Below are 446615 nucleotides of genomic sequence, written 5' to 3' on the forward strand. Positions count from 1 at the left end.
CGAGCCGGCGGCAGGCAGCCCCTGCCCGCGCCAGGCCCACAGCCAGCCGGCCGCAGCCAGCAGACCGGCGGCGATGAGCTGCAATGTGGCGTGTCGGTTCCTCGGCATCCTTCTTCCAGGCGGGAGGCAGGGCACACCCTGCCGGGGGCTGGTTCTTCGTCGTTTTCGCCCGTTTCCGGCCGAACTTGAGCGTCCGCCTGGCGCACGCGCGTGCGGTCGTCCTCGGGCCGGGCCGGCGGCAGGGGCCGACCGCCCGAGGAACCCGGTCGGGAAACTTAAAATGCCCCGATGCCTCGCGCCCCCGCCCCAGCCGACGCCGTTCGCGGCAAGCCCGCCCGCTTCGTCGCGGGCGTCGGGGCCACCGTCGCGATCGCCTGGTTCTGCGTCAGCCTGGCCGGTGCCGCCTGGCTGGACGCCGGCTCCCCTGCCGCCTTCCGCGCCGGCTGGCTGCTGCTCGCGCTGGCCTCGGGCCTGCTGCTGATGCTCGGCATGGCCTGGTGGTTCGCCGGCCGGCTGCAGGCACTGGAGACCCAGCGCCGGCAGGCGCTGGCCCGCGAGCACGGCCTGCAGCAGCTGCTGTCGGACTGGTACTGGGAAACGGACGAACGCCACCGCCTGACCCTGCTGCTGCCGCCGCGCGGCGCCCCTGCGGCCGACTGGCAGGTCGGCGATCGCCTGGGCCGCGCGCTGTGGGAGGTGTACGACAGCGACCCGCAGCTGTGGCATGGCCACCGCCAGGCGCTGGATGCACTACGCGGCTTCGAGGCGCTGCCGGCGTGGCGCGGCGAGGCGGACGGGCGCACCACGCTGTGGCTGCTGCACGGCGTGCCGCGTTTCGATGCCGAGGGCCGCTTCGCGGGCTACCAGGGCACGGCACGCGACGTGACCGACGACGGCGAGCTGCGCTTTTCCCGCCGGATCGGGCAGCAGCTGCTCGATGCGCTGCCCAGCGCCGTGATCGTGGCGGAATCCCCCGCCGCCGCACCGGGGCGCTGCGTGATCCGGCACTGCAACGAGACCGCGGCGCGCCGCCTGGGCGAGCCGGCGGCAAAGCTCGTCGGGCGCGAGCTGACGGGCGAGCTGGCGCGCGTGGCCGAGTGGCCGCTGGCCGCGGTGTGCGAAGCGCTGGGCGCCCCCGTGCCGCCGCGCGACGCACCTCCCGCCGGGACGCGGCCCTGGCAGGCCCGGGTCGACCGCTTCACGTTCGAGCACGGCGGCCTGCAACGCCACACGGTGCTGGTGCTGCTGACACCGCCGGTGACGCCGACCGACGAAGCGGTGCAGCTGGAGCGCCAGGCCGCCGCGCGCGAGCTGGAGTCGTTCAGCTACACCGTCTCGCACGACCTGCGCGCGCCGATCCGGGTGGTCGAGGGCTTCACGAAGATCCTCAAGGAAGACTACGGCCGCGTGCTGGACCGCATCGGCAACGACCACCTAGACCGGGTGCTCGGCGCCACCGCGCGCATGAACCGCATGATCGACGCGCTGCTCGCGCTGTCGCAGCTGTCGGCCAAGCCGGTGCAGCAGCAGCCGGTCAACCTGACGCAGCTGGCCACCTACATCGTCGACGACCTGCGCCGGCAGTCGCCCGAACGCCAGGCGGACATCCACATCCAGGACGGCATGACCACGGAGGGCGACCCGACGCTGCTGCGCATCGCGCTGGAGAACCTGCTCGGCAACGCCTGGAAGTACAGCAGCAAGCGCGAGCGCACGCAGATCGAGTTCGCCTGCGAAGCGCAGGGCGGACGGCTGGTCTACCGGGTGCGCGACAACGGCGCGGGCTTCGACATGCGCTTTGCCGACCGGCTGTTCGGCGTGTTCCAGCGCCTGCACAGTGCCAACGACTTCCAGGGCACCGGCATCGGGCTGGCCACCGTGCAGCGCATCGTGCGCCGCCATGGCGGCCAGATCTGGGCCGAATCGGAAGTCGACCAGGGCGCGACGTTCTACTTCACGCTGGGCGACGGCAGTCGCGCGGCGTGAACTGCATCACGCCTTTCGCTGGCCCGGTGCGCTGAGCGTCTCGAGCGCGGCGACGAAGCGCCAGCTCTGCTCCTCCAGCGTGAGCTGCTCCTGCTCGGCCTGGCGCTTCAGGCGCTCGAGCGCCTGCGCGCGGTTGAGCGAGAAGCGGTGCATCGCGATGCCCACCGCGATGGCCGTGACCTGCTCCAGCACCTGGGCATGCTCGGCCGCGGCCGGGCGCGGCGCGGCAGCCGCCGGCGCGCGGGCGCTGCTGGCGAAGGCCGCCTCGACAGCCGGCACGATCTGGCGGATGTCCAGGGGCTTGACGAGGTATGCCACCGCGCCCAGCTGCTTGACCTGCTCCAGCGTCTCGCTGTCGGAGAAGGCCGACAGGAACATGAACGGGATCTGCAGGTAGTCGCGCAGGTAGGCCGCGACGTCGAAGCCGCTCTTGCCTTCCATGCGGATGTCCAGCAGCGCCAGGGCGGGCCGGTGCTCGCGTGCAAGCAGGATCGCATCGTCGCCATTGTCGGCGTCGATGACCTCGTAGCCTGCCTGTGACAGGCCATGCGTCAGGGTGGCGAGGACCAGCCGGTCGTCGTCCACCACCAGGATCTTGCCTTTGCCGGACACGTTCTCGATTTCTGGCTATGCGCGGGTACAAGCGCCGATGAGCGATTGTGGCGCAAAACCCCGCCCGCAGGGCGCGACGCCGCACCGGCGGTCAGGCGTGGGGCAGGCGCGTCACGCCGGGCGGGGTCAGGCGCACCACCGCAAGCACCCGGTCGCCATCGTTCTCCAGCGTCAGGCGCGCGCTGCGGCGCGGCAGCAGTGCGCGGATCAGCCCGAGCCCCGAGACGCCGCCCGGGATCTGGGCCAGCGTGAAGCCCGCCGGCAGCCGGCCGGGGTTGGACACCTCGATCTGCACCGCATCGGGCTCGCATGCCAGCCGGCAGCCCACCTCGCCGGAGGCGCTGTGCTTGATCGCGTTGGTCAGCAGCTCGTTGAGGGTCAGCGCGATCGGGATCGATTCGGCCTCGGGCAGCACCCAGGCCTGGGCGTCCTCGCCTTCGATGCGCAGTGCGATCGGCCGGTCGAAGGTCTTCTGCACCGAGCCGGTGATCGCCTCGACCACGCGGGTCAGGCGCAGCGGCCCGACCGAGCCCACCTGCAGGCCGTAGACATGCGCGATGGCCTGCACCTGGCCGGCCACCTCGCTGATCGGCCCGGCCATCTCGGGCTTGCGCATCGCGATCTGCTGCAGCAGGCCGGCCACGCCCTGCAGGTTGTTCTTGATGCGGTGGTGCACCTCCTTGACCAGCAGCTCGCGCTGGGCGATGGCCGCTTCCAGCCGGGCCTCCTGCGCGGCGCGCTGCTCGGTGACGTTGGTGGCCACCAGCAGCAGCTGGTCGGGCGGCTGGCCCGGGCGCGCCAGGGGCAGGTAGCGCGCGTCCCACACCGTGGTGCTGCCGTCGCCGGCATCGAAGCGGTACTCGCGCTGCGTCACGCCGTCGCTGGCCAGCGCCGCGGCCATGTCGGCGCGCATCAGCGCGGCCTCGCGCGGCGGGTAGCTGTCTTCCAGCGTGCGGCCGACCAAGGCGCCGACCTCGCGGCGCGCCAGCTCGGCGGCCACCGGGTTGACCTGCAGGATGCGCAGCGTGCGGGCGTCGAACAGCGTGATCGCCATCGGCGCCAGGTCGATCAGGCGCTGCAGCGAGGCCTGCGCCTCGGCGATGCGCTGCTCGGCCTGGCGGCGGCTGTCGATGTCCAGCAGCGCGTACGTGATCTCGCGGCCGTGCGGGCCGCTGCCGGTGACCACCGCGTTGCCGACCACCCAGAAGTTGCGCCCGTCGCGCGCGCGCAGCTCGCACTCGAAGTTCTGCGTCTGGCCCAGTTCGAGGTGCGCCACCGCGGCCTGCTGCAGCGGATGGTCCGGGTCGTCGGTGGCGACCACGCTGATCGGCTGCCCGGAAAAGTCGGCCAGGTCGCCGCCGAACATGCGGCGCGCCGAGCGGTTCATCCACTCGATGCCCTGCGGCCCGACGGTGACGATGCCCACCAGCACCGAATCGAGGATGGCGCGCGTGCGTTCGGCCTGGATCGCCAGCGCCTGCTCGGCCAGCCGGCGCGCGTCGACATTGACGTAGGAGGCGATCATCCCGCCGTCCGGGTCGCCTTCGTGCACCAGGCGCTTGTGCACCTGGACCCAGCACAGCACGCCGTCCTTGCGACGCAGCAGCCGCTCGCCGGTCCAGCGCCCGGTGCGCAGCAGCGCCTCGCTCTGCTCGGCGTACAGCCGCGCGTGGTCGTCCGGGTCGGCGAACAGGGCGCGCTGCTCCAGCTGTTCCAGCTCCCAGGGAGCGTAGCCGCTGAGCAGGCTGAAGCCTTCGTTGGCGCGCTGGATGCGGCCGTGGCGCAGGAACACGATGCCGACGTCGGACAGGCTGAACATCAGCTCGCGGTCGCGCGCCACCGCCTCCAGCTCGGCCTGCTGCAGCTTCAGGCGCGTGACGTCGGACAGCACGACGATGGATTCGATCTCGGGGCCGCTCGCGTCCATGCGCCGCATCGACAGCGCGCACCAGCGCGTCGGCTGGCCGGGCCGCGCGATCTCGATCTCGGTCTCGTACAGCAGCGTCTGCGACAGCACGTGCATCGCTTCGCCGATCAGGCGCGCCGCATCGACGCTGGAGGGCAGCAGGTCGGCGAAGCGCTGCTCGCGCGCCGCGTCCGGGGCCAGCCCGAGCAGCCGCTCGAACTGGCGGTTGTAGCGCAGCAGGGTCTGGCCGCGCAGGTAGGCAATGCCGGCGGTGACGCTGTCGAGGATGGAGGTCAGCTCGCGCAGCAGCCGCTCGCTGCGCTGCTGCATCAGGTGCTGCTCGGTGACGTCGAGCGTGACCACCGCCATGCTGCGCTTGCCCGAGCGCAGCAGGCGCGGCTCGACCCGGGTGTGCAGCCAGCGGGTGCCGAGCTCGGGGTGCTGGATCGCATAGCGCGCCTCGGCGCGGCCGCCCTCGCGCAGCGCCTGCTGCACGCGGTCGAATTCGGGCAGGGTGTCCGGGCGCACGCGCTCGCGCTGGATGGCCCGGAACTCGTTGTCCATCACCCCGCCGCCCTCGCCGGCCACCGCGCGGCCCAGCTGCAGCACGCCGGTGTCCTCGTCGAAGGTGGCCAGCTCGGCCTGCGCGGTCTCGGCCAGCGCGCCGAGCTGCGATTCGGCCATGTCGAGCCGCTCCTCGGCGGTGCGGTCCTCGATCACCACCATGTAGCGCCGCTGGCCGTTGCGCACCTCCAGGCAGCGCACCACGGCGTGCAGCACGCGCTCGTCGCCCAGGTGGTCGACCAGGGCATCGCGGTGCAGCGGCTCGCTGCCCGGGTACAGCGAGGCCAGCGGCCCGCCCACGTACCAGCCGAGCAGGTCCTGCAGGCGCGGATGGGCCTGCGACAGCGACAGCGGCACCTCGCCGATCAGCTGGTGCAGCGCGCGGTTGGAGCGCACGATCAGGCCGTCCTCGTCAAACAGCATCATGCCCACCGGCGACAGGTCGAACCACTGGTCCAGCTCGTGCACCGAGCGCTCGGCGCGTTCGCGCGCCTGGTGTTCGGCGGTGCAGTCGTACAGCACCGACAGCAGCAGCACCCGGCCGCGCGCATCGCGCACCTGGCGGTGGGCGGCGCGGTACCAGCGGGTGCGGCCGCTGGCGTCGATGAAGCGCTGCTCACCCATCACCGACGTGCCGGCGCGCTCCAGCTCCTGGTCGAGCCGGTGCCGCAGTGCCTCGCGCTGTTCACGGTCCTCGGGATGGAACAGCACCGCCGGGTCCAGCCCGAGCAGGTCCTCGCGGGCATAGCCGCTGTAGTCGAGCAGGGCCTGGTTGACGTCGACGATGCGGTGCTCCGCGTCCTGCAGCACCACCGGAAACGGCGAATGCCAGAACATGCAACGCAGCTCGCGCAGGGCGGTGCCGTCGTCGGGTTCCGCCGCGGGGCCGGGCTCCGGGTCCTCCGGCAGCACCGGCACGACCGGCTCGAAGCGCAGCAGCCAGCCCTCGCGTGCATCGCCGACCAGGCGCAGCCGCGCGGGCAGGCCGCCCGGCAGGGTCACCTCCGGCCCGACCAGCGACACCGGCGCGAACCCCGATTCGCGCGCGGCCTGGCGCAGCTGGTGGATCACCCACTGCACCGCCGGCAGCCCGAGCGGCGAGACCAGCGACGACAGCATCGCGTTGGCCGGCAGCTTGAGGCGGGCATGCAGCGCGGCGTTGGCGCCGGCGATCGCGCCGGTGGGCGTCAGCCGCAGCGCCGGCACGTCGGAGCGCTCGAACGCCCCGGCGCGGCGCTCGCCCGGACGACCGGCCTCGGGCTGCGCGCTCATGGCCTCCCCCGCGTGTCGACGCACCGCCGCGGCGCGACCACGCGCCGGCCGCGACGGGGCGGGCGCGGGATCCCGGATGCAAGGCCGAGGGAAAGACTGCTCATCGGGCCACCATGGTCTGACTGGCCCCAAGTGTAGAGGCAGCCGCGACCCGGCAACCGGCCGTGCCGCGACCGCGGCCGGATCACTCCAGCTGCGCGGCCATCGTCAGGGTGCCCAGCACCGCACGGTTGACTTCCAGCAGGCTCATCAGCAGGCCTTCGGCCAGCTCGTTGATGACCGGAGCGGTTTCGGTCTCGACCGCCTTGGTCAGCTCCAGGTACGGGTGGTACGGCCCGGTGCCTTCGACCAGGGCCTGGTACACCCGCTCGGGCACGGGGATGGTCTGCAGCAGCTCGTGGAACGGCTTGTTGAACAGCCGGTCCAGCAGCGAGAACACGCCGCAGATGAACACCTCGCCGCGGATCTCCTCGTCGCCGGTGTTGGCGATCAGCTGCTCCATCAGCAGGCCGCGGCGCACCGAGGCGTACATCACCGGACGCATGTTGACGTCCTTGCTCGCGGTGGCCAGCAGCAGCGCCAGCCAGCGCTTGAGCCGTTTGTAGCCGAGCAGCATGATGGCATGGCGGAACGAGCTGATCTCGACCGACAGGCCGAAGGCCGGCGAGTTGATGTAGCGCATCAGCTGGAAAGCCAGCGCCGGGTCGCGCTTGAGCACGGCGTCGAGCTTGTCGACGTCGTCGCCGTCGTCGACGCGGCGGATCAGCTCCACCAGCACCGCGAGGTCAGGCTGGCCGGCGCGGCTGCCCGACTGGGTGACCACGTCCTCGATCGGCCAGCCCAGGATGGCGACCGCCCCGCGCGCGAAGCTCGCCTCCATCTCGCTGACGGTGCGCACCCCGCTCTGGATGAAGCCCACCGAACGCGCCGGGCGCGTGGCGGCCTGGCCTGGCACCTCGTTGCGGCGCCGGTCGTCGGCCAGGTCGATGATCGAGTACTTGAAGCAGGGCAGCAGCTCGCGCGGCAGCGTGGACGTCGGCCGGCCGTGCAGCAGCAGCGTGGTGCCGCGCAGCGACAGCAGGGCCTGGGTGTTGGCCGGGTCGCAGGCGATGAACGAGGGAATCTCGATCATCACGTTGGACAGCGGCGTGGCCCGCAGCAGGTCGTTGAGCAGCGTCTCGCTCATGATGTTGAGCGACACCCGCGCCCCGCCCTCGGGCCACACCTCGGCGATCGCCGCGAGCAGCTGGTCGGCCTGCATCGGCACGCCGGTGCGCAGCGCGGACACGGTCAAGCGGGTGGCCACCACCGAACGCTGGCGATCGATCATCGGCGAGTAGCTCAACGCAATGTTGCGAAGAACGTTGTTGTCCATGCGGCTTTCTTCTCTTCTTGTGCAGGCCTGACGGGACCCTGTCCGTCAAATCAACCGAGATACTGGAACAGCGACAGGCGCTGCACCTGGGCGTAGGTTTTCAGGGCCGCATCGTAGCCGGTTTGCCTGGTCTGGAAGTCGCTGATGCCCTCGACAAGGTCCAAATCTTCCGCATTCGAGCGCTCGGTCTTGGCCTGCAGCTCGGTTTCACCCAGGCGGTCGGACACCGCGTCGGCCCGGTTCAGGGTGTCGCCGACCGCACTGCGCACCGACTGCATGCGCACCAGCAGCGAGTCGACGTCGCGCAGCCCGTCGTTGACCGTCTGCGTCACCTGGCCGCTGCCCGCGCCGGGCTGCTTCAGGCCGGCAATCACCCGGTCGAGCACGTCGAAGACCGACAGCGACCCGGTGCTGGGCTCGATGCTGAACCGGTCGCCGTCGGCCGGCGCCCCGCTGATCGTGAACGACATGCCGTCGATCTCGATGGCCTTGCCGCTTTCGTAGGTGCCGGTCACCGGCGCCCCGTCGGGCGTGCCGTCGGGGTTGCGGCGCTGGATCGACCAGGTGGTGGTCCCGCCGGTGACGCTGAAGTCGATGTCGTAGCCGCGGTCCAGGATCGCGGCCGGGTCGGTGACGCGGCCGGCGTCGATCCACGCCGAGCCCAGGGAGGTGACGGCGCGCGTCTCGAACACGCCGTTGCCGCTCGGCGCGGTCATCCAGGCGTAGTGGCCGTCCACCGTCATCGGCAGGGCCTCGTCGGAGGCCACCGAGGCTGCGCCGCCGACGCCGCGGTACTGCACGCCGCCGGGCGCATCGACGAAGGGCTGGCCCAGCGTGCCCTGCCCCGAGAACAGGTAGGTGCCGGCGCCGTCGCTGCGGTTGGCGATCGACAGCAGCTGGTCGCGGTACTGCTGCAGCTGCTCGGCGATGCTCTTGCGCTCGGCGTCGGTGTAGGTCGCGTTGCCGGCGGCCACGAGGCTGTCGCGCACCGCCTGCAGCATGTCCACCGCGTCGCCGAGCGCGCTTTCGGCCAGCGTCATCGCGTTGCGGCTGGCATCCACCGCGCGCTGCGAGACCTGCGCGCGCTGCGCCGCGGCCAGCGCCCGCTCGGCGCGTGCGGCAGCCGTCGGGTCGTCGCTGGCGCGCAGCACGCGCTTGTTGCTGGTGAGGCGTACCTGCGACTCGGCCAGCTCCTGCTGGCGCTTCTGCAGGTGGGCGATGGTGTTGTCGTAGGCGTTGGCGGTGGCGATACGCATGGTTCAGGTCCTTGTGCTTCAACGTCCGACGGTCTGCAGCAGGCTGTCGAACACCGTCTGCGCGATCTGCAGCACCTTGGCGGCGGCCTGGTAGCTTTGCTGGAACTGGATCAGGCGCGCGGCTTCCTCGTCCAGGTTGACGCCGGCGACGCTGGTGCGCGCCTGCTCGGCCTCGCGGGCGATGGCGTCGGACATCTCGGCCGACGCCTTGGCGCCCTGCACGCGCACGCCCACGGCCGCCATCACGCTGGCATAGGCGTCGGTGATGGTCTCGCCGCCGGTGGCCACGCCGCCCACCAGCTGCTGGCCGACCAGCGGGGCATCGCGCAGGGCCAGCAGGCCCAGCGCGTTGCCGTTGTTGGAGGGCGTCACCGTGGCCGGCTGCACCAGGATGCGGTCGCCCGGCTGCGGCGTGCCGGTGAGGGTCAGCTCCCAGCCGTTGATGCGGATCGGCTCGCCCGGCACCAGCGAAGTCGGCACGGTCCCGCTGACCGTGCCGTTGACGGTGAACGTGGTGGGCGAGGTGAACGTGATCTCGATCGGCTCGGCCAGGTTGGGGTCGACCTGCGCCGGGATCAGGCCGGACACCGCGACCGTGCCGGTGTTGCCCGGCGGCAGCGTCGCGATCACCGGCGAGGCGGCCGCGATGCCGCGCGGGTCGCCGAGCAGGCTGCGCATGTCGCCGGCGGCCTGGCGCAGCGGCTGCAGCAGGAAGCGGTCGCCCTCGGCCGGCGTGCCGGCAGGCACCGTGATCGTCAGCCCGTCGAACTCGGTGCCCGGCGTGTACGGCACGCTGGTGCCGTCGCTCAGGCGCGTGAGCTGCCAGGCCCCGCCCTCGTAGCGCAGTTCGTAGTCGCTCGCGGCCAGCAGGTGGGCGGAACTGACCGCCACCTCGGGCAGCGCCGAGCCGGTGTTGCGGCTGCTGGGCAGCACCCGGGGCGCGGCGGTGGACAGCAGTGCGGTGCCCGGCTGGCCGGCCTGGTCCAGCCCGAGCGCATGCTGCGCGTTGAGCGCACTCGAGAATGCCAAGGCCAGGCGGCCCAGCTGGTTCTGCGCATCGGCCAGGTCGGTGCGCTGGAAGCGCAGCAGGCCGGCCAGCGAACCGCCCGAGAGCGTGTTCTCCGGCAGCAGGCGGTCGACGTTGCCCTCGTGCACCGCCAGCCGCATCACCGAGGCGTCGTACTCGTCCGGCACGGCGCGCAGCTCCAGCGCGTGGTTGCCCAGCACCAGGCGCTGGCCGCCGCCGATGAACAGCCCCACCGTGCCGTCGTCGGCCGGGATCTGCGTGACCTGCACGTACTTGTTGATCTCGCGGATCAGCTGGTCGCGCTGGTCGAGCAGGTCGTTGGGCTCGTGGTCCAGGCCCTGCACGCGGGCGATCTGCTGGTTCAGGTCCGCGACGCGGCGCGCCAGCTCGTTGACGGTGGCGATGCCGGTCTTGAGCTCCTGCGTCACGCCGGACTGCAGCGTGGCCAGTTCCTGCGCCGCGGAGCGGAAGCGCGAGGCCAGTTCCTCCAGCCGCGACAGCACCACCTGGCGCGCCGACGAGTCGGTCGGCCGGCTGGCCACGTCGACGAAGGCATTGAGCACCTGGCTGGCCGCATGGCCCAGGCCGGCCTCGCCCATGTCGAACACCTGCTCGAGGCGCTGCAGCTGGGTCAGCCGCGTGCTGTCCATCGAGGCGATCGACAGCGTCGCGGCGGCCTCGCGGGTCAGGAAGGCGTCGTGCGCGCGGCTGACGGTGGTGATCGCCACCCCGTAGCCGAAGAAGCCGCGTCCGGTGTACTGGCCGCCGGCGGTCTCGAGCTGGACCGACTGGCGCGAGTACCCCGGCGTGTTCGCGTTCGAGATGTTGCCGGCGGCGGTGTCGATCTGGGCCTGTGCGGCGAACATCGCCCGCGTGCCGATACTCAGTATCCCTGCCATGGAGCCCTCACATCAGCGCACGCTGCAGCCGCAGCGTGGTGTTGATGACCTTCTCCAGCTTGTCCGCGTACGCCGGGTCGGTCGCATAGCCGGCCTTCTGCAGTCCCTGCGCGAAGCCCTCGGCCGTCTGCCCACGGCGCATCACCTCGGCGTAGCGGTCGTTGTGCTTCAGCAGACGCGCGTAATCGCGGAACGCGTCCTCGTAGGAGTCGTAGGCACGGAAGCGCGCCGTCACCTTGCGCGGCTGGCCGTTGACGTATTCGGTGGTGGTGATCTCGGCGACCTTGCCGGTCCAGCCGGCACCGGCCTTGATGCCGAACAGGTTGTGCGAGGGCGAGCCGTCGGGCATGCGGATCTCGCGCCGGCCCCAGGCGGATTCGTGCGCGGCCTGCGCGAGGATGAACTGCGCCGGGATGCCGGTCTCGCGCGTGGCGACCTGCACCGCATCCCAATGCTGGCGCAGGAAGTCGCCCTGGGCACCGGGCGCGCGCGGCGCCGCGATGTCCTGCGGCAGCTTCGCAAAGCGCGCCGGCAGCGTGCGGGTCAGCGTGGCGCTGGTGGCCGCCTCGGGGCCGCCGACCTGGCGCGACAGCTGCTGCGCGATGAGGTCGGCCAGCCCGCCCGGGCGGCCGCTGAGCTGCGAGGCGTACTGCACGTCCAGCATGTCGGTGGCGAGGTCGGAGCCCTCGTTGTCGAACATGCCGGACTTCATCGTCGCCTCGCGCATGCTCTTCAGCAGCTCCTGCATGAACACGGCCTCGAACTGCCGCGCGGCCTCCTTGAGCGCCGCCTTCGGGTCCTTGGCCGCGGCACCGCGCAGGGCGTCGAGCGACTTCACGTCGCTCGTCAGGCCCTGGGGGGGAAGGCTGACCGCCATCAGATCACCTCCAGCTCGGCCTGCAGGGCCCCGGCGGCCTTCATGGCCTGCAGGATGGCCAGCAGGTCCTGCGGCGTGGCGCCCAGCGCGTTGAGCGCCTTGACCACCTCGCTCAGCTGGGTGCCGGCGGGCATCTGCACCAGGGTGCCGGCCTGCTGCGAGATCTGGATGTCGGCGCGCTCGGCGACCACGGTCTGGCCGGCCGACAGCGGTCCCGGCTGGCTGATGACCGGCGTGGAGCTGATGCTCACCGACAGGTTGCCGTGCGCCACCGCGCAGGCGCCCAGCGTCACCGACTGGTTCATCACGATGGAGCCGGTGCGCGCGTTGAGCACCACCTTGGCCGCCGGCGCGGCGCGGTCGATCGGCAGGTTCTCGATGTCGGCGAGGAAGGCCACGCGCTCGGTCAGTCCCGCGGGCATGCGCACGCGCACCGCGCGGCCGTTGAGCGCCTCGGCCACGCCCTCGCCCTTGGCACGGTTGATGGCCAGCACCACCTGGTGCGCGGTGCTGAAGTCGTCGGCCATCAGGTCGAGCTGGATGTGGTCGCCGTGCTGCAGCGGCGTGGGCACGCTGCGTTCGACGGTCGCACCGGCAGGGATGCGCCCGGCGCTGAGGTGGTTGATCTGCACCTTGCTGCCGCCCTGCGCCGCGCCGGCGCCGCCGACCACGACGTTGCCCTGGGCGAGCGCGTAGATCTGCCCGTCGGCACCCTTCAGCGGCGTGGCGATCAGCGTGCCGCCGCGCAGCGACTTGGCGTTGCCCATCGACGAGACGTTGACGTCGATGGTCTGCCCGGGCTGCGCGAACGGCGGCAGCTGCGCGGTGACCATCACCGCCGCGACGTTGCGCAGCTGCATGTTGGTGCCAGGCGGGATGGTCACGCCCATCTGCTGCAGCATCGCGGCGATGCTCTGGGTGGTGAACGGGGTCTGGGTGGTCTGGTCGCCGGTGCCGTCCAGGCCCACGACCAGGCCGTAGCCGACCAGCTGGTTGCTGCGCACGCCCTGGACGGAGGCGACCTCCTTGATGCGCAGCGCCTGGGCGGAGGCAGGCCACCACAGGGCGATGCCGGCGACCACCGTCGCGACGACGATGGCCTGGCGCAGGAGCTTGTCGAGGGTGTTCTTCATCGGCGGACTTTCCTCAGGCTTGAGGAAAGTGTCGCCCCGATCACATCGGCAGAACGCTCAAAAAGAACCGGGCGAGCCAGCCTATTCCCTGCGCTTCGGCCTGCTGGCCCTGGCCCTTGTACTGGATGCGCGCATCCGCGATCTGCGAGGAGGCGACCACGTTGCCGGGCTGGATCGCGCGCGGGTCGACGCGTCCGGAGAAGCGCATGATCTCGACGTTCTTGTTCAGCCCGATCTGCTTCTCGCCGGCGATCACCAGGTGCCCGTTGGGCAGCACCTCGATGACCGTGGCGGTGATCGTGCCGGTGAAGTTGTTCGAGGCCTCGGTGCCGCCCTTGCCGGAGAAGGTGTTGGACGACGAGCCGGAGGCGCTGGCACGGCCGAACGAGTTGGGATTGACGAACGGCAGCGCGGTGATGCCTGCCTGCACGCTGCCGGACTTGTCCACCGTGGTGGACGACTTCTGGCTGGCCTGCACGCGCTCGACGATGTTGACCGTCAGCGTGTCGCCGGGCAGGCGGGCGCGGTGGTCCTCGAACAGCGGCCGGTAGTTGACCGCCTGGAAGATCGCGCCGTTGGTCGACTGCACGTCGGGCACCGGCTGCGGGCGCATCGTGCGCTGCTCGGCGACCTCGACCTGCGGGTCCAGCGTCGCGCAGCCGGCAGCCAGCAGCACGGCCGGCAGCAGGACCAGGGTGGACAGCTTGTGCATCGTGCGCATGAGGGGCTCCCGCATCACAGCTGCGTCAGGCGCTGCAGCATCTGGTCGGAGGTCTGGATCGCCTTGGAGTTGAGCTCGTAGGCGCGCTGGGTCTGGATCATCGTGACGAGCTCCTCGACCACGTTGACGTTGGAGGTCTCGAGCATGCCCTGCTCGATCAGCCCCAGCCCCTCGGTGCCCGGCACGCCGGCCATCGGCACGCCCGAGGCGGCGGTCTCGACGAACAGGTTCTGCCCGCGCGGCTCCAGGCCGCCCGGGTTGACGAAGCTGACCAGCTGCAGGTTGCCCAGCACCACCGGCTGGGCCGAGCCGCTGACGACCGCGCTGACCGTGCCGTCCGGCGCGATGGTCAGGCTCTGCGTGTTGGGCGGCACCGTGATGCCCGGGGCCAGCAGGTAGCCGTTGTTGGTGACGATCTGGCCGTCGGCGTTGGTCTTGAACGAGCCGTCGCGGGTGTAGGCCGAGGTGCCGTCGGGCATCTGGATCTCGAAGAATCCGTTGCCGTTGATCGCCACGTCCAGCGTGTTGCCGGTCTGCTGCAGGTTGCCCTGCGAGAAGCTGCGCGCGGTGGCCACGGCGCGCGTGCCCAGGCCGACCTGCAGTCCGGTCGGCAGGCTGGTCTGCTCGCTGGAGTTGGCCCCGCTCTGGCGCAGGTTCTGGTACATCAGGTCCTCGAACTGGGCGCTGGCACGCTTGTAGCCGGTGGTGGCGGCGTTGGCCAGGTTGTTCGAGACATGGTCCAGCTGCACCTGCTGGGCTTCCATGCCGGTCTTGGAGATCCAAAGCGATCGCATCATGGCGTCGGCTCCTTAGCTTGCACTGTTGGACAGCAGCCGGCCGGCCGTCTGCTCGTTGCGTTCGGCGGTCTGCAGCATCTTCATCTGGGCCTCGAACTGCCGCGCCGCGGCGATCATCGAAACCATCGTCTCCACCGCGCTGACGTTGGAGCCCTCCAGGGCCCCGTCGACCACGCGCGCGTTCGGGTCGGCGGGCAGCTCCTCGCCCTGCGCGGTGCGGAACAGCCCGTCGGTGCCGCGCTGCAGCGGCTGCTCGGGCGTGACCAGCTTGAGGCGGCCGAGCGGCACGATCTGGCCGTCCTGGCCGCGCGCGCTCACGGTGCCGTCCGGTGCGATCGAGACGCCGGCGTTCTCGGGCACCTGGATCGGGCCACCGTCGCCCAGCACCAGCAGGCCGCCGTGCGTCATCAGCATGCCGTCGGGGCCGACCGTCATCGCGCCGTTGCGCGTGTAGGCCTCGGTACCGTCCAGCGCCTGCACCGCGAGCCAGGCGTTGCCCTGCATTGCCACGTCGAGCGGGCGACCGGTCTGGGTGATCACGCCGGGCGCGTCGCTGTGGCCGATGGTGGTCTCGAGCGCATAGACCCGCGTGCTCGCGCCGTCGCCGCGCACCGGCACGGCGCGGAACGCCTGCAGCTCGGCGCGGAACCCGGTGGTCGAGACGTTGGCCAGGTTGTTCGCCAGCGACTCCTGCCGCTGCATCATCGCCTTGGCCCCCGACATCGTCAGGTAGATCATGCGGTCCATGGACGCCCTCCCGGCTCAGTGCCTCATCAGCGCAGGTTGACCAGCGTCTGCAGCACCTGGTCCTGCGTGCGGATGGTCTGCGCGTTGGCCTGGTAGTTGCGCTGCGCGGTGATCATGTTCACCAGCTCGGCGGTGAGGTCGACGTTCGAGTCCTCCAGCGCCCCGGACTGCAGCAGGCCCATGTTGCCCGAGCCCGGCACGCTGCGCGCCGGGTCGCCCGAGGCATGGGTGGCGATCCAGGCGTTGCCGCCCGCCGGCTGCAGGCCCTGCGGGTTGCGGAAGGTGGCCAGCTCGACCTGGCCGGTCGCGCGCGACTGGCCGTTGGAGAAGCGCGCCACGATCACGCCCTTGTCGTCGATGGTGACGCCCACCAGCTGCCCGGCGGTGTAGCCGTTCTGCGACAGGCTGGTCACGCCGAACGCCGTGCCGTACTGGGTCGCGCCGCCCAGGTTCATCTCGATGCCGGTGATCGGCTGCGTGGTGCTGCCGTCGGGCCGGGTGGTGGCCGGGATGTCCAGCGGGATCCGGCCGTTGGTCGAGGTGCCACCGCCGCCCATGTAGTACTGGATCGTGCCGCCGCCCGCGCCGGTCGGGTTGCCCCCGGTGGCCGGGAAGTTGATCGTCGCCACCGGCTGGGGATCGCCCGCGCCGTTGACGTTCAGCGGCGTGCCGTTCGCGGTGGCGTAGACGTTCCAGGTGTTGTCGGCGGTCTTCTGGAAGTAGTAGGTGACCGCGACGTCCTGGCCCAGCGCGTCGTACATCGTCACCGAGGTGGCGTTGTTGTAGGTGGTCGGGTCGTTGAAGTCGATGTTGTTCGCCGTCGGGCCGGTGATGCCGGCGCGCGAGTCGACGTTGAACTCCAGCTCGACGCGCGAGGTCGCCTGCGGGTTGATGCCGGCCGTGGGCAGCCGGATCGGCTGGGCCTGCTGCGGCGAGATCACGCCGTTGGCGTCGGCCACGTAGCCGAGCAGCGCCTGGCCCTGGTTGTTGACGACGTAGCCTTCGCGGTTGACCTTGAACTGGCCGTTGCGGGTGTACATCACCGCCCCGTCGATCTGCGGCGTGGCGCCGGTGCCGCTGCGGATGCCCGCGACCTGGAAGAAGCCTTCGCCGTTGATCGCGATGTCCAGCGGGTTTTCGGTCGGCGTGATGTTGCCCTGCGTGAACTGCTGCGCCACCGTGGCCAGCTTCACGCCGATGCCGATGTTGCTGGCGCCGGTGCCGTTCATCGCCGCGGCGTAGATGTCGGCGAACTCGGCCCGCGCCGCCTTGGCCCCGTAGGTGCTGGCGTTGGCGACGTTGTTGCCGATGACGTCCAGGTTCTTGCTGGAGGCGTTCAGTCCGGAGAGGCCTTGTTGGAAACCCATGGTGCGAGTCCTTTCAGGTGGGACATGCGGTCAGACGACCGCCTTGACCTGGTCGTAGGAGACGGTGCTGCCGCCATACAGGTCGAGTTCGAGCTTGCTGCCGTTGGCGCTGACCGCGCCCACGGTGTCGCGCGTGTAGGTGCTGACCGGGACGCCGTTGCCGCCCGAGGTCGCGGTGATGCGGTAGCTCACCACGGCGGGGACCTGGTCGACGTCCTCGGCCTGCCACTGGAAGTGGTGGCGCCCGCCCTCCAGCGCGCCCAGCTCGACGGTGTCGAGCACCTTGCCGCTGGCATCGAGCACCTCGACGGTGACCTTGTCGGCCTTGCCCGACAGCTCGAAGGCGCCGTTGCCCCGGCCTTCGATCATGTAGATGGAGTTGCCCGGCACCAGCACGTCGCGCCCGACCAGCGCCGCCCCCTGCATGGTCTGTGCCTGCAGCAGCTGCGTGATCATCGTGGAGATGCCGGCGTTGAGCTTCTCGATGCCGGTCACCGTGTTGATCTGCGCCATCTGGCTGGTGACCTCGGCGTTGTCCATCGGGTTGAGCGGATCCTGGTTCTGCATCTGCGCGACCAGCATCTTCAGGAAGCGGTCCTGCGCGGATTCGTCGGTCTTCGCCGCGGCGGTGCCGCCGGTGTACTCGGGGCCCAGGCCGGAGGTGGTGGTGCTGGCAGTGCCGGTGACGCTCATGGTGGTTCCTCGGTCGATCACTGGCCCATCTGCAGCGTCTTGAGCAGCAGCGACTTGGCCGTGTTCATCACTTCGATGTTGTTCTGGTACGAACGCGAGGCCGAGATCATGTTGACCATCTCCTCGACCGCGTTGACGTTGCTGTAGGTGACGTAGCCCTCGGCGTCGGCCTGCGGGTGCTGCGGATCGTGCACGCGGCGCCCCGGGGTGTCGTCCTCGACGATCTGGTTGACCTTGACGCCGGCGGCGCCCTGCTCGCCCATCAGCACGGTCTGGAACACCACCTGGCGCGCCTTGTAGGCCTGCCCGTCCGGGCCGGCCACGGTGTCGGCGTTGGCCAGGTTGCTCGCGACCACGTTGAGCCGCTGCGACTGCGCGCTGACGGCGCTGCCGGAGATGTTGAAGATCTTGAACATCGACATGGCGGACTCCCGGATCAGGCGGACTGCCCGGTGATGGCGGACAGCATGGTCTTGACGCTGCCGTTGATGAAGCGCAGCGTCGCCTCGTAGCGCACCGTGTTGTCGACGAAGTTGGCGCGTTCGCGGTCCATGTCGACCGAGTTGCCGTCCAGGTTCGTCTGCGCGGGCAGCGCGTAGTTCAGCGTCGCGGTCGCGCGCGCGTCGGCCGGATTCGGCGCGATGTGGCCGGGCGCGGTGGTCGCGAGCGTGGTGCCGGCGGCCGCCTGGCCCGCCCCGGTGGCCTGGCGCAGCGCGGCGGCGAAGTCCATGTCGCGCGCGACGTAGCCGGGCGTGTCGGCGTTGGCGATGTTGCTGGCGAGCAGGCGTTGCCGCTCGGCGCGCAGCACGAGCGCTTCCGACTGGAAGTTCAACGTACTGGTGAGGCGGTCGAGCATGGTGGGCTTTCCGGTGTCTGACACTGCGGGACACGACGCCCGGCATCGCGAGGACGCGCTGGCTCGTGCCGATGTCAGCCATTGTCTGGATCGGCCCGGAAAACATGAGCCCGAATAGCGGGCCAAAACGCGCCCAATTCGGCGCCTGGGACCGACGCCACCGGCCTTAAAGTGCACGGCATCCCATTGGTGGACCGTGCCATGTCCGAGCTTGTGCGCACCCTGAAGAAGGCCGTGACGCTGCGCCGCCTCGCCGGCGTCGCGGCGGGGCTGTGCGTGCTCGCTGCGGCACCGGCGCGGGGCCAGGACGTGGCGGTCCTCGAATCCAGGCTGCACGAACTGGCGCTCGCGCACGCCGGCAGCAGCGGCGCGGCCTCCGGCGCCCACGGCACACCGGTGATCACCCGCGTCGAGGTGCGCATCGGCGAGCTGGACCGGCGCGTGCGCCTGTCGCCGTGCGCGCGCATCGAGCCCTACCTGCCGCCCGGCCTCAAGCCCTGGGGGCGCACCCGCATCGGCGTGCGCTGCAAGGACGGCGAGCGGCGCTGGAACGTGTTCCTGCCCGCCACCGTGAGCGTCTACGCCCAGGCCTGGGTGGCGCGCACCGCCCTGTCCGCCGGCGAGGTGCTGACCGCCGAGATGGTGCAGCCCGCCGAGGTGGACCTGGCCGCCGCCCCTTCGCCGGCGGTGCTGGACCTGTCGCAGGCCATCGGCCGCCGCATCGCCGCCCCCCTGGCTGCGGGGGAAGCCCTCAGGTCCAGCCATTTGCGGCCGAAACAATGGTTTGCCGCCGGAGAAACCGTCAAGGTGGTCGCGCGCGGGCGCGGTTTTGCGATCAGCAGCGAAGGCCGTGCCCTCGTGGCAGGCCTGGAGGGACAGCCCGTGAAAGTGCGCACCCACAACGGCCGCGTGCTGACGGGCATCGCCCTGGACCAGCACACCGTCGAGGTGCGGTTGTGAGACGGAACTCAAGAAAATTTGCAGGTTGACCCTAAAGTCCGGCGCACAGGTGACGAAATACCGTTCATGGCGGACGGCCACCCGGCTGCCCAGCGCTGCTCAAGGAGAAACACATGAAGATCGGCAATCCCATCGAGACCCCCGTTGTCGGTGGCACCGGTGCGGCCACGCCGCGCCCGGGGGTCGGTGAATCCAGCGGCTCGGCCAAGCCGGCGGCTGCGGCCGAGCCGGGCAACGAAAGCGCCACGGTGAAGCTGTCGAGCACGGCCACCAGCCTCCTGGCCGCCACCCCCGAATTCGACGCCGAGAAGGTCGCCGCCATCCGCCAGGCGATTGCCGACGGCACCTACCGGATCGACCCGGAAGCGATCGCCGACAAGCTGATCGCCAACGCGCGCGAGCTGCTGAACCGCCCCGGTCCGGTCTGACCCGCGCTGCCGGCCTTAATCCGTTCCCCCCGAGACTTTTCGAACCTCCTGACCGCCCTGCCATGCACGCCCTGAACGCCCCCGCCTCCCGCGACGACAACCTGCTCGAACCGGTCGTGCTGGCGGTGGAGGCGCGCCTGCAGGCGCTGGGCCAGGCGCTGCAGCAGCGCGACAGCGCGGCCGTCGAGCAGTGCGCCTCGGACCTGCACCGTGCGCTGACCGAGGCGGTGGAAACCTTCCGTCACGCCGCCCGCTCCGGCGGCATCACGCCCGCCCTGCGCCAGCGCCTGGTGCGCGCCACTGGCCAGGTGGCCGCCCAGCGCGAAAGCCTGGCGCGCGCCACCGCCGCGCTGGACCGCGCGATGGACGTGCTGCTGCCGCGCACGCCCGACGTGGTCTACAGCCCGGGCCTGGCGGCCTACGGCAGCGGCGCTCGCAGCCAGCACAGCGCCAGCGCCTGAGGCACCTTCCTTCCACCGGCCCCGGCCGGTGTCACCCTCCTCGGCACGGCGATTGCTCGTTGCTGCGGCACGGCCGCTGCGCCGCCGTATGCCCGAGGACCGCATGACCCCTTCTCCGTCCAACGCCGACGGCTGGTTGACCCGTTCGCGCGTGCAGGTGATCGCCCTGGCGGCGCTGACGGCCGTCGTGCTGTACCTGTGCTACCTGATCGCCCTGCCCTTCCTGCCGGCGCTGACCTGGGCGCTGGTGCTGGCGGTGATCGCCAACCCGCTGCACGAACGCATCCGCGAGAAGGTGCACGGCAAGTCCGTCGTCGCGGCGCTGGCCGTGCTGGCCGTGACGGTGGTGCTGGCCGTGCCGACCGTGTTCGTCGCGCACGAGGTGGCCCAGCAGGCGAGCGAGCGGGTGGCCAAGCTGCGCGGCGACCCCGCGGAGAAGCTCTGGCAGCAGACCAAGGAACGCTACCCGCGGGTGGCGCCATTGATGCGCTGGGCCGAGCGCGAGGCCAACGTGCGCGAGCAGATGAGCCGCTTCTCCGAGTTCGTGCTCGAGAGCGCACGCCGCTTCGTCTCGAGCTCGGTGTACGCGGTCGTGGGCGGGCTGATCACGCTGTACCTGCTGTTCTATTTCTTCCGCGACAAGGAGAAGACGCTCGGCGCACTGCGGCGCCTGGTGCCGTTGTCGGCCCCGGAGAGCGAGCTGGTGTTCCGCCGCGTGCACGACACGATCCACGCGATCGTCTACGGCACGCTGGTGGTCGCGCTGGTGCAGGGCACGCTCGGCGGCCTGATGTTCTGGTGGCTGGGCCTGCCCGCACCGTTGATGTGGGGCGCGGTGATGGCCTTCCTGGCCATCCTGCCGATGCTGGGGGCGGCCATCGTGTGGATGCCCGCCGCGCTGATGCTGGCCTTCGACGGACAGTGGGACAAGGCCCTGCTGCTCGTGATCTGGGGCAGCGTGGTGGTCGGCCTGGTCGACAACCTGCTCTACCCGCTGCTGGTGAAGAACCGGCTGCGCCTGCACACGGTGCCGGTGTTCATGTCGGTGGTCGGCGGCCTGCTCGTGTTCGGTGCTGCCGGCGTGGTGCTGGGGCCGGTGGTGCTGGCGGTCGCGCTCGGGCTGCTGGAGGTGTGGCGCCAGCGGCTGGCGCGCACCGAGCTGCCCGCAGCGCTCCAGGCATCGCCCGCGGCGCCGCCCCAGCCCACCGCCGCCGCGACGCCGTCGCCCGAGCGCGTCGACGCCTGAGCCCGCGGCGGCGGCCTGCGGGTCAGAACGCGTAGGCGAAGCGCAACCCGCCCCAATGCCGGCCCTGCACGACGATGGGCGCGGCCACCTCCTTCATCAGCACGAACTGGCCACCGCCCATGTCGCGGCGATAGGTCTGCAGCAGGAAGGGCTTGCGGTTGCGTGCCGAGGCCAGCGCGGTGCGGTCGTTGAAGATGCGCCGGTTGCGGCTGTTGACCGTGTTCCAGGCCGTGTCGCCACGCCGCTGCGGGTGGCTGTACTTGCGGTTGTGCGTGGGCAGGTAGCCGTTGCGGTCCACCGCGGCGCAGAACACCACGCGCTCGGACAGGCCCAGCAGCCGCTCCTGCACCGGCGGGAACAGGCGGTCGGTCAGCTCGACGAAGCGGGTCAGGTGCTGCTGCGGGTCGGTGCCCTCGACCGGCACGTAACGTTCGTCGAACAGGTCCTCCAGCGCGATCGTGCCGTCGCGCACCGCCTCCTCGAGCAGGCGGCTCAGCTGCGCGGCGCCCTCCTGGGCCGCGCGGATGAAGGGCGTGTCCTCGGTCTCGATGCCGCAGGCGGCGATCACTTCCATCAGGTGCTCGCTGACCTTCAGGAAGGCCTCGCTGCGCCCCATCGCGGCGTGCAGCGCCTCGGTGGCCTGGCGCACCTCGCGGTCGATCACGTCCATCTGCGCACCCATGGTGTCGGTCACCGCGCGGCTTTCGCAGGCGGCATCGCTGATGCGGTGCACGTCGGCCTCCACCGCCGCGACCGCGCGGTGGAACGCGCCCTGCTGCCTGCCGCTGGCGTCGTGGCTGATCTCGCGCGACAACGCGGCGATGCGCGTGTCCAGCGCGCCCACCGTGCTCATGATGTCCTTGGAGGAGCCCTCGACCTTGGCGGCCAGGTCCTTCACGGCATCGGCGACCACGCCGAAGCCCCGGCCGGCCTCGCCGGCGCGCTTGGCCTCGACCGAGGCGTTGAACGCCACCAGGCGGGTCTGCATCGCGATCTGGGTGATCTGCTGGGCGGCGCCGGCCACCTCGCGCAGGGTGTCGACGATGGCGGCCACTTCCTTGCTGACGGCCTCGACCACGCTGCGCGCCTGGCCCACCGACTGCAGGCTCTGCGCCGTGAAGTTGCCGATCGCGGCCTGCGACTGCTGGATCCCCTGCAGCTGCTGCGCCAGCGAGGCGATCGCCTCGGTCTGGCGCGAGGAGAAGCGGATCGTGTCGTCGAGCACGCCGCGCACCTCGGCAGCCTCGCGGCCGAGCCGGGCAGCCTCCTTCTGCAGCGACTGCACCAGGCTGCGCACGTCGATGTCCCTGGTTCCGCCCGCTTCCTGAGTCGCGGGAGCAGGAACAGGGGCCTCGGCCTTTCTCCTCAGTACTGACAACATCTCTGCCTCCTGGCATCCGACACGGCTCTGGCGTCCGCTGGCTTCCACCCCCTTGGTGAAACTTCGGTCACCACTCGCGCAGCTTGACCCTCAGGCGCGCGATCGACTGGCTGTGCAGCTGGCAGACCCGGGATTCCGTCACGCCCAGCACCGCGGCGATCTCCTTGAGGTTCATGTCGCGCTCGTAGTACATGCTCATCACGAACTGCTCGCGTTCGGGCAGCGTCTTGATCGCCTCGACCAGCGCCTGGCGCAGGCGGTAGTCGTTGAGCTGGTGCAGCGGGTCGGCGTCGTTGTCGGCCACGTGGCGGTCGAGGTAATCGTCCTCGCCGTTGTCGCCGTTCATGTCCTCCAGGTAGACCAGCTGCGTGCCGCGCACCTTGTTCAGCAGGTCCTGGTACTCGGCCAGGCTGATGCCCATCTCCTTGGCGATCTCGCTTTCGTGCGGCGCGCGGCCGAGCCGCTGCTCGAGGCGGTGCACGGCCGCCTCGATCTCGCGCTGCTGCTTGCGCGTGCCACGGCTCATCCAGTCGGCGCCACGCAGTTCGTCGAGCATCGCGCCGCGGATGCGCTGGGTCGCGAAGGTCTCGAACTGCACGCCCTGGGTCGCGTCGTAGCGGCTGAGCGCGTCGTTCAGGCCGATCATGCCCACCTGGATCAGGTCATCGATCTCGACGTTGGCCGGCAGCTTCGCGATCATCTGATGCGCCAGGCGCCGCACCAGCGGGCTGTACTGCTGCAGCATCGAGTTGATGTCGAGGCGGCCTTTGGCGGTGTACATGTCGTTGGCACTCCGATGGATCAGTTGAACGCCTGGTGGGCAGCGACGTGGGCGGCCTGGAACGTGGCCAGGCCGTCCCACGCGCAGCCTTCGCCGTCCTGCATCGAGAACGGCAGCGCGCAATGCAGCAGGTTGTTCGACAGCTCGCGCAGCGTGCGCTCCAGCGCCGCTTCGTCGTCGCGGGCCGTGCAGGTGACGGCCTCGATCCGGGCCTCGCCGTCGAGGAAGTCGCGCACGCAGCGCACGAGGCTGGTCGCGGCCGGGCAGGTCCCGGACACCGGGGCGCCCGTGTCGAGCACGACCGCATGGCGGCGCAGCCCGGCCGACAGCGCGAGGATCTTGATCGACGCATAGGCGTGCGTCAGCGCCTGCGGGTCGTCTCCGGCCAGCACCAGCGGACGCACGCGACGCGCGCGGAACAGGCCGGCGAGCGTGTTCGCGTCGGCATGGAACATCACGACGTCGGCCGAGGGCACGGCCTCGCGCAGCGATTCGAACAGCAGCGAAGGCGCGCCTTCGACCTGGCCGAACGAGGCCAGCGTCGGGCCGACCGCGAGCACCGAGGTCAGCGCGTCGGCATCGACGATCCACTGCCCCAGGTCGAGGTCGCGCGTCAGCGCATCGGCGATGTCCAGCCCGCCGCCGGGCACGGCGTCGACCACCAGGGTGTGCAGCCCCTGGGCGGCCAGGCCCTGGCACAGCCCCTCGAGCAGCGCCGGGCTGCCGGGCAGGCAGGGGTTGGCGACCACCGGCAGCAGGTGCACCGCGTGGTACGAGAACAGCCGCCGCAGCCCGTGCGCCTGGTCGAAGCCCCGCTCAAGCATGCAGGCCCCCCGCGATCAGGCTGGCGCGCGCCGGCGGCGCGGTGAACACCAGGTTGACGTCGTCGCTGGCCAGGCGGTAGGCCGCGCTGCCGCCGCCGCGCAGCGCACGGTGCACCAGCGCGTGCGCCGACATGCGGTGCCAGTCCTCCGGCACGCGCTGGCCGTTGGCCACGCCGACGACCTTGAGTTTGTGGCGGATCATCGCGTCCAGCGCCGGGCCCAGCTTGACGGCCTCGTCCAGCTTGGACAGCACCACGCCCTTGCACTGGGCGGCGCGGTAGGACACGAGCACGTCCTCGATGGTCTCGCCCTGCGAGGCGGCGTTGACGACCAGCAGGCGCTGGATGCTGCGGTGGCCGACCATCTCGAGCAGTTCCTGGGTGCGGCTGTCGCGCTGGCCGATGCCGGCGGTGTCGATCAGCACCATCTTCTTGCCCGACAGCAGGTCCAGCAGGTCTTCCAGCGCGGTGCGGTCGTGCGCGGTATGCACCGCCACGCCGATGATGCGGCCGTAGGCGCGCAGCTGTTCGTGGGCGCCGACGCGGTAGGCATCCAGCGTGATCAGCCCCAGGTTGGACGGGCCGTACTTGGCCGCGAACGCGGCGGCGAGCTTGGCCGTCGTGGTGGTCTTGCCCACGCCGGTGGAGCCAACCAGCGCATAGACGCCGCCCTGGTCCTCCAGCGCCGGCTCGGCCTCGCCGGTCAGCAGGTTGCGCTCCAGCACGCCGGCGACCCAGGCCTCCAGGTCGGCCACGTCGGCCGGCGTGTTGGCCGCGAGCTTGCGGATCAGCGCCGGCGAGAACCCGCAGTCGAGCAGCTTCTGCGTCAGCTTGGCCTGGTGCGGGTTGCGCTGCATCTTCTCCATGAAGGCCAGCGCGCCGAAGCGTTCCTCGATCAGGCCCTTCATCTCGCGCAGCTCCTGCAGCATCGCGCGCTGCTCGGCATCGGCGGCCTGCGCCAGCGACGGCGTCGCGGACCAGGCCGGGGCATCATGCAGCGGCGGCACCGGCGCGGCCGGGGCACGCGGCAGTTCGGGCGCGGCCGGCACGGCCACCGGCTCGGGCTGGCGCCACGCGGGCTGCTGCGGCGCGGCCGCCGGCGCAGGCGCGGGGGCCGGGGCGTTCGCCGCGGCAGCGGCCTGCAGGGCGGCCTGGCGGCGCTTGAGCATGCGCTCGCGCACGTAGTCCTGGAACGACAGCGTGCTCATCGCCAGGCGCTCGACGTCCTGCTCCACCGGGCTGGCCTTCGGCGCCGGCTTGGCGGGACGCGCCGGCGCGGGGGCCGGGGCGCTGGCGAACTTCTCGATCGCCGCGACGCTTTCGGGCTCCATCGCCAGCACCTCGACGCCTTCCTTGCAGGGCCGGGTGGAGAGGATCACGGCATCCTCGCCGAAGGCCTGGCGCACCTGCACCAGGGCCTCGCGCGAGGTGCGGGCGACGAAACGCTTCACGTTCATGCTGTTCCTCCGATGATCGAGCCGATCCGGATGGTGTGGGTGTCAGGGATCTCGCTGTGGCCCAGCACCGCCAGGCGCGGGGCGGCGCGGCGCAACAGGCGCGCGATCGGCGCGCGGATCACGTCGGGCACCAGCAGGCAGGCAGGCACGCCCACGTCCTCCTGCTTCTTCGACGCGTCGGCGACCTGCCGGGTCAACGTCTCGGCGACGCCGGGGTCCAGCGCCGCGCCGTGCGGCGAGGTCAGCGCCTGGGTCACGAGGCGTTCCAGCTCCGGCTCGATCGCGATGACGTTGAGTTCCTTCACCGGACCGTAGATCTGCTGCACGATGGCCGGCGCCAGGGCGACGCGCACGCGGCGCGCCAGCTCGGCCGGGTCGGTGACGTTGCCGTGCTCGGCCAGGCATTCGACGATGGTTCGCATGTCGCGGATGTGGACCGACTCTTCCAGCAGCAGCTGCAGCACCTTCTGGAGCGTGGCGACGCTCACCATCTTGGGCACCACGTCTTCCATCAGTTTCGGCGCGAGCTTCGTCACGTGTTCCACCAGTTGCTGCGTCTCGGCACGCCCCAGCAGGCGGGCGGCGTGCACCTGCATCAAGTGTGAAAGATGGGTCGCCACCACGGTCGAGGAATCAACGACCGTAAATCCGGCCATTTGGGCGCTTTCCTTCTGGCGCTCCTCGATCCACACCGCAGGCAGCCCGAAGGCCGGGTCGGTGGTCTGCGTGCCGATCAGCGGCGTGCTCACGTGGCCGGGGTTGATGGCGAGGTACATGCCCGGGAAGCACTCGCCTTCGCCGATCACCGCGCCGCGCAGCGTGATGCGGTAGACGCTGGGCTTGAGCTCGAGGTTGTCGCGGATGTGCACCGCCGGCGGCAGGAAGCCGACCTCCTGCGCGAACTTGCGCCGCACGCCCTTGATGCGCGCGAGCAGATCGCCCTTGCGCTCCTTGTCGACCAGCTGGATCAGGCGGTAGCCGACCTCCAGGCCCAGGATGTCCACCGGCTGCAGGTCGTCCCAGGTGGCTTCCGCGTCCGGGTTCGGCTGCGCCGGCGCGGCGGGCACCTCGGTCTGGCGCCTGGCCTGCTCCTGGCGTTGGCGCATCCACCAGGCCGCGTAGCCCAGGCCGCCGGCGATCGCGATGAACGTGATGTGCGGCATGCCCGGGATCACGCCCATGAAGCCGATCACCGCGCCGGTCAGCGCCAGCGAGCGCGGCGAGCTGAACACCTGCTTGAGGATCTGGCTGCCGACGTCGTGCTCCTTGCCGACGCGCGAGACCACCATCGCCGCGGCGATCGAGATCAGCAGCGCCGGGATCTGTGCGACCAGCGCATCGCCGACGGCCAGCAGGATGTAGCTGTTGGCCGCCTGCCCGAGCGACAGCCCGTGCTGCGCGACGCCGACGATCAGGCCGCCGACGATGTTGATGACCAGGATCAGGATGCCGGCGACCGCGTCGCCGCGCACGAATTTCGAGGCGCCGTCCATGGAGCCGAAGAACTCGGCCTCGTCGCCCACTTCGGCACGGCGGCGCTTGGCTTCCTTCTCGTCGATCAGGCCGGCGTTGAGGTCGGCGTCGATCGCCATCTGCTTGCCGGGCATCGCGTCCAGCGTGAAGCGCGCGCTCACCTCGGCGATGCGTTCGGCACCCTTGGTGACGACGATGAAGTTGATCACCACCAGGATCGCGAACACGATCAGGCCGACGGCGAAGTTGCCGCCGATCAGGAAGTGGCCGAACGACTCGATCACCTGTCCGGCCGCGCCGGTGCCGGTGTGGCCGTGCAGCAGCACCACGCGCGTGGAGGCCACGTTCAGCGACAGGCGCAGCATGGTGGTCAGCAGCAGCACCGCCGGGAAGGCCGCGAAGTCCAGCGGCCGCACCATGTAGGCCGAGACCATCATCACCATCAGCGCCAGCGCGATGTTGAAGGTGAACAGCAGGTCCAGCGCGAACGGCGGCAGCGGCAGCACCATCATCGTGAGGATCATCACGACGACCAGCGGCGCGGCCAGCGCCTTCAGCGGCAGGCCGCCGAGCATGGGCTGCATGCGTTGCAGGACGGCATTCATCGGGACAGCCTCCCCGGCGCCGTGCACGCCGCGGAAGCCGGCGCGGACGGCGGCTCGGACGGACGGACGGCAAAGATGCGGAGCTTGGACATGGCGCGTTCAGTTACACGCCATTGTCTGGGTCCGCCTCGCGGGCTTGAGGCCGAAAAAAAGGGGTTCGGGCGTCCTATTCCGGCGATGGCGCAGCAGCGTCCACCCTCGTGGCGCCGGCGGCCTCAGGCCGGCTCGGCGGCCTTGCCGTGATGGGGATCCAGCTCGGCCGGCACGTCCAGCGGCGGCAGCTCGCCCGGCATCGGGGCCTGCCCAATCATGGCCGCGCGCAGCTGGTAGACGTAGGCCAGCACCTGCGCGACCGCGCCGTACAGCGGCAACGGGATCTCGCGGTCGAGCTCGGCGTGCGCGTACAGCGCACGCGCCAGCACCGGCGCCTGCAGCACCGGCACCTCGTGCTCGCGCGCGATGTCGCGGATCTGCAGCGCCAGCAGGTCGGCGCCCTTGGCGACCACGCGCGGTGCCGCCATGGTCGCCTCGTCGTACTTCAGCGCCACCGCGTAGTGGGTCGGGTTCATCACGACCAGGTCGGCGCGCGGCACCGCAGCCATCATGCGGCGCTTGACCATCTCGCGCATGCGCGCCTTCATCTTGACCTTGACTTCCTGGTTGCCCTCGAGCTCCTTGTGCTCCTGCTTGGCCTCCTGGTGCGACATCTTCAGCCGCTTGGCGAGCAGGTGCCGTTGCAGCGGCACGTCCACGGTCGCCGAGACCGCCAGCACCAGCAGCATCAGCGCCAGGCCGTTGAGCAGGGTCTGGCCGACCTGGCCGATCCCCGCAGGCAAGGCCATGCCCAGGGCAGCGACGAAGGCATCGAGCTGGGCATACAGGTAGACCCCGCCGACGGTGCCGATGACCAGCGCGAAGCCGCTCGCCTTGGCCGCCTCCAGCAGCTGCTCCTTGGAGACCAGCCGCCCGAGTCCGGTGACCGGGTTGAGCTTGGAGAACTTGGGCTGCAGCGGCTTGAGGGTCCAGTTCCAGCCGCCCGAGGCGATGTTGGACACCACCACGCCGGTGCCGATCACCGCACCGAGCGGCACCGTCACGAGCAGGAACTTGAGCACCAGCGCGGCCAGCCGCTCGGTCATCTGCTGGGGCGAGCGCAGGTCGGCAGCGCGGAACGTCAGCTCGTGGGCAAGCAGGTCCTGCAGCCAGGCGGCCAGCCACGGGGAGCCGACCGCCAGGGCGGCGACGCCGGCGCCGACGATGATGAAGTGCCCGAGGTGCCGCGAACGCGCGACCTGACCTTCCTCCCGCGCCTTCTTGATCTTGCGCGGGGAAGCAGGCAGGTTGCGGTCCTGCTGGTCTTGTTCGGCCATGGCGGTGCGTGGGGGATTGCACCGCCATTGTGGAAAGTTCCCCGCCGCCCGTCAGGGGGAATAACGGGGCAGGAACGGCGCTATTGCCGCCACCTGCGGCGGCCGGCCGGCTCAGAAGCCGAGGCTGGCAAGCAGGTCGTCGACCTGCTCCTGGCTGGTCACGACGTCGGTGCGGCCCTCGGGGTTGACCACCGGGCCGTTCAGGAAGGTCTGCTCGACCTTGTGCGCCTGGCCGGGGGGGGCGGCCTTGAGCAGCAGCGCGACCAGCTGGTCCTCGATGTCGGTGGCCAGCTTGACGACCTTGGCCACCACCTGGCCGGTCAGGTCGTGGAAGTCCTGCGCGAGCATGATGTCGGTCAGGTACTGGTCGATGCGCGCGGTGGCGGCATCGACGTCGCCGACGAAGTTCATCACGTCGCCGCTGGCCACCGCCTTGACCGGGTCGGCCACGATGGCCTGGGCGATGTGCCGCGTGCGCGTGGCGATCTGCCCCTGCTCGGCCTTGGCCTGGTCGACCAGGTTCAGCACCTTCTCGGCCGCCTCGGCGGTCTTGTTCGCGATGTAGTTCAGGCGGCTGCGCGCATCGGGCAGGCTGTCGGTGATTTCGCCCAGCCGCGGCATGAAGCCCAGCTGGGTCAGCGTGTCGTGCAGCTGGCGCGTCATCTCGCCCAGCTGCTGGAAGACTTCCGGCGAGGTGACACCGCCGGCAGTGCCGTCCGGCATGGAATCGTCGCGCTTCATCTCATGCCACCTTTCTCACTTGCCCTGCTTCTGGAGGATCTTCAGGACCTTCTCCTCCAGCGTGGCCTTCGTGAACGGCTTCACGATGTAGCCGGCCGCCCCGCCCTGCGCCGCGCGCACGATGTCTTCCTTGCGCGCCTCGGCCGTGACCATCAGCACCGGCAGGTGCTTGAGCGACTCGTCCTGCTTGATCTGCTCGAGCAGCTCGAAGCCGTTCATGTTGGGCATGTTGATGTCGCTGACGACGAAGTCGAAGTTGCCGTTGCGCAGCATCTGCAGCGCCGCCACGCCGTCCTCGGCTTCTTCCGCGTTGTTGTAGCCGATTTCCTTCAGCAGGCCGCGCAGGATGCGACGCATGGTCGAGAAGTCGTCGACGATGAGGAACTTGGTGTCGGCGGCAGTGCTCATGGACGGTTTCCTGGATGAAATGGCGAATTGCCGGGGTTATCGGCCGACCGGCGCGGGACTTGAGGGACGGATGTCGGGAATGCCGGGCAGCGGATAGGCGGGCAGGTCCTCGGGGCTGACGTCGCCGCCCTGCGCGTGGCGCTCCTCGGCCTCCTGGTTCATCACGATGATGCTGATGCGCCGGTTGGCCGGATTCATCGGGTCGTCCTTGTCCAGCAGCGCGCTCGAGGCCAGGCCCAGCACGCGCACCACCTGGTCCTCGCGCAGCCCGCCGGCGATCAGTTCGCGGCGCGAGGCGTTGGCGCGGTCGGCCGACAGCTCCCAGTTGCTGTAGCCGCGCTCGCCGCTGCTGTACGGCGCCGCGTCGGTGTGGCCGGCCAGCGTGACCTTGTTCTCGACCTCCCCGAGCGACTTGCCGACCTCGCGCAGGATCGCGCGCATGTAGTCCTTCACCAGCGCGCTGCCGGTGTCGAACATGGGCCGGTTCTGGGCATCGAAGATCAGGATGCGCAGGCCGTCGGTCGTGACGTCCAGGCGGATCTGCGACAGGTACGGTCCCAGTTGCGGGTTGCTGCGCAGCGCCTGCTCGATGCGCAGCTTGAGCTGCTCCATGCGCTGGGCTTCCAGGCGCCGCTGGTGCTCCTTGAGCGCCTGCAGGTTGACCGTCTTGCGACGCGCGTCGATGTCGCCCATCTTGACCTGGCCGGTGGTGCGCGACAGGTCGGTGCCGCCGCCCTTGATCACGTGCGACGAGTCGCCCGAGCCGCTGCCGCCTCCGAGCAGCGACACCTTGAGCGGCGAGTTGAAGTAGTCGGCGATGCCCTTGCGGTCGCCCTCGGTGGTGGAGCCGAGCAGCCACATCAGCAGGAAGAACGCCATCATCGCCGTCACGAAGTCGGCGTAGGCGATCTTCCAGGCCCCCACGTGGTGGGCCGGGGCTGCCTTGCGCACGCGCTTGACGATGATCGGCTGGAGCTTCTTCGAGTCGGCGGCCATGGTCGTTGCCTTCGGCTCAGCGGCGCGCCTCGGCGCGGCGGCCCTTCACGTGGCCCTCCAGCTCGGCAAAGCTGGGCCTTTCGGTGGAGTACAGCACCTTGCGCCCGAACTCCACGGCCACCTGCGGCGCGTAGCCCTGCATGCTCGCCAGCAGCGTGGTCTTGATGCACTGCAGTTCCTTGCTGCTTTCGTCGATCTTCTGCTCCAGCAGCCCGGCGATCGGCTCGACCACCGCATAGGCCAGCAGGATGCCGAGGAAGGTCCCGACCAGCGCCGAGCCGATCATCGCCCCCAGCACCGCCGGCGGCTGGCCGACCGAGCCCATGGTGTTGACCACGCCCAGCACCGCGGCGACGATGCCGAACGCCGGCAGGCCGCCGGCCACGCGCATCAGCGCCGCGGCCGGGGCATGCGCTTCCTGGTGGTGCGTCTCGATCTCGCTGTCCATCAGCGACTCGATCTCGTGGGCATTGAGGTTGCCCGAGACCATCATGCGCAGGTAGTCGGTGACGAACTCGACCACCTTGGGGTCGCGTCCCACCGTCGGGTACTTCTGGAACAGCGGCGACTCGTGCGGCGCATCGACGTCCTTCTCGATCGCCATCAGCCCTTCCTTGCGCGCCTTCTGCAGGATCTCGTACAGCAGCGCCATCAGCTCCATGTAGCGGGCCTTGGTGTACTTGGAGCCCTTCAGCAGCTTGGGCAGGGCGGCAAAGGTCGCCTTGATGACCTTGGGCTGGTTGCTGACGATGAACGCCCCGAAGGCACCGCCGCCGATGACCAGGATCTCGGTGGGCAGGGCGGCCAGCACCACCGCCATGTTGCCGCCGTGGATGATGAACCCGCCGAAGATGCAGCCGAGCGCCACGATGTAGCCGAGGATCACTAACATGATCGTTGTTCTTTCCGAGGTGCTTCGTCCCGAACCGGGAGGTGGCCGGTGGCCCCTTGTTGCTTCACATATTCCTTATCGGCGTCCCGGCAGGCATCTTGAGCAAGCGGCCCGCCGCGCTCAGGCGCCGTCGGCCGACATCATCCGGCGTCGCTTCTGCGTCTGGTCGATGTAGCGCTGCAGGGTGCGCAGCGACTCACCGTCCATGTTCTCGATCTCGCAGCCCACGCGTACGCCGGCGGCCTGGCCGTTCATCGACGTGACGTGCACGACGCGCAGCATCGCCTTGAGCTGCGTCTGCGCGTCCAGGCCGATGACCACGCCGTCGATCTGCAACCCCGGCTCCAGCGCCGGCTGGCCGGCCGGCTGGAACAGCGCGATGCCGGTGATGCTGACGTCGATCACGCGCAGGGTCAGCTCGCCGTCGGCTGCGGCCGGATGGCGCAGCCGCACGTGCGGCGTGGCATTGCGCAGCGGCTGCACGCGGTAGGCGTGGCGCCGCTGGAAGCGGTACAGCTCGTGGGGATAGCGGCAGTTCAGGGCGCTCGCGCCGTCGCTCGCATGCACGTGCACCAGGCCGGCGACGTCGAACTGGATCTTGACGTCGTCCAGGTAGCTCACCGCGACCGCGTCCTCCGCGTCCAGCAGCCGGTCGATCTGCGGATCGCGGCTGTCGGCGCCGAAGCGCACGACGCCCTGGGCCTTGTCGACCTCCCACAGCGTCGTGGTGTAGCTGATGCCGTCGGCGGTGGCGATCGTCACGAGCACGCGCTGCTCGGCCATCTGCCTCAGCAGGGCATGCACCTCGTAAGGGTCGAAGACCCGGAAGTCGTCGAGGCCTTCCGGGTCCGGGAACAGCGTGCTCATGTCGCGTGGGGGCGGCGCGCGCCCGGATCAGTGGATGGACTTGGGCGTGCCGGCGAGCAGCCGGTCGAGGTCCTCGAGCCACGGCTCGGCCAGGTAGCGGATCTGCGCGTCGTTGTGCAGGATGCGGCGCATGATGCGGCCCTTGACCTTGGCCTCCTCGGGCGCCAGCTCGCGCTGCGACGCGGCATGCTTGAGCTGGGAGATCAGCACGGCACAGGCGCCCTCGAGCTTGACGACGCGGTCCCAGTCGCCGTTGCGCGCGGCCTGCAGCATGTCTTCGCTCGCCTGCTCCAGAGCTTCGTAGAAGCCCAGCAGCGCCTTCTCTTCCATCGTCATCTCCAGGTGGGGCGCGGGCGCCACGGTCGTCACTCGTTGCATGGGGGAATCGTCTTTCACGCGGCGTGGGGGTGCGGCAGTTTCATGTGGGACCAGGCATCGAGCAGGCCGGCCAGCAGGTCCTGGCACTCCTTCATCGCCGCCTCGTCGTTGCGCAGGTTGGCGTGGGTCAGCCGCCCGGTGACGTAGACGTAGAGGCTGTCGAGGTTGCGCGCCAGCTCGCCGCCGTCCTTGTGGTTCAGCGCGGCGCGCAGGCCTTCCTCGACGATGCGCACGGCGCGCCCGATCGCGCGGCCCTTGGCTTCCACGTCACCACGCTGCAGCGCACCACGGGCCTCGGTGATGGCCGAGACGGCTCCTTCGAACAGCATCGCCACCAGCTTGTGCGGATCGGCGGTGGTGACGCCGGTTTCCACCTGGATGCGGCCGTATGCAGTCGCCTGGCTTCTGAAGGGTGCGTACATGGTCATTGCTCTCGCGGTTGATCCTCACAGATGTGATATCGGTCCGCGCCTGCCCGACTTGAACGAAATCTTTCGCTGCCCTCCATGCCTTCCCCGCAGGGCCCGAAAAAGCGAACAGGGCGGAGTTCCGCCCTGTCTGCCCGATGCCGCAGGCCGCTCACTTCGAGTTCGTCTTCGACCAGGCCGTCACCTGCTGCGAGACGTAGTTCGCCAGGCTGTTGAGGCTGCTCAGGCTTGCGTCCAGGGCCGTGTACTGGCGCAACAGGCGCTGCTGCACCAGCGCCACGCGGTCTTCCAGCCGGTTCTGCTGGTCCTCGTTGCGCTTGATGCTTTCCTTGAGTCCTTCCGTGCGGGTGCTGATCAGGCCCTCGCTGCTCGTCAGCGCCGCGGCGAGCGAACGGAAACGCTGCGCGAAGCCGTTGTTCTCCGGGGCCTGTTCGTCCAGGTTGGCGAAGGCCCGGGCCAGCTCGTCGATGTTCTCCAGCGCCTTGGACAGCTTGCTGCTGTTGACGCTGAGCGAGCCGTCGCGCTGCACCTCCAGCCCCAGGCTGGACAGGTTCGGGAACATCGCCGACGCACCGCTGTCCTGGCGCAGCAGCGTGCGCAGCTGGTTCTGCAGCGTCAGCGTGGCACGGTCCCCCTGCAGGGTCCCCGCCGTCTTGGAACCTTCGTCATACTTGGTCTGGGCCGCGATGTAGCTGTTGATGTCGTTGTAGGCTCTGACGAAGCCGTCGATCGCCTTGCGGATCGATTCGGTATCCAGCGCCACCTTCACCTGCACCGGGCTGCTGGTGACCTGGGTCAGCGTCAGGGTCAGGCCCTCGACCACGTTGCTCAGCTGGTTCGAAGCCGACTCGATGGCCAGCCCGTTGATGGTGGCCAGGGCGTTCAGCGGCGCCTGGGTCTGCGTCATGCCGCCCGGCACCTGCGGATCGTAGGCCAGCGCCTGCAGGCCGGGGTCGCCCGTGGCCTCGATGGTCACGGCATTGGCGACGCCGGTCTCGGTCGCGGTGAACACCAGGCGGGCGCCGGCCGCGTCCCGCACGATGGACGCGCTGACACCGGCATGGGCCGCGTTGACCTTGTCGCGGATGTCGGCCAGCGTCCCGGCGCCGTCGATCTGCACCTCGATGAACGAGCCGTCGCCCTTGGTGAACCTGAGCGTGCCGGTGCCGATCACCGACGAGGTGTCGGCATAGGCCTGGGAGGCCAGCGACTGCGCCTGCGCGAGCTGCTGGACCTGGATGCTATAGGAGCCGGCAGTCGCCGAGGTGGACGAGGTCACGCCCACCGCGGCATCGCTGCTGGTCGTGGTCGTGCCGCGCCACAGGCTGAGGTTGGTCAGCTGCGCGGCCGCGTCCCTGAGGTTGGAGGTGTAGCTCTGCAGCAGCCCGAACGACGACAGCTGGGTCGACAGCTTGGACGCCTGCGACTTCAGCTGCACGATGGGCTGCCGCTCGAGCGCCACCAGCTGCTCGACGATGCTGGTGACGTCCAGTCCGCTGCCGAGACCGGGAGAAGAGATTGCCATGCGCGCTCCTGGGCAGGTCTTGCTGTGAAGCCTTCCGGGGCCTTATCGGCCGCCTGCCGGAAAAACTTGAGGCGGGACGGCCCCGACGACCGGCGCGCGCGCGCCGACGAGCCTCCCGCCTGTGGAGAATCAGCGCTGCAGCAGCGCCAGCACCTGCTGCGGCAGCTGGTTGGCCTGGGCGACCATCGCGTTGCCGGCCTGCTGCAGGATCTGGGCACGCGACAGCGCCGCGGTCTCGGCCGCGAAGTCGGCGTCCATGATGCGGCTGCGCGCGGCCGACTGGTTCTCCGCCGCCACCTGCAGGTTGGCGATCACGTTCTCGAAGCGGTTCTGGATCGCACCGTACTTGGCGCGCTGGTCGTTGACCACGTCCAGCGCCTTGTCGATCACCTTGATGGCGTTGTCGATTTCTTCACCCACCACCGCGCCGGAAACCGCGGCCGTGTCCGTCCAGCCGCCGATGGCGATGCCGGAGGAGGCGCCGTCCAGGTCGGCGGTGAAGGCGGTGGCCAGGATCGTGGCCGGGTCGGTGGCGGCGAAGGCACCGGTACCGGTGACCGTGGTAGCGATGCCGTTCAGGTTCTGGCCGGTCAGCACGATGTGGTCGGACGCATCGGTGTTGGCGCCCACCTGGTAGACCATCGTCGCCTCGAAGGAGTCCCCGTTCTCGTCGAACAGGCTCTTGCCGTTGAACTTGGACGACTCGATGGTGCGCTTGATCTCGTCCTGCAGCTCCCGGAACTCCTTCTGGAGGTTGGCGCGGTCGCCATCGCTGTTGGTCGCGTTGCGCGACTGCACGGCCAGCTCGCGCATGCGCTGCAGCATGTCGCCGATCTTGCCCAGCGCGCCTTCGGCGGTCTGGGCCAGCGAGATGCCGTCGTTCGCATTGCGAATGGCCACGTTCATGCCGCGGATCTGCGCGTTCATGCGCTCGGCGATGGCCAGGCCCGCCGCATCGTCCTTGGCGCTGTTGACGCGCAGGCCCGACGACAGCCGCTGCATCGCCGTGCTCAGTGCGGTTTGCGACGAGTTCAGGTTGCGCTGGGCGTTCAGCGAAACGATGTTGGTGTTGATGATCTGAGGCATGGTGGCTCTCCTACACGAATCAAATGCTTGACTCCGGCCTGAGAGCCGGCTCTACCTTCACGGTGGACTCATTGTGGAAGTCTTTCCGTGAGCGATAGGCCTCGATAAGCGATCCAAACACCCCCCAATTCCACGCAAAAAAGCCCGGCCAGGGGCCGGGCCAGGGGGTTGCCTCCGGCGGGGACGGAGGCACCTGCCGTTGCGATCAGCGCAGCAGCGCCAGCACCTGCTGAGGCAGCTGGTTGGCCTGCGAGACCATCGCCGTGCCGGCCTGCTGCAGGATCTGGGCTCGCGAGAGGTTGGCCGTCTCGGCGGCGAAGTCCGCGTCCATGATCCGGCTCTTCGAGGCCGCAGCGTTCTCCACGCTCACCTGCAGCGTCGCGATCACCGCGTCGAAGCGGTTCTGCACGGCACCGTACTTGGCACGCTGTTCGTTGACCACGTCCAGCGCCTTGTCGATCACGTCGATCGCGTTGTCGATCTCGTCGCCGGCCGTCGTGGCAGTGTTGCTCCAGCCACCGATCGCGATGCCGGTCGCGCCCGTGCCGGTCGCGTTGGTCGTGAAGGCGGTCGCCAGGATCTCGGCCGCGTCGGTGCTGGCGGCCGCGGCGCTCGCGGTGGTGGCCGTGCCCTTCAGGTTCTGCGCCGTCACCTCGATCTTGTCGTAGTCGTTGGTGTTCGCACCGACCTGGAAGGCCATGGTTGCCTCGAACGTCGAATCGCTCGAGTCGAACAGGCTCTTGCCGTTGAACTTGGACGACTCGATGGTCCGCTGGATTTCAGCTTGAAGTTCTCCAAACTCCTTCTGGAGGTTGGCACGGTCATCGTCGCTGTTGGTGGCGTTGCGCGACTGCACCGCGAGCTCGCGCATGCGCTGCAGCATGTCGCCGATCTTGCCCAGCGCGCCTTCGGCGGTCTGGGCCAGCGAGATGCCGTCGTTGGCGTTGCGGATCGCGACGTTCATGCCGCGCACCTGGGCGTTCATGCGCTCGGCGATCGCGAGACCGGCGGCATCGTCCTTGGCACTGTTGACGCGCAGGCCCGAAGACAGCCGTTGCATGGCGGTGGCCAGCGAGTTCTGGGTCCCCGACAAGCTCCGCTGCGAGTTCATCGAGATGATGTTGGTATTGACAGACAAAGCCATGTTCTAGCTCCTAAAACGTGTATGAACAGCGGCGTTGACCGCCGAATGTTCCTCTGCGAAGCTGTCCTTCAGGAACGTTCCCTCGGACCGATCTCCTGCCCGGGCCTTCCGGCTCCGGCAGCTTCCGGGTCGCAAGCGGCCCGTTGCACTGCATTTCGGCCGGCTGCCGGGGAACTTTAGGGACATCGCGACGTTTTTCGATCGATCGACCCGTTGACAGGCCGGCGGCAACGTCGCGAGCCCTTCGGGCCGTTGCACCCAACTGGCCGGATTCAGGCGCTTTATCGGCCGTTTGGCGGCGCGACTTTTGCCTACAGTGCCCTGCATTGCAGCCATTCCACCCGGAACCTCACCGACATGCGCAATACCGCACACCTGCCTTCGTCGGCCCCCCGCAAGGGCCTCGCCCCGTACCAGCACCGCGGACACGAGTTCCTGCGGCAGAAGCAGTGGAGCCAGGCCGAACGGGAACTGGCGAACGCGGTCCGCTACGGCAGCCGGGAAGCGCTCGACTGGATCGGCCTGTCGATCGCACGCTGGAAGCTCGACGACCTGGACGGCAGCGTGGCTGCCGGTCGCAAGGCGCTGGAGCTGCAGCCGGGCAACACGACCGCCTGCATGGTGCTGACCCAGGCGCTGATCGCCCAGCAGCGCTTCGCCGAGGCCGCACAAGTGTTCGAGGCCCTGCCCGCCGGGGCACCCCGTGACCACGACTTCCACCTCAACTACGGCATCTGCCTGCTACGCACGCAGCGCCCGCAGGAAGCCATCGGCGAGTTCCTGCAGGCGCTGCAGTACCGCATGGACGCCGCGCCCACCCACACCCAGCTCGGCCTGGCGTTCCGTGAACTCAAGCTGTATGAAGAAGCGGTGGAATGCTTCCGCACCGCCGCCGCCCTCGATCCCCACCACGTGGCCGCACGCGCCTTCGTCGCGCACCTGGACCAGTTCGCCTGCCGCTGGACCAGCTTCACGGCCAACCGGGAGGAATACCTGCGCGCGCTGCACGAAGCCGCCCGTCGCTGCACCGGCCAAGGCGCGGAGAGCACCCCGTTCGCGCTGGTGGCGATGCCCCACACCCGCGAGGACTTCCTGGTGGCGGCTCGCCTCGAGTCCCGCCGCCTGGCACGGGGCGTCAAGCCGCTGCCCGCGCGTCCCCTCACCGCGGCGGATGCGCGCCGGCGGCTGCGTATCGGCTACCTGTCATGCGACTTCCACCAGCACGCGACCGCGCTGCTGATCACCGAGATGTTCGAACGCCACGACCGCGATCGCTTCGAGGTGTTCCTCTACTCCCACGGCGTCGACGATGGCTCTCCCGTGCGCGAGCGGCTGCGCCGCGCGGCCGAACACTTCGTCGACGTGGCCCCACTGTCACCGGCGGCGATTGCACGACGCGTCCACGACGACGGCATCGACATCCTCGTCGACCTCAAGGGCCACACCACCGACAACCGCTTCACGACGCTGGCCTACCGGCCCACGCCGGTGCAGGCCTCGTTCCTCGGTTTCCCCGGCACGACGGGTGCCGATTATGTCGACTACTTCATCGGCGACCGCCACGTCACGCCGCTGGCGCATGCGGACGGCTACAGCGAGAAGATCGCGCAGATGCCGCACTGCTACCAGCCGAACGACCGCCAGCGCCCCAAGCCGGTGCCGAGCACGCGCGCCCAGTGGGGCCTGCCGGAACAGGCGTTCCTGTTTGCCTGCTTCAACCAATCGTACAAGATCATCCCCGAGACCTTCGAGGCCTGGATGGACATCCTGCGCGACGTGCCCGGCAGCTGCCTGTGGCTGCTCGATGGCGGCCCGCAGGCCTGTACCAACCTGCGGGCGCAGGCCGAAGCGCGCGGCGTCGATCCGCAAAGGCTGATCTTCGGGGCGCCGGTGACTCCGGCACACCACCTGTCGCGCCTGGTGCATGCCGACCTGATGCTGGACACCTGGCCCTGCAATGCCCACACCACGGCCAGCGACGCGGTGTGGGCCGGCCTGCCGATCGTCACGCTGCCGGGCGAGACCTTCGCCTCGCGCGTGGCCGCAAGCCTGCTCTACACGCTGGACCTGCCCGAGCTGGTCTGCGCCGATGTCGAGGCCTACAAGCGGACCGCCGTGGCGCTGGCGCGCGACCCCGCCCGGCTGGCGCAGCTGCGCAGCCGCCTGGCGCACGGGCGTGACCACGGCCCGCTGTTCGACAGCACGCGCTTTGCCCGCGACATCGAGGCGCTTTACGCGCGGATGTGGGAACGCAGGCTCGCGGGCCTGTCCCCGGACCACCTGCCGGCCGCATGAAGCCGCGGCAAGCCGTGCGACACAGCTTGCCGGAGTTTTCCCTACATGGCCCGGGCAAGAGAGGGACACACGGCACCGAAGCCGTCCGATACCGCCGGGGCGCTGCGCCGCCCAGAATGGGACACAGCAGTCATGACACGGCCGGACCACGCCCCAGGCTCAGGCGTACCGTTCCGGCCGGATGACGGACATCAAAGGGACGTTGTTGGGAAGCAAGGCAGTCTCCTCCTGAGGTGGCACGGTTCCCGTGCCGTTGGCGGGTCGCCCGTGTCCGGGCGGCCCGTTTTTCTTTGCCAGGAGGAAACGATGCGTGGCCCCGGTGCCGGCCGCGCCGCAGGCCTCAGACCTGCATGTTCATGATGTCGGAGTATGCCTGCACCAGGCGGTTGCGCACGTGCAGCGTGGCCTGGAAGCCGATCTGCGCCTTCTGCATCGCGATCATCGTCTCTTCCAGCGAGACGCTGGGGTTGTCCAGCTGCACCTCGCGCTGCAGCTCCGTGGCCTTGTGCTGCGCCTGGCTCACCGACTTGAGCGCCTGGGTCAGCGCCTGCGAGAACCCGACCTGGGTGCCGGACGTCTCGACCCGAGCCGCCGGGCGCTGCTGCGCCGGCAGCACCACGCCGCTGCGGGCGAGCGCCTGCTCGAAGTTGAACGGTTTCAGCCTCACATCCATGACACATCCTCCGGCAGGACACACCTCCCCATGAGGTGAGCGGATCTTAGGGCCGGACCGGACCCGGCAATGCATCGAACTGGGACCGGTTTGCCGCCCTCTTCCAGCCATCTGCGGCGCGCCCGATCCGAATAATCGATCCCAGAAGAAGGACCGCTGGGACTCCCGATGGACAACGCCGTTGCCTTGCAACCCCAACACCTGCCCGCTGCATCGGACGGCCCCGATGCCGTGCAGCCGGGCCTGCTCGGCCGCCTGAACGCGCTGCCCGCCTCGCGCAAGCTTTCGCTCGGCGCCGGCCTGGCCGCGCTGCTGGCCATCGTCGTCGCGATGCTGCTGTGGTCCGCGCGCCCTGAATACAAGGTCCTGTACGCCAACCTGTCGGACAAGGACGGCGGCGCGATCATCGCGCAGCTGTCGCAGATGAACGTGCCGTACCGCCATGCCGACGGCGGCTCGGCCATCCTGGTGCCGGCCGACAAGGTGCACGACGTGCGCCTGAAGCTGGCCTCGGCCGGCCTGCCCAAGGGCTCGACCGTCGGCTTCGAGCTGATGGACAACGCCCGCTTCGGGATCACCCAGTTCCAGGAGCGGCTGACCTTCCAGCGCGGCCTGGAAGGCGAGCTGACGCGCTCGATCAGCGCGCTGTCGGCGGTGCAGAGCGCCCGCGTGCACCTGGCGCTGCCGAACCAGAACGGCTTCTTCCGCGAGCAGCAGAAACCCTCCGCCTCGGTGCTGGTCACCCTCTACCCGGGGCGCACGCTCGACCGCGCGCAGATCGCCGGCATCGTGCACCTGGTTTCTTCCAGCGTGCCGGACCTCTCGCCCAAGGCCGTCAGCATCGTCGACCAGACCGGCGCGCTGCTGACCGAGAACCCCGAGGCCCGCCACGGCCTGGGCCTGGATGCGCAGCAGCTGCAGTACGTCGCGCAGATCGAGGCGTCCTACACCCGGCGCATCATCGACCTGCTCGAGCCGGTGCTCGGCCGCGACAACCTGCGCGCGCAGGTCACCGCCGAGGTGGACTTCTCGCAGAGCGAATCGACCTCCGAGCAGTTCCGCCCCAACCAGGGCGGCGAGCCGGCCGCGGTGCGCAGCCAGCAGACCCTGGAATCGACCCAGCCCAACGGCACCACCGCCACCGGCATCCCGGGTGCGGTGAGCAACCAGCCGCCGGTGCCCGCCTCCGCCCCGATCAACGGCCCGGCGCAGGCCCTGCAGCCGGCCGGGGGCAGCGCGGCCGCCACGGTCAACGTGCGCCGCGAGGCGGTCACCAACTACGAGGTCGACAAGACGGTGCGCGTGACGCGCAACGCCAGCGGCACGATCAAGCGCGTCAACGCGGCCGTGGTCGTCAACCACCGCACCACCACCGGCCCGAACGGCAAGACCGTCACCGCCCCGCCGTCGCAGGAGGAACTGGACAAGCTCACCGCGCTGGTGCAGGAGACCATCGGCTACAACCCGGAGCGCGGCGACTCGGTCAAGGTGATCGCCGCCCCGTTCCACCCCGAGCGCAACGACGAGCCGAGCGACCTGCCGCTGTGGCAGCAGCCCCAGGCGCTGGACCTGCTGCGCGTGGCGGCCATGCCGGCGGCACTGGCCCTGCTGGCGCTGCTGATCATCTTCGGCGTCGTGCGCCCGGCCCTGAAGGCCGCCGCGCCGCAGCCCGAGCCCGTGCCCGCGCTGGACGCCAAGGTCGACGACCCCGAGGTGCTGCCGCCGCTGCCCGACCAGGCCGGCGGCACCAGCAGCGTGCCGATGCTGGCCGCCCCGGTGGCCAGCGACAAGCTGGAAGCCGCGCGCATGCTCGCGCGCGAGAACCCAGGCGCGGTCGCGAACATCGTGCGCACCTGGGTCAACAAGGACGCCGCGGCCTGAGAACCCCAGATGAATCCTTCCCGGACCCGCCATGGATGAACAAGGACTGCAGGACTCGGCCATCTTGCTGATGTCGCTCGGCGAAGAGGACGCGGCCGAGGTGTTCAAGCACCTCTCGCCCAAGGAGGTGCAGCGCCTGGGCGAGACGATGGCCAGGATGAAGGTCATCCCGCGCGACCGCGTCGAGGCCGTGCTGGAGCGCTTCGCCGCCGACGCGTCCGAGCAGAGCATGCTGGTCAACGACAGCGACGAATACGTCAAGACCGTGCTGCGCCGCGCGCTCGGCGAGGACAAGGCCAACCTGCTGATCGACCGCATCCTGCAGGGCAGCGACGTCACCGGCATCGAGAGCCTGAAGTGGATGGACCCGACCTCGGTGGCCGAGCTGCTGCGCAACGAGCACCCGCAGATCGTCGCCGCCATCCTGGTGCACCTGGACTTCGAGCAGAGCTCGCAGGTGCTCAAGTGCTTCACCGAGCGCCAGCGCAACGAGGTGATGATCCGCATCGCCACGCTGGACGGCATCCAGCCGGCCGCCCTCAAGGACCTCAACGAGGTGCTGTCGAAGGTGCTGGCCGGTGGCGACCGGCTGCGCAAGGCCTCGCTGGGCGGCGCCAAGACCGCCGCCGAGATCATCAACATGATGGGGTCCTCGGTCGAGAGCTCGGTGCTGGACTACATCCGCCAGAGCGACCCGGAGCTGGCGCAGAAGATCATGGACAACATGTTCACCTTCGACGACCTGTTGAAGATGGACGACCGCGGCTTCCAGCTGCTGCTGCGGGAAGTGCAGACCGAATCGCTGGTCATCGCGCTCAAGGGCGCCAGCCCCGAGCTGCGCGAGCGCGTGTTCGGCAACATGTCCACGCGTGCCGCCGAGGCGCTGCGCGAGGACCTGGAATCGCGCGGCCCGGTGCGCCTGTCCGAGGTGGAAGCCGAGCAGAAGGAACTGCTGAAGATCGTCCGCCGCCTGGCGGAAGAAGGCCAGATCGTCCTGGGCATGGGTGGCGATGACAGCTTCGTCTAACAAGCCGGGCCAGCGCCCGCTCTACAGCCGCTTCATCCCGCGCGAGGAGCTGCACTCGTTTTCGGCCTGGAGCCTGGGTTCGCTGGCCGAAGGCGAAGGCGGCCCGGTGCCGCCCGAGCCGCCCGCCGCACCGGCCGCGGCGCCCGCGCCGGAACCCGAGCCTGAACCGGCCCTCAGCGAGGCCCACCAGGCCGCGCTGCACGAGGCCCGCCAGGCCGGCTACAAGGACGGCTACCGCGACGGCCTGGTCGCGCTGGAGAACTTCAAGCAAAGCTACGCGGCGCAGATCACCGCGCAGGTGGGCCAGATCGCGCAGGCCTTCCAGGCCCAGCTCGAGCTGCTGGAACAGCAGCTGGCCGGCGCGCTGGCCGCGGTGGCCTGCGACATCGCCCGCCAGGTGGTGCGCACCGAGCTGCAGACCCGCCCGGCACTGGTCGAGGCGGTGGCGCAGGAAGCCCTGTCCACGCTGCTGCACTCGGCGCGCCACGTGCAGGTGCGCGTGCACCCCGAGGACCATGCGCTGCTCGTCGAGCGCGGGCAGCTGGACCTCGAATCGCGCAACGCCCGGCTGGTCGCGGATGCGTCCGTCACGCGCGGCGGCTGCATCGTCGAGTCCGACATCGGCACGGTCGACGCCGCGATCGAGACCCGCTGGCGCCAGGCCCTGGCCGCGCTCGGCCAGTCCGGGGACTGGAGCGACGCCGCGCCCGACGCGGGAGACCCGGCATGAACGGCCAGCTGCGCTCGCCCGCCGACAAGCTGCGCGACTGGCAGCAGTACATGCGCGACCTGCGCGCCTTCGCCTCGGCACCGATGCCGCTGGAAATGCAGGGCACGCTGGTCAAGGTGGCCGGCCTGGTGCTCGAGGCCGCCGGCATCCGCGTGCCGGTCGGCTCGGTCTGCGAGGTGCGCATGGACGGTCAGCCCCCGGTGCAGGCCGAGGTGGTCGGCTTCGCCGGCGACCGCGCCTACCTGATGCCCACCGGCGAGGTGCACGGCCTGGCCAGCGGGGCCCGCGTGGTGCCGCTGGCCAGCCCGATCACCCCGCCGCGGCTCGGCCAGCCCGCCCATCCCTGGCGGCGCAGCGAGGACCGCAGCCTGCACCTGCCGATGGGCGACGGGCTGCTCGGCCGCGTGGTCGACTCGCACGGCCGCCCGATGGACCGCAAGGGCCCGCTGGAGAACGTGCGCAACGAGCCGCTGGTGCGCCGCCCGATCAACGCGATGGACCGCGACCCGGTGCGCGTGCCGCTGGACACCGGCGTGCGCGCGATCAATGCGATGCTCACCGTCGGCCGGGGCCAGCGCATCGGCCTGTTCGCCGGCTCCGGCGTCGGCAAGTCGGTGCTGCTGGGCATGATGGCGCGCTACACCGCCGCCGACGTGATCGTGGTCGGCCTGATCGGCGAGCGCGGCCGCGAGGTCAAGGAGTTCATCGAGGACATCCTCGGCGAGGAGGGCCTGGCGCGCTCGGTGGTGATCGCCGCCCCGGCGGACGCCCCGCCGCTGACGCGCATGCAGGGCGCGAGCTACGCCACTGCCGTGGCCGAGCATTTCCGCGACCGCGGCGCGCACGTGCTGCTGCTGATGGATTCGCTGACCCGCTACGCGATGGCGCAGCGCGAGATCGCGCTGGCCATCGGCGAGCCACCGGCCACCAAGGGCTACCCGCCCTCGTGCTTCGCCAAGCTGCCGCAGCTGGTCGAGCGCAGCGGCAACGGCCTCAACGGCGTGGGCTCGATCACCGCGTTCTACACCGTGCTGTCCGAAGGCGACGACCAGCAGGACCCGATCGCCGACGCCGCGCGGGCCATCCTGGACGGCCACATCGTGCTGACCCGCGAGCTGGCCGAGTCCGGCCACTACCCCGCGATCGACGTCGAGAAGTCCGCCTCGCGCGTGATGCACAACGTCGCCTCGCCGCAGCACCTCGAGGCCGCGCGGCGCTTCCGCCAGATGTACGCCCGCTACAACCGCAGCCGCGACCTGCTGCAGATCGGCGCCTACGCGCCCGGGCAGGACCCGGAGCTGGACGCCGCGGTGCGCGCCTTTCCCGCCATGCGTGCCCTGCTGCAGCAGGACATGCACGAACGCGCCACGCTGGAAGACAGCGTCGCGCAGATGCAGGCCACGGTCTTCGCCACCCACGGCGACCCGGCCGCGGCCGCCCGTTGACCCCCGACCGAGAACCGCCCATGAGTCGCCTGCATGCCCTGAAGGTTGCCCTCGAACACGCCGAGCAGGAACGCGACGCGGCCCTGCGCGCGATGCAGCGTGCCGCCGCCCAGCTGGAAGCCGCCGAACGGCAGGCCGCGCAGCTCGAGGACTACCGCACCGACTACCAGAAGCGCTGGAGCCAGCAGTTCCAGCGCGAAGGCACGGTCGACATCCTGCAGTGCTACCAGAACTTCATGTCGCGCCTGAACGCCGCGATCGAGCAGCAGCAGCGGGTCGTCGCGCAGGCGCGCGCCGGCCGGCAACGCTGCCAGGCCGTGCTGGTCGAGCGCGAGACGCGCGCCGCCTCCATCCGCAAGCTGATCGAGCGCCGCGAGGCCGAGGAAGCGCTGGCGCAACGGCGCCGCGAGCAGAAGGCCACCGACGAGCAGGCCTCGCGCCTGGCATGGGCCGCGCGCGTCCATGTGCTGACCGCCTGAACGGGACGCCATGAGTGCCATCACCTCGCTGTTGCTGTCCGCCCCGGTCGCGCCGGTCCCACCGCCCGCCCCGGTGACGCCGACCGCGGCATCGCGCGGCTTCTCGCAGCTGCTGCGCCAGGCGCAGCAGCCACCCGCCCCCGAAGCGCAGCCGCCGCGCGCCGAGGAAGCGCCCGGGCGCGGCGAGGCGCAGCAGCGTCCCGCCGAGGCCGAACCGGCGCGCGAGTCCGCCGACGCCGACGAAGCGGACGCCACGCTCCACCCGGACGCTGCCGCGCTGATGGTGGCGCTCGAGGCGGCGCCGCCTCCTCGCGAGGAGGCGGCCGTGGCAGCCGCTGCGACCGCCGCCGCCGACGACGTCACGGACGAGGCCGCGGCCGCCACGCCGGGTGCACGCGCCGCCCGGCCAGGGCAAGACGCGGGCACCCCGGACCTCGCGGCCACGCAGGCCGGGCACGCCCCGGTGGAAGAGGCCGAGGCCGGGGCGGCGGACACGGAGGCAGCTTTCGAGACGCTGATGGCCGCCACGGCCGAGGCCACGCAGAGGGCCTCCGGCGCACCCGCAAGGACGGCCGAGCCCCCGCCCGCGCTGGCCGCGGTGCCGGGCACCGCACCGGTCGGCGCCACCTCGGCCACCGGCGCCGCCCAGGCCCTCGCCAGCCGGCATGTCGACACCCCGGCCGATGCACCGGAGTTCCCGCAGGCCCTGGCCTCGCAGGTGAGCTACCTGGTGCGCGACGGCGTGCAGCAGGCACGCCTGACGCTGAACCCGGCCGAGATGGGCCCGATCAGCGTGCAGATCGCGGTGCAGGGCCAGCAGGCGCAGGTCGACTTCGCCGCTGCGTCGGCGGCCACGCGCGCGGCGATCGAGCAGAGCCTGTCGCACCTGGCGGCCGCGCTGCACGAAGCCGGGCTGACCCTGAGCGGCGGCGGCGTGTCGCAGCAGCACCAGCCGGCACGGCAGGCCGGGCCGGCCTCGACCCCGGGAGGCCGCAGCGGCCGCGGCGACGTGCCGGACGCCGAGCCCGTCGCGCCCGTGACGGCCCCGGCGCGCCGCATCGACGGCCGGCTGGACCTGTATGCCTGAGCCTGGCGTCGAAAACGACCGATTTCCCTGCCTTTTCCCCGCTTCTGAAGCGCCCCGGATTCGAATAATCGGAACATCGCGGTGAAAGCGGCCCACGCGCTGCGCCACCGCCTCGAAGCACCGAAGGAAACCAAGAACATGCCCGCTGCCATGGCCCCAGCCGCCGCAGATGCCGCGCATCCGAACGGCGGCAAGAAGAAGCTGCTGCTGATCGTCCTTGCGGTCCTCGCCCTGCTGGTCGCCGCCGCCGTGGCCGGCCTGCTGCTGCTCAAGCAGCGCCAGGCCAGCGCGTACTACGACGACGAGATCGACGAGGTGCCGGTCCAGGAAGTGGCGCGGCCGCGCACGGTGCCGGGCCAGCCGCCGGTGTTCCTGCCGCTGGAGCCCTTCACCTTCAACCTGTCGGACAAGAACGTCGAGCGCTATGCCCAGATCGGCATCACGTTCGAGATGACCTCGCCCGAAGCCGCCGAGCGGCTGAAGGCCTACCTGCCGGCGGTGCGCAGCAACATCCTGATGCTGCTGATGCACAAGACCGCCGACGAGCTGCTGGATCGCGCCGGCAAGGAACGCCTGGCCGCCGAGATCCTGCGCGAGGCCGTGCGTCCCCTGGGCATGCGCATGCCGCCCGTGGACGCCGAGTTCGCCGACGACGACGGCTCGGGCCGCCGGCGTGCGCCGCGCGGCAACGCCGTCATCAAGGCCGTGCACTTCTCCAACTTCATCATCCAGTGAAGCAGTCGACGGGCACCGGCGCGGGAACCGCAACATGAACCAGCAGATCCTCTCCCAGGACGAAGTCGATGCCCTGCTGCAGGGCATCACCGGCGAGAGCCAGAAGCTCGAGCAGACCGAGGAGCCGGTCGGCGGCATCCGCGAGTACGACATCGCCAGCCAGGAGCGCATCGTCCGCGGGCGCATGCCCACGATGGAGATCATCAACGAGCGCTTCGCCCGCAACGTCCGCATCGGCCTGTTCAACCTGATCCGCAAGAGCCCCGAGATCTCCGTCGGACCGATCAAGGTGCAGAAGTACAGCGCCTTCCTGCGCGAGATCGTGGTGCCCACGAACTTCAACATCGTCTCGGTCAAGCCGCTGCGCGGCTCGGGCCTGATCGTCTGCGACCCGACGCTGGTGTTCGCGGTGATCGATTCGCTGTTCGGCGGCTCCGGCAAGTTCCACACCCGCATCGAAGGCCGCGACTTCTCGCCGACCGAGCAGCGCATCATCGCCCGCCTGGTCGACGTGATCCGCGAGGAGTACAAGAAGGCTTGGCAGGGCATCTACCCGCTGGAGCTGGAATACCAGCGCTCGGAGATGCAGCCGCAGTTCGCCAACATCGCCACGCCCAGCGAGATCGTCGTCGCGACCTCGTTCACCCTGGAGATCGGCGACACCTCCGGCACCATCCACCTGTGCATCCCGTACGCGACGCTGGAGCCGATCCGCGACGTGCTCTATTCCACCGTGCAGGGCGACTCGATCGGCACCGACCGCCGCTGGGTCAAGCTGCTGACCCACCAGATCCAGGCGGCCGAGGTCGAGCTGTGCGTGGAGCTGGGCCACGCGCCGGCCACCGTCGAGCAGCTGCTCGCGCTCAAGCCCGGCGACTTCATCGAGCTGGACCTGTCGCCGCTGGTGCAGGCCAAGGTCGACGGCGTGCCGGTGTTCGAATGCCACTACGGGACTTCCAACGGGAAGTATGCCATCAAGATCGAGCAAGTGTTGACCGGCCGCGACTTCGGCTGGTTGGGAGAACCCCATGTCTCATGATGCCTCCAAGCCCCTCGACCCGCAGGAAGCGATGGCTGCCGAGTGGGAAGCCGCGCTGGCCCAGCAGCAACAGGCCGGCGCCAGCACCTCGTCCATCAACGAGGTGGTGAGCGGCCCGGCCGAACAGGTGTCGACCCCGTCGTTCACCAACTTCTCGTCGACCGGCCCGACCACGGCCGGCAACGACATCAACATGATCCTCGACATCCCGGTGCAGCTCACCGTGGAGCTCGGGCGCACGCGCATCCCGATCAAGCACATCCTGCAGCTGGCACAGGGCTCGGTGATCGAGCTGGACGCGCTGGCCGGCGAACCGATGGACGTGCTGGTCAACGGCTACCTGATCGCACAGGGCGAGGTCGTCGTGGTCAACGACAAGTTCGGCATCCGCCTGACCGACATCGTCACGCCGTCCGAGCGCATGCGCCGCCTCAGCCGCGGATCGTGATCCGCGTCACGGCGCCGGTACGCACAACAAGGGGGCCTTTGGCCCCCTTGTTTCTTGCATTGCGCGCGGCGCGCTTGCCGAGAATGGACACATGCCACGCCCGCGTGGCGCCACGCGCACCGACACCTGTTGCCGCCCATGCCGTCCTCCGGAACGTTCGCCCTCTGGTTCCTGTTCATCCTCGCGCTGATCCCGCTGGTGCTGTGGCTGCTCAAGCGCTCGCCGGTGCTCGGCCTCGGCACCGCCGGCGCGCTGCAGGTCACCCGCATCGTCTCGACCACCGCGCTCGGCCCCGGCCAGCGGCTGGTCACGGTCGAGGTCGGCGAAGGCGAGGCACGCCAGTGGCTGGTGCTGGGCGTGACCGCCCAGAGCATCACCACCGTGCACACCCTGCCCGCCGGCGCGCTGCCGCCGGACGGCCACACCGTCGGCCGCGGCGCCTCGTTCCCGTCGCTGCTGGCCCGCGCGAGGAAGGAGCGCTGAACATGCGCGCCCTGGAGTTCCCGTCGCTGCGCGGCGCCGCCCGGGCCGGTGCGGGCACCGCCCTCGCGCTGCTTGCCGCCCTGCCGGACACCGCCGCCGCCCAGGCCGCCGCGGGCGGCTCGCTGCCACTGGTCGTCGGCCAGGGTGCCGGCGGCACCACCTACTCGGTGCCGATCCAGACCCTGCTGTTCTTCACGGCGCTCAGCTTCATCCCGGCCGTGGTGCTGCTGATGACCGGCTTCACGCGCATCGTGATCGTGCTGTCGCTGGTGCGCCAGGCGCTGGGTACCCAGGCCGCGCCGCCCAACCAGGTGATCATCGGCCTGGCGCTGTTCCTGACCTTCTTCGTGATGAGCCCGACCATCGACCGGATCTACAGCGAGGCCTACCAGCCCTACGCCGCGCAGCAGATCCCGTTCGAGCAGGCGCTCGAGCGCGCCGAGGTGCCGATGCGCGAGTTCATGCTCAAGCAGACCCGCGAATCCGACTTCTCGCTGTTCGCCAAGCTGGCCAAGCTCGATCCCTCGGTCACCGCCGAGAACGCGCCGTTCCGGGTGCTGGTGCCGGCCTTCGTGACCAGCGAGCTCAAGAGCGCGTTCCAGATCGGCTTCATGATCTTCATCCCGTTCCTGATCATCGACATGATCGTCGCGAGCGTCCTGATGAGCCTCGGGATGATGATGCTGTCGCCGGTGCTGGTCTCGCTGCCGTTCAAGCTGATGCTGTTCGTGCTGGCCGACGGCTGGAACCTGCTGCTCGGCTCGCTCGCCGCCAGCTTCGCCACCTGAGGTCGGGAAAGAGGAATCCCATGGACGCCCAACAGGTCTTCACGTTCGGGCAGCAGGGCCTGCACCTGCTGCTGGTCGTCGCCTCGCCGATCCTGGTGGCGGTGCTGGTCGTCGGCGTGCTGGTCAGCGTGATCCAGGCCGCCACGCAGATCCACGAGGCGACGCTGTCCTTCGTGCCCAAGATGCTCGCCGCCGTCGCGGTGCTGGCGATCGCCGGGCCCTGGATGCTGACCATGCTGGTCGAATACATCCAGCGCACCCTGCTGGCCATCCCCTCGGTCGTGAGCTGAGGCGCCACTGCGCGCCGGAGATCCGCCCGTGCTGACCTTCACCGAGCAGCAGCTGATGGCCTGGATCACGCCGGTCCTGTGGCCCTTCCTGCGCACGCTGGCGCTGTTCAGCAGCGCGCCCGTGCTGTCGGTGCGTTCGATCCCGGTGCGCGCGAAGATCGGGCTGGCCTTCTTCGTCGCGCTGGCCGCACAGGTGTCGATGCCCGCGCCGCCGGCGATCGGCTTCGAGTCGGCCGGGTTCCTCGCGGCCGTCGTGCAGCAGCTGGTCGTCGGCCTGGCGATCGGCTTCGCGGTGCGACTGGTGTTCGCCGCGATCGAATACGCGGGCGAACTGATCGGCCTGCAGATGGGCCTGGGCTTTGCCGCCTTCTTCGACCCGGGCTCGGGCGGGCAGACGAACGCGGTCAGCCGCCTGTTCGGCACCACGGTGTCGCTGCTGTTCGTCGTCATCAACGGCCACCTGGTGCTGATCGCCGCGGTGATCGAGAGCTTCCACGCCTTCCCGGTCTCGGCCGAGCCGATGGCCTTCCTGCACGCGGTGCAGCTGCACACGCTGGGTGCCGAGGTGTTCAGGATCGGCGTGTGGATCGCGCTGCCGATCATGGCGATGCTGCTGTTCATCAACCTGATCCTGGGCGTCATCACCCGGGTGGCACAGCAGATGAACATCTTCGCGATCGGCTTCCCGATCACGCTGTCGGTGGGGCTGGTGGGCGTGCTGGCGATCCTGCCCCTGCTGGAGCAGCCGTTCACGGTGGCGCTGGAGCAGATGCTCTCGCGCTTCCAGTGAGCGCAGCCGGCCTCAGACCAGGCCGTTGCGGATCGCGTAGACGGTGAGTTCCGAGTTGTTCGACAGCCCGAGCTTCTCCAGCACGCGGGCGCGGTAGACGCTGACGGTCTTGGGGCTCAGGGTGAGCTCCTCGGCGATGTCTGACAGGCGCTTGCCCGAGGCGATCATCACCAGGGTCTGCAGCTCGCGGTCGGACAGGCGCTCGTGCGCGGCCTCGGTGGCCGGCGCGGTCAGGCTCTCGACCAGCATCTGCGCCATCTCGGGCGTGACGTACTTGCGGCCCTGGGCCACCATGCGCACCGCCGCGACCAGCTGCGCCGGGTCGCCCCCCTTGTTGACGTAGCCGTAGGCGCCGGCCTTGAGTGCGCGGATCGCGTACTGGTCCTCGGGGTACATCGAGACCACCAGCACCTTGACCGGCGAGCCTTCGTCCTTGAGCACGTGCAGCACGTCCAGGCCGCTGCGTCCGGGCAGGTTGATGTCCAGCACCAGCACGTCGCACGGCGTGGTGCGCAGCAGGCTGCGCAGCTCGCCATAGTCGCCGGCCTCGCCCACCACCTCGATGTCGTCCACGTCCGCCAGGGTGTCGCGGATGCCCCGGCGGATCAGCGCGTGGTCATCGCACAGGATCACCTTGATCATAGTTCTCCCCAGAACGTCGGGTCGTGTTGTCCCGAGCGCACGTCCTCGTGCGGCGCATCATCGCTTGGCGGCCCTTCCCCGGTCAACGGCACCAGCAGGATCAGCGTGGTGCCATGGGGGCCGCTGGTCAGGTCCACCCAGCCGCCCACGGTGCCGGCGCGCTCGTGCAGCCCGCGGATGCCGAACGAGCGGGCCTTGGACAGGTCCGCCGGGCTCAGGCCCCGGCCGTTGTCGCTGACCTCCAGCGACAGCACCCCGCCGGCCAACGTCAGGTCGACCTTCACCCGGCTCGCCTGGGCATGCTTGGTGATGTTGGTCAGCGCCTCCTGGGCGGTGCGGTAGGCCACCAGCGGCACGCCGGCCGGCAATTGCATCTGTTCGTGACTGGAGTGAAAGGTGGTGGCAATGCCCGTGCGCTTCTCGAACCGGGCGGTCATCCATTGCAGCGCCGCGACCAGGCCCTGCTCCAGGATGGCCGGGCGCAGGTTGTGCATGATGCGCTTGCTGGCCTCCAGCGCGTGGTTGACGGTCTCCAGCGCCGACTGCGCGCGCTGCCGCACCGCCTCGTCCTGCGCGTGCCGCGCGATCCAGGCGATGTCGAACTTGAGCGCGGTCAACGAGCCGCCCACGTCGTCGTGGACCTCGCGCGCGATGGCCGCACGCTCGGCCTCGACGCTGGTCTGCAGGTGCTGGGCCAGCTCGCGCAGCCGCTCCTTGGATTGCGCCAGCGCGGCGTCGGCCACCTGCTTCGCGCGCATGGCCTGCTGGGCATCGATGGCATGCAAGGTCGCAGGCACGAGGCGTGCCAGGTTGTTCTTGAGCAGGTAGTCGCTCGCCCCGTTGCGCATCGCCTCGACCGCCACGTCCTCGCCGATCTCGCCCGAGACGATGATGAACGGCACCAGGCGCTGGCTGGCGCGCAGCATGTCCAGTGCCATCAGCCCGGAGAACCCTGGCAGGTTGTAGTCGGACAGGATGACGTCCCAGTCCTCGCCGCCGCAGCCGTCGCGCAGCGCGGCCTCGAACTCGGCGGCGGTCTCCACCCGCATCGAGGTCACGTCCAGCCCGGCGCGCCGCATCTGGGTCACCACCAGCTGGTGGTCCAGGTCCGAGTCCTCGATGTGCAGCACGCGCAGGAGGCGGCGGGGCGGGGTGGCGCTCATGGGTTGCAGCATCGCATGCCGGCCCCGAAACGAGAAAAAAGTCCTACAGGATCAGGGCCGCCATGCCGAATAGCCATCAGATTCCTTGCCTTGTCGGTCCTTCGACCCCGGCAAGCCGTGACAAAAATTCTACTGGGACGCCTGCAGCCTCAGCCCCCGACGTGGAGACCCCCGGTGACGAATGACACATCCTTGCCCGGCACGACCAGCGCCATCCCCTTGCTGATGGCAGCCGAACTGCAGGACCACCTGATGACCGCCAGCCACGACCTGGAGCGTCTCGACACCCTGCTCGCCGATGCCAGCGACAGCCTGCTGCAGCGCTTCTCCGCAGCCGTGGCGCAGATGCAGTCGCTGTCGGCCGCTGCCGCCGAGCGCCGCATCGGCACCGACGAGCTGACGGCGGTGATGCAGCACCTGGGCGCGGCGGTGGTCGCGCTGCAGTTCCAGGACATGGCCTCGCAGCTGATCGCCCACACGCACCGGCGCCTGCGCAGCTGCGCGGACCAGCTGGCGCGCGAGGCGATGGGCGACGAGGACGAGGACGGCGAGGCCGTCGTCGAGGTCGCGCCGCTGCGCCCCAACCCGGTCACCCAGGCCGAGATGGATGCCGGCTCGATCGAGCTGTTCTAAAGATCCCCGGGCAACTTCCGATATAGGCGAAAACGGAGAGCGCTATGCATTCAATCCTTGCCGTGGATGATTCGGCATCGATGCGCCAGATGGTCTCGTTCACCCTGAAAAGCGCGGGCTATCACGTCGTCGAGGCCGTGGATGGTCAGGACGCCTACGAGAAGGCCGGCACGCAGAACTTCGACCTGGTGCTGACCGACCAGAACATGCCCCGCATGGACGGCATCAGCCTCACCCGCAAGCTGCGCGAGACCCCCCAGTTCAAGACCACGCCCATCCTGATCCTGACCACCGAGTCGAGCGAGCAGATGAAGCAGGCCGGCCGCGCCGCGGGCGCCACCGGCTGGCTGGTCAAGCCCTTCGATCCCGCCCGGCTGATCGAAGTGATCCGCAAGGTCATCCGTTGACCGCCGGGGACGCTGCGCCAACACGACGACAAGACCAGGAGTACCCGATGGGCGAGATCACGTCCTCCGCTTCCCAGAGCAATGCAGGCATCGACCTGAGCCAGTTCTACCAGGTCTTCTTCGAGGAAGCGGCCGAGAACCTCGACCGCATGGAGCAGGAACTGCTCGAGCTGGACATCGAGGCCCCGGACGACGAGGAACTGAACGCCATCTTCCGCTGCGCCCACTCGATCAAGGGCGGCGCCGCCACGTTCGGCTTTGCCGACGTGGCCGAACTGACGCACCAGATGGAGACGCTGCTGGACAAGCTGCGCCGCCACGAACTGCAGCCCACCGCCGAGATGGTCGACGTGCTGCTGGCCTCGGGCGATGCGCTGCGCGCCCAGCTCAAGCGCCACCAGACCGGCGTGGGCGAGGAGATCGACACGTCCGAGCTGCTGTTCAACATCCGCGCGATGGTGGCCGGCGAGGCCCCGGCGCCTGCGGTGGCGGCCCCGGCACCGGCCCCCGCCCCCGTGGCGGCGCCGGCACCTGCCCCTGCCGCAGCCCCGGCCGCAGCGGGGGGCGTGCGCACGCTCGAGCTGACCGTCGGCCCGCTGCCCGACCCCTCGCAGGCCGACAACCTGCAGGAACTGTTCCGCGAGATCACCGACCTCGGCACGATCGAGCCCCTGGACGACGGCCAGGCCGTCGACGGCACGCGCCGCTTCAAGGTGGTCACGAGCAGCAGCGAAAGCGAGCTGCTCGACCTGTTCACCTTCCACGTCTCGCGCGAGCAGGTGCGCTTTGCGCCGATGGAAGCCGCCCCGGCTGCGGCGCCTGAAACCCAGGGAGCCGCGCCGGCGGCCAGCGCCGACCCGGGCTACGGCTTCTTCGACGATGCCCCCGGCGCACCGGCCGCCGCCCCGGCAGCGCCGGTGGCCGCGCCGGCCCCGGCAGCCGCTGCCCCGAAGCCTGCCGCAGCCCCCAAGGCGGCTGCCAAGGCCGAAGGCCGCAGCGCCGCCTCGCTGGATGCCGCGACGATCCGCGTCTCGATCGAGAAGGTCGACCAGCTGATCAACCTGGTCGGTGAACTGGTCATCACCCAGGCCATGCTGGCGCAGAACAGCCGCACGCTGGACCCGGTGGTGCACCAGCAGCTGCTGGCCGGCCTGACGGACCTGGACCGCAACACGCGCGACCTGCAGGAAGCCGTGATGTCGATCCGCATGATCCCCATGTCCACGGTGTTCAGCCGCTTCCCGCGCATGCTGCGCGACCTGGCGCACAAGCTCGGCAAGAAGGTCGAGCTGGTCACGCACGGCGAGGCCACCGAGCTGGACAAGGGCCTGGTCGAGAAGATCACCGACCCGCTCACCCACCTGGTGCGCAACTCCTGCGACCACGGCATCGAGCTGCCCGAGGAGCGCCTGGCCAGGGGCAAGCCCGAAACCGGCACGATCACGCTGTCGGCCTCCCACCAGGGGGGCTCCATCGTGATCGAGGTCGCCGACGACGGCCGCGGGCTGAACCGCGAGAAGCTGCTGAAGAAGGCACGCGAACGCGGCCTGCACGCACCGGACACGCTGTCCGACCAGGAGGTCTGGAACCTGATCTTCGAACCCGGCTTCTCGACCGCCGAGCAGGTCACCGACGTGTCCGGCCGCGGCGTCGGCATGGACGTGGTGAAGAAGAACATCGCCGCGCTCAACGGCACCGTCGAGATCCAGTCGGTCGAGGGCCAGGGCATGCGCGTCGCGGTGCGCCTGCCGCTGACGCTGGCCATCATGGACGGCATGAGCGTGGGTGTCGGCGAGGAGGTCTACATCCTGCCGCTGTCCTCGGTGGTGGAAAGCTTCCAGGTCGAGCCGGGCATGGTGCGGACCATCGGCAACCACGGCCGGGTGGTCGAGGTGCGCCAGGAGTACATGCCCGTGATCGAGCTCGAGCAGGTGTTCAACGTGCCGCGCTTCGACTTCGAACGCCCCGGCTCGATCATGGTGGTCGTCGAGGCCGAAGGGGGCCGCGTCGCGCTGCTGGTGGACGAGCTGCTCGGCCAGCAGCAGGTGGTGGTCAAGAACCTCGAGGCCAACTACCGCAAGGTGCCCGACGTCTCGGGCGCCACCATCATGGGCGACGGCCGCGTCGCGCTGATCCTGGACGTCGGCAGCCTGGTGCGCCGCTCGCGCCACTGAGCCTTCCCGCAGGCCGGGCCGCCCCGTGCGGTCCGGCCGTGAAACAGTTCCTCAAGTCTTCGTGCGGCCCGGCCGACAACCCTGGAGAGTAGAGGAACCGCACATGGCAACGATGCAACCCCCGGTGCAGGAAAGCACCCCCGTCCTGCCGCAGGCCACCGCGCTGCCCTCCCGGGAGTACCTGACCTTCCGCCTGGGCCGCGAGGAATACGGCATCGACATCCTGCGCGTGCAGGAGATCCGCGGCTACGAAGATCCGACCCGCATCGCCAATGCCCCGGCCTTCATCAAGGGCGTGGTCAACCTGCGCGGCGTGATCGTGCCCGTCGTCGACCTGCGCATGCGCTTCGGCTGCGAGCAGGTCGAATACAACGACTTCACCGTCGTCATCGTCCTCAACGTCCGCGGCCGGGTGGTCGGCGCCGTGGTCGATGCGGTGAGCGACGTGCTGGAACTGCCCGCCGAGGCGGTCCGGCCGGCTCCCGAGCTCAGCGCCGCGATCGACGCGACGTTCATCACCGGACTCGGCCAGGTCGGCGAACGCATGCTGATCCTGCTGGACATCGAACGCCTGATGCTCTCGCCGAGCCTCGGGCTGGTCACTGCCGACGGGTCGGCCTGACGCTGGCCCACCCACCCCGCCACACCGGGACGGGCCGGCGGCCACAAGCCGCCCCAACCCGCCTCCCGATCGCAACACCGCTTGTCACAGAAGGGCTGCTCATGACCTCGACAACTTCCGCGCACGCCTTGCAGGGTGCCCATCACCCCCGAACCGGAACCCAGCGCTCGCTGGCCACCATCATGGCCTTGGTGGCCAGCGGCGCCCTGCTGCTCGGCACGCTGCTGCTGACGGTGGCCTTCTACCTGTCGGCCTCCATGCAGCACCGCGACAACACCTACGCCTACGCGCACGCCAAGGCCGACGCGCTGGCCGGAGCGCTGGACGCCTTCCACCAGAGCATGCGCGTCACGGCCGAGAACGCCTTCGCCTCGTTCCGCCGCCACTTCGCCTCCACCTTCACGCTGGAGGACCCCATCCAGGGCATCCTGACCAGCCGCGGCGAGGCGATCAACGACAACACCGTCGCCGTCGACGACTTCGCGCTGGACTACCCCGGCGGCAACGCCACCGTCTTCGTGGTGCAGGGCGAGGACTTCCGCCGCATCACCACCTCGGTGAAGAAGGAGGACGGCACGCGCGCGGTGGGCACCCTGCTCGACCGGAGCAGCCCCGCCTATGCCGAGCTGCGTGCCGGCCGCCGCTACGTGGGCACGACCACGCTGTTCGGCCGCCCCTTCATGACGGTCTACGACCCGGTCAAGGACGGCAGCGGCCGCATCGTGGGCGTGCTCTACATCGGCGTCGACATCTCGATGCAGCAGGCCGCGCTGATGAAGACGGTGCAGGAAGCCCAGGTCTACGAGCACGGCGGGCTGTACGTGCTGGCCCCGCACGAGGACGTCGAACAGTGGCGCCTGGTGCTGCACCCGCAGCACAGCGGCAAGCCGCTCAAGGCCGTGCTGGGCGAGGGCACGGCCGGCTGGGTGCGGCGCCTGGTCGCCGAGGACAACGGCTGGGTGACCGGCATGGCCGCACTGCTCCATCCGGAGGTGGCCGGCGAACGCTGGGCCGCCGGCGTACGCAGCGCCAGCACCGGCTGGTACGTGATCGCCGAAGCGCCGAAGTCCGAGGTGCTGGCCGCGCTGCACCGCCAAGTGCTGGTGCTGGGCCTGGCGATCACGGTCACCGGCCTGGCCGTTGCCGGCCTGCTGTGGTGGTTCATGCGGCACATGCTGCGTCCGCTCGCGCCGCTGGCCGCACGCGTGCAGGCCATCGGGGCCGGTGACCTGTCGGTCCCGCTTGCCTCGGACCGCCGCGACGAGATCGGCGCCATCACGCGCGCCGTCGAGGAGATGCGCCGTGCGCTGCACGACAGCCTGCGCACCGTGCAGCTGGCCACCGAGAGCATCACCACCGCCAGCGGCGAGATCGCCGCGGGCAGCCAGGACCTGTCGGCACGCACCGAGCAGACCGCCTCCAGCCTGCAGCAGACCGCCGCCTCCATGGAGCAGCTCACCAGCACCGTCAAGCAGTCCGCCGACGCCGCGCGCCAGGCCAACCAGCTGGCCGTCTCCGCCAGCGAGGTCGCCGCCAAGGGCGGTGCGGTCGCCGCCGAGGTGGTCACCACCATGGACGAGATCAACGCCGCCTCCAGGAAGATCGCCGACATCATCGGCGTCATCGACGGCATCGCCTTCCAGACCAACATCCTCGCCCTCAACGCCGCGGTCGAAGCCGCCCGCGCCGGCGAGCAGGGCCGTGGCTTCGCGGTCGTCGCCGGCGAGGTGCGCAACCTCGCCCAGCGCTCCGCGCAGGCGGCCAAGGAGATCAAGACCCTCATCGGCGCCTCGGTCGAGAAGGTCGAATCCGGCTCCAAGCTGGTGCAGTCGGCCGGCCAGACCATGAACGAGATCGTCGCCTCGGTGCAGCGCGTCACCGACATCATCGGCGAGATCAGCGCGGCGGCTGCCGAGCAGAACCAGGGCATCGGCCAGATCAACGCGGCCGTCAGCGAGCTGGACCAGATGACCCAGCAGAACGCCGCGCTGGTCGAGGAGTCGACCGCCGCCGCCGAGAGCCTGCGCCAGCAGGCCCAGAAGCTCGCCGAGCTGGTCAGCACCTTCAGGCTGCAGCAGGCCGACGCGCTGGCTGCCCGGGCCATCTCGCGCGCGCGCACCGCGTCCGGCACACCGGCCAGGCCGGCCGCGCAGGTGACCCCCAAGCGCAGCGAGGCCGCAGCCCCTGCCGCACCGACCGCCCAGCCTGCGGCCACGGCAGCCGGCGACGACGACTGGACCACGTTCTGACCTCGCGCTGACCTGCCTTGCGCGACGCCCGGCCCCGGCCGGGCGTCGTCGTTTCCGGGCCATCCATGAAGAAGTTCTCATGCCGACCCGGCCGGCCGTCGGCCCGGGATTCAAGTCCTGAGGCGACCTGCCGATACCGTGATCTGGAGTGTCCAACCCCTCAGACCCGCACCGCCCGCGCGGTGCAGACCATACCCATCGTTCCCCTGCATTGCCTGACATCCGCCCCGCATCGCAGGGGACGCCCCGCTCTTGAGACTCACATGAAACTGGCCGACCTGAAACTTGGAGTGCGCCTCGGCGCTGGCTTCTCGATCGTCCTTGCGTTGACGCTCGCAGTCGCCGCGCTGGGCATGAGCCAACTGCAACGCATCCGCACGCTCGAGCAGGATTCCGATGCCCGAGAACAGCTGAACACCCTCGCCGTCCAGTGGCGCAACGAAACCGGGATCAACCTGGCGCGCACGCACGCGATCGCCAAGTCCGCAGGCGCTCGGACCCTGTGGGACGACCTGCGCACCCCGATGGAAGAATCCAGCGCCCGCATCAACGGGCTGCTGAAGGAACTGCAGGAACGCACCCGCACCACCGAGGGCAAGCAGCTGCTCGCCCAGGCCGAACAGGCACGCAAGGAGTACGTCTCGGTGCGCGACAAGGTCTTCAAGGCGCTGGAACTGGCCCAATACGACGAGGCCGACGAACTCCTCGCGGGCGAGCTGGCACCGCGCTCGCAGACCTACCTCGGCGCGATCGACGCCTACGTGCAGCGCCAGAACCAGCGTCTCGCGGAGACCCGCGCGCTGGTCGCGGACAGCGTCTCCTCGGCCCTCGTCTGGCTGACGGTGCTGACCGTCGGCGCGCTGCTGGCCGGCATCCTGCTGGCCTGGCTGATCACCCGCTCGGTCACCCGTCCGCTGCAGCAGGCCATCGGCGCGGCCGACCTGATCGCCAACGGTGACCTGTCCAAGGACGTGCTGGTCGACCGCAAGGACGAGCTGGGCCTGCTGCTGTCGGCGCTCGGCCGCATGCAGGACCAGCTGCGCACCGTCGTCGGTCGCATCCGCCAGTCCACCGACAGCATCACCACCGCCAGCGGCGAGATCGCCGCGGGCAGCCAGGACCTGTCGGCACGCACCGAGCAGACCGCCTCCAACCTGCAGCAGACCGCCGCCTCCATGGAGCAGATCACCGGCACCGTCAAGCAGTCCGCCGACGCCGCGCGCCAGGCCAACCAGCTGGCCGCCTCCGCCAGCGAGGTCGCCGCCAAGGGCGGTGCGGTCGCCGCCGAGGTGGTCACCACCATGGACGAGATCAACGCCGCTTCCAGGAAGATCGCCGACATCATCGGCGTCATCGACGGCATCGCCTTCCAGACCAACATCCTCGCCCTCAACGCCGCGGTCGAAGCCGCCCGCGCCGGCGAGCAGGGCCGTGGCTTCGCGGTCGTCGCCGGCGAAGTGCGCAACCTGGCACAACGCTCGGCCCAGGCCGCACGCGAGATCAAGAGCCTGATCGGCGCCTCGGTCGAGAAGGTCGAATCCGGCTCCAAGCTGGTGCAGTCGGCCGGCCAGACCATGAACGAGATCGTCGCCTCGGTGCAGCGCGTCACCGACATCATCGGCGAGATCAGCGCGGCAGCTGCCGAGCAGAACCAGGGCATCGGCCAGATCAACGCGGCCGTCAGCGAGCTGGACCAGATGACGCAGCAGAACGCCGCGCTGGTCGAGGAGTCGACCGCCGCCGCCGAGAGCCTGCGCCAGCAGGCCCAGAAGCTCGCCGAGCTGGTCAGCACCTTCAAGCTGCGCCAGGCCGACGCCCTCGCGGCGCAGACCATCTCGCGCGCCCGCGCCACGGCGGCCACGCCCCGACCGGCCACGCCGCCTGCCGCACCCAAGCGCAGCGAAGCGGCGGCGCCCGCGGCACAACCGGCCGCACGCCCGGCGCCCGCGCCCGTCCCCGCCGAGACGACCGGCGACGACGACTGGACCACGTTCTGATCCGCGACCGCAGCCGGCGATCCGCCCGCCGCCGGGTCACCGGCTCAAGTTCGGCCGGTCGCGGCCGAAACACCGTTGAATACCACCTCTAGCAGGAGACGACATGGGCGCCATGGACCCCATCCAGCACATCCAGCCTGCCACCAGCGCGCGCGGCGCGTCGGCACAGGCTGCCGCCAGCAAACCCAAGGAGTACCTCACCTTCCGCCTCGGCAACGAGGAGTACGGCATCGACATCCTCAAGGTGCAGGAAATCCGGGGCTACGAGGAACCCACGCACATCGCCAACGCCCCCGCCTTCATCAAGGGCGTGGTCAACCTGCGCGGCGTGATCGTGCCCATCGTCGACCTGCGCATGCGCTTCGGCTGCGAGCGGGTCGAGTACAACGGCTTCACCGTCACCATCATCCTGTGCGTGCAGGACCGCACCGTCGGCGCGGTGGTCGACGCGGTCAGCGACGTGATGGAGCTGCCGGCCGAGGCGATCAAGGCTGCGCCCGAGCTGAGCTCCGCAGTGGATGCCCGATTCATCACGGGCCTGGGCCAGGTCGGCGAACGCATGCTGATCCTGCTCGACATCGAGCGCCTGATCCTCTCGCCCAGCCTCGGCCTGGCGAGCGCCGAAGTCGCGCTCGCCTGACGGCACGGCCCCTTGCCCATGGCACGCGGCATCGCACCGGCGCAGCGCTGCCGGCCCTGCCTGCCGCGCATCCCTGGGCGGGGATCGCTTCCTTCCCCCGACGGCCGCCGCACGGGCGGCCGTGGCGCGATGCGGGTGCCCTGAACCCTACAGTCCCGCCCCCGACGCGCCGATAACCGGTCACAGAGACACCGAACACGGACAACACCATGGGTGCCAACGACCAGTTCACGACGACCGCCTCCCGGCCCAAGGAATACCTGACCTTCCGCCTCGGCACAGAAGAGTACGGCATCGACATCCTCAAGGTGCAGGAGATCCGCTCGTACGAGCCGCCCACGCGCATCGCCAACGCGCCTGCGCACGTCAAGGGTGTCGTCAACCTGCGCGGCGTGATCGTGCCCATCGTGGACCTGCGCGTGCGGCTCAACACCGACACCTGCGAATACAACGCCTTCACCGTCGTCATCGTGCTGCATGTCGGCGGTCGGGTGGTCGGCGTGGTCGTCGACGGCGTCAGCGACGTCCTCGAGATCCCCGCCGAAAGCGTGCGCCCCGCACCGGAGATCAGCTCCGCCGTGGATGCCAGCTGCATCCTGGGGCTGGGCGAGGTCGGCGACCGCATGCTCATCCTGCTCGACATCGAGCGCCTGATGTGCGACCCCTCGATGGGTCTGGTCGACTAGAACGACGACAAGGAGACGACAATGGCCTTCCTGTTCCAGCTCATGCGCAGCTTCACGATCCGCACCCGGATGATCGGGGCGATCGTGGTGGTCCTTTTCCTGTTGAGCCTGGTCGGCGGTGCCGGCCTGTTCGGGCTGTTCCGCCTGCAGGCGCTGGGCAGCGAGTACATCGCCCAGACCGCGGCGACCACCGGCGCGCTGTCGTCGTTGCGCGACGGCATGGGGATGATGCGCCGGTACGAGAAGGACATGATCATCCACTACGAGACGCCGGAGAAGGTCACGCAGATCCGCCAGCTCTGGCAGCAGACCTTCACGTCCGTGCGGCAGCAGCTCAACGCCATCCTCGCGTCCGACTCGAGCGACGTCGCGATCGTGCAGGAACTGTCCAGGCACCTGGACGACTACGCCCGCTCGTTCGAGCCCACTGCCAACCAGCTGGTCAACGGCGGCTACGACAGCGCCACGGTCGCCCAGCGCGTGATGGGCAAGGCGATCGCTGCCTACGACGCGGCCGAAAAGCAGCTCGCCGCCCTCGAGCAGGCGCAGGCCGAGCGCAACCGCAGTGCCGAAGCGGCCAACCAGGACGCGATGCAGCTGACCATCGCGCTGTTCGGCGTGGCGGTCGCCTGCGCGGTCGTCGTGGTGGTGCCGCTGACGCTGATGAACATGCACAGCATCTGCAAGCCCATCGCCAGTGCCCAGGCCCTGGCGCGCTCGATCGCCGACGGTGACCTCACGCACCACGTCGAGGTCAGCGGCAAGGACGAAGCCGCCGACCTGCTGCGCGCCCTCAAGGAGATGCAGGACTCGCTGCGCGCCATCGTCACCCGCGTGCAGTCGTCGACCGAAAGCATCACGACCGCGTCCGCCGAGATCGCCACCGGCAACCAGGACCTGTCCTCGCGCACCGAACAGGCCGCCTCCAGCCTGCAGCAGACCGCCGCCTCCATGGAGCAGCTCACCAGCACCGTCAAGCAGTCCGCCGACGCCGCGCGCCAGGCCAACCAGCTCGCGGTCTCGGCCAGCGAGGTGGCGGCCAAGGGCGGCGAGGTGGTCTCGCAGGTCGTCTCGACCATGGACGAGATCAACACCGCCTCCAAGAAGATCGCCGACATCATCGGCGTGATCGACGGCATCGCCTTCCAGACCAACATCCTCGCCCTCAACGCCGCGGTCGAAGCCGCCCGCGCCGGCGAGCAGGGCCGTGGCTTCGCGGTCGTCGCCGGCGAGGTGCGCAACCTCGCCCAGCGCTCCGCGCAGGCAGCCAAGGAGATCAAGTCGCTGATCAGCGCCTCGGTCGACAAGGTCGAGTCCGGCGCCCGCCTGGTGCAGACCGCCGGCACGACGATGCAGGAGATCGTCGGCTCGGTGCAGCGCGTCACCGACATCATCGGCGAGATCACCGCGGCCACCGCCGAGCAGCGCGACGGCATCGGCCAGATCAACCAGGCCGTCACGCACCTGGACCAGATGACGCAGCAGAACGCCGCGCTGGTGGAACAGTCCACCGCGGCCGCCGAAAGCCTCAAGGAGCAGGCCTTCAAGCTGGCCGACGTGGTGCGCGCGTTCCGCCTGGACCTGCGCCAGGACACCGGGGCCTTGCTGGCGCACTGATTGCTAGCGTCCCGCTTCGTTGCACCATCAGGAATCGCGCATGAAGCTGTCCGCCCATCTTTCGATCAGAGCCCGCCTCTACTTCAGCACCGCCTTCGCGCTGGTGCTCCTGACCCTGATCGGGTTGATGGGCTCGATGTCGCTCGGCAGCACCCGCGAGACGCTGGACGACCTGCTCGGCCACAAGGTCGGCGCGATGGTCGAGGCCGACGGGGTGCGCTCGCTGATGTCCGAGGTCCGGCGCCTCGAGAAGGACATCATCATCGACCACAACAACGCGGCCAAGGTCGCGGACCTGAAGGACCAGTGGCAGCAGGCGTCGGCGCAGGCCCATGCCCGCCTCGAGAAGCTGCTCGGCCAGCTGGCCAACCCGCGCGACCTCGAGCTGGCACGGCAGGCGCAGGTCGCCCTGAAGGAATATGAGCAGGGCATCGCGCCGATCATCGAGCAGATCGAGCGCGCCCAGCTGGACGGCGCCGCCGCCGGTGCCTACGCCGACCGCCTGAAGGAGCATGTCGAGGCGGCCGACCGCGACATGAGCGCGCTGGTGGCCGCGCTGCGCCAGGAGATGGAAGCCTCGAAGGCGGAACTCGAGGCCAGCACCGGGCGGCTGTCGCAGCTGCTGGTCGGCGCGGTCGTCGTCGCGCTGCTCGTGATGGTGCCGCTGACCGTCTTCACGGTGCGCAGCATCGCCGGCTCGGTGCTGCGCGCCCGCGACCTCGCCGCGCGCATCGCCCAGGGCGACCTGTCGCAGGACATCGTCGCGGCCCAGCGCGACGAGATCGGGCAGCTGGTCGCCTCGATGGCGGCCATGCAGCAGTCGCTGCGCACGCTGGTCGGCCAGGTGCGCGACGCCACCGGCAACATCACCAGCGCCTCGACCGAGATCGCCACCGGCAACCAGGACCTGTCCTCGCGCACCGAGCAGACCGCCTCCAGCCTGCAGCAGACCGCCGCCTCCATGGAGCAGCTCACCAGCGCCGTCAAGCAGTCCGCCGACGCCGCGCGCCAGGCCAACCAGCTGGCCGCCTCCGCCAGCGAGGTCGCCGCCAAGGGCGGTGCGGTCGCCGCCGAGGTGGTCACCACCATGGACGAGATCAACGCCGCCTCCAGGAAGATCGCCGACATCATCGGCGTCATCGACGGCATCGCCTTCCAGACCAACATCCTCGCCCTCAACGCCGCGGTCGAAGCCGCCCGCGCCGGCGAGCAGGGCCGTGGCTTCGCGGTCGTCGCCGGCGAAGTGCGCAACCTCGCCCAGCGCTCCGCGCAGGCGGCCAAGGAGATCAAGACCCTCATCGGCGCCTCGGTCGAGAAGGTCGAATCCGGCTCCAAGCTGGTGCAGTCGGCCGGCCAGACCATGAACGAGATCGTCGCCTCGGTGCAGCGCGTCACCGACATCATCGGCGAGATCAGCGCGGCAGCTGCCGAGCAGAGCGCCGGCATCGGCCAGGTCAACGTCGCGGTCACGCAGCTCGACGAGATGACGCAGCAGAACGCCGCGCTGGTCGAGGAGTCGGCCGCCGCCGCCGAGAGCCTCAAGCAGCAGGCGCAGCGCCTGGCGGAACTGGTGGGCACCTTCCGGCTGGACCAGCACGATGCCGGGCGCCTGGCGCAGCAGGCCATCGAACGCGCCCGCACGCAAGCCGCCCCGGCGCCCGTGCCTCAAGCCGCCGCGCCCGCGGCTGCACCGGCCGCCCCGGCAGCGGCCAAGCCGGAGCCAGGGCGCGCCGCAGCCCCCGCCGCCGCCTCCACCGCGGACGACGACTGGACGACCTTCTGAGGCCCGCGGCCAACCCCCTGGTGGTTTCCCGGCCTTCCCCGGTTCCGGGGTTGGGCCTCGCGCGGTTCGCGACCTACGCTAGGTCGTGCACCCTGAACGTGGCGTATGCCGCAACGAGGCCCGCTGTTACCGGGCCGGTGGTTCACAGCGGCAGGCCGCGTACGGTGTAATGCGCCGACCGGACCGCTGCCATGTCACACGCCCGCCCGTCTCCGTCGCCCCGCTCGCTGCCGCTCGTGGCGCTCGGGGTGGCGCTGTGCGGCACGCCGGGATTCGCTACCGCGCAGGCCGGCCTGCCGCCGGACGACGTGCAGCAGATCGCCCCCGGCGGCTGCCAGATCGACAGCTGGTATGCCCACGCCAGCGGGGCCCACGCGTGGATGTCGTTGCCCGCGTGCAGCAAGGCCCAGCCGGTGCGCCTGGGCGCGTTCCTGCAGCCGCTGACCCAGGTCCGCGAAGGCAACTGGGGCCTGGGGGCCGCGGCCCGCTTCACCGACGGCGACTGGCGGCTCGGCCCGGCCCGCTGGGGCCTCAAGGTCGCCGCGTTCACCCAGCGCCTGGCCGACCTCGGCCGCATGCAGATGGAGCATGCGACGCTCACCGCGCTCAGCTCGCTGGGCCTGCCCGCGGGCATGTCGCTGCGGCTGAACCTGGGCCCGCGCCACCATGTCGAGACGCGCGAGACCACCACCCTGCTGGACGCGGCGCTGGCCTGGTCGCCGCACAACCGGTTCTCCTTCTCGGGCGAACTGCACGCCACCGACCGCACGCCGACGGTGCAGTCACTGGGCACCCGGCTCTGGCTGATCCCCGGCCGGCTGGGGCTGCAGCTCAACGCCGGCCGCACGCTCGGCAGCGAGGCCTCCGAGGTGTATTCGCTGCAACTGCACTGGCATTTCCTCGAGCGCAAGCCCGCGCACTGAACGTGCCATCTGGTACCGGCGCTCAAGAACTTCCCGGCCCGGCCGATATCCCGGAGTGACGACGCTCGCCGTTGAGCGCCGCAACACTGCCCAGAGTTCCGACCGTCATGAGCGCCGTGCTCCCCTCCGCCGCGGCGGCCTCGCCCGCCGTGGCCGACCCCGTGATCCAGGAGTTCGCCTTCGACAAGGCGGACTTCGAACGCGTGCGGCAACTGATCCACCAGCGCGCCGGCATCAGCCTGCACGCCGGCAAGCAGGCCATGGTCTACAGCCGCCTGTCGCGCCGGCTGCGCGAGACCGGACACCGCAGCTTTGCCGACTACCTGCACTGGCTGGAAAAGGGTGCGGGCGCGCAGGCCGAGGCGGAATGGCAGGAGTTCGTCAACTGCCTGACCACCAACCTGACCGCCTTCTTCCGCGAGGAGCACCATTTCCGCCTGCTGGCCGAGGAGCTGCGCCGGCGCGGCCCGCACCACCCGATCCACATCTGGTGCAACGCGGCCTCCACCGGCGAGGAGCCGTACTCGATCGCGATGACCGTGGTCGACACGCTGGGACACGACGCGCCGGTGCGCATCCTGGCCAGCGACATCGACACCCGGGTGCTGGCCACCGCCAGCCGCGGCATCTACGAGGCAGAATCTCGCGGCCTGACGCCGGAGCTGCTCAAGCGCCACTTCCTGCGCGGCACCGGCCGCAACACCGGGCGCATCCGCGTCAAGCCGGAGCTGGCGCGGCTGGTCGAGTTCCGCACCTTCAACCTGACCTCGCCGGTCTGGTCGCTCGGCTCGCGCTTCGACTTCGTGTTCTGCCGCAACGTGATGATCTACTTCGACGCGCCGACGCAGCGGCGCGTGCTCGAGCGCATCCATGCCGTGATGGAGCCACAGGGGCTGCTGTTCGTCGGCCACTCCGAGAACTTCACCGATGCGCGCCAGCTGTTCCGCCTGCGCGGCAAGACGGTCTACCAGCGGCTGTGAGGCCCGTCGCTCAAGTGCAGCCGCCTACCGGACGATAAGACCCTCATGCTCGACACCGCACGCCCCCGCAGCAGCAGCCTCCAGGGCCCCGGGGGGGCGACCTCCACCGAGCGCCTGGAACGCCTCAAGGCCCGCCCGCGCAAGCCGGGCGAGGCCTCGTTCTTCTTCTACGACACGCATTTCCGCTGCGAGGCCGTCAAGGTGCTGCCGGGCGAGTACTTCGTGCACGACGAGGACATCGTCATCCTGACCACGCTCGGTTCCTGCATTGCCGCCTGCCTGTGGGACCGCAACCTGCGCGTCGGCGGCATGAACCACTTCATGCTGCCCGACGGCATCGGCGCGCAGGACTCGGGCCGCTACGGCTCCTACGCGATGGAACTGCTGATCAACGAGCTGATGAAGCTCGGCGCCACGCGCAGCTCGCTGGAGGCCAAGGTGTTCGGCGGCGGCCAGGTCATCAGCGGCATGAACAGCCTCAACGTCGGCCAGCGCAACACGGACTTCGTGATCGACTACCTGAAGACCGAGCGCATCCCCATCGTGTCCAAGGACGTGCTCGACATCTACCCCCGCAAGGTCTGCTTCTTCCCGGCCAGTGGCAAGGCCATGGTCAAGCGCCTGAGCACCAGCAACCCCGAAGCGCTGCTCGCCCAGGACCGGGCCGCCGGCCAGCGCATCATCCCGCCCGCCAGCGGCGCCGGCACGGTGGACCTGTTCTGAACCGGAATCCGAGGAGGACCTTCGCCCATGTCCAAGATCCGCGTCGTGGTCGTCGATGATTCGGCCCTGGTGCGCAGCCTGCTCACCGAGATCATCAACCGCCAGCCCGACATGGAATGCATCGGTGCGGCCAGCGACCCTTACGTCGCGCGCGAGATGATCCGCAACCTCAACCCCGACGTCATCACGCTGGACGTGGAAATGCCGCGCATGGACGGCATCGACTTCCTGTCCAAGCTGATGCGCCTGCGCCCGATGCCGGTGGTGATGGTCTCGACCCTGACCGAGCAGGGCGCCGACGTCACGCTGCGCGCGCTGGAGCTCGGCGCGGTGGACTTCGTCGCCAAGCCCAAGATCGGCATCGCCAACGGCCTGCAGCTGCTCGCGCAGGAGATCACCGAGAAGATCCGCATCGCCGCCAAGGCGCGCATCAGCAAGCCGGCCCAGCCCGTCGCCGCGGTCACCGGCAACACCCCTGTGGCCGTGCCGGCCAGCATCGGGCGGCTGTCGACCGAGAAGATCATCTTCATCGGCGCGTCCACCGGCGGCACCGAAGCCACCCGCGAGGTGCTGACCGCGCTGCCGGCCGACGCCCCCGCGGTGTGCATCACGCAGCACATGCCGCCCGGGTTCACGCGCAGCTACGCCGCACGCCTGGACGGGCTGTGCCGCATCGCGGTCAAGGAAGCCGAGGACGGCGAACGCATCCTGCCCGGCCACGCCTACATCGCGCCGGGCGGCCGCCACTTCTGCGTCGAGCGCAGCGGCGCCAACTACATCGCCCGCGTGTACGACGGCGAGCCGGTCAACCGGCACCGCCCCTCGGTCGAAGTGCTGTTCCTGTCGGCCGCGCGGGTCGTGGGCCCCAACGCGATCGGCATCATGCTGACCGGCATGGGCGCCGACGGCGCGAAGGCGATGAAGGCGATGCGCGATGCCGGCGCCTACAACTACGCGCAGGACGAGGCCACCTCGGTGGTGTTCGGCATGCCGCGCGAGGCCATCCAGGCGGGCGCCGCGCACGAGGTGCTGCCACTCAAGCAGATCGCGCCGCACCTGATCGAGCGGCTGCGCAGCACCGCCGGCCCCAGCCTGAACCGGGTGTAGGGCCTCAGCCCCGCCGCACCGCCTCGCACAGCGCGGCCAGCTCCCCCGGCGAGACGGGTTTCTGCAGCAGGCGCTCCATCCCCGCGGCCAGCGCCAGCGGCGCATCGTCGGTGTCGGCGCTGGTGCCCACCAGCCGCACCGCCGTCCCGCCCGGCTCGGCCCGCAGCGCGCGGGCGAACGCGTAGCCGTCCATGCGCGGCATGCGGCAGTCCGTGATCACCAGCCGGTGGCGGTGTTCGCGCCATGCCTGCAGCGCCTCCTCGCCGTCCTCGGCGATGTCGACCAGGCAGCCGCAGGCTTCCAGGTGCGCGCTGAGCAGCACCTGCTGCACGCGGTCGTCCTCGGCCACCAGCACGCGCAAGGGTTGCAGCCCGCCTGCCGCGGCCGTGTCCGGGTTCAGGGGGGCACGGACGACACCGGAAGGCACGGCAGGACGCTCCTGATCGGGGTGGCTGGAAGATGAAGATGCCGCCATGCTGCCATGGGCAGCCGGCGCTGGAAACCCCGGCCTTCCCGGCCGCTTCAGTCGGCCTCCGGTAGGAACAGCGCCTGCAAGTCGCTGAGGAAGTCGAAGCCGCGCGCGGTGGGCCAGACGCGCTGCCAGTCCCGCTCGATGAAGCCCAGTCGCTCGGCCTCGTCCAGCGCCGCGGCGATCGCCGACAGCGGCAGCCCGGTGCGCTCGGTGAAGCGCGCCAGCTCGAAGCCTTCCTTCAGGCGCAGCGCGTTGAGCATGAACTCGAACGGCAGGTCCGCGCGCGCCACCTCGTGCTCCTGCGCCACCGCGTCGCCGGCCAGCGCGGCTTCCATGTAGCGCGCCGGCTCGCGGAAGCGCACCTGGCGCAGCACCCGGTGCGGGAAGCTCAGCTTGCCGTGCGCGCCGGCGCCGATGCCGAGGTAGTCGCCGAAGCGCCAGTAGTTGAGGTTGTGCGCGCAGGCATGCCCCGGCCGCGCGTAAGCCGAGACCTCGTAGCGCTGCAGGCCGGCCGCCGCGGTCAGCCCGGTGATGCGGTCGAGCATCTCGAAGGCCGTGTCGTCGTCCGGCACCGCGGGCGGGTACTTGGCGAAGTAGGTGTTCGGCTCCAGCGTCAGGTGGTAGACCGACAGGTGCGGCGGCGCGAAGGCCAGCGCCTGGCGCAGGTCGGCCTCGCACTGCGCCACGCTCTGCCCCGGCAGCGCGTACATCAGGTCCAGGTTGTAGGTCTCGAAGCAGGCGCGCGCCTCCTCGACGGCCGCGATCGCCTGGGCCCGGTCGTGCACCCGGCCGAGCGCGCGCAGCTTCTCGTCGTCGAAGCTCTGTACCCCGATCGACAGGCGCGTCACCCCCGCCTCACGGTAGCCGCGGAAGCGGTCGCGCTCGAAGGTGCCCGGGTTGGCCTCCAGCGTGATCTCGCAGCCCGGCTCCAGCGGCAGGCGGGCGCGGATGTCGGCCAGCAACCGGTCGATCGCCTCGGGCGAGAACAGGCTGGGCGTGCCGCCACCGATGAACACCGTCTGGATGCGCCGCCCCCACACCAGCGGCAGCGCAGCCTCCAGGTCGGCGCGCAACGCGTCCAGGTAGCGGGCCTCGGGCAGCCCGTCCCGGGCCGGCGCCGCCCCCTCGGCGACCACCGGCGGCAGGCCGCCGGCCGGGCGCGGGCCGCGCAGCTCGTGCGAGTTGAAGTCGCAGTACGGGCACTTCTTCAGGCACCATGGCACGTGCACGTAGAGCGACAGCGGCGGCAGCGCGCCCAGCTGCAGCGTGCCGGGCCGGAGATGGGTCTCGGGGGCGGAAGCCATCGCGGGTCAGCCCAGGCGCCAGACCTCGCGCATCAGCTGCAGCATCTGGCGTGCGGCCTGGGCGCGGTGGCTGAGCCGGTTCTTCTCCTGCGCGTCGAGCTCGGCCACGGTGCGGCCCAGTTCCGGGATGTACATCAGCGGGTCGTAGCCGAAGCCGCCCTCGCCGCGCAGCCCGGCCAGCACCTCGCCGTGCCAGCGGCCCATCGCGACGAGCGGCTCGGGGTCGTCGGCCGCGCGCAGCGCGACGAGGACGCTGACGAAGCGCGCGCGGCGGTCGCTGCGGCCTTCGAGCTGCTTCAGCAGCACGCTGTTGTTCTCGGCGTCGTCCTTCGCGCCGCCGAACAGCGTCGCGTAGCGCGCCGACAGCACCCCGGGCGCGCCGCCCAGGGCGTCGACGCACAGGCCGGAATCGTCGGCGATCGCCGGCCCGCCGCAGGCCGCGGCCGCGTGGCGCGCCTTGGCCAGCGCGTTCTCCACGAAGGTGCCGTGCGGCTCCTCGGCCTCGCCGATGCCCAGCGCCCCCTGCGCGACCAGCTCGACGCCCAGCGGCGCGAACAGCGCCTGCATCTCCGCCAGCTTCTTGGCGTTGTTGGAGGCCAGCACCAGGCGCACGCTCAGCCCTCCAGCGCCGCCTTCTGCGCGGCGATCAGTTCGCGGATGCCCTTCTCGCCCAACGCGAGCAGCGCGTCCATCTCGGCGCGCGAGAACGGCACGCCCTCGGCCGTGCCCTGGATCTCGACGAAGCCGCCGGAGCCGGTCATCACCAGGTTCATGTCGGTGTCGCAGGACGAGTCCTCGACATACTCCAGGTCCAGCAGCGGCACGCCCTGCACGATGCCGACGGACACCGCGGCCACCGCGTCGCGGATCGGCGACTCGTCGATCAGCCCCAGGTCGAGCAGCTTGGTCACGGCGTCGTGTGCCGCGACCCAGGCGCCGGTGATCGCCGCGGTGCGCGTGCCGCCGTCGGCCTGGATCACGTCGCAGTCGAGCTGGATGGTGCGCTCGCCCAGCTTGGCCAGGTCGAACACCGCGCGCAGCGAGCGCCCAATCAGGCGCTGGATCTCCTGCGTGCGGCCGCTCTGCTTGCCCTTGGCGGCCTCGCGGTCGGTGCGGGTGTGGGTCGAGCGCGGCAGCATGCCGTACTCGGCCGTCACCCAGCCCTCGCCGCTGCCGCGCTTGTGCGGCGGCACGCGCTCCTCGACCGAGGCCGTGCACAGCACGCGGGTGTCGCCGAACTCGATCAGCACCGACCCTTCGGCGTGGCGCGTGTAGTTGCGGGTGATGCGCACGGGGCGCAAGGCATCGGGCGCGCGGCCCTGGCTGCGGAGGTAGGTGGTCATCTGGGAAATCTGCAAGGAAACGGAACGCGGGGCGCCTGCATGCGCCCCGCCACGGCCGTACATGCTACGGCTTCTTCTGTTGCGAGGAGCGCTTGATGGCCTCGTTGATCTCGCGGATCGAGCGCTCGATCTCGGCCTCGTCGAGGTCGTCCGGCTCCTGGCCAAGCACGCTGGCCTGGATCGTCGAGGCGAACACCTCCTCGCCGAGCGTCTGGGTCGAGATGGCCTTGGTGGAATCGTAGTCCTCCGACGATTCCCACTCCACCGCCAGCACGGTCACGTTGTCGCTCTTGCTGCCCGCGCGGCGCAGCGCCTGCTCGACCAGTTCGGGCACGGCGTCCGAGATCGGGCGGGTGGCCATCTGCTCGGTGATGACCTGGTCCGGCACCGAGCTCCACAGGCCGTCCGAGCACAGCATGATGCGGTCGCCCGACTGCAGCAGCATCGGCCCGACCGCGTCGACCACCGGCTTGCCCGGGCTGCCCAGGCAGGTGAACAGCACGTTGCGGTTGAACTTCTCGCCCAGCGGCACGACCCCGTTCAGCGTCTCCTGCAGCTCGGAATAGGAATGGTCGCGGGTGCGCGCGATCAGCTTGTCGCCGCGCACGAGGTACAGCCGCGAATCGCCGCAGTGCGCCCAGTAGGCGGCGCCGTTCTGCAGCACGCAGGCGACCACGGTGGTGCGCGGGGTGTCGATCAGCGCCTTCTCCGTGGCGTAGCGCAGCAGCTGGTGGTGGCCCGCGATGATCGCGTCGTGCAGGAAGCGCACCGGATCCTTGAGCGCCGGCCGGGCGTCGCGCTGGAACAACGCTGCCATGGTCTGCAGCGCGATCTGGGACGCCACCTCGCCTTCCGGGTGTCCGCCCATGCCGTCGGCCAGCGCGAACAGGCCGGCGTCGCGCGTGTAGCAATAGCCCATGCGGTCTTCGTTCTTCTCGCGACCGCCCTTGCGGCTGACCTGGTAAACCGAGAACCTCATCGTGCGTCTCCTGGCGCCTCGGTCAGCAGGATACATGCCACGCCCGTTCCCGGCATCCCCTCGCGTCATCCCGGGCTGCCGGCACGCAAGGCAGGAGCGCGAAGGCGTGGAAGGCAGGCATCGGAACTCCGTCGCTCGGGGGGGGGATCAGGCCTGCTTGCCGCCCTTGAGGTTCTCCAGCTGCAGTTTCAGGCGCTCGCTGAAGCTGAGCTTGGTGTAGCGGCGCTCGGTCTCGCGCGCCAGCTCCTTCTGCAGCGCGAACACGCTCTGCGGGCGCGACAGCGGATCGAGCGCCATGCACCACTCGGTCACCTCGATCAGGTTGTCCGAGTAGATGTTGCGCAGGCGGGACAGCGACAGCGTCAGGCGGTCCTTCTCGAGCCGCTGCGGTGCGTCGTTGGGCGGGTAGCCCTGCATGCAGGCGTAGATGCAGGCACCGATCGCGTAGATGTCGGTCCAGGGGCCGAGCGTGCCGTCGCGGCGGTACATCTCCGGCGCGGCGAAGCCCGGGGTGTACATCGGGCGGATGAAGTTGCCCTCCTTGCTCAGCACCTCGCGCGCCGCGCCGAAGTCCAGCAGCACCGCCTTGTTGTCGTTGGTGATGAAGATGTTGGCCGGCTTGATGTCCAGGTGCAGCATCTTGTGCTGGTGGACGATGCGCAGGCCGCGCAGGATCTCGTCGAACAGCGAGCGGATGGTCGACTCGCGGAACACCTTGTCGCGCTTGAGTTCGCGCGCGGTGACGATGAAGTCCTGCAGGGTGTCGCCCTGCAGGTAGTTCATCACCATGTAGACGGTCTCGTTCTCGCGGAAGAAGTTCAGCACCGAGACCACGCTGGGGTGCGAGATCTGCGCGAGCGACCGGCCTTCCTCGAAGAAGCTCTTCAGGCCCAGGCGGTACAGCGGTTGCTTTTCGGGCTTGACACGCGGCGTCAGTTCGCCGGGGGCGCGTTCGGCGAGCGAAGACGGCAGGTATTCCTTCAGCGCCACCAGGCGCTTGTCCTGGTCTTCGGCCAGATACACGACGCCAAAGCCACCGGCTGCCAGCTTCTTGATGATCTGATAACCGCCTACCACGGTGCCGGGAGGCAACGGGGAAGGTTTGGGCTTTGACATAATCGGATTTTGCAATGCGATAAGTGTCATGGCAGTTTACAGCATGACCGGGTACGCGAGCGCCGCCTCGCCTGCCCTGGTTTCCCCCAAAGACGAGGCCACGACCACCGCGCACGGCACCCCGCCCAAGGCCGGCGTGACCGTCGAGCTGCGCTCGGTCAACAGCCGCTTCCTGGACCTGACCTTCCGCATGCCGGACGAGCTGCGCGCGGTCGAGCCGGCCCTGCGCGAGCTGCTGACCGCCGCCTTCCGCCGCGGCAAGATCGAGCTGCGCCTGAACGCCCAGCGCGACGCCGACACCGCCCTGCCAGCCCCTCAGCCCGAGCAGCTGGGCCGGCTGGCCGGCGTGCAGGACACCGTGCGCGCCTGGCTGCCCCAGGCCCAGCTGCTGTCGGTCCACGAGGTGCTGCAGTGGTGCCGCGGCAGCGCCACCGGCGAGAAGCTCGACGAAGCCGCGATCGCCGCCACCCGCCGGTGCATCGCCGGCCTGGTCGAGGCCCGCGCCCGCGAGGGCGAGCGGCTGGTGGGCATCCTGATGGAGCGCATCGTCAAGCTGCGCGAGCTGGCGCAGCAGGCCCAGCCGCTGGTGCCGCAGGTGGTCGAGCGCCAGCAGCAGCGCTTCCTGGAACGCTGGCAGGCCGCGCTGGACACCGCCGGTGCGGGCCAGAGCCTCAGCGCCGAGGCGCTGCGTGAGCGCGCACTCAGCGAGGCGGCTGCCTACGCGCTGCGCATCGACGTCGCCGAGGAGCTGTCCCGCCTGGGGGCCCACCTGGACGAGATCGAGCGCCTGCTCAAGGTCGGCGGCGAGATCGGCAAGCGGCTCGACTTCCTGATCCAGGAGCTGCACCGCGAGGCCAACACGCTGGGCTCCAAGTCCGCGGCGCTCGAGCTGACGCAGATCTCGGTCGAAATGAAGGTCCTGATCGAGCAGATGCGCGAACAGGTCCAGAACATCGAATAAGCTCGCGAGATGGAATACCCCGGCAATCTCTTCGTGGTGGCCGCCCCGAGCGGCGCCGGCAAGTCCAGCCTCGTGAAGGCCCTGCTGGAGCTGGATTCCCGCCTGATGGTGTCGATCTCGCACACCACCCGCTCCCCGCGCGGGCAGGAGCAGAACGGCCGCGAATACTGGTTCGTCAGCGAGGAGGAATTCCGCGCGATGATCGACCGCGGCGACTTCTTCGAATGGGCCGAGGTGCACGGCAACCTGTACGGCACCTCCCGGGCCGGGATCGAGTCGCGCATGGCCGCCGGCGAGGACGTGATCCTGGAAATCGACTGGCAGGGCGCGCTGCAGATCAAGCGGCTGTTCCCGCACGCGGTGCTGATCTTCATCCTGCCGCCCAGCTACGACGAGCTGCTGCAGCGCCTGCAGCGCCGCGGCGAGGACGACCCGGAGGTGATCCAGACCCGCATGGCCAACGCCCGGATGGAAGTGGCCCAGGCCCGGCATTTCGACTTCGTTATAATCAATGCCTTGTTCGAGACGGCGCTTTTTGACCTGAAAGCGATCGTCCACGCACAGCGGCTCAAGTACGCCGCCCAGCGTCGAAGCAGGAAAGCCGTCTTCGACGCCCTCAACCTCAGTTGATTTCGCAAGGGCTGCCGCAAGGCGGCCCGGGGAGTGTTTTCCATGGCTCGCATCACGGTCGAAGACTGTCTGCAGAAGATCCCGAACCGGTTCCAGCTGGTGCTTGCCGCCACTTACCGCGCCCGCATGCTCAGCCAGGGCCACGCTCCGAAGATCGAGTCGAAGAACAAGCCGGCGGTGACGGCCCTGCGCGAAGTCGCCGCGGGCGAAGTCGGCCTGGAGATGCTGCGCAAGGTCCCGACCTGAGCCACAGGCGGTCCACCCCTGTTCCCGCCGGCCGGCCACGGCCGGCGCCGAGGCGCCCGAACCGTGGTTTCGGGCGTTTCAGCTTGTGGACTTGCATTCCGCGATAAAGTGGCGTCATGGTCGCCCAAGCTGCACCGAAAGCCGGTCCCCAGACGCCTGTCCCCGCCGAGGCTGACGGGCAAGTTCCCCGCATGGATGCGGCGGCGGCCTCCTTTGCCGCCCTGACCCACAAGCTCGACTACCTGGACCCGGCCGACATCAAGCGGGTCCGGGAAGCCTACAAGTTCGCCGACGAGGCCCACCTGGGCCAGTTCCGCGCCAGCGGCGAGCCCTACATCACCCACCCGATCGCGGTGGCCGGCCTGTGCGCCGACTGGAAGCTCGACGCCCAGGCCATCATGGCCGCGCTGATGCACGATGTGATGGAGGACACCGGCGCCACCAAGGTCGAGCTGATCGAGAAATTCGGCGCCCCGACCGCCGAGCTGGTCGACGGGCTGACCAAGCTGGACAAGCTGCAGTTCTCCACCCGCGAGGAATCGCAGGCCGAGTCCTTCCGCAAGATGCTGCTGGCGATGGCGCGTGACGTGCGCGTCGTGCTGATCAAGCTGGCCGACCGGCTGCACAACATGCGCACGATGGACGCGATGCCGCCGGCCAAGCGCTCGCGCATCGCCCGCGAGACGCTGGACATCTACGCGCCGATCGCCCACCGGCTGGGCCTGAACCAGGTCTACCGGGAGCTGCAGGAGCTGTGTTTCCAGTACCAGCTGCCGTGGCGCTTCGCGGCCCTGTCCAAGGCGGTCCAGAAGGCGCGCGGGCACCGCCGCGACATCGTCGATCGCATCCAGCAGGACGTCGAGCGCGCGTTCCGGGAGGCCAACCTCCAGGTGCAGATCCACGGGCGCGAGAAGACGCTCTACTCGATCTACACCAAGATGCGCGAGAAGCACCTGAGCTTCGCCCAGGTGAACGACATCTTCGGCTTCCGCATCGTCGTCTCGACGCTGCAGGAGTGCTACCTGGCGCTGGGCGTGCTGCACCAGCTGTACAAGCCCATGCCGGGGCGCTTCAAGGACTACATCGCCATCCCCAAGGCCAACGGCTACCAGTCGCTGCACACCACGCTGGTCAGCCCGCTGGGCACCGCGGTGGAGTTCCAGATCCGCACCGACGCGATGCACCTGGTCGCCGAGAAGGGCATCGCGGCGCACTGGCTCTACAAGGCCGCCGGCAGCGGCAACGTCACCGAGGCCCAGCGTGCCGGCGCCGTGTCGCTGCAGTCGCTGCTCGACATCCAGGACGAGACCCGCGACGCGGCCGAGTTCCTCGAGCACGTCAAGGTCGACCTGTTCCCGGACGCGGTGTACGTCTTCACGCCCAAGTCCAAGATCCTCGCGCTGCCGCGCGGCGCCACCCCGGTGGACTTCGCCTACGCGATCCACTCGGACATCGGCGACCACACCGTGGCGGCCAAGGTCAACGGCGAGCAGGTGGCGCTGCGCACCGAGCTGCGCAGCGGTGACGTGGTCGAGATCATTACCGCGCCGGTGTCGCGCCCCAACCCGGCCTGGCTGAATTTCGTGCGCACCGGCCGGGCGCGCTCCAAGATCCGCCACTACCTGAAGAACATGAAGCAGGAGGAATCGCTCGAGCTGGGCGAGAAGCTCCTGCACCAGGCCATGCGCGCCGAGGGCCTGCACCTGCCCGGCGGCGACGAGGCCAGCGGCGACCCGCACGACGTCTCGCTGTGGCAGAACCTGATCCGCTGGAGCGGCAACCGCACCCGGCGCGAGCTGCTGATCGACATCGGCATGGGCAAGAAAATCGCGACCATCGTCGCGAAGCGCCTGGCCAAGCTGATGGCCGAAGCCGGCGCCAAGCCCGACGCGCTGACGCTGTCCATGAACCGCTACCTGAGCGACGACAGCACCCCGTCGCAGGCCATGGTGACGATCGACGGCAGCGAGGGCGCCACCGTGCAGATGGCCACCTGCTGCCGCCCGATCCCGGGCGACGGCATCGTGGGCTACCTGGGCCGCGGCGAGGGCCTGGTGGTGCACACCGGCGAATGCCAGGTCGGCAAGCGCCTGTTCCAGCGCGACAGCGAACGCTGGATCGCGGTGGAATGGGCCGAGGAACTGCAGCGCCCGTTCGAGACCGCGGTCTCGGTGCTGGTGCAGAACGGCAAGGGTGTGCTGGCCAAGGTGGCCCAGGCGGTCAGCGAGGCCGAAGCCGACATCACCCACATCGACATGGGCCACGACCCCGGCCACGCCACGATGGAGCTCAAGCTCCTGTTGTCGGTGCACGACCGGGTGCACCTGGCCGACGTGCTGCGCACCCTCAAGCGCGCGCCGCTGGTGCTGCGCGCCCAGCGCATCAAGCCGCAGTGAGGCGAAGCCGCGCCACCCTGGCGGCGGCCTCTCAGGCCTGCGGCGGCGGGTAGCGCACCTCCAGCACCTCGAGCTTCTCCAGCCCGCCCGGCGTCATCAGCTGCACCTCGTCGCCCTCGCGCGCCTTGAGCAGCGCCCGCGCGATCGGCGAGATCCAGCTCACCTCCCCTTTCAGCGCGTCAGCCTCGTCGATGCCCTTGATCGTGATGGTGCGCTCCTCGCCGCGCGAGTTGGCATAGGTCACCGTGGCGCCGAAGAACACCTGGTCGTTGCCGTAGTGCACCGAGGGGTCGGCCACCTCGGCGATGTCCAGCCGCTTGGTCAGGAAGCGGATGCGCCGGTCGATCTCGCGCAGGCGCTTCTTGCCGTAGAGGTAGTCGCCGTTTTCCGAACGGTCGCCGTTGGACGCGGCCCAGGACACCACCTCGACCACCTTCGGGCGCTCCACGTCGATCAGGTGCATCAGCTCCTCGCGCAGGCGCCGGTAGCCCTCCGGCGTGATGTAGTTCTTCGTGCCGGCCGGCATCGCCGGCAGCGCCAGGTCGTCATCGTCGTCTTGGTCGGTTTCCTTCGTGAAAGCCTTGCTCATGGTCTTCCTCGGGGGCCCGCTCAGGCGCGGGACATCTGCATAGCATAGGCCCTGGCCTCGGCGACGATCCACTCGCGCAGCCGGGTCACCAGCGGGTCGCCGGCCTTGCGCTCGGGCGTCACCAGGTAGTAGGCCCGCTCGCCGCGCAGCGGCGCGTCGCAGGCGACGACCAGCTCGCCGCGCGCGAGTTCCGCCTCGATCAGCAGCGTGGGCATCAGCGCCAGCCCCATGCCGTGCGCGGCGGCCATCGCCAGCATCGAGAACAGCTCGTAGCGCGGCCCGGCGCTGTCGCGCGGGTGCTCGACGCCCTGCGCGGCGAACCAGTCGCGCCAGGCGCGCGGGCGGGTGCTCTGCTGCAGCAGCGGGAACGCCGTCAGCGCCTGCGGCGGCAGCGGCCCGCGGCCTCCGAGCAGCGCCGGGCTGCACACCGGCACCAGGTCCTCGCGCAGCAGCTCGGTCGCCTCGGTGCCCGGCCAGCTGGCCACCTGCTCGACGGTGCCGGCGTACAGCGCGGCGTCGAACTCGCCGTCGGAAAACAGGAACGGGCGCGTGCGCGTCTCCAGGTTCAGCACCAGGTCCGGGCAGGCCTGCGCCAGCCGCGGCAGGCGCGGGATCAGCCAGCGCGTCGCGAAGGTCGGCACCACGGCCACGTCCAGCGAGCCGCCGCCCGGATGCGCCATCAGCGCCTGCGTGTCGCGCTCGACCGCATCCAGCCGCTGGCCGATGCGCCGGCCGTAGGCAGCCCCGGCCTCGGTCAGCAGCACGCCGCGGCGCGTGCGCCGGAACAGCGGCACGCCCAGGTAGCGCTCCAGCGCCGCGATCTGCCGGCACACCGCGCTCTGGGTCAGCGCCAGCTCCTGCGCGGCCTTGGTGAAGCTCTCATGGCGCGCCGCGGCCTCGAAGCACACCAGCGCCTGGGTGCTGGGAATCCTGCGTCTCATTGTGCGCAACCTGCATCTCGAAGAACCGGTATCTTAAGCGTCGAGAGGTGTCGGCCCGTCGACGGAGTTCCATTCACGCACAACTTATTGACCAATTCTCGTTTGCCCCGGCGGCACGGCGCGCCTACCATCGGCGCATTGCCTGCCTGGAGAACGTCATGGCCCAACCCGCCTTCCACTGGGACGACCCCCTGCTGCTGGAACAACAGCTCACCGAGGACGAACGCATGGTGCGCGACGCCGCGCGCGCCTACTGCCAGGACAAGCTGATGCCGCGCGTGCAGGAAGCATTCCGCCACGAGAAGACCGACCCGGCGATCTTCCGCGAGATGGGCGAGCTGGGCCTGCTGGGCCCGACCATCCCCGCCGAGTACGGCGGCGCCGGCCTCAACTACGTCAGCTACGGGCTGATCGCCCGCGAGGTCGAGCGGGTGGACTCCGGCTACCGCTCGATGATGAGCGTGCAGTCCTCGCTGGTGATGGTGCCGATCCACGAATTTGGCTCGGAGGACCAGAAGCGCAAGTACCTGCCCAAGCTGGCGCGCGGCGAATGGATCGGCTGCTTCGGCCTGACCGAGCCCAACCACGGCTCCGACCCCGGCAGCATGGAGACCCGCGCACGCCGCGTGGACGGCGGCTACCGGCTCTCGGGCAGCAAGATGTGGATCACCAACAGCCCGATCGCCGACGTGTTCGTGGTCTGGGCCAAGAACGACGAGGGCCGCATCCGCGGCTTCATCCTCGAGAAGGGCATGCCGGGGCTGTCGGCGCCGGCGATCCACGGCAAGGTAGGCCTGCGCACCTCGATCACCGGCGAGATCGTGATGGACGACGTGTTCGTGCCGGCCGAGCAGGAGCTGCCGCATGCCGAGGGCCTCAAGGGCCCGTTCACCTGCCTCAACAGCGCCCGCTACGGCATCGCCTGGGGCGCGCTGGGCGCGGCCGAGTTCTGCTGGCACGCCGCGCGCCAGTACACGCTGGACCGCAAGCAGTTCGGCCGGCCGCTGGCAGCCAACCAGCTGATCCAGAAGAAGCTGGCCGACATGCAGACCGAGATCGCCCTGGGCCTGCAGGGCTGCCTGCGGCTGGGCCGCATGAAGGACGAGGGCACGGCCGCGCCCGAGATCACCTCGATGATGAAGCGCAATTCCTGCGGCAAGGCGCTGGACATCGCCCGCATGGCGCGCGACATGCACGGCGGCAACGGCATCAGCGACGAGTACGGCGTGATCCGCCATGTCGTGAACCTGGAGGTGGTCAACACCTACGAAGGCACGCACGACATCCACGCACTGATCCTCGGCCGCGCGCAGACCGGCATCCAGGCCTTCAGCGCATGAGCGCCGACCCCGCACCCACCGCGCTGGGCCACCTGCGCGTGCTGGACCTCTCCCGCGTGCTGGCCGGCCCCTGGTGCGGACAGATCCTCGCGGACCTGGGCGCGCAGGTCATCAAGGTCGAGCGCCCCGACGAAGGCGACGACACGCGCCACTGGGGCCCGCCCTTCCTGAAGGACGCCGACGGGCGCGACACCGACGCCGCCACCTACTACACCTGCGCCAACCGCAACAAGCAGTCGGTCACGGTGGACCTCACCCGCCCGGAAGGCCAGGCCATCGTGCGCGAGCTGGCGTGCCGGAGCGACGTGCTGATCGAGAACTTCAGGGCCGGCGGGCTGGCGCGCTACGGGCTGGACTACGCGACGCTCAAGGAGCTCAACCCCCGCCTGATCTACTGCTCGATCACCGGGTTCGGCCAGGACGGCCCCTACGCGGGCCGCGCCGGCTACGACCTGCTGGTGCAGGCAGCCAGCGGCCTGATGAGCATCACCGGCCGCCCGGACGGGGAGCCCGGCGGCGGGCCGATGCGCGTCGGCGTGGCGGTGATCGACCTGTTCACCGGCGTCTATGCCGCCACCGCGATCCTCGCCGCGGTCGAGGCGCGCCACCGCACCGGGCGCGGCCAGTACATCGACATGGCACTGCTGGACGTCGGCATGGCGATGCTCGCCAACCAGGCGGCCGGCTACCTGCACACCGGTCGCGTGCCGCAGCGCCAGGGCAACACGCACCCGAGCATCGTGCCCTACCAGGACTTCCCGACCGCCGACGGCGCGATGCTGCTCGCGGTGGGCAACGACGGGCAGTTCGCGCGCTTCTGCGAGGCCGCCGGCGTGCCCGGGTGGAGCCGCGACCCGCGCTTTGCGACCAACGCCGAACGCGTGCGCCACCGCGCGGTGCTGGTGCCGATGATCGAGTCGATCACCCGCCAGCGCACCACGCGCGAGTGGGTCGAGCTGCTGGAGGACCGTGCCGTGCCTTGCGGCCCGATCAACGACATCGGCCAGGCCTTCGCCGACCCGCAGGTCCGCGCGCGCGGCCTGCGCGTCGAGCTGCCGCATCCCCGCTTCGGCCAGGTCGCCGGGGTCGCCAGCCCGCTGCGGCTGTCGGAAACGCCGCCCGTGGTACGCCACGCGCCGCCCGACCTGGGGCAGCACACCGAACAGGTGCTGTCGGAGGTATTGGGCTATGACGCCGCGCGCATCGCGGCGCTGAAGGCGCAAGGCATCGTGTGAGGGGTGCGCGGCGCAACGCCGCGCCGGCGGCTAGCCCGCGCGCACCAGCGCCGCCGTCGCGCGGCGCACGACGGGCAGCACCAGCAGCAGCACCGGGAACGCCACCACCCAGGACAGGCCCCAGGCCGTCATCCACTGCGAGACGAACTGCGGCGACAGCCCCACGCCCTTGAGCGTGCTGATGAACGAGACGATGCAGGTCATCAGCACCGAGAGCAGGAAGGCCGTCACCAGCGGCGCAAAGCGCGCCGGGAACTTGGGGATGCCGAAGGCGATGGTCGTGGTGCCATCCGGGTGGTTCATGGGAAGTCCTTGATCGATCCAGCAGCGACGGCGCGACGCCGGGCGCCGTCACGGGCACGGTGCGTCGCGGCGCGAACGAGCACGGATTTTCGGGGAAGCGGCCCTGCCCCGGTCGCGCCGCGGGATAGCCCCGGCCGTGCGCGCGCCTATCCCCACCGTCCGCGCAGGCGCGCGGCCAGGCCGACCGTCGCGCCGGACGGCGCGACCGCCTCCGGGGCCGCGGCCGCCGCCGGCTGGCGCCGCTCGAACAGCGGCTGCACCTGCGGCGGGATGAAGCGGGACAGCGACCCGTACACGTGCCGGTCCCCCTTGCCCTGACCGTGCACGTAGAAGCGCTGCGGCACGATCAGCTGCAGGTGCTGGCGGGCCCGCGTCATCGCCACGTACAGCAGGCGCCGCTCCTCCTCGACCAGCTCGGCCGAGCCGGTGGCCAGGTCCGACGGGATGCAGCCGTCGACCGCGTTGAGCAGGTAGACGGCCTGCCATTCCTGCCCCTTGGCCGAGTGGATGGTCGACAGGATCAGGTAGTCCTCGTCGAGCAGCGGCGGCCCGGCCTCGGCGCTGGTGGCCTCGGGCGGGTCCAGCGCCAGCTCGGCCAGGAACTGCTCGCGCGAGCGGTAGCCCTCGGCGATGCGCGCCAGCTGGGCCAGGTCGGCCGCGCGCACCGGCGCATCGTCGTGCAGCCGCTCCAGGTGCGGCTGGTACCACTGCTGCACGCGGCGCAGGTCGTCGGGCCAGCCGGCCTCGCCCTGCCGCAGTGCGGCATAGAGCGTGCGCAACGCCTGCCAGTCGTCGCGCGCCGCGGCCGGCACCTCGAAGGCGAGCAGGGCCGCGGCCGGGTCGGCGGCCTGCTCCAGCGCGTCGAGCAGGCGCCGCGCCGTCGCCGGGCCGATGCCGGGGACCAGCTGCGCGACGCGGAAGCCGGCCAGGCGGTTGCGCGGGTTCTCGACCCAGCGCAGCACCGCGAGCACGTCCTTGATGTGCGAGGCCTCCAGGAACTTCAGCCCGCCGAACTTGACGAACGGGATGTTGCGCCGCGCCAGCTCCAGCTCGAGCGCCGCGCTGTGGTGCGCCGCGCGGAACAGCACCGCCTGCGACCGCAGCCTGAGCCCCTGCTCGCGCAGGCGCAGTACCTCGTCGGCCACCCAGCGCGCCTGCGCGGCGTCGTCCAGCACCGTGACCAGCGCCGGGCGCTCGGACGAGGTGCGGTCGGTCCACAGCTGCTTGGCGTGGCGCTCGGCCGCCAGCGCGATCACCGCGTTGGACGCATCGAGGATGGGCTGCGTGGAGCGGTAGTTGCGCTCCAGCGTGACGACCCGCACCTCGCGTCCGAACTGGCGCGGGAAGTCCAGGATGTTGCGCACCTCGGCAGCGCGGAACGAGTAGATCGACTGCGCATCGTCGCCCACCACGGTGAGCCCCTGCCCGTCGGGCTTCATCGCCTGCAGGATGGCCGCCTGCAGGCGGTTGGTGTCCTGGTACTCGTCCACCAGCACGTGGTCGAAGCGCGCGCCCAGCTCGCGCGCCAGCTCGGGCACGGACACCATCTCGGCCCAGTACAGCAGCAGGTCGTCGTAGTCGAGCACGTGCTGCTGCTGCTTGGCGCGCACGTAGGCGCCGAACAGCCGCACCAGCTCGTCCTCCCAGGCCTGGCACCACGGGTAGTGCCACTGCAGCACCTCGGCCAGCGGCGCCTGGCTGTTGACCACGCGCGAGTAGATCGACAGGCACGTGCCCTTGAGCGGGAAACGGTGCTTCGTGCGCGCCAGCCCGAGCTCCTCGCGCACCCAGCCCATCAGGTCCTCGGCATCGGCCCGGTCGTGGATCGTGAAGTCCTCGGGCAGGCCGATGCGCGGCGCATAGGCGCGCAGCAGCCGCGCGCCCACGCTGTGGAAGGTGCCCGACCACGGCAGCGCGGGCGGCCGCGCCTCGCCCGCCAGCCCCAGCGCCTGCTGCAGCACGCGGCCGACGCGGCGCTCCATCTCCTGCGCCGCACGGCGCGAGAAGGTCAGCAGCAGCAGGCGCTGCGGATCGGCGCCGGCCAGCACCAGCCGCGCCACGCGCGCGGCCAGCGTCATCGTCTTGCCAGACCCGGCCCCGGCGATCACCAGCAGCGGCGCGCAGCCCGGCCCGTCGGCGATGCCGTGCTCGACGGCATCGCGCTGCTGCGCGTTCAGCGCCGCAAAGGGGTCCGGGGCCTGAAGGGGAGGAACTTCGAGGAGGGTCGTGGTCATGCGATCGGCAACCGCCTGCCGCAACGGTGGACGGGCAAGCGCACCCTGGACTGTATATCCATCCAGGCGGCCGCGCAGCCCGGCGGAGCGGCCACGCGCGAACGCATCACTCGTGGCCGAGGGCGACCCGGTGGCCGTGCGCCTGCTGCTGCAGCACGGGGCCGCGACACCCGCCGCATCGATGCCGAAGGCCGCACGCCGCTGGACCGGGCACGCCGGCGCCATGCAGCCCGGCCGCTGCCTCACCGGCAGGACATGGTCCGGCTGCTGCAAGCGCTGACAGCGCCGACGGGAAACGGCAACCGCCCGGGCGACGGGAAAAGAAAAAGGGCCACGCGTTGCGTGGCCCTTTCGTGTTTGGCGCGGCTGGCAGGATTCGAACCCACGACCCCTTGGTTCGTAGCCAAGTACTCTATCCAACTGAGCTACAGCCGCGAAGAACGAAAGTATAGCACGACAATTTTTTCGTTGTCTACTACTCGATGCGTGCCGCGTGTCGATAGCACGCCTGGGCGCGATCGAGGTCGCCGTCGCGCTCGGCCAGTTCGGCCAGTTGCCGCCAGGCGGCGCGGCGCGACGCGGGGGCCAGCTGTTCGTGGCCGGCGCAGCGTTCGAGCAGCTGGCGAGCCTTGCCCCACAGCTGCAGTTCCGCAAGCGCGCTGCCCAGCGCATGGGCCAGCGCCGGGTCGCCCGGGTCGGCCGCGACGGCCGCTTCCAGGCGCGGCAGCCAGTCGGCGCCGACGCCGCTGACGCTGGCGACGAACGCGCGGCTCAGTTCGGCGCGCTCGTCGGCGCCGAAGGTGGCGATCTGCTCCCAGTAGGGGCGCAACCAGGCGCGCGCCTCCTCGAAGCCGCCCATGCGCGCCATCAGCGTGGCCGCGCGCGCAACGACGTATACGTCGCGCCGGTCGGTGGCATCGAGCTGCTGCCAGACACGGCGCAGCTGGTCGGCATCGCGTGCGGTCTCGAGCGCGTCGATCGCCAGCGAGCGCAGCAGACCGGTGGCGGCCGAGGGCGAGAAGCCCTGGTGCTTGGCCAGCAGCCGCGCGGTGCGCAGCGCCTCGAGCGGCCGCTGGGCATAGCGGGCGGCCTGCAGCTTGAGCCGCAGCGCCTGGGTGCGGCGCGCGACGCCGGGCGAGAGCCCGGCGATCAGCTCCAGCGCACGGTCGGCATCGCGGTCGTCCAGTGCCCATTCGGCGGCCATCAGGCGCGCGCCCTCCTCGGCGGCCCGGGTGCTGCCGCCCGGGCGCACCGCTGCTAGCGCCCGGGACAGGTGCTCCTCGCGGCGCGCGCGATCCTGCAGGCGGTGCATGCTGCCCGCGGCCAGCAGGTGCGCCAGCATCGTGAATTCGGCGTCCTCGCGCAGCTCGGGCGTGTCCTGCTGGATCGTCAGCGCGCGTTCGGCCGCCTTGTGCGCGCGGGTGTAGCGCGCGCCGAAGAACAACGCCAGCGACTCACGCAGCGCCTGCTGGGCCGAGCGCTCGCGCTTGGCAAGGCGCCATTCGCGCGCGCGGCGCGGCAGCCCGATCAGCGCGTTGATGCCGCGCACCGCGACATACGCGACCGCGATGGTGAGCACCAGCGCCAGCACGAAGAAGTTGAGCGAGACATCGACCCGCCACGGGGCCCAGAAGACGGTGACCAGCCCGTCGTTCGCCCCGAGCACGGCCGCGGCCACGACGGCCGCGACGAACAACAGGATCAGCCAGACGATCGCGCGCATCGCTTGCGGCTCCTCAACGCGCGGCGGACACGGCCGCCAGCGCCGCGAAGGTGTCGTCCGGCCGCGGCACCGCCGTCTGGCGCGCCTGCGCGGCCACCTGGCCCAGCAGCTCGCGCACCGTGCCGACGCGGCGCGACTGTCCGTCGAAGTAGCGCTCGAGCGTCTGGCCCGCGGCGTCCAGGTCGGCCTGCACGGTGTCGAACTGGCGGCCCAGCAGCGCCAGCCGCGCGTTCAGCAGCCGCAGCTTGAGGTTCTCGCGCAGGAAGAAGGCCTGCTCGGGCGCGACCAGCATCGCCTCGGGCCGGTCCACGCGCGTGACGCGGATCAGCGAGCGCACCTCGGCCCAGGCGCGCTGGCCGGCCTGGCGCCACCAGTCGGCGCTCGACGCCGGCGCCGGCGCGGCCGGCTGCGCCTCGGCGGCACCCGCCTGCGGAACGGCCTCGGCCGGGTTGGACAGCAACGGCAGCTCGTCGATCAGGCGCACCGCCTCGTCGATCCGGATCACCAGCCCGGACACGTCCACCAGGCCGGCCGCGCTGACGCGCTCCAGGTCGCGGGCGATCGCGCGGCGCACGCCTTCCAGGCGCGGCTGGTTGGCGCGCTGCAGGCGTTCGTCGGCCGAGCGCAACGCAGCCACCAGCGGCTCGGCGCTGCCGGTGATCGTGACCTGCTGCAACGCCACGCGCAGGCTGGCCTCGACGTCGCCCAGCAGGTTCTCCTCGCGCGAGCGCGACAGCGACTGCATCAGCTCTTCCAGCTGCGTGCGCTGCACGGCCACCTCCGACAACCGGGCCTCGAGCAGCGCGACCTTGGCGCTCGCGTCGCGCGAGACGTCCTGCGCCTCGCGCGCCAGCGTACGGGCCTCGGTGGCCTGCTCGTGGCTGTCCTGCTGGCGGCGCACCAGGTCCTGCTCCAGCACCTGCAGGTGCTGGCGGGTCTGATAGGCCAGCACCAGGCTGCCGGCGGCCAGCGCGAGCAGCACGATCATCGCCACCCACACCGGGCCGCGCGCCGGTGGCGAGGCGGGCCGCGGGGGCTCCGCGGGCGGCACGGGGCTGGCGGGCGGAGGCGCTTCGTTCGTGTTGGTGGTTGTGGTGGTATCGCTCACGGTGCGGACGATTGTATAGAGCGCCTGATGGTGGCCTGGACCGCGGCCAGCGCCGGCCGGCATTCGAGCGGCGCGACGATGCCGAGCGCGCGCGCGCGCTGCGCGATGCGCGGGTGCGTGGCCAGCGCCAGCATGGCGCCCCAGGGCGGCTGCAGGCCGCGTTCGGCGCAGCAGCGTTCGAGGTGGTCGATCACCTCGGAGCTGCTGAAGAACCAGAGATGCCCGCGCGGCTGCGCCAGCGCCTGCGCGAGCAGCGCCTCGGCGCGCGCGTCCAGCTCGGGCGGCTGGCGGCGGTAGGCGCTGACGAAGTCCACGCGCGCGCCGGCCTCGCGCCAGCGTTCGGCCAGCCAGTTGCGCCCGCCCTCGCCGCGCACCACCAGCACCGCGGCGCCCTGCCAGTCCTCGTGGCACAGGCGTTGTGCCCACAGCGTCTCGGAATCGAACTGCGCGGCATCGTCGGACGGCTGGACCAGCCGCTGCGGCGGCACGCCTGCGGCAAGCAGCGCCCGGGCGGTGCCGGGGCCTGGCGAGGCCGCCTGCACGGTGTCGGGCCAGGCGACGCCCTCGGGCCGCAGCGCGAAGAACTGCTCGACCGCGTTCGGGCTGACGAACATCACCATGCGGTAGTCGCGCAGCTGCCGCCAGGCCCGGTGCACGGCCGCCACATCGGCCGGCGCGCCGATGCCGATGAGCGGCAGCGCCTCGGCCTCGATGCCGCCGCGGCGCAGCCCTTCGACCCATTCGCCGGCCTGGGCGGCCGGCCGCGTCACGAGCACCTTCATCGCACCAGCGTCAGCCGTGTTGCAGGTAGCCGTCGGCCCCCTGCTCGCGCAGCTGCTGTGCCGCGGCCACGCCCAGCGCCTCGGCCTGCGCGGTGTCGGCCACCGGGCCGCTCACGGCGGCCTTCAGCAGCGGCGCATCGGCGCGCTCGGGATGGCCGATCGCGGTGCTCAGGCGCAGCTGCCCGTCCTGCCACACCGCGTGGGCCGCCAGCGGCACGCTGCAGCTGCCGCCCAGCGCGCGCGAGACCGCGCGCTCGGCGTGCACCGCCAGCCAGGTCGGCCGGTCGACCAGCCCGGCCAGGCGCTCGCGCAGCTCGGCCTGGTCGGCGCGGATCTCGATGCCCAGCGCCCCCTGCCCGGCGGCCGGGATCATGCGGTCCGGCTCGAAGCGGGTGCGGATGCGCTCGGCCAGGCCCAGGCGCATCAGGCCGGCCGCGGCCAGCACGATGGCGTCGTACCGGCCTTCGTCGAGCTTGCGCAGGCGCGTGTCGAGGTTGCCGCGCAGCGGCTCGATGCGCAGGTCCGGGCGCAAGGCGCGCAGCTGCACCATGCGGCGCAGGCTGGAGGTGCCCACCACCGCCTGCGGCGGCAGTTCCTCCAGCGAGGCGTAGCGCGGCGAGACGAAGGCGTCGCGCGGGTCCTCGCGCTCCAGCACCGCCGCGAGCAGGAACCCGGCCGGCAGGTCCATCGGTACGTCCTTGAGCGAGTGCACCGCCAGGTGCGCGCGCCCTTCCTCGAGCGCGACCTCCAGCTCCTTCACGAACAGACCCTTGCCGCCCACCTTGGACAGCGTGCGGTCGAGGATCTGGTCGCCGCGCGTGGTCATGCCCAGCAGCTCGACCGTGCGGCCGAAGCGCTGCTGCAGCAGCGCCTGCACGTGCCGCGCCTGCCACAGGGCCAGCCGGCTTTCTCGGGTGGCGATCACCCAGGGGGAAGTTGTCGTCGTCATGATGCCGGGATGCTACCCGAGCCCCGCAACGCGCGCGGTGATCGCCCTGCAGGGTGCTACCATCCTGGGCTCGCATGTAATTTTGTTACCACCCCTGCTTCCGCCGAGGTAACCGATGCCACGCGCCGCCGTCCGCTCCACGACGACCCCCGCCCGCCGTCGCCAGCCCGCTGCCGCGACGCGCAAACGCGACGACGCCGCCGAAAAGAACCGGCCGCTGATGGAGGACATCCGGCTGCTCGGGCGCATCCTCGGCGACGTGATCCGCGAGCAGGAGGGCCAGGAGGCGTTCGACCTGATCGAGCGCATCCGCAAGCTGTCGGTGGCCTATCGCCTCAAGCGCGACGCCGATGCCGGCAAGACGCTGGCGCGCCTGCTGAAGAACCTCAGTACCGACCAGGCCGTCTCGGTGATCCGCGCCTTCAGCTACTTCTCGCACCTGGCCAACATCGCCGAGGACCGCCACCACGTGCGCCGGCGCGAGCACCACGAGCGCCAGGGCCACCTGCAGGAAGGGTCGCTCGCGATGTCGCTGGAGCGGCTGGCCGAGAAGAACGTGCGCGCCGAGGAGATCGCCCGCATGCTCGAGCGCGCGTACATCTCGCCGGTGCTCACCGCGCACCCGACCGAGGTGCAGCGCAAGTCCATCCTCGACGCCGAACGCGCCATCGCAGAGCTGATCCATGCGCGCGACGAGCTGCACACGCAGCGCGAGCTGGAGGACAACGAGGCGATGCTGCGCGCGCGCGTGACGCAGCTGTGGCAGACCCGCATGCTGCGCTACACCAAGCTGACGGTGGCCAACGAGATCGAGAACGCGCTCAGCTACTACCACGCCACCTTCCTGCGCCAGATCCCGCGCCTGTACCGCGAGCTGGAGCGCGCGCTGCCGGGCTACGACATCGCGCCGTTCTTCCGCATGGGCAACTGGATCGGCGGCGACCGCGACGGCAACCCCAACGTCACCGCCGACACGCTGGAGCTGGCGCTGCGCGCGCAGTGCGAGACCGCGCTGCGCCACTACCTGACCGAGGTGCACGAACTGGGTGCCGAGCTGTCGATCTCGGCGCTGCTGGTGCAGGTGACACCCGAGATGCAGGCGCTGGCCGAGCGCTCGCCCGACCGCAGCGACCACCGCAAGGACGAGCCCTACCGCCGCGCGCTGGTCGGCATCTATGCGCGGCTGGCCGCGACGCTGCAGCGGCTGACCGGCACCGAGGCGCTGCGCCATGCGGTCGCCCCGTCCGAGCCCTACGCGTCGGCCGACGAGCTGCTGCAGGACCTGTGCACCATCGAGGCCTCGCTGCTGTCGCACCACGGCCGCGCGCTGGCCAGCACGCGGCTGCATTCGCTGATCCGCGCGGTGCAGGTGTTCGGCTTCCACCTCGCCACGGTGGACCTGCGCCAGAGTTCGGACAAGCACGAGGCGGTGGTGGCCGAGCTGCTCGCCACCGCGCGCATCGAGCCGCGCTACGCGCAGCTGCCCGAAGCAGACAAGATCGCGCTGCTGCTGCGCCTGCTCAACGACGCACGCGGCCTGCAGGTGCGCGGCGCGCAGTACTCCGAGCTCACCGTCGGCGAGCTGGCGATCTTCGAGACCGCGCGCCGCATGCGCTCGCTGTACGGCGCGGCCTCGATCAAGCACTACATCATCAGCCACACCGAGACGGTCAGCGACCTGCTCGAGGTGCTGCTGCTGCAGAAGGAAACCGGACTGATGCACGGCACGCTGGACGACGACGGCCACGCCGACCTGATCGTCGTGCCGCTGTTCGAGACCATCGGTGACCTGCGCAACGCCGCGCCCATCATGCGCGAGTTCTACGCACTGCCCGGCGTGCTGGAGCTGGTCAAGCGCTCGGGCGCCGAGCAGGACATCATGCTCGGCTACAGCGACAGCAACAAGGACGGTGGCTACTTCACCAGCAACTGGGAGCTCTACCGCGCCGAGATCGCGCTGGTGGAGTTGTTCAGCGGGCTGCGCAACGAGCACGGCCTCACGCTGCGCCTGTTCCACGGCCGCGGCGGCTCGGTCGGCCGCGGCGGCGGCCCGAGCTACCAGGCCATCCTCGCGCAGCCGCCCGGCACCGTGAACGGCCAGATCCGCCTGACCGAGCAGGGCGAGGTGATCGCCTCCAAGTACGCCAACCCCGAGATCGGCCTGCGCAACCTGGAGACGCTGGTGGCAGCGACGCTGGAAGCCACCCTGCTGCATCCGACCAAGCCTGCACCGAGGTCCTTCCTCGAAGCCGCGCAGGAGCTGTCCAACGCCAGCATGGCGGCCTACCGCAAGCTGGTCTACGAGACGCCCGGCTTCACCGACTACTTCTTCGCCGCCACGCCGATCCGCGAGATCGCCGAGCTGAACATCGGCTCGCGCCCGGCCTCGCGCAAGGCCACGCGCGCGATCGAGGACCTGCGCGCGATCCCGTGGAGCTTCTCCTGGGGCCAGTGCCGCGTCGCGCTGCCGGGCTGGTACGGTTTCGGCTCGGCGGTCGAGGCCTTCCTCGGCACGGGCCGCACGCAGCGCAAGGAGCGCCTCGCGCTGCTGCAGCGCATGCACCGGCAGTGGCCGTTCTTCCGCACGCTGCTGTCCAACATGGACATGGTGCTGGCCAAGAGCGACCTGGCGGTGGCGGCACGCTACGTCGAGCTGGTCGAGGACAGGCGCCTGGGCCGCAGGATCTTCGCGGCCATCCAGGCCGAATGGCAGCGCACGCACGACGCGCTGGCGCTGATCACCGGCGAGAAGCAGCGCCTGGCCTCGAACCCGGCGCTGGCGCGCTCGATCGAGCACCGCTTCCCGTACCTGGACCCGCTCAACCACCTGCAGGTCGAGCTGATGCGCCGCTACCGGCAGCTCAGCGCCGCCGGCCAGACCAACGAGCGCGTGCAGCGCGGCCTGCACATCTCGATCAACGGCGTGGCCGCCGGCCTGCGCAACACCGGCTGAGCCGGCTCACTCGAGCAGGTCGAAGCCCTGGGTCTCGACCTCGATGAACTTCTGCGTGAACCCGGCCACCGCCCGGTACAGCCGGGCGCTCGGGTGCGCGGCCAGCGTCTCGCAGAAGCTGCCGAGCCAGGTCTGCACGTGCTGGCGGAAGAAGCGGCGCTGCTGTTCCAGGTTGCAGACCTCCACGTCGTCGCCGGCGATCAGGTAACGCATCACCTCGAACACGTAGGCGACATGGTCCTCGGTCTCGCCGCTGGCCTCGTCGCGCCCCAGCCCCAGGCGGGCCAGGTCGGCGCGCAGCGCCGCCAGCGGCTTCTCGTTCAGGAAGCCGGCCAGGTAGTACGAGCCGTACAGGAACACCTCGGGCTTGCCGACGCCCTGGAACAGCGCGTCGTACTCGTCGGCCGCGGCCTGCGCGTCGGTGGCGCGCATCGCGGCCACCAGCTCCTGCCACGGTTCCTCGAGGAAGGCGCCTTCCTGCGGCGCCTGCGTCACCGCGACGCGGAACTGCGCCAGCAGCGCCTCGTCCGGCGGCGCCAGGTACAGGCGCGCCAGCAGGCCGTACAGCTCGGCCCGTGCCAGCTCCTCGTCGGGACCGGCAGGGGAAAACGACAGGGGTTGGACGGCGCCGGCGCTCATAGGTCGGTGATCCTGACTTCGTTCGGGTTGCTGAAGATGTCCACGACGCGGCAGTCGCCGCACATCTTGAGGCGCTCGAGCGCGGCGCCCTGGAACGCGGCATGGCCGGCCAGCTTGCCGATCATCACCTCGATCGCCTTGAGCGTGCCGAAGGGCTTGCCGCAGCGGATGCAGCGGTAGGGCTCGACCTCGTGCAGCACGCGCGCCTGCTTGCGCGCCTTGCCGCCGTCGGCCAGCCACAGGCGCGGCTGCAGCGTGATCGCATCCTCGGGGCAGGTGGTCTCGCACAGGCCGCACTGCACGCAGTTCTTCTCGACGAAGCGCAGCTGCGGGCGGTCGGGGTTGTCGGCCAGCGCGGCCTCCGGGCAGGCGCCGACGCAGCTCAGGCACAGCGTGCACTTGTCGGTGTCGACCTGCACGGCGCCGAACGGGCTGCCGGCGGCCGGCAGCGCGATCTCGTCGACCGGCCGCGGCGCCTGCGCCAGCAGGTGGTCCAGCGCCAGTTCCAGCGTCGCGCGCTTGTCGGCCTGGGTCGCGAAGGCCGCCGGCTGCGCCACCGGCTGCGACGGCGCGGCGCGCAGCGCGGCATCGAGCGCGGCGAGGTCGCGCGCGTCGCGCGCCTGCAGCAGCCGCACGTGCTCGCCGCGGTAGCCCAGGCCCTGCAGGATCGCGTTCGCGACCGCGGCCTGCGCGGCCAGCGCCTCGCGGTACTCGGGCGCCTCTTCGTCGGTCAGCAGCACCCACACGTCGGCCGCGCCGTAGGCGATGGCCGACAGCCACAGGTCCAGGCCGATGCTCGCGGTGTGCCATACCGCCACCGGCAGCACGCGCGCCGGCACGCCGTGCACGCTGCGGTCGGTGCGGGCGGCGCGGCCCAGGTCCTCGAGGATCCGGGCCCCGGCCCCCTCGCTGTGCACCAGCAGGGCGGCGTCGCGGCCGCCCGCGCGGCGGTAGGTCTGCAGCATCGTGCGCAGGCGCCTGCCCTGGTCCACCGTGCCCGGGTAGGCATAGGCCAGCGCGCCGCTCGGGCACACGGTCGTGCAGGCGCCGCAGCCCACGCACAGGTGCGGCTCGACGAAGATGCCGCCGCCGGCCTGCGCCTCGCTGCGGATCGCGCGCGCGGAGCACACCTCGATGCAGGCGTCGCAGCCGACGCGCTCGTTGCGGCTGTGGGCGCACAGCTTCTGCTTGTACTGGAAGAACTTGGGCTTCTCGAACTCGCCGCTCATCTCGCGCAGCTTGAGCACCGCGTCCATCAGGCGGCGCTCGTCGCTGCCGGCGTGGAAGTAGCCCTGCGGCGGCTGGTGCATCGTGAACAGCGGCTGCTCGCCCAGGTCCAGCACCAGGTCGAAGCGCTCGCCGCTTTCCTGCACGCTGCGCTCGAAGTCGATCGCGCCGGCCGCCTCGCAGACGCGCACGCAGTCGCGGTGCGCGCGGCACGCCTCGAGGTCGACCTGGTAGTCGAAGCCGATCGCGCCCTCGGGGCAGGCGTCGATGCAGGCATTGCAGCGCGTGCACAGCTCCAGGTCGATCGGGTTGCCGTGGCGCCAGGTGAGCTCGAAGGCACCCAGCCAGCCGCGCAGCTGCACCACCTCGCCGGCGAACACCGCGCGCTCGCGCCGCTGCGGCAGCGCCCCGCCGGTGCGGGTGACCAGCAGCGTGACGTCGAGCCGGTCCTCCAGCAGGGTGGCGGCGCGCTCGGCCGCCTCGGCCGGGCCGATCACCACGCAGCGTCCGCCGCTGCGGTAGCCGACCGTGGGCACCGGCTCCGGTTCCGGCAGCTGGGCCGCGGCGATCAGCGCCGCCAGCTTGGGCGTGGCCTTGGCGGCGTCCTTCGACCAGCCGCCGGTCTCGCGGATGTTGACGAAGCGGATCGGCCGCTCGGTGACCGGCGGCGCGCCTTCCGTTTCCTGGTTCAGCTCGAGGAACAGCCGGCGTTCCTGGGTGCAGGCCACCAGCAGGTCGTCGCCGGACTTGGCCGCGCGCTGGAACGCGCCGGCTTCGCGGCGGCACAGCGTCGTGTGGATCGGCAGGGCTGCGGCGGTGCCGTCAGCGCTCAGGGCCCGGCTCAGCGCCTGGCCGTCCAGCGGCATCGTCCGGTTGCAATTGCACAGCAGGGTTTTCATCGTGGGCAGGCGGGGCGTCGGCGGCATCGGCCGTACCCCTGTCTTCGGTGATCTTGGAGCGGTCGTCCGCCGGCAGCGCGGGCGCGGTGGCGGCTGCGTCGTTGGCCGCCTCGGCGGGCTGGCGTTGTCGTTCTTCCTCGTCGCGGAACAGCCCGAGCATCGCGGATTGGGCCATCTTCCGCAGCACCGTGGCCGGGATCGGGTCGGGCCGGGTGTAGTCGTCGATGTAGACGTCCAGCCCGTCCATCTGGTTGAAGTGCGGGTCGCTGAACAGCTTCTTCAGCGCCGCCCGCTTGACGTCCTCGTCGACGCCACGCGAGACGAAGCGGGAGAAGTCCGACTCCGGCGTCAGGCGCGCGACGTCTTCCCAGGTCGGCGGCGGCTCCTGGCGTTCGGGGGCCGGCGGTTGCACCGCCGGTGCCGGGGTTCGTGCCTCGGCTTCGGCCGGCACGGCGGCAGCCGCGGCGTCGGCCCCTTGCTGCTGCGGCGGCGCGGGCGCTGCGACGGGCGGCTCGGCCGCCTCCCGCGCTTCGGCCTTGCGTCGCGACCAACGGGAGAAGAAGCTTTCAGCCGCCATCGCTCACTCCGGAGCCTTGTCGCCCTTCAGCCCGGCGTGCGCGATGCGTGCATCGGGCGACACGAAGGACGCCGGGCGTTGCCGCTTCTTCGGTTCGGGCTTGTAGTGCTCGGCGGTATAGGCCTGCAGCCAGGCCACCAGCGGCGGCTGCAGCGGCACGTTGTCGACCCGCTCCTGCGCGTCCAGCCAGCGGCCTGCCTCGTTGTACGACAGGCTGACCTGCTCGACGGTGGCGCGCGACGGGTCCTCGTCATCGATGCGCCACATCACGAACCACACCGGCTGGCCGGAGCTGAGGTTCAGGTAGTAGCCCTCGGCCTCGTCACGGAACAGCTCCAGCCGGAAGGCCGGGAACATCCAGCGCGCGATGCGGCCGTCGTCGTGCAGCAGACGCGGCTCGCGGCCGAAAGCCTCCTGCTGCTCGACGACCTCGACGATGCGGAAACGCCAGTCTTCCCAGACGTTCGGACTGGCCTCGCGCTCCAGCACGACGGCAACTTCGACGCAGGGACGCGGCATGACGGTCAGCCTCTCAGGTGCCCTTGGAGATGGTGATGGTCGGGAACCTGGACGAATAGTCCTTGGCGCGCTGCGCCACCTTCACCGCCACCTTGCGGGCGACTTCCTTGTAGATCTTCGCGATCTCGCCGTCCGGGTCGCTGACCACGGTGGGGCGGCCGGAGTCGGCCTGCTCGCGGATCGACAGGTTCAGCGGCAGCGCACCCAGGTAGTCCACGCCGTACTCGGCAGCCATCCGCTTGCCGCCCTCGGCGCCGAAGATGTGTTCGGCATGGCCGCAGTTCGGGCACACGTGCACCGCCATGTTCTCGACCACGCCGAGGATGGGCACGCCCACCTTCTCGAACATCTTCAGGCCCTTGCGGGCATCCAGCAGCGCGATGTCCTGCGGCGTGGTGACGATCACCGCACCGGTCAGCGGCACGCGCTGGCTGAGCGTCAGCTGGATGTCGCCGGTGCCCGGCGGCATGTCGACGATCAGGTAGTCCAGGTCGCGCCAGTTGGTCTGGCGCAGCAGCTGGTCCAGCGCCTGCGTGGCCATCGGGCCGCGCCAGATCATCGGGTTGTCCGGCTCGATCAGGAAGCCGATCGACATGACCTGCACGCCGTAGTTCTCCAGCGGCTCCATGGTCTTGCCGTCCAGGCTTTCCGGGCGGGCGTCGATGCCCAGCATCATCGGCTGGCTGGGGCCATAGATGTCAGCGTCCAGCATGCCGACCGTGGCACCTTCGGCGGCCAGCGCCAGCGCCAGGTTGGCCGCGGTGGTGCTCTTGCCGACGCCGCCCTTGCCGGAGGCAACGGCGATCACGTTCTTCACGTTGGGCAGCAGCTGCACGCCGCGCTGCACGGCGTGGGCGATCACCTTGGTCGCGATCTGGACGCTGACGTTGCCCACGCCCGGCACGCTGCGGGCCGCGGCGATCAGCGCCTTGCGCAGGTCGGCGAGCTGGCTTTTCGCCGGATAGCCGAGCTCGACGTCGAAAGACACGTCGCTGCCGTCGATGCGCAGGTTCCTCACCGACTTCGTCGACACGAAATCCTTGCCGGTGTTGGGGTCGATGACGGTCTTGAGCGCGTCAAGCAGTGCGGTTTCGGTCAGGGTCATGGAAAGAAGCGGACGACAAAGGGCGAAGGGATCGGCCAACGGGCAGTCTATCGCAGCCGACGCGAACCTGTGGCGAGCCGCCTAGAATCCTGGATTTCCCTGTCCGATGCGCCCGCCGGGCGCCAGCCACCCGAGGCCACGATGACCCGCAAGCTCTTCGTCACGACCGCCCTGCCCTACGCCAACGGCAACTTCCACATCGGCCACATCATGGAGTACATCCAGGCCGACATCTGGGTGCGGTTCCAGCGGATGCAGGGCCACCAGGTGCACTTCGTCGGCGCGGACGACGCCCACGGCGCGCCGATCATGATCGCCGCCGAGAAGGCCGGCAAGACGCCGCAGGAATTCGTCGCGGCGATCGCCGCCGGCCGCAAGCAGTACCTGGACGGCTTCCACATCAGCTTCGACAACTGGCATTCGACCGACAGCCCCGAGAACACCCAGCTGGCGCAGGACATCTACCGCGCGCTGCGCAGGAACGGGCTGATCTACTCGCGCCACATCGAGCAGTTCTTCGACCCGGTCAAGGAGATGTTCCTGCCGGACCGCTACATCAAGGGCGAGTGCCCCCGCTGCGGCGCCAAGGACCAGTACGGCGACTCCTGCGAGGTGTGCGGCGCGGTCTACGCCCCGACCGAGCTGAAGAACCCGTACTCGACGCTGACCGGCGCGACGCCGGTGATGAAGTCCAGCGAGCACTACTTCTTCCAGCTGTCCTCGCCGCGCTGCATCGAGTTCCTGCAGCAGTGGACGCAGGACGGCAAGCTGCAGCCCGAGGTGGCCAACAAGGTCAAGGAGTGGTTCGCCACCGACGACAGCGGCGCTGGCGGCCTGTCCGACTGGGACATCTCGCGCGATGCCCCCTACTTCGGCATCGAGATCCCTGACGCGCCGGGCAAGTACTTCTACGTCTGGCTGGACGCGCCGGTGGGCTACCTCGCCTCGCTGAAGAACTACTTCGACAAGGGCGGCCCGAAGGCGAAGTACGGCGAGGTGCGCTCGTTCGAGGACTTCATCGCCGACCCCGAGGTGGAGCAGTACCACTTCATCGGCAAGGACATCACCTACTTCCACACGCTGTTCTGGCCGGCAATGCTGCACTTCAGCGGCCGCAAGACGCCGAACAACGTGTTCGTGCACGGCTTCATCACGGTCAGCGGCGAGAAGATGAGCAAGAGCCGCGGCACCGGCATCGACCCGCTGAAGTACCTGTCGCTCGGCATGAACGCCGAGTGGCTGCGCTACTACATCGCCGCCAAGCTCAACGCCCGCGTCGAGGACGTCGACTTCAACCCGGACGACTTCGTCGCGCGCGTCAACAGCGACCTGGTCGGCAAGTACGTCAACATCGCCAGCCGCGCGGCCGGCTTCATCGCCAAGCGCTTCGGCGGCCGGCTCACCGCCGCGATCTCGGCCGACGGCGAGCAGCTGCTCGCCACGCTGCGCGCCGGCGCCGCCGAGGTGGGGCGCCTCTACGAGGAGCGCGAGTACGGCAAGGCGGTGCGCGAGATCATGCTGCTGGCCGACCGCGTCAACGAATACGTCGACCAGAACAAGCCCTGGGAGCTGGCCAAGCAGGAAGGGCAGGACGCGCGCCTGCACGAGGTCTGCTCGGTCTGCATCGAGGCGTTCCGCCTGCTGACCATCTACCTCAAGCCGGTGCTGCCGGCGCTGGCCGCCAACGTCGAGGCCTTCCTGAAGGTCGAGCCACTGAGCTTCGCCGACGCGCAACGCCGGCTCGGCGAGCACGTGATCGGCACCTACCAGCACCTGATGCAGCGCGTCGACCCCAAGCTGCTCGACGCCCTGTTCGAGCCGCCCGCGCCGGCCGCCCCGGCGCTGCCCGGCGGCGAGGCGATCGCGCCGACCATCGGCATCGAGGACTTCGCCAAGGTCGACCTGCGCATCGCGAAGATCGTCAACTGCGAGCATGTCGAAGGCTCGGACAAGCTGCTGCGCCTGACGCTGGACGTCGGCGAGGGCCGGACGCGCAACGTCTTCAGCGGCATCAAGTCCGCCTACAAGCCCGAGGACCTGATCGGCAAGCTGACCGTGATGGTGGCCAACCTGGCGCCGCGCAAGATGAAGTTCGGCGTCAGCGAGGGCATGGTGCTGGCGGCCTCGCACGCCGACGAGAAGGCGCATCCCGGCGTCTTCGTGCTGGAGCCCTGGCCCGGTGCCGAGCCCGGCATGCGGGTGCGCTGACACGGGAAGGCGCCGTCGCGGACGCGGTGCCCTGGCGTCCGCTGCGGCAAGGTGGGGTCGAGCCCCCGCGGTGCTGCCGTGTCGCCACGACAGCCACCCCATGCGACGAGTGTTCCGCAGGGGCCGTCTCCCGCCGACAGCCTAGCCGGGATTGGCGGCGGCGTGGTTACAAAGCGATTGCCGCGTTACCTCACTGTTCGAGCACGTCCGCGCCCGCCGGCGGCGTGAAGCGGAAGCGCTCGGCCGGCACCGCCACGTTGGACTGCACCTGGCTGAACTGCAGCACCGACTTCTGCCCGAAGTTGTCGAGGATCTCGAGCGCGGCCAGCGCCTGGTCGCGGAAGCCGACGCGCACCGTGCGGAACTGGCTGTCCTTGTCGCGCGGCACCGCCTCGACCCATTGCAGGCCGTCGCTCGCCTCGGCCGGCGCGAGGCGGAAATCCTTCTCCAGCGACCCGCCGGCCAGCAGCGCCGCCGGCGTGGCGCCCAGCGCCTGGTCCATCGCGCGCACGGTGACCTGGTGCAGGTCCGGGTCGTAGAGCCAGACCTTCTGCCCGTCGGCGACGATCAGCTGCTCGAAGGGCTTGTCGTACTCGAAGCGGAAACGCCCCGGACGGGCGAACTCGAAGCGCCCCTGCGTGACGCGCTTCTTCGCCCCGTCGGGCGAGGTGACGGTCTGGGTGAAGGCGGCCTGGCCGCTCCTGACCTCCTGCACGAAGCGCTTGAGCGTGTCGACCGCATCGGCCCAGGCCGGCATCGCGACGGCCAGCAGGGCCGTCAGGAACAGGTGTTTCATTCTTCGCGTGCCGGGACGAGGATCTCCCGGTTTCCGTTGGTGGCCATGCTGGATACGAGGCCGGCTTTTTCCATTTGTTCCAGCAGGCGCGCGGCGCGGTTGTAACCGATGCGCAGGTGGCGCTGCACCAGCGAGATCGAGGCGCGCCGGTGCTGCAGGACGACCTGCACCGCCTGGTCGTACATCGGGTCGGCCTCGCCGTCCGCACCACCGCCCAGGCCCTCGCCGGCCGGTCCGCCCTCGCCGTCCAGCGTGCCGCCTTCCAGGATGCCCTCGATGTAGTTGGGCTCGCCCTGGGTCTTGAGGTATTCGACCACGCGGTGCACCTCCTCGTCGCTGACGAAGGCGCCGTGCACCCGCACCGGCAGGCCGGTGCCGGGCGCCAGGTACAGCATGTCGCCCTGGCCGAGCAGGGTCTCCGCGCCCATCTGGTCGAGGATGGTGCGGCTGTCGATCTTGCTCGAGACCTGGAACGCGATGCGCGTCGGGATGTTGGCCTTGATCAGGCCCGTGATCACGTCCACCGAGGGGCGCTGCGTGGCCAGGATCAGGTGGATGCCCGCCGCGCGCGCCTTCTGCGCCAGGCGCGCGATCAGCTCCTCGATCTTCTTGCCCACCACCATCATCAGGTCGGCCAGCTCGTCGATCACCACGACGATGTAGGGCAGCCGGTCGAGCGGCTCGGGCTCCTCGGGCGTCAGGCTGAACGGGTTGGGGATCTTCTCGCCGCGCTCGGCGGCCTCGGCGATCTTCTTGTTGTAGCCGGCCAGGTTGCGCACGCCCAGCTTGCTCATCAGCTTGTAGCGGCGCTCCATCTCGCCGACGCACCAGTTGAGCGCGTTGCCGGCCTGCTTCATGTCGGTCACCACCGGCGCCAGCAGGTGCGGGATGCCCTCGTACATGGCCATCTCCAGCATCTTGGGGTCGATGAGGATCAGGCGCACGTCGCGCGCCTCGGCCTTGTACAGCAGCGACAGGATCATCGCGTTGATCCCGACCGACTTGCCCGAGCCGGTGGTGCCCGCCACCAGCAGGTGGGGCATCTTGGCCAAGTCCGCCACCACCGGGTGGCCGACGATGTCCTTGCCCAGCCCCAGCGTCAGCATTGACTGGGCGTCGTTGTAGGCCTGCGAGCCCAGGATCTCGGCCAGCCGGATGGTCTGGCGCTTGGCGTTGGGCAGCTCCAGCGCCATCAGGTTCTTGCCCGGGATGGTCTCGACCACCCGGATGCTGACCAGGCTCAGCGAGCGCGCCAGGTCCTTGGCCAGGTTGACGATCTGGGCGCCCTTCACGCCGGTGGCCGGCTCGATCTCGTAGCGGGTGATCACCGGCCCCGGGGCGGCCGCGACCACGCGCACCTCGACGCCGAAGTCCTTGAGCTTCTTCTCGATCAGCCGCGAGGTCATCTCCAGCGTCTCGGGCGTCACGGTCTCGACCTTGGACGGCACCGCATCGAGCAGGTCCACCTGCGGCAGCCTGGTGTCCGCCAGCTCGGTGAACAGCGGCTTCTGGCGCTCCTTGACCACGCGCTCGGACTTGGGCACCTCGATCACCGGCGGCTCGATCACGATCGGCGCATGGTCGACGATCACCTGGCGCTCGACCTCGACCACCTGCTCGCGTTCCTTCATGGCCTTCTCGCCCAGGCGGCGGTCCTCGCGGATCTCGCGGCGGGTCTCGCGCCAGACGCGCCAGCCGTCGATCCAGGCGCCCAGCCGCTCGGCCGTGCGCACCCAGGAGAAGCGCAGCGCCATCGAGACGCCGGCCACCAGCAGCGCGATCCACCACACGCCCGAGCCGGCAAAGCCCAGCAGCCGCATGCTGGCCGGGCCGAGCGTGTGGCCCAGCACGCCGCCGGCCGGGCCGGGCAGGTGGGCCTCGAGGTGGTACAGGCGGGTCCATTCCAGGCTGCTGCTCGCGCACAGCAGCGCCACCACGCCGGCCCACAGCAGCCACTTGGGCGGGGCCTCCGGCGCCTCGACCGCAGGCACCCGGTCACCACGCAGCAGGCGCGCCAGCGCCGACAGCCAGCTGCGCACCGCGATCAGCACGATCCACCAGGCCGAGAAGCCGAACAGGAACAGCAGCAGGTCCGACACCCAGGCGCCCAGCACGCCCGCCGCGTTGCGGGTCGGCGCGCCGTCGCCGGTGGTCGACCAGGCGGCATCCGACGGCGAGTGGGTCGCCATCGCGAGCAGCAGCAGGATCAGCCCCAGCGCGCCGAGGAAGACGTTGAGCTGCAGGCGCCAGCGTGGCGGCGCCGGCGGCGGCGGGGGGGCCTTGGGCTTGCGGGTGTAGGTCCCGGACGCGCCGCGTCCGGACGGAGCAGGGGCGGGCGCAGCCGCGTCGGCGTCCTGCGCACCGAGGGATCCGAGTGGAAATGCCATGCGCGGATTGTGAATCAAGCGCGCATCCTGCCACCGCAAGGCGCGCACATCCACCCCTGCGGGGGGCACGCGGCCCCCGCCGGACCGGCGTTCGCGCCGGGCCCGTTCAGTTGACCTGCAGGCGTTCCTTGATGATCACCGAGCCGTCCGGCTGGGTCTCGACGTAGTGGCGTTCTTCCAGGTCCTTCATGACCCGGCTGACCATCTCGCGCGAGGCGCCGACGATCTTGGCCAGGTCCTGGCGCGAGACCTTGTTGCGGATCAGCAGCGTGCCGTTGTTGTCCTCGGCCATGTCCAGCAGCGTGCGGGCGACCCGGCCGTAGACGTCCAGCAGCGCCAGCGACTCGATCTGCCGGTCGGCCGCGCGCAACCGGGACACCAGGCCCCGCATGATCGCGTACGACAGGCTGGAGTTCTCCGGCAGGCAGCGGGCGAATTCGGTGCGGCCCAGCACCAGCACGTCGGTCTGCACCTCGGCGCGCACCGTGGCCGAGTGCGGTTCGTTGTCGATCAGGCTCATCTCGCCGACATAGTCGCCCGGATGCAACATCGCCAGGATGACCTCGCGCCCGCGGGCATCGGCCGTCAGCACCCGGGCCCGGCCGGTCAGCAGGATGAACAGCGCATTGGACTTGCGCCCTTGCTCCACGATGATCTCGCCACGGCGGTAACGCCGCTTCACCACGCCCTCGGCAACGGCCTCGGCCTGGCTGTTGGTGAGCATCGAAAACAAGGGGACCCGTCGAATCAGGTCCAGGTTGGACAGCATCGCCATCAGAGATCACCTTTTGCGTTGTTTGGCCCTTGATCGCGTGCAAAGCCCGCGTCGCCCGTCCGGCTGCCAGCCTTTCCTACAATGCAGCCTGGCGATGGCGCCGGAAAGCTCCATCCGTCGGCTGGAAAGTACCCTTCCCGCTGGCTCGTGAGATATCTCACAAGCGGCACTCTACCGTAAGCCCCGCATTTGCTGGAAGGTGTGCGACCCGAGTCTGCCCTCACTTTGCATCGAAGCGCCCCTCCATGAGCACCACACCGAAGCACGCCCAGGTCCTGATCCTCGGTTCCGGTCCTGCCGGCTACACCGCCGCCGTCTACGCCGCGCGCGCCAACCTGAAGCCGGTGCTGATCACCGGCCTGGCCCAGGGCGGGCAGCTGATGACCACCACCGAGGTCGACAACTGGCCCGCCGACGTCAACGGCGTGATGGGCCCGGACCTGATGCAGCGCTTCCAGCAGCACGCCGAGCGCTTCAACACCGAGATCGTGTTCGACCACATCAACGAGGTCGACCTGTCGAAGCGCCCGTTCTGGCTCAAGGGCGACGCCGGCGAGTACACCTGCGACGCGCTGATCATCGCCACCGGCGCCTCGGCCAAGTACCTGGGCCTGCCTTCGGAGCAGGCCTTCATGGGCCGCGGCGTCAGCGGCTGCGCCACCTGTGACGGCTTCTTCTACCGTGGCGAGGACGTCTGCGTCGTCGGCGGCGGCAACACCGCCGTCGAGGAGGCGCTGTACCTGTCCAACATCGCCCGCAAGGTGACCGTGATCCACCGCCGCGACAAGTTCCGCGCCGAGCCGATCCTGGTCGACAAGCTGATGGACAAGGTGCGCGACGGCAAGGTCGAGCTGAAGCTGTTCTCGGTGCTGGACGAGGTGCTGGGCGACGACTCGGGCGTCACGGGCGTGCGCATCCGCAACGTGAACGACGGCAGCACCGAGGAGATCGCGCTCAAGGGCTGCTTCATCGCGATCGGCCACCAGCCCAACACCGACATCTTCAAGGGCCAGCTGGAGATGAAGGACGGCTACATCCTGACCCGCTCCGGCCTGAACGGCTTTGCCACGATGACCAGCGTGCCGGGCGTGTTCGCCGCCGGCGACGTGCAGGACCACGTCTACCGCCAGGCGATCACCAGCGCCGGCACCGGCTGCATGGCCGCGCTGGACGCCCAGCGCTACCTGGAGCAAGGCGGCGCGGCCTGACGGCAAGGCCGGCCGAAACCCCTGGGACGCCGGCCGGATTGGCCGGCGTTCGCTTTATGGCTATAATCGCATTCTTTGCCGATGGTGACTGCGCCATCCAACTGTTGCGACCCGCGAGGGTCGGGAGCCGTCGGAACAGCGCCAGTCCTCGAAGGGCGCTCATCAGGCGGGCAGGCCCGGCCGGCGACGGCCGCAGTGACCCAGGCCGCCTGCTCTAGGCGTCACATCTGAACCGAGATTGAAACGGAGAAGCGTCATGGCACGCGTCTGTCAAGTTACGGGCAAGCGCCCGATGGTGGGCAACAATGTGTCCCACGCGAACAACAAAACGAAGCGCCGCTTCCTGCCCAACCTGCAGTACCGTCGCTTCTGGCTCGAGTCCGAAAACCGCTGGGTGCGCCTGCGCGTGAGCAACGCCGCGCTGCGCCTGATCGACAAGGTCGGCATCGACCAGGTCGTGGCCGACCTGCGCGCCAAAGGCGAACTCTGATCGCCCCCTGAAGGAAACGCACCATGGCCAAGACCGCTCGCGAAAAGATCAAGCTGGAGTCGACCGCTGGTACCGGTCACTTCTACACGACCACCAAGAACAAGAAGACGACGCCCGAGAAGCTCGAGATCATGAAGTTCGATCCGAAGGTTCGCAAGCACGTCATCTACAAGGAAGTGAAGCTGAAGTAATTCGGCCGCGCTTCTCCGCAGGAAACCCGCCCGGCGCACGCCCGGCGGGTTTTTTGTTGCCCGACGCCCGCCGGTCCGCTGCGGCACCCGCCGCCCGCCTGGCAGCCCCGTGCAGGGCCTTGGCCTGCCCGCGCACTGCCCCCCCAGGCCCCTGCCGGCCACGCCCGCGGGGGCCGCGCGGCGCACCTCCTGCACGACGGCGGTCCAGGGCCCGCCCGGGAGCAACGACGGCACGGCGCCGCAGGGCCCGGCCCCACCGGCTGCGCGCCGTGGGCGCAAGACCGCCTCGAAGCCTGGGCGCGCCCCAAAACAAAAGCGCCTCCCGATGGAGGCGCTTGTTGCAGGAACGGAACGGGGGGCTGCTCAGACCGTCGCGGCGCGCAGCTTGAGCGCGAAGTCCTGGAGCGCAGCCACGCCGCTTTCCTCGGCCTTCTTGCACCAGGCCTGCAGGTCGGCGACCAGCTGTTCGGCCGAGACGTTGGTGCGGGTCCAGATCTGGCGCAGCTCCTCGCGCATCGCGACCAGCTTGGACAGCACCGGCGAGCTCTCGCAGGCATGGGCCAGCTGCGGCTTGATGCTGGGAGGAATGACGTTCTCGTCACGGTGCAGCCAGCGCTTGGCCAGCAGCAGCTCCTTCCAGCGCGCCGAGTTCTTGGCGCCGGCTTCCTTGAGCTGCACCAGTTCGGCCTTCACGGCGCGGCGCAGTTCGCGGCCGTACTTGGCCATCACCTCGTAGCGGTTGGCAATCACGGCCTGCAGGGTGGAGGCATCGGCCACCGGCTTGACCGGGCCGAGCTTGAGCATCGGCGGGGTCTTGCGCACCTTGGCCAGGCCCATCAGCTCCAGCGAGCGGATGTACAGCCAGCCGATGTCGAACTCGTACTTGCGGACCGACAGCTTGGCCGAGGTCGGGTAGGTGTGGTGGTTGTTGTGCAGCTCCTCGCCGCCGATGATGATGCCCCACGGCGAGATGTTGGTGGACGCATCGGGCGCCTCGAAGTTGCGGTAACCCCAGTAGTGGCCCAGGCCGTTGATGATGCCGGCCGCGGTGATCGGGATCCACAGCATCTGCACGGCCCACACGGCGACGCCGGCGGCACCGAACAGCAGCAGGTCGAGGATCAGCGTCAGGCCCACGCCCTGCCACGTGTAGCGGCTGTACAGGTTGCGCTCGATCCAGTCGTCCGGCGTGTTGTGGCCGTACTTGGTGAGGGTTTCCTGGTTCTTGGCCTCGGCGCGATAGAGCTCGGCGCCTTCGAGCAGCACCTTGCGGATGCCGCGCGTCTGCGGGCTGTGCGGATCGTCTTCGGTCTCGCACTTGGCGTGGTGCTTGCGGTGGATGGCGACCCATTCCTTGGTCACCATGCCGGTGGTGAGCCACAGCCACAGGCGGAAGAAATGGGCCACCGCCGGGTGCAGCTCGAGGGCGCGGTGGGCTTGCGATCGGTGCAGGAAGATGGTGACCGACGCGATCGTGATGTGGGTGGTGACTAGCGTGTACAGCACGATCTGCCACCAGGTGGCATTGGTCACGCCGTTGGCGAGCCAATCGATCAAACTTTCCCACACGATCAGGAATTCAGACATTGAGAACAGCCTTTCAGAAGCTGGCTGGATTGTAGGTGAGGCCCCCCGGGATGGGCCGCCAAAATACACCGGTTTCCCGGTGACATCCACTGTATCCGACCACAAGAGGGCAAATTTCAGGCCCACCGGGGCCTTGCGATCGGGCTTGGTGACTCAGACCGCGAAACCTCACCTGCGTTCCCAGACGGCGGCAAAAAATCCGTCCGTGGCGTGGCGGTGCGGCCACAGGCGCAGGTAAGGGCCCGTCACGAGCTGCTGCGCGTCGGCCACCTTGGCCTGTTCGAGCACCGCAGCGGCCGGCAGCGGTGCGAAGTCGCGATGCGACTCGGCGAAGGCCTCGGCGATGCGCTCGTTCTCGTCCTCCAGCAGGCTGCACGTGGCATAGATCAAGCGGCCGCCCGGCTTGACCAGGCGGGCAGCGCTGGCAAGGATTGCCTGCTGCTTGTCGCGCAGTTCCGCCACCGCCTGCGGCGACTGGCGCCACTTGAGGTCCGGATTGCGCCTCAGCGTGCCCAGGCCCGAGCACGGCGCGTCCACCAGCACGCGGTCGATCTTGCCGGCCAGGCGCTTGATGCGCTCGTCGCGCTCGTGCGCGATCTGCACCGGGTAGACGTTGGACAGGCCGCTGCGCGCCAGGCGCGGCTTGAGCTTGTCCAGGCGATGACCGGAGACGTCGAAGGCATACAGCCGGCCGGTGTTGCGCATCGCCGCGCCCAGCGCCAGGGTCTTGCCGCCGGCGCCGGCGCAGAAGTCCGCCACCATCTCGCCGCGCTTGACGCCCATCAAGAGCGCCAGCAGCTGGCTGCCTTCGTCCTGCACCTCGATGTCGCCGCGCGTGAAGATGTCCAGCTTGTTCAGCGCTGGCTTGCCGTCGACGCGCAGGCCCCAGGGCGAGTACGGCGTCGGCTGCGCGGCGATGCCCGCGCGGGCCAGCTCCTCGACCGCCGCCTCGCGCTTGAGGCGCAGCAGGTTGACGCGCAGGTCCAGCGGCGCGGGCCGGGCCAGGCTGTCGACCAGCGGCCAGAACTCGGCCTCGGGCAGGAACTGCTTCAGCGGCGCGACCAGCCAGTCCGGCAGGTTGTGGCGCAGCTTCTCGGGCAACGTCGCGACGTCGACCAGGCGCACCTGGGCCAGCCACTGCTGTTCCTTGGGGCCGAGCGCGCCCTGCAGGAAGCGCTCGTCGCCCTGCCATCCAAGGATGGCCAGGCGTCGCTCCAGCGCGCCGGCGCCCGATTGCGCGAAGTGCTGCAGCAGCAGCCGCTGGCGCAGCACGTGGTAGGCGGTCTCGGCCAGCGTGTGGCGCTCGCGCGGCCCGAGCTGGCGGTGTTGGAGGAAGAAGCCGGACACGACGGTGTCGGCCGGCGCGTCGAACTTCAGGACCTGGCGCAGCAGTTCGGTGGCCAGGTCCAGGAGGGCATTAGGATGCATGACGCGAATTATCCCGTGCGACAGAGATCCGATGCCCGCCAACGACCTGCCCCCGCTGCCTCCCACCCCGCCCGGCCGCTACCGCCACTACAAGGGCCGCGAGTACGAAGTGCTCGGCTGCGCCCGCCACAGCGAGACGCTGGAGCCGCTGGTGGTGTACCGGCCGCTGTACGGCGAAGGCGCGCTGTGGGTGCGCCCGCATGCGATGTTCTTCGAAACCGTGGTCGTCGAGGGACGCGCGCAGCCGCGCTTCGCCCGCATCGAGCCGCGGCCCTGAGCGGCATGCAAGGCGCGTGGCTCAGAACAGCAGCTGCGGCTCGCCTTCGCGGTGCGTGACGATGCCGTTGCGCACCTCCAGCTCGTCGCGCACGATCCAGCGCACCGCGCGCGGGTAGATCACGTGCTCCTTGGCCAGGATGCGCTGCGACAGCGTGTCCTCGGTGTCGGTGGGATGCACCGGCTCGACGGCCTGGATGATGATCGGGCCGTGGTCCAGCTCGGCAGTGACGAAGTGCACGGTGGCGCCCGCCAGCTTGCAGCCCGCCTCGATCGCGCGGCGGTGCGTGTGCAGCCCGGGGAAGGCCGGCAGCAGCGACGGATGGATGTTGATCAGGCGACCGGCGTAGTGCTCGACGAAACGCGCGGTCAGGATGCGCATGAAGCCGGCCAGCACCACCAGGTCGGGGGCGTGGCGGTCGATCACGCGGGCCAGTTCGGCGTCGAAGGCTTCGCGGGTGTCGTACTTGCGATGGTCGACCGTGTCGGTCGGGATGCCGCGGCTGGCGGCGTACTGCAGTCCCCGGGCGTCGGGGCGGTTGCTGATGACCGCCGCCACCTCGGCCGGCCAGCGCTCGGCGGCGCAGGCCTCCACGATGGCTTCCATGTTGGAGCCACGGCCGGAGATCAGGATCACGATGCGTTTCATGGGGCGCGAGTGTAGCCTTCGGCCGAACCGGTTCCCGGACGGCCTCCTACAATCTCCCTCTTTCCGGGCGCCGCGCGCCCGCATCCTTTGCCCTGCGATTCTCCCACCATGACCGAACGCGTCCTCACCGGGATCACCACCACCGGGACCCCCCACCTGGGCAACTACGTCGGCGCCATCCGCCCCTCCGTCGAGGCCAGCCGCGCGCCCGACGTCGAAAGCTTCTTCTTCCTGGCCGACTACCACGCGCTGATCAAGTGCGACGACCCGGCGCGCGTCGAGCGCTCGCGGCTGGAGATCGCCGCCACCTGGCTGGCCGCCGGGCTGGATCCGCAGCGGGTGTACTTCTTCCGCCAGAGCGACCTGCCCGAGACGCCGGAGCTGACCTGGCTGCTGACCTGCGTCACCGCCAAGGGCCTGATGAACCGCGCCCATGCCTACAAGGCGGCCACCGACGTGAACCTTGCCGCCGGCAAGGATGTCGACGCGGACGTCACGATGGGCCTGTACTGCTACCCGATCCTGATGGCCGCGGACATCCTGCTGTTCAACGCGCACCGCGTGCCGGTGGGCCGCGACCAGGTGCAACACATCGAGATGGCGCGCGACATCGCGCAGCGCTTCAACCACCTCTACGGCCGCGGGCGCGACCTGTTCGTGCTGCCGCAGGCGCAGATCGACGAGGAGCTGGCCACGCTGCCCGGCCTGGACGGGCGCAAGATGTCCAAGAGCTACGACAACACCATCCCGCTGTTCGAGGGCGGCCCCAAGGCGCTGAAGGAAGCGGTGGCGCGCATCGTCACCGACTCGCGCCTGCCCGGCGAGCCCAAGGACCCGGACGGCACGCCGCTGGTGACGATCTACGATGCCTTCGCCACGCCCGAGCAGCGTGCCGAGTTCCGCGCCGACCTGCGCGCCGGCCTGGGCTGGGGCGATGCCAAGCAGCGCCTGGTGGACCTCATCGAGTCGCACATCGGCCCGATGCGCGACCGCTACGCGGAGCTGATGGCCCATCCGGAGCGCATCGAGGAGATCCTGCAGGACGGCGCGCGCCGCGCCCGGCGCATTGCCACGCCATTCCTCGCCGAGCTGCGCGAAGCGGTCGGCCTGCGTCCGATGAAGGCCCTGCCGGTGACCGCGCAGCCCCGGCGCAGCGAGGCGGCCAAGCCCCAGCTGCCGGTGTTCAAGCAGTACCGCGAGGCCGACGGCCAGTTCTACTTCAAGCTGACGGCGGCCAACGGCACGGTGCTGCTGCAAAGCCGCGGCTTTGCCGAAGGCCGCGAGGCCGGCGGCTGGGTCAAGCGCCTGAAGACCGAAGGCGCCGCGGCGCTGGCCGAGGCGCCGGTGGAGATCCCGGCCGGCGTCGCGCGCGAGGACGTGGAAGCGGCGCTGGGCGCACTGGTGGCGGCCAGCGAGGAGTGAGCGCGCAGACGGCCATGGCCGGCATCCACATCACCGACATCGAGGCTGCCATCAACTGGTGGCGCGAACGCCATCCCTCGCCCGACGGCATCACCGCCTGCGCCGAGGTGCGCGCGCTGGCCGAGGTGTATGCGCTGATGGTGTACTACCGCGAGTCCGAGTGCGACGAGCACACGATGCCGCGGCGCGCCAAGGAGGCGTGGCTCCGGTGGTACGCCAGCACGCCCGACACGCCGTGCATCGCGATCTGCTCGACCAGCCAGGGCGACGACGTCTGCAAGGGCTGCGGGCGCACCTTCGACGAGGTGCAGTTCTGGCCCGAGATGACCCCGGCCGAGAAGCGCGCCACCTGGCGCCGCGTGATCCAGGAGGGCACGGCGTGGCGCTTCAACCGCTACGCCGAGCGGGCGCTCGATGCGCCCGCTGCGGCGCAGGCCGGCGCCGACGCGGCTACGCCGCAGCCAGCGGCAGGCGCAGGCTGAAGCAGCTGCCGCCCCCTTCGCGCCGCTCGCAGCGCGCCTGGCCGCGATGGCGCTCGGCGATCTGCCGCACCAGGCTCAGGCCCAGCCCGACGCCGCCGGCATGCTCGGCGTGGCCGGGCATGCGGTAGAAGGGTTCGAAGATGCGCTCGCGCTGGTCCTCGGGCACGCCCGGGCCACGGTCGCACACGCGCACCACCGCGTCCTGGCCTTCGACCGTCACGCTGACCTCGATCGGCTCGCTGCCGCCGTAGCGGCGCGCGTTCTCGAGCAGGTTGCGCAGCGCGCGGCGCAGCAGGCGCTCGTCGCCGCGCACCATCGCGTCGGTGCCCTCGACCCGCGCGTCGACGTAGGCGCCCTCCTCGGCCGCCAGCGCCAGCAGGTGCACCGGGTCGTGCCGGTCGAGGCGCGGCGCTGCATCGAGCCGGCTGGCCAGCAGCACTTCTTCGACCAGCGCGTCGAGTTCGCGGATGTTGTTGCCGATCTCCTGCATCAACGAGGCACGCGACTCGGGCGAGGCGGTCTCCAGCAGCGACAGCGCCATCTTCAGGCGTGCCAGCGGCGAGCGCAGCTCGTGCGAGGCGTTGGCCAGCAGGGACTGGTGCGAGCGCACCAGCGCCTCGATGCGGTCGGCGGCCTGGTTGAAGCTCGCCGCCACCGCGGCCACCTCGTCGCGCCCGCTGACGCTGACGCGGTGGTGCAGCTGGCCGGCACCGAAGGTCTCGACGCCGCGCTTGAGCGCCTCCAGCTGGCGGGTCAGGCGGCGCACCACGGGGTAGGCCCCGGCCGACACCGCGATGAACAGCACCAGCAGCGCGACCACCAGCCCGCCGCCGCTCAGGAAGGGTGGCGGAGGCGGCGGCAGGTCGCGGCGTGCGGCCTGCCCCTCGCGCTCGGGCGCGCCGTCGCGCCACGCCTGGTCCGGCCGCTGTTCCCCGCCTTCGCGTTGCGGCACGGCGGTGCGCTGCGGGCGCAGCACCACGATGGCACGCCCGTCGTTGAGCGGGATGCGCCAGCGGCGGCGCGGCCCCTCGCGCTCGATGCGCTCGTAGCTGTCCGAGGCGGCGATGCGCCGCCCCTGCGCGTCCTCGAGCGCCAGCGGCAGGCGCAGCCGCTCGGACCATTCCAGCAGGACCGCGCGCTGCTCCGCGCGCGGCGCGTCGGCCGGCGGCAGGTTGTTCTGCGCCAGGTCGCCCCAGGCGGCCAGGCGCTCCGACCAGGCGGCCTGGTCGAGCTGGCGTTCCTCCTCGATGTTGCGCTTGAACAGCCAGCCGGCGGCCAGCGCGAACAGCAGCAGCACCGCCACGACGGTGAGGTAGATGCGCAGGTAGAGGCTTTTCACGCTTCGTCGCTGTCCTGCTTCTTGGCAAACACGTAGCCGGCGCCGCGCACGGTCAGGATGCGGCGCGGGTTCTTCGGGTCGTCCTCGATCGCCGCGCGGATGCGCGAGATGTGCACGTCGATCGAGCGGTCGAACGCTTCCAGCGCATGGCCCTTGAGCGCATCCATGATCTGGTCGCGCGACAGCACGCGGCCCGGGTGCTCGGCCAGCACGGCGAGCATCTGGAACTGGTAGCTGGTGAGGTCGCACTCGCGGCCGTCCAGCCGGGCGACGCGGGCGCCCAAGTCGATCTCCAGCCGGCCGAAGCGCTTGACGTCGGGGTCGTCGGCCGGCGGCTGCCCGTTCGCGACGCTGCGCCGCAGGATGGCGCGCAACCGCGCCAGCAGCTCGCGCGGCTCGAAGGGCTTGGGCAGGTAGTCGTCGGCGCCCAGCTCGAGCCCGACCACGCGGTCCATCGGCTCGCCGCGCGCGGTCAGCATCAGGATGGGCAGCTGGCGCGTGTGCGCCAGCCCGCGCAGCTCGCGGCACAGGTCCAGCCCGTCGCCGTCGGGCAGCATCAGGTCGAGGATCACGCCGTCGAAGCCGTGGTCGCGGCGCTCCAGGCGCTCGCGGCCGGCCTTCAGCGACGCCACCGCGTCGATCAGGTAGCCGGCCTGGCGCAGGTAATCGCCCACCATGCCGGTCAGGCGGGTGTCGTCATCGATCAGCAGGATGCGGGCAGACATGGGCAGCAAGGTCGATGCAAGGGAAGAAGCGCCGAGCATAACGGCAAGCGCCGCCGGGATGCGGCGGCGCCTGCGGGGTCAGGCCATCACTGGCGCGGCTGCTCGCCGCGCGGGCCGTGGTGGCGCTCATGGCGCGCCTTGCGCTCCTTGAAGCGCTCGGCCCGCTGCTTCATGCGCTCGGCCAGCTGGGTGCGCTGCTCGGGCGTCAGCACCTGGCTGATCTCGACCAGGGCCTGGCTGATGCGCTTGGAGCGCTGCTCGGCCTGGGCCATGCGCTGCTGGCGCAGCGCCTCGACGGCGTTGGCGTCCACGGTCGGCTGGGTGAACAGCTCCAGCGCCTTCTGGTGCAGGCCGCGGCTGGCCTCGCGCTGCGCCTTCAGGTCGGCGGCAGCGGCCCGGGCGATCTGCTTGATCTGGGTGCGCTGGTCCTCGCTGGCGTTCAGGTCGCGCAGCATGCGGTCGACCATGCGGTCCACGCGCTCGGGGTTGCCGATGAAGCCGCCGGGGCCGCCCATCAGGCCCATCGGCGCGCCGTGGCGCGGCCCGTGGGCGAACGACGGAACGGCCATGGCGGCGGCCACGCCGAGGACGAGGCCGGCGATCAGGGTCTTCGAGGGACGACGCAGACGTTGGGTGGTAGCGGTCACGATGTACTCCTTCCTTGAGAGTGGGTCAGGGCACAGCGCCCATGGAAGGCATCATCGGAACCGGGCGTTAAGCGGGGATGGACCGAGGGTAAAGTTGTGTGAAGGGGTCGCGCCGCCTCAGGCGGCCGAGGCTTCCGGCTCGGCAGGAGACGGCGGCACGCCGAGCAGGCGTTCCATCGCCTCGACCTCGTAGGCGCGCTCGACGGGCACGAAGAAGAAGTTGTTGACGTAGCCGGCCGCCGGAGGCTCCCGCCCGGGCAGCGGCCGCGCCTGCACCGGCTGCAGCTCGGCCATCGAGCCGGGCCGGTAGGTCTCGATGCGCCGGCCCCGCAGGTAGCAGCACATGTAGCCGCGCGTCTGCAGCGCCTCGATCACCGGCTCGGAGCCGCCGGGATGGTGGCGTTCCTCGATCTCGACGATCAGCGTGGGGCGCTCGCGCTGCAGCGTCTGGCGCGCCCCGGCCAGCACCGCCGCCTCGTGGCCTTCGACGTCGATCTTGATCACGTCGACGTCGCGCAGCTGGAGCTGGTCCAGCGGCGCCACCCGCACGTGCACCACGGTTTCATCGTCGAAGCCGCTGTTGGCATCGCGCTCCAGCGAGGCGCGGGTCATCCACGGCCGGCCGCGGTAGATCGGCACGGCAAAGCGCCCCACGCCCTCGCGGTCCGACAGCGCGAGCTCGTGGACCGTCACATGCGGCGGCGCAGCCCGACGCAGCGCGATCGCCAGCGCGGGCAGCGGCTCGAAGGCATGCACCTGCGCGAACATGCGCGCCGCCCAGCCGCTCCAGTGTCCGAGGTTGGCGCCCACGTCGACGAAGGTCCCGGCGCGGCACAGCGCCGGCAGCAGCCGCATCTCCGCCTCGGGCGAGCGGCGCAGGGTCCGCCGGACCTGCCACTGCGTCAGCCACGGGGCCGGCACCAGGGCCTTGGCCCACTCCTTGAACGCTTGCTTCATGCTCTTCTCCCTGGCCGCTCCCGGTGCGCGTGCCCGGCCACGACGTGACGACACCGGGCCCACCCTAGCGCGCCCCGCGGGCCGACGTTGAAGCAAAGTGTTGCTGCCGGTGCCACCGCGCAAGGCGCGACCCTGAAACGAAAGACCGGCGTCCGGAAGGACCGCGCCGGCACACAGGGAACGGCGGTTGCCTGCCTTGGGGTTTCCGGTCCTCGCGCAGCCTGGGCCCAGCGTGCGATGATCGACCCCGATCCGATCCCTGCAGAAAGGACGCGGCATGACACCACCTCGCGCGGCCGGAGACTCCGGTCGGCTCCCGGCGACCGCGTCGCGGCGCACGCCGCCGGCCGTCACGCTGGACAGCGTCGTGCGCACCTACGGCCGCTATGCGCCGTGGTACGACTGGATCTTCGGCGCGGTGCTCGAGCCCGGGCGCCGCCACCTGGCGCGCACGGTGCAGCAGCTGGCGCCCGGCACGTTGCTCGAGGTCGGGGTCGGCACGGGACTGACGCTGGCGCGCTACCCGGCAGCCACCCACGTCACCGGCATTGACATCTCCGAGGACATGCTCGTGCGCGCCCGGCAACGCGCCGCGCGCCTGCCGCAGCGCCGCATCGAGCTGCACGCGATGGACGCCGAGCGCATGGCCTTCGCCGACGCCAGCTTCGACTGCGTGGTGCTGCCCTACGTGCTGTCAGTGACGCCCGATCCGGCGCGGCTGGTCGCGGAGCTGCGCCGCGTCTGCCGCCCGGGTGGCCACATCGTCATCCTCAACCACTTCAGCGGCAGCCGCTTGTGGTGGTGGCTGGAACGCTGCGTCACGACGCTGGCCGATCGCATCGGCTTCCGCTCCGACTTCAGCTACGAGGCGCACGTGCTCGCCCACGACTGGGAGGTCGTCTCGGTGCGGCCGGTCAACCTGTTCGGGTTGTCGAGGCTGGTGGTGGTGCGCAACTGAGCGCCCACGCCGGGGTGCTCACGCGTCCGGGATCCCGGGGTTCACCAGCCGCGCCAGCTGCTCGAGCGACTCCTGCCAGCCGAGGTAGCACATCTCGACCGGGATGACCTCCGGGATCCCCTCCTGCACGATCCGCAGCTCGGTGCCGCAGGCCACCGGGCGCAGCGTGACGGTCACGGTGATCTCGCCCGGCAGGCCGGGATCGTCGAAGCGGTCGGTGTAGCGGATCCGTTCGTGCGGCACCAGCTCCAGGTATTCGCCGCCGAAGTGGTCGACATGGCCGGTGCCGAAGTTGCGGAACGACATGCGATGCGTACCCCCGACGCGGGGCTCCAGGTGATGCACCTGGCAGGTGTAGCCGTGCGGCGGCAGCCACCTGGCCACCGCATCGGGCTCGAGGAAGGCGCGATAGACCCGCTCGGGCGGGGCAGTCAGCACGCGGTGCAGCTGGACGGTTCCGGTCGGCATGGCAGGGTCCTTTCATCGGAGAACGTTGCACACGCCTGCACGACGATCCGGCGCGGCGGAAATCGACCTCCGCCGCACGCACGCCCCGGGGAACACGCGACGGGCAAGAAAAAAGGTAATTCCTAACCTTTCCGGACCAGAATTGGACGTAGTTCCTGGATGGAGATCTGCTTGAGAAGCTTGTACAGCAAGGGTTGCAGGTTCTCGTGCCGGTGATTGAACCGGTAGCAAACTTCGGCCAGGTACAGGTGGAAGTATTGCCGGGGCACGCCACGATACATGTAGAGCCAGTTCTTGGCGTAGCTCCAGAAGCCCTCGATGCCGTTGATGTGATCTCGCCCGGCAGGCCGACCCTTCTCCTTGCGGATCATCACGTGTTCGCCGCGCAGCTTCAGCGTGGCATAGGCCTGCCACTCGTCGGTGTAGTAGAGCGCGCCTTCTCGGGTGTGCGCCTCGATCTCGCGCATGATCGATGCCCGGTCATGGGCCGGGATCGGCATCGCCTTGACGCAGCCGTTGCGCTTGACGAGCCCGAACACGATCACCTTGCCCGCAGCGCCCCAGCCCCGCTTGCCCTTGCGGGCGCCACCGAAGGTGGTCTCGTCGCACTCGATGGCGCCTTCGAACGGCTCGCGCAGTTGCTCCACCAGCGCACAGCAGCCACGCACCAGTCGGTAGAACCGCTCCCGCGAGACCGCGCTGGTATCGGACAGGAACCGCTGCCGGTACGACGGCACGCCCAGCACGAACAACTCCAGCAGGCGTGCCTTCGTCGCTGTGGGCAGTCGTACCGAGTCCCACACCGACGTCCACGTGAAACGCAGCCCGCAAGCGCGGCACTTCAGACGTCCGTCCCCCAGGCGATAGTGCCGACAACCTGCACATCCGGGACATCGCTTCATGACCAAATCCTCTCAGATTTGGTCCGGTTTGCTTAGGAATTACCGAACTCGAAAGCGCCGCCCGGACCGCGATCATGGCCGGGGACCTCGTGCTGGGCGCTGCTATCGCTACGGTGATCGACCGCCGCCCGAAGGATCGCCGCCCCTTCGCTGTGCAGGCCTTCGCGGAGCGCCTGTTGGGCGAAGTCTGGAAGCGGATTCACACCAAGCTCGAAGGGGTCCAGCTCGCCTACAAGACTGCCGTTGCGACTGACCGTGAGTTCGTTCGCGGTAAGGCAGACGGGATTACCAACCTGTCGCTGGCGCTATCCCGTCAGGCGATTGAGGAGGCCGCTGGCGATGAGGGCGACGAAGCCTGAGAACACCCCGCCTCTCCCGCGGGAGTGGGGCGGCCATGTCCCGCGGTGGCTCCGGCCTGACGATCCCCGGGTGAAGGTCCGCGCCTGCATTCGTTGTCGCACGGACTTCTGGAGCGCCCACGCTGGGCATAGGTTCTGCCCAAAGTGCGCCGAGGAAGTCAGCAACATCTACTGAGGAGGCCGTGCGTCAAGCGCGGCCTCAACAACCCTTCAAGGCCTGTCGTCGGAGGCTTCCGGGAAGCGTATCACCTCGCCCCTCGACCTGGAGGAAGATGACGGCGGGCCTTGCCTACTCTCCGAACCGGAACTTGCTGGCCTCAAGGTATTCCTCGACCAGGTCCGCGGCTATCCAGCGCCGCCCGAGACGTTCAGCGACCGCCCCCGTGGTGTTCGAGCCCGCGAACGGATCGACAACCAAATCCCCTTCATCCGTCAGCAGCTTGATGAAAAACTCAGGCAGCACCGCAGGAAAACGCGCGGGGTGAATCTTGATGCCCGTTTCCTTGCATCGTTTCGTGTAGGGATCGTTGGCCGCATTGTTGCCCGCGATCAGCATTTCATTGGCAATCTGATCTTCGAGCACGTTGGAAGGTATCGACCCGCCCGACTCAATCTTGTCAAACGACGAGTTGATGTTGTGACCGGAGGGTCGCACCGTTGTCTTCACGCCCTTTTTCGCCAGCCGGAGCATGTCCGCGCTGTATGGGCGAAGTACGTTGCGGTTGTTCGCCTTCGGGTGAGGTGTCTTGGACAGCCACCAGACGTGCTCAACTGAATCCTTGATCCGAACCCTGCGCACCGTCACCCACTCCGCGGGCACGGGCATCTTTGCCGGGTTGTACCAGTAGCATTCTTGGGCGAGGTGAAAGCCCAGCTCCTCTACAAGCGCGATCATCAGCTTGTAGTGGTACAGCGACCGCGTGGGCGACCCCGGATTCCAGCTCCCCCCGATATTCAAGACGAAGCTGCCGTCATCGGTCAGCACGCGTTGAATCTCGCGTGCGAACGGCAGGAACCAGTCCACGTAGTCCGCCTTGCTGACGTTTCCGTACTCCTTCTTGAAGTGGAGCGCATAGGGTGGCGACGTGAATGCCAGATTGACACAGCCGTCCGGCATCGCCCTCAAGGTATCAAGCGAATCGCCCAAATAGGCCGCCCCCGCTGCGGTGCGGTAGAACGGCTTGAGCTTCCGAACCAGCTTGGCGGGGTGTTCCTGCGGCTTGGTGAACAGCTCGGGTTGTGGGGTTTCAATCTTCATTCTTGTCTTGGGCACCGGGGCAACCGTTGGTAACATGCATCTCTGTGAGGGTAAGTATAGCAAGAAATCCATTGACAAAGTCAACCAATAAATCCGTTTCATTCGACCCTTCGGACTGGATCACTCAGGCCGAAGCCGCACGCCTACGCCGCGTCACGAGACAGGCTATCGCCCGGCTGGTCCAGAACGGTCGCCTGCGCACGCTGGAAATAGGCGGGCGATCATTCGTCAATCGTTCGGATGTGCTGGCGTTTGAGCCCAGTCCCCCGGGAAGGCCGAGGACCTCGAATCATGAGTAACGGGCCCCTTGTCACGATCCGTGAGCTATTAGCACAGTGTTCCCCGGAAGAACAGGAAACGCTGTTCAGGGAACTTCGCGAGCGCCACATCATCCACGAGTTCGAGCGGATCATTGGCGCCCCGGCAGAAATGATCCTTGAGGCAGTCCATCGCGCACCCGAACTCACCCGCCGTATGCTTCGGGGTGTGATCGCTGATGCCGCTTTCCGTACCTTCGTGGTCCCTGCTGTCGCACCGCAAGGCTGGCGGGATGTGACGCCAGCGGGGAACTTCGCCTACGACTACATGATGGAGGATGATCTGGGCCGGGTGTCTGTCCAGGTGAAGCTCCAGCGTAGCGAACGCGGCGCACCCGTTGTGAAAGATGGTGCACGCTTCGGCTTTCCTGGTGAAGTATTCATGACAGAGACGCAAAAGACCCGCACTGGCAACGATGGTGACGGGGAGAAAACTCGCCCCTACCGCTATGGCGAGTTTGACGTGCTGGCTGTGTCGATGCAGCCTTCTACCGGGCAATGGGATCGGTACATGTACACCCTTGGGCGCTGGCTCTTGCCCGGGAAGGGTGAGAATGAAATAGCGACCCTACAGCCGGTGGCCAGGACTCCCAATGAGTTCTGGACAGATGACTTTGCGACGGTCGCCACGTGGTTCCGGGCAGAGGACGGCGGCAAGCGTATGGCGCTGGCTGCTGCCGTGAAACGCCCCCGCCGGAAGAAGGGTGCAGGCGGCGAAGCGCCAGAGCTGTTCTGAAATAAAGAAGCCGCCCGAGGGCGGCTTTTTTCATCGTCTCACAGGGCCTTACCCCATCGCATCCCATCACCTCGAGGAAGGCGGGTTTTTAGGCGGGTTTAGCGCCAATGCCCTGCGGTAAAGCCAGTGAAACTGGCAAATATGGCGGAAAGGGAGGGATTCGAACCCTCGTCACGGGAAAACCCGTGAACCGGATTTCGAGTCCGGCGCATTCGACCACTCTGCCACCTTTCCTTGTGTTCTCGTGGTCGCTACAAGAGCGAAGCTCGCCATTGTAGCAGGTTATGGGCGCAGTTCGGTAAGGCCGCCCATGTAGGGGCGCAGCACCTCCGGCACGGTGACGCTGCCGTCGGCGTTCTGGTAGTTCTCCAGCACCGCCACCAGCGCACGGCCGACGGCCAGGCCCGAGCCGTTGAGGGTGTGCACCAGCTCGGGCTTGCCCTTCTCGTTCTTGAAGCGGGCCTGCATGCGGCGCGCCTGGAAGGCCTCGCAGTTGGAGCAGGAGCTGATCTCGCGGTAGGTACCCTGCGCCGGGATCCAGACCTCCAGGTCGTAGGTCTTGGCCGCGCCGAAGCCCATGTCGCCGGTGCACAGCGTCACGACGCGGTACGGCAGGCCGAGTTTCTGCAGGATGGCCTCGGCGTGGCCGACCATCTCTTCCAGCGCCTCGTAGCTCTTCTGCGGGTGCACGATCTGCACCATCTCGACCTTGTCGAACTGGTGCTGGCGGATCATGCCGCGCGTGTCCTTGCCGTAGCTGCCGGCCTCGGAGCGGAAGCAGGGGCTGTGCGCGGTCAGCTTGATCGGCAGCTGCTCGGCGGCGAGGATCTGCTCGCGCACCGAGTTGGTCAGCGAGATCTCCGAGGTGGAGATCAGGTACTGCACCAACCCGCTGTCGTCGCCCCCGCGCGTGACCCAGAACATGTCCTCCTTGAACTTGGGCAGCTGGCCGGTGCCGACCAGCACGTCGGCGTTGACGATGTAGGGCGTGTAGCACTCGGTGTAGCCGTGCTCGCCGGTCTGCACGTCGAGCATGAACTGCGCGAGCGCGCGGTGCAGGCGCGCCACCGGGCCGCGCAGGAAGGCGAAGCGCGCGCCCGAGAGCCTGGCGCCGGTGTCGAAGTCCAGCCCCAGCGGCGCGCCCAGGTCGACGTGGTCCTTGACCGGGAAGTCGAACTGGCGCGGCGTGCCCCAGCGGCGCACTTCCACGTTGCCGGTCTCGTCGGCGCCGACCGGCACGCTCTCGTGCGGCAGGTTGGGCACCTGCAGCAGCATCTCGTTCAGCTCGGACTGGATCGCCTCGAGCCGCTCGGCGGAGGCCTTCAGCTCGTCGCCGATGCCGCCGACCTCGGCCATCACGGCGGAGGTGTCCTCGCCCTTGGCCTTGAGCTGGCCGATCTGCTTCGAGAGGCTGTTGCGCTTGGCCTGCAGTTCCTCGGTGCGGATCTGGATGGTCTTGCGTTCGGACTCCAGCGCCTTGAACCGCTCCACGTCGAGGAAGGGCTGGGGCGACTTGCGCCGCGACAGACGCTCGATCACGGCATCCAGGTCCTTGCGCAGCAGGGTGATGTCTAGCATGGTGGGTGTCCCGAAAGTGTGGACGGATTGTAGGGAGCCGCCGGCCGGCAGCGCGCCGGCCGGACCGTGGACGGAAGACGCGCCTTACGCGGAGGACGGCGAGGTGCCCAGGGCCTTGTCGCCCAGGCCCTTGGGCAGCGGGAAGCGCACCGTCTCCTGCACGCCTTCCATGCGGCGCACCGAGACGGCCCCCAGCTCCTTGAGGCGGGCGATGACCTGCTGCACCAGGATGTCCGGGGCCGAGGCGCCGGCGGTCAGGCCCACGCGCGCCTTGCCCTCGAACCATGCGGGCTGCAGGTCGTCCGGCCCGTCGACCAGGTACGCGGGCGTGCCCAGGCGCTGCGCCAGCTCACGCAGGCGGTTGCTGTTGGAGCTGGTCCTGCTGCCGACGACGATCACCACGTCCACCTGCGGCGCAAGCACCTTGACCGCGTCCTGGCGGTTCTGCGTGGCGTAGCAGATGTCCTGCTGCTTGGGCTGGCGCACGTTCGGGAAGCGCCGCTTCACGGCGGCGAGGATCTCGGCGGCGTCGTCCACGCTCAGCGTGGTCTGCGTGACCACCGCGACGCGCTCGGGGTCGCGCACCGGCACGCGCTCGACGTCGTCCACGTCCTCGACGAGGTAGATGCCGTCGTGGAGCTGGCCCATCGTGCCCTCGACCTCGGGGTGCCCCTTGTGGCCGATCATGATGAACTCGTAGCCCTCGCGGGCCAGCTTGGCGACCTCGACGTGCACCTTGGTCACCAGCGGGCAGGTGGCGTCGAAGATGCTGAAGCCGCGCCGCGCGGCCTCCTCGCGCACCGCCTTGCTGACGCCGTGCGCGCTGAACACCAGCGTGGCGCCGGGCGGCACCTCGGACAGGTCCTCGATGAAGATCGCGCCCTTGGCCCGCAGGTCGTTGACGACGTAGGTGTTGTGCACGATCTCGTGGCGCACGTAGATCGGCGCGCCGAACTTCTGCAGCGCGCGCTCGACGATCTCGATCGCGCGGTCGACGCCGGCGCAGAAACCGCGCGGCTCGGCTAGCAGGACTTCGCGTTGCATGGTCAAGGCTGGCTCCCGGCGGCGTGCGTCACAGCACCCCGATCACTTCGACCTCGAACACCACCGGCTGGCCGGCCAGCGGGTGGTTGAAGTCGAACAGCACCCAGTCCTCGCCGACCTCGCGCACGACACCGGCGTAGCTGCCCTCGCCGTCGGGCGTCGGGAACTGCACGACGTCGCCGACATGGTAGACCTCGTCCGGGTCGCCCAGTTCGTCCAGCAGCTTGCGCTTGACGCGCTGCACCATGTCCGGGTTGCGTTCGCCGAAGGCCTCGCCGGCGGGGATCTCGAAGCGGGCGCGCGCGCCCTCTTCCAGCCCGATCAGGCGCTGCTCCATGGCGGGCGCGAGCTCGCCCGTGCCCAGCGGCAACGTGGCGGGGGTCCCCCCGAAGGTGTTGATGATGTCGGCCCCGTCGGGGCCGGCCAGGCGGTAATGCAGGGTCAGGTACGACCCCGGTTGTACGACGGCCACAGGCGCAGATCCTGGTTTTGTAGACTTCCCGCCATTGTAAAAGTCGGGCGCAAGCCCCTTCCCGCCGCGTTTTCGCAGTCCTGGCGGCCTGTCTTTTGCACCACCCCGACCGATGCTCCTCAAGGATCTGCCCCAGGACGCGCGTCCGCGCGAGAAGCTCCTGAGCCTGGGCCCCGGCGCCCTGGCCGATGCCGAACTGCTGGCCCTGCTGCTGCGCACCGGCGTGCGCGGCATGTCGGTGCTGCAGCTGGCCGAGCACCTGCTCGAACGCTTCGGCGGCATCGCCGGGCTGCTGCATGCCGAGGCCGGAGCGCTGGACGGCGTCAAGGGCCTGGGACCGGCCAAGCGCGCCGAGCTGGTGGCGGTGCTGGAGCTGGCCCGCCGGGCGCTGGCGCAGGAGCTGAAGGCGCGCCCCGCCTTCGCCTCGCCGGACCAGGTCAAGGACTACCTGCGGCTGCAGCTCGGCGCGCGCGACCACGAGGTGTTCGCGGTGCTTTTCCTCGATGCGCAGAACCGCCTGCTGGCGCTGGAGGAACTGTTCCGCGGCACGCTCACCCAAACCAGTGTCTACCCGCGCGAGGTGGTCAAGCGTGCGCTGGCGCACAACGCCGCCGCGGTCATCCTGGCGCACAACCACCCGTCGGGCGTGGCCGAGCCGTCCCGGGCCGACGAATACCTGACGCGCACGCTCAAGCAGGCGCTGGGACTGGTGGACGTGCAGGTGCTGGACCACATCGTGGTCGGCCGCGACCAGGCGGTGTCGTTCGCCGAGCGGGGCTTGTTGTGAGCAGGATGGATGCGATGAAGGCCCGGAGCTTCGCCGACCTGGGCGAACTGAAGAAGGCGCTCCAGCGCCAGGCCGAGGAAGCCGCGCGGCAGGAAGCGCAGCGCCGGGCCGCCGAGGAACGCGAACGCCGCGAGCGCGAGCTGTTCGCGCGCACCGTGGGGCCGGTCACCGCGCTGAAGGACACCGGCCGCGCCGAGATCGCCCGCCCCCGCCCGGTGCCGGCACCGCTGCAGCGGCGGCTGGACGAGGAAGCGGTGCTGCGCGAGGCGATCTCCGACGAGTTCGACGTCGAGTCGCTGCTCGAGACCGACGAGGCGCTGTCCTACCGGCGGCCGGGCATCGGCCCGGACGTGGTCAAGCGCCTGCGGCGCGGCGACTGGGTGATCCAGCGCCAGGTCGACCTGCACGGCCTGCGCCGCGACGAGGCGCGCGAGCGGCTGGCCGAATTCCTGCGCGAGGCCGTCAAGCAGGGCCTGCGCTGCGTGCGCGTGATCCACGGCAAGGGCAACGGCTCGCCCGGGCGCGAGCCGGTGCTCAAGGGCAAGGTGCGCAGCTGGCTGGTGCAGAAGGACGAGGTGATCGCCTTCACCCAGGCGCGCGCGGCCGACGGCGGCCAGGGCGCGCTGGTGGTGCTGCTGCTGCAGCCGTCGCGGCCCGGCGCCCGCCGCTGAACGCCACCGGGTCAGCCGCCGCGGTTGCGCATCCAGTCGGCGGTGTTGAAGAATGCCTCGCGCAGCCGGGTCACGAGCGCGGGGTCGAGCTGCAGTTCCTCCATCGCCTGGTCCATGCAGGCGAGCCACTGGTCGCGCTCCCTGATGCCGATCGGGAACGGCAGGTGGCGCGCGCGCAGGCGCGGGTGGCCGAAGCGCTCGACGTAGTGCTGCGGCCCGCCCAGCCAGCCGCACAGGAACCAGTACAGCTTGTCGCGCGAGCCGTCGAGGTGCGTCGGGTGCAGCGCGCGCAGCTCGCGGTAGGCGGGCTCCAGGTCCATCAGGTCGTAGAAGCGGTCGACCAGCTCGCGGACCCGGGCCTCGCCGCCGATCCATTCGAACGCGGAGGCCGGCTGCTGCGTGGTGGTGTGGTCTTCGGTCATTTCAGGTAGCCCCAGGCCTTGAGCCGGGAAGCGGAATACTGGGCCGCCTCGCCGCTGCGCGTGGCCCTGAGGTAGGCGTTGTAGTGCTGGGCGGCGCGCAGGCGGTCGCCCATGCCCTCGGCCGAGATGCCCTTGAGGAAGGTCACCCCCGGGTCGCCGGGCAGCATGCGGTCGAAGGCATCGAGCTCCGCGTAGGCGCGCGCCGGGTCCTTGGCCGACAGCGCCAGCACGCCCGAGAGCTTGCGGGCCTGCGCCTCCTGCGGGTAGATGGTCTTGGCCGTCTCGACGTAGCGCTGGGCTTCCTTGGTGTGGCCCTGCGCCTGCAGGCACTGCGCCATGCGCAGGTTGGCCGCGTAGTCCTGCGGCGTGCGCTTGATGGCCGTGGCGAACTGGTTCTGCGCCTCCTGGTAGGCCTTGCGGGCCATCGCGGTCTCGCCGTTCTTGCAGGCGTCGATGGTCGGCTTGATGCGGCGCAGGCCGGCGGTGTGGTCCATGTAGCGCTCGCGCTGCGCCGGGGCCTTGAGGCTGGTGGCGTAGCGGGTCTCTGCCAAGCGCTTCGCGGTGTCGCGCCGCTCGGTGCTCATCGGGTGCGACGAGAACATCGTCGCCAGCAGGCTGGGCTGTTCCTTCTCCTGCTCCACCAGCATCTGGTGCAGCGCGGTCATGCCGCTGGCCGGATAGCCGCAGCGCACCATGTACTCCTGCCCCAGCGCATCGGCCTCGCGTTCGTTGTCGCGCGAGTAGCTGGCCAGCAGCGCGCTGGCGCCGATCTGGCTGCCCAGCCCGGCCAGCGCACCCCACTGCGAGTTGGATGCCGCCACGCCGATGCCGGCCACGACCGCCTGCGCGACCATCGCCTGGCCCTGGCGCTGCGCGCTGTGGCGGGCGTTGACGTGGCCCAGCTCGTGGCCGAGCAGCGCGGCCAGCTGCGCCTCGTCGTCCAGTTCGGTCATGATGCCGCGCGTCACGCCCACCGCGCCGGCAGGGAAGGTGTAGGCATTGACGTAGTTGGCGTTGAGCACGCGGTACGAATACGGCATCTGCGGCCGGTGCGAGTTCTGGTGCAGCTGGCGGCCCACGTCGGCGACGTACTCGTTCAGGCCCGCGTCCTGCACCGGCCCCAGGTCGGCAGAGAACTGGTGCGGGGCCTGCTGCGCGTCGATGGCGCGCTCCTGCTCCTCGCTCAGGCCCACCAGGATGCTCTTGCCCGTCACGGGCGAGGTGGCGCAACCCTGCAGCCCGGCGACCGCGGCGGTGCTGGCGCCGAACAGCCACAGGGCATCGCGCCGGCTCAGGCGGTTGCTGCGCAGCCGCGCGGCGAAGGCGTCGGCGTGATGGTTCATGGACGACCTCCCATCGATGGACAGGAGGCATTGTAGGAAGGGGCCGCTCAGGCCGCCCGCGCCGGCACCTTTTCCAGGCGGCCGGCCACGGCCTTGACCGCATGCGCGGCGGCGCAGCCGGGGAAGGTCTCCAGCAGCAGCTGGCGCTTCTGTACCGCTTGGCGCACCGACGGGTCGCTCGGGATGTCGCCGAGGTGGGCCAGCTTCACCGGATCGCCCGCCGGCGTCGAGACGAAGCGGGCCAGCACCTGCTGCAGCTGCTGCGCGATGGCCTTGCCGTCGCCTGGCCGCGCGACCTGGTTGAGCACCAGGTTCAGCTCGCGGCGGCGCTGCTGGGTGGCCAGCACCTTGATGGTCGCGTAGGCGTCGGTCAGCGAGGTGGGCTCGGGGGTGGCGACCACCAGCACCTGGTCGGCCAGCGAGATCGCGTAGAGCACGACGTCGGAGATGCCCGCGCCGGTGTCCAGCAGCACGTAGTCGTAGCGCGGCAGCAGGCTGGCGACCACGGCCTGCAGCCGCTCGCGCACCTCGGGCGTCAGGCGCGAGTACTCCACGAGGCCCGAGCCGGCCAGCACCACCGAGAAGCCGCCCGGCGCGACGTGGATCGCGTCTTCGAGCGCGCAGTGCCCGAGGAACACGTCGTGCAGCGTGCGGCGGGACTGCAGGTTGAGCACCACGTCGAGGTTGGCAAGGCCCAGGTCGGCGTCGAGCACCAGGACCCGGTGGCCCAGGCGGGCCAGCGCGGCGGCGACGTTGGCCGACACGAAGGTCTTGCCGACGCCGCCCTTGCCGCTGGTCACGGCCAGCACGCAGGCCTGCTTGTCGCGCGAGGTTTCAGGCATGGACGGAAGTCGGTTGGTCGGTTCACTCATCGCCCGGCACCTCCAGGTCGCTGAACAGGCTCACGCCGAACAGCATGCTTTTCTCCTCGGTGGTCACGCTGCTGGCCGGCGTCTCCTCGAGACAGACGCGGTTGCGGCCTTCGGTCTTGGCACAGTAGAGCTGCAGGTCGGCGCGCTCCATCCACAACGACACCGACGAGCGCACCCATTGCGGCGCGAAGGCGCCGCCCAGGCTGACCGTCACGTGCGCCTGGTGGCCCGAGCGCAGCAGGATCGGGTGCTCCTGCACCGCCTGGCGCATGCGCTCGGCCACCGCCAGGCCGAATGCCGGCTGGCAGTTGGGCAGCACGATGGCGAACTCCTCGCCGCCGTAGCGGGCCACGGTGTCCATCGGGCGCACGCATTCGGCCAGGCGCCGGCCCACGGCCTGGATCACCTGGTCGCCGGCCTCGTGGCCGTAGGTGTCGTTGATGTGCTTGAAATGGTCGATGTCCAGGATCAGCAGCAGCGCCGCCTCGCCGGTGCGCGCGACGCGGTCGATCTCGCGCTCCAGCACCGCGCGGAAGTGGCGCCGGTTGGCCAGCCCCGTGAGCGCGTCGCGCAGCGACAGATCGCACAGGCCGTCGATCACGGCCTGCAGCAGCACGCGGGGGTCGGCGTCGGCCTGCGGCGGCAACGGATGGCCGGCCTGCTCCAGCAACGACAGCGCCTGCTCCAGGTCGAGGTCGCGCAGGTTCAGCAGCGAAAGTTCGGATGGGCGGTCCACGAGGCGGCAGTGCGTTGGGCGAACCCGGCCCCGCGGGACCAGGCACGGACGAGGGCCGCGGCACGGGCCGCCACCCCCAGTCCCTGCCTTATCGGCAGCTGGGCGGGGTTCTGTAGGGTGCGAGCCCCAAGGATTTCACACCGCTGCCTTGCGCAGCGTCTCGACCACCGGGCGGCGCAGCACCTCGCGCAGCCCCCACCAGCCCGCCGCCAGTGCGAGCACCGCCCCGGCGGCAGCGCCGGCCAGCGGCACCCAGGGCGAGGCGTTCCAGCTGAACTCGAAGGCAAAGCGCGCCAGCCCCCAGCCCACCGCCACCGCGGCGAGCGATGCCAGCAGCCCGGCCAGCGCGCCCACGCCCAGCAGCTCGGCGCGCTGCACCTGCGCCAGCAGGCGCCCGCCCGCCCCCATCGCGCGCATGATCGCGAACTCGCGCGAGCGCTGCTCGCGCGTGGCGACCACCGCGGCAAACAGTACCACCAGGCCGGCGGCCAGCGTGAAGCCGAACAGGAACTCGACCGCGCGGATCACCTGGTCCAGCACACGCTGCACCTGGCCGATCGAGGCCGAGACGTCGACATTGGTGACGTTCGGGAAGGCGCGGCTGAGCGCATTGTCGAAGCCGGGCGTCTCCGGCGCCCGGAACGCGGCGATGTAGGTGCCGGGCACCTCGGGCATCTCCGCCAGCGGGAACATCACGAAGAAGTTGACCCGCATCGAGGCCCAGTCGACCTTGCGCAGGCTGGTGATGCGCGCCTCGGTCTCCAGGCCCGCGATGTCGAAGCGCAGCGTGTCGCCGAGCCTGAGGCCCAGCGTGCGCGCCAGTCCCTCCTCGACGCTGACCGCCCCGGGCTCGTCGGGCACCCAGCGTCCGGCCGCCAGCTCGTTGTGCGGGGGCATCTGCGCGTCGTGGCTGAGGTTGAACTCGCGGTCGACCAGGCGCCGCGCGCGGTCCTCGGCGTAGTCGTCCACGCTGACCGCTCGGCCGTTGATGGCCACCAGCCGGCCGCGGATCATCGGGTACCAGTCCAGCTTCTGCACCCCGGCCTGGCGCAGGTGCTGCCGGAACGGCTCGCCCTGCTCGGGCTGGATGTTGATCACGAAGCGGTTGGGCGCATCGGGCGGCGTGGCGGCGCGCCAGCTGGCGATCAGGTCGGTGCGCAGCAGCACCAGCAGCACCAGGGCCAGCAGCCCGACCGCCAGCGCCGAGACCTGCAGCACCGCAAAGCCCGGCCGCGCGCCGACCTGGCGCGTTGCCAGCACCAGCCAGCGCGGCGCGCCGGCCTCGGGCACGGCGCGGCGCAGCAGCAGCACCGCCAGCCACCCGAGCAGCGCGAACAGCGCCACCGCTGCGGCGAACCCGCCCACCGCGATCGCGCCCAGCTTCAGGTCCGCCGAGACGGCCAGCAGCAGGGCCGCAAAGCCGAGCGTGCCGGCGCCGAGCACCGCCAGCGAGGCGGGCTTGAGCTCGCCGACGTCGCGCCGGATCACGCGCAGCGGCGGCACGCGCGCCAGCTGCAGCACCGGCGGCAGGCCGAAGCCGAACAGCAGCGTCATCCCCACCCCCAGGCCCAGCAGCGCGGGCCAGGCCCCGGCCGGCGGCAGCGTCGCCTCGAGCAGCTGCGCCAGCATCGCGACGAACACATGGTGCACGCCGTAGCCCACGGCCACGCCGAGCGCGCTGGCGAGCAGGCCCACCGCGGCGAACTCGAGTGCATAGCTGGTGGCGATGGTGCGCTGCGACTGGCCCAGCACGCGCAGCATCGCGCAGTCGTCCAGGTGGCGGTTGGCGAAGTCGCGCGCCGCGATGCCCACCGCGACCGCGGCCAGCAGGGCCGCCAGCAGGGCGACCAGGTTGAGGAACTTTTCGGCGCGGTCCAGCGTCTGGCGCATCTCGGGCCGGCCGGATGCCAGCGACTCGACGCGGATGCCGCGCAGGCCCTGCGCCTTGATCTGCGCCTCGGCCCAGGCCACGTAGTCGGCCGCCGCGCGGGGGCGCACGTCGGGCGCGGCGACCGCGAGCCGGTAGGTCACGCGGCTGGCCGGCTGGATCAGCCCGGTGGCCGGCAGGTCGGCCATGTTCACGATGACGCGCGGCGAGAAGGCCAGGAAGCCCGCCCCGCGGTCGGATTCGAAGGTGATGACCTGCGCGATGCGCAGCGTCGCGTCGCCCAGCAGCAGCGGATCGCCCACGGCCAGCCCCAGCGCGTCCAGGATCGAGGCCTCGACCCAGACCGTGCCGCGCTGCGGCGGGGCACCGGCCAGCCGCTCGGCCCCGCCGGGCGCATCGGCCAGCCGCACCTGGCTGTGCAGGGGGTAGCCCTCGCCGGCGGCCTTGATCGTCACCAGGCGCGTCGCGCCACCTTGCTCGTCGGCGGCGCGGGCCATGCTCGGGAACGAGGCGCTCAGCGCGGTGGACAGCCCCAGGGCGCGGGCGCGTTCGACGAACTCCGGCGGGGTCGGGTGGTCGGTCGCGACCAGCGCATCGCCGCCCAGCAGCTGCCGCGCGTCGCGCGCCAGCCCGCCCTTGAGGCGGTCGGCAAAGAAGCCGACCGCGGTCAGCGCCGCGACCGCCAGCATCACCGCGACGACCAGCAGGCGCAGCTCGCCGCTGCGGAAATCGCGCACCGTCTGGCGCCAGGCCAGTGCAAGGATCTGATTCGGCATGGATGGAAAGCTCTCCCTGTCCGGCACGGTAGCGCATGCCGCGCCCGGCCACAAACCGAGGGCATTGTGCAGCCGCGGCCACCGCCCGGGTTGAATGCTGCGTTCAAGTGCGCTCAACCCCGGCGGGGCACTTCGGTGCTCCAATGGCAGGCATGGACACCCGCACCCTGCCCCCGCTGTTCGTCTCGCACGGCTCGCCGATGATCGCGCTCGAGCCGGGCGCCACCGGTGCCTTCTTCGGCCGGCTGGGCCGCACGATCGATCGCGAGTTCGGCCGTCCGCGCGCCATCGTCGCGGTCTCGGCGCACACCGCGACCCGCCAGCCGGTGCTGCTGGGTGCGAAGCGGCACGAGACGGTGCACGACTTCTACGGCTTCCCCCCGGCGCTGTACGAGCTGCGCTACGACGCGCCGGGCGACCCGGCGCTGGCGCAGGACGCCGCGCACCTGCTGGAGGCGGCCGGGGTGCCCGCGCAGGCGGTCGACGCCGGCGGGCTGGACCACGGCATCTGGACCGTGCTGATCCACATGTGGCCCGAGGCGGACATCCCGGTGGTGCCGCTGTCGCTGGTGCCGTTCGCGCCGCCGTCCGCGCAGTTCGCGGTCGGCGAGGCGTTGCAGCCGCTGGCCGACCAGGGCGTGCTGGTGCTCGGCACCGGCAGCATCACGCACAACCTGCGCCTGCTGTCGCTGCGCGGCCGGGTCGAGGGCGTGCCGGAAGCGCCGGAGTCGGCCGCGTTCCGCGAGTGGGTGCACGCCAGGGCCACCGCACGCGACTGGGACGCGCTGTTCGACTACCGCGCGCAGGCCCCGCATGCGGCGCTGATGCACCCGACCGACGAGCACTGGCTGCCGTTCTACGCCCCGGCCGGTGCCGGCGGGCGCGAGCACGTGCCGGTGCGGCTGCACGGTCACGTGACCTTCGGGGTGCTGGGCATGGACGCCTACGCGTTCGGCCCGCAGGCCGCGCGGCTGGCCGGGGCACTGCAGGCCGCGCCGGTTCAGGCCTGAAGCAGCCGCTCGACGAACAGCACGCCGAAGAACACCAGGCCGGCGATGACCGTCCACTTGACGATCGCCGCGCCGATGCGGAAGTAGCGCCGTTCGCGCGTGACGAGGTAGGCCGCGAAGCAGCCGATCGCGCCCAGCAGCAACAGGAAGATCAGCAACCGCACGACGGCGAACATCGTGCGGATCCCTTACCAGGCAGGCGCCAGTTGCGCGAAGCCGGCCGGCGCTTCGCGTTCATCCTCGAAGGTGACGATCTCGTAGGCTGAGGCATCGGCCAGCAGCGCGCGCAGCAGCTTGTTGTTGAGCGCGTGGCCCGACTTGTACGCGCTGTAGGCCGCCAGCAGCGGCTTGCCCACGATGTACAGGTCGCCGATCGCATCCAGGATCTTGTGCTTGACGAACTCGTCGTCGTAGCGCAGCCCTTCGGCATTGAGCACGCGGTAGTCGTCGACGACGATCGCGTTGTCCATGCTGCCGCCCATCGCCAGCCCGCGCGCGCGCATCACCTCCAGGTCCTTGGTGAACCCGAAGGTGCGCGCCCGCGCGATGTCGCGGGTGTAGCGGCCGGACGCGAAATCGAACACCACCTGCTGGCCGGTCTGGTCCACCGCCGGGTGGTCGAAGTCGATCTCGAAGGAAAGCTTGTAGCCGTGGTAGGGCTCGAGGCGGGCCCACTTGAGGGTGCGGCCCTCCCCTTCGCGCACTTCCACGGGCTTCTTGACGCGCAGGAACCGCTTCGGGGCACCCTGGAGCTCGATCCCGGCGCTCTGCAGGAGGTAGACGAAGGAGGCTGCAGAGCCGTCCAGGATCGGGACTTCCTCGGCCGTGATGTCGACATACAGGTTGTCGAGCCCCAGGCCTGCGCAGGCGGACATCAGGTGCTCCACCGTGTGCACCTTGGGCGCGCCCGGGTCGCCGCCGGCCGACAGCGTCGAGGCCAGGCGCGTGTCCGAGACCGCCATCGCCGACACCGGAATCTCGACCGGCACGGGCAGGTCGACCCGGCGGAACACGATGCCGGTGTCGGGCGCGGCCGGCCGCAGCGTGAGTTCCACGCGCTGCCCGCTGTGCAGCCCGACGCCGACGGCGCGCGTCAGCGACTTGAGGGTGCGTTGTTGAAGCATGTCCGCATTCTATGAGGCAGGGTTATCCCCTGCGCACGGATGGCGCAACCGGCCCATTGGGGCCGGACGACGAGCGTCGCGAGCGGGCGGAGGTGCCGCCGTACCCCCGTACGGCGAGACCGCCGGTGGCAGATCCGCCCGCGCCGCCGCTCGGCGCCGGCTCAGTCGGCTTGCTTGCGCAGGAACGCCGGGATCTCGATCTCGTCCATCCCGTTGCTCGCGAGCGCGTCGACCTTGGCCGCCGCCTGGGTGCGGCCCGAACGCCACACGCTGGGGGTGTTCAGGCTGCTGTAGTCGTGGGTGGCCGGGCCATGGCCCACGCCACCGACGGTCGCGTTCAGCACCGGGATGTTGTCGGTGCCGGTGCGCAGCGCCGGCTGCGAGTGCACCACGCTGATCGGGGCCTGCTGGCGACGCGCCTGGGCCGACAGGCCGGTGGCGATCACCGTCACGCGCAGCTGGTCGCCCAGGCTGTCGTCGTAGGCCGTGCCGTAGATCACGTGCGCGTCCTCGGCGGCGTAGCGGCGGATGGTGTTCATCGCGTTGCGGCTTTCGGCCAGCTTGAAGGTGCTGCGCGCCGCGGCGATCAGCACCAGCACGCCACGCGCGCCCGACAGGTCGATGCCTTCCAGCAGCGGGCAGGCGACGGCAGCCTCGGCGGCCTTGAGCGCGCGGTCCGGACCGGAGGCGGTCGCGGTGCCCATCATGGCCTTGCCCGGCTCGCTCATCACGGTCTTGACGTCCTCGAAGTCGACGTTGACCAGGCCAGGGATGTGGATGATGTCGCTGATGCCGCCCACCGCGTTGCGCAGCACGTCGTTGGCCTGCGCGAAGGCCTCGTCCTGGGTGACGTCGTCGCCCAGCACCTCCAGCAGCTTCTCGTTGAGCACCACGATCAGCGAGTCGACATTGGCCTCCAGCTCGGCCAGGCCGGTGTCGGCCTGCTTCATGCGGCGCGGGCCCTCGAACTCGAACGGCTTGGTGACCACGCCCACGGTCAGGATGCCCATGTCCTTGGCCACGCGGGCGATCACCGGGGCGGCGCCGGTGCCGGTGCCGCCCCCCATGCCGGCGGTGATGAACAGCATGTGCGCGCCTTCGATCGCTTCACGGATGCGATCCACCGCCTCTTCCGCCGCGGCCTTGCCGGCTTCCGGCTTGGCGCCGGCGCCCAGGCCCGTGGTGCCCAGCTGGATCAGCTTGTGCGCCGACGAGCTGTTGAGCGCCTGGGCGTCGGTGTTGGCACAGATGAACTCCACGCCCTGCACGCCCTTGGCGATCATGTGCTCGACGGCGTTGCCACCGCCGCCTCCCACCCCGATCACCTTGATCTGGGTGCCCATGTTGAATTCCTCAATCATCTCGATAGGCATGGTGGACCTCCTTCGTCAGCAGTTGCCTTGCAGAAAAAAACCAAACACACAAAAACCAGAAAACAAACCCAGCCTGAGGGAAGCGGTTCCCGACGGCATCAGAAATTCCCGATCAACCAGTCCTTGATACGGCCAAAGAGCGTCGTCACCGAGCCGGCCTGCTGGGCCGCCCGATGCCCGCGTACGCGCGCCAGGCGCGCCTCCTCCAGCAGTCCCATCACGGTGGCCGAACGCGGGTTGGCCACCATGTCGTACAGGGCCCCCGAGTAGGTCGGGATGCCCTTGCGTACGGGTTTCAGAAAGATGTCTTCGCCCAGCTCGACCATGCCGGGCATCACCGCGGAGCCGCCGGCCAGCACGATGCCGGAGGACAGCAGCTCCTCGTAGCCGCTCTCGCGGATGACCTGGTGCACCAGCGAGAAGATCTCCTCGACACGCGGCTCGATCACGCCGGCCAGCGCCTGGCGGCTGAGCATGCGCGGCGCACGGTCGCCCAGGCCCGGCACCTCGACCTGCTCGCCGGGGTCGGCCAGCAACTGCTTGGCCACGCCGTAGTCGACCTTGATCTCCTCGGCGTCCTTGGTCGGCGTGCGCAGCGCCATCGCGATGTCGCTGGTGATCAGGTCGCCGGCGATCGGGATCACCGCGGTGTGGCGGATCGCCCCGTCGGTGAAGATCGACACGTCGGTGGTGCCGGCGCCGATGTCGACCAGCGCCACGCCCAGGTCCTTCTCGTCCTCGGTCAGCACCGCGGCGGCCGAGGCGCTCGGGTTGAGCACCAGCTGCTCGACCTCCAGCCCGCAGCGGCGCACGCACTTGACGATGTTCTCGGCCGCGCTCTGCGCGCCGGTGACGATGTGCACCTTGACCTCCAGGCGCCCGCCGCTCATGCCGATCGGCTCCTTGACCTCGTGGCCGTCGATCACGAATTCCTGCGGCTCGACCAGCAGCAGCTTCTGGTCGTTGGGGATGTTGATCGCCTTGGCGGTCTCGACGACGCGCGAGACGTCGATCGGCGTGACCTCCTTGTCGCGCACGATCACCATGCCGGTGGAGTTCTGCCCGCGGATGTGGCTGCCGGTGATGCCGGTGTAGACGCGCGTGATCTTGCAGTCGGCCATCATCTCGGCCTCCTTCAGCGCCTGCTGGATCGACTGCACGGTGGCATCGATGTTGACCACGACGCCGCGCTTGAGGCCGTGCGACGGCGCAACGCCGAGCCCGGCCACGCGCAGCTCGCCCGTGGGCAGCACCTCGGCCACCACCGCCATCACCTTGGCAGTGCCGATGTCGAGGCCGACGACGAGATCCTTGTATTCCTTGGCCATGTTGCTCTCAGTTGATTCTTCGTGACTCCGGAACGGTGGTCGTGACGCCCTTGATGCGCACGGCGTAGCCGTTGTGGTGCCGCAGGTCGGCGTACTGCAGCGGGCCCGGGTAGCGGGCCGAGACCTGGTACCAGGTCGCGACGAAGCGCTCCACCCGGGCCAGCACCTCGTCGGGCTCGCCGCGCCCGATCTCGATCCGTCCCCCGTCGTCCAGCTCGGCGCGCCACGAGCCACGCGCCGACAGCACGAGGGTGTCGATGCGCGTGTCCAGCCGCGCGATCACCGGCGTCAGGCGCCGGTACAGCGCCAGCACCTGCGCCGCCGAGCCCTCCGGGCCGCGCAGCGTGGGCAGGTCCTCGTCCTCGACGTCGCCCAGGTTGGCGTCGAACACTTCGCCGAACGTGTTGACCAGCCGGTCTTCGCCCCAGTAGGCCGCAGGACGGTGCTCCTCGAGGTGCACCGCCAGCCGGTCCGGCCAGACGCGCTGCACCCGTGCGCGCCGCACCCACGGCACCGACTCGAAGGCACGCTGCGCGCGCTCCAGGTCGATCGTGAAGAAGTTGCCTGCCAGCTTGGGCACCGCGTTGGCGCGGATGGTGCTGGCACTGTTGCGCGTCACGTCGCCCTCGATGCGCACGGCGCGGATCGCGAACACCGGCCAGCGCGTCACCCAGGTCACCGCCATCCAGACGAACGCCAGCACCGCGGCCGCGCTCAGCACGGCGGCGGTGGCGTTCATCAGCCGGATGTCCAGCGGGGTGGCGGTGGCCTGCATGATCGGGGTCGTCCTCCTGCGCGCTTCAGAGCTTCAGCGAGGCCTGGGCCACCAGCCACAGGCACAGCTGTTCGTAGCTGATCCCCGCCGCGCGCGCCGACATCGGCACCAGCGAATGGCCGGTCATGCCCGGCGAGGTGTTCATCTCGAGCAGGAAGGGCTTGCGGTCCTTCTTGCGGATCATCACGTCGGCACGTCCCCAGCCGCTGCAGCCGAGCGTGCGGTAGGCCTGCACGACGATGCGCTGGATCTCTCGCTCCTCGGCTTCGGGCAGGCCGCTCGGGCAGTGGTACTGCGTGACGTCGGTGAAGTACTTGTTCTGGTAGTCGTAGTTGCCTTCCGGCGCGACGATGCGGATCAGCGGCAGCGCCTCGGCCGCCGCCCCCTCGCCCAGCACCGGGCAGGTGGTCTCGTCGCCCTCGATGAACTCCTCGCACAGCACCAGCGGGTCGCAGCGCGCGGCCAGCTCGAAGGCCGCGTCGCACTGCTCGACGCTGGTGACCTTGGTCAGCCCGATGGTCGAGCCTTCTCGCGAGGGCTTGACGATCATCGGCGCGCCGAGCGCGGCCAGCGCCGCGCGCGTCTCGTCGGCGCTGGACACCAGCCGCCAGTCGGGCGTGGGCAGGCCCTCGAAGCGCCAGATGCGCTTGGTCATGATCTTGTCCATCGCGATGGCCGAGGCCATCACGCCCGAGCCGGTGTACGGCACGTGCAGCAGCTCGAGGGCGCCCTGCACCGTGCCGTCCTCGCCGAAACGGCCGTGCAGCGCGATGAAGCAGCGGTCGAAGCCGTCGCGGCGCAGCTCGTCCAGGCTGCGCTCGGCCGGGTCGAAGGCATGTGCGTCCACGCCCTGCGAGGTCAGCGCGTCCAGCACGCCCTGGCCGGACATCAGCGACACCTCGCGCTCGGCCGAATGCCCGCCCATCAGCACGGCCACCTTGCCGAGCGCCTTCGGGTCGATGGAGGCGAGATCCAGTTTCATGCGCGTCCTTTCAGCAGGTCCACCACCTGGGCCGGCACGCCGCCGATGGAGCCCGCACCCATCGTGACCACCACGTCGCCGCTGCGTGCGTGGTCGACGATGGCGCGCGGCATCGCGGCGATGTCGTCGACGAACACCGGATCGACCTTGCCGGCCACGCGCAGCGCACGCGCCAGCGACCGGGCGTCGGCGGCGACGATGGGCTGCTCGCCGGCGGCATACACCTCGGCCAGCAGCACCGCGTCGGCGGTGCCGATCACCTTGACGAAATCCTCGAAGCAGTCACGCGTGCGCGTGTAGCGGTGCGGCTGGAACGCCAGCACCAGGCGGCGGTCCGGGAAGGCGCCACGCACCGCGGCCAGCGTCGCGGCCATCTCCACCGGATGGTGGCCGTAGTCGTCGATCAGCGTGAAGTGGCCGCCGTCGGCGGACGGCAGGTCGCCGTAGCGCTGGAAGCGCCGCCCCACGCCCTTGAACTCGGCCAGCGCCTTGAGCACCGGTGCATCGGGCAGCTCCAGCTCGGCCGCCACCGCGATCACCGCCAGCGCGTTGAGCACGTTGTGCGCGCCCGGCAGGTTCAGCGTGACCTGCAGGTCCGGCAGGTGCACGCCGTTGCGGCGCTGGCAGGTGAAGTGCATGCGGCCCTCGCGCGCCACCAAGTCCACCGCGCGCACCTGCACGTCCTCGCCGAAGCCGTAGGTGACCACGGGACGCGAGACCATCGGGATGATCGAGCGCACGCCCGCGTCCTCGGCGCACAGGATGGCCGCGCCATAGAACGGCATGCGGTGCAGGAACTCGACGAACGCGCCCTTGAGCCGCGCGAAGTCGTGCCCGTAGGTCTCCATGTGGTCGGCATCGATGTTGGTGACGACCGACAGGATGGGCATCAGGTTGAGGAAGGACGCATCGGACTCGTCCGCCTCGACGACGATGTACTGGCCGGTGCCCAGGCGCGAGTTCGCGCCGGCGCTGTTCAGGCGCCCGCCGATCACGAAGGTCGGGTCCAGGCCCGCCTCGGCCAGCGCGCTGGCGACCAGGCTGGTGGTGGTGGTCTTGCCGTGCGTGCCGGCGATCGCGATGCCCTGGCGCAGGCGCATCAGCTCGGCCAGCATCACTGCGCGCGGCACCACCGGCACGCGCTTCGCACGCGCGGCGATCACCTCGGGGTTGTCGCCACGCACCGCGGTGGACGTGACGATCACGTCAGCGCCCTCGATGTGCGCCGCGTCGTGGCCCACCGTCACCTTGATGCCCAGCGACGCGAGGCGGCGCAGCGTCGCGCTGTCGTTCTGGTCGGAGCCGGAGACGGTGTAGCCCAGGTTGAACAGCACTTCGGCGATGCCGCTCATGCCGGCGCCACCGATGCCGACGAAGTGGATGTGCTTGACGGCATGCTTCACGGCGTGCCTCCCTTCTTGTTCACCAGCTTCTCGATCTCGTCGGCCACCCGGGCGGCGGCACGCGGACGAGCCAGCGTGCGGGCCTTCTCGGCCATCGCCAGCAGCGCGGCACGGTCGTGGCCCTGCAGGACCTCGGCCAGCTTCTCGGGCGTCAGTTCGGTCTGCGGCAGGTGCACCGCGGCGCCGTGCTGGGCCATGTACAGCGCGTTGTCGCGCTGGTGCGAGGTGGTGCTGACGATCAGCGGCACCAGCACGCTGGCGACCCCGGCCGCGCACAGCTCGCTGACCGTCACCGCGCCGGCGCGGCAGACCACCAGGTCGGCCTCGGCCAGGCGGCGCGCCATGTCGTCGATGAACGGCAGCACCTCGACCTCGCCGGCTTCGGGGTCGATGCCTTCGGCCACGTACAGTGCCTTGACCGCGTCGCGGTTGAGCTGCCCGGTCTGGTGCGTGACCTGCGGGCGGGCGTCCCTCGGGATCCGCGCCAGCGCCTTGGGCAGGGTCTCGTTGAGCACCTTCGCGCCCAGGCTGCCGCCCACCACCAGCACCTTGAGCGGGCCGTTGCGTCCGGCATAGCGTTCGGCCGGCGGAGGCAGCGCCTCGATCTCCTCGCGCACCGGATTGCCGGTCACCACCGCCCGCTTGTGCACGGTCGCCGCCGCCCCGTCGAAGCCGAACGCGACCACGTCGGCCACCGGCAGCAGCGCGCGGTTGCTCATCAGCAGCGCCGCATCGGCATTGACCAGCACCAGCGGCTTGCCGCGCGCGGCGGCCATCACGCCGCCCGGGAAGCAGACGTAGCCGCCCATGCCGAGCACCGCGTCGGCCTTGCGCCGGCCCAGGATGCGCCAGCAGGCGGCGAACGCGCCCAGCAGGCGGAACCCGCCGGTCAGCGTGTGCATCAGGCCCTTGCCGCGCAGCCCGGTGAAGCCGATGGTGTCCAGCGGCACGCCGGCCGCGGGCACCAGGCGGTTTTCCATGCCCTGCGTGGTGCCCAGCCAGCTCACCGTCCAGCCGCGGCGCTGCATCTCGTGCGCGACCGCCAGGCCCGGGATGATGTGGCCGCCGGTGCCGGCCGCCATGACGACGAGATGGCGGCTCATGCACGACCTCCGCGCATGAGTTGACGGTTTTCGATGTCGACCCGCAGCACCACCGCCAGCGCGATGCAGTTGAGCAGGACGGCCGAGCCGCCGTAGCTCATCAGCGGCAGCGTCAGCCCCTTGGTCGGCAGCACGCCGAGGTTCACGCCCATGTTGATCAGGGCCTGGCCACCGATCCAGATGCCGATGCCCTGCGCGACCAGGCCCGAGAACACGCGGTCCAGCGCGATCGCCTGGCGGCCGATGTGGAACACGCGCCGCGCCAGCCAGAAGAAGGCGAAGATCACCGCGGCCACGCCGACGAAGCCCAGCTCCTCGCCGATCACCGCGAGCAGGAAGTCGGTGTGCGCCTCGGGCAGGTAGTGCAGCTTCTCGACGCTGGAGCCCAGGCCCTGGCCGAAGAACTCGCCACGGCCGAAGGCGATCAGCGAGTGCGACAGCTGGTAGGCCTTGCCCAGCGTGTACTTCTCGTCCCAGGGGTTGAGGTAAGCGAAGATGCGCTCGCGCCGCCAGTCGCTGAACGCGATCATGGTCACGAAGGCACCCACCAGCACCGCGGTGATCAGGAAGAACATGCGGCCGTTGACGCCGCCGAGGAACAGGATGCCCATCGCGATCATCGCGATCACGATGAAGGCGCCCATGTCGGGTTCGGCCAGCAGCAGCACGCCGACCAGGCCGACCGCCACCGCCATCGGCAGCACGGCGCGGAAGAAGTGCTCCTTGACCTCCATCTTGCGCACCATGTAGTTGGCCGCGTACAGCGCGATGGCGAGCTTGGCCAGCTCGGACGGCTGGAAGTTCAGCACCCCGAGCGGGATCCAGCGCCGCGCGCCGTTGATCGGCTTGCTGACGAAGGGCAGCAGCACCACGACGAGCAGCAGCAGCGAGGCGACGAAAAGCCAGGGCGCGTACTTCTCCCACACCCGCATCGGCACCTGCACCGCGATCAGCGCGGCAACGAAGCCCATCGCGATCGACAACGCGTGGCGCACCAGGAAGTAGTTCTGCGAGTAGCGGGCAAAGCGCGGGTTGTCCGGCAGCGCGATCGAGGCCGAGTACACCATCACCAGGCCCAGGGCCAGCAGCGCCACCACGACCCACGTCAGCGGCTGGTCGAAGCCCTGCACGCGCGCGGGCTGCCCGGTCGAGACCCAGTCGCGCACCGGCACGTCCTTGCGCGCGCGGCCGAAGCGCCCCCCCTTGAACGCGGCCAGGCGCTCACGCAGGGCAACCCGGGCGGACAGGCGGGCGGTGCGGGCTTCGCTCACGACGCGATCTCCCCTTGTTCGGCGGCCATCGCCTGCACTTCGGCGACGAACACCTCGCCCCGGTGGCCGTAGTTGCGGAACATGTCCAGGCTCGCGCAGGCCGGGCTCATCAGCACCGCGTCCCCGGCATGGGCGCGCGCGGCACAGGCGCGCACCGCGGCCTGCAGGGTCTCGAAGCGTTCCATCGGCACGCCGGTGGACGCCAGCGCCTGCTCGATCAGGCCGGCGTCGCGGCCGATCAGCGCGACATAGCGCGCATGGCGAGACACCGGCTCGACCAGCGGCGAGAAGTCCTGCCCCTTGCCGTCGCCGCCCAGGATCACCGCGATGCGCGCCGGCGCGCGGTCCAGCGCCAGGCCGTTGAGCGCGGCCACGGTGGCGCCCACGTTGGTGCCCTTGCTGTCGTCGAAGTAGTCGACGCCGGCCACGGTGTGCACGTACTCGACGCGGTGCCGCTCGCCGGTGTACTCGCGCAGGCCGTGCAGCATGGGCGCCAGCGGGCAGCCGACCGAGGTGGCCAGCGCCAGCGCCGCCAGTGCGTTGGCCGCGTTGTGGCGGCCGCGCACGCGCAGCGCGTCGGCCGGCATCAGGCGCTGGATGTGCAGCTCCTCTTCCTCGTCGTCGCGGCGGCGCGTGCGACCGAGCTTCAGCGTCTCGTCGGCCTCCATCGCGCGCACCAGCCAGGCCATGCCGTTCTCGACCACCAGGCCGTAGTCGCCGGGACGGCGCGGCGCGTCCAGCCCGAAGCGCACCACGCGGCGCTCGACCAGGCGCGCAGGACGGCCACGGCCGCCCTTGACCACCTGCGGCGCGGGCACCATGGCCTCCACCAGCGGGTCGTCGCGGTTGATGACCAGCACGGTGTCCGGCCCGAACACGCGCGCCTTGTCGGCGGCATAGGCCTGCATCGAGCCGTGCCAGTCGAGGTGGTCCTGCGTGACGTTGAGCACCGTCGCCGCGCTCGGGTTGAAGCCCTGCACGCCGTGCAGCTGGAAGCTCGACAACTCGAGCACCCAGACCTGCGGCAGGTGCTCGAACACCGGCTCGGGCGGAGGCGGCGGCGCGAGCCTGAGCGCGGCGCTGTCGTCATCCAGCAGCAGGGCCGCCGCACGGGCGGCCTCTCCCGGCACGGCCCCGTCCGCCGCGGTCGCGTCGCTTGCGGATTCATCCTGTCCGGCAGCCCCCTCGCCCGCGGCATCGTCGGCAACCGCGGGGCCCTCCGTGTCCCCTTCCGGTGCCAACGCCTCCACGGCAGGCGCTTCGCCGGCCGGAAGCCCGGCAGCAGCGTGTTCCGTCGCCGCCAGGTCGTCGTCGCCCACCGCGGCGGTCGCGTCGACGGCCGCGACCGGCCCTTGGCCTGCTTCCGGCGCCGCCCCGGGCACGGCCGCATCAGGCGCTGCGGCGCCGGCCGCAGCCGGCGCCGCGGGCGGCGGCTCCAGGTCCAGCGCGTCGGACAGCGTCTGCAGCATGGTCGGGCCGACGTTGCCGGCCATCGCGACCCGCTTGCCGGTGCGCTCGATCAGCAGCGCCGCCATCGAGGTGGTGGTGGTCTTGCCGTTGGTGCCGGTGATCGCGATCACCTTGGGCGCGTAGCCGCGCTCGGCCTTCAGGTCCGCGAGCGCCTGCGCGAACAGGTCCAGCTCGCCCTGCACCGGCACGCCCAGCTCGGCCGCGCGCGCGAACAGCGCCGCCAGGCGCTCGTCGTGAGGTGCCAGCCCCGGGCTCTTGAGCACGCGCTGCACGCCGTCCAGCGAGTCGGGGCCGAGCGGCCCGCTGAACAGCCGCGCCTGCGGCACGTGCTGCCGCAACGCCTCGGCCTGCGGCGGCTGCTCGCGGGAATCCCACACGCGCACCTCGGCGCCGCAACGCGCGCACCAGCGCGCCATCGCGAGGCCGGAGTCGCCCAGCCCGAGCACGAGGACGGTGATGCCTTGCAAGTCCTTCATCCGTTCCTTACCGCAGCTTCAACGATGCGAGGCCCACCAGGCACAGCAGCATCGTGATGATCCAGAAGCGCACCACGACCTGCGTTTCCTTCCACCCCGACTTCTCGAAGTGGTGGTGCAGCGGGGCCATCTTCAGAATGCGCCGGCCTTCGCCGTAGCGCTTCTTCGTGTACTTGAAATACGTCACCTGCAGCATCACCGACAGCGCCTCGACGACGAAGATGCCGCCCATGACCGCCAGCAGGATCTCCTGGCGCACGATCACCGCGATCGTGCCGAGCGCACCGCCCAGCGCCAGCGCGCCGACGTCGCCCATGAACACCTGGGCCGGGTGGGTGTTGAACCACAGGAAGGCCAGCCCCGCGCCGGCCATCGCGGCGCAGAAGATCAGCAGCTCGCCCACGCCCGGGATGTACGGGAAGATCAGGTAGCGCGAATAGACGGCGTTGCCGACCACGTAGGCAAACACGCCCAGCGCCGAGCCCACCATCACCACCGGCATGATCGCCAGGCCGTCCAGCCCGTCGGTGAGGTTCACCGCGTTGCTTGCGCCGACGATGACGAAGTAGGTCAGGATGATGAAGCCGTAGACGCCCAGCGGATAACTGATGCTCTTGAAGAACGGCACGAACAGGTCCGCGTTGGGCGGCAGCGGCGCCGAGAAGCCCGACTGCACCCAGCGCACGAACAGCTCCCACACGCGCAGGTTGGACGACTCGGACACCGCGAACGCGAGGTAGAACGCCGCCACCAGGCCGATCACGGTCTGCCAGAAGTACTTCTCGCGCGAGCGCATGCCCTCGGGGTTCTTGTGCACGACCTTGCGCCAGTCGTCGACCCAGCCGATCGCGCCCATGCCGAGCGTGACCAGCAGCACGATCCAGACGAAGCGGTTGGTCCAGTCGAACCACAGCAGCGTGGAGATCGTGATCGACAGCAGGATCAGCACGCCGCCCATGGTCGGCGTGCCGCTCTTGACCAGGTGGGTCTGCACGCCGTACTCGCGCACCGGCTGGCCGATCTTCAGCTCGGTCAGGCGCCGGATCACCCACGGGCCCAGCACCAGGCCGATCACCAGCGCGGTCATCGCCGCCATGATCGCGCGAAAGGTCAGGTACTGGAACACACGCAGGAAGCCGAACTGCTCCGGCGACAGGCTCTGCAACCACTGGGCGAGGCCGATCAACATCTCATGCTCCCGCGCCGGTGGCACCCGGCGCGTCCTTCTTCTCATCGGCAGCCGCGGCCAGCAGGGCCTCGACCACCCGTTCCATCTTCATGAAGCGCGACCCCTTGACGAGCACGCAGGCCGCCTCGGGCCGCGCATCCAGCGCGGCGACCAGCGCCTCCACCTGCCCGAAGTGGCGCGCAGCGCCAAAGGCCTGGGCAGCGTGCCGCGTGGCCTGGCCCGCGGTCCACAGCGCGTCGATGCCGCGCTCGCGCGCGTAGGCGCCGACCTCGGCATGGAACTCGGGGCCGCGGTCGCCGACCTCGCCCATGTCGCCCAGCACCAGCCAGCGCGGTCCCGGCATCGCGGCCAGCACGTCGATCGCGGCGCGCACCGAATCGGGGTTGGCGTTGTAGGTGTCGTCCACCAGCGTGACCGCCCGCCCGTCCTGCACGTAGCGCCGGAGCTGCGAGCGGCCCTTGACCGGCTCGAAGTCCGCCAGGCCGCGCGCGACCGCTTCCAGCGGTGCCCCCGCGGCCAGCGCGCAGGCGGTGGCCGCCAGCGCGTTGCGGATGTTGTGCGCACCGGCGATGCGCAGCTGCGTGGTCGCCTCGCCCGCAGGCGTGTGCAGGGCCAGCGCCCAGCGGCCGTCGGTCCAGGTCGCCGTGCCGCGCACGTCGGCCTCGCCTTCGGGCGCGAAGGTCAGCACGCGCCGCGTGCCGGCCAGCCCGCGCCACAGCCCGGTGTAGGCATCGTCGGCCGGGAACACCGCGACGCCGTCCGCGCCGAGCGACGCGATCACCGCGCCGTTCTCGCGCGCGACCGCCTCGACCGACTGCATGAACTCCTGGTGCTCGCGCTGCGCGTTGTTGACCAGCGCCACGGTCGGCGCGACCAGGCGCGCGAGGTAGGCGATCTCGCCGGGGTGGTTCATGCCCAGCTCGACCACGCCGGCACGGTGCCACAGGCGCTCGTCCTGGCGCAGCCGCAGCAGCGTCAGCGGCACGCCGATGTCGTTGTTGAGGTTACCCTGCGTCGAGAACGCGGCCTCGCCCACCCAGGCGCGCAGGATGGACGCGATCATCTGCGTGACCGTGGTCTTGCCGTTGCTGCCGGTCACCGCGACCAGCGGCAGCTGCATGCGCCGGCGCCAGCCGGCCGCCAGCTCGCCCAGCGCCAGCCGGGTGTCGTCGACCCGCAGCCCGGGCAGGCCCGCCTCGGCGAGGCCATGCTGCGCGATGGCGGCCACCGCGCCGGCCGCGCGGGCCTGCGCCAGGAAGTCGTGCGCGTCGAAGCGCTCGCCCTTGAGCGCGACGAACAGGTCGCCAGGCTGCAGCGTGCGGGTGTCGCTGTGCACGCGCAGGATCTGCACGCCGCCGTCGCCGACCAGCGTCGAGCCGGGCAGCAGCGCGTGGGCCTGGGCCAGGGTCATCATGCGGTGGCCCTCCTCTGCAAGGCGGCTTCGGCCTCGGCCACGTCGGAGAACGGGTGGCGGACGCCGGCGATCTCCTGGTAGTCCTCGTGGCCCTTGCCGGCGATGAGCACCACGTCTCGTGCGTCGGCCTGCGCCAGTGCGGTGGCGATCGCCTCGCGGCGGTCGGCGATGACCGAGACGTGCTCGTTGCGTTCCAGCCCGGCGACGACCTGCCCGATGATCGCCTCGGGCGGCTCGTGGCGCGGGTTGTCGCTGGTGACGACCACGCGGTCGGCGCCGCGCTGCGCGATGCCGCCCATCAGCGGGCGCTTGCCTGCGTCGCGGTTGCCGCCGCAGCCGAACACGCACCACAGCCTTCCGCCGCGCTCGCGCACCAGCGGGCGCAGCGCCGCCAGCGCCTTGTCCAGCGCGTCGGGCGTATGGGCATAGTCGACCACCGCGAGCGGCCCGCCGTCGGCGCCGACGCGCTGCATGCGCCCGGGCACCGGGGTCAGCGCCCGGCACGCCGCCACGGCTTCGGCCAGCGGCACGCCCAGCGCGCACAGGCCGCCGATCACGGCGAGCAGGTTCGAGACGTTGTAGTCGCCGATCAGGCCGGTGCGCACCGCCAGCCGCTGCGCGCCGGCGTGCAGCGTGAACGCGAGGCCGCCGTCGACGTAGCGCACCTCGTGCGCAGCCAGCGCGGCATCGTGCCCGACCGCATAGCCGGTGACCTGCACCCCGCCGCCAGCCCGCAGCCGTGCGGCGAGCTGTGCGCCCTTCGGATCGTCGAGGTTGAGCACCGCGTGGCGCAGGCCCGGCCAGGCGAACAGCCGCGCCTTGGCCTCCCAGTAGGCGTCCATGTCGCCGTGGTAGTCGAGGTGGTCCTGCGTGAAGTTGGTGAACAGCGCCACCGCGATGCGCAGGCCGGCGAGCCGGTGCTCGACCACGCCGATCGACGAGGCCTCGATCGCACAGGCGGCAAGGCCCTGCTGCACGAAGTCGCGCAGCGTCGCGTGCAGCGTCACCGGGTCGGGGGTGGTGAGGCCGGTGGACAGGACCTGCCCCGGCGCGCCGGCCACGGGCGGCTGCCCGACGCCCAGCGTGCCGATCACGCCGCAGCGCCGCCCCAGCGCGCCGAGCGCCTGCGCGGTCCACCACGCGGTGGAGGTCTTGCCGTTGGTGCCGGTCGTCGCGACCACCTGCAGCGCCTGCGAGGGCTCGCCGTACCAGCCGTCGGCGATCGTCCCGGTGGCAGGCTTCAGCCCGGCCAGCGCGGCGATCCGGTCGCCGGGCAGCGCCTCCAGCGCGAACGCCCCGGCGCCCTCGGCCTCGACCAGGCAGGCGGCCGCACCCGCGTCCAGCGCCTGGGCGACGAAGCGGCGCCCGTCGGTGGCATGGCCAGGCCAGGCGATGAAGGCGTCACCCGGCCGCACCTTGCGGCTGTCGGTGCGCAGCTCGCCGGTGACGCGCGCACGCAGCCAGGCCAGGGCGTCGGCGGGGGTGTGGAGGCGATGCAAGGCCATCAGAAGCTCTCCTCCACGGCCTCGGCCTGGCGCGCGACAATTTGCGGCTGCACGTCCATGTCGGGCGGCACGCCCATCATGCGCAGCGTCTGCTGCACCACCTCGCTGAACACCGGCGCGGCCACGTCGCCCCCGTAGAACTTGCCGTTGCTCGGCTCGTCGACCATCACGGCGACGACGATGCGCGGCTGCTCGATCGGCGCGATGCCGACGAACCAGGAGCGGTACTTGCGGTCCGCATAGCCCTTGCCTTCCTGCTTGCGCGCCGTGCCGGTCTTGCCGCCGACCGAATAGCCGAGGGTCTGGGCCTTGGGCGCGGTGCCGCCGGGGCCGGCGGCCATCTGCAGCATCTTGCGCACCGCGCGGGCGGTCTGGGGAGAAAAAACGCGAATGCCGCTGACCGGCTCCGGGTTTTTCACCAGCGACGCGGGGATCAGTTCGCCGTCGCGCGCGAACACGGTGTAGGCCTGGGCCAGCTGGAACAGCGAGGCCGACAGGCCGTAGCCGTAGCTCATCGTCGCCTGCTCGATCGGGCGCCACGTCTTGTACGGGCGCAGCCGGCCGGTGACCACGCCGGGGAAGCGCAGCTGCGGGCGCTGGCCGATGCCGATCTCGGTGAACATCTCCCACATCTCGCGTGCGGGCATCTGCATGGCCATCTTGACCACGCCGATGTTGCTGGACTTCTGGATGACCTGCTCCACGGTCAGCGCGTCGTAGCGGTGCGAGTCGCGGATGGTCGCGCCGGTCACCACCATCCAGCCGGGCGAGGTGTCGATCACGGTGTGCGGGCGCACCCGGCCGGTCTCCAGCGCGAGCGCGGCGATGAAGGGCTTCATCGTCGAGCCGGGCTCGAAGGTGTCGGTCAGCGCGCGGTTGCGCAGCTGCGCGCCGGTCAGGTTGCGCCGGTCGCCCGGGGTGTAGCTCGGGTAGTTGGCCAGCGCCAGCACCTCGCCGGTCTGCACGTCCAGCACCACCACCGAGCCGGCCTTGGCCTTGTGCTCGGCGACCGCGTCGCGGATGCGCTGGTAGGCGAAGAACTGCACCTTGGAGTCGATCGACAGCTCGATGTCCTGCCCGTCGACCGGGCTCACGCTCTCGCCGATGTCCTCGACGATGCGGCCCAGCCGGTCCTTGATGACGCGGCGCGTGCCGTTGCGACCGGCCAGTTCTTCCTGGAAGGCCAGCTCGATGCCTTCCTGGCCACGGTCCTCGACGTTGGTGAAGCCCACCACGTGCGCGACCGCCTCGCCCTCGGGGTACTTGCGCTTGTATTCCTTGACCTGGTGCACGCCCTTGAGGCCCAGTGCCTTGACCTTCTCGCCGACCTCCTCGTCGACCTGGCGCTTGAGCCAGACGAAGTTCGGGTTGTCCTTCAGGCGCTTGTCCAGGTCGGCCACGCTCATGCCCAGCAGCTTCGCGAGCTGGCGCCGCTGCGCGGGCGTGGCCTCCAGGTCCTTGGGGATGGCCCAGATCGACGGCGCCGGCACGCTGGAGGCAAGGATCAGCCCGTTGCGGTCGATGATGCGGCCGCGGTTGGCGGGCAGCTCCAGCGTGCGCGCGTAGCGGCTCTCGCCCTGGCGCTGGTAGAAGTCGGTGCCGATGACCTGGATGTACAGCGCGCGCCCGACCATCACGCAGAAGCCCAGGCCGATGCAGGCGACCAGGAACTTCGAGCGCCACGGCGGCGTCTTCGACGCCAGCAGCGGGCTGCTCGCGTACATGACGGTGCGCACCGCGTGCGCCTGGCGCGCGCGGTCGCCGCGACTGCTCCTGCGTGCCGGCCAGAACTTCATGGCTGGCCTCCCGGGGCAGCCGCGCTGGCCGCCTGCGGCGCGTCGGTGGCGCCCGCGTGCGTCACGTAGTGGGTCACCGCCGGCGTGGCGGTGCGCATCTGCAGCTTCTCGCGCGCCACCTTCTCGACGCGCAGCGGCGTGGCCTGGGCGCGCTTTTCCAGCTGCAGCTGCTCGAACTCGGTCTCCAGCGCGCGTTCCTCGGACTGCGCCCGCTCGACCTCGACGAACAGGCGCCGCGCCTCGTAGGAGACGCGCACGAGGTACAGGCCGCTGAACACCAGCGCGACGAACAGCACGACGTTGAGCCGGGTCATGCACGCCTCCGGTCGTTCCACGCGGTGCGTTCGGCCACGCGCAGCACGGCCGAGCGTGCACGCGGGTTGGCCGCGACCTCCGCCTCGCCCGGCTTGATGCGGGCCACCGCCTTGAGCAGCGGCTCGGGCACCGGGGCGAACGGCGCGCGGCGGTCCACCTGGTGGCGGCTGTGGCGCACGATGAAGGTCTTGACGATGCGGTCCTCCAGCGAGTGGAAGCTGATCACCACCAGCCGGCCGCCGGGGGCAAGCAGCTCCAGCGTCTGGTTCAGGGCCTGTTGGAGCTCCTCAAGCTCGGCGTTGACGAAAATCCGAAGAGCCTGAAATGTGCGCGTTGCAGGGTCCTGGCCCGGCTCGCGGGTTTTGACCGCACGAGCCACGACTTCGGAAAGCTCGCCTGTGGTTCGAACAGGACGCCCGCTTTCCCGGCGAGCCACAATCGCCTTTGCAATCGATACAGCAAACCGTTCTTCGCCATAGCTGCGTATCACCTCCGCCAACTGCTTTTCATCGGCACGCGCGAGAAAGTCCGCGGCGCTCTCGCCGCGCGTGGGGTCCATGCGCATGTCCAGCGGGCCGTCGAAACGGAAGCTGAACCCGCGCGCCGGGTTGTCGATCTGCGGCGAGGAGACGCCCAGGTCCAGCAACACGCCCTGGACCTGCGCGATGCCGCGCTGCCGGCACACCTCGCCCATCTCGGCGAAGCTGGCGTGCTGGATTGAAAAACGCGGGTCCTGGACCCGCGTGCTCTCTGCGACGGCTTCGGGATCCTTGTCGAACGCCAGCACGCGCCCCCGCCCGGAGAGCCGCGACAGCAACAGCCGCGTGTGACCGCCGCGCCCGAAGGTGCCGTCGATGTAGACACCGTCCGGGTCGGTCACGAGGGCATCGACGGCCTCGTGCAGCAAGACCGTCCGGTGCTGCCATGTGTCATGCTCCCCTTGCATGGCGCGCGTCAGAAGGTGAAGTCCTTGAGTACGTCGGGCATGCCTTGTTGCATGACCTCGGCCTCGTGCGCGGCATAGCGCGCCGCATCCCACAGCTCGAAGTGGCTGCCCATGCCGAGCAGCATCACGTCCTTGGTCAGTCCGGCCGCCGCGCGCAGTTCAGGGGAGATCAGCACGCGCGAGGAGCCGTCCATCTCGACGTCCTGGGCGTTGCCGAGAAAGATGCGCTTCCAGCCGGAAGCCGACATCGGCAGCGCCGCGATCTTGTCGCGGAAGCTTTCCCACGCCGGGCGGGGAAAGACCATCAGGCAGCCTTCGGGATGCTTGGTGATCGTGAGCTGGCCTTGCGCCGTGGCCATCAGCACGTCGCGATGCCGCGCCGGGACGGAGAGCCGCCCCTTCGCGTCCAGCGCGAGCGCCGAAGCGCCTTGGAACACAAAATTCGCCACAATCACCCACTAAAGTGCACTTTCTCCCACTTTAGCGCGCGCCTTGTGGCCGGTCAAGGCAAAGCGTGAAAAATCTCCAATGAAATCAAGTACTTACAAAAGATTTCGCAGAGATTGGGAAGCAAAAAACGTTGCAAAAATAAGGACTTGCAAGGCGGTGTGAAAGTGTTGGTCGAGGTGTGCGACCACTCCGCCGCGAGGACGCAGGCGCGTCTGTAACGCCCCCGCAGGCACAGCCCGGCCGGCATGGCCGGCGCCGCCTGCGCTACCCGACCACCTGTTCCAGGAAGGCCGCCAGCGCCTGCCCCGGGTCGCCCGCATCGACCGACAGCATCTCGATGCCCCACTGCCCGAGCACGGCCTGCTGCACCGGGTTGGGTTCGGGCGTGAAGATGTACGAGCGCGGCTGCGGCGTGCCCGGCATGGCCTGCTTCCACAGGCAGGCGAGGCGGAAGAACAGGTAGCGCAGGTTGACGTCGCTGAGGCTGTAGCCGATGAACAGCACCGAGCGCCCCAGCACGTCGGCACGCAGCTTGATGTCCAGCGGCGACTCGAACTCCAGCCGCCGGAAGTAGCTGGTCTCGTCGAGCACGATGGAGTCCTCGCGCTCGAAGTCGCCGTGGAACTTGACGATCTGGGTCGCGTCGGGGCGGATGTGCGCGAGGTCGCCCACGTCGACGATCTTCACGTAGGGTCGCCCGTGGTGCTCGAAGGCACGCTCCAGCCAGCGGTCGTAGTTGGTCGTGTAGATCAGGCGGAAGCCACCGCGCACGATCAGCTCGTGCACGCGCGAGTCCTGCACGCGGATGCCGGCGTCGTGCCAGCGCCGGTCCATCCAGCGATGCAGCTGCGCGACGTCGCCGTGATGCAGGCGGAAGTACTCGGCCAGCGCGAGGTAGCTGCCGTAGCCACGGAACTCGTCCGGCTCGAAGCCCAGTTCCTGCGCCATGTGGTCGATCAGCTCGCTCCAGTCGGGCAGGCCGAGCGACAGCGACACACCGGCGCCGACGAACAGCAGCACCTTGCCGCGCCGGCAGTCCGCCCTCAGGTCGTCGAGCGAGGCGGCCGGTGCGGTGGGAGGGCGTTGCCGCGTGCGCACGCCGGCTTCCGGCAAGCCCCGTGCCGGCGATCGACCCACCAGCCGCCCAGCACGATGCCGACGGCGAACGCGGCATAGACCGCCACCAGGCTGTGCGTCGACAGGCGGTGCTCGAAGCCGGGCGTCAGGCGCGGCGGCGCAAGGCGCAGGTCCACCGCCGCCGCGACCGAGGCCACCGCGGCGGCATGGCCGCACAGGCGCCGCACCGCGCGCGGGCGTGGCGCCGGGCAGGCCCGCTCGTACAGCAGCCCCCAGAACAGCGACGCGAGGTGGTGCACTGCGAGCCCGGTGCCGGTGTGGCGCAGGCTCGGGCCGTCCTCGCGCAGGGCGGCGTCGCCCCACACCCAGTGGCCCGGCGCGTTGAGCGCGCCCCAGATGCGGCCGTTGTCGGCCCGGCCGCGCCAGGCGAGCACGCAGGTCGAGGCCAGGCTCGCCCAGCCGCCGGTGGTCCACGCTGCGCGCAGTGCCTCGCTCCAGGTCCGCATGCCGGCTGCCTCCTCGTCCAACGCGACGGAACATCGCTTGCTGAGTGATGGCAAAGGCCGTTCCGGCAGTACGACCGTCACCAAGGGAGGCAACACGTGATCGTTCTGTTGACCGGCGCCAACGGCTTCCTGGGCCGGCGCCTCGTCACCGCGCTGCTGGCTGCGGGCCACCATGTCATCTGCGCGATGCGCCATCCGCCGGCCACGCCGGCCTACGGGCAACCGCTGCGCTACTTCGCCGCCGACTTCACGCGCGACCTCGAGGTCGGGGACTGGCTGCCGCGGCTGGCCGGGGTCGATGCGGTGATCAACGCGGCGGGCATCCTGCGCGAGCACGGCACGCAGCGCTTCGACACCATCCATGTGCGCGGCCCCTGCGCGCTGTTCGCCGCGTGCGCGGCGGCCAGCGTCGCGCGCGTGGTGCAGGTCTCGGCGCTGGGCGCGGACGAGGCGGCCACCTCCGCCTACCACCGCAGCAAGAAGGCCGCCGACGACTACCTGCTCGGCCTGCCGCTCGCCTCGGCGGCGGTCGTGCAGCCGTCGCTGATCTACGGCCCGGGCGGTACCAGCGCGCGCCTGTTCACCCGCCTGGCCAGCCTGCCGCTGATCCCGCTGCCGGGCGACGGCCGGCAGCTCGTGCAGCCGCTGCATGTCGACGACGCGGTGCAGGCCATCGTCGCGCTGCTGGACGACGATGCCCCGGGCGGCCGCGTCCCGCTGGTCGGGCCCGAGGCCGTCACGCTGCGCGACTGGCTGGCCCGGCTGCGCACGGCGATGGGACTCGGCCCGGCGCGCTTCGTCTCCGTCCCGGCCCCGCTGGTCGCGCTCGGCGCGCGCGCAGCGGGCGCCCTGCCGGGCAGCCTGCTCGACCACGACACCTGGCAGATGCTGCAACGGGGCAACACCGGCGACGCGCGGCTGACCCGGGCCCTGCTCGGCCGGCCACCCCGCCCGCCCGCCGCGTTCATCGCGCGCGACGAGGCCCGGGCGGTGGCGACCTCGGCACGCCTGGGCTGGCTGCTGCCGCTGCTGCGCGTCGCGATGGCGCTGGTGTGGATCGTCACCGGCCTGGTGTCGCTGGGCATCCACCCGGTGGCCGACAGCCTCGCGCTGCTGGCGCGCGCCGGCCTGCCCGAGGCGTGGCGGCCTGCAGCGCTGTACGGCGCGGCGACGCTGGACCTGGCGATCGGCCTCGGGCTGCTGGTGCTGCGGCGCCGGCGCTGGCTGTGGCTCATGCAGATCGCGCTGATGCTCTTCTACACCGCGGTCATCACGCTCAAGCTGCCGGAGTTCTGGGCCCATCCGTACGGCCCGGTGCTGAAGAACCTGCCGCTGCTGGCCCTCGCCTGGCTGATGGCCGAACTCGACACGCCGGCCCGGGAGGCCGCCTGATGGAATACCTCGTCGTCAAGTGGCTGCACGTGCTGTCGTCGACCTTCCTGTTCGGCACCGGCGTGGGCTCGGCCTACTACATGCTGTTCACCAGCCTGGGCCGCGAGCCGCGTGCGGTGGCGCAGGTCGTCGCGCACGTCGTACGGGCCGACTGGATGTTCACCGCCACCACGATGGTGTTCCAGCCGTTGAGCGGCTTCTACCTGATCCACCTAGCCGGCTACCCGTGGAGCAGCGCGTGGATCGTCTGGTCGATCGTGCTCTACGGGGTGGCCGGCGCCTGCTGGTTGCCGGTGGTCGGGCTGCAGATCCGCATGCGGCGCCTTGCACGCCAGGCGGCGGACGCCGGCCAGGCGCTGCCGCCGCAGTACTTCCGCGACCTGAAGCTGTGGGCGGCGCTGGGGGTGCCGGCCTTCTTCGCGCTGGTGGCGGTCTTCTACCTGATGGTGGCCAAGCCGGCCTGAGGCGCCTCGGCGCGCACGCCCACGGCCGCGGGCCAGCGGTGACGCACGTAGGTCCAGGCGACCAGGCCCAGCACCATCAGCACCGCCGAGGTCACGGCCAGGCCCAGCGTGGAATGCATCGCCAGCGGCGCCACCACGCCGGCCACCAGGCCGTTGGAGGCCGAGGCGATCACGGTCTGCAGGGACGAGGCCATGCCGCGGCGCTGCGGGAACAGGTCCAGCACCAGCAGGGTCACCACCGGCGTCATCAGGGCCCAGCCGAACGCGTAGACCGCGCCCGGGAACAGCGCCCACGACACGTGGGCCTCGAACAGCGCATTGGCCAGCACGTTGACCGCCGAGCTGGCCAGCATGATGGTGAAGCCCCAGCGGATCTGCCGGCGCGGCGTGATGCGGCCGGCCAGCCGTCCGCTGCACCACGAGCCGCACATCATGCCGCCGATGAACAGCATGAAGAACCAGAAGAACTGCGTCGGTGCCAGCTGCAGGTGCTCGCCGAGGAAGGTCGGCGCCGACAGCACGTACAGGAACACGCCGTTGAACGGCACGCCGCTGGCCAGCGCCAGCAGCAGGAAGCGCGGGTCGGAGCCGAGCTGCCAGTAGCCGGCCAGCAGGTTGCGCGCGTTGAACGGCTGGCGTTGCGAGGCCGGCAGCGTTTCCGGCAGCACGCGGTAGTTGGTCACCAGCAGCAGCGCGCCGAACGCGGCCAGGAACCAGAAGATCGCGTGCCAGCCGGCATGCACGTACAGCCAGCCGCCAATGATGGGCGCGAGCGCCGGCGCGACGCCGAAGTAGATGGTGATCTGCGCCATCACGCGCTGCGCCTGCTCGGGCGGGAACATGTCGCGCACCACGGTACGCGAGATCACGATCCCGGCCCCGGCGGACAGGCCCTGCAGCGCCCGGAAGAACACCAGCTGGCCGATCGACTGCGACAGCGCGCACCCGACCGTGGCCAGCGTGTAGACCAGGATGCCGACCAGCACCACCGGGCGGCGCCCGAAGCTGTCGGACAGCGCGCCGTGGAACAGGTTCATGAACGCGAACGCGAACAGGTAGGCCGACAGCGTCTGCTGCATCTGCACCGGCGTCGCCCCCAGCGCCTTCGCGATGCCTGCGAACGCCGGCAGGTAGGTGTCGATGGAGAACGCGCCCAGCATGCCGAGGGCGGCCAGCAACAAGGCCAGCGCCCAGCGGGGGGCCTTCCAGATCTTGGATGCGTCAGGATTCATGCGGACAGCAGCGCCTCGTGTTCTTCTTGTCGCCAGCCAAGGCGCCAGGACGGTGAACGGGAAAGACAAAGTGAAGCAAGCCGATAGGCCGGATTCTGTGCAGCGGGTTGCCCCGCCGTGACCGCCATTCCTCTGGGCCGCCCCTCGCGGATGCGGCTCGGTGCTACCTACCCGTGGACTCAGCGGGCCGCCTCGACGTCCACCTACTTGGTATTGCTGCGCGTAGAGATTGCCCGTTTCACCCGTGCCGGGGCTCGATGCCCCGGCACGACTCGTCTCTGTTGCTCTGATCCTCGCCTCGCGGCGGACAGGTGTTACCTGCTACGCTGCCCTGTGCAGTCCGGACCTTCCTCCAGTACGGCCTTTCGGCACCTGTACCAGCGGCGGTCTGGCTTGCTTCACATGCTAATTATCTCAGCGTCGCGGTTTTCGTGCCGGGCAGGGGGCGAAACACCTCGGCGTCGGCGTAGAAGTCCGGCGCCTCGTTGGCCGGCCACCAGCCGGGCACGCCCAGCACCGGCAGCGGCAGGAAGGGCTTGGGCACCAGGGAGGCCGGCGCCAGGCCCAGGTCGTCCGGCGCGCCGGGGGGCACCAGGTACACGTGCGCGGTGATGCTCTTGTAGGGGCACACCAGCTTCTCGAGCAGCGCGTGGCCGAAGAGTTCCAGACGGGCCCGGGCCCACAGCGGGCGCAGCGTGACGAACAGCTCGTGCCACTGCCGCCCGCGCAGCGCCTGCACCAGCGGCGGCGGGGCCTGCAGCAGCGCGGCGTTCTCGTCGAACAGCGTCAGCGCGTCGCGCAGCGGGCCGCGCACCGCACCGATGCCGGCGCGGGCGATCTCGGCGGCCTGCAGCTCGTTGAGGCGGCGCTTGAGCGCCGGGCGCGCCAGCCACATCAGGCCGTTGAACAGGTCGTGCAGGTTGTCGCGCGTGGGCACGCAGGCGGTGCGGTGGATGTAGGCCTCGTAGGCCTCGCCGGGCGGCAGCGCCGCCTGCGGCACGAAGCGCAGCGCCCCGGCCGCCAGGTCGACCGGCTGCGCGGCCAGCGCGCGGTTGAGCGCCTCGGCCACGCTCGGCGCCCCGGCGTGCACGGCCACCCGCGCGGCCACGGCCTGCCACGGCCGCCACCAGGGCGGCGGGTCGGCCGCGATGGAGCGCAGGGTCTGCAGCGCCGCCAGCACGCCGGGACAGCGTCAGACGGCACCGGGCGCCCGGTACTGCACCTTGTTGGGCTGTCTTTCGGGCGTGAGCCGGAAGCACTCGGGGTACTTCTTGAACAGCCGCGTCGAGGGGGCGTTGCGCGCCAGCAGCTTGGCCGCGCGCAGGCGCTCGGCCGCCAGGCGCAGCTCCAGCTGGGCCCCGTCGCGCAGCTCCGGCACCGCCTCGAGGATCTGCTGCACGCCTTCGAGCAGCGCCGGCGCGGCCGGGGCCGCGGGCTCGGGCGCACGCGGTGCCGCGGCGGCCCTGCGCGCCGGGCGCTTGCGGGCCGCCGGAGCGGGAGCAGGTGCCGGGGCCGGCGCGGCCGGGGCGGCGGCCTTGCGTGCCGGCGCGGGCGCCGGGGTGACCGCGGCACGGGCGGCCGGCTTGCGGTGCGCGAGGTCGGTGAAGTCGTCGTAGATCGCGGTGGCGTCCTCGCCGGTCTTGCCGACCTGGCCGATGCCCTCGACCCGGCAGCCCTTCTCGCGCAAGCGCAGCACCAACGGCGCGAAGTCGGAATCGGACGAGACGATCACCACCACGTCGGGCCGCTCGGCGTTGACCAGGTCGATCGCGTCGATCGCCAGCGCGATGTCGGTGCAGTTCTTGCCCATCGACAGGTTGACCATGGGCCGCATCGACAGGCTCTTGAACAGCTTCAGGTGCTTGAGCGCCGTCTCGGGCGTGCAATAGGCGCGGCGCACGTGGATCGCGCCGTGGCGCTGCATCACCAGGTCGACGGCCTGCTGGACGACGTCCACCGAGACGTTGTCGGCATCGACCAGCAGCATCACGCGACGGCGCGGACCATTCATGCGAGCCTCCATGTCAGTGTTTCGCCACCGCGCAGGGGCTTGAGCTGCGCGTCGCCGAACGGCACGCTCTCGGGCGGCGTCCAGGCCTCGCGGCGCAGCGTGATGGTGCCCGTGTTGCGCGGCAGGCCGTAGAAGTCGGCCCCGTGGAAGCTGGCGAAGCCTTCCAGGCGGTCGAGGGCGCCGGCCGCCTCGAAGGCCTCGGCGTAGAGCTCGATCGCCGCATGCGCGGTGTAGCAGCCGGCGCAGCCGCTGGCGTGCTCCTTCAGGTGCGCCGGGTGCGGCGCGCTGTCGGTGCCGAGGAAGAACTTCGGGCTGCCCGAGGTGGCCGCGGCGACCAGCGCCTGGCGGTGTTCCTCGCGCTTGAGCACCGGCAGGCAGTAGTAGTGCGGGCGGATGCCGCCGGTGAAGATGGCGTTGCGGTTGTACAGCAGGTGGTGCGCGGTGATGGTCGCGCCCAGCCGCTCGTCGGCCTCGGCGACGTACTGCGCCGCCTCCTTCGTCGTGATGTGCTCGAAGACGATCTTCAGCTCGGGGAAGTCGCGCCGCAGCGGGATCAGCCGGGTATCGATGAAGGCCTTCTCGCGGTCGAACACGTCGACCTGCGGGTCGGTGACCTCGCCGTGCACCAGCAGCAACAGGCCGTGCGCCTGCATCGCCTCCAGCGTCGCGTGGATCTTGCGGAGGTCGGTGACGCCGGCGTCGCTGTTGGTGGTGGCGCCGGCCGGGTAGAGCTTGGCCGCGACCACCCCTGCCTCCTTCGCGCGCGCGATCTCGTCGGGCGGCAGGTTGTCGGTCAGGTACAGCGTCATCAGCGGCTCGAAGTCCAGGCCGGCCGGCACGGCGGCACGGATGCGGTCGCGGTAGGCCAGGGCCAGCGCGGTGGTGGTCACCGGCGGGCGCAGGTTGGGCATGATGATCGCGCGGCCGAACTGCCGGGCGCTGTCGGGCACGACGGACTGCATCGCGGCGCCGTCGCGCACGTGCAGGTGCCAGTCGTCCGGGCGGGTCAGGGTGAGCGTCTGGGGGGTCGTCATGAAGCGCGATTCTCCCACCACCGCAACGGGGGCATCGGCGGCCGCGCTTTGCGTGCGGCGCAAACGGCCCCAAGCTGGCAGGACTGCTTCGCCCGGGAGGACACGCATGCACCCGACCGCCAAGGACACCCGCTGTACCGTCATCCCCTGCCTGCGCTACCGCGACGCCCCGGCCGCGATCGACTGGCTGTGCCAGGTGTTCGGCTTCGAGCGGCATCTCGTGGTGCCGGACGACCACGGGGGCATCGCCCATGCGCAGCTCGCCTTCGGCAACGGCATGGTGATGGTCGCCTCGGCCGACCACGAGTCGGAATACGGCGACCTGGTCAACCTGCCGGACCAGGTGGGCGGCGTGGAGACGCAAAGCCCCTACCTGATCGTGCAGGATGCCGACGCGGTCCATGCCCGCGCGCAGGCGGCCGGCGCGCAGATCGTCATCCCCCTGCGGGACGAGCCCTACGGCGGTCGCGGCTTCACCTGCCGGGACCTGGAAGGCCGGCTGTGGAGCGTGGGCACCTACGACCCGTGGACCACGCCCTGACGCGCCCCGCCGTCAGCGGAAGTCCCGGCTGCGCGTGCCCAGCCGGCCGAGCAGCGGGGTGAGGTTCTCCAGGCGGTCGGCGACCAGGTGGCACACGCCGTCCTGGCGCTGCCAGCGGCCGTACACTGCCAGCAGGCGCGACTCCAGCAGCACGCGGCGCTGCCGGTCGCGCACGCGCGGCCAGACGATCACGTTGACCGCGCCGGTCTCGTCCTCCAGCGAGACGAAGATGGTGCCCTGGGCGGTGCCGGGCTGCTGGCGCATCGTGACGATGCCGCAGGCGCGCGCCAGCCGGCCGTCGGGCAGCGCGTGCAGCGCGGCCGAGGTCATCAGCCGGCGCCGCGCCAGCAGCGGGCGCAGCAACTGCAGCGGGTGGCTGCGCAGCGTCAGCTTCAGCGCGCTGTAGTCGAACAGCACCTCCTCGCCTTCCGGCGCGGGCAGCAGCTCCAGCTGCGGTTCGGCCACCGGCGCCTCGCCGAGCAGCGGCGGCGCCGGCTGCCAGGCCGCGGCCTGCCAGACCTGCTGGCGCCGGTGCCCGGCCAGGCTGCGCAGCGCGTCGGCGCCGGCCAGGCGCCTGAGGTCGGACGCATCGAGCGCGGCGCGCCGGGCCAGATCCTGCACGTCGGCGAAGGGGCCGTCGCGGCGGGCCTGCACGATGCGCTCGGCCGCCGGCCGGCCCAGGCCCTGGATCATCTGCAGCCCGAGCCGCACCGGCGGCTGCCGCCCGGGCGGGGTGGCGTCCAGGTCTTCCAGCGCCGCCTCGACCGCGCTGTACTGCACGTCCACCGGACGCACCTCGACGCCGTGGCGGCGCGCGTCCTGCACCAGCTGGCTGGGCGAATAGAACCCCATCGGCTGCGCATTCAGCAACCCGGCCAGGAAGGCCGCCGGCTCGTGGCACTTCATCCAGCTGCTGGCATAGGCCAGCAGCGCGAACGAGGCGGCGTGGCTTTCCGGGAAGCCGTACTCGCCGAAGCCCTCGATCTGTCGGAACAGCGCCTCGGCGAACTCGGCCGCGTAGCCGTTGCGCGTCATGCCCTCGACGATGCGCTGCCGGAACGGCGTGACGTCGCCGTGGCGCTTCCACGCCGCCATCGCGCGGCGCAGCCGGTCGGCGTCGCCGGGCGTGAAGTCGGCGCACAGGATGCACAGCTGCATCACCTGCTCCTGGAAGATCGGCACGCCCAGCGTGCGGCCCAGCGCCTGGCGCAGGCGCGGGTCCTCGATCTCCAGCGGCGGCAGGCCCTGGCGGCGGCGCTCGGCGGCCAGCTCGCGCTGCTTCAGGTAGGGGTGCACCATGCCGCCCTGGATGGGCCCCGGCCGCACGATGGCCACCTGCACCACCAGGTCGTAGAAGTTGCGAGGCTTCAGGCGCGGCAGCATGCTCTGCTGCGCGCGGCTTTCGACCTGGAACACGCCGATGGTGTCGGCGCGGCCGATCATCTCGAAGGTGGGGCCGTCGTCGTCCGGGATGTCCTGCAGGCGGAAGCGCCGGCCGCGGCGCTGCGAGATGAAGTCCAGCGTGCGCCGGATCGCGCTCAGCATGCCCAGCGCCAGCACGTCGACCTTCATCAGCCGCAGCGTGTCGAGGTCGTCCTTGTCCCACTCGATCACGGTGCGGTCCGGCATCGCGGCGTTCTCGATCGGCACGATGCGGCTGAGAGGCCCCTTGGCGATCACGAAGCCGCCGGTGTGCTGGCTCAGGTGGCGCGGGAAGCCGCGCAGCTGCAGCGTCAGCGCGATCCACTGCTGCACGCGCGGCTCGTCCAGGTCCAGCCCCAGTTCGGCCAGGCGCTCGCCCATCACGTCCAGGTGGTCCCAGCCGTGATAGCTCCTGGCCAGCGCGTCGATGTGCACCTCGTCGAAGCCCAGCGCCTTGCCGACGTCACGGATCGCGCTGCGCGAGCGGTAGGTGATGACGGTGGCGGCCAGCGCGGTGCGGTCGCGGCCGTACTTCCGGTAGAGGTGCTGGATCACCTCCTCGCGGCGCTGGTGCTCGAAGTCGACGTCGATGTCCGGCGGCTCGTTGCGCTCCTTGCTGATGAAGCGCTCGAACAGCGTCTCGATGCGCGCCGGGTCGATCTCGGTGATGCCCAGGCAGTAGCACACCGCCGAGTTGGCCGCCGAGCCGCGCCCCTGGCAGAGGATGCCCTGGCTGCGGGCAAAGCGCACGATGTCGTAGACGGTGAGGAAGTACTTCTCGTACTTCAGCTCGCCGATCAGGGCGAGCTCGCGCTCGATCAGCTCGTGCACCTTCGGCGGCAGCCCCTGCGGGAAGCGCTCGCGCGCGCCCTCGTAGGTCATGCGGCGCAGGTAGCTGGCGGCGGTCTCGCCCGGCGGCACCACCTCCTCGGGGTACTCGTAGGCCAGCTCGCCGAGGCTGAAGGTGCATTGCGCCGCCAGCTCGACGCTGGCCTGCAGCAGCTCGGGCGGGTAGACCTGCGCCAGGCGCAGCCGCGAGCGCAGGTGCCGCTCGGCGCTGGGCTGCAGGGCGGTGCCGCAGTCACGCACCGGACGGCCGAGGCGGATCGCGGTCAGCACGTCCTGCAAGGGCTTGCGCGAGCGCACGTGCATGTGCACGTCGCCGGCGGCCACCAGCGGCACGCCGGTCAGCCGCGCGACCTCGCGCAGCCGGTGCAGCCAGGCGTGGTCGTCCAGCTCGCGCAGCAGCTCGACCGCAAGGCGGCCCCGGTCGCCGAAGGCGCGCCGCAGCCACTGCGCCTGCGCGTACACGGCGTCGAACGAGGCCGAGCGATCCGGCACCAGCAGCACGAAGCAGTCGTGCAGGGACGCCGGCACCACCTGCGGCCAGGCGAGGCGGTAGCTGCCCTTGGCGCTGCTGCGGCGCAGGCGCGTGATGAACTCGCTCAGGTTGCCGTAGCCCTCGCGGTTGCGCGCCAGCACGAACAGGCGAAACGGCGTGTCGGCCTCGACGCGGAACTCGCTGCCGACGATCAGCTTCAGGGCCGGCCCGGCCCGGCCCTGAAGCTTGGCTTCCTCGCGCAGTTCCAGCCAGGCCTGGTAGGCGCGCACCACGCCGGCGAGCGAACATTCGTCGGTGATCGCCAGCGCCACATAGCCCAGCTCATGCGCGCGCCGCACCAGCTCGCCCGGGTGCGAGGCCCCGCGCTGGAAGCTGAAGTTCGACACGCAGTGCAGCTCGGCGTAGGCCGGCAGCAGGGCCTCCATCGCCCCTCCCCTCAGCCGAACACGCCGTGCAGGAACCAGCCCGCCGCCGTGCCGGCCGGCACCCGCTCGCGGTAGATCCACAGCAGCCCGGCGCGCTCGTTCCAAGCGACGAAGTAGTCGCGCCCGGCCCGGCCCGGCTCGCCCGGCGTCACCGCCCACCAGCCGGCCTCCACCCGGTGCGGGCCGGCCAGCAGCTGCAAGGGGCCGTGGTGTTGCGGCCGGTTCTGGCGCGTGGCCAGCGGCTGCGGCTGCGGCAGCAACCAGCCGGGCTGCGGCAGTCCCGCGGGCAATGCGGCCACGGACCCGGCCGCCGCCCCGGCGACCGCGGCCGGCACCCAGCGCTGCATGGCCTCGGGGCGGTGGTCGGAGCACAGCACCGGGCGGCGCACCCGCTCCGCGCCGAGGCGGGCCGACAGGCGTTCCAGCAGCTGGGCGAGCGTCTCGCCCTCGCGCACCTGGCGGCCGGCGGTCAGCGGCAGCGCCGGGCCGGCCGGCTGCAAGGGCTCGGGGGCGTCGGCGCGCAGTCCCAGCTCGCCGACCGGCCCCGGCAGCGTCACGTGCGCCAGCAGCTCGCCGAGCAACCGTGCCAGGTGCTCCGGCTCGCGGGTCGGCTCGCCCAGGCGCACCTCCAGCTCGCCGGCATCGTCGACCCCGCTGCGGTGGAAGTCGTGCCGCCAGCACAGCACGAAGCGCCGCACGCCGGCATGGCGCGCGGCCAGCCAGCCGCACATCTGCAGCAGCAGCCGGCGCGCGCCGAACATCAGCGCCGGGGCCGACTCGACCCGCCCGGGCAGCTCCAGCCAGGCCTCGAAGGTCTCCGGGCAGCACAGCCACTCGAAGCTCTCGGGCCGCTCGCCATAGGCCTGGTCCAGCGCCTCCAGCAGCGCCGCGCCGCAGCGGCGCGCCAGCCCCGCGCGCGGCAGCGCCCGCACCTCGCCCAGCGTGCGGCAGCCCAGGCGTTCGAGCAACGGCAGGTGTTCGGCTGCGGCGGTCAAGGCAGCCAGCGGCGCGGCGTCGAGCCGGGCCCGCCAGCCGGCGCGCGCCAGTGCGGGCGCGGGCGACCCGCTGCGGGCCAGGGCCAGCGCCGCCCGCGCGGTCGGCGCGCGCGCCAGCGCGACGCAGCCCAGCACCGGCGCTTCCTGCGCGACGCGCCGGCACAGCGCGCGCGCGCCGCCGAACAGCCGCAGGCTGGCCTGCACGTCCATCAGCACCGCCTCGTCGAGCAGCGTCACGCGCGGCGTGTACTGCAGCGCCCAGCAGCCGATCGCCTGCTGCTGCGCCAGGTCGTGCGCCGGCACGGCGCCGGCCGCGGCCCGGCCGGGCTCAGGCGACGACGGACAGGGCGGTGCGATCAGGGCCAGCCAGTACGGCATCGCGGGCCTCCTGGTTAGGCGCGGACGGGGCCGGAGCCGCCGGCGGCGCGGCCAGGCTGCGCAGCCGGGCCGCCAGCACGCCGGCCAGGCGCGGCGGCAGCGCCGGCAGCTCCAGCACGCCCTCGTGCGCCGGACCGCGGCGCTTGAGCACCCGCACCTGCAGGCTCCAGGGCCATGCCCCCGGGGCCACGGCCAGGCGCAGCGGCGCCAGCGAGGAGTCCTGTGCGGCCTGCTGCGGCCGCAACGCGAACAGCGGCAGATCGGCCTGCTGGGCATGGGCCTGCAGGCGCCGCAAGGCCGCCACGCGCGCCTGCGGCAGCCACAGCAGCACCGCCGCCGTGTCGCGGCAATGCAGTGCCTGTTCGGCGGCCCACAAGGCCTGCTCCGGCGTCCCTGGCGCCACCCACACCAGCCGCGCCGGGTCCAGCCCGGCCAGCGCGAGGCCGGCCGCATGCGGCATCAGGCCGGCGGGGGCGCCGACCAGCACGCAGGCCCCGCCCTCGGCGGCCAGCGCGCGCAGCGCCGGCCCCAGCAGCCGCCATTCGCAGCCGGCGCCGGGCGGCAGTAGCAGCTCGGTCAGGGCCTGGCAGGGCCAGCCGCCGCCGGGCAGCTCGCGGTCCAGCACGGGATGCCCGGTCGGCAGCACCCGGGCCCCGGCGCCGCCCAGCTGGTGGCCGCGCCAGAGCCGGCCGCGCTCGGCCAGGGCCTCGACGTCCGCAGGCAGCGACAAAGACGACGACGCCGGCTCGGCCGGCGCCAGGGCAAGGGTGGAAGACATGGCGAAGACTGTATGTTTATACAGTATATGAGCCCGGACGCCCGGGGCGGAAGTCACCCTGCAGGCCGCTCGGATGCCGCCCCCGGCCGCCGCATGCCATGCGCTGCGCGCATATCCAAGCGCGAAATGATGCGTTGGCGGCCGCCGCCGCGCCCTCTATGGTTGGGCCCTTGCCGTCGCCGCATCGACCGGACCCTGCCCGTGAACCACCTGCTGACGTTTCCCGACCCCGGCGCCATGGCGCTGTCGATCCGCGCCAAGGCCCTGCTGTTTCACGATCCCCGCTCGGTCGCCCTGCTCCGGCATGTCGAACGCGTCGCGCGCAGCGAAGCGACCGTGCTGGTGGTCGGCGAGACCGGCACCGGCAAGGAACTGATCGCGCGCCACATCCATGCGCAAAGCGGCCGCAGCGGCCCGTTCGTCGCGGTCAACTGCGGGGCGTTCAGCGAGAGCCTGATCGACGCGGAACTGTTCGGTCACGAATCGGGCGCGTTCACCGGCGCCTCGGGCGCGCGCGCCGGCTGGTTCGAGGCCGCCAACGGCGGCACGCTGTTCCTCGACGAGATCGGCGACCTGCCGCTGGCCCTGCAGGTCAAGCTGCTGCGCGTGCTGCAGGAGCGCCAGGTGGTGCGGCTCGGCTCGCGCCGCCCGATCCCGCTGGACGTGCGGCTGGTCGCCGCGACCAACGTGGACCTGCAGGCTGCGGTCGAGGCCCAGCGCTTCCGCGCCGACCTCTACTACCGCCTGAGCGTGGCCACCATCGAGCTGCCGCCGCTGCGCGAACGCCCGGGTGACATCCTGCCGCTGGCGCGCCACTTCATCGACCTGTACCGCCACAAGCTGGGCCTGGAGGCCGTCACGCTCGCGCCGGACGCCGAGGCGGCGCTGCTGGCCTATGGCTGGCCGGGCAACATCCGCGAGCTGGAGAACGTCATTCACTATGCGCTGATCGTGTGCCGCCACGGCGTGCTGCGCGCCGCGGACTTCCGCTTCGCGCCGGTGCGCTCGCCGCTGGCCGACGCCACCCACGCGACGGCAGCATCGCACCCGGCTGCCGATGCCGAGACGGAAGAACCGGCGGCGCTGGCGCCGTTCGTCGCCGCACTCGACGCCCTGCTGGCCGCGCCCCCGCCGGCACTGTTCCAGGAACTGGAAGCCGCCATCGTGCGCCGCGCCTTCCGGCTGTGCCGCGACAACCAGGTGCAGACCGCGCGGCTGCTCGGCATCACGCGCAACACGCTGCGCACGCTGCTCAAGCGCCACGGCCTGCTGAATGCCCCGAGGCCCCGGACACCCTACGGCCTGGCCACGGCCGAGCCGCGCAAGCAGCCGGCGCTCAGCCACTGAACGCCTGCCGGCGGGTGCGGCCGCCGGCGCGATCCTCGCGTAACCCCTCTGCACGCGCGCACCGGCGCTCCCTACACTGGCGCGCATTTCCGTCCGCACACGCTGCCATGACCCTGCCCACCACCCGACTCGGCCGCACCGGCCTGACCGTCTCGCGCCTGGCGCTCGGCACCATGACCTTCGGCCTGCAGACCGACGAGGCTGGCGCGCGCGCCATCCTCGACCGCGCCGCGGATGCCGGCATCGACTTCATCGACACGGCCGACGTCTACCCGCTGGGCGGCACGCTGGCCACCGTCGGCCGCACCGAGGAGATCCTCGGCCGCTGGCTGCAGGGCCAGCGCCAACGCTACATCGTCGCGACCAAGGCGGTCGGCGCCACCGGCCCCGCCCCCTGGGACCAGGGCGCGTCGCGCAAGCACCTGCTCGACGCGATCGACGCCTCGCTGCGCCGGCTCGGCACCGACTACGTGGACCTGTACCAGCTGCACTTCGACGACCCGCACACGCCGCTGGACGAGACGCTGCAGGCGCTCGACACCATCGTGCGCAGCGGCCGGGCGCGCTACGTCGGGGTTTCCAACTTCCTCGCCTGGCGGCTGGCGCGCGCGATCGGCCGCACCGAGCTGCTGCGGCTGGCGCCCATCGTCTCGGTGCAGCCGCGCTACAACCTGCTGTACCGCGAGATCGAGCGCGAGCTGCTGCCGCTGGCGCAGGAGGAAGGCCTGGGCGTGATCCCCTACAACCCGCTGGCCGGCGGCCTGCTGACCGGCAAGCACCGCCTCGACACCGGTCCGACCGAAGGCACCCGCTTCACGCTCGGCACCGCCGCGGAGCGCTACCAGGAGCGCTACTGGGAAGCGCGCAAGTTCGCCACCGTGCAGCAGCTGCAGGCCGTGGCGCAGGAGGCCGGACTGTCGCTGACCACCGCGGCGGTGGCCTGGGTGCTCGCCAACCCGGTGGTGACGGCCCCCATCATCGGCGCCAGCCGCGCCGAGCAGCTCGACGCGAGCCTCGCGGCCGTGCAGCTGGCGCTGGACCCGCAGGTCAAGGCCAGCTTCGACGAGCTCACCGCCGAGTACCGGCGCGGCGACTCGCTGCGCTGACGCCGCGTACGGCCCTCGCAGGCGGTACTGAACGGCCCGCGGCACTGCCGCCCGGCCCACCTGGCCTGCGCCGCCTCCTCGGTGCGCGAAACGCGCCACCGGCGGCCGGCCCCGGGGCTCAGCGCAGTTCGAACCCCTGGCCGTGCAGCGCCTCGACCAGGCGGTGGCGCCCCTTGAGCGCGGCCGGGTCGCGCAGGCGGTCGAGCACCTGCGTGCTCCAGGCCGGATGCGCGATCCCCTGCGCGGCGAAGTAGGCCTGCAGCGCCTGGTCGTACTCGGCGATCGCCTCGGGCGGCGCGGGCTGGTAGCGCTCGCGCGACAGCACCGCCTCGGGCGCGAGCCGCGGCTTGACGTACGCCGGCCGGGCCTCGTCCGGCCAGCCGATGCAGTGGCCGAACACCGCGTGCACCTGCGGCGGCAGCCCCAGCTCGGCCGCGACCTCCTCGGGCCGGTTGCGCATCGCGCCGATGTAGACCGAGCCGAGCCCGAGCGACTCGGCAGCGACCAGCGCGTTCTGCGCCGCCAGTGCCGCGTCGATCGCGCCCATCAGGAAGGTGTCGAGGTACTGCGGCCCCTCGATCGTGCGCCCGGCCGCCTCGGCCACGCGCTGCAGCCGGGACAGGTCCACCAGCCACACCAGCAGCAGGGGCGCTTCCTCCACGTGGCGCTGGGTCCCGACCAGCGCGGCCAGGCGCTGGCGCCGCCCGGCGTCCTCGACCACCACCACGCTCCAGGTCTGCAGGTTGGACGAGCTCGGCGCCGACTGCGCCGCAGCGACCAGCCACGGCAGCAGGTGCGGCGGCAACGGATCGGGCCGGAACGCGCGCACCGAGCGGTGCGCCAGCAGCGTGTCCAGCACCGGGTTCCAGGCCGCGGCGTTGCCGGCGTCCACCGACTGCGCGGCCCGCCCGGCACACGGCTGCTCGCCGTAGCGCAGGCGGATCGCCGCGCGTGCGGCCTCGAGCAGGGGCGAGGGTCGTGGCGTACTGGCGGTCATCGTCCGGGCTCCATGGAACAAGATGCCGGCATGGTAGACCGCCCCGGGCCACCGGCCGCGATGACCGTCCCGCCCCCGCGGGAGGGCCTCGTCTCGTGCAGCGTGGCCATCGCTCAGGCCGCCAGCGCGACCGGCTCGGCCTGGCGCACGGCCACGGGACGGGAGGCGAGGTACGGCAGGGCCCGCTCGACCGCCAGGTCGATGCGCGCCGACAGCGCCCCGTCGCTCACCTGGTAGTTGCTGAAGTCGCGGTCGGTGCCGTAGACGCCGATCGGCAGCGTGCGCGCCTGGAAGAAGCTGAACAGCGGGCGCAGCTGGTGGTCGATCACCAGCGCATGGCGCTCACTGCCCCCGGTGGCGGCCAGCAGCACCGGCTTCTCGACCAGCGCGTGCTGGTCGACGAAGTCGAACAGGTGCTTGAACAGCCCGGTGTAGGTGGCGCGGAACACGGGGCTGGCGACGACCAGGAAATCGGCCGCCTCGATCGCGTCCAGCGCCTGCCGGGCCACCTCGGGCAGTTCCTGGCGGTACAGCGCGGCGCCCAGGTGCGGCCACAGCTCGGACAGGCTCAGCACCTGCGACTGCGCGCCGCTGGCCTGCACCAGGCGCGCGACGATGGTTTCGGTCAGGGCAAGGGTCTTGGACGGACGCTGCAGTCCGCCGGACACCGCGACGATCTTGGGAGTGGTCATGGCTCGAGGCTCCGGAGTGAAACGCGACGGCCGGCGCGCCACAGGGGCCACGCCGGCCGATGCCCCGCCTCATGCAGCCCCCGTGCCAGCGTCGCAGGCGGTCTCGGCGCGGCCTGCTGGTGGGTCCCGCGCAACGCCTGCTGGCAACCCGACACCCGCGCCGCCACCGTGCTGGATTCCCAGCAAACCCGCGTGGGGCCTTGCAAATGCGAAGACCGAGCATGCGTATGCGAAACCCTTCGTTCCGGCGCGCCGGCAAGCTCCCTAGAGTGGCTGCACCGAATCCAACAGGGTAGTCAGATGTCCGCTGTTTTTGAGCCCACGCCCGCCGCGCAAGCCCGCCCCTCGTCCCGCTCCGGGGTCGAGATCCGCCGCCTGGACGCGCCGTTCGGCGCCGAGGTCCTCGGCCTGGACCTCGGCCAGCCGCTGCCGGAGGAGACCTTCCGCGCCATCCACCGCGCCCACCTGGAGCACCACGTGCTGGTGTTCCGCGACATGCACATCACGCCGCAGCAGCAGGTGGACTTCAGCCGCCGCTTCGGCCCGCTGCAGATCCACGTGCTGCACCAGTTCCAGCTGCCCGGCCACCCGGAAGTGCTGGTGATCTCCAACGTCATCGAAAACGGCAAGCCGATCGGCCTGGGCGATGCCGGCCACTACTGGCACTCGGACATCTCCTACAAGGAAAAGCCCAGCCTCGGTTCGCTGCTGCATGCGCAGGAGCTGCCGGCCGAAGGCGGCGACACGCTGTTCGCCGACCAGCACCAGGCCTATGACGCGCTGCCGGACGAGCTCAAGCGCGCCATCGCCGGCCTGAAGGCCGAGCACTCCTACCTGAAGAAGTACGAGGAGCTGCGCGCGCGCAGCCCGTGGCGCCCGCCGCTCAGCCAGGAGCAGATCGAGCAGGTGCGCCCGGTCGTGCACCCGGTGGTGCGCACCCACCCGGAAACCGGCCGCAAGGCGCTGTTCGTCAGCGAGCACTTCACGACCCGCATCGTCGGCTGGCCCGAGGACGAGAGCCGCGACCTGCTGCAGCGCCTGTTCGAGCACAGCACGCAGGAGCGCTTCGTCTACCGCCATGTCTGGCAGCCGCACGACATGGTGTTCTGGGACAACCGCTCGGTGGTGCACCTGGCCACCGGCTGCCCGGCGCACCTGCGCCGCCGCCTGTACCGCACGACGATCGAAGGCGACGCGCCGTTCTGAGCCGCGCGACACCTTCTGCCACACACCACGCACACAAGATCACGGGGTCATCACATGCCAGTCATCCGCAGCTCGGCTCGCCGACGCTTCCTCTCCCTCGTCCTGGCCGCCAGCGGCGCGCTGGGACTCGCCGCCCCCGCCCATGCCGAGGGGCGCCTGCGCATCGCCGAACAGTACGGCGTGGTCTACCTGCTGCTCAACGTCGCGCAGGACCAGAAGCTCATCGAGAAGCACGGCAAGGCCCAGGGCATCGACATCCAGGTCGAGTTCGTCAAGCTCTCCGGCGGCGCCGCGATCAACGAGGCGCTGCTGTCCGGCTCGATCGACGTCGCCGGCGCGGGCATCGGCCCGCTGCTGACGCTGTGGGACCGCACCCGCGGCCGCCAGAACGTCAAGGGCATCGCCGCGCTGGGCAACTTCCCGTACTACCTGGTCACCAACAACCCGGCGGTCAGGACGATCGCCGACTTCACCGACAAGGACCGCATCGCCACGCCGGCGGTGGGCGTCTCGGTGCAGTCGCGCATCCTGCAGCTGGCTTCGGCCAAGGCCTTCGGCTACGACCAGTACAACAAGCTCGACAAGCTGCAGGTCGCCCTGCCCCATCCCGAAGCCGCCGCGGCGATCATCAAGGGCGGCACCGAGGTGACGACCCATTTCGCCAGCCCGCCGTTCCAGGAACAGGAGCTTGCGGCCAACCCGAACGCGCGCGTCGTGCTCAAGAGCTATGACGTGCTGGGCGGCCCGTCCTCGGCCACCGCGCTCTACGCCACCGAGCGCTTCCGCCAGGAGAACCCCAAGACCTACAAGGCCTTCGTCGACGCGCTGGCCGAGGCGGCCCGGCTGATCAAGGCCGATCCCGAGCAGGCGGCGGACATCTTCCTGCGCGTCAACAAGTCGGGCATCGACCGCAAGCTGCTGCTGCAGATCATCCGCAGCCCCGAGGTCGAGTTCACGCTGACGCCGCAGAACACCTACGCGCTGGCCGAGTTCATGCACCGCGTCGGCGCGATCAAGCACCGCCCGGCCTCGGCGCGCGAGTACTTCTTCGACGACCCGCACAACGCGGCAGGCAGCTGAGATGGCCAACGTTTCCGTGCTGCGCGGCGCCGAACCCGCCCTGCCCGCCCCGCTGCTGCAGGTCGACGGCGTCAGCCTCGAGTACGCGACCGCGACCCGCCGCGTGCGCGCCACCCACCGGGTCAGCTTCGACGTGCACCGCGCCGACCGCTTCGTGCTGCTGGGCGCCTCGGGCTGCGGCAAGAGCTCGCTGCTCAAGGCCGTGGCCGGCTTCGTGCCGCCGCGCGAAGGCGAGATCCGCCTCGACGGCCGGCGCGTCGAGGGCCCGGGCCCGGACCGCATCGTCGTGTTCCAGGAGTTCGACCAGCTGCCGCCGTGGAAGACGGTGCTGGCCAACGTGATGTTCCCGCTGCGCACCGCGCGCCGGCTGGGCAAGGCCGAGGCGCGCGACCTGGCGATGGACGTGCTCGCCAAGGTCGGGCTGGCGGACTTCGCCGGCGCCTACCCGCACGAGCTGTCCGGCGGGATGAAGCAGCGCGTGGCGATCGCGCGTGCGCTGGCGATGCAGCCCAAGGTGCTGCTGATGGACGAGCCGTTCGCCGCGCTCGACGCGCTGACCCGGCGCCGCATGCAGGAAGAGCTGCTCGCGCTGTGGGAGCAGGTGCGCTTCACGCTGCTGTTCGTCACGCACTCCATCGAGGAGGCGCTGGTGGTCGGCAACCGCATCCTGGTGCTGTCGCCGCACCCGGGCCGCGTGCGCGCCGAGCTGAACTCCCCGGGAGCCGGGGTCGCGGGCACCCCCGCGTTCCAGGCCCAGGCCCAGCGCATCCACGACCTGTTGTTCGAGGTGCCGGCCGCCGCGCCGGCCTCCCCCGACGCCGCGCCGCTGGCGCTGCGGGCCTGAGCGCCCGCCCACCCGGACCCCGCCATGAGCAGTACCCTCACCCCTCCCGTCCGCCCCGAGTACACCCGCGAGGTCGAGACCCGCATCGACGTGGCCGTCGAGCAGCCGCTGCCCTGGTGGCAACGCGCCTGGCAGCACGACCTGCTGCGCCAGGGCCTGATCGTGCTGGCACTGGCCGCGCTGTGGGAAGCCGTCGCCCGCTGGACCGCCAACGACCTGCTGCTGCCCAGCTTCAGCCAGGCCGCCCGCGCCTTCGTCGACGACATCGCCAGCGGCGAGCTGACCCAGCGCGCCGCGATCTCGCTCGGCCTGCTGGTGCAGGGCTACGCGCTCGGCGTGGCCGGCGCCTTCGTGCTGACCGCGCTGGCGGTCTCGACGCGCATCGGGCGCGATTTGCTGGCCACGCTGACCGCGATGTTCAACCCGCTGCCGGCCATCGCGCTGCTGCCGCTGGCGCTGCTGTGGTTCGGCCTGGGCAACGTCAGCCTGCTGTTCGTGCTGGTGCACTCGGTGCTGTGGCCGCTGGCGCTGGCGGCCCATTCCGGCTTCCAGTCGGTGCCCGAGACGCTGCGCCGGACGGAACTACGGGCTGCGCGGGGTGTCCTACGTCACCCACATCCTGGTGCCCTCGGCGCTGCCGTCGATCCTGTCCGGGCTGCGCATCGGCTGGGCCTTCGCCTGGCGCACGCTGATCGCCGCCGAGCTGTTCTTCGGCGCCTCGTCCGGGCGCGGGGGGCTCGGCTGGTACATCTTCCAGAACCGCAACGAGCTCTACACCGACCGGGTGTTCGCCGGGCTGGCCACGGTGATCCTGATCGGCCTGCTGGTCGAGCGGCTGGTGTTCGACGGACTGGCGCGCGTGACCGTGCGCCGCTGGGGCATGTCGCGCTGAGGCGGCACGCCTGGAATCGGCCGGAAAGATGAAAGCAAATGCTTACATTTTCCGGCCCGAACGGTACCCATGTGAGGTCTTTCCCGGCCGGAACTTGATCCTCGGCAGGATCCGTGGCAGGTTTTAGCACTCACCGGATGCGAGTGCTAATATTGACGGAACCAACCAAGGTTCAGGAGGTCGATAGCAGCATGAACATGACACCGTCCACTGCGCTCGCTGTTCGCGACCCTTGGAGCCTGGTGCCCTCGCTGGGCAACCTGGACGCCTACATCGCGGCCGTCAACCGCCTGCCCATCCTGACGCAGGAGGAAGAGACCCGCTACGCGCGCCAGTATCGGGAGCAGAACGACCTGGAAGCGGCGCGCAAGCTGGTCATGTCGCACCTGCGCCTGGTGGTCTCGGTCTCGCGCCAGTACCTGGGCTACGGCCTGCCGCACGGTGACCTGATCCAGGAAGGCAACATCGGCCTGATGAAGGCGGTCAAGCGCTTCGACCCGGCCCAGGGCGTGCGCCTGGTGAGCTACGCGCTGCACTGGATCAAGGCCGAGATCCACGAGTACATCCTGAAGAACTGGCGCATGGTCAAGGTGGCCACCACCAAGGCCCAGCGCAAGCTGTTCTTCAACCTGCGCTCGATGAAGCAGCACCTCAAGGATGACGCGGCCGACGCGGACACCCACCGCTCGACGCTGACTGACCGGGAGATCGACACCGTCGCCCGCGAGCTGAACGTCAAGCGCGAGGAAGTCATCGAGATGGAGACGCGCCTGGCCGGCGGCGACGTCGCGCTGGAGCCGACGGTCGAGGACGGCGAGGAAAGCTACGCGCCGATCGCCTACCTGGCCGACGAAAGCCAGGAGCCGACCCGCCTGCTCGAGGCCCAGCGCCGCGACGAGCTGGCCACCGACGGCGTGGCCCGCGCGCTGGAAGTGCTGGACCCGCGCAGCCGCCGCATCGTCGAGGAGCGCTGGCTGAAGGTCAACGACGACGGCTCGGGCGGCAAGACGCTGCACGAACTGGCCGCCGACTATGGCGTCAGCGCCGAGCGGATCCGCCAGATCGAGGCCGCGGCGATGAAGAAGATGCGCAAGGCGCTGGCCGAGTACGCCTGAGGTTCTCCGGCCCGCGAGCCCCGCAAGCGGCCCCCGCCGGGGCCGCTTCGCTTTTGTGGAGGGAGTGCCTCAGCGGGCCAGGAAGCCGCCATCGACCGGGTAGTAGGCACCGGTCACGAAGGAGGCGCGGTCCGAGCTGAGCCACACGACCAGCTCGGCCACTTCCTCCGGCCGGCCCAGCCGCCCGAGCGGGTGCATGCCGAGCAGCGCCTGGTGCGTGGCCGGATCGGCCTCCAGCGCGGCGATCATCGGCGTGTGGATGAAGGCCGGGCCGACCGCGTTGACGCGCACCCCCTGGGTGGCGTACTCCAGCGCCGCCGCGCGCGTCAGGCCCACCACGCCGTGCTTGGCCGCGGTGTACGCCGGGGCGTTGGCAAAGCCCACCTGGCCCAGGATCGAGGCCATGTTGACGATGGACCCGCCGCCGTGCGCCAGCATCGCGGGAATCTGGTACTTCATGCAGTGGAACACCCCGCTGAGGTTGACGCCGATGACCTGCTGCCAGGCCTCGAGCGGGTAGTCGGCCGTCGGCGCCGAAGCGCCCCCGATGCCGGCGTTGTTGCAGGCGGCATCCAGCCGCCCGAAGCGCTGCACCGTCGCGGCGACCAGCCGCTCGCAGTCCTCGGCGCGGCTGACGTCGGCCGGGACGGCCAGCACCGTGCCGCCGGCGGCTTCCACCTGCGCGACGGTCTCGTCCAGCGGCGCCACGTCCGAGACCACCACGCGCGCCCCTTCGCGGGCATACGCCAATGCGATCGCGCGGCCGATGCCGGTGGCCGCGCCGGTCACCAGGGTCACCTTGTCCTTGAGCATGCCGTTCTCCTGTCAGGGGTTGCCAGATGGAAGCCATCATGACAGCACGCCCGACCCGCACGGCCCTTGCCCTGCATCAACGCAGGGGCGCGCTCAGTCCAGCGCCTTGAGCATGTACTGGCCCTGCCCGCCGTAGCTGGCCAGGGCGTCGCGCGCCGCGTCGTCGCGCAGCGGGTGCGGCCGGAAGCCGAGCACCTGCCAGTACCCGGCGGCCTGGCCGTAGGCGACCAGCCCCAGCCGCGACACGCCGCGGCGGCGCGCCTGCCGTTCGACCTCGGCCATCAGCCGTCGCGCCAGGCCCCGCCCCTGCATGGCCGGGTGCACGACCACCTCGTAGACGAACAGGCTGTCGCCCTGCGCCGCGCCCGGGGCCAGCCGTTCGTCCAGGCGCAGCACGTGGCCGGACGGCCAGGGCAGTGCCTGCACGTGGCCGACCACCGAGCCGCCGACCTCGACCACGGCACAGACCGCGCCACCGGCCTTCAGGCGGCTGCGCAGGCCGCTGTAGCGGTCCGGCGGCAGTTCGGGCGCGTAGGCCAGGTCCTGCAGCTGGCGGATGCGGGCAAGATCGGCCCCACGGGTGGGCCGGAGGACGACGCGGTTGGAACACATGAGCAACGGACCCCGGACGGGGCGGACAGGGAGGGAACTCGCGTCCCGCTCAGGACGCGGACTGCAGCAGGCGACGCAGGTCCTCGGCCAGCGCCTGGGCGCCGGCACCGTGGCGCGTGAACAGCCGGATGCGGCCCTGCGTGTCGAACACGTACATGCCCGCCGTGTGGTCGATGGTGTAGGTGTCCGGCGTCTTGCCCGGCACCTTGGCGTAGAACACCTTGAATTCCTTCGCGACCTCGGCGGTCTGCTCGGGCGTGCCGCGCAGCGCGATGAAGCCGGGGTCGAAGCTGGCCATGTAGGCCTTCAGCACCTCGGGCGTGTCGCGCTCCGGGTCCACGGTGATGAAGATGCCCTGCAGCTTCTCGCCGTCCGCGCCCAGCAGCTGGCGCGCCTGCGCCAGCTCGAGCAGCGAGGTCGGGCACACGTCGGGGCACTGCGCATAGCCGAAGAACACTGCCACCAGCTTGCCCTTGAACTCGGACAGCGTGCGCTCGCGCCCGTCCGGGTCGGGCAGGCGGAAGTCCCGCGCGTACTGCGCGCCGGTGATGTCGATCGCGTGGAACGCGCCCGCATCCGTGCCCGTCTTGCCGCACGCGGCCAGCAGTGCCACGGCGCCGGCGGCCGCCACCACGAATGCGCGTCGTTTCATCACAGCCAGGGCCTCAGGTAGTGGTCCACCAGCAGCGCGGCGAACAGCAGCGCCAGGTGGAGGATCGAGAAACGGAAGGTGCGCCGCGCGAGCTGGTCGGAGTACTCGCGCCACAGCCGCCAGCCGTAGGCGATGAACGCGCCTCCCAGCACCAGCGCGGCGGCGAGGTACAGCCAGCCGCTCATGCCGTAGATGAACGGCAGCAGCGTCGCGGCGAACAGCACCAGCGTGTACAGCAGCACGTTCAGGCGGGTGAATTCCGAGCCGTGGGTGACCGGCAGCATCGGCAGGCCGGACTTGCGGTAGTCCTCGGCGCGGTACAGCGCCAGCGCCCAGAAGTGCGGCGGCGTCCACAGGAAGATGATCAGGAACAGGATCAGCGCTTCGGGGCCGACGTCGCCGCGCATCGCGGCCCAGCCCAGCACCGGCGGCATCGCCCCGGAGGCGCCGCCGATCACGATGTTCTGCGGCGTCAGCGGCTTGAGCACCACGGTGTAGATCACCGCGTAGCCGACGAAGGTGCCGAAGGTCAGCCACATCGTCAGCGGGTTGACCAGCGCGTACAGCAATGCCATGCCCGCGCCGCACAGCACGCCCGAGAACAGCAGCGTCTGGGCCGTGGTCAGCTGCCCCTTGGCGGTCGGGCGCCAGGCGGTGCGCGCCATCTTGGCGTCGATGTGCTGCTCGACCAGGCAGTTGAAGGCCGCCGCGGCACTGGCCACCAGCCAGATGCCCACGGTGGCGGCGATCGCCGTCGCCGGGTCGGGCAGGCCGGGCACCGCGAGGAACATGCCGATCACGGCACAGAAGACGATCAGCTGCACCACGCGGGGCTTGGTCAGCGCGTAGAACTGCGCTACGCGCGACGGCAGGGTGTGGGAGCTGGCGATCGATCCAGGCATGGCGGACATGGGAGAAAGCTGTCGATTCTAGGATGCGAGACGAGGGCCTGCCGCTGCGGCCGCCAGGCGGTCGGGCGCGGCCTGCGTCAGCCGCGCGCGCGTCAGCAGCGCGGTCAGCACGCCGACCAGCGCGGCCGCCCCGCCGGTGTGGCTCACGGCCGCGACCAGTGGCCAGCCAAGCACGACGTTGGACAGGCCCGTGCCCAGCTGCCACAGCGCGCAGCCGGCCAGCGCCCAGGCGAAGCGGCGCGCGGAGCGGTCCTGCCCGTGCACGGCCAGCAGCCGCCAGGCCAGCAGGCCGACCGCGACGAACACCACGTAGGCCGCAAGGCGATGGGTGTAGTGGATCGCGACCAGGGCCGGGAACGGCAGGTAGCCGCCGTCCTTGCCGGCGCCCAGCTCGCGCAGCAGGGTGTAGCCGTGGTCGAAGTCCATCTCCGGCCACCAGCTGCCGTTGCAGGTCGGGAAGCCGCCGCAGGCCAGCACCGCGTAGTTCGTGCTGACCCAGCCCCCCAGCGCGACCTGCACCCACACCAGCAAGAACACGACCCAGGCCAGCAGGTGCACGCCGCCCGCCAGGGGCAGGCGGCGGCCGCGGAACACCTGGGCCTGCGCCGCCAGCAGCGCCAGCAGGATCAGCCCGCCCAGCAGGTGTGCGGTCACGATGGCCGGATAAAGCTTCCAGGTCACGGTGAGCGCACCGAACGCCCCCTGCACGCACACCCACGCCAGCGTCACCGTGGCCCACCACGGCGACAGCGCGATCTCGCGGCGCAGCAGCCACGCGGCGATCGCCATGACCGTGATCAGCACGCCCACGCCGGTGGCCAGGTAGCGGTGCACCATCTCGATCCAGGCCTTCTGGTGCGTGACCGGCCCGGTCGGCGCCTCGGCCTGCGCGGCGCTGATCTGCTCGTGCGCGCCGAACGGGCTGGCGCTGCCGTAGCAGCCCGGCCAGTCCGGACAGCCCAGGCCCGAGTCGGTCAGGCGCGTGAAGGCGCCGAACAGGATCAGGTCGAAGGTGAGGAACAGCGTCAGCAGGGTCAGTGCGGCCAGTCGCTGCGCCGGTGCGGCGCTGCGGTGGCGCAGCCACACCCAGGCCAGCGGCCCCAGCGCGATCACGATGCCGAGCAGCGCCATGCGCGCCACCGGGGTGAAGTCGTAGAGCGTCTGCGCGTCCATCGCCACGGCCCCCTCAACGTCCCGGACGGTCCCAGCTCGCCGAGGCGCGCATCAGCTTGGCCAGGTCGCGCTTGACCTTGTTCGCGTCGGCCTCAGCCGGAAAGCGCATCATCCAGTTGCCCAGCGGGTCGACCACGTACAGGTGGTCCGGCAGCTGCCGGCCCTCGGCCGGAGCCAGCCATTCGGCCAGCGCCTCCTGCGGCACGCGCAGCACCTGCGCGCCGGGGATCGCCTGCAGCACCTCGGGACGCACCGCGGCCTCGTCGGTGACGAACCACACCTTGTCGAGGCGGTCACGGTCCTTGCCCAGCGTCTCGCGCAGCTGGCGCTGCAGGTACAGGTGGCGCTCGCAGCGTTCGTCGCACGCGCCGCCGGCCACCACGACCAGCAGCCACTGGTCCTTCAGCGAGGTGGCCGCGACCGGCTGGCCCTGCAGGTCGCGCAGCGGCAGCGCTTCCGGCAGCGGGCGCTGCGGCAGGATCAGCTCGCCGTAGTTGGTGCGTCCTTCGGGACGGATCACGTAGTAGGTGAAGTACGACGCGATCACCGGGGCCGCGCACACCAGCAGCACCAGCAGCATCTTGAGCCGGCCGGCCCGCGTGCGCCGGTCCGCGTCGACGGACGGCCTGGGCATGGTGTGGACCGTGAAGCTCAGCGGCTCGGGGGGCCCGCCCTCAGGACGATCTGCGGAGCCGGGGGCGAAGGAGTTGGAACCAGACATACAAACCAGTCATCAGCGCACTCAGGGCAAACCACTGGAAGGCATAGCCATAGTGCTTGTGAACGTCCACCGCCGGTGCGGGCCAGTCGCGCAGCAGCCCGTCCTCGGGGTCGCCGGCAACGGCTGCGGTCTGGACGACGGAGACGGGCCACAGCGGGGTGCCGACCTCCTGCTCGTACGACGCCAGGTCGAGATTCTGCCGGATGGGTCCGCTGCCTGCCGCGTCGAACTCGTATAGCTTGGCGGGCGGCGGGGCGATGCGGCCCTCCAGGCGCACCTCGCCGTCGCCGGTGGGCACCGACGGCAGCCGCGTGCGGTCCTGCACGTCGCGCGGCGCCCAGCCACGCTGCACCACGACCGCCTCCTCGCGCCCCGCGAGCTTCAGCGGCGTCAGCACGTAGAAGCCGGGACGGCCGTGCATCTGCCGGTTGTCGAGGAACACCGTGTGCTCGTGCAGCCAGCGCCCGCGCAGCGTCACGGGACGGTGCAGCAGGTGCGCGTCCACGTCGCTCGGTCGGCGCAGCTCCTCCAGCGGCACCGCGGGCAGCTGCGACTGGCGCTCGATCGCGGCCTGCAGGGCCTCCTTCTGCGCCGCGCGGCCGAGCTGCCAGCGCCCCAGCGAGGCCGTCACCGCCACGCCGGCGATGGTGACGACCAGCACGACCCAGCGTCGCCAGGAGGGAGCTTGCTTCGCTTCAGCCATGGCGTCGCGGGACGGGGGAGATAATCCGTTCCATGAAACTCCTCGTCGGCCTCGCCTTCATCTTCATCATCGCCAGCCTGGCGTCCGCCCTCGTCTTCATGATGCGCGACGGCCGCGACGGCAAGCCCAAGACCAACAACATGGTGCGCGCCCTGGCGGTCCGCGTCGGACTGTCGGTCGCGCTGTTCCTGTTCATCCTGCTCAGCTACAAGCTCGGCTGGGTCCAGCCCACCGGCGTGCCCATCGTGCGCTGAAGGCTGCACCGCCAGGAACGAAAAAACAAACGCCGCTTCGCGCGGCGTTTGTCGTCATGGCGTGCCATCGAAGGCGGCGTGGCCGCCTCCACGTGGCTTACATCCAGTAGACCAGCACGTACAGGCCCAGCCACACCACGTCGACGAAGTGCCAATACCAGGCGGCGCCTTCGAAGCCGAAGTGACGCTCGGACGTGAAGTGGCCCTTCATCAGGCGCAGCGTGACGACCAGCAGCATCAGCATGCCGACGAACACGTGGAAACCGTGGAAGCCGGTCAGCATGAAGAAGGTCGAGCCGTAGATGCCGGAGCTCAGCTTCAGGTTCAGGTCGTTGTAGGCGTGCGCGTACTCGACACCCTGCAGGATCAGGAAGGTCACGCCCAGCAGCACGGTCAGCCACATGAAGCCGATGGTCTTGCCGCGCTGGTTCTCGCGCAGCGCGTGGTGGGCGATCGTCAGCGTCACGCCCGAGGCCAGCAGCAGCGCGGTGTTGATGGTCGGCAGCGGCCACGGACCCATGGTCTGGAACGGCTCGACGATGCCGGCCGGCGAGGCGGTGGCACCGCTGCCCGGCGCGGCGCTCGGCCAGATCGCCTTGAAGTCGGGCCACAGCAGCTGGTTCTCCAGGCCACCCAGCACCGGCAGCGTATACAGGCGCGACCAGAACAGCGCGGCGAAGAACGACGCGAAGAACATGACCTCGGAGAAGATGAACCAGGCCATGCTCCAGCGGTAGGACGCGTCGATGCGCTGGCTGTACAGGCCGCCCTCGCTCTCGCGGATCGCGTCGCCGAACCACTGGTAGAGCACGAACAGCCACCACAGCAGGCCGAACAGCAGGGCGTACGCCCCCCAGCCATGGCCGTTGATCCACTGGCCCGCGCCCAGAATCACGAAAAACAGGCCGATCGCGGCCATGACCGGATGCCGCGAGGGCCCGGGCACAAAGTAATAAGGCGTGGTGCCTTGATGCGTCGCTGCCGACATGTTTTTCTCCTAATGAACCTGTCTCTTGTCTGTCCTGTGGGGCCCCGGGCGCTGCTGCCCGGATGCCGGATTGCCCGTCACGTCGCCGCGCCGCTGCCGACCACCCAGTTGACGATCAGGATCAGCAGCACGATGAAGATCAGCGCGCCGACCAGGCCGCCGATGATCACGTGCGCCGGCTTCAGCTCGTTGACGTCCTTCTCGTAACCCGACGACTTGCGCACGCCGAAGAACGCCCACAGGATCGCCTTGACCGTCTGCAGGAAGGTCCCCTTGCGCGGGGCGGCGTCCTGCCTGTCGTTGGTACCGGTCATGTGCGGGGCTCCACGGCGGCCTGCGCCGCCTGCTGTTCGCCCTTCGGGGCGGCAGGCACCTTGCCGCCGACCTCGAAGAACGTGTACGACAGCGTGATCGTGGTCACGTCACGCGGCAGCTTCGGGTCGATCACGAACACCACCGGCCACTGCTTGGATTCGCCCGGCGCCAGGGTGTACTCGTTGAAGCAGAAGCACTCCAGCTTGTTGAAGTGCGCCGTCGCCTGCTTGGGCGCGTAGCTCGGGATGGCCTGCGCCGCCATGGTGCGGTTCTGCACGTTGCGGAACTCGTACATCACGGTAGCCAGCTCGCCCGGGTGCACGGTGATCGAGTTGACCGCGGGCTTGAACTCCCACGGGCCGCGCACGTTGGCATCGAACTCGACGGTGATCGTGCGCGAGGTGTCGACCTGCGTGTTGACCGAGGTGCGCTGCGCCATCCCGGGCACCAGGCGCTCGCTCAGCGACAGCACGTTGATGCCCAGCGCCTCGCAGATGTGCTTGTACATCGGCACCATCGCATACCCGAAGCCGAACATCATCGCGACGATGACGAGCAGCTTGCCGAGCATGCGACGGTTGTCGTGTCGGTCGCCGGATGCCTCAGGGGTACTCATGACTCTCGAACCTGATGACCAGGCCGGCCTCAGCCGCCGAAATAGGCCATGCGGATGATGAACCCGATGAAGAAGGCAGCCGCCACCGACGCCAGGATCAGCGCCAGCCGCAGGTTCTGCTTGCGTTTGTCGGGAGTGATCATCGCATGGCCCCTTTCCAGTCCGGCGTTCAGCCGATCACGCGGGTGGCGCTGGCGTTCAGCTTGGGCGGCGTTTCATAGGTGTGGAACGGAGCCGGCGACGGCACTTCCCATTCCAGGCCTTCGGCGCCTTCCCACGGACGCTGCGGCGCCTTCTCGCCCTTGCCGCGCATCATCGGCAGCACGATGAAGAAGAAGAAGTACACCTGCATCAGGCCGAAGCCGAACGCACCGATGGACGCGATCATGTTGAAGTCCGCGAACTGCATCGGGTAGTCGGCGTAGCGACGCGGCATGCCGGCCAGGCCGAGGAAGTGCATCGGGAAGAAGGTGATGTTGAAGGTGATCAGCGAACCCCAGAAGTGGAACTTGCCGCGCGCCTCGGAGTACATCACGCCGGTCCACTTCGGACCCCAGTAGTAGAAGCCGGCGAACAGCGCGTACAGCGAGCCGGCCACCAGCACGTAGTGGAAGTGGGCCACCACGTAGTAGGTGTCCTGCAGCTGGATGTCGATCGGCGCCATCGACAGCATCAGGCCCGTGAAGCCACCCATCGTGAACACGAAGATGAAGCCCACGGCGAACAGCATCGGGGTCTCGAAGGTCATCGAGCCGCGCCACATCGTGGCCACCCAGTTGAAGATCTTCACGCCCGTCGGGACCGCGATCAGCATGGTCGCGTACATGAAGAACAGCTGGCCGGTCACCGGCATGCCGGTCGTGAACATGTGGTGGGCCCACACGATGAACGACAGGATGGCGATGGAGCCGGTCGCGTACACCATCGAGGTGTAGCCGAACAGGCGCTTGCGGGCGAAGGCCGGCACGATCTGGCTGATGATGCCGAAGGCCGGCAGGATCATGATGTAGACCTCGGGATGCCCGAAGAACCAGAAGATGTGCTGGTACATCACCGGGTCACCGCCGCCGGCCGGGTTGAAGAAGCTGGTGCCGAAGTGGCGGTCGGTCAGCGTCATCGTGATGGCGCCGGCCAGCACCGGGATCACCGCGATCAGCAGGTAGGCGGTGATCAGCCAGGTCCAGGCGAACATCGGCATCTTCATCAGCGTCATGCCGGGCGCCCGCATGTTCAGGATGGTCACGATGATGTTGATCGAGCCCATGATGGACGAGGCGCCGAGGATGTGCATCGCGAAGATGCCCACGTCCATCGACGGGCCCATCTGCAGCGTCAGCGGGGCGTACAGCGTCCAGCCGGCCGCCGGCGCGCCGCCGGGCAGGAAGAACGACCCCACCAGCATGATCGCCGCGGGGATCATCAGCCAGAAGCTGAAGTTGTTCATCCGCGCGAACGCCATGTCGGAGGCGCCGATCTGCAGCGGGATCATCCAGTTCGCGAAGCCCACGAAGGCGGGCATGATCGCGCCGAACACCATGATCAGGCCGTGCATGGTGGTCAGCTGGTTGAACAGCTCGGGGTTGACCACCTGCAGGCCGGGCTGGAACAGCTCGGCACGGATCAGCAGCGCGAGCACGCCGCCGATCATCAGCATCGTGAAGCTGAACAGCAGGTACAGGGTACCGATGTCCTTGTGGTTGGTCGCGAAGACCCAGCGACGCCAGCCGTGCGGATGGTCATGCGCATGGTCGTGGGCGTGGCCGCCCGCAACGTGACCGTGGGAGTCGAGCACTGCACTCATCGTCAATTCCTTTGGATTTCGAACTCGGCTGGTTTACTGGCGGGCAGCCACGATTTCCGACGGCTGGACGATCTTGCCCGTCTGGTTGGACCAGGCGTTCTTGGTATAGGTGATCACGGCCGCGATCTCGGTGTCGGACAGCTGCTTCCACGCCGGCATCGCACCGTTGGCCGCGCCGTTGAGCACGACCTGGATCTGCTTGCCGGCATCCTCGTCCTTCACGATGGGCGAGCCGTCCAGCGCCTTGATCGGGCCGGCGCCGGTACCGTCGGCCTTGTGGCAGGCGGCGCAGTTGGCGGCGTAGACCTTCTCGCCACGGGCGACCAGCTCGTCCAGCGTCCAGACCTTGCTCGGGTCGTCGGCCTTGGCGGCCATTTCCTTCTTCTTCTCTTCGACCCAGGCGGCGTAGTCTTCCTGCGACAGCACCTTCACGTGGATCGGCATGTAGGCGTGCTCCTTGCCGCACAGCTCGGCGCACTGGCCGTAGTAGTCGCCGACCTTCTCGGCGCGGAACCAGGTATCGCGCACGAAGCCGGGGATCGCGTCCTGCTTGACGCCGAAGGCCGGGATCATCCACGAGTGGATCACGTCGGCGGCGGTGGTCACGATGCGGATCTTCTTGTCCACCGGCACGACCATCGGGTTGTCGACCTTGAGCAGGTAGTCGTCACCGACCGGCTGGCCGGCGTCGGACGCCTGGCGATGCGTCACGTCGAGCGTGGACAGGAAGGAGATGCCCTCGCCTTCGCCCTTCAGGTAGTCGTAACCCCACTTCCACTGGTAGCCGGTGACCTTGATGGTGAGGTCGGCGTTGGTGGTGTCCTTCATCGCGACCACGGCCTTGGTGGCGGGCAGCGCCATGCCGATCACGATCAGGAACGGCACCACGGTCCAGGCGATCTCGACCTTCACGCTCTCGTGGAAGTTGGCCGGCTGGGCGCCCTTGGACTTGCGGTGCTTGATGATCGAATAGAACATCACGCCGAAGACCGCGACGAAGATCACACCGCAGATCCACAGCATCATGTAGTGCAGGAACTGCTGTTCCTCGGCGATGCGGGTGACCGGCGGATGCATGTCGATCTGACGCACCGCGGGGCCGCCGGGCAGGCTGTTGACGGCCATCGCACAGGTGGTGGCGAGCGCTGCGCCCAATCCGAGGCCGGCCTGCCCCGCCTTGTGCCAAAGTGCTTTCATGGTCTTCATCGTGGTCACTTCAGTTTCAAACTCTCTTCACTGGCGCCGCGCGCACCGCCTTCACCGGACGGCGGCCCGCGCCACGCCGTGCGCAATCCTTCGGCCACACGGGCGGGCCCTCACGACCTGAGGCACCGGCCGCCTCCTGCGCGGTCATGCACGACGGCAGGATCGGCACCGTGCGCCCTTCGTGCATCGACACACACCCGGTCCATGTCAGGCTGGATCCACCCACCCTGCCGCGCGCCGACCGGCCACCGCACCCGGATGGACGCACTTCCAGCAGGATGCCATGCACTCGGACGAGGAGGCCTTGCTGGAGATGCCTCGCGAGACGGCATCATCACGATCCATGCTCGCGTGGACCCGACACCATCGCACCCGCGGCTTGCAGCACCATGCCTGTCGGTGATGCCCTGCCTGCACGCAGCGCCGGTCCGGTCAACCGGGTCGGATGGACCCAAGCCTGCAACGGCTGCGGAACCTACCCAACCAAACCGAAGGATTTTAGCTTAGCGCAAACTCTGGTCACAACCAGCTTGACGCAGATCAGAACAACTTCACGCCTGCAAGACGACACTGCACGTCAACGTGGACGCTGCGAGGAACGCACCATCGTGCGCATGTCCTGCAGCGACACGCGCGTCTCGCCACCTGCCACGGCGCGCGGTGCACCCTTGAAGGCATGGCCGTAGACGATCTCGAACGTGATCGCCACGCGTGCGGGGTCGGGTGCCTGCATCTGCGCCATCAGCGCGCGCTTCCAGCGTGGCGTGCGCAGGCCCGCATGGCGCTGCGGGTGGGTATTGCGCCCGAGCGTGCGCAGTTCCGCAAGCGCGGCTTCCGGCGTGGACCAGGTGAGCGTGATGCGCTCCATGTCCATCACCGGGTCGGCAAAGCCGGCATGCACCAGCATGTCACCGAGGTCGTGCATGTCGACGAACTCCGCACCCGCCGGCCCGTGACCATGCCGCGCGTGCAGCGCACGCAGCTCGCGCGCCGTGTCCGGCCCGAGGCACGAGAACATCGTGAACCCGTCGACTGCGAGCGCGCGGTGCCAGCGCCGGATCATCTCGGCCGGATCGGCCATCCAGTGCAACACCATGTTGGCCCACAGCAGCTGTGCGCCGGCCCCGTCGGCCTCGGCCTCGCTCAGCGCGCGCGGCGACTTGCCCCAGCGCGACGGCAACCACCAGGGCCGACGCTGCGCGGCCAGCCAGGCATCGCGCGCGGCCTCGTCGGGCTCGACCGCGATGAGCTCGGCCTGCGGATAGGCCTGCTGCAACAGCGCCAGGCTGCCCGAGCGCGAACTCCACCAGTCCAGCACCCGCTGCGGCTTCGCCCTGATGATCTCCAGGCGCTGCGCCATGCGGCGCGCCACTTCGGCATGCAGCCAGGGCGGCTGCGTGCCGCTGCGCCACCACGCAGCCGCGGCAGCGGGATCGAAGGGGCGCGGGGAAACGGGCATGGACGCAGTATATTGACCACCCGCTGCACGCGATGCGCGGCCTGGCGAAGGCCCCACGGCCGCACGCGTGCAGCGTGTCCCGACGGACCCTGGCCACGGGTGCAGGACCGGCCCGTGGGTGTGCCGCGATCATGCTCACGTCCCTGTTGCTGCGTCCTGCGGCCTGGCTGCGTGCCTTGCCGAGCCAATGCGCGGTCTGCCGCACCTGGCAGGCCAGGCGCGTGTGTGCCGCCTGCTTGCGGCGCTTTGCGCGCACCGTGCCGCGCTGCGTGCGCTGCGCGATCCAGGTACCCGAAGGCGTCCTGACCTGCGGCGCCTGCCTGCGCCATCCGCCGCCGTGGACCCACGCGGTCGCCGCGCTCGACCACGCCTACCCGTGGGCCAAGCTCGTGGCCGACCTCAAGTTCCATGAGCGGCTCGACCTGGTCGAGCCGCTGGCGCAGCGGCTGCTCGCGGCGATCCGCGAGCGCGATGCCGCGCCACCCGAGCTCGTGCTGCCGGTGCCGCTGTCGCGCGCCCGCCTGGGCGAGCGCGGCTACAACCAGGCCTGGGAGATCGCGCGCTGGCTGGCGCGACGCCTCGGGCTGCCGGCGCATGCCGACTGGCTGGTGCGCGTGCGCGACACCGCGCAGCAGATGACGCTGTCGCAGGCGCAGCGCCGGACCAACCTGCGCGGGGCGTTCGCGGTCGAGCCGCACCGGCTGGCGGCGGTCCACGGGCGCTCCATCGCCCTCGTCGACGACGTGATGACCACCGGCGCCACTGCCGGCGAACTCGCGCGCACGCTGCTGCAGGCCGGTGCGCGCGAGGTGCGGGTGTGGATCGTCACGCGCACGCCGCGGGAATGATGTCCCCGCGCCGATAATCGCGGACATGTTCCGCATCGTGCTCGTCGAACCGGAGATCCCGCCCAACACCGGCAACGTGATCCGCCTGGCGGCCAACACCGGCTGCGAGCTGCACCTGGTGGAGCCGCTCGGCTTCTCGATGGAAGACCGCCTGATGCGGCGCGCCGGGCTGGACTACCACGAGTACGCGGACGTGCAGCGCCATGCCTCGTGGGACGCCTTCCTGCAGGCCCGGCAGCCGCAACGCGAGCGCATGTTCGCGTTCACCACGCACGGCAGCCGCCCGTTCGCGGACGTGGCCTGGCAGCCGGGCGACTGGCTGGTGTTCGGCGCCGAATCGCGCGGCCTCGCCCCTGCGGTGCGCGAGTCCTTCCCGCCCGGGCAGCGCGTGCGCCTGCCGATGCGGCCCGGCCAGCGCAGCCTGAACCTGTCGAACACCGTCGCGGTGGCGGTGTTCGAGGCGTGGCGGCAGAACGGCTACGCGGGCGGGGCGTGAATCACTCGGGTTGCACGCCGGCGGCCTTGATCACGCGGCCCCAGTTCTCGCGCTCGGACTTCATCAGCTGGGCCAGCGCCTGCGGCGCGGTGCCTGCGGCGGTGAAGTACTGCGCCAGCATCTTCGCGCGCACCTCGTCGCTCTTGATGATGCGCACCAGCTCCTGGCTGAGCCGGTCGATGACGGGCTTGGGCGTGCCGGCCGGCGCCAGCACGGCCTGCCAGGAGATGGCCTCGAAGCCGGGGTAGCCCAGCTCGGCGAACGACGGCAATTCCGGCAGCGCCGCGCTGCGGCCGGCAGTCGTCACGCCCAGCGCGACCAGCTTGCCGGCCCTCACCTGTCCCATCGCGATGCCGGGCACCATGAAGGCGGCCTGCACCTCGCCGGCCAGGATCGCGTTGACGATCTGCGGGAAGCCCTGGTAGGGCACGTGCGCGAGGTCGATGCCGGCGCGCGCCTTGAACAGCTCCATCGCCAGGTGCGAGGCGCTGCCGTTGCCCACCGAGCCGTAGTTGAGCTGGCCCTTGCGTTCCCGGGCGATGCGCACGAAGTCGGCCAGCGTCTTCGCCCCCAGCTGCGGCGAGACCACCAGCACGTTGGGACTGGTCGCGACCAGGCTGACCGGCGCGAGCTGCCGGACCGGGTCGTACGGCAGGCTCCTGCTCAGCAGCGGCGCGGTGACCAGCGGCCCCTGGATCGTGAACAGCAGCGTGTAGCCGTCCGGCGCGGCCTTGGCCACCAGCCCGGTGCCGATGTTGCCGCCCGCGCCGGGCCGGTTCTCGACCACGATGGTCTGCCCGAGCGCGTGCGACAGCGGCTCGGCGACGACACGCGCGATCAGGTCCGGCGAGCTGCCGGCCGGAAACGGCACGACCAGGCGGATGGTCCGCGCCGGCCACGGCTGCTGCGCCTGCACGGGCCAGGACAGCGATGCGGCCGCCGCACCGGCGACCTTCAACCACTGACGACGTTGCATGTACACCTCCGTGTGGGATTCGGTGGACGGGCTCACCACTCCGCGCGGGCGCTGCGGCCCATCAGCCGTTCCAGCCCCTGCTGCGGCGTGAGGCGCCCGTCCAGGATCTGCGTGACCGCCTCGGTGATCGGCATCTCGACGCCGCGCTCGCGCGCGCGCTGCAGCACGGTCGGGGCGCTGTAGACGCCTTCGGCCACGTGGCCGAGCTCGGCGAGGATCTGCGCCAGCGACTTGCCCTGCGCGAGCTGCAGGCCGACCTGGCGGTTGCGCGACAGGTCGCCGGTGGCGGTCAGCACCAGGTCGCCCAGGCCGCTCAGGCCCATGAAGGTCTCGGGGCGGGCGCCGAGCGCCAGGCCCAGCCGGGTCATCTCGGCCAGGCCGCGCGTCACCAGCGCGGCGCGCGCGTTGAGGCCGAGGCCCATGCCGTCGGCGATGCCGGTGGCGATCGCCAGCACGTTCTTGACCGCCCCGCCCACCTCCACCCCGGCCGGATCCGGCGAGGTGTAGACGCGCAGCGCGTCGCCGTGGAAGGCGTGCACCGCGGCCTCGGCCAGCGCGGCATCGGTACTCGCGGCCACCAGTGCGGTGGGCAGGCCGCGCGCCACCTCGAGCGCAAAGCTGGGCCCGGACAGCACGCCCACGCGCGCCTGCGGGCGCACCTCGCGGGCCACCTCGTGGCCGAGCAGGCCGGTGCCGGCCTCGAAGCCCTTGCACAGCCACCACACGCAGGCGTCTTCGGGGACGCGGCCGAGCATCTCGCGCAGCGCGGCCATCGGCGTGGCGACCACCAGCAGCCCGCCCTGCGCATGGCGCAGGGCCTGGTCGAAGTCACTGCTGACGAGGAGTTCCGGCGGCAGGTCCGCGCCGGACAGGTAGCGTTCGTTGCGTCGCGCCTGCTGCATGGACGCTGCCTGCGCGGCGTCGCGCGCCCACAGCAGCGTCGGATGCCGCGGCGCGGTGCTCGCCGCCAGCGCCGTCCCCCAGGCGCCGGCGCCCAGGACGGTGATGTTCATCGGCAGGAACGGCGGGGATCAGGCGCTGGTGATGATCGGCGAGCCGCCGTTGCCGCCCTGCTGCTGTTGCTGCTGCAGCTGGGCCTCGTACATGGCCTGGAAGTTGACCTCGGCCAGGTGCACCGGCGGGAAACCGGCGCGCGAGATCACGTCGGCCACCACGGCGCGCAGGTACGGGTAGACGATCTGCGGGCAGGCGATGCCGATGATGGGGTTGACCTGGTCTTCCGGGATGTTGCGGATCTCGAAGATGCCGGCCTGCTTGGCCTCGACCAGGAACAGGGTCTTGTCCTTGACCTTGGTGTGCACCGTGGCCACCACGCTGACCTCGAACACGCCGTCGGCGACCGGCTGCGCCTCCAGGCCCAGGTTGATGTCCACCTTGGGCTGTTCCTGCTCCAGCAGGATCTGCGGGGAATTGGGCTGCTCCAGCGACAGATCCTTCGTGTAGACGCGCTGGATCTGGAACACGGGGTTGTTTGCTTGCTCGGCCATGGTGAGTGTCGTTCTTCCTCGGAAACGAAAAGCCCGCAACCGGTAGGGGGTGCGGGCTGCGAACACGCATTATGGCCGAGCCGGAAGCTGCTCCGGCGCGGCCTGCGTCAGATGTGCTCGCTCAGGCGCGGCCTTCGAGCAGGGGGATCAGGCCGCCGCGCTGGTCCAGCGCGATCAGGTCGTCGCAACCACCCACGTGCGTGTCCCCGATGAAGATCTGCGGCACGGTGCGCCGGCCGGTGAGGCTCGTCATCGCCTCGCGCTGGGCCGGATCCAGGTCGACCCGGATCTCCTCGATCTCGGCCACGCCGCGCTGCTTGAGCAGCATCTTCGCGCGCTGGCAGTACGGGCACACCAGCGTCGTGTACATCTTCACGGGTTGCATGCAGCAGTCCTTCGTCCTGGCCCTGCGGGCGGTGAGCACCTTCAGGCCGTGGTTTTCTCGATCGGCAGGTTCGCTTCGCGCCACGCCGCCGTGCCACCGGCCAGCGGCACGGCCTTCTCGTAGCCCGACTTGCGCAGCGTAGCCGCAGCACGCGAAGCGCGTGCGCCGGTCGGACAAACCACGATGATGGGCAGGGACTTGTTGGACGGCAGCTCCCTGGCGCCTTCCAGGCTGCCGAAGGGGATGTTGCGCGCGCCGGCGACATGGCCCGCGGCGTATTCGGCCGGCTCGCTGACGTCGACGACCACGGCCTTCTCGCGGTTGATCAGCAGCACCGCCTGGGCCGTGCTGACCGCACCGGCACGGGTGCCGCGGGTGACGAGCGGCCACACCAGCATGCCGCCGGAGACGAAGGCGACCAGGATGAGGAACCAGTTGTCGATGATGAATTTCACTTGGGAAACCTGAACGGTGGCTGGGGAACGGGCACCTGCTGCGGCAGCCCCGGCGCCTGACGCGCCAGGCCCCTGCAGGCAGGCCGTGACGGGCGCGGATTATAGAATTCCGGGCTTTTGGGCAAGTTGCCGCCCTCTCCCGGATCTCAAGACATCTCTTCAGGAGGCTTCGATGTACAAGCTCGTGCTCATCCGTCACGGTGAGTCCACCTGGAACCTGGAAAACCGCTTCACGGGCTGGACCGACGTCGAGCTCACGCCCACCGGCGTCGAGCAGGCCAAGGAGGCTGGCCGCATCCTGAAGGTCGAAGGCTACGACTTCGACGTGGCCTACACCTCGGTGCTCAAGCGCGCGATCTGGACGCTGTGGCACGTGCTGGACCAGATGGACCGCACCTGGCTGCCGGTGGTGCACAGCTGGCGCCTCAACGAGCGCCACTACGGCGCGCTGCAAGGGCTGAACAAGGCCGACATGGCCAAGCAGTACGGCGAGGAGCAGGTGCTGATCTGGCGCCGCAGCTACGACGTGCCGCCGCCCGCGCTGGACCCGAACGACCCGCGCGGCCAGCGCCAGGACATCCGCTACACGAAGCTGCAGCCCGAGCAGATCCCGCTGACCGAATGCCTGAAGGACACGGTGGCGCGCGTGCTGCCGTTCTGGAACGATTCGATCGCGCCGGCCATCAAGGCGGGCAAGCGCGTCGTGATCGCCGCGCACGGCAACAGCATCCGCGCGCTGGTGAAGTACCTCGACAACATCTCCGACAGCGACATCGTCGGGCTGAACATCCCGAACGGCATCCCGCTGGTCTACGAGCTGGACGCCGAGCTGAAGCCGATCCGGCACTACTACCTGGGCGACGCCGAAGCCGCCGCCCGCGCCGCGGCCGCCGTGGCCAGCCAGGGCAAGGCCTGACCGTCCCCGCCGCGCCGGCCGTTCAGCCCAGTGCCGCGAGGCGCTCGGCGATACGGTCCGACAGCAGGCGCGCCAGCGCGCGCCGGTCGGCATGGCGCGTGCCCTCGGCCGGCAGGAAGCACACCTGCACCGCGAGCCCGCGGGCACGCAGCACGTTCCACAGCGAGGCGACCAGGCTGGTGTCGCCGACATAGGCCGCCGCCGGGCTGACCGCATGCTGCGCGTCGCGGTAGCGCAGCGCGACCGGCTGCACCGGCACGCCGGTGGCGATCGCGGCCTGCAGCAGGTTGGCATGGAAGGGCAGCAGGCCCGTGCCGTCCGAGGTCGTGCCCTCGGGAAACACCGCCACCGTGTCGCCGGCCTCCAGCGCCTCGGCCATCTGGTGCACCACGCGCATCGCGTCGCGCCGCCGCTCGCGCTCGATGTAGAGCGTGTCCGCGGCCGAGACCATGCGGTTGAGCAGCGGCCAGTGCCGCACCTCGGCCTTGGAGACGAAGCGCGCCGGCGCCACCGCGTTGATCGCGACGATGTCCAGCCACGAGACATGGTTGGCGACGAAAAGCTTGGCGCCCGGGCGCGGCGTGCCCTCGACGACCAGCTCGGCGTCGATCGTGCGCAGCAGCTTGCGCGACCACCACTGCACGCGCGCGCGCCGGCCCTCGGCGTCGAGGTGGCCGAACTGCAGCAGCACGACCGCGAGGCCGTGCAGCACGTGCAGCCCCAGGCGGACCAGCCGCACGCCGGCGCGCAGCATCGCGGCGGCTGCGCTCAGGCCCCCGGCAGGCCGGACTCGTAGGCGACCTGGCCGGCCACCACGGTACAGCGCACCCGACCGGGCAGTTCGTAGCCGTTGAACGGCGTGTGGCGGCCCTGGCTCCTGAGCTGGGCGGGCTCGACCACCCAGCGGGCCTCGGGGTCGAACAGGCACAGGTCGGCCACGCCGCCTTCGACCAGGCGCCCGGCGCTCGAGCCGAGCGAGCCGATCGCCTCGCCCAGCACCCGTACCGGCTCGTTCGTGATGACACCCAGCGTGCGCAGCAGGCCGATGCCCTGCTCCTCGCCCCACTTGAGCGCCAGGCTCAGCAGCAGCTCCAGGCCCGTGGCGCCCGGTTCGGCCTCGCCGAACGGCAGCGTCTTGGCGTCCTCGTCGACCGGCGTGTGGTCGCTGGTCAGCGCGTCGATGGTGCCGTCGGCCAGTGCCTGGCGGATCGCGTCGCGGTCGCGCTGCTGGCGCAGCGGCGGCGTCAGCCGCATCGCGGCGTTGAAGTAGCCGATGTCGACGTCGGTGAGGTGCAGGTTGTTGATGCTGACGTCGCAGGTCACCGGCAGCCCCTCCGCCTTGGCGGCGCGCACCAGCGCCAGGCCGGCCGCGCTGCTGATGCGGCACAGGTGCACGCGCGCGCCGGTGACGCGCATCAGCTCGAAGATGGTGTGCAGCGCGATGGTCTCGGCCACCACCGGCACGCCGGGCAGGCCCAGCCGCGTGGCCACCGGGCCGCTGGCGGCCACGCCCTTGCCGAGGTAGGCGTCCTGCGGGCGCAGCCAGACCGTGTAGCCGAAGGTCGAGGCGTACTGCAGCGCACGCATCAGCACCTGGGTGTCCTTCAGCGGCACGTCGGCCTGGGAGAAGCCGACGCAGCCGGCTTCGGTCAGCTCGGCCATCTCGGTCAGCACCTCGCCGGCCAGGCCGCGCGTGAGCGCGCCCAGCGGGTACAGGCGCAGCTGGTTCAGGTTGCGCGCGCGGAACTTGAGCATCTGCACCAGGCCGGGCTCGTCCAGCGGCGGGTCGGTGTCGGGCGGGCAGACCATGCTGGTCACGCCGCCGGCCACCGCGGCGGCCATCTCGCTTTCCAGCATGCCTTCGTGCTCGTGGCCCGGCTCGCGCAGGCGCACCGACAGGTCCACGAGGCCGGGCGCGACCACCAGGCCGGTGGCGTCGATGACGCGGTCGGGAGTGAACTCGCCGCTGACGGTGCCGAGCGAGACGATGCGCCCGGCGGCGATCGCGACGTCGCCGGTGCGGTCGAGTTGGGAGGCCGGGTCGACGAGGCGGCCGTTCTTGATCAGGATCTTCATGGTTGCAGCCTCTGTTGCGTGCTCAGGCCTCGTTGCCGGCGATGATGGACATCACGGCCATGCGCACCGCGATGCCGAAGGTCACCTGCGGCAGGATCACGCTCTGCTTGCCGTCGGCCACGGCGGAGTCGATCTCGACGCCGCGGTTGATCGGTCCCGGGTGCATCACGATCGCGTCGGGCTTGGCGCAGGCCAGCTTCTCGGGCGTGAGGCCGAAGTTCTTGAAGTACTCGCCGGCCGAGGGCAGCAGCGCGCCGCTCATGCGCTCGTTCTGCAGGCGCAGCATGATGATGACGTCGGCGTCGCGGATGCCTTCGATCATGTCGTGGCACACGCGCACGCCCATCTCGCGCAGGTCGCCCGGCACGAGGGTCTTCGGGCCCACCGCGCGCACCTCGGGCACGCCCAGCGTCGTCAGCGCATGGATGTCCGAGCGTGCCACGCGCGAGTGCACGATGTCGCCGACCACCGCCACCGTCAGGTTGCTGAAGTCCTTCTTGTAGTGGCGGATCGTGTACATGTCGAGCAGGCCCTGCGTCGGGTGGGCGTGGCGGCCGTCGCCGGCGTTGACCACGTGCACGTGCGGCGCGCAGTGCTCGGCGATCAGGTACGGCGCGCCCGACTCGCTGTGCCGCACGACGAACATGTCCGCGTGCATGGCCGACAGGTTAGCGATGGTGTCGAGCAGGCTCTCGCCCTTGGCGGTGGACGAGCGCGCGATGTCGAGGTTGAGCACGTCGGCCGACAGGCGCTTGGCGGCGATCTCGAACGTGGTGCGCGTGCGCGTGCTGTTCTCGAAGAACAGGTTGAACACGCTCTTGCCGCGCAGCAGCGGCACCTTCTTCACCTCGCGCTCGTTGACGCTGAGGAAGGTGCTCGCGGTGTCGAGGATGTGGTGGATCACCTGCCGGGGCAGGCCCTCGATGGACAGCAGGTGGATCAGCTCGCCGTGCTTGTTGAGCTGGGGATTGCGGGTAGGAAGCATGACGGCCTCGGGAAAGGTCTCGTTCTTGGGCGTCGCCCCGGGTCAGAGCGACACGGCCTGGATGTCGAAGCTGAAGCGGCCACGCTCGTCCCGCGTCAGCGACAGCCGCTGCGTGGGCGGCAGCGAGATGCGCGCCGCCGAGAAGGCCGGCTCGATGGGCAGCTGGCGTCCGCCACGGTCGACCAGCACCGCCAGCGTCACGCTCGCGGGGCGGCCGAAGTCGAACAGCTCGTTGAGCACCGCGCGCGTCGTGCGGCCGGTGTAGAGCACGTCGTCGATCAGCAGGATGTGGCGGTCCTTCACGTCGAAGGGCAGCCGGGTGTGGTCGCCGCCGCCGGCCAGCCCGCGCGACGCGAAGTCGTCGCGGTGCAGCGCGCTGCTGATCACGCCGTGCTCGCCGGGCAGCGCCAGGTCGGACTGCAGGCGCTCGGCCAGCCAGGCGCCGCCCGACCAGATGCCCACCAGCACGCCGTCGGGCTTGAGCAGCGGGCGGATGCCGTTCTTCAGGTCGAGGTACAGCGCTTCGGCGTCGAGGTGCAGGGTGCTCATGGGGTGCTCGTTCGCAGGAACTGTTCGAGGATGATGCAGGCCGCCGCGGCGTCTGCATCCGCGGCGCCCGAGGCGAGCGCCTCGGTGGTGCTGTAGCGCTCGTCGACCTCGTGCACCGGCAGCCGGAAGCGGCCGTGCAGCTGGCGCGCGAAGCGCTGCGCGCGGGCGGTGTTCTCGTGCGCGGCGCCGTCCGGGTGGAACGGCACGCCGACCACCAGCGCGTCGGGGCGCCATTCGTCGATCAACCGGGCGATCGCCACGAAGCGGGCGTCGCCCTCGGCCGCGATGGTCCGCAGCGGCTGCGCGGTGCCGGTCAGCGAGTTGCCGCTGGCCACGCCGACGCGCTTGAGGCCGTAGTCGAAGGCAAGGAAGGTGGCGGGCGGACGCGGGCGACGCGCCTCCCCCTCCGGGAGGGGATTCGCCCCTTCGGGCGGCCGTGCGGGGCTCATGCGTGCCCCGCCTCCTGCATCAGCATGCCGGGGTGGACACCCAGCAGCGACAGCGCGCGTTCGTAGCGCAGCTCGACCGGGGTGTCGAAGATGATCTCGGGCGAGGCGGAAACGGTCAGCCAGCCGTTGCGGGCGATCTCGTCCTCCAGCTGGCCGGCGCTCCAGCCGCTGTAGCCCAGGGTGACCAGCACCTTCTTCGGGCCGGCGCCGTTGGACAGGGCTTCCAGCACGTCCTTGCTGGTGGTCATCTCCAGCCCGCCGGGAATCGTCAGCGACGAGCTGTAGTGCCCGCCCACCGGCTCGTGCAGCACGAAGCCGCGCTCGGTCTGCACCGGGCCGCCGAAGTACACCGGGGCGTCGGCCAGGTCCTCGCGGTCGAGCGGCAGCTCGACCTTCTCGAACAGGTTGCGCAGCTTGATGTCGATCGGCTTGTTGATCACCAGCCCGAGCGCGCCCTTGTCCGTGTGCTCGCACATGTAGACCACGGCGCCGGCGAAGGTGTCGTCGGCCATGCCGGGCATGGCGATCAGGAACTGGTTGGTGAGGTTGATGCTGGCAGGGTTGGCGGCCATGCGCGGATTCTATTCCTCTGCCAAGATGGGGCTCCATGGACAAGGCGCTCGACTCGGCCCTGGTGTGGTTCCGGCGCGATCTGCGCGCCCACGACCACGCCGCGCTGTACCACGCGCTGAAGGCGGCGCGCCGCGTCTGGTGCGCCTTCGTGTTCGACGCCACGATCCTCGACCCCCTGCCGCGGGCCGACCGGCGCGTCGAGTTCATCCGCGACAGCCTGGAAAGCCTCGATGCACAGCTGCGCGAGCTGGGCCGGCGCCACGGCCGGCCGGAGACGGGCCTGATCGTCGTGCACGGGCGGCCCACCGAGTGGATCCCGCGCCTGGCGGTCGACCTGCACGTGCAGGCGGTCTATGCGAGCCACGACTACGAGCCGCAGGCGCGCGAGCGCGACGCCCGGGTGCGCGGGCTGCTCGCGGACCTGGGCGTGGTGCTGCACACGGTCAAGGACATCGTGGTGTTCGAGGCCGACGAGGTGCTGTCCGCCGCCGGCACGGCCTACGGCGTGTTCGGTGCCTACCGCAAGGCCTGGCTGAAGCAGCTCGCGCCGGCCGACCTGCAGCCCTGGCCGGTGGAGCGCCACGCGCAGGCACTCGCGCCGCTGCCGGCGCACTGGCGCCGCCCGCTGCCCACGCTGCAGGACCTCGGCTTCGAGCCGACCAACCTGCGCGCGCTCAAGGTGCCCACCGGCACCGAGGGCGGCCACCAGCTGCTGGATGACTTCCTCGAGCGCATCGACCGCTACCACGAGACACGCGACTACCCGGCGCTCAAGGGACCGAGCTACCTCTCGGTGCACCTGCGCTTCGGCACCGTCTCGATCCGGGAGGTGGCGCGCCTGGCCTGGGAACGCGCCGCAGCCGGCTCGCGCGGCGCCGAGGCGTGGCTCGGCGAGCTGGTCTGGCGCGACTTCTTCCACCAGGTGCTGCACCACCACCCGCACGTGGTGGCGCACAGCTGGCGGCCCGAATACGAGCACGTGCGCTGGGAGCGCGGGCGCCACGCGGACCGGCTGTTCGAGGCCTGGTGCACCGGGCGCACCGGCTACCCGATCGTGGACGCGGCGATGGCGCAGCTGAACCAGACCGGCTACATGCACAACCGGCTGCGCATGATCACGGCCAGCTTCCTGGTCAAGGACCTAGGCATCGACTGGCGCCGCGGCGAGCGCTACTTCGCCGGGAAGCTCAACGACTACGACCTGGCCGCCAACAACGGCGGCTGGCAATGGGCTGCCTCCACCGGCTGCGACGCGCAGCCGTATTTCCGCATCTTCAACCCGGTCACGCAGAGCCGCCGCTTCGACCCGCAGGGCCGCTTCATCCGCCGTTACCTGCCACAGCTCGCCCGCCTGCCCGATGCGCTGCTGCACGCGCCCTGGCAGGCCAGTCCGGTGGAACTGGAGGCCGCCGGCGTGGTGCTCGGCCGCGACTACCCGGAACCGGTCGTCTCGCACGAGGACGCGCGGCAGCGCGCGCTGCGGCGCTACGCGGCGGCACGCACGGGCCGCTGAGCGCCCCGCTACTCAGAACAGCTCCACGTCGCCCACGCGGGGACCGCGCCGCAGCAGCCCGCGGCGCACCAGGTCGTCGTAGCCGCAGACCTGGTTGCGGCCGTGCTGCTTGGCGTGGTAGACGGCCTGGTCGGCCCGCTCGAAGGCGGCGCTGGGCGCGTCGCCCGGTTGCACCTCGGTGAAGCCGATGCTGGCGGTGACCCGGCCGACCTGCGGGAACGCGAAGTTCTCCAGGTTCTGCCGCAGGCGCTCGAACGCGCCGGCCGCATCGGCCTCGCTCCCGCAGCGCAACAGCACGACGAACTCCTCGCCGCCGAAGCGGTACAGCCGGTCCTGGTAGCGGAAGGTGTGGCGCAGGACGCGCGCGACCAGCAGCAGCACCTCGTCGCCGATCAGGTGACCGAAGCGGTCGTTGACGGACTTGAAGTAGTCGATGTCCACCACCCCCAGCCAGTGCCGCGTGGCCGTCAGCGCCTGCCGGCGCTCGTCACCCGCCGCCACGGCCGGCGGCGGCGCATGGATGATCTTCAGGAAGGCCTCGTCGAAGGTCTTGCGGTTGAGCAGGCCGGTCAGCATGTCCCGCTCGCTGTAGTCGAGCAGGCCATGGAAGTTGCGGTAGATGCGCAGGATGCTGCTGACCAGGCGCAGCGTGGCAGCACCCGGCGGCTGGTCGCTGCACACCTCGACGACCCCGACCGCTTCGCCTTCGGCCATCAGCGGAAACAGCGTGAAGCAGGCGCCTTCGTCGGTCTCGCCGCGCAGCACCGCCTGCGTGCGCGGGCAGTCGCAGCGCAGCGGCGCGCTGTCGCGCGGCGGCAGGTCCTCGTAGGCGACCCAGGGCGGGTCGGAGACGGCGGTGGCCTAGCCCGCTTCGAGCCGGGCACGCAGCAGCCAGCGGGCCTGCTCGCCCTCGCCGACCAGCTTCCAGACCGCCACGCCGCGCGGGCGCAGCAGGTCGGTCAGCGCATGGGCCAGCGTCACGTCCAGCAGGTCGCGGTCACGGTAGCCCGTGAGCGCGGCGAGATGGTCGATGGCCTTCGGCATCTGCAAGCAGCCCGGGACACGCGGCGCCGCCGGCGCGGCGGGACGGCCTCAGGCCGAGGCCGGCACGGCCTCCGCTTCGGCGGTGTAGCGCCGGATCAGCGCCAGCAGCTCCTCTTCGCTGTACGGCTTGCCGAGGTAGTGGTTCACGCCCAGCTCGGCCGCATAGTCGCGGTGCTTCTGCGCGATGCGCGAGGTGATCATGATCACCGGCAGGTGCGCCAGGCGGGCGTCGCCGCGGATGTTGCGCACCAGGTCGAAGCCGTCCATGCGCGGCATCTCGATGTCGCTCAGCACCACGGCCGGACGTTCCTCGGCCAGGCGTTCCAGCGCCTCGAGGCCGTCCTTGGCGACCACCACGCGGTAGCCTTCGCGCGCCAGCAGGCGCTGCGTGACGCGGCGCACCGTCAGCGAATCGTCGACCACCAGCACCAGCGGCGCGACGGGCGCCTCCGGCTGGGCCTCCTGGGCGGCCTGCTGCGCCGCGGCCTGGGCCTGCGGCGTCAGCGACGCCGCGGTCATCGCGCGGGCTTCCTCGCCGTACACCGTGGCCAGCGCCACCGGGTTGTAGATCAGCGCGACGGCCCCGGAGGCCAGCAGCGTCATGCCCGCCAGGCCAGGCAGGCGCGACAGCTGCGGCCCCAGGTTCTTCACCACCACTTCCTGGTTGCCCAGCACTTCGTCGACGTGCAGCGCGATGCGCTGCTGGGCACTGCGGATCACGATGATCGGCACGGTGCGGCCGATCTCGGTGCCGCGCGGGCTGGACTGCAGCAGCGCGCCCAGCCAGAAGAACGGCATCGCCTGCCCGCCCATCGTGTAGACGCCGCTTTCGTAGCAGGCGGCGAGCTCCTCGGGCGAGCCACGGCGCACGATCTCGACCAGGTTGGACGGCACGCCGACGACCACCTGGCCGCAGCGCATCATCACCACCTGCGTGACCGCCGTCGTCAGCGGCACGACCAGCTTGAAGCTGGTGCCCTGCCCGGCGCGGGTCGCGGTCTCGATGCGGCCGCCCATCGCGTTGACGTCCGAGCGCACCACGTCCATGCCGATGCCGCGGCCGGCCAGGCCGGTCACGGTCTCGGCGGTCGAGAAGCCCGGCGTGAAGATCAGGTTGGCCAGCTCGGCGTCGCCCGGCCGGGCATCCTCGGCCAGCAGCTTCATCTGCACCGCGCGGTTGCGGATCTTCGCCAGGTCCAGGCCGGCACCGTCGTCGCGGAACTCGATCGAGACTTCGTTGCCTTCCTGGTGCAGCGACACGGTGATGGTGCCGACCGGGTCCTTGCCCTTGGCCGCGCGCTCCTGCGGCGACTCGATGCCGTGGGTCACGCAGTTGCGCAGCAGGTGCTCGAAGGACGCGGTCATCCGCTCCAGCACGCCGCGGTCGATTTCGATGCTGCCGCCGATGATGTCCAGCCGCACCTGCTTGCCGGTTTCCTTCGCGGCCAGCCGCACCACGCGGTACAGGCGCTCGGACAGGCCCTCGAACTCCACCATGCGGGTGCGCAGCAGGTCGTCCTGCAGCTCGCGCGTCAGGCGCGCCTGCGCGGCCAGTTCGTCTTCGGTGACCTGCAGCGCGCGCTGCAGGGTGCGCTGCACGGTGGCCACGTCGTTGACCGACTCGGCCATCATGCGGGTCAGCTCCTGGAAGCGCGTGAAGCGGTCGAATTCCAGCGGGTCGAACGCATGGCCCTCGGCCTTGGCGGCCTCCATGCGGGAGGTCATCTGCGTCTCGGCCTGCAGCTCGATGTCGCGCAGCTGCTGGCGCAGGCGCTCCAGGTTGTCGGTCAGGTCGTTGAGCGAGCCCTTGATCTGGCTCACCTCGGACTCCAGCCGCGCGCGGGTGATGCTCACCTCGCCGGCCTGGTTGACCAGGCGGTCGAGCAGCTGGGCGCGCACGCGCACCGCCGCGTGATGGGTCGGGCCGGTGGCCGCCGGACGGGCCGCGGCCTGGCCCTCGGCCGTGAGCGCCTGCGGCGCGAGGAAGCGCGACCAGTCGATCGCCTCGCCGGCGTCGGCGGCCGGCTGGGGCTCGGCGGCCGGCACCGGCGCTTCGGGCGCGGGCACCGCCTCGGCCGGCACCGCAGGCGCCGGTTCGGGCTGCAGCGGCATCGCGCCGGAGGTGTGGAATTCGCCTTCGGGCGCATGCTCCTCGACCAGCGCCGCCGGCGCCTCGACCGGCAGCGGCTGCACCGCCGCGGTGGCCTCGGCATAGGCCTGGGCGTCGTGCGAGCGCAGCGCCTCGAACACCGCCGCCAGCGCGTCGACGCGCCCCTGCAGCGGCTCGACGTCGGCCAGCGTCACCTCGGCGCCGGCCAGCAGTTTCTCGATCGCGGTCTCCAGGCGGTGCGCCATCTCGCCCAGGCGCATCGCCCCGGCCAGGCGCGCGCCGCCCTTGAAGGTGTGCAGCGTGCGCATGCAGGCGTGCGCATGGCGCGCCTCCTGCGGCTGCTGCAGCCAGTCACGCATCTGTGCCGCCAGCTGCGGCAGCAGCTCCTGCCCTTCTTCCTCGAAGATCGGGAACAGGTCGGGATCGACCACGTCGACCGCATCGATGTCGTCGTCGATGTCCACCCCGCCGGGCAGCCCGGTCACGTGGGTGGCCGGCGGCGCCTGCGGGTCGAGGTCGGTCAGCTCGCGGAACTCGGCCTGGCCGATGGTCAGCGGCGCGAAGGATGTGGCCGGCGCGGCGGGCGCCGGGGCTGCGGCGACCGGCTCGACGGCCGGCGCGGGCTGCGATGCCACCGGGGGCTCGACCGCCGGCACAACCGGCGCGGGCTCGACCGGCACCGCCTCGGCCGTCACCTCCGCGGCAGGGCCGGCCGGCGGTCCGGACGGGTCAGGCAGGGCCAGGTCGACCGGCAGCGCGGCCTCGTCCTGCGGGGCATCGACCTCGATGCGCAGCGTCTCTTCCGGACGCTCCAGCCCGCCGGTGCTCGGCACGTCGTCGCGCTGCAGGCGGGCGTTGACCTCCTCGAGCAGGCGGGCCGACTCGACCTCGTGCTGCGCCAGCCGCTCGAGCAGCTCGGGCTGCGGCTCCTTCAGGAAACCGGCGGCGAACTGGTGCAGCAGGCGGCGGATTTCCTCGGCCACGTCGACGAACAGGCGCGCCTCCTCGGGCGTGCCACGGCCGATGGCCTGCGAGCGCATCAGCGCGTGCTCCAGGCGGCGCGCCAGCTGCGACAGGTCGGCAAAGCCCACCGTCGACGAGCTGCCGGCCAGCGAGTGGGCCAGCGCGATCGGCGTCTCGCCGATCGGGCGATGCAGCTCCATCGCCCACTCGGCGACCTCGGTGGTCAGGCGCCGCGACAGCTCGTCGGCCTCGTTGAGGTAGATGTTGAACAGCGGGATCGCGATGCGCAGCGGGCCGACCACCTTGACCTGGTCGCTGCTCGGCTCCTCGGCGGCGGCCGGCGCCTCGGGCGCAGCGGCTTCGGCCACCGGGGCCGCGGCGGGTTCGGGCGCGGCCGGCGGCTGCTCCGGTTCGGTCACCGCGGCAGGCGCGCCGCCCTCCAGGGCCCCCAGGTCCAGGTCGAACGACACCTCCAGCGGCGGCAGCTCGGCCGGCACGGTCGAGGTGGCCAGCTCGGACGGCTCGGTGGGAAGGTCGAAGGACTCCAGCGTCTCGACCTCGGGCAGCGCCGGGGCGTCGGCCGGCAGGTCGATGTCGAGCGACAGGTCTGCCGCTTCGGCCACCGGGGCCGGTGCAGGTTCGGCCGCACCGCCTTCGAAGGCACCCAGGTCCAGGCTCAGTTCGGGCAGCGGTTCGGGGGCCGCCACCGACTCGGGTACCGTCGCGGGAGCCGGTGCGGGTTCCGCGGCGACCACCGGGGCCACCTCGGCCACCGCCGGGGCGACGGCATCGGCAGCCAGCGGCACGCGGCGGCCTTCGAGGCGCAGTGCATCGGCGGCCGCGCGCACCGGCGCCGGTTGGTGAGCCGGCTGGGCACCGGCGGCGATTTCCTCCACCCAGGCGCCAAGGTAGGCCAGCGCTTCGCCGGTGAAGCCCAACAGGTCCTCGCTGGCCGGCCGCTGGTCGGCCAGCCAGGCGTTGTACAGCTGCTCGCAGGCCCAGGCGGCCTCGCCGAAGTCGTTCAGGCCGACCATGCGCGAGCTGCCCTTGAGCGTGTGGAACGAGCGACGCACCAGCGTCAGCTGCTCGAGGTCGTCCGGGGTGCGCTGCAGCTCGCGCAGGCCTTCGTGCGCGTTGGCCATCACTTCCCGGGCTTCTTCCAGGAAGACCTCGCGCATCTCGTCGTCTTCCTCCAGCCCGGAAGCAGCCGCCGGGGCCGGCGCGGCCACCGGGGCCGGCGCGGGAACGGGTGCGGGCGGCAGCGGCTCCAGCGTCGAGGCATCGGAGGCCGTGGCGACGAAGTCCGCCATTGCCTGCGCGACCTGGGCGCGCGCCTCCTGCGCATCGGCCTGGCCGCGCGCGGCCTGCTCGACCGCGGCCTGGGCGCTCACCACCGACGCGGCGAGCGCCGGCTGGTCGGCCACGATGGCCTCCTGCGACAGCTTCAGCAGCCCTTCGGAGACGTCCTGCAACGGCACGTCCTCGCGCTGCACGGTCTCGCCCAGGGTCTGCGCCTGCTCGATCAGCCGCGGCTCGATCAGCGTCGGCGCCGGCGCGGCGGCCTCGGCCGCGTCGCGGCGCGCGCCCGAGCGGCCCATCACCGGCCGCAGCTCGCCCTGTTCCGCGTCGTACCGGAACAGCGACTTCGCCATCTGCGGCTGGTAGCTGAGCATGTCGATCAGGAAGCCCAGCGCGCCGAGGTTGCCCGCCAGCCGGTCGAAGGTGCCGGCCTCGGCGGCGCGCACCGGGTCGACCTCGGTGGCGATCAGCTCGTCGACCACCTCGCGCATCTTCAGCACCGCCTGCGAGGCCTGGTCCATGCCCAGCACCGACAGCACGCCGCGCATCGCGGTCAGCTGGCCGGGCACCGGCAGCAGCACGCTGCGGTCGGCCGGGTTGCGGAAGAACTGGTCGATGTGCTTCTCGGCCTCGGTCAGCGCGCTGCGCAGTTCCTGCACCACGCTGCCCATGGTCTGGCGGTCCGAGACGCGCCGGTACAGCTCCTCCATCCACGGCTCGAGCGGCTCCGGCGCGGCGCCGCCGCGCACCGCCTCGATGCGTTCGGCCAGGCGCCGGGTGCGGCTCTCCTGGTCGGGATGGTCGAAGTCCAGGTCTTCCAGCGAGGCTTCCAGGTAGAGCACGCTGGTGGCCACTTCCATCGCCAGCGAGGGCGCCGGGCTGGCGTTGCTCTCGACGGTCTGCTGCACGGCATGCTGCAACGCCTGCGCCAGCGCCTCGCCGGCCGGGTAGATCTTGCGCAGCGATTCGCCGACCAGCGTGAACTGCTCGTTCAGGCCGCTGAGCCGGTGCATCTCGCCACCGGCCACCGCCGACCAGGAATCCTTGGCGGCGGCCACGCGCTTGCGCGCCTGCGTCAGCAGCGCCGGGTCGAAGCGGCCCAGGTAGGAGACCTCGTAGTCGACCGGCTCGATGGCGTCCAGGCCGTAGACCTGGCGCACCGACGCCAGGCGCGGCGCCACCGCCGGGTCGACCGCGGTGCACTGGGTGCAGAAGAACAGCAGGTCCTGCGCGAGCCGCTCGGAGACGGCCGACTCGCCGCGCTCGAGCATGCCGAACTGCGCCAGGATGCGCGAGGCGACACGCTTGGTGTACAGGTCCGAGCGCAGCACGCCCTTGGCCTGCCCTTCGAAGAAGGCCGAGGCCAGGCGCCAGAAGGTGGCCACCTGCGGGCTCACGCGCCCGGCCGCCAGGCCGGCACACAGCTCGCTCATCTGCGTGGCCGCGGCAGCCGAGCCGCGCATCAGCGCCAGCAGCAGCTTCTCGATCTCGAGCTTGGTCGCTTCGTCGGCCTGGCGCTCGTCGGCCTGGCCGACGGCCGGCAGCTCGGCCCAGCGCCAGTCGTAGTTCCACAGGTCGGCCGGGTGCACGCGGTCGGCGCCGGCCAGCTCCTGCACGTCACGGTATTGCGGGAACAGCGAGACGGGCGAGACCTTCTTGCCCGACAGCACGCGCGACAGGTAGTCCAGCAGGCCGAAGGACGCGCGCTCGATCGCCTCGACCGCCGCAGCGTTGAGCTTCTGCGGCTTCTGCACGAAGCGCTGCACCGCGGCCTCGGAGGCGCGCAGCAGCGTGGCGGCCGCGGGCATGCCGACCAGTTCCAGCGCGCCCACGCCCTGGTGCAGCTGCTGGCGCGCGGTGCGCAGCACGGCCGGGTCGACGTCGTCGACGTCCGAGCCGGACGCGCCCTCGAATTCCTTCAGAAAGCGGCGTAGCGCCTTGTGCGCGGCATCGAGCGACTTGCGCAGCTCCTCCTGCACCCAAGCCAGGGAGCTCAGGTCGTCGCTGGTCATCGTGTCGCGGTTGCTGTCCATCCAGTGCTCCCGGGGGATGCCTCTCTCGGTCAAAACCAGGTCCCAGTGCAAGCAGGGGCGGCCAGGCCGCCCCTTGTCCCTGCGGCGATCAGTTGATCTTGAAACGTGCCACCGACTGCTTCAGCTCTTCCGCGGACTTCGACAGCTCGCGCACCAGCTGGGCCGTCGAACGCGTACCTTCACCGGTCTGCTCCGTCACCGCGAAGATGTGCTGGATGTTGCCGGCCACCACGTTCGCCGATTCGGCTTCGCGCAGCGCCTGCGCCGAGATCTGCTCGATCAGGTCGGCCAGCTGGCGCGACACGCGGTCGATCTCGCCGAGGGCGGCACCGGCCGCGTCGGACAGCTTGGCCCCCTCGACCACGCCCTGGGTCGAGCGCTCCATGGCCGCCACGGCGTCCTGCGTGTCGGTCTGAATGGTCTTCACCAGCGCCGCGATCTGGCGCGTCGCGTCCGCCGAGCGTTCGGCCAGCCGCTGCACTTCCTCGGCCACCACCGAGAAGCCACGGCCCGCTTCACCGGCCGAGGCGGCCTGGATGGCGGCGTTCAGCGCCAGCACGTTGGTCTGCTCGGTAATGTCGGAAATCAGCTCGGTGATTTCCCCGATCTCCTGCGACGATTCGCCCAGCCGCTTGATCCGCTTGGAGGTTTCCTGGATCTGCTCGCGGATCGCGTTCATGCCGCCGATCGCGTTTTCCACCGCCGCGCGGCCCTGGGCCGTGGCCTGCAGCGACTGGCGGGCCACCTGCGCGGATTGCTGGGCCTGCGCGGACACCTCGTTGATTCGGTTGGCCATCTGCAGCACCGACTCGCCGGTCTCGCGGATCTCGCGCAGCTGCTCGGTCGAGGCGGCCAGCAGCTCGGTCGACGTGGCTTCCACCTGCTGCGTGGTCTCGGTCACGCGCGCCACCGTGCCCTGCACCTGGGCCACCAGGGTGCGCAGCTCTTCCACGGTGTAGTTCACCGAGTCGGCGATCGCGCCCGTGATGTCCTCGGTCACCGTAGCCTGCTGCGTCAGGTCGCCCTCGGCCACCGTCTGCAGTTCGTTCATCAGCCGCAGAATGGCCGCCTGGTTGGCGTCGTTGACGCGCTTGGCTTCCTGCTCCTGGCGCTCGGCCTCGAGCCGTTGCTGCTCGGCGATCAGGGCGCGCTGGCGCTGGTCCTGGATGTAGGCATAGGCCAGGCCGGCGATGCCCAGCAGCGCCAGCAGCAGCGAGACCGCGACGAAGATCAGGTTGGCGGTACCGAAGCCGGCTTCGTTCGACAGGCGCTCCTGCACCGCTTCCAGGCCTTTGCGCAGCGGTTCGCTGTCCGCGATGATCGACGCCTGCGCTTCACGCGCGGACACCAGGCCCTGCAGGTTGCCCAGGATCGCGCCGGCCTGCGTGCGGGTCTGCTCGTACAGCTCCAGCAGCGCCTCGAGCCGCTCGCGGGTCTGCTCGTCGCGGGTGCCGGGCAGGCGCAGCTCGGGGCTGCCGTCCTTCAGGCCCTCGGCGATCTCGCGGAAGGAGTTCAGGTCCTTGCCCAGCAGGAACACCGCCTCGGGACTCACGCCTTCCATCGTCAGGAACTCGTTGGCCGACTTGCCGATGCGCTGGGTCAGCATCACGAGCTGGCCGGCGGCGGAGATCTCGGCGGGCGAGGCGTTCTGCTGCAGCTTGAGCGAGGAGATGGTCTCGGCGATCTCCAGCAGGTCCGACGACTGGCGGTTGATCGCGCGCAGCGCCTGGCCGACCTGGGTCAGGATCTGCTGCTGCTCGAGCACGGTGGTGGCGTTCTTCTCGGCGCGGTCGACCAGCGGCATCAGCGGCGCGAGCACCTCCTGCACCGCGGGCGAGGCCGGCTGCAGGCCGGTGGCCCCATCGCCCTGGCGCAGGCCGCGGGCGTCACGCACCAGCACCGTCACGCTTTCCTTGACCTCGGGGAAGGCCTGGGGGCTGCCCACCAGCGCCTGCGACACGGACTTCGCGAGCCGCTGCGACTGCATCAGCGCCTGGCCGGTGGCACCCACCTGGGCCGCGACGCGGTTGGCCGACGTCTGTGCCAGGAACACCACCAGCACCAGGCCCAGCAGGCCGGCACCGGTCAGCGACCACAGCACGCGCTGCTGGGTGTTGGACGGCAGGTGCCCGATGACCGGCATCGCCACGCCGCCGGCCTCGCCCTCCAAGCTGGCCGTGCGGGTCTCGGCGAACTCGCCGGGCAGCTCGGACGGGGCGGCTTCGGAGATCATCGAAGAATCGCTGGCGACGGTCGACACCGGTGCGCGGTCCAGCGCCGCCGCGCCGCCAGGGCCCGGCAGCGGCAGATCGCCGAGCGCCTGGGTCCCTCCATCGAACGACGCGTCCGGCCCGTCGTCTGCGGACGACTTGCTGCCCAAACCTTTGAACTTGTTGAAGAACCCCATATTTCCCTCTAGCTCTCGCTCGAATTCGGGACCGATCAGCCCACGATCTTCAAAAAGGCCTCGTCGCCGGCCAACGCGCTGAGGCTCAGCTCCTGCCAGCGGCGGCCCTGGCCGTCGCGGTAGCGTCCACCCACGAACGACGGCCGCACCCGGCCGTCGTCGGCTTCCGCCTGCAGCTGTTCCTTGCTGCGCAGCCCTGCCAGCCGCTCGACCAGCAGGGCGCAGTTGACTTCCAGCGCCGGGTTGAAGGCCACCAGGCGGGCCTGCTCTCGCAGGCTGTCCGACGGCGCCACGGTCGAGGCGGTGTTCCTGAAGCCCAGGAAGCCTGCCAGGTCCACCAACCCGTGCAGGCCGCCGCGCAGGTTCGCCACGCCGAGGAACCAGGACTTGGTATGGGGAACCGTCACGTAAGCGCCAAAGGGAAAGATCTCGCCGGCCTCGGACAACGGCAGCAGGAACCCCTGGCCGGCCGATTCCACCGCCAGCCAGTTGGCCGTGCGAGCCTCGCTACGGGCCGCCTGCAAACGTTCGGCCAGCCGGCTCTGCAACTCACGCAGCGCTTCTTTTTTCGCCATTCGTCTCGCCTGTGGTCCTGTGGGATCGCGCGCGGGCGTCCGGTCGTGCTGTACGGTTGCGCCCGGACGGGTCAGTCGAACGCGCGGATCTTGGCGATCAGTTCATCAGGATCGACCGGCTTGACGACATAGTCGCGCGCGCCCTGGCGCATGCCCCAGACCTTGTCGGTATCCTGGTTCTTGCTGGTGCACATGATCACCGGCACGTCCGCGTAGTTGGGGTCGCGGGTGATGGAGCGGGTCAGCTGGAAGCCGTTCTGGCCCGGCATGACGACGTCCATCAGGATCAGGTCCGGCTTTTCCTCGGCCAGGCGACGCATGGCTTCGTCGCCGTTCTCCGCGGTGCGCACCGAATAACCCTTCTTGGTCAGCAGCTCGGAAAGGAAGTGCAGCTCCGTTTTCGAATCGTCCACCAAAAGGATCTTCTTGACTGGCATGACTCAGTTCCTCACTCGTTGCCGCATCGAGGCGGCCTCTTCCTTACAATGTGTACGGGCGGATGATTGTGATGCGGCACCGCGCCGTCAGTCTGTGTATTAAGTCGCCCGACTGCTGTATTGCTCCACGGCCTGGAGCAGTTGATCCTTGGTGAACGGCTTGGTCAGGTAGTCCTCGGAGCCCACCATGCGCCCACGGGCCTTGTCGAACAGGCCGTCCTTGGACGACAGCATGATCACCGGGACCTGGGAGAATTTGGGGTTGCGCTTGATGATGGCGCAGGTCTGGTAGCCGTCCAGACGGGGCATCAGGATGTCGCAGAAGATCAGGTCGGGCTCATGGTCGTTGACCTTGGCCAGTGCGTCGAAGCCGTCCTCGGCCAGCACCACCTGGTATCCACCTTGCTTCAGAAAGATTTCGGCACTGCGACGTATCGTGTTGCTGTCGTCGATCACCAGCACCTTCGTGGTGGCGCCTGCGTTCGTCGCGTTATCGCTCACTGACCCCTCTCCTCAACGACTTGCGTGACAGGTTTGCGTCGGCTAAATCTGAACCATCTCGAAGTCCTCCTTGCGGGCGCCGCATTCGGGACAGGTCCAGTTCATCGGCACTTCGGCCCAGGGGGTACCGGGCGGGATGCCATGCTCGGGGTCGCCGGCGGCCTCGTCATAGATCCATCCGCAGATCAGGCACATCCAAGTTCGAGACTCGCTCACTTTGTATCAGTTTCACTACAATGATGCGAGCCATTGTAGCCTTACGAATACACGAAACCGCGAGGGTTTGTGCGAACTTACACGTGATTGTTCACGTGAATCCTGTCTCTGCATCACGTAGCCCAACCGGCTTCCCATGACCACTGAATCCGCCCCCCTAGAGACGCCGCAAGATCCGGCCCAGGACCTGACCGGTCCGCCGTGCGTGATGACCTTCAACGCCAACGACCCGAGCGGGGCCGGGGGGACGGGTGGCGACGTCGCCACCCTGTGCGCGATGGGGGCCCATCCCCTGCCCGTGGTCACCGCGGTGCTGATCCGTGACACGGCCGAGGTCTTCGACCACCACACCATCGACGACGACGCCATCGTCGAGCAGGCGCGCAGCATCCTGGAAGACGCCGCGATCTCGGCCTGGAAGGTGGGGTTCCTCGGCAGCGCCGAGGGCGTCAGCGCGGTCGCCGAGGTCCTGAGCGACTACCCGGACGTCCCGCTGGTCACGCACCTGCCCAACCTGTCCTGGATGGACGAGGCCGCCCACGAGGCCTACCACGAGGCCTTCCGCGAGCTGATCCTGCCGCAGACCGAGGTGCTGGTCGGCAACCACAAGACGCTGACCGACTTCCTGCTGCCCGAATGGGACGCGGACCGCCCGGCCTCGCCGCGCGAGCTGGCGATGGCTGCGGCTGACCACGGCACCCGCTTCGTGCTGGTCACCGGCGTGCAGCTGCCCGACCACTACGTCGACAACGTGCTGGCCTCGCCCGAGGGGGCGATCACCGGCGAGAAGTTCGAACGCTTCGACACCACCTTCATCGGTGCCGGCGAGACGCTGTCGGCCGCGCTGGCCGCGATGCTGGCCAACGGCGCCGAGCTGCACATCGCCGTGTCCGAGGCGCTGGCCTTCCTGGACCAGACGCTGGACGCCGGCTTCCGGCCCGGCATGGGCTCGGTCGTGCCCGACCGCTTCTTCTGGGCCCAGCCGCCCGAGGAAGGCGGCGAGGCCCAGGAAGGCGCCGACGACGCCGAAACTTCGCAAGATCCCCGACATGTCCACTAACGCAGCCCTGTTCGAGCGCGCACAGCGCGTCATCCCGGGCGGCGTGAACTCTCCCGTGCGTGCCTTCCGCGCGGTGGGCGGCACGCCGCGTTTCATCCAGCGCGCCGAAGGCGCCTACGTCTACGACGCCGAAGGCCGGCGCTACATCGACTACATCGGCTCCTGGGGCCCGATGATCCTGGGCCACGGACACCCGGCGGTGCTCGAGGCCGTGCACAAGGCCGCCGACGAGGGCTTGTCGTTCGGCGCGCCGACCGAGCGCGAGATCGAGCTGGCCGAGGAAATCCTCAAGCTGGTGCCGTCGATGGGCCAGGTGCGCCTGGTCAGCTCCGGCACCGAGGCGGCGATGAGCGCGATCCGCCTCGCGCGCGGCGTCACCGGCCGGCCGAAACTCATCAAGTTCGAGGGCTGCTACCACGGCCATGCCGACGCGCTGCTGGTCAAGGCCGGCTCGGGCCTGGCGACCTTCGGCAACCCGACCAGCGCCGGCGTGCCGCCCGAGGTGGTGCAGCACACCCTGGTCCTGGAATACAACAACGTCGAGCAGCTCGAGCAGGCCTTCGCGCTGCACGGTGCCGAGCTGGCCTGCGTGATCGTCGAGCCGATCGCCGGCAACATGAACTTCGTGCGCGCCAGCGTGCCGTTCATGACCCGGCTGCGCGAGCTGTGCACGCGGCACGGCGCGCTGCTGGTGCTCGACGAGGTGATGACCGGCTTCCGCGTCGGCCTGCACGGCGCGCAGGGGCTGTACGCGCAGCTGATCCCGGGCTTCCGGCCGGACATCAGCGTGTTCGGCAAGGTGATCGGCGGAGGCATGCCGCTGGCGGCCTTCGGCGGCCCGCGCGAGGTGATGCAGCACCTGGCCCCGACCGGCCCGGTCTACCAGGCCGGCACGCTGTCGGGCAACCCGGTGGCCACCGCCTGCGGCCTGGCCACGCTGAAGGAAATCCAGCGCCCGGGCTTCTTCGAGGCGCTCGCGCAGCGCACCCGCACGCTGGTCGACGGGCTGGCCCAGGTGGCGCGCGAGGCGGGCGTGCCGCTGGTCGCCGACAGCGAGGGCGGCATGTTCGGCTTCTTCTTCCTCGAGCAGCTGCCGCAGAACTACCAGCAGGTCATGGCCAGCGACAAGGAGCGCTTCAACCGCTTCTTCCACGGCATGCTGGAGCGCGGCGTCTACCTCGCCCCGGCCCTGTACGAGGCCGGCTTCGTCAGCGCCGCGCACGGCGCGGCCGACATCGACGCCACGCTGGCCGCAGCCCGCGAGGCCCTGCGCTGAGATCCTGCCGGCCGCCGCGTGCGGCCGGCGCTTCATTCGAGCATCCGATGCACCTGCACATCCTCGGCATCTGCGGCACCTTCATGGGCGGGATCGCCGCACTGGCCCGCGAGGCCGGCCACCGCGTCACGGGCTGCGACGCCGGCGTCTACCCGCCGATGAGCGACCAGCTGCGCGCGCTCGGCATCGACCTGATCGAGGGCTACACGCCCGACCAGCTGGCGCTGCGGCCCGACGTCTGGGTGATCGGCAACGTGGTCACGCGCGGCAACCCGCTGATGGAAGCCATCCTGGAAGCCGGGCTGCCCTACATCAGCGGCCCGCAGTGGCTGGCCGAGAACGTGCTGCAGGGCCGCCACGTGCTGGCCGTGGCCGGCACGCACGGCAAGACCACCACGACCTCGATGCTGGCCTGGATCCTGGAGCACGCCGGCCGGCAGCCGGGCTTCCTGGTCGGCGGCGTGCCGGAGAACTTCGGTGTCTCGGCACGCCTGGGCACGCCGGCGCCCGAGGGACGGCGCGCGCCGTTCGTGATCGAGGCGGACGAGTACGACACCGCGTTCTTCGACAAGCGCAGCAAGTTCGTGCACTACCGGCCGCGTACCGCGGTGCTCAACAACCTCGAGTTCGACCACGCGGACATCTTCGAGGACCTGGCGGCGATCGAGAAACAGTTCCACCACCTGGTGCGCACGGTGCCAGGCTCGGGACGGCTGGTGGTCAACGGCCGCGAGGCCTCGCTGCAGCGCGTGCTCGAGCGCGGCTGCTGGAGCGAGACGGTGCGCTTCGGCGTCGCGGACGGCTGGAGCGCCGCGGGCGACCCGCAGGCCTTCGACGTGCTCAAGGCCGGGCAGCCCGTCGCGCGCGTCGCATGGGCGCTGCTGGGCGAGCACAACCAGCTCAACGCGCTGGCCGCGATCGCGGCGGCCGAACACGTCGGCGTCGCACCGGCCGAGGCCGCGGCGGCGCTGGCGACCTTCCGCAACGTCAAGCGCCGGCTGGAGCTGCGCGGCGAGGCCGGCGGCGTGAAGGTCTACGACGACTTCGCCCACCACCCGACGGCCATCCGCACCACGGTCGACGGGCTGCGCCGCAAGGTCGGCGCGCAGCGCATCCTGGCGGTGTTCGAGCCGCGCTCGAACACCATGAAGCTGGGCACGATGAAGTCGCAGCTGCCGTGGGCGCTGGAACAGGCCGACCTCGCCTTCTGCCACGGCGGCGGCCTCGGCTGGGATGCGGCCGAGGCGCTCGCGCCGATGGGCGGGCGCGCCCGGGTCGAGGACAGCATCGACGCGCTGGTCGAGCGCGTGGTCGCCGCAGCACGGCCGGGCGACCACGTGCTGTGCATGAGCAACGGCAGCTTCGGCGGCATCCACGCGAAGCTGCTGGCCGCCCTCGCGCAGCGCGCCGGCTGAACGCCGCCGCGCCGACGCGCTTCAGCTTCTCGTCATCGAGGCCTTCAGCGCCTCGCCGAGCAGCGCCAGGCTGTCCTGCAGGTGCGCCTGCGTCTCGACCGACAGGCGCCGGTTGCCCGCGGCGCGGCGCAGCTGCGCCTGCAGGTGCACCGCGTTGTAGCGCAGCAGGCTCAGGGCATCGGGCGGCAGCTCGGCCGAGCCGCGCGTCAGCAGCACGGCCACGCGCCTGAGGTGCTCGCGCTGCAGGTTGCGGCGCAGCCGGTCGATGTCGGTGCCGGCGCGCAGCTCGCTCCACACCGCGTCCTGCACCGTACGGTAGACCTCGTGCAGCGAGATCGCCTGCGCTGCGCGCTCGCCCAGGTAGTTGGGCAGGTCCAGCAGGCGGCGCGCCACGCCGCCGCTCAGCAACCGGTCCAGCGCCGCGGCCTGGGCACCGAGCACGGCGTCGGGCACGCTCACCGGCCCTTCCGTGCGGCGGTCCAGGTAGTCGGGCGGCAGGCTGCTCAGGAACTCGGGACGGAAGCGGAAGCTGTCGGTGCTGAACAGGCCGGTGGTCAGCAGCCGCAGCGCCTCGCGTTGCCGGGCCGGATCGACCGGCGTGTAGGTGCGGCGCGGGCTGGTGCCCGGCAGGTCGCGCACCTGCACCATGCCGCCCACGTACTTGCTCGCCAGCTCGGCCGCCCGGGCCACCTGGCGGAAGCCGTTCATCAGCAGGCGACGCTGCCGCATCGGGTCCTCGCCGGACGGCGGCTCGCGTTCCTGCACGCGCTGCCACAGCTCGTAGGACAGGCGCAGCCGCCGCGCCGCGTAGGCCAGCGGGTCGTCGCCGAGGTCGAAGCGGTTGGCCAGCGGGTCGATCCCCTCGAAGCCGCCGTAGCCGCCCGCATCGTGGTCGTCGGCATAGGCCAGCTCGGGCTCGACGCTGCGCGCGGCAATGCGTGCCAGCTCCTCGGCCTCGCGCCCGGGGTCGATCGGCTTGTAGGCGTATTCGATCGCCCAGTAGTCGTACGGACCGAGCGTCGCGTGGCTGTAGGCGCCCTGCGGCTCGCCGGCCAGCGCCAGGTTGAACGCGTTGTAGTCCATCACCGATCCGGAAATGCCGTGCGCGCGGGTGTAGTCGGGGTCGGCGAGGCGTTCGCGCGGCACCACGGTGGAGCCCTTGAAGTTGTGCTTCAGGCCCAGCGCGTGGCCGACCTCGTGCATCACCGTGCCCTTGATGACCTCCTGCACGAAGGTCTCCTCGGCCTCGGGTGTCGCGGCATCGAGCAGGCCGCGCACATCGAGCACGTCCAGCGCGAAGTCCAGCTCGGCGGCCACTTCGGCCGCGTACCGGCACTGCGCGTCCTCGTGCACGGGGCGTGCCGCGCCCTGCCCGCCGGGCGTGCGCGCGCCGGCCTCCTCGGCGAAGAAGCGACGCGAGCTGCGCGAGAACACGTCCGCGATCGCGATGTCGGCATCGAGGATCTCGCCGGTGCGCGGATCGGAGTGGTGCGGGCCGCGCGCGTAGGTCGCGTCCGCGCCCACGTACCAGCGGATCGAGGCATGCCGCGCGTCCAGCGTGTCCCAGTCGGCGTCGGCCGGCTGCTGCCGCACGACCAGCGCGTTCCTGAATCCGATGCGCTCGAACGCCTTGTTCCACTCGAGCACCCCTGCTGCCACTGCGGCGCGGTAGCGCTCCGGGATGTTGCGGTCCAGCCAGAACACGATGGGCCGGACCGGCTCGGACAACGGTGCGTCGGGGTCGCGTTTCTCCAGCCGCCAGCGGTTGATGTAGTGCACCCGCGGGTTGCGCCGTTCCTCGGCGGCCAGGTCGGTGTGCGCGTCGGTGAAGTGGCCCAGGCGCGGATCGGCGCGGCGCGGGCGCATCGGCTGCTCGGGCAGGCGCGCGAAGCTGTAGACGAAGCCGACGAAGAAGCTGCGCGCATCCGGCGTCGTCACGGGCGGCCGGGCAGGGCCGCTGGCGGGCAGGCGCGGCGTGGCGAAATGCAGGCGCACGGCGAGCGTGCTCATCCCGGCATGCGCCTGCGTGCGCTCGAAGAAGGAGTTGGTGCGGTCCAGGTTGTACTGCAGGCGGAACGCCGCCTCAATGCGGGTCGCATAGCCGGGCAGGTCGCCGAGCAGGAAACTGGCGTCGACCAGTACCGAGCGGCGTTCGGGGTGCTCGGTGCTCAGCACGGGGGTCGAGGCCAGCAGGCTGTCGGAGAAGGCCTGCTCCAGCGCCTCCTGCAGCGGCGCGTTGCCGTCGGCGCGGTAGCCGAGGTTGCGCGCGACCAGCTGCATCTGTTGGCCCACGCGCCGGAAGCTCGCCACCCAGCTGGCGTCCATCTGTCCCGCGTACAGGCCGCGCTCGCCGACCGAGCGCGCGACGTTGGCCGACAGCAGGAAGGGCTGCTCCAGCCGGGCGAGCGGCACCTCGATCCACACGCGCTCGTCCTTGCGCCACAGCGGGAAGAAGCCGGGCGTGACGGTCGCGCCGCGCACCACCTCGTCGAAGGGCCGCAACGCGGTCGCTCCGGGACGGGCGGCGGGGCCCTCCGGCACGGCAGCAGGCGTCGCGGCGGAGGCGGCCGCCGGGGCGACCGGATGCGTCGCGCAGCCGCCTGCGGCGAGCAGGACTGCCAATCCGCCGCCAGCCCACCAACGCATCGACATGGGTGTCACTGCCTGTCCTCGTCGTCCGACCCGGGTGGCGCGCACGCGCCACGAAGCATGGACCAGTATAGGAAGCCCCGCCGGATTTGCCTCCCCGACAACCCGGGGCTGGACGACGTGCACGCCGCCACCGTGCGCTGTGCCACGGTCCGTGACCCGGGCTAGACTGGTCGGCAGCTCCCATCGTTTCCTGCCCGAGACTTGCTGCCGTGACTTTCTCCCACCTGCTCTACCTCCATGGTTTCCGCTCCTCGCCGCAGTCGATCAAGGCGCAGAAGGTCGCCGCACGGGTGGAACGGCTGCGCGTGGCGGGACGCCCGCTCACCTGGTGGTGCCCGCAGCTGCCGCCCTCGCCGGCCGAGGCGCTGGAGCAGGTGCTGCGCGGCGTGGCGGACTGGCCGGTCGAGCGCATGGGCGTGATCGGCAGCTCGCTGGGCGGCTACTACGCCACCGTGGTGGCCGAGCGGCTCGGCTGCAAGGCCGTGCTGCTCAACCCCGCCGTGGACCCCGCGCGCGACCTCGCGCGCTACATCGGCGAGATCCAGGCCTGGCACAGCAGCGAGCGCTTCTGGTTCCGCGCCGAGTACGTCGACGAGCTGCGCGCGATGCAGCCCGGGCCGCTGACGCACCCCGAGCGCTACTTCGCGGTGATCGCCAAGGGCGACGAGGTGCTCGACTGGCGCGAGATGGCGGCCCGCTACCGCGACTGCCCGATGCGCCTGCTCGAAGGCAGCGACCACGGCCTGAGCGACTTCGACGACCACATCGACGCGGTGTTCGACTTCCTCGACGGCCGCTGACGCCCCACCAGCAACCCCGCGGCGCGACAGGATGCACGGGTTTCGGTCCGGGCCGGGGCCGGAGTCAGGCGACAATCTGCGCCATGTTCGCCCTGTTCGAAGATGCCGGGAAGTTTTTCGCCGGCCGCGTGATGTCCGAAGCGGAGGCCTCGATCCAGGTCGAGCTCGACTCCGGCAAGCGCGTCAAGGTCAAGTCCGCCAACGTGCTGCTGAAGTTCGAGCAGCCGCAACCCGCCGAACTGCTCGCCCAGGCCCAGGTGCAGGCCGAGGAGATCGACCTCGACCTCGCCTGGGAATTCGCCCCGGCCGAGGAGTTCGGCTTCGCCGACATCGCGCGCGACTATTTCAACGAGAAGGCCTCGCCGGTGCAGCAGGCCGCCGCACTGCTGCGCCTGTTCGGCGCGCCGCACTACTTCCGCCGCGTCGGCAAGGGCCGCTTCAGGAAGGCGCCCGAAGAAGCGGTCAAGGCCGCCCTGCTCGGCATCGAGCGCAAGAAGCAGCAGCAGGCCCAGATCGGCGCCTGGGCGGCCGAGCTGGTCGAAGGCCGTTGCCCGCAGCCGATCCGTGACCAGCTCTACCGCATCCTGTTCAAGCCGGACAAGAACGGCCTGGAATACAAGGCCGTCGTCGAGGCCAGCAAGCGCGCGCACGTCGCGCCGCTGGAGCTGCTGCAGCGCGCCGGCGCGATCGACAGCCCGTACCAGTTCCACTGGCGGCGCTTCCTGTTCGAGCACTTCCCCAAGGGCTACGGCTTCCCCCCGCTGGAACTGCCCCAGGTGAGCGAGGAGCTGCCGGTGGCGCCGGTGCAGGCGTTCAGCGTCGACGATTCCTCCACCACCGAGATCGACGATGCGCTGTCCGTGCAGGGCCTGGGCACCGGCACCGTGGTGCTGGGCATCCACATCGCCGCGCCGGGCCTGGCGATCACGCCCGGCTCGCCGATGGACCAGGTGGCGCGCAGCCGCTACTCGACGGTCTACATGCCGGGCTACAAGATCACCATGCTGCCCGACGAGATGGTGCAGGCCTACACGCTGGTCGAGGGCCGCGCCTGCCCGGCGGTGTCGCTGTACGTGACGCTGGACGAGGCCACGCTGGAGATCCGGGGCAGCGAGACGCGCGTCGAGCGGGTGCCGATCGCGGCCAACCTGCGCCACGACCAGCTCGACGACGTGATCACCGAGGCCTCGCTGACCGGCCAGGCACCGGCCGACTACCCGTTCCACGCCGAACTGGCCTTCGTGTTCCGCTTCGCCAGGCACTTCAAGGCGCAGCGCGAGGTGGTGCGCGGCAAGCCGGAGAACTTCACCCGCCCCGACTACACCTTCCGGTTGGAAGGCAACGGCGACCAGGAGCCCACCGGCCAGGAGACCGTGCACATCACCACGCGCAAGCGCGGCGCGCCGCTGGACCTGATGGTGGCCGAGGCGATGATCCTCGCCAACAGCCTGTGGGGTGGCTGGCTCGCCGAGCTGGGCGTGCCCGGCATCTACCGCAGCCAGGCGAGCCTGCTGCCCGGCGTGAAGGTGCGCATGAGCACCAAGCCGCTGCCGCACGCGGGCATGGGCGTGAAGCAGTACACCTGGGCCACCTCGCCGCTGCGCCGCTACGTGGACCTGGTCAACCAGTGGCAGATCATCGCCTGCGCCCGCCACGGCCGCACCGCCGCACTGGCCGCGCCGTTCAAGCCCAAGGATGCCGAACTGTTCTCGATCATCTCCGGGTTCGACGCGGCCTACTCGGCCTACAACGAGTTCCAGTCGGGCATCGAGCGCTACTGGACGCTGCGCTACCTGGAACAGAACGGCATCACCGAACTGGTCGCCGCGGTGCTGAAGGACGGCCTGGTGCGCGCCGAGACGCTGCCGCTCGTGCTGCGCGCGGTCGGCGCGGAGAACCTGGCGCGCGGCGTGCGGGTGCGCGTGCGCGTCACCTCGGTCGACGAGCTGACGCTGGACGTGCATGCCAGCGTGATCGAGCGGCTGGACGAGGCGCCTGCGGCCGACATGATCGCCGAGGACGAAGCCGAGCTCGAGGAGGAGGCCGGCGCCGCGGCCGGCCCGCTGTCGCTGGCCATCGACGTGAACGACGAGGCGGGGCCGGACGAAGGCGACAATACAGCCTCAGCCCCTGCCGCCTGAACCGCTGCCACGCATGCTGAAGAAGCTCATCACCCTGCAGATCGCACTGGCCATCTCGCTCGCCGTGCATGCGGTCCTGCTGACCGTGCGCTTTGTCGACCCGGAGGGCTTCAACCGCATGTTCGAGGACACCCCGCTGGAGGTGATCCTGGTCAACGCCCGCTCCACCGAGGCGCCCGTGAAGGCCCAGGCGATCGCGCAGACCACGCTGGCCGGCGGCGGCGACGCCGAGAAGGGCCGCGCCACCTCGCCACTGCCGCCTTCGCCGACGGTCGCGCTGGGCGACTCGATGGAGGAAAGCCGCAAGCAGATCGAGATGCTGCTCGAGCAGCAGACCCGCCTGCTCACCCAGGTCAAGAAGGAGCTGGCCGCGCTGCCGGCCCCGGACCCGCGGCGCGACCGCGGCTCGCCCGAGGAACAGGCGCAGGAAGAACGCCGTCGCCAGCTGCTGCGCATGCTGGCCGAGATCGAGAAGCGCATCAACGAGGAGAACTCGCGGCCGAAGCGGCGCTTCATCAGCCCGGCCACCCGCGAGGCGGTCTACGCGATCTACTACGACCAGTTGCGCCGCAAGATCGAGGAACGCGGCACGCGCAACTTCCCCGAGCACCAGGGCCGCAAGCTCTACGGGGAACTGACCATGGTCGTGACCGTCGACGCCCAGGGCCACGTGGTCGACACCGAGATCGTCGAGTCGTCGCGCTCGCGCGTGCTGGACCGCCAGGCGATCGCGATCGTGCACGCGGCCAGCCCGTTCGGCCCCTTCTCGCCGGCGATGCGCGCCAAGGCCGACCAGATCGTGGTGGTGTCGCGCTTCAAGTTCACCCGCGACGACGCCCTCGAAACCACGCTGACCACCCACTGAACCGACTTCACCTCCGCTCCTGCATGGATCGCTACGCCGTCGCCGGCAACCCGGTCGAACACAGCAAGTCCCCGGTCATCCACGCCCGCTTCGCCGCGCAGACCGGCGAGCCGGTCGAGTACACCCGCCTGCTGGTGCCGCTCGACGCCATCGCGCCGACGCTGCGCGCCTTCGCCGACGGCGGCGCGAAGGGCTGCAACGTCACCGTGCCGTTCAAGTTCGAGGCCTACGCGATGGCGACACGCACCAGCGAGCGCGCCGCGCTGGCCCGGGCGGCCAACACGCTGCGCTTCGACGCCGAAGGCTGGTACGCCGACAACACCGACGGCGCCGGCTTGGTGGCCGACGTGCAGGCCAACGCCGGCTTCGCGATCGCCGGCCGCCAGGTGCTGCTGGTCGGCGCCGGCGGGGCCGCGGCCGGTGTGCTGGGCCCGCTGCTGCAGCAGCGCCCGCGCCGCCTGGTGGTCGCCAACCGCACGCCCGGCAAGGCACAGCAGCTGGTGGACAGCCACGCCGCCTTGGCGCGGCAGTGCGACGTGGAGCTGCAGGCCGCCACGCTGGAGGGCTGCGGCACCGGGTTCGACCTGGTGCTCAACGCCACCGCCGCCAGCCTGCACGGCGGCGGCGTGCCGGTGGCCGGCGCAGTGCTGGCGCGCGGCGCGCTGGCCTACGACATGATGTACGGCCCGGCGGCGGCCGGCTTCCTGGCCTGGGCGCGCGAGCACGGTGCGACCGGCCGCGACGGCCTGGGCATGCTGGTCGAGCAGGCCGCCGAGTCCTTCTTCGTCTGGCGCGGGGTGCGCCCGGCCACCGCCCCGGTGCTGGCCGAGCTGCGCGCCCAGGCCGACGCGGCGGGCCGATGATGCGACGCGTGCTGGCGGCGGCGGGACGGCTGCTGGCGCTGTGCCTGCTGGCCGGCATGTCGCTGCAGCTGTACTTCCTGCTGCGCATCGCGCTGATGGCGGTGGTCGACCCGCAGTCGACCACCTTCCAGCGCGCCGAGATCGCGCGCATCCTGACCGAAAAGGGCGAACTGCCCTGGCGCCAGACCTGGCGCGACTACGACCAGATCTCCGACCACCTCAAGCGCGCGGTGATCGCCTCCGAGGACGCCGGCTTCACCGAACATGACGGCGTCGACTGGGATGCGATCGAGCGCGCCTGGGAGCGCAACCAGCGCGCCCAGGAACTGGCCGCGCGGCGCGGCCAGGCCCGCCCGGCGAAGATCGTCGGCGGCTCGACGATCACCCAGCAGCTGGCCAAGAACCTGTTCCTCTCCGGCGAGCGCAGTTTCCTGCGCAAGGGGCAGGAGTTCGTCATCACTTTCATGCTGGAGGCCGTGCTCGACAAGCGGCGCATCCTGGAGATCTACCTGAACCACGTCGAATGGGGCGACGGCGTGTTCGGCGCCGAGGCGGCCGCGCAGCACTATTTCCGCACCGGCGCCGACCGGCTCACGCCGCAGCAGGCGGCCCGGCTGGCGGTGATGCTGCCCGCCCCCAAGCGCTACGAGCAACGCCCCGGCTCGGCCTACCTGCTCGGGCGGGCCGCCACGATCCGGGCCCGCATGGGCGCGGTGCAGCTGCCGTAACCCCGCGCCGAGCAGGTGGGTCGGCCGGGTCCGCCGCGCCGCCTCCTACAATGCCCCGTGCCGCATTTGCCCCGTCCGTGATCCGCCATGTCCGCCCCCCTGTCCCCCCTGGCCGCCGAAATCGCCGCCACCGCCGCCCGGCTGATCGTCGAGGAGGGCATGGAGTACGGTCCGGCCAAGCGCAAGGCCGCCAAGCTGCTCGCCAAGCGCACGCTGGCGCCGGTGGACCTACCCGACAATGACGCGGTCGAGGCGGAAGTGCGTGCCTACATCGACATCTTCTGCGCCGACACCCAGCCGGCCGAGCTGGCCGCCCTGCGGGCCGTCGCGCTGCGCTGGATGGAGCGGCTGGCCGAGTTCCGCCCGCACCTGACCGGCGCGGTGTGGAACGGCACCGCCACCCGGCTCAACGACGTGTGGATCAACCTGTTCTGCGACGACTCCAAGTCCGCCGAGATCCGCCTGATCGACCGGCGCGTGGACTACGACGTCGGCACCGTCCAGGGCTTCCGCGGGGCGCCGGTGGACGTGCTGACGCTGACCGACCGCAGCCCGGAGCTGGGCCAGCCCGTCTCCGTGCACCTGGTGATCTACGACCATGACGACCTGCGCGGTGCGCTCAAGCCGGACGCACGCGGGCGCACCGAACGAGGCAGCCTGGACGCCGTGCGCGCGCTGCTGGAGGGCACGCCATGAACCGCCGTCAATGGGCCGTGGCCGCCGTGGCCGGCCTGGCTGCCGCCGCGGGCGGCGCCGGGCTGGCCTGGTGGCGCCGGCCGGCACCGGCTGACGCGGCCGACACTGCCGCGCTGTGGTCGCTGCGCTTCGACACCCCGGACGGGCGGACGCTGGAGATGCAGGCGCTGCGCGGCCGGCCGCTGGTCGTGAACTTCTGGGCGACCTGGTGTGCCCCCTGCGTGCGCGAGATGCCCGAGCTGGATCGCTTCCACCAACGCTTCGGGCCGCAGGGCTGGCAGGTGGTCGGCATCGCGATCGACCAGCAAGCCCCAGTGCAGGAGTTCCTGCGCAAGGTGCCGGTGGCGTTCCCGATCGCGTTGGGAGGCTACGCCGGCATGGAGCTGGTGCGCGCGCTCGGCAACCCGCAGGGCGGGCTGCCGTTCACCGTCGTGCTGGGACGCGACGGTACGGTGCGGCACCGCAAGCTGGGCGAAACCAGTTTTGCCGAGCTGTCCGGCTGGGCAGATGCAACAACTATGTGACCGGCGCGGTCTGTGAAAACAATTTCTCGACATTTGCGCCGATTTGCGCGTAAAGTCACGGCTTCTTTACTGACGGCCGTCCCGACGACCCGCCGCTGATGTCCATCCTCGTTCTGCATGGTCCCAACCTGAACCTGCTCGGCACCCGCGAGCCGCAGGTCTACGGGTCGACCACTTTGAGCCAGATCGACGCAGAACTGGTCAAGTTCGCCGCAGATCGAGGCATTGAACTGAGAACCTTCCAAAGCAACCATGAAGGGGCGCTGGTCGACCGCATCCACCAGGCGCGCGATGACGGCACCCGCTTCATCATCATCAACCCGGCGGCCTACACCCACACCAGCGTGGCGCTGCGCGACGCGCTGGCCGGCGTGGCCATCCCCTTCGTCGAAGTGCACCTGTCCAATGTGCACCGGCGCGAACCCTTCCGGCAGCACTCCTATTTCTCGGACCTCGCCGAAGGGGTGATCTGCGGTCTCGGCGCCACCGGCTACCGCCTGGCCCTCGAGTACGCGCTGGAACGTCTCGCACCCGCGGCCTGACGCTTCCCCCGCTCCACTCACCCACGGCGATTGACGACAGATCGAGGCTCACTGGTGCGCGAACGCCGCTGATCACGACAAAAAAGGAAAGTTGGAGAGCGAAATGGATCTACGCAAGCTCAAGACCCTCATCGACCTGGTGTCGGAGTCGAACATCTCCGAGCTGGAGATCACCGAAGCCGACGGCAAGGTGCGCATCGTCAAGTCCGACGGCCACACCGCCGCCTCGGCCGCGCCGGTCGTGATGGCCCCGGTCGCCGCGCCGGTGGCGGCGCCGGTCGTCACCGCCCCGGCCCCCGCGCCGGCAGCCGCCGCTCCCGCGGCGCCGGCCGCGCCCGAGGTCAAGGGTCACGTGGTCAAGTCGCCGATGGTCGGCACCTTCTATCGCGCCTCCAGCCCGGGCGCCAAGCCCTTCGTCGAGCTGGGCCAGCAGGTCAAGGAAGGCGACCCGCTGTGCATCATCGAGGCGATGAAGATCATGAACGAGATCGAGGCCGACAAGTCCGGCACGGTCACCCAGATCCTGTGCGAGAACGGGCAGGCCGTCGAATACGGCCAGCCGCTGTTCGTGATCGAGTGAGCCGGCGGGGGCCACCCGCCCCTGCCTCCTGCCTGATCGCACGGGCGATCAGCCACCCAGCCAGCTTGGCCCAGCGGCACCACGCCGTGCCGGGAACGCCCCGGCCCCCGACGAGCCTGCCGCGGAGATCACGATGTTCAAGAAGATACTGATTGCCAACCGCGGAGAGATCGCCCTCCGCATCCAGCGCGCCTGCCGCGAGATGGGCATCAAGTCGGTCGTCGTCTATTCCGAAGCCGACCGCGATGCCAAGTACGTGAAGCTCGCCGACGAGGCGGTGTGCATCGGCCCGGCCGCCTCGGCCCAGAGCTATCTCAGCATGCCGGCCATCATCTCGGCCGCCGAGGTGACCGACGCCGAGGCCATCCACCCGGGCTACGGCTTCCTGTCCGAGAACGCCGACTTCGCCGAGCGCGTCGAGCAAAGCGGCTTCACCTTCATCGGCCCCACGCCCGAGTGCATCCGCCTGATGGGCGACAAGGTTTCGGCCAAGGCCGCGATGATCAAGGCCGGCGTGCCCTGCGTGCCCGGCTCCGACGGCGCGCTGCCCGAGGACCCGAAGGAGATCATCAAGATCGCCCGATCGATCGGCTACCCGGTCATCATCAAGGCCGCGGGCGGCGGTGGCGGGCGCGGCATGCGCGTCGTGCACACCGAGGCCGCCCTCATCCATGCCGTGCAGACCACCCGCACCGAGGCGGGCGCCGCCTTCGGCAACCCGGCGGTCTACATGGAGAAGTTCCTCGAGAACCCGCGCCACATCGAGATCCAGGTGCTGGCCGACCAGCACCGCAACGCGGTGTACCTGGGCGAGCGCGACTGCTCGATGCAGCGCCGCCACCAGAAGATCATCGAGGAAGCACCGGCGCCGGGCATCCCGCGCCGCATCATCGACAAGATCGGCGCACGCTGCGCCGAGGCCTGCCGCAAGATCGGCTACCGCGGCGCCGGCACCTTCGAGTTCCTGTACGAGAACGGCGAGTTCTACTTCATCGAGATGAACACCCGGGTGCAGGTCGAGCACCCGGTGACCGAACTCGTCACCGGCATCGACATCGTGCAGATGCAGATCCGGGTGGCCGCCGGCGAGAAGCTGCCGTTCTCGCAGCGCCACATCGAGATGCGCGGCCACGCGATCGAGTGCCGCATCAACGCCGAGGACCCGTACAGGTTCACGCCCTCGCCCGGCCGCATCACGATGTGGCACGCGCCCGGCGGCCCCGGCGTGCGCGTCGATTCGCACATCTACACCAACTACTTCGTGCCGCCCAACTATGATTCGATGATCGGCAAGATCATCGTGCATGGCGACACCCGCGAGCAGGCGCTGGCACGCATGCGCATCGCGCTGTCGGAAACGGTGGTCGAAGGCATCCAGACCAACATCCCGCTGCACCGCGAGCTGCTGGCCGATGCCAAGTTCATCGAGGGCGGCACCAGCATCCACTACCTGGAAAGCTGGATGAGCGAGCGCAAGCGGTGACGCCGTCCCCGTCCCCGCGACGACCAGGCGCTGGCGCCGACGCAGGAGAAACGCGATGATCGAATTGCTGCTGCTGGCCGGCGAGGACCTGGTCGACACCGTCTCGGACGCGCTGATGGAACTCGACGCGCTGTCGGTCTCGGTGGAGGACGCCGACGCCGGCACCGAGGCCGAGCAGGCGCTGTTCGGCGAGCCGGGCCTGCCGCCACCCAAGGGCGGCTGGGGCCGCTCGACGCTGCGCGCCCTGTTCCCCACCGAGGAAGCCGCCACCGAGGCGGCCACGCTGCTGCTGGCCCAGCCCTGGGCCAGCGAGGTGCACGTGGTCGCGATGCAGCCGGTGCCGGACCAGGACTGGGTGCGACTGACGCAGTCGCAGTTCCATCCGGTCGAGATCACGCCCGAGTTCTGGATCGTGCCGACCTGGCACGAGCCGCCGGCGCAGGCGCGCCGCGTGATCCGGCTCGACCCGGGACTGGCCTTCGGCACCGGGACCCACCCCACCACGCGCATGTGCCTGCGCTGGATCGCGCAGCAGGCCCCGGCGCTCGCGCCCAGCTGGCAGCGCGTGCTGGACTACGGCTGCGGCTCGGGCATCCTGGCGATCGGCGCGGCGCTGCATGGCGCGCAGGCGATCGACGCGGTGGACATCGACCCGGCGGCGATCGAATCGACGCAGGCCAACGCCCAGGCCAACGGCGTGACGCTGCGTGCCGGACCGCCCGAGCTCGCGCAGGGACGGTACCCGCTGGTGCTCGCCAACATCCTGGCCACGCCGCTCAAGCTGCTGGCGCCGCTGCTGTGCGGCCATGTCGCCCCGGGCGGCCACCTGGTGCTGGCCGGCATCCTCGAGCGCCAGGCCGACGAGCTCGCCGAGGCCTACGCCCCGTGGTGCCGGCTCGAGGTCAGCGACCAGGAGGATGGCTGGATCCTCATGACGGGCCGCCCCGGCACACCGGCCTGAGGGGACGGCAAGCCGCCGTCCCGATGGCATCATTCGCGCCATGAGTCTTGCCACCCGCTGCCCGGCCTGCCACACCACCTTCCGCGTCGTCCAGGACCAGCTGAAGGTCTCCGAAGGCTGGGTCCGCTGCGGGCGCTGCAACGAAGTCTTCAACGCGATCGAGGGACTGTTCGACCTCGAGCGCGACGGCATGCCGCCGCCGGCGCCCGCCCCGCGGGCCGCGCAGGCACCGGCCAGGCAGGTCCCGCCCCCACCGCCGCCTCCGGCACCGGCGCCGGCCGTGCCGCCCCCCCCTGCCCCGCAGGCCGCCGCCGGCGCGCCCGCGGCCGCAGCGGCGACGGTCGAGGAGGACGAGGCGGACGAGGTCACGACCGCCTACGACGTGCTCGACTCGCGCTTCCTGAGCCGCAGCACCTACGGGGCCCACGAGGCCCCCGAGAAGGACGAGGACGACGGCTTTGCCGACGCACGCTTCGACAGCACCCTCGAGGAACACGAACTCGAGTCGCAGGCCGTGGCGGCCGGCCTCGGCGCCGCGCCCCCTTCGGCCGGCGGCGAGGCGGCGCGCCGCAAGTCACGCCTGCGCGGCACCCCCGTGCGCGAGCGGCGCAGCAGCGCGGACGACGACGAGGTCGCGCCGGAATTCCTGCGCAAGGCCGAGCGCGCGGAGCGCTGGCGCCGCCCCTGGGTGCGCGCCGTGCTGGGCCTCGTGGCGCTCCTGCTGCTCGGCGCCCTGCTGCTGCAGGTGGCCCACCACCAGCGCGACCGGCTGGCCGCGACCTACCCGGCCACGCGCCCCTGGCTGGAGCGCCTGTGCGACGTGGCCCGCTGCACCGTCGGGCCCTGGCAGCACATCGAGGCCATCGTGATCGGCGGCAGCAGCCTCTCGGCCGGCGCCGCGACCGACAGCTACCGCCTCTCGGTGCTGGTGCGCAACGACGGCAACGTGCCGGTGGCCGTGCCCCACATCGAACTGCGGCTGGCCGACTACAACGGCGAGCTGATCACGCGCCGCGCGCTGTCGCCGGCAGACTTCCGCCACCGGCAGGTCGTGATCGCGCCGCGCTCGGAGGTCTCGCTGGACCTGGAGTTCACCAGCCCCGGCCGGCGCGTGGCCAGCTTCACCGTCAGCGCCTTCTACCCCTGAAGAACGTCGCCATCCACTCCCTGGAGCACACATGCCTGCCCTGATCTGCGGCTCGCTCGCCTTCGACACCATCACCACCTTCCCCGGACGGTTCCAGGAGCAGATCCTGCCGGAGCAGATCCACATCCTGAACGTCTCCTTCCTGGTGCCGACGCTGCGCCGCGAGTTCGGCGGCTGCGCCGGCAACATCGCCTACACGCTCAAGCAGCTGGGCGGCGAACCGCTGGTGATGGCGGCGCTCGGCGCCGACGGGCAGAGCTATCTGGACCGCATGCGCGAGTGGGGCGTGTCCACCGAATTCGTGCAGGTGGTCGGGGACAGCTACACCGCGCAGGCCATCATCATGACCGACGCGGACAACAACCAGATCACCGCGTTCCACCCCGGCGCGATGCAGTTCGCGCACCGGAACGTGGTGCAGGCACGCGAGGACATCCGCCTGGCCATCATCGCACCCGACGGACGCGACGCGATGCTGCAGCATGCCGAGCAGCTGGCCGCCGCGGGCATCCCCTTCGTGTTCGACCCGGGCCAGGGCCTGCCGATGTTCAACGGCGACGAACTGCGCCGCTTCGTCGCGCAGGCCACCTGGGTGGCGGTCAACGACTACGAGGCGCGGCTGCTGTGCGAACGCACCGGCTCGGACCTCGCCGAACTGTCGCGCTCGCACCTGCAGGGCATCATCGTGACGCTCGGGGCGCACGGCTGCGAGGTCTGGACCGGCGGCGAGAAGGTGCACGTGCCGGGCGTGACGGCCAGTGCCGTGGTCGACCCGACCGGCTGCGGTGACGCATTCCGCGGCGCGCTGCTGTACGGGCTGGAGCGCGGCTGGGACCTGGTGCGCTGCGCCGAGCTCGGCAACCGTGTCGGAGCGATCAAGATCGCCTGCGCCGGTCCGCAGAACCACCGCATCGACCGCGCCGCCCTCGGCCTCGCCTGAGCGCCGGCCTCAGCCTTCCGCGGGCGGCACCAGGCGCGCGAGCAGCGCGACCAGCCGTGCGTCGCTCGCGTCCGTGGCCAGGCTCACCGTCTTGCGGCGCGCGGTCTGCCCGCGCAGCAGCGACAGCGAGGCGCGCGCGACGCCGAGCTGCTCGGCCAGCCAGCGGATCAGCGCCTCGTTGGCCTTGCCATCCACCGGCGGCGCGTGCAAGCGCACCCGCAGCGCCCCGTCATGCAGCCCGACCACCTCGGTGCGCTTGGCATTGGGAATCACGCTGACGTCGAGCTCGAGCCCGTGCCGGGTGCGTCGGGCAAAGCTGGGAAGGTCGGCGGAGGCACTCATCGGTCAGCAGTGAGAGGGTCCATGAAAAAACCCGGCCAGGGCCGGGTTTTGACGTGAAAGCAAATCCCGCTTCAGGGACGCGCGCCGGTCGGGAACGGCCACGCAGCCTGGGGGCTGAGCGTGGTCTTGGCCACCGGAGCCGGAGCAGGCGCAGGAGCCGCAGCAGGGGCAGCGGCGGCCTTCTTCGCAGCCTTCTTGGCTGCGGGCTTCTTCGCCGCAGGCTTCTTGGCAGCAGGCTTCTTCGCAGCAGCCTTCTTCGCCGGTGCAGCCTTCTTGGCAGCGACCTTCTTCGCCGGAGCCTTCTTGGCGACGGCCTTCTTCGCAGGCGCCTTCTTGGCGGCGACCTTCTTCGCGACGGCCTTCTTCGCCGGTGCGGCCTTCTTGGCAGCGACCTTCTTCGCCGGCGCCTTCTTGGCGACGGCCTTCTTCGCCGGGGCCGCCTTCTTCGCGGCGACCTTCTTCACCGCGACCTTCTTGGCCGGCGCGGCCTTCTTGGCGACGACCTTCTTCGCCGGCGCCTTCTTGGCAGCGGCCTTCTTCGCCGGTGCCTTCTTGGCTGCAGCCTTCTTCGCGGGAGCGGCCTTCTTGGCGGCCGGTTTCTTCGCAGTTGCCATAACGATTCTCCTTGATCAAGTGGCAAAGAGCACCGCGCTGATCGATACAACGCGGGTATCCACGGCCCGGAAGTTCATCCCGGAGCGACGCCCCGGTGCCGTGAATCGGGTGGCAGGCAAGGACCGCAGCTTCTGCGTCTGGCGGTCCTCACCTGCGAATCTTGATCTCTTCTTCATCATGACCTGGAGAGCAGCGTTCGTGCCTGCGCGTCGCGTCAATCCCAGGACAACGCGCCACCGGACTGGTACTCGATGACGCGGGTCTCGAAGAAATTGCGTTCCTTCTTCAGGTCAATCATCTCGCTCATCCACGGGAACGGGTTCTCCTCGTTCGGGAAGAGCGGCTCCAGGCCGATCTGCGTCGCGCGCCGGTTCGCGATGTAGCGCAGATAGCCCTTGAACATCGAAGCGTTCAGCCCCAGCACGCCGCGCGGCATGGTGTCCTCGGCGTAGCGGTACTCCAGCTCGACCGCCTTGAGGAACAGCGCCTTGATCTCGGCCCGGAACTCCGGCGTCCACAGGTGCGGGTTCTCGAGCTTGATCTGGTTGATCAGGTCGATGCCGAAGTTGCAGTGCATCGACTCGTCGCGCAGGATGTACTGGTACTGCTCGGCCGCGCCCGTCATCTTGTTCTGGCGCCCCAGCGCCAGGATCTGGGTGAAGCCGACGTAGAAGAACAGGCCCTCCATCAGGCAGGCGAAGACGATCAGCGACTTCAGCAGCGTCTGGTCGTTCTCCGGCGTGCCGGTGTGGAAGTCCGGGTGCATGATCGCGTCGATGAACGGGATCAGGAACTCGTCCTTGTCCCGGATCGACGGGATCTCGTGGTAGGCGTTGAAGATCTCGGACTCGTCCAGGCCCAGCGACTCGACGATGTACTGGTAGGCGTGGGTGTGGATCGCCTCCTCGAAGGCCTGGCGCAGCAGGAACTGGCGGCATTCGGGGGCGGTGATGTGCCGGTAGGTGCCCAGCACGATGTTGTTGGCCGCCAGCGAGTCGGCGGTCACGAAGAAACCGAGGTTGCGCTTGACGATGCGGCGCTCGTCCTCGGTCAGGCCGTTCGGGTCCTTCCACAGCGCGATGTCGCGAGACATGTTGATCTCTTGCGGCATCCAGTGGTTGGCGCAGGTGGCGAGGTACTTCTCCCAGGCCCACTTGTACTTGAACGGCACCAGCTGGTTGACGTCGGTCTGGCCGTTGATGATGCGCTTGTCCGCGACGTTGACGCGGCGCGTGCTGGTCGACTGCACGCTGTGCGAGGCCACGGGCGCGGCTGCACCACCGAAGGCGGAGACGGCGGGCTGGAGTTGCAGTTGGGGGTCAGCGAACGCTGCAGCGGAGGAAGCAACGGACACCGATTGTTGGGGCGACGCTGGCATGGCCCGCGCGGCACTGGAGGGGTTCGGCGCGGTGCTCGTCGTGCGATCAGTCGAGGGATGGAATTCTTCTTCCCAAACCAACATGGTGGACTTCCTATGGGGGCGAATTATGAGATTGTTGCGTCAAAACACCAAGCACTTCTTGACATCCGGACGATGAACTTGTTGCGGTGTCGCATCGCTGTCATCGCGTCGGGGACGTGCCTGTCGTGGTCCGGCGCAGCGCGGTGCCGCACGCGCAGGTGCGGCACCTTGGCTGCGCTGGATCACGCGATCACTGGCAGGCCTCGCAGGTCGGGTCGTCGATCGCGCAGAACTTGATGTCGGTGGCCGGCACGTTGTCGGCCGCGGCAGCCATCTGCGCCTGCGCCGCCTGGGCCGCGGCGTCGAGCGCCGAGACGCCCCCCTGCGACGGCACCGCGTTGAGCTGGCCGGAGGACTTCACGGTCGACTTCTCCGCATGGGTCGCGCCGATGGTGCGCAGGTAGTAGGTGGTCTTCAGGCCACGCAGCCAGGCGAGCTTGTAGGTCTCGTCGAGCTTGCGGCCCGAGGCGCCGGCCATGTAGATGTTGAGCGACTGGGCCTGGTCGATCCACTTCTGGCGACGCGCCGCGGCCTCGACCAGCCACACCGGCTCGATCTCGAAGGCGGTGGCGTACAGCTGCTTCAGGTCCTCGGGCACGCGGTCGATGCGGCGCAGCGAACCGTCGAAGTGCTTCAGGTCCATGACCATCACGTCGTCCCACAGGCCCAGCTTCTTCAGGTCACGCACCAGGTATTCGTTGATGACCGTGAACTCGCCGGACAGGTTGGACTTGACCGACAGGTTGCCGAAGCAGGGCTCGATGGACGCGTCGACGCCGACGATGTTGGAGATGGTCGCCGTCGGTGCGATCGCCACGCAGTTGGAGTTGCGCATGCCGTGCTGGCGGATGCGCTCGCGCAGCGCGTCCCAGTCCATCGTGCGGGAGCGGTCGACCTCGACGTAGCCGCCGCGCTGCTCGGCCAGCAGGTCGATCGAGTCGATCGGCAGGATGCCGCGGTCCCACAGCGAGCCCTTGTAGCTGGAGTAGCGGCCGCGCTCCTCGGCCAGCTCGGTCGAGGCCCAGTAGGCGTAGTAGCAGACGGCTTCCATCGAGCGGTCGGCGAACTCCACCGCCTCCTGGCTGGCGTAGGGGATGCGCAGCTGGTACAGGGCGTCCTGGAAGGCCATCACGCCCAGGCCGACCGGGCGGTGGCGCAGGTTGGAGTCGCGCGCCTTCTTGACCGCGTAGTAGTTGATGTCGATGACGTTGTCGAGCATGCGCATCGCGGTGCGCACGGTCTTCTTCAGCTTCTCGTGGTCGATGCCGCCGTCCTTGAGGTGGCGCGCCAGGTTGACCGAGCCCAGGTTGCACACCGCGATCTCGTTGTCGCTGGTATTGAGCGTGATCTCGGTGCACAGGTTGCTGCTGTGCACCACGCCGACATGCTGCTGGGGCGAGCGCACGTTGCAGGCATCCTTGAAGGTGATCCAGGGATGCCCGGTCTCGAACAGCATCGTCAGCATCTTGCGCCACAGGTCGACGGCGCGCACCTTCTTGTACAGCTTGATCTCGCCGCGCGCGACCTTCTCCTCGTAGCGGACGTAGGCCTCCTCGAACTCCTTGCCGAACTTGTCGTGCAGGTCCGGGCAGGTCGAGGGCGAGAACAGCGTCCACTCGCCGTTTTCCATCACCCGCTTCATGAACAGGTCCGGGATCCAGTTGGCCGTGTTCATGTCGTGGGTGCGACGGCGGTCGTCGCCGGTGTTCTTGCGCAGCTCCAGGAACTCCTCGACGTCCAGGTGCCAGCTCTCCAGGTAGGCGCAGACCGCGCCCTTGCGCTTGCCGCCCTGGTTGACCGCCACCGCGGTGTCGTTGACCACCTTCAGGAACGGCACGACGCCCTGGCTCTTGCCGTTGGTGCCCTTGATGTGGCTGCCCAGCGCGCGCACGCGGGTCCAGTCGTTGCCCAGGCCGCCGGCGAACTTCGACAGCAGCGCGTTCTCCTTGATCGCCTCGTAGATGCCGTCCAGGTCGTCCGGCACGGTGGTCAGGTAGCAGCTCGACAGCTGCGAGCGGCGCGTGCCGGAGTTGAACAGCGTCGGCGTCGAGGACATGAAGTCGAAGCTGGACAGCACTTCATAGAACTCGATCGCGCGCGCCTCGCGCTCGATCTCGTTGAGCGCCAGGCCCATCGCGACGCGCATGAAGAAGGCCTGCGGCAGCTCGATGCGGGTGCCGTCGACGTGCAGGAAGTAGCGGTCGTACAGGGTCTGCAGGCCCAGGTAGTCGAACTGCAGGTCGCGGTCGGCCTTCAGCGCCGCGCCCAGCTGCTTCAGGTCGAACTGCAGCAGCTTCTCGTCGAGCAGCTCGGCCTCGACGCCCTTCTTGACGAACTGCGGGAAGTACTCGGCGTAGCGCTCGTGCATCTCGGCGTGGGTGACCTCCTCGCCCAGCACCTCCTTGCGGATCGTGTGCAGCAGCAGGCGGGCGGTGACGCGGGTGTAGCCGGGGTCCTTCTCGATCAGCGTGCGCGCGGCCAGGATGGCGGCCTTGTGCACCTCGTCCATCGGCACGCCGTCGTACAGGTTGCGCTTGGTCTCGGCCAGGATGGGCTCGGGGCGCACGTCCTCGCCCAGGCCCTCGCAGGCGGAGTTGACCAGGGCCTGCAGCTTGCCCATGTCCAGCGGCACGCGCTGGCCGCCGTCGATCACGTGCAGCACCGGCTCCTGCGCCGCGGCTTCCTGCTGGGTGCCCTGCTGGCGGGCGCGCTCCTGCGCGCGGCGCTCGCGGTACAGCACGTAGGCGCGCGCGACCTCGTGGTGGCCGCCGCGCATCAGCGCCAGCTCGACGTGGTCCTGGACGTCCTCGATGTGGAACGTGCCGCCGTTCGGGCGCGAGCGCAGCAGCGCACGCACCACGGTCTCGGTCAGCCCGTCGACCGTCTCGCGCACGCTGGCCGAGGCCGCCCCCTGCGTGCCGTGCACGGCGAGGAAGGCCTTCATCAGGGCCACCGCGATCTTGTTCGGCTCGAAGGCCACCACCGCACCGTTGCGACGAATGATCTGGTAGCCCGCGTAGGCCGAGGCGGCGGCTACCGCCGGACGGGGAGTCCCCGGGACGCTGCCCGCAGCTTGCGGATCGACGCTGGTGCTGATGGTCTGCATGTGTTCCCTTCCTTGTTGTTCAAGCTCGATCGAAAAAACGAAACCCTCAACGCAGCGACCCCGGCACCGGGGCGTGCAGTTGCGTCGAGGGTGGAGTGTTCGGGTGCATGGCCCCCGCTGCCGTGACCGTGCCGGGCACGGCGGAGGCGGCTTCGCGCCAAGGACCGCGGCATTCGCACACGGATGGCTCGGCGTTTTTGCGAGGGCGCGAGGATACCATGACGGGACACTATATCTAGCGCCCCGCCCGACTTCAAGCGCTACCTCTAGCGTCCGGACCAACCCGAAGAAGGATTGACGCGAGCCCGTTTTTTTGCATGCGAGGCCGGCACCAGGAGAGTGCGATGCGCCGTCTGCACGCATCAGTGCTGGCAGTGGCAGGCACATCCCGCATCAGCGTTGGGCTGGCGCGGCGATTTGCCCGCCCAGGCCGCTTCGCTGCTGGAGTTCTCACGCCGCCCCCCGTGCCGCGTTTGCGCGCGCCTCGCGCAACTCGCCTCACGAAGAGGCGCTCACGCCCCGGGAAAATACCGATCGGGCCACTGTGTCATGCGCGCGATCAGCGCCCAGTCGAACCCTGGACCGGGGTCCTGCTTGCGGCCCGGCGCGACATGCTCGTGGCCTGCGACGTGCTCGATCGGGTAGCGCCGCTTCAGCGCATGCAGCAGGCGCGCGAGCACCTGGTACTGCGCCGGCTCGAAGCGCCCGCCCTCCAGGCCCTCGAGCTCGATGCCGATCGAGTAGTCGTTGCAGTTCTCGCGGCCGCCAAAGCACGAGCGCCCCGCATGCCAGGCGCGGTCGTCGCAGGAGACGAACTGCAGCAGCTCGCCGTCGCGGCGGATCACGAAGTGCGCCGAGACCTCCAGGCCACGGATCTGCTGGAAGTACGGGTGCGCGTCCCAGTCCAGCGTGTTGGTGAACAGCTGCTCGATGTGCGGACCGCCGTAGACGCCGGGCGGCAGGCTGATCGAGTGCACCACCACCAGGTCGATGCGCGTGCCCGGCGGACGCGGGCCGAAGTTGGGCGAGGCGATGTGGCGCGCCGCAGCGTACCAGCCGTCACGCCAGCCGTCCGGGCTGCCCGCGGTGATGGTCATTCAGTGGTCGTCGGATTCGACCGCCACGCCGTGCTCGGCCACCATCACGCCCAGGCGCGCCATGCGGTAGCGCATCTGGCGCAGCGACAGCCCGAGGCTCGCGCCGGCAGCGGTGCGGTTGTAGCGGTGCCGCTCGAGCGCGCGGATCAGGATGTCGCGCTCGACCTCGTCGAGGTAGGCCGCCAGGTCGCTGGGCAAGGGGGCCTGCGAGGCCGGCGGCACGGCGCCCGCCCCGCGCGCGGCCGGCAGCTCTACACCGCCGGTCACGAGGGGCGCGTCGGCCTCCTGCAGCGCCGTTTCGTTGAGCACCGCGTCGGGCAGCTCGAGGTCGGGCTGGTCGATCCACTCGCCTCCGGACAGGGCCACCGCACGGTGCAGCAGGTTCTCCAGCTCGCGGATGTTGCCGGGGAAGGGATAGCGCGCCAGGTGCGCCAGCGCGGCCGGCGTCAGGCGCGGCGGCGGCCAGACCTCGGCGTCCTGCGCGATGCGCTCGAGCACGCGCTCGCAGATCAGCGGCAGGTCCTCCAGCCGCTCGCGCAGCGCCGGCACGCGGATCTGGATCACGTTGAGGCGGTAGTACAGGTCCTGGCGGAAACGGCCGGCCTGCACCTCGGCGGCAAGGTCCTTGTGGGTGGCGCTGACGATGCGCACGTCGATCGGCGTCTCGGCGACCGCGCCGACCGGGCGCACCGCCCGCTCCTGGATCACGCGCAGCAGCTTGGACTGCATCGACAGCGGCAGGTCGCCGATCTCGTCGAGGAACAGCGTGCCGCCGCGCGCGGCCTGGAAGAAGCCTTCGCGGTCCTCGTTGGCGCCGGTGAAGGCCCCCTTGCGGTAGCCGAAGAACTCGGCCTCCAGCAGCTGCTCGGGGATGGCGCCGCAGTTGACCGCGATGAACGGCTGGCCACGGCGCGCGCTGACTTCGTGGATCGAGCGCGCGACCAGCTCCTTGCCGGTGCCCGATTCGCCCTGCACCAGCACCGGCGCCATGCTGCGCGCGACCTTCTCGATCAGGCTGCGCACCTGCTGCATCGCCGGCGACATGCCGGCCATGCGCTCCATCGCGCCGGACGCGCCGGTCACCAGCACCGCCGGGGCGGTCACGCGCACGCTGCCGCGCGTGTGCGGCGCAGCCGGCACCGCCGAGCTGGCCGCCGCCCCCGAGGCCGGCACCGCGCTGGGCCGACCAAGCGCCGAGGCGACCACGGTGCGGAACTGCTTCAGGTCCACCGGCTTGGTGAGGTAGTCATAGGCCCCCGCCTTCAGCGCCTCGACCGCGTTCTCGGGCGAACCGAAGGCGGTGATCATGATGGTCTTCTCGCGGCGGCCGGCCTCCTCGAGCCGGCGCAGCAGGTCCAGCCCCGTGCCGTCGGGCAGCCGCATGTCGGTGATGACGGCGCTGTAGGTGCGGTCCTTCAGGCGGGCCCAGGCATCCTCGACCGTGGCGGCCGCCTCGACGTCATAGCCCTCGCGCAGCAGCGTCAGCTCGTACAGGGTGCGCAGGTCAGGTTCGTCGTCGACCACCAGCAGGCTGTAGTGAGAGGCAGATGTCATCGCGTCAGGTTGAGACTGGCGGAAGGTACGTCTTGGGGACCGAGCGGCACGACCCGCATGACCAAGTAGAACTCGTTGCGCGCCGTGTACTGCGCGCTGCGCAGCCGGTAGTCGATCGTCGCGCCGTAGCGCTCGCACAACTCCTTGCAAATATACAGGCCCAACCCCGTGCCCCGACTGCGCGTCGAGAAGAAAGGCTCGAATAAGTAACGCTCCACGTCGGGAGGAATGGGGGGGCCGTCGCTGCAGACGCTCAGCGTCAGCACCTCCGGCTCGGCCACCAGCCGCACCTCGACGCTGCCCGGCCGCTTGGAGGCGTGCCGGTAGCCGTTGTCAAGCAGGTTGATCAGCACCCGCCGCAGGTGGTCGGGGTCGAAGGCCGCGCCGACCGGCGCCAGCGGCAGGTCGACCCGCAGGGCGCTGCGCTCGTCCAGCGGCAGGCGTGCCGTGCGGGCCCATTCGCTGCAGGTGCTGGCCACCAGCGCCGTAACGTCGACGGGCTGCACCTGCACCGGCGGCCCGCCGGGCGCCACCTCCATCACGTCGTCGACGATGCGCTTGAGGCGCTCGACGTTGTCGGCCACCATCTGCGACAGCTGGCGCTGCGCCGGCGTGGTGAGGTCCTCGGCCAGCAGCGCGTTGGCCTGAGCGATCGCCGACAGGGGGTTGCGGATCTCGTGCGCGATGCCGGCCGAGATGCGCCCCATCGCGGCGAGCTTCTCCTGGCGGGTGCGCGCCTGCACGTCGCGCAGGTCCTCGAGGAAGAGCACGCACAGCTCCTCCGAGGCCTGCGGCTGGCGTCGCTTCGTGAAGCGCAGGCGCACCCGCAGCCCGCGGCTGTGGCCGGACGGGAACGGCAGGTGCACTTCCAGCCCGGTCTCCGGCGAGCTGCCGCTCTTGAACGACTGCATCACCACCGCCGCCAGCGGCTGCCAGGCCGGATCGCCGTGGAGCTGGAACGGCGGCGCGGGCACCAGGCCTTCTTCGGCCAGCAGCCGGCGCGCGGCCGGGTTGGCGACCCGCACGCGCCCGCGCCGGTCGACCACCAGCACGCCGTCCTGCATCTCCTCGATCACCAGCCGGTTGAGCTGGGCCTGCTGGCGCGCCAGCTCCATGCTGCCGCGCGCAGCCAGCTCCTCGCGCGCCAGGCGGCTGGCCAGCTCGCCGGCCAGCAGCGCGATCACGAAGAAGCCGCTGCCGACCAGCCCGGCCTGCATGTACAGCATCGAGAAGTTGCCGTCCGCGGCACGCCACCAGGCATCGCCCAGCAGCAGCAGGGTGATGGCCGCGGCCACCGACAGCGCCGCGCCGCGCGAGGTCAGCACGCCGGCCATCAGCACCGGCAGCACCAGCAGCGGCAGGTAGTTGATGTTGCCGGTCGAGCCGAACAGGTGCAGCAGCCCGAACGCGGCCACGTCCAGCCCGACGGTGGACAGCCATTGCCCGCGCCGCAGCCGGTGCACCGGGCGGCCCTGCCGGCCCTCGGCGGCGTGGCGGCCCAGCCACCATGCCACCAGCGTGGCCAGTGCATAGGCCGCGCTCGCCGCCAGCACCCAGGAGGGGCCGGGCGAGCCTGCGCCGATCAGGTGGGAGGCGGCCTGGGCGCCGAGCAGCAGCAGGCCCACGGCCACCCGCGCGCCCAGGAAGGCCCGGTAGATGCGCTGGAACGACGGCTGGGTCGTCGCGCCGAGCAGGCGGCGGGCCTGCCGGGTCAGGAAGCGCGAGTCCTGCGACTCGGCGGCGCGCCAGCCCGACGGACGCGACCTCCCGCGCCCGCCGGCGGCCTCGTCGTCGATCTGCGTGTCCTGGCTGACGCCCAGCGCGGCGAACCAGGACTCCTCGCTCGGATGGGCCGCCTCGGCGCCTGCGGGGGAAGGGCGACGTGCCATGGAGCAGGATCAGCGGTGGGCGGCGCGGTGCGCCTCGCAGCAGTAGTGTCCGCCCGGCCCGCTCAAGGCCTCGTCCTGCGGCAGGTGCACGCCGCAGTGCGCGCAGGCGACCATCGGGCGCACCTGACGGCCGGCGGCCGACGCACCCCCGCGCGATGTGTTGCCGGCACTGCGCGCCACGCGCGGCCGGCCGGCCCACCACAGCACCAGCACCACCACCAGCAGCAAGACCAGGTACTTCACCATCGCATCCCCGCCCGCCTCACGCGACCGTGCGGCCCAGCAACACTTCCATCACGAACCGCGAGCCCACGTAGGCCAGCAGCAGCAGCGCCGCCCCGGCGTAGACCCAGCGGGTGGCCCGGCGCCCGCGCCAGCCGAAGGCGCGGCGGCCGGCCAGCAGCGCCGCGAACACGGCCCAGGCCAGCACCGAGAAGATCGTCTTGTGGTTCCAGCGCCAGGGATCGGCGTACGCGATCCCGAGCAGCAGCGCCGCCGACAGCACGGCAAACCCGGCCGCGACGAAGCGGAAGGTGAGCTTTTCCAGGCGCAGCACCGGCATGCCCACCGGCGCTTCGGGCGCGCCGCGTCGCTCGCGCATCTGCCGCTCGGCGCGGCTCAGCAGCGCCGCGTGCAGCACCGCCGCACCGAACAGGCCGTACGAGGCAATGCCCAGCACCCAGTGCAGCGGCATCCAGGCGCCATCGACGTTCGGCCGCATCTCGCCGGGAAAGAACAGTGTCGCGACCACCGCGGTCAGCCCCAGCACCGCGAGCGCGCGGTGCACGCCGGGCAGCGGCACGAAGCGGCTCTCGATCGCGTAGACCGCCAGCACCAGCCACAGCGTCGTCGACAGCGCCGGCGCGAAGCCGAAGCGCGCGCCCGGCTGCGGCGCGCCGATGCCGGCACCGTCCAGCACCAGCGCCAGCCCGTGCGCGACCCAGCCGCCGATCAGCGTCCAGCGCAGCAGCCGGGCGGTGTGCTCGCTCTGCAGCAGCGCGACGCCGTAGCCGACCAGCGCCGCCAGGCTGGCGGCCACGGTCATGGCGGACTGGAGTTGCAAGGCGGCCCAGGGCCCGGAAGCTAGAATCATTCATACAGTGTACTTTCGCGGCCCGCCGTTCTGGCGGGCCGGCCCTCCCCGATCCACAGGCTCCACCCCATGGCCTCTACCCTTTCCGATCGCCTGTCGCGGCTGGTCAAGCAGATGCGCGGCCAGGCCCGCATCACCGAGAGCAACGTGCAGGACATGCTGCGCGAGGTGCGCATGGCGCTGCTCGAAGCCGACGTCGCCCTGCCCGTGGTGCGCGACTTCATCGCCCGGGTCAAGGAGAAGGCGCTCGGCCAGGAAGTGGTGGGCTCGCTGTCGCCCGGCCAGGCGCTGGTCGGCGTGGTGCACCGCGAGCTCGCCGCGACGATGGGCGAAGGCGTGTCCGACCTCAACCTGGCGACCCAGCCGCCGGCGGTGATCCTGATGGCCGGCCTGCAGGGCGCGGGCAAGACCACGACCACCGCCAAGCTCGCCAAGCACCTGATCGAGAAGCGCAAGAAGAAGGTGCTGACGGTCTCGGCCGACGTGTACCGGCCGGCCGCCATCGAGCAGCTGAAGACGGTCACGAAGCAGGCCGGCGCCGAATGGTTCCCGTCCAGCCCGAACGACAAGCCGGTCGACATCGCGCTGGCCGCGCTCGACCACGCACGGCGCCACTACTTCGACGTGCTGCTGGTCGACACCGCCGGCCGGCTGGCGATCGACGAGGCGATGATGGCCGAGATCCGCGATCTGCACGCCGCGCTCAAGCCGGTCGAGACCCTGTTCGTGGTCGACGCGATGCAGGGCCAGGACGCGGTCAACACGGCCAAGGCCTTCAAGGACGCCCTGCCGCTGACCGGCGTGGTGCTGACCAAGCTCGACGGCGATGCGCGCGGCGGCGCGGCGCTGTCGGTGCGCGCCATCACCGGTGCGCCGATCAAGTTCGCCGGCGTCTCCGAGAAGATCGACGGCCTGGAGGTGTTCGACGCCGAACGCCACGCCGGCCGCGTGCTCGGCATGGGCGACATCGTCGCGCTGGTCGAGGAAGTCCAGAAGGGCGTGGACCTGAAGGCGGCCGAGAAGCTCGCACAGAAGGTCAAGTCCGGCGAGGGCTTCGACCTCAACGACTTCCTCGCGCAGATCTCGCAGATGAAGAAGATGGGCGGCCTGGCCGGCCTGCTCGACAAGCTGCCGACCCAGGTGGCCGCCAAGGCGGGGCAGGCCGACATGGACCGCGCCGAGCGCGACATCCGCCGCATGGAAGGCATCATCAACTCGATGACGCCGCTGGAGCGCCGCAAGCCCGAGCTGATCAAGGCCAGCCGCAAGCGCCGCATCGCCGCCGGCGCCGGCGTGCAGGTGCAGGAGGTCAACCGCCTGCTCAACCAGTTCGAGCAGATGCAGGCGATGATGAAGAAGATGAAGGGCGGCGGCCTGATGAAGATGATGAAGCGCATGGGCGGCCTGAAGGGCCTGCCTGGCCTCGGGCGGTAACGGTTTGTTAGCCGCGCCCGGCGTCCTGTGCAGGAATGGGCACTTCGCCGTCCTCGCCTGCAGGTTCACGAGTTGACCCGACCGGGAGGGGCCGCTAAGGTCCCGCTCAAGTCGGAACACTCGTCTGCAATGGAACCCGTATTCATCCTGCTCGCACTGGCCGTGCTCGTCGTGGCCCTGTGCTGGTGGTGGCTGCGCCGCAGCGCCGCGACCCCGAACGCGCACCCCGGCAAGCGCAGCCTCGAACACCTGGACACGCTGATGGCGTGGACCCCGGAGCCCACCCGCATCCTCACCTCGACCGAACGGCAGGCCTACATGGTGCTGCGCCGGGCCCTGCCCGACCATGTCATCTTCGCCCAGGTGCCGCTGGCGCGTTTCCTCAAGGTGCCGACCCGGCATTCGTACAGCGAGTGGGTGCGCCGCGTCGGCCAGCTGTGTGCCGACTTCGTCGTCTGCGACAACGCGTCCCAGGTGATCGCGGTCGTCGAGGTGCGCGCGCCCGAAGGCCAGGAGAAGGAACGCACGCTCAGGCGCCAGGCGCGCATGGACCGCGTGCTGCAGGCCGCGGGACTGCCCCTGCATGTCTGGCGCGAGAACCAGATCCCGTCGGCCACCGCGGCGCGGCTGGCGCTGCTGGAGCACATGGCCGAGGACGCGCAGGACACCGGGCTGGACGACACCCGTCCCGAGGCCGCCAACGGAGCCTCGCGCGTCGATTCGAACTTCCCGATCATCAACGGCGTGCGCGAGCGGCGCGAGGAGCCGCCGCCGTCGACCTGGTTCGACGACCTCGATTCGGGCCCGATGCCGCTCGGCCCGGCCCCGACCAGCCGGCCGCATTGACCCGCCCGCGCACGCGACGGCCTGCTGCCCCGCGCAGCGGCCTGCCGGGCCGTCAGTCCAGCAGCGCCTGCGCGAACTCGCGCGCGTTGAAGGTCTGCAGGTCCTCGAGCTTCTCGCCCACGCCGATGAAGTACACCGGCACCGGGCGCTCGCGCGCGATCGCCGCGAGCACGCCGCCCTTGGCGGTGCCGTCCAGCTTGGTGACGATCAGGCCGGTCAGCTGCAGCGCGTCGTCGAAGGCCTTGACCTGGGCCAGCGCGTTCTGGCCGGTGTTGCCGTCGACCACCAGCAGCACCTCGTGCGGTGCGGTCTCGTCGGCCTTGGCGATCACGCGGCGGATCTTCTTCAGCTCCTCCATCAGGTGCAGCTGCGTCGGCAGCCGCCCGGCGGTGTCGGCGATCACGACGTCGCAGCCGCGCGCACGGCCGGCCGTCACCGCGTCATAGGTCACCGCGGCCGGGTCGCCGCCTTCCTGGCTGACGATCTCGACCTGGTTGCGGTCGGCCCACACCGCGAGCTGCTCGCGCGCCGCGGCACGGAAGGTGTCGGCCGCAGCCAGCAGCACCTTCTGGTTCGATTCGGCCAGGTGGCGCGTGAGCTTGCCGATGCTGGTGGTCTTGCCCGCGCCGTTGACGCCCACGACCATCATCACGGTCGGCGTGTACCGGCCCACGACCAGCGGCTTCTCGAGCGGCTTGAGCAGGTCGGTCACTGCATCGACCAGCAGCGCCTTGACGGCCGCCGCGTCGGTGGCCTTGCTTTCCTTGACCCGGCGCTTGAGGTCGGCAAGCAGGTGCTCGGTCGCCTTCACGCCGGCGTCGGCCATCAGCAGCGCGGCCTCGAGCTCCTCGTACAGCGCGTCGTCGATGCGCGCGCCGACGAACACCTGGGTGATGCTCGAGCCGGTGCGGCGCAGGCCCTGCTTGAGCTTGTCCAGCCACGAGCGGCGCTCGGGCGCGGGCTCGGCCGGCGCCGCCGCTACCGCGGGAGCCGGCGCCGCGGGCTCGACCGGCGCCTGGGGCGCGGGGGCGGCCGGCGCTTCGACAGGGGCAGGTGCAGGGGCAGGCGCGGAGGCCGGCGGGGGGGATTTTTTCTTGAAGAAACTGAACATGGGTGCCTTGAGTCGTGCCGTCGATTCTAAGAAACCGGGCTGCCCCTGCCGCGCCTGCCTACAATCGACGCCCTGCACGTCCCGAGCATGGCCACCCGATCCCCTCGTTCCTCCCCGCCGCGTGAAGTGCGCATCATTGGCGGGCAGTGGAAGCGCACCAAGCTGCCCGTCGCGGACAAGCCGGGACTGCGGCCCACGCTCGACCGGGTGCGCGAGACGCTGTTCAACTGGCTCGGCCAGGACCTCGCCGGCTGGCGCTGCCTGGATGCGTTCGCCGGCACCGGGGCGCTGGGTTTCGAGGCGGCCTCGCGCGGCGCGACGGAGGTGGTGCTGCTCGAGCAGGATGCGATGCTCGTCGCGCAGCTGCATGCCCTGAAGCAGCGCCTGCGTGCCGATGCGGTGCAGGTCGTGCGCGGCGACGCGCTCGCGTGGATGCGGCGCGTCCCCGAGGCCCGCTTCGACCTGGTGCTGCTCGATCCCCCGTTTGCCGCCGGCCTGTTCGAGGCCGCGCTGCGCGAAGCGGCGCGCCTCGTCGTCCCCGACGGCTACGTCTACCTGGAAGCCGACGCCCCGCCCGAGGCCGCGCTGCTGGAGGCGCTGGGCCTGCAGGTGCACCGCAGCGGCCGCGCCGGCACGGTGCACTTCCACCTGCTGCGCCCGGTCGCGGGCCGATAAACTGCCCCCTGCCTGCAATGGAGACCCTTCGATGACCTCTGCCCCCCAGGCCCGCGTGGCGATCTACCCCGGCACGTTCGACCCCATGACGCTGGGCCATGAAGACCTGATGCGGCGCGCCAGCACGCTGTTCGACCGCCTCATCGTCGCCGTGGCCGCCGGCCACCACAAGCGCACGATGTTCACGCTGGACGAGCGGCTGGACATCGCCCGCGAGGTCGCCCGGCCCTACGCCAACGTCGAGGTGATGGCCTTCCGCGGCCTGCTGCGCGACTTTGTCGTCGGCCAGGGCGCCAAGGTGGTGGTGCGCGGCCTGCGCGCGGTCAGCGACTTCGAATACGAGTTCCAGATGGCCGGCATGAACCGCCAGCTCATGCCCGACGTCGAGACGGTGTTCCTGACGCCCTCGGACCAGTACCAGTTCGTCTCGGGCACCTTCGTGCGCGAAATTGCCATGCTTGGCGGTGATGTCTCCAAGTTCGTGGCACCCTCGGTGCTCAAGCGACTGCAGGATCGCGTCAAGCAAGGCAGCTGAGGACCCACGCCATGGCCCTGATGATCACGGACGAGTGCATCAATTGCGACGTCTGCGAGCCCGAATGCCCGAACCAGGCCATCTCGATGGGCCCGGAGATCTACGTGATCGACCCGACGCGCTGCACCGAATGCGTGGGCCACTTCGACGAGCCGCAATGCGTGCAGGTGTGCCCGGTCGAGTGCATCCCGGTCAATCCGGCGCACCGGGAAACCAGGGAACAGCTCTGGGCGAAGTACCACGCCCTGCAGCAGGCCGCGCAAGGCGGCACTTCCTGAGGGCCAGGACGCCCGTACCCGCTCAACGTCCCTGCAGCCCCGCCGTCGGGACTGCGGCCGCCTGCGCCTGGCGCTGCGACTTGAACCGCTTCTTGCGACGCGGCTTCCGAGGAGGCTGGTCGTCCTGCGCATCCGGCTGCGCGCGTGGCGGCACGCCGTGGATGCCGCCGGCGGCGACGGGCTCGGCCTCGATGCGGCGCCGCTCGCGTTCCAGCTGCTGCGCCGCGGCCTGGTGGCGCTGCTGCGCCTGCCATGCCTCGGCATGCTGCGCATCGGAACGCTCGTCCCGGACATCCAGCGCCTGTGCGCCGGGCCCGCAGGGCTGCTGCGCGTAGACGTTGCCGCAGCGGTAGACCGCCTGCGGCGGCGCGCCGGCAGCGCCGGCCGCAACGCACAGCGATGCGGCGACGAGCAGCGCGCGGGCCCTCATGAGGCGGCGGGCTCCTGCGGACGCGGCGGCTTGGGCCGCGGGGGCTTGGCATGGATCAGGCGCTGCGCCGCCTCCATGTCGCCGTGCAGCATCGCATCCAGCGCCTGCATCGAGCGGTCGATGCACTGCTCGAGCGCCTCGCGGTGCTCGGGCGCGGGCTTGCGCAGCACGTAGTCGGCCACCTCGGACTTCACGCCCGGATGCCCGATGCCCAGGCGCAGGCGCCAGAAGTCGGCACTGCCCAGCTGGGCCTGGATGTCCTTGAGGCCGTTGTGGCCCGCATGGCCGCCGCCCAGCTTGATCTTCATCTGCCCGGGCGGCAGGTCGAGTTCGTCGTGCGCGACCAGGATCTCCTGCGGCGCGATCTTGAAGAAGCGCGCCAGCGCCGCCACCGACAGGCCGGAGCGGTTCATGTAGGTCTGCGGCTGCAGCAGCCACACCGGCCCGGGCACGTCCGGGCACGGGCGGTTCACGCGCGCCAGCAGGCCGTGGTAGGTGCGCTCGGCGTGCAGCGTAGCGCCGAGCTTGCGGGCCACCGCGTCCACCCACCAGAAGCCGGCGTTGTGGCGGGTCGCTTCGTATTCCGGCCCGGGATTGCCCAGGCCCACAAACAGACGGATCATGGGTCGCGATTATCGGGGGACGACCGGGGCGGCGCCGCCTGACGCGCAGGCAACGCCGGCCACGAGCTTGCAAGCGATTGAAAACAGGTGCGGGCCGCGCCCTCTCACCCACCCGCACCGGAAATGGTGCGGGCCTGCCCGGCGCGGTAGCCCACGACCGCCAGCACCACGGTGCTCGCGGCCAGCCCCGCGAGCGGCGCGGTCCAGCCGCCGGACAGGTCGTGCGCCAGCCCGAACAACAGCGGGCCCGCCGCCGCGAGCAGGTAGCCGATCGACTGCGACATCAGCGACAGCGACGCGGCCTGCCGGTGGTCGGTGGTGCGCAGGCCGATGAACGCCAGCGCCAGCGGGAACGACAGCCCGGAACCCAGCCCCGCCAGCGACACCCACAGCAGCGCCCACGCGGGATGCAGCATCAGGCCCAGCACGCCCGTGAGGATCACGAGCGAGGCGAACACCGCGAGCGCACGCTGGTCGGGGCGCGCCGCGAGCAGGCGCGGCATGGTCGCGCTGGCCACCAGCGAGACGAGCTGGAAGGCGGTGATCATCAGGCCGGCCACGGCCGGGTCGTAGCCGGCGTCCTGGATCACGCGCGGGAACCATCCCACCGGGACGTAGAAGCAGATCGACTGCAGCCCCATGAAGGCGGTGACGCACCAGGCCAGCGGCGAACGCCACACCGAGGTGTTTGCCGCGACCGGGTCGGCCGGTGGCTCGGGCGCGCGCGGGCGCAGGAAGGCGCGCGCCCACAGGATCGCCGCGGCGGCAGCCGGCAGCGCCCAGGCCGCCAGCGCGCCGCGCCAGCCGCCCGGCAGCACGCGCTCCAGCGGCACCGCCAGCCCCGTGCCGGCGGCGGCACTCAGCGCCAGCACCATCGCGTAGAGCGTGGTCAACGTGCCCACGTGCGCGGCGTAGTCGCGCTTGATGAAGCTGGGCGCGAGCACGTTGCCGACCGCGATGCCCGCCGCAAGCACCAGCGTGCCGGCATACAGCGCCGCCGTCGGGCCGGCCGAGCGCAGCAGCACGCCGGCCAGCAGCATCAGCATCGCGCAGGCCGCGGTACGTTCCAGCCCCAGCCGGCGCGCGAAGCCCGCCAGCGGGGAGAACGCCGCGAAGGCCAGCAGCGGCAGGCTGGTCAGCATCCCGAGCGCCGTGCCGGACAGGCCGGTGGTTTCCTGGATGCTGCCCACCAGCGGCCCGACCGCGGTGATCGCCGGCCGCAGGTTGACGGCCAGCAGCAGGAAGGCGAGGAAGGCCGGCAGCTGCGCGCGCCGGAACAGCGGTGGTTTGCTCATCGTCGTGCCCGTGGCCTGCGGCCGGGCATGGGGTCATGCGCGGCCGGGCCGACGCAAGGCTACACGAAGACGCATGAAAAAAGCCCCGCAGTGCGGGGCTTTCGTCCGAAAGTTTCGAGGCAGGAGCCGATCACTTCTTGCCCTTGCCCTTGCCCTTGGCGGGCTCGGCAGCGGGGGCGGCGGCGGTCGGATCGACGATCACTTCCTCGACCGGCGGCACCGCGGTGGCGATGGCCGGGTTCGGCTTGCCGTGGGTCATGACCTTCACGCCCTTGGGCAGCTTGATGTCGTTGACGTGCAGCGACTGGCCCTTGTTCAGGCCGCTCAGGTCCACCTCGATGAACTCGGGCAGCTGTTGCGCCAGGCACTGGATCTCCAGCTCGGTGGCGACGTGGGAGATCGTGCACTTGTCGGTCTTGACGGCCGGCGATTCTTCCTCGTTCACGAAGTGCAGCGGCACCTTCTTGACGATCTTGGTCGTCGGGTCGACGCGCTGGAAGTCCACGTGCAGCACCAGCGGCTTGTAGGCGTGCATCTGGTAGTCACGCAGCAGCACCTGCTCGACCTTGCCGTTCAGTTCCATCTCGAGGATGGACGAATGGAAGGCTTCCTTCTTCAGCGCGTGGAACAGCGCGTTGTGGTCGAGCTCGATCATCTTCGGCTCGCCCGCACCGTAGACGATGCCCGGGACCTTGCCGGCCTTGCGCAGGCGGCGGCTCGCTCCGGTCCCCTGCACTTGGCGCTCAAATGCGACGAATTTCATTCGTTTCTCCAGTCAATACGCGTCCGCGACCAGACGCAAGAACGGCCGTGTCACCACGGCCCTGTGGCCGGGCGGCCCACGTGCGGCCGCCCGTGGCGTTCCCGGCTCAGAAGTTGTTGTTCTGCTCCGAGAACAGGGAAGTCACCGACTCGCCGTCGGAGATCCGCCGGATGGTTTCGGCGAACAGGAAAGCCACCGACAGCTGGCGGATCTTGCCGATCGACTTGGCGGCCTCGGCCAGCGGGATGGTGTTGGTGATCACCACCTCGTCGAGGGCGGAATTCTGGATGCGCTCCAGCGCGGGGCCGGAGAACACCGGGTGGGTGCAGTAGGCGTAGACCGACTTGGCGTTGCGCTCCTTGAGCACCTCGGCCGCCTTCACCAGCGTGCCGGCGGTGTCGATCATGTCGTCCATGATCACGCAGTTGCGGCCCTCGATCTCGCCGATGACGTGCATCACTTCCGAGACGTTGGCCTTGGGACGGCGCTTGTCGATGATGGCCAGGTCGCAGCCCAGCTGCTTGGCCAGCGCACGGGCGCGCACCACGCCGCCGACGTCGGGCGAGACCACCACCAGGTCCTTGTAGCTGCGCGACTTCAGGTCGGCCAGCAGGACCGGCGAGGCGTAGATGTTGTCGACCGGGATGTCGAAGAAGCCCTGGATCTGGTCGGCGTGCAGGTCCATCGTCAGCACGCGGTTGACGCCGACGACCTCCAGCATGTTGGCCACCACCTTCGCACTGATCGGCACGCGGGTCGAGCGCGGGCGGCGGTCCTGGCGGGCATAGCCGAAGTACGGGATCACGGCCGTGATGCGGCGCGCCGAGGCACGCTTGAGCGCATCGACCATGATGCACAGCTCCATCACGTGCTCGTTGGTCGGCGCGCAGGTGGGCTGCACCACGAACACGTCGCGGCCGCGCACGTTCTGCTGGATCTCGACCGAGACCTCGCCATCCGAGAAGCGGCCCACCGCCGCACGTCCCAGCGTCAGGCCGAGATGGGTGGCGATTTCCTGGGCAAGCGAGGGATTGGCGTTGCCGGTGAACAGCAAGGTGTCGGACAGCATCTTCCTCTCCGTCGAGGCCTACAGGACTGCGTCGTGACCGTCTCGCGTGATGTCACCCTGCAAGCAGAGCACCAACTTCGCCCGGTATGGCTCAAAAACTACGGAAGCTCTGGGCCGATGCTACGACCCAGAGCTTCCTGGATTGGTTTGGCAGGGGAGGAAGGACTCGAACCCTCGAATGTCGGAATCAAAATCCGATGCCTTAACCAACTTGGCGACTCCCCTACACAGGCCCTCGCCACCGCCTTGCGGCCGCTGCGCGAGCCCAGAAAACGTCGCTTTTCAGTCCGGCGTCCAGTCCCGCAGGGGATGGGACTCCAGGCTGCGGCACCTTCTTGCACGCCACCCGGCCGGCAACTCCAGGAGCTGCTCGCCATCGGACGCCTCCAAGGCACCGATTCTCGCAAACACCGCGCTGCCCGAGCCCGTCATCCGGCCATGGCCGAACCGTGCTTCCAGCAGCTCCACCGCCTGACCCACGCCGCTGCACAGCGCCTGTGCCGCATCCTGCATGTCGTTGCGACCGAACAATCCTGCCGCACCGCCCTGCCGGGCCTCGCATTTGGCGGTCTCTGCGAGAAAGACCGAGATCATAGCAGGTTTTGTGTCGCGAACCAAGAGGGGGCTCGAAAAAATTTCACGCGTGGGCAGGTGCGCCGGCGGCTTGACCACCATGTAGTCGGCCGCGGGCAGCGCCAGCGGCGTCAGCTGCTCGCCGATGCCTTCGACCCACGCAGGCCCCGTGCCGAGGAAGAACGGCACGTCCGCGCCCAGCGTCACGCCGATGCGCATCAGCTGCGCGCGGTTCAGGCCCAGTCCCCACAGGCGGTTCAGCGCGATCAGCACGGTGGCCGCATCCGAGCTGCCGCCGCCCATCCCGGCCCCGGACGGTACTTCCTTCAGGATCGAGATGTCGGCCCCCAGGCGCGTGCCGCTGGCGGCCTGCAGCGCGCGCGCGGCGCGCAGGCACAGGTCGTCCTCGGGCAGCGGCTCGCCCAGGTCGTGCCGCACGATGCGGCCGTCGCCGCGCCGCTCGAAATGCAGCGTGTCGCACCAGTCGATCGGCACGAAGACGGACTGCAGCAGGTGGTAGCCGTCGGCGCGGCGGCCGGTGATGTGCAGGAACAGGTTCAGCTTGGCCGGCGCCGGCACGTCGTACAGGGCTTTCATCACGGCAACGAAGGAGGTGTCAGCTGCGGTCCAGGCGCGCGCGCACGGTCACCACCGGCGGCACCTGGCGCACCGCGGTGATCAGGCCGTCGGCGGCCTGCTCCAGCTGCACGCTCCAGCCCAGCTGCCGGAAGCCCGGGGCACCGCCGTCCAGCGGCTCGCTGGCTGCCCCGGGCCAGGGCTCGCCGCGCAGCCAGTGGAACAGGGCCACGACCGGCAGCGGCTCGCCGACCATCTCGCGCGTCAGCTCGTCCAGGTCCGCGTAGCGCTGCGTGCGGCCTTCGGCGCGCAGCCAGGCCTCGCCAGGCTGCCACCAGGCCACGGCCACCGTGGTGCCGAGGGTGTTGGACAGGCGCAGCTCGCCGCGGGCGGCCTCGCCCAGCAGCTCGAAGAAGGCGGTCGAGGCGCGTGGCGATTCGCCGGGGCGCGCGGCCTCGATGCGGATCGCCAACCGCCCGGATGCCGCCATCGCCAACCCTTCGACCGGCGAGCGCAGGCTGGCGCAGCCGGCCAGCAGCACGGCCAGCGCAAGCAGCAGCAGCCGGGGCAGGCGGACCGTGCGCATCACAGCTGCACCTTCAGGCGCGCCAGCGTCTCGATGAGCACCTCGTTGCTGCCGTCGCGTTCGCGCGCGTCGCGCCAGACCCGGCGCGCCTCGTCGTGGCGGCCCAGCGACCACAGCACCTCGCCGAGGTGCGCGCCGATCTCGGCGTCGGGACGGGCCTGGTAGGCGCGCTGCAGGTGCTTGAGCGCCTCCTCGGGACGCCCCATGCGGTACTCGACCCAGCCCATGCTGTCGATGATGAACGGCTCGTTGGGCGCGAACTCGAGCGCCTTCTGCACCAGCTGGCGCGCCTCCTCGAGCCGGACGTTGCGGTCGGCCAGCGTGTAGCCGAGCGCGTTGTAGGCGTGGTAGTGGTCGGGCTTGAGCTCGATGACCCGGCGCAGCAGCCGCTCCATCTCTTCGACCCGGCGCAGCTTCTCGGCCATCATCGCCTGCTCGTACAGCAGGTCCACGTCGTCGGGAAAGCGGGTCGCGCCGGCCGCCAGCACCTGGTAGGCCTCGCCCCAGTCCTTGAGCTCGCGCAGCAGCTGCGATTCGGCCAGCACCTTGGCGCGCGCATCCTGCGGCGAGCGCTCGGGCACCTTGCGCAGCAGCTCGCGCGCCTCGCCCGTGCGACCCTGCCTGGCCAGCAGCATCGCGCGCCGCAGCTGCACGCTCAGCGCGCGGTCGGCCTCGTCGATGCGCGACAGCCACTGGTCGGCCTGCTCGTACTGCCCCTGGGCCTCGGCGGCCTGCGCCAGCAGCAGGTAGGCCTGCGTGACCCCCTCGGCGGGCGAGGCGGTCACGACCTCGATGCTGCCGTCCTCGGTCGGCGTGCTGGTCGGCTGGGTGGATTCGCTGCGCCCTTCGGCCAGCTCCAGGTAGCGCCGCAGCGCCTGCTCGGCCTCGCGCGGCTGCTTCAGCTCCAGGCGCAGCGCGCCCAGGCTCAGCCACGCCGGCGCCAGCGCCGGGTCGACCTGCGTGGCGGTTTCGAGCTGCACGGCCGCCTCGGGGTAGCGCTGCTGGTTGACCAGCGTGCGCACGTAGGACAGCCGGATCGCCGCCGACGCGGGCTTGGCCTGCAGGAAGTCGCGCACGATGGACTCGGCCTGCACCCGCTGCGGCATCAGCTCCAGCGCGAGCAGCGCCACGCCTTCGGCGCTCGGGTCGAGCTTCGCGGCCTCCTGCGCGAGCGCCAGCGCCCGGTCAGGTTCCTCCGCCTGCAGGCGCATGCGCGCGTTGGCCAGCAGCGTGGCCAGGCGCGTCTCGGGCATGGTGGCGTAGGGCTGCAGCGCCTGCTCCAGCACCCCGGCCATGGTCTTGCGGTCGGCCGGCCGCACGAAGAAGCGCGGCAGCGTCGCGATGGTCTCCGGCCGTTCGGCCGCCGGCGTGTTGGCCAGCAACGCGCGCAGCGGGTCCAGCGCCTCGGCGACGCGGTTGAGCCCGACCAGCAGCTGCGCCGCGAACCGGTGCGCCTCGACCGAGCCGGGCACCGCGGTGCGCCAGGCCTGGGCGGCGGCCAGCGCCTGGTCGCCGGCGCGCGCCTGCAAGGCGATCTCGACGGCACGGCGGAACAGCCGCTCGTCGCCGGTCTTGCGTGCACCGTCCAGCAGGATCTCGTAGGCCGCAGCCGCATTGCCGGCACGCAGCTCCATCTCGCCGACCAGCAGCTGGTAGAACAGCGGCGCATCCAGGCCGGACGACTCCACCGGCGCGCGCACGGGGGCGCCGGACGCCGCCGGCGCCTCGGCAGCCACCGCCCAGCTGCCGCCCGCGAGGCTGGCGGCCAACATCAGCAGGCGGAACGAGGACACGGCAGACGGCATGGAAGGCACTCCCTGTGATGGTGCGGGCATCCGCGCGGCGCGGGGACGACCGTGTCTGATTCTACGGAGCCCCCGATAATTCCCCTCATGCCCGAGTTACCGGAAGTCGAAGTCACGCGGCTGAGCTTTGCCGACCGCATCCAGGGCGCCCGCATCGAGGCGGTGCGCCTGGGCAAGCCGTTGCGCTGGCCGCTCGGCTGCGCGCCCGAGCGCCTGGTGGGCCAGGCCGTCGGCACGGTCAGCCGGCGCGGCAAGTACCTGTGGATGGCGCTCGACGAGGGCGGCTTGCTGCTGCACCTGGGGATGTCCGGGTCGCTGCGCTTCGCGCCGCTGGCCCCGCCACCCGGCCCGCACGACCATTTCGACCTGGCCACCGACCGCGGCCTGCTGCGCCTGCACGACCCGCGCCGCTTCGGCGCCGTGGTGTGGGCCCCGGCGCTGGACGCGCCGCCCGCGGTCAAGCTGCTCGGCACGCTGGGCATCGAGCCGTTCGACCCGGCCTTCGACGGCGCCTACCTACACCAGCGGCTGCGCGGGCGGCGCGTGTCGATCAAGCAGGCGCTGCTGGCCGGCGACATCGTCGTCGGCGTGGGCAACATCTACGCGTCCGAGGCGCTGTTCGGCGCGGGCATCGATCCGCGCACCGCCGCCGGGCGGATCGGCCTGGCGCGCTGCGAGCGCCTGGCGGCATCGATCCGGACCACCCTGCGCCGCGCGCTGGAGGTCGGGGGCTCGACCCTGCGCGACTTCCGCAACGCCGAGGGGCAAAGCGGCTACTTCCAGCTCGAGACCCAGGTCTACGACCGCGAGGGCCTGCCCTGCCGGCGCTGCGGGACCCCGGTGCGCCGCATCCAGCAGGGCCAGCGGTCGACCTTCTTCTGTCCTCAGTGCCAGCGCCGCTGAGCCGCGGCGGATGTGACTGCACGTAACACGGATTCCGTTCGCGCCACCGGGTGCACCGCCTGTCCGCGCCCCGGGGGCGGCCCGCCCCTGCGCCCCGCAGCCTTGGGCTACCATGCGCCCTCGGCTACTATTTGCTGTTCCCCCTTAGCCTGCTGCCCCTTTCCATGGTGCCGTCCTTTGCGAACAAGCTCGATGCGCTCGGCGCATGGCGTGCCGATCTGGAATCGCGGCTGGGCGAGCTGTCGCGCTTCCTGTTCGACCACGACCTGCTGGATCCGCCGACCTCCGCACTGCTGGATTCGCTGACCCAGCGCCTGGCGGGCGAGAAGCTGGTCGTCGCCTTCGTCGCCGAGTTCTCCCGCGGCAAGTCGGAGCTGATCAACGCGATCTTCTTCGCCGACACGGGCCGGCGCATCCTGCCGGCCACCCCCGGTCGCACGACCATGTGCCCGGTCGAGCTGAGCTACGACCCGGACGAGCCGCCGTCGCTGAAGCTGCTGGACATCGACACCCGACTGGGCAGCGCCTCGCTGGCCGAGCTGCGCGGGCACCCGAGCGCGTGGAAGCAGGTCGAGCTGAACATCAAGCGCCCCGACCTGCTGGCCGAGGAGCTGCTGCAGGTGATGCAGACGCGCAAGGTGCCCAAGGAAGCGGCGCGCGAACTGGGCTTCTGGGACGACGACCGGCCGGAGGACAACCCGCCGGTCGACGCGGCCGGGATGGTCGAGGTGCCGGCGTGGCGCCACGCCATCATCAACTACCCGCACCCGCTGCTCAAGCGCGGGCTGGTGGTGCTCGACACGCCCGGCCTGAACGCGATCGGCGCCGAGCCGGAGCTGACGGTGAGCCTGCTGCCCTCGGCGCACGCGACGGTCTTCATCCTCGCGGCCGACACCGGCGTGACCAAGTCGGACCTGACGATCTGGCGCGAGCACCTGTGCGGCCAGCCGCTGGCGCGCTACGTCGCGCTGAACAAGATCGACTCGCTGAGCGACCCGCTCAGCCCCAGCGCCGAGGTGGAGATCCACATCGCCCGCCAGCGCGCGCTGACGGCGCAGACGCTGGGCATCCCCGAGAACCGCGTGTTCCCGATCTCGGCCAAGCAGGCGCTGGCCGGGCGGGTCAGCGGCGACGCCGACGTCCTGCGCGCCAGCCGCATCCTCGCGCTGGAAGACGCGCTGGGCCACCAGCTGCTGCCGCAGCGCCGCGAGGTGCTCGAACGCGTGGTGCTCGACGGCACCAGCCAGATCACCGCGCAGATCGGCCGGCGCCTGAACGACCGGCGCCGCCAGCTGGCCGAACAGCTGCTCGAGCTGCGCGGCCTGCGCGGCAAGAACAGCAACATGGTCGGCATGATGCTCAAGCGCGTCGAGGCCGAAAGCGCCGAGTTCGAGCAGTGCATCGCCCGCGTGCAGGCCATGCGCTCGGTGCACACGCGCATGCTCAAGGACGCGCTGACGACCATCAGCAACGACGTGGTGCGCGAGCAGACCGACATGCTGCAGGAGAAGCTGCGCAGCTCGGTGCTGAACTTCGGCGTCAAGCGTGCCTTCTCGGACATGTGCGCCGTGCTGCGCGAGCAGCTGCGCAAGGCACAGACCCAGGGCCACGAGATCCACGACATGCTGGGGGCTTCGTTCACCAAGCTGAACGCGGAGTTCGGCTTCGGCCTGTCGGTGCCGGCGGCGCCCGACCTGTCCCAGTTCATCGCCGACCTGGACATGATCGAGCGCAACTACATCCAGTACCTGGGGCTGTCGCACGCGCTGCGGCTGTCGCAGCACCGCTTCATGGAGCAGTTCCGGCGCATGCTGGTGTCCAAGCTGCGCGTCGTGTTCGAGGGCGCGAGCGGCGAGCTGGAACTGTGGAACAAGACCGCCTCGTCGCAGATCGACTCGCAGCTGCGCGAGCGCCGGCGCAACTTCAAGCGCCGCCGCGAATCGCTGGAGCGCATCCAGGCCGCCAGCAACGAGCTCGAGGCGCGCATCCAGGAAGTGAGCGCCCAGGAGGAACGCCTGCGCCACCTGCAGGCGCGCCTGGCGACGCTCATCGAAGGCATCGAGATCGCCGCGACCGGGCCGCTGCCGATGGGCGGCATCGAATCGGTCACCATCGAGCTGCCGCTCAACGCACCGGCTTCCGCGCAGGGCTGAGGGTCGACCGCCGCCCATGCCGACCCCGTCTCCGGTCGATGCCGCTCGCCTGCCCGCCGGGTTCGCCGCCCGCGTGATCGCCTGGCAGCGCGAGCACGGGCGCCACCAGCTGCCCTGGCAGCGCACGCGCGACCCGTACCGCGTGTGGCTGTCGGAAATCATGCTGCAGCAGACCCAGGTCACCACGGTGCTGGGCTACTACGAGCGCTTCCTCGCGCGCTTTCCCGACGTGGTCGCGCTGGCCGACGCGCCGCTGGACGAGGTGCTGTCCGCCTGGAGCGGCCTGGGCTACTACAGCCGCGCGCGCAACCTGCACCGCTGCGCGCAGGTGGTGCGCGACGAGCATGGCGGACGCTTTCCCGCCAGCGCCGCCGAACTGGAGCGCCTGCCCGGCATCGGCCGCTCGACCGCCGCCGCGATCGCCGCGTTCTGCTTCGGCGAGCGCGCCGCGATCCTCGACGGCAACGTCAAGCGCGTGCTCACGCGCGTGCTGGGCTACGGCCACGACCTCGCGCAGGCGAAGCACGAGCGCGAGCTGTGGGCGCTGGCCGAGGCGCTGCTGCCCGAACGCGACATGGGCCCCTACACGCAGGGGCTGATGGACCTGGGCGCGACCGTGTGCCTGGCGCGCTCGCCGCACTGCCTGCTGTGCCCGGTGCAGGCCCTGTGCGCGGCCAGCGCCGCGGGCCGGCCGCAGGACTACCCGGTCAAGACACGCAAGCTCAAGCGCAGCCGGCGCGAGAACTGGTGGCTGTGGGCCGAACACGAGGATGCCGTCTGGCTCATGCAGCGCCCGGACACGGGTGTGTGGGCCGGGCTGTACAGCCTGCCGGAGTACCCCAGCCTGGAGGCGCTGCGCGAGGCGGCCGCGCCGCTGGGCGCCGTGCCGGTGGCGCAGCCGCCCATCGAGCATGCACTGACCCACTTCGACTGGGTGCTGCACCCGGTGAAGCTGCAGCTGGAGGACGCGCCGCGCTGGGAAGGCGGTCGCTGGGTCCGCTACGAGGACCTGGGCGCCTACGGGCTGCCCGCGCCGCTGCGCAAGCTGCTCGCGCAGCGCTGAGTCGCGCCGCGCGGGCTCAGTCCTGCAGGATGCCCTTCTGGCGCAGGAACTGGTCGACGAGCTTGAGCCGCACCAGCGGGTCGGGCAGCTCCATCAGCTTCTGGCGCGCGGCCAGCGGGATGGGCAGGATCTCGCACCAGCGGTTGGCGATCCAGCCGGCGTCGTCGAAGCGGTAGGGCTCGAGGAACGGCACCTGGTTGCGCTCCTTGAGGACGCGGATCGCGTTGGCCAGCCCGGTCGCGGAGCCGAGCAGCTCCTCGGTGGGCAAGGTCTGCGCGTCGGGGTCGAGGTAGCGCACGTCCGCGACCCACAGGCCGTTGGGTTCCTGGCGGCTGTCGACCACCTCGAAGCGCCGGCCGCCGCGGCAGCGCACGTGGAGGATGCCCGGCTCGGTGCTGTCGGCCTCGAGCAGCTGCGCCTCGCAGCCGATCGCCTCGAACTCGACCGGCTCGCCCGGACGGCGCACCTCCTGGCCGCGGCGCAGCGCGACCACGCCGAACGGCCGGCCCTCGCGCAGGCAGCTGACCATCAGGTCGAGGTAGCGCGCCTCGAACACCTTCAGCCCCAGCAGGCCGTCGGGAAACAGCACCGACTGCAGCGGAAACAGCGGCAACGGGATCGGGGAAGTGGTGGAAGCAGTGTTCATGCAGCGGCGTCGCGCGCGTCCAGTTCCCGGTGGCGGACCAGGGTGGTGCCACGGCCCTGGAAGCGTCTGGCCAGCTGCTCGGCGCAGTACACCGAGCGGTGCTGCCCCCCGGTGCAACCGATGGCCACGGTGAGGTAGTTGCGTTGGTCCTGCTCGAAGGCCGGCAGCCAGCGGCGCAGGAAGGCTTCGATCTGGGCCACCATCTCCGGCACCTCGGGCTGCGCCTCGAGGTAGGCGATCACGTCGGCATCGCGGCCGGTCAGGGGCCTCAGTTCACGGATGTAGTACGGGTTGGGCAGCACGCGCACGTCGAACACGTAGTCCGCATCCAGCGGCACGCCGTGCTTGAAGGCGAACGACTCGAACACCAGCGTCAGCTGGGCCGCGGGCGCCTGCACCAGGTTGCGGATCCAGCTGCGCAGCTGCGCCGGGCGCAGCTGGCTGGTGTCGATCACCGACGACGCCTGGCGCAGCTCGGCGAGCAGCTCGCGCTCCAGCTCGATGGCCTCGATCAGCGCGCGGTGCGCGGCGGCCAGGTCCGAGTCATGGCGGCCGTCGGACAGCGGATGGCGCCGGCGCGTCTCGGAGAAGCGCCGCACCAGCGTGTCGGTGGAGGCGTCCAGGAACACCTCGCGCACCGTCAGGCCCATGCCGCGCAGCTTGGCCATGGTCGGCAGCAGCAGCGGCAGCGAGCGCGCGCTGCGCACGTCGGCGGCGATCGCCACGCGCGGCGTGAAGCGCGACTGTTCCAGCGACAGGAAGCTCTCGATCAGCTCCGGCGGCAGGTTGTCGACGCAGAAGTAGCCCGCGTCCTCGAGCGCATGCAGCGCCACCGACTTGCCCGAGCCGGAGATGCCGGTGATCAGCACCACCTCGCGCGGCGTGGCGGCAGCGTCGTCGCGTGCCTGGCTCATGGGCGTCTGCGTCCTCGTGACGGGGTGGGGGCTGCCGCGACCGGTGCGGCGGCGGTCTCCAGCATTTCCTGCGCGTGCGCGAAGCTGGTGCCCGACAGCTGCTGCCCGCCCAGCATGCGCGCGATCTCGGCGACGCGCTGCTCGCCCGCGACCGGCCGCACCTCGCTGGTCGTCACGCCCGCGCGCGTGGCCTTGCTGACCACGTAGTGGTGGTCCGCGCAGGCCGCGACCTGCGGCAGGTGGGTCACGGCGAGCACCTGGCGGTCCACGCCCAGCTGCTTCATCAGCCGTCCGACCGTCTCGGCCACCGCGCCGCCCACGCCGGAATCGACCTCGTCGAAGATCAGCGTGCCGGCCTCGCCGAGGCGGCTGGTGGTCACCGCGATGGCCAGCGCGATGCGCGACAGCTCGCCGCCCGAGGCCACCTTGGCCAGCGGCCGCGGCGTGCTGCCTTCATGGCCGGCGACGAGGAACTCCACCGCCTCCAGCCCGAACGACTGCGGCGCGTCAAGCTTCACCAGCGCGACCTCGAAGCGGCCGCCGGCCATGCCGAGCGACTGCATCGCCTGCGTGACGGTGGCGGCCAGCTTCGGCGCGGCCTGCCGGCGTGCCTGCGAGACCTTCCTGGCGGCCTCGTCGTAGCGCTGGCGCGCCTCGGCCGCGGCGCGCTCCAGCGCCTCCAGGTCGGTGGCGGCGTCGAGGCGGCGCAGCTCGTCCTTCCAGCCTTCCAGCAGCGCGGGCAGCTCCTCCGGCGGGCGGCGGTAGCGACGCGCCAGGCTCATCCAGGTGGACAGGCGCTCGTCGAGTTCCTGCAGGCGCTCGGGATCCAGCTCGACGTGGCGCAGGTAGCCGTGCAGGCTGTGCGAGGCGTCCTGCAGCTGCGCCTGCGCGGACTGCAGCACCTCGATCACCGAGGCGAGCGACGCGTCGTACCCGGCCACGTCCTGCAGCTGCTCGACCGCACGCCCGGTCAGCGCGTCGGCGCTCTGGTCGGCCTCGGAGACCGCGTCCAGCGCGGCCTGCACCGCGTCGATCAGCGACTGGGCGTGGGCCAGGCGCCGGTGCTCGGCGTTGAGCTCGTCCCACTCGTCGGCGCCCGGCGCGAGCTTGTCGACCTCGCCGATCTGCCAGGCCAGGCGCTCGCGCTCGCGCTCCAGGTCGGCCTGGCGGGTGCGGGCGTCGTCCAGCAGCTGCTGCGCCTCGCGCCAGGCCTGCCAGGCGGCCGCCAGCGGCTTCAGGTCGGTGCCGGCATAGGCGTCGAGCAGGCCGCGCACGGCGTCGGCGCGCGTCAGGCTCTGCCACGCGTGCTGGCCGTGGATGTCGACCAGCGCCTCGCCCGCGGCGCGCAGCTGGGCCACGGTGGCGGGGCTGCCGTTGATCCACGCGCGGCTCTTGCCCTGCGCGTCGATCGTGCGGCGCAGCAGCAGTTCGTCGGCAATCTCGAAGCCGGCCTCGTCCAGCCAAGGGTGCAGGGCCGGCGGGGTGTCGAACACGGCGGTGATCTCGGTGCGCTGCGCGCCCTCGCGCACGACGCCGGCGTCGCCGCGGCTGCCCAGCGCAAGCTGCAGCGCGTCGATCAGGATGGACTTGCCGGCCCCCGTCTCGCCGGTCAGCACCGAGAAACCCGCCTCGAACTCGACGTCGAGCTCGCTGACGATGACGAAATCCCGCAACGCGATGCGGCGCAGCATCAGGCTCCCACCCCTTCGTTCCAGTGAAGTTTGCGGCGCAAAGTGGCGTAGTAGCTCCAGCCACGCGGGTGCAGGAAGCGCACCTGGTGGGCGGAGCGCTGCACGCGGATGCGGTCGCCGTGCAGCAGGCTCGCCAGGCTTTGCATGTCGAAGTTGGCACTCGCATCCCGGCCCGCGACGATCTCCACCGTCACCTCGCTGGCATCCGGCAGCACGATGGGCCGGTGCGACAGGGTGTGCGGCGCGATCGGGGTCAGCACCCAGCCCTTGATCGCCGGGTGCAGGATGGGGCCGCCCGACGACAGCGCGTAGGCGGTGGAGCCGGTCGGCGAGGCGATGATCAGGCCGTCGGCGCGCAGGTTGGCCATGAACTGGCGGTCCACGTCCACCCGCAGCTCGACCATGCTGGCGGTGGCGCCGCGGCTGACCACGACGTCGTTCATCGCGAAGCCGTCGTAGATCACCTCGCCGTCGCGCACCACCTGCCCTTCCAGCATGGTGCGGTGCTCTTCCTCGAAGTCGCCGTGCAGCATCGGCCCGAGCGAGGCGTGCACCTCGTGGACCGGGATGTCGGTGATGAAGCCGAGCCGGCCCTGGTTGATGCCGATCAGCGGCACGTTGTAGCGGGCCAGCTCGCGCGCGATGTGCAGCATGGTGCCGTCGCCGCCGACCACCACCGCGAGGTCGCAGGCCGCACCGATGCCGTCCACGTCCAGCGTCGGATAGCGCGTGGCCAGCCCGGTGTTGAGCGCGGTGTCGTGCTCCAGCGTCACCTCGGCGCCCTGCCGCAGGATGAACTGGGCAATGTCCTCCAGCACCGGCTCGATCCCCTGGGCCTGGTACTTGCCGATCAACGCAACATGACGGAAACGCGACGACTGCATGGGCGGGATTACACCACAGGGCTCCCCCCGGATTCCGGGCGATCCCGGGGGCGCCAGCGCCACCCGGAACGCAGGCCGGCAAGCCCCACCCTACCCGACGGACGAAGGGGCGGCCTACAATCTTTTGCATGTTGGACCCCCGCTTGGACGAGCGCTCCAGGTTGCTCTTGAAAGCGCTGGTGGAGCGCTACATCGCCGATGGTCAGCCGGTCGGCTCGCGCACGCTGTCCAAGGCGTCCGGACTCGAACTGTCGCCCGCGACCATCCGCAACGTCATGGCCGACCTCGAGGAGCTCGGCCTGATCGCCAGCCCGCACACCTCGGCCGGCCGCGTGCCCACGCCGCGCGGCTACCGGCTGTTCGTCGACACCATGCTGACGGTGCGGCCGCTGGACGTGGAGGCAGCCCCGCCGGCGGTGGCCAGCCAGCTGCAGCCCGACCAGCCCAAGCGCGTGATCGCCAACGCGGCGCAGATGCTGTCGAGCCTGTCGCGCTTCGTCGGCGTCGTGACCACGCCGCGCAAGCCGTCGGTGTTCCGGCACATCGAGTTCCTGCGCCTGTCCGACCGCCGCGTGCTGGTGATCCTGGTCGCGCCCGACGGCGACGTGCAGAACCGGGTGATCTTCACCGAGCGGGACTACACCGACTCGCAGCTGGTCGAGGCGACCAACTTCCTCAACACCCACTACGCCGGGCTGACGATCGAGGAGGTGCGCGCGCGCCTGAAGGACGAGATCGACGCGCTGCGCAGCGAGATCGCCACGCTGATGCAGGCCGCCGTGCAGGCCGGCACCGAGGTGATGGCCGAGGACAGCGAGCAGGTCGTGGTCTCCGGCGAGCGCAACCTGCTGCAGGTGCAGGATTTCTCCAGCGACCTGGACTCGCTGCGCAAGCTGTTCGACCTGTTCGAGCAGAAGACCCAGCTGATGCGGCTGCTGGACGTCTCCAGCCGCGCCGAGGGCGTGCGCATCTACATCGGCGGCGAGAGCCAGGTGGTGCCCTACGAGGAGCTGTCGGTCGTCTCCGCGCCGTATGAAGTGAACGGCCAGATCGTCGGCACCCTGGGCGTGATCGGCCCCACGCGCATGGCCTACGACCGCATGATCCAGATCGTGGACATCACGGCCCGGCTGGTGTCGAACGCGCTCAGCCAGAAGTAGACGCCCACTACAATGCGCGCTTCCCGCGTGCAACGCGCAGGACACGGGCCGGTAGCTCAGTCGGTTAGAGCAGCGGACTCATAAGCTGATGCGTTTTGTCCCGACAGTGTCACGTAAGTCGTTGTTACTATTTGCATTTATCGACAAACAGCGCGTAGCTTCAGTGTTGACCTTTCCACGAACTTTCCGCTGCATAAGTTCGGTATAGACTGTGGGGCTGCGCACATAGGGCCGGACGCCGTGTTGGTTGCAGGCAGCGGACTCATAATCCGTCGACGAAAGTCCACCGTGGGTTCGAATCCCACCCGGCCTACCACGATGTGCGGGGCGCGCTCAACCCTGGGCAAAACTCTTGCCCCACCCCACCCCCTGGCTCGTCCCCCTCACCGCCATGAGACGGGGTAGGGCTCGCGACATGTCGCGGTGCTTACGCTGCTATTTCTCGGCGAGCAGACATCAGCCGGCCCCGGTTCACTTCGGCCCCACGTAGTGCTGGCCGGCCCAGGGCTGCGAGCCGTACGCAGCCCTGTCAACAAAAAGAAAATGGCGGCATCCGCCGCCCTGAACTCTTACTTAGTGCACGACTAGTGCAAAGCTTGCTCCCACGCTGCGTTGTTCTCAGCAGCAGCTGCCGCCAAAGCATGCGCTTCCCTGCGGGCACGCGCTGCGAGCAACAGCTTGCGAGCATCCTTCATCACGGTGTGCGACCAGGGCGCGCCCGCTTCCTTCGTGCATCGAAGGCTCGCGTAGCGCGCAGCGTGCGTCACTGCGCCGATGTCACCGTCAGCTACTTCGAGCAGGTCAGCTAGACGAACGTTGTTCACATAGATTGTTGTCAGCTTGCCGCCTCCCGGCTTGAAGACACACACGCGGATGCCTGGCATCCCGCGGTGAGTTTTGACAGCAGTGTGTGCTTGGTTGTGCTCAGTCATTGTGGCGCTCCCTGGGTGTTGCTGTGAGCAGGTGGGTTCTCGTCGTATAGCGAGCATGTATATGCAGCTTGACGGAGGTCCAGGTGGGGAGGCTAAGCAGCGGCGCGGCCGACGAGACCGCTGGCAGGTCGTTGATTTATCGAAGAACGCGGGCCGGTGACTGAAGGGTGGGCCTGTTGTCGGCTGGACAACAGGCCTGTATATGAGGTGAGGGTTGGTCAGCGGCTCTTGGGCAGCTGAAAGTGTGGGCGGTCTTTGAACGTTTTCCAGTCCCCGCCCCATTCGAGACCGAGGCTGCGGCCGATGGCGCCGACTTTGTCCCAAGGCTCAGAGTCAGCCCATGAGGCCTTTCCATCACGCATGAAAGCAATGTCGAAAGCGCGTGACGCAGGGATGCCGTTCAGCGTCGCGTTGTGCTCCGATGAGCCGCCGCGCGCGTTCGTTACCCTAGGCTTTGAGGGCTCCGCCATCACGTGGCCGAGTCCCGCAGCGTTCAGTTGGGCTTGGGTGCGACCCTGCGCGTAGAGCATGTTCTGGTACTCAGTCGAGCGGAACGTCTGAGTCAAGAAGACGTCATAGCCCGCTGCGGCGCAGCGCTCAAGAAGCAGGCGGCACAACGGCTGCAAGTCGGGGTGCAGGTGTTCAATCTTGCGAGAGTTCAGTAGAAGCATCGGGGGAGCCCTCATAGAGTTGCTCCCCTGTCTAGAGACCTGGTGCTACGAAGTCAGGCGCCAGAAGTACTGATACGTAGCGCTGCGGACGGTGCCGCTACCTGACGGTCGCGCTGAACGAACGCTCACACGCACGAGGCGTGCCCCTGTCGGGATGGTGCTGGTATTGATGGTTGCTTGGGACGCACCCGCAGCGGCTGACACGAAGCTATTGCTCGTGAACACACCTGAGCCGCCGGTAGTTTCCCAGTCCACGACGTACTCCACATACGCACTGGGTTCTGGGTCGTTCATCGCGCTAAACGCTGACTCACGAAGGGCGCTTAGGCGATTCCGGTTGCGCCAGGCAAGCAAAGCTGACGTGCTTCGAGAAATCTCGAGCGTGTTGTCGAGCGGGCTGGTACAGCCGAACCTGCTTGAAATCGTGACGTACGCAGGCGGCAGCGGCAGCACGCATCGAGACGGGTTGTACGTCTGCGCAGCAAGCGTTGCTTCAGTGTCTCCCGCGGCTTCATCGAATGCCCAGACAGTGCCACCTGGGCCTCTCGTGTCTGCGCGCACGGCGACAGAAGTAACACCGGGAAGCGTCGGCCCCGACGTTGACAGACGGGTCTGCATGCGCACCTGGCCGACCGCATAGCCAAGGAGAAGCGTCACCTTCGTGCCAGCCTCATGACGCTGCGGAACAGTGTCAAACAGACCGCGTTTCAACGTCGAAATCGTCAGCAGATTGCCACTCAGACTGAAGCCCGAGGCAGCCAGCCACTCCCCATCGACGATGGCCAGGACTTCCCCGCGAAGCCCCAGCGCGAGAAGCGCATCACGCGCACCGTTAGTCAGGTTCAGCTTCGCAGAAGTGCCCGTAAGGTACGATGAAAGCACCGCATCAAGCGTACCCGAGACTGCGGGCGCAGCATACTCACTTGCATACGTAGCACGCTCGTACGCCCACACGCTAACACCCTGCGCGACTGAGAGGCGGTACTGACGCGCGGCTGGAGACGTCGCTTCAGCGTAGTACAACGGACGCTCGTACTCATCAAGCGACAGCGCGTACGGCGCGGCAACAAGTACGGGTGAGGTCACCGGCTCGGTGACTGAGGGCGCAGGCTCAGCAGGCACCTCGGGCGTGTCTTCGTACTCGATAGAGCCGTCGCGGAACACGTCTTCGATAGCCTCAAACTCCACTTGCTGGCGATTGTTGTAGTCGTTCCAGCGCGCAGTCGTGATGCGCATACGCAGTGCCTGGCCAAGCCGCTCATGAGCGACGGTCACAACGTCCCCGGGCTTCAGAATCGTACCCGCTGGCACCGTCGCAGTGAATCGAACTTGCATCAAACTCGCAGCGAGACTACGCAGCGTGCGAGTTGCAAGCAGCGAAGCGACTCGAGAGTTCGAGACACCGATGAACTCCTCTTCGCGCGAGATGACTGTCCCGACCTGCTGCACAAGCGCCGTGTTCTTCGCCACCGCACGGCGGGTGTCGAACTGCATCGCGCGGTCCGAGTACGGAACTTGAATCTCGTTAGGCGCTTCGTTCGTCGTAGTGCGCGTAGCGCTCGCGAAGTTGACGATGTTGCTGCTATCGAACGTGTACACAGACTCGTCGCTCTCGCGAATGAGACGCAGCGACAGCACGCCGAGACGCTCGTGAATGTGCAGCGTAGCATTGATTTGCTTGCAGACGTCGCTGATGACGTCGCCGACACTGCGAGACTTTTCCCACGCGAAGGACACACCCATGCCTTCGCTCTTAAGCTTCTCAGCAGCACGCATGAAAGAGCCCCAATCAAGGGCGAAGGGCGACAGGCGTGGACCAACGTACTGCGAGCGTGCGCATAGCAACTCTGCGATGACGAACGCGGGGTTCGCGTCGCCGCCGATGTCAGCGACGCTGTCTATGAAGCTGTTGATGTAGGACTCGAGCGTGCCACTACCGTCGAAGGGGCCGGTCAGGGGGTACGCATACCCGCGGGATGCGCTGTTGAACAAGTTCCCGTGAAAGGTGTGCAGAATCGTCTTGACGTCGGGCAAGCGCTTCAGGATGACTTGCAGTGCTGGAATGTGCGGCGACGACCCGACGAATCCAGAGCGCTTGTGCGTGCGCTCGTAGAATTTGTTCAGCAAGCCGCCGCCTGGGCCGCCGTCTAGGTAGCCGGAAGATGGGCCGAGGAGCACAACGTGACAGATGTCCGGGTAGCTGGGGACTTCTGACACGCCAAGCTGCCCCGCAACGTACGGATTGGGCAACGGTGCCGGGTTTCCCGTCTGATAGTCGTTTCGCGACTGGTTGTAAAAGCGCAGCACCCCAGCGATGCCATCCTCAATCTCCTGGCCCTCGGATGCGGCGTAGGAGTAGTTCAGCATCAAGTCAGTGGTCGTAGTCCGCGAGAGTGTCAGCGTACCCTTCCACGCGGTCCGGTCGCCCCAGAGCACCCCCTGGACAGAGTCACACGGGCAGTTCGCGAGTGTCAACCACATACCGATGTGATACTTGTAGCCTAGTGTGCGCTCAGCACTGCTGAACCAGCCTGTGCTAACTTCTTCAGAGACTTCATTCGCGTAGTAGTCACCAACCCAAATGAGGTTTCCAGCCACTGGGACGGTCCCAAAAATCATGGGCAGCGAACGGTCTTCTGTCGCCGTGGGCAGCGAGAACTCGTTCAGACCATAGCGCTTGGGCTTCGGTATGTCAGGCTTTGGCGCTAGCAGCTGCAGCGCGATGTTTGCGATAAGGAAGACGACGAACGACAGCATTGCTTATGTCAGCCCTTTAGGCCGCTCTCGAAGACGTTCTTGATAGGTATGTATGGGTAGCCCCCGAAATTCGCGAAGTTGTTGAACTTCGACTTGCACGTCGAGGCTGTCAGATTGCAGCCGGCAAAGACCGTCACCTTAGTGCCGGGCTCAACGGGTGTAAGTAGTGGCGCAGAGATGTGCAGAAGCTGACCGGTGTGCGACGTTATGTGACGTCGATACCCGCCCAATAGACCCGCATAGCGCGCAGGAGCAGTCCCGATAAACGTGCCCGCGCGGGGCTGGTGAACCCACAATAGCTTGTAGTCCGGGTCGATAGCGATGAAGCCTTCGTTAAAAAATCCATTCCCTCGATTAGCGGCTTCGGGAACGCGCAGCGTCAAACCGCCATTCAATACTTCTGCTAAGAATCCGTCCTCTCTAAACGCAAAGTACGAGCCAGCTATCGCATGGCGATTGACGCCGCACCCCGGTGGCGGGCTGTAAAGCGTGTGCCCACATGACCTCGGATGCTTGCGTGTCAGCCCCGGGCGGCGCAGTACAGTCGACAGATGTGAGCATTTCAGCGTCGCCGTCGGGGCGCTGTACTCAGCGCTGTGGACACGCCCAGTCCACTGCACCACTGGTGCAGGGTCTGCATCGTCAAGCGCGAGAACGGTCAACCACACCTGAGCCGCCGGGGCTTCATATGCGAACAACTGAGCGACGGGGTGGTCAATGGGCAGCGTGAGCGATAAGTCGCCGCTGCTCTGTTCTTCGTTCAGTTGTACGCCGCTATGCGAGATGCCCGGGACTGGGTCGAACTGATGGTCAGTGCCCTCAACGGTACCAGACTGCGGGGCAGACAAGAACGAAGACCAGTAGTCCCTGGGCGCGTCGAACCGAATCGGGCGCTCGAAGTTCGTCATCAAGTAGACGCGGCGCTGCTCTTCGTAGCTTGCCACGTCTGCTAAAACATTAGAGAGAAGCGCGTCGACGGGGAGAACGTCGACGATGTATAGGTACTTCATTCTTCAATCTCCAGGAATTCAAGTTCGACGCGTGCTAACGATGGACGCAGATAGTCGATAGACACGGAGTCGGTGTTCAAGCGCCAGACACGCTCGAAGCCGTCAGGTTCGAACGTGTATCTGAAGGGTTTGCATCGGCCCCGCAGAGTGAAGACCAGACGCCGGAAGTCCAAAATCGCTGGCCGCCCGATGAGCAACAAAGAGACAGAGATGACGCGTTTCGAGTAGCGCACCTCGCGCAGCGTCCTGTGCCCGAAGTCCGCACTGTCGAAGAAGTCATCAACGCGCTCGCTAGCTTCTGTAGACCAATCAGCGCGGACTGGCCACACGGGCTTACCGTCAAGAGCGACCTCGCCTCCCCAAGGCGCGATAGCTTCGTCGAGGTCCTCGACAGTGAACGACATCACAGCAGATGAGACACCGGCGCTGTGATGCGTGATGGTTCGCGAGGGGGCGATACGCCCCTCAGTGCAAGGATAGATTGCAGCAGAGAGCGGCCACTCGTAACGCGGTGCGCTCACCAATACGTACGTGCCATTCTTGCGGCGCGAAAGATATACAGAACCTGCCCCCACGCCGGCGTCCGCGGCGGTCGCCTCAGCGGGAAGCTGATGCATCGCCAGCGGGAATACCACGCGGTCTGCGTAGCGCAAGACGTCGCGCTGAGCCCTGGCCTGGTCATCAAGAAACGTGAACTGACTCGTGTACGTGCGGCGAGGAAACGCGCGCAAGGGGACGCGACGTTCGGTGCCATTCAGGGCAATCGAAACGTCCGTCAAGAACTCAAGAGTCTCAGTTCGCGGACGGGACCCGTCGGGGAGGAGAGTCAGTAGCGGAGTGGTCATCTCTTTGTGTAGATAGCGACCACGCCAGGCGGTGGGTGCTCAGGCGCGCAGCAGAACTTGCCTGGTGCGTGGGCGATGCTTCATGAGCCAGAGCAGAGCCCCGGCGAGTTGCTCATCAGTCATCGTCCCGGTGATGAGTGGAGCGTCCTCAGGCTTGATGTGCAGCCGCTCCGCCGTGGTACTTACCAATGCTGCGCGTTGCGCCGGTTGCAGCCCTACAACTTGGCCAGACACTACGCCCTCCAGCACGCGGCGGTCGCGCTCTTCGTCTTTCCCGAGCCGCCACCCCTCAACAGCTTGGCAGGTCTGCCGGGCCAGCTGACACATCTCGCGGTAGTGCGGCAACACTGCTTTCGCTGCGACAGCCATAGCCGACACGTCAGTCTCAGAGCGACCCACATAGCACGTCAGCTGAAACGGCTGTTCGGGGCTTGCCCGCTTGCGGGGTGCAATCTTGACGCTGTCAGTCGACAGCTTGAACGTGTTTGACAGCGCATCTCGCGCATACGCTGCGTGCCGCTCGACGAGCGGGAGCGTAAGGGCGCTTGCATCGAACGCGTAGTACACAGACTGAACAGTCTTTTCCATCATTGCTCCTGTTGTGTGCGTGTGGATGCTGTGTATAGATAGAACTTTTATACGGTCGCACAAAACAAGCCACGACCGCCAAGGCAGCCGGGGCCTAACCACACACACAGGAGGAACAACAGACAGCAGCGCTGTCACTGTCTATAGCGACTGCTCACGTACCCCAGGCGCCACGAATTCGCTTACCGTTGTCGCCGACGATAGCGATGACTGCGCGCTGGAACGCGCTCTCTTTCGCGAGAGCGTCAGCGACTTGCCCAGCCGCAATGGTCACCGTCGGCGAGACTTCGATATTCGCATTCACGGCCGAAGCTTGCGTAGTCAAAGCCCCCGCGAGCCCTTGGCCGCCCCCTACCAAGCCGCCGGTGGCAAACGCAGGTAGCTTGCCGTAAGTATTCATGAAGTTGAGTCTGTCGAGCCCCAGCGCGCGCACTGCAGACGCGCGCAGCACGTACTCACCGTTCGACAGCCGCGCAAGAATGCTGTCGCTCGTCCCGGTGCCGGGACCGCGAACCGCACCACCCTCGGCGAACCCGAACATCGACAATCCCGCAGAGAGCAGACCGCCCAGCCCCCCGCCGGACCCCCCAAAACCGCTCATCAAGTTGCCTACAAGCTGGCTCAGCGCGAGTTCAGACAGCTTGCTCAGGACGCTGCTGATGACACTCTTCAGCACATCGCCGAACGACTTGGCACCCGAAATGAGGTCTTGAAAGCCCTGCTTGATGGAGCCAAAGAACGACTCATTGATGCTCACTGCGACAGAGTCGAGCGTGCCGGCAAGTTCGCGATATCGCTGCTCGAGTTCGATAGCTTGTGCGATAAGGGCCGGGTCCCCGCTCGCAATGGCCAGTTCCTTAGCAGCGCGCACAGACTCCTCAAGCGCAGCAGCTGACGCGAGGCGCGCATCGCGGATAGCGCGCTCGCCGTCCAGCTGCGTTCGAAGTCCTGCCTCAACTTCGCGGTTAATGCTGTCTTCCTGGGCAGTAAGACTGCTCTGCACAAGCCCCGCCTGCTTACTGACGTCATCAAAACGCAGTCTGTTTGCGCTCAGCGCAGCTTGCTCACGTACCAGCGCCTCAAGTTCAGCGTTGCCGGCAACACGACGGTCCTGCAGCAAGCGCTCAGTCTCTTTGCCCAGCCGCAGAAGCGCAGCTTCGAGCGTCTGGCCCTTCGCGTCAAGAATATTCGCGCGTATGTCAACTCTAAGGTCCGCGACGTCGCGCTCAAACTTCCAGACATCTAGCTTCAGCTTGGCGTCAATGAGTACTGACTTCTGGCTCAGCGCGAAGAGTTCAGCTTCAGCCTTGGCGATGTCCGCTTGCAGCCGCTTCACACCCGTGTCGTCAGTCTCGTGCGCGAGTTCAGCGCGCAGCTGCGCGAGATGCTGTCGCTGAGCAGACATCTCATCATCGAGCGAAGACTTCTCCAGCTTCGCCTTATCATCAAGGTACGCGCGATAGGTAATCAAGTGCTGCTCGAGACGCGCGTCGAGCGCTTGCGACTCGATTTCGCGCACAGCTTGAGCGCGCTTGACAGCAGCTTCAGTCTCTGCGCGCAGCAAGTCTTGCAGCGCTTTGCGAGCGCGGCGTGCATCGTCCGCGGGCTTGTCCTTTGTCTCTTTTGCCGGGGCCTTCAGTGGCGTCGAAGTGCCAACGCTGACGCCCGCCATGAAATCGCGGCCCGCCTGCTCGGGGTCGTACGCGTCAGCGTAGCTGGTGTCCGGAGCGCGACGCTTCTCGCGCGCTTTGAAGAACTCATCCAGGGCGCGCGGGGCGCTCTTCAGCGCCTCGAGGTCCTTGCGAAGCTTCTCTGGGTCGGGCAGCGCGTTGGCAGCATCAAGCACAACCTGATTGACGCTGTGCCCAATGCCCGGTATTTCGCGCATGAAGCGCGACAGCAAGCGCAGCGCTTCTTGGAGCGGCTCAACCAACCAGTCAGCCAGGGCTACGCCAACTTCACCGACGGCTATGCGCAAGCGCGTGAACGTGTCGTAGATGGCAGCGACGACGATAGAGATAGCGTCCATCGCGGCTTCGATGAAGCCAGACTTGACGAGCAAGTCACCCGCACCGGCTACTAGCTTAGCGACGACGCCCGCCAAGTCGAGCACAAGCTTGACGACGTTACCAACCGCTGTAGCGATAGCCTCGACAGTCGACCGGTTCTCAGACAGCCAAGCGCTGAATTCTTTGACCAGGTCGAGCACACCTGAGATAGCTGACGAAAGGGCCTTGCCGAGCGCATCGAACGCTGTCGCAGCCATGCTCTCGATGCCCTTGAACTCGTGCGCAAGGTCGAGAGAGTCGCCATCAAAGATGCCGTCCAAGGCACTCTGCAGGGACTTCTTGACCCCCTCAAAAGCGCCCTTCGTCATCTTACCCAGAACGGCATCGAAGCCTTCGCTCAAGTTCGAGAGCGTAGCTGTCCACGTAGCCGAGGTTTCGGGGCTCATCTCCCGGAAGGTCTCGAGCCGCTTGCCGAGTTCTTCAGCGAGCGTCCCAGCTTCGCGCCACGCTTTCAGGTTCTCAGATGTGACGCCTGATGCTTCAAGAGCCTTACCGACCGTAGAATCTGCGGTGATTTGTGCGGAGATGATGGAGCGAACTTCTTGATTGAGTTGTTCCATCGGCACGCCTAGAGCCGCGGCGGCTTGGGTGATGCGGAGCATGAGTTCCATGCTCTCATCGAGCGTCAAGCCCGCGCTTGAGCCTGCACCGATGGCTTGCGTGTAAGCAGCGCTCAACTGCTCGAAAGTCGCAGACGTCTGCAGACCGAGCAAACGCAGCTTCTGCATCTGCTTCTCTGCTAGCTGCCCCGCAATCGCCAGCTTCTCGGGCCCGGTCGCGAGAGTCCCAGCTGCGTCGCGAACTTCTGTCAGCGACGCAATGAGCGACTTGATGCCGAGAGTTGCAGTCTCGACGCCAGCGTTGACTTCAAAGCCCTTCTTGAGCGCAGCGCCGGCCGCTGCCGCGGCAGCGGAGACAGCAGCGAGCACCGCGACAAGCGCTCCAGCTGCGGTAGTAGCGCCGCGTATGCCCTGGGCCATTCCCCCGAAATCAGGGCCCGAGCCCGCGGCGGCCGGCTTGACAGCGGAGAGACTGTTGAAGCCGTCAAGCAGCTGCTTGATAGCTTGCTGCGCTTGCGCGGTGTCGACTGTGACTGTTAGAGAAGCTTTGTCTGCCATTAGAGGGGAATCGCGTCCGGGGTTTGTCTAGTCGTGTAGCTAGCCCACTTGTCAGACAGCGCTCCGCTAGCGTCTGCGAGTGCGCGCTTGTAGTGTTCCGCCGCGCGTCCAGCCTCGCCACCAAATGCGCTGGCTATAGCCGCCTGCATGTCGCTCAACGCGCTAAGGCGACGCTCCGCTTCGTCGCGGAGATGCTGCTCATAGAGACTGGCTAAGATGCGTGGAGGGAGCGCTTCGACGTCTTGAAGCGCCAGGACGCGCCTTGATACCAGGCGCGTCGCGACGTCGTCGATGCTTAGTTGCTCTCCGAGCCCGCCGCTGCTGCTCCCAGCTTGCTCAGCGCGGGCATCAGCTTTTTTGCGAACGACTCTTTGTTGACGGCGATGACAGCGGAGAGAAGTCCAACACCCTCGTCGACGCTAAGAGTGTCGAGCCAGCTTCGGGGCTTGCCAGCGGCGAGTGCTAGGATAGCCATCACGTCTTCGCCGCCCTGAGCGATTAGTTGCGGCAAGTTGATTTCGCCGGATGGGCCGATGCTCGCGTTCGAGAAGACGGCGGCCAGGTGCTTAGCGACGGTCGGTATTTGGCCGAAGCCAAACTCACGTACGGTGATAGATTCGCCACCCACTTCGACAGTGGCGGTCAGGGGCAATAGCTTCGAAGTCATCGTGTGTGGTCCGTACATATGAAAAAACGGGGCAGCCCTTCATGGGCTACCCCGTATAGGGACCAGCTGTGGGCCGAATGCGGCCTTACTTGCTGTCGTACACGACGGCGAAGCGACCCAGGGGGCCTTCAGGCAGCGTCTCGTCCAGGAGCACCGGACCCTCAAGCACGGGCGCAGCGAACTCATTCGAGATGAGTTCAAACGCCGAAGCGGGGTTGGGCTTCCATCGGTGGATGACGATGGTCTTTCCCGTTCGCTCAGACACATAAGTCACTTCGTACTCATCGCCATCGGTCGTAAACACGCCCAGCGCCTGGGCCTCGCCGGCATCGTACGTGCCAGCAGCAGACGCCGCGATGTCCTTCAGCGCGACGACGACGCCCCCCGCTGCGAGCACCTTGAAGTCTTCCCCCTCAGTGAGGTCTTCGATTTCAACGTCGGAGACGTTGACGTGTGGCAGCTTGAACATCTCGCCATCCTTCAGCGCGGGCAGCGTGAAGGTCTGAGCAGTGGCCTCAGCTTGCGCCTGCACAGTACCGTACAGATACATTGCGAGGTTGCGCGCCTCAAGGTTGTTACCCGTGATTGACAGGGTCGCGGACTTGCTCACTTCTTCTACAGCCAGGTCACCGGACTCATTGCCGCTCGAGCGAAGCGTCACAGTCTCGCGAGTCATGCTGAACGTCGCGGCAGCGGCATTTCCGAAGTAAAACGGCTTCGCAGTGGGGTCAGAGCGCTTGCGAATGAAGAAGTCGCCCTTCAAAGAGTAGTACTGTGGTTTGGACATTGCTTACCTTGCAAGGTTGTTAACAGAGAGCACAGTTCCGGAGTGCTTGTCTTGTTTAGCGACCACCGCGGGTGTAAAGCGTCGTGTCAACAGAGAACAGCAGCGCGTACTCGCGCAAGGTCCCGCCGTCGTAACTCTCAGGGTCGGTACCCTGAAGTTCTAGGCTTCCGAACCCATCCCCTGGGCACCAGCCGTGCAGCGCCTGCACAATGGACATGAGCAACTGCCCTTCCTCAACGCTTCGCTCTTTCGCCCCATGACCACGAATGAACAAAGACACACTCCAGCGGCTCTCGAGCAGCACTGCGAAGTCGTTGCTGTCTTTCCTGCTGTCGCCCTGGAAAGCCACCACGGCGGTTGGCTCCACGGTGTTGAAGAGAGTCTTGTCATCAGCGTCGGTGACGCTTATGACAGCGAGGCTAGGGATAGTTCGCAGGCGCTCAAGCAGTAGTGGTTCGAGCGCGAAGTACGTATCAGTCTGCATTTGTCAGTCCTTAGCTGCCTTGCGCAGCTGGTAGCGCAGCGCGTTGAGTACATAGTTTTCGTCCGACTTAGCCAGGCCGCGCCGGGTGCCGAGGCGCGAGAAGAGAAAGGCGCGCCGTGGGAGCCGTCCATGCTTACCGTCTGGCTGCTCGTGATACTTGCCGTAGTCAGTGCCGATAACCGCGCGCAAGTCTCTCCGGCCAGGTATGAAGCGCGTCTTGTCTCGCAGCTGACGGGTGTCGAGCATCAGCCTCCGCCGGGGGTGCTTGCGATTCGCGGCTGCCGTGCTTGGCGCCCAGGGTGCCCAGCGTCCGCCATCAGGGTCGCGCTTGAAAGCGAAGCGATACCAGACGCGCCGAGTCAACTCTTTCGCGGCGTTCTCGAGCGCTGGGCGCAAGTCAGTGAGAGCAGCGCGCAGCTTCTCCAGCCGCCGATTGACAGGCGCCAAATTAGCTTTGACTTTGAGACCGTTCGCCATAGCAGCCTCCGCTTACCAGCTTTTCAGCTGGTCGCGCTGCATGCGCCGCTGGGCGCTCCCGCACTCAGCGACGTAGGCTAGGCCGCTCTCGTCCTCAGGCGTCGTCGGGTCATCAGCCGGCATCGGGAGCGCAAGCTTGCGAGCAGCGACTCCCGACAAGAACTTGATAGCGTCCTCCGCGCGGTCGCGCATCAGTTCAGACGCTGCATCGCGGAAGAGACGGTAGCGTGCCAAGTCTGCTGCGGCGGCCTGCACGACCTTGATAGCAGCTTCGCTTGGAGGCAGAGGGACCGCGGCGCCGACGTACGCGTCGATTTCCTGGTTGATGCCGTCCAGGAATGCTTCGAAGTCGACACCCGTTGTCGTGACGACTTTGGCGATGGAGGCTTCGCCGAAGGTCTCATACATGATTTCGGGGGTTAGGTACTGTGTCGGCATTCAAAACCGTGCTCTTTGATGTGCTCAGATTCCGTGCGCGACGCCAAGCGCTTCCATCGCTCGCAGCGTCTCAAGGGCAGAGCAGTCTGTCGGTACGCCACACTCGCGGCACAGAGCGAGCAGGTTGCGCTTCATGCGTCTGCGCTCGCTGCGCTTGTGGCCAGATGCGATGAGCGTGCGCTCAACGTGCTCAGAGAACGTCTCAGTAGCGGCAGCAGCCTCAGCGGCGCTGGTAGGGCGAGTCTTCATGTGCAGTCCCGGTGCGTTTGGTGGGGGGGGCGGGAGTGGGACTCGAACCCACGACCTCCAGGTAATGAGCCTGGCGCTCTACCAACTGCGCTATCCCGCTCTTTGTGTAGTCACTCACTGCGCACAGGCGTGAACATGAAAAAGCCCCGCCGCGGCGGGGCTGTGGATGGCCTCTTCTATGGCCTCTTAGCAGTTACTGCTGTTCGGGTGCTTCCTCTTCTTCTTCAGGGACCTCGTTTTCAGGGCCCTCGATGAGCGGACCAAAGTATTGCGTCACAGTCAAGTTCAGTCGGCCCTTCCAGCGGTTCGACTTGCCCCCGGTAGTTCGGTCAGTCAGCAGCAGTTCTTCAGCTTCGTTGCGCAGTTCCGGGCCGCAGATGAGGTCGGTCGGAACGATACCCAAGGGCTGCCCCTTGTCGCCGACCATCTTTTCGAGCGCCGAGAATGCCTCTGCGAGATTCTGCGCGGTCAGCGGCTTGCGCGACATCACTGCAAACTGAGGCAGCGTGTAGCCGACCGCGTCGCGCTTGTCAGCACCGAACTCGAAGTTGTTTGTGCGGAACACAGTCTCGTCATCCAGCGCAGTCTTCGACACAAGATGCGCAGCGCGACGCTCCTGGTAGATGACGGGCTTGATGGGTCGACCGAGAGCGGCAACCACCCACTTCGGACCGTAGTCTTCTTCGCTGGCCGGGGTCAGTAGGTTCGAGAAAGTGGGGGTGCCGTCGGCCGGCGTGCCATCTTGCTTGAACTTCAGAGGATGGTCCTTCGCGAAGAAGGCCTTCCCGTCAAAGCACAGGTTCACGTCGCCGCTGTAGTAAGCGGACATGACTTGCTGCCCCGGGTGATTCGCGGCAGACAGACCCATATCCTCGATGAGCGGGGTGAAGATGCCAACCTCGTCATCTTCGATGCTCTCGCGCGGCACAACTTGAGTCATTTCCCAAGTTTGGTTCGGGATGACGTAGCCAAGGCGGGCAACGGTCTGCGCGACGCGGTCGCCGACCCACTTGCGGAAGATTGTCGACTGGCCGAGCCAGGCATAAGTGTTAGTAGACGAAGTCGACTGCACCTTGGTCGCGTACTTCTGTACGTCGAGCGATGGCGAGCGCAGCGAGTTCTTGAAGATGCCCTGGTAGGTTGTAAAAAGGGCACGGACTTTTTCTGGCAGATTCATTGGTTAATCCCAGAGTTAGGTGAATGAGAAGGGGGTTACTCGGAGGCACCTGCGACGTACACGTCTTCAGAAACCCCCACAACCTTCGTGAGGTACTCTTTCACTGCGTCAGTCAGCGCTACATCTTGCGAACCCGCAGCAGGCGCTTGAGCAGTCTTGTCTGCCGACAGAACCGCCGGTGCAGCTTCCATCGCAGCGGTGAACGCAGCAACATCAGCGCGGGCAAACTTCAGCATTGCTTCGCGCTGGGCGGGGGTAATCTTGCAAGCAGCGATAGCCGCGTCGACCGCAGCAACAGCAGCCTGGTCGGCGGCGGCAGCTTTGAAAGCCTGTAGTTCAACTTTGAGCGCAGCGACTTCAGCTTGAGCAGCGCTCAGCGCCTGGCTGGTCTCGCCAGACTTTGCGGCGAACGCAGTAACGTCGTCGACGCCAGCGGCTGCAAACGCAGCAGCAGCTTCGTCAGCTTTCGTCTTCGCCGCAGTCAGCGCAGTGATTGCGTCAAGCACAGCCGCTTCGTCAGCGTCCGCGGCGAGACCGAGTTGGTCGAGAATTTTTGCGAGCATTTCTGCTTCCTTATCAGCAGTCTGTTGCGTCGTATAGGGAGCGCCTGCTTGCAAGTCGCTGTCGTCATCGCTGTTGTCAGCTGTAAATGCCTGCGGCATCTCAGTCGCGGGGTTGTTCGTGAGGGCAAGACTCTTGATGCGCGTGAAGACAAAGTGCGTCTCGTCAAGCCAGCGGCCGAGAGCGACGCCAGACGTGTAGCCGTAATGCTTCTTCGAGAGCGCCTCGACGCCGAGGTCTGTCAGTTCGAACCACCCATACAGTGGGCCATCTTCGAGGCCTGCGTCGCGTTCGCGTGCAGCAGTAGTCAGCGCGACGCTCCAGCCGCGCGCACGAGAGTCGACCCCATACCCCTCGGTGAGGTGGTCGACATCAAGAACTATGCGACGCCCCCGACGCTCGTAGTCAGCGATGAGCGCATCAGCGTCGTATGAGAACTCGATGCCGGCGCGCGAGTCCACAGGCCGGAATGGACTCGCCGGCAAGATTGGCAGCGCGTGCAGCGTGACTGTGTTGCCGTCAGCATCGGTGACAGTTTTGGTCGGCGCAGGCTTCAGGCCGACGCTGAACGCTTGCTTGAGTAACTTTTGGGGCATTGCTCGCAGTCGCTTGTGAAGTTGTTTCCATGCGTCTAGCTAGCAGCCAGAGGGCTGCAGGAAACCAACTCGCACAAGCCACCAGGGAGCGCTGCCGGCAAGAGTCAGCCCCCTTGCGGGGGCCTGGAAGGGAGGTTGCTATCAAGTGCCTTCGCCAAGAGGCGGTACCTGGAGCGCGGAGATGAGCGCCTCGGCCGCGGCCTGGGCGCTAGCTTCGTCCGGGTACGGCTGGAAGCCGGGGACTCCAGCCTGGAAGGGCTGGTGGTGGCACAGCACACCATCGGCAAGAATCTGAAAGCCGCCGGGGATGGCGCGATACGTGTATACGGGCACTTGCATTTGTCAGTCCTTTGCAGCGAAGCAGTTGCCGACCGGTTGGTAGTTTTCGACTAAGCGGGACCACATCCCAGAGCCCACACTGAGCAGCCACCCCCCACCAGGGAATGGTGCGGGGTTCACCCACGCGCTAGAGGCTGGAGTCGCGATGTTCACAAGCTGGTCCCATGCGCCTGTCGCTTCAGTGAAGCGTATTACAGGCTGCCAGGCGGAAGGGCTGGCGCCGCTAATGGCGTAGCACAGAGCACCCTCCGGTGACGGCAACAAGACCGGAACAGAGCCGGCGGTCACTGGTAGCGGCTGGGTCAAGACCGGCCCCCAAATTTGCGTGGCCACCGAAAAGATGGCGTATTTGTTGCCCCTCATCGCTAGCACGTCCCCGCTGGGCAGCACGACCAGGCCGAGCCCTAGGTTGGCCGAAAGGGCAGTGGGCACCGCCATGTCCGCGCTCCACGCATTTGCAGCAGTGTCGTAGATGAAGCTGTGAGTCGTCTCTACAACGAGCACTCGCCCATCGGTGAGAAGCACACCAAAGCCACCACGGCTCTGCACTGGCATGTCAGCGACGGATGTCCAGGCATTAAGTTCGGGGTCATAGATTGCCGCCGACCGGCTTGCGGATGTCGAACCGAAAGACGCCATAAACAGTCGCCCGTCAGGCAGCGCAACGAAAGCCCCGGGTCGTACACCCGCGTACGGAGCAGCGTATGCCGCCGGCTCGGTTCGAGGACTCCAGGAGCCGGTCAACGAGTCGTAGACCTGGTGCCGCATACCCGCGGCAGCGGGTCCGATGATGTGCAAGCGCTGGCCAGTAGCAGCGGCGGACCAGTGACCCGTGAAACTCGGGACGAGCGCGAAAGTACCTGCCGAGCCCATGCTGTCCGGCTCGCCCGCAACCTTGCTCCAGCCCGCAGGTGCTGTGGGCCCAACAAAACGGCGAATCTCTCCACGGAGAGCGCCCCCGCCTCCTGACCTCGAGAAGACGCTCATTGCAGCATCTCCACGATGACATTGCCGCCTTCTGCCGTGACACGAACAGCGGTGATGTTCGACGGCACGATGTCGAGCACGGCGCTTCCCGAGATGACCCCCTCCTCACCGAAGCCGGCGGCCGGCACCCAGCGGGCAGTACCGTCTTCCAGGCGGGACGGGGGCGAGATAGTCAGTTCAACAAAAGCGCTGACGCCTTCGCCCACAGCGTGAACGGCAAGAGTGGCGGGGCCAGAGACGAGCGGACGCATTACGCGAGGTGTGCCCGGCTCGACTTCGAACTCGCAGCTGTAAGTGCGGCCGTTGTACGTGTTGTTCATTCAGTAAGTTCCGATACGCGGGTTGTTGTGCTATGCACCGTGTAGCGGATGGGCTTGTACTGTACGAACATACAGTGTCATACTTAGCACATGCAGTCGATTTATGAAATCCTCGAAGGCCTACGGAACATGCTCTGTGCCGCAGGCAATGCAGTAGATGCGCAAGAGCGCGGCGTTTGCTCAGAGCCCACCTGGCACAACGACTTCGAGCGTGCTGCGGACTTCCAGGCTGCCGCAGAGGTCTCAGCGGCATTCGACACAGAGGACTGGTCTAGAAGCGCAAGCTTCGGGTCTGACTTCCACCACTGACAGAGCATGAGCGGAACTCTTGCCCTGGGCAGCACTCCATGACGGCTCCACCGTCTACTGGACGGTATGACCGAAGCACAGGCTTAGACTCAGCGCCCAAGCCGCCCGCATCGCGGGCGACAGCTATTCGTACTAGCCACGCTGCGCAGGCGCAGCTGATGAACTCTTGCCCAGGGCAGGAGTCTCCGGACGGCTCCGCCGTCCACTGGCAAGTCGTCCGCGCGAAGCGCGCGGCGCCCGGCGTGAAGCGCCGGGCATGGGGCTCTAAGACGTCGGTTACGCTACAAGCACACCGAAGGTTGCTCAGACTCCTGCCCTGAGCAAGACTTCAAGCTGTTCCTGAAAGAGCAAACGCCTTGCCCACGGTAGTACTCAAAGCCTAACCCTCGATGCAGAAAAGACCCGACCGGTGGCCGCGTCGAGCGGCCTGGGAGGGCTCGGTGTCTTGCCCTCGGTTAGACTTCCGTCGGTGAGCGAGCGCAAAGCGCGAGCGGAGTATTAAGGTATTACGCACCTCGGAGAGCCAATGCGGGCGCGGGTTTCCGGCCGGTCAGGTGGAAACTTTCGCCGCCGATGGTGGAAACTTTCGCCGCCACAGAGCCCCTCCGCTGCCTCAAATCTGCGGCATTACGCCGAAAAGGTGGAAACTTTCGCCGCCGGCCCTCAGCCGGCCAAAGGTCCTTAATGACGCAAAAGGCCCGCCGTAAGGCGGGCCTTGTCCACAGCACAGCTTGTGCTGCTGTCAGGACTTGCGGACCTTCAGTTTGCCTTTGCTCACTTCGAAGCTAGCGACGATGCCGTCAGCTTCGAAGCCCTCGAGCACTTTCTTGACGTGCTTGTTGAAGTCTTTCTGCTCGTACGTGCTGCCCGCAGCTTCGCGCATTGTCGACAAGTCGAACTCGAGCGTGCAGCTGTCAGCTTTGATGAAGCCGTAGAGCCAAGACTCCAGGCCGTCTTTCATAGCTAGCCGTTCGCTAGCTTTCAGATACGTCAGGTTGCGCTCGAACACGGGCAGCAGCAAGTCTGAGAGCCAGACTGTCCAGGCATCGTTGCTGCGCAGCACAGCGTCGCTGACGAACGACATTGCGAGCATGCCGCCCTTGAAGTGCACGCGTGCTCGAGCGTCTTGCAAGCGAAGAATGCATGCTTTCAGCTTCGCGACGCTGTCGCTGCTGTCAGCCCAGCCGAGAACGTCGCGGCAGAACGTGCGGGGAGTGAACTCGATGGCGTTCGAGACGACGTCGCCCGAGCGAAGCTTGAGCAGCGTAAGCAGCACGCGCAAGTCGTCTTGTCGCAGTTCCTCGCCGCGGTACTCGATGCGCGTGTTGTTGTACGACTTGAGTTCAGTGAACACGTCGTAGCGCGTCCTGGCGCCTGACGCTGGACGGAAGAGGTTGGACTTCAAGAGTACGGGCTCGAAGGCGAGCGTGTCGCGGTAGAACTTCGGCAGAGACTTAGCTGCGTAGAACGCACGCTCGTCGAGAGATTCACGCGCTTCGAAGCTGTGCCATAGAGGTGCATTTGCGGGAGAGAGAGACATTGAGAGCATCCTTGATGGAGTGTGATGCTCTGTATAGATAGTGTCTTATATCGGCCCTTGTGGCGCTCCGGCCGCCTTGACTCGGTCCAGCCCTGCCTCGCTTGGCCATGAAAAGAGCCCCCGACAAGCGGGGGCTGAATAAGGAGAATCAGTGGTTCAGGGTATCTCTGCGAGCGCGTTGCTTACGAGCAGCTTCATTCTTAGCGACGATGCTGAGCGCCCTCTTGAGAATTGCAGCTGCGAGCAGCGCAGCAGCTGCACACCCCACTGAAGCTACAGCACCCTCGGCCGTTCCTGTCACATACTTGCCGCCGAATCCGGCAATCGCAAGGACAAACAGAGACGCATGCACATTGATAAAGCCTTCGCGGTGCATCTGAATGCCGGCCTTGGCTAACTCGCTTACTGAGTAGATAACGAAAGCCAGTACTGCAATCTGCACAAAGACGTTGAAGCTGCCCATAAGAATCACCTCTAGAAGTTGCCCTGTCCCACCCCCGCCCACGGCGAGGTGGGAGCCGTGGGCGGGGAACCGGCCGTCGCCGGAGGTCAGCAGAATTGCCTCCCTACTTTGTATAGATAGCTGGAATCCAACGACCCCCCTCGTTTCGCGCCATTTCCAAAAATATTTTGTATCGGTGCGTAACGAAGCTAGGGCGCACCGATTGTCCGGCAGAGGAGATGCACTGATGCCAAGCCCTGGGCTTAGTCGTCTTGGTCGCCGTTGCCAAACTCGCTGGGGAAGAGAAGCGACAGCATAAATACTGCTGCGCTCAGGGTTACGATAAATTCGATGAAGCGAGTGCTGATGCCCATATCGTCCTTGAGTGTATAGATTACCGAATCATCTAGCTACTGCTCTTAAACCTCGCGCCTGTTGCGCCGCTTATTCTGTGCGTAAGGCATCTTCTGCTGTTCGCAAGTGTCGCGTGAGCGCATCAACCGCGCCCTGTGTTGCTAGGCCCAGAGTCGAATCTGTGCGTACTAGCTTGTCGCGGCACCAGGTCGGCCAGCTGAACGCATCGTCATCGAGAGCGACCCAGTGCAGGGGCTCACGTCGCAGCACGTCAGCCCACACTTGCAGACCACGAGGCATCGCCGAAAAGTCGTCCGCGCTCGTGTACTTCGAGTGAAATGTGCTCCCGATGACGCGGTGCTGCAGTCGCTGCGGCAGCTTCTTCTTCGCGTAGGTGAAGCTGCGAGACTGAGCCCACGTTGTCGACAGCACGATGTCGACAAACGGGAACGCTTCGAGCGCGTCTGCAAGCAGGTGCGCATGCTCGAAAAGCGTGTGACCTGCTGCGCGGTGCTCCGCTCCCAGTCGTGGACCGTGTGACGTAGCGAGCACCGGGTGCGGGTGCAGCACACCATCAAAGTCGAGATACAAAGCGAACCGGGGGCGCAGAACCATCTTCCGATTGTCGGCAAAAAAGGCCCCCGGGTTAGCCGGGGGCCAAGGCTCTCTCTCATCGCGCACTGCCTCCCGGACAGTGCGTACGGACGCTCATCACTTCATCCGTATGCAACCTATAGCTAGTCGTTTTATACGGCCTGCCGCTCGAGTCGCTGAAGCGCTCGCTCCAGATGCTTAGCGAACCGCCCTGGGTCACTTGACGGCGCCCCAATCCAGCCGGGGTCGATACTTTCAGGCGTCGTCATGCGCTTGCCGGTAACCGTGTCGACGTAGCGCACCAGGCGCTCTCGCGGCGGCGATGTTCGCACCCGCGAGCCCTCAGCTTCGACAAGCGCCTCCGCCTGCCTTTTGGTCAGTCCATCCACACGGCAGCGACAGTTGTGCCCATTGGGCGGATAGTGCGTCGCCCAAAACTCGTGGCTCTTCGGCAGCAGCACGCCGTCAAGCAGTCGATGCCCTGGTCGAACCGCTGCATCGCCCATCGTGCGATACAGCAGATACGGTCGCGTGCGGTCGCGCTTCTGCTGCTCATGCCGGCCGGCGTTGTAAGCAGTAGCGAAGCTGTTGCGCAAGATGATGTATGCCTTCGCATCAGTCAGCGCTTCACCTGCAATCTGCCGCAGCTTCTCCTTGTCGCCAAGGTTCGCTTCCAGGCGCCCCTCTCGCACTGCTGCTGCGATGCGATTCAGCACCTTCGCAGCTTTGTTCGCAAGCACTAGACGGGCGATGTACGAGGTCTCGTCGTAGTTCTGACGCGCGAGAATCCCGAGCCTGTCTCGCACTTTTCTGTCGCGCACGTCAACACGCGCTGCTCTCAGGAACTCGAGCGCCTTGGCGACAGCTGTCTTCTGCGCGCGCGTGAGCGACATCTCAGTCGCCTCCGACCTTGACGCCGAACTCGCCAGCAGCTTGGCTTGTCAGCAGCGCCCCCGTGAGAGCATCTTGAAACTTCCTGACGTCAGCGTCCTTGACCGCAGCGAGCAGCGCTGCTTTCAGTTCTTCGACGCTCGACGCGCTTTCGATTGCTGACAGCAGGGCGCTGTTCGCATCTTCGTCTGCGCGCACGTAGCCGTCGTCAGCGGTGTACGCAGCGATGAGCACGTCGATTTCGTCTTGCTCTTCAGCTGACGCGAAGGTTTGAGTATTGCCTGTGGCAGCACTCTTGCCGTGGGCTGAGAAGCCCGCTCCTTGGCTAGTCTCGTCAGCTGGCACGGCCGGTGACGCGGGGGACGCTAGGCGAGCCTCACCCTCGGCGGGAGCGCGAAGACGTAGTTTCTCGCGGATTTCTTCTTGTGAGACTTCGAGCCCCAGTGGAACAAGTTCTTTGAGCGCGTTCGTGAGCGCGACCACATCTTCGGGTTCTTCGAATGCGAATCGCACCACAGGCACTGGGACATCTGCGCCGTAGTTGAACGCGACGTACGGCGCGACAATGTGCTGACGAATTGCTTTCGCGACGACAGCAGCTGTCGATTTCAGCTTGCGCACGAACTTGTCGTTGTGCACGTTGCCAAGCGCTTGCGAGCCGCCCGAACCTGTGTTGCCCGTGCCAGTAGCCAAAACGGAACCAGTGATGCGCTTCGTGACCTGCTCGTCCAGATAGCGCGCCAAGTCCTCGAACGCTGCTGCGCTCGCGCCCTTCGTCGCGCTCTCGACAAACTGAATCTTCGTACCTTCGGGCAGCATCGCCCAGGCGTCTGCGCCCAGGTTCTCAAGCGCGCGACGCAGCGTGCGCTGAACTGCGCGCAAGTCTGCAGCGTTCGGAATCGTCTTTGGGTCGTAGTACCCGACACGCAGGGGCTGGCCGCACATCTCAAGGAAGCCTGCCCAGTCCTTAAGCGTCATCGATTTCAGTGCTTTGTAGAACGCCCCGACGTAGCCGTGAGAGCGCAAGAACGGCAGACCGTACGACGGGCGGGCGACATACACGAACTTCCCGTGCGCCAGCGGCTGAGGCATGTCACCTTCCCGGGCCGGCAGAAGCAGCGGCGTGCGTCCGTCTCGCTTGTCGAATGTCAGCCAGACCGGTGGCAGTGGGATGATGTTCTCGATGGACCACTTCGAGCCCGATGTGCTCCAGATTAGTTCCGCGGCGGCGTACCCGAAGTCTTCGAAGCCGCAGAAGTGTCCGATAGCCGCTTGCACGGGCTCGCTGTCAAGCAGCGCTTGCACTTCAGCAGCGATGCGCTTGTCGCGTGCGAGCGGGCCGCCGGCCTCAGCAACGAGCAGCGCAGCATCGATGCTCTCTGTGACCGTCTCCCGCGCAGCGATGTAGTTGATGTCTCGCTCGAGAACGTCTTCGACAAGCTGAACGAACGCAGACGTGTTCCCGCGTTTCGCGAGCGCGAGACGGGCCAGGACGCCCAGTGGCGTCAACTCCCCCGAAATCGAAGCGTCAATAGCACGCCGCACCTCGCCCGTGGGCATGGCCGGGTCGTACACCGGCGCCGGGGTGGCAACTTGCGTTTGAAGTTCAGCGGGCTTGGCAGGCGCCTTAAGCAGCGCTCCGACATTTTTCTGTTCGAGCATCAGTCGTCATCGTCGTAGATTGAGTACAGCGAGCCTTTCGTGCGTGACGCTCGCTTGCCACCCTCGTAGTCGAGCATGCTGGCCGTGAGGCGGCTTTCAAACGTGTAGGTAAGCTGCGCGTACAGCGCTGCCTGTATTGCACTGTCGGCAAGGTCACGGACCTTGCCCGCAGGGAAGACGACCAGCTGCGCGACCAGCTGCTCACTGAGCGTGTCGCTCTTGATGACAGCAAAGTAGCCTTTGAAGAAAAAGGGCGACGCTTCCTCGGCCCGAGCGTTCTTTCCGACTACTGGCACGTACGGCACCAGCCGCCACCGGAACCCTGGGTCGCCATCAAGCAGCTGAAGCATTGCCTTGCCCCAGTCCTTTTGCTCGATGACAACAGCCACAGGGTTGTACTTTTGTCCCAAGTCTTTGAGCCGCTGAATGACGAATGGTGCGGGCTCGCGACCCGTCCATCCGTCCACCAGGACGATGCCACTTGCGTGCACAGCGAAGACGCTGATAGCAGTTGTGTCGTTCGTCTTGTCTTGCCCTTGTGCCGTGTCGACAGAGACGAAGTAGTGTGAAATCGGTGGCAGGTGCTCGCGCTCGAAGACTTTGATGTACTCAGACTTGATGACACCGCCTTCGGCAGGGATGGGCAGCTGCTGATGCTGCGCGCTGTAGCCTCCGGGCAGCAGGTCTCGCAGTGCCTGCTCTTTCTCTTTCTGCCCGAAGCGCGCTGGGAACAGGAACTCCCCTCGCTCCGTGCGCCAGTCACTGAAGCCGATGGAGGTCCTGCAGTGCCGTGAGGGGTCGTACTCTGTCGGCAAGCAGAGCACTTCGAAGCCGCGCTCGCGCACCCAGCCGCCTGCGTCATCTTCGTGCAGCCGCTGTCCGATGCAGATGCGCGCATATTCGCTCGGACGCACGCCGCGTGTCGACGTTGCTCGCAAGTGCTCGTGCACCTCAGCGAGCGCTGCGTCACTGCGTGCTTTCTTTGCGTTCAGCAAGTCGTCGTAGACCCACAGGTGCACGCGATGACCAGTCGCTGCACCGCCGACCGAAGTTGCCAGGCGGAAGCCTTTCGCTGAAGTCTGTATCCAGTTTTCGCGCTCTTTCGTGAGCGTGAAGACGTGACCGTAGAGTGCCTGGTAGCGCGCACTCTTGATTAAGTCTCGCGTGCGTGTGCTGTCACGAACAGTCAGTTCGTACTCGTACGTCGAGTACCCGAATCTATAACCGGGGCGTCCGTGGGGGCCCCAAACCCAGGCTGGCAGGGCGACCGCCATCACGAGTGACTTAGCGTAACCAGGCCCGATTTCGACGCCAAGGGACTTGATGCGCCCCTCGATGACTGCTTGCGCGTGGTCACAGAGCACCTTGATGTGCAAGCTGTCAACATACGGCTCTTCGGGCTCAATCTCGCCCCAAAAATCTTTGAAGAACTCGTAGAAGCTGCGCCGGTGACGCTCGCGCTGGATTTGTGCGAGCGTAGGCAGTCCCGAGGCTTTGAGCGAAGGACGTGTAGCGTTCTTTAGAGTGCTTGAGGCTGCGGCGCGCGTCATCTTTCTGTGTAGCGAAGTACGACGACACGCGCTACGCTGTGGACATGAGCGAAGAACTGATGAAGACATTCCCGCGGCGCTCTGTTGTGAGCGCGCTGACCGGAGCCCATCCGAAGATTGCTGTCACACGAAGTTCAGACGGCAACTACTCTGTGCCGACAGTCAGCGATGAAGAACACGCAGCGCGCTTCGACAGCGCACATGACTTGGCGCGGCAGTTCAAGGACTACTGCTTGCGCAAGCAGCGAGATAGTCCAAGCTGGACGCAAGCGCAGTGCTATGAGCACGCGTGTTGCGGCCTAGATGCGAAGGCCTTCGCGTGGGACCTGTTGCCCGATGAGCGGGCCTGGATTAAGCAGCGCTTGAGGACGCTGCTCGAAGCCGAAGGGTGGGCTGGACTGCCCAGCATCTGAACGCCTGCAGCGCTGGAACCCGCGCAACCTGGCCAGGCGGACGGGTGTGAGAGCCTCGCCGGAGGGCACCCGCCCCAGTTTCGACGTCGAAACCGACGCCGCGAGGCGGGCTGTTAACGCACCCCGCCACTTTGGCTGATACACGCAGCGTTGCTTTCGGCAGCAACCGTACTGCTCCCAGCTTAGAATGCACCTTTTTAGGTGCATTGTGAGCATTACGAGTCAAGCAGAGCGTGATGCGCTGTCAGCTGCAGGCTTCTTATGCAACTCTGCTTCGCCGGAAGCAGAGTACTGGGCTCAGCCTGCGCTGAGCGGCGTCGAGGTCAGCCTCCTCGGGGACGCGGACGGCTGGACTGTCGGACTCTTCGAGGAGTCCGGAGAGGGCATGTGGCTCGCGGATGGGGTGTTCCCCACAGTAGCTGAAGCGCTCAAAGAAGCAGACATCTGCTTCCATGCGCTCGCCTACAGCGGCCTCGACGCTGCTCTTGCCGCGTGTGGCAACCCGCCACGGCAGACAGAAGTCCCAGCCCGCTGGCGTCGCTGAGCCCCAATTTCGACGTCGAAACCGCCCGCGCCTGGCAAGATTTCGACATCGAAATTGACGTCAGGGCGTGCTGCCGCCAGTCCCGCTGCCCGGGGCGGCGGCTGACAGGAGCGACTCAAGCGCTGCAAGCTGCGCGTCTGACAGCTTCGCCAAGTCGACAGCTGCGTTCAAGTTTGCGGTCTCGAGTGGTCCACCGTCCTTGCCCGTCAACTCAGTCTTAGTCGGCGCGTACAGACCCATGAGTTTTGCGCGTTCCCCGAGCGTTTTCAGTACGATGCCAGCCGCTTTGTCGTCGCCCGCGCGAGCGATGGGCAGCCAGTTCGCGAGCATGTCGTCAAGCTGCAGCAGCGTTACTTGGCGCAGTTCGTCGACGCTCTCTTTGACAGCGTTGTTGTAGTCACGCAGCGCGCCATCTACTAGCTGCCAAGCGGCAGACTTCGTGATGCCAAGTGCAGCAGCAATCTCTTCAAAGTTCTTGCCCTGTTTGCGGAGTTCAAGCGCTTGCAGACGACGGTCTGTCGTCACTGCTTTCTTCTTGTCGTTCTTTGTTCTGCGCATTCATAGCATTCCGTAGTGCTTGAGCACTGCTCGCACATATGCGTGCTCGAGTTTGAGACTGTCAGCAATCGCGCGCTGCCCCTTCCCCTTCGCTCTGAGTCCAACAATACGGTGCGCGAGAGGGTGGTCGAGCGGATTGGCTGGCAAGCCGTCTAGTGACAGCAGCTGAAGCTTGTCGGCAGCGCGCTTGCTCATTACAGCCACCCGAGTTTGTGCGCAAGCGCGGGCCCGACCGCTGAGAGCAGCGCTAGTACCCCCGCGAACTTCAGCCAGTTCGCCTCCAAGCGGCGGAGACGCGCTTCATGGTCTGCGAGTTTGCTGTCGCGCGCAGTGTTCTGCGCTTCGATTGCGCTCAGCTTGTCGACAGCTGCAGCGACACGCTCGAGCGTGCGTCGAGTGTTTGCGTTCTCAGAGCGCATCTCTGCGCGCAGTTCAGCGACTTGAGCGCTGATGTCATGTGAGTTCGTGGCGGTGCTCATTATTTGCAAGAGTCGAGTAGTAGTTCGATTGCCTCGCTGTAGCCTTTCAGCACTTCGACTGTCGAAGCGTATGCACGCACGACAGATGAGGGTGGAGCACCGGGCGTCAGCGTTGATATCGGGAGTTCTGGGCGGGGTGGCCGCTCAGTCGAGGCCGCTGGGCACGGCACGGGTGTGGGTACAAATATGGGCTCTGGCGCGGGGGCGCCCGTAGCGCATCCGGCAAGAACACACGCAGCAGCAACAGCAGGAATAGTTCTCATCACCACGCCCCCAATACTGGACCGCGGTCAGCGGCCCAGCCGACGGCGCCGGCGCAGTCTTCCGGTACCCGGGACTTCTGCAGCGCGTCAGCGCGAGCCTGGGCGGTAGACAGAGCGCGCTGTGCAGCAGCGAGCGCTTTGCTTGACTCCGCTTCGCGACGCTCAGCTTCAGCCTTCAGCCTTGCCAATGAAGCAGCTTGCGCTGCGATGCGCGTCTCGAGAGACAAGACATGGCCTCTCACTGTGGCAAGTTCAGTTCGCGCGCGCTCAAGACGCAGCGTCTGCAACCCGCTCACGACTGCGAGCACTCCGACGACGGCAGCAACGAGCACGTTCTTGTAAGCAGCGAGGGCAGCGAGCATTACTTGTCTCCAGTTTCGACGTCGAAATCACACCGAGCGCGGTCGGTTTCGATGTCGAAATTTGAAGCAGTCACGCTGCGCACACGCAGCGCAGCGACGATTGCCGACACGACGACGCTCGCTGCAACCATGCGCCAGCCGGTGAGGTAGTCGGACAGCTGGGGCAGCTGGTCGCGCAGTGCTTCGGCGGCAGCTAAGAGGATGGGCACGAGCGCGGAGAACCACACTGTCAAGGACCGTGTGGCGACTCGGCATTTGTGGCGCAGGGAGCGAGGGGTGCGGGCAGCTTTTCTCATTAAGCCGTGTAGCCAACCCCCTGGAGGCTGCCGTCAGTCTTCTTCGTAGACCGGGAACGGCGGCGCTGGCGGCATAGAGGCGCTGTAGTACGGGCTGAAGCCCTGGCGCAGGGTCCACTTGTCGACAGCTGCGTGTCCCACGGCGTAGACGTCAATCACGCGCTCCGAGGTGATTCGGGCCAGCAGGTATGCCGACACGGGGCGGGTGTGGTGAGCGCGGGCGTTGATGCACACGCTCGTGCGAGACTGTGAGACGCTTTTGACGTCGAAACTGAGGCCCTCGAACTCGAGGTCGGCGGCGGGCTCAGGGCGGTATGTCACTAGCGGCGCGGTGAGCGCTTCGCTGCTGTCAAGAACTGCATACAGCGCAATCTCAGCAAGAGCGCCTTCAGTGTCAATGCGCTCGTCATCCGCTCCGCGTCGATACGCGCTTGAGTTGCAGCCGCGGGCTTTTGCGAGTGCTGTGCGCGCGAGTCCGACTGCGTGTGCTGCGCTCCAATCTTCCGGGCTGATTTTGAGTGAAAACAGGTACGTTATGTCGTCAGTGTCGACGCTATTTTTTAGTATTGACAGAGCGAGTTCTGCGCTTATTTCGCTGTTGCGCTCAAAGTAGAATCGCTCTGCAGTAGAGCATGCGTTCATTCATAGAGTCTCCGCAGGTATTTGTCGCGCTCCTGCTAGCGCCTGGTGACCTATGAATGATTGAGATTTACCTACTGCCGGCATCGAACGGCTGCCGGCGGGCCCGAGATAGAGAGATGCTGTGTATAGATACGCTAGTTCAGCGCGTCAGCGAGTAGAAGTCCGAATCAGCGAAATCCATGTCTAGCTGCTCGCTGAAGACTTGACGATATGTTTTCATTGCTTCGACCGCTTCAATCTGCATCAGCGCTTGCGCTTCGAGCGTAGTGGGCTCTGTTGACTCGTTGCAAAACGCGAGTTTGAACAATGTTCTCAGTATGTTTTTGCTGTACTCATCGAAGTTGCTCATGTCAAGCAACTCCATGTACGCAGAGTGAGTCTCAGCGCAAGCGCACATATACGAGGCGAAACGCTCGTCATCGAGTTCACGCTCAAGCGTTCTGCGCGGCAGATTCTCGAGCGCTTTTGCTCGCTGCTTGTAGACAAGCTGAAGCTGAAATCGCGCTTCGTCTTCATCGAGCAGCTTGCCGCCGTCGCGCAGCGCACGAGAACGCAAGTAGTCAATGTCGTCTTGCGAGACTTCTCTAGTAGCAAGTTCAGCTGCTTCACGCGCCGCGCGTGCTTTGATGTAAGCAAGCGCAGCTTCTCTGTCAAACTTGTGCGGGCGAATGCCCGCGATGTAGATGCGGCGAATTCGCTTTGCAGCGTCAACGAGAAACTTCCGCGCGTCAGTCAGCGCCTGCGCCTTCGGCGCGTGGCGGTTACCTGCCAGGTGTTGAGGGGCAATGCGAGGAGCGCGAGATGTAGCGAGAGTGCTGTTCACTATTTGTCTCCAATGAGAGAGTTGTTCATGTCCTGTATAGATTTGAGTTTTATACGCTTTGGCGCTTTTGTAGATTTATTTTGAATGTAGATATGAGTCTAAATAAGTGACGGTCATATGAGGGCTGTTCTGAGACGGGACTTGTCGCATCACGGCTGCAGCAGTGGCCACGGCGCGGGCAGCGCGTGCTGAAGCTAGGCAGCGGCGGGCTTCGCGTTGCGTACAAAAGAAAAAGCCCCGCGATGGCGGGGCTTTTTGGGGACAGAGCGCGCTGCGTGCTAGCGTCAAGCTAGAGATGGGTTTAGCTGACCGCAACAGACCGCTCGATTTCGACGTCGAAACCAGCTAGGCTAGGCGGAGACAATTGGGAACGGACGGTCGAACAGCATTAGGATGTGCTTCGGTTCGGACCGGAACCATGCGAAAGTTCCCCATGCGAGAGTCGGCAAGGCCTTTCTGAACGCGCTATCTGCTCGGTCCTCGAAGGCTGTTCCGAAATAGCACTGCTTCGTCGGGAAGCCGGAAGCCTTCACGTACTCAAGCAGTTGGGTCTTGCGTACTTCGTTCATAGGGCCATCGCTGGCTACCACTTCGATAAAGATGAGTGCGGTGTCCTCTCCGCTATCACCTACATTCGCAAGGATGATGTCAGGAAGCGCCGTAGCAGCGTCGATTCTGAGGCCGAGTGCCTGGGCTACCCTAACGTCTTGGTGACGTACTTTATTGCCGCTCTCTGAGAGCCACAGTAGCACAGGCCTGGGAAGGAAGTTCTGCGCAAACTCCTCGACAACGGCTTTTGAAATTAACGAAGACAAGCCCGGCGAAAGCCTCGCCACTGTGCCATCCGGACAACGGACGTGTACTTCATCGCTCCTCTTGGCAAGTCCTTGCGCCAGCATAGCCATCCTGGCCCTGGCTGCCGGAGTCAAGTGGCGCCGTTGCCACTGTTGAATGGCCGCATCCAGAGCCGACCCATTCAGCGAAGGGTTGAATAGCGCAGCGAAATCTGATTTCAGATAGTAGATGGGAGAACTACTTGTGACCGCGACGTTCGGCACTTTGTCGACAGCGCCGATGTCCAGCAAGCCATACCTGATGGTCTCGTCTCTTATTGGCTCGCGTGTAGTATCCGCGTACCACCGCCTACCCTCAGGACGCCAGCCTGGCTTGGTCGCATGCTTGAACCAGTATTCGCGGTCCTCATCACCAGTCTTGGCTGCCTGTTCCTCAGTGTAGAAGTAGATGTGCGAGGGCCGAAGGAGGCGGCCCACCCCTTCAATCATGCCCCCATACAAGAAGACGTAGACCGTACGAGCAGCCATCTCACGAGTCAAGTACTGACGCATGTCTAGGCCAGGAGGAAAGATTTGTTCCAGCCTAGCCTGTATGTCTCCAATCGGTAAGAGGGGAGGCAGACTCATGCAGCTACCTGGGCACGTTTGCCTACACCGAGCACAGCATTGACGACAGCGTCAATCTCCGCGAGCGTTGGGCTCATGCTTATTCGCTCGCCAATCTCCTCGATGACAGCTAGCGGCGGCAGCGGCAGCTTGCGCAGTTCAGTAGCGTTGACTTGGGTGCTACCTGCTAGACCGCGGAAGTGGTCATCTACAACCTTTGACGCCAAGAACGCTGACAAGCCACGGGCCTCGAACACGGTCATACGGCCGCCAGGGCGGTAGATGTAGTTCAAGTGGTTCTCAAGACCGATGACATCGCCGGGAAGACGGTCCGGGCTGCATCCGTACGCTGCGCACGTGACGCGACGCTCGTCTTCTTTCGGTGAGAAGCGGCGCATAACGACCATAGGCTCGTTGCGAACGAGCATCCAGGCGCTCTCCGCGTTAGCAAGGATGTGCTCTCGCTTCTTCTGCACTGGCCACCGAATCGATTGCTGCCTCACGTGCTGAAGCCACAACAGCGGCACAGTGCCGCGCTCAGCCGTCTCACGAATGAACTTCTTAGCGCGGAAGGCTACGACCGGGCCTGTGCTCACTTCTAGACCGTACGTCTTCAACGTCGCAGTCCAGCCGGCGAACAGGTCTTCTTGCCGGTGTGGTAACGAGAGCATCGCGTGCTCATCATTGCTGACGACTCGTGTTGCCGGCACAGCTTGAACTTCGGCAGAGTCGAGGTCAGCGACGCCCTGGGAGCGAGTAAAGAGGATGCTCGTACCGGCCTCGACTTGAGAGCGACCGCGCGCCCATGCGATGACAGTCTCTTGCAGCACGGAGTCTTCTTCGAAGCCTTCGGTGCGGCTTTCGAACGCATGTAGACCGTCGAACGTGAGATGACGCAGCAGAGACTGTCGAGTGGCTTTGAAGTACGTCCCAGACATCCAGGACCTGGGTGTGATGAAGCACCAGCGCCCATCTGGTGGTGTGAGACGAGCGCACGCCGCCATAAACAGTGCATAGATGTTCGGCTGCCCGTAGACGGCATACGAGTGCAGCGTTGCCCGCTCGTCAGCAGCCTTGTTCAGCTTGAAGAAGGGAGGGTTTGCGATGGTTAGCAGCCCATTGATGGGAGTCCCGGAGAGCGCCGTGTGAGACAGCAGGAAGTCCCCGTGCTCAATCTTGCAGTCGAAGCCCACACGGGCGCTAGCGCACGCTTCCCGAAGCCCATGGCGAAGTTGCTCTAGAGCAGGAAGCAGCCGCGCGTCGTACTCGAACAGCAGCAACTCGACGCGCTCAGGCTTCGTAGGCCTGGCTAGGAGTTCTTCAACGGTAGCTGCCGCCAAGATGCCCGCGCCGGCAGCGGGCTCCAAGATGCGGGCTACCCGGCCTTCATAGTCTTGAACGAGGCGTCTCGCCATGAACCTAGCGATAGCCGGCGGCGTCATGAACTGGCCTAGTTCTTTCTGTTCATCGCGTGCAAGCCCGTCCGTGAACGCACGGCCAGCCCTGTGCGCTTGCTCAACGAGCGACATGCAGCTACCCCCTCATAGGTCAGGTGTATATGTTACCTCGGGCGCTACACCCCAACGCTATGCCAGGTGGACGGGCATACCCTCTCTTACACGGGCAGCCCCTTAGCTGCGAGGTAGGCTTTGAAACCCTCGAAGTCCAGCCTGCGGACAGTCCCGGCCACCTCAATCTCATGCACGAAGGTGACGGGTACCGATAGTTCCGCTGCAAGGATGCGGCACTTCAGTCGAACCTGCCCAGGCCCGCTGATGACAAGGGCCATAGTGTTGGAAGAACGGAGCACTTCTCCGGGGAGAAGTACCCCAAAGCGCACATGGCAGGAAGGGGCGTTGCCTTCCTCTTCTTTAATGGTGGCGACTCCCGGCTTATCGGCTAAGAGCAGGTCAGGAATGGTTCTGATGTCGGCAGACAATCCTAGGCGCCGTATTTCCGTGGGGGGTTCCGGCAGGTCATCACCGGTAAGCATGTCGCACGCAAGCCCGTCGACACCCTCCACCGTCACTTCCAGCTTAGTGTTCGTAAGTTGTTGCCCGGAGTGGTTGCGAAGAGCAAAGCGCATCTCAATGAGAGCACCGTAGCACCGGGCAAACTCTGCTAGCTGCCGCCAGAAGTCTTCATTGTCCAGTGTTGTGCCTTGCCGGAGCGGGTTGATGATGGCGTTAGCACGCGAACTGCGGTAGTCCGGCATCTGCTCTGTGAACTCGAAGAAATCGAGGCTGAACGACCCTGGAAAGGGCTCCCCGTCCCGCGTAATGAGGTCTAGGGCGACGTCAACTGGCCCGCGCCCAGCATCAGCCGCCGCCATAGCGGCAATCTCAATAGGCTCTGCCTCGTCGGTGCTACTGCCGCGCCGCACGTAGACGATGTTGCGTCGCAGCTTTCCGAAGTCGTTACTGATGCTGAACGGTCGCTTCTGCTTTGGGATTGAAATCACACCTACGGTCTTGCCATCGTAGACGTGCTCTTCGTACCGAAACTCAAGCTTAGGCTTGACCTTGGAGTTGACGAACTGCTGGATTTTGGCGTCATCAATGTGCTCGGTGATGCCTACGACCTCGGCGGGATGCGGCCGCCTGTCACGAAATCCAAGCACGATGTAACCGGCCCCCTCTCTCCAAGAGTTCGCCATCGCCAGGATGTCTTTGAGCATCTCTGACTTTGTAGCGTCGTTGCCGTTCTCGAAGCGGTACTGTGCTTCCTTGAAGTCGACGTCAGGCCCTTCGCTCTTGTAGCGCAGCGCGTCGAGCAAGCTATCGTCCATGCGCGCGTTCCCTCCTTTGCATGCAAGTATGCATGCGCCAAGGCTGACGCTTAAGTGCTATCAGTGACGTCTTGCCCCCGTTCTGGAGCCTTCTCTTCTAACCGTAGCGCACTGTCAACGGCAGGCGGCAAGTCAGCGAACTCGCGCAGATGCGCTGTCAGTTCAGTTTGAGACACCTCGCCCGCAAGTTCTAGCACAGCGCGCGAGATTTTCTCAGTGAGCGCCCGCATCTGCTCTTGCTGACCTTTGATGTACTCCACTGTAATCTGTGGGATGCCGAGCGCCGACGCGATACCCTTGCTTGAGTGCAGGAGCAGAAGCGACAGAGCAAGCACACCGCCTGGGTCGACCGTCGCACCCAGAGACGCAAACGTGCGGCGCAAGTCGTGCTTGTAGACCCAGTACCCGAGGATTGGTACCAGGCGCTTCCAACTGGCTCGCGGGTCAGTTAGTCTCGGCAGGTCTTTCGTCTTGCGACGCTCAGTCTCGAGCGAGTACCACACCCACTCGCCAGCTGGGCCAGAGGGCGCGAACTGCTTGCGACGCCGCAAGATACTTAAGACATACGAAGACAGCGGCATCTCAATAGGCTTCAGTCTGTCGACCTGGCTCAGCTTCTTCCTGCGACGCTTCGTTCCGCGTTGCAGTGGCTGTATGAGGTACAGACCACGCTCGAAGTCGATTTGCTCCCAACGCATGTCCATCACAAGCCTGTCGCGCAGGCCGGTAAGCAGGTACACGCGCCACAAGTCTCTCCACCAGGGAGACATCAGCTGGTCGGTGGCGTGCCAAGCCTTGGGTATGTCTTTGAGCAGCAGATAGGTTTCGCGGGTGTTCGGCTCTTCAATCTTTTGTGCTGCAGCCCGCGTCGGGTCCCAGTCCCTCGACTCGCCCTCTATCCCGCGGTACTCATGCGCAATCTTGTACAAGCGCGACGCTGTGTTCAGGATGCCGAGCGAGTAGTTCGCCGACGGGGCCTTCCGGAAAACTCGTTCTTCGGTGCTATCGTCTTTGGTGACTACGCCGACGTCGAGACGGCCTTCCCGGACGCTGGTGAGGTAGTCAATCCAGAACCCCTCCTTGAGTTCATCGAGATAGCGCTTCGACAGGTGCGACAAGAAGCGCTCATAAGTCTTGCGCATCTTGTCGCCATACGCCGGACTGTCTTGTGAGTTAGCGCTTTCTAACGACTGCAGCAGTCGCTCGTATGCCTGCCCGACCGTCATGCGCACGGTGCCGCCGCTACGGAGTAGCTTCGCTTCGCGAACAAGACGCATCGCTTCGAGTTCAGCGTCTTTGTACGAGAGCACGCGGTCACCTGTACCAATATCTTCAACCAGTCCCAACACTGGTTTCTCGTCTTTGAAAGTGCCGTCTGGCTGCAAACGCGGAACGCGGCTGATGTACGAGCGTCGAACGACGCCGTCAGCGCGCGGTTTGCCGATGCGCACACCAAAACCTGGCAGCGTCTCGTGCCAAATCTCTATCGCAGGCTTGTTCGTCGGCGCAGGTACGCCGAAGATGTCAACTTTCGAGCGGAACGTGTACTTCTCTGACATGGCAGGGCTGCACGTGCTTTCCAGAGCAAGTTTCCGCAAGTGTACGATGCTTTCCGCGAACTTTCCGAGATATAAGCGCCGTATAAGTGGACTTTCCGTGGAAAGTTCCAGAACCCGCAGAGGTGTTGCCGACCGAGAGCGCGGGACAGAAGACTAGAAACCGGTGACATGACAACAACTTACCCCGCGTAGCGCCACAGAATATGAACATTGCACTGAGGGGCGTCCTATGAAACACTAGCCTCATAATCCGTCGGTCGCGGGTTCGAGCCCCGCCCGGCCTACCACTTCAGCAATGCTCCATCGACACGGCTTGCTGTCTGCCGCATCGAACGGTGACGCAGCGCCGCGGCAACCAGCGAGAAAAGCCACTTCAGGGTGCCAAGCAGCCCCTCAGGGGTTTTCCGGATTCGACGTCCGGCCTTGCCTTGCCGGCGACATCAGGCGGACCGACGGACCAGCCCGGATGATGCGCCACGACGTCGCCGCCTGAGGGCAATCCACCCCAGGCGATACCCCGCCCAGGAATATCCCGGCGTCGACATCCGGTGGACGCATGTCGCCCCGCAAGAGCTTGCGCCCGCTTCTGGACCACGCCGAAATCATCGATGGACGCCAAAATACCCGGCGGCACCAATCCGGATGCACGCTCGATCTGGCGTCGCAGACTGCATGCTGCGCAGGAGGAGGAACCGTAAGCTTCCCCGTCAAGCAGGCATTTCAAAAGTAGAACTTCCGGCGACGCGTTGGCGGTACTCGGCCGGGGTCAGATTGCCGAGCGAATCGTGGGGACGCTCCTCGTTGTACTCGAGCATCCACCAGTACGCGGCCTCGCGCACGTCGTCGAGGCGGGTGAACAGGTGCTGGTCCAGGACCTCCTCGCGGAAGGTCCGATTGAAGCGTTCGATGCAGGCGTTCTGGTTGGGCTTGCCGGGCTGGATGTACCGGATGGCCATGCCGTTGAGCTTGGCCCACTGCACGAAGGCCTCGCCCAGGAACTCCGGGCCGTTGTCAGTACGCAGGACCTGCGGCAGGCCGTGGTCGCGCTTGAGCTGCTCGAAGATGCGGACCAGGCGCGTGGACGAGATCGAGGTGTCGACCTCGATGTGCAGCGCCTCGCGGTTGAAGTCGTCGACCACGTTGAAGGTCCGGAAGCGGCGGCCACACGCCAGCGCGTCGGCCATGAAATCCGCTGACCAGACGGCATCGGGCAGCAGGGGAACGTAGAGCGGTACGCGTTCGCGCTTGGGCAGCCGCTGCTTGGCCTTGCGGCGCAGATTGAGCTTCATCGCCTTGTACACTCGGTAGATTCGATTGTGGTTCCAGTCCGGACGCGCACGGCGCAGGACCTTGCAACACTTCCAGAAGCCGCGGCTCGGGCGATTCTCGACCACCTCGGCCAGGGCCGCGATGATCTCGGCATCCCGTACCGTCCAGTGCACCGGCGGCTGGTACCACGCTGCCCGCGACAACCCAACGCAATCACAGGACCGGCTCAGGGGCCGCGTGTGCACCTCGACCAGGTACCGCACGGCCTCGCGCTTCTGCTCCGGCCCTACAGTTTTTTTGCGATCAGATCCTTCATCGCGGCGTTGTCGAGCGCCAGCTCGGCGTACATCCGCTTGAGCCTGGCGTTCTCCGCTTCCAGGTCCTTGACACGCCGCAGCTCGGAGGCCTCCAGGCCGCCGTACTTCGACTTCCACTTGTAGTAGGTCGGAACGCTGATGCCGGCCTGCCGGCAGATGTCCTTGACCGGCACGCCGGCGTCGGCCTGCTTGAGGATCGAGACGATCTGGGTCTCGGTGAAACGGGACTTCTTCATGGAACCTCCTGGCTGGGGAAAACATGCCAGAAAGTTCTACTTATGGGGTGTCTGCGGATCGGGGAAGCTTACGTGGCGGCCGCCGCGTGTCCCGAGCCGGGCCGCCCCGAGGCGCCAGGCCGCTGCCCGCCCTTCTCCTGTCGCCCGGGCCCCTGACAGGGCGCCCGGCGCGCCTCCTTTGCGTCACGTGCCAAGGGGCGCCGCGCCCGGCCGGAGCGGAACTTCTCCCCGGCGCCGCCGTCATGGCCTCTGCAGGCCGTGGACTGACCTGACGCAAGCCCCGCCCCGGCTGCCCGGGCGACACTGCCCCGGCCTTCGCACGGCCCGCATCCCTCAGGATCGGACCGGCCCTGGCCTGTCCCGCCGGGCGGGGTGTTTGGTTGAGTCTATCGCGGTAATATAGAAACTCTATATTACAATGCTTGCCATATTAGCCATAGGCTATAGAATCAAGTCTCACCATCACTTCCTTCTTTCCTCAACCAACGGAGACGCCACATGTCCCTCATCAACACCAAAGTCCAGCCGTTCAAGGTCCAGGCCTTCCATCAAGGCAAGTTCGTCGAGATCACCGAGAAGAACCTGCAAGGCAAGTGGTCCGTCGTGATCTTCATGCCGGCGGCCTTCACCTTCAACTGCCCGACCGAAGTCGAGGACGCGGCTGACAACTACGCCGAGTTCCAGAAGGTCGGCGCCGAGGTCTACATCGTGACCACCGACACCCACTTCTCGCACAAGGTGTGGCACGAGACCAGCCCGGCCGTGGGCAAGGCCCAGTTCCCGCTGATCGGCGACCCGACCCACCAGCTGACCCGCGCCTTCGGCGTGCACATTGAGGAAGAAGGCCTGGCGCTGCGCGGCACCTTCGTGATCAACCCCGAAGGCGTCATCAAGACGATGGAAGTCCACGACAACGCCATCGCGCGTGACGTCAAGGAAACCCTGCGCAAGCTGAAGGCCGCCAAGTACGTCGCCGAGCACCCGAACGAAGTCTGCCCGGCCAAGTGGAACGAAGGCGCCAAGACCATCGCTCCGTCGCTGGACCTGGTCGGCAAGATCTAAGCCGGCCGCGCCAGGGAGGTGGCCACGCGGCCACCTCCTGCCGGAACCGCCCGGGCATGGCCTTGCGCCATGCCCGCTCCCCCACCGAACCAGAAAGCCATCCGAATGCTTGACGCCAACGTCAAATCCCAACTGAAGAGCTACCTGGAACGCCTGCAGCACCCCATCGAGCTGGTGGCCACGTTCGACGCGAGCCCGGCCAGCGCCGAGATGCGCGCGCTGCTCGACGACATCCGGGAGTGCTCGGACAAGGTCAGCCTGCGGGAAGACGCTGAGCAGGCGCTCAAGCCTTCGTTCGGCATCGCCCCGGCTGCGGGTGAAACGCCGCGCGTGCGCTTCGCCGGCCTGCCGATGGGCCACGAATTCACCTCCCTGGTGCTGGCGCTGCTGCAGGTCGGCGGCCACCCGCCCAAGGTCAGCGAAGACGTCATCGAACAGATCCGCGCGCTGGACGAGCCGCTGCACTTCGAGACCTTCATCTCGCTGACCTGCCACAACTGCCCGGACGTGGTGCAGGCGCTGAACCTGATGGCGGTGCTCAACCCGAAGATCACCAGCACCATGATCGACGGCGCGCTGTTCCAGGAAGAAGTGCAGCGCCGCGAGATCATGGCCGTGCCGACGGTGTTCCTCAACGGCAAGCCCTTCGCCGCCGGCCGCATGGTCATCGAGGAGATCCTCGCCAAGCTGGACACCGGCAATGCCGAGAAGGAAGCCGCCAAGCTGAGCGCGCGTGATCCGTTCGACGTGCTGGTCGTCGGCGCCGGCCCCGCGGGCGCCGCCGCGGCCGTGTACGCCGCGCGCAAGGGCATCCGCACCGGCATCGTCGCCGACCGCTTCGGCGGACAGGTCAACGACACGCTGGGCATCGAGAACTTCATCTCCGTGCTCAAGACGGAGGGTCCGCGGTTCGCCGCCGACCTCGAGGCGCACGTGCGCCACTACGACGTCGACGTGATGAACCTGCAGCGCGCCGCGCGCGTCGTCCCGGCCGAAAAGCCGGGCGGGCTGATCGAGGTGCACCTCGAGAACGGCGGCGTGCTCAAGTCGCGCAGCCTGGTCATCGCCACCGGCGCGCGCTGGCGCAACGTCAACGTGCCGGGCGAACAGGAATACCGCAACAAGGGCGTGGCCTACTGCCCGCACTGCGACGGCCCGCTGTTCAAGGGCAAGCGCGTCGCGGTGATCGGCGGCGGCAACTCGGGCATCGAGGCGGCCATCGACCTGGCGGGCATCGTCTCGCACGTGACCGTGCTGGAGTTTGCCGACAAGCTGCGCGCCGATGCCGTGCTGGTCGACAAGCTGCACAGCCTGCCCAACGTGACGGTGCTGACCAACGCGCAGACCACCGAGATCACGGGCGACGGCTCGCGGGTCAACGGCCTGACGTACCGCGACCGCGTCAGCGGCGAGGAGACGCACCTCGAGCTCGAGGGCATCTTCGTGCAGATCGGCCTGGTGCCCAACAGCGAATTCGTCAAGGGCACGCTGGAGCTGAACCGCTTCGGCGAGATCCTGGTCGACGCGAAGTGCCAGACCAACGTGCCGGGCATCTTCGCCGCCGGCGACGTGACCGACGTGCCGTACAAGCAGATCATCATCTCCGCCGGCGAAGGCGCCAAGGCGGCCCTCAGTGCCTTCGACTACCTGATCCGTACCCCTGTGTGATGAGGGCAGCACGGCGCTGAAGGAAGTGGGCGCCGCTCTCGTCCTGTTGCCGGCCGCCTTGGCGATGCGCTGAGGCGGCTTTTTTTTGCCCGCCCTCGCCCGGCGCGGGAAAATCCCGCCCGTCGGGCCAGGTCCTGATCGCCCCGCTGCCAGGACACCCGGCCCCTCCACGAGGAGCCCCATGAGCACGTTGCTGCGCGCCCTCCAGTCCGACATCACCACGCTGGCCGTCGACGCGATCGTCAACGCCGCCAACCCGACGCTGCTGGGCGGCGGCGGGGTCGACGGGGCGATCCATCGCGCCGCGGGGCCGCAGCTGCTCGAGGAATGCCGGCAGCTGGGCGGCTGCGAGGTGGGCGACGCGAAGCTGACGCAGGGATACCGCCTGCCGGCCAGGGCGGTGATCCACACGGTGGGGCCGATCTGGCGCGGCGGGCAGGACGGCGAGCCGCAGCGGCTGGCCTCGTGCTACCGGCGCTGCCTGGAGATCGCCGACGGCGCGGGCTTTCGCTCGCTGGCCTTCCCGTCGATCAGCACCGGGGTCTACGGCTACCCCGTCGAGCCGGCGGCGCGCATCGCGGTGGCGACGGTTTCGGCCTACCTGCAGGCGCGGCAGGGCGCGACGTCGCTCGAGGAGGTGATCTTCTGCTGCTACTCGGCCGCTCACCTCGCCTGCTACGAGCGCCTGCTGCAGCGCGCCTGACCGCCACCGGCGGCGGCAGCGCCGTCTTCATGCGGGGTACAGGCCCAGCACCCGCGCCTTCAGCCGCACCAGGCCGAGCAGCGCGTCGATGTGGGGGGTGGCCAGCCCGAGCTTGCGGGCGATCTCGTGCACGACGGTGAGCAGCGCGTCCAGCTCGATCGGGCGGCCGGCCTCGACGTCCTGCAGCATCGAGGTCTTGAACGCGCCGAGCTTGCGCGTGACCGCGTTGCGGTCCTCGCCGCTTTGCGCAATCGGGCAGCCGATGCGCGCGCCGATCGCCTGCGCCTCGGCCATCACGTCCAGGCAGAAGCGGTTCACCAGCGGGTCGTCGAGGATGCGGTCGCAGGTGGCGCCGGTCAGGGCCGAGACGGGGTTCATCGTCATGTTGCCCCACAGCTTGTACCAGATGTCCTTCTGGATGCCCTCCGAGGCCTGCGCCTCGAACCCGGCCTCGCACAGCAGGCGCACCAGCGCGTCGACCCGGGCACTCGCGCCGCCGCGCGCCTCGCCGAGGATCAGGCCGGCGCCGAAGCCGTGACGCACCAGCCCGGGCTCGGGCGTCGAGCAGGTGGCGTGCACCACCGCGCCGACCACCTGCTGCGCGGGAATCGCGGCCGCGATGCGGCCGTCCGGGTCCAGGCTGTCCAGGCGCATCCCCGCCTGGGCGCCGCCGATGCCCTCGAAGAACCACCAGGGCACGCCGTTCATCGCGGTCAGCACCACGGTACCCGGCCCGAGCAGCGGCCCGATGCCGGCCGCGACGCTGGGCATCGCCGGCGCCTTGACCGCGACGACCACCAGGTCCTGCACGCCGAGCGCAGCCGGATCCTCGCTGACCTGCGCGACCGGTGCCTGCTCCAGCCCCTGCGCGGTCTGCAGCCGCCAGCCGTGCGTGCGCAGCGCCTGTGCCGTCGCGCCGCGCGCCACCGCGCTGACGGGCAGTCCCTGGCGGGCCAGCCGGGTGCCGAGGAAACCGCCGATGGCGCCGGCGCCGTAGATGCAGATCTTCATCGCGACATCACTGGATCGAAACACGCAGGGGCCGGTCCGACATGCGCCGGCCGGGGCGCGGAGCACTCTATCATCAGGCGAATCTTCGTGACCCTGGCTGTGCCCGCTTCGACACCCGCCCCCCTCTCCCGCCGGCTGCGCGACTCCTGGGTCGCCACCGTTTCCCCGCTCACCCTGCGCCAGGACCTGGTCGCCGGCCTGCTCGGCGCGCTGCTGGTGCTGCCGCAAGGCATCGCGTTCGCGACCCTGGCCGGGCTGCCGCCGCAGTACGGGCTGTACACGGCCATCGTGCCGTGCATCGTCGCGGCGCTGTTCGGATCGAGCCGCCACGTGGTGTCCGGCCCCACCAACGCGAACTCGCTGGCGCTGTTCGCGATGCTCTCGCCGCTGGCCGCGCCGTTCACCCCGTCGTACATCGAGCTGGCGCTGGTGGTGACGGTGCTGGTGGGCGTGATGCAGGCCCTCATCGGCGGGTTGCGGCTGGGCACGCTGGCGAACTTCATCTCGCCGGCCGCCCTGCTGGGCTTCACCTCGGGTGCGGCGGTGCTGATCGCGGTCCACGCGCTGAAGGACCTGCTCGGCTTCGGCGCCGAGGCGGGCAGCAGCGCGCCCGCGGTGCTGCAGCATGTCGTGACGCACCTCGGGCAGGCACAGCCGGCCGCGCTGCTGGTGGGCGGCGTGACGCTCGCCGCGGCGCTGGCGGTGCGCCACCTCCGGCGCGGCTGGCCCTACCTGCTGGTCGGCCTGGCCGCAGGCACGCTGTGCGCCGCGCTGCTGGCCGGCCGCGACGGCGCCGCGGCGGTGCGCACGCTGGGCGCGCTGCCTTCGGCTCTGCCCGCCTTCCACGTGCCCGAGGTCGACTGGCAGGCCGTGCCGGAGCTGGTGGGCCTGGCGTTCGCGCTGACCATCGTCGCGCTGGGCCAGTCGATCTCGATCGCCAAGGCGGTGGCCGCGCGCAGCGGGCAGCGCATCGACGCGAACCGCGAGTTCATCGGCCAGGGGCTGTCCAACATCGTCGGCGGCTTCTTCTCGTGCTACGTCTCGTGCGGCTCGCTGAACCGCTCGGTGCCCAACCTGGAAGCCGGCGCGCGCACGCCGCTGGCGGCGGTGTTCTCGGCGCTGTGGCTGCTCGGGCTGGTGGCGCTGAGCGCCGGGGCGCTGGCGCGCATCCCGTTCGCGGCCATCGCCGGGCTGCTGTTGCTGGTGGCCTGGACGCTGTTCGACCTGCCGCGCTGGCGGCGCCTGGCGCGGCTCAACCGCACCGAGTTCGGCATCGCGGCGGCGACGCTGGCGGCCACGGTGGCGATCCGGCTCGAGATCGCGATCCTGCTCGGCACCATCCTGTCGCTGGTCAGCTACCTGTACCGCACCTCGCGGCCGGCGATGCGCACGATGGGCTTCGACACCATGGCGCCGGAGCGCCCGTTCGTCGTGGTCGACGACACGCCCCAGGCGCTGCCCGAGTGCCCGCAGGTCAAGCTGCTGCGCATGGAAGGCTCGGTGTACTTCGGCGCCGTGCAGCACGTGGCCGACCGGCTGCACGAGCTGCGCGCCGCGCCGGACGCCCCGCGCCACCTGCTGGTGATGGCCAAGAGCATGAACTTCATCGACCTGGCCGGCGACGAGCTGTGGCAGGCGGAGCTGATGGCGCGCCGCGCACAGGGCGGCGACCTGTACTTCCACCGCCCGCGCCCGCAGGTGATGCAGATGTGGCAGCGCACCGGCTTCCTCGAGCTGCTGGGGCGCGACCATGTCTTCCCGGACAAGCGCACCGCGATCGCGACCGTCTTCGGCAAGCTGGACCCGCGCATCTGCGCCGCCTGCCGCGCGCGCGTGTTCTGGGAATGCAAGGACGCGCCCTACACTCCTGCGCCGTCCGATGCTGCGGTGCCGCCAAAGGACGGGAGCTCAGGCGACCCGGCGCCGGCCGGCCTCGACCGCCCGCAGGGCGCGTGACAGCGCCTCGACCGCGGCATCGACCTGCGCCTCGGTGATGACGAGCGGCGGGGCGAAGCGCACCACGGTGTCGTGCGTGTCCTTGCTCAGCACGCCCTCGCGCATCAGCGCCTCGCACACCGTGCGCGCCGGCGCGAACCCCGGGTCGATCTCGACGCCGATCAGCAGCCCGCGGCCGCGCACCTCGGCGATCGCCGGGTGGCGCAGCGCCGCCAGCTGCGCCATGAACTGCGCGCCGCGCACGCGCGCCTGTTCCGCAAGCCGCTCGCGCTCCAGCAGCTGCAGCGCGGCCAGCCCCACCGCCGCGGCCAGGGGGTTGCCGCCGAAGGTGCTGCCGTGGTCGCCCGGCGTGAAGACGGCCATCACGTCCTCGCGCGCGACGAAGGCCGACACCGGCAACAGCCCGCCGCCCAGCGCCTTGCCCAGCGTCACGCCGTCGGGCTTCACGCCTTCCAGGTCGCAGGCCAGGCGCGCGCCGGTGCGCCCCAGGCCGGTCTGCACCTCGTCGCAGATCAGCAGCACGTCGCAGCGGGTGCACAGCTCGCGCGCGGCGCGCAGGTAGCCTTCGGGCGGCACGACAATGCCGGCCTCGCCCTGGATCGGCTCGACGAAGAACGCCACGGTGTGCGGCGTGATGGCGCGCTCCAGCGCCGCGATGTCGCCGTACGGCACCTGCACGAAGCCCGGTGCGAACGGCCCGAAGCCGTCGCGGTACTGCGCCTCGCTGGAGAAGCCCACGATGGTGGTGGTGCGGCCGGCGAAGTTGCCGTGCGGCACGATGATCTGCGCCTGGTCCTGCGGCACGCCCTTGACCTTGTAGCCCCACTTGCGGGCGGCCTTGATCGCGGTCTCGACCGCCTCGGCGCCGGTGTTCATCGGCAGCGCGCGGTCCAGCCCCGTGGTGCGGCACAGCTGCTCGAGGAAGGGGCCGAGCCGGTCGGTGTGGAAGGCGCGCGAGGTGATCGCCAGGCGCTGCGCCTGCTGCACCAGCACGGCCACCAGCTCCGGATGGCTGTGGCCGAAGCTCACCGCCGAGTAGGCGGACATCATGTCGAGGTACCGGCGGCCCTCCTCGTCCCACAGGTACACCCCCTCGCCGCGCGTCAGCACGACGGGCAGCGGGGCGTAGTTGCGGGCGCCGTAGCGGTCTTCGAGGGCCATGGCGGTCGAGGTGGTGGTCATCGTCGTGCTCTCGCAAGATGGTCCAAGGGGTGCTCCCACCATCGACTCTAGGCAGCGGCACGCGAAATTTGCGTTCCTGTTCCTTTGCTCCTAGCATGGCTTGCGAAACAAACGTGCATGGAGGAGGCCCCATGGCGGGAGCAGCTCTGGACGCCATCGACCGGCGCATCCTGCAGGTGCTGCAGGAGGACGGGCGCGCATCCAACGTGGAACTCGCGCAGCGGGTGCACCTGTCGGCCCCGCAATGCCTGCGCCGCGTGCGCGCGCTGGAGGAGCGCGGCGTGATCCTCGGCTACACCGCCCGCGTCGACCGCGAGGCACTCGGCTACGGCGTGATGGCCTACGTCAACCTCAACATCGACCGCGAGCAGTTCGGCCGCGTGCGCGAGCTGGAGCAGGTGCTGCGTTCGTTCCCGGAGATCATCGAATGCCACTGCATCTCGGGCGACCACGACTACCTGCTGAAGGTGGTGGCGCGCGACCTGAAGTCGCTGTCGCAGTTCCTCACCGACCGGCTGATGCAGGTGCCGGGCGTGGACGACGTGCGCTCGATGATCTGCATGGAGGAGATCAAGCCGGGCGCGCCGCTGCCGGTGGACGCGGCCTGACGGCGCTCAGGTCACGCGGTCGATGCGCTTGGCGAGCACCACCGAAGTGGTCGTCTTGACCACACCTTCCACCTCGCCGATCTCGTCGAGCAAGGCGTCCAGCCGCTCGGGCGTCCCGGCGCGCAGCCAGGCCACGTAGTCGTACTCGCCGCTGACGGTGCACAGCTGGCGCACCTCGGGCATGCGCGACAGGCGCTGCACCACGTCGCGGCCGGAACGCGGCTGCACCGTGATGCCCACGTAGGCTTGCAGGCCCGCGCCTTCCACCTCCTGGCCCAGCCGCACCGTGTAGCCGACGATCACGCCCTGCTGCTCCAGGCGGGCCAGGCGGGCCAGCACCGTGGTGCGAGCCACCCCGAGCCGGCGTGCCAGCCGGGCCGCGCTCTCGCGTGCGTTGGCCTGCAGCAGGGCGAGCAGCTCGCGGTCCAGCGGATCGAGGGTCTTCATCGGCGCCTCCTGACGTTTCGTCATCCCATGCTGACGAAGCGTCAGTCTAGCCCGCGATCCCGACGTTATCGCGCTATCTTCTGACAACGACGCTGCCTAGACTGGCCCTCATCCACCCCGAGGAGACCGTCATGCGCATCGTCCTGCTCGGTGCCGGCCACATCGGCCGCGCGATCGCCCGCCTGCTCGGCGACAGCGGCGACTACCGCGTCACGCTGGTGGACCGCGACGAAGCCGCGCTGCACGGCCTGGCCCGCGAATCCGTCGAGACGCGGGTGGTCGACACCGCCGACCTCGCGCGCCTGACGCCGCTGATGCGCGGCCACGACGCGGTCGTCAATGCCTTGCCCTACCACTTCGCGGTCCCCGTTGCGACGCTGGCGCGCGAAGTGGACTGCCACTACTTCGACCTGACCGAGGACGTGGCCTCCACGCGCGCGATCCGGCGCCTGGCCGAAGGCGCGCCCACCGCCTTCATGCCGCAGTGCGGGCTGGCGCCCGGCTTCGTCGGCATCGTCGCGCACCACCTCGCGCAAGGCTTCGAGGTGCTGCACGAGGTGAAGATGCGCGTCGGCGCGCTGCCGGCCTTCCCGGGCAACCGGCTCAAGTACAACCTGACCTGGAGCGTGGACGGGCTCGTCAACGAGTACTGCCGCCCCTGCGAGGCGATCCGCGACGGCCAGCGCGTCGAGCTGCTGCCGCTCGAAGGCCTGGAGCATTTCTCGCTGGACGGTGTCGAATACGAGGCCTTCAACACCTCGGGCGGGCTGGGCACGCTGTGCGAGACGCTGGCAGGGAAAGTGCGCACGCTGGACTACAAGTCGGTACGCTATCCGGGACACGGCGAGCTGATGAAGTTCCTGCTCGAGGAGTTGCAGCTGCGCGCCGACCCCGAGACGCTGAAGGGGCTGCTGCGGCGCAGCGTGCCGGCCACGATGCAGGACGTGGTGCTGGTGTTCGTCAGCGTCAGCGGCCTGCGCGACGGCCAGCTGGTGCAGGAGGTGTTCGCGCGCAAGATCTTCGCCGACCGGCACGGGCCGGCGCCGGCCAGCGCGATCCAGATCACCACCGCGGCCGGCCTGTGCGCGGTGCTGGACCTGTTCCGGGACGGGCAGCTGCCTGCGCGCGGCTTCATCCGCCAGGAGCAGGTCGCGCTGCCGGCCTTGCTCGCCAACCGCTTCGGGCAGGTGTACGCGCAGTCGGGCCGGATCGAATCGGTGGCCTGAGCGCTGCACCGAGGAGGACCATGCATGCACACGCGGATCGACGCACTGATGGCTGCCCTGGGCGTGCCACAGCAGGCCTGGCACGACGGCGAGATCACCAGCTGCTCGCCGATCGATGGCCGGCCGCTGGGCCGCGTGCGGCGCGCCGACGCCGAGGCGGTGCGGCAGGCCGTGGGACGCGCGCAGGCCGCCTTCCTGCGCTGGCGCGACGTGCCGGCCCCGCGCCGCGGCGAGCTGGTGCGCCTGCTCGGCGAGGAGCTGCGCCGCCACAAGCGCGAGCTGGGGCGGCTGGTCTCGCTGGAAGTCGGCAAGATCGCCGCCGAGGGCGAAGGCGAGGTCCAGGAGATGATCGACATCTGCGACTTCGCGGTCGGCCTGTCGCGCCAGCTGCACGGGCTGACCATCGCCTCCGAGCGCCCCGGGCACCGGATGATGGAAACTTGGCACCCGCTCGGCGTCGTGGGCGTCATCACCGCGTTCAACTTCCCCGTGGCGGTGTGGTCGTGGAATGCGGCGCTGGCGCTGGTGTGCGGCAATGCGGTGCTCTGGAAGCCCTCGGAGAAGGCACCGCTGTGCGCGCTGGCGGTGCAGGCGCTGTTCGAACGCGCCTGCCGGGCCTGGGGCGACGCGGCGCTGGCCGCGCTGTCGCAACCGGTGATCGGGCTGGCCGATGCCGGCGAGGCGCTGGCCGACGATGCGCGCGTCGCACTGGTCTCGGCCACCGGCAGCACCCGCATGGGCCGCGCAGTGGCGCCGCGCGTCGCGCAGCGCTTCGGCCGCTGCCTGCTCGAGCTGGGTGGCAACAACGCGATCGTCGTCGCCCCCTCGGCCGACCTGGAACTCGCCACGCGCGCGATCGTGTTCGCCGCGGTCGGCACCGCCGGGCAGCGCTGCACGACGGCCCGGCGGCTGATCGTGCATGCCAGCGTGTACGACGAACTCCTGCGACGCCTGCAACGCGCCTATGCCGGCGTGCGCATCGGCCATCCGCTCGAGCCGGGCGTGCTGATGGGGCCGCTGATCGACCAGGCCGCCTACGAGGCGATGCAGCGCGCGCTGGACCAGGCACGCGCCGAAGGCGGCACGGTGCATGGCGGCGAACGCGTGCTGGCCGGGCAGTACCCGGCGGCGTGGTACGTGAGGCCGGCGCTGGTGGAGATGCCGGCGCAGACGGAGGTGGTGCGGCGCGAGACCTTCGCCCCCATCCTCTACGTGCTGCGCTATGGCGACCTGGACCAGGCGCTGGCGCTGCACAACGAGGTGCCGCAGGGGCTGTCGTCGGCAATCTTCACGAACGACCTGCGCGAGGCCGACCTGTTCCTGTCCGCACGCGGCTCGGACTGCGGCATCGCCAACGTCAACATCGGCACTTCGGGCGCCGAGATCGGCGGCGCCTTCGGCGGCGAGAAGGAGACCGGCGGCGGGCGCGAATCGGGCTCGGACGCCTGGAAGCAGTACATGCGGCGCGCGACCAACACGATCAACTACTCGCGCGACCTGCCGCTCGCGCAGGGCATCCGCTTTGACCTGTGAGGCGGCGATCGCGGCCCGGGACTGGCACACTCTGCCCTCTCGGGACACGTTCGACGAAAGGATCCACGATGAACCAGACCTTCGAGGTGCAGGGCATGAGCTGCCAACACTGCGTGCGCGCCGTCACCCAGGCCGTGCAGCGCCTGGACCCGCAGGCCCGGGTCGCGGTGTCGCTGGAGCAGGGCAAGGTCGAGGTGGACAGCACCCAGCCCCGCGAAGCGATCGCCCGCGCCATCGCCGACGAGGGCTACCAGGTCTCGGCCTGACGCCTGCGCGGTTTTTGATACCGCGCCGTAACGGCCTGCCGCCACAATCGCGGCCATGGACCAGACCACCGCCCCGCCGTTGCGCTGGGGCCTGCTCGGGGCAGGCCGCATCACCGAAGGCGCGCTGATTCCGGCGCTGCGCGCACAGGGCGCCGCCCTGGTGGCGATCGGCTGCCGCGACGCGGCGCGCGGGCAGGACTACGCGCAGCGGCACGGCATTCCGCATGCCCTGTCGTATGCCGACCTGCTCGCACGCGAGGACATCGACGCGGTCTACATCGGACTGCACAACAGCGCCCACCTGCCGTGGACGCTGGCCGCACTGGCCGCGGGCAAGCACGTGCTGTGCGAGAAGCCGCTGGCACTGGACGCCGGCGAGGTGCGCCGCATGCAGCAGGCGCAGGCCGCCAGCGGCCGGCTGGTGCACGAGGCCTTCATGTACCGCTACCACCCGCAGATCGAGCGCCTGTGCGCGCTGGTGCACGGCGGCGAGCTGGGCGAGCTGCAGGCGATGCGCGGGGCCTTCGGCTTCCGCCTGGACCGCGCGCAGGACAGCCGCTGGGACCCGACGCTGGGCGGCGGCGCGCTGTACGACGTCGGCTGCTACCCCTTGAGCCTGATGCGGCTGCTCACCGGCGCCCGCCCGCAGGTGCACGACGTGCGGGCACGCCGCGGCGGCCAGGGCGTGGACGTGCTGGCGCACGTCGTGCTCGGCTTCGGCGAGGTGCTCGGGCACTTCGATTGCGGCTTCTCGCTGCCGGCGCTGGATGCGTACTTCGAGGTCATCGGCACGCGCGGCAGCGCGCGCCTGACCCATCCGTTCCTCGCCAAGGGCATCGAGACGGAGCTGGTCGTGCGCATCGGCGAGACGCAGCGCACCGAGCGCTTCGCTGCGGTCGACCCTTACCGGCTGATGGTCGCGCACTTCGAGCGCGCGGTGCGCGGCCACGCTGCGCTGCGCTGGGGCCTCGACGATGCCCTGGAGCAGGCCGAGGCCCTGGACGCGATCTTCGCGCGGCTGCAGTGGAGCGAGGCGCGCTAGCGCCGCCGCGCCGCTAGTCGAACAGCCACCAGACGGCCCCCAGGCTCAGCGCCGGCACGAACAGCAGCATCGCCACGCGCAGCACGTCGCTGAGCAGGAAGGGCAGCACGCCCTTGTAGGTCTCGACCATCGGCACGTCCTTGCAGATGCTGTTGACCACGTACACGTTCAGGCCCACGGGCGGGGCGATCAGGCCGATCTGCACCACCATCAGCACCAGCACGCCGAACCAGATCGCCTTTTCCTGCAGGTCCAGGTTCCACAGCTCCAGGCCCATGATGGCGGGGAACAGCACCGGGATGGTCAGCAGCACCATCGACAGCTCGTCCATCACGCAGCCGAGGATCACGTAGAACACCAGCACGCAGGCCACCACGACCAGCGGCGCGATGTCCAGGCCGGCGACCCACTGCGCGAGGTTGGCCGGCATCTGCGTCAGCGCGAGCGACGCGTTCATCATGTCGGCGCCGAGGAAGATCATGAACACCATCGCCGAGGTCTCGGCCATGCCGAGGAAGGCATTCCGGATCCCCTGCAGCGTCAGCTCGCGCTTGACGAGCCCGGCAACGAAGGTGCCGAGCGCACCGACCGCCGCGCCCTCGGTGGGCGTGAACACGCCGAGGTAGATGCCGCCGAACACGACCACGAAGACGGTCGCGATCGGCCACACGCCGGCCAGCGCCTTCCAGCGCTCGCGCCAGGGCAGCGGCTCGGCCGGCTGCGCGAGGTCGGGCCGTACGCGGCAGTAGATCGCGGTGACCACGATGTAGCCGAGCGCCGCGATCATCCCCGGCACGAAGGCGGCGGCGAACAGCTTGGCGATGTTCTGCTCGGTGAGGATGGCATAGACCACCAGCGGCACCGACGGCGGGATCAGGATGCCCAGCGAGCCGCTGGTCGCCAGCACGCCGGTCGACAGCCGCCCGGCATAGCCGTGCGCCTTCATCTCGGGGTAGGCCACCTGGGCGATGGTGGCCGAGGTCGCGACCGACGAGCCGCACACCGCGCCGAACGCCGCCGCGGCCATCACCGCCGCCATGCCCAGCCCGCCGCGGATGTGCCCGATGAAGGCCGCCGCGGCCCGGAACAGGTCGCGCGACAGTCCGCCCTGGGTGGCGAACTGGCCCATCAGCAGGAACAGCGGGATGACCGACAGGTCGTAGACCGTCAGCCGTGCGACCGCCGAGCCCTTGAGCGTGTTGAGCAGCGCGAGGTCGCTGGTCATCGCCCAGTAGCCGATCGCCCCCGGGATGAACATCGCCGCGGCGATGGGCACGCGCAGCGCCATCAGCACGAGCATCGCGGAGAACATCACGATGCCGATCGTGGTACCGCTCATGCCACGCCCCCGGGATTCCAGGGCCGGTCACGCAGCTGTGCCCAGGCCTGGCACAGCGCGATCACCAGCGTCAGCGCGAAGCCCGGCGCGAGCACGGCGTAGACCACCCACATCGGCAGCCCGAGGATCATGGAGGTCTCGCGCGCCTCCAGCACCGACTGTGCCCCCACTGCGGTGCGCCAGGCCAGCAGCGCCATCATGGCCGACAGCAGCACCGCGCCGATGCCGTCCAGCACGGCCTGCGTGCGGCGCCCGGCGCGCGCGGTGAAGAAGTCGACGATGATGTTGCCGCCGTTGAGCTGGCACCACGGCAGGCACAGCGAGATGCACAGCGCGGTACCGAACTGGGTGAGCTCGAAGTCGCCGTGCAGCGGTGTGGACCACAGGGAACGACCGGCAATGCTCACCACCGTGAGCACTGCCACCGCGCCGGCGCACAGTCCGCCCACCAGCGCGAACCACTGCGCCGTCAAGCGTAGCAAGGTCAGCATGGAAACTCCCGGGGCGATGGCCAGAGCAGCTGGTGTCGCCCCGTCACCATGCCGCCCGGTCTGCGTCGTTGGATGCCGGCACGGCCCGCCCGCGGCGGGCGCCGCGGGTCGCCGGGCCACCCGCATGCTGCCGCGCGGGACAGGCCCGCACCGCGCTCACTTGCGGTACTTGTCCAGCAGGTCGCGCGCGTCCTGCAGCATCTGCTTGCCGGGCAGGCCGGCCTTCTCCATCGCCGCGACCCATTCGTCGTACAGCGGCGCGGAGGCCTTGACCCAGTTCTCGAGCTCGGCATCAGGCAGCATGTAGAAGGTGTTGCCACGTTCCTCGGCCGGCTTGCGGCCCGGTGCGCGCGCCTCGTCCCAGGTCTTGCCGGCAATCGCCGCGAAACCCGCGCCGCTGTTGCGGTCGATCACGGCCTTCAGGTCGGCCGGCAGGCTCTCGTACTTCGCCGGGTTCATCGCGATGACGAACACCGAGGTGTACAGCGCCGGCTTGTTCAGCGGCGTCTCGGTGTGGTACTTGACCATCTCGTGCAGCTTGACCGAGGGGATCACCTCCCAGGGCAGCACGAAGCCGTCGATCACGCCCTTGTTGACCGCCTCGGCCACGGCCGGCAGCGGCATCGCCACCGGCGTGGCGCCCAGGGTGGCCAGCAGCTTGTTGGTCTGGCGCGTCGGCGCACGCATCTTCAGGCCCTTGAAGTCGGCCAGCGTCCTGATCTGCTTGTCGCGGGTGTGCACGTAGCCCTGCTCGTGCACCGCGAACATCAGCGGCTTGACCCCGGCGAACTCCTTCTGCGCGTACTTCTGGTAGAAGTCCCAGGCCGCCTTGGAGCCCGCCTCGGCCGAGCTGGTCATGAACGGCAGTTCGAACACCTCCATGATGGGGAAGCGCCCCGCCGTGTAGCCGGGCAGCGTGAAGACCAGGTCGACCACGCCGTCCTTCGCCTGGTCGATCAGCTGGGCAGGCGTGCCGCCCAGTTGCATGGCCGGGAAGATCTGGCACTTCAGGCGGTTGTTGGACTCTGCTGCCAGCCGGTCACACCAGGGTTGCAGGATCTTGGTGGGCGGCATGGCCTGGGGGTTCCAGAAGTGGTGCACCTTGAGCGTCACTTCCTGGGCCTGGGCCCCGAAGCTGGCCCCCAGGGCCGTCAGGGCGAGAGCGCAAAGTCTGCGGAACGTCTTCATGGCTTTTGTCTCCTGTTGTTGGAACCGGCGGATCGGATGACCGCCTGCTTCTCCTCGTCGTGGCGGAGCCCCGCCAACTCTGGTTTTCCGTCGGCCACGCGCCCCCGCGGCGCCCCCTCAGGGCGACAGCGGCACGGCCGGCAGCACGGTGCCGGCGCAGTCGCCGAAGCCGATGCGCCGGAACCCCGGCCGCTCGGCGTGGGCGCGCAGCACCACGGTGTCGCCGTCGCGCAGGAAGGTGCGCGTCTCGCCGTTGGACAGCCGCAGCTCCTGCTTGCCGCCGGCGGTCAGCTCCAGCAGCGAGCCGCCCTGCTCGGGCGACGGCCCGGACTGCGTGCCGGTGCCCAGCAGGTCGCCTGGCTGCAGGTTGCAGCCGTTGATCGTGTGGTGCGCCAGCATCTGCGCGAGGGTCCAGTAGGCCGCGTCCTTGAAGTTGGAGCGCATCAGCCGCTCGGGCGGCAGCCCGGCCTCGCGCATCGCGGCGGTCTGCAGCCAGACCTCGAGCTCCAAGTCCAGCGCGCCGCGCTCGCGGTTCTCGGCCCCGTCGAGGTACGGCAGCGGCTGCGGCTCGCCCTCGGCGCGCACGAAGGGCGCGCGGAACGGCTCCAGCGCCTCCATCGTGACGATCCACGGCGAGATCGTGGTGGCGAAGTTCTTCGCGAGGAAGGGCCCCAGCGGCTGGTACTCCCAGGCCTGCAGGTCGCGCGCGGACCAGTCGTTGAGCAGCACCAGGCCGAACAGGTGCTCCTCGGCCTCGGCCATCGGCACCGGGCGGCCGAGCGGGTTGCCCGGGCCAACGAAGGCGCCCAGCTCCAGCTCGTAGTCCAGGCGCCGGCACGGGCCGAACTCGGGCACGTCGGCCGCGCCCTTGATCTGCCCCTGCGGGCGATGGAAGGACTGGCCGCTGACGCCGATCGACGAGGTGCGCCCGTGGTAGCCGATCGGCACCCACTTGTAGTTGGGCATCAGCGGGTTGTCGGGACGGAACAGCTTGCCCACCGAGGTGGCATGGTGGATGCCGGTGTAGAAGTCGGTGTAGCCGTCGATGCGGCACGGCACGGCGAGCTCGACCGCGGACTGCGCCACCAGGCACGGCTGCAGCCGTGCCTGCTGCGCGCTGCCCTGGCGCAGCGCCTGCGACAGCGCGCGGCGCAGGCCCACGCGCACGCCGCGGCCCTGGGCCATGAAGGCGTTGAGCTGGCCCGGGGCGCAGGCCCTGAGCGCGGCGACCACGTCGTCGGGCAGCACGCCCGCGTCGGCGGCAGCCAGCAGGTCCACGACCTGGTCGCCGATCGCCACGCCGGGGCGGAAGCCCTCGGCGGAGCCGGCACGGCGGAACATGCCGATCGGCAGGTTCTGGATCGGGAAGTCGGTGGCCGGCGCATTGGCGCTCTCGACCCAGCTGGTCAGCGAGGCGTCGTGGGTGTCGTCAATGCGGTACATCATGCCCCCTTGAACTGGTCGCGCAGGCCCTGCCAGCACTCGGCGTAGCGGGTGTCGAGCGCGCCTGCGGTCATCGCGAACTCGGTCGGAACGAAACGGTAACGGCTTTCGAACATGAAGGCCATGGTGTTATCCAGCTTTTCAGGCACCAGCTTCGCGTTGCTGGCCTTCTCGAAGGCCTCGGTGTCGGGCCCGTGCGGCACCATGCAGTTGTGCAGCGAGGCGCCGCCCGGCTTGAAGCCTTCGGGCTTGGCATCGTACTGGCCGTAGACCAGCCCCATGAACTCGCTCATCACGTTGCGGTGGTACCACGGCGGACGGAAGGTGTCCTCGGCGACCATCCAGCGCGGCGGGAAGATCACGAAGTCGCAGTTCGCGGTGCCCGGGGTGTCCGACGGCGAGGTCAGCACCGTGAAGATGGACGGATCGGGATGGTCGAAGCTGACCGTGCCGATCACCATGAAGTTCGCCGTGTCGTACTTGTACGGCACCAGGTTGCCGTGCCAGGCCACCACGTTGAACGGTGACTGCACCAGCGACGCGATCCACAGCGCGCCGCCGAACTTCTTCACCAGCTCGTAGCCACCGGGCTCGCGCTCCCAGGCCGCCACGGGGGTGCGGAAGTCGCGCGGGTTGGCCAGCCCGTTGGAGCCGATCGGCCCCAGCTCGGGCAGCCGGAAGAAGGCGCCGTAGTTCTCGCAGACGTAGCCGCGCGACGGGCCGTCGGGCAGCGCCACCTTGAACACCATGCCGCGCGGCACGACGGCGATCTCGCCGGGACGCACCTCCATCACGCCCAGCTCGGTGGTGATCACCAGCCGGCCCTGCTGCGGCACGAACAGCATCTCGCCGTCGGCGTTGACGAAGGCGCGCCGCTGCATCGAGCGGTTGGCCAGGTACACGTGCGCCGCAATGCCGGCCTGCGCGTCGGCATCGCCGTTGGCGACGATGGTGCGCAGGCCGTCGACGAAGTCGGTCGGCGCCTCGGGGATGGGGAACGGGTTCCAGCGCAGCGGCTCGGGGCCTGCCTGCACGCCCCCGGCCGCCCCGGTGCGCCAGTACGGCTGCTCGTAGGGCCGGTAGCTGCCGCTGACCACCGAAGGCTGGCGGCGGTACATCCAGGTGCGGCGGTTGGCCGCGCGCGGCGCCGTGAAGGCGGTGCCGGACAGCAGTTCCGGGTACAGGTCGTACGGCGCGCGCTGCGGGCTGTTGCGCCCCTGCGGCAGCGCGCCGGGCAGCGCCTCGCTGGCGAACTCGTTGCCGAAGCCGGTGAGGTAGGAAAGGGTCGAGTCAGTCACGATCGGTGTCCAAACGTCGGAAGGAAGGTCAGGCCGGCTGCCCTGCGGCAGCCTCGGGGTGATTCAGCAGCACGCTGGCACGCGCGGCCTCCAGCGCCTGGCGCAGCACGGCCAGCTCGCCGATGTGGTTGGCCAGCAGCAGCACCAGCTTGGCGTTGAGCTCGTGGCTCTGCGCGGTGCTGAGGTCGCGGTGGGTCTCGATCAGCGCCTCGTAGAACTCGTCGGGCGCCTCCAGGTGCGGTTCGGTGATCAGGGTCGACATGGCATCAGCCTCCAGGCAGGCACAACGCCCGCCGCATCGCGCGCCCGAGCGCCGGCCCGTCGGGGCGCCGCCAGCGCGCGCAGACATGCTGGTCGGGGCGCAGCAGGTAGACCGTGCCGGGCGCGCCGTCGTAGCGCTGGGCCAGCAGCCCCTCGCGGTCTTCCAGCACCACCGCATCGGCCACGTCCGGGGCCGCGGCACCGCGGGGCACGACCACCAGCACCGCCAGCGGCGCCAGCCCCTGCGCGCCGGCGCGCAGCGCGGCCACCTGGGCCGCCGCGTCCGGCCCGCCGCCGAACAGCAGCGCGACGAAGCGGCTGCCGTGCAGCTCGCGCAGCAGCCAGCCGTCGCGGCCGTCCGCCAGGCGCCGCACCGGCGCGTCGGCCGCCGGCGCGCCCGGCACCAGGCCGGCGGCGAACGGCTCGGCATCGGGCGTGTTGAGCGGCGAGTCCTTCAGCACCGCCGGCACCGACAGCCGCCCGCTGTTGACCAGCCGGCGCGCGAACGGGTGCGTCTTGGACAGGTCCAGCACCGCGTCGCGGAACAGGCGGCTGACCTCGCTCTTGGGCGTGATGAAGTCGGTCGAGCGCGTCGAGTTGAGGATGTTCTCGTCGGCGGCGTACTCGCGCTCGCTCGCGTAGCTGTCGAGCAGCGCGTCGGGCGCCTGGCCGCGCAGCACCGCCGCCAGCTTCCAGGCGAGGTTCTCGGCATCCTGCACGCCCGAGTTCGCGCCGCGCGCGCCGAACGGCGAGACCAGGTGCGCCGCGTCGCCGGCGAACAGCACCCGGCCGTGGCGGAACTTCTCCATGCGCAGGCACGAGAAGGTGTAGACGCTGACCCATTCCAGCTCGAAGGGCTGTGCCTCGCCGAGCAGCGCGCGCACGCGCGGGATCACGTTCTCGGGCTGCTTCGCCGCCTCGGGGTCGGCGTCCCAGCCGAGCTGGAAGTCCACCCGCCAGACATGGTCCGGCTGCATGTGCAGCAGCACGCTCTGGTTGCGGTGGAACGGCGGGTCGAACCAGAACCAGCGCTCGGCCGGCGCGATGCGCGCCGGCACGCGGATGTCGGCGATCAGGAAGCGGTCGCGGAACACGCGGCCCTTGCTCTCCAGGCCGAGCAGCTGGCGCAGCGTCGAGCGCGAGCCGTCGCAGGCGGCCACGTAGTCGGCACGCAGCGCGTAGGGCCCCTCGGGCGTCTCGACCGTCAGGCGCACGCCGCCGGCGTCCTGTTCGAGGCCCGTCACCTTGTGCCGCCAGCGCAGGTCGATCTGCGGCAGCTGCCGGGCGCGCTCGACCAGGTAGCCCTCGCAGTAGTACTGCTGCAGGTTGATGAAGGCCGGGCGCTCGTGGCCGCGCTCGGGCAGCAGGTCGAACTGGTAGACCTGCTCGTGGCGGAAGAACACCTTGCCGACGTTCCACGACACGCCCTTGGCGACCATGCGGTCGCCGCAGCCGAGGCGGTCCCAGATCTCCAGCGTGCGCTTGGCGAAGCAGATCGCGCGCGAGCCGGTCGACAGCCGGCTGCCGCTGTCGAGCACCACGCTCGCGATGCCCTGCTGGGCCAGGTCGATCGCCAGGCTCAGCCCCACCGGGCCGGCACCGACGATGACCACCGGGTGATGCACCGCCTGCTGCGCATCCTGGTCGGCGCTGCGCCGGTAGGCGAACTCCAGCGCCTGGTAGTCGACGGCGTCGTCGCGCTCCATGGGCTGCCCCCTGCGTCGTCGCGCCGGCTCAGGACTCGAGCGCGGCCCACATCTGGCGATCGCGCTCGGCGGTCCAGACGCGCGGGTCGGGGTAGCCGGTCAGCTCGTCGTAGCAGCGCGTCACGTCGAACGGCATGCAGTGGTCGAAGATCACCCAGTGGCCGTACTTGGGCTGCAGCCGGGCGTAGGTCTCCTTGTAGACCGCGTTGAGGTCCTTGCCGGCCTTGACGCCCGCCTCGACGCAGGCGCGCACGTCGGCGATGAAGGCGCGCGTGCCGGCCAGCCCCTGCTGCACCTGCTCGGGCGTGGTCAGCGCCGCGCCGCGGCCGGGCACGAGCTTCTCGGGCTGCAGGGCCGCGACCCGGTCCAGCGTCTCGGGCCAGTCGTGGAAGTAGGCGTCGCCGGCGTACGGGGTGGCGTCGAACTCGACCAGGTCGCCGGAGAACAGGATCTTCTGCTGCGGCAGCCAGGCCACCGTGTCGCCCTTGGTGTGGCCGCGGCCCAGCTGCAGCAGCTGCACTTCCAGCTGGCCGAGCCAGATGATCATCTTGCCGGTGAAGGTGATGGTGGGCCAGGTCAGGCCCGGCGGCACCGTCTCGACGTTGCGGAACAGGCGCGGGAAGCGGCCGATCTCGCTGGCCTTGTCGGCCTCGCCGCGCTCGACGATCAGGTCGTAGGTGTCCTGGCTGGCGATGATGTGCTCGGGCTGGTAGGCGCTGGCGCCCAGCACGCGCACCGCGTGGTAGTGGCTCAGCACCACGTACTTGATCGGCTTGTCGGTGACCTCGCGGATGCGGCGGATCACGTCCTGCGCCATCGCCGGCGTGGCCTGGGTGTCGATCACCATCACCGCGTCGTCGCCTACGATCACGCCCGTGTTCGGGTCGCCCTCGGCGGTGTAGGCGTAGGCGTTGTCGGACAGCTTGGTGAACGTGACCTGCTTGTCCTGCAGGTCCGCCTGGCTGGCAAAGGCTTTGCTCATCGTGCGTCTCCCGGGGCGACGGTTTGATTTGGACAAATCGCTTCGTCCATGACGAATTTTTGATTGATGTTAGTTAACTCGTTTGCTAATGTCTAACGTTATCCGCGGGCGGCGCGGGTCTTTCCGGGTAAACGCCTAACCCCCGCGCCCCTCGCACGGCCGTGCCTCAAGGAACCCAAGTGAGCGACGAGAAGAACGACAAGGACCGCCGCGGCATCCAGAGCGTGGAAGTCGGCGGCCAGCTGCTGCGCGCGCTGGCGCACCACGGCCATCCGATGGCGCTGAAGGACCTGGCGCGCGCGGCCGGCATGGCGCCGGCCAAGGCGCACCCCTACCTGGTGAGCTTCGGCAAGCTGGGCCTGATCGAGCAGGATCCGGCCAGCGGCCGCTACGGCCTCGGGCCGCTGGCGCTGCAGCTGGGGCTGATCGCGCTGCAGCAGACCGACCCGGTGCGCATCGCCACGCCGATGATCGCGGAGCTGGCGCAGCGCCTGGGCCTGACCATCGGCATCGCGGTGTGGGGCACGCGCGGGCCGACCTTCGTGCGGCTGGAGGAGTCGCCGGCCGCGATTCACGTCAACATGCGCCACGGCACCGTGGCCTCGCTGACCGACACCGCCTCCGGGCGCCTGTTCGGCGCCTACCGGCCGGCCGACGAGGTGCGCGCGCTGTTCGAGCAAGAGCGCCTGCTCGGGAAGCTCGAGCGCCCGCGCCTCGCGCCGGGCACGCCGGCCGCGCCGGCGCCGACCAGCTGGAAGGAGTTCGAGCGCGCGCTGGCCGAGGTGCGCCGCCACGGCATGAGCCGCACCGAGGGGGCGGTGGTCGACGGCATCAGCGCGATGTCCGCGCCGGTGTTCGACCATGCCGGGGCGATGGTGCTGGCGGTCACCGCGATCGGCCCCTCGGGCGCGCTGGACACCCAGTGGGACGGGCCGGTGGCGCAGGCGCTGCGCGAGTGCGCCGACCGCATCACGCAGCGGCTCGGCGGCCGCCCGCCGGTGCCGGTGCGCCGCGCCGCCTGAGCGCGCCGCGGGCCGCGCCTCAGCGGCCGACCTTGCCGCCGATCATCGCGCTGATGTCGTGCGCCGCCTTCAGCAGGCGCGGCAGGAAGCGCTCCAGCATCACCACCGGCGGCGTGCGGTGCTGCTGGCCGCTGATGTTGATCGCGGCCACCACCTCGCCGGCGCGCCCGCGGATCGGCGCGGCCAGCGACACCAGCCCCTCTTCCAGCTCCTCGCCCACCAGGGCCCAGCCTTGCAGCCGCACCTGCTGGATCAGCTCCAGCAGGCGGCGCGGGTCGGTCTCGGTGCGCGGCGTGCGCGGCTGCAGGTCGCTGCGCGCCAGGCGCGCCTGCACCTCCTCGTCGGGCAGCCCGGCCAGCAGCACCCGGCCCATCGAGGTGCAGAAGGCCGGCAGCCGGCTGCCCACGCCCAGGTTGATCGCCATGATCTTGTGCGTGGGCACGCGCAGCACGTAGACGATGTCGGTGGCGTCCAGCACCGCCGCCGAGCAGGACTCCTTGACCTCCTGCACCAGGTCTTCCATCACCGGCTCGGCCAGGTTCCACAGCGGCAGCGAGCTCAGGTAGGCAAAGCCCAGGTCGAGGATCTTGGGCGTGAGGCGGAACAGCCGCCCCTCCGATTCCACGTAGCCCAGGTGCTGCAGCGTGTGCAGGATGCGGCGCGCGCCGGCGCGGGTCAGTCCGGCGCGCTCGGCCACCTCGGTGATGGTCTGCGCGGGGGCTTCGGCGCTGAAGGTCCGCACCACAGCCAGCCCGCGCGCGAACGACTGCACGAAGCTGTCGCCCGGCTGCTGGCGCGGCCCGGCCGTGGCGGAAGACGGCGGATTCGATGCTCGGGACACGGGACTCCCCTGAGGCGGCCGGCATGGCCGATGGGCTACACTGTTCTCATCAAGAACCAATGTTCATTATAAGAACAATTTTCAGGATTCATCACCCCTTGTTCGAGCATCGACCATGATCAACAAGATCTACCCCTCGGTCGCCGCTGCGCTTGCCGACGTGCAAGACGGCGCGACCGTGATGATCGGCGGCTTCGGCACCGCCGGCATCCCCACCTACCTGATCGACGGGCTGATCGCCCAGGGGGCGAAGGACCTCACCATCGTCAACAACAACGCCGGCAACGGCAACACGGGGCTGGCCGCGCTGCTGAAGACCGGGCGGGTGCGCAAGATCATCTGCTCGTTCCCGCGCCAGGTCGATTCCTACGTGTTCGACGAGCTGTACCGCAGCGGCAGGATCGAGCTGGAGCTGGTGCCGCAAGGCAACCTGGCCGAGCGCATCCGCGCCGCGGGCGCCGGCATCGGCGCCTTCTACACCCCGACCGGCTACGGCACGACGCTTGCCGAGGGCAAGGAAACCCGCGTCATCGACGGCCGGCCCTACGTGCTCGAATACCCGATCCACGCCGACCTGGCGCTGATCAAGGCCGAGCGCGCCGACCGCTGGGGCAACCTGACCTACCGCATGACCGCGCGCAACTTCGGCCCGATCATGGCGATGGCCGCGAAGTGCACCGTGGTCGAGGTGCCGGAGATCGTCGAGCTGGGCGGCATCGACCCCGAGGCGGTCGTGACCCCGGGCATCTTCGTGCACCGCGTGGTGCAGGTCGAGCGCACGGCCACGCAGGCCGGCGGGTTCAGGAAGGAGGCCGCGTGATGCAGAAGTGGACCCGCGACCAGATGGCCGCCCGCGTCGCCCGCGACATCCCCGAGGGCGCCTACGTGAACCTCGGCATCGGCCTGCCCACGATGGTGGCCAACCACCTGCCGGCCGACCGCGAGGTGATCCTGCACAGCGAGAACGGCGTGCTGGGCATGGGCCCGGCCCCTGCGCCCGGCCAGGAGGACTACGACCTGATCAACGCCGGCAAGCAGCCGGTCACGCTGCGCCCGGGCGGCTGCTTCTTCCACCACGCCGACAGCTTCGCGATGATGCGCGGCGGCCACCTGGACGTGTGCGTGCTGGGCGCCTTCCAGGTCTCCGCCGGCGGCGACCTCGCCAACTGGCACACCGGCGCGCCCGACGCCATCCCGGCCGTGGGCGGCGCGATGGACCTGGCCATCGGCGCGAAGAAGACCTGGGTGATGATGGAGCATCTCACCAAGGGGGGCGAGAGCAAGCTGGTCGAGCGCTGCACCTACCCGCTGACCGGCATCGGCTGCGTCAGCCGCGTCTACACCGACCTCGCGGTGATCGACCTGACGCCCGAGGGCGCGCGCGTGATCGACCTCGTCGAGGGCCTGCCGTTCGACGAGCTGCAGCGGCTCACCGCGATCCCGCTCGTCGACGCGCGCTGACGCCCGCCCGCCGGCCGGGCCCCGTGCGGCCCGGCCCCGTTGGCCGTTTTCCCGACATCCCACCAAGGACCTGCCATGACCCACGCCTACATCTGCGACGCGATCCGCACCCCGTTCGGCCGCTACGGCGGCGCACTGTCCTCGGTGCGCACCGACGACCTCGCCGCCGTGCCGATCGCGGCGCTGATGGCACGTAACCCGCGGGTCGACTGGGAGGCACTCGACGACGTGATCTTCGGCTGCGCCAACCAGGCCGGCGAGGACAACCGCAACGTCGCGCGCATGGCCCTGCTGCTGGCCGGACTGCCGATCGGCGTGCCCGGCATGACCGTCAACCGGCTGTGCGGCTCCGGGCTGGACGCGGTGGGCACCGCCGCGCGCGCCATCCGCAGCGGCGAGGCCTCGCTGATGATCGCCGGCGGCGTCGAGAGCATGAGCCGCGCGCCCTTCGTGATGCCCAAGGCCGACAGCGCGTTCAGCCGCAACGCCGCGATCTATGACACCACGATCGGCTGGCGCTTCGTCAACCCGCTGATGAAGGCGAAGTACGGCGTCGACTCGATGCCCGAGACCGCCGAGAACGTGGCCGAGCAGTTCCGCATCAGCCGCGAGGACCAGGACCGCATGGCGCTCGCCTCGCAGCAGAAGGCGCTCGCCGCGCAGCGCAGCGGCTACTTCGACGCCGAGATCACCCCGGTCACGATCCCGCAGAAGAAGGGCGAGGCCATCGCCGTGCAGCGCGACGAGCACCCGCGCGAGACCACGATGGAAGCGCTGGCGAAGCTCAAGGGCGTGGTGCGACCGGACGGCACCGTGACCGCCGGCAACGCCTCGGGCGTCAACGACGGCGCCTGCGCGCTGCTGCTGGCCGACGAGCAGGCCGCCGCGCGCCACGGGCTCACGCCGCGCGCGCGCGTGGTCGCGATGGCCACTGCCGGCGTGGAGCCGCGCATCATGGGCATCGGCCCGGCGCCCGCGACGCGCCGCGTGCTGGAGCGCGCCGGGCTGACGCTGGACCAGATCGACGTGATCGAGCTCAACGAGGCCTTCGCCGCGCAGGGCCTGGCGGTGCTGCGCGAGCTGGGCCTGCCCGACGACGACCCGCGCGTGAACCCCAACGGCGGCGCGATCGCGCTGGGCCACCCGCTGGGCGCCTCGGGCGCGCGGCTGGCGACCACCGCGGTCAACCAGCTGCACCGCATCCAGGGCCGCTACGCGCTGTGCACCATGTGCATCGGCGTCGGCCAGGGCATCGCGGTGATCCTCGAGCGGGTCTGAGGCCGCGCTAGCGCATGCTGGCTTCGCCCAGCTGCTCGCCGTACTCGTACAGTGCGCCGAGGATCTCCTGGGCGCGCTCGTCCTCGGCCATCGCCTCGCCCAGCTCGTCGATGCGCTCGAAGTAGGCCTGCAGCGACAGCGCCCCGCCCGCGCCCTCGTGCAAGCGCGCGTGGCAGTGCTGCAGCCAGCGCTCGCGCTCGGCGTCGCTGAGCGTCTCGGGGAAGTTGCGCGCGCGGTAGCGGAAGAACAGCTCCTCCAGCCGCTCGTCGTCGAACGACGGCGGCCGCTCGGCCAGCTGCTCGGGCGTCATGGTCCGCAGGCGCTGCAGGCGGCGCCGGTCCTCGTTGCCGATGAAGCCGCCGTAGAGGTCCTCGTCCACGTCGGCCGCCTCGGCCGGCCCGGGGCGCGCGTAGACATCCGGCCAGATGCCGGCCATCGTCGCGCCCTTGAGCGCGCAGGTCTCGGCATGGCGCAGCGCCTGCTGCACGTCGATGCCCCAGTGCGCGGCGCGCTCGGGCGTGAGCGTGCGCAGGTTGCCGATCACGATCGGGCACTTGTTGATGTGGATGGTCTTGATCGGCAGCCGCTCGACGCCCTCGGGCAGCTCGTCGCTGCGCGTGAACAGGCGCTCGCGGATCTGCTGCGCGTTCATCGTGAACAGCTCGCCGGGGTCGTGCGCCAGGTCCCAGACGATGACCTCGTTCTTGTTGGTCGGGTGCGGCGCCAGCGGCCACACGATCGCCAGGCTGCCCCGCTCGGTGCCGTACATGCCCGAGACGTGCAGGAACGGCCGGCCCACGCCCATCTCGGCAAGCACCGCTTCCTTGCGGCGCAGGCGCAGGCAGAAGTCCCACAGGCGCGGCTGGCGGGCCTTGATCAGGCGCGCCAGCGCGATGGTGGCACGCACGTCCGACAGCGCGTCGTGCGCGGCATCGTGCACCAGCCCGTTGGCCGCGCTCAGGTGCTCCAGCTTGAACGAGGGGCGCCCGTCGCCGTTGAGCGGCCACTCGATGCCCTCGGGACGCAGCGCCCAGCAGCAGCGCACCACGTCCAGCAGGTCCCAGCGCCCGCACTCGTTCTGCCACTCGCGCGCGTAGGGGTCGATCAGGTTGCGCCAGAACAGGTGGCGCGTCACCTCGTCGTCGAAGCGCAGCGTGTTGTAGCCCAGCCCGATCGTGCCCGGACGCGCCAGCTGGGCCTCGATCGCGGCGGCGAACTCGTGCTCCGGCAGCCCGTGCTCGAGGCAGTGCTGCGGCAGGATGCCGGTCAGCAGGCAGGACTCGGGGTCCGGCAGGTAGTCGGGCGCGGGACGGCAGTACAGCATCACCGGCACGTCGATCTCGTTGAGCTCGGCATCGGTGCGGATGCCGGCGAACTGCGCCGGGCGGTCCCGGCGCGGCACGCGGCCGAAGGTCTCGTAGTCGTGCCAGAAGAAGGAAAGCTCGCTCATGGGCCTGCACGATACCCGATGCGCGGTGGCACCGGCGCCCGCATTCCATAATCGTCCGCGGACCCCGCCCTGCGCGCCTGCCATGCCCACGCTGCGACTGCCCGTGCCTGCCGACCTGCGCCCCTGGGTGCTGAACCTGCGCATCGACGAGGTGCCCGCCGGCACGCTGAACCGCTTCCCCGCCATGGTCGAGGGCCTGGTGGTGGTGATCGTCGAAGGGATCGTCGCGACGCTGCACGGCCCTGCGCTGCAGGGCCCGCGCGGCCTGCTGGCCGGCCCGCGCTCGGTGCCGATGACCAGCCTCACGGTGCAGCGGCTGCGCACCGTGTCGGCGCTGCTGCACCCGGCAGCCGTGGCGCGGCTGGCCGGCTGCGCCGCGCAGCAGCTGCGCGACCTGCAGGTCGACCTGGCCGACCTGTGGCCCGCGGCCTGGAGCACGGCGCTGCAGCGCCTCGCGCAGGCGCGCCGCGACAGGGAGCGCGTCGCGGTCCTGCTGGACGTGCTGCGCCGGCAGCTCGCGGCCGGCGGCCCCGACACGCGGGCGCGCGCGCTCGCCCTGTACCGGCACACCGCGCTGCCACTCAGGACGGCCGCGTCGCGGCTGGGCTGGAGCGAGCGCCACACCGAGCGACTGTTCCTCGCCGAGCTGGGGCTCGCGCCCAAGCAGTTCCAGCGCGTGCAGCGCTTCGAGCAGACGCTGCTGCGCGCGCTGCAGGCCCCGGCCATGCCGCTGGCCGAGCTGGCGGTCGCCGGCGGCTACGCCGACCAGGCCCACATGAGCCACGAGTTCCGCCGCCTGAGCGGCGAGGCGCCGGGCCAGCTGCTGCAGCGCCTGCGCGCGAACGACCCGGAACACTGGCCCATCGTCCACGGCTGGCAGTTCGCGGCATCCCCGTCACCCCGGGCCTAAAGGCGCGCCGCCGCGCGCATGGCGGATTCCTACAAGACCGCCGCGCGGCCGCAGGCCAGCATGGGCTTTTCGTCCGATCGTGCCTGAGCGATGCGCTATCCCACCCTCGAGCGCGACGGCTATGCCCTGGCCCGGCTCGACGAGCTGGCCGCCGCCGCCCGCGCCCACAGCCTGTGGTACCTGTCCTTTGGACTCGCCTGCTGCGCCGTCGAGATGATGCATGCGGCCGGCGCGCGCTACGACATGGACCGCTTCGGCCTGATCCCGCGCGGCAGCCCGCGCCACGCCGACCTGATGATCGTGGCCGGCACGCTGACCAACAAGATGGCACGCGCGATCCGGCAGGTCTACGACCAGATGGCCGAGCCGCGCTACGTGATCTCGATGGGCTCGTGCGCCAACGGCGGCGGCTACTACCACTACAGCTATTCGGTGGTGCGCGGCTGCGACCGCATCATCCCGGTGGACGTCTACGTGCCCGGTTGCCCGCCCACCGCCGAGGCGCTGGTCTACGGCATCCTGCAGCTGCAGCGCAAGATCCGCGGCGAGCAGCGCATCGCGCGCTGAGCGAAGCGGCTCAGTGCGCGGCGAGGAAGTCGCGCACCAGCCGCTCGAAGGCCTCAGGCGCCTCCAGCACGCTGATGTGCGAGGCCCCGTCGATGATCTCCAGCCGCGCCCCCGGCACGGCCTGCGCGATCGCCTCGGACATCGCCACCGGCGCGCCCACGTCCTGGGCGCCGGCGATGACCAGCGTCGGGCAGGTGATGCGCGGCAGCGCCTCGCGCCAGTCGACCTGCGAGACCGCGTGGCAGCAGGCCACGTAGCCGGCCGCGTCGGTGCGCAGCAGGCGGCCGCGCGCCCAGGCCTCGACCTCGGGATGCGCGGCGCGGAACGCCTCGGTGAAGTAGCGCCCCATCACGCCGTCGGCGATGCCGGCCAGGCCCTGCGCCTCGACGGTGGCGATGCGCTGCGCCCACAGCCCGCGCGCCGCGTCGGGGTAGTAGGACGTCGAGTTGGCCACCACCAGCGACTGCACCAGCTCGGGATGGCGCGCGGCCAGCCCCTGGCCGACCATGCCGCCCATCGACAGCCCGATCCAGACCACCGGACCGCGGCCCCATTCGCGCACCAGGCGCGCCGCGTCCTCGACCAGCTCGTCCATCGTGTACGGCCCCGGCGGCACGGCGGACTCGCCGTGGCCGCGGTGGTCGTAGCGCAGCACCTCGCAGTCGCCAGCCAGCGCGGCGGCCAGCCGGTCCCACATCTGCACGTCCAGGCCCAGCGCATGGCTCAGCACCACCGGCCGCCCCTGCCCTTGCCGCAGCACGTGCAGCTGCGGGGCGCTGAAGGTGTGGTGGCGCGCAACGCGCTGCGCCGGCGTCAGCGGCTGCGGTGCCGGCGTGATGCCGAGCTTCGCGAGCACCTCGCCGGCCAGCTTGAACGCGGTGTTGGCCGCCGGCACGCCGCAGTAGATCACGGCCTGCATCAGCGTCTCCTTGATCTCGTCCAGCGGCACGCCGCCCTCGACCGCGGCGCGCAGGTGCAGCTCGTACTCCTCCCAGCGGCCCTGCGCGATGGTCATGCCCAGCACCAGCAGGCGCCGGGTGCGGTGGTCCAGCCCGGGACGGCCCCAGATGTCGTGCCAGGCATAGCGGGTGATCAGCGAGACGAAGTCGGCATTGAACGCGGTGGCATTGCCCAGCGAGCGGTCCACCCACGCGTCGCCCAGCACGGCGCGGCGGTTGCGCAGGCCACGGTCGAAGTCGTCCTGTCGGTCATCCATGTCGGGTCTCCTCCTGGGCGGCCGCGAGCGCTGCCGCCTCCTTCTTCAGTTCCGGCAACTGCTGCCGCACGATGCGCGCCGCAGGCTCGGCCGCTCGCGCCAGGTCGAACAGCATGTCGATGTCGGCCACCGTCATCGCGACCTGCAGGGCCGGGTCGGACTGCACCGCCTCGAGCGTCAGCTCGCGCAGGTGGCGCCGCTCGGCGAGCGCACGCTGCGCGAGCGCTTCGAACATCTGGTGCGCCCGCGACTTGCCGAGCGTGCGCGCCAGGCGCATCGACACCGCCTCGGCGAACACCAGGCCCTGCAGCGCGTCGATGTTCTGCCGCATGCGCGCGGCATCGATCTCCAGCCCGGCGATCGCCTCGGCCAGGGCCTTCACGGCGCCGTGCGCAGAAATGAACAGCCCGGCCCACTCGGCCAGCTCGGCCTGCCAGTTGCCCAGGCCGCGCTCCTGCTCCTGCGGCATCGCCGCCAGCAGCGCCGCCACCCGCTGCGGCGCACGCAGCGCCGCGGCCAGCGCGACCATCGAGGACACCGGGTTGCGCTTGTGGGGCATCGCCGAGGAGCCGCCGCGGCCGCCGCCGGAGGGTTCGGCCAGCTCGCCGATCTCGCCCTGCGCCATCGCCGACAGGTCGCGCGCGATCTTGCCCAGCGCCCCGCACAGCACGCCCACCTCGGCGCCCAGGGCGACCCAGTCGTCGCGCTGGGTGTGCCAGGCGGTGGGCGGCAGTGCCAGCTGCAGCTCGTCGGCCATGCGGCGCGCCACCGCCGGGCCGGCATCGCCCAGCACCGACAGGGTGCCCACCGCACCGCCGAACTGCAGCTTCAGCGCGCGCGCCGCCGCCTCGCGCAGCCGCGCCTGGCGACGCACCAGCGGCGCGACCCAGCCGAGCAGCTTGTAGCCCACCGTCACCACCTGGGCCGGCTGCATCAGCGTGCGCGCCAGCACCGGCGTGGCCGCATGCAGCTCGGCCAGCACCAGCAGGTCGCGCACCAGCGCCGCGAGGTCGCGCTCGACCAGCTGCAGCGCGCGGCGCGTCAGCAGCACCATCGCGGTGTCGATCACGTCCTGGCTGGTGCTGCCCCAGTGCACGTAGCCCGCCGCCTGCTGGTCGAACAGCGCGACCGTCTCGGTGAGCTTCTTCACCAGCGGGATCGCCAGGCTGCCGGCGCGGCCGCTCTGCCCGACGATAGCCGGCACGTCATAGAGGTCGGCCTTGCAGACGCTGGTGATCGCCTGCGCCGCCGCGTGCGGCATCAGGCCTTCGGCGGCCTGGGCCCGTGCCAACGCCGCCTCGAAGTCCATCATGGCCTGGGTGACCGAGACCTCGCTGAACACCTCCAGCATCTCGGGTGTGGACAGGAAACCTTCGAACGCGAATGAGGACATGGCGGCGGTGTCGAGGGGCGGGCCAAACGTGCACCCGGTCACGTCAGACAGGCGCACACGCGCGCGAACATCGCACAGAAGTCTGTGATCCGAACGGTTGTGCGAATCTAGGCTATATTGATCTTCCCAACAATAGATTGCAGCCCTGGTGTGCGACTGGCGCGCGACCGCGCGTGGCGTCGGCAAGGGTTGGAAACCAAGTGTTTCGCTTGGCCGCTTGAGCAGTTCCATGGATACCCCCTTCACCGTCCAGAAACGAGACTTCATCGCCGGGCTCCAGAAAGGCCTGTCGGTGATCGAAGCGTTCGACCAGGAGCAGTCGCGCCTGTCGATGACCGAAGTCGCGCAACGCACGGGGCTGACCCGCGCCGCTGCGCGCCGCTACCTGCTGACGCTGACCCAGCTGGGCTACGTCAACTACGACGGCCGCATGTTCTCCCTGTCGCCGCGCGTGCTGCGCCTGGGCCAGTCCTACTTCCATTCCGCGCGCCTGCCGCGCATCGTCTACCCGCAGGTGCAGAAGCTGGCCCACGCGCTGCAGGAAACCTCCTCGGTGGGCGTGCTCGACGCGGCCGACGTGATCTGCATCGCCGCCACCTCGGCGGGCCGCACCGTCTCCCCCACGCTGCAGCCGGGCAGCCGCGCTCCCGCCTACTGCACCGCCAACGGCCGCGTGCTGCTGGCCGCGCTGCCGCAGGAACGCGTCGACGCCTGGCTGGACGAGCACCCCCTCGAGCCGCTGACCCCGCACACCGTGACCCACAAGGACCGCCTGCGCATCGAGATCGCGCGCGCCCGCGCGCAAGGCTTCGCGGTGGTCGACCAGGAACTGGAGCTGGGCCTGCGCACCATCTCCGTGCCGCTGAAGAACCTGCGCGGCGACACCGTCGCGGCGATGAACGTCAGCGTGCATGCGACCCGCATGACGCTGGCCGACCTGCAGGAGCGCTGCCTGCCGGCCCTGATGCAGGTGCAGGCGCAGGTCCGCAACCTGCTGTGACCCCGGCGGCGGCACGGCCCGTGCCGCCCGCCCCCGCGGCCGCCCCCGCCGCGGGACATCCCCCCTCCCCGCACACCGCCTGCCGCCACGGCATGCCGGTTCGCGCCTGTGCGCCCGACGCCGCCTCCCCTCATGCACATCGTGCATGGAGGCCACGCAAACCGGCATGAGCCGGCGTCCGCGCCCCTCCTAGAATGCGCACGCCGCACCGCCCGGGACGACGGTCGACGAGGAAAGGAACGCGCGATGGACAAACCCCTGCCGGCAGCCACCATCCAGGACGCCCACGGGACGCCGGCCCGCCGGTCCGAGGACCGCACGCTGGCAGGCGTCGTTCCGGCCAGCCTGCCCACGGGCGAGGGTGCCCTGCCCGCGGCCGCCCATCCCTGGCGCCGCCGCCTGCACCAGCCGCACCGGCGCTGCTCGCGCCGCTAGCTAACCCGTCCCGCCCGCCGCGCGTCCGGCCGCGAGGCGGCGCGCCATCTCCGCCGCCGCGACCAGGCTGGAGGCATCGGCCCGCCCGCTGCCCGCCAGGTCGAACGCGGTGCCATGGTCGGGGCTGGTGCGCACGAACGGCAGGCCCAGCGTGACGTTCACGCCCCGCTCCACCCCGAGGTACTTCACCGGGATCAGGCCCTGGTCGTGGTACATCGCGATCACCAGGTCGAACTCGCCCGGGTGGTCGGCCGTGTCGCGCGCGCGCATGTAGACGGTGTCCGGGGCAAAGGGCCCGCGCGCGTCGATGCCCTCGGCACGCGCCGCCTCGACGGCCGGGCCGATGATGCGCAGCTCCTCGTCGCCGAACAGGCCGCCCTCGCCCGCATGCGGGTTGAGCCCGGCCACCGCGATGCGCGGCTTCGGCTGCCCCCACAGCGCCGCGCTGCGATGGGCGATGCGCACGGTCTGCAGCACGTTCTCGAACGTCACCGCCTCGATCGCGCGGCGCAGCGAGACGTGGATGCTGACCAGCACCGTCTTGAGCTCGTCGTTGGCCAGCATCATGCGCACCTCGGGCGCGCCGGCGTAGGCCTGCAGCATCTCGGTGTGGCCGGGAAAGCCGATGCCCGCCGCGGCCAGCGCCTCCTTGTGGATCGGCGCGGTGACGACCGCACCCACCTCGCCGGCCAGCGCCAGCTCGGTGGCGCGCCGGATGCAGTCGTGGGCCGCGGCCCCGGCGGCGGCGTCGATCGCGCCGAAGGCCGGCAGCGCGGGCAGCTGCGTGGCCGGCAGCACCGGCATGCAGCCTGGCGGCACGCGCGGCAGGTCGGCCACGCGCTCGATCACCGCCACCGGCAGCATGGTCGCGCCGATGCAGCGCACGGCGCGGCGCATCACCTCGATGTCGCCGATCACGAGCGCCGCGTCGAGCCGGCCGTCGCGGAAGGCCTTGGCGACGATCTCCGGGCCGATGCCGGCCGGGTCGCCCATCGTGATCGCCAGCGGCGCGTGCGGGGACGGGGCGCTCATGCCGGGTTGTCCACGTCGATGAAGCGATGCTCGAGGCCGAAGCGTGCGGCGATGTGCTCGCCCAGCGCCGGTGCCCCGTAGCGCTCGGTGGCATGGTGGCCGCAGGCGAGGTAGGCCACGCCGGTCTCGCGCGCGTAGTGCGCCTGCGGCTCGGAGATCTCGCCGGTGAGGTAGGCGTCGGCGCCGGCGGCGATCGCCGCCTCGAAGAACCCCTGCGCGCCGCCGGTGCACCAGGCGATGCGGCGCAGCGGGCGGCCGTCGCCTTCGACCACCACCGGCGCGCGCCCGAGGCGCTCGCGCACGCGCGCGGCCAGGGCCTCCAGCGTCAGCGCCGCGTCGGCCGCACCGAGCAGGCCCAGTTCCTGGTCGCCGAAGCTGCGTTCGGCCGTCAGCCCCAGCCGGCGTGCCAGCTGCGCGTTGTTGCCCAGCTCGGGGTGCGCGTCCAGCGGCAAGTGGTAGGCAAACAGGTTCACGTCGGCCGCCAGCAAGCGCTGCAGGCGCTTCTTCATCCAGCCGGTCACGCGCCCGTCCTGGCCGCGCCAGAACAGGCCGTGGTGAACCACGATGGCGTCGGCGCCCGCATCCACGGCCGCCTCGATGAGCGCCAGGCTGGCGGTGACGCCGCTGACCACCTTGCGAACTTCGGCGCGGCCCTCAACTTGCAGGCCGTTCGGCCCATAATCCTTGAACCGGTCCACTGCCAGCAGGCCCTTCAGGTAGCCGTCCAGTTCGTCGCGGTGGATCATCCGTCTCTTTCCTATGCGCAAAACCTGGCTGATTTTCTCGCAAGCCGTCACGGTGGCCGTGGCGGTGCTGTTCGTCGTCTCCACGCTCAAGCCGCAGTGGCTGCAGCGCTCGCCGACGGGGGTGGTGCCGTCCGTCTCGATCATCGAGGCCCCGGCGGTGGCGGCGGCCCCCGCGCCGAGCACCTATTCGGCCGCGGCCAAGCGCGCCTCGCCCGCGGTCGTGAACATCGCCACCAGCCGCACCACGCGCGCGCCGCACATGGATGATCCCTGGTTCCGCTTCTTCTTCGGCGACCAGGTGCCGCAACAGCAGCAGATGGGCCTCGGCTCCGGGGTCATCGTCTCACCCGAAGGCTACGTGCTGACCAACAACCACGTCATCGAAGGTGCCGACGACATCGAGGTGATGCTCAGCGACGGCCGCAAGACCCGCGGCAAGGTGGTCGGGACCGACCCGGAGACCGACCTCGCCGTGCTACGCATCGACCTCGACAAGCTGCCGGCCATCACCTTCGGCGACTCCGACGCGCTGGAGGTCGGCGACGTGGTGCTGGCGATCGGCAACCCGTTCGGCGTGGGGCAGACGGTCACCTCCGGCATCGTCAGCGCGCTGGGGCGCAACCAGCTGGGCATCAACACCTTCGAGAACTTCATCCAGACCGACGCCGCGATCAACCCCGGCAACTCGGGCGGCGCGCTGGTCGACGCCAGCGGCAACCTGATGGGCATCAACACCGCGATCTACTCGCGCTCGGGCGGCAACATGGGCATCGGCTTCGCGATCCCGGCCTCCACGGCCCGCCACGTGATGGAAAGCCTGATCCGCGACGGCCAGGTCACGCGCGGCTGGATCGGCGTCGAGCCGCAGGACCTGACGCCCGAGATGGCGCAGACCTTCAACCTGCCGATCGAGGAAGGCGTGCTGATCACCGGCGTGCTGCAGGGCGGCCCGGCCCAGCTGGCCGGCATCCGCCCGGGCGACGTGGTGGTCGCGGTGGCCGGCAAGCCGGTCAAGAGCACGGTGCAGCTGCTCAACGCAGTGGCGGAACTGGTCCCCGGCAGCCAGGCGACGATTTCGGTGCAGCGCGGCCGGGAGACGCTGGAGCTGGACGTCCAGGTGGCCCAGCGGCCCAAGCTGCAGCGGCGCATGCGCTGAAGCGCCGCGCGCGCCCGGGCGACGGAACGGGCCCGCCGGTGCGGGCCTCAGGCCTGTTCTTCCTCGGCGTCCGGCGCGCCGGTGTGCTTGATGAACAGCTGCGCGGCCCAGATGCCCGCCTCGTAGAGCAGGCACATCGGGATCGCCAGCGCCAGCTGCGAGATCACGTCCGGCGGGGTGACGATGGCGGCGATGATGAAGGCCAGCACGATGAAGTAGCTGCGGAAGGCCTTCAGCTTGTCGATGCTGACCATGCCCAGGCGCGCCAGCACGACCACCACGATGGGCACCTCGAAGGCCAGCCCGAAGGCCAGGAACATCGTCAGCACGAAGCTGAGGTAGGCCTCGATGTCCGGCGCGGCGGTGATGCTCTTGGGCGCGAAGCTCTGGATGAAGGCGAACACCTTGCCGAACACGAAGAAGTAGCAGAACGCCACCCCGACGAGGAACAGGATGGTGCTGGAGACCACCAGCGGCAGCACCAGCCGCTTCTCGTGCGTGTACAGCCCGGGCGCGACGAAGGCCCAGACCTGGTAGAGCACCACCGGCAGCGCGATCAGGAAGGCCGTCATCAGCGTGATCTTCAGCGGCACGATGAACGGCGAGATCACGCTGGTGGCGATCATGCGGCTGCCCTCGGGCAGGTGTGCGACCAGCGGCGCGGCCAGCAGGTCGTACAGCCCGGACGGGCCCGGCCACAGGAACAGCGCGCCGAACACGACGCCGACGGCAATGAGCGAACGGATCAGGCGGTCGCGCAGCTCGATCAGGTGGGAAACGAAGGGCTGCTCGGTGCCTTCCAGTTCGTCGCGATCGTTTTGGGGGGCGTTCTGGCTCACGGGCCGACCTTCGAAGACGGCCGGCGCGGCCGGAAGCGCGCCACGCGGGCTGCGCCGGACTGCACGTGCGTGCGCACGCCGTGGCGCCGCTTGTACCACTGTGGCACCGCACCGCGCTTGAGCCGCCAGTTCTTCCTGGGATGCTTGTACTCGGGAGGCGGCGGTTCCCAGCTGCTGCCGAGGCTGCCGGCACTGCCGTCGGGCTGGTCCAGCGTGCCGATGCTGTGGGTGACGTCGGACCAGGACTTCTCGAAGTCACCGGCCGCCTGGGACACCTCCCGCTCGACGTTGCGCGCGGCGTCCTCGAACTCGGTCTTCATCTTCTTGAGTTCCTCGAGCTCGATGGACCGGTTCACCTCGGCCTTGACGTCGGCCACGTAGCGCTGCGCCTTGCCCAGCAGGTGCCCGACGGTGCGGGCGACACGGGGCAGCTTTTCCGGGCCGATGACGATCAACGCCACCGCACCGATGAGGGCCAGCTTGTCGAAGCCGAAATCAATCATGAGGCGGGCAGGGACGCCGGGCGGCGCGGCCGTTCAGCCACGCCGCACGACGGGGTGGGAGGATCAGGACTTGGTCTTCGCCTCGACGTCGATCGTCGGCTTCTCGGCCGTCTTCTCGTTGGTGACCTGCTGTGCCGGGCCGGCCGCCTCGCCGGACGAGCCGTCACGCATGCCATCCTTGAAGCCCTTCACCGCGGCGCCCAGGTCGGAGCCGAGGTTCTTGAGCTTCTTGGTGCCGAACACCAGCACGACGATCAACAGCACGACCAACCAGTGCCAGATGCTGAAGGAACCCATGTCTTTCTCCTAACGACGGAAAGGAATTCTACGGTCAGCCCACTTTCCAGGGGCGGGGGCCACCCATGACGTGGACGTGGAGGTGGTAGACCTCCTGCCCGCCGTCCGGACCGGTGTTGATGACGGTGCGGAAGCCGTTGGTCGCCCCCTGCTCGCGCGCCAGCTGCGGCGCCAGCGTGAGGATGCGACCCAGCAGCGGCGCATGCTCCGCGGTGGCCTCGTCGAGCGAGGCCACATGCTGCTTGGGAATGATCATGAAATGCACCGGCGCTTGCGGACGGATGTCGTGGAACGCGTACAGCTCCTCGTCCTCGTAGACCTTGCGGGACGGGATCTCGCCGGCGACGATCTTGCAGAAGATGCAGTTCGGGTCGTGACTCATGGATACGGCCTCACGCTTGGATGGGGCGATTGTCGTTGAGGTTCAGCCAGCCTCGGACGATGCGGTAGAGGAACCAGATCGAGATCAGGAACCACGCGATCCAGCCGGGCAGGACCAGCAGGAACCACAGCGGCAGGGTCAGCAGGTACAGGGCGCCGGCCCACAGCACCGAGCGGATGCGCCAGCGGAAGTGCGACTCCTGCCAGGTGCCGGCCGCGTCGTCCTTCTTGACCAGGTCCAGCACGAAGGCGATCACCAGCAGCACGATGCTGGCCTGCACCGTCGGCACCAGGGCCGAGACCGCGACGATGGCGTGCAGCAGGTAGCTGACGATGCCGATGGTCTTGAGCTGGCGGTCGCGCTCGCCCAGGTCGATGATGTCGGTCATTGCGCCCCCTCCTTGCGCTGGCTGCGCTGGGCGAACTCCTGCAGGCCCGACAGGCCCTCGCGCCGCTCCAGCTCGGCCAGCACGTCGGCCGGCCGCAGGTCGAACGCGGCCAGCGCCACCATGGAATGGAACCACAGGTCGGCCACCTCGTAGACGATCTTCTTCGGATCGCCGTCCTTGGCGGCCATGACGGTCTCGGTGGCCTCCTCGCCGACCTTCTTGAGGATCGCGTCCAGGCCCTTGTGGAACAGCCGGGCGACGTAGGAGGCGTCCGGGTCGGCGCCCTTGCGCGACTCGATCACCTGCGCCAGCCGCTCCAGCGTGTCGTTGGAAGTCATGCCGTTCACTTACTTGTAGATGCGCTGCGGGTCCTTCAGCACCGGGTCGACCGGCTGCCACTGGCCGTCGCGCAGCGCGTTGAAGAAGCACGAATGCCGCCCGGTGTGGCAGGCGATGCCCGGCTCGTGCCCGAGCTGGGTCACCTTCAGCAGCACCACGTCGCCGTCGCAGTCGAGGCGGATCTCGTGCACTTTCTGGATGTGGCCCGATTCCTCGCCCTTGTGCCACAGGCGCTGGCGGGAGCGGCTCCAGTACACCGCCTCGCCGCGCTCGGCGGTCAGGCGCAGCGCCTCGCGGTTCATGTAGGCAAACATCAGCACGTCGTTGCTGCCGACTTCCTGTGCGATCACCGGCACCAGGCCTTGATCGTCCCATTTGACTTGTTCGAGCCACTCCATGACGGCAGTGTAGCAACCACCTGCGCGACGGCCGGCCCACCGGCCGCGGCCACGCCCGCGATGTCGGAAAAGCCCGCCGGCCCCGGGGGACGGCGGGGGCGGAACTCAGCGCCGCACCGGGATGCCGCGCTCGGCCATCAGGGCCTTGGCCTGGCCCACGGTGTACTCGCCGTAGTGGAAGATGCTGGCCGCCAGCACGGCGTCGGCATGGCCCTGCTGGATGCCCTCGACCAGGTGCTCCAGGTTGCCGACGCCGCCCGAGGCGATGACCGGCACCGGCACCGCGTCGCTGACGGCGCGGGTCAGGGCCAGGTCGAAGCCGCTCTTGGTGCCGTCGCGGTCCATGCTGGTCAGCAGGATCTCGCCGGCGCCGTGCTCGGCCATCTGGCGCGCCCAGGCCACCGCGTCCAGCCCGGTGTTCCTGCGCCCGCCGTGGGTGTAGACGTCCCAGCCGCTGCCGTCGGCACGTGCCTTGGCGTCGATCGCCACCACGATGCACTGCGCGCCGTACTTCTGCGATGCGTCGCGGATCAGCTGCGGGTTGGCCACCGCGGCGGAGTTGAAGCTGACCTTGTCGGCCCCCGCGTTAAGCAGGCGCCGCACGTCCTCGACGGTGCGCACGCCGCCGCCGACCGTCAGCGGGATGAACACCTGGCTGGCCACCGCCTCGATGATGGGCAGGATCAGGTCGCGCCCGTCGCTGGTGGCGGTGATGTCCAGGAAGGTGAGTTCGTCGGCGCCCTGCTCGTTGTAGCGCGCGGCGATCTCGACCGGATCGCCGGCGTCGCGCAGCTCGACGAAGTTGACGCCCTTGACGACGCGACCGCCGGTCACGTCCAGGCAGGGAATGATGCGTTTGGCCAGCATGGCAGCGCAGGGCGGCGTCGCCCCGTCGGGGTGGATGGGTGGATCAGGCCTGGGTGGCGAGCTCGTCGGCGCGCTTCTGCGCCTCGGCGAAGTCGAGGTCGCCGGTGTAGATGGCCCGGCCGCAGATGACGCCCTCGATGCCTTCGTCCTCCACCTCGCACAGCCGCTCGATGTCGGCCAGGCTGCTCAGGCCGCCGGAGGCGATCACCGGGATCGACAGCGCCCGCGCCAGCTTGACGGTGGCGTCGATGTTGATGCCGGTGAGCATGCCGTCGCGGCCGATGTCGGTGTAGATCACCGCCTCGACGCCGTAGTCCTCGAACTTCTTCGCCAGGTCGACCACCTCGTGGCCCGACAGCTTGGACCAGCCGTCGGTGGCGACCTTGCCGTCCTTGGCGTCCAGGCCGACGATGATGTGGCCGCCGAAGGCGCTGCAGGCGTCCTTCAGGAAGCCGGGGTTCTTGACCGCAGCCGTGCCGATGATGACGTAGCTCAGGCCGCCGTCCAGGTAGCGTTCGATGGTGTCCAGGTCGCGGATGCCTCCGCCCAGCTGGACCGGGATCTCGTCGCCCACCTCGGCGAGGATGGACTTGATCGCCGCCTGGTTCACCGGCTTGCCGGCAAAGGCCCCGTTGAGGTCCACCAGGTGCAGCCGGCGTGCCCCGGCGTCGAGCCAGCGACGCGCGATCGCGGCCGGATCGTCGCCGAAGGTGGTGGAGTCGTTCATGTCACCTTGTTTCAGGCGCACGCACTTGCCGTCTTTCAGGTCGATGGCAGGGATCAGCAACATAGCCGAGGCGATGGTGGTGGTGGGAAAAGCGGGTGGGGAGAAGCCGGGACGGGAAGGGGCGACGGCGCAGTCAGGGCTTCCAGGACAGGAAGTTGCGGTACAGGGCCAAACCGTGTGCTGCGCTCTTCTCCGGGTGGAACTGGGTCGCAAAAATGTTATCCCGCGCCACCGCACAGGTAAAGCGCACGCCGTACTCGGTTTCCCCGGTGCTGTGCTCCGGCAGCCGGGTACGGGCGTGGTAGCTGTGCACGAAATAGAAATAGGCGCCGTCGGGCACCCCGGTCCACATCGGGTGCGGGCGCACCTGCCAGACCCGGTTCCAGCCCATCTGTGGCACCTTGTAACGACTGCCGTCCGGCTGCGTCAGCCCGTCGAGCCGGAAGCGCACCACCTCGCCCGGGATCAGCCCCAGGCCCTCGGTCGGGCCTTCCTCGCTGCGCTCGAGCAGCATCTGCATGCCCACGCACACGCCCATCAGCGGCTTGTGGGCGGCGGCGTGCAGCACCGCTTCCAGCAGGCCCGACTCGCGCAGCTCGCGCATGCAGTCGGGCATCGCCCCCTGCCCCGGCAGCACGACGCGCTCGGCGGCACGGACCTCTTCGGGGCGCGCGGTGACGATCACCTCGGCACCCGTGCCCTGCGCGGCATGGCGCACCGCCTGCGAGACGGAGCGCAGGTTGCCCATGCCGTAGTCGACGACGGCGACGGTGGCCATGGTCAGAGGGTCCCCTTGGTCGAGGGCACCACGCCGGCCATGCGCGGGTCGGGCTCCAGCGCCATGCGCAGCGCCCGGGCGAAGGCCTTGAACACCGTCTCGCACTGGTGGTGGGCGTTCTCGCCGCGCAGGTTGTCGATGTGCAGCGTCACCTGCGCGTGGTTGACGAAGCCCTGGAAGAACTCGTAGGCCAGCTGGGTGTCGAAGGCGCCGATCATGCCGGCCTTGAACGGCACGTGCATGTGCAGGCCCGGGCGGCCAGAGAAGTCGACCACCACGCGCGACAGCGCCTCGTCCAGCGGCACGTAGGCATGGCCGTAGCGGCGGATGCCCTTCTTGTCGCCCACGGCCCGGGCGAATGCCTGGCCCAGCGTGATGCCGACGTCCTCCACCGTGTGGTGGCCGTCGATGTGCAGGTCGCCCTTCGCGTCGACCTCCAGGTCGATCAGCCCGTGGCGGGCGATCTGGTCGAGCATGTGGTCGAAGAAGCCGATGCCGGTGGACAGCTTCGCGACGCCGGTGCCGTCCAGGTTCACGCGCACGCGGATCTGCGTTTCGGCGGTGTTGCGTGTGACTTCGGCCACACGTTCTGCGGTGGGGATGTTCATCTCAGAGGCTGTCGCGCAGCGCGGCGATCATCAGGTCGTTTTCTTCGGGGGAGCCTACCGTCAGGCGCAGGCAGTTGGCAAGCAGCGGCGAGCCGCCGCCCATGTGCTTCACGAGCACCTTGCGCGCCTTCATGCCCTCGTAGGTGCGCCGCGCGTCGGGCACCTTCACGAGCACCATGTTGGCTTCGCTCGGGTACGGCCGCACGCCCGGCAGGGCCTGCAGCGCCTCGATCAGCCGCTGGCGCTCGTCACGCAGGATCCGTGCCTGCCGAGCGAACTCGTCGTCGTGCTCGAGGGCGAACAGCGCCGCCTCGCAGTTCAGCACGCTGACGTTGTAGGGCGGGCGCACCTTGTCGATCTCCTCGATCAGCTCGCGGCGCCCCATCATGTAGCCCAGGCGCACGCCGGCCAGGCCGAACTTGCTGAGCGTGCGCATCAGCAGCACGTGCTCGTGGCGCGCCAGGCGGTCGATGTAGCTGCGGCTGGAGAACGGCTGGTAGGCCTCGTCGATCACCACCAGGCCCGGGGCGGCCTGCACGATGCGCTCGATGACCGCGTCGTCGAACAGGTTGCCGGTCGGGTTGTTCGGGTAGGCGATGTAGACCAGCGCCGGGCGGTGCTGCTCGATCGCGGCCAGCATCGCGCGTTCGTCCAGCTCGAAGGTGTCCGGCCGCAGCGGCACGCCGACGAACGGCATCCCCTGCAGCTGCGCGGACATCTCGTACATCACGAAGCCGGGCACCGGCGCCAGCACGGTCGCGCCGGGTTGCCGGCAGGCCATGGCCAGCATCGAGATCAGCTCGTCCGAGCCGTTGCCCAGCACCAGGGCGTGGCCGTCGGGCATCCCCGCGTGCCTGGCCAGGGCCTCGCGCAGCACGTCCAGGCGCTCGCCGGGATAGCGGTTGATCGCCACCGCGCCCAGGCGCTCGCCGAGCGCGCGCTGCAGTTCCGGCGGCAGGCGGAAGGGGTTCTCCATCGCGTCGAGCTTGACCATGCCGGCGCTCGGCTGCACGACGTAGGCGTGCATCTGGCGCACGTCGGCGCGGATGACCTGCTCGATGCGTTGCTGCAACTGGCTCATGGGTTCAGGCTCCCGGCTGGTCGTTCTGGTCGAGGCGGAATTCGGCGGCCCGCGCATGCGCCTGCAGGCCCTCGCCGTAGGCCAGCTCGGCCGCGATGCGGCCCAGCATCTGGGCCCCCTGGGCGCTCACCTCGATCAGGCTGGAGCGCTTCTGGAAGTCGTACACCCCGAGCGGCGAGGAGAAGCGGGCGGTGCCGGAGGTCGGCAGCACGTGGTTGGGGCCGGCGCAGTAGTCGCCGAGCGACTCGCTGGTGTAGGCGCCGAGGAAGATCGCGCCGGCGTGGCGCAGCAGCGGCTCCCAGCGGCCCGGCTCGCGCGAGCTCACTTCCAGGTGCTCGGGCGCGATGCGGTTGCTGATCTCGCAGGCCTCTTCCATGCTGCGGGTGAGGATCAGCGCGCCGCGCCCTTCCAGCGAGGCGCGGATCACGTCGCGGCGCGGCATGTCGGGCAGCAGGCGGTCGATCTCGGCCTTGACCCGCGCGATGTAGTCCGCATCGGGGCACAGCAGGATGCTCTGCGCCAGCTCGTCGTGCTCGGCCTGGCTGAACAGGTCCATCGCGACCCACTCGGGCGGCGTGGTGCCGTCGGCCAGCACCAGGATCTCGCTGGGCCCGGCGATCATGTCGATGCCCACGGTGCCGTAGACGTGCTTCTTGGCGCTGGCCACGTACGCGTTGCCCGGGCCGGTGACCTTGTCGACCTTGGGGATGGTGGCCGTGCCGTAGGCCAGCGCCGCGACCGCCTGCGCGCCGCCGATGGTGAACACGCGGTCCACCCCGGCCACCGCGGCGGCGGCCAGCACCAGCGGGTTCTTCTCGCCGCGCGGCGTGGGCACCACCATGATGATCTCGCCGACGCCGGCCACCTTGGCCGGCACCGCGTTCATCAGCACGCTGGACGGGTAGGCCGCCTTGCCGCCCGGCACGTAGATGCCGACGCGGTCCAGCGGCGTGACCTTCTGGCCCAGCAGCGTGCCGTCCTCGTCGCGGTAGCTCCAGGACCGGCCGCAGGCCTCGAGCTGGCGCTCGTGGTAGGCGCGCACCCGGCGCGCGGCGGCTTCCAGCGCGCTGCGCTGCGCCGGCGTGATCTGCGCCAGCGCCGCGTCCAGCTCGGCGCGGCCGAGCTCCAGCGCGGCCACCGAGGTGGCGCCCAGCCCGTCGAAGCGGTTGGTGTACTCGAGCACCGCCGCGTCGCCGCGCTGGCACACGTCGGCCAGGATCTCGGCGACCCGCTGCTCGATCGCATGATCCGTCTCGGCCGCCCAGTGCAGCACGCGCTGGAACTCGGCTTCGAAGTCCGGCGCGGTGGTGGCGAGTTGACGGATCTGCACGTTCATGGCGTTCACCTTTTCTGGGTCACAGTGGAAAAAATCTCGATGAGCCGGCGGATCGGCTCGCGCTTGACCTTCAGCGCCGCCTGGTTGACGACGAGGCGCGAGGAGATGTCCATGATCTTCTCGACCTCGACCAGGTTGTTCGCGCGCAGCGTGCCGCCGGTGGAGACCAGGTCCACGATGGCGTCGGCCAGCCCGGTCAGCGGGGCCAGCTCCATCGAGCCGTAGAGCTTGATCAGGTCCACGTGCACGCCCTTGTCGGCGAAGTGCTGGCGCGCCACGGTGGTGTACTTGGTCGCCACGCGCAGCCGCGAGCCCTGCTTCACGGCGGCGGCGTAGTCGAAGTCGGCACGCACCGCCACGCTCATGCGGCACTTGGCGATGCGCAGGTCCAGCGGCTGGTACAGTCCCTGGCCGCCGTGCTCGAGCAGCACGTCCTTGCCGGCCACGCCGAGGTCGGCGCCGCCGTACTGCACGTAGGTCGGCACGTCGGTGGCGCGCACCAGCACCACGCGCACCTCGGGGCGGTTGGTGGGCAGGATCAGCTTGCGCGAGGTCTCGGGGTCCTCGGTGACCTCGATGCCGGCCGCCTGCAGCAGCGGCAGGGTCTCGTCGAAGATGCGGCCCTTCGACAGCGCCAGGGTGATCATGGTGTTGCTTGCAGTCATTTCAGCCTTCCCGCCGCGGTTGTGCCCTGCCCGGCCTCACAGCGTCACGCGCTCGATGTCGGCGCCGAGGCCGCGCAGCTTGACCTCCATGCGGTCGTAGCCACGGTCGAGGTGGTAGATGCGGTCGACCACCGTCTCGCCTTCGGCCACCAGCCCGGCGATCACCAGGCTCGCCGAGGCGCGCAGGTCCGTGGCCATCACGGTGGCGCCGGACAGGCGCTCGACGCCGCGCACCACCGCGGTGTTGCCGTCCACCTCGATGCGCGCGCCCAGGCGCAGCAGCTCGTTGACGTGCATGAAGCGGTTCTCGAAGATGGTCTCGGTGACCTTGGCCGCGCCGTCGGCGATGCAGTTGAGCGCCATGAACTGCGCCTGCATGTCGGTCGGGAACGCCGGGTACTCGCTGGTGCGGAACGACACCGCCCGGGGGCGCCGGTCGGCGCGCACGCGGATCCAGTCGTCGCCGGCCTCGATGGTCGCCCCGGCCTCGCGCAGCTTCTCGATCACCGCGTCGAGGTGGGCGGCGCAGGCGTGGCGCAGCACCACGTCGCCGCCGGTGGCCGCCACCGCGCACAGGAAGGTGCCGGCCTCGATGCGGTCCGGGATGATGCGGTGGCCCACCGGGCCGGGCAGCCCGTGCAGGCGTTCGACGCCCTGGATGCGGATCTTGCCGGTGCCGTGGCCCTCGATCTTCGCGCCCATGGCGATCAGCATCTCGGCCAGGTCGGGGATCTCGGGCTCCTGCGCGGCGTTCTCCAGCACCGTCTCGCCCTCGGCCAGCGTGGCGGCCATCAGCAGGTTCTCGGTGCCGGTGACGGTCACCATGTCGGTGGTGATGCGCGCGCCCTTCAGGCGCTTGGCCTTGGCGATGATGTAGCCGTGCTCGACCACGATCTCGGCGCCCATGGCCTGCAGGCCCTTGATGTGCTGGTCCACCGGGCGCGAGCCGATCGCGCAGCCGCCGGGCAGCGAGACGGTGGCCTCGCCGAAGCGCGCCAGCAGCGGCCCCAGCACCAGGATCGAGGCGCGCATGGTCTTGACCAGGTCGTACGGCGCCTCGGGCGAGGTGACCTGGCTCGCGTCGATCTGCACCAGGTCCGGCTGCTGCTCGCTGCGCTCGGCGCGCGCGCCCATGTTGCGCAGCAGCTGGAGGGTGGTGTTGACGTCCTGCAGGCGCGGGACGTTGGTCAGCGTGACCGGCTCGGCGGTCAGCAGCGCGGCGCACAGCTCGGGCAGCGCGGCGTTCTTGGCCCCGGAAACCGTGACTTCACCGTTGAGCCGGCGGCCACCGCGGATGAGGAGTTTGTCCATAGGTGTGGTGTGGCGGACACCACCCGCGCCACGCTGTGTCGGATCCGCCGCCGCGCCGTCCAGCAGGCAAGCGCGGCACGTCCGCAACCGCGCCGCCGGGCGGTTGCCGGTCAATGATGGTGGTGATGGGAGGCCGAAGGCTTCGCCGAGGTCTCGGCCCACTCGGCAGGGGTCAGCGTCTTCATCGACAGGGCGTGGATCTGTTCGCGCATTCTATCGCCCAGCGCTCGGTAGACGCACTGGTGGCGCGCAATCCGGCTCTTGCCCTCGAATTCCCGGGAGACGATGGTTGCGAAGAAATGACGGCCGTCGCCCTCCACCTCCAGGTGCTCGCAATCGAGCCCCTGGGCGATGTAGTCGCGCACTTCCTGGGCAGTCGGGTCAGCCATAACCCCGTGATTATCGCCGATTCGGGTCAACCCTGGCCGCCGCGGCTCAATGGCGGATCTTGTAGCCGATGCGCAGCAGGTGCAGCGCCAGGCCGGCCACGACCAGGAAGCTGGTGCCCACCATCGCCAGGCTCATCCAGGGCGAGACGTCGCTGACCCCGAAGAAGCCGCGGCGGAAGCCGTCGATCATGTAGAAGAACGGGTTCAGGTGGCTGATGGCCTGCCAGAACGGCGGCAGCGAGTGCACCGAATAGAACACGCCGGACAGGAAGGTCATCGGCATGATGATGAAGTTCTGGAACGCCGCCATCTGGTCGAACTTCTCGGCCCACAGGCCGGCGATCAGCCCGAGCGAGCCGAGCATCGCCGAGCCCAGCATGGCGAAGATCACGATCCACCACGGTTCGGCGAACGAGGGCGGGGCGAACCAGGCGGTGACGAGGAACACCCCCAGGCCCACCGTCAGCCCGCGCGCCATCGAGGCGCCGACGTAGGCGGTGAACCAGGCCCAGTGCGACAGCGGCGTGACCAGCAGGAACACCAGGTTGCCGGTGATCTTGCTCTGGATCAGCGACGAGGAGCTGTTGGCGAAGGAGTTCTGCAGCACGCTCATCATCACCAGCCCCGGGATCAGGAAGCTGGTGTAGCCGACCTGGTCGAACACCGTGACGTGGTCCTCGAGCACGTGCCCGAAGATCAGCAGGTACAGCACGGCGGTCAGCACCGGCGCGGCCACGGTCTGGAAGCTGACCTTCCAGAAGCGCAGCACTTCCTTGTACAGCAGCGTGCGCACGCCGGCGAAACGGTCGATCACGGCATTCATGCGACGGACTCCGCCCGGGCGGGCCGGGGGCTGGCAGGCTGCGCCGGGGCGTCGGCCTGCATGATCTCGAGGAACACGTCCTCCAGGTCGGCGCGGCCGATCTCCAGGTCCTCGACCTTGCAGCCGGCCTGGCGCAGGGTGGCGAGGATGGATTCGACCTCGGCGGCGTCATGCGCCTTGATCTGCACGATGCGGCCGGTCACGCGCGCCTGCGCGGCCAGCGCCGGCGGCAGCGCCTGGTCGGTCTTGAACTGCAGCATGGTGCTGGCGGTGCCGGCCAGCAGCGCGGAGGTGCGGTCCAGCGCGACCACCTGGCCGGCCTTGAGCATCGCGATGCGGTGGCACAGCGCCTCGGCCTCTTCCAGGTAGTGCGTGGTCAGCAGCACCGTGTGGCCCTCGCGGTTCAGGCGCGCGATGAACTGCCACAGGGTCTGGCGCAGCTCCACGTCCACGCCGGCGGTGGGCTCGTCCAGCACGATCACCGGCGGGCGGTGCACCAGCGCCTGCGCCACCAGCACGCGCCGCTTCATGCCGCCCGAGAGCTGGCGCATGTTGGCGTTGGCCTTGTCGGCCAGGCCCAGGTTGGCGAGCAGCTCGTCGATCCAGTCGTCGTTGCGCCTGACGCCGAAATAGCCGGACTGGATGCGCAACGCCTCGCGCACCGTGAAGAACGGGTCGAACACCAGCTCCTGCGGCACGATGCCGAGCTGCCGGCGGGCCTGGGCGTACTGCGAGACGACGTCGTAGCCGTGCACGCGCACCTGCCCGCCCGTGGCATGGGTCAGGCCGGCGAGGATGCTGATCAGGGTGGTCTTGCCTGCGCCGTTGGGGCCCAGCAGGCCGAAGAATTCGCCCGGTTCGATCTCGAAGCTGACGTCTTTCAGCGCCTGCAGCACCCCACGTGCGCCCTGGTACAACTTGGAAACGTGTTGGAAGCTGATGGCGGACATGAGGAGCGAAATTGTAGGCAGCCGCCTGCAAACCTGCTGGCGGGGGGTTGTTCCGCGGTTCCGGCCCCCGGTGCTTTTTGCTAGATTGGCTGCGGCCCCGGAGGAGACCCGCGCCATGCCCCCACCCCAGAAGAAACCCCGCCGCACGGCCGAGCGCATCCTGGAGGCCACGCTCGAGCTGTTCAACCGCTTCGGCGAGCCCAACGTCTCCACCAACGCGATCTCGGCCGAGCTGGGCATCAGCCCGGGCAACCTGTACTACCACTACCCGGCCAAGGAGGCGCTGGTCAACGCGCTGTACGACCGCTACGAACAGGCGCTCGACGAGCTGCTGCGCGCGGCAGGCGGCGTGCGCCACGTGGAGGACGCCTGGCTGTTCTTCCACATGCTGTTCGAGCTGATCTGGCAGTACCGCTTCCTGTACCGTGACCTCAACGACCTGCTGAGCCGCAACCGGCACCTGGAAACGCGCTTCCAGGCGGTGCTGGAACACAAGTCGCGTGCGATCGGGCAGCTGCTCGACGGGCTGGCGCAGCACGGCGCGATGCGCATCGCGCCGCAGGACGCCGGGCCGGTCGCCACCGCGATGGTGGTGGTGCTGACCTACTGGCTGAGCTACGAGTACGTGCGCGACCCGCGCCGCGCGCTGGAGCCCGAGGTGGCCGGCGCGGCGATGATGCGCGGGGCCCACCACGTGCTGGGCCTGCTGCTGCCCTACCTGGAACCCGCCCAGCAGGCCCACCTGCACGGGCTGGTCGGGCCCTACCGCGACGCCGCCCGATCCCTGCCGGAGCCTGCCCCGTGAACGACTGGACCGCCTTCCCCCATGACAGCACCGCCTGGCGGCTGGACCCGGTCGCGCTGCAGGCGCGCTGGGCCCGCCTGCATGCGGGCGACGCCGAACCCTGGCCGCAGGACGAGGCGGTCCGGCAGGCCTGGGCCTGCTTCCACGCCGGCGAGTTCCGGCAGGCGGTGGAGCTGGGCCTGCGCGCCGGCGGCGCCGGCCTCGCCGCGGCCCACAAGGCGCAGTGCATCCACGCGATCTACGTCGAGCCGGACGAGCGCCGCAAGCTCGACCTGCTGCTCGAGGTGGCCGAGCGCGCCGCCGCGCAACGGGCCGCGCAGCCGCAGCTGGCCAGCGCCCACTACTGGCTGGCGGTGGCGCTCGGGCGCTATGCGCAGAGCATCAGCGTCGCGCAGGCGCTGGCGCAGGGCGTCGGCGAGAAGGTGAAGGCCGCGCTGGAAGCCACGATCGCGCTGCAGCCCCGCCATGCCGACGCGTACATCGCGCTGGGCGCCTTCCACGCCGAGGTGATCGACAAGGCAGGCGCCCGCCTGGCGCGGCGCCAGGGCTCGACCCGCGAGCTGGCGCTGCAGATGTTCGCCACCGGGCTGAAGCTGCACCCGGCCTCGGTGCTGGGGCGCATCGAGTACGCCCAGGGGCTGGTGATGCTGGAGGGCGAGCGCCGGCTCGCCGAGGCCGAGGCACTGTACCGCGAGGCGGCGGCCTGCCGGCCGCTGGACGCGATGGAGCGGCTGCACGTCGAGGTGGCGAGGGAAGCGCTGGAGGTCTAGCGCGCGCCTGCCGGCCACCCCGGCAGCGACTCACCGGCGGGCCAGCACCGGGGCCAGTGCCCGCCCGGTGTGCGTGCCGGCGGCGACGATCTGCTCCGGCGTGCCGGCCGCGACCACGCGGCCACCGTCCACGCCGCCTTCGGGTCCGAGGTCGAGCACCCAGTCGGCCTCGGCAATCACGTCGAGGTCGTGCTCGATCACGACCACGCTGTGGCCGCCGTCGACCAGGCGGTGCAGCACGCGGATCAGCTTCTCGACGTCGGCCATGTGCAGGCCCACGGTCGGCTCGTCCAGCACGTACAGCGTGTGCGGGGCGCGCTGGCCACGGCGCGTGACGTCGTCGCGCACCTTGCTGAGCTCGGTGACGAGCTTGATGCGCTGCGCCTCGCCGCCCGACAGCGTCGGCGACGGCTGGCCGAGCGTCAGGTAGCCCAGGCCGACGTCCTTGAGCAGCTGCAGCGGGTGCGCGATGCCGGGCATCGCGGCGAAGAACTCCACCGCCTCGTCGATCTCCATGTTCAGCACGTCGCCGATGCTGCGGCCGCGCCAGGTCACCGCCAGCGTCTCGGGGTTGAAGCGCGCGCCGTGGCAGACGTCGCACGGCACCTTCACGTCCGGCAGGAAGCTCATCTCGATGGTGCGCAGGCCCTGCCCTTCGCAGGCATGGCAGCGCCCGTCGCCGGTGTTGAACGAGAAGCGCGCCGGGGTGTAGCCGCGCGCCTTGGCTTCCAGCGTCTCGGCGAACAGCTTGCGGATCGTGTCCCAGAAGCCCACGTAGGTCGCCGGGCAGGAGCGCGGCGTCTTGCCGATCGGGGTCTGGTCGACCTCGAGCACGCGGTTCACGCGCTCCCAGCCCTCGATGCCGGTACAGCCGCTCCAGGCGGGCAGCCCCTTGCCGCGGCTGGCGACGATGGCCTGCACGTTGGCCAGCAGCACGTCGCGCGCCAGCGTGGACTTGCCCGAGCCGGAGACGCCGGTGACCGCGACCAGCCGGTGCAGCGGCACCTGCACGTCGATGTGGCGCAGGTTGTGCAGGAAGGCGCCGCGCACGGTCAGCACCGGCGACGCAGGCGCCACCGGCCGGCGCGGGTGCAGCGGGTGCACCAGCGGCCGGGCCAGGAAGCGGCCGGTGAGCGACTCGCCGTGCGCCGCGACCTGCGCGACCGTGCCCTGCGCGACCAGCCGGCCGCCGCGCTTGCCGGCGCCCGGGCCGATGTCGATGATGTGGTCGGCGCGGCGGATGGTGTCCTCGTCGTGCTCCACCACCACCAGCGTGTTGCCTTGCCGGCCCAGCTTGTGCAGCGCGTCGAGCAGGATGTGGTTGTCGCGCGGGTGCAGGCCGATGGTGGGCTCGTCCAGCACGTAGCACACGCCCTGCAGGTTGGAGCCCAGCTGCGCGGCCAGCCGGATGCGCTGCGCCTCGCCGCCCGACAGCGTCGGCGCGGCGCGGTCGAGCGTGAGGTAGCCCAGCCCCACTTCCTCGAGGAACTGCAGGCGGCTGCGGATCTCGGCGACGAGGTCGCGCGCGATCGCGGCCTCGCGGCCGTCCAGCTGCAGCGACTCGACCCACTGCCGGGCCTCGCTGACCGAGCGCGCCGCGACCTGCGCGATCGACTCGCCGCGGAAGCGGATCGCCAGCGACACCGGGTTCAGGCGCGCGCCGCCGCAGCTGCTGCAGGGCTGGTCGGCCAGGTCCTCGACCTCGGGCTCGGCGAAGGTCTGCTCGCGGCCCTTGTCGTCGTGGCGCAGCGTGTCGTCGAAGGCCTTGCGCTGCTCGCGCGTGAGCTGCACGCCGGTGCCGACGCAGTCGACGCACCAGCCGTGCTTGGAGTTGTACGAGAACATGCGCGGGTCCAGTTCGGGGTAGCTGGTGCCGCACACCGGGCAGGCACGCTTGGTCGAGAAGACCTTGACGGTGCCGATGCGGTCGGTCGGGGCGCCGGCGATCATCGCGGCCTTCAGGCCGTCCAGCGGGGCCAGCAGGTGCATGACGCCCTTGCCGTGCTCCAGCGTCTTCGCCAGCAGCGCGCGCAACCCGGCCTCGTTGTCGGGGCTGACGACGATGTCGCCCACCGGCAGCTCGATGGTGTGTTCCTTGAAGCGGTCCAGCTTGGGCCAGGGCTGCACCGGCACGAAGTGGCCGTCGACGCGCAGGTGGGTGTGGCCGCGCGCCTGGGCCCACTTCGCCAGGTCGGTGTACAGGCCCTTGCGGTTGACCACCAGCGGCGCGAGCAGCCCCACGTGCTGGCCCCTGTGGTCGCGCAGGATCTGCGCGGCGATGGATTCCGGCGTCTGCGGGCGCACCTCGGCGCCGTCGTGCACGCAGTGCTGCACGCCCAGCTTCACGTACAGCAGGCGCAGGAAGTGGTAGGCCTCGGTGATGGTCGCGACCGTGCTCTTGCGGCCGCCGCGCGACAGGCGCTGCTCGATCGCCACCGTGGGCGGGATGCCGTACACCGCGTCGACCTCCGGGCGGCCCGCCGGCTGCACGATGCTGCGCGCGTAGGCGTTGAGCGACTCGAGGTAGCGGCGCTGGCCCTCGTTGAACAGGATGTCGAACGCCAGCGTCGACTTGCCCGAGCCGGACACGCCGGTCACGACGCTGAACTTGCCGCGCGGGATATCGACGTTCATCGACTTGAGGTTGTGCTCGCGGGCGTTGACGATGCGGATCAGCTCGTCGGCGGCGCGGCGGGCCTCGTCGCGGCGTGCCTTGGCCAGCGACTGCAGCGGCCTGCCCTCCTGCACCGCGTGCTCGCCCAGGCCCAGCGCCGCCTCGTACTCGCGCAGCGCGGCGCCGGTGTGCGAGGCCGGATGCGCCTTGACGTCCTCGGGCGTGCCGACGCACACCACCTCGCCACCCGCGTCGCCGCCTTCCGGGCCGAGGTCGATGATCCAGTCGGAAGCTCGGATCACGTCCAGGTTGTGCTCGATCACGATCAGCGAGTGGCCGGCGTCGAGCAGCTTGCGGAACGCTCGCATCAGCTTGGCGATGTCGTCGAAGTGCAGGCCGGTGGTCGGCTCGTCGAACAGGAACAGCGTGCCCTTCTTCGCGACCGGCTGGCGGCTCGCGGTGGCCGCCTTCGCCGCCTCGGCGAGGAAGCCGGCCAGCTTGAGGCGCTGCGCCTCGCCCCCCGAGAGCGTGGGCACCGGCTGGCCGAGCTTGAGGTACTCCAGCCCCACGTCGACCAGCGGCTGCAGGGCGCGCAGCACCTCGCGATCCTCCCTGAACAGCTGCGCGGCCTCGCTGACGGTGAGTTCCAGCACGTCGGCGATGCTGAGCGCGCGCCAGCCGCCCGGGCCCTCGCGCTCGATCTGCACGTCGAGGATCTCGGCGCGGTAGCGCCGGCCGTCGCAGTCCGGGCAGCGCAGGTACACGTCGCTGAGGAACTGCATCTCCACGTGCTCGAAGCCCGAGCCGCCGCAGGTCGGGCAGCGCCCGTCGCCGGCGTTGAAGCTGAACATGCCCGCGCCGTAGCCGCGCTGGCGCGCCAGCGGCGCCTCGGCGAACAGCTTGCGGATCTCGTCGAAGGCGCCGACGTAGCTCGCCGGGTTGGAGCGCGCGGTCTTGCCGATCGGCGACTGGTCGACGAACACGGCGTCGGTGACCCAGTCGGCATTGAGCAGGCGGTCGTGCTCGCCGGGCGCCTCGGTGGCCTTGCCGAAGTGGCGCGCCAGTGCCGGGAACAGCACGTCCTGCATCAGCGTGGACTTGCCCGAGCCGCTGACGCCGGTCACCGTGACCAGGCGCTGCAGCGGGAACTCGACGGTGATGTTCTTCAGGTTGTGCTCGCGCACGCCTTCCAGGATCAGCCGCGGCGTGTTCTCGCCGACGAAGCGCCGCATGCCCACGCCGATGCGCTTGCGCCCGCCGAGGTAGGCGCCGGTCAGCGTGTCGGCCTGGCGCAGCTCCTCGGGCGTGCCGTCGAACACCACCGTGCCGCCGCGCTCGCCGGGGCCGGGGCCCATGTCGAGGATGCGGTCGGCCGCCAGCATCACCGCCGGGTCGTGCTCGACCACCACCAGCGTGTTGCCCGCGTCACGCAGCCGGTGCATGGCCTGCACGATGCGGTTCATGTCGCGCGGGTGCAGGCCGATGCTGGGTTCGTCCAGCACGAACAGCGTGTTCACCAGCGAGGTGCCCAGCGCCGTGGTCAGGTTGATGCGCTGCACTTCGCCGCCCGACAGCGTGCGGCTCTGCCGGTCCAGCGTGAGGTAGCCCAGCCCCACGTCGCACAGGTACTTGAGGCGGGTGCGGATCTCATCCAGCAGCAGCTTGAGCGCCTCGTCCAGCATCGGGCCGGGCAGGGTCAGGCCGTCGAAGAAGCGCCGCAGCCGCTCGATCGGCAGCATCATCAGGTCGTGCAGGCACAGGCCGGGCAGCGCCTCGAGCTGCTCGCGCGTCCAGGCCACGCCCACCGGCATGAAGCGCTGCGCGGGCGGCAGCACCGCGTCGGCGTCGGCCTTGCTGCCCAGGCGCCACAGCAGCGCCTCGGTCTTGAGCCGCGCGCCGCCGCAGGCCTCGCAGGGGGTGTAGCTGCGGTACTTGGACAGCAGCACCCGGATGTGCATCTTGTAGGCCTTGCTCTCCAGGTACTCGAAGAAGCGCCGGATGCCGTACCACTGGCGGTTCCAGTCGCCGGTCCAGTGGGGCGAACCGTTGATGACCCAGTCGCGCTGCGCGGGCGTGAGCTGGCTCCAGGCCGTGTCGCGCGGGATGCCGGCCTCGCCGGCGTACTTCAGCAGGTCGTCCTGGCACTCCTTCCAGGCCGGCGTCTGCAGCGGCTTGATCGCGCCGGCGCGCAGCGTCTTGCGCTGGTCCGGGATCACCAGGCCCCAGTCCACCCCGATCACGCGGCCGAAGCCGCGGCAGGTCTCGCAGGCGCCGACCGCGGAGTTGAACGAGAACATCGCCGGCTGCGGCGCAGCGTAGCGCAGGTCGCTGTCAGGGCTGTGCAGCCCGGACGAGAAGCGCCACAGCTCGGGCTCGCCCTCCTCCTGGAGCGCATAGACGTTCACCCGCCCGCTGCCGCGCCGGAGCGCGACCTCGATGGCCTCGACCACGCGCGCCTTCTCGGTGCCCTGCAGGCGGAAGCGGTCGGCCACCACGTCCAGCACCTTGCGCGGGCCGGTCGGCGTGGCGATCTCGCGCTCGGCCTGCACGCGGGTGAAGCCGCTGGCCGACAGCCACTGCGCGATCTCCTCGGGCGTGGTCTGCGCCGGCAGCTCGACCGGGAAGGTCACGACCAGCCGCGGGTCGGCCGCGCGGGTGCGCTCCTGCAGCTCGGCGTAGATCGACTCCGGGTTGTCCTCGCGCACCGGCTTGGCGGTCTGCCGGTCGAACAGCTGCGTCGCGCGCGCGTACAGCAGCTTCAGGTGGTCGTTCAGCTCGGTCATCGTGCCAACCGTGGAACGCGAGGTGCGCACCGGGTTGGTCTGGTCGATCGCGATGGCCGGGGGCACGCCCTCGACATGGTCGACCGCGGGGCGGTCCATGCGGTCGAGGAACTGGCGCGCGTACGCGCTGAAGGTCTCGACGTAGCGCCGCTGCCCTTCGGCGTACAGCGTGTCGAACACCAGGCTGGACTTGCCGGAGCCGGAAGGACCGGTGACGACGGTCAGCTCCCCGGTACGGAAGTCGAGGTCCAGGTGCTTCAGGTTGTGCTGGCGGGCGCCACGGAGGCGGATCACTCCGGAAGTCATGGAGGCGGTCTTTCTGCAAGGAGGCGAAGCATTCTAGGGAACGGCTCCCGCCATGCTCCTGCCGCCTCGCGGATGCCCCCGCGGCGTGCCCTGGCACCCCGGGGCGCCGCCGGCCCGCCTCAGTCCGCGGCGGTGAAGAAGCGCTCGACCAGCTCGAGCTGGTCCGGCACGTTCAGCGCCGGCGCGTGGCCGCAGCCCGGGATCGTGACCACCACCGCGCGCGGACCGCGGCGACGCATCTCGTCCGTGGTTTCCGGCAGCAGCAGGTCGGAATGCTCGCCGCGCAGGCACAGCACCGGGATGTCCAGGCTGTCGTAGGCGTCCCACAGGTCGTAGTCGTCCGGGTGGTGGATGAACTGCTGCACCATCGCCGGGTCGTAGTGCGTGGTGATGCGGCCGTCGGGCAGGCGCCGCGCGGAGGTCTCGGCCATGCGGCGCCATTGCGCGTCGGACAGCCAGCCGTACGGCTCGTAGACCTTGCGCAGGAACTGCTCCAGCTCGGTGACACGCTGGAAAGTCGGCGGGTTGCCGGCGTAGGCGCGGATGCGCTGCAGCGCGGGCTCGGCCAGCCTGGGGCCGTTGTCGTTGAGGATCAGGCGCCGGATGCGGCCGCGCAGGGTGGTCGCCGCGGCCAGCGTGCCGATCGCCCCGCCCATCGAGGTGCCGATCCAGTGGAACTTGTCGATGTCGAGCTGGTCGACCAGCTCGGTGGCCAGCCGCACGTAGAACGACAGCTGGTATTCGTTGACCGGGTCGGGACTCCACTCCGACAGCCCGCGGCCGATCGTGTCGGGGCAGATGACGCGGTAGCGCGACGACAGGTGTTCAGCCACCTCGTCCATGTCGCGCCCGGTGCGCGCCAGGCCATGCCAGGCGATCACCGTCTCGCCGTGCTGCGCGCCCCACTCGGTGTAGTGGATCTCGCGCCCGGCGCAGGTCAGGTAGTTCGACGTGTAGCCCATGGGGACACCTTTTCTCCGTGCGGCACCTGGACGGCCCGGCCGTCCGTCTCGATCCGTCGAGCGCCCGCCGCCGGTGCCGTGCAATGCGGTCGGGCGATGTCGTCAGGGAAGGCAGGCCCGGCCTGCGTCGTGGCGGGGTCACGCTGCCTGCCGCGCATGTCCATCGGGGCGGTCCTTTCAGCGCACCGCGGCCTGCACCCGCTGGCGCAGCCGGCCGACGATGCCGCTCGGGAAGTGGTAGACGCACAGCACGAACAGCACGCCCAGCCACAGCAGCCAGCGATCGGGGGAAACGAGCTCGGAGATCACCGGCAGCCCTTCCACCGCGCCGGCCCCCAGCCGCATCAGGTCCTGCAGGTAGTTCTGCGCCAGCACGAACAGCGCGCTGCCGATGACGGCGCCGTAGATCGTGCCCATGCCGCCGATCACGACGATCAGCAGGATGTCGAGCATGATCTCGAAGGACAGCGAGGTGTCCGGGCCGTTGTAGCGCAGCCAGACCGCGAGCATGCAGCCGGCCAGCGTGGCGAACAGCGCCGACAGCACGTTGGACAGCGTGCGGTAGACCACGGTGCGGTAGCCGATCGCCTCGGCGCGGAAGTCGTTCTCGCGGATGGCCTGCAGCACCCGGCCGAACGGCGAGTTCACGATGCGCAGCATCAGCAGCACCAGCACCACCGCGACGACGAACAGCAGGTAGTAGCTGATGATGCGGCCGTCGATCAGCACGCCGAGGATCTCCTCCTCGAACGGCTCGAAGCTCGGGCTCAGCACCTCGGGCACGCGGAAGGTCAGGCCGTCCTCGCCGCCGGTGAACTCCGACAGCTGCGAGGCCAGCGTCTGGAATGCCGAGGCCACCGCCAGCGTGATCATCGCGTAGAAGATCGCTCGCACCCGCAGGCTGAACAGGCCGATCACCAGCGACAGCACGAGCGAGAGCGCGAGCGCCAGCACGATGCCGACGGCCAGTGCGTCCCAGCCGGCGCCCATGCGGCTGGAGGCGATCGCCACCCCGTAGGCGCCGATGCCGAAGAACATCGTGTGCGCGAAGCTGACGATGCCGGTGTAGCCGAGCAGCAGGTCGTAGCTGGCCACCAGCACGATGAAGATCAGCACCTTGGCCGCGACGTTGAGCGACTTGCTGCCGGGGAACGCGAAAGGCACCACGAGCAGCACCGCGACGATGAGCATCAGCGCCACCGCGAGCGCGCGGCTGCGGGGCAGGTCGTGAGAGAGCAGGCGTTTCAACATGGCGGGCACCTCCTGCTCAGCGGCTGGTCACGGGGTACAGGCCCTGCGGGCGCCACAGCAGGATGGCGACCATCAGCCCGATGTTGGAGAACAGCGCCACCTTGGGCGCGAGGAAGCCGGTGTAGTTGGCCATCAGTCCCACCAGCAGCGCACCGACGAAGCAGCCGAGCGTCGAGCCCAGGCCGCCGATGATGATGACGATGAACAGCAGCACGTTGATCTGCGCGCCCATCTGCGGCACCACCATCTGCTGGTACAGGCCCCACAGGACCCCGCCCAGGCCGGCCAGCGCCGAGCCGACCACGAACACGCCGACGAACAGCCGCTTGATGCGGTAGCCCAGGCTCTCGACCATCTCGCGGTCCTGCACGCCCGCGCGGATCAGCAGGCCGATCTTGGTGCGGTTGAGCACCCACAGCATGCCGACCAGCACGACCAGGCCGATGACCACCGCGAACACGCGGTACTTCTCGATCGCGGCATCGGCGATGAAGAACGAGCCGCGCAGGGCCTGCGGCAGCGGCAGCGGGATCTGCTGCGGCCCCCAGATGACCTTGATGATCTCCTCGCCGATGATCATGCCGCCCATCGTGATGAGGATCTGCTTGAGGTGCTGGCCGTAGACCGGGCGCACGACGACCCGCTCGAAGGCATAGCCGATCGCGCCGGCCACCGCCATCGCGACCAGCATCGCCGCGAACACCGCGGCCAGGTTGTGTGCCACCGAGGCGCTGCCGGTCCAGTCGCCCATCAGGCCGAACACGCTGGTCGCGACGAAGGCGCCCAGCGCGATGAACACGCCGTGGCCGAAGTTCAGCACGTCCATCAGGCCGAACACCAGCGTCAGGCCGGAGGCGATGATGAACACGATCATCCCCATCGCCAGGCCCGCAAGCGTGAGCGTCAGCCAGGTCGGCACCGAGCCGACCAGCGGCAGCGCCAGGCCCGCCAGCGCGAGCACCAGCAGCAGCGGGATGGCGTCGAAGCGGGCCCGCGGCACCTGCGCCGGCGTCGCCGTCGGCGGGGTCGCGGGGTTGGTGGAAGCGGCAGTCGCGGTCATGGGCGTTCCTCGGGATTGCGCGGTCTCTGGCATCACGTCACTGGTGGGCGGCGAGCGACAGGCCCAGCAGGCGGCGCTGCAGGTCCTCGTCCTCGGCCAGTTCGGCCATGCGGCCGCGGTGCACGACGCGCCCGTCGTCCATCACCGCGACCGAGTCGCCCAGCGCCTTGGCCATCGCGAAGTTCTGCTCGACCAGCAGGATGGTGGTCTGGGTGCGCTTGAGCTCCTGCAGCGCCCCGATGAGGTTCTGGATGATGGCCGGCGCCAGCCCCTTGCTCGGTTCGTCGATGAGCAGCAGCTTGCGAGGCTCGACGATGGCGCGCGCCACCGACAGCATCTGCTTCTGCCCGCCCGAAAGCTTGCCGGCCGGGTAGAGCCAGAACTTCTTCAGCGCCGGGAACAGGCCGAAGATCCATTCCAGGCGCTGCGTGTCCAGGTCGTCGACGGTGCGCGCCTTGCGCGCGGCCAGCAGCAGGTTCTCCTTGACCGTCAGGTCCGAGAAGATGCCCATGGTCTCGGGCACGTAGGCGATGCCGCGCTGCGCGATCTCGGGCGTGGACAGGCGCTGCCCCTCGCCGCCGATCGGCTGGCCGTCGAACGTGATGCGACCGCGGCTGGCCTGCCACAGGCCCATGATGGTGCGCAGCGTCGTGGTCTTGCCGGCACCGTTGCGACCCAGCAGCATGGTCACCTCGCCCTGCGGCACGGTGAAGTCCACGCCGTGGAGGATGTGGTAGGCGCCGATGTGGGTGTGGACGTTGTCCAGCTGGAGGACGGGAGTGCTCATGAGGCTGCTTTGCTCGAAGGCTGGATCAGGGGCAGGCTGGACCGCCCCGGATGGCGGTTGGTCCTGGTCGGCATGGGGTCGGGGCGTCGTGCCGGGACGCCGGGGTGCGTGCCCGGCGGCGCGGCAACCTTCTTCCGCTTGCCCGGAAGGACGTCATCCAGGAAGCGGGCACCCCGCATTCCCCGGCCCGCGCTGTGCGAGGGCCACCTGCGCTGCTCGCGCCCGGCATCGGGCGCGCATCCCGGCACCACGCCGTGAACCAGGCCCGGCCTCATGCCCCCTCCTCCACCGCCACGGTGCCCATGTAGGCGCTTTGCACCACCGGCAGCGCCATCACCTGCGCCGGCTCGCCGTCGGCGAGCAGCTGGCCGTTGTGCAGCACGATGATGCGGTCCGCCAGCTCGCGCACCACGTCCATCTTGTGCTCGACCAGCAGGATGGTCTTGTCGCGCCGCTGCTTGAGCGCGCGGATCAGGTCCAGCACCACCGGCACCTCGTCGACGCTCATGCCGGCGGTGGGCTCGTCGAACATGTAGACCTTGGGGTCCAGCGCCATCATCAGCGCGACCTCCAGCTTGCGCTGGTCGCCGTGCGGCAGCGCGGAGGCTGGCGCGTCGGCCTTGTCGGCCAGGCGCACCGCCTCGAGCACCGCCTGCGCCTCGTCGAGCAGGTGCTTGTGGTCCAGCCAGACGCTGAGCAGCTGCAGGCCCCCGCCGTGGCGCGCCTGCACGGCCAGGCGCACGTTCTCCAGCACCGAGAGGTTGGGGAACAGCTGGGTGAGCTGGAAGGCCCGGCCCAGCCCGCGGCGCGTGCGCAGCGGCGCGGGCAAGGCGGTGATGTCCTCGCCCTCGAGCAGCACCGAGCCGCTGGTGGCCTTGAGCTGGCCGGAGATCAGGTTGAAGTAGGTGGTCTTGCCCGCCCCGTTGGGCCCGACGATGGCCGTCAGCGTGCCGGCGTGGAAGGCGCAGCTGACGCGGTCCACGGCCACGTGCCCGCCGAAGCGGATCGTCAGGTCCCGGGTCTCGAGCACAGGGTTCATCGCATTCACCGTCGTATCGGAAACGGGCACCTCAGGGGCAGGTGCCGATGACGTAATGGTTCGGCGCGATCCTCTTGAGGGTCGTCGTCACGAAGATGTTCCACAGCCCCATGTTCTCGTTGGAGCCGTAGGCATAGGTGTAGCCCCACAGCGCATAGGCGCGGCCGGCCAGCGTGTGCGCGTAGTTGCTCGCGGTGTAGCAGGTGGGCGTGGCCGGCGGCGTGCCGGTGGTGGTGCCGGTCGCAGGCGCCGAAGGTGCGCTCTCGGCCCCGCTGCCGTCGACCGTGCGCACGGTCCAGCTGTAGGCGGTGCCAGGGGCCAGGCCCGTGTCGGTGTAGCTGGTGCCGGCCACCGGCGCGCCGTTGACCTGGCTGCCGTCGCGGTAGACGTTGTAGCCGGCCGCGCCCGAGACGGTCGACCAGCTGACCACCATGCTGGTGTCGGTGGCCCCCGAGGTGCTCACGCTGGCCGGCGGCGGCAGCGCCGAGGACGGGGCGCCGCTGGCGAGGTGGTCCACCATGGCCTTGATGGCGCTGATCTGGCTGCCGGCCTTCTGTGCGTAGTTGCTGCCGTACCAGCCGATCCAGTCCCAGCAGGCGTTGGGGTTGGGCAGCGTGCCGCTCGCGGCGGTGCTGCGCAGCGTGTTGTCGACCTTGGCCTGCGGGAACAGCACGATGATGCTGTTGGTGTCGGCCCAGCGGGTGTAGCCGGTGTCGCGCACGAAACGCTGGCCGACCTGCGATTCGCTCTGCTGGCAGCCGTGCAGCGCGACGTGCAGCCGGCACTTGGCACCGGCCGCGCAGTTGGCCGGCACGTAGACCCAGCCGGTGGCCGCCATGCCGGGGTTGCTGGTGAACGCGGCCTGGTTGAACTGGCCGTAGTTGCCGGTCGCCGGGCTGTCGTTGCGCGGGTTCAGCGGCCCGTAGAGGTGGCTCAACACGGCGCCGGCCCCGTCGTAGCCGCAGTTGCTGATGTAGGGCGAGGCGGTGCTGCCGCAGGCGTTGTTGCCGGCGCTGTCGAAGTCGGTCGGGAAGGTGTGCGCCGTGCCGCTGCGCTTGACGTACTGCAGGTTGGCCGACGGCACGCCGTTGGCGAGGTACTGGTCGCGCAGCGCGTCCATCAGGTTGACGCCGACCGTGGTGTCGCTGGTACCGGTGAACAGGAAGATCTTCTGGGTCGCGACGTTCGCCTTCGCGTCGATCGCGCTGCCGCTCCAGCCATCGATGTTGGACTGCATCGCGTTGCGCATCGCCGTCGACACGCTCGCGTTGTACATGCAGGAGGTGTAGTTGCTCTGCCGCGCGCAGGTGTACGGGCCGCCGGCGAACACGCCCACGCCCATGAAGGTGGACGAGTGCGCCCAGCCCAGCTGCGCGGCCATGTAGCCGCCGGCGGACAGGCCGGACACGCTGATGGCCTGCTTGTCGACGTTCAGCTGCGGCAACGGCTGGACCTGGGCCCAGGCCGCGCCGGCCAGCCATCCCGCCGCCAGCGCGGCGAGGCGGCGGATCATCGGTGTCTTCCTCATCGCGTCGTCTCCTCTCGTGGTGGTGCAGGGAACAAGCGACCCTCCGCCCCCGTGTGCCCCGGGGGTTGTTCGATGCTGCAAACGAAGAAGAAGGAGGAAGGCCGACGCGCACCGTCGCGGCGCGCGGCGGCCTCAGGTGCTCAGCGCTTGTTGCGGATCGGCACGTCCATTTCTTCCGGACGGATTTCCCGCACCAGCTCGGGCACGCCCCACTCGAAGGCCGGATCGACCTTGATCCTGAAGTGGTACATGGACTGCATGGCCTGATGGTCCTCGGGGCGGAAGTACATCTCGCCCTTCGGCGTCTGGAAGCGCATGCCCTCCATCGCCTTGATCAGCTTGTTGGTGTTGGTGTCGCCGTTGGTCTTCTTGAGCGCCTCGACGATCGCCATGCCCGCGGCCATGCCGCCGGCGGTGAAGAAGTCCGGCGGGCTCTTGTAGCGGCTGTAGTGGTTGGCCACCAGCCACTCGTTGACCGGGTTCTTCGGGATGCCGAAGTAGTAGTAGGTCGCGCCCTCCATGCCCGGGAACTGCTTGTAGCTCACCATCGCCGGCAGGATGTTGCCGCCGGTGGCGATCTCGATGCCGTAGCGCTTCGGGTCGAGGTCGGCGATCTTGAACGGGTTGCCCGCGCCGGCCCAGATGATGAAGATCACCTTGCGGCCCGGCTTGTCCTTCAGCGCGTCGAACAGGCGTTGCGCCCCGGCGGTGAAGTCCGTGGTGTTGGTCGGCAGGTACTCCTCGTGCACCACCTTGGCCTTCTTCAGCGCGCTCTTGAAGGCGGCCACGCCGTCACGGCCGAAGGCGTAGTCCTGCGCCAGCGTCGCGATCACGGTGCCTTCCTGGTCCAGCGCGACGGCGTTGGAGATCGCGTCCTGCGAGCTGTTGCGGCCGGTGCGGAAGATGTACTTGTTCCACTTCTCGCCGGTGATCGAGTCGGCCACGGCCGGCTCCACCAGCAGGATCTTCTTGTACTCCTCGGCCACCGGCAGCATCGCCAGCGCAACGCCGGAGGACGAGGGGCCGACCGCGATGTCGGCCTTGTCGTCGCCGTAGGCGGCAGCCAGCAGGCTCTTGCCGACGTCGGGCTTGCCCTGGTCGTCCTTCTCGATGACGACCAGCTTCCTGCCGGCCACCGTCATCGTGCCGCCGGTGGCGTACTCCAGGCCCATCATCAGGCCGATCTGCGTCTGCTTGCCGTAGGCCTCCAGCGGGCCGGTCTTGCTGTAGACGTGTGCGATGCGGATTTCCTTGCTGCCTTGCGCCGTGGCGAGGCCGCTGGCGGCCGCCAGGGCGGTGGCGGCGAGCCCGATCAGGGTTCGGCGGGCGATCAGGGTCATCAGTTGTCTCCTTGTCGATGCGGCTTGGATACCGTTTTTCGGCCGCCGTGGCTGGCGGTCGCACCAAGGAGATGCAAGACCGGGGCCACCTTGCGGCACGGTTCGCAAGGTGTTGAGATTAAACGCTTTTTCGGCCAGGGGTCCGGGTTGTACCGGAGGCCCGCCGCGCGACCGGTGTCCGGAAAACTTTTCAGCGTTTTCCCGAGGTGACTGTCCTGAGATCAGACATGTGTCCGGTTTCCAGACGTTGCCGGCTTGACCCCCTCGACGATCACCGCGCCGCGGGTGCGGTCCTCCAGCTCCACGCGCTCCAGCCCGGCGATGCCGCTGTCGAACGGCCGGCGCGGCTCGGCGTCGAAGCCGATCTCCCGCATCACCGCCACCAGCCGGGGCGTGTCGTACATGCACTTGTGCGGGAACTGCACGAAGGGCGCCAGCTTGCGCTTGATCGGGTTGGGACTGGGGATGTAGAGCACGCCCAGCGACTCGACGAAATCGTCGGCCTGCACCCGGCCTGCCAGGTAGGCCTCGACCGCCTCGCGCAGGTCCGGCACGACGATGCGGATGCGGCCGCCGGGCCTGAGCACCCGGTGGCATTCGCGCAGGAAGCGCCGGCCGTCCTCGCGCGACAGGTGTTCCAGGGTGTGCGAGCTGTAGACGGCATCGGCGCTGCCGGTGGCCCAGGGGAAAGGCTTGGTCAGGTCGTGCAGGTAGATCCGGTCGTCCCAGTCGAACTTGAAGATCTCCAACCGCTGGTTGATGGGCCCGAACAGCGGCAGCTTGGCCAGCCGCGCGCCCAGCGCGTAGTCGACATTCACCCAGCCGTCGCCGATCTGCGAACCGCAGCCCAGGTTCAGCACCAGTCCCATCGTCTGCCTCCCGCCGACGCGCCAAGCCGCTCGGGCCGGTGATCCGGCCCGCCCGTGCATGGAAAACATCGCTGCCATCGCGTGCAGCGGACGGCAGCCCGCACTGCCCGTCCAGCATAGGAAGCCCGCCGGGCCGCGTCTACCACCTGTGCTCCTGCAGATGCGGGAGGGGATGCGGCGCGCCGTTTGCTGCCTGGCGCCGGCCGGCCGGGCGGCGCCCCTTGGCGTGCCCTCGCGACCGGACACAGGCCGATACCATCGGCCCGCGCCGCACCAGGCACCAGTCCGCCCGTTCAGCGCCCCCCGGCCGGCGGCCAGGGCACCGGCCCGTACTGCGCCAGCTTCTCGTACAGCGTGGCGCGCGAGATCTTCAGCAGGCGCGCGGCCGCCTGCTTGTTGCCCCCGGTGGCGTTGAGTGCCGCCTGGATGGCCTGCCGCTCGACCTCGGCCACCGCTTCGCCCAGCGGCCGCACCGCCGACGCCCCGGGTGCACCGGCACCCTCGGCGGCGGTCGCGGACGCAGGGCTGAGCTCCACCGGCGGCTGGAGCGGCGATTCCGGCGTCGCCAGCGCCCGGCGGAAGTGCCGCGCCTCCAGCCGCAGGTCGTCGGTGAGCATGGTCACCTGCTCCAGCACGTTGCGCAGCTCGCGGATGTTGCCGCGCCAGGGGTGGGCGCGCAGCACCTCGAAGGCATCGGGCGCGACGTCGCGGTGCGGCATGCCGCTGCGCCGCGAGATGTCCTCGCCGAGGAACTCGACCAGCGCTTCCAGGTCGCCCAGCCGCTCGCGCAGCGAGGGCAGCCGGATCGGCACCACGTTGAGCCGGTAGTACAGGTCCTCGCGGAACTTGCCCTCGGCCACCAGTTGAGGCAGGTCGCGGCTGGTGGCGGCGATGACGCGCACGTCGACCTTGAGCACCTGGTTGGAGCCGAGCGGCTCGATCTCCTGCTCCTGCAGCGCGCGCAGCAGCTTGGCCTGCAGCGCCAGCGGCATGTCGCCGATCTCGTCGAGGAACAGCGTGCCGCCGTCGGCCAGCTTGAACTTGCCGTCGCGGCCCTTGCGGTCGGCGCCGGTGTAGGCGCCGGGCGCGACGCCGAAGAACTCGGCCTCCAGCAGCGTCTCGGGAATGGCGGCGATGTTGACACCGATGAACGGCCGCCCGGCGCGCGACGAAGCCGCGTGGATCGCGTGCGCGAGCAGCTCCTTGCCGGTGCCGGTCTCGCCCAGCAGCAGCACCGTGCTGTCGGTCTGCGCGACGCGACGCGCCTGGCGCTTGACCTCCATGACCTGCGGGCTGGAGCCGATGAAGCTGGCGAAGGTGTACTTGGGCCGGCGCTGCTCGGCGAGCTGCTTGCGCGCGTCGTCCAGCTCGCGCTGCAGCCGCGCGAACTTCTTCATCAGCGGCTGCATCGTGCTCTCGGGGTGAGCCATCAGCACCATGCCGAGCGCGCCGATCACCTCGCCGCGGTCGTCGCGCAGCGGGATGCGGCTGACCAGGAAGGTGCCGGCCTTGTTGGTCAGCAGGTCCACCAGGATGGGCCGGCCGGTGGCGATGACCTCGCGCATCAGCGTGTTGGGCACCACCTCCTCGACCGCATGGCCGACGAACTCGGATTCGTCCTGGAAGCCCAGCGCGGGCAGGAACTGCTTGTAGCCCTCGCTGATCCAGACCACCTTGCCCTGCCGGTCGACCAGCATCATGCCCTCGACGGTGTCGGCGAACAGCTGGAACATCGAGCGCGCGGCCAGCTCGAGCACGCTGCGCACGTCGCGCGGCAGGTCGGGAACGTGGGTGAAATCGTCCTGGAGGGACACGGTCGGCATGCTCACCGGTCGATGGTACCGCCGGGGGCGATCGCCCCACCACCGGGGATGGACCGCCCTTGACAGCGCGCCGCGTGGCGTGTCCGCCACGACAAGCATGCTGCGCGCCTGCCTCACCCCTGGAAACGGGGGATGGCCGCCAGGCCGCACCGGACGCGGCTTGCGCGGCAGTGCGTCACACCTGCTTGCACGTTGGCCACCCCCGCCCGAAGCGGCCGTGGATGCTGTGGATTGCGAGGGCGCGTCCCTGCTGCGCCCTGACGGAGGAGACATCATGAACGCAGCCTTTGGTTTCCGCCCGCACCTGTCCCGGCTGGCCCTGGCCTGTGCCACCTGTTGCGCCGGTGCCGCCCCTGCGGCGGACTACACCTGGACCGGCGCTGCCGGCAGCAGCAATTCGTTCTGGGACCTGGCGAGCAACTGGTCGCCCGCCCTGCCGTCCGGCGCCGATGCGCGGCTGCTGCTGGGCGCCTACGACACCACCCTGCGCAGCGGGGTGTTCGACGTGGGCAGCGTGCACGGCTCGCGGCAGCTGCTCGTGCAGGGCGGCGAGCTGATCCTCAACGCGTCCGGCTCGTCGCTCGGCACCCTGCACTTCGCCGGGGGCACCATCAAGGCCCCGGGGGGCTGACCGTGCGGACCCTCCGCTGGGACGCCGGACGGTTCTCGCCCGACCTGTTCGCCGATCCGCCGTCGCAGCTGGTGGTCACCGGCCAGGCGGTGCTCGGCCCGGGTGGCGACCAGTACCTCGGCGGCAACCAGAGCAGCCTGACGCTGTGCGGCCGCACGCAGTGGCTCGACGGCGTGTCGCAGCTGGGCACCGACGGCACGCTGACCATCGGCGCGACCGGACGCTTCGAGGACCATGCCGACAGCGGCGACCACCGGCTGCACGTGGGCGGCACCTGGCGCAACGACGGCACCTACGTGAAGACCGGCCAGGCCACCACCAGCTTCGACATGCCCTTCGGCGGCGCGGCGTTCCAGAACCACGGCCGCTTCCTCGTCAACCAGGGCCGGGTCTCGATCAACGGCGCGCCGTCCGGCAGCTGGAGCAACACCGGCACCCTGGAGGTGGCCGACGGCGCCGTGCTGGACGTCTCGGTGTTCCGCTACCCGGCCATCGAGCAGAGCGGCACCGTGCGCATCCGCGGCGAGGCGAGCTTCTCGGTGCTGTGGTCCGGCATGCACAGCACCGGCCGCTGGCACGTGGGTCCCTCGGGCGCGCTGACGTTCATCAACGATGCGATCGACGAACGCTCCATGCCCGTCGTGTTCGACGGCGGCAGCGTCCACAACGACGGCCGGCTGGTGTTCAGCGGCGGCATCACGCAGCTGGTCAACGGCGCGGCCATCGTCGGCCACGGCCTGGTCGAGCTCGACGGCGCGGCCGTGCTCGAATCGCAGGCACCCCTTCAGGCCCGCGAGCTGCGCACCGGCGGCGCCCACCAGCTCGACCCCTTCTTCCCGCCCTCCTGGGGCGGCATCAGCGCCCCGCAGCTGCGCGTGACCACGCTGGACTGGGACACCGCCACCCTGGACGTGCCGGGCCAGATCTCGGTCACCGGCGAGGCCCGGCTGCACGGCGGGCCGCAGTGGTTCAACTGGGACGGCAGCGGCCCCGCGGTGCCCGCCTACCGCAAGGTGGTGAACGGCACCCTGCTGCTGGGCGGGCGGACCACCTGGAGCGGGGAGACCGACCTGGTCGGCAGCGGCCGCATCCGGACACAGGCCGGACGGGAGTTCATCGACGAGACGGCGCAGGAGCTGCCGGACGACTTCGACACCACCCGGCCGGTGGAGCTGGGCGTGGCGGTGTTCGAGCATCACGGCACCTACCTCAAGACGGGGGCCGGGGCGGTGAACGTGACCGGGCACTTCGACAACCGCGGCGTCGTGCGCACGCAGGGCAGCGGCCGGCTGATCTTCAGCGGCGGCCTGGACCAACGCGGCACCCTGGACGCGCAAGGGGCGCGCATCGACGTCCTCGGCCCGCTCGCGCAATGGTCGCCCGCCGAGCGGCGCCTGGGCGGCGGGCGCTACGTGATGCGCGACCAGGCCATCGGCCTCGACCTCGGGGCCCCTGAAGGCATCGCGCACAACGCGGCCCGCATCGAGCTGCACGGCCAGGAGGCCCGGCTGCTCAACGTCCACGGCGGGACCGACCGCCCGGCGCTGGCCAACCTGGCCCTCAACACCGGCACGGTGCGACTGGGCGGCGGCGCGAGCCTCGGCACCGACGTGTCGTTGCAGAACCGCGGCACGCTGGCAGTGGGCGAAGGCAGCGCGCTGGAGGTCGGCGGCGACTACCGCCAGCTCGGCACTGCGGCGCGCACCTGGGTCGACGGCGTGCTGCAGGCCGACCTGATCGAGTTCGCCGGCGGCGTGTGGAGTGCCGGCGCGGACCTGGACCTGGTCGGCAGCGCCTCGCTGCTGACCGGCGAGGTCCGGCTCGGCGCCAGCCGCCTGGCGGTGGACATCGCCAGCCTCGGCCTGTACGACACCGTGGCCATCGCCGGCTCGGTGCTGCTGGGCGGCACGCTGTACGCGGACTTCGACGATGCCTCGCTGGCCGAGGGGCTGTACCGCGTGCTGACCGCCGCAGGCGGACTCAGCGGCAGCTTCTCGGTGCTGACCAACCTCGATCCGGGCCTGTATGCGGTCGACGCCCTCTACGGCGACCACCACGTCGACCTGCAGGTCACCCGGCTCCTCCCGAGCGAGACCGGCGCGGGGCTGGGCGACCTGCCGACGGCGCCGGTGCCCGAGCCGCAGACCTATGCGCTGATGGCAGCGGGCGGCGCGCTGCTGTGGTGGCGCCTGCGGCGCCGGCGCGACGCCTGACGGCATGGCGGCCACCCGCCGCCGCAGCGGGCCGCCCTCGGGGCGGCCTCAGCCGCAGGTGCCGGTGTAGCCGCAGGCGGTGCAGAAGTCGCAGCCGTCCTTGTGGATCAGCGTCGCGTTGCCGCACTCCGGGCAGGGCCTGCCAGCCATCGGTGCGGCGGCCACGGCGGCGGCCGCCGGCGCGTCGCCTTCGGGCGCCTGCAGGATGCCCATCTCCTGCACCGGGTAGCCCTGCTCGTCGAGCACGCCCAGCATCGCGTAGCGGTGGATGATCAGCCGCGCCAGGTAGGCCACGGTCGAGGGCCAGGTCTGCTGGCGGCGCTCGCCGTGCGGCAGGCCGGGCACGAAGGCCATGAAGTGGCCCAGCGGCTCGGCGTAGTTGAGCAGCTTGCGCAGCTTCATGCCGATCCAGGCCGGGTCGACCACGCGCATGTCCAGCGACAGCAGCCGCGCCAGCCCGTCCAGCGCCTTCGGGTAGTTGCCCGACAGGCCCATCGCGCAGGGCCGCGTGACCGGCCGCCCGTCCGGGCCGGGCAGCGTGATCTCCTTGAGCGTCAGCGTGAACGACTCGCCGGTGGTCGGGTTCTCGACGTCCACCGCCCAGGCGAGCGTGCCCGACGGCCCGGTGCGCGGCTCGTCGCGGCTGAACATCGCGTCCAGCACCGGGGTCGGCGCCTTGGCATCGGCCTCGCGCCACAGGCCCAGCTGCTCGCAGCGCCAGCGGATCACCGCGGCGGTCGCCGCGACCACGCCGGGAAAGCGCCGCAGCTCGCCGTGCGGCGGGAACGGCATGTCGAAGGCGCGCTCCTCGGCCACGGTGGCCAGCGCGTCGAGCTTGAGCTTGACCCAGGCCACGTCGTTGCTGCGCAGGTCCATCGACAGCGTCTTGGCCATCGCGCCCAGGCCGCGCGGCTGCTCGGCGCCGTTGACCCAGACCTCGAACGGCAGCATGCGCCCGGCCTGCGCCCCCTCGCCCGGCAGCTCGCCGACGAACAGCGCGAAGTCGCCGAACGGGTGCTTGATCATGTAGGTCCAGGCCGCGTTGCCGGCCGGCAGCTCGGGCCGCCCGGGCCAGCGCAGCGAGGCCAGCACCGGTGCGGGCAGGCGCTCCAGCGCGAGGCGCCGGTTGGCGTCGTCGGTCTCCAGCGGCTGCGGCTTCGAGGACGACTCCACGCTCAGCACCGCGCCCAGCACCGCGTTGGGCCGGTAGGTGGCCAGGCCCTTGAGGCCGGCCTTCCACGCGCGCAGGTACAGGTCCTGGAAGTCCTCGTACGGGTAGTCGGCCGGCACGTTGACCGTCTTGGAGATCGAGGTGTCGATGTACGGCGCCACCGCGGCCACCATCTCCTGGTGCGCCTGCGCGCTCATCTCCAGCGCGGTGACGAAGGCCGGCGGCAGCGGCGCGTCGGGCCCGTGCAGGTGGCGGAACAGGCGCCAGGCATGGTCCTCGACCACGTACTCCTTGAACGTGCCGTCGGCGGTGCGCTTCCTGCGCGTGTAGGTCCAGCTGAAGGCCGGCTCGATGCCGTTGCTCGCGTTGTCGGCAAACGCCAGGCTGATGGTGCCGGTCGGCGCGATCGACAGCAGGTGCGAGTTGCGGATGCCGTGCTGGCGGATGCGGTCCTTCAGCGCCTGCGGCAGGCGCGAGGCGAAGGTGCCGCGGCTGAGGTACAGGTCGGCGTTGAACAGCGGGAACGCGCCGCGCTCCTGCGCCAGCTCGACCGAGGCCTCGTAGGCCGCGTCACGCATCACCTCGGCGATGCGGCGCGCCATCGCGCGCGCCTCGGGCGTGTCGTAGCGCAGGTTGAGCATCACCAGCGCATCGCCCAGCCCGGTGAAGCCCAGGCCCACGCGGCGCTTGTTGCGCGCCTCGGCCTGCTGCTGCGGCAGCGGCCAGCAGGTCACCTCCAGCACGTTGTCGAGCATGCGCACCGCCACCTGGGCCAGCGCCGCGAAGCCGGCCTCGTCGAACTGTGCGTCCGGCTCGAACGGGCGGCGCACGAAGCGCGTCAGGTCGATCGAACCCAGGCAGCAGCAGCCGTACGGCGGCAGCGGCTGCTCGGCGCAGGGGTTGGTGCTGGCGATGGTCTCGCAGTAGTTGAGGTTGTTGTCGGCGTTGATGCGGTCGAGGAACAGCACACCCGGCTCGGCATGGTCGTAGGTCGAGCGCATGATCTGGTCCCACAGCTCGCGCGCGGGCACCTTGCGGTAGACCCACAGGCCGTCCTCGCGCCGGTAGGCGCCGGCGGCCTTCTGCGCCGGCCCCGGCTCGGCGCGGTGCACCAGCTCGACCTCGGTGCCGGCCTCGACCGCCTGCATGAACGCGTCGGTCACGCCCACCGAGATGTTGAAGTTGCGCAGGTCGCCTTCGTCCTTGGCGTGGATGAACTCCTCCACGTCCGGGTGGTCGCAGCGCAGCACGCCCATCTGCGCGCCGCGCCGGCTGCCGGCCGACTCCACCGTCTCGCAGGAGCGGTCGAACACGCGCATGTAGCTGACCGGGCCGCTGGCGCTGGAGCGCGTGCTGCCGACCCAGGCGCCGCGCGGGCGGATGCGCGAGAAGTCGTAGCCCACCCCGCCGCCGCGGCGCATCGTCTCGGCCGCTTCGGTGAGCGCGGTGTAGATGCCCGGGTGGCCGTCGTCGTCGTGGGCGATCGAGTCGCCCACCGGCTGCACGAAGCAGTTGATCAGCGTGGCCGACAGGTCGGTGCCGGCGGCGGAATTGATGCGCCCGGCCGGCACGAAGCCCTGCTGCTGCGCTTCCAGGAAGCGCTGCTCCCACAGCGCCCGCGACTCGGGCGCCTCGACGGCCGCCAGCGCCCGCGCGACACGGCGGCGCACGTCGTCGACGCTGCGCTCCTCGCCCTTGGCGTACTTCTCCAGCAGCACTTCCTCGCTGATGGCCTGGGCGGGCAGGTTGTGCACGGTCGCGGGGGCGGTGGTGTCACGAAGGTCTTGCATGGCAACGGAATCCAGGGAGAGTTCAGGGCGTGCAGCAAGGTATGCGGCGCCGCCCGGACGCAGGTTGACCTGGGTCACGGGGGTGCGCCACCAAGCGAGCCTGCGCCATCCTCTGCGCGCTGTCAAAACCCTGCCCGCGTCGGCGGCTTTGCCGGGCGGACAGCGTTCAGGAGCGGCCGCCGGGCGGCCCGGGCCGGCGCGGCGCAGGCAGCGGCGGACGCAGCCAGCGCTCCAGCGTGCGCACCAGCACGCGGGTCTCGACCGGCTTGGAGATGTGGTCGTCCATGCCGGCCTCGAGCGAGGCGCTGCGGTCCTCGCCGAAGGCGCTGGCGGTCATCGCGAGGATGGGCGTGTCGGCATGGTCGGGCAGGCGCCGGATCTCGCGGGTCGCCTCCAGCCCGTCCATCTCGGGCATGTGCAGGTCCATCAGGATGATGTCGTAGCGCTGCGCGCGCGCGCGCTGGACCGCTTCCGCGCCGGTGGAGACCACGTCCACCTCCAGCCCCAGCGCACGCAGCTGCTCGACCGCGACCAGCTGGTTGACCACGTTGTCCTCGGCCAGCAGCGCCCGCACGCCGTCGAAGTGCGGCAGGTCCGGCTCGCCGGGCAGCGCCGACAGCCCGGTGGCCGTGCCGGCACCGAGCACGGCCGCCGCGGCCCGCTCCAGCGCCGCGCCGGTCAGCGGCTTTTCCAGCACCAGGATGCCCGGCACGCGGTGCAGCGAGACGCGCAGCGCACTGCCGTCGCGCATGGTGGTCAGCAGCACGGCCAGCCCCGGCGTCTCGCGCGCGGCCGGCGGCAGGGGCGCGGTGTCGGCGTCCCAGACCAGCAGGTCGTAAGGCTGGCCGCGCGCCCGGGCCTCGTACAGCAGGGCCACGGCCTCGCCGGCCGCCCCGGCGATGTCCACCGAGCCGCCGAGCGCCTCCATCGCGCCGGCGATGGCCTCGGCGGCGACCAGCGTGTCGTCGACCACCAGCGCGCGACGGCCGGCAAGGACGGCGTCATGCGCCGGCACCGGGTGGCCGGGCGCCAGCTGGACCGTGAACCAGAAGGTGCTGCCACGCCCTTCGCGGCTGCTCGCGCCGACCTTGCCGCCCATCAGCTCGGCCAGCTGGCGCGTGATGGTCAGGCCCAGCCCGGTGCCGCCGTAGCGGCGGGTGGTCGAGGCATCGGCCTGCTCGAAGGCCTGGAACAGGTGCTGCAGGGCCGGCGCCGCGATGCCGATGCCGGTGTCGGCCACCTCGAAGCGCAGCGTGATGCGCCCCGGCGCCCCGTCCACCTGGCGGCAGCGCACCACCACGTGCCCGGCCGGGGTGAACTTCACCGCGTTGCCCAGCAGGTTCAACAGCGCCTGCCCGATCCGGGTCGGGTCGCCCACCAGCCGGCGCGGCGCGCGCGCGGCGTCGATCACCAGCTCCAGCGGCTTGCCGCGCACCTGCCCCAGCACCAGGGCGCAGGTGTTCTCCAGCACCTGCTGCAGGTCGAACTCGACCTGCTCCAGCACCAGCCGGCCGGCCTCGATCTTGGACAGGTCCAGCACGTTGTTGATGATGGCCAGCAGCAGCCGCGAGGCGTCGGCCATCTTGTCGAGCCGGTCGCGCAGCACCGGGTCGCGGGTGTCGCGCCGCATCAGCTCGGTCAGCCCGACGATGGCGTTCATCGGGGTGCGGATCTCGTGGCTCATGTTGGCCAGGAACTCGCTCTTGGCCCGCGTGGCGGCCTCGGCCTGGGCGCTGCGTTCGGTCAGCGCCCGGTTCAGGTCGATCAGCTCGCGCTGCAGGCGCGCCCGCTCGGACAGGTCGGTGGCCACGCCCATGAAGCCGATCTGCGTGCCCGCCTCGTCGCGCAGCTCGCTCAGCACCAGCAGCACCGGCAGCCGCGTCCCGTCGCGGCGGACGTAGGTCCATTCGCCACGCACGCTGCCGCCGTCCCGCGCCATCCCGCCCATCAGGTCCTCGACCCGCACCGGCCGGTCCTCGCCGGGCTTCAGGCAGCGCTGGCGCAGCTCCTCGGGATCGTGGAAGGACAGCGCCCGGACCTTGCCGACCACCTCGTCGGCCCGGTAGCCCAGCAGCGCCTCGGCCGCCGGGTTGAACACCGTCACGAGGCCGGCGCTGTCGGTCGCGATCACCGCGCTGCCGGCGCTGGCGAGGATGGCGCGCTCGCGCGCGGCGAGCCGCTGCACCTCGGCCGTGCGCTGCGCGACCTGCTGCTCGAGCGTCGCGTTGAGCTGCAGGATCTCGGCCTCGGCGGCCTTCTGGGCGCTGATGTCGCGCAGGATCTTGGCGGTGCCCACGACCTCGCCGCCGTCGAGCCGGATCGGCGCGACCGAGACCGAGACGTCGATCGCATGGCCGTCCCGATGGCAGCGCACGGTGTCGAAGCCGGGCACGCCCAGGCCGCGGCCGACGCGTTGCAGGATCTCGGTCTCCTCGGCGTCGCGGTCCGGCGGCACGATCAGCTCGCGCACCGTGCGCCCGACGGCCTCCCCGGCGCTGTAGCCGAACATGCGCTGCGCGGCCGGGTTCCATTCCTGCACCACGCCGTCCAGCGTCTGGCCGATGATGGCGTCGGGCGAGTGCTCGACGATGGCCGCCATGCGGGCGCGCTGCAGGCTCTCGGCCCGTGCGCGGCCGATGCCCAGCAGGTACAGGTAGGTCAGCCCGGCCAGCAGCAGCGCGCCGGCCGCCGTGCCGCCGGCCACGGTCCATGGACTGGGCAGGTTGAGGTAGGCGTAGAAGGTCGGGGTGGCTTGCACCTGCACCGCCCAGCGGCGGCCGAACACCCAGGTCTCGGCCTCCTTGACCCCCGTGCGCCCGCGCTGCCCGGCCCAGCCCGGGGTGGCGAAGAAGGGCTCGGGGGGGTCGCCCTCGGTGCGGTCGTACAGCGCGATGCGGAAGCGGCCGTCGCCGTAGTCGAAATCCCGCAGCACCTCGTCGATGACCAGCGGCGTGTAGGCCCAGCCGATCACCGCCGCCTCGCGTGCGGCCTCGGTCGGCGGCGTGGCGCCGCCTTCGTACACCGCCAGCAGCAGCAGGAAGGCGCTGTGCGGCTGCGCGGCGGCCTGCACCAGCGTGACCGGCCCCGTGAGCACCGGCTCGCCGCTGCGCACGGCCCGCTCGGCCGCCTCGCGGCGCTGCGCCTCGGAGGCGATGTCCAGGCCGATGGCATCCCGGTTGGACGCCACCGGCTCGACGTACTGGATCACGTAGCGATCGCCGTCGTGCGGCGCCAGCTGCCGGATCGAGAACGCCGGCCAACCGTCGGCGCGCGCCGCCTCGACGAAGGCCGGCTCCTGCGCGCGCGGCACCTTGCGCACGAAGCCGAAGCCGCGCGCCCCGGGGAACTCCTTGGCAGGGTTGCGCGACGCGGCGTAGCGGGCGAAGCGCTCGCGCGTCACCGCCCGCCCGCCGGCCGCCACCACGGCCCCGCGGGTGCCGCGCAGGCCGTACTCGTACAACGTCATGCGGTCACGCACCTGCGAGACCGCGCGCTGCATCATGGCCTGGAAGCGCTCCTCGACGAACCCGGCATTGGCCTGCTGCTGGCGGTAGCCGGCCCCTGCGGCGCACAACAGCCCCAGGCCCAGCACCAGCCAGGGCAACAGCTTCGCAGAACGCCACGACGACATCGACATGCAACCTCGACTGACCGGGCCCGCAGGCACACAAGGCGCACGGCGCGGGGCGTCGGCCCGCCGCCCCGGCGCGGCGCAGAGCAATCATCGCGGCCTGGGTGGCGAGGCCATGTCACACGATGTATGGAGCGCGGCCCGCGTCGCCGGGGTGCCTGCGGCACCCGCCGGCAGGCACAGAGGACGCGCGGACCACGCGGTCGACTGTAACCGGAATGCGCCGCCGGGGGGCTCCATCCAGGGGGGATTTCCCGCGGCGGGTCGCCGCCGTCGAGCACGCCGACGCGCACGGCAAACGCCAGGTCGTACGGCGCTCGTCCTCCAGCAGAGAGAACGCTTCGGCCTCGATGCAGCGGAACGCCGGCCGCCCGGTGGCCCGCTCGGCGGCCCGCGCCGCCGCTTCCGGGCCCGCAGCCCCTCTCCGGCACCCGCAGGCCCGGGCGCAGCGGCAAGGCATCGGCGATCCGCGCCAGGCGGGGAAAGTGGCGCGCCGTCATCCCAGGCAGGCAGCAGCACGGCAGGCGTGCCGCGTTCTGGCGCACGCCGGCCGCCTGCGGCGGTCCTCAGGCGGGCGCGCCCTGCGCTGCGGGCTCGGCGGTCAGCAGCCGAGCCATCAGCTCGCGCACGCTGCGGATCTGCGCGCCGAACGGCAGCGCGCCGGCACCGCGGAAGAACAGGCCCTTCTTCACGTCGCCGCGCAACGCGGCGGCCAGCTGGTGGTCGATGCAGAACTGCCCCCAGCCGGGCAGGCCGTCGCGCAGCCCGCATTGCGCGAGGCAGTCGAAGGCCTTGGTGCAGCGTGCCTTCACATGCGCCACCGCCTGCAGCTTGCGCTCGATCTTCAGGTAGGCCTTCAGCCAGGGCGTGGCCACCGCGCGCGCCGGCAGGCCGGCGACGCTGGTGAACTCCACCACGTCCTCCTCGCGCGCCTCGGCCAGCACGCGCTTGAACTCCGGATGCGCGTCGGCTTCCTCGGTGACCGCGAACGGCGTGCCCAGCTGCACCGCGGCCGCGCCCAGTGCCTGCAGGCGGCGGATGTCCGCATGGCTGCGGATGCCGCCCGCAGCGATGACGGGGATCTCCTTCTCGACGCCCGCACGGCGCAGCACCTCGCGCGTCTCGGGGATCACGCGCTCGAAGTCGAAGCGCGGGTCGGCCAGGTCCTCGATGCGCGCCGCCCCCAGGTGGCCGCCGGCCCAGCGCGGGTGCTCGATCACCACCGCGTCGGGCAGGCGCTGCTTGCGCTCCCACTTGCGCAGCACCAGCTGCACGCCGCGCGCGTCCGACAGGATCGGGATCAGCAGCGCCTTCGGGTGCTCGCGCGCCAGGTCGGGCAGGTCCAGCGGCAGCCCGGCGCCCACCACGACCGCATCGACGCCGGCCTGCAGCGCGCGGCGCACGTGGGCCGCGTACTCGCTGACCGCGCGCATCACGTTCATCGCCAGCAGCCCGCGCCCGCCGCTGCGCTCGCGCGCGGCGCGCACCTCGCGCTCCAGCGCTTCCAGGTTGGCGGCGTTGATCGCCGCCTTGGCCTCCTCGCCGGCGCCCAGCCCGGTGGTGCGCGCCATCAGGTCGGGATGGTGGCGACGCAGGTCTACCGAGGACAGCGTGCCGATGCCGCCCAGCGCCGCGACGCTGCCGGCCAGCCGGTGCGCCGAGATGCCCACGCCCATGCCGCCCTGCACGATGGGCAGCAGCTCGCGCCCGCCCAGGCGCAGCGGGGCCAGGCCGCTGCGGGCCAGCAGGGCGTCGAAATCGGGGTCGATGGGCGACGGTGCGCCGTCGGCGGGATGAGACATGTCAAGAGCCGGGAAACTGCGAGCCCGCCATCGTGGCGGGATGCGGATCGCAGGGTTTTGACCTGCCGCAAGCAGGTCTTTCGCGTGGCCGGGGCTGCGCGCACAATGGCCGGCACCGGCAAGGAGACCCCATGAGCGAAGACAAGCGACCGCAGGAGTTCCTGGTCCTCTCGCGCGGCCAGTGGGACGCGCAGCTGCCCCCCGAGCGCATCCAGCAGGCCATCGACGAGTTCTACGCCTGGCACGATCGGCTGGTCGCGCAGGGCCGGATGAAGTCCGGCCAGCGGCTGCAGCCCGCCACCCGGCTGGTCACCCGCCATGGCGTGATCGACGGCCCCTACACCGAGGCCAAGGAGATCGTCGGCGGCTACTGGTTCTTCGTCGCCGGGAGCCTGGACGAGGCGGTCGAGCTGGCGTGCCAGAACCCCTGCCTGGCCTGCGGGCTGAGCATGGAGGTGCGCCCGGTCGACCCCGAGCGCGCCAGCGCCTGGGCCGTGACCTGCGAGACCCCGGCGCGCTGACGCCGCGGCCCCGCGCTCAGCGCGGCGCGGCCATGCCGAGCCGGCGCGCGAGCAGGTGCACGCCGGCGGCCACCAGCAGCATGCCCAGCAGGCCCAGGGCCCAGACCACCCAGATCAGCGGCACCAGCCAGTCCAGCGCCGTGCCGGCCCAAGGCAGCCAGTTGCGGCTGGTCTCGGCCAGCCACAGCACCCCGCGCTGCGCGGCCTGCACGACGGCCGGGTCGATCCAGGCCGCCACCCAGTCCGGCACCGGCCACTGCGCGACACTGCGGCCGAAGCTTTCCACCTCGCCCGAGGCCACCGCGCGGGCCAGCCAGCGCGTCAGCACGGACAGCAGCACGGTGCCGCCGGTCCACAGCAGGGCGGACACGGCAAACACGATCCACAGGGCGACGATCATGATGCAACTCCTCCCGGCAGACGATGGCACGCAGCCGGACGATACACCCCATTGGAACGCCCTTGCGCCCGGGCGCGCTTGACTGCCGCCACAATCGCCGCCCATGGATTCGTTGACACAGATTGCCCTCGGCGCCTCGGTCAGCGTCGCGGTGATGGGCCGGCGCACCGCGGCCTGGAAGGCCGCGCTGTGGGGCGGCATCTGCGGCACCCTGCCGGACCTGGACGCGTTCATCGACCACGGCGACCCGGTGCGCAACATGACGCTGCACCGCGGCGACAGCCACGCGCTGTTCTGGCTGACGCTGGCCACGCCGCTCCTGGCCGCGGCCATCGCGCGCCTGCACGGCGAGCAGGCGCAGTGGCGGCGCTGGGGCCTGGCGGTGTGGCTGGCGCTGGTCACGCACCCGCTGCTCGACCTGATGACGGTGTACGGCACGCAGCTGCTGCGGCCGTTCAGCGAGCATCCCTACGGCGTGGGCAGCATCTTCATCATCGACCCGCTGTACACGGTGCCGCTGCTGGCGGGCCTGGTCGTGGCGATGCGGTCGCGGCGGCCCGGCGCGCTGCGCTGGAACCTCGCGGGCCTGGCGTTCAGCACCGCCTACCTGGGCTGGAGCGTGGTCGCACAGCAGCACGTGGCCGGCATCGCGCGCGCCTCGCTGCACGCGCAGGGCGTGCAGGCCGCGCGCCTGCTGGTCACGCCGACGGCCTTCAACACCGTGCTGTGGCGCGTGGTCGCGGTCACGCCGGACGGCTACCTGGAAGGCTTCCGTTCGCTGCTCGACCGCGAGCCGCAGATGCAGTTCGAGCGCTTCGCACGCGGCGACGAGCTGTACCGCGACCGGCTGGCGCCCGCCTCCTGGCATGCACGGCGCCTGGCCTGGTTCACGCACGGCTTCTACAAGGTCGAGCGGCACGGCGACGAACTGCGCATGACCGACCTGCGCATGGGCCAGGAGCCCTACTACACCTTCACCTTCGTGCTGGCCGAACGCCGCGACGGGCAGGACCTTCCGGTCACGCCGCGCCTGGTCAGCCAGCGCCCCGCGCTGCGCGAGGGCTTCACCTGGCTGTGGCTGCGCGCGCAGGGCCTGCAGGTGCCGCCGCCGCGCTGACCACCGCCCGGCTCAGGCGAGCCGGTTGAACCACAGCATCGACAGCCCGGCGGCCAGCAGCATCAGCACCGCCGCCGCGCCGGCCAGCAGCGCGGTGATCTCGGTCTCGCGCTTTTCCAGCGTGAGCTTGGAGTTGAGCCCCTCGTAGATCTTCTTCAGCTCGTGCGCGGTACCGGCGTAGAAGTACTCGCCCCCGGTCAGGTCGGCGATGGTGCGCAGCGCCTCCTCGTCCAGGCTCACGCGCATCGACCAGCCGTCGCCGAACAGCAGCTCGCCGTTGTCGGTGCCCACGCCGACCGTGAACACGCGCACCCCGCGCTCGGCCGCCATGCGCGCCGCGGCGATCGGGTCCGGGCCGGTGGTGGTCTGCCCGTCGGTCAGCAGGATGATCGCCGCCGACTTGTACGAGCCCGGCTCCACCGGCTCCGGCGGCGCGGCCGGCCGGGGCTCGCCCGAACCGAGCGCCCGCCCGTGGCGTCGCGTCGCCGCTCCCGGCCGCGGGTCGAGCGCGCTCAGGTCCACGTCGATGTCGGGGAAGATGGCCTGCAAGGCCACCAGGATGCCGCTGCCCACCGCGGTGGCGCGCTGGAAGTTGAAGCGCTCGATCGCCGCCAGCACGTCTTCCTTGTTGTACGTGGGCGGCTGCACCAGCGCCGCGGTGCCGGCGAAGGTCACCACGCCGATGCGCGTGGATGGCGGCTGCGCGCTGATGAAGTCCCGCGCCGCGGCCTGGGCGGCTGCCATGCGGTTGGGCTCCACGTCCTCGGCGCGCATGCTGCCCGAGACGTCCATCGCCAGGATCACCTGGCGCTGCTGCGACGGCAGCATCACGGTGGTGGTGGGCCGGGCCACGGCCAGCAGCAGCACGCCGATGCCCAGCAGCATCAGCGCCGGCGGCAGGTGGCGCCGCCAGCTCGCCCCGTGGCCGAGCGCCTCGCGCACCATCGCCAGCCCTGAATAGCGCACCACCATCTTGCGGCGACGGCGCTGCAGCCACAGGTACAGCGCCACCAGCAGCGGCAGGAGCAGCAGCAGCCACAGCAGTTCAGGCCACAGGAACGACATCTTGCCCTCCATCGGCAGAAACATCCGCCTGCCCGGTCCGCGGCGCCGGCACGCCACCGCCGGCGGCCAGCCGCGCGCGCAGCTTGCGCAAGGCGATGAAGCGGCGCAGCGCGTCGGTCAGGTCTTCGTCGGTGGACAGCTCCAGCGCGTCGACCCCGGCGTCGCCGAACGCGATGCGCAGCTCGGCCTCGCGCTGCCGGGCCACGGCGGCAAAGCGCCGGCGGAACGCCGGGTCGTGCGTGTCCACCCACAGCTGCTCGCCGGTCTCGGCGTCCTGCATCGGGATCAGCCCCAGGTCGGGCAGCTCGCGCTCCAGCGGATCGACCAGCCGCACCGCCAGCACGTCGCGCCGCTGCGCCAGCTGGCCGAGCGGCTCGGTCCAGCCCGGCTCGCAGATGAAGTCCGACACCAGGAACACCATCGCACGCCGGCGCATCACGCCGGCCGCATGGCGCAGCAGTGCGGCCAGGTCGGTGGCGCGTCGCCCCGCCGGCGTACCGCCGCGCGAGGGCTCGCGCCGCATCAGGCGATGCAGCAGCTGCAGCACCTGCTGCCGCCCGCCACGCGCCGGCAGCACCATTTCCACGCCCTGGTCGGCCACGATCGCGCCGACGCGGTTGCCATGCCGGGTCAGCAGGCGCGAGAAGGCGCCGACGAAGGTCAGCAGCACGTCGCGCTTGCTGCGCTCGTAGGCGCCGAACTCCATCGACGCGCTCAGGTCGAGCAGGAACCAGGCGGTGATCTCGCGCTCCTGCTGGAACTGACGCACGTGCGGTTCCAGCACCCGCGCGGTGACGTTCCAGTCGATGTGGCGCACGTCGTCGTTGAACTGGTACGGGCGCAGGTCGGCCAGGTCCAGCCCCAGGCCGCGGAACAGGCTGCGGTAGTCGCCTTCCAGCAGCCCGTCGAGCCGGCGCAGCACGGTCCATTCGAGCCGTTGCAGCACCGCCTCGGCGGTGCCCCAGCCCGGCAGCGGCGCGGACGGCGCCGTCTCAGGATTCGGCAGCGGCTTCCGTGGCATGGGTCTGCAAGGGCTTGGGCGGCGGCGGCACCTTGGCCATCACGCGCTGGATCAGCAGGTCGGGGGAGAGGTTTTCGGCCAGCGCCTCGTAGGACAGGATCAGGCGATGGCGCAGCACGTCGGGCACCAGGTCGCTCACGTCCTCGGGCAGCACGTAGCCGCGCCCGCGCAGCAGGGCCAGCGCGCGCGCGCCCTCGACCAGGTGGATGCTGGCACGCGGGCTGGCACCGTAGCTGAGGTGGCGGCGCATCTCCTTGAGGCCGAAGCGCTCCGGCGTGCGGGTGGCGGCCACGAGGCGCACCGCGTACTGCATCAGCGTCGGGTCCACGTAGACCTGGCGGCACTGCTGCTGCAGCGCCGCCAGCTCCTCGGGCGTGACCACCTGCGCCACCTCCACCGGCGCGCCGGTGACGCGCTCGACGATGACGAACTCCTCCTCCTCGCTCGGGTAGCCGATCAGCACCTTCATCATGAAGCGGTCCACCTGCGCTTCCGGCAGCGGGTAGGTGCCCTCGGTCTCGATCGGGTTCTGCGTCGCCATCACCAGGAACGGCGTGGGCACGCGGTGCGTCTCGCCGGCGATCGTGACCTGGTACTCCTGCATCACCTCCAGCAGCGCGCTCTGCACCTTGGCCGGCGCGCGGTTGATCTCGTCGGCCAGCAGCAGGTGCGTGAACACCGGACCCAGCGAGGTCGAGAACTCGCCGGTCTTCTGGTTGTAGATGCGCGTGCCCACCAGGTCCGCCGGCACCAGGTCGGGCGTGAACTGCACCCGCTTGAAGCTGCCGTTGATCGTGCGCGCCAGGGTCTTGACCGTCAGCGTCTTGGCCAGCCCTGGCACGCCCTCGACCAGCAGGTGTCCCTGCGCCAGCATCGCCACCAGCACCCGTTCGAGGAAATGGTCCTGCCCGACCACCACGCGCTTGACCTCGTAGAACACGCGCTGCATGCGTTCCGCGACCGCCGACTGGGTAAGAGAAGGTGTGTTCATGCGCGTCCTGGCTCGCTCAGAAGGGGGGGAGGCCGACCGCCGCGGCCGCGTTCTCGATCGGCACGGCAAAACCGATGCCCACGAACACGCGCTGCGAGGTCGGGTTGAGGATGGCGGTGACGATGCCGACCACTTCGCCGTTGGCGGTCACCAGCGGCCCGCCCGAACTGCCCGGGTTGGCCGCCGCGTCGAACTGGATCAGGTTGGTCATCAGGCGCTCGCCCTCGGGCGAGCGGAACTCGCGCTTGAGCCCCGAGACGATGCCTGCGGTTGCAGTGGGCCCGATGCCGAACGGAAAACCCACCGCCACCACCGGGTCGCCCACGGCGAGGTCCCGGGTCGAGCGCAGCGTCGCCGGCCGCAGGTCGTCGGGCACGCTGCGCGCGCGGATCACCGCGAGGTCGTTCTCGGGCTGGCTGGCGATGTGGTCGGCCTCGGCCTCGTGCCCGTTGTCGAACACCACGTGCAGGCGCGGGGCGCCGAGCACCACGTGCAGGTTCGTCAGGATGATGCCCTCGTCGACGATCACGACGCCGGTGCCCACACCCAGTTCCTTCTGCTCGCCCTTGGCGTCCGGCTCGCTCAGCCCGCGCACGCGCACCACCGAGGGGCGGATCGCCTCGTAGGCCTTGGCGGCCATGGACGGCAGCAGCTTGTTGTTGAGCGTGTGCAGCACGGCCGCGTCGATGTCGCCCTGGGTCAGGCGCTGCGGCGGCGGCTGCAGCCCCAGGGTGTAGCCCAGCATCAACGCCAGGCCGAACAGGCCGCCCGCGGCCACCAGCAGCAGCTTCTCGTGACGCCGTGCAACAGCGGTGACGCGTTGGCGCAGCCGCGCCCGCCACCCGGGGCGCGCTGGCGCCTCGGCGGGGCCGGACGCAGGTGCTCCGGCCTGCAGCGACGCGGGCGAACCCTGGGGGTTCCCCGGCCGGCGGGTCGGATCAGCACTGCTGTAGAGCGCAACCTTCTTCATGCGCGCCGCTCCGTCAGGGGCCTGCTGCAGGCCCCGGGCCACACCACCACGGGCAGGGTCCAGGCAAGCACTTCGGTCGGTCCGGGCCAGGTGGCGGGGATCGAGCGCGGCTTTGCTCGGGCACTCCACGCGTATGCCGCAAGCTAGCACGATGCGCGCCCGTTTGCATCAACGTCCCTGCAACCCGGCGGCACATGGGCGGGATGTCCCGCCGCGCTGCGGCCACCAGGCGCCGCGGTCCCGGGCGCAGCCGCCGGGAAATTTTCAGGATGTGTCAGCGGCCGCGCCGGCCCCGGCGCCCGGGCAGCGCATGCCCCCACGCCGATCCCCTGCGCCCGGCGTGCGCTGGCGATCAGGCCACAATGCCGCAAACACCTGCCTGCAGGAGGACCATGTCAGCCCAGAGCTTTCCGACCCAGCGCCACGACGACCCCGAGGCCGCACTGCAGCGGGTCGCCGAGATCTACGAGCACGGCATCGCCCACATCCGCGATGCGCTGCGCCGCTTCGTGGCCGGCGAGCCGCTGACCGGGCACGTGCGCGCCTGCTATCCGTTCGTGCGGGTGCACACCGACACGGTGGCGCGCGCCGACTCGCGCCTGGCCTACGGCTTCGTCGCCGGCCCTGGCACCTACGAGACGACGCTGACGCGGCCCGAGCTGTTCGGCAACTACTACCGCCGCCAGTTCGAGCTGCTGCTGAGGAACCACGGCGTGCCGCTGGAAGTGGGCGTCAGCGCACAGCCCATCCCGCTGCACTTCGCGTTCGCCGAGGACGACCACCTCGAAGGCAGCCTGCCGCCCGAGCGCCGGCTGCGGCTGCGCGACCTGTTCGACCTGCCCGACCTGGCCGCGATGGACGACGGCATCGCCAACGGCACCTACGAGCCAGGCCCCGGCCAGCCGCTGCCGCTGGCGCTGTTCACCGCCCCGCGCGTCGACTACTCGCTGCACCGCCTGCGCCACTACACCGGCACCGCCCCGGAACACTTCCAGAACTTCGTGCTGTTCACGAACTACCAGTTCTACGTCGACGAGTTCGTGCGCCTGGGCCGCGAGCTGATGCAGCGCCCGCCCGCCGACGGTCCCGACGACGGCTACGTCGCGTTCGTCGAGCCCGGCAACGTGGTCACGCGGCGCCAGGGCTGCCCCGAAGGCGAGGCGCCGCCGCGCCTGCCGCAGATGCCGGCCTACCACCTGGTGCGGCCGGACCGCAGCGGCATCACGATGGTCAACATCGGCGTGGGGCCGAGCAACGCCAAGACCATCACCGACCACATCGCGGTGCTGCGCCCGCATGCCTGGATCATGCTGGGCCACTGTGCCGGGCTGCGCACCACCCAGCAGCTGGGCGACTACGTGCTGGCGCACGGCTACGTGCGCGAGGACCACGTGCTCGACGAGGACCTGCCGCTGTGGGTGCCGATCCCGCCGCTGGCGGAAGTGCAGGTGGCCCTGGAGCGCGCGGTGGCCGACGTCACCCGGCTGGAAGGCTACGAGCTCAAGCGCATCATGCGCACCGGCACGGTGGCCTCGGTCGACAACCGCAACTGGGAGCTGCTGCCCCACCCCGGTCCCGAGCGCCGCTTCAGCCAGAGCCGCGCGATCGCGCTGGACATGGAATCGGCCACCATCGCGGCCAACGGCTTCCGCTTCCGCGTGCCCTACGGCACGCTGCTGTGCGTGAGCGACAAGCCGCTGCACGGCGAGATCAAGCTGCCGGGCATGGCCAACCAGTTCTACCGCGAGCGCGTCGACCAGCACCTGCGCATCGGCATGCGCGCGATCGAGATCCTGCGCCAGCAGCGCCTCGAGCAGCTGCACAGCCGCAAGCTGCGCAGCTTCGCCGAGGTCGCGTTCCAGTGAGCCCTGTCCCCGCCGTGCCCCGGCCGGCCCAGGGGCCTTTGCGCGGGGCGCGCGGCGGGAAAACTATGCTGGCTGCTCCCCCCCTCAGGAAGGAGCACGCCCATGAGCCACCATGTCTACAAGCACATCGAGCTGACCGGCTCGTCCACCGTCGGCACGGACGACGCCATCCAGCGCGCCATCGCCAAGGCGGCGCAGACGGTGCGCAACATCCAGTGGTTCGAGGTGACCGAGATCCGCGGCCACGTGGCCGAGGGCAAGGTCGCGCACTGGCAGGTCACGCTCAAGGCCGGCTTCACCCTGGAGGATTGAGGCCCCGTCCGGCACGTGCCCCCACGGGCGGCACGTCCACGGCCTCGTAGCGGTCGCGGATGCAGGCGTTGTAGTGGCGCCCGGGCGAAGAGGCCGCCCTGAGCGCCTCGTACGCCTCGGGCCGCACGTCCAGGTACTGGTAGCAGCGCCCGCTGGCGAACTCCACTTCCAGCCGCCGGCGGCGCGGGTCGTAGCCGACCGAACGCAGCACGGACGAGGCGATGCGATCCCGGTGCATGTCCCCGTGGCGGCAAGCCGCATGCCGCGACAAAGCCCTGTCGCGACCGAATCTTTTCCGCTGGCAGCCGTCCCCATCCCTTAGGCTGCCGGGGGATCGCCCCAGGAGAGCGCCCATGCCTTCGATCCCCTTCCTCGGGACCGCGTCGCTACGCACGCTGGCGCTGGTCGGTGCGGCCGCCAGCGGCAAGACCAGCCTGGCCGAGGCGCTGCTGCACCGCGCCGGGACGATCGGCGCCCCCGGCAGCCTGGAACGCGGCACGACCGTCAGCGACTTCGACCCGCTGGAGCGCAAGTTCCAGCACTCGCTGAATGCCTCGGTGATGCACCTGCACCACCGCGACACGCGCATCCACCTGATCGACACCCCCGGCTCGCCGGACTTCCTCGGCCAGTCCATGACCGCGCTGGAAGCGGTGGAGACCGCCGCGGTGGTCGTCAACGCGGTCGCCGGCATCGAGCCGATGACGCGCCGCATGATGGACTGGGCAGCCCGGCGCGGGCTGTGCCGGCTGCTCGTCGTCAACAGGATCGACGCCGAACGGGTCGACCTGCCTGCGCTGGTGGAGCGCCTGCAGGAGGCCTTCGGCAAGGAGTGCCTGCCGCTGAACCTTCCCGCCCGCGGCGGGACCGCGGTGGTCGACTGCTTCTTCCATCCGTCCGGCGAGGCGGATTTTTCGTCTGTGGAGCAGGCCCACCGCGCGCTGGTCGAACAGGTGGTCGAGGTCGACGCCGCATTCGTCGAGCGCTACCTCGAGGACGGCGACGTGGACCCGTCCGAGCTGCACGCGCCGCTGGAACAGGCGCTGCGCGAGGGCCACCTGATCCCGATCTGCTTCACCTCGGCGCGCCACGGCGCGGGGCTGGCGGAGCTGCTGGACGTGCTGGTGCAGCTGATGCCGAACCCGGCCGAAGGCAACCCGCCGCGGTTCCTGCAGGGCGAAGGCGCGCAGGCGCACCCGGTCGAGGCCCGCCCCGACCCCGACCGGCACGTGCTGGCGCACGTGTTCAAGGTCGCGATCGACCCCTACGTCGGCAAGATGGGCGTGTTCCGCATCCACCAGGGCACAGTCACGCGCGACAGCCTGCTCTACGTCGGCGACGGGCGCAAGCCGTTCAAGGTCGGCCACCTGTTCATGCTGCAGGGCAAGGAGCATGTCGAGATCCCGCGCGCCGGCCCGGGCGAGATCTGCGCGGTGGCCAAGGTCGACGAGATCCACTTCGACGCCGTGCTGCACGACGCCGCCGAGGACAGCCGCATCCACCTGCAGCCGCTGGACTTCCCCATCCCCGTGCACGGCATCGCGATCGAGCCGGTCCGCCGCGGCGACGAGCAGCGCCTGTGGGACCTGCTGCAGAAGCTGGTCGAGGAAGACCCGTGCCTGCGCATCGAGCACGTGGCCTCGACCAACGAGACCGTCGTCTACGGCCTGGGCGAGCTGCACCTGCGCGTGCTGCTGGAACGGCTGACCGAGGTGCACAGGTGCGAGGTCCGGACCCGCCCGCCGCGCATCGCCTACCGCGAGTCCATCACCCAGCCGGCCGAAGGCCACCACCGCCACAAGAAGCAGACCGGCGGCGCGGGCCAGTTCGGCGAGGTGTTCCTGCGCGTCGAGCCGCTGCCGCGCGGCGCGGGCTTCGAGTTCGTCGACCAGGTCAAGGGCGGTGCGATCCCCTCGCAGTTCATCCCGGCGGTCGAGAAAGGCGTGCGCCAGGCAATGGAGGCCGGCGTCGTGGCCGGCTACCCGATGCAGGACCTGCGGGTGATCGTCCACGACGGCAAGCACCACCCGGTGGACTCCAAGGAGGTCGCCTTCGTGACCGCCGGCCGCAAGGCCTTCGTCGACGCCGCGCTGAAGGCCCGGCCCATCGTGCTGGAACCCGTCGTCACGCTCGAGGTGAGCGCCCCCGAAGCCCACGTGGGCGACATCACCGGCGACCTGGCGGCCCGGCGCGGCCAGGTCAACGGCACGCACGCCAGCGGCGACGGCAGCATGACCGTGCTGGCGCAGGCGCCGCTGGCCGAGCTCGCCAGCTACCAGACCCGCCTGAACGCGATGACCGGCGGCCAGGGGCGCTACACCCTGGCGTTCTCCCACTACGACGTGGCGCCACCGGGGGTGCAGCAGCAGCTGGCCTCCCAGTTCCGCATGCGCGACGAGGAATGAGCGCGGCCGCGCTCAGACCGGCACCACGGTGGTGTTCTTGACCCGGTCCAGCACGAAGCTGGTCTTGCAGTCCTGCACGCTGGGGTGCTTGAGCAGCGTGTCCATGATGAAGCGCGAGTAGTGCGCCATGTCTTCCACGACCACGCGCAGCAGGTAGTCCATCTCGCCGGTCAGCGCGGCGCACTCGACCACCTCCGGCCAAGTCTGCACCGCGGCGCGGAACAGGTCCATCGGGTTGCGCTTGTGCGTCTCGGTGTGCTTTTCCAGCCGCACGTTGATGTAGGCGGTCAGCCCCAGGCCCACGCGCTCGGGCGGCACCACGGCCACGTAGCCGGCAATCGCGCCCTGCTCCTCCAGCCGCTTGACGCGGCGCAAGGTCGCCGAGGGCGACAGGTTGACCTGACCGGCAAGCTGGTCATAGGTCATGCGGCCGTCGACCTGCAGCGCTCGAAGTATGCGCCGGTCGATCGCATCAAGCTCCAATGGTGTCGTCATGGCGCCATTCTTGCACCATTTTTGCGTCATGTCCCGCGTGGGAAGGCAAATTGCAGGAAAACTGCGGGAAGCGCCACCTACAGTGCGCTTTGATCCAACTCAAACCACCCGACCCGCAGGAGACGGCCATGACTTTCACTCCCTGGGACAACCCGATGGGCACCGACGGCTTCGAGTTCATCGAGTACGCCGCTCCGGACCCGGTGGCCATGGGCCAGCTGTTCGAGCGCATGGGCTTCAAGGCCATCGCGAAGCACCGCCACAAGGACGTCACGCTCTACCGCCAGGGCGAGATCAACTTCATCCTCAACGCCGAGCCCGATTCCTTCGCGCAGCGCTTCGCCCGCCTGCACGGCCCCAGCATCTGCGCGATCGCCTTCCGCGTGCAGGACGCCAAGGCCGCCTACGAGCGCGCGATCTCGCTGGGCGCCTGGGGCTACGCCAACCAGGCCGGCCCGGGCGAGCTGAACATCCCGGCCATCAAGGGCATCGGCGACTCGCTGATCTATTTCGTCGACAAGTGGCGCGGCAAGAACGGCGCCAAGGACGGCGACATCGGCAACATCGGCTTCTATGACGTGGACTTCGAGCCGCTGCCCGGCGCCGAGCTGCACCCGGTGGGCCACGGCCTGACCTACATCGACCACCTGACGCACAACGTCTACCGTGGCCGCATGCAGGAGTGGGCCGAGTTCTACGAGCGCATCTTCAACTTCCGCGAGATCCGCTACTTCGACCTCGAGGGCCAGGCCACCGGCGTCAAGAGCAAGGCGATGACCAGCCCCTGCGGGAAGATCCGCATCCCGATCAACGAGGAAGGCAACGACAAGCCCGGCCAGATCCAGGAGTACCTGGACATGTACCACGGCGAGGGCATCCAGCACATCGCGCTGGGCTCGAGCAACATCTACGACACGGTCGACGCGCTGCAGATGAACGGCATCCGCCTGCTCACCACCAGCGCGACCTACTACGAGCTGCTGCCCAAGCGCATCCCCGATCTCGACGAGGACATCGCCGCGCTGCAGCAGCGCAACATCCTGGTCGACGGCCGCCCGGGCGAGCTGCTGCTGCAGATCTTCAGCGAGAACCAGCTGGGCCCGATCTTCTTCGAGTTCATCCAGCGCAAGGGCAACGAAGGCTTCGGCGAAGGCAACTTCAAGGCGCTGTTCGAGACCATGGAACTCGACCAGATGCGCCGCGGGGTCCTGAAGGTCGAACCCCAGCACACCTGATCCACGAGGAGGAGCACGCCATGCAGACCCCAGGCATCGATCACCACAGCGGTATCAACCTCGGCGTGCCTCCCGTGACCTACGGCCAGGGTGACCGGCCGCCGCGGGGCAACTACGCCGCGGCGCGCCCGGACTACACCTGCGACCAGGACTGGGCCGCCTACACCGAGCAGGACCACGACCTGTACCGCCGCCTGTACGAGCGCCAGGCGGCCCAGCTGCCCGAGCTGGCCTGCGAGGAGTTCATCGAGGCGGTGCAGCAGCTCGGCGCGCACGACCGCATCCCGCGCTTCGACGAGCTGAGCGAGCGGCTGTACCGCCGCACCCGCTGGGAAGTGGTCGCCGTGCCCGGGCTGATCCCCGAGGAGGCCTTCTTCAAGCTGCTCGCCGAACGGCGCTTCCCGGTCACGCACTGGATCCGCAGGCCCGAGGAGTTCGACTACGTCGTCGAGCCGGACGTGTTCCACGACCTGTTCGGCCATGTGCCGCTGCTGTTCAACCCGGTGTTCGCGGACTACATGCAGGCCTACGGCGAGGGCGGCCTGAAGGCCAGCCGGCTCGACGCCTGCGAGCTGCTCGCGCGCCTGTACTGGTACACGGTGGAGTTCGGCCTGATCCGCACCCCGCAGGGCGTGCGCGCCTACGGCGCGGGCATCCTCTCGTCGGCCGGCGAGCTGCGCTACAGCGTGCGTTCGCCGCAGCCCAGCCGCGTGCCGTTCGGCGTCGAGCGCATCATGCGCACGCGCTACAAGATCGACACCTACCAGGCCACCTACTTCGTGATCGACTCGTTCCAGCAGCTGTTCGACGCGACCGCACCGGACTTCGCGCCGATCTACGCCGCGGTGCGCGCGCAGCCGCCGATCGAGGCCGGCACCGTGCTGCCCGACGAGACGCGCATCCCGCCCGCGACCGCCTGATCCTCGCTGCACCGGGACGGCGCCCCCCATCGGGGCGATTGTCCCGGGCCCTTCGCGCGCCGAAACTGCATCCATGGCGATGCAGTTGTTCTTCCCGCGCCACGGCACGGGATGCCGCGAAGGAGGAGCGTCATGACGCCCCACCTGCACCACCGGTGCGTCCTGGCCTTGCTGGCGTCGATGATCCTGGCCCTGTGCATCGGGCTGCTGGCCTGGGGCCCCGTCGTGCCGCGACCTGTTCCCCATGCGCCACGGTTCACGGCCCTGTCCACGCTGCTCGGTGCGTTCGTGATGTGCGTCACGGGTTGGTGGGGCGTGCGGCGCGCGCCGGCGCCCGCCTGGTCGATGTTCTTCGTGACGGTGGTGCTCACGGGCCTGATGCTCGCCATCCACCACTGGCAGCACGGGGTCGCGGTGCAGGTCGCCGTCCACCTGTGCACCGGCTGGATGTGGGCGGCACTGAGTGCGGCGCTGCTTGCCGAACGGGTGCGCGAACGCTGGGCGCGCGTGACGCTGCTCGCCGGCTTCATGCTCGCGGCGGCCTCGGCCGCCCACTGGCTGGTCGGCCAGCTCGTCGACGGCCAGGGTGACCTGCGCGGCCAGCTGCTGTTGCAGAGCCTGCCGCTGCTGCTGCTCGCTGCCGGAGCCGTGCAACTGCCCGGGCGCTGGACCGGCCCGCGCGACTGGCATGTGGTGCTCGCCCTGCATGCCCTCGCGCTGCTCGTTCAGGCGCTGCGCGGCGGCGTGCCGCAGCCGCTGCTGTGGGGCGCGGCGGCGATGTGGCTGGCCTATCGCGTCGGCGGCGTGGCCCCGGCCATGTCGCTCTCGCACGACGACGCCGGCGCCTCCAGCCACGCCAGCACCTCGTTGACCACCTCGCGGTGAAACGCCATCCGCACGTGGGCCGTGGCGCTCACGTGCCGGTTGTCCGCGCCGGGCAGCGTTGCCGTCGAGGCAGGGAACACGACGTTGTCGCAGTGCCCGTAGAAGCAGGTGAAACGCCGGTAGCGCTGTGCGGGCTCCTGGCTCGCCAGCTGCTGGAGCCACGCGCTGTCCCGGCGCATCTGCCGCGCATTGGTCGTGCGTGCGTTGCGCGCCAGCACCGTGCCGCGGTGCGGCGTGCCGATCGTGAGGACCCGATGCACGCGGCGGTCGCCGTCGAAGTCGCGCATCCAGGCGCGGATCGCCAGCCCGCCCATGCTGTGGCCGACCAGCACCGGTGCGCATCCCGTGTGCTGCTCCAGCTGGCGCACCGCCTGCTCGATGACCGCGGCGTAGCGGTCGATGCTGCCGAACACCGGCTCCAGGTTCACCGCGACGAACGGGATGCCCCGCGCCCGCAGGCGACGCAGCCACGGCGTCCACAGCCCCCGGTTGCAGATGAATCCGTGCACCAGCACCACGCCGCGCCGCCCCGGCGCGCCGGGATCGTCCGGCACGGCGTCGGGAAAGAACGGCTGCCGCCAGCAGAACACCACCGGTGCGGTGAGCACCTCGCCCCACCAGGCGCGCAGCCGCTGCAGGCCGCTGGCCGCAGGGGCCGGGTCGTCACGGTTGACCCGGGCCGCGACCGCCATCTCCAGCCCCAGCACCAGCGCGTGAAAGCCCAGCACCAGCAGCGCACACACGACGGCCAGCACCGGCCGCCCGGCCGACGCCATCCAGCCGGCCCAGCCGAGGGCCGTGGCCAGCAGCACGAGGGTGAGCAGTTGCTGAAGGCGCGCCAGTCTCATGGTCGCTTTCAGGACGACGCCCCGCCCAGCACGACGTCGCGGCCGGCGAGGTTCTTCGCCAGCCGGGTGGCCAGGCGGTTGGCGAGCCCGTAGATCGACAGCTGCGGGTTCGCGCCGATGCTGGTGGGAAAGATCGAGCCGTCGTGCACGCTGAGGTTCCCGACCTGCCAGTGGCGTCCGTCGGGCCGCACCACGCCGAGCCGCTCGTCGCCGGCCATGCCGCAACCGCCCATCACGTGCGCGCTCACCACGCGCAGGTGCAAGGGTTCCATCGGCAGCGCCGCGATCGCCTCGCGCGCCTCGCGCCACGAGGCGTAGGGTCGCGCCTGTTCGTGCACCGGCACCACGGTGCGGGCACCGGCGGCGAACTGGAGCTCGGCCATCGACAGCAGCGCACGCCGCGCGCCGTCCATCACGTAAGGGCTGAGCGGATAGTCGAGCTCGGGCGAGCCGTCGCGGCGCAGCCGCACCTGCCCGCCCGGCGATTCGGGATGGAAGCCGTCGCGCAACAGCGCCAGCATCGCATGGGTGCGCGGGAAGCCCGCCAGCAGGCGCGCCTGGTCGCGCCCGTAGCCGGCCAGCGTCGAGGCGAAGATCACCGGGTGCAGCGGCGGCACCTCCAGCTTGTAGCCCATCGGCCCGTCGACCGGCTGGGTGTCGAGGAAATGGTCGCTGTACAGCGTCTGCGGCGCGCCCTGCCAGCCTGCCACCTCGTGGCCGAAGGTCGCGGCCGAGATCACCACCGGGTGCAGGCAGGTGCGCACTCCCAGCCGCCCGTGCGGATCGGGCAGCTCCGAGCGCAGCAGCAGCGCCGGCGAGTTGATCGCGCCGGCAGCCACCACGTAGTGGCGCGCGACGATGCGCGTCAGCGCCCCCGGCGCCGGATCGCCGTTGGCGCGCACCGGCTGGCACCATAGCGCCTCGATGCGCCCGCGCGCATGCTCGAAGCGCAGCGCGCGGGTTTCGACCAGCAGCCGCGCCCCGCCGTCCAGCACGGCCGGCAGCGTGGTCACCAGCATCGACTGCTTGGCGTTGGTCGGGCAGCCCATGCCGCACGCCCCCAGGTTCCAGCAGCCGTGCACGTTGCGCGGGATGGCCGCCACCGGGATGCCCAGCCGTTCGCCGCCGCGCCGCAGCACCTCGTTGTTCTCGTTGGGCGGGGCCTCCCACGGACCGATCTTCAGGCGCCGCTCGACCTGCTCGAACCACGGCTGCATGGCCTGCGGCGTCAGCTCGCGCAGGCCGTAGTGCTGCTGCCACCAGGCCAGGGTCTCGTCCGGCGTGCGGAACGAGCTGGTCCAGTTGACCGTGGTGGAGCCGCCGACGCAGCGTCCCTGCAGGATCGTGATCGCCTTGTCGGCCGTCTTGCGTGCCGCGCTTTCCTGGTAAAGCTGGGGATAGGCCTCGCTTTCGAGCTGGCGGAAGTCGCTGCTGCTCTTCAGCGGCCCCTCCTCGACGATCACCACGTCCAGCCCGGCCTGCACCAGCAGCTCGGCCGTGATGCCCCCGCCGGCCCCCGAGCCGACCACGACCACGTCGCACTCGAGCCGCTCGGGCAGCGGCGCATGGGCCCCGCCCAGCACGCGCCAGCCGCGGGCCAGTCCTGCACGGATCGGATCGGGGAATCGGCTCATCGCGTCAAGGTTCCGTGGGCCCCGGGTACCCCATCAGGGCCCAATGCCCGGGCACCGCGTAGAAGGCGGCATTGGTCAGGTCACGCAGCCCATGGTAGGCCTGCCGGCGCAGCGACAGCTTCGACTGGCGCAGCGCTTCGAGCGCCTGCTGCAGCTGCGCCACGCTCGCCTGCGTCCAGGGCGCAGTCAGGCCGGCCAGCGCCATGCGGCCAGCGGCCGTGCCCAGCAGGCCGAGCAGCTGCGACAGCTCGCGCTGCGTCGCGGCCGGCAACCCCATGATCAGCGCCTCGACGCGGTCGACCTGGGCCTGCAACGCGGCCTCGCGCATGGCGGCGTCTTCCGGCAGGCTGCCGTCGAGCACCGCGCGCGCCACCGCGTGCAGCACCTCGCGCGCCGGTGCGCCGAGGCGCCCCTGCTGCAGGCCGGGGCGCAGCAGCTGCGCCCCGCCGCCGGCCAATGCGAGCAGCACGGCCGAGCCGATGCCCAGACGAAGCAAGGTCCTGCGTTGCATGGGATCCAGTGTGGCAGTTTTTGCGCCCGTTGCGTCCGGTCACCGCGGTGCGCGAGGCGCGCCCACCGCGTCGCTGGAACCGCGCCGCGCGGGATGCGCTGTCCCCCGGGCGACACAGTGCGTCAATCGAAGGGGTCTTCCCGTTAGTGCAACTACCGTAGGCGAACGCTCGTTCGATGCGAACAATGTCCGCATGCTGAACCCTACGCCTATGCACGGAGACGGTGTGTACTCGTCCAAGCCCTGGTTGAAACATTACCCCCCGAACGTGCCCGCGGAGATCGACTGGCGGCAGTACGACTCGCTGTCCGACCTGCTCGAGGAATCCTTCCGCAAGTACGCGTCGCGCAACGCGGCGATGTGCATGGATGTCCCCATCACGTTCCGCCAGATCGAGGAGATGTCCTCGGCCCTGGGGGCGTGGCTGCAGAAGCAAGGCCTGCAGCGCGGCGCACGCGTGGCCATCATGATGCCCAACGTGCTGCCGTACCCGATCGCGATCGCCGCGATCCTGCGCGCGGGCTACGTGGTGGTCAACGTCAACCCGCTGTACACCGCGCGCGAGCTGGAGCACCAGCTGAAGGACTCCGGCGCCGAGGCCATCATCATCCTGGAGAACTTCGCCGCCACGCTGGAAGAAGTGATCGAACACACCGCGGTCAGGCACGTGGTGCTGGCCGCGATGGGCGACCTGCTCGGCTTCTGGAAGGGCGGCCTGGTCAACTTCGTCGTGCGCCACGTGCGCAAGATGGTGCCCGAGTACAAGCTACCGGTCGGCAACGGCCGCACGGTGACGCGCTTCAACGACGTGATCGCCGAAGGCAGCCGCCTGCACCTGAACCGCCCGCAGCTCGGCCCGGACGACGTGGCCTTCCTGCAGTACACCGGCGGCACGACCGGGGTCTCGAAGGGCGCGACGCTGCTGCACCGCAACGTGGTCGCCAACATCATCCAGACCGAGGCCTGGTTCAAGCCGGTGCTCGACCGCATCGGCGACAAGCAGCTCACCGTGGTCTGCGCGCTGCCGCTGTACCACATCTTCGCGCTGACGGTCTGCTACATGATGGGCGCGCGGCTGGGCATGATGAACCTGCTGATCCCCAACCCGCGCGACATCCCGGGCTTCGTGAAGACGCTGCAGAAGCACCGCGTCAACATGTTCCCGGCGGTCAACACGCTGTTCAACGCGCTGGCCAACGACCCCGACTTCGCGCGGCTGGATTTCTCCGAGCTGGTGGTCAGCAACGGCGGCGGCATGGCCGTGCAGCAGGCCACGGCCGAGAAATGGCTCAAGATCACCGGCTGCCCGGTGGTCGAGGGCTACGGGCTGAGCGAGACCTCGCCGGTGGTCACCAGCAACCGCCTCGACCTCAACGAGTTCACCGGCACCATCGGCCTGCCCTTCCCGTCGACCGAGGTCGCGATCCGCGACGACGACGGCAACGACGTGCCGATCGGCGAACCCGGCGAGATCTGCATCCGCGGCCCGCAGGTGATGGCCGGCTACTGGAACCGCCCGGACGAGACCGCCAAGGTCATGACGTCCGACGGCTTCTTCCGCTCCGGCGACGTGGGCATCATGGACGAGCGCGGCTACATCAAGATCGTGGACCGCAAGAAGGACATGATCCTGGTGTCGGGCTTCAACGTCTACCCGAACGAGATCGAGCAGGTCGTCAACCTCCATCCCGGCGTGCTCGAGTGCGCGGCCATCGGCGTGCCGGATGCCAAGTCGGGCGAAGCGGTCAAGCTGTTCGTCGTCAAGAAGGACCCGACGCTCACCGAGGACGACCTGATGGCCTATTGCCGCGACAACTTCACCGGCTACAAGCGTCCGAAGTACATCGAGTTCCGCGACGAGCTGCCCAAGAGCAACGTCGGCAAGATCCTGCGGCGCGAGCTGAGGAGCAGCAGCAACTGAGACAATGCCGGCATGGCTGTCTCCGATGCTTCCAATGCGGCCTCGCTGCAGGCCGCGTTCGCGCAGCAGGGCCTGAACCTGCCGGTCTCCGGCCCGTCGTTCGGCTGGACCATCCGCCTGCTGGCCGGCGCCTTCCTCGGCTGGGTCGCGCTCGCGATGGCGCAGCCCCCGGTGCGCGCCGGCTATGCCAGCCTCTCGCTCGGCATGCAGCTGCTGATGATCGGCTGCGTCCTCGTGCTGCTGGTCGGCTACTGGTACTTCTTCACCGGCCGCACGGTGCTCACCGAGGAAGGCATCAGCCAGAACTGGGCCTGGCGCAAGCAGATGCGCTGGGACGAAGTGAAGGCCGCCCGCTTCCTCGGGCTGCCCTTCCTGACTTGGCTGATCCCGCCGCGCCTCCTGCTGGTCTCCCACGCCGGCCGTCGCATCCTGTTCAACGGTGGCAATGCCGAGCTCCATCGCGCCTTCGCGCAGGCCACCGTCGCGCTGCAGTCGATGCGGCACGGCCTGCCGGTGCCCGTCAAAGGATCATCCCGATGAGCGCCGCACTGCCTTCGGGCATCACCGTCTTCGAACGCGGCTGGCTGTCGTCCAACAACGTGCTGCTGACCGGCGCGGACGACGAGCCCGCGATCCTGGTCGACACCGGCTACGTCACCCACGGCCCGCAGACGCTGGCCCTGGTACGCCATGCCCTGGCCGGCCGGCCGCTCGGGCGCATCCTCAACACCCACCTGCACTCCGACCACTGCGGGGGCAACGCGCTGCTGCAGCGAGAGCTCGGGGCGCCGGTGGTCATCCCGCCCGGCGAAGCCGACGCGGCACGGGCCTGGGACGAGTCGCGCCTCAGCTACCGTCCCACCGGGCAGCGCTGCGAGCGCTTTCGCGTCGACCAGATCCTGCACCCGGGCGACCTCGTCCGGGTGGGGGAGCGCACCTGGCAGGTCCTGGCCGCCCCCGGCCACGACCCGCATTCGGTCGTGCTGTTCGCACCTGACGAACGCATCCTGATCTCCGCCGACGCGCTGTGGGAACACGGATTCGGCGTCGTGTTCCCCGAGATCGAGAACCGCCCGGCATTCGCCGAGGTGCGCGCCACGCTGGACCTGATCGCGACGCTGAAGCCCGTGCTGGTGATTCCCGGTCACGGGGCGCCCTTCACGGACGCGGACGCCGCGCTCGAGCGGGCGTACCGCCGCCTGGACGGCTACGAGGCTGCCCCGGACCGCCATGGCTGGTACGCCGGCAAGGTGCTCGCCAAGTTCCACCTGCTGGAGGTGCAGCAGCAGCGACTGCCCGAGCTGCTCGACTGGCTGGCGCACACGCCCTACTTCCGCCGCATCCACGAGCGTTACTTTGCCGACGCCGACTACGGCGCCTGGTCGCAACGGGTGGTGGACGAGCTGGAGCGCGCCGGCGCCGTCGAGGTGCGCGACGGCGTGGTCTTCAACCGCTGAAGACGAAGCCCAACGCCGCTGCATCGGCCTCGGCAGCACTGCGTTTCCCCGGCCCATGCGCGCGGGCTTGCTGTCGTACCTGCGGTTCCCCGGCGGGAGGCTGGGGCGGTGTTTTTTTGGGGTCGTGTAAAAGCCTAAACCCCCTGCACTCGCTGGGAGTGAGGGGGTTTCGGGGGAATAACTGCCTGACGATGTCCTACTTTCACACGGGAATCCGCACTATCATCGGCGCTGAGGCGTTTCACTGTCCTGTTCGGGATGGGAAGGAGTGGGACCACCTCGCTATGGTCATCAGGCATAACCGGTCGCCACGCTGGTTTTCGGGCCAGCGCAGCCAATTCGCAGAGTCTGTATCAGCTGTCTTGATTGCGTCGCCAGAGGCGGTGCAGTTTCGCACCACCGCGGCATACATTGCTTACTCTTTCTGGTCCTTTGAGCCTTGATGCCAAGGTCCTCAAAGTTATAGGGTCAAGCCGCACGGGCAATTAGTACTGGTTAGCTTAACGCATTACTGCGCTTCCACACCCAGCCTATCAACGTCCTGGTCTCGAACGACCCTTCAGGGGGCTCAAGGCCCCGGCAAGACTCATCTTGGGACGAGTTTCCCGCTTAGATGCTTTCAGCGGTTATCTCTTCCGCACTTAGCTACCCGGCAATGCCACTGGCGTGACAACCGGTACACCAGAGGTGCGTCCACTCCGGTCCTCTCGTACTAGGAGCAGGCTCCCTCAATCTTGCAGCGCCCACGGAAGATAGGGACCAAACTGTCTCACGACGTTTTAAACCCAGCTCACGTACCTCTTTAAATGGCGAACAGCCATACCCTTGGGACCGGCTACAGCCCCAGGATGAGATGAGCCGACATCGAGGTGCCAAACACCGCCGTCGATATGAACTCTTGGGCGGTATCAGCCTGTTATCCCCAGAGTACCTTTTATCCGTTGAGCGATGGCCCTTCCATACAGAACCACCGGATCACTTAGTCCTACTTTCGTACCTGCTCGACTTGTCAGTCTCGCAGTCAAGCACGCTTTTGCCTATGCACTATCAGCACGATTTCCGACCGTGCCTAGCGTACCTTCGAACTCCTCCGTTACGCTTTGGGAGGAGACCGCCCCAGTCAAACTGCCTACCATACACTGTCCCCAACCCGGATCACGGGCCAAGGTTAGAACCTCAAACACACCAGGGTGGTATTTCAACGTCGGCTCCATGCGAACTGGCGTCCGCACTTCAAAGCCTCCCACCTATCCTACACAGATCTGTTCAAAGTCCAATGTAAAGCTGCAGTAAAGGTTCATGGGGTCTTTCCGTCTTTCCGCGGGGAGATTGCATCATCACAAACATTTCAACTTCGCTGAGTCTCTGGAGGAGACAGTGTGGCCATCGTTACGCCATTCGTGCAGGTCGGAACTTACCCGACAAGGAATTTCGCTACCTTAGGACCGTTATAGTTACGGCCGCCGTTTACCGGGGCTTCGATCAAGAGCTTGCACCCCATCACTTAACCTTCCGGCACCGGGCAGGCGTCACACCCTATACGTCGACTTTCGTCTTTGCAGAGTGCTGTGTTTTTATTAAACAGTCGCAGCCACCGATTCTCTGCGACCCCTTCCGGCTCCATCTGTACGACTTCACCTACTCGGGGCACACCTTCTTCCGAAGTTACGGTGTCAATTTGCCGAGTTCCTTCTCCAGAGTTCTCTCAAGCGCCTGAGAATACTCATCACGCGCACCAGTGTCGGTTTGCGGTACGGTCGTCTATAGCTGAAGCTTAGTGGCTTTTCCTGGAAGCAGGGTATCACTCACTTCGGCTGCAAGCAGCCTCGTTATCACCCCTCATCTAAGCCCGGCGGATTTGCCTACCAGGCACGACTACAGGCTTGAACCGGGACATCCAACACCCGGCTGAGCTAACCTTCTCCGTCCCCACATCGCACTATAGATCGGTACAGGAATATTGACCTGTTTCCCATCAGCTACGCATCTCTGCCTCGCCTTAGGGGCCGACTCACCCTACGCCGATGAACGTTGCGTAGGAAACCTTGCGCTTACGGCGAGGGGGCTTTTCACCCCCTTTAACGCTACTCATGTCAGCATTCGCACTTCCGATACCTCCAGCATCCCTTACGAGACACCTTCACAGGCTTACGGAACGCTCTCCTACCGCGCACGATTGCTCGTGCACCCGCAGCTTCGGTAACTGGCTTAGCCCCGTTACATCTTCCGCGCAGGACGACTCGATCAGTGAGCTATTACGCTTTCTTTAAATGATGGCTGCTTCTAAGCCAACATCCTGACTGTTTTAGCCTTCCCACTTCGTTTCCCACTTAGCCAATTTTAGGGACCTTAGCTGGCGGTCTGGGTTGTTTCCCTCTCGAGTCCGGACGTTAGCACCCGGTGCTCTGTCTCCCAAGCTCTACTCATCGGTATTCGGAGTTTGCAATGGTTTGGTAAGTCGCCATGACCCCCTAGCCATAACAGTGCTCTACCCCCGACGGTAATACTTGAGGCACTACCTAAATAGTTTTCGGAGAGAACCAGCTATTTCCAGGTTTGTTTAGCCTTTCACCCCTATCCACAGCTCATCCGCTAGTTTTGCAACACCAGTCGGTTCGGACCTCCAGCACCTGTTACGGTACCTTCATCCTGGCCATGGATAGATCACCTGGTTTCGGGTCTACACCCAGCGACTGAACGCCCTGTTCGGACTCGGTTTCCCTACGCCTCCCCTACTCGGTTAAGCTCGCCACTGAATGTAAGTCGCTGACCCATTATACAAAAGGTACGCCGTCACCCTTGCGGGCTCCGACTTTTTGTATGCATGCGGTTTCAGGATCTATTTCACTCCCCTCCCGGGGTTCTTTTCGCCTTTCCCTCACGGTACTGGTTCACTATCGGTCGATCACGAGTATTTAGCCTTGGAGGATGGTCCCCCCATCTTCAGACAGGATTCCACGTGTCCCGCCCTACTTGTCGCACGCCTAGTTCCACCACCAACATTTCTCATACGGGGCTATCACCCACTATGGCCGGACTTTCCAGACCGTTCTGATATGTCGATGGCTAAATCGTGCAGGCTCTTCCGATTTCGCTCGCCACTACTTTCGGAATCTCGGTTGATTTCTTTTCCTCGAGCTACTGAGATGTTTCAGTTCGCCCGGTTCGCCTCGACAGCCTATGTATTCAGCTGCCGATACCCTTGCGGGTGGGTTTCCCCATTCGGACATCTCCGGATCAAAGCTTGTTTGCCAGCTCCCCGAAGCTTTTCGCAGGCTACCACGTCCTTCATCGCCTGTGATCGCCAAGGCATCCACCACATGCACTTAGTCACTTGACCCTATAACTTTGACACCTCGCGGCATCAGATCAAGGACCGTCCGATCGATGGCTCGATCGGATCGAGTATGCGCGTTATGCCGTCCTTCAATCCCATTGCTGAGTTGAAGTCTGGTGACGCAATCAATTGTCGTTGGCGGCACGGACGTGCCATGAAGCACTTTCCGCCAACAACGCTGATTCGACTCTACGAATTGTTAAAGAACAACAGCCACTCTTGCGAGCCGCTCACGCCAGCCATCAGCAATGGCTCGCGTCAGCGTGCACAAGAAACTCTACAGAGAGCCCTTCAGTGGTGGAGGATGACGGGATCGAACCGACGACCCCCTGCTTGCAAAGCAGGTGCTCTCCCAGCTGAGCTAATCCCCCAAGTCAACACGTGAAGGATTGGTGGGTCTGGTTGGATTCGAACCAACGACCCCCGCCTTATCAAGACGGTGCTCTAACCGACTGAGCTACAGACCCTGACACCTTCTCGTGAGGCGCGAGTCTGCGGCCTCTCGCGTCAACCCAGGCTCTGCTCCAGCCTCTGCCAGGTTCACGCCTGCGCCGGTTCACGCTCACTCTCTCTGTCTGTCGTCACAACAACAGCCGATAAGTGTGGGCGCATGAATTTGAATGCTCTCTTCCAGAAAGGAGGTGATCCAGCCGCACCTTCCGATACGGCTACCTTGTTACGACTTCACCCCAGTCGCGAACCCTGCCGTGGTAAGCGCCCTCCTTGCGGTTAGGCTACCCACTTCTGGCAGAACCCGCTCCCATGGTGTGACGGGCGGTGTGTACAAGACCCGGGAACGTATTCACCGCGACATGCTGATCCGCGATTACTAGCGATTCCGACTTCACGCAGTCGAGTTGCAGACTGCGATCCGGACTACGACCGGCTTTCTGGGATTGGCTCCCCCTCGCGGGTTGGCTGCCCTCTGTACCGGCCATTGTATGACGTGTGTGTAGCCCTACCCATAAGGGCCATGAGGACCTGACGTCATCCCCACCTTCCTCCGGTTTGTCACCGGCAGTCCCATTAGAGTGCCCTTTCGTAGCAACTAATGGCAAGGGTTGCGCTCGTTGCGGGACTTAACCCAACATCTCACGACACGAGCTGACGACGGCCATGCAGCACCTGTGTCCAGGTTCTCTTTCGAGCACTCCCACATCTCTGCAGGATTCCTGGCATGTCAAGGGTAGGTAAGGTTTTTCGCGTTGCATCGAATTAAACCACATCATCCACCGCTTGTGCGGGTCCCCGTCAATTCCTTTGAGTTTCAACCTTGCGGCCGTACTCCCCAGGCGGTCGACTTCACGCGTTAGCTACGTTACTGAACAGCGAACCGTCCAACAACTAGTCGACATCGTTTAGGGCGTGGACTACCAGGGTATCTAATCCTGTTTGCTCCCCACGCTTTCGTGCATGAGCGTCAGTGCAGGCCCAGGGAGCTGCCTTCGCCATCGGTGTTCCTCCGCATATCTACGCATTTCACTGCTACACGCGGAATTCCACTCCCCTCTGCCGCACTCTAGCCGTGCAGTCACAAATGCAGTTCCCAGGTTAAGCCCGGGGATTTCACATCTGTCTTGCACAACCGCCTGCGCACGCTTTACGCCCAGTAATTCCGATTAACGCTCGCACCCTACGTATTACCGCGGCTGCTGGCACGTAGTTAGCCGGTGCTTATTCTTCAGGTACCGTCATCCCCCGGGGTATTAGCCCAGAGGATTTCTTCCCTGACAAAAGCGGTTTACAACCCGAAGGCCTTCTTCCCGCACGCGGCATGGCTGGATCAGGGTTGCCCCCATTGTCCAAAATTCCCCACTGCTGCCTCCCGTAGGAGTCTGGGCCGTGTCTCAGTCCCAGTGTGGCTGGTCGTCCTCTCAGACCAGCTACGGATCGTCGCCTTGGTAGGCCTTTACCCCACCAACTAGCTAATCCGACATCGGCCGCTCCAATAGCGCGAGGCCTTTCGGTCCCCCGCTTTCACCCTCAGGTCGTATGCGGTATTAATCCGGCTTTCGCCGGGCTATCCCCCACTACTGGGCACGTTCCGATGCATTACTCACCCGTTCGCCACTCGCCGCCAGGCCGAAGCCCGCGCTGCCGTTCGACTTGCATGTGTAAAGCATGCCGCCAGCGTTCAATCTGAGCCAGGATCAAACTCTTCAGTTCAATCACTTGAAACTCTCGGAATCGAAGTGAACTTCACTTCTGCTTCCGTGAGCGTTTGTGGAAACTCCTTGCGAAGCTCCCTATCTTGGCATCCGCCTTCAAACGCCCACGCTTATCGGCTGTTACTTGTTAAAGAACACTCACCGAACTCACCAGCCTTCGCTGCTTCGTTCGTCGCTGACTTGTCATCAGCAGAGAAGCGAGATTATGACGCGTTTTTTAAAACCTTGTCAAGCACTCCGCTCTCTTTTTTCTTCGCCGCCTCTGCCTCGCAAGCCCTTCCGGCTCAAGCGCTGCAGCAATCAGCGAAGAACGTGACTATAGCACCTTTTCAAAACGGTGCGCAAGTGCCCCGCATCAGTGCAGCTGGGCTGCCTCTCCCATGAAGGGGCGGTAGCACTCCTGCGGGTCGTCGCAGGCCAGCGCCGCGTCCAGCATCTGCGCGAGCTTGGCGGTGTCCGAGCGCAGGATGCGCTGCTTGACCGCGGCGATCTGCGACGGGTGCATCGAGAAGCTGCGCAGGCCCATCGCCAGCAGCAGCGGCGTGAAGGACGGGTCGCCGGCCATCTCGCCGCAGACGCTCACGCCCTTGCCGGCCTGGCGCGCGGCGCGGATGGTGTCGTGGATCAGGCGCAGCACCGCCGGATGCCAGGGGTCGTACAGATAAGAAACGCTCTCGTCGGCCCGGTCGATCGCCAGCGTGTACTGGATCAGGTCGTTGGTGCCGAGCGAGACGAAGTCGAAGTGGCGCACGAACAGCGGGATCGTCAGCGCCGCGGCGGGCACCTCGATCATCGCGCCGACCTCGACGTCGGCGAAGGGCGTGCCGGCGTCACGCAGCTGCTGCTTGGCGCGCGCGAGCGCCTCGAAGGTCTGGCGGATCTCGCTGGCGTGCGCCAGCATGGGGATCAGCAGGCGCACCTTGCCATAGGCGCTGGCGCGCAGGATGGCGCGCAGCTGCATGCGGAACATCGCGGGCTCGGACAGGCTCCAGCGGATCGCGCGCAGGCCCAGCGCGGGGTTGAGGGTGTGCTCGTGGCGCAGCTCGCTCAGCGACATGCGGTCCAGCGGCTTGTCCGCGCCGATGTCCACGGTGCGGATCGTCACGGGCAGCCCGTCCATCGCCTGCACCGCGGCGCGATAGGCCTCGAACTGCTCGTCCTCGCCGGGCAACTCGCCGTCGCGGTTCATGAACAGGAACTCGCTGCGGAACAGGCCCACGCCGGCGGCGCCGGCCCGCAGCGCGGCCGGGGCGTCCTGCGGCAGCTCGATGTTGGCCAGCAGCTCGACCGCCTCGCCGTCCAGCGTGACCGAGGGGGTGTGGCGCAGCCGCGCCAGCCGCTCGCGCTCGAGCTCGCTCTGGCGCTGGCGGAAGCGGTATTCCTCCAGCACGATCGGCGAGGGATCGACGATCACCACGCCGGCATCGCCGTCGATGATGACCCAGTCGTCCTGGCGGATCAGGCGGCTGGCCTCGCGCGCGCCGACCACCGCCGGGATGTCCATGCTGCGCGCGACGATCGCGGTGTGCGAGGTCTTGCCGCCGACGTCGGTGACGAAGCCCTTGAACACGCTCTGCTTGAACTGCAGCATGTCCGCCGGCGCGATGTCGTTGGCGATCAGCACCAGGGGCTCCTCGCCGCCCCAGTCCTGCTGGATCGGCTTGCGGGTGGCTGCCGCCAGCGCGGAGCTGCCGCCGCGCGCAAGCGCGCGCAGCAGGCGCTCGACGACCTGCTCGATGTCGGCCTTGCGCTCGCGCAGGTAGTCGTCGTCCATCTCGTCGAACTGGCGCGCCAGCACTTCCAGCTGCGCGGACAGCGCCCACTCGGCGTTGTAGTGGCGGTCGCGGATCCACTGCTTGGTCGCGGAGGTCAGCGACTCGTCGTGCAGCAGCATCAGGTGCACGTCCAGCAGCGCGCCCAGCTCCGGGGGCGCGTCGCCGGGCATGGCCTGCTTCAGGGACTCGAGCTCGCGGGCGACGAGGTCGCGCGCCTCGCGCAGCCGGCCGATCTCGGCCTCGACCTGGTCGGCGTCGATGAAGTAATGGTCCACGTCCAGGCGGCTGGAGGCCACCAGGACTGCCTTGCCGATGGCGATGCCGCGTGCGACGGGCAAACCGAAAACCTGGATCGTCATGAGCTGCATGCTAGCAGCGGCCGTCCGCGGCGACGCCTGGGATTTCGACGGGTTGCGGCGGGATCCTGGGTCGCTTGCACGGGCTGCGGCAATGTCCGAGACTAGGCGGGCTCATGCTTCATTCGTAATCCACTAGACGTACGACACCCACGGAAGGGAAGACGATGCAAGGATGGTCCGGCCTGATCGAACAGCGCCTCGCGGCGCTGCCGTGCAGCGTGGCTCTGGAGTGGCCCGGAGGCCGGGCCGGCACGGCCAACGCGGACGTGCGGCTGAAACTGAACGAATCCCGCTGGCTCGGCGCGCTGGCACGGGGGCAGATCGGCGCCCTGGCCGATGCCTATGTCCAGGGTCAGGTCGACATCGAGGGCGGCATGCGCGAGGTGATGGCGGTGGCCGCCGAGCTGGTCGGCGACCCGGTGCAGGCCGGCACGCCCCCGGCGCTGAGCCGCTGGTGGGGGCAGATCCGCTCCGTGCTGCGCCACAGCAAGCGCCGCGACGCCGAGCAGATCCAGTTCCACTACGACGTCTCGGACGACTTCTATGCGCTGTGGCTGGACCCGCGCCGGGTCTATTCGTGCGCCTACTTCCGCGAGGACGGCATGACGCTCGCGCAGGCGCAGGAGGCCAAGCTGGACCACATCTGCCGCAAGCTGCGGCTGGAGCCCGGGCAGCGCTTCCTGGACATCGGCGCCGGCTGGGGCGGGCTGCTGCTGTGGGCGGCCGAACACTACGGGGTCGAGGCCGTCGGCATCACCCTGTCGAAGAACCAGCATGCGCACGTGAACCGGCTGATCCAGGAGAAGGGCCTGGGCGGGCGGGTGCAGATGCACCTGATGGACTACCGCGACCTGCCGGAGGACCGCCCGTTCGACCGCATCGCCTCGGTCGGCATGTTCGAGCACGTGGGCCGCGCCAACATGGTCGCCTACTTCGACAAGATCCGCCGGCTGCTGCGCCCGGGCGGGCTGGTGATGAACCACGGCATCACCGCCGGCGGCCTGTACAACCGGCAGCTCGGCGGCGGCATGGGCGACTTCATCGAGAAGTACATCTTCCCGGGCGGCGAGCTGATGCACGTTTCCAAGGTCGCCGAGACGCTGTCGGCCGGCGGCCTGGAGCTGCTGGACGTGGAGAACCTGCGTCCGCATTACGCACGCACGCTGTGGGCCTGGTCCGACGGGCTGGAGCGCCAGCTCGACGCCGCACGGGCCGTCACCAACGAGCGCACGGTGCGCGCCTACCGGCTGTACCTGGCCGGCTGCGCGATGAGCTTCGAGCGCGGCTGGATCTCGCTGTACCAGCTGCTCGGGTCCCGCCCCACCGGGCGCGAGGCCGACGGCACGATGCGCGGCGCGCAGTCGGACTTCCCGTTCAACCGCGAATACATGTACCGCTGAGATGCTCTACAAGTTCAAGTCCAAGGCCGCCGGCGACGTCATCATGACCGGCCCGTCGGGCGACCACATCCTGCGCCTGATCGGCAAGGAGCCGGCGCCCCAGGGCATCATCCTGCCGGCGGACATGCCGGCGGCGATCGCCGCGCTGGAGCAGGCGGTGCTGGACGACGAGGAACGGCGCCGGCGCGCCGAGGAAGAGGCGCGCGCCGAAGGCCGCACGCCGGAGCCGCAGGAAGGCGTCACGCTGCGCCAGCGCGCCTGGCCGCTGATCGAGATGATGCGGCGCGCGCACGCGGCGGACAAGGACATCGTCTGGGGCGTGTGAATGCCCCTCACCCCAAGGAGACTCCCATGAAGCTCACGAGCAACAACTGGTCCGACGGCCAGCGCATCCCGGCGCGCCATGCCGCCGGCAAGCCGGACGGCCAGGGCGGCGTCACGTTCTCGGACAACGTCAGCCCGCACCTGGCCTGGTCGGACGTGCCCGAGGGCACCAGGTCCTTCGTGCTGATCTGCCACGACCCGGACGTGCCCAGCCGCGGCGACGACGTCAACAAGGCCGACCGCGAGGTGCCGGCCCACCTGCCGCGCGTGGACTTCTTCCACTGGGTGATGGTGGACCTGCCGGCCTCGCTGCGCGAGATCGCCGAGGGCGAGTTCAGCCGCGAGTTCACCCCGCGCGGCAAGACCGGCCCGCAGACGCTGCACGGCGCACGGCACGGGCTGAACGACTACACCGGCTGGTTCGCCGGCAACGACGAGTTCGGCGGCCAGTACTACGGCTACGACGGCCCCTTCCCGCCGTTCAACGACGCGCTGGTGCACCGCTACGTGTTCACGCTGTACGCGCTGGACATCGAGCGCTGCCCGGTGGACGGCACCTTCACCGGCGCGCAGGTGCGCGAGGCGATCCGCGGCCACGTGCTGGCCGAGGCCAGCCTGACCGGCACCTACACCCTCAACGCGCGCCTGGCCTGAGCGCGGCGCGCGCTGCGGCGACAATGGCGGGGTCCGCCACCCCGATCCCGTCCTCCATGTCGCATTCGCAAGTCACCCGCATCTTCGCCGTGCGCCACGGCGAAACCGCCTGGAACGTCGACACCCGCATCCAGGGCCACCTCGACATCCCGCTCAACGACACCGGCCGCTGGCAGGCGCGCCGCATGGCCGCGGCGCTGGCCGACGAGCCGATCGCGGCGATCTACTCCAGCGACCTGCGGCGCGCCCACGAAACCGCGCAGGCGCTCGGCGAGGCGGTGGGCGTGGCGGTGCAGACCGACACCGGCCTGCGCGAACGCGGCTTCGGCAGCTTCCAGGGCCTGACCTTCAAGGAGATCGAGGCCCGCTGGCCCGACCTGGCGCTGCGCTGGCGCAAGCGCGACCCGTCCTTCGGCCCCGAGGGAGGCGAGACGCTGGCCAGCTTCTACGCGCGTGTCGTCGAGGCGGCGACGCGCCTGGCGCGCCGGCATCCGGGCGAGGCCATCGCGCTGGTCGCGCACGGCGGGGTGATGGACTGCCTGTACCGGCTGGCCTCGGGCGTGAGCCTGCAGGCGCCGCGCACCTGGGAGCTGGGCAACGCCAGCATCAACCGGCTGCTCTACAACGGCGAGGGCTTCGTGCTGGTCGGCTGGGGCGACACCCAGCACCTGGCCGACGGAACCCGCGACGAGTCCTCCGACGGCGACCGGGTCGGCCACGCCGCCTGAACCCTCCCCGCATCCGGGCAAGTCCGGGATCGTCCCGGCTGCCCGCCGGCGAACGGCCGTGCGAGACTGGGCGCCTGTGCGACAGGAGGCATGCGCGATGGAAGCAGCCCAGGTCATCGTTCTCGCCACCCCCGTGTTCCTGCTGCTGATCGCGGTCGAGTACGCGGTCGGCGTGGCCCGCGGGCGCAACACCTACCGGCTCAACGACGCGCTCAACAGCATCGGGCTCGGCATCCTGAGCCAGCTCACCGGCGTGTTCACCAAGCTGATGACGGTGGGCATCTACACCGTGGTGCACCGGCACGCGGCGCTGCGGGCGCTGCCGGCCGACGCCTGGTGGGTGTGGGTCGGCGCGCTGCTGCTGTACGACTTCTGCTACTACTGGAACCACCGGCTCGGGCACGAGTGCGCGCTGTTCTGGGCCGCGCACGTGGTGCACCACCAGAGCGAGGACTACAACCTCTCGACCGCGCTGCGCCAGACCAGCACCGGCTGGATCGCGGGCTGGATCTTCTACCTGCCGATGGCGGTGCTCGGCGTGCCGCCGGTGGTGTTCGCGACCGTCGCGCTGATCGACCTGCTCTACCAGTTCTGGGTGCACACGCAGCAGGTCGGCCGGCTGGGCTGGTTCGACCGGGTGTTCTGCTCGCCGAGCAACCACCGCGTGCACCACGCGGTCAACGACCGGTACCTCGACCGCAACTACGGCGGCATCCTGGTGCTGTGGGACCGGCTGTTCGGCACCTTCCAGGAAGAGGACGAGCGCGAGCCCTGCGTCTACGGCACGCGCAGCCCGCTGCGCAGCTGGAACCCGATCCGCGCCAACCTGCAGGTCTACGCGGAGCTCGTCCGCGACAGCTGGCACACCGCGCGCTGGTCCGACAAGCTGCGCGTGTGGCTCAAGCCGCCCGGCTGGCGCCCCGCGGACGTGGCGGCCCGCTTCCCCAAGCCGGCCTTCGACCTGCGCCAGGTCACGCGCTACGACCCGCCGATGGGCCGCGGCGCGCAGTGGGCGGCGGCGGTGCTGTTCCTGCTGTTGCTGGGCGCGACCGCCTGGTGGCTGTGGCAGGCGCACGCGCTGTCGCCCGGCGCCCTGGCCGGCGGGGCGCTGGCCATCACCGCCGGGCTGTGGGTGGTGGGGCAGCTGTGCAGCGGCACGCCGGCCGCCTCGGGCAGCGAGGCTGCGTCGCAGGCGGCCGGGGCCGCGGCCAGCGGCCGCTGACGAAGCGCCGGGTCAGCCCTCGAACAGGTCGCCGCCCGCGTCCGCGCGGCCCGGCGGCGCGATGCCGAGGTGGCGGTAGGCGGCCAGCGTCGCGACCCGCCCGCGCGGGGTGCGCTGCAGGTAGCCCTGCTGGATCAGGTAGGGCTCGATGACGTCCTCGATGGTGTCGCGCTCCTCGCCGATCGCCGCGGCCAGGTTGTCCAGGCCGACCGGGCCGCCGTCGAACTTGTGGATCACGGCTTCGAGCAGCTTGCGGTCCATCACGTCGAAGCCGAGCGGGTCGACGTCCAGCATGGCCAGCGCCTGGTCGGCCATGGCCTTGGTGATGCGGCCGTCGCCCTTGACCTCGGCGTAGTCGCGCACCCGGCGCAGCAGGCGGTTGGCGATGCGGGGCGTGCCGCGCGAGCGGCGCGCGATCTCCAGCGCGCCGGCCGGGTCGATGGGCGCGCCCAGCAGCCCGGCCGAGCGGGTGACGATGCGCGCGAGCTCGTCGGCGGTGTAGAACTCCAGCCGCGCGACGATGCCGAAGCGGTCGCGCAGCGGGTTGGTCAGCATGCCCGCGCGGGTGGTGGCGCCGACCAGCGTGAAGGGCTGCAGGTCGAGCTTGATCGAGCGCGCCGCCGGCCCCTCGCCGATCATGATGTCGATCTGGTAGTCCTCCAGCGCCGGGTAGAGGATTTCCTCGACCACCGGGCTGAGCCGGTGGATCTCGTCGATGAACAGGACGTCGTTGCGCTCGAGGTTGGTCAGCAGCGCGGCAAGGTCCTTGGGCTTCTCCAGCACCGGGCCGGAGGTCTGGCGCAGGTTCACGCCCAGCTCGTGCGCGATGATGTGGCTCAGCGTGGTCTTGCCCAGGCCCGGCGGGCCGAACAGCAGCACGTGGTCGAGCGCCTCGCCGCGCTTCTTCGCGGCGCCGATGAAGATCTCCAGCTGCTCGCGCGCCTTGGTCTGGCCCACGTACTCGTCCAGGCCCTTGGGGCGCAGGGCGCGCTCGATCGCCTCCTCGTTCGGCGAGCTGGCGGTGGCCGCGACGACGCGCTGGCGCGGCGGCGGGGTGAAGTCGTCGGTCTGGATGCTCATGGGCGGCTCACCTTGTCAGCGCCTTGAGGGCGAGCTTGATGCCGTCGCTCACGCCCACGTCCGGCGGCAACGCCTTCAGCGCCGCGGCGGCCTCCTTCTCGCTGTAGCCCAGCGCCACCAGCGCCTGCAGCACGTCGGCCTGTGCGTCGTTGAGGGCCGCGGCCGGCTGGGCGAGGTCCGGCCCCAGCTTGCCCTTGAGCTCGAGCAGCAGGCGCTCGGCGGTCTTCTTGCCGATGCCGGGCACCTTCACCAGGCGGCCGGCTTCCTGCAGGCTGACCGCCTGCGCCAGGTCCGAGACGCTCAGGCCCGACAGGATCGCCAGCGCCGTGCGCGGCCCGACGCCGGAGATGCGGATCAGCTGGCGGAAGGTGTCGCGTTCGGCGGCCGTGCCGAAGCCGAACAGGATCTGCGCGTCCTCGCGCACGACGAAATGCGTGAGCAGGGTCACGCGCTCGCCCAGGTTGGGCAGGTTGTAGAAGGTGCTCATCGGCACGTCGACCTCGTAGCCGACGCCCTGGACATCGATCAGCACCTGCGGAGGGGCCTTCTCCGCGATCACGCCCGTCAAACGACCGATCATCGGCCGATTATCGGCCCGGCGGCCTCAGCGGGGCGTGCGGCGGAACAGGCCGAGGCGCTGCGCCTCGAGGGCGGCTTCGGCCCGCGACGACACGTTGAGCTTGCGGTAGATCTGCTTGACGTAGTCGGCGATCGTGTGCCGCGACAGGCCCAGCTGCACGCCGATCTCGGGCAGCGTGAAGCCCTTGGCCACGCGCAGCAGCACCTCGTTCTCGCGCTCGGTCAGCTGCACCGTGGGCAGCAGCGGCTCGGTCTCGGCCGGCTGGGTGCGCGCCTGGGACGCGAAGTAGGCGATCACGCGCCGGGCGATCGACGGCGACAGCGGCGGCTCGCCCTGGGTGATGCGCTGCAGCTGCTCGGCGAGCTGGTCCTTGGGCTGCTCCTTGAGCAGGTAACCGAAGGCGCCGGCCTGCAGGGCCGGGAACAGGTGATCGTCGTCGTCGTGGATGGTCACCACCACCGACTGCGCCTCCGGCTGGGATTCGCGCAGGGCCGCCACCACCTCGACGCCCGAGCCGTCAGGCAGGCCCAGGTCGATCAGGGCCAGGTCGAACCGCAGCGCGGTGATCTGCTCCAAGGCATCGTGCACGCGCGCGCTTTCGGACACCCGCGCCGAAGGAAAGACCTGCATCACCAGGGTCTTGAGCCACAGGCGGATCTCGGGAAGGTCTTCGAGCAGGAGGATGTGCATCGTCAGCGCGGGCACCGGCGCCCGCCCCGCAAGAGAAACAGGTGCTGTCGATGGTACCAGCGCCAGGCGGCACCGGCGCATCGTTCCGATGGGGGAGCGTGGCCGCACGGCCACGCCGGATCACAGCGGCAGTGTCAGCCGGATCACGGTGCCGAACCCGGGACCGGATTCGACCAGGCATTGCCCGGCCAGCTGCTTGGCGCGGCGCTTCATGCTGGCCATGCCGTGGCCGCGGTCGAGCTTGCCGTCCAGCTCCAGCGGGATGCCGCGGCCGTTGTCCTGGATCACCAGGTTGAAGTCGACCTCGTCGATCACGCAGCGGATCGTGCAGGCGCTGGCGCCGCTGTGCTTGATGATGTTGCTGATCGCCTCGCGCAGGATGCGCGTGGTCTGCACGTAGGCACGCGCCGAGAGGTGGCGCTCGTCGTTCTCGTGCGCGGTCTGCCACTCGACCTGCACCGCGGCCTGCCCGAGCCGCGAAACCACCTCGGCGCGCCAGTCGGCCAGCGCGTCGGCGATCTTGACCGGCTTGCCGGTCAGGCCCCGCACCGACAGGCGCATCTCCTCCAGCGCCTCGCGCGCCAGCGTGGAGATGCGCTCGTCGCCGCTGGTATGGACGATGGTCAGCAGCTTGGCACCCAGGTCGTCGTGCAGGTCGCCGGCGATGCGCTTGCGCTCGGCCTCGGCCACCTGCTCGATGCGGGCCTCGGCCAGCTCGGCGTAGCTGCGCTCGATCTCGGCGGTCTTTTCCAGGATGCGCTGCTCCAGGTCCGCGCGTGCGGTCTCGGCCGACTGCAGCGCGTGCACGAACTGCTGCACCAGCCGCAGGCCGACGGCGAAGAACAGCAACGGCATCGCGAAGTGGATCAGGTGCACCCGGGGCAGCTCCACCCAGCCGTGCTGGACGGCCGTCTCCAGCGCGGCGAGCAGCACCATCACCAGCAGCGCGGCGCCCATGATCCAGACCCCCGGGCGCCGCTCGCGCCGCAGCCGGGCCAGGTAGTACCCGGAGGCCCAGGTCACCTCCAGCAGGTAGAGGGTGGCCCAGGCGGCAGTCACGAGGAAGAAGGCCGAAGCCGGCACCACGGCGATGCTGACCGGCACCAGCAGGCACTGCAGCCCCAGCAGCACGTCCACCCAGCGGTGCCGGTGGCCGCCGTAGCGCTGCAGGAACAGCACCGCGCAGGCCACCACCGGCGCGTACAGGCAGGCGATCAGCACCTCGGTCAGGCGCGGGTCGAGCGGGATGTGGGGCGACCACAGGTGCGAGGCGATCGCGGTCCAGCCGACCAGCAGCAGGCCGAAGTAGAGGTAGGCCGGCTCGCTGCGCCGCGCCCAGGCCAGGCCCAGCATGAACAGCCCGACCACCACCAGCGTCAGGCTGAGCACCTGGGCCATCGTGACGTTCCAGAACTGCTGGTTCTCGTAGCGCGGCAGCAGCTGCGACTGCGGTCCGACCAGCAGCTCGGACAGGCCGCCCGCACGCTGCCGCGCCGAGACCTGCTCCAGCGCCAGGCCGGTGACCTTGATGTCCAGCTCGTTGGCGGTCGGGTGCAGCAGGGCCGCCGGCAGCACGATCAGCTGCGGGCGGTAGCAGTTGGCCGTCTGCGGCTCGGCGGCCGGGTCGCGCATCAGCAGCGTCCCGTTCAGGCGCACCTCGAGGTTGGCGCAGGCTCGCTCGACGTAGAGGCTGGGCGGGTCGTCCGAGGCCGGCGGGGCGTCGAACGTCGCCCGGTAGGTCACCGTGCCGGCAAAGCCCGGGCGGGTCTGCGCCCAGTCGTCCGGCAGGCTGACCACCTGCTGCACCGCGTGCCCGGCCTCGTCGAAGGGTTGCACCTCGACGACGATCGCCTCGCGCAGCTCGACCAGCGCGGCGGTGTCGGCGCGCAGGGCCCCCATCCACAGCACCAGCCCCAGGGCGAAGAGGCACGACAACCCGACGTGGCGGCGCAAACCCCGCATGCATGACCAGACACTCATGGGTGCGGATTCTGCTGGAGGCGCCGGCGAGGGACAATCTGGTCCGAAAGCCCGGCCGACCCGGCTGCGGCGCACCTGTGTATTGCCAGTGATACTCCGCCACGCCTTCATCCCCCTGGACAACGCCCGCCTGGCCCACCTGTGCGGCACGCTCGACGAGCACCTGCGCAGCATCGAGGCGGCGCTGAACGTCACGATCACCCGGCGCAACGAGTCCTTCCGCATCGAGGGCGCGAAGAAGCCGGCCGAGCGTGCCGTGGCCCTGCTGCAGTCGCTCTACGACCGCGCCCGCAAGCCCATCCCGCCCGACGAGTTCCAGCTCGCGCTGGTCGAGGCGATGCGGCCGGACGACGCGCCGCCGGCGGCTGCGGAGGAGCCTGAGATCGTGCTGCGCACCCGGCGCGCCGACCTGCAGGGGCGCACCCCCAACCAGGACCGCTACCTGCGCAACATCCTCGGCCACGACATCACCTTCGGCATCGGGCCGGCCGGCACCGGCAAGACCTTCCTGGCCGTCGCCTGTGCGGTGGACGCACTGGAGCGCAGCGCGGTGCAGCGCATCATCCTGACCCGCCCGGCGGTCGAGGCCGGCGAGCGGCTGGGCTTCCTGCCCGGCGACTTGGCGCAGAAGGTCGACCCCTACCTGCGCCCGCTGTACGACGCCCTGTACGACCTGATGGGCTTCGACCGCGTCACCAAGGCCTTCGAGAAGGGCACGCTGGAGATCGCGCCGCTGGCCTTCATGCGCGGGCGCACGCTGAACCACGCCTTCGTGATCCTGGACGAGGCGCAGAACACCACGCCCGAGCAGATGAAGATGTTCCTGACCCGCATCGGCTTCGGCAGCAAGGCCGTGATCACCGGCGACGTCAGCCAGGTGGACCTGCCCAAGGGCCAGAAGAGCGGGCTGATCGAGGCCGAGCAGATCCTGAAGAAGGTGCACGGCATCGCGATCACCCGTTTCACCGCCGCCGACGTGGTGCGCCACCCGCTGGTGGCGCGCATCGTCGAAGCCTACGAAGCCGCCCGCAAGCGCAGCGAATCATGAGCCGTCCCGCCCCCCGCCCCGCCCTGCGGCTGTCGCTGCAGTTCGCCGACCCGCGCCACCGCGACCAGCTGCCGCGCCACCTGGTGCAGCGCTGGATCCGCGCCGCGCTGGAAGCCCCCGCCGAGATCACCGTGCGCATCGTCGATGCCGACGAGGGCCGCACGCTCAACCGCGAATACCGCCACAAGGACTACGCCACCAACGTGCTGACCTTCGACTACGCGCACGAGCCGGTGGTGATGGCCGACCTGATCCTGTGCGCGCCGGTGGTCGAGCGCGAGGCGCAGGACGAGGGCAAGGCGCTGCAGGCGCACTACGCCCACCTGCTGGTGCACGGCACGCTGCACGCGCAGGGCTACGACCACGAGGACGACGCCGAAGCCGAGGTCATGGAAGCGCGCGAGAGCGAGGTGATGCTCGCGCTCGGCTTCGCCGACCCCTACGCCCGCTAGCCCCTCAGGCGTTCAGATCCGCCCTTCCTCGACCGCGTGGCAGGCCACCTGCACGCCGCGCAGGGCCTGCAGCGGCGGGCGTTCGCGCGCGCAGCGCCCGTTGGCATGCGGGCAGCGCGGGTGGAAGGCGCAGCCGCCCGGCGGGTCGAGCGGGTTGGGCACCTCGCCCTGCACCGGGGTGCGTGCGCGGCCGGTCATGCGGATGTCGGGAATCGCGTCCAGCAGCATGCGCGTGTACGGATGCTGCGGCCGCGCGAACAGCTCGCGCTTCGGAGCCAGCTCGACCAGCCGGCCGAGGTACATCACCCCCACCTCGTCGGCCACGTGGTGCACCACGGCAAGGTTGTGCGAGATGAACAGGTAGGTCAGCTGGCGCTCGCGCTGCAGGTCCTTCATCAGGTTGAGCACCTGGGCCTGCACCGAGACGTCCAGCGCCGAGGTCGGCTCGTCGCAGACCAGGAACTCCGGCTGCGTGGCCAGCGCCCGCGCGATCGAGATGCGCTGGCGCTGTCCGCCGGAGAACTGATGCGGGTACTTCCCGGCGTCTGCCGGCGACAGCCCCACCGACTGCAGCAGCTCGCCGACGCGCTGGCGCCGCGCCGTGGCGTCCTTGAGCAGCCCGTGCTCGCGCAGCGGCTCGGCGATGATGTCCTCGACCTTCCAGCGCGGGTTCAGGCTGGCGTACGGGTCCTGGAAGATCATCTGCATGCGCCGGCGCAGCGCGCGCCCCTCGCGCGAGGCCAGCACCTCGCGCGTCGGGCGGCCGTCGAACCGCACCTCGCCGCGCGTGGGTTCGTACAGCCCGACCAGCAGGCGCGCCACGGTGCTCTTGCCGCAGCCGGACTCGCCCACCAGCGCCAGCGTGCGCCCGCGCTCGATCGCGAAGCTGACGCCGTCGACCGCGTGCACGAACTGCCGCGGCTTGCGCTCGACCACCCGGTTGAGCCACGGCGCGGAGACGTCAAAGGTCTTGGACAGGTCCCTCACCTCGACCAGCGGCGCGCTCATGCCACCCTCCGTTGCGGTTCGACATGCAGCCAGCAGGCCGCGCGCGTGCGCCCGGTGTCGGCCAGCTCGGGCCGCTCGCGCCGGCATCGCTCGAAGGCCTGCGGGCAGCGTGGATGGAACGCGCAGCCGGGCGGGATCGCGTTCAGGCGTGGCATCGAGCCCTCGATCTGCGACAACCGCTCGCGGTCGTCCTCGATCGAGGGGATCGAGCCCATCAGGCCCACGGTGTACGGATGCGCCGGCTGGTGGATCACGTCGTGCACCGGACCGATCTCGACCATCCGCCCGGCGTACATCACCGCCACGCGGTCGCAGGTCTCGGCGATCACGCCCATGTCGTGCGTGATCAGCATCACCGCCGCGCCCTTTTCCTTGCACAGCCGCTTGAGCAGCGAAATGATCTGCGCCTGGATCGACACGTCCAGGGCGGTGGTGGGCTCGTCGGCGACGATGAGCTGCGGCTCGGCCGCCAGCGCCAGCGCGATGACCACCCGCTGGCGCATGCCGCCGGAGAACTGGTGCGGGTAGTGGTCGATGCGCGCCTCGGCAGCCGGGATGCCGGTGTCCCTGAGCAGCTGGATCGCGCGCTGGCGCGCCTGGGCATGGTTCATCGGCAGGTGGGTCTGGATCGTCTCGATCAGCTGGCGCCCCACCGTGTAGAGCGGATTCAACGAGGTCAACGGGTCCTGGAAGATCGCGCCGATGCGCCGGCCGCGGATGCGTCGCATCGCCTCGTGCGGCAGGCGGTCGATGCGCTCGCCTTCGAGCAGGATCTCGCCGCCGGCGATGCGCCCGGGCGGTTCGAGCAGGCCGATGATGGCCGCACCGGTGAGCGACTTGCCCGCGCCCGACTCGCCGACCACGCCGAGGATCTCGCCGGCCTGGATCTCGAACGACACGTCGTCGAGCGCCAGCAACGTGCCGTGGCGCGTCGGGAACTCGACGCGCAGGTGCTTGACTTGCAGCAGGGGAGATGTCATGGCCATCGCTTTCGTCACCGCAGTCGGGGGTTCAGCGCGTCGCGCAGCCAGTCACCCAGCAGGTTCACGCTGAGCGCGATCAGCACCAGCATGATCCCGGGGAACACCGTGATCCACCATTCGCCGCTGAACAGGAAGTCGTTGCCGACGCGGATCAGCGTGCCCAGCGACGGCGAAGTGGGCGGCGCCCCGACGCCGAGGAAGGACAGCGTCGCCTCGATGATGATGGCCTGCGCCACCTGGATGGTCGACAGCACCAGCACCGGCCCCGTCACGTTCGGCAGCACGTGCCGGGTCATGATGCGCAGCGGGTTGACGCCGATCACGCGCGCGGCCTGCACGTAGTCCTTGTTGCGCTCGACCATGGTCGAGCCGCGCACGGTGCGCGCGTAGTCGACCCACTTGGTCAGCGTGATCGCGAGGATCAGCACCGTGAACGCGAGCGCCTCGTGCGCATCAGGGAACATCGCGCGGCCCACGCCGTCGATCAGCAGCGCGATCAGGATGGCCGGGAACGACAGCATCACGTCGCAGATGCGCATCAGCACCGCGTCGAGCCGTCCGCCGAAGAAGCCGGCCAGCAGGCCGAGGCTCACGCCGATCAGCATGGACAACAGCACGGAGGCGAAGCCGACGAACAGCGAGATGCGTGCCCCGTACATCAGCGCCGAGAGGATGTCGCGTCCCTGCCCGTCGGTGCCGAGCAGGTACTTCGGGTTGCCCTCCTCCATCCACGCCGGCGGCAGGCGGGCGTCGCCCAGCTCCAGCGTCGCGAGGTCGAACGGGTTGTGCGGCGCCATCCAGTCGGCGAAGACGGCGGCGAAGATGCAGACGAAGGCGATGATGGCAGCCAGGATGGCCACCGGCGAGGTGCGGAAGCTGTACCAGACGTCGCCTTCGAAGAAACGTTTCAGTGCGGTGGTCGTCGTCATCGGATCACGGTGTATGTACGCAGGCGCCGGCCACGGCGGCGGCCGGCGCGGTGCACGCGCGGGCGGCATGGCCCGCCCGCGCGTGCCGTCACTTCACGGTGACCCACTTGAAGTACATGAAGTTGTCGGGCAACTGCACGAGCTCGATGTTCTTCTTCGCCGCCCAGGCCAGGGCCTGCTGGTGCAGCGGGATGTGGCCGACGTCCTCGTGGTGGATGCGGAACGCCTCGCGGATCATCTCGTCGCGCTTGGCCTGGTCGGTCTCGGACTGCACCTTCAGCGTCAGCTCGTCGACCTTGGGGTTGCTGTACCAGCCCAGGTTGAACTGCCCCTGGCCGGCGTCGTTCGGCGTGGCCATGATCGAGGTCAGCACGTTGTGCGAGTCATAGGTGCTCGGGGTCCAGCCCAGCATGTAGAAGCTGGTGTTGCGGCTGAGGATCTTCGGGAAGTAGGTGACCTTGGTCTCGGCCTGCAGGTTGATCTTCACGCCGATGCGCGCCAGGTTGGCCGCGATCGCCTGGCAGATTTCGCCGTCGTTGACGTAGCGGTCGTTCGGGCAGTTCATCGCGACCTCGAAGCCGTTCGGGTAGCCGGCCTCGGCGAGCAGCTTCTTCGCGGATTCCGGGTCATACGGGTAGCGCTTGTTCAGCTCCGGCGCGAAGCCCTTGATGCCCGGCGCCACCATCAGCGCGGTCGGGGTGGCGGCACCGCGCATCACGCGCGTGCGGATGGTCTCGATGTCGATCGCCTGGTAGAAGGCCTGCCGCACGCGGCGGTCCTTGAACGGGTTCTTGCCCTTGACGTTGGAGAACAGCAGCTCGTCGCGCTTCTGGTCCATGCCCAGGAAGATGGTGCGCAGCTCGGGCCCCTGCAGCACGTTGATGTTGCCGCTGGCCTTGAGCCGCCCGATGTCCTGCAGCGGCACCGGCTCCATCACGTCGATCTCGCCGGACAGCAGCGCCGCCACCCGGGTCGCGTCGTTGCCGATCGGCGTGAAGATCACCTCGTCGACGTTGCCCTCGATCTGGCCCCAGTAGTCGGGGTTGCGCACCAGCACCGTGCGCGTGTTGGGCTGGCGTTCCTTCAGGCGATACGGGCCGGTGCCGTTGGCCTTGAAACTGGCGGTGTTCTCGACACCCTTGCGGCGGTCGACCGGGCGCTCGGCCTTGTTCTCCTCGCACCACTTCTTGCTCATGATGTAGAGCTGCGAGATCACGTCCGGCAGGATCGGGAACGGCGCCTGGGTCTCGATCTCGACGACATGGTCGCTGACCTTGCGCACTTCCTTGACCTGGCTGACGTAGCTCTTCATGTCCGAGCCGTCGGCCGCCGCGCGCTGGAAGGTGAACGCCACGTCGTCCGCGGTGAACGGCGTGCCGTCATGGAATTTGACGCCCTGGCGCAGCTCGAAGCGCCACACGGTGGGCGAAGGCTGCGACCACGAGGTGGCCAGCGCGGGCACCAGGCCCAGCTTCTTGTCGCGGCCGACCAGCGGTTCGTAGATGTTGGCAGTGAAGGACAGCTGCAGCGACTCGTTGAGCGAGTGCGGGTCCATCGACATCGCATCGCCCTGGTTGGCCACACGCAGGGTCTTGGCCATCGCAGTGCCGCAGGCCACGGCCAGGGCAAGGGCCAGCACGGTAGGTCGAAGCTTCATGACATCCTCCTCGGGTTACAGACGTGGCGGAACAGGGTCGATCGGTCAGCCCGCCACCCGCAGGCGCCTCGTGCGGAGGCGGGACACGGTGCAGGGGCAGTCATGGCAGCGGCATGGCCCGCTCGGCCAGCGAGGCGAACAGCGCCGAGCCGAGCGGCAGGATCTCGTCGTTGAAGTCGTAGCGGCTGCTGTGCAGGAAGCAGCCCGGGTCGGTCGCGTCGCGGCCCTGCCCGATGCGCAGGTAGGCGCCAGGCTTGACCTGCAGCATGAACGAAAAGTCCTCGGCGCCCATGCTGGGCGGCAGGTCGCGCACGACCCGTTCGGGCCCGACCAGCGACTCGGCGACGTCGGCGGCGAACTCGGCCTCCTCGCGCGAGTTGATCGTGGCCGGGTAGATGCGCTGGTAGTCGAGCGTCGCCGACGCGCCGAAGCCCACCGCGATCGATTCGACCAGGCGCCCCAGGCGCTCCTCGATCATGTCCTGCAGCTGCGGGCGGAAGGTGCGCACCGTGCCGACCAGCTTGGCCTGGCGCGGGATCACGCTCATCGCGCCGACGTCGCCGGCCTGCATCGCGCACAGGCTGACCACCGCGTTGTCGAACGGGCTGACGTTGCGCGACACCAGGCTCTGCGCGGCGGTGATGATGTGCCCGCACACCAGCACCGGGTCGACCGCCAGGTGCGGGTGCGCGCCGTGGCCGCCCTTGCCGGTCACCGTGATCTCGATGCGGTCGGCCGCCGCCATCATGGGCCCGGGCGCGACGCCGATCTGCCCGGCAGGCAGGTGCGGCCAGTTGTGCATCGCGTAGACCGCCTGTGCCGGGAAGCGCTCGAACAGGCCGTCGTCGATCATCGCCTTGGCGCCCGCGCAGCCCTCCTCGCCCGGCTGGAAGATCAGGTAGACCGTGCCGTCGAAGCGTCGCGTCTCGGCCAGGTAGCGCGCCGCGCCGACCAGCATCGTGGTGTGGCCGTCATGCCCGCAGCCGTGCATCAGCCCCGGCTTGCCGGAGCGCCAGGCAAAGTCGTTCTCTTCGCGCATCGGCAGCGCGTCCATGTCGGCGCGCAGGCCGATGCTGCGTCCCGACGTGCGGCTGCGTCCGTGGATCACGGCCACCACGCCGGTGCGGGCGATGCCGGTGTGGATCTCGTCGACGCCGGTGAGCTTGAGCGCCTCGACGACGCGGCTCGCGGTGCGCACCTCCTCGAAGCCGAGCTCGGGGTGGGCGTGCAGGTCGCGACGGAACGCGGTCAGCTCGGGGTGGTAGGCGGCGATGCGGGAGAACACGCCGGACGTGACGGGGCGCAGCATGTCAATGTCCTCTTGCGCCACTGATGCGCAATCGGGGGTCGACCGCGAAGTACAGCAGGTCGACCGCCAGGTTGATGAGCACGAAGATCAGGGCGATGAGGCACAGGTAGGCCGCCATCACCGGGATGTCGGCAAAGGTCACCGCCTGGATGAACAGCAGCCCCATGCCGGGCCACTGGAACACGGTCTCGGTGATGATGGCGAACGCGATCAGCGATCCCAGCTGCAGGCCGGTGATCGTGATCACCGGCACCAGCGTGTTCTTCAGCGCGTGCCCGAAGTGCACCGCGCGGTCGGTCAGGCCGCGGGCGCGCGCGAACTTGATGTAGTCGGTGCGCAGCACCTCCAGCATCTCCGCGCGCACCAGCCGCATGATGAGCGTGAGCTGGAAGATCGCCAGCGTCACCGCGGGCAGGATCAGGTGCTTCCATCCGTCGAGCGTCAGCAGGCCGGTGGTCCACAGGCCCAGCGCCACGGTCTCGCCCCGACCGAAGCTGGGCAGCCAGCCGAGCGTCACCGAGAACACCAGGATCAGCAGGATGCCGATCAGGAAGGTGGGCAGCGACACCCCGAGCAGCGAGATCGTCATCAGCACGTGCGAGAAGAAGCTGCCACGCCGCAGCGCCGCGTAGACGCCCATCGGGACGCCCAGCACCAGCGCCAGCACCGCCGCGACCAGCGACAGCTCCAGCGTGGCCGGGAGGCGCTCGATGATCAGCGCCGAGACCTTGCGGCCCTGGCGCAGGCTGAGCCCGAACTCGCCCTGCACCGCGTTGCCGACGAAGCGCGCGAACTGCACGAAGAACGGCTGGTCCAGGCCCAGGTCCGAGCGCATGCGCGCGCGTTCTTCCGGCGTCGCGTCCTGCCCGAGGATGTTGGTGACCGGGTCGCCGACGTACTGGAACAGCATGAAGGCGATGAAGGCCACCGTCAGCATCACGAACACGGCCTGGGCCAGACGGCGGAGGATGAAGACGAGCATGGACAGCAGGAGGGGAAGTCAATGGCGCCGGCGCAGGCACCCCGTCGGCTCAGGGCCCCCGGGAGCGGACCGGGCCGCCGCGTCAGTTCACCTTCACCGCCCGCATGTCGATGCGGTTGTCGGCGCGGTGGTACATCTCGATGTTCTTCTTCATCGCCCACGGGATCACCTGGTTGTGCAGCGGCAGGTGAGACACGTCCTGGTGCGACAGCAGCAGCGCCTGTTCGATCAGCTCGTTGCGCACCTTCTGGTCGACTTCCTTCTTGATGCGCTCGACCAGGGCGTCCATCTGCGGGTTGCTGTAGCGACCGACGTTGTAGTTGCCGTCGCCCTGCGCCCCCACCGACCGCACCAGCGACTGCAGCGAATACAGGGCGTCGAAGGTCGGCACACCCCAGCCCAGCATGTAGATGCTCGCCTCGTAGCGCTGGATCATCGGGAAGTAGGTCACCAGCGGCAGCGTGCGCAGCTTGGCCTTGACACCGATGCGCGCCCACATCGCGGTGATGGCCTGGCAGATCGCCTCGTCGTTGATGTAGCGGTTGTTCGGGCAGGCGAAGTCGACCTCGAAGCCGTCCGGATAGCCGGCCTCGGCAAGCAGCTTCCGCGCCGCGGCGGGGTCGTAGGGATAGCGCTGGTCGGCGCGCCGGGTCCAGCCGTTGACCTGCGGCGCGATCAGCGTGCCAGTCGGCTGGCTCATGCCGCGCATGATGTTCTTGTGGATCGCGTTGATGTCGATCGCCTGGTAGAGCGCACGGCGCACCCGCACGTCCTTCAACGGGTTCCGTCCCTTGATGTTGGACCCCGGCAGTTCGTCACGGTACTGGTCCATGCCGAGGAAGATGGTGCGGTTCTCCACCCCGTCGACCACCTTCAGCGCCGGGTTGGTGCGCAGGCGCGGGATGTCGGCCGGCGACGGGTCGAGCACCATGTCGACCTCGCCCGACAGCAGCGCCGCGGTGCGCGTGGCCTCGGACTTGATCGGCGTGTAGACGATCTCGGTCACGTTGCCTTCCATCTTCCCCCACCAGTTGGGGTTGCGCACCAGCACCATGCGCACGTCCTGGTCCCAGCTCTTGAGCATGAAGGGCCCGGTGCCGTTGGCATGGCGGTGGGCGTGGTTCTCCTCCTTGGACTTCATGTCCTTGGGCGTGACCGAGCGGTGCTTCTCCGCCCACTCCTTGTCCATGATGCGCAGCTCGGTCAGCTGGCGCAGCAGCACCGGGTTGGGGCCGTGGGTGAAGATGTCCACCGTGTAGTCGTCGACCTTGACGACCTTGTCGATGCCCTGGGTGTAGACGCCGAAGTTGGACGCCTTGTCCATCGCGCGGTTGAGCGAGAACACCACGTCGTCGGCGTTGAAGTCCGAACCGTCATGGAACTTCACGCCCTTGCGCAGCGTGATGCGCACCTGCGTCGGACTGACCTGCTGGTAGCCGGTGGCCAGCACCGGCTCGACCTGGAACTTCCGGTCGTAATAGAACAGGGACTCGTAGACCGCGGCGTGGATGCCGTTGGCCAGGGCGTTGTTCTGGGAATGGACGTCCCACGAGGGGATGTCGCTGGAACTGGCCCATTTGAAGGTCCGGGCCTGCACGGGAAGCGCGACCGCACATGCGGCTGCGACCATCAGGGTCGCGGCGGCGCCAGCGAAGAAGGACTTTCGATGCACCATGGCAGGTTCCTGAGCGTTGGAAGCCCCAATCTTCAGCAAATCCCACGCCATTCGTCAAAGCGGGTAAGCCCTCGGATGGTGCCGGACCAGGTGCCGTCGCGAGCCCGTGACTGCACGGTCCGCAGCAGTGCCCTGCTGCGTTCCCGCCAATGAAAAAAGCCGCCCCGGAGGGCGGCTTTGCACAAAGGCGATTCGAAGCTTGCGCGAGGCAAGCGCCGGATCAGAAGTTGTGCTTGATGCCGAAGTCGGCGCCCCACTTGTTGTCGTCCACTTCGCCGTCGCGAGCGAAGTCGACGTAGACCGTGGTGCGCTTGGACAGCGGATAGTGGTAGCCCAGCGCGAAGCGGGTGGACAGGTCCTCGGCGTCGCCGCTGGCGTCCTTGTTCTCCAGCTTGTTGAATGCGGCACGCAGCTCGCCGCCGCCGATCGGCGCGGTCGCGGCGATGTGGTAGTCGCGGATCTTGTCACCGGTACCGGGCTGGTCGCCTTGCGCCAGGGCACCGATCAGCTTGAACGAGCCGAAGTCGTAGGCGGCGCTCAGGATGGCCCAGTCACCCTTCTCGAAGCCACCAGCACGCGAGTCGGTGCGGTCGTAGCCGAAGCCGACCCACAGCGGGCCGGCCGAGTAGGTCAGCGCCAGCCCCCAGTCACCATTGCTGTCGTTGCCCGTTTGTTCGTCCATGGCCCACTGGAAGTGGGCGCGGAAGCCGCTGATGTCGGGCGACGAGTAGTTGATGGTGTTGTCCTTGCGGGTCGGCAGGTTGCGGGCACCGCTCAGGTTCGCGTTGGCAGCGACCGTGTCATAGCCCCAGGGATCGGCCAGCAGCGAGACATACAGGAACGCGGGTGAGTATTCGCGACCCAGGGTCACTTGGCCCCAAGAATCGCCGGCCAGACCGACCAGCGAGCGCCCCGTCCAGAACGAGGCCGCGGTGCCAGCGTTGTTGCCGCTGCCGGTTTCGCCGACATCGGCAGCAAAGCGGTGCTCGATGTTGAAGATCGCCTTCAGGCCACCGCCAAGATCTTCGGCACCACGCACGCCCAGGCGGCTGCCGGAACCGTTCTGCATCACCCAGTGATCGGTACCGATGTTGCGGGCGATGCTCAGGTCCACGCGGCCATAGAGGGTCACGTTGGACTGAGCAGATGCAGCGCCGGCGAACGCACCCAGCACAGCGAGAGCGAGAAGAGATTTTTTCATTGCAACTATCTCCTAGGTTGAACATGAGGTCTCGAGCGCACCTTTCTTGCGCGACGCGCTTCAAGCCAACCTCCTCATCGGAAGTTGCTCGCTATTCCACCAGAGCCCTCCCCCCCAGACCAGCATTTGCCCCAAAAAACCAACGCTTCTGTTGTCCCCGTGCAACGCACTGGCAGTTGACTTCGGTCGCCTAACACAGCGCACCGCGGGGCACAATGCGGAGGTACTCGAAGTTGTTGCAGTCCCCGACACCATGACCCTGTCCATGATCGATTCCCTGCTGGGAACGGCCGACAACGCCCTGCGCACCCTGTTCGGTGCCCATCATCCGGCCCGCCCGACGCCGCGCCCGGCCGCGGCCCCGTCCGAGGCCGCGCCGCTGGACGAATCCGAGCGGCGCCTGGCCGCCTCGCTGATGCGCGTCAACCATGTCGGCGAGGTCTGCGCGCAGGCCCTGTACGTGGGCCAGGCGCTGGTCACGCGCGATCCCGCGCTGAAGGCCCACTTCGAGGCCGCGGCCCGGGAGGAGGTGGACCACCTGGCGTGGACCGAGGAGCGCCTGCGCGAGCTGGGCTCGCGCACCAGCCTGCTGAATCCGCTGTGGTACGCCGGGGCGCTGGCCATCGGCATGGTGGCCGGCAAGGTCGGGGGCGACAAGGTCAGCCTGGGCTTCGTCGTCGAGACCGAGCGCCAGGTGGAGCAGCACCTGGAAGGGCACCTCGGCCGGCTGCCCGCCCAGGACCAGGCGTCGCGGGCCATCGTGGAACAGATGAAGGTCGACGAGGTCAAGCACGCCGACCAGGCCCAGCGGGCCGGCGCGGTCGAGCTGCCGGCGCCGGTGCGGCTGGCGATGCGCGCGGCGGCCAAGGTGATGACCACCACCGCCCACTACATCTGACCTGACTGGCGTCAAGGCCGCGCCCACCGCCTGCCGCAGGCGATCCTGGTGCGGCGGGCGCCGGGGCGTCGGGCCACGGGCCGGGGCGCAGGCAGCCGGGAGCCCAGGCCCCGCCGCGGCACCGGCCGGCAGCGGGCTCAGCCCTCGACGATCTCGTAGCTGGTGGTGATCGTGGCCGTCTTGCCGAGCATGATGCTGGCCGAGCAGTACTTGTCGTGCGACATCTGGATCGCGCGCTGCACGGCGGCCTCGGGCAGGCCGCGGCCGGTGATGACGAAGTGCATGTGGATCTTCGTGAACACCTTCGGGTCGGTCTCGGCGCGCTCGGCCTCGACCTGCACCTGGCAGCCGCGCACGTCGTGGCGCCCGCGCTTGAGGATCAGGACCACGTCGTAGGCGGTGCAGCCGCCGGTGCCGGCCAGCACGGTTTCCATCGGCCGCGGCGCCAGGTTGCGGCCGCCGCCGTCAGGGGCGCCGTCCATCATCAGCAGGTGGCCGCTGCCGGTCTCGGCGGAGAAGGCCATGCCGGAGGCCGGCATCCAGTTCACGGTGCATTTCATGGTGGGGTCACTTCGTACGCAGGTGTGGAGGATGTCGCATTTTTGTGCGCCGCGTGACATTGTGCCCTGAGCTTCTGCCGTGCCTGCACGCAGGTCCGGTGCATTTCCTGTTGCGCTGCACCATGAAAGCCGTTAAACTGACGTCCATGCGATGTTGAGTTGTAAGCAATTGCACCTCGCATTGCACCGTTTGTCTCCTCCACCCTCCTCCTTTGGTGGATTCAGCCCAGGGCCTCACCGCCTTGGGCTTTTTTTCTTCTGATGTCTGCCCTTCGCGACACCGGTTGCGCCCTCGTCCGCAGGGCCCCCGCCTGGCAGGCCGGCCACCCCGGCCCTGCGGCCCGGGGCACGCCGGTTCCGGCCGCCTGCCGCCCCGCACCGATGCGGGGCGCTGCCTTATGATGCGGCCCCCTACGGAGTAACCCCAGCATGGCACGCGCCGCACGTAAGCCCTCCTCCGCCCCCGCCCCGAAACGCCAGCTCAAGCTGGCCGACTACCTCCAGAAGATCCTGACGGCCAAGGTCTACGACGTGGCGATCGAGACCGAGCTGGAGCTGGCGCGCGACCTGACGCGCCGGCTGGGCAACGAGGTCTGGCTCAAGCGCGAGGACAACCAGCCGGTGTTCAGCTTCAAGCTGCGCGGCGCCTACAACAAGATGGCGCACCTGTCGCCGGCGCAGCTCAAGCGCGGGGTGATCTGCGCCTCGGCCGGCAACCACGCCCAGGGCGTGGCGCTGAGCGCCTCGCGCATGGGCTGCCGGGCGGTGATCGTGATGCCCGAGACCACGCCGCAGGTGAAGGTCGACGCGGTGCGCTCGCTGGGCGGCGAGGTCGTGCTGCACGGCGACAGCTATTCCGACGCCTACCTGCACGCGCTGGAGCTCGAGAAGAAGCACGGCCTGACCTTCGTGCACCCGTTCGACGACCCGGACGTGATCGCCGGCCAGGGCACGATCGCGATGGAGATCCTGCGCCAGCACCAGGGCCCGATCGACGCGATCTTCGTCGCCATCGGCGGCGGCGGGCTGATCTCCGGCGTGGCGGCCTACGTCAAGGCGGTGCGCCCCGAGATCAAGGTGATCGGGGTGCAGATGACCGACTCGGACGCGATGGTGCGCTCGGTGCAGAGCAAGCGCCGCGTGCAGCTGCACGACGTGGGCCTGTTCGCCGACGGCACCGCCGTGAAGCTGGTCGGCGAGGAGACCTTCCGGCTGGCGCGCGAGCTGGTGGACGACTACGTGGTGGTCGACACCGACGCGGTCTGCGCGGCGATCAAGGACGTGTTCCAGGACACGCGCAGCATCCTGGAGCCCTCCGGCGCGATGGGCGTGGCGGCGATCAAGCAGTACGTCGAGCGCCACCGCTGCAAGGGCAAGACCTTCGTCGCGGTGACCTGCGGCGCCAACATGAACTTCGACCGCCTGCGCTTCGTCGCCGAGCGCGCCGAGGTGGGCGAGGAGCGCGAGGCCCTGTTCGCGGTGACCATCCCCGAGGAGCGCGGCAGCTTCCGGCGCCTGTGCTCGCTGCTGGGCAAGCGCAGCGTCACCGAGTTCAACTACCGCATCTCCGACGACAAGGTCGCGCACGTGTTCGTCGGCCTGACCACGTCGAACCGCGGCGAGTCGAGCAAGATCGCCGCGATGTTCCAGAAGCACGGCTTCCCGACGCTGGACCTCACGCGCGACGAGCTGGCCAAGGAGCACATCCGCCACATGGTGGGCGGCCGCTCGACGCTGGCGCAGGACGAGCGGCTGTTCCGCTTCACGTTCCCGGAGCGGCCCGGCGCGCTGATGCGCTTCCTGTCCTGCATGCACCCGGAGTGGAACATCAGCCTGTTCCACTACCGCAACCAGGGCGCCGACTACGGGCGCATCCTGGTCGGGCTGCAGGTGCCGAAGTCCGACAAGAAGGCCTTCCGCGAGTTCCTGGACACGCTGGCCTACCCGTACGTCGAGGAGACCGGCAACCCGGTTTACCAATTGTTTCTGCGCTGAATCCGGCGCCCCCTGATCGCAGGGCGTCTCGCGATTGCAACGCCGGCGCGTCACTGAAACAATGCGCCGGCGGTCCGCCCCGGTACCGTCACCCCTTCCCGAGGCTTCATGTCGCTGAACCGCTCGTTGATCGCGCCCACGTTCCACCCGCCGCTGGAACAGGCCCTGAAGCAGAAGCTGGCCCGCCGCCAGGAACGCGCCGGCAGCCTGGGCGAACTGGAACCCCTGGCGGTGCGGCTCGGCCTGATCCGCAACACGCTCAAGCCCAAACTGCACGACCCGCAGCTGCTGGTGTTCGCCGCCGACCACGGGCTGGCGGTGGACGGCATCACCTCGCACACCGGCGAATCGACCGTCGCCCAGGTGCAGAACATCGTCTCGGTGCGCACCCCGCTGGCGGTGTTCGCGCGCATCCAGGGCCTGCACTTCACCGTGGTCGATGCCGGCATGGCCGACCCGACGCCGCGCCACCCGATGGTGCTGGCGCGCAAGATCGCGCACGGCACGCGCAACACGCGCGTGAACATGGCGATGACGCTGGACCAGGCGCAGGCCGCGATCCGTGCCGGCATGGAGATCGCCGACACGCTGCCCGGCAACGTGCTGGCCTGCGCGGGCCTGGGCGAAGGCAGCGAGGAAAGCGCGGCACTGGTGCTGTCGCGACTGGCCGGCCTGCCGCTGCGCGAGCTGATCCTGCGCGGCCCGCAGATGAACCCGGACCTGCTGGCGCACCTGATGGTGGTGCTGGAAGGGGCCCTGGGCCGGCACAAACCGGTCGGCGACCCGGTCGAGACCCTGGCCGCGCTGGGCGGCTTCGAGATCGCGATGATGGCCGGCGCGATGCTGGTGGCAGCCGGCAAGCGGCACGTGATCATCGTCGACGGGCTGCCCGCCTGCGCGGCGCTGATGGTGGCCTCGCGCATCGCAGCGCCGGTCACCGATTACTGCATCTTCGCGCGCAGCCACGGCCGCCCGGGCCTGAGCCTGGCGCTGCAGCACTTCAAGGCCGGCCCGTTGCTCGAGCTGGGGCTGGAAAGCCAGGACGGCACGGGCGCGGCGCTGGCCTGGCCGCTGGTGCACGCGGCCGGCGCGCTGCTGACCGAAGTGGCCGAGGGGGAGGAACCGGGCCCGTCGCTGCCCGGCGGGCTGTGAGCTGCCTCAGCGCAGGTAGTCCAGCTCGAGCCGCTGCTGCAGCCGCCGCGCCATGCGGAAGGCTTCCTTGAGGATGCGGCGGTCGATGTCGCTGAGCGACCGCACTTCGATCTGGTTGGGCCCCAGCGCCTGGCGGTCCGGCCCGATCTGGGCACGCAGCCGCAGGTACTGCAGGAAGTCGAAGCCCTCGACCCACCCGTCGCTTTCCGCCTCGCCGACGCCGACGGCGGCCGCATAGCCCTGCAGGCGCGCGCGCGTCGAGGTGGCCTCGATGCCGTGGGCCAGCGCGTAGATGCGCGCGGCCTCGACGAACAGCGACACCCCCTGCAGCTTCAGGTCCACCACCTCGCGCCCGCCCTCGTTGGTGGTCTCGATGCCGCCCAGCCAGTTGAGCGGTGGGCGGTGCTGCAGCGCGACCTCGGCCATCTGGCGCAGGAAGCGCGGCACGGCCTGCGCGCGGCGCGTGACGAACGCGCGCATCGGCTCCACCAGCTGCGCGTCGCCGGCCAGCGGCCGGAAGTCGAAGAAGATCGCGGCGTTGAGCAGGTCCTGCGGCGCGCCGTGCTCGATCCAGCGCGCGAAGCGCTCGCACCACTCCTGCGTGGTCAGGCACCACGAGGGGTTCATCGCCATCACCCCGCCCTTGCACAGCGGGAAGCCGCAGTCGGCCAGCGCGTGGTTGACCTCCTGCGCGAAGGCGAGCCAGGCGGCACGCTCGCCAGCGGCCTCTTCGGCCAGCACCAGGCCGTTGTCCTGGTCGGTCGCGATGGTCTGCTCGCCGCGCCCCTCGGAGCCGAGCGCGATCCAGCAGGCGCGGCCGAGGTCCAGCTGCCGGCGGGCGGCGACCAGCTCGACCACGCGCGCGGTCAGCACGTCGTTGAGGTGGCTGATGACCTCGGTGATCTGGCGCGCGCCCAGCCCCTGGCCGAGCAGGTTGCCGGCGAAGCGGCGGATGTCCTGTGCGACCAGCGACAGCGTCGCGACGTCGTTGGCCGCGCGGATCGCGTTGCCGACATGCTTGAGCGACAGGCGCTGCATCGAGAACAGGTCGCGCTCGCTGACCACGCCGACCAGCCGCCCGCCGTCGGTGACGGGCACGTGGCGGATGCCGTGCCGCGACATCAGCACCGCGGCGTCCTGCGCGGTGTGCTCGACGGTCAGCTGGTGCACCGGCGCCGTCATCACCGCGCCGATCGGGGTGGCCAGCGGCAGGCCGGGCAGCGTCACCCGGCCCAGCACGTCGTGCCGCGTCAGGATGCCCTGCACGGCACCGTCCGGGCCGGTCACGACCATCGAGCCGATGCGGTGCGCGTGCATCGTGGCCAGCGCCTCGGACAACGGCGTGTCCGGGCCGCAGCTGAACGGCTGCGCGCGGGTCAGCGACCCCAGCCGTGCCTGCAGCGACTGCTCGGCCAGCGTGCGCGAGGAATACGCCACCTGCACCGCGCGGCGCGACAGCTCGACGAACTGCAGCATGCGCCGGTTCAGGAAGTCGGCGAACGGCGGGTGCTCGCGCGCCAGCTCGTGCACCAGCGCCGCAGGGATCAGCAGGCAGGCGGTGTCCTGCGTGGCGCGGTAGGTGGCCGTGACGGCCCGCTCGCCGGTGACGGCACCGACCGGGAACAGGTCGCCCGCCTCGTACTGGAAGCCGGCCGGCGCCATGGTCGCCAGCCCCTGCTGCCCGCTGATCGCGCCGCGCCGCACGTACCAGAGGTGGCGCACCGGGCCGTCGTCCGGGGCGACCACGACCTGGCCGGCCGCGTAGCGGCGCTGCGTCGCCCCCTCGAGCAGGGGCACCAGGGCCTCGACGGGCATCTGGGAAAACGGCGGGAAGCGCTGCAGCTCGGCGAGCAGCCGGGCGCGCCGGCCGTCCGGGACGTCGGGGAGGAAAGATGCAGCCGCAGCCACCGCCGTCCTCCGTTCGTCGCGCGCTACTGGCGGATCGCCGGGTCACCCCCGTCCGGGCGCGGCGCCGGCGCCACCGGCACGATGCCCTGGTCGGGAGGAAGCGCCTGCGGCGCGCCGGTCTGCGGCGGTGGCAGCGGCGGCAGCTCCAGCGTGAACGCCGCCCCGCCCGAGCCGCGGCCGAAGGTCGCGCTGCGCTGGCCGAGCGCCTGCAGGGTCAGCTCGCCCTCGACCACGCTGCCCAGCGCATAGGCGCGCGGCGGCTTGCCGTCGATGGACAGCAGGGCCACCCCCGGGCCGGAGCGGCCTTCGGGCGGCGCCATCACGCCGAGCAGGCGGAAGCGGGAACTTTCCGGCGGCGGTGCGCTCTGGGCCGGATCGGTCGGCGAGCGCCCGCCGCCCAGCATGCGCACGACGGCCCCCGGGCTGCCCACCTGGGCGACCACCGGCATCGCCTGGGACGGCACGGCCAGGGGCGAAGCCGTCAGGCGCAGCCCCCAGTAGACCGCGCTGGCGGCGGCCAGGGCCCACAGCACGAATGCAAGCAGTCGCGAAACCATCGGGCGATTATGATTCAAGGTCGCTTCGTCGGGTCCGTCCTCGCGGCCGTTCCCGCGGCGCCGGCGCCCGGCCTCCAGGGCCTCCGTCCATGATCCCACTTGCACCACGAACCATCATGACCCGCCTGTCCTCCCGCTCCCGTCCGGCTGCCTCGCTGCTTGCGCGCGGTTTCACCCTGATCGAGCTGATGGTGGTGCTGGTCATCATCGGCATCCTGGGCGCGCTGATCGTCCCCAACGTGCTGGACCGCGCCGACGACGCGCGCGTGACCGCCGCGCGCACCGACGTGAACAACCTGATGCAGGCGCTCAAGCTGTACAAGCTCGACAACCAGCGCTACCCGACCGCCGAGCAGGGCCTGCAGGCGCTGGTCACCAAGCCGACCACCGGTCCCATCCCGCCCAACTGGAAACCCTACCTCGACAAGCTGCCGAACGACCCCTGGGGCCGGCCCTACCAGTACCTCAACCCCGGCGTGAAGGGGGAGGTGGACGTGTTCAGCTTCGGCGCCGACGGGCAGACCGGTGGTGAAGGCAACAACGCCGACATCGGCTCCTGGCAATAAGCTGCGTTCCGGCCGGGGCCGCCGCGGCTTCACGCTGCTGGAGCTGCTGGTGGTGCTGGCCTTGCTCGCCATCACGGTGGGCACCGTGACCCTGGCCATCCGCGACCCGGCCGCCACCCAGCTGGAGCGCGAGGCCGAGCGCCTGGCCGCGCTGCTGGAAAGCGCCCGCGCCGAGGCCCGCGCCGCCGGCCTGCGCGTGCTGTGGCAGCCGGTGCGCGTGCAGGACGGCAGCTCCGGGCCGCACTTCCGCTTCATCGGCCTGCCCGAGGGCATCGAGCTGCCCGACACCTGGCTCAACCCCGGCGTGCGCGCCGACATCGTCGGCGCGCCGGTGCTGGTGCTGGGACCCGACCCGATCATCGGCGCGCAGCGCCTGACGCTCGCGCTGGACGACCGCCGCGTCACGCTGGCCACCGACGGCCTGCTGCCCTTTGCCATCACCAGCGAGGTGCCCCGTGCGCCCTAGCCGCCGCCTGCCGCCGGCGGGCGGCTTCACGCTGATCGAGGTGCTGGTCGCGCTCAGCATCGTCGGCATCGCGCTGGCCGCGGGCGTGAAGGCCGGCGGCGCGCTGACCCGCAACGCCGAGCGGCTGTCGGACATGATGGCCGCGCAGTGGTGCGCCGAGAACCAGCTGAGCGCCCTGGTGCTGTCCAGGCAGTTCCCCGCCGTCGGCGACGCCACCTTCGATTGCGAGCAGGGCGGCCGCTACTACGCCGGGCAGCTGGTGGTGCGGCCCACGCCCAATCCGAACTTCCGCCGCGTCGACGCACGCATCGCCACCGAGGCCGGTGAGCCGCTGCTGGTGCTGTCGACCGTCGTGCCGAGGCGCTGACCATGGGTGCGCGACGCCTGTCCCGCGGCTTCACGCTGATCGAGGTGCTGGTGACCATCACCATCCTCGCGGTGCTGGCCGGCATGGCCTGGCAGGGCATCGACGCCATCGTGCGCAGCAAGGCGGTCAGCGAGGAGCGCCTGGACGCCGTGCTGCGGCTCAACACGGTGCTGGCGCAGTGGGACGCGGACCTGTCCACGCTGCACGACACCGGCCTGATCGCCGAGATGCCCGCCTTCGACGGCGCCTCGCTGCGCCTGACGCGGCGCACCGACGCCGGCGTGCAGCTGGTGGTGTGGAGCCTGCGCGACGGCACCTGGCAGCGCTGGGCCTCGCAGCCGGTGGTGCGCCAGGGCGACCTGCTGGAGCTGTGGCTGCGCTCGTACCAGCTGCTCGGCAACGAGGTCGGCACGGTGCGCGCCCTGCCCGGCGTGCAGGAGTGGCAGGTCTACTACTGGCGCAACAACGCCTGGAGCAACCCGCAGTCGACCGGCGACGTCCAGGAGGCCGCCGGCCCGCGGCCGGGCCCCCGCAGCGCCGGCTCCAAGGTGCGCCTGCCCGAAGGCATCCGCATCGTGCTGACCATGGCGCCGGGCTCGGGCCTGAACGGCACCTACACCCGCGACCTGGTGCTGCGCACCCGCTCGGAGTGACCATGCGCGCGACCGCCCGCCCCGCCCCCTGCAGCCGCCGGCGCCGCCAGCGCGGCGCGGCGCTGCTGACCGCGATGATCATCGTCACCCTGGTGGCGACGCTGGCCAGCGCGATGTACTGGCGCCAGTGGCGCTCGGTGCAGATCGAGATCGCCGAGCGCACCCGGGCGCAGTCGGCCTGGATCCTGAGCGGCGCGCTCGACTGGGCACGGCTGATCCTCGCCGAGGACGCGCGCGCCGGCGGCGCCGACCACCTCTCCGAGCCCTGGGCCACGCCGCTGGCCGAAGCACGCCTGTCCACCTTCCTGGCCGCCAACGAGAGCCAGGTCGAGGACGCGCCCGAGGCCTTCCTGACCGGGCGCATCACCGACGCCCAGGCGCGCTTCAACCTCGCCAACCTGGTCACCGAGGCCGGCGAGCTGTCGGTGCCCGACGTGGCCGCGCTGCAGCGGCTGTGCGAGTACGTCAACGTCGACCCGAGCGTGGCGACCGTCCTGACCGGCGCCCTGCGGCTGGCCCTGCCCGGGCGTGCCGCCAGCGCCGCCGGCGAAGGCGCGGACATCCCGCTGCTGCCCCCCACGGTGGACGAGTTGCGCTGGCTGGGCATCGACGACGAGGCCGCCGCCAAGCTGGCGCCGTACGTCGTGCTGCTGCCGCGCCGCACCCCGGTCAACCTGAACACCGCCCCGCGCGAGGTCATCGCGGCCGTCATGGAAGGCCTGGACATCGGTTCGGCCGACCGGCTGATCCAGATCCGCCAGCGCAGCCCGTTCCGGCGCCTGTCCGACGTCAATGCCCATCTGCCGCAAGGGGTGGTGCCGGATGACAGCCGTGTCAGTGTTGCAACCAATTTCTTCGAAGTGCGCGGGCGCATGCGCATCGAGCAGCGGGTGGTCGAGGAGCGCTCGCTGGTCGAGCGCCGCGGGCGCATCGTGCTGACGCTGCGGCGCGAACGCAGCAGCTTCACCGTCGGCGCGGGGTTCACGCCTTGAGGCGCCCGCGCTCCCCGGCGACGGGCGCCGAGACATTCGCGCACAAGTCACGCCTGCCGCTACATACAATCCGCCATCGTTATTCCCAGGCCGCATGAGCGTACTCGTCATCCCATTCGCGCCCCGTCCTCACCTGGGCCCGCGCTCCGGTCCGCAGGGAGGCGAGCCGCCGCGTGCGCCGGCGGAGTTCGACTACGTCCTCAGCAAGGACGGCCACACCGTGCACAGCCAGGGCCGTTGCGCCCCACCGCTGCTGCCCAAGGCGGACACCGTGGTCGGGGTCGTCCCGGCGGTCGACATCGGCTGGCACCGCATCACCCTGCCCAAGGCCCCGGCGGCCCGGCTGCGCGCCGCGCTGGCCGGCCTGCTCGAGGACGCGCTGCTGGAAGACCCGGCCGACGCGCATTTCGCGCTCGCCCCCGGCGCGCAGGCAGGCCAGGAGGTCTGGGTGGCGGCGATGCACCGCGCCTGGCTGCGCACCCAGCTCGCGACGCTGGAATCCGCACGGGTGATCGTCGACCGCCTCGTGCCGCAGGCCGAGCCGGTCGATCCGCCGCGCGGGCATTTCGACATCGACCTGGACGCCGAACCGGGACGCAACCTGCGCCTGCTGTGGGCGCGCCCGGACGGCGTGCTGGTGGTGCGCCCCGGCGGCACCCTGGTGCGCAGCTGGCTGCCGCAGCACGAGGTGGTCGAATGGACCGCCGAGCCGGCCGCCGTCGAGGCCGCCGAACAGTGGCTGGGCCAGCCGGTGGAGGTCTGCCCCGCCGCCCAGCTGGCGCTGCAGGCCGCGCAGTCCGGCTGGAACCTGCGCCAGTTCGACCTCGCCCTCAAGCACCGCGGCGTGCGGGCGCTGCGCGACGTCTGGCGCCAGCTGGCCACCCCGGCCTGGCGCCCGGCGCGCTGGGGCCTGGTGGCGCTGGCGGCCGTGCACCTGGTCGGCCTCAACGCCTGGGCCTGGCACCAGCGCGACGAGGTGCGGCAGCGCCGGCAGGAACAGGTGCGCCTGCTGCAGGACGCCTTCCCCCACGTGCGCGCGGTGCTCGACGCGCCGCTGCAGATGCGGCGCGAGGTCGAGCAACTGCGCCTGCAGGCCGGCAAGGCCGGCGACGCCGACCTGGAGATCATGCTGCAGGCCGCGGCCAGCGCCTGGCCGGGCCACCGCGTGCTCGAGGGATTGCAATTCGAACCCGGACAGCTCACGCTGTCGGTCGCCGGGTGGGGCGAGGACGAGATCGAACAGTTCCGCGCCAGCCTGCAGCCCTCGGGCTGGCAGGTCGAGCGCGACGGCAGCCGCGTGACGCTGCGGCGGGCCGCACAGGGAGCCGGTGCATGAAGCTGGACCAGGTCAAGGCACAGGCGGCCGCCCGCTGGGCGGCGCTCGGCGCGCGCGAACGCCGGCTGGTGCTCGCTGCCGGGCTGCTGCTCGTGGTCGCGCTGGTGTGGTGGGTCGGGCTGCAGCCGGCGCTGCGCACGCTGCGCGAGGCGCCGCCGCGCATCGCCCAGCTCGACGAGGAACTGCGCGTGATGCGCGGGCTGGCCGCCGAGTCGCAGCAACTCAAGAGCGCGCCGACCATCAACCAGGGCCAGGCGGTGCGCGCGCTGCAGGCCGCCACCGAGCGCCTGGGCCCCGCCGGCCGCCTGAACGTGCAGGCCGACCAGGCCACGCTGACGCTGCAGTCGGCGCCCGCCGAGGCGGTGCTCGGCTGGCTGGGCGAAGCCCGCAGCGCCGGGCGCGCACGCGTCGTGCAGGCCCAGCTGGTGCGCAGCGGCGACGGCTACAACGGCACCGTGGTGCTGGCGCTGCCCGGAGGTGGCTCATGAAGCTGCGCCTGCCCGCCCTGGCCGGCCGGCGCCGCCGGCGCGTGCCGCCGTCGCGCTTCGGCGTGTCCCGCTTCGGCACCTCGCAGTTCAGCCCCTCGCGGCTGGACGCCACCCGCCCCACCGTGATGACGCGGCGCCAGCTGGCCGCGCGCCGCTGGGGCATCGCCGGCGGCATCGTCGGCGCGCTGGCGGCCCTGGTCGCGTTCGCGCCCGCCACCTGGCTGGCCAGCGCCGTGGCACGCGCCACCGACCACCGCGTGTTGCTGGCGCAGGCCGACGGCACGGTGTGGTCCGGCAACGCAGTGCTGGTGCTGACCGGCGGCCCCGGCAGCCGCGATGCGGCGACGCTGCCCGGGCGCCTCTCCTGGACGCTGCGCCTGGCCGGCACGGCCCTGCAGCTGGACCTGCGCCAGGACTGCTGCATCAACGGCACCGCCTCGCTGCAGGTGCGTCCGGGCCTGGGCCGCACCGAGATCACCCTCCTGCCCCGCCCCGACTGGGTCGCGCAATGGCCCAGCGGCCTGCTGGGCGGGCTGGGCACGCCGTGGAACACCTTACAGTTGGGGGGCGCGATCCGGCTCAGCTCGCCCGGCATCAGCTTCCAGCAGGTGGCCGGCCGCTGGCAGGTGCAGGGCCGCGCCGACATCGACGTGCTGAACGCCTCGTCGCCGCTGACGACGGTGGAGCAGCTCGGCAGTTACCGGCTCAGCCTGTTCAGCAACCCGGAAGGCCTGGTGCAGACGGCCCTGAGCACCACCGAAGGCGCGCTGCAGCTGAGCGGTGAAGGCATCTGGGGTCCCACCGGCATGCGCTTCCGCGGCGAGGCGCGCGCCAGCGAGGGCAACGAGGAAGCCCTGAACAACCTGTTGAACATCATCGGGCGCCGCCAGGGCGAGCGCTCGATCATTTCGATCGGATAAGCATGAAGTTGAACTGGCCCGTCCGCCTTGCGACCCGGCTGACCTGCTCGGCGGTCGCTGCCGCACTGGCGGCCTTCCCCCTGCCCGGCGCGCTGGCGCAGCCGGCGGCTGCCGCGGCCGCGCGCGCCGACGCCTCCACGAGCCAGGTGACGCTGAACTTCGTCAATGCCGAGATCGAGGGCGTGGCCCGCGCGATGGGCGTGATCCTGAAGCGCCAGTTCGTCGTCGACCCGCGCGTCAAGGGCACGATGACGCTGTACAGCGAACAGCCGATGAGCCGCAGCGACGCCTACCTGAGCTTCCTGGCCGCGCTGCGCGGGCTGGGCTTCACGGTGGTGCAGGTCGAGGGGCTGTACAAGATCGTGCCCGAGGCGGACGCCAAGCTGCAGACCGGCTCGGTCTCGGCCGGCCCGATGCCGCAGGTGCGCGGCGACCAGATCGTCACGCAGATCTTCCGGCTCAACCACGAGAACGCCAACAACCTGGTCACCGTGCTGCGGCCGCTGATCAGCCCGAACAACACGATCAACGTCACGCCCGGCACCAACTCGCTGGTCATCACCGACTACGCCGACAACCTGCGCCGGCTGGCGAAGATCATCGCCGCGCTGGACCTGCCCAACAGCACCGACATCGAGGTGATCCCGCTGCAGCACGCGGTGGCCAGCGACCTCGCGGTGATGGTGCAGCGCCTGAGCGACCTGCAGGGCGCCCCCGGCGCACCCGGCGCCCCGGCAGGTGGCGCCCAGCCGGCCGCGGCGGCGGCGGCCGGCGGCGGCAGCGGCGGCACCATCCTGGCCGACCCGCGCACCAACTCGCTGCTCGTGCGCGCGCCCAACCCGGCGCGCATGAACATGATCCGCTCGCTGGTGCAGCAGCTCGACCGCCCGGGCGTGGGCGGCGCCGGCGGCAGCAACATCCACGTCGTCTACCTGAAGAACGCCGACGCGGTGCGGCTGGCCCAGGTGCTGCGCGCCGCCTTCGCGCCGCAGGGCCAGGCCGGCGGCAGCGGCGGCGGGGGCGTCGCCGCCCCGGCCAGCACCACGCCGGCCGCGCAGACGACGCTCACCGGCAGCAGCGACGGCAGCTCGCCGCAGGCCACCGCGCCGGTCAGCGGGGCGGCGCAGCCGTCCACCGGCGGTTTCATCCAGGCCGACCCGGCCACCAACTCGCTGATCATCACCGCGCCCGAGCCGCTGTACCGGCAGCTGCGCGCCGTGATCGACCAGCTCGACACGCGCCGCGCGCAGGTCTACGTCGAGTCGATGATCGTCGAGGTCAACGCCGACAAGGCGGCCGAGTTCGGCATCCAGTGGCAGAGCCTGATCGGCAACGCCGGCAACGAGTACATCGGCGGCATCGGCACCAACTGGGGCGACGGCGGCAGCAACATCCTCAACGCCACCCGCTCGCTGCTGGGCGGCGCCGAGGGCCTGGCCAACGCCGAGCTGCCCGGCAACGGGTTGAACTTCGGCGTGGTGCGCAAGTTCGGCCGTTACTACACGCTGGGCCTGCTGGCGCGCGCGCTGGAGAGCAACACCGGCGCCAACATCCTGTCCACGCCGAACCTGATCACGCTGGACAACGAGGAGGCCAAGATCGTCGTCGGCGAGAACGTGCCGTTCATCACCGGCCAGTACACCAACACCGGCACCGGCACGACCAGCCCGTTCCAGACCATCGAGCGCAAGGACGTCGGCCTGACGCTGCGCATCCGCCCGCAGATCGGCGAGAACGGCACGGTGCGGCTGACCATCTTCCAGGAATCGTCCAACGTGATCGCGGCCAACGTGCCCGGCACCACCAATGCCGGCCCGGCGACCACCAAGCGCTCGATCGAGTCGACCGTGGTGGTCGACGACGGCCAGATCATCGTGCTGGGCGGCCTGATGCAGGACAGCTACGAGGACGGGCGCTCGAAGGTGCCGGTGCTCGGCGACCTGCCGGTGCTGGGCGGCCTGTTCCGCAGCGAGACCCGCACCCGCGAGAAGCGCAACCTGATGCTGTTCCTGCGCCCGGTGATCATGCGCGACCAGGAGGCCGCGACCCGGCTGTCGCTGGATCGCTACGACCTGATCCGCGCCCAGCAGCGCGAGACGCAGCCCTCGCCGCGCCTGCTGGTGCCGGTCAACGAGGCGCCGCTGCTGCCGCCGATCTCGATCCCGCAGGCGCCGGACAGTGCCACGCCGCCGCAGCCCGCCGGTGACGCCGCGCCGCCGCCGCCGCTGACACCCAACACGCCGATCGAGCGCTGAAGACCGCCATGGGAGCCCGCCATCCGCTGCCCTATGCCTTCGCGAAGGCGCACACCCTGCTGCTCGAGGACGACGGCGAACGCCTGGTGCTGTGGGCCGACGAGGACGTCTCGCCGCAGGCCGTCTCCGAGGTGCTGCGCCACTTCGACGTCGACGCCTTCGAGCGCGAAGCCTCGGCCACGCTGACCCAGCGCATCGCCGCGGCCTATGCCGGCGGCGAATCGAGCGCCGCGGCGGTGGTCGGCGAGGTCGAGAGCGCCGTGGACCTGTCGCGCATGATGCAGGAGCTGCCGGCGGTCGAGGACCTGCTCGAGGCCGCCAACGACGCGCCCATCATCCGCATGCTCAACGCCCTGCTGACGCAGGCGGCCAAGGACGGCGCCTCGGACATCCACATCGAGCCCTACGAGCGCAGCTCCTCGGTGCGCTTCCGCGTCGACGGCACGCTGCGCGAGATCGTGCAGCCGAACAAGGCGCTGCACGCGGCGCTGATCTCGCGCCTGAAGATCATGGCCGAGCTCGACATCGCGGAGAAGCGCCTGCCGCAGGACGGCCGCATCTCGTTGCGCATCGGCGGCCGCGCGATCGACGTGCGCGTCTCGACCCTGCCCTCGGCGCACGGCGAGCGCGCGGTGCTGCGCCTGCTCGACAAGGGCGAGTCGCGCTTCACCCTGGAGAGCCTGGGCATGGGCGGCGACACGCTGGTCAAGTTCAGCCAGCTGATCCAGCAGCCGCACGGCATCGTGCTGGTCACCGGCCCCACCGGCTCGGGCAAGACCACCACGCTGTACGCCGCGCTGGGGCGCGTGGACACCGCCACCACCAACGTGCTGACGGTGGAGGACCCGGTCGAGTACGAGCTGCCCGGCATCGGCCAGACCCAGGTCAACGCGAAGATCGACCTGACCTTCGCCAAGGCCCTGCGGGCCATCCTGCGCCAGGACCCGGACGTCATCATGATCGGCGAGATCCGTGACTTCGAGACCGCGCAGATCGCGATCCAGGCCTCGCTGACCGGCCACCTGGTGCTGGCCACGCTGCACACCAACGATGCGCCCAGCGCCGTCACCCGCCTGATCGACATGGGCGTCGAGCCCTTCCTGCTCAGTTCCTCGCTGCTGGGCGTGCTGGCGCAGCGCCTGGTGCGCAAGCTGTGCCCGCACTGCAAGCGCCAGGACGAGTCCGGCCGCTGGCACCCGGTCGGCTGCAAGGAATGCGGCAACACCGGCTACAAGGGACGCACCGGCGTCTACGAGCTGATGGTCGCCGACGACCGCATCCGCGCGCTGATCCACAGCCGCGCCGCCGAATCGCAGCTGTTCGTCGCCGCCGAGCAGGGCGGCATGCGGACCATGCGCGAGGACGGCGAGCGGCTGGTGCAGGCCGGCATCACCTCGCTGGAGGAGGTGCTGCGCGTCACGCGCGACTGAAGGCGCGGCCGCCCGTCGCGAACCCGCCCTGCCCCTACACTGACGCTCCGTCCACGCTCGCCACCGACTGCTGCCACCCGTGCCTGCCTACAAGTTCGAAGCCCTCGACGCCAGCGGCCGCACCACCTCGGGCCTGATCGAAGCGGACAACGCCAAGGCCGCGCGGGCCCAGCTGCGCCAGCAGAAGCTGGTGCCGCTGGAGGTGCAGGCGGTGGTGGCCGACGCGGCCGAGTCCGCCGCCGGGCTGGCGCTGCGGCGCAAGGTGTTCAGCGCCACGGGCCTGGCGATCTGGACCCGGCAGCTGGCCGGGCTGGTCACCTCCGGCCTGCCGCTGGAGCGGGCGCTCACTGCCCTGGCCGACGAGGCCGAGGACCTGCGCCAGCGCGAGCTGGTCGCGCACCTGCGCAGCGAGGTCAACGCCGGCAGCTCGTTCGCCAAGGCGCTGGCCACCGCGCCGCGCGAGTTCGACGAGATCTACCGCGCCGTCGTCGCCGCCGGCGAGCAGAGCGGCAACCTGGGCCTCGTGCTGGAAAAGCTCGCCGACGACCTGGAGGAACGCCAGGCCCTGCGCGGCCGGCTGGTCTCGGCCGCGCTGTACCCGGCCATCGTCTCGCTGGTCGCGGTGGTGATCGTGGTGTTCCTGGTCACCTACGTCGTGCCGCAGGTCGCCTCGGTGTTCTCCGGCAGCAAGCAGGCCCTGCCGTTCCTGACCGTGGCGATGCTGGCGATCAGCGGCTTCGTGCGCCAGTGGGGGTGGTTGGCCGCGCTGCTGATCGCCGCGGGCTTCGGGCTGCTGGCGCTGATGCTGCGCAACGAGGCCTTCCGCGAGCGCTTCGACGCCGCCTGGCTGCGCCTGCCGCTGATCGGGCGGCTGGCGCGCGGCTACAACGCGGCGCGCTTTGCCGGCACGCTGGCCATGCTGGCCGGCGCGGGCGTGCCCATCCTCAAGGCGCTGCAGGCGGCGGCCGAGACGCTGAACAACCGCGCCCTGCGCGCCGACGCGCTGGATGCGCTGGTGCAGGTGCGCGAGGGCGCCCCGCTGGCGGCCGCGCTGGCCGGCAAGAAGCGCTTCCCGGGGCTGCTGGCGATGTTCTCGCGCCTGGGCGAGCAGACCGGCACGCTGCCGCAGATGCTGCAGCGCGCGGCCAACCAGCTCGGCCAGGAAGTGCAGCGCCGCGCCCTGCAGATGGCCACCATCCTCGAGCCGCTGCTGATCGTCGTGATGGGGGTGGTGGTGATGCTGATCGTGCTGGCCGTGCTGCTGCCGATCATCCAGCTCAACTCCTGGGTGCGCTGAACCGGGCCGGCGCGTGACGCCGGTCACGCCCGCGAGGCGGCCGTGCGACATGCCGGGATGGCGTCGGGGTTTTCCCGTTTGTCCCACATTGACCCCTGGGTACGCTTTGTTGCAAGGTCCCCTCGTCAGGGGGCCGTGACCCTGGAGGTTCGACAGGACTATGAGTGCGACTGACCTGGTCCCCGTGCGCGACGGACACATCCCGATCGCCCACATGAGGGCGGTCTACCGTGTCAGCGACGTCGAGAAGCGTCTGGACAAGCTGCCGCACAAGGAACACGAGAACCTGCGCGCCACCTACGAGCGCATGCTCGAGCGCGGGCCGGAGCGGTTTCAGGTCAAGCCGTCCGGCCTGCCGGTGATGGACAGCCTGTACGACGAGCTGCCCAACTTCACCGAGGTGCTCGACGACATCAAGCGCCAGCTCGCGCTGTGCGAGGACAGCCGCGACGCCCTCGAGATCACGCCGATGCTGCTGCTCGGCCCGCCGGGCGTGGGCAAGACCCACTTCGCCCGCCGCCTGTCGCAGCTGCTGGGCACCGGCATGGGCTTCGTGCCGATGAGCTCGCTGACCGCGGGCTGGGTGCTGTCCGGCGCCTCCTCGCAATGGAAGGGCGCGCGTCCCGGCAAGGTGTTCGAAACCCTGGTCGACGGGCAGTACGCCAACCCGGTGATGGTGGTCGACGAGATCGACAAGGCCGGCGCCGAGGCGACCTACGACCCGCTCGGCGCGCTCTACAGCCTGCTGGAGCACGACACGGCCGGCACCTTCACCGACGAGTTCGCCGAGGTGCCGATCGACGCCAGCCAGGTGATCTGGGTCGCCACGGCCAACGACGAGCATGCGATCCCGGAGCCCATCCTCAACCGCATGAACGTCTACACCGTGCCGGTGCCGGACCGCGACGCGGCGCGCCGCATCGCACTGCGGCTGTACCGCACGATCCGCGGCGAGCACGACTGGGGCTCGCGCTTCGAGCCCGAGCCGAGCGAAGCCGTGCTCGAGCGCATGAGCGCGCTGGCGCCGCGCGAGATGCGCCGCGCCTGGATGACCGCCTTCGGCAACGCCAAGCTGGACCGGCGCTCGCGCATCGAGGAAAAGGACCTGCCCGACACCGGTTCACGCCGGCAGGGCATCGGGTTCGTGCACTGAGCCCCCGGTCGCTGCCGCGGGGAAAGAAAAAGGGGGCCTTGCGGCCCCCTCGCTTCGTTCCGCCGGGGCGGAGATCACAGGTACACGGAGGCGAACAGGTCGTCCGCATCCCGGGTCGTGGTCCCGACCGGCGTGTCGTTGCCCGCGTGGAAGAACTCGTAGACGATCTTGCGATCGGCATCCGAGAGCGTGATGCGGACGTAGCGGCCCGAGCGGTCGACCACGTCGACGGCGCCGGCTCCCTCCGACGTGAAGGGCTCATGCTGCCGCAGCCCGTAGGAAGCCCCGTCGACGACCGCCGTGCCGCCCAGCGAAAGCTCCCCGTCCTCCGCAGAGCTCCGGAACGACAGCTCGTGCTTCCACCGGAAGCGCTTCCCGTCGTCCGTCACGTCCACATTGAAACGCACGACCATCCCCCATTCGTCAGGGGTCTCCCAGGTCTTCGTCTTGACCGTGCCGTCCAACGTCAGTTCGATGGTGTTCATGGTGAGGGAGAAGCCCTCATAGACCGTGGTGGCCTCGTACTCGATGCTGTCGCCCGTCTCCTTGAAACTGTCGAGCGTGACCTTCACCCGGCCTTTGAGCAGATGGCCGACCGCGTTGGAGCAGTCGTCATACCGGAGCTCGAGGTAGTCGCCCGGGGTGACGTCGTCGGCGCTCTGCTCATACGTGACCTCCTTCCACGTCCCGCTTTCGTCGCATGCGCGGGTGCTTTCGGAGATGGCGAATGCCTGCACCCGGCCCTTGGAGCGCATCGCCTGGATCGCCTCCTCGACGATGCGGCGCGTCACATCGACCGGACCGGCGCCCGGGCCCTGGCTGCCCTGGACCCCAAACGGAACCACACTGAACTGTTGCGAACGGCCGATGACCGAGACGACCACATCGTCGGCCACCTCCGCGTAGTTGGTCTCGGTCAGCGACCCCGTGATGCCGCCGGCGTCGTCATCGTCGCCACCACCGCCACCGCCGCCGCAGCCCGTCAATGCCAGAGAACAGGCCAGCAGGGCCCCATACAGAATCGACCATTTGCTTTTCATCTCGAACACCTTCTTGACATGCCTTGGACACCTCCATGACCGAGGTGCGATCTGGCAGCATGCCACCGGGAGGTGCGCGGATCGATTCGTCCAAACGGACGATGCGCCTGCGTGCACAATTGCACACCATGTCCATCACCCTCGCCGGCCAACTTGTCGTCGCGATCTCCTCGCGGGCGCTGTTCGATTTCGAGGAAGAGAACCAGCTCTTCGAGGCGACCGACGACCACGCCTACATGCAGCTGCAGCTGCAGCGCCTGGACGTGCCCGCCAAGCCGGGCGTGGCCTTCTCGCTGGTGCACAAGCTGCTCGCCTTCAACCGGGAGACCGCCGACGGCAAGCCGCGGGTGGAAGTGGTGATCCTGTCGCGCAACGACCCGTACTCGGGGTTGCGCGTGTTCCGCTCGGCCCGCCACTACGGCCTGCCGATCCAGCGCGGCGTGTTCACGCGCGGGCAGCCGCCCTACCGCTACCTGCGCCCGCTCAACGCCAACCTGTTCCTCTCGGCCAACGAACTGGACGTGCGCGCGGCGCTGGACGCCGGGTTTCCGGCTGCGCGGGTCTACCCGCTGTCGGCGCGCGCCTCCGACGCCCACCCGAACGAGGTGCGCATCGCCTTCGACGGCGACGCGGTGCTGTTCTCGGACGAGGCCGAGCAGGTGTTCCAGCGCGGCGGGCTTGACGCCTTCCAAGAACACGAAAGCTCGCGTGCCGAGTCGCCGCTGCCGGCCGGGCCGTTCAAGCCGCTGCTGGAGGCCCTGCACCGCCTGCAACGCAGCGGCAGCCCGACGATGCGCATCCGCACCGCGCTGGTCACCGCGCGCAGCGCGCCGGCGCACGAGCGTGCGATCCGCACCCTCATGAACTGGAACATCGAGGTCGACGAGGCGTTGTTCCTGGGCGGGCTGCCCAAGGGCGAGTTCCTGCGCGAGTTCGAGCCTGACTTCTTCTTCGACGACCAGATGCGCCACATCGAGAACGCCTCGATGCACGTGCCGGCCGGGCACGTGGCCGCAGGCATCGCGAACCTGGCGTGAAGCCTCAGCGCCGGCGTCGCTGGTAGATCGGCTGCGCACCCGCGGCACGCAGCTCGGGCTCGCCCACGTCGAGGTCGACCAGCACGACGCGCAGCCGCCCGCCGAACGGCAACCGGTGCATCAGGTACCGGGCGACGTCGCGGCCCAGTTCCTCGTCGCGCCGCGTCAGGCGGATGAACAGCACCAGGTAGCTTCGCCCCGGCATGGCCGCGACGTGCTGGCCGCCGATCCAGGCGGTCGCCACCTCCGGCGTGCGGATCAGCTCGTCGACCACGCTCTTGCGGTCGGCCTCGCTCCAGTCGGGCTCGCCCAGGCCTGCGCAGGGATGCGCCCCGACGAAGGCCTCCCAGGCCTCCTGCTCGAGCTGTTCGAACCGTTCTCGCCGCTCGCGCCAGCGCCGCCGCAGCGCGATCTCCATCTCCTGGCCGTCATGCTGCAGGCGGTCGATCAGCTCCTGCGCCATCGTGCAGGCAGCCAGGCCGTGGTGCGGGTGGACGGCCTGCAGGCGGTCGAGCAGCGGCAGCGCCGCCGCGTCGCCTGCCTCCACCTGCAGTTCGGCCAGGCGCAACAGGGCCTCGGGGTGCTGCGGGTCGCGCGCCAGCGCACGCTGGTAGAACGGCGCCGGGCTGTCGGCGGACAGCGCCTCGAAGCAGCGTGCCCACTCGACCCACTCGTCGGCCGACAGCGCCGCCGCGCACGGCTTCAGGGCCTGGATGTGCTCGCGGCATTGCGCGAGGTGCTCGCGGTGCCGGGCCCAGTCACGCCGCATCTCCTGCCACCACTCGCGGTCGAAGTGCTCGGCAACGCGGCGCACCACCGGCCCGAGCAGCGCCAGCGCCGACCGGCGTGACCAGGCCGGCACCCCGGGTTTCAACCCCAGGGCCGCGAGCCGGTCCTTGGGCACCGGGTGGGTGTCGTCGTAGCTCGGCAGCTCCTGCAGCGCCTGCCGCAGGGCCTCGCGTGCGAAGGGCTCGGGCGGAGGCTGCAGCAGCCGCGCGACCATCTCCGCATGCGGCATCGGGTCGGGCTGCGCCTGGTGCGCCGCGCGACGCCAGAGCTGGCGCCAGTATTCCGTTTCGTACCAGCGGCTCTTGATCTCGATCTCGTTCCACGCCTGGCCGACCACCTCGGCGCCGCACAGCCGCGCCGCGATGCGGTCGGCCTCGTACTCGTCCTGGCGCGCCAGCGCGAAGGTGCGCGCGTTGAAGCGCGGGATGTACCAGATGAAGAAGCGCCGCAGCAGCCATGACACCAGGCTGTCGTCACGCTCGTAGGTGACGTACATGCGCCACCAGGCGGTGCGGGTG

At 69.6% G+C, this 446615-nt stretch carries 415 protein-coding genes, 7 tRNA genes, 3 rRNA genes, 1 other RNA gene and 1 pseudogene (2 of these 427 only partly in view); 151 read left to right on the forward strand and 276 right to left on the reverse strand.

Annotation, left to right across the window (positions count from 1 at the left end):
- Positions 1-108 carry the start of a PAS domain-containing hybrid sensor histidine kinase/response regulator gene (locus IS481_RS13445; RefSeq protein ID WP_147280034.1) on the reverse strand. 3777 nt of this gene lie to the left of the window's left edge, so the window shows 108 of its 3885 coding nt (coding positions 1-108); its start codon is at positions 106-108; its stop codon lies off the left edge, out of view.
- Between the two features lie 180 nt (positions 109-288).
- Between IS481_RS13445 and IS481_RS13450 the strand changes: the two genes are divergently transcribed.
- Positions 289-1986: a sensor histidine kinase gene (locus tag IS481_RS13450; protein WP_104355914.1), complete on the forward strand. Its 1698-nt coding sequence runs from the start codon at positions 289-291 to the stop codon at positions 1984-1986.
- Between the two features lie 6 nt (positions 1987-1992).
- Here IS481_RS13450 and IS481_RS13455 read toward each other — a convergent pair whose 3' ends face one another.
- The 14 genes from IS481_RS13455 to flgB all read right to left on the reverse strand — a co-directional run bounded on the left by IS481_RS13455 (position 1993) and on the right by flgB (position 18088).
- The gene (locus IS481_RS13455; protein WP_104355915.1) at positions 1993-2598 is read right to left on the reverse strand and encodes a response regulator; all 606 of its coding nucleotides are present in this window, start codon (positions 2596-2598) and stop codon (positions 1993-1995) included.
- Positions 2599-2689: 91 nt separating this feature from the next.
- Positions 2690-6340 carry a PAS domain-containing sensor histidine kinase gene (locus tag IS481_RS13460; RefSeq protein WP_104355916.1) on the reverse strand — a complete coding sequence of 1217 codons (3651 nt, stop codon included), beginning with the start codon at positions 6338-6340 and terminating at the stop codon, positions 2690-2692.
- Between the two features lie 184 nt (positions 6341-6524).
- Positions 6525-7715, reverse strand: coding sequence for an EAL and HDOD domain-containing protein (locus tag IS481_RS13465; RefSeq protein ID WP_104355917.1), 1191 nt, complete (start codon positions 7713-7715; stop codon positions 6525-6527).
- A 50-nt stretch (positions 7716-7765) separates the two neighbouring features.
- Positions 7766-8971, reverse strand: a complete 1206-nt coding sequence (flgL, locus tag IS481_RS13470) for a flagellar hook-associated protein FlgL (RefSeq protein WP_104355918.1) — start codon at positions 8969-8971, stop codon at positions 7766-7768.
- Between the two features lie 18 nt (positions 8972-8989).
- The gene (gene flgK, locus IS481_RS13475) at positions 8990-10897 is read right to left on the reverse strand and encodes a flagellar hook-associated protein FlgK (protein WP_104355919.1); all 1908 of its coding nucleotides are present in this window, start codon (positions 10895-10897) and stop codon (positions 8990-8992) included.
- A 7-nt stretch (positions 10898-10904) separates the two neighbouring features.
- Positions 10905-11774 (reverse strand): flagellar assembly peptidoglycan hydrolase FlgJ, encoded by an 870-nt coding sequence (gene flgJ / locus IS481_RS13480; protein WP_104355920.1) that lies wholly within the window; start codon positions 11772-11774, stop codon positions 10905-10907.
- A complete protein-coding gene (locus tag IS481_RS13485; RefSeq protein WP_104355921.1) occupies positions 11774-12907 on the reverse strand; it encodes a flagellar basal body P-ring protein FlgI in 1134 nt (377 codons plus the stop codon). Before IS481_RS13485 ends, flgJ begins: the two co-directional genes overlap by 1 nt.
- Positions 12908-12947: 40 nt before the next feature.
- The gene (locus tag IS481_RS13490) at positions 12948-13628 is read right to left on the reverse strand and encodes a flagellar basal body L-ring protein FlgH (protein ID WP_336470029.1); all 681 of its coding nucleotides are present in this window, start codon (positions 13626-13628) and stop codon (positions 12948-12950) included.
- Positions 13629-13642: 14 nt separating this feature from the next.
- The gene (gene flgG / locus IS481_RS13495; RefSeq protein WP_104355922.1) at positions 13643-14425 is read right to left on the reverse strand and encodes a flagellar basal-body rod protein FlgG; all 783 of its coding nucleotides are present in this window, start codon (positions 14423-14425) and stop codon (positions 13643-13645) included.
- A gap of 12 nt (positions 14426-14437) precedes the next feature.
- Positions 14438-15172 carry a flagellar basal-body rod protein FlgF gene (gene flgF, locus IS481_RS13500; RefSeq protein WP_104355923.1) on the reverse strand — a complete coding sequence of 245 codons (735 nt, stop codon included), beginning with the start codon at positions 15170-15172 and terminating at the stop codon, positions 14438-14440.
- Between the two features lie 26 nt (positions 15173-15198).
- Positions 15199-16539 carry a flagellar hook protein FlgE gene (gene flgE, locus IS481_RS13505; protein WP_104355924.1) on the reverse strand — a complete coding sequence of 447 codons (1341 nt, stop codon included), beginning with the start codon at positions 16537-16539 and terminating at the stop codon, positions 15199-15201.
- A 30-nt stretch (positions 16540-16569) separates the two neighbouring features.
- The gene (locus IS481_RS13510; RefSeq protein WP_104355925.1) at positions 16570-17232 is read right to left on the reverse strand and encodes a flagellar hook assembly protein FlgD; all 663 of its coding nucleotides are present in this window, start codon (positions 17230-17232) and stop codon (positions 16570-16572) included.
- 17 nt (positions 17233-17249) lie between these two features.
- The gene (flgC, locus tag IS481_RS13515; protein ID WP_104355926.1) at positions 17250-17654 is read right to left on the reverse strand and encodes a flagellar basal body rod protein FlgC; all 405 of its coding nucleotides are present in this window, start codon (positions 17652-17654) and stop codon (positions 17250-17252) included.
- Between the two features lie 14 nt (positions 17655-17668).
- Positions 17669-18088: a flagellar basal body rod protein FlgB gene (flgB, locus tag IS481_RS13520; protein ID WP_104355927.1), complete on the reverse strand. Its 420-nt coding sequence runs from the start codon at positions 18086-18088 to the stop codon at positions 17669-17671.
- A 201-nt stretch (positions 18089-18289) separates the two neighbouring features.
- Here flgB and flgA point away from each other — a divergent pair, with 201 nt between their 5' ends.
- The 4 genes from flgA (at position 18290) to IS481_RS13540 (ending at position 21183) form a co-directional block, all read left to right on the forward strand.
- Positions 18290-19048 carry a flagellar basal body P-ring formation chaperone FlgA gene (flgA, locus tag IS481_RS13525; protein WP_104355928.1) on the forward strand — a complete coding sequence of 253 codons (759 nt, stop codon included), beginning with the start codon at positions 18290-18292 and terminating at the stop codon, positions 19046-19048.
- A gap of 113 nt (positions 19049-19161) precedes the next feature.
- Positions 19162-19476 carry a flagellar biosynthesis anti-sigma factor FlgM gene (flgM, locus tag IS481_RS13530; protein WP_104355929.1) on the forward strand — a complete coding sequence of 105 codons (315 nt, stop codon included), beginning with the start codon at positions 19162-19164 and terminating at the stop codon, positions 19474-19476.
- Between the two features lie 62 nt (positions 19477-19538).
- Positions 19539-19937: a hypothetical protein gene (locus IS481_RS13535; protein WP_104355930.1), complete on the forward strand. Its 399-nt coding sequence runs from the start codon at positions 19539-19541 to the stop codon at positions 19935-19937.
- A 103-nt stretch (positions 19938-20040) separates the two neighbouring features.
- A complete protein-coding gene (locus tag IS481_RS13540; protein WP_165908634.1) occupies positions 20041-21183 on the forward strand; it encodes an AI-2E family transporter in 1143 nt (380 codons plus the stop codon).
- A gap of 22 nt (positions 21184-21205) precedes the next feature.
- Here IS481_RS13540 and IS481_RS13545 read toward each other — a convergent pair whose 3' ends face one another.
- The 16 genes from IS481_RS13545 to IS481_RS13620 form a co-directional block, all read right to left on the reverse strand.
- Positions 21206-22564: a methyl-accepting chemotaxis protein gene (locus tag IS481_RS13545; RefSeq protein WP_104355932.1), complete on the reverse strand. Its 1359-nt coding sequence runs from the start codon at positions 22562-22564 to the stop codon at positions 21206-21208.
- 67 nt (positions 22565-22631) lie between these two features.
- Positions 22632-23345 (reverse strand): RNA polymerase sigma factor FliA, encoded by a 714-nt coding sequence (locus tag IS481_RS13550; RefSeq protein WP_104355933.1) that lies wholly within the window; start codon positions 23343-23345, stop codon positions 22632-22634.
- A gap of 20 nt (positions 23346-23365) precedes the next feature.
- Positions 23366-24169, reverse strand: coding sequence for a MinD/ParA family ATP-binding protein (locus IS481_RS13555; RefSeq protein ID WP_104355934.1), 804 nt, complete (start codon positions 24167-24169; stop codon positions 23366-23368).
- Entirely contained in the window at positions 24162-25625 is a 1464-nt protein-coding gene (gene flhF, locus IS481_RS13560; protein ID WP_114699302.1) for a flagellar biosynthesis GTPase FlhF, read from the reverse strand. Before flhF ends, IS481_RS13555 begins: the two co-directional genes overlap by 8 nt.
- Entirely contained in the window at positions 25622-27703 is a 2082-nt protein-coding gene (flhA, locus tag IS481_RS13565) for a flagellar biosynthesis protein FlhA (RefSeq protein ID WP_104358882.1), read from the reverse strand. The genes flhF and flhA overlap by 4 nt, the downstream gene beginning before the upstream one ends.
- 215 nt (positions 27704-27918) lie before the next feature.
- The gene (locus IS481_RS13570) at positions 27919-29073 is read right to left on the reverse strand and encodes an EscU/YscU/HrcU family type III secretion system export apparatus switch protein (RefSeq protein ID WP_104358883.1); all 1155 of its coding nucleotides are present in this window, start codon (positions 29071-29073) and stop codon (positions 27919-27921) included.
- A 111-nt stretch (positions 29074-29184) separates the two neighbouring features.
- Positions 29185-29814: a protein phosphatase CheZ gene (locus IS481_RS13575; RefSeq protein WP_104358884.1), complete on the reverse strand. Its 630-nt coding sequence runs from the start codon at positions 29812-29814 to the stop codon at positions 29185-29187.
- Between the two features lie 15 nt (positions 29815-29829).
- Positions 29830-30222: a chemotaxis response regulator CheY gene (gene cheY, locus IS481_RS13580; RefSeq protein ID WP_104358885.1), complete on the reverse strand. Its 393-nt coding sequence runs from the start codon at positions 30220-30222 to the stop codon at positions 29830-29832.
- A gap of 36 nt (positions 30223-30258) precedes the next feature.
- Positions 30259-31218, reverse strand: coding sequence for a flagellar motor protein MotB (gene motB, locus IS481_RS13585; protein ID WP_104358886.1), 960 nt, complete (start codon positions 31216-31218; stop codon positions 30259-30261).
- 16 nt (positions 31219-31234) lie between these two features.
- On the reverse strand, positions 31235-32110 hold the full coding sequence (gene motA, locus IS481_RS13590) for a flagellar motor stator protein MotA (RefSeq protein WP_104358887.1): 876 nt from the start codon (positions 32108-32110) through the stop codon (positions 31235-31237).
- Between the two features lie 120 nt (positions 32111-32230).
- Positions 32231-32977: a flagellar brake protein gene (locus IS481_RS13595; protein ID WP_104358888.1), complete on the reverse strand. Its 747-nt coding sequence runs from the start codon at positions 32975-32977 to the stop codon at positions 32231-32233.
- 27 nt (positions 32978-33004) lie between these two features.
- Positions 33005-33307 carry a flagellar protein FliT gene (locus IS481_RS13600; protein ID WP_104358912.1) on the reverse strand — a complete coding sequence of 101 codons (303 nt, stop codon included), beginning with the start codon at positions 33305-33307 and terminating at the stop codon, positions 33005-33007.
- 62 nt (positions 33308-33369) lie between these two features.
- Positions 33370-33777 (reverse strand): flagellar export chaperone FliS, encoded by a 408-nt coding sequence (gene fliS, locus IS481_RS13605; RefSeq protein ID WP_104358889.1) that lies wholly within the window; start codon positions 33775-33777, stop codon positions 33370-33372.
- Between the two features lie 157 nt (positions 33778-33934).
- Positions 33935-35308 carry a flagellar filament capping protein FliD gene (fliD, locus tag IS481_RS13610; protein ID WP_104358890.1) on the reverse strand — a complete coding sequence of 458 codons (1374 nt, stop codon included), beginning with the start codon at positions 35306-35308 and terminating at the stop codon, positions 33935-33937.
- A 129-nt stretch (positions 35309-35437) separates the two neighbouring features.
- Positions 35438-36394, reverse strand: a complete 957-nt coding sequence (locus IS481_RS13615) for a flagellin N-terminal helical domain-containing protein (RefSeq protein WP_104358891.1) — start codon at positions 36392-36394, stop codon at positions 35438-35440.
- Positions 36395-36599: 205 nt separating this feature from the next.
- Positions 36600-37538 (reverse strand): flagellin N-terminal helical domain-containing protein, encoded by a 939-nt coding sequence (locus IS481_RS13620; RefSeq protein ID WP_104358892.1) that lies wholly within the window; start codon positions 37536-37538, stop codon positions 36600-36602.
- Positions 37539-37895: 357 nt separating this feature from the next.
- On the opposite strand from IS481_RS13620, the gene IS481_RS13625 reads away from it, so the two are divergent.
- The gene (locus IS481_RS13625) at positions 37896-39833 is read left to right on the forward strand and encodes an O-linked N-acetylglucosamine transferase, SPINDLY family protein (protein ID WP_104358893.1); all 1938 of its coding nucleotides are present in this window, start codon (positions 37896-37898) and stop codon (positions 39831-39833) included.
- 340 nt (positions 39834-40173) lie between these two features.
- Here IS481_RS13625 and fliE read toward each other — a convergent pair whose 3' ends face one another.
- On the reverse strand, positions 40174-40506 hold the full coding sequence (gene fliE, locus IS481_RS13630; protein ID WP_104358894.1) for a flagellar hook-basal body complex protein FliE: 333 nt from the start codon (positions 40504-40506) through the stop codon (positions 40174-40176).
- Positions 40507-40674: 168 nt separating this feature from the next.
- On the opposite strand from fliE, the gene fliF reads away from it, so the two are divergent.
- The 13 genes from fliF to fliR all read left to right on the forward strand — a co-directional run bounded on the left by fliF (position 40675) and on the right by fliR (position 51728).
- The gene (gene fliF, locus IS481_RS13635; protein WP_104358895.1) at positions 40675-42387 is read left to right on the forward strand and encodes a flagellar basal-body MS-ring/collar protein FliF; all 1713 of its coding nucleotides are present in this window, start codon (positions 40675-40677) and stop codon (positions 42385-42387) included.
- A 31-nt stretch (positions 42388-42418) separates the two neighbouring features.
- Positions 42419-43414, forward strand: a complete 996-nt coding sequence (gene fliG, locus IS481_RS13640) for a flagellar motor switch protein FliG (RefSeq protein WP_104358896.1) — start codon at positions 42419-42421, stop codon at positions 43412-43414.
- A complete protein-coding gene (locus IS481_RS13645) occupies positions 43398-44144 on the forward strand; it encodes a FliH/SctL family protein (RefSeq protein WP_104358897.1) in 747 nt (248 codons plus the stop codon). Before fliG ends, IS481_RS13645 begins: the two co-directional genes overlap by 17 nt.
- Positions 44141-45589: a flagellar protein export ATPase FliI gene (gene fliI, locus IS481_RS13650; protein ID WP_104358898.1), complete on the forward strand. Its 1449-nt coding sequence runs from the start codon at positions 44141-44143 to the stop codon at positions 45587-45589. The genes IS481_RS13645 and fliI overlap by 4 nt, the downstream gene beginning before the upstream one ends.
- A 20-nt stretch (positions 45590-45609) precedes the next feature.
- Positions 45610-46068 (forward strand): flagellar export protein FliJ, encoded by a 459-nt coding sequence (gene fliJ, locus IS481_RS13655; protein ID WP_104358899.1) that lies wholly within the window; start codon positions 45610-45612, stop codon positions 46066-46068.
- A gap of 10 nt (positions 46069-46078) precedes the next feature.
- Complete coding sequence (locus IS481_RS13660) at positions 46079-47155, forward strand: flagellar hook-length control protein FliK (RefSeq protein ID WP_104358900.1); 1077 nt, start codon at positions 46079-46081, stop codon at positions 47153-47155.
- Between the two features lie 138 nt (positions 47156-47293).
- Positions 47294-47890, forward strand: a complete 597-nt coding sequence (locus IS481_RS13665; protein ID WP_232529294.1) for a flagellar basal body-associated FliL family protein — start codon at positions 47294-47296, stop codon at positions 47888-47890.
- Positions 47891-47924: 34 nt separating this feature from the next.
- Positions 47925-48929, forward strand: coding sequence for a flagellar motor switch protein FliM (gene fliM, locus IS481_RS13670; protein ID WP_104358902.1), 1005 nt, complete (start codon positions 47925-47927; stop codon positions 48927-48929).
- Positions 48919-49377 carry a flagellar motor switch protein FliN gene (fliN, locus tag IS481_RS13675; RefSeq protein WP_104358903.1) on the forward strand — a complete coding sequence of 153 codons (459 nt, stop codon included), beginning with the start codon at positions 48919-48921 and terminating at the stop codon, positions 49375-49377. The genes fliM and fliN overlap by 11 nt, the downstream gene beginning before the upstream one ends.
- A 138-nt stretch (positions 49378-49515) precedes the next feature.
- The gene (locus IS481_RS13680; protein ID WP_104358904.1) at positions 49516-49860 is read left to right on the forward strand and encodes a FliO/MopB family protein; all 345 of its coding nucleotides are present in this window, start codon (positions 49516-49518) and stop codon (positions 49858-49860) included.
- 2 nt (positions 49861-49862) lie between these two features.
- Complete coding sequence (gene fliP, locus IS481_RS13685) at positions 49863-50648, forward strand: flagellar type III secretion system pore protein FliP (protein WP_104358905.1); 786 nt, start codon at positions 49863-49865, stop codon at positions 50646-50648.
- A 20-nt stretch (positions 50649-50668) separates the two neighbouring features.
- Positions 50669-50938, forward strand: a complete 270-nt coding sequence (locus tag IS481_RS13690; protein ID WP_104358906.1) for a flagellar biosynthetic protein FliQ — start codon at positions 50669-50671, stop codon at positions 50936-50938.
- A gap of 28 nt (positions 50939-50966) precedes the next feature.
- Complete coding sequence (fliR, locus tag IS481_RS13695; protein ID WP_104358907.1) at positions 50967-51728, forward strand: flagellar biosynthetic protein FliR; 762 nt, start codon at positions 50967-50969, stop codon at positions 51726-51728.
- Positions 51729-51740: 12 nt separating this feature from the next.
- Here the strand turns inward: fliR and IS481_RS13700 are convergent, their stop codons facing one another.
- Positions 51741-52370, reverse strand: a complete 630-nt coding sequence (locus IS481_RS13700; RefSeq protein ID WP_104358908.1) for a response regulator — start codon at positions 52368-52370, stop codon at positions 51741-51743.
- Positions 52367-53533 carry a hybrid sensor histidine kinase/response regulator gene (locus tag IS481_RS13705; RefSeq protein WP_194963301.1) on the reverse strand — a complete coding sequence of 389 codons (1167 nt, stop codon included), beginning with the start codon at positions 53531-53533 and terminating at the stop codon, positions 52367-52369. The genes IS481_RS13700 and IS481_RS13705 overlap by 4 nt, the downstream gene beginning before the upstream one ends.
- Before the next feature lie 225 nt (positions 53534-53758).
- Between IS481_RS13705 and IS481_RS13710 the strand changes: the two genes are divergently transcribed.
- The 14 genes from IS481_RS13710 (at position 53759) to IS481_RS13775 (ending at position 70074) form a co-directional block, all read left to right on the forward strand.
- Positions 53759-54166: a hypothetical protein gene (locus IS481_RS13710; protein ID WP_104358913.1), complete on the forward strand. Its 408-nt coding sequence runs from the start codon at positions 53759-53761 to the stop codon at positions 54164-54166.
- Between the two features lie 44 nt (positions 54167-54210).
- A complete protein-coding gene (locus tag IS481_RS13715) occupies positions 54211-54573 on the forward strand; it encodes a response regulator (RefSeq protein WP_104358910.1) in 363 nt (120 codons plus the stop codon).
- A 47-nt stretch (positions 54574-54620) separates the two neighbouring features.
- Positions 54621-56747 (forward strand): chemotaxis protein CheA, encoded by a 2127-nt coding sequence (locus IS481_RS13720; RefSeq protein WP_104358911.1) that lies wholly within the window; start codon positions 54621-54623, stop codon positions 56745-56747.
- Positions 56748-56859: 112 nt separating this feature from the next.
- Positions 56860-57369, forward strand: coding sequence for a chemotaxis protein CheW (locus tag IS481_RS13725; RefSeq protein ID WP_104358914.1), 510 nt, complete (start codon positions 56860-56862; stop codon positions 57367-57369).
- A gap of 101 nt (positions 57370-57470) precedes the next feature.
- Complete coding sequence (locus IS481_RS18530) at positions 57471-59618, forward strand: methyl-accepting chemotaxis protein (protein WP_272873483.1); 2148 nt, start codon at positions 57471-57473, stop codon at positions 59616-59618.
- A gap of 263 nt (positions 59619-59881) precedes the next feature.
- On the forward strand, positions 59882-61615 hold the full coding sequence (locus IS481_RS13735) for a methyl-accepting chemotaxis protein (protein WP_194963302.1): 1734 nt from the start codon (positions 59882-59884) through the stop codon (positions 61613-61615).
- Between the two features lie 112 nt (positions 61616-61727).
- Positions 61728-62255 carry a chemotaxis protein CheW gene (locus IS481_RS13740; RefSeq protein ID WP_232529541.1) on the forward strand — a complete coding sequence of 176 codons (528 nt, stop codon included), beginning with the start codon at positions 61728-61730 and terminating at the stop codon, positions 62253-62255.
- A gap of 209 nt (positions 62256-62464) precedes the next feature.
- Entirely contained in the window at positions 62465-62941 is a 477-nt protein-coding gene (locus IS481_RS13745; protein WP_104359114.1) for a chemotaxis protein CheW, read from the forward strand.
- Between the two features lie 21 nt (positions 62942-62962).
- Positions 62963-64558, forward strand: a complete 1596-nt coding sequence (locus IS481_RS18535) for a methyl-accepting chemotaxis protein (protein ID WP_114699350.1) — start codon at positions 62963-62965, stop codon at positions 64556-64558.
- Between the two features lie 40 nt (positions 64559-64598).
- Complete coding sequence (locus tag IS481_RS13755; RefSeq protein WP_194963303.1) at positions 64599-66341, forward strand: methyl-accepting chemotaxis protein; 1743 nt, start codon at positions 64599-64601, stop codon at positions 66339-66341.
- A gap of 191 nt (positions 66342-66532) precedes the next feature.
- The gene (locus tag IS481_RS13760) at positions 66533-67264 is read left to right on the forward strand and encodes a hypothetical protein (RefSeq protein WP_132763886.1); all 732 of its coding nucleotides are present in this window, start codon (positions 66533-66535) and stop codon (positions 67262-67264) included.
- A gap of 107 nt (positions 67265-67371) precedes the next feature.
- On the forward strand, positions 67372-68244 hold the full coding sequence (locus IS481_RS13765; protein WP_104358755.1) for a CheR family methyltransferase: 873 nt from the start codon (positions 67372-67374) through the stop codon (positions 68242-68244).
- A 45-nt stretch (positions 68245-68289) separates the two neighbouring features.
- Positions 68290-68967, forward strand: a complete 678-nt coding sequence (gene cheD / locus IS481_RS13770; RefSeq protein ID WP_104358754.1) for a chemoreceptor glutamine deamidase CheD — start codon at positions 68290-68292, stop codon at positions 68965-68967.
- A gap of 27 nt (positions 68968-68994) precedes the next feature.
- Positions 68995-70074 carry a protein-glutamate methylesterase/protein-glutamine glutaminase gene (locus IS481_RS13775; protein ID WP_104358753.1) on the forward strand — a complete coding sequence of 360 codons (1080 nt, stop codon included), beginning with the start codon at positions 68995-68997 and terminating at the stop codon, positions 70072-70074.
- A gap of 4 nt (positions 70075-70078) precedes the next feature.
- Here IS481_RS13775 and IS481_RS13780 read toward each other — a convergent pair whose 3' ends face one another.
- The 6 genes from IS481_RS13780 to IS481_RS13805 form a co-directional block, all read right to left on the reverse strand.
- Positions 70079-70501 carry a response regulator gene (locus tag IS481_RS13780; protein ID WP_165908635.1) on the reverse strand — a complete coding sequence of 141 codons (423 nt, stop codon included), beginning with the start codon at positions 70499-70501 and terminating at the stop codon, positions 70079-70081.
- A gap of 95 nt (positions 70502-70596) precedes the next feature.
- Positions 70597-71850, reverse strand: a complete 1254-nt coding sequence (gene hemW / locus IS481_RS13785; RefSeq protein ID WP_104358751.1) for a radical SAM family heme chaperone HemW — start codon at positions 71848-71850, stop codon at positions 70597-70599.
- Positions 71851-71856: 6 nt separating this feature from the next.
- Positions 71857-72462, reverse strand: a complete 606-nt coding sequence (gene rdgB, locus IS481_RS13790; RefSeq protein ID WP_194963304.1) for an RdgB/HAM1 family non-canonical purine NTP pyrophosphatase — start codon at positions 72460-72462, stop codon at positions 71857-71859.
- Between the two features lie 2 nt (positions 72463-72464).
- Complete coding sequence (gene rph / locus IS481_RS13795; RefSeq protein ID WP_104358750.1) at positions 72465-73193, reverse strand: ribonuclease PH; 729 nt, start codon at positions 73191-73193, stop codon at positions 72465-72467.
- A gap of 64 nt (positions 73194-73257) precedes the next feature.
- Complete coding sequence (locus IS481_RS13800; RefSeq protein WP_104358749.1) at positions 73258-74172, reverse strand: PP2C family protein-serine/threonine phosphatase; 915 nt, start codon at positions 74170-74172, stop codon at positions 73258-73260.
- A gap of 147 nt (positions 74173-74319) precedes the next feature.
- On the reverse strand, positions 74320-75288 hold the full coding sequence (locus IS481_RS13805) for a serine/threonine protein kinase (protein ID WP_104358748.1): 969 nt from the start codon (positions 75286-75288) through the stop codon (positions 74320-74322).
- A 28-nt stretch (positions 75289-75316) separates the two neighbouring features.
- On the opposite strand from IS481_RS13805, the gene IS481_RS13810 reads away from it, so the two are divergent.
- The 4 genes from IS481_RS13810 to IS481_RS13825 all read left to right on the forward strand — a co-directional run bounded on the left by IS481_RS13810 (position 75317) and on the right by IS481_RS13825 (position 79521).
- On the forward strand, positions 75317-76249 hold the full coding sequence (locus IS481_RS13810; RefSeq protein ID WP_104358747.1) for a YicC/YloC family endoribonuclease: 933 nt from the start codon (positions 75317-75319) through the stop codon (positions 76247-76249).
- A gap of 9 nt (positions 76250-76258) precedes the next feature.
- Entirely contained in the window at positions 76259-76879 is a 621-nt protein-coding gene (gene gmk / locus IS481_RS13815) for a guanylate kinase (protein WP_104358746.1), read from the forward strand.
- A gap of 42 nt (positions 76880-76921) precedes the next feature.
- Positions 76922-77125 carry a DNA-directed RNA polymerase subunit omega gene (gene rpoZ, locus IS481_RS13820; protein ID WP_104358745.1) on the forward strand — a complete coding sequence of 68 codons (204 nt, stop codon included), beginning with the start codon at positions 76922-76924 and terminating at the stop codon, positions 77123-77125.
- A gap of 191 nt (positions 77126-77316) precedes the next feature.
- A complete protein-coding gene (locus tag IS481_RS13825) occupies positions 77317-79521 on the forward strand; it encodes a RelA/SpoT family protein (RefSeq protein ID WP_232529297.1) in 2205 nt (734 codons plus the stop codon).
- Between the two features lie 31 nt (positions 79522-79552).
- On the opposite strand, the gene greB is transcribed toward IS481_RS13825, so the two are convergent.
- Together greB and IS481_RS13835 are read right to left on the reverse strand one after the other, a co-directional pair.
- Positions 79553-80110 (reverse strand): transcription elongation factor GreB, encoded by a 558-nt coding sequence (gene greB, locus IS481_RS13830; RefSeq protein WP_104358743.1) that lies wholly within the window; start codon positions 80108-80110, stop codon positions 79553-79555.
- 20 nt (positions 80111-80130) lie between these two features.
- The gene (locus IS481_RS13835; protein WP_104358742.1) at positions 80131-81051 is read right to left on the reverse strand and encodes a LysR substrate-binding domain-containing protein; all 921 of its coding nucleotides are present in this window, start codon (positions 81049-81051) and stop codon (positions 80131-80133) included.
- A 158-nt stretch (positions 81052-81209) separates the two neighbouring features.
- Here IS481_RS13835 and IS481_RS13840 point away from each other — a divergent pair, with 158 nt between their 5' ends.
- Both IS481_RS13840 and IS481_RS13845 read left to right on the forward strand, forming a co-directional pair.
- A complete protein-coding gene (locus tag IS481_RS13840; protein WP_104358741.1) occupies positions 81210-82391 on the forward strand; it encodes an acyl-CoA dehydrogenase in 1182 nt (393 codons plus the stop codon).
- Positions 82388-83626, forward strand: coding sequence for a CaiB/BaiF CoA transferase family protein (locus IS481_RS13845; RefSeq protein ID WP_104358740.1), 1239 nt, complete (start codon positions 82388-82390; stop codon positions 83624-83626). The genes IS481_RS13840 and IS481_RS13845 overlap by 4 nt, the downstream gene beginning before the upstream one ends.
- Before the next feature lie 30 nt (positions 83627-83656).
- Here the strand turns inward: IS481_RS13845 and IS481_RS13850 are convergent, their stop codons facing one another.
- The 7 genes from IS481_RS13850 to hemC all read right to left on the reverse strand — a co-directional run bounded on the left by IS481_RS13850 (position 83657) and on the right by hemC (position 90725).
- Positions 83657-83929, reverse strand: a complete 273-nt coding sequence (locus tag IS481_RS13850; RefSeq protein ID WP_104358739.1) for a DUF2798 domain-containing protein — start codon at positions 83927-83929, stop codon at positions 83657-83659.
- A 146-nt stretch (positions 83930-84075) separates the two neighbouring features.
- Positions 84076-86163 (reverse strand): ATP-dependent helicase, encoded by a 2088-nt coding sequence (locus IS481_RS13855; protein WP_170067488.1) that lies wholly within the window; start codon positions 86161-86163, stop codon positions 84076-84078.
- A gap of 358 nt (positions 86164-86521) precedes the next feature.
- Positions 86522-86598 (reverse strand) — tRNA-Arg (locus IS481_RS13860).
- A gap of 40 nt (positions 86599-86638) precedes the next feature.
- Complete coding sequence (locus IS481_RS13865; RefSeq protein ID WP_104358737.1) at positions 86639-87886, reverse strand: heme biosynthesis HemY N-terminal domain-containing protein; 1248 nt, start codon at positions 87884-87886, stop codon at positions 86639-86641.
- 13 nt (positions 87887-87899) lie between these two features.
- On the reverse strand, positions 87900-88994 hold the full coding sequence (locus IS481_RS13870; RefSeq protein ID WP_232529299.1) for a uroporphyrinogen-III C-methyltransferase: 1095 nt from the start codon (positions 88992-88994) through the stop codon (positions 87900-87902).
- Entirely contained in the window at positions 88991-89776 is a 786-nt protein-coding gene (locus IS481_RS13875) for a uroporphyrinogen-III synthase (RefSeq protein WP_104358736.1), read from the reverse strand. The genes IS481_RS13870 and IS481_RS13875 overlap by 4 nt, the downstream gene beginning before the upstream one ends.
- 10 nt (positions 89777-89786) lie before the next feature.
- On the reverse strand, positions 89787-90725 hold the full coding sequence (hemC, locus tag IS481_RS13880; protein ID WP_104358735.1) for a hydroxymethylbilane synthase: 939 nt from the start codon (positions 90723-90725) through the stop codon (positions 89787-89789).
- A gap of 115 nt (positions 90726-90840) precedes the next feature.
- On the opposite strand from hemC, the gene ppc reads away from it, so the two are divergent.
- Entirely contained in the window at positions 90841-93678 is a 2838-nt protein-coding gene (gene ppc, locus IS481_RS13885) for a phosphoenolpyruvate carboxylase (protein ID WP_104358734.1), read from the forward strand.
- Positions 93679-93684: 6 nt separating this feature from the next.
- Here the strand turns inward: ppc and IS481_RS13890 are convergent, their stop codons facing one another.
- The 5 genes from IS481_RS13890 to apbC are packed head-to-tail and all read right to left on the reverse strand — an operon-like array spanning position 93685 to position 98644.
- On the reverse strand, positions 93685-94317 hold the full coding sequence (locus IS481_RS13890; protein ID WP_104358733.1) for a TorD/DmsD family molecular chaperone: 633 nt from the start codon (positions 94315-94317) through the stop codon (positions 93685-93687).
- A complete protein-coding gene (locus tag IS481_RS13895) occupies positions 94314-96410 on the reverse strand; it encodes a 4Fe-4S binding protein (RefSeq protein WP_104358732.1) in 2097 nt (698 codons plus the stop codon). The genes IS481_RS13890 and IS481_RS13895 overlap by 4 nt, the downstream gene beginning before the upstream one ends.
- On the reverse strand, positions 96367-97020 hold the full coding sequence (locus IS481_RS13900) for a DUF3306 domain-containing protein (RefSeq protein ID WP_104358731.1): 654 nt from the start codon (positions 97018-97020) through the stop codon (positions 96367-96369). The genes IS481_RS13895 and IS481_RS13900 overlap by 44 nt, the downstream gene beginning before the upstream one ends.
- A gap of 3 nt (positions 97021-97023) precedes the next feature.
- Complete coding sequence (locus IS481_RS13905) at positions 97024-97539, reverse strand: DUF3305 domain-containing protein (RefSeq protein ID WP_104358730.1); 516 nt, start codon at positions 97537-97539, stop codon at positions 97024-97026.
- 13 nt (positions 97540-97552) lie between these two features.
- On the reverse strand, positions 97553-98644 hold the full coding sequence (gene apbC / locus IS481_RS13910; protein WP_104358729.1) for an iron-sulfur cluster carrier protein ApbC: 1092 nt from the start codon (positions 98642-98644) through the stop codon (positions 97553-97555).
- 141 nt (positions 98645-98785) lie between these two features.
- Between apbC and metG the strand changes: the two genes are divergently transcribed.
- Positions 98786-100852, forward strand: coding sequence for a methionine--tRNA ligase (metG, locus tag IS481_RS13915; RefSeq protein ID WP_104358728.1), 2067 nt, complete (start codon positions 98786-98788; stop codon positions 100850-100852).
- Positions 100853-101042: 190 nt separating this feature from the next.
- On the opposite strand, the gene lolA is transcribed toward metG, so the two are convergent.
- The 3 genes from lolA to IS481_RS13930 form a co-directional block, all read right to left on the reverse strand.
- Positions 101043-101648, reverse strand: coding sequence for an outer membrane lipoprotein periplasmic chaperone LolA (gene lolA, locus IS481_RS13920; protein WP_104358727.1), 606 nt, complete (start codon positions 101646-101648; stop codon positions 101043-101045).
- A complete protein-coding gene (locus IS481_RS13925; protein WP_104358726.1) occupies positions 101645-104035 on the reverse strand; it encodes a DNA translocase FtsK in 2391 nt (796 codons plus the stop codon). Before IS481_RS13925 ends, lolA begins: the two co-directional genes overlap by 4 nt.
- 106 nt (positions 104036-104141) lie before the next feature.
- On the reverse strand, positions 104142-104810 hold the full coding sequence (locus IS481_RS13930; protein WP_104358725.1) for a Crp/Fnr family transcriptional regulator: 669 nt from the start codon (positions 104808-104810) through the stop codon (positions 104142-104144).
- A 245-nt stretch (positions 104811-105055) separates the two neighbouring features.
- Between IS481_RS13930 and trxB the strand changes: the two genes are divergently transcribed.
- The 3 genes from trxB to rpmG all read left to right on the forward strand — a co-directional run bounded on the left by trxB (position 105056) and on the right by rpmG (position 106699).
- Positions 105056-106018, forward strand: a complete 963-nt coding sequence (gene trxB / locus IS481_RS13935) for a thioredoxin-disulfide reductase (RefSeq protein ID WP_104358724.1) — start codon at positions 105056-105058, stop codon at positions 106016-106018.
- 256 nt (positions 106019-106274) lie between these two features.
- Positions 106275-106508, forward strand: a complete 234-nt coding sequence (gene rpmB, locus IS481_RS13940; RefSeq protein WP_104358723.1) for a 50S ribosomal protein L28 — start codon at positions 106275-106277, stop codon at positions 106506-106508.
- Positions 106509-106531: 23 nt separating this feature from the next.
- A complete protein-coding gene (gene rpmG / locus IS481_RS13945) occupies positions 106532-106699 on the forward strand; it encodes a 50S ribosomal protein L33 (protein WP_104358722.1) in 168 nt (55 codons plus the stop codon).
- Positions 106700-107062: 363 nt separating this feature from the next.
- On the opposite strand, the gene IS481_RS13950 is transcribed toward rpmG, so the two are convergent.
- Together IS481_RS13950 and IS481_RS13955 are read right to left on the reverse strand one after the other, a co-directional pair.
- Positions 107063-108286 carry a DesA family fatty acid desaturase gene (locus tag IS481_RS13950; RefSeq protein ID WP_104358721.1) on the reverse strand — a complete coding sequence of 408 codons (1224 nt, stop codon included), beginning with the start codon at positions 108284-108286 and terminating at the stop codon, positions 107063-107065.
- Positions 108287-108454: 168 nt separating this feature from the next.
- On the reverse strand, positions 108455-109714 hold the full coding sequence (locus IS481_RS13955) for an RsmB/NOP family class I SAM-dependent RNA methyltransferase (protein WP_104358720.1): 1260 nt from the start codon (positions 109712-109714) through the stop codon (positions 108455-108457).
- 31 nt (positions 109715-109745) lie between these two features.
- Here IS481_RS13955 and IS481_RS13960 point away from each other — a divergent pair, with 31 nt between their 5' ends.
- Entirely contained in the window at positions 109746-109991 is a 246-nt protein-coding gene (locus IS481_RS13960; protein WP_104358719.1) for a DUF1653 domain-containing protein, read from the forward strand.
- Between the two features lie 21 nt (positions 109992-110012).
- Here IS481_RS13960 and purN read toward each other — a convergent pair whose 3' ends face one another.
- Entirely contained in the window at positions 110013-110639 is a 627-nt protein-coding gene (purN, locus tag IS481_RS13965) for a phosphoribosylglycinamide formyltransferase (protein ID WP_104358718.1), read from the reverse strand.
- A 108-nt stretch (positions 110640-110747) separates the two neighbouring features.
- On the opposite strand from purN, the gene IS481_RS13970 reads away from it, so the two are divergent.
- Together IS481_RS13970 and IS481_RS13975 are read left to right on the forward strand one after the other, a co-directional pair.
- Positions 110748-112061 (forward strand): tryptophan--tRNA ligase, encoded by a 1314-nt coding sequence (locus IS481_RS13970; protein ID WP_104358717.1) that lies wholly within the window; start codon positions 110748-110750, stop codon positions 112059-112061.
- A 14-nt stretch (positions 112062-112075) separates the two neighbouring features.
- Positions 112076-112543, forward strand: a complete 468-nt coding sequence (locus tag IS481_RS13975) for a DUF3717 domain-containing protein (protein WP_104358716.1) — start codon at positions 112076-112078, stop codon at positions 112541-112543.
- On the opposite strand, the gene IS481_RS13980 is transcribed toward IS481_RS13975, so the two are convergent.
- The 4 genes from IS481_RS13980 to IS481_RS13995 form a co-directional block, all read right to left on the reverse strand.
- Entirely contained in the window at positions 112512-113882 is a 1371-nt protein-coding gene (locus IS481_RS13980) for a sensor histidine kinase (protein ID WP_104358715.1), read from the reverse strand. The two genes, IS481_RS13975 and IS481_RS13980, sit on opposite strands and share 32 nt — an antisense overlap.
- Positions 113879-114607, reverse strand: a complete 729-nt coding sequence (locus IS481_RS13985; RefSeq protein WP_104358714.1) for a winged helix-turn-helix domain-containing protein — start codon at positions 114605-114607, stop codon at positions 113879-113881. Before IS481_RS13985 ends, IS481_RS13980 begins: the two co-directional genes overlap by 4 nt.
- 86 nt (positions 114608-114693) lie before the next feature.
- Positions 114694-115254 carry a Spy/CpxP family protein refolding chaperone gene (locus tag IS481_RS13990; RefSeq protein WP_104358713.1) on the reverse strand — a complete coding sequence of 187 codons (561 nt, stop codon included), beginning with the start codon at positions 115252-115254 and terminating at the stop codon, positions 114694-114696.
- 117 nt (positions 115255-115371) lie between these two features.
- Entirely contained in the window at positions 115372-116211 is an 840-nt protein-coding gene (locus IS481_RS13995; protein WP_104358712.1) for an FkbM family methyltransferase, read from the reverse strand.
- 277 nt (positions 116212-116488) lie between these two features.
- Between IS481_RS13995 and IS481_RS14000 the strand changes: the two genes are divergently transcribed.
- Positions 116489-117169 carry a class I SAM-dependent methyltransferase gene (locus tag IS481_RS14000; RefSeq protein ID WP_104358711.1) on the forward strand — a complete coding sequence of 227 codons (681 nt, stop codon included), beginning with the start codon at positions 116489-116491 and terminating at the stop codon, positions 117167-117169.
- A gap of 18 nt (positions 117170-117187) precedes the next feature.
- Here IS481_RS14000 and IS481_RS14005 read toward each other — a convergent pair whose 3' ends face one another.
- Both IS481_RS14005 and IS481_RS14010 read right to left on the reverse strand, forming a co-directional pair.
- Positions 117188-117637, reverse strand: coding sequence for an SRPBCC family protein (locus IS481_RS14005; RefSeq protein WP_104358710.1), 450 nt, complete (start codon positions 117635-117637; stop codon positions 117188-117190).
- 122 nt (positions 117638-117759) lie between these two features.
- On the reverse strand, positions 117760-118440 hold the full coding sequence (locus tag IS481_RS14010) for an IS1595 family transposase (protein WP_232529300.1): 681 nt from the start codon (positions 118438-118440) through the stop codon (positions 117760-117762).
- 173 nt (positions 118441-118613) lie between these two features.
- Between IS481_RS14010 and IS481_RS14015 the strand changes: the two genes are divergently transcribed.
- Entirely contained in the window at positions 118614-118898 is a 285-nt protein-coding gene (locus tag IS481_RS14015) for a hypothetical protein (RefSeq protein ID WP_198425428.1), read from the forward strand.
- A gap of 289 nt (positions 118899-119187) precedes the next feature.
- Here the strand turns inward: IS481_RS14015 and IS481_RS14020 are convergent, their stop codons facing one another.
- The gene (locus IS481_RS14020) at positions 119188-120156 is read right to left on the reverse strand and encodes a DNA-methyltransferase (protein WP_198425430.1); all 969 of its coding nucleotides are present in this window, start codon (positions 120154-120156) and stop codon (positions 119188-119190) included.
- Positions 120157-120447: 291 nt separating this feature from the next.
- Between IS481_RS14020 and IS481_RS14025 the strand changes: the two genes are divergently transcribed.
- Positions 120448-121209 carry a hypothetical protein gene (locus IS481_RS14025; RefSeq protein ID WP_104358837.1) on the forward strand — a complete coding sequence of 254 codons (762 nt, stop codon included), beginning with the start codon at positions 120448-120450 and terminating at the stop codon, positions 121207-121209.
- A 142-nt stretch (positions 121210-121351) separates the two neighbouring features.
- On the opposite strand, the gene IS481_RS14030 is transcribed toward IS481_RS14025, so the two are convergent.
- The 4 genes from IS481_RS14030 to IS481_RS14045 form a co-directional block, all read right to left on the reverse strand.
- Positions 121352-121443: transfer RNA gene (locus tag IS481_RS14030), tRNA-Ser, on the reverse strand.
- Between the two features lie 48 nt (positions 121444-121491).
- On the reverse strand, positions 121492-122787 hold the full coding sequence (serS, locus tag IS481_RS14035; protein WP_104358836.1) for a serine--tRNA ligase: 1296 nt from the start codon (positions 122785-122787) through the stop codon (positions 121492-121494).
- 84 nt (positions 122788-122871) lie between these two features.
- Complete coding sequence (gene ispH, locus IS481_RS14040) at positions 122872-123831, reverse strand: 4-hydroxy-3-methylbut-2-enyl diphosphate reductase (RefSeq protein ID WP_104358835.1); 960 nt, start codon at positions 123829-123831, stop codon at positions 122872-122874.
- Positions 123832-123859: 28 nt separating this feature from the next.
- Positions 123860-124303 (reverse strand): FKBP-type peptidyl-prolyl cis-trans isomerase, encoded by a 444-nt coding sequence (locus IS481_RS14045; protein ID WP_104358834.1) that lies wholly within the window; start codon positions 124301-124303, stop codon positions 123860-123862.
- A 112-nt stretch (positions 124304-124415) separates the two neighbouring features.
- Here IS481_RS14045 and radC point away from each other — a divergent pair, with 112 nt between their 5' ends.
- Positions 124416-125090, forward strand: a complete 675-nt coding sequence (radC, locus tag IS481_RS14050) for a RadC family protein (protein ID WP_104358833.1) — start codon at positions 124416-124418, stop codon at positions 125088-125090.
- Between the two features lie 14 nt (positions 125091-125104).
- The gene (locus IS481_RS14055; RefSeq protein WP_104358832.1) at positions 125105-125761 is read left to right on the forward strand and encodes a Smr/MutS family protein; all 657 of its coding nucleotides are present in this window, start codon (positions 125105-125107) and stop codon (positions 125759-125761) included.
- 11 nt (positions 125762-125772) lie between these two features.
- Here the strand turns inward: IS481_RS14055 and IS481_RS14060 are convergent, their stop codons facing one another.
- The 5 genes from IS481_RS14060 to IS481_RS14080 all read right to left on the reverse strand — a co-directional run bounded on the left by IS481_RS14060 (position 125773) and on the right by IS481_RS14080 (position 131798).
- The gene (locus IS481_RS14060) at positions 125773-126183 is read right to left on the reverse strand and encodes a group II truncated hemoglobin (protein ID WP_104358831.1); all 411 of its coding nucleotides are present in this window, start codon (positions 126181-126183) and stop codon (positions 125773-125775) included.
- Positions 126180-127526, reverse strand: a complete 1347-nt coding sequence (locus IS481_RS14065; RefSeq protein WP_104358830.1) for a M48 family metalloprotease — start codon at positions 127524-127526, stop codon at positions 126180-126182. Before IS481_RS14065 ends, IS481_RS14060 begins: the two co-directional genes overlap by 4 nt.
- Positions 127527-127573: 47 nt before the next feature.
- Complete coding sequence (locus tag IS481_RS14070) at positions 127574-128398, reverse strand: MinD/ParA family protein (RefSeq protein ID WP_104358829.1); 825 nt, start codon at positions 128396-128398, stop codon at positions 127574-127576.
- Positions 128391-129134, reverse strand: coding sequence for a GGDEF domain-containing protein (locus tag IS481_RS14075; protein WP_232529303.1), 744 nt, complete (start codon positions 129132-129134; stop codon positions 128391-128393). The genes IS481_RS14070 and IS481_RS14075 overlap by 8 nt, the downstream gene beginning before the upstream one ends.
- A 135-nt stretch (positions 129135-129269) precedes the next feature.
- Positions 129270-131798 carry an ABC transporter permease gene (locus IS481_RS14080; protein ID WP_104358828.1) on the reverse strand — a complete coding sequence of 843 codons (2529 nt, stop codon included), beginning with the start codon at positions 131796-131798 and terminating at the stop codon, positions 129270-129272.
- 152 nt (positions 131799-131950) lie between these two features.
- Between IS481_RS14080 and IS481_RS14085 the strand changes: the two genes are divergently transcribed.
- Entirely contained in the window at positions 131951-132808 is an 858-nt protein-coding gene (locus IS481_RS14085; protein WP_104358827.1) for a DODA-type extradiol aromatic ring-opening family dioxygenase, read from the forward strand.
- Here the strand turns inward: IS481_RS14085 and IS481_RS14090 are convergent.
- From IS481_RS14090 to IS481_RS18300, 19 genes are all read right to left on the reverse strand, one after another.
- A complete protein-coding gene (locus IS481_RS14090) occupies positions 132799-132984 on the reverse strand; it encodes a hypothetical protein (RefSeq protein ID WP_104358826.1) in 186 nt (61 codons plus the stop codon). The two genes, IS481_RS14085 and IS481_RS14090, sit on opposite strands and share 10 nt — an antisense overlap.
- A 12-nt stretch (positions 132985-132996) precedes the next feature.
- The gene (gene lpxC, locus IS481_RS14095; RefSeq protein ID WP_104358825.1) at positions 132997-133932 is read right to left on the reverse strand and encodes a UDP-3-O-acyl-N-acetylglucosamine deacetylase; all 936 of its coding nucleotides are present in this window, start codon (positions 133930-133932) and stop codon (positions 132997-132999) included.
- Between the two features lie 161 nt (positions 133933-134093).
- On the reverse strand, positions 134094-135305 hold the full coding sequence (ftsZ, locus tag IS481_RS14100) for a cell division protein FtsZ (RefSeq protein ID WP_104358824.1): 1212 nt from the start codon (positions 135303-135305) through the stop codon (positions 134094-134096).
- A gap of 98 nt (positions 135306-135403) precedes the next feature.
- Positions 135404-136633, reverse strand: coding sequence for a cell division protein FtsA (gene ftsA, locus IS481_RS14105; RefSeq protein WP_104358823.1), 1230 nt, complete (start codon positions 136631-136633; stop codon positions 135404-135406).
- A 7-nt stretch (positions 136634-136640) separates the two neighbouring features.
- Positions 136641-137408, reverse strand: coding sequence for a cell division protein FtsQ/DivIB (locus IS481_RS14110; RefSeq protein ID WP_104358822.1), 768 nt, complete (start codon positions 137406-137408; stop codon positions 136641-136643).
- 25 nt (positions 137409-137433) lie between these two features.
- On the reverse strand, positions 137434-138390 hold the full coding sequence (locus IS481_RS14115) for a D-alanine--D-alanine ligase (protein WP_104358821.1): 957 nt from the start codon (positions 138388-138390) through the stop codon (positions 137434-137436).
- Complete coding sequence (murC, locus tag IS481_RS14120) at positions 138387-139793, reverse strand: UDP-N-acetylmuramate--L-alanine ligase (RefSeq protein ID WP_104358820.1); 1407 nt, start codon at positions 139791-139793, stop codon at positions 138387-138389. Before murC ends, IS481_RS14115 begins: the two co-directional genes overlap by 4 nt.
- Positions 139790-140896, reverse strand: coding sequence for an undecaprenyldiphospho-muramoylpentapeptide beta-N-acetylglucosaminyltransferase (gene murG, locus IS481_RS14125; protein WP_104358819.1), 1107 nt, complete (start codon positions 140894-140896; stop codon positions 139790-139792). Before murG ends, murC begins: the two co-directional genes overlap by 4 nt.
- Positions 140893-142125, reverse strand: coding sequence for a putative lipid II flippase FtsW (gene ftsW / locus IS481_RS14130; protein ID WP_419186858.1), 1233 nt, complete (start codon positions 142123-142125; stop codon positions 140893-140895). The genes murG and ftsW overlap by 4 nt, the downstream gene beginning before the upstream one ends.
- Positions 142126-142163: 38 nt before the next feature.
- On the reverse strand, positions 142164-144113 hold the full coding sequence (gene murD, locus IS481_RS14135; protein ID WP_104358818.1) for a UDP-N-acetylmuramoyl-L-alanine--D-glutamate ligase: 1950 nt from the start codon (positions 144111-144113) through the stop codon (positions 142164-142166).
- Positions 144114-144120: 7 nt separating this feature from the next.
- Positions 144121-145302 carry a phospho-N-acetylmuramoyl-pentapeptide-transferase gene (gene mraY / locus IS481_RS14140; protein ID WP_104358817.1) on the reverse strand — a complete coding sequence of 394 codons (1182 nt, stop codon included), beginning with the start codon at positions 145300-145302 and terminating at the stop codon, positions 144121-144123.
- Between the two features lies 1 nt (position 145303).
- On the reverse strand, positions 145304-146716 hold the full coding sequence (locus IS481_RS14145) for a UDP-N-acetylmuramoyl-tripeptide--D-alanyl-D-alanine ligase (protein WP_104358816.1): 1413 nt from the start codon (positions 146714-146716) through the stop codon (positions 145304-145306).
- Positions 146713-148221, reverse strand: a complete 1509-nt coding sequence (locus IS481_RS14150) for a UDP-N-acetylmuramoyl-L-alanyl-D-glutamate--2,6-diaminopimelate ligase (RefSeq protein ID WP_104358815.1) — start codon at positions 148219-148221, stop codon at positions 146713-146715. The genes IS481_RS14145 and IS481_RS14150 overlap by 4 nt, the downstream gene beginning before the upstream one ends.
- Positions 148221-150017 carry a peptidoglycan D,D-transpeptidase FtsI family protein gene (locus IS481_RS14155; RefSeq protein ID WP_104358814.1) on the reverse strand — a complete coding sequence of 599 codons (1797 nt, stop codon included), beginning with the start codon at positions 150015-150017 and terminating at the stop codon, positions 148221-148223. Before IS481_RS14155 ends, IS481_RS14150 begins: the two co-directional genes overlap by 1 nt.
- The gene (gene ftsL / locus IS481_RS14160) at positions 150014-150331 is read right to left on the reverse strand and encodes a cell division protein FtsL (RefSeq protein ID WP_104358813.1); all 318 of its coding nucleotides are present in this window, start codon (positions 150329-150331) and stop codon (positions 150014-150016) included. The genes IS481_RS14155 and ftsL overlap by 4 nt, the downstream gene beginning before the upstream one ends.
- On the reverse strand, positions 150328-151278 hold the full coding sequence (rsmH, locus tag IS481_RS14165) for a 16S rRNA (cytosine(1402)-N(4))-methyltransferase RsmH (protein WP_104358812.1): 951 nt from the start codon (positions 151276-151278) through the stop codon (positions 150328-150330). The genes ftsL and rsmH overlap by 4 nt, the downstream gene beginning before the upstream one ends.
- Positions 151279-151286: 8 nt before the next feature.
- Positions 151287-151715 (reverse strand): division/cell wall cluster transcriptional repressor MraZ, encoded by a 429-nt coding sequence (gene mraZ / locus IS481_RS14170; RefSeq protein WP_104358811.1) that lies wholly within the window; start codon positions 151713-151715, stop codon positions 151287-151289.
- 277 nt (positions 151716-151992) lie between these two features.
- Positions 151993-152826, reverse strand: a complete 834-nt coding sequence (locus tag IS481_RS18295; RefSeq protein ID WP_170067491.1) for an SIR2 family NAD-dependent protein deacylase — start codon at positions 152824-152826, stop codon at positions 151993-151995.
- On the reverse strand, positions 152772-153311 hold the full coding sequence (locus IS481_RS18300; RefSeq protein WP_165908639.1) for a hypothetical protein: 540 nt from the start codon (positions 153309-153311) through the stop codon (positions 152772-152774). The genes IS481_RS18295 and IS481_RS18300 overlap by 55 nt, the downstream gene beginning before the upstream one ends.
- Before the next feature lie 96 nt (positions 153312-153407).
- Here IS481_RS18300 and IS481_RS14180 point away from each other — a divergent pair, with 96 nt between their 5' ends.
- Both IS481_RS14180 and IS481_RS14185 read left to right on the forward strand, forming a co-directional pair.
- The gene (locus tag IS481_RS14180; RefSeq protein ID WP_104358809.1) at positions 153408-154703 is read left to right on the forward strand and encodes an SDR family oxidoreductase; all 1296 of its coding nucleotides are present in this window, start codon (positions 153408-153410) and stop codon (positions 154701-154703) included.
- Positions 154703-155167 (forward strand): DUF2269 family protein, encoded by a 465-nt coding sequence (locus IS481_RS14185; RefSeq protein ID WP_104358808.1) that lies wholly within the window; start codon positions 154703-154705, stop codon positions 155165-155167. Before IS481_RS14180 ends, IS481_RS14185 begins: the two co-directional genes overlap by 1 nt.
- On the opposite strand, the gene IS481_RS14190 is transcribed toward IS481_RS14185, so the two are convergent.
- From IS481_RS14190 to pyrC, 5 genes are all read right to left on the reverse strand, one after another.
- Entirely contained in the window at positions 155140-156468 is a 1329-nt protein-coding gene (locus IS481_RS14190) for a multidrug effflux MFS transporter (RefSeq protein ID WP_114699335.1), read from the reverse strand. The genes IS481_RS14185 and IS481_RS14190 overlap by 28 nt on opposite strands.
- Positions 156468-156799, reverse strand: an RNA gene (gene rnpB / locus IS481_RS14195) — RNase P RNA component class A. The genes IS481_RS14190 and rnpB overlap by 1 nt, the downstream gene beginning before the upstream one ends.
- Before the next feature lie 9 nt (positions 156800-156808).
- Positions 156809-157579 carry a DUF3025 domain-containing protein gene (locus IS481_RS14200; protein WP_419186856.1) on the reverse strand — a complete coding sequence of 257 codons (771 nt, stop codon included), beginning with the start codon at positions 157577-157579 and terminating at the stop codon, positions 156809-156811.
- Positions 157580-157591: 12 nt separating this feature from the next.
- Positions 157592-158410, reverse strand: coding sequence for an NYN domain-containing protein (locus IS481_RS14205; RefSeq protein WP_114699334.1), 819 nt, complete (start codon positions 158408-158410; stop codon positions 157592-157594).
- On the reverse strand, positions 158407-159444 hold the full coding sequence (gene pyrC / locus IS481_RS14210) for a dihydroorotase (protein WP_104359110.1): 1038 nt from the start codon (positions 159442-159444) through the stop codon (positions 158407-158409). The genes IS481_RS14205 and pyrC overlap by 4 nt, the downstream gene beginning before the upstream one ends.
- Positions 159445-159550: 106 nt before the next feature.
- Here pyrC and IS481_RS14215 point away from each other — a divergent pair, with 106 nt between their 5' ends.
- Positions 159551-159985, forward strand: a complete 435-nt coding sequence (locus IS481_RS14215; RefSeq protein WP_104359109.1) for a VOC family protein — start codon at positions 159551-159553, stop codon at positions 159983-159985.
- 12 nt (positions 159986-159997) lie between these two features.
- On the opposite strand, the gene IS481_RS14220 is transcribed toward IS481_RS14215, so the two are convergent.
- From IS481_RS14220 to imuA, 3 genes are read right to left on the reverse strand one after another with little or no spacing between them, the layout of a single operon-like run.
- Entirely contained in the window at positions 159998-163174 is a 3177-nt protein-coding gene (locus tag IS481_RS14220) for an error-prone DNA polymerase (RefSeq protein ID WP_104359108.1), read from the reverse strand.
- An 11-nt stretch (positions 163175-163185) separates the two neighbouring features.
- Positions 163186-164547, reverse strand: coding sequence for a Y-family DNA polymerase (locus IS481_RS14225; protein ID WP_232529305.1), 1362 nt, complete (start codon positions 164545-164547; stop codon positions 163186-163188).
- On the reverse strand, positions 164498-165325 hold the full coding sequence (gene imuA, locus IS481_RS14230; RefSeq protein ID WP_104357889.1) for a translesion DNA synthesis-associated protein ImuA: 828 nt from the start codon (positions 165323-165325) through the stop codon (positions 164498-164500). The genes IS481_RS14225 and imuA overlap by 50 nt, the downstream gene beginning before the upstream one ends.
- 201 nt (positions 165326-165526) lie before the next feature.
- Here imuA and IS481_RS14235 point away from each other — a divergent pair, with 201 nt between their 5' ends.
- Together IS481_RS14235 and IS481_RS14240 are read left to right on the forward strand one after the other, a co-directional pair.
- The gene (locus tag IS481_RS14235) at positions 165527-166672 is read left to right on the forward strand and encodes a sigma-54 interaction domain-containing protein (protein WP_272867899.1); all 1146 of its coding nucleotides are present in this window, start codon (positions 165527-165529) and stop codon (positions 166670-166672) included.
- Positions 166673-166779: 107 nt separating this feature from the next.
- Positions 166780-167778, forward strand: a complete 999-nt coding sequence (locus tag IS481_RS14240) for an aldo/keto reductase (RefSeq protein WP_104357888.1) — start codon at positions 166780-166782, stop codon at positions 167776-167778.
- Between the two features lie 118 nt (positions 167779-167896).
- Here IS481_RS14240 and IS481_RS14245 read toward each other — a convergent pair whose 3' ends face one another.
- Both IS481_RS14245 and msuE read right to left on the reverse strand, forming a co-directional pair.
- Entirely contained in the window at positions 167897-168775 is an 879-nt protein-coding gene (locus IS481_RS14245; RefSeq protein ID WP_104357887.1) for a nitroreductase family protein, read from the reverse strand.
- A 113-nt stretch (positions 168776-168888) separates the two neighbouring features.
- Positions 168889-169467, reverse strand: coding sequence for an FMN reductase (gene msuE, locus IS481_RS14250; protein ID WP_104357886.1), 579 nt, complete (start codon positions 169465-169467; stop codon positions 168889-168891).
- A 300-nt stretch (positions 169468-169767) separates the two neighbouring features.
- On the opposite strand from msuE, the gene IS481_RS14255 reads away from it, so the two are divergent.
- The 5 genes and pseudogenes from IS481_RS14255 (at position 169768) to rpoH (ending at position 174604) form a co-directional block, all read left to right on the forward strand.
- A complete protein-coding gene (locus IS481_RS14255) occupies positions 169768-170673 on the forward strand; it encodes a TauD/TfdA dioxygenase family protein (protein ID WP_104357885.1) in 906 nt (301 codons plus the stop codon).
- Between the two features lie 54 nt (positions 170674-170727).
- On the forward strand, positions 170728-171753 hold the full coding sequence (locus tag IS481_RS14260; protein WP_104357884.1) for an ABC transporter substrate-binding protein: 1026 nt from the start codon (positions 170728-170730) through the stop codon (positions 171751-171753).
- A gap of 1 nt (position 171754) precedes the next feature.
- Positions 171755-172597 (forward strand): ABC transporter ATP-binding protein, encoded by an 843-nt coding sequence (locus tag IS481_RS14265; RefSeq protein ID WP_104357883.1) that lies wholly within the window; start codon positions 171755-171757, stop codon positions 172595-172597.
- 24 nt (positions 172598-172621) lie between these two features.
- Positions 172622-173489, forward strand: a pseudogene (locus tag IS481_RS14270) (ABC transporter permease).
- Positions 173490-173686: 197 nt separating this feature from the next.
- Positions 173687-174604 (forward strand): RNA polymerase sigma factor RpoH, encoded by a 918-nt coding sequence (rpoH, locus tag IS481_RS14275; RefSeq protein ID WP_104357896.1) that lies wholly within the window; start codon positions 173687-173689, stop codon positions 174602-174604.
- Between the two features lie 69 nt (positions 174605-174673).
- On the opposite strand, the gene IS481_RS14280 is transcribed toward rpoH, so the two are convergent.
- From IS481_RS14280 to IS481_RS14310, 7 genes are all read right to left on the reverse strand, one after another.
- The gene (locus IS481_RS14280; protein WP_104357882.1) at positions 174674-175417 is read right to left on the reverse strand and encodes an SDR family NAD(P)-dependent oxidoreductase; all 744 of its coding nucleotides are present in this window, start codon (positions 175415-175417) and stop codon (positions 174674-174676) included.
- Positions 175418-175510: 93 nt separating this feature from the next.
- The gene (locus IS481_RS14285; RefSeq protein WP_104357881.1) at positions 175511-176029 is read right to left on the reverse strand and encodes a GNAT family N-acetyltransferase; all 519 of its coding nucleotides are present in this window, start codon (positions 176027-176029) and stop codon (positions 175511-175513) included.
- Between the two features lie 49 nt (positions 176030-176078).
- Positions 176079-176681 (reverse strand): SCO family protein, encoded by a 603-nt coding sequence (locus IS481_RS14290; protein WP_104357880.1) that lies wholly within the window; start codon positions 176679-176681, stop codon positions 176079-176081.
- Complete coding sequence (cyoE, locus tag IS481_RS14295) at positions 176681-177592, reverse strand: heme o synthase (RefSeq protein WP_104357879.1); 912 nt, start codon at positions 177590-177592, stop codon at positions 176681-176683. The genes IS481_RS14290 and cyoE overlap by 1 nt, the downstream gene beginning before the upstream one ends.
- 18 nt (positions 177593-177610) lie before the next feature.
- Positions 177611-178765: a COX15/CtaA family protein gene (locus IS481_RS14300; RefSeq protein WP_104357878.1), complete on the reverse strand. Its 1155-nt coding sequence runs from the start codon at positions 178763-178765 to the stop codon at positions 177611-177613.
- Positions 178766-178778: 13 nt separating this feature from the next.
- A complete protein-coding gene (locus IS481_RS14305; RefSeq protein WP_104357877.1) occupies positions 178779-179486 on the reverse strand; it encodes an SCO family protein in 708 nt (235 codons plus the stop codon).
- Positions 179440-180189 (reverse strand): SURF1 family protein, encoded by a 750-nt coding sequence (locus IS481_RS14310; protein WP_104357876.1) that lies wholly within the window; start codon positions 180187-180189, stop codon positions 179440-179442. The genes IS481_RS14305 and IS481_RS14310 overlap by 47 nt, the downstream gene beginning before the upstream one ends.
- Positions 180190-180221: 32 nt before the next feature.
- On the opposite strand from IS481_RS14310, the gene IS481_RS14315 reads away from it, so the two are divergent.
- Positions 180222-180443: a twin transmembrane helix small protein gene (locus tag IS481_RS14315; RefSeq protein ID WP_104357875.1), complete on the forward strand. Its 222-nt coding sequence runs from the start codon at positions 180222-180224 to the stop codon at positions 180441-180443.
- Between the two features lie 97 nt (positions 180444-180540).
- Here IS481_RS14315 and IS481_RS14320 read toward each other — a convergent pair whose 3' ends face one another.
- The 7 genes from IS481_RS14320 to IS481_RS14345 form a co-directional block, all read right to left on the reverse strand.
- On the reverse strand, positions 180541-181431 hold the full coding sequence (locus IS481_RS14320) for a cytochrome c oxidase subunit 3 (RefSeq protein ID WP_104357874.1): 891 nt from the start codon (positions 181429-181431) through the stop codon (positions 180541-180543).
- 77 nt (positions 181432-181508) lie between these two features.
- Positions 181509-181745: a DUF2970 domain-containing protein gene (locus IS481_RS14325; protein WP_104357873.1), complete on the reverse strand. Its 237-nt coding sequence runs from the start codon at positions 181743-181745 to the stop codon at positions 181509-181511.
- Complete coding sequence (locus IS481_RS14330) at positions 181742-182362, reverse strand: cytochrome c oxidase assembly protein (RefSeq protein WP_104357872.1); 621 nt, start codon at positions 182360-182362, stop codon at positions 181742-181744. The genes IS481_RS14325 and IS481_RS14330 overlap by 4 nt, the downstream gene beginning before the upstream one ends.
- A 29-nt stretch (positions 182363-182391) precedes the next feature.
- Entirely contained in the window at positions 182392-182505 is a 114-nt protein-coding gene (locus IS481_RS18410; protein ID WP_211305210.1) for a cytochrome oxidase small assembly protein, read from the reverse strand.
- 26 nt (positions 182506-182531) lie between these two features.
- Positions 182532-184163 carry a cytochrome c oxidase subunit I gene (ctaD, locus tag IS481_RS14335; protein ID WP_104357871.1) on the reverse strand — a complete coding sequence of 544 codons (1632 nt, stop codon included), beginning with the start codon at positions 184161-184163 and terminating at the stop codon, positions 182532-182534.
- 33 nt (positions 184164-184196) lie between these two features.
- Positions 184197-185369: a cytochrome c oxidase subunit II gene (gene coxB / locus IS481_RS14340; RefSeq protein ID WP_419186855.1), complete on the reverse strand. Its 1173-nt coding sequence runs from the start codon at positions 185367-185369 to the stop codon at positions 184197-184199.
- Positions 185370-185946: 577 nt separating this feature from the next.
- Positions 185947-186828 (reverse strand): methyltransferase domain-containing protein, encoded by an 882-nt coding sequence (locus IS481_RS14345; protein ID WP_104357870.1) that lies wholly within the window; start codon positions 186826-186828, stop codon positions 185947-185949.
- A gap of 131 nt (positions 186829-186959) precedes the next feature.
- Between IS481_RS14345 and IS481_RS14350 the strand changes: the two genes are divergently transcribed.
- Both IS481_RS14350 and trmL read left to right on the forward strand, forming a co-directional pair.
- Complete coding sequence (locus IS481_RS14350) at positions 186960-187676, forward strand: ComF family protein (RefSeq protein WP_104357869.1); 717 nt, start codon at positions 186960-186962, stop codon at positions 187674-187676.
- A gap of 25 nt (positions 187677-187701) precedes the next feature.
- On the forward strand, positions 187702-188172 hold the full coding sequence (gene trmL / locus IS481_RS14355) for a tRNA (uridine(34)/cytosine(34)/5-carboxymethylaminomethyluridine(34)-2'-O)-methyltransferase TrmL (protein ID WP_104357868.1): 471 nt from the start codon (positions 187702-187704) through the stop codon (positions 188170-188172).
- Between the two features lies 1 nt (position 188173).
- Here trmL and IS481_RS14360 read toward each other — a convergent pair whose 3' ends face one another.
- The 5 genes from IS481_RS14360 to IS481_RS14380 form a co-directional block, all read right to left on the reverse strand.
- On the reverse strand, positions 188174-189148 hold the full coding sequence (locus IS481_RS14360; RefSeq protein WP_104357894.1) for a Bug family tripartite tricarboxylate transporter substrate binding protein: 975 nt from the start codon (positions 189146-189148) through the stop codon (positions 188174-188176).
- A 32-nt stretch (positions 189149-189180) separates the two neighbouring features.
- Positions 189181-190161 (reverse strand): NAD(P)H-dependent glycerol-3-phosphate dehydrogenase, encoded by a 981-nt coding sequence (locus IS481_RS14365; RefSeq protein ID WP_104357867.1) that lies wholly within the window; start codon positions 190159-190161, stop codon positions 189181-189183.
- Positions 190162-190179: 18 nt separating this feature from the next.
- Positions 190180-190656: a protein-export chaperone SecB gene (secB, locus tag IS481_RS14370; protein ID WP_104357866.1), complete on the reverse strand. Its 477-nt coding sequence runs from the start codon at positions 190654-190656 to the stop codon at positions 190180-190182.
- 121 nt (positions 190657-190777) lie between these two features.
- Positions 190778-191041, reverse strand: coding sequence for a glutaredoxin 3 (gene grxC / locus IS481_RS14375; protein ID WP_104357865.1), 264 nt, complete (start codon positions 191039-191041; stop codon positions 190778-190780).
- 41 nt (positions 191042-191082) lie between these two features.
- Complete coding sequence (locus tag IS481_RS14380) at positions 191083-191496, reverse strand: rhodanese-like domain-containing protein (RefSeq protein ID WP_104357864.1); 414 nt, start codon at positions 191494-191496, stop codon at positions 191083-191085.
- Between the two features lie 172 nt (positions 191497-191668).
- Here IS481_RS14380 and gpmA point away from each other — a divergent pair, with 172 nt between their 5' ends.
- Positions 191669-192412 carry a 2,3-diphosphoglycerate-dependent phosphoglycerate mutase gene (gene gpmA, locus IS481_RS14385; protein ID WP_104357863.1) on the forward strand — a complete coding sequence of 248 codons (744 nt, stop codon included), beginning with the start codon at positions 191669-191671 and terminating at the stop codon, positions 192410-192412.
- Positions 192413-192434: 22 nt separating this feature from the next.
- Here the strand turns inward: gpmA and IS481_RS14390 are convergent, their stop codons facing one another.
- Genes IS481_RS14390 through IS481_RS14415 form a run of 6 tightly spaced genes read right to left on the reverse strand, consistent with a single transcriptional unit; the run spans position 192435 to position 197043 of the window.
- Positions 192435-193166 carry a lysophospholipid acyltransferase family protein gene (locus IS481_RS14390; protein WP_104357862.1) on the reverse strand — a complete coding sequence of 244 codons (732 nt, stop codon included), beginning with the start codon at positions 193164-193166 and terminating at the stop codon, positions 192435-192437.
- Positions 193167-193180: 14 nt separating this feature from the next.
- Entirely contained in the window at positions 193181-194488 is a 1308-nt protein-coding gene (locus tag IS481_RS14395) for a dihydroorotase (protein ID WP_104357861.1), read from the reverse strand.
- Positions 194489-194510: 22 nt separating this feature from the next.
- Positions 194511-195473 carry an aspartate carbamoyltransferase catalytic subunit gene (locus IS481_RS14400; RefSeq protein WP_104357860.1) on the reverse strand — a complete coding sequence of 321 codons (963 nt, stop codon included), beginning with the start codon at positions 195471-195473 and terminating at the stop codon, positions 194511-194513.
- Between the two features lie 42 nt (positions 195474-195515).
- Positions 195516-196022: a bifunctional pyr operon transcriptional regulator/uracil phosphoribosyltransferase PyrR gene (gene pyrR, locus IS481_RS14405; protein ID WP_104357859.1), complete on the reverse strand. Its 507-nt coding sequence runs from the start codon at positions 196020-196022 to the stop codon at positions 195516-195518.
- Positions 196019-196471 carry a Holliday junction resolvase RuvX gene (gene ruvX, locus IS481_RS14410; protein WP_104357858.1) on the reverse strand — a complete coding sequence of 151 codons (453 nt, stop codon included), beginning with the start codon at positions 196469-196471 and terminating at the stop codon, positions 196019-196021. Before ruvX ends, pyrR begins: the two co-directional genes overlap by 4 nt.
- A complete protein-coding gene (locus IS481_RS14415; protein WP_104357857.1) occupies positions 196468-197043 on the reverse strand; it encodes a YqgE/AlgH family protein in 576 nt (191 codons plus the stop codon). The genes ruvX and IS481_RS14415 overlap by 4 nt, the downstream gene beginning before the upstream one ends.
- 35 nt (positions 197044-197078) lie before the next feature.
- Between IS481_RS14415 and IS481_RS14420 the strand changes: the two genes are divergently transcribed.
- Positions 197079-198557 carry a cryptochrome/photolyase family protein gene (locus tag IS481_RS14420; RefSeq protein ID WP_104357856.1) on the forward strand — a complete coding sequence of 493 codons (1479 nt, stop codon included), beginning with the start codon at positions 197079-197081 and terminating at the stop codon, positions 198555-198557.
- Positions 198558-198569: 12 nt separating this feature from the next.
- On the opposite strand, the gene IS481_RS14425 is transcribed toward IS481_RS14420, so the two are convergent.
- From IS481_RS14425 to IS481_RS14455, 8 genes are all read right to left on the reverse strand, one after another.
- Positions 198570-199322 carry a GGDEF domain-containing protein gene (locus tag IS481_RS14425; protein WP_232529307.1) on the reverse strand — a complete coding sequence of 251 codons (753 nt, stop codon included), beginning with the start codon at positions 199320-199322 and terminating at the stop codon, positions 198570-198572.
- Positions 199323-199418: 96 nt separating this feature from the next.
- Entirely contained in the window at positions 199419-199601 is a 183-nt protein-coding gene (locus tag IS481_RS18415; RefSeq protein WP_232529308.1) for a hypothetical protein, read from the reverse strand.
- Between the two features lie 48 nt (positions 199602-199649).
- Entirely contained in the window at positions 199650-206006 is a 6357-nt protein-coding gene (locus IS481_RS14430; RefSeq protein WP_104357855.1) for a hybrid sensor histidine kinase/response regulator, read from the reverse strand.
- 88 nt (positions 206007-206094) lie between these two features.
- A complete protein-coding gene (locus IS481_RS14435; protein ID WP_419186854.1) occupies positions 206095-208413 on the reverse strand; it encodes a methyl-accepting chemotaxis protein in 2319 nt (772 codons plus the stop codon).
- Between the two features lie 35 nt (positions 208414-208448).
- Positions 208449-208988 (reverse strand): chemotaxis protein CheW, encoded by a 540-nt coding sequence (locus tag IS481_RS14440; protein ID WP_104357854.1) that lies wholly within the window; start codon positions 208986-208988, stop codon positions 208449-208451.
- A gap of 71 nt (positions 208989-209059) precedes the next feature.
- A complete protein-coding gene (locus IS481_RS14445) occupies positions 209060-209425 on the reverse strand; it encodes a response regulator transcription factor (RefSeq protein WP_104357853.1) in 366 nt (121 codons plus the stop codon).
- Between the two features lie 99 nt (positions 209426-209524).
- On the reverse strand, positions 209525-209926 hold the full coding sequence (locus IS481_RS14450) for a response regulator (RefSeq protein WP_104357852.1): 402 nt from the start codon (positions 209924-209926) through the stop codon (positions 209525-209527).
- Positions 209927-209968: 42 nt separating this feature from the next.
- On the reverse strand, positions 209969-210121 hold the full coding sequence (locus IS481_RS14455; RefSeq protein ID WP_104357851.1) for a rubredoxin: 153 nt from the start codon (positions 210119-210121) through the stop codon (positions 209969-209971).
- A 157-nt stretch (positions 210122-210278) separates the two neighbouring features.
- Here IS481_RS14455 and thiD point away from each other — a divergent pair, with 157 nt between their 5' ends.
- Genes thiD through mpl form a run of 3 tightly spaced genes read left to right on the forward strand, consistent with a single transcriptional unit; the run spans position 210279 to position 213893 of the window.
- Positions 210279-211202 carry a bifunctional hydroxymethylpyrimidine kinase/phosphomethylpyrimidine kinase gene (gene thiD, locus IS481_RS14460; RefSeq protein ID WP_232529310.1) on the forward strand — a complete coding sequence of 308 codons (924 nt, stop codon included), beginning with the start codon at positions 210279-210281 and terminating at the stop codon, positions 211200-211202.
- Entirely contained in the window at positions 211192-212478 is a 1287-nt protein-coding gene (hemL, locus tag IS481_RS14465; protein WP_104357849.1) for a glutamate-1-semialdehyde 2,1-aminomutase, read from the forward strand. Before thiD ends, hemL begins: the two co-directional genes overlap by 11 nt.
- A gap of 47 nt (positions 212479-212525) precedes the next feature.
- Positions 212526-213893, forward strand: coding sequence for a UDP-N-acetylmuramate:L-alanyl-gamma-D-glutamyl-meso-diaminopimelate ligase (mpl, locus tag IS481_RS14470; protein WP_104357848.1), 1368 nt, complete (start codon positions 212526-212528; stop codon positions 213891-213893).
- Positions 213894-213914: 21 nt separating this feature from the next.
- On the opposite strand, the gene IS481_RS14475 is transcribed toward mpl, so the two are convergent.
- Positions 213915-216395, reverse strand: coding sequence for a zinc-dependent metalloprotease (locus IS481_RS14475; protein ID WP_170067472.1), 2481 nt, complete (start codon positions 216393-216395; stop codon positions 213915-213917).
- A 359-nt stretch (positions 216396-216754) separates the two neighbouring features.
- Here IS481_RS14475 and IS481_RS14480 point away from each other — a divergent pair, with 359 nt between their 5' ends.
- From IS481_RS14480 to IS481_RS14540, 13 genes are all read left to right on the forward strand, one after another.
- The gene (locus IS481_RS14480) at positions 216755-217345 is read left to right on the forward strand and encodes a YqiA/YcfP family alpha/beta fold hydrolase (RefSeq protein WP_104357846.1); all 591 of its coding nucleotides are present in this window, start codon (positions 216755-216757) and stop codon (positions 217343-217345) included.
- Between the two features lie 83 nt (positions 217346-217428).
- Positions 217429-219486: a ribonuclease catalytic domain-containing protein gene (locus tag IS481_RS14485; RefSeq protein WP_104357845.1), complete on the forward strand. Its 2058-nt coding sequence runs from the start codon at positions 217429-217431 to the stop codon at positions 219484-219486.
- Positions 219487-219499: 13 nt separating this feature from the next.
- Positions 219500-220351, forward strand: coding sequence for an energy transducer TonB (locus IS481_RS14490; protein ID WP_104357844.1), 852 nt, complete (start codon positions 219500-219502; stop codon positions 220349-220351).
- 23 nt (positions 220352-220374) lie between these two features.
- On the forward strand, positions 220375-221214 hold the full coding sequence (gene aroE / locus IS481_RS14495; RefSeq protein WP_104357843.1) for a shikimate dehydrogenase: 840 nt from the start codon (positions 220375-220377) through the stop codon (positions 221212-221214).
- Entirely contained in the window at positions 221214-221942 is a 729-nt protein-coding gene (gene mtgA / locus IS481_RS14500; RefSeq protein WP_194963375.1) for a monofunctional biosynthetic peptidoglycan transglycosylase, read from the forward strand. The genes aroE and mtgA overlap by 1 nt, the downstream gene beginning before the upstream one ends.
- Before the next feature lie 87 nt (positions 221943-222029).
- Positions 222030-222638: a hypothetical protein gene (locus IS481_RS14505; protein WP_104357842.1), complete on the forward strand. Its 609-nt coding sequence runs from the start codon at positions 222030-222032 to the stop codon at positions 222636-222638.
- Positions 222635-223162 carry a TlpA disulfide reductase family protein gene (locus IS481_RS14510; RefSeq protein WP_104357841.1) on the forward strand — a complete coding sequence of 176 codons (528 nt, stop codon included), beginning with the start codon at positions 222635-222637 and terminating at the stop codon, positions 223160-223162. Before IS481_RS14505 ends, IS481_RS14510 begins: the two co-directional genes overlap by 4 nt.
- A 95-nt stretch (positions 223163-223257) precedes the next feature.
- Complete coding sequence (gene aroQ / locus IS481_RS14515; RefSeq protein WP_104357840.1) at positions 223258-223704, forward strand: type II 3-dehydroquinate dehydratase; 447 nt, start codon at positions 223258-223260, stop codon at positions 223702-223704.
- A 103-nt stretch (positions 223705-223807) separates the two neighbouring features.
- Positions 223808-224284, forward strand: coding sequence for an acetyl-CoA carboxylase biotin carboxyl carrier protein (gene accB, locus IS481_RS14520; RefSeq protein ID WP_104357839.1), 477 nt, complete (start codon positions 223808-223810; stop codon positions 224282-224284).
- Positions 224285-224417: 133 nt separating this feature from the next.
- A complete protein-coding gene (gene accC / locus IS481_RS14525; RefSeq protein WP_104357838.1) occupies positions 224418-225767 on the forward strand; it encodes an acetyl-CoA carboxylase biotin carboxylase subunit in 1350 nt (449 codons plus the stop codon).
- Between the two features lie 55 nt (positions 225768-225822).
- Positions 225823-226728: a 50S ribosomal protein L11 methyltransferase gene (gene prmA, locus IS481_RS14530; protein WP_104357837.1), complete on the forward strand. Its 906-nt coding sequence runs from the start codon at positions 225823-225825 to the stop codon at positions 226726-226728.
- A gap of 40 nt (positions 226729-226768) precedes the next feature.
- Positions 226769-227875 carry a zinc-ribbon and DUF3426 domain-containing protein gene (locus tag IS481_RS18540; RefSeq protein WP_104357836.1) on the forward strand — a complete coding sequence of 369 codons (1107 nt, stop codon included), beginning with the start codon at positions 226769-226771 and terminating at the stop codon, positions 227873-227875.
- 31 nt (positions 227876-227906) lie between these two features.
- Positions 227907-228815, forward strand: coding sequence for a carbohydrate kinase family protein (locus IS481_RS14540; protein WP_104357835.1), 909 nt, complete (start codon positions 227907-227909; stop codon positions 228813-228815).
- Positions 228816-228824: 9 nt separating this feature from the next.
- Here IS481_RS14540 and IS481_RS14545 read toward each other — a convergent pair whose 3' ends face one another.
- From IS481_RS14545 to IS481_RS14585, 9 genes are all read right to left on the reverse strand, one after another.
- Entirely contained in the window at positions 228825-229157 is a 333-nt protein-coding gene (locus IS481_RS14545) for a DUF167 domain-containing protein (protein ID WP_104357834.1), read from the reverse strand.
- A 71-nt stretch (positions 229158-229228) separates the two neighbouring features.
- Complete coding sequence (locus IS481_RS14550; protein ID WP_104357833.1) at positions 229229-229771, reverse strand: histone H1-like DNA-binding protein; 543 nt, start codon at positions 229769-229771, stop codon at positions 229229-229231.
- A 215-nt stretch (positions 229772-229986) separates the two neighbouring features.
- Positions 229987-231234 carry a ribonucleotide-diphosphate reductase subunit beta gene (locus tag IS481_RS14555; RefSeq protein WP_104357832.1) on the reverse strand — a complete coding sequence of 416 codons (1248 nt, stop codon included), beginning with the start codon at positions 231232-231234 and terminating at the stop codon, positions 229987-229989.
- 190 nt (positions 231235-231424) lie between these two features.
- Entirely contained in the window at positions 231425-234340 is a 2916-nt protein-coding gene (locus IS481_RS14560; RefSeq protein ID WP_104357831.1) for a ribonucleoside-diphosphate reductase subunit alpha, read from the reverse strand.
- A gap of 512 nt (positions 234341-234852) precedes the next feature.
- Positions 234853-235437 carry a 1,6-anhydro-N-acetylmuramyl-L-alanine amidase AmpD gene (gene ampD, locus IS481_RS14565; RefSeq protein WP_104357830.1) on the reverse strand — a complete coding sequence of 195 codons (585 nt, stop codon included), beginning with the start codon at positions 235435-235437 and terminating at the stop codon, positions 234853-234855.
- Positions 235438-236991: a sigma-54-dependent transcriptional regulator gene (locus IS481_RS14570; RefSeq protein ID WP_104357829.1), complete on the reverse strand. Its 1554-nt coding sequence runs from the start codon at positions 236989-236991 to the stop codon at positions 235438-235440. It abuts the gene before it with no gap.
- A complete protein-coding gene (locus tag IS481_RS14575) occupies positions 236988-238880 on the reverse strand; it encodes a sensor histidine kinase (RefSeq protein WP_104357828.1) in 1893 nt (630 codons plus the stop codon). The genes IS481_RS14570 and IS481_RS14575 overlap by 4 nt, the downstream gene beginning before the upstream one ends.
- A 9-nt stretch (positions 238881-238889) precedes the next feature.
- Positions 238890-239123 carry a PP0621 family protein gene (locus tag IS481_RS14580; RefSeq protein ID WP_104357891.1) on the reverse strand — a complete coding sequence of 78 codons (234 nt, stop codon included), beginning with the start codon at positions 239121-239123 and terminating at the stop codon, positions 238890-238892.
- A gap of 19 nt (positions 239124-239142) precedes the next feature.
- Positions 239143-239925, reverse strand: coding sequence for a cytochrome C assembly family protein (locus IS481_RS14585; RefSeq protein ID WP_232529312.1), 783 nt, complete (start codon positions 239923-239925; stop codon positions 239143-239145).
- Between the two features lie 117 nt (positions 239926-240042).
- On the opposite strand from IS481_RS14585, the gene ffh reads away from it, so the two are divergent.
- Together ffh and IS481_RS14595 are read left to right on the forward strand one after the other, a co-directional pair.
- Positions 240043-241407: a signal recognition particle protein gene (ffh, locus tag IS481_RS14590; protein WP_104357826.1), complete on the forward strand. Its 1365-nt coding sequence runs from the start codon at positions 240043-240045 to the stop codon at positions 241405-241407.
- Between the two features lie 129 nt (positions 241408-241536).
- Complete coding sequence (locus tag IS481_RS14595) at positions 241537-242253, forward strand: DUF2726 domain-containing protein (RefSeq protein WP_104357825.1); 717 nt, start codon at positions 241537-241539, stop codon at positions 242251-242253.
- A gap of 52 nt (positions 242254-242305) precedes the next feature.
- Here the strand turns inward: IS481_RS14595 and ftsY are convergent, their stop codons facing one another.
- Positions 242306-243364 (reverse strand): signal recognition particle-docking protein FtsY, encoded by a 1059-nt coding sequence (gene ftsY, locus IS481_RS14600; RefSeq protein ID WP_104357824.1) that lies wholly within the window; start codon positions 243362-243364, stop codon positions 242306-242308.
- Positions 243365-243451: 87 nt separating this feature from the next.
- Here ftsY and rsmD point away from each other — a divergent pair, with 87 nt between their 5' ends.
- Genes rsmD through IS481_RS14615 form a run of 3 tightly spaced genes read left to right on the forward strand, consistent with a single transcriptional unit; the run spans position 243452 to position 244852 of the window.
- Positions 243452-244039 (forward strand): 16S rRNA (guanine(966)-N(2))-methyltransferase RsmD, encoded by a 588-nt coding sequence (gene rsmD, locus IS481_RS14605; protein ID WP_104357823.1) that lies wholly within the window; start codon positions 243452-243454, stop codon positions 244037-244039.
- Positions 244040-244070: 31 nt separating this feature from the next.
- Positions 244071-244574, forward strand: coding sequence for a pantetheine-phosphate adenylyltransferase (coaD, locus tag IS481_RS14610; protein WP_104357822.1), 504 nt, complete (start codon positions 244071-244073; stop codon positions 244572-244574).
- Positions 244575-244585: 11 nt separating this feature from the next.
- Positions 244586-244852 (forward strand): YfhL family 4Fe-4S dicluster ferredoxin, encoded by a 267-nt coding sequence (locus IS481_RS14615; protein ID WP_104357821.1) that lies wholly within the window; start codon positions 244586-244588, stop codon positions 244850-244852.
- 22 nt (positions 244853-244874) lie between these two features.
- On the opposite strand, the gene IS481_RS14620 is transcribed toward IS481_RS14615, so the two are convergent.
- The 9 genes from IS481_RS14620 to IS481_RS14660 all read right to left on the reverse strand — a co-directional run bounded on the left by IS481_RS14620 (position 244875) and on the right by IS481_RS14660 (position 252572).
- Positions 244875-245282, reverse strand: a complete 408-nt coding sequence (locus tag IS481_RS14620; protein WP_104357820.1) for a hypothetical protein — start codon at positions 245280-245282, stop codon at positions 244875-244877.
- Positions 245279-245905, reverse strand: coding sequence for an aminoacyl-tRNA hydrolase (gene pth, locus IS481_RS14625; RefSeq protein ID WP_104357819.1), 627 nt, complete (start codon positions 245903-245905; stop codon positions 245279-245281). Before pth ends, IS481_RS14620 begins: the two co-directional genes overlap by 4 nt.
- 104 nt (positions 245906-246009) lie before the next feature.
- Positions 246010-247200, reverse strand: a complete 1191-nt coding sequence (locus IS481_RS14630; protein ID WP_104357818.1) for a CynX/NimT family MFS transporter — start codon at positions 247198-247200, stop codon at positions 246010-246012.
- A gap of 130 nt (positions 247201-247330) precedes the next feature.
- On the reverse strand, positions 247331-247963 hold the full coding sequence (locus IS481_RS14635) for a 50S ribosomal protein L25/general stress protein Ctc (RefSeq protein ID WP_104357817.1): 633 nt from the start codon (positions 247961-247963) through the stop codon (positions 247331-247333).
- A 106-nt stretch (positions 247964-248069) separates the two neighbouring features.
- Positions 248070-249032, reverse strand: a complete 963-nt coding sequence (locus tag IS481_RS14640) for a ribose-phosphate pyrophosphokinase (protein ID WP_104357816.1) — start codon at positions 249030-249032, stop codon at positions 248070-248072.
- Between the two features lie 148 nt (positions 249033-249180).
- Positions 249181-249257: transfer RNA gene (locus IS481_RS14645), tRNA-Gln, on the reverse strand.
- 57 nt (positions 249258-249314) lie between these two features.
- On the reverse strand, positions 249315-250202 hold the full coding sequence (ispE, locus tag IS481_RS14650) for a 4-(cytidine 5'-diphospho)-2-C-methyl-D-erythritol kinase (RefSeq protein WP_104357815.1): 888 nt from the start codon (positions 250200-250202) through the stop codon (positions 249315-249317).
- 19 nt (positions 250203-250221) lie between these two features.
- On the reverse strand, positions 250222-250767 hold the full coding sequence (locus IS481_RS14655; protein WP_104357814.1) for a lipoprotein insertase outer membrane protein LolB: 546 nt from the start codon (positions 250765-250767) through the stop codon (positions 250222-250224).
- Complete coding sequence (locus IS481_RS14660) at positions 250767-252572, reverse strand: tetratricopeptide repeat protein (RefSeq protein WP_104357813.1); 1806 nt, start codon at positions 252570-252572, stop codon at positions 250767-250769. Before IS481_RS14660 ends, IS481_RS14655 begins: the two co-directional genes overlap by 1 nt.
- 87 nt (positions 252573-252659) lie before the next feature.
- Between IS481_RS14660 and mutM the strand changes: the two genes are divergently transcribed.
- The 3 genes from mutM to mutY all read left to right on the forward strand — a co-directional run bounded on the left by mutM (position 252660) and on the right by mutY (position 256691).
- On the forward strand, positions 252660-253475 hold the full coding sequence (gene mutM / locus IS481_RS14665) for a bifunctional DNA-formamidopyrimidine glycosylase/DNA-(apurinic or apyrimidinic site) lyase (protein WP_104357812.1): 816 nt from the start codon (positions 252660-252662) through the stop codon (positions 253473-253475).
- A gap of 164 nt (positions 253476-253639) precedes the next feature.
- The gene (locus tag IS481_RS14670) at positions 253640-255628 is read left to right on the forward strand and encodes a dynamin family protein (protein WP_104357811.1); all 1989 of its coding nucleotides are present in this window, start codon (positions 253640-253642) and stop codon (positions 255626-255628) included.
- 16 nt (positions 255629-255644) lie between these two features.
- Positions 255645-256691 carry an A/G-specific adenine glycosylase gene (mutY, locus tag IS481_RS14675; RefSeq protein ID WP_104357810.1) on the forward strand — a complete coding sequence of 349 codons (1047 nt, stop codon included), beginning with the start codon at positions 255645-255647 and terminating at the stop codon, positions 256689-256691.
- A gap of 16 nt (positions 256692-256707) precedes the next feature.
- Here mutY and IS481_RS14680 read toward each other — a convergent pair whose 3' ends face one another.
- Genes IS481_RS14680 through IS481_RS14695 form a run of 4 tightly spaced genes read right to left on the reverse strand, consistent with a single transcriptional unit; the run spans position 256708 to position 260826 of the window.
- The gene (locus tag IS481_RS14680; RefSeq protein WP_104357809.1) at positions 256708-257337 is read right to left on the reverse strand and encodes an LON peptidase substrate-binding domain-containing protein; all 630 of its coding nucleotides are present in this window, start codon (positions 257335-257337) and stop codon (positions 256708-256710) included.
- On the reverse strand, positions 257334-258251 hold the full coding sequence (gene rapZ / locus IS481_RS14685; protein ID WP_104357808.1) for an RNase adapter RapZ: 918 nt from the start codon (positions 258249-258251) through the stop codon (positions 257334-257336). Before rapZ ends, IS481_RS14680 begins: the two co-directional genes overlap by 4 nt.
- Positions 258248-259942, reverse strand: coding sequence for a DNA repair protein RecN (recN, locus tag IS481_RS14690; RefSeq protein ID WP_194963305.1), 1695 nt, complete (start codon positions 259940-259942; stop codon positions 258248-258250). Before recN ends, rapZ begins: the two co-directional genes overlap by 4 nt.
- Entirely contained in the window at positions 259942-260826 is an 885-nt protein-coding gene (locus tag IS481_RS14695; protein WP_104357807.1) for an NAD kinase, read from the reverse strand. Before IS481_RS14695 ends, recN begins: the two co-directional genes overlap by 1 nt.
- Positions 260827-260954: 128 nt before the next feature.
- On the opposite strand from IS481_RS14695, the gene hrcA reads away from it, so the two are divergent.
- Both hrcA and IS481_RS14705 read left to right on the forward strand, forming a co-directional pair.
- Positions 260955-261986, forward strand: a complete 1032-nt coding sequence (gene hrcA / locus IS481_RS14700) for a heat-inducible transcriptional repressor HrcA (RefSeq protein ID WP_104357806.1) — start codon at positions 260955-260957, stop codon at positions 261984-261986.
- A gap of 228 nt (positions 261987-262214) precedes the next feature.
- Positions 262215-262302, forward strand: a tRNA-Ile gene (locus IS481_RS14705).
- Positions 262303-262570: 268 nt separating this feature from the next.
- Here the strand turns inward: IS481_RS14705 and IS481_RS14710 are convergent.
- The 23 genes from IS481_RS14710 to IS481_RS14820 all read right to left on the reverse strand — a co-directional run bounded on the left by IS481_RS14710 (position 262571) and on the right by IS481_RS14820 (position 286400).
- Positions 262571-262918: a hypothetical protein gene (locus IS481_RS14710; RefSeq protein ID WP_146079547.1), complete on the reverse strand. Its 348-nt coding sequence runs from the start codon at positions 262916-262918 to the stop codon at positions 262571-262573.
- A gap of 218 nt (positions 262919-263136) precedes the next feature.
- A complete protein-coding gene (locus IS481_RS14715; protein WP_198425431.1) occupies positions 263137-263589 on the reverse strand; it encodes a M15 family metallopeptidase in 453 nt (150 codons plus the stop codon).
- Positions 263590-263634: 45 nt separating this feature from the next.
- A complete protein-coding gene (locus IS481_RS14720) occupies positions 263635-266346 on the reverse strand; it encodes a phage tail protein (RefSeq protein WP_104357804.1) in 2712 nt (903 codons plus the stop codon).
- Between the two features lie 8 nt (positions 266347-266354).
- Complete coding sequence (locus IS481_RS14725) at positions 266355-267356, reverse strand: phage BR0599 family protein (protein ID WP_104357803.1); 1002 nt, start codon at positions 267354-267356, stop codon at positions 266355-266357.
- Complete coding sequence (locus IS481_RS14730; protein WP_146079546.1) at positions 267353-268135, reverse strand: hypothetical protein; 783 nt, start codon at positions 268133-268135, stop codon at positions 267353-267355. Before IS481_RS14730 ends, IS481_RS14725 begins: the two co-directional genes overlap by 4 nt.
- A 105-nt stretch (positions 268136-268240) precedes the next feature.
- Positions 268241-268789, reverse strand: a complete 549-nt coding sequence (locus tag IS481_RS14735) for a hypothetical protein (protein WP_146079545.1) — start codon at positions 268787-268789, stop codon at positions 268241-268243.
- A 154-nt stretch (positions 268790-268943) separates the two neighbouring features.
- The gene (locus IS481_RS14740; RefSeq protein ID WP_146079544.1) at positions 268944-271976 is read right to left on the reverse strand and encodes a hypothetical protein; all 3033 of its coding nucleotides are present in this window, start codon (positions 271974-271976) and stop codon (positions 268944-268946) included.
- A 295-nt stretch (positions 271977-272271) separates the two neighbouring features.
- Positions 272272-272643 (reverse strand): DUF6631 family protein, encoded by a 372-nt coding sequence (locus IS481_RS14745; RefSeq protein WP_146079543.1) that lies wholly within the window; start codon positions 272641-272643, stop codon positions 272272-272274.
- Positions 272644-272728: 85 nt separating this feature from the next.
- A complete protein-coding gene (locus IS481_RS14750; RefSeq protein ID WP_104357798.1) occupies positions 272729-273430 on the reverse strand; it encodes a phage tail tube protein in 702 nt (233 codons plus the stop codon).
- Positions 273431-273485: 55 nt separating this feature from the next.
- Positions 273486-273914, reverse strand: coding sequence for a phage tail terminator protein (locus tag IS481_RS14755; protein ID WP_104357797.1), 429 nt, complete (start codon positions 273912-273914; stop codon positions 273486-273488).
- Between the two features lie 3 nt (positions 273915-273917).
- Positions 273918-274391, reverse strand: coding sequence for a phage virion morphogenesis family protein (locus IS481_RS14760; protein ID WP_104357796.1), 474 nt, complete (start codon positions 274389-274391; stop codon positions 273918-273920).
- A gap of 12 nt (positions 274392-274403) precedes the next feature.
- Positions 274404-274829, reverse strand: coding sequence for a phage protein Gp36 family protein (locus IS481_RS14765; protein ID WP_104357795.1), 426 nt, complete (start codon positions 274827-274829; stop codon positions 274404-274406).
- Between the two features lie 276 nt (positions 274830-275105).
- Positions 275106-275178: transfer RNA gene (locus tag IS481_RS14770), tRNA-Met, on the reverse strand.
- Between the two features lie 93 nt (positions 275179-275271).
- Positions 275272-276255, reverse strand: a complete 984-nt coding sequence (locus IS481_RS14775) for a Mu-like prophage major head subunit gpT family protein (protein ID WP_104357794.1) — start codon at positions 276253-276255, stop codon at positions 275272-275274.
- A gap of 35 nt (positions 276256-276290) precedes the next feature.
- Complete coding sequence (locus IS481_RS14780) at positions 276291-277412, reverse strand: phage protease (RefSeq protein ID WP_104357793.1); 1122 nt, start codon at positions 277410-277412, stop codon at positions 276291-276293.
- Positions 277413-277553: 141 nt separating this feature from the next.
- Entirely contained in the window at positions 277554-277751 is a 198-nt protein-coding gene (locus IS481_RS14785) for a hypothetical protein (RefSeq protein ID WP_104357792.1), read from the reverse strand.
- Between the two features lie 983 nt (positions 277752-278734).
- Positions 278735-279058 (reverse strand): hypothetical protein, encoded by a 324-nt coding sequence (locus tag IS481_RS14790; RefSeq protein WP_146079542.1) that lies wholly within the window; start codon positions 279056-279058, stop codon positions 278735-278737.
- 1051 nt (positions 279059-280109) lie between these two features.
- Positions 280110-280907: a replication initiation protein gene (locus IS481_RS14795; RefSeq protein WP_104357791.1), complete on the reverse strand. Its 798-nt coding sequence runs from the start codon at positions 280905-280907 to the stop codon at positions 280110-280112.
- A 148-nt stretch (positions 280908-281055) separates the two neighbouring features.
- Positions 281056-281370, reverse strand: a complete 315-nt coding sequence (locus tag IS481_RS14800; protein ID WP_146079541.1) for a hypothetical protein — start codon at positions 281368-281370, stop codon at positions 281056-281058.
- Between the two features lie 423 nt (positions 281371-281793).
- Positions 281794-282318 (reverse strand): HAD domain-containing protein, encoded by a 525-nt coding sequence (locus tag IS481_RS14805; protein WP_146079540.1) that lies wholly within the window; start codon positions 282316-282318, stop codon positions 281794-281796.
- A 131-nt stretch (positions 282319-282449) separates the two neighbouring features.
- Positions 282450-283190, reverse strand: a complete 741-nt coding sequence (locus IS481_RS14810) for a phage head morphogenesis protein (protein WP_104357790.1) — start codon at positions 283188-283190, stop codon at positions 282450-282452.
- A 1-nt stretch (position 283191) separates the two neighbouring features.
- Entirely contained in the window at positions 283192-284850 is a 1659-nt protein-coding gene (locus tag IS481_RS14815) for a phage portal protein family protein (RefSeq protein WP_104357789.1), read from the reverse strand.
- The gene (locus IS481_RS14820) at positions 284850-286400 is read right to left on the reverse strand and encodes a phage terminase large subunit family protein (RefSeq protein ID WP_170067470.1); all 1551 of its coding nucleotides are present in this window, start codon (positions 286398-286400) and stop codon (positions 284850-284852) included. The genes IS481_RS14815 and IS481_RS14820 overlap by 1 nt, the downstream gene beginning before the upstream one ends.
- A 44-nt stretch (positions 286401-286444) precedes the next feature.
- Here IS481_RS14820 and IS481_RS14825 point away from each other — a divergent pair, with 44 nt between their 5' ends.
- Entirely contained in the window at positions 286445-286813 is a 369-nt protein-coding gene (locus IS481_RS14825) for an adenine nucleotide alpha hydrolase family protein (protein ID WP_146079539.1), read from the forward strand.
- 604 nt (positions 286814-287417) lie between these two features.
- Here the strand turns inward: IS481_RS14825 and IS481_RS14830 are convergent.
- From IS481_RS14830 to IS481_RS14875, 10 genes are all read right to left on the reverse strand, one after another.
- A complete protein-coding gene (locus IS481_RS14830; protein ID WP_114699332.1) occupies positions 287418-287915 on the reverse strand; it encodes a helix-turn-helix domain-containing protein in 498 nt (165 codons plus the stop codon).
- Between the two features lie 741 nt (positions 287916-288656).
- Positions 288657-289019, reverse strand: coding sequence for a hypothetical protein (locus IS481_RS14835; protein ID WP_146079538.1), 363 nt, complete (start codon positions 289017-289019; stop codon positions 288657-288659).
- Positions 289019-289246, reverse strand: a complete 228-nt coding sequence (locus IS481_RS14840) for a hypothetical protein (protein WP_104357785.1) — start codon at positions 289244-289246, stop codon at positions 289019-289021. The genes IS481_RS14835 and IS481_RS14840 overlap by 1 nt, the downstream gene beginning before the upstream one ends.
- 102 nt (positions 289247-289348) lie before the next feature.
- Entirely contained in the window at positions 289349-289957 is a 609-nt protein-coding gene (locus IS481_RS14845; protein ID WP_146079536.1) for a hypothetical protein, read from the reverse strand.
- 139 nt (positions 289958-290096) lie between these two features.
- Complete coding sequence (locus tag IS481_RS14850) at positions 290097-290780, reverse strand: hypothetical protein (protein ID WP_146079535.1); 684 nt, start codon at positions 290778-290780, stop codon at positions 290097-290099.
- Positions 290781-291130: 350 nt separating this feature from the next.
- Positions 291131-292201 carry a BsuBI/PstI family type II restriction endonuclease gene (locus IS481_RS14855; protein WP_104357782.1) on the reverse strand — a complete coding sequence of 357 codons (1071 nt, stop codon included), beginning with the start codon at positions 292199-292201 and terminating at the stop codon, positions 291131-291133.
- A complete protein-coding gene (locus IS481_RS14860) occupies positions 292198-293709 on the reverse strand; it encodes an Eco57I restriction-modification methylase domain-containing protein (protein ID WP_104357781.1) in 1512 nt (503 codons plus the stop codon). The genes IS481_RS14855 and IS481_RS14860 overlap by 4 nt, the downstream gene beginning before the upstream one ends.
- 86 nt (positions 293710-293795) lie before the next feature.
- Entirely contained in the window at positions 293796-294968 is a 1173-nt protein-coding gene (locus IS481_RS14865; RefSeq protein ID WP_104357780.1) for an AlbA family DNA-binding domain-containing protein, read from the reverse strand.
- Between the two features lie 50 nt (positions 294969-295018).
- Positions 295019-296527: a site-specific integrase gene (locus IS481_RS14870; protein ID WP_114699331.1), complete on the reverse strand. Its 1509-nt coding sequence runs from the start codon at positions 296525-296527 to the stop codon at positions 295019-295021.
- 707 nt (positions 296528-297234) lie between these two features.
- Positions 297235-298349, reverse strand: a protein-coding gene (locus IS481_RS14875; RefSeq protein ID WP_194963306.1) for an IS3 family transposase whose coding sequence is annotated in 2 segments (ribosomal slippage) — positions 297235-298097 and positions 298097-298349 — 1116 coding nt in all. Because the reading frame shifts where the segments join, the coding sequence is not laid out codon by codon here.
- Positions 298350-298847: 498 nt separating this feature from the next.
- On the opposite strand from IS481_RS14875, the gene ahpC reads away from it, so the two are divergent.
- From ahpC to IS481_RS14890, 3 genes are all read left to right on the forward strand, one after another.
- Complete coding sequence (ahpC, locus tag IS481_RS14880) at positions 298848-299411, forward strand: alkyl hydroperoxide reductase subunit C (RefSeq protein ID WP_104358012.1); 564 nt, start codon at positions 298848-298850, stop codon at positions 299409-299411.
- Positions 299412-299516: 105 nt separating this feature from the next.
- Positions 299517-301079, forward strand: coding sequence for an alkyl hydroperoxide reductase subunit F (gene ahpF, locus IS481_RS14885; protein WP_104358013.1), 1563 nt, complete (start codon positions 299517-299519; stop codon positions 301077-301079).
- 181 nt (positions 301080-301260) lie between these two features.
- On the forward strand, positions 301261-301782 hold the full coding sequence (locus IS481_RS14890) for an O-acetyl-ADP-ribose deacetylase (RefSeq protein ID WP_104358014.1): 522 nt from the start codon (positions 301261-301263) through the stop codon (positions 301780-301782).
- 27 nt (positions 301783-301809) lie between these two features.
- Here the strand turns inward: IS481_RS14890 and IS481_RS14895 are convergent, their stop codons facing one another.
- The gene (locus IS481_RS14895) at positions 301810-302793 is read right to left on the reverse strand and encodes a 2-dehydropantoate 2-reductase (protein WP_104358015.1); all 984 of its coding nucleotides are present in this window, start codon (positions 302791-302793) and stop codon (positions 301810-301812) included.
- 87 nt (positions 302794-302880) lie between these two features.
- Here IS481_RS14895 and IS481_RS14900 point away from each other — a divergent pair, with 87 nt between their 5' ends.
- Complete coding sequence (locus tag IS481_RS14900) at positions 302881-304749, forward strand: SulP family inorganic anion transporter (protein ID WP_419186863.1); 1869 nt, start codon at positions 302881-302883, stop codon at positions 304747-304749.
- Here IS481_RS14900 and rocD read toward each other — a convergent pair.
- On the reverse strand, positions 304702-305931 hold the full coding sequence (rocD, locus tag IS481_RS14905) for an ornithine--oxo-acid transaminase (RefSeq protein WP_104358016.1): 1230 nt from the start codon (positions 305929-305931) through the stop codon (positions 304702-304704). The genes IS481_RS14900 and rocD overlap by 48 nt on opposite strands.
- A 131-nt stretch (positions 305932-306062) precedes the next feature.
- On the opposite strand from rocD, the gene IS481_RS14910 reads away from it, so the two are divergent.
- Complete coding sequence (locus tag IS481_RS14910) at positions 306063-306539, forward strand: Lrp/AsnC family transcriptional regulator (protein WP_104358017.1); 477 nt, start codon at positions 306063-306065, stop codon at positions 306537-306539.
- Between the two features lie 6 nt (positions 306540-306545).
- On the opposite strand, the gene IS481_RS14915 is transcribed toward IS481_RS14910, so the two are convergent.
- Complete coding sequence (locus IS481_RS14915) at positions 306546-306986, reverse strand: Lrp/AsnC family transcriptional regulator (protein WP_104358018.1); 441 nt, start codon at positions 306984-306986, stop codon at positions 306546-306548.
- A 131-nt stretch (positions 306987-307117) separates the two neighbouring features.
- Between IS481_RS14915 and IS481_RS14920 the strand changes: the two genes are divergently transcribed.
- From IS481_RS14920 to IS481_RS14935, 4 genes are all read left to right on the forward strand, one after another.
- The gene (locus IS481_RS14920) at positions 307118-308212 is read left to right on the forward strand and encodes a saccharopine dehydrogenase family protein (protein WP_104358019.1); all 1095 of its coding nucleotides are present in this window, start codon (positions 307118-307120) and stop codon (positions 308210-308212) included.
- A 48-nt stretch (positions 308213-308260) separates the two neighbouring features.
- A complete protein-coding gene (gene amaB / locus IS481_RS14925) occupies positions 308261-309745 on the forward strand; it encodes an L-piperidine-6-carboxylate dehydrogenase (RefSeq protein ID WP_419186864.1) in 1485 nt (494 codons plus the stop codon).
- A 68-nt stretch (positions 309746-309813) separates the two neighbouring features.
- Entirely contained in the window at positions 309814-310011 is a 198-nt protein-coding gene (locus IS481_RS14930) for a heavy-metal-associated domain-containing protein (RefSeq protein WP_104358021.1), read from the forward strand.
- A 55-nt stretch (positions 310012-310066) separates the two neighbouring features.
- Positions 310067-311053 (forward strand): Gfo/Idh/MocA family protein, encoded by a 987-nt coding sequence (locus tag IS481_RS14935; protein WP_104358022.1) that lies wholly within the window; start codon positions 310067-310069, stop codon positions 311051-311053.
- Positions 311054-311066: 13 nt separating this feature from the next.
- Here the strand turns inward: IS481_RS14935 and IS481_RS14940 are convergent, their stop codons facing one another.
- From IS481_RS14940 to IS481_RS14975, 8 genes are all read right to left on the reverse strand, one after another.
- Complete coding sequence (locus tag IS481_RS14940; protein ID WP_104358023.1) at positions 311067-312392, reverse strand: TRAP transporter large permease; 1326 nt, start codon at positions 312390-312392, stop codon at positions 311067-311069.
- Positions 312389-312883 (reverse strand): TRAP transporter small permease, encoded by a 495-nt coding sequence (locus IS481_RS14945; protein ID WP_104358024.1) that lies wholly within the window; start codon positions 312881-312883, stop codon positions 312389-312391. Before IS481_RS14945 ends, IS481_RS14940 begins: the two co-directional genes overlap by 4 nt.
- 156 nt (positions 312884-313039) lie before the next feature.
- Positions 313040-314071, reverse strand: coding sequence for a TRAP transporter substrate-binding protein (locus tag IS481_RS14950; protein WP_104358025.1), 1032 nt, complete (start codon positions 314069-314071; stop codon positions 313040-313042).
- A 117-nt stretch (positions 314072-314188) separates the two neighbouring features.
- Positions 314189-315514, reverse strand: a complete 1326-nt coding sequence (fahA, locus tag IS481_RS14955) for a fumarylacetoacetase (protein ID WP_104358099.1) — start codon at positions 315512-315514, stop codon at positions 314189-314191.
- Complete coding sequence (gene hmgA / locus IS481_RS14960; protein WP_104358026.1) at positions 315514-316812, reverse strand: homogentisate 1,2-dioxygenase; 1299 nt, start codon at positions 316810-316812, stop codon at positions 315514-315516. The genes fahA and hmgA overlap by 1 nt, the downstream gene beginning before the upstream one ends.
- A gap of 28 nt (positions 316813-316840) precedes the next feature.
- On the reverse strand, positions 316841-317074 hold the full coding sequence (locus tag IS481_RS14965; protein WP_104358027.1) for a DUF2783 domain-containing protein: 234 nt from the start codon (positions 317072-317074) through the stop codon (positions 316841-316843).
- A gap of 4 nt (positions 317075-317078) precedes the next feature.
- Positions 317079-318779, reverse strand: a complete 1701-nt coding sequence (locus tag IS481_RS14970; protein WP_104358028.1) for an FAD-dependent oxidoreductase — start codon at positions 318777-318779, stop codon at positions 317079-317081.
- Positions 318780-318807: 28 nt separating this feature from the next.
- Positions 318808-319761: an MBL fold metallo-hydrolase gene (locus IS481_RS14975; RefSeq protein WP_104358029.1), complete on the reverse strand. Its 954-nt coding sequence runs from the start codon at positions 319759-319761 to the stop codon at positions 318808-318810.
- 179 nt (positions 319762-319940) lie between these two features.
- On the opposite strand from IS481_RS14975, the gene IS481_RS14980 reads away from it, so the two are divergent.
- Positions 319941-320783 (forward strand): IclR family transcriptional regulator, encoded by an 843-nt coding sequence (locus IS481_RS14980; protein ID WP_104358030.1) that lies wholly within the window; start codon positions 319941-319943, stop codon positions 320781-320783.
- A 19-nt stretch (positions 320784-320802) separates the two neighbouring features.
- Here IS481_RS14980 and IS481_RS14985 read toward each other — a convergent pair whose 3' ends face one another.
- Entirely contained in the window at positions 320803-321624 is an 822-nt protein-coding gene (locus IS481_RS14985; RefSeq protein ID WP_104358031.1) for an IclR family transcriptional regulator, read from the reverse strand.
- Between the two features lie 115 nt (positions 321625-321739).
- Here IS481_RS14985 and IS481_RS14990 point away from each other — a divergent pair, with 115 nt between their 5' ends.
- From IS481_RS14990 to pcaF, 3 genes are all read left to right on the forward strand, one after another.
- On the forward strand, positions 321740-322444 hold the full coding sequence (locus IS481_RS14990; protein ID WP_104358032.1) for a 3-oxoacid CoA-transferase subunit A: 705 nt from the start codon (positions 321740-321742) through the stop codon (positions 322442-322444).
- The gene (locus tag IS481_RS14995; RefSeq protein ID WP_104358033.1) at positions 322444-323085 is read left to right on the forward strand and encodes a 3-oxoacid CoA-transferase subunit B; all 642 of its coding nucleotides are present in this window, start codon (positions 322444-322446) and stop codon (positions 323083-323085) included. Before IS481_RS14990 ends, IS481_RS14995 begins: the two co-directional genes overlap by 1 nt.
- Positions 323086-323160: 75 nt before the next feature.
- Positions 323161-324363 carry a 3-oxoadipyl-CoA thiolase gene (gene pcaF / locus IS481_RS15000; RefSeq protein ID WP_104358034.1) on the forward strand — a complete coding sequence of 401 codons (1203 nt, stop codon included), beginning with the start codon at positions 323161-323163 and terminating at the stop codon, positions 324361-324363.
- A gap of 7 nt (positions 324364-324370) precedes the next feature.
- Here pcaF and sbcB read toward each other — a convergent pair whose 3' ends face one another.
- Positions 324371-325813, reverse strand: coding sequence for an exodeoxyribonuclease I (sbcB, locus tag IS481_RS15005; protein ID WP_104358035.1), 1443 nt, complete (start codon positions 325811-325813; stop codon positions 324371-324373).
- A gap of 82 nt (positions 325814-325895) precedes the next feature.
- On the opposite strand from sbcB, the gene IS481_RS15010 reads away from it, so the two are divergent.
- Both IS481_RS15010 and IS481_RS15015 read left to right on the forward strand, forming a co-directional pair.
- The gene (locus tag IS481_RS15010) at positions 325896-326723 is read left to right on the forward strand and encodes an AraC family transcriptional regulator (protein ID WP_165908743.1); all 828 of its coding nucleotides are present in this window, start codon (positions 325896-325898) and stop codon (positions 326721-326723) included.
- A 90-nt stretch (positions 326724-326813) separates the two neighbouring features.
- Positions 326814-327290 (forward strand): NuoB/complex I 20 kDa subunit family protein, encoded by a 477-nt coding sequence (locus IS481_RS15015; protein ID WP_104358037.1) that lies wholly within the window; start codon positions 326814-326816, stop codon positions 327288-327290.
- Between the two features lie 10 nt (positions 327291-327300).
- On the opposite strand, the gene pcaCD is transcribed toward IS481_RS15015, so the two are convergent.
- Complete coding sequence (gene pcaCD / locus IS481_RS15020; protein WP_104358038.1) at positions 327301-328506, reverse strand: bifunctional 4-carboxymuconolactone decarboxylase/3-oxoadipate enol-lactonase PcaCD; 1206 nt, start codon at positions 328504-328506, stop codon at positions 327301-327303.
- A complete protein-coding gene (gene pcaB / locus IS481_RS15025; protein WP_104358039.1) occupies positions 328499-329899 on the reverse strand; it encodes a 3-carboxy-cis,cis-muconate cycloisomerase in 1401 nt (466 codons plus the stop codon). Before pcaB ends, pcaCD begins: the two co-directional genes overlap by 8 nt.
- Positions 329900-330128: 229 nt before the next feature.
- On the opposite strand from pcaB, the gene IS481_RS15030 reads away from it, so the two are divergent.
- Positions 330129-330899, forward strand: a complete 771-nt coding sequence (locus IS481_RS15030; RefSeq protein WP_104358040.1) for an IclR family transcriptional regulator domain-containing protein — start codon at positions 330129-330131, stop codon at positions 330897-330899.
- Between the two features lie 246 nt (positions 330900-331145).
- Positions 331146-331334 carry a hypothetical protein gene (locus IS481_RS15035; protein ID WP_104358041.1) on the forward strand — a complete coding sequence of 63 codons (189 nt, stop codon included), beginning with the start codon at positions 331146-331148 and terminating at the stop codon, positions 331332-331334.
- Here the strand turns inward: IS481_RS15035 and pdxA are convergent, their stop codons facing one another.
- Together pdxA and IS481_RS15045 are read right to left on the reverse strand one after the other, a co-directional pair.
- Positions 331335-332366, reverse strand: a complete 1032-nt coding sequence (pdxA, locus tag IS481_RS15040) for a 4-hydroxythreonine-4-phosphate dehydrogenase PdxA (protein WP_104358042.1) — start codon at positions 332364-332366, stop codon at positions 331335-331337.
- The gene (locus tag IS481_RS15045) at positions 332363-333112 is read right to left on the reverse strand and encodes a Nif3-like dinuclear metal center hexameric protein (RefSeq protein WP_104358043.1); all 750 of its coding nucleotides are present in this window, start codon (positions 333110-333112) and stop codon (positions 332363-332365) included. The genes pdxA and IS481_RS15045 overlap by 4 nt, the downstream gene beginning before the upstream one ends.
- Before the next feature lie 13 nt (positions 333113-333125).
- Here IS481_RS15045 and IS481_RS15050 point away from each other — a divergent pair, with 13 nt between their 5' ends.
- Positions 333126-334268: a Do family serine endopeptidase gene (locus IS481_RS15050; protein ID WP_104358044.1), complete on the forward strand. Its 1143-nt coding sequence runs from the start codon at positions 333126-333128 to the stop codon at positions 334266-334268.
- A 47-nt stretch (positions 334269-334315) separates the two neighbouring features.
- Here the strand turns inward: IS481_RS15050 and tatC are convergent, their stop codons facing one another.
- The 18 genes from tatC to IS481_RS15140 form a co-directional block, all read right to left on the reverse strand.
- The gene (gene tatC, locus IS481_RS15055) at positions 334316-335107 is read right to left on the reverse strand and encodes a twin-arginine translocase subunit TatC (RefSeq protein ID WP_104358045.1); all 792 of its coding nucleotides are present in this window, start codon (positions 335105-335107) and stop codon (positions 334316-334318) included.
- Positions 335104-335610 carry a Sec-independent protein translocase protein TatB gene (gene tatB / locus IS481_RS15060; protein WP_104358046.1) on the reverse strand — a complete coding sequence of 169 codons (507 nt, stop codon included), beginning with the start codon at positions 335608-335610 and terminating at the stop codon, positions 335104-335106. The genes tatC and tatB overlap by 4 nt, the downstream gene beginning before the upstream one ends.
- A 63-nt stretch (positions 335611-335673) precedes the next feature.
- Complete coding sequence (gene tatA / locus IS481_RS15065) at positions 335674-335907, reverse strand: Sec-independent protein translocase subunit TatA (RefSeq protein WP_104358047.1); 234 nt, start codon at positions 335905-335907, stop codon at positions 335674-335676.
- 34 nt (positions 335908-335941) lie between these two features.
- A complete protein-coding gene (locus IS481_RS15070; RefSeq protein ID WP_104358048.1) occupies positions 335942-336289 on the reverse strand; it encodes a histidine triad nucleotide-binding protein in 348 nt (115 codons plus the stop codon).
- 10 nt (positions 336290-336299) lie between these two features.
- The gene (locus tag IS481_RS15075; RefSeq protein WP_104358049.1) at positions 336300-336677 is read right to left on the reverse strand and encodes a DUF4870 family protein; all 378 of its coding nucleotides are present in this window, start codon (positions 336675-336677) and stop codon (positions 336300-336302) included.
- Positions 336674-337015, reverse strand: a complete 342-nt coding sequence (locus tag IS481_RS15080) for a phosphoribosyl-ATP diphosphatase (protein ID WP_104358100.1) — start codon at positions 337013-337015, stop codon at positions 336674-336676. Before IS481_RS15080 ends, IS481_RS15075 begins: the two co-directional genes overlap by 4 nt.
- A 9-nt stretch (positions 337016-337024) precedes the next feature.
- The gene (gene hisI / locus IS481_RS15085) at positions 337025-337414 is read right to left on the reverse strand and encodes a phosphoribosyl-AMP cyclohydrolase (RefSeq protein WP_104358050.1); all 390 of its coding nucleotides are present in this window, start codon (positions 337412-337414) and stop codon (positions 337025-337027) included.
- Between the two features lie 105 nt (positions 337415-337519).
- Complete coding sequence (gene hisF, locus IS481_RS15090; protein ID WP_104358051.1) at positions 337520-338281, reverse strand: imidazole glycerol phosphate synthase subunit HisF; 762 nt, start codon at positions 338279-338281, stop codon at positions 337520-337522.
- A gap of 43 nt (positions 338282-338324) precedes the next feature.
- Entirely contained in the window at positions 338325-339071 is a 747-nt protein-coding gene (hisA, locus tag IS481_RS15095; protein WP_104358052.1) for a 1-(5-phosphoribosyl)-5-[(5-phosphoribosylamino)methylideneamino]imidazole-4-carboxamide isomerase, read from the reverse strand.
- Positions 339072-339141: 70 nt separating this feature from the next.
- Complete coding sequence (gene hisH, locus IS481_RS15100; protein WP_104358053.1) at positions 339142-339786, reverse strand: imidazole glycerol phosphate synthase subunit HisH; 645 nt, start codon at positions 339784-339786, stop codon at positions 339142-339144.
- A gap of 2 nt (positions 339787-339788) precedes the next feature.
- Positions 339789-340394 (reverse strand): imidazoleglycerol-phosphate dehydratase HisB, encoded by a 606-nt coding sequence (gene hisB, locus IS481_RS15105; protein WP_104358054.1) that lies wholly within the window; start codon positions 340392-340394, stop codon positions 339789-339791.
- 1 nt (position 340395) lies between these two features.
- The gene (hisC, locus tag IS481_RS15110) at positions 340396-341475 is read right to left on the reverse strand and encodes a histidinol-phosphate transaminase (RefSeq protein ID WP_104358055.1); all 1080 of its coding nucleotides are present in this window, start codon (positions 341473-341475) and stop codon (positions 340396-340398) included.
- 4 nt (positions 341476-341479) lie between these two features.
- Positions 341480-342811, reverse strand: a complete 1332-nt coding sequence (gene hisD, locus IS481_RS15115) for a histidinol dehydrogenase (RefSeq protein ID WP_104358101.1) — start codon at positions 342809-342811, stop codon at positions 341480-341482.
- Positions 342812-342816: 5 nt separating this feature from the next.
- On the reverse strand, positions 342817-343458 hold the full coding sequence (hisG, locus tag IS481_RS15120) for an ATP phosphoribosyltransferase (protein WP_104358056.1): 642 nt from the start codon (positions 343456-343458) through the stop codon (positions 342817-342819).
- 54 nt (positions 343459-343512) lie between these two features.
- Complete coding sequence (gene murA, locus IS481_RS15125) at positions 343513-344787, reverse strand: UDP-N-acetylglucosamine 1-carboxyvinyltransferase (protein ID WP_104358057.1); 1275 nt, start codon at positions 344785-344787, stop codon at positions 343513-343515.
- A gap of 110 nt (positions 344788-344897) precedes the next feature.
- Positions 344898-345176, reverse strand: a complete 279-nt coding sequence (locus IS481_RS15130) for a BolA family protein (protein ID WP_104358058.1) — start codon at positions 345174-345176, stop codon at positions 344898-344900.
- A gap of 46 nt (positions 345177-345222) precedes the next feature.
- Positions 345223-345999 (reverse strand): ABC transporter permease, encoded by a 777-nt coding sequence (locus tag IS481_RS15135; RefSeq protein WP_104358059.1) that lies wholly within the window; start codon positions 345997-345999, stop codon positions 345223-345225.
- On the reverse strand, positions 345996-346949 hold the full coding sequence (locus IS481_RS15140; RefSeq protein ID WP_104358060.1) for an ABC transporter ATP-binding protein: 954 nt from the start codon (positions 346947-346949) through the stop codon (positions 345996-345998). Before IS481_RS15140 ends, IS481_RS15135 begins: the two co-directional genes overlap by 4 nt.
- Positions 346950-347064: 115 nt before the next feature.
- Here IS481_RS15140 and IS481_RS15145 point away from each other — a divergent pair, with 115 nt between their 5' ends.
- The gene (locus tag IS481_RS15145) at positions 347065-347754 is read left to right on the forward strand and encodes a TetR/AcrR family transcriptional regulator (RefSeq protein ID WP_104358061.1); all 690 of its coding nucleotides are present in this window, start codon (positions 347065-347067) and stop codon (positions 347752-347754) included.
- Positions 347751-348524, forward strand: a complete 774-nt coding sequence (locus tag IS481_RS15150; RefSeq protein WP_104358062.1) for a tetratricopeptide repeat protein — start codon at positions 347751-347753, stop codon at positions 348522-348524. Before IS481_RS15145 ends, IS481_RS15150 begins: the two co-directional genes overlap by 4 nt.
- A gap of 30 nt (positions 348525-348554) precedes the next feature.
- On the opposite strand, the gene uvrA is transcribed toward IS481_RS15150, so the two are convergent.
- The 10 genes from uvrA to IS481_RS15200 all read right to left on the reverse strand — a co-directional run bounded on the left by uvrA (position 348555) and on the right by IS481_RS15200 (position 364886).
- On the reverse strand, positions 348555-354227 hold the full coding sequence (gene uvrA / locus IS481_RS15155) for an excinuclease ABC subunit UvrA (RefSeq protein WP_104358063.1): 5673 nt from the start codon (positions 354225-354227) through the stop codon (positions 348555-348557).
- A gap of 119 nt (positions 354228-354346) precedes the next feature.
- Positions 354347-355189: an alpha/beta fold hydrolase gene (locus IS481_RS15160; protein WP_104358064.1), complete on the reverse strand. Its 843-nt coding sequence runs from the start codon at positions 355187-355189 to the stop codon at positions 354347-354349.
- A 177-nt stretch (positions 355190-355366) separates the two neighbouring features.
- Positions 355367-356440, reverse strand: coding sequence for a branched-chain amino acid ABC transporter permease (locus IS481_RS15165; RefSeq protein WP_104358065.1), 1074 nt, complete (start codon positions 356438-356440; stop codon positions 355367-355369).
- 16 nt (positions 356441-356456) lie between these two features.
- Positions 356457-357500 carry a branched-chain amino acid ABC transporter permease gene (locus IS481_RS15170; protein ID WP_104358066.1) on the reverse strand — a complete coding sequence of 348 codons (1044 nt, stop codon included), beginning with the start codon at positions 357498-357500 and terminating at the stop codon, positions 356457-356459.
- Positions 357501-357537: 37 nt separating this feature from the next.
- Entirely contained in the window at positions 357538-358287 is a 750-nt protein-coding gene (locus tag IS481_RS15175) for an ABC transporter ATP-binding protein (protein WP_104358067.1), read from the reverse strand.
- 271 nt (positions 358288-358558) lie between these two features.
- Positions 358559-359326, reverse strand: a complete 768-nt coding sequence (locus tag IS481_RS15180; protein ID WP_104358068.1) for an ABC transporter ATP-binding protein — start codon at positions 359324-359326, stop codon at positions 358559-358561.
- A 31-nt stretch (positions 359327-359357) separates the two neighbouring features.
- Complete coding sequence (locus tag IS481_RS15185) at positions 359358-360854, reverse strand: extracellular catalytic domain type 2 short-chain-length polyhydroxyalkanoate depolymerase (RefSeq protein ID WP_104358069.1); 1497 nt, start codon at positions 360852-360854, stop codon at positions 359358-359360.
- Between the two features lie 140 nt (positions 360855-360994).
- Positions 360995-362194, reverse strand: coding sequence for a substrate-binding domain-containing protein (locus tag IS481_RS15190; protein ID WP_104358070.1), 1200 nt, complete (start codon positions 362192-362194; stop codon positions 360995-360997).
- Between the two features lie 221 nt (positions 362195-362415).
- On the reverse strand, positions 362416-363063 hold the full coding sequence (locus IS481_RS15195; protein ID WP_170067475.1) for a class I SAM-dependent methyltransferase: 648 nt from the start codon (positions 363061-363063) through the stop codon (positions 362416-362418).
- A gap of 293 nt (positions 363064-363356) precedes the next feature.
- Positions 363357-364886: a sigma-54 interaction domain-containing protein gene (locus IS481_RS15200; protein WP_104358072.1), complete on the reverse strand. Its 1530-nt coding sequence runs from the start codon at positions 364884-364886 to the stop codon at positions 363357-363359.
- 274 nt (positions 364887-365160) lie between these two features.
- Between IS481_RS15200 and IS481_RS15205 the strand changes: the two genes are divergently transcribed.
- Entirely contained in the window at positions 365161-365517 is a 357-nt protein-coding gene (locus IS481_RS15205; protein ID WP_104358073.1) for a hypothetical protein, read from the forward strand.
- Positions 365518-365519: 2 nt separating this feature from the next.
- Positions 365520-367730 (forward strand): PEP-CTERM sorting domain-containing protein, encoded by a 2211-nt coding sequence (locus tag IS481_RS15210; RefSeq protein ID WP_104358074.1) that lies wholly within the window; start codon positions 365520-365522, stop codon positions 367728-367730.
- Between the two features lie 48 nt (positions 367731-367778).
- Here the strand turns inward: IS481_RS15210 and IS481_RS15215 are convergent, their stop codons facing one another.
- The 3 genes from IS481_RS15215 to IS481_RS15225 form a co-directional block, all read right to left on the reverse strand.
- Positions 367779-370691, reverse strand: coding sequence for an adenosylcobalamin-dependent ribonucleoside-diphosphate reductase (locus IS481_RS15215; RefSeq protein WP_104358075.1), 2913 nt, complete (start codon positions 370689-370691; stop codon positions 367779-367781).
- A 166-nt stretch (positions 370692-370857) separates the two neighbouring features.
- Positions 370858-374328, reverse strand: a complete 3471-nt coding sequence (locus IS481_RS15220) for a CHASE domain-containing protein (protein ID WP_104358076.1) — start codon at positions 374326-374328, stop codon at positions 370858-370860.
- Positions 374329-374888: 560 nt separating this feature from the next.
- On the reverse strand, positions 374889-376124 hold the full coding sequence (locus tag IS481_RS15225; protein ID WP_104358077.1) for an NAD(P)H-dependent flavin oxidoreductase: 1236 nt from the start codon (positions 376122-376124) through the stop codon (positions 374889-374891).
- A 131-nt stretch (positions 376125-376255) separates the two neighbouring features.
- On the opposite strand from IS481_RS15225, the gene IS481_RS15230 reads away from it, so the two are divergent.
- Positions 376256-376645, forward strand: a complete 390-nt coding sequence (locus IS481_RS15230; RefSeq protein ID WP_104358078.1) for a YciI family protein — start codon at positions 376256-376258, stop codon at positions 376643-376645.
- Between the two features lie 16 nt (positions 376646-376661).
- On the opposite strand, the gene IS481_RS15235 is transcribed toward IS481_RS15230, so the two are convergent.
- Positions 376662-377045, reverse strand: coding sequence for a hypothetical protein (locus tag IS481_RS15235; protein ID WP_104358079.1), 384 nt, complete (start codon positions 377043-377045; stop codon positions 376662-376664).
- Between the two features lie 103 nt (positions 377046-377148).
- Between IS481_RS15235 and IS481_RS15240 the strand changes: the two genes are divergently transcribed.
- Positions 377149-378162, forward strand: a complete 1014-nt coding sequence (locus IS481_RS15240) for a metal-dependent hydrolase (protein ID WP_104358080.1) — start codon at positions 377149-377151, stop codon at positions 378160-378162.
- A gap of 12 nt (positions 378163-378174) precedes the next feature.
- On the opposite strand, the gene IS481_RS15245 is transcribed toward IS481_RS15240, so the two are convergent.
- Genes IS481_RS15245 through IS481_RS15260 form a run of 4 tightly spaced genes read right to left on the reverse strand, consistent with a single transcriptional unit; the run spans position 378175 to position 382209 of the window.
- The gene (locus IS481_RS15245; RefSeq protein WP_104358102.1) at positions 378175-379227 is read right to left on the reverse strand and encodes a VWA domain-containing protein; all 1053 of its coding nucleotides are present in this window, start codon (positions 379225-379227) and stop codon (positions 378175-378177) included.
- Positions 379208-380248, reverse strand: a complete 1041-nt coding sequence (locus tag IS481_RS15250; RefSeq protein WP_104358081.1) for a DUF58 domain-containing protein — start codon at positions 380246-380248, stop codon at positions 379208-379210. The genes IS481_RS15245 and IS481_RS15250 overlap by 20 nt, the downstream gene beginning before the upstream one ends.
- Positions 380220-381239, reverse strand: a complete 1020-nt coding sequence (locus IS481_RS15255) for an AAA family ATPase (RefSeq protein WP_104358082.1) — start codon at positions 381237-381239, stop codon at positions 380220-380222. The genes IS481_RS15250 and IS481_RS15255 overlap by 29 nt, the downstream gene beginning before the upstream one ends.
- A gap of 16 nt (positions 381240-381255) precedes the next feature.
- Entirely contained in the window at positions 381256-382209 is a 954-nt protein-coding gene (locus IS481_RS15260; protein ID WP_104358083.1) for a S1C family serine protease, read from the reverse strand.
- 392 nt (positions 382210-382601) lie between these two features.
- Between IS481_RS15260 and IS481_RS15265 the strand changes: the two genes are divergently transcribed.
- Together IS481_RS15265 and IS481_RS15270 are read left to right on the forward strand one after the other, a co-directional pair.
- On the forward strand, positions 382602-384074 hold the full coding sequence (locus IS481_RS15265) for an AMP nucleosidase (protein ID WP_104358084.1): 1473 nt from the start codon (positions 382602-382604) through the stop codon (positions 384072-384074).
- A gap of 102 nt (positions 384075-384176) precedes the next feature.
- Positions 384177-384386, forward strand: coding sequence for a dodecin (locus IS481_RS15270; protein WP_104358085.1), 210 nt, complete (start codon positions 384177-384179; stop codon positions 384384-384386).
- On the opposite strand, the gene IS481_RS15275 is transcribed toward IS481_RS15270, so the two are convergent.
- Positions 384370-384624 carry a KTSC domain-containing protein gene (locus IS481_RS15275; RefSeq protein WP_104358086.1) on the reverse strand — a complete coding sequence of 85 codons (255 nt, stop codon included), beginning with the start codon at positions 384622-384624 and terminating at the stop codon, positions 384370-384372. The genes IS481_RS15270 and IS481_RS15275 overlap by 17 nt on opposite strands.
- A 115-nt stretch (positions 384625-384739) precedes the next feature.
- On the opposite strand from IS481_RS15275, the gene fusA reads away from it, so the two are divergent.
- Positions 384740-386791: an elongation factor G gene (fusA, locus tag IS481_RS15280; protein WP_104358087.1), complete on the forward strand. Its 2052-nt coding sequence runs from the start codon at positions 384740-384742 to the stop codon at positions 386789-386791.
- Between the two features lie 12 nt (positions 386792-386803).
- Here fusA and IS481_RS15285 read toward each other — a convergent pair whose 3' ends face one another.
- Complete coding sequence (locus IS481_RS15285; protein WP_194963307.1) at positions 386804-387286, reverse strand: Lrp/AsnC family transcriptional regulator; 483 nt, start codon at positions 387284-387286, stop codon at positions 386804-386806.
- Between the two features lie 128 nt (positions 387287-387414).
- On the opposite strand from IS481_RS15285, the gene hppD reads away from it, so the two are divergent.
- From hppD to IS481_RS15300, 3 genes are all read left to right on the forward strand, one after another.
- The gene (hppD, locus tag IS481_RS15290; protein ID WP_104358089.1) at positions 387415-388521 is read left to right on the forward strand and encodes a 4-hydroxyphenylpyruvate dioxygenase; all 1107 of its coding nucleotides are present in this window, start codon (positions 387415-387417) and stop codon (positions 388519-388521) included.
- A gap of 20 nt (positions 388522-388541) precedes the next feature.
- Entirely contained in the window at positions 388542-389441 is a 900-nt protein-coding gene (phhA, locus tag IS481_RS15295) for a phenylalanine 4-monooxygenase (protein ID WP_104358090.1), read from the forward strand.
- Between the two features lie 132 nt (positions 389442-389573).
- Complete coding sequence (locus IS481_RS15300; RefSeq protein WP_104358091.1) at positions 389574-390326, forward strand: hypothetical protein; 753 nt, start codon at positions 389574-389576, stop codon at positions 390324-390326.
- On the opposite strand, the gene IS481_RS15305 is transcribed toward IS481_RS15300, so the two are convergent.
- The 3 genes from IS481_RS15305 to IS481_RS15315 are packed head-to-tail and all read right to left on the reverse strand — an operon-like array spanning position 390230 to position 393319.
- Entirely contained in the window at positions 390230-391174 is a 945-nt protein-coding gene (locus tag IS481_RS15305) for an esterase/lipase family protein (protein ID WP_104358092.1), read from the reverse strand. The two genes, IS481_RS15300 and IS481_RS15305, sit on opposite strands and share 97 nt — an antisense overlap.
- 8 nt (positions 391175-391182) lie before the next feature.
- Complete coding sequence (locus tag IS481_RS15310) at positions 391183-392808, reverse strand: GMC family oxidoreductase N-terminal domain-containing protein (RefSeq protein WP_104358093.1); 1626 nt, start codon at positions 392806-392808, stop codon at positions 391183-391185.
- Positions 392809-392812: 4 nt separating this feature from the next.
- A complete protein-coding gene (locus tag IS481_RS15315) occupies positions 392813-393319 on the reverse strand; it encodes a hypothetical protein (protein WP_104358094.1) in 507 nt (168 codons plus the stop codon).
- A 211-nt stretch (positions 393320-393530) separates the two neighbouring features.
- Between IS481_RS15315 and IS481_RS15320 the strand changes: the two genes are divergently transcribed.
- The 3 genes from IS481_RS15320 to IS481_RS15330 are packed head-to-tail and all read left to right on the forward strand — an operon-like array spanning position 393531 to position 396697.
- The gene (locus IS481_RS15320) at positions 393531-395240 is read left to right on the forward strand and encodes a long-chain-fatty-acid--CoA ligase (protein WP_104358095.1); all 1710 of its coding nucleotides are present in this window, start codon (positions 393531-393533) and stop codon (positions 395238-395240) included.
- Between the two features lie 12 nt (positions 395241-395252).
- Complete coding sequence (locus IS481_RS15325; protein ID WP_104358096.1) at positions 395253-395780, forward strand: hypothetical protein; 528 nt, start codon at positions 395253-395255, stop codon at positions 395778-395780.
- On the forward strand, positions 395777-396697 hold the full coding sequence (locus IS481_RS15330; RefSeq protein WP_104358097.1) for an MBL fold metallo-hydrolase: 921 nt from the start codon (positions 395777-395779) through the stop codon (positions 396695-396697). The genes IS481_RS15325 and IS481_RS15330 overlap by 4 nt, the downstream gene beginning before the upstream one ends.
- A 183-nt stretch (positions 396698-396880) precedes the next feature.
- Here the strand turns inward: IS481_RS15330 and rrf are convergent.
- The 6 genes from rrf to ptsP all read right to left on the reverse strand — a co-directional run bounded on the left by rrf (position 396881) and on the right by ptsP (position 404336).
- A 5S ribosomal RNA gene (rrf, locus tag IS481_RS15335) occupies positions 396881-396993 on the reverse strand.
- Positions 396994-397161: 168 nt separating this feature from the next.
- Positions 397162-400037, reverse strand: a 23S ribosomal RNA gene (locus IS481_RS15340).
- Positions 400038-400329: 292 nt separating this feature from the next.
- Positions 400330-400405, reverse strand: a tRNA-Ala gene (locus IS481_RS15345).
- A gap of 19 nt (positions 400406-400424) precedes the next feature.
- Positions 400425-400501, reverse strand: a tRNA-Ile gene (locus IS481_RS15350).
- Positions 400502-400668: 167 nt separating this feature from the next.
- Positions 400669-402200, reverse strand: a 16S ribosomal RNA gene (locus IS481_RS15355).
- Together the 16S, 23S and 5S rRNA genes with 2 tRNA genes alongside form the textbook arrangement of a ribosomal RNA operon.
- 357 nt (positions 402201-402557) lie before the next feature.
- Positions 402558-404336 (reverse strand): phosphoenolpyruvate--protein phosphotransferase, encoded by a 1779-nt coding sequence (ptsP, locus tag IS481_RS15360; RefSeq protein ID WP_104357093.1) that lies wholly within the window; start codon positions 404334-404336, stop codon positions 402558-402560.
- A gap of 164 nt (positions 404337-404500) precedes the next feature.
- Here ptsP and IS481_RS15365 point away from each other — a divergent pair, with 164 nt between their 5' ends.
- The 5 genes from IS481_RS15365 to IS481_RS15385 all read left to right on the forward strand — a co-directional run bounded on the left by IS481_RS15365 (position 404501) and on the right by IS481_RS15385 (position 408664).
- Positions 404501-405736, forward strand: a complete 1236-nt coding sequence (locus IS481_RS15365; RefSeq protein ID WP_104356978.1) for a class I SAM-dependent methyltransferase — start codon at positions 404501-404503, stop codon at positions 405734-405736.
- 1 nt (position 405737) lies between these two features.
- Positions 405738-406061 carry a DUF1840 domain-containing protein gene (locus IS481_RS15370; RefSeq protein ID WP_104356979.1) on the forward strand — a complete coding sequence of 108 codons (324 nt, stop codon included), beginning with the start codon at positions 405738-405740 and terminating at the stop codon, positions 406059-406061.
- A gap of 26 nt (positions 406062-406087) precedes the next feature.
- Entirely contained in the window at positions 406088-406714 is a 627-nt protein-coding gene (locus IS481_RS15375; protein WP_104356980.1) for a YbhB/YbcL family Raf kinase inhibitor-like protein, read from the forward strand.
- Between the two features lie 56 nt (positions 406715-406770).
- Positions 406771-407442 carry a histidine phosphatase family protein gene (locus tag IS481_RS15380; protein WP_104356981.1) on the forward strand — a complete coding sequence of 224 codons (672 nt, stop codon included), beginning with the start codon at positions 406771-406773 and terminating at the stop codon, positions 407440-407442.
- A 97-nt stretch (positions 407443-407539) separates the two neighbouring features.
- The gene (locus IS481_RS15385; RefSeq protein WP_104356982.1) at positions 407540-408664 is read left to right on the forward strand and encodes a sterol desaturase family protein; all 1125 of its coding nucleotides are present in this window, start codon (positions 407540-407542) and stop codon (positions 408662-408664) included.
- A 12-nt stretch (positions 408665-408676) separates the two neighbouring features.
- Here IS481_RS15385 and ruvB read toward each other — a convergent pair whose 3' ends face one another.
- The 4 genes from ruvB to IS481_RS15405 form a co-directional block, all read right to left on the reverse strand.
- Positions 408677-409744: a Holliday junction branch migration DNA helicase RuvB gene (gene ruvB / locus IS481_RS15390; protein WP_104356983.1), complete on the reverse strand. Its 1068-nt coding sequence runs from the start codon at positions 409742-409744 to the stop codon at positions 408677-408679.
- 7 nt (positions 409745-409751) lie between these two features.
- Positions 409752-410324, reverse strand: a complete 573-nt coding sequence (ruvA, locus tag IS481_RS15395; protein WP_104356984.1) for a Holliday junction branch migration protein RuvA — start codon at positions 410322-410324, stop codon at positions 409752-409754.
- 24 nt (positions 410325-410348) lie between these two features.
- Positions 410349-411014, reverse strand: a complete 666-nt coding sequence (locus IS481_RS15400; protein WP_104357094.1) for a response regulator — start codon at positions 411012-411014, stop codon at positions 410349-410351.
- A 120-nt stretch (positions 411015-411134) separates the two neighbouring features.
- The gene (locus tag IS481_RS15405) at positions 411135-412994 is read right to left on the reverse strand and encodes a sensor histidine kinase (RefSeq protein ID WP_232529314.1); all 1860 of its coding nucleotides are present in this window, start codon (positions 412992-412994) and stop codon (positions 411135-411137) included.
- 88 nt (positions 412995-413082) lie between these two features.
- Between IS481_RS15405 and IS481_RS15410 the strand changes: the two genes are divergently transcribed.
- Both IS481_RS15410 and ybeY read left to right on the forward strand, forming a co-directional pair.
- Positions 413083-414042: a PhoH family protein gene (locus IS481_RS15410; protein ID WP_194963378.1), complete on the forward strand. Its 960-nt coding sequence runs from the start codon at positions 413083-413085 to the stop codon at positions 414040-414042.
- Positions 414039-414494, forward strand: coding sequence for an rRNA maturation RNase YbeY (ybeY, locus tag IS481_RS15415; protein ID WP_104356987.1), 456 nt, complete (start codon positions 414039-414041; stop codon positions 414492-414494). The genes IS481_RS15410 and ybeY overlap by 4 nt, the downstream gene beginning before the upstream one ends.
- A 12-nt stretch (positions 414495-414506) precedes the next feature.
- On the opposite strand, the gene IS481_RS15420 is transcribed toward ybeY, so the two are convergent.
- The 8 genes from IS481_RS15420 to IS481_RS15455 form a co-directional block, all read right to left on the reverse strand.
- Positions 414507-415502: an ABC transporter ATP-binding protein gene (locus IS481_RS15420; RefSeq protein ID WP_104356988.1), complete on the reverse strand. Its 996-nt coding sequence runs from the start codon at positions 415500-415502 to the stop codon at positions 414507-414509.
- Positions 415499-416482: an ABC transporter ATP-binding protein gene (locus IS481_RS15425; protein WP_104357095.1), complete on the reverse strand. Its 984-nt coding sequence runs from the start codon at positions 416480-416482 to the stop codon at positions 415499-415501. Before IS481_RS15425 ends, IS481_RS15420 begins: the two co-directional genes overlap by 4 nt.
- Before the next feature lie 14 nt (positions 416483-416496).
- Positions 416497-417414: an ABC transporter permease gene (locus IS481_RS15430; RefSeq protein WP_104356989.1), complete on the reverse strand. Its 918-nt coding sequence runs from the start codon at positions 417412-417414 to the stop codon at positions 416497-416499.
- 88 nt (positions 417415-417502) lie between these two features.
- Positions 417503-419071, reverse strand: coding sequence for an ABC transporter substrate-binding protein (locus IS481_RS15435; RefSeq protein WP_104356990.1), 1569 nt, complete (start codon positions 419069-419071; stop codon positions 417503-417505).
- A 100-nt stretch (positions 419072-419171) separates the two neighbouring features.
- Positions 419172-420380: a M20 aminoacylase family protein gene (locus tag IS481_RS15440; protein ID WP_104356991.1), complete on the reverse strand. Its 1209-nt coding sequence runs from the start codon at positions 420378-420380 to the stop codon at positions 419172-419174.
- A 1-nt stretch (position 420381) separates the two neighbouring features.
- Positions 420382-421362, reverse strand: a complete 981-nt coding sequence (locus IS481_RS15445; RefSeq protein WP_104356992.1) for an ABC transporter permease — start codon at positions 421360-421362, stop codon at positions 420382-420384.
- Between the two features lie 82 nt (positions 421363-421444).
- Positions 421445-423037 (reverse strand): ABC transporter substrate-binding protein, encoded by a 1593-nt coding sequence (locus tag IS481_RS15450; protein WP_104356993.1) that lies wholly within the window; start codon positions 423035-423037, stop codon positions 421445-421447.
- A gap of 220 nt (positions 423038-423257) precedes the next feature.
- Positions 423258-424238, reverse strand: coding sequence for a porin (locus IS481_RS15455; RefSeq protein WP_104356994.1), 981 nt, complete (start codon positions 424236-424238; stop codon positions 423258-423260).
- 265 nt (positions 424239-424503) lie between these two features.
- Between IS481_RS15455 and coq7 the strand changes: the two genes are divergently transcribed.
- Entirely contained in the window at positions 424504-425136 is a 633-nt protein-coding gene (gene coq7, locus IS481_RS15460) for a 2-polyprenyl-3-methyl-6-methoxy-1,4-benzoquinone monooxygenase (RefSeq protein ID WP_194963308.1), read from the forward strand.
- 137 nt (positions 425137-425273) lie between these two features.
- Here the strand turns inward: coq7 and IS481_RS15465 are convergent, their stop codons facing one another.
- On the reverse strand, positions 425274-425696 hold the full coding sequence (locus IS481_RS15465) for an OsmC family protein (protein WP_104356995.1): 423 nt from the start codon (positions 425694-425696) through the stop codon (positions 425274-425276).
- A gap of 429 nt (positions 425697-426125) precedes the next feature.
- Between IS481_RS15465 and ilvA the strand changes: the two genes are divergently transcribed.
- Together ilvA and IS481_RS15475 are read left to right on the forward strand one after the other, a co-directional pair.
- Complete coding sequence (gene ilvA / locus IS481_RS15470) at positions 426126-427691, forward strand: threonine ammonia-lyase, biosynthetic (RefSeq protein WP_104356996.1); 1566 nt, start codon at positions 426126-426128, stop codon at positions 427689-427691.
- Positions 427692-427799: 108 nt separating this feature from the next.
- Positions 427800-428843 carry a nicotinate-nucleotide--dimethylbenzimidazole phosphoribosyltransferase gene (locus tag IS481_RS15475; protein WP_104356997.1) on the forward strand — a complete coding sequence of 348 codons (1044 nt, stop codon included), beginning with the start codon at positions 427800-427802 and terminating at the stop codon, positions 428841-428843.
- A gap of 6 nt (positions 428844-428849) precedes the next feature.
- On the opposite strand, the gene IS481_RS15480 is transcribed toward IS481_RS15475, so the two are convergent.
- Both IS481_RS15480 and IS481_RS15485 read right to left on the reverse strand, forming a co-directional pair.
- Positions 428850-430751, reverse strand: a complete 1902-nt coding sequence (locus IS481_RS15480; protein WP_232529317.1) for a DUF294 nucleotidyltransferase-like domain-containing protein — start codon at positions 430749-430751, stop codon at positions 428850-428852.
- Positions 430752-430774: 23 nt separating this feature from the next.
- Positions 430775-431308, reverse strand: coding sequence for a general secretion pathway protein C (locus tag IS481_RS15485; protein WP_104356998.1), 534 nt, complete (start codon positions 431306-431308; stop codon positions 430775-430777).
- A 116-nt stretch (positions 431309-431424) separates the two neighbouring features.
- Here IS481_RS15485 and gspG point away from each other — a divergent pair, with 116 nt between their 5' ends.
- From gspG to IS481_RS15545, 12 genes are all read left to right on the forward strand, one after another.
- Complete coding sequence (gene gspG, locus IS481_RS15490) at positions 431425-431874, forward strand: type II secretion system major pseudopilin GspG (RefSeq protein WP_194963309.1); 450 nt, start codon at positions 431425-431427, stop codon at positions 431872-431874.
- Positions 431837-432340 carry a prepilin-type N-terminal cleavage/methylation domain-containing protein gene (locus IS481_RS15495; protein WP_232529319.1) on the forward strand — a complete coding sequence of 168 codons (504 nt, stop codon included), beginning with the start codon at positions 431837-431839 and terminating at the stop codon, positions 432338-432340. The genes gspG and IS481_RS15495 overlap by 38 nt, the downstream gene beginning before the upstream one ends.
- Positions 432330-432707, forward strand: coding sequence for a type II secretion system minor pseudopilin GspI (gene gspI / locus IS481_RS15500; protein WP_232529321.1), 378 nt, complete (start codon positions 432330-432332; stop codon positions 432705-432707). Before IS481_RS15495 ends, gspI begins: the two co-directional genes overlap by 11 nt.
- A gap of 2 nt (positions 432708-432709) precedes the next feature.
- Positions 432710-433360, forward strand: coding sequence for a PulJ/GspJ family protein (locus tag IS481_RS15505; protein ID WP_104357000.1), 651 nt, complete (start codon positions 432710-432712; stop codon positions 433358-433360).
- Positions 433361-433362: 2 nt separating this feature from the next.
- Positions 433363-434352, forward strand: a complete 990-nt coding sequence (gspK, locus tag IS481_RS15510; protein WP_104357001.1) for a type II secretion system minor pseudopilin GspK — start codon at positions 433363-433365, stop codon at positions 434350-434352.
- A 94-nt stretch (positions 434353-434446) separates the two neighbouring features.
- Positions 434447-435688 (forward strand): type II secretion system protein GspL, encoded by a 1242-nt coding sequence (gspL, locus tag IS481_RS15515; protein WP_104357002.1) that lies wholly within the window; start codon positions 434447-434449, stop codon positions 435686-435688.
- The gene (gspM, locus tag IS481_RS15520) at positions 435685-436176 is read left to right on the forward strand and encodes a type II secretion system protein GspM (protein WP_104357003.1); all 492 of its coding nucleotides are present in this window, start codon (positions 435685-435687) and stop codon (positions 436174-436176) included. Before gspL ends, gspM begins: the two co-directional genes overlap by 4 nt.
- Positions 436173-437096 (forward strand): type II secretion system protein N, encoded by a 924-nt coding sequence (gene gspN, locus IS481_RS15525; protein ID WP_232529322.1) that lies wholly within the window; start codon positions 436173-436175, stop codon positions 437094-437096. The genes gspM and gspN overlap by 4 nt, the downstream gene beginning before the upstream one ends.
- A gap of 2 nt (positions 437097-437098) precedes the next feature.
- Entirely contained in the window at positions 437099-439351 is a 2253-nt protein-coding gene (gspD, locus tag IS481_RS15530; RefSeq protein WP_104357004.1) for a type II secretion system secretin GspD, read from the forward strand.
- Positions 439352-439359: 8 nt separating this feature from the next.
- On the forward strand, positions 439360-440781 hold the full coding sequence (gspE, locus tag IS481_RS15535) for a type II secretion system ATPase GspE (RefSeq protein WP_104357005.1): 1422 nt from the start codon (positions 439360-439362) through the stop codon (positions 440779-440781).
- 79 nt (positions 440782-440860) lie between these two features.
- The gene (gene gspF / locus IS481_RS15540) at positions 440861-442078 is read left to right on the forward strand and encodes a type II secretion system inner membrane protein GspF (protein WP_104357006.1); all 1218 of its coding nucleotides are present in this window, start codon (positions 440861-440863) and stop codon (positions 442076-442078) included.
- A 160-nt stretch (positions 442079-442238) separates the two neighbouring features.
- Entirely contained in the window at positions 442239-443231 is a 993-nt protein-coding gene (locus IS481_RS15545; protein ID WP_104357007.1) for an AAA family ATPase, read from the forward strand.
- 74 nt (positions 443232-443305) lie between these two features.
- Here IS481_RS15545 and IS481_RS15550 read toward each other — a convergent pair whose 3' ends face one another.
- A complete protein-coding gene (locus IS481_RS15550) occupies positions 443306-444271 on the reverse strand; it encodes a hypothetical protein (RefSeq protein WP_146079526.1) in 966 nt (321 codons plus the stop codon).
- A gap of 128 nt (positions 444272-444399) precedes the next feature.
- Between IS481_RS15550 and IS481_RS15555 the strand changes: the two genes are divergently transcribed.
- The gene (locus IS481_RS15555; RefSeq protein WP_104357009.1) at positions 444400-445308 is read left to right on the forward strand and encodes a 5'-nucleotidase; all 909 of its coding nucleotides are present in this window, start codon (positions 444400-444402) and stop codon (positions 445306-445308) included.
- Positions 445309-445312: 4 nt separating this feature from the next.
- On the opposite strand, the gene IS481_RS15560 is transcribed toward IS481_RS15555, so the two are convergent.
- Positions 445313-446615, reverse strand: partial view of a M48 family metalloprotease gene (locus IS481_RS15560; protein WP_170067447.1) — the 3' portion only. 560 nt of this gene lie beyond the right edge of the window; the window shows 1303 of its 1863 coding nt (coding positions 561-1863); its start codon lies off the right edge, out of view; its stop codon occupies positions 445313-445315.

This window comes from Caldimonas thermodepolymerans, assembly GCF_015476235.1.
Taxonomy (GTDB): Bacteria; Pseudomonadota; Gammaproteobacteria; order Burkholderiales; family Burkholderiaceae_C; genus Caldimonas; species Caldimonas thermodepolymerans.

What these genes read in the sequence shown, in the direction of transcription:
- IS481_RS13450 (WP_104355914.1), top strand. Translation starts at nt 289, where the DNA reads ATGCCTCGCGCCCCCGCCCCAGCCGACGCCGTTCGCGGCAAGCCCGCC.
- IS481_RS13460 (WP_104355916.1), bottom strand. Translation starts at nt 6,340, where the DNA reads ATGAGCGCGCAGCCCGAGGCCGGTCGTCCGGGCGAGCGCCGCGCCGGG.
- IS481_RS13465 (WP_104355917.1), bottom strand. Translation starts at nt 7,715, where the DNA reads ATGGACAACAACGTTCTTCGCAACATTGCGTTGAGCTACTCGCCGATG.
- flgL (WP_104355918.1), bottom strand. Translation starts at nt 8,971, where the DNA reads ATGCGTATCGCCACCGCCAACGCCTACGACAACACCATCGCCCACCTG.
- flgK (WP_104355919.1), bottom strand. Translation starts at nt 10,897, where the DNA reads ATGGCAGGGATACTGAGTATCGGCACGCGGGCGATGTTCGCCGCACAG.
- flgJ (WP_104355920.1), bottom strand. Translation starts at nt 11,774, where the DNA reads ATGGCGGTCAGCCTTCCCCCCCAGGGCCTGACGAGCGACGTGAAGTCG.
- IS481_RS13485 (WP_104355921.1), bottom strand. Translation starts at nt 12,907, where the DNA reads ATGAAGAACACCCTCGACAAGCTCCTGCGCCAGGCCATCGTCGTCGCG.
- IS481_RS13490 (WP_336470029.1), bottom strand. Translation starts at nt 13,628, where the DNA reads ATGCGCACGATGCACAAGCTGTCCACCCTGGTCCTGCTGCCGGCCGTG.
- flgG (WP_104355922.1), bottom strand. Translation starts at nt 14,425, where the DNA reads ATGATGCGATCGCTTTGGATCTCCAAGACCGGCATGGAAGCCCAGCAG.
- flgF (WP_104355923.1), bottom strand. Translation starts at nt 15,172, where the DNA reads ATGGACCGCATGATCTACCTGACGATGTCGGGGGCCAAGGCGATGATG.
- flgE (WP_104355924.1), bottom strand. Translation starts at nt 16,539, where the DNA reads ATGGGTTTCCAACAAGGCCTCTCCGGACTGAACGCCTCCAGCAAGAAC.
- IS481_RS13510 (WP_104355925.1), bottom strand. Translation starts at nt 17,232, where the DNA reads ATGAGCGTCACCGGCACTGCCAGCACCACCACCTCCGGCCTGGGCCCC.
- flgC (WP_104355926.1), bottom strand. Translation starts at nt 17,654, where the DNA reads ATGTCGATGTTCAAGATCTTCAACATCTCCGGCAGCGCCGTCAGCGCG.
- flgB (WP_104355927.1), bottom strand. Translation starts at nt 18,088, where the DNA reads ATGCTCGACCGCCTCACCAGTACGTTGAACTTCCAGTCGGAAGCGCTC.
- flgA (WP_104355928.1), top strand. Translation starts at nt 18,290, where the DNA reads ATGTCCGAGCTTGTGCGCACCCTGAAGAAGGCCGTGACGCTGCGCCGC.
- flgM (WP_104355929.1), top strand. Translation starts at nt 19,162, where the DNA reads ATGAAGATCGGCAATCCCATCGAGACCCCCGTTGTCGGTGGCACCGGT.
- IS481_RS13535 (WP_104355930.1), top strand. Translation starts at nt 19,539, where the DNA reads ATGCACGCCCTGAACGCCCCCGCCTCCCGCGACGACAACCTGCTCGAA.
- IS481_RS13540 (WP_165908634.1), top strand. Translation starts at nt 20,041, where the DNA reads ATGACCCCTTCTCCGTCCAACGCCGACGGCTGGTTGACCCGTTCGCGC.
- IS481_RS13545 (WP_104355932.1), bottom strand. Translation starts at nt 22,564, where the DNA reads ATGTTGTCAGTACTGAGGAGAAAGGCCGAGGCCCCTGTTCCTGCTCCC.
- IS481_RS13550 (WP_104355933.1), bottom strand. Translation starts at nt 23,345, where the DNA reads ATGTACACCGCCAAAGGCCGCCTCGACATCAACTCGATGCTGCAGCAG.
- IS481_RS13555 (WP_104355934.1), bottom strand. Translation starts at nt 24,169, where the DNA reads ATGCTTGAGCGGGGCTTCGACCAGGCGCACGGGCTGCGGCGGCTGTTC.
- flhF (WP_114699302.1), bottom strand. Translation starts at nt 25,625, where the DNA reads ATGAACGTGAAGCGTTTCGTCGCCCGCACCTCGCGCGAGGCCCTGGTG.
- flhA (WP_104358882.1), bottom strand. Translation starts at nt 27,703, where the DNA reads ATGAATGCCGTCCTGCAACGCATGCAGCCCATGCTCGGCGGCCTGCCG.
- IS481_RS13570 (WP_104358883.1), bottom strand. Translation starts at nt 29,073, where the DNA reads ATGGCCGAACAAGACCAGCAGGACCGCAACCTGCCTGCTTCCCCGCGC.
- IS481_RS13575 (WP_104358884.1), bottom strand. Translation starts at nt 29,814, where the DNA reads ATGAAGCGCGACGATTCCATGCCGGACGGCACTGCCGGCGGTGTCACC.
- cheY (WP_104358885.1), bottom strand. Translation starts at nt 30,222, where the DNA reads ATGAGCACTGCCGCCGACACCAAGTTCCTCATCGTCGACGACTTCTCG.
- motB (WP_104358886.1), bottom strand. Translation starts at nt 31,218, where the DNA reads ATGGCCGCCGACTCGAAGAAGCTCCAGCCGATCATCGTCAAGCGCGTG.
- motA (WP_104358887.1), bottom strand. Translation starts at nt 32,110, where the DNA reads ATGTTAGTGATCCTCGGCTACATCGTGGCGCTCGGCTGCATCTTCGGC.
- IS481_RS13595 (WP_104358888.1), bottom strand. Translation starts at nt 32,977, where the DNA reads ATGAGCACGCTGTTCCCGGACCCGGAAGGCCTCGACGACTTCCGGGTC.
- IS481_RS13600 (WP_104358912.1), bottom strand. Translation starts at nt 33,307, where the DNA reads ATGGAAGAGAAGGCGCTGCTGGGCTTCTACGAAGCTCTGGAGCAGGCG.
- fliS (WP_104358889.1), bottom strand. Translation starts at nt 33,777, where the DNA reads ATGTACGCACCCTTCAGAAGCCAGGCGACTGCATACGGCCGCATCCAG.
- fliD (WP_104358890.1), bottom strand. Translation starts at nt 35,308, where the DNA reads ATGGCAATCTCTTCTCCCGGTCTCGGCAGCGGACTGGACGTCACCAGC.
- IS481_RS13615 (WP_104358891.1), bottom strand. Translation starts at nt 36,394, where the DNA reads ATGCCTCAGATCATCAACACCAACATCGTTTCGCTGAACGCCCAGCGC.
- IS481_RS13620 (WP_104358892.1), bottom strand. Translation starts at nt 37,538, where the DNA reads ATGGCTTTGTCTGTCAATACCAACATCATCTCGATGAACTCGCAGCGG.
- IS481_RS13625 (WP_104358893.1), top strand. Translation starts at nt 37,896, where the DNA reads ATGCGCAATACCGCACACCTGCCTTCGTCGGCCCCCCGCAAGGGCCTC.
- fliE (WP_104358894.1), bottom strand. Translation starts at nt 40,506, where the DNA reads ATGGATGTGAGGCTGAAACCGTTCAACTTCGAGCAGGCGCTCGCCCGC.
- fliF (WP_104358895.1), top strand. Translation starts at nt 40,675, where the DNA reads ATGGACAACGCCGTTGCCTTGCAACCCCAACACCTGCCCGCTGCATCG.
- fliG (WP_104358896.1), top strand. Translation starts at nt 42,419, where the DNA reads ATGGATGAACAAGGACTGCAGGACTCGGCCATCTTGCTGATGTCGCTC.
- IS481_RS13645 (WP_104358897.1), top strand. Translation starts at nt 43,398, where the DNA reads ATGACAGCTTCGTCTAACAAGCCGGGCCAGCGCCCGCTCTACAGCCGC.
- fliI (WP_104358898.1), top strand. Translation starts at nt 44,141, where the DNA reads ATGAACGGCCAGCTGCGCTCGCCCGCCGACAAGCTGCGCGACTGGCAG.
- fliJ (WP_104358899.1), top strand. Translation starts at nt 45,610, where the DNA reads ATGAGTCGCCTGCATGCCCTGAAGGTTGCCCTCGAACACGCCGAGCAG.
- IS481_RS13660 (WP_104358900.1), top strand. Translation starts at nt 46,079, where the DNA reads ATGAGTGCCATCACCTCGCTGTTGCTGTCCGCCCCGGTCGCGCCGGTC.
- IS481_RS13665 (WP_232529294.1), top strand. Translation starts at nt 47,294, where the DNA reads ATGCCCGCTGCCATGGCCCCAGCCGCCGCAGATGCCGCGCATCCGAAC.
- fliM (WP_104358902.1), top strand. Translation starts at nt 47,925, where the DNA reads ATGAACCAGCAGATCCTCTCCCAGGACGAAGTCGATGCCCTGCTGCAG.
- fliN (WP_104358903.1), top strand. Translation starts at nt 48,919, where the DNA reads ATGTCTCATGATGCCTCCAAGCCCCTCGACCCGCAGGAAGCGATGGCT.
- IS481_RS13680 (WP_104358904.1), top strand. Translation starts at nt 49,516, where the DNA reads ATGCCGTCCTCCGGAACGTTCGCCCTCTGGTTCCTGTTCATCCTCGCG.
- fliP (WP_104358905.1), top strand. Translation starts at nt 49,863, where the DNA reads ATGCGCGCCCTGGAGTTCCCGTCGCTGCGCGGCGCCGCCCGGGCCGGT.
- IS481_RS13690 (WP_104358906.1), top strand. Translation starts at nt 50,669, where the DNA reads ATGGACGCCCAACAGGTCTTCACGTTCGGGCAGCAGGGCCTGCACCTG.
- IS481_RS13700 (WP_104358908.1), bottom strand. Translation starts at nt 52,370, where the DNA reads ATGATCAAGGTGATCCTGTGCGATGACCACGCGCTGATCCGCCGGGGC.
- IS481_RS13705 (WP_194963301.1), bottom strand. Translation starts at nt 53,533, where the DNA reads ATGAGCGCCACCCCGCCCCGCCGCCTCCTGCGCGTGCTGCACATCGAG.
- IS481_RS13710 (WP_104358913.1), top strand. Translation starts at nt 53,759, where the DNA reads ATGGCAGCCGAACTGCAGGACCACCTGATGACCGCCAGCCACGACCTG.
- IS481_RS13715 (WP_104358910.1), top strand. Translation starts at nt 54,211, where the DNA reads ATGCATTCAATCCTTGCCGTGGATGATTCGGCATCGATGCGCCAGATG.
- IS481_RS13720 (WP_104358911.1), top strand. Translation starts at nt 54,621, where the DNA reads ATGGGCGAGATCACGTCCTCCGCTTCCCAGAGCAATGCAGGCATCGAC.
- IS481_RS13725 (WP_104358914.1), top strand. Translation starts at nt 56,860, where the DNA reads ATGCAACCCCCGGTGCAGGAAAGCACCCCCGTCCTGCCGCAGGCCACC.
- IS481_RS18530 (WP_272873483.1), top strand. Translation starts at nt 57,471, where the DNA reads ATGACCTCGACAACTTCCGCGCACGCCTTGCAGGGTGCCCATCACCCC.
- IS481_RS13735 (WP_194963302.1), top strand. Translation starts at nt 59,882, where the DNA reads ATGAAACTGGCCGACCTGAAACTTGGAGTGCGCCTCGGCGCTGGCTTC.
- IS481_RS13740 (WP_232529541.1), top strand. Translation starts at nt 61,728, where the DNA reads ATGGACCCCATCCAGCACATCCAGCCTGCCACCAGCGCGCGCGGCGCG.
- IS481_RS13745 (WP_104359114.1), top strand. Translation starts at nt 62,465, where the DNA reads ATGGGTGCCAACGACCAGTTCACGACGACCGCCTCCCGGCCCAAGGAA.
- IS481_RS18535 (WP_114699350.1), top strand. Translation starts at nt 62,963, where the DNA reads ATGGCCTTCCTGTTCCAGCTCATGCGCAGCTTCACGATCCGCACCCGG.
- IS481_RS13755 (WP_194963303.1), top strand. Translation starts at nt 64,599, where the DNA reads ATGAAGCTGTCCGCCCATCTTTCGATCAGAGCCCGCCTCTACTTCAGC.
- IS481_RS13760 (WP_132763886.1), top strand. Translation starts at nt 66,533, where the DNA reads ATGTCACACGCCCGCCCGTCTCCGTCGCCCCGCTCGCTGCCGCTCGTG.
- IS481_RS13765 (WP_104358755.1), top strand. Translation starts at nt 67,372, where the DNA reads ATGAGCGCCGTGCTCCCCTCCGCCGCGGCGGCCTCGCCCGCCGTGGCC.
- cheD (WP_104358754.1), top strand. Translation starts at nt 68,290, where the DNA reads ATGCTCGACACCGCACGCCCCCGCAGCAGCAGCCTCCAGGGCCCCGGG.
- IS481_RS13775 (WP_104358753.1), top strand. Translation starts at nt 68,995, where the DNA reads ATGTCCAAGATCCGCGTCGTGGTCGTCGATGATTCGGCCCTGGTGCGC.
- hemW (WP_104358751.1), bottom strand. Translation starts at nt 71,850, where the DNA reads ATGGCTTCCGCCCCCGAGACCCATCTCCGGCCCGGCACGCTGCAGCTG.
- rph (WP_104358750.1), bottom strand. Translation starts at nt 73,193, where the DNA reads ATGACCACCTACCTCCGCAGCCAGGGCCGCGCGCCCGATGCCTTGCGC.
- IS481_RS13800 (WP_104358749.1), bottom strand. Translation starts at nt 74,172, where the DNA reads ATGAGGTTCTCGGTTTACCAGGTCAGCCGCAAGGGCGGTCGCGAGAAG.
- IS481_RS13805 (WP_104358748.1), bottom strand. Translation starts at nt 75,288, where the DNA reads ATGTCAAAGCCCAAACCTTCCCCGTTGCCTCCCGGCACCGTGGTAGGC.
- IS481_RS13810 (WP_104358747.1), top strand. Translation starts at nt 75,317, where the DNA reads ATGGCAGTTTACAGCATGACCGGGTACGCGAGCGCCGCCTCGCCTGCC.
- gmk (WP_104358746.1), top strand. Translation starts at nt 76,259, where the DNA reads ATGGAATACCCCGGCAATCTCTTCGTGGTGGCCGCCCCGAGCGGCGCC.
- rpoZ (WP_104358745.1), top strand. Translation starts at nt 76,922, where the DNA reads ATGGCTCGCATCACGGTCGAAGACTGTCTGCAGAAGATCCCGAACCGG.
- IS481_RS13825 (WP_232529297.1), top strand. Translation starts at nt 77,317, where the DNA reads ATGGATGCGGCGGCGGCCTCCTTTGCCGCCCTGACCCACAAGCTCGAC.
- greB (WP_104358743.1), bottom strand. Translation starts at nt 80,110, where the DNA reads ATGAGCAAGGCTTTCACGAAGGAAACCGACCAAGACGACGATGACGAC.
- IS481_RS13835 (WP_104358742.1), bottom strand. Translation starts at nt 81,051, where the DNA reads ATGAGACGCAGGATTCCCAGCACCCAGGCGCTGGTGTGCTTCGAGGCC.
- IS481_RS13840 (WP_104358741.1), top strand. Translation starts at nt 81,210, where the DNA reads ATGGCCCAACCCGCCTTCCACTGGGACGACCCCCTGCTGCTGGAACAA.
- IS481_RS13845 (WP_104358740.1), top strand. Translation starts at nt 82,388, where the DNA reads ATGAGCGCCGACCCCGCACCCACCGCGCTGGGCCACCTGCGCGTGCTG.
- IS481_RS13850 (WP_104358739.1), bottom strand. Translation starts at nt 83,929, where the DNA reads ATGAACCACCCGGATGGCACCACGACCATCGCCTTCGGCATCCCCAAG.
- IS481_RS13855 (WP_170067488.1), bottom strand. Translation starts at nt 86,163, where the DNA reads ATGACCACGACCCTCCTCGAAGTTCCTCCCCTTCAGGCCCCGGACCCC.
- IS481_RS13865 (WP_104358737.1), bottom strand. Translation starts at nt 87,886, where the DNA reads ATGCGCGCGATCGTCTGGCTGATCCTGTTGTTCGTCGCGGCCGTCGTG.
- IS481_RS13875 (WP_104358736.1), bottom strand. Translation starts at nt 89,776, where the DNA reads ATGAAGGTGCTCGTGACGCGGCCGGCCGCCCAGGCCGGCGAATGGGTC.
- hemC (WP_104358735.1), bottom strand. Translation starts at nt 90,725, where the DNA reads ATGACGACGACAACTTCCCCCTGGGTGATCGCCACCCGAGAAAGCCGG.
- ppc (WP_104358734.1), top strand. Translation starts at nt 90,841, where the DNA reads ATGCCACGCGCCGCCGTCCGCTCCACGACGACCCCCGCCCGCCGTCGC.
- IS481_RS13890 (WP_104358733.1), bottom strand. Translation starts at nt 94,317, where the DNA reads ATGAGCGCCGGCGCCGTCCAACCCCTGTCGTTTTCCCCTGCCGGTCCC.
- IS481_RS13895 (WP_104358732.1), bottom strand. Translation starts at nt 96,410, where the DNA reads ATGCCGCTGGACGGCCAGGCGCTGAGCCGGGCCCTGAGCGCTGACGGC.
- IS481_RS13900 (WP_104358731.1), bottom strand. Translation starts at nt 97,020, where the DNA reads ATGGCGGCTGAAAGCTTCTTCTCCCGTTGGTCGCGACGCAAGGCCGAA.
- IS481_RS13905 (WP_104358730.1), bottom strand. Translation starts at nt 97,539, where the DNA reads ATGCCGCGTCCCTGCGTCGAAGTTGCCGTCGTGCTGGAGCGCGAGGCC.
- apbC (WP_104358729.1), bottom strand. Translation starts at nt 98,644, where the DNA reads ATGACCCTGACCGAAACCGCACTGCTTGACGCGCTCAAGACCGTCATC.
- metG (WP_104358728.1), top strand. Translation starts at nt 98,786, where the DNA reads ATGACCCGCAAGCTCTTCGTCACGACCGCCCTGCCCTACGCCAACGGC.
- lolA (WP_104358727.1), bottom strand. Translation starts at nt 101,648, where the DNA reads ATGAAACACCTGTTCCTGACGGCCCTGCTGGCCGTCGCGATGCCGGCC.
- IS481_RS13925 (WP_104358726.1), bottom strand. Translation starts at nt 104,035, where the DNA reads ATGGCATTTCCACTCGGATCCCTCGGTGCGCAGGACGCCGACGCGGCT.
- IS481_RS13930 (WP_104358725.1), bottom strand. Translation starts at nt 104,810, where the DNA reads ATGGCGATGCTGTCCAACCTGGACCTGATTCGACGGGTCCCCTTGTTT.
- trxB (WP_104358724.1), top strand. Translation starts at nt 105,056, where the DNA reads ATGAGCACCACACCGAAGCACGCCCAGGTCCTGATCCTCGGTTCCGGT.
- rpmB (WP_104358723.1), top strand. Translation starts at nt 106,275, where the DNA reads ATGGCACGCGTCTGTCAAGTTACGGGCAAGCGCCCGATGGTGGGCAAC.
- rpmG (WP_104358722.1), top strand. Translation starts at nt 106,532, where the DNA reads ATGGCCAAGACCGCTCGCGAAAAGATCAAGCTGGAGTCGACCGCTGGT.
- IS481_RS13950 (WP_104358721.1), bottom strand. Translation starts at nt 108,286, where the DNA reads ATGTCTGAATTCCTGATCGTGTGGGAAAGTTTGATCGATTGGCTCGCC.
- IS481_RS13955 (WP_104358720.1), bottom strand. Translation starts at nt 109,714, where the DNA reads ATGCATCCTAATGCCCTCCTGGACCTGGCCACCGAACTGCTGCGCCAG.
- IS481_RS13960 (WP_104358719.1), top strand. Translation starts at nt 109,746, where the DNA reads ATGCCCGCCAACGACCTGCCCCCGCTGCCTCCCACCCCGCCCGGCCGC.
- purN (WP_104358718.1), bottom strand. Translation starts at nt 110,639, where the DNA reads ATGAAACGCATCGTGATCCTGATCTCCGGCCGTGGCTCCAACATGGAA.
- IS481_RS13970 (WP_104358717.1), top strand. Translation starts at nt 110,748, where the DNA reads ATGACCGAACGCGTCCTCACCGGGATCACCACCACCGGGACCCCCCAC.
- IS481_RS13975 (WP_104358716.1), top strand. Translation starts at nt 112,076, where the DNA reads ATGGCCGGCATCCACATCACCGACATCGAGGCTGCCATCAACTGGTGG.
- IS481_RS13985 (WP_104358714.1), bottom strand. Translation starts at nt 114,607, where the DNA reads ATGTCTGCCCGCATCCTGCTGATCGATGACGACACCCGCCTGACCGGC.
- IS481_RS13995 (WP_104358712.1), bottom strand. Translation starts at nt 116,211, where the DNA reads ATGAAGCAAGCGTTCAAGGAGTGGGCCAAGGCCCTGGTGCCGGCCCCG.
- IS481_RS14000 (WP_104358711.1), top strand. Translation starts at nt 116,489, where the DNA reads ATGACACCACCTCGCGCGGCCGGAGACTCCGGTCGGCTCCCGGCGACC.
- IS481_RS14005 (WP_104358710.1), bottom strand. Translation starts at nt 117,637, where the DNA reads ATGCCGACCGGAACCGTCCAGCTGCACCGCGTGCTGACTGCCCCGCCC.
- IS481_RS14015 (WP_198425428.1), top strand. Translation starts at nt 118,614, where the DNA reads ATGGCCGGGGACCTCGTGCTGGGCGCTGCTATCGCTACGGTGATCGAC.
- IS481_RS14020 (WP_198425430.1), bottom strand. Translation starts at nt 120,156, where the DNA reads ATGAAGATTGAAACCCCACAACCCGAGCTGTTCACCAAGCCGCAGGAA.
- IS481_RS14025 (WP_104358837.1), top strand. Translation starts at nt 120,448, where the DNA reads ATGAGTAACGGGCCCCTTGTCACGATCCGTGAGCTATTAGCACAGTGT.
- serS (WP_104358836.1), bottom strand. Translation starts at nt 122,787, where the DNA reads ATGCTAGACATCACCCTGCTGCGCAAGGACCTGGATGCCGTGATCGAG.
- ispH (WP_104358835.1), bottom strand. Translation starts at nt 123,831, where the DNA reads ATGCAACGCGAAGTCCTGCTAGCCGAGCCGCGCGGTTTCTGCGCCGGC.
- radC (WP_104358833.1), top strand. Translation starts at nt 124,416, where the DNA reads ATGCTCCTCAAGGATCTGCCCCAGGACGCGCGTCCGCGCGAGAAGCTC.
- IS481_RS14055 (WP_104358832.1), top strand. Translation starts at nt 125,105, where the DNA reads ATGAAGGCCCGGAGCTTCGCCGACCTGGGCGAACTGAAGAAGGCGCTC.
- IS481_RS14060 (WP_104358831.1), bottom strand. Translation starts at nt 126,183, where the DNA reads ATGACCGAAGACCACACCACCACGCAGCAGCCGGCCTCCGCGTTCGAA.
- IS481_RS14065 (WP_104358830.1), bottom strand. Translation starts at nt 127,526, where the DNA reads ATGAACCATCACGCCGACGCCTTCGCCGCGCGGCTGCGCAGCAACCGC.
- IS481_RS14070 (WP_104358829.1), bottom strand. Translation starts at nt 128,398, where the DNA reads ATGAGTGAACCGACCAACCGACTTCCGTCCATGCCTGAAACCTCGCGC.
- IS481_RS14080 (WP_104358828.1), bottom strand. Translation starts at nt 131,798, where the DNA reads ATGCCGAATCAGATCCTTGCACTGGCCTGGCGCCAGACGGTGCGCGAT.
- IS481_RS14085 (WP_104358827.1), top strand. Translation starts at nt 131,951, where the DNA reads ATGGACACCCGCACCCTGCCCCCGCTGTTCGTCTCGCACGGCTCGCCG.
- IS481_RS14090 (WP_104358826.1), bottom strand. Translation starts at nt 132,984, where the DNA reads ATGTTCGCCGTCGTGCGGTTGCTGATCTTCCTGTTGCTGCTGGGCGCG.
- lpxC (WP_104358825.1), bottom strand. Translation starts at nt 133,932, where the DNA reads ATGCTTCAACAACGCACCCTCAAGTCGCTGACGCGCGCCGTCGGCGTC.
- ftsZ (WP_104358824.1), bottom strand. Translation starts at nt 135,305, where the DNA reads ATGCCTATCGAGATGATTGAGGAATTCAACATGGGCACCCAGATCAAG.
- ftsA (WP_104358823.1), bottom strand. Translation starts at nt 136,633, where the DNA reads ATGGCCAAGGAATACAAGGATCTCGTCGTCGGCCTCGACATCGGCACT.
- IS481_RS14110 (WP_104358822.1), bottom strand. Translation starts at nt 137,408, where the DNA reads ATGCAGGCCACCGCCACCCCGCTGGACATCCGGCTGATGAACGCCACC.
- IS481_RS14115 (WP_104358821.1), bottom strand. Translation starts at nt 138,390, where the DNA reads ATGAAACTGGATCTCGCCTCCATCGACCCGAAGGCGCTCGGCAAGGTG.
- murG (WP_104358819.1), bottom strand. Translation starts at nt 140,896, where the DNA reads ATGAGCCGCCATCTCGTCGTCATGGCGGCCGGCACCGGCGGCCACATC.
- murD (WP_104358818.1), bottom strand. Translation starts at nt 144,113, where the DNA reads ATGAAGGACTTGCAAGGCATCACCGTCCTCGTGCTCGGGCTGGGCGAC.
- mraY (WP_104358817.1), bottom strand. Translation starts at nt 145,302, where the DNA reads ATGTTGATCGGCCTCGCCCAGTGGTTGCAGAGCCTGTCGCCGGAGCAG.
- IS481_RS14145 (WP_104358816.1), bottom strand. Translation starts at nt 146,716, where the DNA reads ATGATGACCCTGGCCCAGGCCCACGCGCTGCTGCCCGGCTCGACGCTG.
- IS481_RS14150 (WP_104358815.1), bottom strand. Translation starts at nt 148,221, where the DNA reads ATGGCCTTGCATCGCCTCCACACCCCCGCCGACGCCCTGGCCTGGCTG.
- IS481_RS14155 (WP_104358814.1), bottom strand. Translation starts at nt 150,017, where the DNA reads ATGAAGTTCTGGCCGGCACGCAGGAGCAGTCGCGGCGACCGCGCGCGC.
- ftsL (WP_104358813.1), bottom strand. Translation starts at nt 150,331, where the DNA reads ATGACCCGGCTCAACGTCGTGCTGTTCGTCGCGCTGGTGTTCAGCGGC.
- rsmH (WP_104358812.1), bottom strand. Translation starts at nt 151,278, where the DNA reads ATGCAAGGGGAGCATGACACATGGCAGCACCGGACGGTCTTGCTGCAC.
- IS481_RS18300 (WP_165908639.1), bottom strand. Translation starts at nt 153,311, where the DNA reads ATGCGGACCTGGAGCGAGGCACTGCGCGCAGCGTGGACCACCGGCGGC.
- IS481_RS14185 (WP_104358808.1), top strand. Translation starts at nt 154,703, where the DNA reads ATGGAATACCTCGTCGTCAAGTGGCTGCACGTGCTGTCGTCGACCTTC.
- IS481_RS14205 (WP_114699334.1), bottom strand. Translation starts at nt 158,410, where the DNA reads ATGAATGGTCCGCGCCGTCGCGTGATGCTGCTGGTCGATGCCGACAAC.
- pyrC (WP_104359110.1), bottom strand. Translation starts at nt 159,444, where the DNA reads ATGACGACCCCCCAGACGCTCACCCTGACCCGCCCGGACGACTGGCAC.
- IS481_RS14215 (WP_104359109.1), top strand. Translation starts at nt 159,551, where the DNA reads ATGCACCCGACCGCCAAGGACACCCGCTGTACCGTCATCCCCTGCCTG.
- IS481_RS14220 (WP_104359108.1), bottom strand. Translation starts at nt 163,174, where the DNA reads ATGGAGGCCCTGCTGCCGGCCTACGCCGAGCTGCACTGCGTGTCGAAC.
- IS481_RS14225 (WP_232529305.1), bottom strand. Translation starts at nt 164,547, where the DNA reads ATGCCGTACTGGCTGGCCCTGATCGCACCGCCCTGTCCGTCGTCGCCT.
- imuA (WP_104357889.1), bottom strand. Translation starts at nt 165,325, where the DNA reads ATGTCTTCCACCCTTGCCCTGGCGCCGGCCGAGCCGGCGTCGTCGTCT.
- IS481_RS14240 (WP_104357888.1), top strand. Translation starts at nt 166,780, where the DNA reads ATGACCCTGCCCACCACCCGACTCGGCCGCACCGGCCTGACCGTCTCG.
- IS481_RS14245 (WP_104357887.1), bottom strand. Translation starts at nt 168,775, where the DNA reads ATGACCGCCAGTACGCCACGACCCTCGCCCCTGCTCGAGGCCGCACGC.
- msuE (WP_104357886.1), bottom strand. Translation starts at nt 169,467, where the DNA reads ATGACCACTCCCAAGATCGTCGCGGTGTCCGGCGGACTGCAGCGTCCG.
- IS481_RS14255 (WP_104357885.1), top strand. Translation starts at nt 169,768, where the DNA reads ATGTCCGCTGTTTTTGAGCCCACGCCCGCCGCGCAAGCCCGCCCCTCG.
- IS481_RS14260 (WP_104357884.1), top strand. Translation starts at nt 170,728, where the DNA reads ATGCCAGTCATCCGCAGCTCGGCTCGCCGACGCTTCCTCTCCCTCGTC.
- IS481_RS14265 (WP_104357883.1), top strand. Translation starts at nt 171,755, where the DNA reads ATGGCCAACGTTTCCGTGCTGCGCGGCGCCGAACCCGCCCTGCCCGCC.
- rpoH (WP_104357896.1), top strand. Translation starts at nt 173,687, where the DNA reads ATGACACCGTCCACTGCGCTCGCTGTTCGCGACCCTTGGAGCCTGGTG.
- IS481_RS14280 (WP_104357882.1), bottom strand. Translation starts at nt 175,417, where the DNA reads ATGCTCAAGGACAAGGTGACCCTGGTGACCGGCGCGGCCACCGGCATC.
- IS481_RS14285 (WP_104357881.1), bottom strand. Translation starts at nt 176,029, where the DNA reads ATGTGTTCCAACCGCGTCGTCCTCCGGCCCACCCGTGGGGCCGATCTT.
- IS481_RS14290 (WP_104357880.1), bottom strand. Translation starts at nt 176,681, where the DNA reads ATGAAACGACGCGCATTCGTGGTGGCGGCCGCCGGCGCCGTGGCACTG.
- cyoE (WP_104357879.1), bottom strand. Translation starts at nt 177,592, where the DNA reads ATGTCCGCCATGCCTGGATCGATCGCCAGCTCCCACACCCTGCCGTCG.
- IS481_RS14300 (WP_104357878.1), bottom strand. Translation starts at nt 178,765, where the DNA reads ATGGACGCGCAGACGCTCTACGACTTCACCCCGGTGGCGCGCATGGCG.
- IS481_RS14305 (WP_104357877.1), bottom strand. Translation starts at nt 179,486, where the DNA reads ATGTCTGGTTCCAACTCCTTCGCCCCCGGCTCCGCAGATCGTCCTGAG.
- IS481_RS14310 (WP_104357876.1), bottom strand. Translation starts at nt 180,189, where the DNA reads ATGGCTGAAGCGAAGCAAGCTCCCTCCTGGCGACGCTGGGTCGTGCTG.
- IS481_RS14315 (WP_104357875.1), top strand. Translation starts at nt 180,222, where the DNA reads ATGAAACTCCTCGTCGGCCTCGCCTTCATCTTCATCATCGCCAGCCTG.
- IS481_RS14320 (WP_104357874.1), bottom strand. Translation starts at nt 181,431, where the DNA reads ATGTCGGCAGCGACGCATCAAGGCACCACGCCTTATTACTTTGTGCCC.
- IS481_RS14325 (WP_104357873.1), bottom strand. Translation starts at nt 181,745, where the DNA reads ATGACCGGTACCAACGACAGGCAGGACGCCGCCCCGCGCAAGGGGACC.
- IS481_RS14330 (WP_104357872.1), bottom strand. Translation starts at nt 182,362, where the DNA reads ATGAGTACCCCTGAGGCATCCGGCGACCGACACGACAACCGTCGCATG.
- IS481_RS18410 (WP_211305210.1), bottom strand. Translation starts at nt 182,505, where the DNA reads ATGATCACTCCCGACAAACGCAAGCAGAACCTGCGGCTGGCGCTGATC.
- ctaD (WP_104357871.1), bottom strand. Translation starts at nt 184,163, where the DNA reads ATGAGTGCAGTGCTCGACTCCCACGGTCACGTTGCGGGCGGCCACGCC.
- coxB (WP_419186855.1), bottom strand. Translation starts at nt 185,369, where the DNA reads ATGAAGACCATGAAAGCACTTTGGCACAAGGCGGGGCAGGCCGGCCTC.
- IS481_RS14345 (WP_104357870.1), bottom strand. Translation starts at nt 186,828, where the DNA reads ATGCCCGTTTCCCCGCGCCCCTTCGATCCCGCTGCCGCGGCTGCGTGG.
- IS481_RS14350 (WP_104357869.1), top strand. Translation starts at nt 186,960, where the DNA reads ATGCTCACGTCCCTGTTGCTGCGTCCTGCGGCCTGGCTGCGTGCCTTG.
- trmL (WP_104357868.1), top strand. Translation starts at nt 187,702, where the DNA reads ATGTTCCGCATCGTGCTCGTCGAACCGGAGATCCCGCCCAACACCGGC.
- IS481_RS14360 (WP_104357894.1), bottom strand. Translation starts at nt 189,148, where the DNA reads ATGCAACGTCGTCAGTGGTTGAAGGTCGCCGGTGCGGCGGCCGCATCG.
- IS481_RS14365 (WP_104357867.1), bottom strand. Translation starts at nt 190,161, where the DNA reads ATGAACATCACCGTCCTGGGCGCCGGCGCCTGGGGGACGGCGCTGGCG.
- secB (WP_104357866.1), bottom strand. Translation starts at nt 190,656, where the DNA reads ATGGCCGAGCAAGCAAACAACCCCGTGTTCCAGATCCAGCGCGTCTAC.
- grxC (WP_104357865.1), bottom strand. Translation starts at nt 191,041, where the DNA reads ATGCAACCCGTGAAGATGTACACGACGCTGGTGTGCCCGTACTGCCAG.
- gpmA (WP_104357863.1), top strand. Translation starts at nt 191,669, where the DNA reads ATGTACAAGCTCGTGCTCATCCGTCACGGTGAGTCCACCTGGAACCTG.
- IS481_RS14390 (WP_104357862.1), bottom strand. Translation starts at nt 193,166, where the DNA reads ATGCTGCGCGCCGGCGTGCGGCTGGTCCGCCTGGGGCTGCACGTGCTG.
- IS481_RS14395 (WP_104357861.1), bottom strand. Translation starts at nt 194,488, where the DNA reads ATGAAGATCCTGATCAAGAACGGCCGCCTCGTCGACCCGGCCTCCCAA.
- IS481_RS14400 (WP_104357860.1), bottom strand. Translation starts at nt 195,473, where the DNA reads ATGCTTCCTACCCGCAATCCCCAGCTCAACAAGCACGGCGAGCTGATC.
- pyrR (WP_104357859.1), bottom strand. Translation starts at nt 196,022, where the DNA reads ATGAGCACCCTGCACCTCGACGCCGAAGCGCTGTACCTCGACCTGAAG.
- ruvX (WP_104357858.1), bottom strand. Translation starts at nt 196,471, where the DNA reads ATGAGCCCCGCACGGCCGCCCGAAGGGGCGAATCCCCTCCCGGAGGGG.
- IS481_RS14415 (WP_104357857.1), bottom strand. Translation starts at nt 197,043, where the DNA reads ATGGCCGCCAACCCTGCCAGCATCAACCTCACCAACCAGTTCCTGATC.
- IS481_RS14420 (WP_104357856.1), top strand. Translation starts at nt 197,079, where the DNA reads ATGGACAAGGCGCTCGACTCGGCCCTGGTGTGGTTCCGGCGCGATCTG.
- IS481_RS18415 (WP_232529308.1), bottom strand. Translation starts at nt 199,601, where the DNA reads ATGCCGAAGGCCATCGACCATCTCGCCGCGCTCACGGGCTACCGTGAC.
- IS481_RS14430 (WP_104357855.1), bottom strand. Translation starts at nt 206,006, where the DNA reads ATGGACAGCAACCGCGACACGATGACCAGCGACGACCTGAGCTCCCTG.
- IS481_RS14435 (WP_419186854.1), bottom strand. Translation starts at nt 208,413, where the DNA reads ATGGGGTTCTTCAACAAGTTCAAAGGTTTGGGCAGCAAGTCGTCCGCA.
- IS481_RS14440 (WP_104357854.1), bottom strand. Translation starts at nt 208,988, where the DNA reads ATGGCGAAAAAAGAAGCGCTGCGTGAGTTGCAGAGCCGGCTGGCCGAA.
- IS481_RS14445 (WP_104357853.1), bottom strand. Translation starts at nt 209,425, where the DNA reads ATGCCAGTCAAGAAGATCCTTTTGGTGGACGATTCGAAAACGGAGCTG.
- IS481_RS14455 (WP_104357851.1), bottom strand. Translation starts at nt 210,121, where the DNA reads ATGTGCCTGATCTGCGGATGGATCTATGACGAGGCCGCCGGCGACCCC.
- thiD (WP_232529310.1), top strand. Translation starts at nt 210,279, where the DNA reads ATGACCACTGAATCCGCCCCCCTAGAGACGCCGCAAGATCCGGCCCAG.
- hemL (WP_104357849.1), top strand. Translation starts at nt 211,192, where the DNA reads ATGTCCACTAACGCAGCCCTGTTCGAGCGCGCACAGCGCGTCATCCCG.
- mpl (WP_104357848.1), top strand. Translation starts at nt 212,526, where the DNA reads ATGCACCTGCACATCCTCGGCATCTGCGGCACCTTCATGGGCGGGATC.
- IS481_RS14485 (WP_104357845.1), top strand. Translation starts at nt 217,429, where the DNA reads ATGTTCGCCCTGTTCGAAGATGCCGGGAAGTTTTTCGCCGGCCGCGTG.
- IS481_RS14490 (WP_104357844.1), top strand. Translation starts at nt 219,500, where the DNA reads ATGCTGAAGAAGCTCATCACCCTGCAGATCGCACTGGCCATCTCGCTC.
- aroE (WP_104357843.1), top strand. Translation starts at nt 220,375, where the DNA reads ATGGATCGCTACGCCGTCGCCGGCAACCCGGTCGAACACAGCAAGTCC.
- mtgA (WP_194963375.1), top strand. Translation starts at nt 221,214, where the DNA reads ATGCGACGCGTGCTGGCGGCGGCGGGACGGCTGCTGGCGCTGTGCCTG.
- IS481_RS14505 (WP_104357842.1), top strand. Translation starts at nt 222,030, where the DNA reads ATGTCCGCCCCCCTGTCCCCCCTGGCCGCCGAAATCGCCGCCACCGCC.
- IS481_RS14510 (WP_104357841.1), top strand. Translation starts at nt 222,635, where the DNA reads ATGAACCGCCGTCAATGGGCCGTGGCCGCCGTGGCCGGCCTGGCTGCC.
- accB (WP_104357839.1), top strand. Translation starts at nt 223,808, where the DNA reads ATGGATCTACGCAAGCTCAAGACCCTCATCGACCTGGTGTCGGAGTCG.
- accC (WP_104357838.1), top strand. Translation starts at nt 224,418, where the DNA reads ATGTTCAAGAAGATACTGATTGCCAACCGCGGAGAGATCGCCCTCCGC.
- prmA (WP_104357837.1), top strand. Translation starts at nt 225,823, where the DNA reads ATGATCGAATTGCTGCTGCTGGCCGGCGAGGACCTGGTCGACACCGTC.
- IS481_RS18540 (WP_104357836.1), top strand. Translation starts at nt 226,769, where the DNA reads ATGAGTCTTGCCACCCGCTGCCCGGCCTGCCACACCACCTTCCGCGTC.
- IS481_RS14540 (WP_104357835.1), top strand. Translation starts at nt 227,907, where the DNA reads ATGCCTGCCCTGATCTGCGGCTCGCTCGCCTTCGACACCATCACCACC.
- IS481_RS14545 (WP_104357834.1), bottom strand. Translation starts at nt 229,157, where the DNA reads ATGAGTGCCTCCGCCGACCTTCCCAGCTTTGCCCGACGCACCCGGCAC.
- IS481_RS14550 (WP_104357833.1), bottom strand. Translation starts at nt 229,771, where the DNA reads ATGGCAACTGCGAAGAAACCGGCCGCCAAGAAGGCCGCTCCCGCGAAG.
- IS481_RS14555 (WP_104357832.1), bottom strand. Translation starts at nt 231,234, where the DNA reads ATGTTGGTTTGGGAAGAAGAATTCCATCCCTCGACTGATCGCACGACG.
- IS481_RS14560 (WP_104357831.1), bottom strand. Translation starts at nt 234,340, where the DNA reads ATGCAGACCATCAGCACCAGCGTCGATCCGCAAGCTGCGGGCAGCGTC.
- ampD (WP_104357830.1), bottom strand. Translation starts at nt 235,437, where the DNA reads ATGACCATCACCGCGGGCAGCCCGGACGGCTGGCGTGACGGCTGGTAC.
- IS481_RS14570 (WP_104357829.1), bottom strand. Translation starts at nt 236,991, where the DNA reads ATGACATCTGCCTCTCACTACAGCCTGCTGGTGGTCGACGACGAACCT.
- IS481_RS14575 (WP_104357828.1), bottom strand. Translation starts at nt 238,880, where the DNA reads ATGGCACGTCGCCCTTCCCCCGCAGGCGCCGAGGCGGCCCATCCGAGC.
- IS481_RS14585 (WP_232529312.1), bottom strand. Translation starts at nt 239,925, where the DNA reads ATGACCGTGGCCGCCAGCCTGGCGGCGCTGGTCGGCTACGGCGTCGCG.
- ffh (WP_104357826.1), top strand. Translation starts at nt 240,043, where the DNA reads ATGGCCTCTACCCTTTCCGATCGCCTGTCGCGGCTGGTCAAGCAGATG.
- IS481_RS14595 (WP_104357825.1), top strand. Translation starts at nt 241,537, where the DNA reads ATGGAACCCGTATTCATCCTGCTCGCACTGGCCGTGCTCGTCGTGGCC.
- ftsY (WP_104357824.1), bottom strand. Translation starts at nt 243,364, where the DNA reads ATGTTCAGTTTCTTCAAGAAAAAATCCCCCCCGCCGGCCTCCGCGCCT.
- rsmD (WP_104357823.1), top strand. Translation starts at nt 243,452, where the DNA reads ATGGCCACCCGATCCCCTCGTTCCTCCCCGCCGCGTGAAGTGCGCATC.
- coaD (WP_104357822.1), top strand. Translation starts at nt 244,071, where the DNA reads ATGACCTCTGCCCCCCAGGCCCGCGTGGCGATCTACCCCGGCACGTTC.
- IS481_RS14615 (WP_104357821.1), top strand. Translation starts at nt 244,586, where the DNA reads ATGGCCCTGATGATCACGGACGAGTGCATCAATTGCGACGTCTGCGAG.
- IS481_RS14620 (WP_104357820.1), bottom strand. Translation starts at nt 245,282, where the DNA reads ATGAGGGCCCGCGCGCTGCTCGTCGCCGCATCGCTGTGCGTTGCGGCC.
- pth (WP_104357819.1), bottom strand. Translation starts at nt 245,905, where the DNA reads ATGATCCGTCTGTTTGTGGGCCTGGGCAATCCCGGGCCGGAATACGAA.
- IS481_RS14630 (WP_104357818.1), bottom strand. Translation starts at nt 247,200, where the DNA reads ATGAGCAAACCACCGCTGTTCCGGCGCGCGCAGCTGCCGGCCTTCCTC.
- IS481_RS14635 (WP_104357817.1), bottom strand. Translation starts at nt 247,963, where the DNA reads ATGAAATTCGTCGCATTTGAGCGCCAAGTGCAGGGGACCGGAGCGAGC.
- IS481_RS14640 (WP_104357816.1), bottom strand. Translation starts at nt 249,032, where the DNA reads ATGCTGTCCGACACCTTGCTGTTCACCGGCAACGCCAATCCCTCGCTT.
- ispE (WP_104357815.1), bottom strand. Translation starts at nt 250,202, where the DNA reads ATGAAAGCCCTGTACGACGTGCCGGCGCCGGCCAAGCTGAACCTGTTC.
- IS481_RS14655 (WP_104357814.1), bottom strand. Translation starts at nt 250,767, where the DNA reads ATGCGCACGGTCCGCCTGCCCCGGCTGCTGCTGCTTGCGCTGGCCGTG.
- IS481_RS14660 (WP_104357813.1), bottom strand. Translation starts at nt 252,572, where the DNA reads ATGCCGTCTGCCGTGTCCTCGTTCCGCCTGCTGATGTTGGCCGCCAGC.
- mutM (WP_104357812.1), top strand. Translation starts at nt 252,660, where the DNA reads ATGCCCGAGTTACCGGAAGTCGAAGTCACGCGGCTGAGCTTTGCCGAC.
- IS481_RS14670 (WP_104357811.1), top strand. Translation starts at nt 253,640, where the DNA reads ATGGTGCCGTCCTTTGCGAACAAGCTCGATGCGCTCGGCGCATGGCGT.
- mutY (WP_104357810.1), top strand. Translation starts at nt 255,645, where the DNA reads ATGCCGACCCCGTCTCCGGTCGATGCCGCTCGCCTGCCCGCCGGGTTC.
- IS481_RS14680 (WP_104357809.1), bottom strand. Translation starts at nt 257,337, where the DNA reads ATGAACACTGCTTCCACCACTTCCCCGATCCCGTTGCCGCTGTTTCCG.
- rapZ (WP_104357808.1), bottom strand. Translation starts at nt 258,251, where the DNA reads ATGAGCCAGGCACGCGACGACGCTGCCGCCACGCCGCGCGAGGTGGTG.
- recN (WP_194963305.1), bottom strand. Translation starts at nt 259,942, where the DNA reads ATGCTGCGCCGCATCGCGTTGCGGGATTTCGTCATCGTCAGCGAGCTC.
- IS481_RS14695 (WP_104357807.1), bottom strand. Translation starts at nt 260,826, where the DNA reads ATGCAGTCGTCGCGTTTCCGTCATGTTGCGTTGATCGGCAAGTACCAG.
- hrcA (WP_104357806.1), top strand. Translation starts at nt 260,955, where the DNA reads ATGTTGGACCCCCGCTTGGACGAGCGCTCCAGGTTGCTCTTGAAAGCG.
- IS481_RS14710 (WP_146079547.1), bottom strand. Translation starts at nt 262,918, where the DNA reads ATGACTGAGCACAACCAAGCACACACTGCTGTCAAAACTCACCGCGGG.
- IS481_RS14715 (WP_198425431.1), bottom strand. Translation starts at nt 263,589, where the DNA reads ATGCTTCTACTGAACTCTCGCAAGATTGAACACCTGCACCCCGACTTG.
- IS481_RS14720 (WP_104357804.1), bottom strand. Translation starts at nt 266,346, where the DNA reads ATGCTGTCGTTCGTCGTCTTCCTTATCGCAAACATCGCGCTGCAGCTG.
- IS481_RS14725 (WP_104357803.1), bottom strand. Translation starts at nt 267,356, where the DNA reads ATGAAGTACCTATACATCGTCGACGTTCTCCCCGTCGACGCGCTTCTC.
- IS481_RS14735 (WP_146079545.1), bottom strand. Translation starts at nt 268,789, where the DNA reads ATGGAAAAGACTGTTCAGTCTGTGTACTACGCGTTCGATGCAAGCGCC.
- IS481_RS14740 (WP_146079544.1), bottom strand. Translation starts at nt 271,976, where the DNA reads ATGGCAGACAAAGCTTCTCTAACAGTCACAGTCGACACCGCGCAAGCG.
- IS481_RS14745 (WP_146079543.1), bottom strand. Translation starts at nt 272,643, where the DNA reads ATGACTTCGAAGCTATTGCCCCTGACCGCCACTGTCGAAGTGGGTGGC.
- IS481_RS14750 (WP_104357798.1), bottom strand. Translation starts at nt 273,430, where the DNA reads ATGTCCAAACCACAGTACTACTCTTTGAAGGGCGACTTCTTCATTCGC.
- IS481_RS14755 (WP_104357797.1), bottom strand. Translation starts at nt 273,914, where the DNA reads ATGCAGACTGATACGTACTTCGCGCTCGAACCACTACTGCTTGAGCGC.
- IS481_RS14760 (WP_104357796.1), bottom strand. Translation starts at nt 274,391, where the DNA reads ATGGCGAACGGTCTCAAAGTCAAAGCTAATTTGGCGCCTGTCAATCGG.
- IS481_RS14765 (WP_104357795.1), bottom strand. Translation starts at nt 274,829, where the DNA reads ATGCCGACACAGTACCTAACCCCCGAAATCATGTATGAGACCTTCGGC.
- IS481_RS14775 (WP_104357794.1), bottom strand. Translation starts at nt 276,255, where the DNA reads ATGAATCTGCCAGAAAAAGTCCGTGCCCTTTTTACAACCTACCAGGGC.
- IS481_RS14780 (WP_104357793.1), bottom strand. Translation starts at nt 277,412, where the DNA reads ATGCCCCAAAAGTTACTCAAGCAAGCGTTCAGCGTCGGCCTGAAGCCT.
- IS481_RS14785 (WP_104357792.1), bottom strand. Translation starts at nt 277,751, where the DNA reads ATGCAAGTGCCCGTATACACGTATCGCGCCATCCCCGGCGGCTTTCAG.
- IS481_RS14790 (WP_146079542.1), bottom strand. Translation starts at nt 279,058, where the DNA reads ATGAACAACACGTACAACGGCCGCACTTACAGCTGCGAGTTCGAAGTC.
- IS481_RS14795 (WP_104357791.1), bottom strand. Translation starts at nt 280,907, where the DNA reads ATGTCTCTCTCTCCCGCAAATGCACCTCTATGGCACAGCTTCGAAGCG.
- IS481_RS14800 (WP_146079541.1), bottom strand. Translation starts at nt 281,370, where the DNA reads ATGGGCAGCTTCAACGTCTTTGTGCAGATTGCAGTACTGGCTTTCGTT.
- IS481_RS14805 (WP_146079540.1), bottom strand. Translation starts at nt 282,318, where the DNA reads ATGGTTCTGCGCCCCCGGTTCGCTTTGTATCTCGACTTTGATGGTGTG.
- IS481_RS14810 (WP_104357790.1), bottom strand. Translation starts at nt 283,190, where the DNA reads ATGTCGCTCACGCGCGCGCAGAAGACAGCTGTCGCCAAGGCGCTCGAG.
- IS481_RS14815 (WP_104357789.1), bottom strand. Translation starts at nt 284,850, where the DNA reads ATGCTCGAACAGAAAAATGTCGGAGCGCTGCTTAAGGCGCCTGCCAAG.
- IS481_RS14820 (WP_170067470.1), bottom strand. Translation starts at nt 286,400, where the DNA reads ATGACGCGCGCCGCAGCCTCAAGCACTCTAAAGAACGCTACACGTCCT.
- IS481_RS14825 (WP_146079539.1), top strand. Translation starts at nt 286,445, where the DNA reads ATGAGCGAAGAACTGATGAAGACATTCCCGCGGCGCTCTGTTGTGAGC.
- IS481_RS14830 (WP_114699332.1), bottom strand. Translation starts at nt 287,915, where the DNA reads ATGCGCAGAACAAAGAACGACAAGAAGAAAGCAGTGACGACAGACCGT.
- IS481_RS14835 (WP_146079538.1), bottom strand. Translation starts at nt 289,019, where the DNA reads ATGCTCGCTGCCCTCGCTGCTTACAAGAACGTGCTCGTTGCTGCCGTC.
- IS481_RS14845 (WP_146079536.1), bottom strand. Translation starts at nt 289,957, where the DNA reads ATGAACGCATGCTCTACTGCAGAGCGATTCTACTTTGAGCGCAACAGC.
- IS481_RS14855 (WP_104357782.1), bottom strand. Translation starts at nt 292,201, where the DNA reads ATGAGTCTGCCTCCCCTCTTACCGATTGGAGACATACAGGCTAGGCTG.
- IS481_RS14860 (WP_104357781.1), bottom strand. Translation starts at nt 293,709, where the DNA reads ATGTCGCTCGTTGAGCAAGCGCACAGGGCTGGCCGTGCGTTCACGGAC.
- IS481_RS14865 (WP_104357780.1), bottom strand. Translation starts at nt 294,968, where the DNA reads ATGGACGATAGCTTGCTCGACGCGCTGCGCTACAAGAGCGAAGGGCCT.
- IS481_RS14870 (WP_114699331.1), bottom strand. Translation starts at nt 296,527, where the DNA reads ATGTCAGAGAAGTACACGTTCCGCTCGAAAGTTGACATCTTCGGCGTA.
- ahpC (WP_104358012.1), top strand. Translation starts at nt 298,848, where the DNA reads ATGTCCCTCATCAACACCAAAGTCCAGCCGTTCAAGGTCCAGGCCTTC.
- ahpF (WP_104358013.1), top strand. Translation starts at nt 299,517, where the DNA reads ATGCTTGACGCCAACGTCAAATCCCAACTGAAGAGCTACCTGGAACGC.
- IS481_RS14890 (WP_104358014.1), top strand. Translation starts at nt 301,261, where the DNA reads ATGAGCACGTTGCTGCGCGCCCTCCAGTCCGACATCACCACGCTGGCC.
- IS481_RS14895 (WP_104358015.1), bottom strand. Translation starts at nt 302,793, where the DNA reads ATGAAGATCTGCATCTACGGCGCCGGCGCCATCGGCGGTTTCCTCGGC.
- rocD (WP_104358016.1), bottom strand. Translation starts at nt 305,931, where the DNA reads ATGACCACCACCTCGACCGCCATGGCCCTCGAAGACCGCTACGGCGCC.
- IS481_RS14910 (WP_104358017.1), top strand. Translation starts at nt 306,063, where the DNA reads ATGGCGGGAGCAGCTCTGGACGCCATCGACCGGCGCATCCTGCAGGTG.
- IS481_RS14915 (WP_104358018.1), bottom strand. Translation starts at nt 306,986, where the DNA reads ATGAAGACCCTCGATCCGCTGGACCGCGAGCTGCTCGCCCTGCTGCAG.
- IS481_RS14920 (WP_104358019.1), top strand. Translation starts at nt 307,118, where the DNA reads ATGCGCATCGTCCTGCTCGGTGCCGGCCACATCGGCCGCGCGATCGCC.
- amaB (WP_419186864.1), top strand. Translation starts at nt 308,261, where the DNA reads ATGGCTGCCCTGGGCGTGCCACAGCAGGCCTGGCACGACGGCGAGATC.
- IS481_RS14930 (WP_104358021.1), top strand. Translation starts at nt 309,814, where the DNA reads ATGAACCAGACCTTCGAGGTGCAGGGCATGAGCTGCCAACACTGCGTG.
- IS481_RS14935 (WP_104358022.1), top strand. Translation starts at nt 310,067, where the DNA reads ATGGACCAGACCACCGCCCCGCCGTTGCGCTGGGGCCTGCTCGGGGCA.
- IS481_RS14940 (WP_104358023.1), bottom strand. Translation starts at nt 312,392, where the DNA reads ATGAGCGGTACCACGATCGGCATCGTGATGTTCTCCGCGATGCTCGTG.
- IS481_RS14945 (WP_104358024.1), bottom strand. Translation starts at nt 312,883, where the DNA reads ATGCTGACCTTGCTACGCTTGACGGCGCAGTGGTTCGCGCTGGTGGGC.
- IS481_RS14950 (WP_104358025.1), bottom strand. Translation starts at nt 314,071, where the DNA reads ATGAAGACGTTCCGCAGACTTTGCGCTCTCGCCCTGACGGCCCTGGGG.
- fahA (WP_104358099.1), bottom strand. Translation starts at nt 315,514, where the DNA reads ATGTACCGCATTGACGACACCCACGACGCCTCGCTGACCAGCTGGGTC.
- IS481_RS14965 (WP_104358027.1), bottom strand. Translation starts at nt 317,074, where the DNA reads ATGTCGACCCTGATCACCGAACCGCACCTGGAGGCGCCCGACGAGTTC.
- IS481_RS14970 (WP_104358028.1), bottom strand. Translation starts at nt 318,779, where the DNA reads ATGGAGCGCGACGACGCCGTCGACTACCAGGCGCTGGAGTTCGCCTAC.
- IS481_RS14975 (WP_104358029.1), bottom strand. Translation starts at nt 319,761, where the DNA reads ATGAGCAAAGCCTTTGCCAGCCAGGCGGACCTGCAGGACAAGCAGGTC.
- IS481_RS14990 (WP_104358032.1), top strand. Translation starts at nt 321,740, where the DNA reads ATGATCAACAAGATCTACCCCTCGGTCGCCGCTGCGCTTGCCGACGTG.
- IS481_RS14995 (WP_104358033.1), top strand. Translation starts at nt 322,444, where the DNA reads ATGCAGAAGTGGACCCGCGACCAGATGGCCGCCCGCGTCGCCCGCGAC.
- pcaF (WP_104358034.1), top strand. Translation starts at nt 323,161, where the DNA reads ATGACCCACGCCTACATCTGCGACGCGATCCGCACCCCGTTCGGCCGC.
- sbcB (WP_104358035.1), bottom strand. Translation starts at nt 325,813, where the DNA reads ATGAGCGAGCTTTCCTTCTTCTGGCACGACTACGAGACCTTCGGCCGC.
- IS481_RS15010 (WP_165908743.1), top strand. Translation starts at nt 325,896, where the DNA reads ATGCCCACGCTGCGACTGCCCGTGCCTGCCGACCTGCGCCCCTGGGTG.
- IS481_RS15015 (WP_104358037.1), top strand. Translation starts at nt 326,814, where the DNA reads ATGCGCTATCCCACCCTCGAGCGCGACGGCTATGCCCTGGCCCGGCTC.
- pcaCD (WP_104358038.1), bottom strand. Translation starts at nt 328,506, where the DNA reads ATGGATGACCGACAGGACGACTTCGACCGTGGCCTGCGCAACCGCCGC.
- pcaB (WP_104358039.1), bottom strand. Translation starts at nt 329,899, where the DNA reads ATGTCCTCATTCGCGTTCGAAGGTTTCCTGTCCACACCCGAGATGCTG.
- IS481_RS15030 (WP_104358040.1), top strand. Translation starts at nt 330,129, where the DNA reads ATGGATACCCCCTTCACCGTCCAGAAACGAGACTTCATCGCCGGGCTC.
- IS481_RS15035 (WP_104358041.1), top strand. Translation starts at nt 331,146, where the DNA reads ATGGACAAACCCCTGCCGGCAGCCACCATCCAGGACGCCCACGGGACG.
- pdxA (WP_104358042.1), bottom strand. Translation starts at nt 332,366, where the DNA reads ATGAGCGCCCCGTCCCCGCACGCGCCGCTGGCGATCACGATGGGCGAC.
- IS481_RS15045 (WP_104358043.1), bottom strand. Translation starts at nt 333,112, where the DNA reads ATGATCCACCGCGACGAACTGGACGGCTACCTGAAGGGCCTGCTGGCA.
- IS481_RS15050 (WP_104358044.1), top strand. Translation starts at nt 333,126, where the DNA reads ATGCGCAAAACCTGGCTGATTTTCTCGCAAGCCGTCACGGTGGCCGTG.
- tatB (WP_104358046.1), bottom strand. Translation starts at nt 335,610, where the DNA reads ATGATTGATTTCGGCTTCGACAAGCTGGCCCTCATCGGTGCGGTGGCG.
- tatA (WP_104358047.1), bottom strand. Translation starts at nt 335,907, where the DNA reads ATGGGTTCCTTCAGCATCTGGCACTGGTTGGTCGTGCTGTTGATCGTC.
- IS481_RS15070 (WP_104358048.1), bottom strand. Translation starts at nt 336,289, where the DNA reads ATGAGTCACGACCCGAACTGCATCTTCTGCAAGATCGTCGCCGGCGAG.
- IS481_RS15075 (WP_104358049.1), bottom strand. Translation starts at nt 336,677, where the DNA reads ATGACCGACATCATCGACCTGGGCGAGCGCGACCGCCAGCTCAAGACC.
- IS481_RS15080 (WP_104358100.1), bottom strand. Translation starts at nt 337,015, where the DNA reads ATGACTTCCAACGACACGCTGGAGCGGCTGGCGCAGGTGATCGAGTCG.
- hisI (WP_104358050.1), bottom strand. Translation starts at nt 337,414, where the DNA reads ATGGAGTGGCTCGAACAAGTCAAATGGGACGATCAAGGCCTGGTGCCG.
- hisF (WP_104358051.1), bottom strand. Translation starts at nt 338,281, where the DNA reads ATGCTGGCCAAACGCATCATTCCCTGCCTGGACGTGACCGGCGGTCGC.
- hisA (WP_104358052.1), bottom strand. Translation starts at nt 339,071, where the DNA reads ATGTTGCTGATCCCTGCCATCGACCTGAAAGACGGCAAGTGCGTGCGC.
- hisH (WP_104358053.1), bottom strand. Translation starts at nt 339,786, where the DNA reads ATGGCCACCGTCGCCGTCGTCGACTACGGCATGGGCAACCTGCGCTCC.
- hisB (WP_104358054.1), bottom strand. Translation starts at nt 340,394, where the DNA reads ATGAACATCCCCACCGCAGAACGTGTGGCCGAAGTCACACGCAACACC.
- hisC (WP_104358055.1), bottom strand. Translation starts at nt 341,475, where the DNA reads ATGAGCCAGTTGCAGCAACGCATCGAGCAGGTCATCCGCGCCGACGTG.
- hisD (WP_104358101.1), bottom strand. Translation starts at nt 342,811, where the DNA reads ATGAACGTGCAGATCCGTCAACTCGCCACCACCGCGCCGGACTTCGAA.
- hisG (WP_104358056.1), bottom strand. Translation starts at nt 343,458, where the DNA reads ATGATCACCCTGGCGCTGTCGAAGGGCCGCATCTTCGACGAGACCCTG.
- murA (WP_104358057.1), bottom strand. Translation starts at nt 344,787, where the DNA reads ATGGACAAACTCCTCATCCGCGGTGGCCGCCGGCTCAACGGTGAAGTC.
- IS481_RS15130 (WP_104358058.1), bottom strand. Translation starts at nt 345,176, where the DNA reads ATGGCTGACCCGACTGCCCAGGAAGTGCGCGACTACATCGCCCAGGGG.
- IS481_RS15135 (WP_104358059.1), bottom strand. Translation starts at nt 345,999, where the DNA reads ATGAATGCCGTGATCGACCGTTTCGCCGGCGTGCGCACGCTGCTGTAC.
- IS481_RS15140 (WP_104358060.1), bottom strand. Translation starts at nt 346,949, where the DNA reads ATGTCCGCCATCAGCTTCCAACACGTTTCCAAGTTGTACCAGGGCGCA.
- IS481_RS15145 (WP_104358061.1), top strand. Translation starts at nt 347,065, where the DNA reads ATGCCCCCACCCCAGAAGAAACCCCGCCGCACGGCCGAGCGCATCCTG.
- uvrA (WP_104358063.1), bottom strand. Translation starts at nt 354,227, where the DNA reads ATGACTTCCGGAGTGATCCGCCTCCGTGGCGCCCGCCAGCACAACCTG.
- IS481_RS15160 (WP_104358064.1), bottom strand. Translation starts at nt 355,189, where the DNA reads ATGGGCTACACGTCGAACTACCTGACCTGCGCCGGGCGCGAGATCCAC.
- IS481_RS15165 (WP_104358065.1), bottom strand. Translation starts at nt 356,440, where the DNA reads ATGTTGAAACGCCTGCTCTCTCACGACCTGCCCCGCAGCCGCGCGCTC.
- IS481_RS15170 (WP_104358066.1), bottom strand. Translation starts at nt 357,500, where the DNA reads ATGACCGCGACTGCCGCTTCCACCAACCCCGCGACCCCGCCGACGGCG.
- IS481_RS15175 (WP_104358067.1), bottom strand. Translation starts at nt 358,287, where the DNA reads ATGAGCACTCCCGTCCTCCAGCTGGACAACGTCCACACCCACATCGGC.
- IS481_RS15180 (WP_104358068.1), bottom strand. Translation starts at nt 359,326, where the DNA reads ATGAACCCTGTGCTCGAGACCCGGGACCTGACGATCCGCTTCGGCGGG.
- IS481_RS15185 (WP_104358069.1), bottom strand. Translation starts at nt 360,854, where the DNA reads ATGAGGAAGACACCGATGATCCGCCGCCTCGCCGCGCTGGCGGCGGGA.
- IS481_RS15190 (WP_104358070.1), bottom strand. Translation starts at nt 362,194, where the DNA reads ATGACCCTGATCGCCCGCCGAACCCTGATCGGGCTCGCCGCCACCGCC.
- IS481_RS15195 (WP_170067475.1), bottom strand. Translation starts at nt 363,063, where the DNA reads ATGGGACTGGTGCTGAACCTGGGCTGCGGTTCGCAGATCGGCGACGGC.
- IS481_RS15200 (WP_104358072.1), bottom strand. Translation starts at nt 364,886, where the DNA reads ATGCCGACCGTGTCCCTCCAGGACGATTTCACCCACGTTCCCGACCTG.
- IS481_RS15205 (WP_104358073.1), top strand. Translation starts at nt 365,161, where the DNA reads ATGAACGCAGCCTTTGGTTTCCGCCCGCACCTGTCCCGGCTGGCCCTG.
- IS481_RS15215 (WP_104358075.1), bottom strand. Translation starts at nt 370,691, where the DNA reads ATGCAAGACCTTCGTGACACCACCGCCCCCGCGACCGTGCACAACCTG.
- IS481_RS15220 (WP_104358076.1), bottom strand. Translation starts at nt 374,328, where the DNA reads ATGTCGATGTCGTCGTGGCGTTCTGCGAAGCTGTTGCCCTGGCTGGTG.
- IS481_RS15225 (WP_104358077.1), bottom strand. Translation starts at nt 376,124, where the DNA reads ATGTCTCATCCCGCCGACGGCGCACCGTCGCCCATCGACCCCGATTTC.
- IS481_RS15230 (WP_104358078.1), top strand. Translation starts at nt 376,256, where the DNA reads ATGAGCGAAGACAAGCGACCGCAGGAGTTCCTGGTCCTCTCGCGCGGC.
- IS481_RS15235 (WP_104358079.1), bottom strand. Translation starts at nt 377,045, where the DNA reads ATGATCGTCGCCCTGTGGATCGTGTTTGCCGTGTCCGCCCTGCTGTGG.
- IS481_RS15240 (WP_104358080.1), top strand. Translation starts at nt 377,149, where the DNA reads ATGGATTCGTTGACACAGATTGCCCTCGGCGCCTCGGTCAGCGTCGCG.
- IS481_RS15245 (WP_104358102.1), bottom strand. Translation starts at nt 379,227, where the DNA reads ATGTCGTTCCTGTGGCCTGAACTGCTGTGGCTGCTGCTGCTCCTGCCG.
- IS481_RS15250 (WP_104358081.1), bottom strand. Translation starts at nt 380,248, where the DNA reads ATGCCACGGAAGCCGCTGCCGAATCCTGAGACGGCGCCGTCCGCGCCG.
- IS481_RS15255 (WP_104358082.1), bottom strand. Translation starts at nt 381,239, where the DNA reads ATGAACACACCTTCTCTTACCCAGTCGGCGGTCGCGGAACGCATGCAG.
- IS481_RS15260 (WP_104358083.1), bottom strand. Translation starts at nt 382,209, where the DNA reads ATGAAGAAGGTTGCGCTCTACAGCAGTGCTGATCCGACCCGCCGGCCG.
- IS481_RS15265 (WP_104358084.1), top strand. Translation starts at nt 382,602, where the DNA reads ATGTCAGCCCAGAGCTTTCCGACCCAGCGCCACGACGACCCCGAGGCC.
- IS481_RS15270 (WP_104358085.1), top strand. Translation starts at nt 384,177, where the DNA reads ATGAGCCACCATGTCTACAAGCACATCGAGCTGACCGGCTCGTCCACC.
- IS481_RS15275 (WP_104358086.1), bottom strand. Translation starts at nt 384,624, where the DNA reads ATGCACCGGGATCGCATCGCCTCGTCCGTGCTGCGTTCGGTCGGCTAC.
- fusA (WP_104358087.1), top strand. Translation starts at nt 384,740, where the DNA reads ATGCCTTCGATCCCCTTCCTCGGGACCGCGTCGCTACGCACGCTGGCG.
- IS481_RS15285 (WP_194963307.1), bottom strand. Translation starts at nt 387,286, where the DNA reads ATGACGACACCATTGGAGCTTGATGCGATCGACCGGCGCATACTTCGA.
- hppD (WP_104358089.1), top strand. Translation starts at nt 387,415, where the DNA reads ATGACTTTCACTCCCTGGGACAACCCGATGGGCACCGACGGCTTCGAG.
- phhA (WP_104358090.1), top strand. Translation starts at nt 388,542, where the DNA reads ATGCAGACCCCAGGCATCGATCACCACAGCGGTATCAACCTCGGCGTG.
- IS481_RS15300 (WP_104358091.1), top strand. Translation starts at nt 389,574, where the DNA reads ATGACGCCCCACCTGCACCACCGGTGCGTCCTGGCCTTGCTGGCGTCG.
- IS481_RS15305 (WP_104358092.1), bottom strand. Translation starts at nt 391,174, where the DNA reads ATGAGACTGGCGCGCCTTCAGCAACTGCTCACCCTCGTGCTGCTGGCC.
- IS481_RS15310 (WP_104358093.1), bottom strand. Translation starts at nt 392,808, where the DNA reads ATGAGCCGATTCCCCGATCCGATCCGTGCAGGACTGGCCCGCGGCTGG.
- IS481_RS15315 (WP_104358094.1), bottom strand. Translation starts at nt 393,319, where the DNA reads ATGCAACGCAGGACCTTGCTTCGTCTGGGCATCGGCTCGGCCGTGCTG.
- IS481_RS15320 (WP_104358095.1), top strand. Translation starts at nt 393,531, where the DNA reads ATGCACGGAGACGGTGTGTACTCGTCCAAGCCCTGGTTGAAACATTAC.
- IS481_RS15325 (WP_104358096.1), top strand. Translation starts at nt 395,253, where the DNA reads ATGGCTGTCTCCGATGCTTCCAATGCGGCCTCGCTGCAGGCCGCGTTC.
- IS481_RS15330 (WP_104358097.1), top strand. Translation starts at nt 395,777, where the DNA reads ATGAGCGCCGCACTGCCTTCGGGCATCACCGTCTTCGAACGCGGCTGG.
- ptsP (WP_104357093.1), bottom strand. Translation starts at nt 404,336, where the DNA reads ATGACGATCCAGGTTTTCGGTTTGCCCGTCGCACGCGGCATCGCCATC.
- IS481_RS15365 (WP_104356978.1), top strand. Translation starts at nt 404,501, where the DNA reads ATGCAAGGATGGTCCGGCCTGATCGAACAGCGCCTCGCGGCGCTGCCG.
- IS481_RS15370 (WP_104356979.1), top strand. Translation starts at nt 405,738, where the DNA reads ATGCTCTACAAGTTCAAGTCCAAGGCCGCCGGCGACGTCATCATGACC.
- IS481_RS15375 (WP_104356980.1), top strand. Translation starts at nt 406,088, where the DNA reads ATGAAGCTCACGAGCAACAACTGGTCCGACGGCCAGCGCATCCCGGCG.
- IS481_RS15380 (WP_104356981.1), top strand. Translation starts at nt 406,771, where the DNA reads ATGTCGCATTCGCAAGTCACCCGCATCTTCGCCGTGCGCCACGGCGAA.
- IS481_RS15385 (WP_104356982.1), top strand. Translation starts at nt 407,540, where the DNA reads ATGGAAGCAGCCCAGGTCATCGTTCTCGCCACCCCCGTGTTCCTGCTG.
- ruvB (WP_104356983.1), bottom strand. Translation starts at nt 409,744, where the DNA reads ATGAGCATCCAGACCGACGACTTCACCCCGCCGCCGCGCCAGCGCGTC.
- ruvA (WP_104356984.1), bottom strand. Translation starts at nt 410,324, where the DNA reads ATGATCGGTCGTTTGACGGGCGTGATCGCGGAGAAGGCCCCTCCGCAG.
- IS481_RS15400 (WP_104357094.1), bottom strand. Translation starts at nt 411,014, where the DNA reads ATGCACATCCTCCTGCTCGAAGACCTTCCCGAGATCCGCCTGTGGCTC.
- IS481_RS15405 (WP_232529314.1), bottom strand. Translation starts at nt 412,994, where the DNA reads ATGAGTGTCTGGTCATGCATGCGGGGTTTGCGCCGCCACGTCGGGTTG.
- ybeY (WP_104356987.1), top strand. Translation starts at nt 414,039, where the DNA reads ATGAGCCGTCCCGCCCCCCGCCCCGCCCTGCGGCTGTCGCTGCAGTTC.
- IS481_RS15420 (WP_104356988.1), bottom strand. Translation starts at nt 415,502, where the DNA reads ATGAGCGCGCCGCTGGTCGAGGTGAGGGACCTGTCCAAGACCTTTGAC.
- IS481_RS15425 (WP_104357095.1), bottom strand. Translation starts at nt 416,482, where the DNA reads ATGACATCTCCCCTGCTGCAAGTCAAGCACCTGCGCGTCGAGTTCCCG.
- IS481_RS15430 (WP_104356989.1), bottom strand. Translation starts at nt 417,414, where the DNA reads ATGACGACGACCACCGCACTGAAACGTTTCTTCGAAGGCGACGTCTGG.
- IS481_RS15435 (WP_104356990.1), bottom strand. Translation starts at nt 419,071, where the DNA reads ATGAAGCTTCGACCTACCGTGCTGGCCCTTGCCCTGGCCGTGGCCTGC.
- IS481_RS15440 (WP_104356991.1), bottom strand. Translation starts at nt 420,380, where the DNA reads ATGCTGCGCCCCGTCACGTCCGGCGTGTTCTCCCGCATCGCCGCCTAC.
- IS481_RS15445 (WP_104356992.1), bottom strand. Translation starts at nt 421,362, where the DNA reads ATGCTCGTCTTCATCCTCCGCCGTCTGGCCCAGGCCGTGTTCGTGATG.
- IS481_RS15450 (WP_104356993.1), bottom strand. Translation starts at nt 423,037, where the DNA reads ATGGTGCATCGAAAGTCCTTCTTCGCTGGCGCCGCCGCGACCCTGATG.
- IS481_RS15455 (WP_104356994.1), bottom strand. Translation starts at nt 424,238, where the DNA reads ATGAAAAAATCTCTTCTCGCTCTCGCTGTGCTGGGTGCGTTCGCCGGC.
- coq7 (WP_194963308.1), top strand. Translation starts at nt 424,504, where the DNA reads ATGATCGATTCCCTGCTGGGAACGGCCGACAACGCCCTGCGCACCCTG.
- IS481_RS15465 (WP_104356995.1), bottom strand. Translation starts at nt 425,696, where the DNA reads ATGAAATGCACCGTGAACTGGATGCCGGCCTCCGGCATGGCCTTCTCC.
- ilvA (WP_104356996.1), top strand. Translation starts at nt 426,126, where the DNA reads ATGGCACGCGCCGCACGTAAGCCCTCCTCCGCCCCCGCCCCGAAACGC.
- IS481_RS15475 (WP_104356997.1), top strand. Translation starts at nt 427,800, where the DNA reads ATGTCGCTGAACCGCTCGTTGATCGCGCCCACGTTCCACCCGCCGCTG.
- IS481_RS15485 (WP_104356998.1), bottom strand. Translation starts at nt 431,308, where the DNA reads ATGGTTTCGCGACTGCTTGCATTCGTGCTGTGGGCCCTGGCCGCCGCC.
- gspG (WP_194963309.1), top strand. Translation starts at nt 431,425, where the DNA reads ATGACCCGCCTGTCCTCCCGCTCCCGTCCGGCTGCCTCGCTGCTTGCG.
- IS481_RS15505 (WP_104357000.1), top strand. Translation starts at nt 432,710, where the DNA reads ATGGGTGCGCGACGCCTGTCCCGCGGCTTCACGCTGATCGAGGTGCTG.
- gspK (WP_104357001.1), top strand. Translation starts at nt 433,363, where the DNA reads ATGCGCGCGACCGCCCGCCCCGCCCCCTGCAGCCGCCGGCGCCGCCAG.
- gspL (WP_104357002.1), top strand. Translation starts at nt 434,447, where the DNA reads ATGAGCGTACTCGTCATCCCATTCGCGCCCCGTCCTCACCTGGGCCCG.
- gspM (WP_104357003.1), top strand. Translation starts at nt 435,685, where the DNA reads ATGAAGCTGGACCAGGTCAAGGCACAGGCGGCCGCCCGCTGGGCGGCG.
- gspN (WP_232529322.1), top strand. Translation starts at nt 436,173, where the DNA reads ATGAAGCTGCGCCTGCCCGCCCTGGCCGGCCGGCGCCGCCGGCGCGTG.
- gspD (WP_104357004.1), top strand. Translation starts at nt 437,099, where the DNA reads ATGAAGTTGAACTGGCCCGTCCGCCTTGCGACCCGGCTGACCTGCTCG.
- gspE (WP_104357005.1), top strand. Translation starts at nt 439,360, where the DNA reads ATGGGAGCCCGCCATCCGCTGCCCTATGCCTTCGCGAAGGCGCACACC.
- IS481_RS15545 (WP_104357007.1), top strand. Translation starts at nt 442,239, where the DNA reads ATGAGTGCGACTGACCTGGTCCCCGTGCGCGACGGACACATCCCGATC.
- IS481_RS15550 (WP_146079526.1), bottom strand. Translation starts at nt 444,271, where the DNA reads ATGAAAAGCAAATGGTCGATTCTGTATGGGGCCCTGCTGGCCTGTTCT.
- IS481_RS15555 (WP_104357009.1), top strand. Translation starts at nt 444,400, where the DNA reads ATGTCCATCACCCTCGCCGGCCAACTTGTCGTCGCGATCTCCTCGCGG.